Source organism: Burkholderia thailandensis E264, from assembly GCF_000012365.1.
Lineage (GTDB): Bacteria > Pseudomonadota > Gammaproteobacteria > Burkholderiales > Burkholderiaceae > Burkholderia > Burkholderia thailandensis.
On record NC_007650.1, the window covers coordinates 169,932 to 629,653 of the forward strand.

At 67.5% G+C, this 459,722-nt stretch carries 392 protein-coding genes, 1 tRNA gene, 15 pseudogenes and 1 riboswitch (1 of these 409 only partly in view); of the genes and pseudogenes, 230 read left to right on the forward strand and 178 right to left on the reverse strand.

What is annotated here, in order from left to right; genetic code table 11:
• Positions 1–74 precede the first annotated feature (74 nt).
• The 3 genes from BTH_RS00720 to BTH_RS00725 all read right to left on the reverse strand — a co-directional run bounded on the left by BTH_RS00720 (position 75) and on the right by BTH_RS00725 (position 5,390).
• Entirely contained in the window at positions 75–3,116 is a 3,042-nt protein-coding gene (locus BTH_RS00720) for an ATP-binding protein (RefSeq protein WP_025370063.1), read from the reverse strand.
• A 798-nt stretch (positions 3,117–3,914) separates the two neighbouring features.
• Complete coding sequence (locus tag BTH_RS29330) at positions 3,915–4,136, reverse strand: hypothetical protein (protein ID WP_223297144.1); 222 nt, start codon at positions 4,134–4,136, stop codon at positions 3,915–3,917.
• A gap of 591 nt (positions 4,137–4,727) precedes the next feature.
• A complete protein-coding gene (locus tag BTH_RS00725) occupies positions 4,728–5,390 on the reverse strand; it encodes a response regulator transcription factor (RefSeq protein WP_009894771.1) in 663 nt (220 codons plus the stop codon).
• 876 nt (positions 5,391–6,266) lie between these two features.
• Here BTH_RS00725 and BTH_RS00735 point away from each other — a divergent pair.
• Positions 6,267–7,013 carry a response regulator transcription factor gene (locus tag BTH_RS00735; RefSeq protein ID WP_009894775.1) on the forward strand — a complete coding sequence of 249 codons (747 nt, stop codon included), beginning with the start codon at positions 6,267–6,269 and terminating at the stop codon, positions 7,011–7,013.
• A gap of 84 nt (positions 7,014–7,097) precedes the next feature.
• On the opposite strand, the gene BTH_RS00740 is transcribed toward BTH_RS00735, so the two are convergent.
• Positions 7,098–9,590, reverse strand: a complete 2,493-nt coding sequence (locus BTH_RS00740) for an ATP-binding protein (RefSeq protein WP_011400813.1) — start codon at positions 9,588–9,590, stop codon at positions 7,098–7,100.
• 209 nt (positions 9,591–9,799) lie between these two features.
• Here BTH_RS00740 and BTH_RS00750 point away from each other — a divergent pair, with 209 nt between their 5' ends.
• The 17 genes from BTH_RS00750 to cheB all read left to right on the forward strand — a co-directional run bounded on the left by BTH_RS00750 (position 9,800) and on the right by cheB (position 28,106).
• Entirely contained in the window at positions 9,800–11,464 is a 1,665-nt protein-coding gene (locus BTH_RS00750; protein ID WP_223297146.1) for a glycosyltransferase family 2 protein, read from the forward strand.
• Positions 11,461–12,396, forward strand: coding sequence for a hypothetical protein (locus tag BTH_RS00755; protein ID WP_009894783.1), 936 nt, complete (start codon positions 11,461–11,463; stop codon positions 12,394–12,396). The genes BTH_RS00750 and BTH_RS00755 overlap by 4 nt, the downstream gene beginning before the upstream one ends.
• Positions 12,389–13,177 carry a class I SAM-dependent methyltransferase gene (locus BTH_RS00760; RefSeq protein WP_009894785.1) on the forward strand — a complete coding sequence of 263 codons (789 nt, stop codon included), beginning with the start codon at positions 12,389–12,391 and terminating at the stop codon, positions 13,175–13,177. Before BTH_RS00755 ends, BTH_RS00760 begins: the two co-directional genes overlap by 8 nt.
• Entirely contained in the window at positions 13,174–13,782 is a 609-nt protein-coding gene (locus BTH_RS00765) for an HAD-IB family phosphatase (RefSeq protein WP_009894788.1), read from the forward strand. The genes BTH_RS00760 and BTH_RS00765 overlap by 4 nt, the downstream gene beginning before the upstream one ends.
• Positions 13,783–13,832: 50 nt before the next feature.
• Positions 13,833–14,417, forward strand: coding sequence for an NTP transferase domain-containing protein (locus BTH_RS00770; RefSeq protein WP_009894790.1), 585 nt, complete (start codon positions 13,833–13,835; stop codon positions 14,415–14,417).
• Positions 14,398–15,552: a CDP-glycerol glycerophosphotransferase family protein gene (locus BTH_RS00775; RefSeq protein ID WP_011400816.1), complete on the forward strand. Its 1,155-nt coding sequence runs from the start codon at positions 14,398–14,400 to the stop codon at positions 15,550–15,552. The genes BTH_RS00770 and BTH_RS00775 overlap by 20 nt, the downstream gene beginning before the upstream one ends.
• Before the next feature lie 112 nt (positions 15,553–15,664).
• Positions 15,665–16,555, forward strand: a complete 891-nt coding sequence (locus BTH_RS00780) for a flagellin (protein WP_009894793.1) — start codon at positions 15,665–15,667, stop codon at positions 16,553–16,555.
• 412 nt (positions 16,556–16,967) lie between these two features.
• On the forward strand, positions 16,968–17,819 hold the full coding sequence (gene motA, locus BTH_RS00785) for a flagellar motor stator protein MotA (RefSeq protein WP_009907106.1): 852 nt from the start codon (positions 16,968–16,970) through the stop codon (positions 17,817–17,819).
• Between the two features lie 18 nt (positions 17,820–17,837).
• Complete coding sequence (locus BTH_RS00790; RefSeq protein WP_009894799.1) at positions 17,838–18,773, forward strand: flagellar motor protein MotB; 936 nt, start codon at positions 17,838–17,840, stop codon at positions 18,771–18,773.
• 16 nt (positions 18,774–18,789) lie between these two features.
• Positions 18,790–19,152: a response regulator gene (locus tag BTH_RS00795; protein WP_009894801.1), complete on the forward strand. Its 363-nt coding sequence runs from the start codon at positions 18,790–18,792 to the stop codon at positions 19,150–19,152.
• Between the two features lie 44 nt (positions 19,153–19,196).
• The gene (locus tag BTH_RS00800) at positions 19,197–21,440 is read left to right on the forward strand and encodes a chemotaxis protein CheW (protein WP_011400817.1); all 2,244 of its coding nucleotides are present in this window, start codon (positions 19,197–19,199) and stop codon (positions 21,438–21,440) included.
• A gap of 9 nt (positions 21,441–21,449) precedes the next feature.
• Entirely contained in the window at positions 21,450–21,923 is a 474-nt protein-coding gene (locus tag BTH_RS00805) for a chemotaxis protein CheW (protein WP_009894803.1), read from the forward strand.
• A 20-nt stretch (positions 21,924–21,943) separates the two neighbouring features.
• Complete coding sequence (locus BTH_RS35500) at positions 21,944–24,343, forward strand: methyl-accepting chemotaxis protein (RefSeq protein WP_009894804.1); 2,400 nt, start codon at positions 21,944–21,946, stop codon at positions 24,341–24,343.
• Positions 24,344–24,453: 110 nt separating this feature from the next.
• A complete protein-coding gene (locus BTH_RS00815) occupies positions 24,454–25,275 on the forward strand; it encodes a CheR family methyltransferase (protein WP_009894805.1) in 822 nt (273 codons plus the stop codon).
• Between the two features lie 4 nt (positions 25,276–25,279).
• Positions 25,280–25,867, forward strand: coding sequence for a chemoreceptor glutamine deamidase CheD (locus BTH_RS00820; RefSeq protein WP_009894807.1), 588 nt, complete (start codon positions 25,280–25,282; stop codon positions 25,865–25,867).
• A gap of 97 nt (positions 25,868–25,964) precedes the next feature.
• The gene (locus tag BTH_RS00825; protein WP_043037679.1) at positions 25,965–26,999 is read left to right on the forward strand and encodes a protein-glutamate methylesterase/protein-glutamine glutaminase; all 1,035 of its coding nucleotides are present in this window, start codon (positions 25,965–25,967) and stop codon (positions 26,997–26,999) included.
• A gap of 57 nt (positions 27,000–27,056) precedes the next feature.
• Complete coding sequence (gene cheB / locus BTH_RS00830; protein WP_009894811.1) at positions 27,057–28,106, forward strand: chemotaxis-specific protein-glutamate methyltransferase CheB; 1,050 nt, start codon at positions 27,057–27,059, stop codon at positions 28,104–28,106.
• A gap of 88 nt (positions 28,107–28,194) precedes the next feature.
• On the opposite strand, the gene flhA is transcribed toward cheB, so the two are convergent.
• The 7 genes from flhA to BTH_RS00865 are packed head-to-tail and all read right to left on the reverse strand — an operon-like array spanning position 28,195 to position 34,478.
• Positions 28,195–30,285 (reverse strand): flagellar biosynthesis protein FlhA, encoded by a 2,091-nt coding sequence (flhA, locus tag BTH_RS00835; RefSeq protein ID WP_009894813.1) that lies wholly within the window; start codon positions 30,283–30,285, stop codon positions 28,195–28,197.
• Entirely contained in the window at positions 30,282–31,421 is a 1,140-nt protein-coding gene (flhB, locus tag BTH_RS00840; RefSeq protein WP_009894815.1) for a flagellar type III secretion system protein FlhB, read from the reverse strand. Before flhB ends, flhA begins: the two co-directional genes overlap by 4 nt.
• Entirely contained in the window at positions 31,414–32,190 is a 777-nt protein-coding gene (locus tag BTH_RS00845; RefSeq protein WP_009894817.1) for a flagellar biosynthetic protein FliR, read from the reverse strand. Before BTH_RS00845 ends, flhB begins: the two co-directional genes overlap by 8 nt.
• Positions 32,191–32,194: 4 nt before the next feature.
• Entirely contained in the window at positions 32,195–32,467 is a 273-nt protein-coding gene (locus tag BTH_RS00850) for a flagellar biosynthetic protein FliQ (protein ID WP_009894819.1), read from the reverse strand.
• On the reverse strand, positions 32,467–33,234 hold the full coding sequence (locus tag BTH_RS00855; protein ID WP_009894821.1) for a flagellar type III secretion system pore protein FliP: 768 nt from the start codon (positions 33,232–33,234) through the stop codon (positions 32,467–32,469). The genes BTH_RS00850 and BTH_RS00855 overlap by 1 nt, the downstream gene beginning before the upstream one ends.
• Positions 33,231–33,578 carry a flagellar motor switch protein FliN gene (fliN, locus tag BTH_RS00860; protein ID WP_009894823.1) on the reverse strand — a complete coding sequence of 116 codons (348 nt, stop codon included), beginning with the start codon at positions 33,576–33,578 and terminating at the stop codon, positions 33,231–33,233. The genes BTH_RS00855 and fliN overlap by 4 nt, the downstream gene beginning before the upstream one ends.
• A gap of 3 nt (positions 33,579–33,581) precedes the next feature.
• The gene (locus BTH_RS00865) at positions 33,582–34,478 is read right to left on the reverse strand and encodes a FliM/FliN family flagellar motor switch protein (protein WP_009894825.1); all 897 of its coding nucleotides are present in this window, start codon (positions 34,476–34,478) and stop codon (positions 33,582–33,584) included.
• Positions 34,479–35,298: 820 nt separating this feature from the next.
• Between BTH_RS00865 and BTH_RS00870 the strand changes: the two genes are divergently transcribed.
• The 15 genes from BTH_RS00870 to BTH_RS00940 all read left to right on the forward strand — a co-directional run bounded on the left by BTH_RS00870 (position 35,299) and on the right by BTH_RS00940 (position 46,788).
• Positions 35,299–35,631: a flagellar hook-basal body complex protein FliE gene (locus BTH_RS00870; RefSeq protein WP_009894827.1), complete on the forward strand. Its 333-nt coding sequence runs from the start codon at positions 35,299–35,301 to the stop codon at positions 35,629–35,631.
• Between the two features lie 95 nt (positions 35,632–35,726).
• Complete coding sequence (gene fliF, locus BTH_RS00875; protein WP_009894829.1) at positions 35,727–37,322, forward strand: flagellar basal-body MS-ring/collar protein FliF; 1,596 nt, start codon at positions 35,727–35,729, stop codon at positions 37,320–37,322.
• Positions 37,303–38,316: a flagellar motor switch protein FliG gene (locus BTH_RS00880; protein WP_009894830.1), complete on the forward strand. Its 1,014-nt coding sequence runs from the start codon at positions 37,303–37,305 to the stop codon at positions 38,314–38,316. Before fliF ends, BTH_RS00880 begins: the two co-directional genes overlap by 20 nt.
• On the forward strand, positions 38,313–39,038 hold the full coding sequence (fliH, locus tag BTH_RS00885) for a flagellar assembly protein FliH (RefSeq protein WP_009894831.1): 726 nt from the start codon (positions 38,313–38,315) through the stop codon (positions 39,036–39,038). The genes BTH_RS00880 and fliH overlap by 4 nt, the downstream gene beginning before the upstream one ends.
• On the forward strand, positions 39,035–40,342 hold the full coding sequence (gene fliI, locus BTH_RS00890; RefSeq protein ID WP_009894832.1) for a flagellar protein export ATPase FliI: 1,308 nt from the start codon (positions 39,035–39,037) through the stop codon (positions 40,340–40,342). The genes fliH and fliI overlap by 4 nt, the downstream gene beginning before the upstream one ends.
• Positions 40,339–40,776: a flagellar FliJ family protein gene (locus BTH_RS00895; RefSeq protein WP_009894833.1), complete on the forward strand. Its 438-nt coding sequence runs from the start codon at positions 40,339–40,341 to the stop codon at positions 40,774–40,776. Before fliI ends, BTH_RS00895 begins: the two co-directional genes overlap by 4 nt.
• Positions 40,777–40,843: 67 nt before the next feature.
• Positions 40,844–42,169 (forward strand): flagellar filament capping protein FliD, encoded by a 1,326-nt coding sequence (fliD, locus tag BTH_RS00900; protein WP_009894834.1) that lies wholly within the window; start codon positions 40,844–40,846, stop codon positions 42,167–42,169.
• Between the two features lie 33 nt (positions 42,170–42,202).
• Entirely contained in the window at positions 42,203–42,589 is a 387-nt protein-coding gene (fliS, locus tag BTH_RS00905; RefSeq protein ID WP_009894835.1) for a flagellar export chaperone FliS, read from the forward strand.
• Positions 42,590–42,599: 10 nt separating this feature from the next.
• Entirely contained in the window at positions 42,600–42,905 is a 306-nt protein-coding gene (locus BTH_RS00910; RefSeq protein WP_009894837.1) for a hypothetical protein, read from the forward strand.
• Between the two features lie 389 nt (positions 42,906–43,294).
• Complete coding sequence (locus BTH_RS00915; protein ID WP_223297147.1) at positions 43,295–44,047, forward strand: flagellar hook-length control protein FliK; 753 nt, start codon at positions 43,295–43,297, stop codon at positions 44,045–44,047.
• Positions 44,048–44,071: 24 nt separating this feature from the next.
• Positions 44,072–44,536 carry a hypothetical protein gene (locus BTH_RS00920; RefSeq protein WP_009894840.1) on the forward strand — a complete coding sequence of 155 codons (465 nt, stop codon included), beginning with the start codon at positions 44,072–44,074 and terminating at the stop codon, positions 44,534–44,536.
• A 5-nt stretch (positions 44,537–44,541) separates the two neighbouring features.
• On the forward strand, positions 44,542–45,252 hold the full coding sequence (locus BTH_RS00925) for an RNA polymerase sigma factor FliA (protein WP_009894843.1): 711 nt from the start codon (positions 44,542–44,544) through the stop codon (positions 45,250–45,252).
• Between the two features lie 48 nt (positions 45,253–45,300).
• Positions 45,301–45,585 carry a flagellar biosynthesis anti-sigma factor FlgM gene (gene flgM / locus BTH_RS00930; RefSeq protein ID WP_009894845.1) on the forward strand — a complete coding sequence of 95 codons (285 nt, stop codon included), beginning with the start codon at positions 45,301–45,303 and terminating at the stop codon, positions 45,583–45,585.
• The gene (locus tag BTH_RS00935; protein WP_009894847.1) at positions 45,582–46,007 is read left to right on the forward strand and encodes a flagellar protein FlgN; all 426 of its coding nucleotides are present in this window, start codon (positions 45,582–45,584) and stop codon (positions 46,005–46,007) included. Before flgM ends, BTH_RS00935 begins: the two co-directional genes overlap by 4 nt.
• Positions 45,994–46,788: a glycoside hydrolase family 73 protein gene (locus tag BTH_RS00940; protein WP_009894849.1), complete on the forward strand. Its 795-nt coding sequence runs from the start codon at positions 45,994–45,996 to the stop codon at positions 46,786–46,788. Before BTH_RS00935 ends, BTH_RS00940 begins: the two co-directional genes overlap by 14 nt.
• Here the strand turns inward: BTH_RS00940 and flgA are convergent.
• Positions 46,730–47,476: a flagellar basal body P-ring formation chaperone FlgA gene (gene flgA, locus BTH_RS00945; RefSeq protein WP_009894851.1), complete on the reverse strand. Its 747-nt coding sequence runs from the start codon at positions 47,474–47,476 to the stop codon at positions 46,730–46,732. The two genes, BTH_RS00940 and flgA, sit on opposite strands and share 59 nt — an antisense overlap.
• A gap of 145 nt (positions 47,477–47,621) precedes the next feature.
• On the opposite strand from flgA, the gene flgB reads away from it, so the two are divergent.
• The 13 genes from flgB (at position 47,622) to BTH_RS34175 (ending at position 58,123) form a co-directional block, all read left to right on the forward strand.
• On the forward strand, positions 47,622–47,996 hold the full coding sequence (flgB, locus tag BTH_RS00950; RefSeq protein WP_009907113.1) for a flagellar basal body rod protein FlgB: 375 nt from the start codon (positions 47,622–47,624) through the stop codon (positions 47,994–47,996).
• A 36-nt stretch (positions 47,997–48,032) separates the two neighbouring features.
• Complete coding sequence (gene flgC / locus BTH_RS00955) at positions 48,033–48,449, forward strand: flagellar basal body rod protein FlgC (protein ID WP_009894854.1); 417 nt, start codon at positions 48,033–48,035, stop codon at positions 48,447–48,449.
• Positions 48,450–48,475: 26 nt separating this feature from the next.
• On the forward strand, positions 48,476–49,171 hold the full coding sequence (locus BTH_RS00960; protein WP_011400827.1) for a flagellar hook assembly protein FlgD: 696 nt from the start codon (positions 48,476–48,478) through the stop codon (positions 49,169–49,171).
• The gene (locus tag BTH_RS00965) at positions 49,168–50,355 is read left to right on the forward strand and encodes a flagellar hook protein FlgE (protein ID WP_009894858.1); all 1,188 of its coding nucleotides are present in this window, start codon (positions 49,168–49,170) and stop codon (positions 50,353–50,355) included. Before BTH_RS00960 ends, BTH_RS00965 begins: the two co-directional genes overlap by 4 nt.
• A 3-nt stretch (positions 50,356–50,358) precedes the next feature.
• Entirely contained in the window at positions 50,359–51,084 is a 726-nt protein-coding gene (locus BTH_RS00970) for a flagellar basal body rod protein FlgF (RefSeq protein ID WP_009894859.1), read from the forward strand.
• Positions 51,085–51,115: 31 nt separating this feature from the next.
• Positions 51,116–51,904: a flagellar basal-body rod protein FlgG gene (gene flgG, locus BTH_RS00975; protein ID WP_009894860.1), complete on the forward strand. Its 789-nt coding sequence runs from the start codon at positions 51,116–51,118 to the stop codon at positions 51,902–51,904.
• Positions 51,901–52,557, forward strand: coding sequence for a flagellar basal body L-ring protein FlgH (gene flgH, locus BTH_RS00980; RefSeq protein ID WP_009894861.1), 657 nt, complete (start codon positions 51,901–51,903; stop codon positions 52,555–52,557). The genes flgG and flgH overlap by 4 nt, the downstream gene beginning before the upstream one ends.
• Positions 52,557–53,720, forward strand: a complete 1,164-nt coding sequence (locus tag BTH_RS00985; protein WP_009894862.1) for a flagellar basal body P-ring protein FlgI — start codon at positions 52,557–52,559, stop codon at positions 53,718–53,720. Before flgH ends, BTH_RS00985 begins: the two co-directional genes overlap by 1 nt.
• A gap of 13 nt (positions 53,721–53,733) precedes the next feature.
• Positions 53,734–54,099 carry a rod-binding protein gene (locus tag BTH_RS00990; RefSeq protein ID WP_009894863.1) on the forward strand — a complete coding sequence of 122 codons (366 nt, stop codon included), beginning with the start codon at positions 53,734–53,736 and terminating at the stop codon, positions 54,097–54,099.
• 26 nt (positions 54,100–54,125) lie between these two features.
• Positions 54,126–55,592, forward strand: coding sequence for a flagellar hook-associated protein FlgK (gene flgK / locus BTH_RS00995; RefSeq protein WP_223297085.1), 1,467 nt, complete (start codon positions 54,126–54,128; stop codon positions 55,590–55,592).
• A gap of 17 nt (positions 55,593–55,609) precedes the next feature.
• The gene (locus BTH_RS01000) at positions 55,610–56,524 is read left to right on the forward strand and encodes a flagellar hook-associated protein FlgL (RefSeq protein ID WP_009894865.1); all 915 of its coding nucleotides are present in this window, start codon (positions 55,610–55,612) and stop codon (positions 56,522–56,524) included.
• A gap of 15 nt (positions 56,525–56,539) precedes the next feature.
• Complete coding sequence (locus BTH_RS01005; RefSeq protein WP_009894866.1) at positions 56,540–57,607, forward strand: hypothetical protein; 1,068 nt, start codon at positions 56,540–56,542, stop codon at positions 57,605–57,607.
• A 378-nt stretch (positions 57,608–57,985) separates the two neighbouring features.
• Positions 57,986–58,123: a hypothetical protein gene (locus BTH_RS34175; RefSeq protein ID WP_167316227.1), complete on the forward strand. Its 138-nt coding sequence runs from the start codon at positions 57,986–57,988 to the stop codon at positions 58,121–58,123.
• Between the two features lie 39 nt (positions 58,124–58,162).
• Here BTH_RS34175 and BTH_RS01010 read toward each other — a convergent pair whose 3' ends face one another.
• Positions 58,163–58,930 (reverse strand): winged helix-turn-helix domain-containing protein, encoded by a 768-nt coding sequence (locus tag BTH_RS01010; protein ID WP_009894868.1) that lies wholly within the window; start codon positions 58,928–58,930, stop codon positions 58,163–58,165.
• Positions 58,931–59,734: 804 nt separating this feature from the next.
• Here BTH_RS01010 and BTH_RS34870 point away from each other — a divergent pair.
• A complete protein-coding gene (locus BTH_RS34870) occupies positions 59,735–60,193 on the forward strand; it encodes a hypothetical protein (protein ID WP_226813829.1) in 459 nt (152 codons plus the stop codon).
• A 937-nt stretch (positions 60,194–61,130) separates the two neighbouring features.
• Positions 61,131–61,823: a response regulator transcription factor gene (locus tag BTH_RS01025; RefSeq protein WP_011400830.1), complete on the forward strand. Its 693-nt coding sequence runs from the start codon at positions 61,131–61,133 to the stop codon at positions 61,821–61,823.
• Between the two features lie 202 nt (positions 61,824–62,025).
• On the opposite strand, the gene BTH_RS01030 is transcribed toward BTH_RS01025, so the two are convergent.
• The gene (locus tag BTH_RS01030) at positions 62,026–62,319 is read right to left on the reverse strand and encodes an H-NS family nucleoid-associated regulatory protein (protein WP_009894875.1); all 294 of its coding nucleotides are present in this window, start codon (positions 62,317–62,319) and stop codon (positions 62,026–62,028) included.
• 714 nt (positions 62,320–63,033) lie between these two features.
• Here BTH_RS01030 and BTH_RS01035 point away from each other — a divergent pair.
• The 9 genes from BTH_RS01035 (at position 63,034) to BTH_RS01070 (ending at position 74,935) form a co-directional block, all read left to right on the forward strand.
• The gene (locus BTH_RS01035; RefSeq protein ID WP_009894877.1) at positions 63,034–64,359 is read left to right on the forward strand and encodes an MFS transporter; all 1,326 of its coding nucleotides are present in this window, start codon (positions 63,034–63,036) and stop codon (positions 64,357–64,359) included.
• 74 nt (positions 64,360–64,433) lie between these two features.
• A complete protein-coding gene (locus tag BTH_RS01040) occupies positions 64,434–65,618 on the forward strand; it encodes a glycerate kinase (protein ID WP_009894879.1) in 1,185 nt (394 codons plus the stop codon).
• A gap of 58 nt (positions 65,619–65,676) precedes the next feature.
• A complete protein-coding gene (gene pyk / locus BTH_RS01045; RefSeq protein WP_009894880.1) occupies positions 65,677–67,131 on the forward strand; it encodes a pyruvate kinase in 1,455 nt (484 codons plus the stop codon).
• Between the two features lie 88 nt (positions 67,132–67,219).
• Positions 67,220–68,431 carry a sugar diacid recognition domain-containing protein gene (locus BTH_RS01050; RefSeq protein WP_009894882.1) on the forward strand — a complete coding sequence of 404 codons (1,212 nt, stop codon included), beginning with the start codon at positions 67,220–67,222 and terminating at the stop codon, positions 68,429–68,431.
• Positions 68,432–68,576: 145 nt separating this feature from the next.
• Positions 68,577–68,846 carry a hypothetical protein gene (locus BTH_RS34180; RefSeq protein WP_155275557.1) on the forward strand — a complete coding sequence of 90 codons (270 nt, stop codon included), beginning with the start codon at positions 68,577–68,579 and terminating at the stop codon, positions 68,844–68,846.
• A gap of 666 nt (positions 68,847–69,512) precedes the next feature.
• On the forward strand, positions 69,513–72,320 hold the full coding sequence (locus BTH_RS01055; protein ID WP_009894888.1) for a non-ribosomal peptide synthetase: 2,808 nt from the start codon (positions 69,513–69,515) through the stop codon (positions 72,318–72,320).
• A 39-nt stretch (positions 72,321–72,359) separates the two neighbouring features.
• Positions 72,360–73,337 (forward strand): NAD-dependent epimerase/dehydratase family protein, encoded by a 978-nt coding sequence (locus BTH_RS01060; protein ID WP_011400833.1) that lies wholly within the window; start codon positions 72,360–72,362, stop codon positions 73,335–73,337.
• A gap of 23 nt (positions 73,338–73,360) precedes the next feature.
• Positions 73,361–73,756: a nuclear transport factor 2 family protein gene (locus BTH_RS01065; protein WP_009894892.1), complete on the forward strand. Its 396-nt coding sequence runs from the start codon at positions 73,361–73,363 to the stop codon at positions 73,754–73,756.
• A gap of 153 nt (positions 73,757–73,909) precedes the next feature.
• On the forward strand, positions 73,910–74,935 hold the full coding sequence (locus tag BTH_RS01070) for a methyltransferase (RefSeq protein ID WP_009894895.1): 1,026 nt from the start codon (positions 73,910–73,912) through the stop codon (positions 74,933–74,935).
• A 67-nt stretch (positions 74,936–75,002) separates the two neighbouring features.
• Here the strand turns inward: BTH_RS01070 and BTH_RS01075 are convergent, their stop codons facing one another.
• The 12 genes from BTH_RS01075 to BTH_RS01125 all read right to left on the reverse strand — a co-directional run bounded on the left by BTH_RS01075 (position 75,003) and on the right by BTH_RS01125 (position 91,647).
• The gene (locus tag BTH_RS01075) at positions 75,003–76,391 is read right to left on the reverse strand and encodes a sensor domain-containing diguanylate cyclase (protein ID WP_009894897.1); all 1,389 of its coding nucleotides are present in this window, start codon (positions 76,389–76,391) and stop codon (positions 75,003–75,005) included.
• 545 nt (positions 76,392–76,936) lie between these two features.
• Positions 76,937–77,386 (reverse strand): hypothetical protein, encoded by a 450-nt coding sequence (locus BTH_RS34185; protein WP_144314145.1) that lies wholly within the window; start codon positions 77,384–77,386, stop codon positions 76,937–76,939.
• Positions 77,383–78,330: an ABC transporter substrate-binding protein gene (locus tag BTH_RS01080; RefSeq protein ID WP_025370067.1), complete on the reverse strand. Its 948-nt coding sequence runs from the start codon at positions 78,328–78,330 to the stop codon at positions 77,383–77,385. Before BTH_RS01080 ends, BTH_RS34185 begins: the two co-directional genes overlap by 4 nt.
• A 76-nt stretch (positions 78,331–78,406) precedes the next feature.
• Positions 78,407–79,438, reverse strand: a complete 1,032-nt coding sequence (locus BTH_RS01085) for an ABC transporter permease subunit (protein WP_009894902.1) — start codon at positions 79,436–79,438, stop codon at positions 78,407–78,409.
• Positions 79,439–79,480: 42 nt separating this feature from the next.
• Complete coding sequence (locus BTH_RS01090) at positions 79,481–81,034, reverse strand: sugar ABC transporter ATP-binding protein (protein ID WP_009894904.1); 1,554 nt, start codon at positions 81,032–81,034, stop codon at positions 79,481–79,483.
• On the reverse strand, positions 81,021–82,271 hold the full coding sequence (locus BTH_RS01095) for an ROK family protein (protein ID WP_009894905.1): 1,251 nt from the start codon (positions 82,269–82,271) through the stop codon (positions 81,021–81,023). Before BTH_RS01095 ends, BTH_RS01090 begins: the two co-directional genes overlap by 14 nt.
• Positions 82,272–82,772: 501 nt before the next feature.
• The gene (locus BTH_RS01100; protein ID WP_009894906.1) at positions 82,773–83,117 is read right to left on the reverse strand and encodes a hypothetical protein; all 345 of its coding nucleotides are present in this window, start codon (positions 83,115–83,117) and stop codon (positions 82,773–82,775) included.
• The gene (locus BTH_RS01105) at positions 83,114–85,759 is read right to left on the reverse strand and encodes a glycoside hydrolase family 15 protein (RefSeq protein ID WP_009907121.1); all 2,646 of its coding nucleotides are present in this window, start codon (positions 85,757–85,759) and stop codon (positions 83,114–83,116) included. The genes BTH_RS01100 and BTH_RS01105 overlap by 4 nt, the downstream gene beginning before the upstream one ends.
• A gap of 323 nt (positions 85,760–86,082) precedes the next feature.
• The gene (dbpA, locus tag BTH_RS01110; RefSeq protein ID WP_011400834.1) at positions 86,083–87,480 is read right to left on the reverse strand and encodes an ATP-dependent RNA helicase DbpA; all 1,398 of its coding nucleotides are present in this window, start codon (positions 87,478–87,480) and stop codon (positions 86,083–86,085) included.
• Between the two features lie 208 nt (positions 87,481–87,688).
• Positions 87,689–88,837 carry a porin gene (locus BTH_RS29355; protein ID WP_009894909.1) on the reverse strand — a complete coding sequence of 383 codons (1,149 nt, stop codon included), beginning with the start codon at positions 88,835–88,837 and terminating at the stop codon, positions 87,689–87,691.
• A gap of 265 nt (positions 88,838–89,102) precedes the next feature.
• Positions 89,103–90,416, reverse strand: coding sequence for an MFS transporter (locus BTH_RS01120; RefSeq protein WP_009894910.1), 1,314 nt, complete (start codon positions 90,414–90,416; stop codon positions 89,103–89,105).
• 40 nt (positions 90,417–90,456) lie between these two features.
• On the reverse strand, positions 90,457–91,647 hold the full coding sequence (locus tag BTH_RS01125; RefSeq protein WP_009894911.1) for a M20 aminoacylase family protein: 1,191 nt from the start codon (positions 91,645–91,647) through the stop codon (positions 90,457–90,459).
• A 183-nt stretch (positions 91,648–91,830) separates the two neighbouring features.
• On the opposite strand from BTH_RS01125, the gene BTH_RS01130 reads away from it, so the two are divergent.
• Positions 91,831–92,733 carry a LysR substrate-binding domain-containing protein gene (locus BTH_RS01130; RefSeq protein ID WP_009894912.1) on the forward strand — a complete coding sequence of 301 codons (903 nt, stop codon included), beginning with the start codon at positions 91,831–91,833 and terminating at the stop codon, positions 92,731–92,733.
• Between the two features lie 270 nt (positions 92,734–93,003).
• On the opposite strand, the gene BTH_RS01135 is transcribed toward BTH_RS01130, so the two are convergent.
• On the reverse strand, positions 93,004–93,840 hold the full coding sequence (locus tag BTH_RS01135) for a phosphate/phosphite/phosphonate ABC transporter substrate-binding protein (protein WP_011400835.1): 837 nt from the start codon (positions 93,838–93,840) through the stop codon (positions 93,004–93,006).
• 159 nt (positions 93,841–93,999) lie between these two features.
• Here BTH_RS01135 and BTH_RS01140 point away from each other — a divergent pair, with 159 nt between their 5' ends.
• The 3 genes from BTH_RS01140 to BTH_RS34190 all read left to right on the forward strand — a co-directional run bounded on the left by BTH_RS01140 (position 94,000) and on the right by BTH_RS34190 (position 96,648).
• Positions 94,000–95,148 carry a fatty acid desaturase gene (locus tag BTH_RS01140; protein WP_373365258.1) on the forward strand — a complete coding sequence of 383 codons (1,149 nt, stop codon included), beginning with the start codon at positions 94,000–94,002 and terminating at the stop codon, positions 95,146–95,148.
• A 457-nt stretch (positions 95,149–95,605) separates the two neighbouring features.
• Positions 95,606–96,046, forward strand: coding sequence for a hypothetical protein (locus BTH_RS01145; protein ID WP_009894924.1), 441 nt, complete (start codon positions 95,606–95,608; stop codon positions 96,044–96,046).
• A 245-nt stretch (positions 96,047–96,291) separates the two neighbouring features.
• The gene (locus tag BTH_RS34190; RefSeq protein WP_155275558.1) at positions 96,292–96,648 is read left to right on the forward strand and encodes a hypothetical protein; all 357 of its coding nucleotides are present in this window, start codon (positions 96,292–96,294) and stop codon (positions 96,646–96,648) included.
• On the opposite strand, the gene BTH_RS01150 is transcribed toward BTH_RS34190, so the two are convergent.
• From BTH_RS01150 to BTH_RS01165, 4 genes are all read right to left on the reverse strand, one after another.
• Complete coding sequence (locus BTH_RS01150; protein WP_009894928.1) at positions 96,585–97,484, reverse strand: glutamate/aspartate ABC transporter substrate-binding protein; 900 nt, start codon at positions 97,482–97,484, stop codon at positions 96,585–96,587. The two genes, BTH_RS34190 and BTH_RS01150, sit on opposite strands and share 64 nt — an antisense overlap.
• Positions 97,485–97,629: 145 nt before the next feature.
• On the reverse strand, positions 97,630–98,877 hold the full coding sequence (locus BTH_RS01155) for a D-amino acid dehydrogenase (protein ID WP_009894930.1): 1,248 nt from the start codon (positions 98,875–98,877) through the stop codon (positions 97,630–97,632).
• 122 nt (positions 98,878–98,999) lie between these two features.
• Entirely contained in the window at positions 99,000–99,929 is a 930-nt protein-coding gene (locus BTH_RS01160; protein ID WP_009894932.1) for a LysR family transcriptional regulator, read from the reverse strand.
• 95 nt (positions 99,930–100,024) lie between these two features.
• Positions 100,025–100,765: an SDR family oxidoreductase gene (locus BTH_RS01165; RefSeq protein ID WP_009894934.1), complete on the reverse strand. Its 741-nt coding sequence runs from the start codon at positions 100,763–100,765 to the stop codon at positions 100,025–100,027.
• Between the two features lie 412 nt (positions 100,766–101,177).
• On the opposite strand from BTH_RS01165, the gene BTH_RS01170 reads away from it, so the two are divergent.
• The 9 genes from BTH_RS01170 to BTH_RS01210 all read left to right on the forward strand — a co-directional run bounded on the left by BTH_RS01170 (position 101,178) and on the right by BTH_RS01210 (position 115,006).
• Positions 101,178–101,543, forward strand: a complete 366-nt coding sequence (locus BTH_RS01170; RefSeq protein WP_009894939.1) for a nuclear transport factor 2 family protein — start codon at positions 101,178–101,180, stop codon at positions 101,541–101,543.
• A 378-nt stretch (positions 101,544–101,921) separates the two neighbouring features.
• Positions 101,922–103,838, forward strand: a complete 1,917-nt coding sequence (locus BTH_RS01175) for an SMP-30/gluconolactonase/LRE family protein (protein WP_009894941.1) — start codon at positions 101,922–101,924, stop codon at positions 103,836–103,838.
• Positions 103,839–104,072: 234 nt separating this feature from the next.
• Positions 104,073–107,030, forward strand: a complete 2,958-nt coding sequence (locus tag BTH_RS01180; RefSeq protein WP_009894943.1) for a GH92 family glycosyl hydrolase — start codon at positions 104,073–104,075, stop codon at positions 107,028–107,030.
• Positions 107,031–107,648: 618 nt separating this feature from the next.
• Entirely contained in the window at positions 107,649–108,710 is a 1,062-nt protein-coding gene (locus BTH_RS01185) for an L-tyrosine/L-tryptophan isonitrile synthase family protein (RefSeq protein WP_009894945.1), read from the forward strand.
• Positions 108,707–109,618 (forward strand): TauD/TfdA family dioxygenase, encoded by a 912-nt coding sequence (locus BTH_RS01190; RefSeq protein ID WP_009894947.1) that lies wholly within the window; start codon positions 108,707–108,709, stop codon positions 109,616–109,618. Before BTH_RS01185 ends, BTH_RS01190 begins: the two co-directional genes overlap by 4 nt.
• A gap of 25 nt (positions 109,619–109,643) precedes the next feature.
• Positions 109,644–111,149 carry a 4-hydroxyphenylacetate 3-hydroxylase family protein gene (locus BTH_RS01195; protein ID WP_011400842.1) on the forward strand — a complete coding sequence of 502 codons (1,506 nt, stop codon included), beginning with the start codon at positions 109,644–109,646 and terminating at the stop codon, positions 111,147–111,149.
• A gap of 24 nt (positions 111,150–111,173) precedes the next feature.
• On the forward strand, positions 111,174–113,042 hold the full coding sequence (gene asnB / locus BTH_RS01200; protein ID WP_009894950.1) for an asparagine synthase (glutamine-hydrolyzing): 1,869 nt from the start codon (positions 111,174–111,176) through the stop codon (positions 113,040–113,042).
• Between the two features lie 28 nt (positions 113,043–113,070).
• On the forward strand, positions 113,071–114,042 hold the full coding sequence (locus tag BTH_RS01205) for a quinone oxidoreductase family protein (protein WP_009894952.1): 972 nt from the start codon (positions 113,071–113,073) through the stop codon (positions 114,040–114,042).
• 49 nt (positions 114,043–114,091) lie between these two features.
• Positions 114,092–115,006, forward strand: a complete 915-nt coding sequence (locus BTH_RS01210; protein ID WP_009894954.1) for a catecholic dioxygenase — start codon at positions 114,092–114,094, stop codon at positions 115,004–115,006.
• A gap of 58 nt (positions 115,007–115,064) precedes the next feature.
• Here the strand turns inward: BTH_RS01210 and BTH_RS01215 are convergent, their stop codons facing one another.
• Positions 115,065–116,003, reverse strand: a complete 939-nt coding sequence (locus tag BTH_RS01215; protein WP_161654586.1) for a LysR family transcriptional regulator — start codon at positions 116,001–116,003, stop codon at positions 115,065–115,067.
• Positions 116,004–117,211: 1,208 nt separating this feature from the next.
• Between BTH_RS01215 and BTH_RS01220 the strand changes: the two genes are divergently transcribed.
• The 5 genes from BTH_RS01220 (at position 117,212) to BTH_RS01245 (ending at position 121,564) form a co-directional block, all read left to right on the forward strand.
• Positions 117,212–117,595 (forward strand): PAAR-like domain-containing protein, encoded by a 384-nt coding sequence (locus tag BTH_RS01220; RefSeq protein ID WP_308411109.1) that lies wholly within the window; start codon positions 117,212–117,214, stop codon positions 117,593–117,595.
• Between the two features lie 57 nt (positions 117,596–117,652).
• A complete protein-coding gene (locus BTH_RS01225) occupies positions 117,653–117,841 on the forward strand; it encodes a hypothetical protein (RefSeq protein WP_009894960.1) in 189 nt (62 codons plus the stop codon).
• A gap of 553 nt (positions 117,842–118,394) precedes the next feature.
• Positions 118,395–119,483, forward strand: coding sequence for a pyruvate dehydrogenase (acetyl-transferring) E1 component subunit alpha (gene pdhA, locus BTH_RS01235; protein ID WP_009894974.1), 1,089 nt, complete (start codon positions 118,395–118,397; stop codon positions 119,481–119,483).
• Complete coding sequence (locus tag BTH_RS01240) at positions 119,476–120,456, forward strand: alpha-ketoacid dehydrogenase subunit beta (RefSeq protein ID WP_009894976.1); 981 nt, start codon at positions 119,476–119,478, stop codon at positions 120,454–120,456. Before pdhA ends, BTH_RS01240 begins: the two co-directional genes overlap by 8 nt.
• A gap of 4 nt (positions 120,457–120,460) precedes the next feature.
• Positions 120,461–121,564: a dihydrolipoamide acetyltransferase family protein gene (locus BTH_RS01245; RefSeq protein WP_009894978.1), complete on the forward strand. Its 1,104-nt coding sequence runs from the start codon at positions 120,461–120,463 to the stop codon at positions 121,562–121,564.
• An 87-nt stretch (positions 121,565–121,651) separates the two neighbouring features.
• Here the strand turns inward: BTH_RS01245 and BTH_RS34875 are convergent.
• The 4 genes and pseudogenes from BTH_RS34875 to BTH_RS01260 all read right to left on the reverse strand — a co-directional run.
• Positions 121,652–121,798, reverse strand: a pseudogene (locus tag BTH_RS34875) (LysR family transcriptional regulator); the annotation flags it as partial.
• A 14-nt stretch (positions 121,799–121,812) separates the two neighbouring features.
• Positions 121,813–122,238: pseudogene (locus tag BTH_RS34880) on the reverse strand (alpha-hydroxy-acid oxidizing protein); the annotation flags it as partial.
• 108 nt (positions 122,239–122,346) lie between these two features.
• Entirely contained in the window at positions 122,347–123,672 is a 1,326-nt protein-coding gene (locus tag BTH_RS01255) for an MFS transporter (protein WP_025992058.1), read from the reverse strand.
• 442 nt (positions 123,673–124,114) lie between these two features.
• Positions 124,115–124,753 carry a hydrolase gene (locus BTH_RS01260; protein ID WP_009894986.1) on the reverse strand — a complete coding sequence of 213 codons (639 nt, stop codon included), beginning with the start codon at positions 124,751–124,753 and terminating at the stop codon, positions 124,115–124,117.
• Positions 124,754–125,264: 511 nt separating this feature from the next.
• On the opposite strand from BTH_RS01260, the gene BTH_RS01265 reads away from it, so the two are divergent.
• Complete coding sequence (locus tag BTH_RS01265) at positions 125,265–126,158, forward strand: LysR substrate-binding domain-containing protein (RefSeq protein WP_009894988.1); 894 nt, start codon at positions 125,265–125,267, stop codon at positions 126,156–126,158.
• Positions 126,159–126,445: 287 nt separating this feature from the next.
• On the opposite strand, the gene BTH_RS01270 is transcribed toward BTH_RS01265, so the two are convergent.
• Positions 126,446–127,399: a LysR substrate-binding domain-containing protein gene (locus BTH_RS01270; RefSeq protein ID WP_009894990.1), complete on the reverse strand. Its 954-nt coding sequence runs from the start codon at positions 127,397–127,399 to the stop codon at positions 126,446–126,448.
• A gap of 90 nt (positions 127,400–127,489) precedes the next feature.
• On the opposite strand from BTH_RS01270, the gene BTH_RS01275 reads away from it, so the two are divergent.
• Positions 127,490–128,824 (forward strand): D-serine ammonia-lyase, encoded by a 1,335-nt coding sequence (locus tag BTH_RS01275; protein ID WP_009894992.1) that lies wholly within the window; start codon positions 127,490–127,492, stop codon positions 128,822–128,824.
• Positions 128,825–129,083: 259 nt separating this feature from the next.
• Here the strand turns inward: BTH_RS01275 and BTH_RS01280 are convergent, their stop codons facing one another.
• Positions 129,084–129,980: a LysR substrate-binding domain-containing protein gene (locus BTH_RS01280; RefSeq protein WP_011400849.1), complete on the reverse strand. Its 897-nt coding sequence runs from the start codon at positions 129,978–129,980 to the stop codon at positions 129,084–129,086.
• A 203-nt stretch (positions 129,981–130,183) separates the two neighbouring features.
• Between BTH_RS01280 and BTH_RS01285 the strand changes: the two genes are divergently transcribed.
• Positions 130,184–130,888 carry an SDR family oxidoreductase gene (locus tag BTH_RS01285; protein ID WP_009894996.1) on the forward strand — a complete coding sequence of 235 codons (705 nt, stop codon included), beginning with the start codon at positions 130,184–130,186 and terminating at the stop codon, positions 130,886–130,888.
• Positions 130,889–131,139: 251 nt separating this feature from the next.
• Positions 131,140–133,137 carry a DUF3857 domain-containing protein gene (locus BTH_RS01290; RefSeq protein WP_009894998.1) on the forward strand — a complete coding sequence of 666 codons (1,998 nt, stop codon included), beginning with the start codon at positions 131,140–131,142 and terminating at the stop codon, positions 133,135–133,137.
• On the opposite strand, the gene tagH is transcribed toward BTH_RS01290, so the two are convergent.
• Both tagH and BTH_RS01300 read right to left on the reverse strand, forming a co-directional pair.
• A complete protein-coding gene (gene tagH / locus BTH_RS01295) occupies positions 133,113–134,558 on the reverse strand; it encodes a type VI secretion system-associated FHA domain protein TagH (RefSeq protein WP_009895000.1) in 1,446 nt (481 codons plus the stop codon). The genes BTH_RS01290 and tagH overlap by 25 nt on opposite strands.
• A gap of 54 nt (positions 134,559–134,612) precedes the next feature.
• Positions 134,613–135,011, reverse strand: a complete 399-nt coding sequence (locus tag BTH_RS01300; RefSeq protein ID WP_009907141.1) for a TssQ family T6SS-associated lipoprotein — start codon at positions 135,009–135,011, stop codon at positions 134,613–134,615.
• A gap of 655 nt (positions 135,012–135,666) precedes the next feature.
• On the opposite strand from BTH_RS01300, the gene tssJ reads away from it, so the two are divergent.
• The 17 genes from tssJ to BTH_RS01385 all read left to right on the forward strand — a co-directional run bounded on the left by tssJ (position 135,667) and on the right by BTH_RS01385 (position 164,551).
• Positions 135,667–136,185 carry a type VI secretion system lipoprotein TssJ gene (gene tssJ / locus BTH_RS01305; RefSeq protein ID WP_009895004.1) on the forward strand — a complete coding sequence of 173 codons (519 nt, stop codon included), beginning with the start codon at positions 135,667–135,669 and terminating at the stop codon, positions 136,183–136,185.
• The gene (gene tssK, locus BTH_RS01310; protein WP_009895006.1) at positions 136,182–137,588 is read left to right on the forward strand and encodes a type VI secretion system baseplate subunit TssK; all 1,407 of its coding nucleotides are present in this window, start codon (positions 136,182–136,184) and stop codon (positions 137,586–137,588) included. Before tssJ ends, tssK begins: the two co-directional genes overlap by 4 nt.
• A 15-nt stretch (positions 137,589–137,603) precedes the next feature.
• Complete coding sequence (locus BTH_RS01315) at positions 137,604–138,917, forward strand: DotU family type VI secretion system protein (protein ID WP_009895008.1); 1,314 nt, start codon at positions 137,604–137,606, stop codon at positions 138,915–138,917.
• 2 nt (positions 138,918–138,919) lie between these two features.
• Positions 138,920–142,549: a type VI secretion system membrane subunit TssM gene (gene tssM / locus BTH_RS01320; RefSeq protein ID WP_009895010.1), complete on the forward strand. Its 3,630-nt coding sequence runs from the start codon at positions 138,920–138,922 to the stop codon at positions 142,547–142,549.
• Positions 142,546–143,421: a type VI secretion system-associated protein TagF gene (tagF, locus tag BTH_RS01325; RefSeq protein WP_009895012.1), complete on the forward strand. Its 876-nt coding sequence runs from the start codon at positions 142,546–142,548 to the stop codon at positions 143,419–143,421. Before tssM ends, tagF begins: the two co-directional genes overlap by 4 nt.
• A 157-nt stretch (positions 143,422–143,578) precedes the next feature.
• Positions 143,579–146,212: a serine/threonine protein kinase gene (locus tag BTH_RS01330; protein ID WP_009895014.1), complete on the forward strand. Its 2,634-nt coding sequence runs from the start codon at positions 143,579–143,581 to the stop codon at positions 146,210–146,212.
• Between the two features lie 52 nt (positions 146,213–146,264).
• Positions 146,265–147,329 (forward strand): type VI secretion system protein TssA, encoded by a 1,065-nt coding sequence (gene tssA / locus BTH_RS01335; RefSeq protein ID WP_009895015.1) that lies wholly within the window; start codon positions 146,265–146,267, stop codon positions 147,327–147,329.
• 61 nt (positions 147,330–147,390) lie between these two features.
• Positions 147,391–147,972: a type VI secretion system contractile sheath small subunit gene (gene tssB / locus BTH_RS01340; RefSeq protein ID WP_009895017.1), complete on the forward strand. Its 582-nt coding sequence runs from the start codon at positions 147,391–147,393 to the stop codon at positions 147,970–147,972.
• Entirely contained in the window at positions 147,965–149,473 is a 1,509-nt protein-coding gene (gene tssC / locus BTH_RS01345) for a type VI secretion system contractile sheath large subunit (protein ID WP_009895019.1), read from the forward strand. Before tssB ends, tssC begins: the two co-directional genes overlap by 8 nt.
• Before the next feature lie 57 nt (positions 149,474–149,530).
• Complete coding sequence (locus BTH_RS01350; RefSeq protein ID WP_009895021.1) at positions 149,531–150,022, forward strand: Hcp family type VI secretion system effector; 492 nt, start codon at positions 149,531–149,533, stop codon at positions 150,020–150,022.
• Positions 150,023–150,040: 18 nt separating this feature from the next.
• Complete coding sequence (gene tssE / locus BTH_RS01355) at positions 150,041–150,601, forward strand: type VI secretion system baseplate subunit TssE (protein ID WP_009895023.1); 561 nt, start codon at positions 150,041–150,043, stop codon at positions 150,599–150,601.
• A 4-nt stretch (positions 150,602–150,605) separates the two neighbouring features.
• Positions 150,606–152,477 carry a type VI secretion system baseplate subunit TssF gene (gene tssF, locus BTH_RS01360; RefSeq protein WP_009895028.1) on the forward strand — a complete coding sequence of 624 codons (1,872 nt, stop codon included), beginning with the start codon at positions 150,606–150,608 and terminating at the stop codon, positions 152,475–152,477.
• A complete protein-coding gene (gene tssG, locus BTH_RS01365) occupies positions 152,441–153,757 on the forward strand; it encodes a type VI secretion system baseplate subunit TssG (protein WP_009895030.1) in 1,317 nt (438 codons plus the stop codon). Before tssF ends, tssG begins: the two co-directional genes overlap by 37 nt.
• Before the next feature lie 12 nt (positions 153,758–153,769).
• The gene (tssH, locus tag BTH_RS01370) at positions 153,770–156,427 is read left to right on the forward strand and encodes a type VI secretion system ATPase TssH (RefSeq protein ID WP_009895032.1); all 2,658 of its coding nucleotides are present in this window, start codon (positions 153,770–153,772) and stop codon (positions 156,425–156,427) included.
• Positions 156,424–158,628, forward strand: coding sequence for a type VI secretion system Vgr family protein (locus BTH_RS01375; protein WP_009895034.1), 2,205 nt, complete (start codon positions 156,424–156,426; stop codon positions 158,626–158,628). Before tssH ends, BTH_RS01375 begins: the two co-directional genes overlap by 4 nt.
• Positions 158,629–158,643: 15 nt before the next feature.
• Positions 158,644–159,909 carry a hypothetical protein gene (locus BTH_RS01380; RefSeq protein WP_009895036.1) on the forward strand — a complete coding sequence of 422 codons (1,266 nt, stop codon included), beginning with the start codon at positions 158,644–158,646 and terminating at the stop codon, positions 159,907–159,909.
• A 22-nt stretch (positions 159,910–159,931) separates the two neighbouring features.
• Positions 159,932–164,551, forward strand: coding sequence for an RHS repeat-associated core domain-containing protein (locus BTH_RS01385; RefSeq protein WP_009895037.1), 4,620 nt, complete (start codon positions 159,932–159,934; stop codon positions 164,549–164,551).
• Between the two features lie 247 nt (positions 164,552–164,798).
• Here BTH_RS01385 and BTH_RS29390 read toward each other — a convergent pair.
• From BTH_RS29390 to BTH_RS01465, 14 genes and pseudogenes are all read right to left on the reverse strand, one after another.
• Positions 164,799–165,246 (reverse strand): annotated as a pseudogene (locus BTH_RS29390) (transposase); the annotation flags it as partial.
• A 27-nt stretch (positions 165,247–165,273) separates the two neighbouring features.
• Positions 165,274–166,542, reverse strand: coding sequence for an IS256 family transposase (locus tag BTH_RS01400; RefSeq protein ID WP_011400855.1), 1,269 nt, complete (start codon positions 166,540–166,542; stop codon positions 165,274–165,276).
• A gap of 193 nt (positions 166,543–166,735) precedes the next feature.
• A complete protein-coding gene (locus tag BTH_RS01405; RefSeq protein WP_009895046.1) occupies positions 166,736–167,401 on the reverse strand; it encodes an HAD family hydrolase in 666 nt (221 codons plus the stop codon).
• A gap of 207 nt (positions 167,402–167,608) precedes the next feature.
• Positions 167,609–168,205, reverse strand: a complete 597-nt coding sequence (nudK, locus tag BTH_RS01415; protein WP_004540486.1) for a GDP-mannose pyrophosphatase NudK — start codon at positions 168,203–168,205, stop codon at positions 167,609–167,611.
• Between the two features lie 13 nt (positions 168,206–168,218).
• Complete coding sequence (locus tag BTH_RS01420; RefSeq protein WP_009895060.1) at positions 168,219–168,587, reverse strand: hypothetical protein; 369 nt, start codon at positions 168,585–168,587, stop codon at positions 168,219–168,221.
• A gap of 86 nt (positions 168,588–168,673) precedes the next feature.
• Positions 168,674–169,645 carry an alpha/beta fold hydrolase gene (locus BTH_RS01425; protein WP_009895062.1) on the reverse strand — a complete coding sequence of 324 codons (972 nt, stop codon included), beginning with the start codon at positions 169,643–169,645 and terminating at the stop codon, positions 168,674–168,676.
• Positions 169,646–169,651: 6 nt separating this feature from the next.
• Positions 169,652–170,071, reverse strand: coding sequence for a PaaI family thioesterase (locus tag BTH_RS01430; protein WP_009895064.1), 420 nt, complete (start codon positions 170,069–170,071; stop codon positions 169,652–169,654).
• A gap of 13 nt (positions 170,072–170,084) precedes the next feature.
• The gene (locus BTH_RS01435) at positions 170,085–171,947 is read right to left on the reverse strand and encodes a fatty acyl-AMP ligase (protein WP_009895066.1); all 1,863 of its coding nucleotides are present in this window, start codon (positions 171,945–171,947) and stop codon (positions 170,085–170,087) included.
• Entirely contained in the window at positions 171,944–172,969 is a 1,026-nt protein-coding gene (locus BTH_RS01440) for an amidohydrolase family protein (protein WP_009895068.1), read from the reverse strand. The genes BTH_RS01435 and BTH_RS01440 overlap by 4 nt, the downstream gene beginning before the upstream one ends.
• A gap of 40 nt (positions 172,970–173,009) precedes the next feature.
• Positions 173,010–174,050 carry an acyl-CoA desaturase gene (locus BTH_RS01445; RefSeq protein ID WP_009895070.1) on the reverse strand — a complete coding sequence of 347 codons (1,041 nt, stop codon included), beginning with the start codon at positions 174,048–174,050 and terminating at the stop codon, positions 173,010–173,012.
• Positions 174,047–174,982 (reverse strand): class I SAM-dependent methyltransferase, encoded by a 936-nt coding sequence (locus BTH_RS01450; RefSeq protein WP_009895072.1) that lies wholly within the window; start codon positions 174,980–174,982, stop codon positions 174,047–174,049. Before BTH_RS01450 ends, BTH_RS01445 begins: the two co-directional genes overlap by 4 nt.
• Positions 174,983–174,994: 12 nt before the next feature.
• Positions 174,995–175,279: an acyl carrier protein gene (locus BTH_RS01455; protein WP_009898666.1), complete on the reverse strand. Its 285-nt coding sequence runs from the start codon at positions 175,277–175,279 to the stop codon at positions 174,995–174,997.
• A 25-nt stretch (positions 175,280–175,304) separates the two neighbouring features.
• Positions 175,305–176,339, reverse strand: coding sequence for an acyl-CoA desaturase (locus tag BTH_RS01460; protein ID WP_009895074.1), 1,035 nt, complete (start codon positions 176,337–176,339; stop codon positions 175,305–175,307).
• A gap of 642 nt (positions 176,340–176,981) precedes the next feature.
• Complete coding sequence (locus BTH_RS01465) at positions 176,982–177,947, reverse strand: GlxA family transcriptional regulator (RefSeq protein ID WP_009895075.1); 966 nt, start codon at positions 177,945–177,947, stop codon at positions 176,982–176,984.
• A 177-nt stretch (positions 177,948–178,124) separates the two neighbouring features.
• On the opposite strand from BTH_RS01465, the gene BTH_RS01470 reads away from it, so the two are divergent.
• Complete coding sequence (locus BTH_RS01470) at positions 178,125–178,736, forward strand: cysteine hydrolase family protein (protein ID WP_009895076.1); 612 nt, start codon at positions 178,125–178,127, stop codon at positions 178,734–178,736.
• Positions 178,737–178,994: 258 nt separating this feature from the next.
• On the opposite strand, the gene BTH_RS01475 is transcribed toward BTH_RS01470, so the two are convergent.
• The 7 genes from BTH_RS01475 to BTH_RS01505 all read right to left on the reverse strand — a co-directional run bounded on the left by BTH_RS01475 (position 178,995) and on the right by BTH_RS01505 (position 188,413).
• Positions 178,995–180,656: an AMP-binding protein gene (locus BTH_RS01475; RefSeq protein ID WP_009895077.1), complete on the reverse strand. Its 1,662-nt coding sequence runs from the start codon at positions 180,654–180,656 to the stop codon at positions 178,995–178,997.
• 323 nt (positions 180,657–180,979) lie between these two features.
• Complete coding sequence (locus BTH_RS01480) at positions 180,980–181,864, reverse strand: 3-keto-5-aminohexanoate cleavage protein (RefSeq protein WP_009895078.1); 885 nt, start codon at positions 181,862–181,864, stop codon at positions 180,980–180,982.
• 33 nt (positions 181,865–181,897) lie between these two features.
• A complete protein-coding gene (locus tag BTH_RS01485; RefSeq protein WP_009895080.1) occupies positions 181,898–183,925 on the reverse strand; it encodes a biotin carboxylase N-terminal domain-containing protein in 2,028 nt (675 codons plus the stop codon).
• Positions 183,922–184,764 carry an enoyl-CoA hydratase/isomerase family protein gene (locus BTH_RS01490; RefSeq protein WP_009895082.1) on the reverse strand — a complete coding sequence of 281 codons (843 nt, stop codon included), beginning with the start codon at positions 184,762–184,764 and terminating at the stop codon, positions 183,922–183,924. Before BTH_RS01490 ends, BTH_RS01485 begins: the two co-directional genes overlap by 4 nt.
• Positions 184,765–184,770: 6 nt before the next feature.
• On the reverse strand, positions 184,771–185,922 hold the full coding sequence (locus BTH_RS01495) for an acyl-CoA dehydrogenase family protein (protein WP_009895084.1): 1,152 nt from the start codon (positions 185,920–185,922) through the stop codon (positions 184,771–184,773).
• Positions 185,923–185,934: 12 nt separating this feature from the next.
• A complete protein-coding gene (locus BTH_RS01500) occupies positions 185,935–187,551 on the reverse strand; it encodes an acyl-CoA carboxylase subunit beta (protein WP_009895086.1) in 1,617 nt (538 codons plus the stop codon).
• Between the two features lies 1 nt (position 187,552).
• Positions 187,553–188,413: an SDR family oxidoreductase gene (locus BTH_RS01505; RefSeq protein ID WP_009895088.1), complete on the reverse strand. Its 861-nt coding sequence runs from the start codon at positions 188,411–188,413 to the stop codon at positions 187,553–187,555.
• 305 nt (positions 188,414–188,718) lie between these two features.
• Between BTH_RS01505 and BTH_RS01510 the strand changes: the two genes are divergently transcribed.
• Both BTH_RS01510 and BTH_RS01515 read left to right on the forward strand, forming a co-directional pair.
• On the forward strand, positions 188,719–189,891 hold the full coding sequence (locus BTH_RS01510; protein ID WP_009895092.1) for an acyl-CoA dehydrogenase family protein: 1,173 nt from the start codon (positions 188,719–188,721) through the stop codon (positions 189,889–189,891).
• A gap of 296 nt (positions 189,892–190,187) precedes the next feature.
• Entirely contained in the window at positions 190,188–190,868 is a 681-nt protein-coding gene (locus BTH_RS01515; protein WP_011400860.1) for a TetR/AcrR family transcriptional regulator, read from the forward strand.
• Positions 190,869–191,373: 505 nt separating this feature from the next.
• Here BTH_RS01515 and BTH_RS01520 read toward each other — a convergent pair.
• The 8 genes from BTH_RS01520 to BTH_RS01555 form a co-directional block, all read right to left on the reverse strand.
• The gene (locus BTH_RS01520) at positions 191,374–192,432 is read right to left on the reverse strand and encodes a helix-turn-helix transcriptional regulator (RefSeq protein ID WP_011400861.1); all 1,059 of its coding nucleotides are present in this window, start codon (positions 192,430–192,432) and stop codon (positions 191,374–191,376) included.
• Positions 192,433–192,784: 352 nt separating this feature from the next.
• Complete coding sequence (locus BTH_RS01525) at positions 192,785–194,236, reverse strand: MDR family MFS transporter (RefSeq protein ID WP_009907159.1); 1,452 nt, start codon at positions 194,234–194,236, stop codon at positions 192,785–192,787.
• Between the two features lie 291 nt (positions 194,237–194,527).
• A complete protein-coding gene (gene moeB / locus BTH_RS01530; RefSeq protein ID WP_009895099.1) occupies positions 194,528–195,661 on the reverse strand; it encodes a molybdopterin-synthase adenylyltransferase MoeB in 1,134 nt (377 codons plus the stop codon).
• Between the two features lie 121 nt (positions 195,662–195,782).
• Positions 195,783–196,868, reverse strand: a complete 1,086-nt coding sequence (locus BTH_RS35505; protein WP_308412071.1) for an alpha/beta hydrolase family esterase — start codon at positions 196,866–196,868, stop codon at positions 195,783–195,785.
• Entirely contained in the window at positions 196,808–197,617 is an 810-nt protein-coding gene (locus tag BTH_RS01540; protein ID WP_009895101.1) for a redoxin domain-containing protein, read from the reverse strand. Before BTH_RS01540 ends, BTH_RS35505 begins: the two co-directional genes overlap by 61 nt.
• Positions 197,618–197,767: 150 nt before the next feature.
• Positions 197,768–199,240 carry a coproporphyrinogen-III oxidase family protein gene (locus BTH_RS01545; RefSeq protein WP_009895102.1) on the reverse strand — a complete coding sequence of 491 codons (1,473 nt, stop codon included), beginning with the start codon at positions 199,238–199,240 and terminating at the stop codon, positions 197,768–197,770.
• Positions 199,241–199,345: 105 nt separating this feature from the next.
• Positions 199,346–199,954 (reverse strand): peroxiredoxin, encoded by a 609-nt coding sequence (locus tag BTH_RS01550; RefSeq protein WP_009895103.1) that lies wholly within the window; start codon positions 199,952–199,954, stop codon positions 199,346–199,348.
• Positions 199,955–200,289: 335 nt separating this feature from the next.
• Positions 200,290–200,535 carry a hypothetical protein gene (locus BTH_RS01555; protein ID WP_009895105.1) on the reverse strand — a complete coding sequence of 82 codons (246 nt, stop codon included), beginning with the start codon at positions 200,533–200,535 and terminating at the stop codon, positions 200,290–200,292.
• A 304-nt stretch (positions 200,536–200,839) separates the two neighbouring features.
• Here BTH_RS01555 and BTH_RS01560 point away from each other — a divergent pair, with 304 nt between their 5' ends.
• The 8 genes from BTH_RS01560 to BTH_RS01595 all read left to right on the forward strand — a co-directional run bounded on the left by BTH_RS01560 (position 200,840) and on the right by BTH_RS01595 (position 207,591).
• Positions 200,840–201,523 (forward strand): class I SAM-dependent methyltransferase, encoded by a 684-nt coding sequence (locus BTH_RS01560; RefSeq protein ID WP_009895107.1) that lies wholly within the window; start codon positions 200,840–200,842, stop codon positions 201,521–201,523.
• A 19-nt stretch (positions 201,524–201,542) separates the two neighbouring features.
• The gene (locus BTH_RS01565) at positions 201,543–201,890 is read left to right on the forward strand and encodes a hypothetical protein (RefSeq protein ID WP_009895109.1); all 348 of its coding nucleotides are present in this window, start codon (positions 201,543–201,545) and stop codon (positions 201,888–201,890) included.
• On the forward strand, positions 201,880–202,368 hold the full coding sequence (locus tag BTH_RS01570; protein WP_223297089.1) for an SAM-dependent methyltransferase: 489 nt from the start codon (positions 201,880–201,882) through the stop codon (positions 202,366–202,368). The genes BTH_RS01565 and BTH_RS01570 overlap by 11 nt, the downstream gene beginning before the upstream one ends.
• Positions 202,369–202,405: 37 nt before the next feature.
• Positions 202,406–203,239: a metal-dependent hydrolase gene (locus BTH_RS01575; protein WP_009895112.1), complete on the forward strand. Its 834-nt coding sequence runs from the start codon at positions 202,406–202,408 to the stop codon at positions 203,237–203,239.
• A gap of 70 nt (positions 203,240–203,309) precedes the next feature.
• Positions 203,310–203,576 carry a MoaD/ThiS family protein gene (locus tag BTH_RS01580; protein ID WP_009915902.1) on the forward strand — a complete coding sequence of 89 codons (267 nt, stop codon included), beginning with the start codon at positions 203,310–203,312 and terminating at the stop codon, positions 203,574–203,576.
• Positions 203,577–203,581: 5 nt separating this feature from the next.
• Positions 203,582–204,817, forward strand: a complete 1,236-nt coding sequence (locus BTH_RS01585) for an acyl-CoA dehydrogenase family protein (RefSeq protein ID WP_011400866.1) — start codon at positions 203,582–203,584, stop codon at positions 204,815–204,817.
• 3 nt (positions 204,818–204,820) lie between these two features.
• Entirely contained in the window at positions 204,821–205,651 is an 831-nt protein-coding gene (locus BTH_RS01590) for a hypothetical protein (RefSeq protein ID WP_009895120.1), read from the forward strand.
• A gap of 290 nt (positions 205,652–205,941) precedes the next feature.
• A complete protein-coding gene (locus BTH_RS01595) occupies positions 205,942–207,591 on the forward strand; it encodes a xylulokinase (RefSeq protein ID WP_009895123.1) in 1,650 nt (549 codons plus the stop codon).
• A 68-nt stretch (positions 207,592–207,659) separates the two neighbouring features.
• Here BTH_RS01595 and BTH_RS34195 read toward each other — a convergent pair whose 3' ends face one another.
• Positions 207,660–207,851 (reverse strand): hypothetical protein, encoded by a 192-nt coding sequence (locus BTH_RS34195; protein ID WP_009895125.1) that lies wholly within the window; start codon positions 207,849–207,851, stop codon positions 207,660–207,662.
• A 74-nt stretch (positions 207,852–207,925) separates the two neighbouring features.
• Here BTH_RS34195 and BTH_RS01605 point away from each other — a divergent pair, with 74 nt between their 5' ends.
• A complete protein-coding gene (locus BTH_RS01605; RefSeq protein ID WP_009895127.1) occupies positions 207,926–209,347 on the forward strand; it encodes a pyridoxal phosphate-dependent decarboxylase family protein in 1,422 nt (473 codons plus the stop codon).
• Here the strand turns inward: BTH_RS01605 and BTH_RS33085 are convergent.
• Entirely contained in the window at positions 209,328–209,687 is a 360-nt protein-coding gene (locus BTH_RS33085) for a hypothetical protein (protein ID WP_127446351.1), read from the reverse strand. The genes BTH_RS01605 and BTH_RS33085 overlap by 20 nt on opposite strands.
• Positions 209,684–210,583 carry a membrane protein gene (locus BTH_RS01610; RefSeq protein WP_009895128.1) on the reverse strand — a complete coding sequence of 300 codons (900 nt, stop codon included), beginning with the start codon at positions 210,581–210,583 and terminating at the stop codon, positions 209,684–209,686. Before BTH_RS01610 ends, BTH_RS33085 begins: the two co-directional genes overlap by 4 nt.
• Positions 210,584–210,767: 184 nt before the next feature.
• On the opposite strand from BTH_RS01610, the gene BTH_RS01615 reads away from it, so the two are divergent.
• Positions 210,768–212,189 (forward strand): pyridoxal phosphate-dependent decarboxylase family protein, encoded by a 1,422-nt coding sequence (locus tag BTH_RS01615; RefSeq protein ID WP_009895129.1) that lies wholly within the window; start codon positions 210,768–210,770, stop codon positions 212,187–212,189.
• 294 nt (positions 212,190–212,483) lie between these two features.
• Here BTH_RS01615 and BTH_RS01620 read toward each other — a convergent pair whose 3' ends face one another.
• The 3 genes from BTH_RS01620 to BTH_RS01630 form a co-directional block, all read right to left on the reverse strand.
• Positions 212,484–212,912 (reverse strand): GFA family protein, encoded by a 429-nt coding sequence (locus BTH_RS01620; protein WP_025370081.1) that lies wholly within the window; start codon positions 212,910–212,912, stop codon positions 212,484–212,486.
• 209 nt (positions 212,913–213,121) lie between these two features.
• On the reverse strand, positions 213,122–213,445 hold the full coding sequence (locus BTH_RS01625) for a zf-TFIIB domain-containing protein (protein ID WP_011400870.1): 324 nt from the start codon (positions 213,443–213,445) through the stop codon (positions 213,122–213,124).
• Between the two features lie 105 nt (positions 213,446–213,550).
• On the reverse strand, positions 213,551–214,306 hold the full coding sequence (locus tag BTH_RS01630) for a TerC family protein (RefSeq protein WP_009895133.1): 756 nt from the start codon (positions 214,304–214,306) through the stop codon (positions 213,551–213,553).
• Between the two features lie 137 nt (positions 214,307–214,443).
• On the opposite strand from BTH_RS01630, the gene BTH_RS01635 reads away from it, so the two are divergent.
• On the forward strand, positions 214,444–215,322 hold the full coding sequence (locus BTH_RS01635) for a LysR family transcriptional regulator (protein ID WP_038707679.1): 879 nt from the start codon (positions 214,444–214,446) through the stop codon (positions 215,320–215,322).
• Positions 215,323–215,349: 27 nt separating this feature from the next.
• On the opposite strand, the gene hpaC is transcribed toward BTH_RS01635, so the two are convergent.
• A complete protein-coding gene (hpaC, locus tag BTH_RS01640) occupies positions 215,350–215,892 on the reverse strand; it encodes a 4-hydroxyphenylacetate 3-monooxygenase, reductase component (protein ID WP_009895135.1) in 543 nt (180 codons plus the stop codon).
• Between the two features lie 374 nt (positions 215,893–216,266).
• On the opposite strand from hpaC, the gene BTH_RS01645 reads away from it, so the two are divergent.
• Positions 216,267–216,899: a response regulator transcription factor gene (locus BTH_RS01645; protein WP_009895136.1), complete on the forward strand. Its 633-nt coding sequence runs from the start codon at positions 216,267–216,269 to the stop codon at positions 216,897–216,899.
• A gap of 62 nt (positions 216,900–216,961) precedes the next feature.
• On the opposite strand, the gene BTH_RS01650 is transcribed toward BTH_RS01645, so the two are convergent.
• The 6 genes from BTH_RS01650 to BTH_RS01675 form a co-directional block, all read right to left on the reverse strand.
• Positions 216,962–218,335 carry an FAD-dependent oxidoreductase gene (locus BTH_RS01650; protein WP_223297090.1) on the reverse strand — a complete coding sequence of 458 codons (1,374 nt, stop codon included), beginning with the start codon at positions 218,333–218,335 and terminating at the stop codon, positions 216,962–216,964.
• A 347-nt stretch (positions 218,336–218,682) separates the two neighbouring features.
• A complete protein-coding gene (locus tag BTH_RS01655; protein ID WP_009895138.1) occupies positions 218,683–219,426 on the reverse strand; it encodes an SDR family NAD(P)-dependent oxidoreductase in 744 nt (247 codons plus the stop codon).
• 74 nt (positions 219,427–219,500) lie between these two features.
• Positions 219,501–220,628, reverse strand: coding sequence for an amidase (locus BTH_RS01660; RefSeq protein WP_009895139.1), 1,128 nt, complete (start codon positions 220,626–220,628; stop codon positions 219,501–219,503).
• A gap of 30 nt (positions 220,629–220,658) precedes the next feature.
• The gene (locus BTH_RS01665; RefSeq protein WP_011400872.1) at positions 220,659–221,186 is read right to left on the reverse strand and encodes a nuclear transport factor 2 family protein; all 528 of its coding nucleotides are present in this window, start codon (positions 221,184–221,186) and stop codon (positions 220,659–220,661) included.
• A 197-nt stretch (positions 221,187–221,383) separates the two neighbouring features.
• A complete protein-coding gene (locus BTH_RS01670; RefSeq protein ID WP_009895141.1) occupies positions 221,384–221,767 on the reverse strand; it encodes a hypothetical protein in 384 nt (127 codons plus the stop codon).
• Positions 221,768–221,887: 120 nt separating this feature from the next.
• Positions 221,888–223,084 (reverse strand): acyl-CoA dehydrogenase family protein, encoded by a 1,197-nt coding sequence (locus tag BTH_RS01675; protein ID WP_009895142.1) that lies wholly within the window; start codon positions 223,082–223,084, stop codon positions 221,888–221,890.
• Between the two features lie 246 nt (positions 223,085–223,330).
• Here BTH_RS01675 and BTH_RS01680 point away from each other — a divergent pair, with 246 nt between their 5' ends.
• Positions 223,331–224,797, forward strand: coding sequence for a PAS domain-containing sensor histidine kinase (locus BTH_RS01680; RefSeq protein WP_009895143.1), 1,467 nt, complete (start codon positions 223,331–223,333; stop codon positions 224,795–224,797).
• Between the two features lie 44 nt (positions 224,798–224,841).
• Here the strand turns inward: BTH_RS01680 and BTH_RS01685 are convergent, their stop codons facing one another.
• From BTH_RS01685 to BTH_RS01695, 3 genes are all read right to left on the reverse strand, one after another.
• Positions 224,842–225,228 carry a tautomerase family protein gene (locus BTH_RS01685; protein ID WP_009895144.1) on the reverse strand — a complete coding sequence of 129 codons (387 nt, stop codon included), beginning with the start codon at positions 225,226–225,228 and terminating at the stop codon, positions 224,842–224,844.
• Between the two features lie 75 nt (positions 225,229–225,303).
• The gene (locus tag BTH_RS01690; RefSeq protein WP_011400875.1) at positions 225,304–225,804 is read right to left on the reverse strand and encodes an aromatic-ring-hydroxylating dioxygenase subunit beta; all 501 of its coding nucleotides are present in this window, start codon (positions 225,802–225,804) and stop codon (positions 225,304–225,306) included.
• Positions 225,801–227,084 (reverse strand): aromatic ring-hydroxylating oxygenase subunit alpha, encoded by a 1,284-nt coding sequence (locus tag BTH_RS01695; RefSeq protein WP_009895147.1) that lies wholly within the window; start codon positions 227,082–227,084, stop codon positions 225,801–225,803. The genes BTH_RS01690 and BTH_RS01695 overlap by 4 nt, the downstream gene beginning before the upstream one ends.
• Positions 227,085–227,238: 154 nt before the next feature.
• Between BTH_RS01695 and BTH_RS01700 the strand changes: the two genes are divergently transcribed.
• Positions 227,239–228,159 (forward strand): LysR family transcriptional regulator, encoded by a 921-nt coding sequence (locus BTH_RS01700; protein ID WP_009895148.1) that lies wholly within the window; start codon positions 227,239–227,241, stop codon positions 228,157–228,159.
• Between the two features lie 433 nt (positions 228,160–228,592).
• Here the strand turns inward: BTH_RS01700 and BTH_RS01705 are convergent, their stop codons facing one another.
• The 3 genes from BTH_RS01705 to BTH_RS01715 all read right to left on the reverse strand — a co-directional run bounded on the left by BTH_RS01705 (position 228,593) and on the right by BTH_RS01715 (position 233,224).
• Positions 228,593–229,558 carry a PDR/VanB family oxidoreductase gene (locus BTH_RS01705; protein WP_009895149.1) on the reverse strand — a complete coding sequence of 322 codons (966 nt, stop codon included), beginning with the start codon at positions 229,556–229,558 and terminating at the stop codon, positions 228,593–228,595.
• 488 nt (positions 229,559–230,046) lie between these two features.
• Positions 230,047–231,534, reverse strand: a complete 1,488-nt coding sequence (locus tag BTH_RS01710; RefSeq protein ID WP_009895150.1) for an aldehyde dehydrogenase family protein — start codon at positions 231,532–231,534, stop codon at positions 230,047–230,049.
• 16 nt (positions 231,535–231,550) lie between these two features.
• Positions 231,551–233,224, reverse strand: coding sequence for a GMC family oxidoreductase (locus BTH_RS01715; RefSeq protein ID WP_009895152.1), 1,674 nt, complete (start codon positions 233,222–233,224; stop codon positions 231,551–231,553).
• On the opposite strand from BTH_RS01715, the gene BTH_RS34200 reads away from it, so the two are divergent.
• The gene (locus BTH_RS34200) at positions 233,223–233,366 is read left to right on the forward strand and encodes a hypothetical protein (RefSeq protein ID WP_155275559.1); all 144 of its coding nucleotides are present in this window, start codon (positions 233,223–233,225) and stop codon (positions 233,364–233,366) included. The two genes, BTH_RS01715 and BTH_RS34200, sit on opposite strands and share 2 nt — an antisense overlap.
• Positions 233,367–233,512: 146 nt before the next feature.
• Here BTH_RS34200 and BTH_RS01720 read toward each other — a convergent pair whose 3' ends face one another.
• Positions 233,513–234,940 (reverse strand): spinster family MFS transporter, encoded by a 1,428-nt coding sequence (locus BTH_RS01720; protein ID WP_009895156.1) that lies wholly within the window; start codon positions 234,938–234,940, stop codon positions 233,513–233,515.
• Between the two features lie 362 nt (positions 234,941–235,302).
• Between BTH_RS01720 and BTH_RS01725 the strand changes: the two genes are divergently transcribed.
• Positions 235,303–236,400 carry a porin gene (locus tag BTH_RS01725; protein ID WP_009895157.1) on the forward strand — a complete coding sequence of 366 codons (1,098 nt, stop codon included), beginning with the start codon at positions 235,303–235,305 and terminating at the stop codon, positions 236,398–236,400.
• Here BTH_RS01725 and BTH_RS01730 read toward each other — a convergent pair.
• A complete protein-coding gene (locus BTH_RS01730; protein WP_009895158.1) occupies positions 236,397–237,452 on the reverse strand; it encodes a LysR family transcriptional regulator in 1,056 nt (351 codons plus the stop codon). The two genes, BTH_RS01725 and BTH_RS01730, sit on opposite strands and share 4 nt — an antisense overlap.
• The gene (locus BTH_RS01735) at positions 237,449–238,516 is read right to left on the reverse strand and encodes an AraC family transcriptional regulator (protein ID WP_009907178.1); all 1,068 of its coding nucleotides are present in this window, start codon (positions 238,514–238,516) and stop codon (positions 237,449–237,451) included. The genes BTH_RS01730 and BTH_RS01735 overlap by 4 nt, the downstream gene beginning before the upstream one ends.
• 185 nt (positions 238,517–238,701) lie before the next feature.
• Here BTH_RS01735 and BTH_RS01745 point away from each other — a divergent pair, with 185 nt between their 5' ends.
• Together BTH_RS01745 and BTH_RS01750 are read left to right on the forward strand one after the other, a co-directional pair.
• Positions 238,702–239,808: an NAD/NADP-dependent octopine/nopaline dehydrogenase family protein gene (locus tag BTH_RS01745; protein WP_009895163.1), complete on the forward strand. Its 1,107-nt coding sequence runs from the start codon at positions 238,702–238,704 to the stop codon at positions 239,806–239,808.
• Positions 239,805–240,812, forward strand: a complete 1,008-nt coding sequence (locus tag BTH_RS01750; RefSeq protein ID WP_038707681.1) for a 3-hydroxybutyryl-CoA dehydrogenase — start codon at positions 239,805–239,807, stop codon at positions 240,810–240,812. The genes BTH_RS01745 and BTH_RS01750 overlap by 4 nt, the downstream gene beginning before the upstream one ends.
• A gap of 143 nt (positions 240,813–240,955) precedes the next feature.
• Here the strand turns inward: BTH_RS01750 and BTH_RS01755 are convergent, their stop codons facing one another.
• A complete protein-coding gene (locus BTH_RS01755; RefSeq protein ID WP_009895166.1) occupies positions 240,956–242,296 on the reverse strand; it encodes an MFS transporter in 1,341 nt (446 codons plus the stop codon).
• Positions 242,297–242,810: 514 nt separating this feature from the next.
• Here BTH_RS01755 and BTH_RS01760 point away from each other — a divergent pair.
• Positions 242,811–242,887, forward strand: a tRNA-Val gene (locus tag BTH_RS01760).
• Between the two features lie 481 nt (positions 242,888–243,368).
• Here the strand turns inward: BTH_RS01760 and wecB are convergent.
• Complete coding sequence (gene wecB / locus BTH_RS01765; protein WP_025370085.1) at positions 243,369–244,583, reverse strand: non-hydrolyzing UDP-N-acetylglucosamine 2-epimerase; 1,215 nt, start codon at positions 244,581–244,583, stop codon at positions 243,369–243,371.
• Between the two features lie 271 nt (positions 244,584–244,854).
• On the opposite strand from wecB, the gene BTH_RS34205 reads away from it, so the two are divergent.
• From BTH_RS34205 to glmS, 8 genes are all read left to right on the forward strand, one after another.
• Positions 244,855–245,520 (forward strand): hypothetical protein, encoded by a 666-nt coding sequence (locus BTH_RS34205; protein ID WP_154660023.1) that lies wholly within the window; start codon positions 244,855–244,857, stop codon positions 245,518–245,520.
• Positions 245,521–245,849: 329 nt separating this feature from the next.
• On the forward strand, positions 245,850–247,418 hold the full coding sequence (locus tag BTH_RS01775) for a glycosyltransferase family 2 protein (protein WP_009895172.1): 1,569 nt from the start codon (positions 245,850–245,852) through the stop codon (positions 247,416–247,418).
• Between the two features lie 3 nt (positions 247,419–247,421).
• Positions 247,422–248,414 (forward strand): polymer-forming cytoskeletal protein, encoded by a 993-nt coding sequence (locus tag BTH_RS01780; RefSeq protein ID WP_009895174.1) that lies wholly within the window; start codon positions 247,422–247,424, stop codon positions 248,412–248,414.
• 13 nt (positions 248,415–248,427) lie between these two features.
• On the forward strand, positions 248,428–249,678 hold the full coding sequence (locus BTH_RS01785; RefSeq protein WP_011400880.1) for a YaiO family outer membrane beta-barrel protein: 1,251 nt from the start codon (positions 248,428–248,430) through the stop codon (positions 249,676–249,678).
• A gap of 11 nt (positions 249,679–249,689) precedes the next feature.
• Positions 249,690–250,490, forward strand: coding sequence for a hypothetical protein (locus BTH_RS01790; protein WP_009895176.1), 801 nt, complete (start codon positions 249,690–249,692; stop codon positions 250,488–250,490).
• A 323-nt stretch (positions 250,491–250,813) separates the two neighbouring features.
• Positions 250,814–252,961 (forward strand): membrane protein, encoded by a 2,148-nt coding sequence (locus tag BTH_RS01795; RefSeq protein ID WP_011400881.1) that lies wholly within the window; start codon positions 250,814–250,816, stop codon positions 252,959–252,961.
• Positions 252,962–253,047: 86 nt separating this feature from the next.
• Positions 253,048–254,130: a hypothetical protein gene (locus BTH_RS01800; protein ID WP_025370086.1), complete on the forward strand. Its 1,083-nt coding sequence runs from the start codon at positions 253,048–253,050 to the stop codon at positions 254,128–254,130.
• Positions 254,131–254,174: 44 nt separating this feature from the next.
• On the forward strand, positions 254,175–255,992 hold the full coding sequence (gene glmS / locus BTH_RS01805; RefSeq protein WP_009895181.1) for a glutamine--fructose-6-phosphate transaminase (isomerizing): 1,818 nt from the start codon (positions 254,175–254,177) through the stop codon (positions 255,990–255,992).
• A 350-nt stretch (positions 255,993–256,342) separates the two neighbouring features.
• Here glmS and BTH_RS01810 read toward each other — a convergent pair whose 3' ends face one another.
• Positions 256,343–257,116, reverse strand: coding sequence for an SDR family NAD(P)-dependent oxidoreductase (locus BTH_RS01810; protein ID WP_009895183.1), 774 nt, complete (start codon positions 257,114–257,116; stop codon positions 256,343–256,345).
• A gap of 150 nt (positions 257,117–257,266) precedes the next feature.
• Between BTH_RS01810 and BTH_RS01815 the strand changes: the two genes are divergently transcribed.
• From BTH_RS01815 to BTH_RS01845, 8 genes and pseudogenes are all read left to right on the forward strand, one after another.
• The gene (locus tag BTH_RS01815) at positions 257,267–258,154 is read left to right on the forward strand and encodes a LysR family transcriptional regulator (protein ID WP_009895185.1); all 888 of its coding nucleotides are present in this window, start codon (positions 257,267–257,269) and stop codon (positions 258,152–258,154) included.
• Between the two features lie 88 nt (positions 258,155–258,242).
• Positions 258,243–258,374, forward strand: a pseudogene (locus BTH_RS34890) (IS3 family transposase); the annotation flags it as partial.
• Between the two features lie 54 nt (positions 258,375–258,428).
• A pseudogene (locus BTH_RS29420) lies at positions 258,429–258,661 on the forward strand (hypothetical protein); the annotation flags it as partial.
• 381 nt (positions 258,662–259,042) lie between these two features.
• Positions 259,043–259,555, forward strand: a complete 513-nt coding sequence (locus BTH_RS29425) for a gluconokinase (protein ID WP_080511250.1) — start codon at positions 259,043–259,045, stop codon at positions 259,553–259,555.
• A gap of 47 nt (positions 259,556–259,602) precedes the next feature.
• Positions 259,603–260,901, forward strand: coding sequence for an MFS transporter (locus tag BTH_RS01825; RefSeq protein WP_011400883.1), 1,299 nt, complete (start codon positions 259,603–259,605; stop codon positions 260,899–260,901).
• 84 nt (positions 260,902–260,985) lie between these two features.
• A protein-coding gene (locus tag BTH_RS33100) for an IS5 family transposase (RefSeq protein ID WP_099005207.1) occupies positions 260,986–261,743 on the forward strand; the annotation gives its coding sequence in 2 pieces (ribosomal slippage) (positions 260,986–261,301 and positions 261,301–261,743; 759 coding nt in all).
• A gap of 276 nt (positions 261,744–262,019) precedes the next feature.
• Positions 262,020–262,567: pseudogene (locus BTH_RS34895) on the forward strand (transposase); the annotation flags it as partial.
• A 56-nt stretch (positions 262,568–262,623) separates the two neighbouring features.
• A complete protein-coding gene (locus BTH_RS01845) occupies positions 262,624–263,883 on the forward strand; it encodes an IS256 family transposase (RefSeq protein WP_009891862.1) in 1,260 nt (419 codons plus the stop codon).
• 331 nt (positions 263,884–264,214) lie between these two features.
• On the opposite strand, the gene BTH_RS01850 is transcribed toward BTH_RS01845, so the two are convergent.
• The 6 genes from BTH_RS01850 to BTH_RS01875 form a co-directional block, all read right to left on the reverse strand.
• Positions 264,215–264,790: a hemerythrin domain-containing protein gene (locus tag BTH_RS01850; RefSeq protein ID WP_009895194.1), complete on the reverse strand. Its 576-nt coding sequence runs from the start codon at positions 264,788–264,790 to the stop codon at positions 264,215–264,217.
• A complete protein-coding gene (locus BTH_RS01855) occupies positions 264,774–265,142 on the reverse strand; it encodes a carboxymuconolactone decarboxylase family protein (protein WP_025988581.1) in 369 nt (122 codons plus the stop codon). The genes BTH_RS01850 and BTH_RS01855 overlap by 17 nt, the downstream gene beginning before the upstream one ends.
• A 107-nt stretch (positions 265,143–265,249) precedes the next feature.
• Positions 265,250–265,462: a hypothetical protein gene (locus tag BTH_RS01860; RefSeq protein ID WP_009895196.1), complete on the reverse strand. Its 213-nt coding sequence runs from the start codon at positions 265,460–265,462 to the stop codon at positions 265,250–265,252.
• 68 nt (positions 265,463–265,530) lie between these two features.
• Entirely contained in the window at positions 265,531–265,878 is a 348-nt protein-coding gene (locus tag BTH_RS01865) for a cupin domain-containing protein (RefSeq protein WP_009895198.1), read from the reverse strand.
• Between the two features lie 17 nt (positions 265,879–265,895).
• Positions 265,896–266,603 (reverse strand): succinate dehydrogenase iron-sulfur subunit, encoded by a 708-nt coding sequence (locus BTH_RS01870; protein ID WP_009895199.1) that lies wholly within the window; start codon positions 266,601–266,603, stop codon positions 265,896–265,898.
• Between the two features lie 353 nt (positions 266,604–266,956).
• Positions 266,957–267,157 carry a hypothetical protein gene (locus tag BTH_RS01875; protein ID WP_009895200.1) on the reverse strand — a complete coding sequence of 67 codons (201 nt, stop codon included), beginning with the start codon at positions 267,155–267,157 and terminating at the stop codon, positions 266,957–266,959.
• A 38-nt stretch (positions 267,158–267,195) separates the two neighbouring features.
• Here BTH_RS01875 and BTH_RS34215 point away from each other — a divergent pair, with 38 nt between their 5' ends.
• A complete protein-coding gene (locus BTH_RS34215) occupies positions 267,196–267,339 on the forward strand; it encodes a hypothetical protein (protein WP_009907195.1) in 144 nt (47 codons plus the stop codon).
• On the opposite strand, the gene BTH_RS29435 is transcribed toward BTH_RS34215, so the two are convergent.
• The 3 genes from BTH_RS29435 to BTH_RS01895 form a co-directional block, all read right to left on the reverse strand.
• Entirely contained in the window at positions 267,336–267,707 is a 372-nt protein-coding gene (locus tag BTH_RS29435; RefSeq protein WP_009895203.1) for a DUF488 domain-containing protein, read from the reverse strand. The genes BTH_RS34215 and BTH_RS29435 overlap by 4 nt on opposite strands.
• An 806-nt stretch (positions 267,708–268,513) precedes the next feature.
• On the reverse strand, positions 268,514–269,002 hold the full coding sequence (locus tag BTH_RS01885; protein WP_009895207.1) for a DUF411 domain-containing protein: 489 nt from the start codon (positions 269,000–269,002) through the stop codon (positions 268,514–268,516).
• An 800-nt stretch (positions 269,003–269,802) separates the two neighbouring features.
• Positions 269,803–271,013, reverse strand: a protein-coding gene (locus BTH_RS01895; protein ID WP_085952878.1) for an IS3-like element ISButh2 family transposase whose coding sequence is annotated in 2 segments (ribosomal slippage) — positions 269,803–270,698 and positions 270,698–271,013 — 1,212 coding nt in all. Because the reading frame shifts where the segments join, the coding sequence is not laid out codon by codon here.
• A gap of 66 nt (positions 271,014–271,079) precedes the next feature.
• Between BTH_RS01895 and BTH_RS01905 the strand changes: the two genes are divergently transcribed.
• From BTH_RS01905 to blaOXA, 6 genes and pseudogenes are all read left to right on the forward strand, one after another.
• A complete protein-coding gene (locus BTH_RS01905; RefSeq protein WP_009895209.1) occupies positions 271,080–271,274 on the forward strand; it encodes a hypothetical protein in 195 nt (64 codons plus the stop codon).
• A gap of 1 nt (position 271,275) precedes the next feature.
• Positions 271,276–271,713: a hypothetical protein gene (locus BTH_RS01910; RefSeq protein WP_009907198.1), complete on the forward strand. Its 438-nt coding sequence runs from the start codon at positions 271,276–271,278 to the stop codon at positions 271,711–271,713.
• A 374-nt stretch (positions 271,714–272,087) separates the two neighbouring features.
• A pseudogene (locus tag BTH_RS34900) lies at positions 272,088–272,330 on the forward strand (hypothetical protein); the annotation flags it as partial.
• Between the two features lie 101 nt (positions 272,331–272,431).
• Positions 272,432–273,106: pseudogene (locus tag BTH_RS34745) on the forward strand (YncE family protein); the annotation flags it as partial.
• Positions 273,107–273,472: 366 nt separating this feature from the next.
• Complete coding sequence (locus BTH_RS01925; RefSeq protein ID WP_009895220.1) at positions 273,473–273,973, forward strand: hypothetical protein; 501 nt, start codon at positions 273,473–273,475, stop codon at positions 273,971–273,973.
• Positions 273,974–274,001: 28 nt separating this feature from the next.
• Positions 274,002–274,811 carry an OXA-42 family class D beta-lactamase gene (blaOXA, locus tag BTH_RS01930; protein ID WP_009895222.1) on the forward strand — a complete coding sequence of 270 codons (810 nt, stop codon included), beginning with the start codon at positions 274,002–274,004 and terminating at the stop codon, positions 274,809–274,811.
• A 153-nt stretch (positions 274,812–274,964) separates the two neighbouring features.
• On the opposite strand, the gene BTH_RS01935 is transcribed toward blaOXA, so the two are convergent.
• From BTH_RS01935 to BTH_RS01945, 3 genes are all read right to left on the reverse strand, one after another.
• Positions 274,965–275,306 carry a BPSS1996 family virulence factor gene (locus BTH_RS01935; protein WP_009895223.1) on the reverse strand — a complete coding sequence of 114 codons (342 nt, stop codon included), beginning with the start codon at positions 275,304–275,306 and terminating at the stop codon, positions 274,965–274,967.
• Positions 275,307–275,456: 150 nt separating this feature from the next.
• Positions 275,457–276,911 (reverse strand): heavy metal sensor histidine kinase, encoded by a 1,455-nt coding sequence (locus BTH_RS01940; protein WP_025370093.1) that lies wholly within the window; start codon positions 276,909–276,911, stop codon positions 275,457–275,459.
• A complete protein-coding gene (locus BTH_RS01945; protein ID WP_009895231.1) occupies positions 276,908–277,600 on the reverse strand; it encodes a heavy metal response regulator transcription factor in 693 nt (230 codons plus the stop codon). Before BTH_RS01945 ends, BTH_RS01940 begins: the two co-directional genes overlap by 4 nt.
• Before the next feature lie 537 nt (positions 277,601–278,137).
• On the opposite strand from BTH_RS01945, the gene BTH_RS01950 reads away from it, so the two are divergent.
• From BTH_RS01950 to BTH_RS01965, 3 genes are all read left to right on the forward strand, one after another.
• Complete coding sequence (locus BTH_RS01950) at positions 278,138–278,446, forward strand: hypothetical protein (protein ID WP_223297091.1); 309 nt, start codon at positions 278,138–278,140, stop codon at positions 278,444–278,446.
• Between the two features lie 588 nt (positions 278,447–279,034).
• Entirely contained in the window at positions 279,035–280,543 is a 1,509-nt protein-coding gene (locus BTH_RS01955) for a S8 family peptidase (protein ID WP_011400890.1), read from the forward strand.
• Between the two features lie 297 nt (positions 280,544–280,840).
• A complete protein-coding gene (locus tag BTH_RS01965; protein ID WP_009895240.1) occupies positions 280,841–282,775 on the forward strand; it encodes a Xaa-Pro dipeptidyl-peptidase in 1,935 nt (644 codons plus the stop codon).
• 135 nt (positions 282,776–282,910) lie between these two features.
• Here the strand turns inward: BTH_RS01965 and BTH_RS01970 are convergent, their stop codons facing one another.
• Entirely contained in the window at positions 282,911–283,585 is a 675-nt protein-coding gene (locus BTH_RS01970; RefSeq protein WP_009895241.1) for a uracil-DNA glycosylase family protein, read from the reverse strand.
• Between the two features lie 232 nt (positions 283,586–283,817).
• On the opposite strand from BTH_RS01970, the gene BTH_RS01975 reads away from it, so the two are divergent.
• Positions 283,818–284,570 carry a class II aldolase/adducin family protein gene (locus BTH_RS01975; RefSeq protein WP_009895243.1) on the forward strand — a complete coding sequence of 251 codons (753 nt, stop codon included), beginning with the start codon at positions 283,818–283,820 and terminating at the stop codon, positions 284,568–284,570.
• A gap of 100 nt (positions 284,571–284,670) precedes the next feature.
• Here BTH_RS01975 and BTH_RS01980 read toward each other — a convergent pair whose 3' ends face one another.
• The 22 genes from BTH_RS01980 to BTH_RS02100 all read right to left on the reverse strand — a co-directional run bounded on the left by BTH_RS01980 (position 284,671) and on the right by BTH_RS02100 (position 317,951).
• Positions 284,671–285,825, reverse strand: coding sequence for a ferritin-like domain-containing protein (locus BTH_RS01980; RefSeq protein ID WP_009895245.1), 1,155 nt, complete (start codon positions 285,823–285,825; stop codon positions 284,671–284,673).
• Positions 285,826–285,847: 22 nt separating this feature from the next.
• A complete protein-coding gene (locus BTH_RS01985) occupies positions 285,848–286,786 on the reverse strand; it encodes a hypothetical protein (protein WP_009895247.1) in 939 nt (312 codons plus the stop codon).
• A gap of 75 nt (positions 286,787–286,861) precedes the next feature.
• Positions 286,862–288,484: a metallophosphoesterase family protein gene (locus BTH_RS01990; RefSeq protein ID WP_009895248.1), complete on the reverse strand. Its 1,623-nt coding sequence runs from the start codon at positions 288,482–288,484 to the stop codon at positions 286,862–286,864.
• Complete coding sequence (locus BTH_RS01995; RefSeq protein WP_009895249.1) at positions 288,485–289,288, reverse strand: hypothetical protein; 804 nt, start codon at positions 289,286–289,288, stop codon at positions 288,485–288,487.
• Positions 289,285–290,067 (reverse strand): hypothetical protein, encoded by a 783-nt coding sequence (locus tag BTH_RS02000; RefSeq protein ID WP_009895250.1) that lies wholly within the window; start codon positions 290,065–290,067, stop codon positions 289,285–289,287. Before BTH_RS02000 ends, BTH_RS01995 begins: the two co-directional genes overlap by 4 nt.
• Positions 290,064–292,970: a GTPase gene (locus BTH_RS02005; protein ID WP_009895251.1), complete on the reverse strand. Its 2,907-nt coding sequence runs from the start codon at positions 292,968–292,970 to the stop codon at positions 290,064–290,066. Before BTH_RS02005 ends, BTH_RS02000 begins: the two co-directional genes overlap by 4 nt.
• Positions 292,971–293,037: 67 nt before the next feature.
• Positions 293,038–294,090 carry a deoxyribonuclease II family protein gene (locus tag BTH_RS02010; RefSeq protein WP_009895252.1) on the reverse strand — a complete coding sequence of 351 codons (1,053 nt, stop codon included), beginning with the start codon at positions 294,088–294,090 and terminating at the stop codon, positions 293,038–293,040.
• 828 nt (positions 294,091–294,918) lie between these two features.
• Entirely contained in the window at positions 294,919–296,202 is a 1,284-nt protein-coding gene (dmeF, locus tag BTH_RS02015) for a CDF family Co(II)/Ni(II) efflux transporter DmeF (protein WP_009895254.1), read from the reverse strand.
• Between the two features lie 12 nt (positions 296,203–296,214).
• The gene (locus BTH_RS02020; RefSeq protein ID WP_009895255.1) at positions 296,215–296,490 is read right to left on the reverse strand and encodes a metal/formaldehyde-sensitive transcriptional repressor; all 276 of its coding nucleotides are present in this window, start codon (positions 296,488–296,490) and stop codon (positions 296,215–296,217) included.
• Between the two features lie 330 nt (positions 296,491–296,820).
• The gene (locus BTH_RS02025; protein ID WP_011400892.1) at positions 296,821–297,213 is read right to left on the reverse strand and encodes a hypothetical protein; all 393 of its coding nucleotides are present in this window, start codon (positions 297,211–297,213) and stop codon (positions 296,821–296,823) included.
• A gap of 276 nt (positions 297,214–297,489) precedes the next feature.
• Positions 297,490–298,674: a glycosyl hydrolase gene (locus BTH_RS02030; protein ID WP_011400893.1), complete on the reverse strand. Its 1,185-nt coding sequence runs from the start codon at positions 298,672–298,674 to the stop codon at positions 297,490–297,492.
• Positions 298,675–299,146: 472 nt separating this feature from the next.
• Entirely contained in the window at positions 299,147–301,510 is a 2,364-nt protein-coding gene (locus BTH_RS02035; RefSeq protein ID WP_009895259.1) for a GNVR domain-containing protein, read from the reverse strand.
• 123 nt (positions 301,511–301,633) lie between these two features.
• Positions 301,634–302,962: a cellulase family glycosylhydrolase gene (locus BTH_RS02040; protein ID WP_009895260.1), complete on the reverse strand. Its 1,329-nt coding sequence runs from the start codon at positions 302,960–302,962 to the stop codon at positions 301,634–301,636.
• A 31-nt stretch (positions 302,963–302,993) separates the two neighbouring features.
• Positions 302,994–304,337 carry a membrane protein gene (locus tag BTH_RS02045; protein WP_009895261.1) on the reverse strand — a complete coding sequence of 448 codons (1,344 nt, stop codon included), beginning with the start codon at positions 304,335–304,337 and terminating at the stop codon, positions 302,994–302,996.
• A gap of 744 nt (positions 304,338–305,081) precedes the next feature.
• Complete coding sequence (locus tag BTH_RS02060; protein WP_009895263.1) at positions 305,082–306,365, reverse strand: methyltransferase family protein; 1,284 nt, start codon at positions 306,363–306,365, stop codon at positions 305,082–305,084.
• Between the two features lie 89 nt (positions 306,366–306,454).
• Positions 306,455–308,260 (reverse strand): collagen-like triple helix repeat-containing protein, encoded by a 1,806-nt coding sequence (locus tag BTH_RS29475; protein ID WP_011400895.1) that lies wholly within the window; start codon positions 308,258–308,260, stop codon positions 306,455–306,457.
• Between the two features lie 518 nt (positions 308,261–308,778).
• Entirely contained in the window at positions 308,779–310,704 is a 1,926-nt protein-coding gene (locus BTH_RS02075) for a S53 family peptidase (RefSeq protein WP_009895269.1), read from the reverse strand.
• 945 nt (positions 310,705–311,649) lie between these two features.
• Complete coding sequence (locus BTH_RS02080; protein ID WP_009895271.1) at positions 311,650–312,099, reverse strand: zinc-finger-containing protein; 450 nt, start codon at positions 312,097–312,099, stop codon at positions 311,650–311,652.
• 129 nt (positions 312,100–312,228) lie between these two features.
• The gene (locus BTH_RS02085; protein ID WP_009895273.1) at positions 312,229–313,692 is read right to left on the reverse strand and encodes a sensor domain-containing diguanylate cyclase; all 1,464 of its coding nucleotides are present in this window, start codon (positions 313,690–313,692) and stop codon (positions 312,229–312,231) included.
• 775 nt (positions 313,693–314,467) lie between these two features.
• Positions 314,468–315,442, reverse strand: a complete 975-nt coding sequence (locus BTH_RS02090; RefSeq protein WP_009895275.1) for an alpha/beta fold hydrolase — start codon at positions 315,440–315,442, stop codon at positions 314,468–314,470.
• Between the two features lie 5 nt (positions 315,443–315,447).
• A complete protein-coding gene (locus BTH_RS02095; RefSeq protein ID WP_009895277.1) occupies positions 315,448–317,046 on the reverse strand; it encodes a flavin-containing monooxygenase in 1,599 nt (532 codons plus the stop codon).
• Entirely contained in the window at positions 317,043–317,951 is a 909-nt protein-coding gene (locus BTH_RS02100; RefSeq protein WP_009895278.1) for an SDR family NAD(P)-dependent oxidoreductase, read from the reverse strand. The genes BTH_RS02095 and BTH_RS02100 overlap by 4 nt, the downstream gene beginning before the upstream one ends.
• A 103-nt stretch (positions 317,952–318,054) precedes the next feature.
• Between BTH_RS02100 and BTH_RS02105 the strand changes: the two genes are divergently transcribed.
• Positions 318,055–318,708, forward strand: a complete 654-nt coding sequence (locus tag BTH_RS02105) for a TetR/AcrR family transcriptional regulator (RefSeq protein WP_009895280.1) — start codon at positions 318,055–318,057, stop codon at positions 318,706–318,708.
• A 91-nt stretch (positions 318,709–318,799) separates the two neighbouring features.
• Here BTH_RS02105 and BTH_RS02110 read toward each other — a convergent pair whose 3' ends face one another.
• Positions 318,800–319,699 (reverse strand): LysR family transcriptional regulator, encoded by a 900-nt coding sequence (locus tag BTH_RS02110; protein WP_009895281.1) that lies wholly within the window; start codon positions 319,697–319,699, stop codon positions 318,800–318,802.
• 230 nt (positions 319,700–319,929) lie between these two features.
• Here BTH_RS02110 and BTH_RS02115 point away from each other — a divergent pair, with 230 nt between their 5' ends.
• The 4 genes from BTH_RS02115 (at position 319,930) to deoC (ending at position 325,485) form a co-directional block, all read left to right on the forward strand.
• Positions 319,930–320,583, forward strand: a complete 654-nt coding sequence (locus BTH_RS02115; protein ID WP_009895283.1) for a glutathione S-transferase family protein — start codon at positions 319,930–319,932, stop codon at positions 320,581–320,583.
• Between the two features lie 53 nt (positions 320,584–320,636).
• Complete coding sequence (locus BTH_RS02120) at positions 320,637–323,099, forward strand: pyridoxamine 5'-phosphate oxidase family protein (protein ID WP_011400900.1); 2,463 nt, start codon at positions 320,637–320,639, stop codon at positions 323,097–323,099.
• 312 nt (positions 323,100–323,411) lie between these two features.
• On the forward strand, positions 323,412–324,686 hold the full coding sequence (locus BTH_RS02125) for a NupC/NupG family nucleoside CNT transporter (protein WP_009895286.1): 1,275 nt from the start codon (positions 323,412–323,414) through the stop codon (positions 324,684–324,686).
• 13 nt (positions 324,687–324,699) lie between these two features.
• Positions 324,700–325,485, forward strand: a complete 786-nt coding sequence (deoC, locus tag BTH_RS02130) for a deoxyribose-phosphate aldolase (RefSeq protein WP_009895288.1) — start codon at positions 324,700–324,702, stop codon at positions 325,483–325,485.
• Positions 325,486–325,581: 96 nt separating this feature from the next.
• On the opposite strand, the gene BTH_RS34225 is transcribed toward deoC, so the two are convergent.
• Positions 325,582–325,734, reverse strand: coding sequence for a hypothetical protein (locus BTH_RS34225; RefSeq protein ID WP_009895290.1), 153 nt, complete (start codon positions 325,732–325,734; stop codon positions 325,582–325,584).
• Positions 325,735–325,973: 239 nt separating this feature from the next.
• Entirely contained in the window at positions 325,974–326,153 is a 180-nt protein-coding gene (locus BTH_RS02135) for a hypothetical protein (RefSeq protein WP_009895292.1), read from the reverse strand.
• 705 nt (positions 326,154–326,858) lie between these two features.
• On the opposite strand from BTH_RS02135, the gene deoA reads away from it, so the two are divergent.
• From deoA to BTH_RS02155, 4 genes are all read left to right on the forward strand, one after another.
• Positions 326,859–328,181: a thymidine phosphorylase gene (gene deoA, locus BTH_RS02140; protein ID WP_009895295.1), complete on the forward strand. Its 1,323-nt coding sequence runs from the start codon at positions 326,859–326,861 to the stop codon at positions 328,179–328,181.
• A 251-nt stretch (positions 328,182–328,432) separates the two neighbouring features.
• Entirely contained in the window at positions 328,433–328,825 is a 393-nt protein-coding gene (locus BTH_RS02145) for a cytidine deaminase (RefSeq protein WP_009895296.1), read from the forward strand.
• A gap of 345 nt (positions 328,826–329,170) precedes the next feature.
• On the forward strand, positions 329,171–329,818 hold the full coding sequence (locus tag BTH_RS02150) for a BON domain-containing protein (RefSeq protein ID WP_009895299.1): 648 nt from the start codon (positions 329,171–329,173) through the stop codon (positions 329,816–329,818).
• Positions 329,819–330,066: 248 nt separating this feature from the next.
• On the forward strand, positions 330,067–331,008 hold the full coding sequence (locus tag BTH_RS02155; protein WP_009895301.1) for a 1-phosphofructokinase family hexose kinase: 942 nt from the start codon (positions 330,067–330,069) through the stop codon (positions 331,006–331,008).
• A gap of 341 nt (positions 331,009–331,349) precedes the next feature.
• Here BTH_RS02155 and BTH_RS02165 read toward each other — a convergent pair whose 3' ends face one another.
• The 4 genes and pseudogenes from BTH_RS02165 to BTH_RS35515 form a co-directional block, all read right to left on the reverse strand.
• Complete coding sequence (locus BTH_RS02165; RefSeq protein WP_009895304.1) at positions 331,350–332,528, reverse strand: acetate/propionate family kinase; 1,179 nt, start codon at positions 332,526–332,528, stop codon at positions 331,350–331,352.
• Positions 332,525–333,928, reverse strand: a complete 1,404-nt coding sequence (locus tag BTH_RS02170; RefSeq protein ID WP_009895306.1) for a bifunctional enoyl-CoA hydratase/phosphate acetyltransferase — start codon at positions 333,926–333,928, stop codon at positions 332,525–332,527. Before BTH_RS02170 ends, BTH_RS02165 begins: the two co-directional genes overlap by 4 nt.
• A 10-nt stretch (positions 333,929–333,938) precedes the next feature.
• Positions 333,939–335,732 carry a PHA/PHB synthase family protein gene (locus BTH_RS02175; protein ID WP_009895308.1) on the reverse strand — a complete coding sequence of 598 codons (1,794 nt, stop codon included), beginning with the start codon at positions 335,730–335,732 and terminating at the stop codon, positions 333,939–333,941.
• A gap of 124 nt (positions 335,733–335,856) precedes the next feature.
• Positions 335,857–336,112 (reverse strand): annotated as a pseudogene (locus tag BTH_RS35515) (hypothetical protein).
• Between BTH_RS35515 and atpD the strand changes: the two are divergent.
• The 11 genes and pseudogenes from atpD to BTH_RS02230 all read left to right on the forward strand — a co-directional run bounded on the left by atpD (position 336,084) and on the right by BTH_RS02230 (position 344,811).
• Positions 336,084–337,610, forward strand: coding sequence for a F0F1 ATP synthase subunit beta (gene atpD / locus BTH_RS02180; protein ID WP_025370099.1), 1,527 nt, complete (start codon positions 336,084–336,086; stop codon positions 337,608–337,610). The pseudogene BTH_RS35515 and the gene atpD sit on opposite strands and share 29 nt — an antisense overlap.
• Entirely contained in the window at positions 337,600–338,055 is a 456-nt protein-coding gene (locus BTH_RS02185; RefSeq protein WP_009895311.1) for a F0F1 ATP synthase subunit epsilon, read from the forward strand. Before atpD ends, BTH_RS02185 begins: the two co-directional genes overlap by 11 nt.
• The gene (locus BTH_RS02190; RefSeq protein WP_009895313.1) at positions 338,052–338,540 is read left to right on the forward strand and encodes an AtpZ/AtpI family protein; all 489 of its coding nucleotides are present in this window, start codon (positions 338,052–338,054) and stop codon (positions 338,538–338,540) included. The genes BTH_RS02185 and BTH_RS02190 overlap by 4 nt, the downstream gene beginning before the upstream one ends.
• The gene (locus BTH_RS02195) at positions 338,533–338,841 is read left to right on the forward strand and encodes an ATP synthase subunit I (RefSeq protein WP_025370100.1); all 309 of its coding nucleotides are present in this window, start codon (positions 338,533–338,535) and stop codon (positions 338,839–338,841) included. Before BTH_RS02190 ends, BTH_RS02195 begins: the two co-directional genes overlap by 8 nt.
• Positions 338,838–339,539: a F0F1 ATP synthase subunit A gene (locus tag BTH_RS02200; protein ID WP_009895316.1), complete on the forward strand. Its 702-nt coding sequence runs from the start codon at positions 338,838–338,840 to the stop codon at positions 339,537–339,539. The genes BTH_RS02195 and BTH_RS02200 overlap by 4 nt, the downstream gene beginning before the upstream one ends.
• Positions 339,536–339,784: a F0F1 ATP synthase subunit C gene (locus BTH_RS02205; RefSeq protein WP_004187193.1), complete on the forward strand. Its 249-nt coding sequence runs from the start codon at positions 339,536–339,538 to the stop codon at positions 339,782–339,784. Before BTH_RS02200 ends, BTH_RS02205 begins: the two co-directional genes overlap by 4 nt.
• Positions 339,785–339,797: 13 nt before the next feature.
• Positions 339,798–340,547, forward strand: a complete 750-nt coding sequence (locus BTH_RS02210) for an ATP synthase F0 subunit B (RefSeq protein ID WP_009895346.1) — start codon at positions 339,798–339,800, stop codon at positions 340,545–340,547.
• Positions 340,531–342,143 (forward strand): annotated as a pseudogene (locus tag BTH_RS02215) (F0F1 ATP synthase subunit alpha); the annotation flags it as partial. The gene BTH_RS02210 and the pseudogene BTH_RS02215, both read left to right, overlap by 17 nt.
• 54 nt (positions 342,144–342,197) lie before the next feature.
• Complete coding sequence (locus BTH_RS02220) at positions 342,198–343,046, forward strand: F0F1 ATP synthase subunit gamma (RefSeq protein WP_009895349.1); 849 nt, start codon at positions 342,198–342,200, stop codon at positions 343,044–343,046.
• A 205-nt stretch (positions 343,047–343,251) separates the two neighbouring features.
• Positions 343,252–344,277 carry an alcohol dehydrogenase AdhP gene (adhP, locus tag BTH_RS02225; protein ID WP_009895352.1) on the forward strand — a complete coding sequence of 342 codons (1,026 nt, stop codon included), beginning with the start codon at positions 343,252–343,254 and terminating at the stop codon, positions 344,275–344,277.
• A gap of 96 nt (positions 344,278–344,373) precedes the next feature.
• On the forward strand, positions 344,374–344,811 hold the full coding sequence (locus BTH_RS02230) for a hypothetical protein (protein ID WP_009895354.1): 438 nt from the start codon (positions 344,374–344,376) through the stop codon (positions 344,809–344,811).
• 140 nt (positions 344,812–344,951) lie between these two features.
• Here the strand turns inward: BTH_RS02230 and BTH_RS02235 are convergent, their stop codons facing one another.
• Together BTH_RS02235 and BTH_RS02240 are read right to left on the reverse strand one after the other, a co-directional pair.
• Positions 344,952–345,461, reverse strand: coding sequence for a hypothetical protein (locus tag BTH_RS02235; RefSeq protein WP_025370103.1), 510 nt, complete (start codon positions 345,459–345,461; stop codon positions 344,952–344,954).
• Positions 345,462–345,825: 364 nt separating this feature from the next.
• Positions 345,826–347,085 carry an IS256 family transposase gene (locus BTH_RS02240; protein WP_009891862.1) on the reverse strand — a complete coding sequence of 420 codons (1,260 nt, stop codon included), beginning with the start codon at positions 347,083–347,085 and terminating at the stop codon, positions 345,826–345,828.
• A gap of 126 nt (positions 347,086–347,211) precedes the next feature.
• On the opposite strand from BTH_RS02240, the gene BTH_RS33110 reads away from it, so the two are divergent.
• Both BTH_RS33110 and BTH_RS34905 read left to right on the forward strand, forming a co-directional pair.
• Positions 347,212–347,412 (forward strand): hypothetical protein, encoded by a 201-nt coding sequence (locus BTH_RS33110; protein ID WP_127446353.1) that lies wholly within the window; start codon positions 347,212–347,214, stop codon positions 347,410–347,412.
• A 169-nt stretch (positions 347,413–347,581) separates the two neighbouring features.
• Positions 347,582–348,400: a hypothetical protein gene (locus BTH_RS34905; protein WP_223297092.1), complete on the forward strand. Its 819-nt coding sequence runs from the start codon at positions 347,582–347,584 to the stop codon at positions 348,398–348,400.
• 339 nt (positions 348,401–348,739) lie between these two features.
• Here BTH_RS34905 and BTH_RS02255 read toward each other — a convergent pair whose 3' ends face one another.
• Positions 348,740–349,672: a helix-turn-helix domain-containing protein gene (locus BTH_RS02255; protein ID WP_009895365.1), complete on the reverse strand. Its 933-nt coding sequence runs from the start codon at positions 349,670–349,672 to the stop codon at positions 348,740–348,742.
• A gap of 241 nt (positions 349,673–349,913) precedes the next feature.
• Here BTH_RS02255 and BTH_RS02260 point away from each other — a divergent pair, with 241 nt between their 5' ends.
• Positions 349,914–351,206 (forward strand): cytochrome P450, encoded by a 1,293-nt coding sequence (locus BTH_RS02260; RefSeq protein ID WP_009907225.1) that lies wholly within the window; start codon positions 349,914–349,916, stop codon positions 351,204–351,206.
• Positions 351,207–351,290: 84 nt separating this feature from the next.
• Here the strand turns inward: BTH_RS02260 and BTH_RS29510 are convergent.
• Positions 351,291–351,428 (reverse strand): annotated as a pseudogene (locus BTH_RS29510) (STAS/SEC14 domain-containing protein); the annotation flags it as partial.
• Positions 351,429–351,564: 136 nt separating this feature from the next.
• Between BTH_RS29510 and BTH_RS33115 the strand changes: the two are divergent.
• Positions 351,565–352,322 (forward strand): IS5 family transposase gene (locus tag BTH_RS33115; protein WP_099005207.1). Its coding sequence is split into 2 segments (ribosomal slippage): positions 351,565–351,880 and positions 351,880–352,322, totalling 759 coding nucleotides; the frame shifts between segments, so codons are not numbered across the junction.
• A gap of 12 nt (positions 352,323–352,334) precedes the next feature.
• Here the strand turns inward: BTH_RS33115 and BTH_RS02270 are convergent.
• Genes BTH_RS02270 through BTH_RS02285 form a run of 4 tightly spaced genes read right to left on the reverse strand, consistent with a single transcriptional unit; the run spans position 352,335 to position 359,057 of the window.
• A complete protein-coding gene (locus BTH_RS02270) occupies positions 352,335–353,459 on the reverse strand; it encodes an ABC transporter permease (RefSeq protein WP_009895386.1) in 1,125 nt (374 codons plus the stop codon).
• 2 nt (positions 353,460–353,461) lie between these two features.
• Positions 353,462–356,455 (reverse strand): ABC transporter ATP-binding protein/permease, encoded by a 2,994-nt coding sequence (locus BTH_RS02275; RefSeq protein WP_009895387.1) that lies wholly within the window; start codon positions 356,453–356,455, stop codon positions 353,462–353,464.
• Positions 356,452–357,525 (reverse strand): HlyD family secretion protein, encoded by a 1,074-nt coding sequence (locus BTH_RS02280; RefSeq protein WP_009895389.1) that lies wholly within the window; start codon positions 357,523–357,525, stop codon positions 356,452–356,454. Before BTH_RS02280 ends, BTH_RS02275 begins: the two co-directional genes overlap by 4 nt.
• Positions 357,522–359,057 carry an efflux transporter outer membrane subunit gene (locus tag BTH_RS02285; protein WP_009895391.1) on the reverse strand — a complete coding sequence of 512 codons (1,536 nt, stop codon included), beginning with the start codon at positions 359,055–359,057 and terminating at the stop codon, positions 357,522–357,524. The genes BTH_RS02280 and BTH_RS02285 overlap by 4 nt, the downstream gene beginning before the upstream one ends.
• A 292-nt stretch (positions 359,058–359,349) precedes the next feature.
• On the opposite strand from BTH_RS02285, the gene BTH_RS02290 reads away from it, so the two are divergent.
• The 7 genes from BTH_RS02290 (at position 359,350) to BTH_RS02320 (ending at position 365,399) form a co-directional block, all read left to right on the forward strand.
• Entirely contained in the window at positions 359,350–360,051 is a 702-nt protein-coding gene (locus BTH_RS02290; protein ID WP_009895393.1) for a TetR/AcrR family transcriptional regulator, read from the forward strand.
• A 215-nt stretch (positions 360,052–360,266) separates the two neighbouring features.
• Positions 360,267–360,737 (forward strand): universal stress protein, encoded by a 471-nt coding sequence (locus BTH_RS02295; protein WP_009895395.1) that lies wholly within the window; start codon positions 360,267–360,269, stop codon positions 360,735–360,737.
• Positions 360,734–361,021, forward strand: a complete 288-nt coding sequence (locus BTH_RS02300; protein ID WP_009895396.1) for a DUF2964 family protein — start codon at positions 360,734–360,736, stop codon at positions 361,019–361,021. Before BTH_RS02295 ends, BTH_RS02300 begins: the two co-directional genes overlap by 4 nt.
• A complete protein-coding gene (locus tag BTH_RS02305; protein ID WP_009895398.1) occupies positions 361,018–362,154 on the forward strand; it encodes an ABC transporter permease in 1,137 nt (378 codons plus the stop codon). The genes BTH_RS02300 and BTH_RS02305 overlap by 4 nt, the downstream gene beginning before the upstream one ends.
• Entirely contained in the window at positions 362,151–362,855 is a 705-nt protein-coding gene (locus tag BTH_RS02310) for an ABC transporter ATP-binding protein (protein WP_009895400.1), read from the forward strand. The genes BTH_RS02305 and BTH_RS02310 overlap by 4 nt, the downstream gene beginning before the upstream one ends.
• Positions 362,852–363,937 (forward strand): HlyD family secretion protein, encoded by a 1,086-nt coding sequence (locus BTH_RS02315; RefSeq protein ID WP_011400910.1) that lies wholly within the window; start codon positions 362,852–362,854, stop codon positions 363,935–363,937. The genes BTH_RS02310 and BTH_RS02315 overlap by 4 nt, the downstream gene beginning before the upstream one ends.
• Entirely contained in the window at positions 363,915–365,399 is a 1,485-nt protein-coding gene (locus tag BTH_RS02320; RefSeq protein ID WP_009895401.1) for an efflux transporter outer membrane subunit, read from the forward strand. The genes BTH_RS02315 and BTH_RS02320 overlap by 23 nt, the downstream gene beginning before the upstream one ends.
• A 29-nt stretch (positions 365,400–365,428) precedes the next feature.
• Here BTH_RS02320 and BTH_RS02325 read toward each other — a convergent pair whose 3' ends face one another.
• A complete protein-coding gene (locus tag BTH_RS02325; protein ID WP_025370108.1) occupies positions 365,429–366,265 on the reverse strand; it encodes a polysaccharide deacetylase family protein in 837 nt (278 codons plus the stop codon).
• On the opposite strand from BTH_RS02325, the gene BTH_RS34910 reads away from it, so the two are divergent.
• The 6 genes from BTH_RS34910 (at position 366,264) to BTH_RS02355 (ending at position 372,067) form a co-directional block, all read left to right on the forward strand.
• Positions 366,264–366,440 (forward strand): hypothetical protein, encoded by a 177-nt coding sequence (locus tag BTH_RS34910; protein ID WP_226791080.1) that lies wholly within the window; start codon positions 366,264–366,266, stop codon positions 366,438–366,440. The two genes, BTH_RS02325 and BTH_RS34910, sit on opposite strands and share 2 nt — an antisense overlap.
• 764 nt (positions 366,441–367,204) lie before the next feature.
• A complete protein-coding gene (locus BTH_RS02335; RefSeq protein ID WP_011400912.1) occupies positions 367,205–368,893 on the forward strand; it encodes a methyl-accepting chemotaxis protein in 1,689 nt (562 codons plus the stop codon).
• 107 nt (positions 368,894–369,000) lie between these two features.
• Positions 369,001–369,705: an adenylyl-sulfate kinase gene (gene cysC, locus BTH_RS02340; protein ID WP_025404160.1), complete on the forward strand. Its 705-nt coding sequence runs from the start codon at positions 369,001–369,003 to the stop codon at positions 369,703–369,705.
• A complete protein-coding gene (locus BTH_RS02345) occupies positions 369,695–369,991 on the forward strand; it encodes a hypothetical protein (protein ID WP_009895409.1) in 297 nt (98 codons plus the stop codon). Before cysC ends, BTH_RS02345 begins: the two co-directional genes overlap by 11 nt.
• Positions 369,992–370,004: 13 nt before the next feature.
• Positions 370,005–371,147, forward strand: coding sequence for a sulfotransferase family protein (locus tag BTH_RS02350; protein ID WP_011400913.1), 1,143 nt, complete (start codon positions 370,005–370,007; stop codon positions 371,145–371,147).
• A 269-nt stretch (positions 371,148–371,416) separates the two neighbouring features.
• Positions 371,417–372,067: a BON domain-containing protein gene (locus tag BTH_RS02355; RefSeq protein WP_009895412.1), complete on the forward strand. Its 651-nt coding sequence runs from the start codon at positions 371,417–371,419 to the stop codon at positions 372,065–372,067.
• A 416-nt stretch (positions 372,068–372,483) separates the two neighbouring features.
• Here BTH_RS02355 and BTH_RS02360 read toward each other — a convergent pair whose 3' ends face one another.
• Positions 372,484–372,762, reverse strand: a complete 279-nt coding sequence (locus BTH_RS02360) for a hypothetical protein (RefSeq protein WP_009895414.1) — start codon at positions 372,760–372,762, stop codon at positions 372,484–372,486.
• Positions 372,763–373,042: 280 nt separating this feature from the next.
• Positions 373,043–373,999 carry an LOG family protein gene (locus BTH_RS02365; protein WP_009895416.1) on the reverse strand — a complete coding sequence of 319 codons (957 nt, stop codon included), beginning with the start codon at positions 373,997–373,999 and terminating at the stop codon, positions 373,043–373,045.
• A 329-nt stretch (positions 374,000–374,328) separates the two neighbouring features.
• On the opposite strand from BTH_RS02365, the gene BTH_RS02370 reads away from it, so the two are divergent.
• Positions 374,329–374,616: a hypothetical protein gene (locus tag BTH_RS02370; RefSeq protein ID WP_009895418.1), complete on the forward strand. Its 288-nt coding sequence runs from the start codon at positions 374,329–374,331 to the stop codon at positions 374,614–374,616.
• A 372-nt stretch (positions 374,617–374,988) separates the two neighbouring features.
• On the opposite strand, the gene BTH_RS02375 is transcribed toward BTH_RS02370, so the two are convergent.
• A complete protein-coding gene (locus BTH_RS02375) occupies positions 374,989–375,417 on the reverse strand; it encodes a DUF3564 domain-containing protein (RefSeq protein ID WP_009895419.1) in 429 nt (142 codons plus the stop codon).
• Entirely contained in the window at positions 375,399–375,746 is a 348-nt protein-coding gene (locus BTH_RS34750) for a c-type cytochrome (RefSeq protein WP_025370111.1), read from the reverse strand. Before BTH_RS34750 ends, BTH_RS02375 begins: the two co-directional genes overlap by 19 nt.
• A gap of 260 nt (positions 375,747–376,006) precedes the next feature.
• Between BTH_RS34750 and BTH_RS02385 the strand changes: the two genes are divergently transcribed.
• Entirely contained in the window at positions 376,007–376,234 is a 228-nt protein-coding gene (locus tag BTH_RS02385; protein WP_009895422.1) for a DUF3562 domain-containing protein, read from the forward strand.
• Positions 376,234–377,220, forward strand: coding sequence for a zinc-dependent alcohol dehydrogenase family protein (locus tag BTH_RS02390; RefSeq protein ID WP_009895423.1), 987 nt, complete (start codon positions 376,234–376,236; stop codon positions 377,218–377,220). The genes BTH_RS02385 and BTH_RS02390 overlap by 1 nt, the downstream gene beginning before the upstream one ends.
• 152 nt (positions 377,221–377,372) lie before the next feature.
• On the opposite strand, the gene BTH_RS02395 is transcribed toward BTH_RS02390, so the two are convergent.
• Complete coding sequence (locus BTH_RS02395) at positions 377,373–378,155, reverse strand: helix-turn-helix domain-containing protein (RefSeq protein ID WP_011400916.1); 783 nt, start codon at positions 378,153–378,155, stop codon at positions 377,373–377,375.
• A gap of 667 nt (positions 378,156–378,822) precedes the next feature.
• Between BTH_RS02395 and BTH_RS02400 the strand changes: the two genes are divergently transcribed.
• The gene (locus BTH_RS02400) at positions 378,823–379,569 is read left to right on the forward strand and encodes a beta-ketoacyl-ACP reductase (protein WP_009895425.1); all 747 of its coding nucleotides are present in this window, start codon (positions 378,823–378,825) and stop codon (positions 379,567–379,569) included.
• A 507-nt stretch (positions 379,570–380,076) separates the two neighbouring features.
• Here BTH_RS02400 and BTH_RS02405 read toward each other — a convergent pair.
• Positions 380,077–381,456: an MBL fold metallo-hydrolase RNA specificity domain-containing protein gene (locus BTH_RS02405; RefSeq protein ID WP_009895426.1), complete on the reverse strand. Its 1,380-nt coding sequence runs from the start codon at positions 381,454–381,456 to the stop codon at positions 380,077–380,079.
• A 676-nt stretch (positions 381,457–382,132) separates the two neighbouring features.
• On the opposite strand from BTH_RS02405, the gene BTH_RS02410 reads away from it, so the two are divergent.
• The 3 genes from BTH_RS02410 (at position 382,133) to BTH_RS02425 (ending at position 386,499) form a co-directional block, all read left to right on the forward strand.
• On the forward strand, positions 382,133–383,023 hold the full coding sequence (locus BTH_RS02410) for a metal-dependent hydrolase (RefSeq protein WP_009895427.1): 891 nt from the start codon (positions 382,133–382,135) through the stop codon (positions 383,021–383,023).
• A 529-nt stretch (positions 383,024–383,552) separates the two neighbouring features.
• Positions 383,553–385,115 carry an amino acid permease gene (locus tag BTH_RS02420; RefSeq protein WP_009907241.1) on the forward strand — a complete coding sequence of 521 codons (1,563 nt, stop codon included), beginning with the start codon at positions 383,553–383,555 and terminating at the stop codon, positions 385,113–385,115.
• Between the two features lie 163 nt (positions 385,116–385,278).
• Positions 385,279–386,499, forward strand: a complete 1,221-nt coding sequence (locus BTH_RS02425; protein WP_011400919.1) for an ISL3-like element ISBma1 family transposase — start codon at positions 385,279–385,281, stop codon at positions 386,497–386,499.
• A gap of 104 nt (positions 386,500–386,603) precedes the next feature.
• Here the strand turns inward: BTH_RS02425 and BTH_RS02430 are convergent, their stop codons facing one another.
• From BTH_RS02430 to BTH_RS02440, 3 genes are read right to left on the reverse strand one after another with little or no spacing between them, the layout of a single operon-like run.
• Positions 386,604–387,656 carry an FUSC family protein gene (locus BTH_RS02430; RefSeq protein ID WP_009895431.1) on the reverse strand — a complete coding sequence of 351 codons (1,053 nt, stop codon included), beginning with the start codon at positions 387,654–387,656 and terminating at the stop codon, positions 386,604–386,606.
• Positions 387,657–387,678: 22 nt separating this feature from the next.
• Entirely contained in the window at positions 387,679–388,251 is a 573-nt protein-coding gene (locus BTH_RS02435; protein WP_009895432.1) for an isochorismatase family cysteine hydrolase, read from the reverse strand.
• The gene (locus BTH_RS02440; protein ID WP_009895433.1) at positions 388,248–388,733 is read right to left on the reverse strand and encodes a MarR family winged helix-turn-helix transcriptional regulator; all 486 of its coding nucleotides are present in this window, start codon (positions 388,731–388,733) and stop codon (positions 388,248–388,250) included. The genes BTH_RS02435 and BTH_RS02440 overlap by 4 nt, the downstream gene beginning before the upstream one ends.
• Positions 388,734–389,037: 304 nt before the next feature.
• Between BTH_RS02440 and BTH_RS02445 the strand changes: the two genes are divergently transcribed.
• Positions 389,038–389,979, forward strand: a complete 942-nt coding sequence (locus BTH_RS02445; protein WP_009895434.1) for an alpha/beta hydrolase — start codon at positions 389,038–389,040, stop codon at positions 389,977–389,979.
• A 54-nt stretch (positions 389,980–390,033) separates the two neighbouring features.
• Here BTH_RS02445 and BTH_RS02450 read toward each other — a convergent pair whose 3' ends face one another.
• From BTH_RS02450 to benA, 4 genes are read right to left on the reverse strand one after another with little or no spacing between them, the layout of a single operon-like run.
• Positions 390,034–390,828: a 1,6-dihydroxycyclohexa-2,4-diene-1-carboxylate dehydrogenase gene (locus BTH_RS02450; RefSeq protein WP_009895436.1), complete on the reverse strand. Its 795-nt coding sequence runs from the start codon at positions 390,826–390,828 to the stop codon at positions 390,034–390,036.
• Positions 390,828–391,844, reverse strand: coding sequence for a benzoate 1,2-dioxygenase electron transfer component BenC (gene benC / locus BTH_RS02455; protein ID WP_009895437.1), 1,017 nt, complete (start codon positions 391,842–391,844; stop codon positions 390,828–390,830). Before benC ends, BTH_RS02450 begins: the two co-directional genes overlap by 1 nt.
• 43 nt (positions 391,845–391,887) lie before the next feature.
• Positions 391,888–392,379 carry a benzoate 1,2-dioxygenase small subunit gene (benB, locus tag BTH_RS02460; RefSeq protein ID WP_009895438.1) on the reverse strand — a complete coding sequence of 164 codons (492 nt, stop codon included), beginning with the start codon at positions 392,377–392,379 and terminating at the stop codon, positions 391,888–391,890.
• Positions 392,376–393,743: a benzoate 1,2-dioxygenase large subunit gene (gene benA, locus BTH_RS02465; protein ID WP_009895440.1), complete on the reverse strand. Its 1,368-nt coding sequence runs from the start codon at positions 393,741–393,743 to the stop codon at positions 392,376–392,378. Before benA ends, benB begins: the two co-directional genes overlap by 4 nt.
• Positions 393,744–393,965: 222 nt before the next feature.
• On the opposite strand from benA, the gene BTH_RS02470 reads away from it, so the two are divergent.
• Positions 393,966–394,880 (forward strand): LysR family transcriptional regulator, encoded by a 915-nt coding sequence (locus tag BTH_RS02470; protein WP_038707688.1) that lies wholly within the window; start codon positions 393,966–393,968, stop codon positions 394,878–394,880.
• Positions 394,881–395,039: 159 nt separating this feature from the next.
• Here BTH_RS02470 and BTH_RS32755 read toward each other — a convergent pair.
• Positions 395,040–395,334: pseudogene (locus tag BTH_RS32755) on the reverse strand (hypothetical protein); the annotation flags it as partial.
• Between BTH_RS32755 and BTH_RS32760 the strand changes: the two are divergent.
• Positions 395,326–395,601 (forward strand): annotated as a pseudogene (locus tag BTH_RS32760) (LysR family transcriptional regulator); the annotation flags it as partial. The pseudogenes BTH_RS32755 and BTH_RS32760 sit on opposite strands and share 9 nt — an antisense overlap.
• On the opposite strand, the gene BTH_RS02480 reads toward BTH_RS32760, so the two are convergent.
• A complete protein-coding gene (locus BTH_RS02480; RefSeq protein ID WP_009895450.1) occupies positions 395,555–396,607 on the reverse strand; it encodes an AraC family transcriptional regulator in 1,053 nt (350 codons plus the stop codon). The pseudogene BTH_RS32760 and the gene BTH_RS02480 overlap by 47 nt on opposite strands.
• Positions 396,608–396,751: 144 nt before the next feature.
• On the opposite strand from BTH_RS02480, the gene BTH_RS02485 reads away from it, so the two are divergent.
• The 5 genes from BTH_RS02485 to cyoD all read left to right on the forward strand — a co-directional run bounded on the left by BTH_RS02485 (position 396,752) and on the right by cyoD (position 403,141).
• On the forward strand, positions 396,752–398,785 hold the full coding sequence (locus tag BTH_RS02485) for an NADPH-dependent 2,4-dienoyl-CoA reductase (RefSeq protein ID WP_009895455.1): 2,034 nt from the start codon (positions 396,752–396,754) through the stop codon (positions 398,783–398,785).
• A 511-nt stretch (positions 398,786–399,296) separates the two neighbouring features.
• A complete protein-coding gene (gene cyoA / locus BTH_RS02495; RefSeq protein WP_011400926.1) occupies positions 399,297–400,184 on the forward strand; it encodes a ubiquinol oxidase subunit II in 888 nt (295 codons plus the stop codon).
• A gap of 3 nt (positions 400,185–400,187) precedes the next feature.
• Entirely contained in the window at positions 400,188–402,194 is a 2,007-nt protein-coding gene (cyoB, locus tag BTH_RS02500) for a cytochrome o ubiquinol oxidase subunit I (protein WP_009895460.1), read from the forward strand.
• Positions 402,194–402,808, forward strand: a complete 615-nt coding sequence (gene cyoC, locus BTH_RS02505) for a cytochrome o ubiquinol oxidase subunit III (protein WP_009895462.1) — start codon at positions 402,194–402,196, stop codon at positions 402,806–402,808. Before cyoB ends, cyoC begins: the two co-directional genes overlap by 1 nt.
• Entirely contained in the window at positions 402,809–403,141 is a 333-nt protein-coding gene (gene cyoD / locus BTH_RS02510; protein ID WP_009895464.1) for a cytochrome o ubiquinol oxidase subunit IV, read from the forward strand.
• Positions 403,142–403,257: 116 nt separating this feature from the next.
• On the opposite strand, the gene catC is transcribed toward cyoD, so the two are convergent.
• From catC to BTH_RS02525, 3 genes are read right to left on the reverse strand one after another with little or no spacing between them, the layout of a single operon-like run.
• A complete protein-coding gene (gene catC / locus BTH_RS02515; RefSeq protein ID WP_009895466.1) occupies positions 403,258–403,548 on the reverse strand; it encodes a muconolactone Delta-isomerase in 291 nt (96 codons plus the stop codon).
• A 37-nt stretch (positions 403,549–403,585) separates the two neighbouring features.
• Positions 403,586–404,488 carry a catechol 1,2-dioxygenase gene (gene catA / locus BTH_RS02520; RefSeq protein WP_009895467.1) on the reverse strand — a complete coding sequence of 301 codons (903 nt, stop codon included), beginning with the start codon at positions 404,486–404,488 and terminating at the stop codon, positions 403,586–403,588.
• A 31-nt stretch (positions 404,489–404,519) separates the two neighbouring features.
• Complete coding sequence (locus BTH_RS02525; protein WP_009895469.1) at positions 404,520–405,653, reverse strand: muconate/chloromuconate family cycloisomerase; 1,134 nt, start codon at positions 405,651–405,653, stop codon at positions 404,520–404,522.
• An 89-nt stretch (positions 405,654–405,742) separates the two neighbouring features.
• On the opposite strand from BTH_RS02525, the gene BTH_RS02530 reads away from it, so the two are divergent.
• Positions 405,743–406,630, forward strand: a complete 888-nt coding sequence (locus tag BTH_RS02530) for a LysR family transcriptional regulator (RefSeq protein ID WP_009895470.1) — start codon at positions 405,743–405,745, stop codon at positions 406,628–406,630.
• Positions 406,631–406,667: 37 nt separating this feature from the next.
• On the opposite strand, the gene andR is transcribed toward BTH_RS02530, so the two are convergent.
• Entirely contained in the window at positions 406,668–407,693 is a 1,026-nt protein-coding gene (gene andR, locus BTH_RS02535; RefSeq protein WP_011400927.1) for an anthranilate 1,2-dioxygenase regulatory protein AndR, read from the reverse strand.
• A 202-nt stretch (positions 407,694–407,895) separates the two neighbouring features.
• Here andR and andAc point away from each other — a divergent pair, with 202 nt between their 5' ends.
• The 5 genes from andAc to BTH_RS02560 all read left to right on the forward strand — a co-directional run bounded on the left by andAc (position 407,896) and on the right by BTH_RS02560 (position 411,868).
• Positions 407,896–409,173: an anthranilate 1,2-dioxygenase large subunit AndAc gene (gene andAc, locus BTH_RS02540; protein WP_009895472.1), complete on the forward strand. Its 1,278-nt coding sequence runs from the start codon at positions 407,896–407,898 to the stop codon at positions 409,171–409,173.
• A gap of 14 nt (positions 409,174–409,187) precedes the next feature.
• The gene (gene andAd / locus BTH_RS02545) at positions 409,188–409,673 is read left to right on the forward strand and encodes an anthranilate 1,2-dioxygenase small subunit AndAd (protein WP_009895474.1); all 486 of its coding nucleotides are present in this window, start codon (positions 409,188–409,190) and stop codon (positions 409,671–409,673) included.
• Between the two features lie 21 nt (positions 409,674–409,694).
• The gene (gene andAb, locus BTH_RS02550) at positions 409,695–410,024 is read left to right on the forward strand and encodes an anthranilate 1,2-dioxygenase ferredoxin subunit AndAb (RefSeq protein WP_009895476.1); all 330 of its coding nucleotides are present in this window, start codon (positions 409,695–409,697) and stop codon (positions 410,022–410,024) included.
• Entirely contained in the window at positions 410,011–411,252 is a 1,242-nt protein-coding gene (andAa, locus tag BTH_RS02555; RefSeq protein ID WP_009895478.1) for an anthranilate 1,2-dioxygenase system ferredoxin--NAD(+) reductase, read from the forward strand. Before andAb ends, andAa begins: the two co-directional genes overlap by 14 nt.
• Before the next feature lie 199 nt (positions 411,253–411,451).
• Complete coding sequence (locus BTH_RS02560; protein ID WP_009895483.1) at positions 411,452–411,868, forward strand: HIT family protein; 417 nt, start codon at positions 411,452–411,454, stop codon at positions 411,866–411,868.
• A 105-nt stretch (positions 411,869–411,973) separates the two neighbouring features.
• Here the strand turns inward: BTH_RS02560 and BTH_RS02565 are convergent, their stop codons facing one another.
• Positions 411,974–413,635 (reverse strand): phospholipase D family protein, encoded by a 1,662-nt coding sequence (locus BTH_RS02565; protein WP_009895484.1) that lies wholly within the window; start codon positions 413,633–413,635, stop codon positions 411,974–411,976.
• Between BTH_RS02565 and BTH_RS34915 the strand changes: the two are divergent.
• The 6 genes and pseudogenes from BTH_RS34915 to BTH_RS02590 all read left to right on the forward strand — a co-directional run.
• Positions 413,597–413,720 (forward strand): annotated as a pseudogene (locus BTH_RS34915) (ubiquinol oxidase subunit II); the annotation flags it as partial. The gene BTH_RS02565 and the pseudogene BTH_RS34915 overlap by 39 nt on opposite strands.
• 87 nt (positions 413,721–413,807) lie before the next feature.
• Positions 413,808–414,341 carry a GNAT family N-acetyltransferase gene (locus tag BTH_RS34240; protein WP_038707689.1) on the forward strand — a complete coding sequence of 178 codons (534 nt, stop codon included), beginning with the start codon at positions 413,808–413,810 and terminating at the stop codon, positions 414,339–414,341.
• A gap of 29 nt (positions 414,342–414,370) precedes the next feature.
• Positions 414,371–415,657 carry a DUF445 domain-containing protein gene (locus tag BTH_RS02575; protein WP_009907255.1) on the forward strand — a complete coding sequence of 429 codons (1,287 nt, stop codon included), beginning with the start codon at positions 414,371–414,373 and terminating at the stop codon, positions 415,655–415,657.
• 177 nt (positions 415,658–415,834) lie between these two features.
• Entirely contained in the window at positions 415,835–417,415 is a 1,581-nt protein-coding gene (locus BTH_RS02580) for a Na+/H+ antiporter (RefSeq protein WP_009895494.1), read from the forward strand.
• A gap of 297 nt (positions 417,416–417,712) precedes the next feature.
• On the forward strand, positions 417,713–419,353 hold the full coding sequence (locus BTH_RS02585) for an acetolactate synthase large subunit (RefSeq protein ID WP_009895495.1): 1,641 nt from the start codon (positions 417,713–417,715) through the stop codon (positions 419,351–419,353).
• Positions 419,354–419,418: 65 nt separating this feature from the next.
• The gene (locus tag BTH_RS02590) at positions 419,419–420,852 is read left to right on the forward strand and encodes an aldehyde dehydrogenase family protein (protein ID WP_009895497.1); all 1,434 of its coding nucleotides are present in this window, start codon (positions 419,419–419,421) and stop codon (positions 420,850–420,852) included.
• 143 nt (positions 420,853–420,995) lie between these two features.
• Here BTH_RS02590 and BTH_RS02595 read toward each other — a convergent pair whose 3' ends face one another.
• A complete protein-coding gene (locus tag BTH_RS02595) occupies positions 420,996–421,382 on the reverse strand; it encodes a MaoC family dehydratase (RefSeq protein ID WP_009895498.1) in 387 nt (128 codons plus the stop codon).
• 859 nt (positions 421,383–422,241) lie between these two features.
• On the opposite strand from BTH_RS02595, the gene BTH_RS02600 reads away from it, so the two are divergent.
• The 9 genes from BTH_RS02600 to BTH_RS02640 all read left to right on the forward strand — a co-directional run bounded on the left by BTH_RS02600 (position 422,242) and on the right by BTH_RS02640 (position 434,670).
• The gene (locus tag BTH_RS02600; protein ID WP_009895505.1) at positions 422,242–423,339 is read left to right on the forward strand and encodes a hybrid sensor histidine kinase/response regulator; all 1,098 of its coding nucleotides are present in this window, start codon (positions 422,242–422,244) and stop codon (positions 423,337–423,339) included.
• A 169-nt stretch (positions 423,340–423,508) separates the two neighbouring features.
• On the forward strand, positions 423,509–425,185 hold the full coding sequence (locus BTH_RS02605; RefSeq protein WP_009895506.1) for a methyl-accepting chemotaxis protein: 1,677 nt from the start codon (positions 423,509–423,511) through the stop codon (positions 425,183–425,185).
• 31 nt (positions 425,186–425,216) lie between these two features.
• Positions 425,217–425,735, forward strand: coding sequence for a chemotaxis protein CheW (locus BTH_RS02610; protein ID WP_009895508.1), 519 nt, complete (start codon positions 425,217–425,219; stop codon positions 425,733–425,735).
• Positions 425,732–427,798, forward strand: coding sequence for a CheR family methyltransferase (locus BTH_RS02615; RefSeq protein ID WP_009895509.1), 2,067 nt, complete (start codon positions 425,732–425,734; stop codon positions 427,796–427,798). The genes BTH_RS02610 and BTH_RS02615 overlap by 4 nt, the downstream gene beginning before the upstream one ends.
• On the forward strand, positions 427,779–428,498 hold the full coding sequence (locus BTH_RS02620) for a chemotaxis protein CheW (RefSeq protein ID WP_009895510.1): 720 nt from the start codon (positions 427,779–427,781) through the stop codon (positions 428,496–428,498). The genes BTH_RS02615 and BTH_RS02620 overlap by 20 nt, the downstream gene beginning before the upstream one ends.
• Positions 428,495–430,993, forward strand: a complete 2,499-nt coding sequence (locus BTH_RS02625) for a hybrid sensor histidine kinase/response regulator (protein WP_009895512.1) — start codon at positions 428,495–428,497, stop codon at positions 430,991–430,993. The genes BTH_RS02620 and BTH_RS02625 overlap by 4 nt, the downstream gene beginning before the upstream one ends.
• Positions 430,994–430,999: 6 nt before the next feature.
• Positions 431,000–432,028, forward strand: a complete 1,029-nt coding sequence (locus BTH_RS02630; RefSeq protein WP_009895514.1) for a chemotaxis response regulator protein-glutamate methylesterase — start codon at positions 431,000–431,002, stop codon at positions 432,026–432,028.
• Positions 432,029–432,371: 343 nt separating this feature from the next.
• On the forward strand, positions 432,372–433,094 hold the full coding sequence (locus BTH_RS02635; RefSeq protein WP_009895515.1) for a haloacid dehalogenase type II: 723 nt from the start codon (positions 432,372–432,374) through the stop codon (positions 433,092–433,094).
• Between the two features lie 143 nt (positions 433,095–433,237).
• Positions 433,238–433,304, forward strand: a riboswitch (Fluoride riboswitch).
• 82 nt (positions 433,305–433,386) lie between these two features.
• Complete coding sequence (locus BTH_RS02640) at positions 433,387–434,670, forward strand: voltage-gated chloride channel family protein (protein WP_009895517.1); 1,284 nt, start codon at positions 433,387–433,389, stop codon at positions 434,668–434,670.
• A gap of 142 nt (positions 434,671–434,812) precedes the next feature.
• Here the strand turns inward: BTH_RS02640 and BTH_RS02650 are convergent, their stop codons facing one another.
• The 6 genes from BTH_RS02650 to BTH_RS02675 form a co-directional block, all read right to left on the reverse strand.
• Positions 434,813–435,760 carry a CPBP family intramembrane glutamic endopeptidase gene (locus tag BTH_RS02650; RefSeq protein ID WP_009895520.1) on the reverse strand — a complete coding sequence of 316 codons (948 nt, stop codon included), beginning with the start codon at positions 435,758–435,760 and terminating at the stop codon, positions 434,813–434,815.
• Positions 435,761–436,097: 337 nt separating this feature from the next.
• The gene (locus BTH_RS02655) at positions 436,098–436,409 is read right to left on the reverse strand and encodes a DUF4180 domain-containing protein (protein ID WP_009895521.1); all 312 of its coding nucleotides are present in this window, start codon (positions 436,407–436,409) and stop codon (positions 436,098–436,100) included.
• A 147-nt stretch (positions 436,410–436,556) separates the two neighbouring features.
• Positions 436,557–436,709, reverse strand: coding sequence for a hypothetical protein (locus tag BTH_RS34920; RefSeq protein WP_223297093.1), 153 nt, complete (start codon positions 436,707–436,709; stop codon positions 436,557–436,559).
• 182 nt (positions 436,710–436,891) lie between these two features.
• On the reverse strand, positions 436,892–437,518 hold the full coding sequence (locus BTH_RS02665; RefSeq protein WP_009895526.1) for a glycine zipper 2TM domain-containing protein: 627 nt from the start codon (positions 437,516–437,518) through the stop codon (positions 436,892–436,894).
• 320 nt (positions 437,519–437,838) lie between these two features.
• Positions 437,839–438,879 carry a tryptophan--tRNA ligase gene (gene trpS, locus BTH_RS02670; protein ID WP_009895530.1) on the reverse strand — a complete coding sequence of 347 codons (1,041 nt, stop codon included), beginning with the start codon at positions 438,877–438,879 and terminating at the stop codon, positions 437,839–437,841.
• Positions 438,880–439,047: 168 nt separating this feature from the next.
• Positions 439,048–440,118 (reverse strand): GlxA family transcriptional regulator, encoded by a 1,071-nt coding sequence (locus BTH_RS02675; protein ID WP_025370119.1) that lies wholly within the window; start codon positions 440,116–440,118, stop codon positions 439,048–439,050.
• 107 nt (positions 440,119–440,225) lie between these two features.
• Between BTH_RS02675 and BTH_RS02680 the strand changes: the two genes are divergently transcribed.
• Positions 440,226–440,942 carry a DJ-1/PfpI family protein gene (locus tag BTH_RS02680; RefSeq protein WP_011400932.1) on the forward strand — a complete coding sequence of 239 codons (717 nt, stop codon included), beginning with the start codon at positions 440,226–440,228 and terminating at the stop codon, positions 440,940–440,942.
• Positions 440,943–441,027: 85 nt separating this feature from the next.
• Here the strand turns inward: BTH_RS02680 and BTH_RS02685 are convergent, their stop codons facing one another.
• Entirely contained in the window at positions 441,028–443,019 is a 1,992-nt protein-coding gene (locus BTH_RS02685) for an ABC transporter ATP-binding protein (protein WP_009895536.1), read from the reverse strand.
• A gap of 80 nt (positions 443,020–443,099) precedes the next feature.
• Positions 443,100–443,425, reverse strand: a pseudogene (locus tag BTH_RS35520) (hypothetical protein); the annotation flags it as partial.
• 397 nt (positions 443,426–443,822) lie between these two features.
• Here BTH_RS35520 and BTH_RS02690 point away from each other — a divergent pair.
• Positions 443,823–444,704, forward strand: coding sequence for a Dyp-type peroxidase (locus BTH_RS02690; RefSeq protein ID WP_009895540.1), 882 nt, complete (start codon positions 443,823–443,825; stop codon positions 444,702–444,704).
• Between the two features lie 853 nt (positions 444,705–445,557).
• Complete coding sequence (locus BTH_RS02695) at positions 445,558–446,760, forward strand: DUF3472 domain-containing protein (RefSeq protein ID WP_009895542.1); 1,203 nt, start codon at positions 445,558–445,560, stop codon at positions 446,758–446,760.
• Between the two features lie 170 nt (positions 446,761–446,930).
• On the opposite strand, the gene BTH_RS02700 is transcribed toward BTH_RS02695, so the two are convergent.
• On the reverse strand, positions 446,931–447,332 hold the full coding sequence (locus BTH_RS02700; protein WP_009895543.1) for an OsmC family protein: 402 nt from the start codon (positions 447,330–447,332) through the stop codon (positions 446,931–446,933).
• A 90-nt stretch (positions 447,333–447,422) separates the two neighbouring features.
• Positions 447,423–448,349, reverse strand: coding sequence for a LysR family transcriptional regulator (locus tag BTH_RS02705; RefSeq protein ID WP_009895544.1), 927 nt, complete (start codon positions 448,347–448,349; stop codon positions 447,423–447,425).
• A gap of 162 nt (positions 448,350–448,511) precedes the next feature.
• On the opposite strand from BTH_RS02705, the gene BTH_RS02710 reads away from it, so the two are divergent.
• The 7 genes from BTH_RS02710 to BTH_RS02745 all read left to right on the forward strand — a co-directional run bounded on the left by BTH_RS02710 (position 448,512) and on the right by BTH_RS02745 (position 454,687).
• A complete protein-coding gene (locus tag BTH_RS02710; protein ID WP_009895545.1) occupies positions 448,512–449,744 on the forward strand; it encodes an acyl-CoA dehydrogenase family protein in 1,233 nt (410 codons plus the stop codon).
• Complete coding sequence (locus tag BTH_RS02715; protein WP_009895547.1) at positions 449,741–450,817, forward strand: phosphotransferase family protein; 1,077 nt, start codon at positions 449,741–449,743, stop codon at positions 450,815–450,817. Before BTH_RS02710 ends, BTH_RS02715 begins: the two co-directional genes overlap by 4 nt.
• Positions 450,814–451,503 carry a histidine phosphatase family protein gene (locus BTH_RS02720; RefSeq protein WP_009895549.1) on the forward strand — a complete coding sequence of 230 codons (690 nt, stop codon included), beginning with the start codon at positions 450,814–450,816 and terminating at the stop codon, positions 451,501–451,503. The genes BTH_RS02715 and BTH_RS02720 overlap by 4 nt, the downstream gene beginning before the upstream one ends.
• A 33-nt stretch (positions 451,504–451,536) precedes the next feature.
• Positions 451,537–452,307: an SDR family oxidoreductase gene (locus BTH_RS02725; protein WP_009895550.1), complete on the forward strand. Its 771-nt coding sequence runs from the start codon at positions 451,537–451,539 to the stop codon at positions 452,305–452,307.
• Positions 452,308–452,406: 99 nt separating this feature from the next.
• Positions 452,407–452,625: a hypothetical protein gene (locus BTH_RS02730; protein ID WP_009895552.1), complete on the forward strand. Its 219-nt coding sequence runs from the start codon at positions 452,407–452,409 to the stop codon at positions 452,623–452,625.
• A complete protein-coding gene (locus BTH_RS02735) occupies positions 452,622–453,413 on the forward strand; it encodes an SDR family oxidoreductase (RefSeq protein WP_009895554.1) in 792 nt (263 codons plus the stop codon). The genes BTH_RS02730 and BTH_RS02735 overlap by 4 nt, the downstream gene beginning before the upstream one ends.
• 257 nt (positions 453,414–453,670) lie before the next feature.
• Positions 453,671–454,687: an NADP-dependent oxidoreductase gene (locus BTH_RS02745; RefSeq protein WP_009895557.1), complete on the forward strand. Its 1,017-nt coding sequence runs from the start codon at positions 453,671–453,673 to the stop codon at positions 454,685–454,687.
• 216 nt (positions 454,688–454,903) lie between these two features.
• On the opposite strand, the gene BTH_RS02750 is transcribed toward BTH_RS02745, so the two are convergent.
• Positions 454,904–456,097: an MFS transporter gene (locus BTH_RS02750; protein ID WP_009895559.1), complete on the reverse strand. Its 1,194-nt coding sequence runs from the start codon at positions 456,095–456,097 to the stop codon at positions 454,904–454,906.
• Between the two features lie 329 nt (positions 456,098–456,426).
• Between BTH_RS02750 and BTH_RS02755 the strand changes: the two genes are divergently transcribed.
• Positions 456,427–458,520 carry a TonB-dependent receptor gene (locus tag BTH_RS02755; protein ID WP_009907268.1) on the forward strand — a complete coding sequence of 698 codons (2,094 nt, stop codon included), beginning with the start codon at positions 456,427–456,429 and terminating at the stop codon, positions 458,518–458,520.
• 146 nt (positions 458,521–458,666) lie between these two features.
• Entirely contained in the window at positions 458,667–459,095 is a 429-nt protein-coding gene (locus BTH_RS02760; protein WP_009895562.1) for a hypothetical protein, read from the forward strand.
• Positions 459,096–459,290: 195 nt separating this feature from the next.
• Here BTH_RS02760 and BTH_RS02765 read toward each other — a convergent pair whose 3' ends face one another.
• A protein-coding gene (locus BTH_RS02765) for an AI-2E family transporter (protein WP_009895565.1) crosses the window boundary here: on the reverse strand, positions 459,291–459,722 show its 3' end. The gene runs 627 nt beyond the window's last position; the window shows 432 of its 1,059 coding nt (coding positions 628–1,059); its start codon lies beyond the right edge, outside the window — the gene reads right to left on this strand; its stop codon occupies positions 459,291–459,293.

A 459,722-nucleotide genomic window follows, 5' to 3' on the forward strand; every position in this document is an offset into this window, starting at 1 on the left:
GCCTGGAACTGGAGCGCTTTCGCGCCGGACGCTTGCCGCGGCCGGCGCGCCCGATGCGTGCAAAGCTTGTCGTCCTACAGGCGCTCCAGCGCTTCGAGGAGCGAAGACTCCAGGTTTCGCCAGGCTGCGCGCAACGTATCCAGATCCTCGCGTTCTGCCAATTCCTCGGCGGCGGAGCAACGCGCGATGAGGAAGCGGTTGCCCGTCAGCGCGAATCCCCCTTTTATCGAGTGAAGTTCCTGCCGGATCGTTTCGAAGCGGCGTGACGCAAGCGCATGAGCGATCTTGTCGATCGACTGCAACGTCGCTGTGCGCAACGCGGCCGCGACGGCAGGCGGCAGGGTGCGTATCCGGGATTCGGCGTGAGCCTCGCCGGCGTCGGCGACGACGACTTCCGCCGCGAGCGTGCGCGCCGCGTGACGTTGCAGCACTTTCTCCAGTGTGGTCAGCGAAAGCGGCTTCAGGACGATCTCGGCGATGCCGACTTTCTTGGATCGCCGATAGTCTTCGGCGGTCGCATGGGCGGTCATCGCGACGATCGGGATGCTGGCGCGCATCTTGTTGGCGAACATCGCGAATCCAAATCCGTCGAGCTCGGGCATGCCGAGGTCGGTCAACACGACGTCGTATTGATGTTCGCCGAATGCGCGCAGCGCGTCGCGTCCGTTTTCGACGACATCCACCCGATGATCGAGCGCCTCGAGTTGGTCGCGCAATAGCGCGCGGTTGGCCGGGTGATCCTCCGCGACGAGCACGTGCAGCGACGGGCGGGCGTGCGCCGGTGCATCGCGCCGCCGCACGGCCGGCCCGCTCGACATGGCCGTCGCATGGCGGGCTTCTCGCAGCGGCAGCACAACGGTGACCGTGGTGCCGAAATCGGGCAGGCTGTCGACTTCGATCGAGCCGCCCATGATCGTTGCAAGCCGTTTGCAGAGCGGCAATCCGAGACCGGAACCGCCGAAGCGGCGATGGATCGAGGTGTCGGCTTGCGTATAAACATCGAACAAGGTCGCGATGCGGTCCGGCCGTATTCCGATGCCGGTATCGTTGACCCAGATTTCTATCGCGGAATCGCCTTGGGCGGCCTTTGCCTGATGGACGTCGACTGAAATATGGCCCCTTTCCGTGAATTTGATTGCATTCCCGATCAAATTCGACAGTATCTGGCGGATGCGCGCCGGATCACCGGAGTAGTATCTCGCTACCCCCTCCCCGAGATTCGAAAGGAGCTGCAGACCCTTCGATTCGGCGAGCGGCGCATAGGCGTCGACGATCTCCTGCAATAGCGCCTGGATATCGAATGGGATGTTCTCGAGCGTCATCTGGCCGGATTCGACCTTGGAAAGATCGAGTATGTCGTTGATGATGTGCAGCAAGGCGTTCGAGCACGATTCCACCACTTGCAGGCGTTCGCTTTGCTGGTTGGACAACTGCGACCTGCGCAGCAATTCCAGATTGCCGATGATCGCGTTGAGGGGGGTTCTGATTTCGTGGCTCATCGTGGCGAGGAACGTGGATTTGGCCTTGTTCGCCTGATCGGAGGCGATGCGCGCTTCCTTCAGCTTCAGCTCGCTTTCCTTGCGCATGGAGATGTCCAGCAGCGTGCAGAGCAGGACGTTCGCGCCGCGATAACGGGCGGCGACCACGTTGGCTTGCAGGTAGATCGGATTGGAGTCTTCACGCTCGATGGCGAGATCGTGCAGCAGCAGCGCGCCGTCTTCGTCGTTCGACCGGCCGGTCGTCTGCCGATATGCGTCCCAGAGCCGGTTGGGCAGCGGTTCGCCGCTCGTGCGCGCCGACAGTTCGAGCATTGCATTGTTCTGCAGCAGCACGCTGCCGTCGTGTGCGGAAAGCAGGCCGAGCCCTACGGGCGCGGTGCGCAGGATCGCGCGATTGAGCACTTCGCTTTCCAGCAGCCGCTGGGCGCGGCGATAGTTCGGAATGAGGCCTTTACGGTCGAACTGGATCGCCAAGACCCACAGCATGACGATGATGCCGGCCGCGAACCCCGTCATGAGGGAGAAGCGCAGCGCCAATGCCGCCGCGATCGTCTTCCACGAATAGGCGTGGACGAGCACCCAGTCGGTTCCAGGCAACTGATCGCTGGTCACGAACATGCCGTTTTCGTGACGTTCGACGAGGCCGTCGAATCCGTCGCCGAGCGATCGGATGCTCAACGCGGAATCCGTTACGTCGCCGTCCCGGCCGGGCGGGTTCCACGAACCTATGATGACGCGGCCTTTGCGATCGACAATCGTGAGCGTGCCGCCGGCGGGCGTGTCGTTCAGATTGCTGTAAAACATGTCGAGCGGCAGGCTGCGGACATAGATTGCGAACAATTTTCCCGCCGCGTCGATGGCGGGCTGAACGACGCGGATCATGGGCTTGCCGGTGAGCGGATCGGGATGCGGCGGCAGCCATACGGTTCGTCGATCCGCACGCAGCGGAATGATGGTGCTGGCGTCGCGAAGATAGCGGATGCCGCGCATCGCATCGCCGATCACTCCGGATGCCGAATGAGATTCGATGAATGCTTCCGGGGCCTGGTCTTCGCGGGACCATAGAAGCGACAGGTACGTGCCGTCGGGCGAGAACGAGTAGCCTTCCACCCGATCGTCCGGCAACGGCGATTGGCCGTCTCCCATCAGGAGTTGCGTTTCCAGGAGCGCGAGATACGGCGCGAACGTGCTCGCGGAGCGGCCTGGCGCCGGGATGCCGAGGGCGAGCGCAGCCGGCGCGCCCTGGGGCGTGTGCAGGACGGCATAGCCCTGATGTGCGTCGAATCGCGAAAGCAACTCCGGCGACGGTTCGATGCGCCTGTTCCACAGGCCTTCGGCATGCATCACGGCCCGCATGAGCGCCGTGCGCCGAACTTGTAATTTGATTGTAAGTTTAGACTGCTGAATAAGAAATTCGGAGCGCGCGTTCGACACATAGTCCATCGCCTCCATCCGGATCACGAGCAGCAGGCAGAACAGGATGAACGCCGAAATTCCGAGTGCGCCGCCATACGTGAGCAGGCGTTGATGCGCGAGCATCCTTCGGGGGTCGAAGAGCGCTTTGCGGTGATTTAGCTTGAATGGCTGGATCAGCAGTTTTTTCAGTTTTCCTGGCATATCGAGACGTTGCTTTGGGCGTGCGAGATGAGATCGGAAATGCGGATGCTCGGCCGAGCTCCTTTTTTCGAATTTTTTTGCTGGCTTCCTCAGGATAAAAATAAATCCATCCGTATACTATGCGCTTTCACCGCTCCAATATTCGTCATCCCGTATCGAAAATGAAAGCAAAGTGCCTATTTGATGATTCACATGGGAAATTCTGAACGAACGGCGTGTAGCGAAACGTACGGTAATTCGTGAATTGCGGCGCCTTTTGGCTGGAAAACTGCTTGGGAAATAGAATTTTTCGATCCGGTATTGCTGGGATTCCTGAAAAATTCGAATTTATGAGCGCATGGATGTGATGCGCGCCTGTCCTGCCGCGAATGCTTGATGGGACAAATGCGACAGAGATCTTTCTTTTTGCTTTCGATGTGTCCGGCGAGTGACCGAATCTCGCTTCGAAAATACTGCGCGAGCGGGCCGCGAGCGCTCGGAAAGTCCGGTGGTGTGTTGTCCGGCAGGGAGACGATGAAAGTCCGGGGTGGACCATCAATCCTCATCGTTCGGATGCCTGCGGCTGCGGCATCGCCGGCCGCAATCGGCGCGGTGCGTTTGCGGCCTCCAGGGCCTTTCGGCTGAGTCATTGCCGAGATGACCGGTACCGCAAACGGAGGAGTCGAGCTGTCGTCGCCGACGCTCTCGTACCGCGGGGGCGCGGCTATACCTGATCGTTGAAATGCCGGTGCGCGGCCGGCATTCGTGCCGCCCGCGCGAGACGGGCGCATTGTCGCAAGTCCTGCAACGATAGAACGCTCACCGTTTGGTCGTGCCGCTATGCGGCAACCTGTCCATTGCGGCGATCCTTTTCCATTCTGCTTGTGTCTTGCGTCGTGCGGCAGGCGAAAGAAATATGAAATTGTTGAGCAGAACCAGAAATTCGCGTCTTGCCTCTTCCGGTAGTGATGCAAATTCGAGCATGAGGGAAGCAACTTTGGGTGAATGTGACATCGGATGGACCTCGGAAGATTGATTCAATCAGCTCCGGTCGAGATGCCTTGATGTGCGCAAATGTTTGATCGGAAATGAGGGTTTGTCGAGCTGAATCGGGATTGACGCGACCGGGCATGACGTGAATGGATCGAGCTGATTGACCGAAATATACGGATGCGATATTCGGGGGCATATTGGACAAAACAAGAATTCGACATCAGGCGAGGCGTATTTGTATTAATTTCGTGCGTGATGCGATGTCCTATGAGCCGATCGCGGCGCGATTACGTCCGGAGTGTCTTGCTGAGCGATCGCGGCTGATCGCAACGTGTCGACAAATGATGGCAGACGATGCCAGCCGCTTGTGGCCGGCCTCTCTGCGTTCGCGAATCGCGAGCCTTGCGGGCGGCCGGCACGATCGAGCCGGTGCGCAGCAATATGCGGACTGGAATCGTCCGGAACCGGGCCTTGCGCGCGCATTTGCCGCAGTGTTGCGGACGAGCGCGGCGGCGCAGCCTAGGCCGAAATTCGGCGCAGCGAGGATGACGCGCGTTGCACGCCATTGCGAGCGCGCGACGGTGGTCTCGCGAACGACCGCCGCCTATGTCGAAAGGCTCCAGCGACGTCTTCCATCGGTCAATGATTGGTCGTGTCTTCGACCAGCTTCACCTTCAGCGCGTATTTGAGAAGATCGATGTCGCTGTTCAGGCCGAGCTTTCGCATCGCGTTGGCTTTCTGAGAGCTGATGGTCTGCTTGCTTCGCTTCAGCCGGTTGGCAATTTCATTGACCGACAGCCCGGACGTGAACAAACGCACGACTTCTATTTCCCTCGGGGACAGCGGAATTTCTCCATCCTGAGACTTGCCGTGTCCGTTATTGACGATCGCCTCCATAGTCGGCGAAAGATAGGAGCCCTTGGCATAGCTGGCGTGAACCGCCGCGATGATGTGGCCGACTTCGTCCGATTTGCTGAGAACCGTTGAAATGCCGTGCGATATCAGATTTTGAATGATTGCGGGATTGCTAATCATGGTCAGCGCGATCAGGCGCGTGGCCGGATACCGTCTTTGGACATACGAGAACAGCGAGATGCCATCTCCGAAGTTTTCGTCGGGCATGCTGTAATCGGATATCACGACGTCGCAAGGGTGCTCGTTGAGCGCCGCCAGTAGTTCGGTGGAGTTTCTGCACGCGCTTACCACTTCTATCGAGCTTACGGGGGCCAGGGCGTGTAGCAGGCCGGTCAGTACAGCCGGGTGGTCATCCGCGATGATGACCTTTATGGAGAAAGAAGTCATCCTGATCCTGAATCATATGATTGGAAGGGCTTGCATAGAACCAGATCAGGATGGAGGGCGATGTGCTCGATTAATCATGCGCATGTGGTTGGATATATAGAATTGATTTTTTGCTAAGCAGGTTGATTCAGGGTTTGGTGCGCTGGAATTTCTCAAAAATAATGAATTCTCACGTGTGCCGCGGAAAAAGAGGCGCTTCACGAAGTGAAGCGTCAATTGGGGCTCCAATGAGATTACGCCTCGAAGGCAACGGCATCTCGCCAAGAGAGTCGACGCGATAAATTCCCTCGTTGCGTGAGTCATAGAGTAAGTGACAAGATTTGTCAGGGCTATCGGACATGTATCAAAGACGGAGGGTTGTCAATTTTTGACAATTTGCGTCTTTGTGATGCGGTCCCATTTAGGCCGTTTATCGCCGATCCAGAATGAAACAACGCGCTGTCGGCAGGTGCGTGTTCGAAGCGCGCGCTTAATTGGCGCGCGTGACAACGGCGCGCATCCCGCGAAAAGTGCGATGTCCGGCGGCATTGCGTCTGCGATCGACCGCGCCATGATGACGGGCGACGACGGTCCGCATTCCTCTTCGAACCTTGCATCACCACCATGCGGATTGAACAGTATGGTGCCCCGCGAGGGCCTCGAGATGCGGCGCGATCGACGGCCTCGCGGCACGCGCGAGTTTCGAATTCGGCCGAACAGCGCTTGCCGTTCGCGGCGAGGCGCGCGGTTGCGTCGTGAGCGTCGGCGCGGGCAGCGGGTCCGGCGTCGATCCGGCGCGCGGCGGAAGGCAGGATTTGATCGAGACGCACGCGAACGCGAGGATGAATGTGTCATACTTCGCGCCAATCGCAAGGACGAGCAACGCCATCGCATAGCATGCCCCACGAAAAGCTTCCCACACCCAGGGCCCGCGAGCAGTTGAGTGTCATCATGCTTGATGATCACGAGGTCGTACTGAGTGGTATCACCTATCAACTGAAGCGGGAGCGCGACATCGCCGTACTGGGCACATTCTCCAGGTCGCGTCAGTTATTCGACTATCTGGCGCAGCATGGGCCCGCATTGGCGCATACTCGGCCCGTCCTCCTTATCGACTACGCGCTTGGGCCGCAGGACACGGACGGCATCGCGCTGATTCGGCGCCTGTGCGTCCAGTTCCCTGTTTGCCCGATCCTCGTCGTGTCGGGGCACCTTCAGCCGTCGATCGTCAGATTGGCGTTGATGGCAGGCGCACGCGGCTATATCGGGAAGGACTGCACGCTGGAGGAACTCGTGGATGCGATCCGGCGGGTGGCATCCGGTGAAAAGTACGTGCATCCGTCGCTTGCGGAACGCGATGACCTGGTGCCGCCTGCCGCGATCGAAATGAGACGGGGAGATACGGGCCGCGCGACGCTTGCGTCGCTGCTGTCGCCGCGCGAACTGGAGGTGTTGAGACTGACTCTGCAGGGTTTCGAAGTCGGTCAGATTGCCGAGAAGCTGAGCCGAAGCAACAAGACGATCAGCACGCAAAAGCGTAGCGCGTACCGCAAGCTCGGCATTTCCGGCGATCGCGAGCTGTTCAAGCTCGAGCGAGAACTGCTCGACAGCTCGGGCGAAGCGGGCGGCCCGTACGCGAACTGAGGCGTTCGTGGCGCGGCCCGCTTGTAATGACTCGGGCGTCAGCCTCGCATGCGCCATGCCTCGCGCCGGGCGCTCGGGGGCGTTTCAGGCATCGAACGAAAGGCGATCCGGATCAATGCCGCACACGAGCCGGGCGAGTCTTGCCGCGTCCCGCCGCGCGGCGCCGACGTTCACATCGGGCGCCGACAGCGCGCGCTCGAGCCGCTCGGCGGTGTGCGCGATGTCATGCACGCGCATCACTTGCGCGGCGCTTTTGATGCGGTGCGCGCATGAGGCCGCAAGCTTGAAGTCGCCGTTCGCAAGCGCACTGTCTATGCGCGCGCTGTCCTCGGCGCAGGTGGTCGCGAATAGCGATTTCAGCCTGGGCAGATCGATCTCCTGTTCCGCGGGCGACGCTTGATCGGAGAATTCCGCGGTGCCGCCGGTCGCCCCGGCGGCGCGGCACCACAAGTCGATCATCGATGCGACATCGTTGAGCATGAGCGGCTTGCGCAAGCTCCCGTCCATGCCCGCGGCGATGCACTCATGCAGATGAGCATGATCCGTCAGCGCGGAAATGGCGATGATCGGCAGATAGGCCGCTGCATTCCGCCGGGCCGCGCGAATGCGGCGTGCCACTTCGTAACCGTCGATGTCGGGCAGATTGCAGTCGAGCAGCACGAGCGCGAACGCTTGCTCATCGAGCAGGCCGAGCGCCGCCCGGCCGGTGTTCGCAATAGTCGCGTCGCAGTGCAGTTCGGCAAGCTGAAGGCGGATCATCTCCGCGTTGAGCGGCTGGTCTTCCACGACCAGCACGCGCGGCCGGTCAGCGCGCGCCATGGACGGCGCGTCCGCAACGGCGTCCTTGTCGACGGACGCGCATACCTCGCGTTGCGCGGTATCGACCGGAATCACCACCGTTACCGAAGTGCCGACGCGTTCCTTGCTGTCGAGCGTCAACGTGCCGCCCATCAGTGCGACGAGTTCTTTGCAGATGGTCAGGCCGAGGCCCGTGCCGCCGAAGCGCCGAGTCGTCGTCGAGTCGGCCTGTTCGAACGCGTCGAACAGCCGGTCCTGCCGGTTTTTCGGAATGCCGATGCCGGTGTCGCTCACCTTGAGCGTCAGTTCTCCGCGAGCGCGCGTCGGCGGATCGGCGGCCGCCAGCCCGACGTCGACGCGCACGCGCCCGGCGTCCGTGAACTTGATTGCATTCGACAGCAAATTGACGAGAATCTGGCGGATGCGTGTCTGATCGATGTAAATGTCGAGATCGTCGGGTGCATCGAGATGCAGTTCGAGCGGCAGGCCCTTTGCGTCGGCCTGCGCGCGCATGATGATGGCGGCACTCTCGGCAACGGTCCGGATGTCGCTCGCGACGTGCGCGAGCTGCAGCTTGTCCGCATGCAGCTTGGAAATGTCGAGCACGTCGTCGAGCATGCCGACGAGACTGGCGGATGCCTTGACCGCCGTGTCGGCGAGCTGCTTCTCCATCGGCCCCAGTTTCGCGCGGCTGAGCAGGTCGATTGCCGATACGATCGCATTGAGCGGCGTGCGGATTTCGTGGCTCATCACCGCGATGAAGCGCGACTTGCGCGCCTCGCTCTCGGCCGTCAGCCGATACTGCGCGCGGGAGCGGAAGGCGAGCATCGCGAAGCCCGACACGACGAAGACGCCGAGCACGATTTCAATCGTGTAGTAGTGCGTGATCGCGCGCCACGACGGCGCGCCGAAGTCCGAGCTGTAGAGCCAGTGCGTCGTCAGCTCGTTCACGTCGCGCGCCGTCAGCGAGTTCAGCGACTTGTCGATGATCGACGCCAGCACCGGCAAGTCTTTGCGCGTGGCCATGACGATCACGGCGGGCATGTTCGCGACGGCGCCCGAGATGTACAGGCGATGAGAGTAACTGCTGCGAATCGCAGGCACGAGCATGGCGTCGAGTCCGATCGCCGCGTCCGCGCGGCCCGTCGCGACCGCGTCGAGCGTATCGCGCTGCTCGAGGGCCGGGAGCAGCCGTATCGACGGATAGTGCTGACGGAGGAAGCGCTCGTACGCTCCGCCTGAGCGCACTGCGATGGTCTGTCCGGAAAGCTTGTCGAGATCGAAGATCACGGTCTTCGATTCGCGCGTCACGATGACCGCCGAACCGACGAGATAAGGGCTGCTGAAGATGGCTTCGCGTTGGAGGACGTCATTCTGCAGGCCATAGGCGACGTTGGGCAGCAGGTCGATTTCGTGCGCGGCGAACGCGGCGGTCGGCGAGCCCCAGCGGCTGGTGTCGACCCTCTCGAACTCCAGACCGCTGATGCGGGCGACCGCGTCGAGATAATCCGCCGTAAGGCCCTGATGCCTGCCGTCTTCCACGTAGTCGAATGGCTGCGCGCCGGGGCCGGCCGCGAAACGCACGACGGGATGCGTGTCGATCCAGTGCTGCTCTTCGTCGGTGAACAGCGTGGCCGCGCTTGCGCGGAACGCCGCAAACGGTGCGAGCGAAATGATCAGACCAATCGTCATGTGACGCAACCGGCGCACACGAGCGGACCGACGGACATCGACCTCGACGGCGGGCAGGGTGGGGAGGGCGCGCAAGGGCTCGTTCATGTTCGTCGTGTATTGCGAACTCGCGACGCAACAGGCGGTTCGCAACAGGGTTGGCTTGCTCGCATGATAAACGGGCGCGCGACGCGGCAGACCGTTTTACTGAACGAAAAGAGGGCCGTATTGCCGCCTGGCTTTGCTCGTGCGCGCGCAAAAAAAATTTAAGTCCCTGCGTAGTTGGGTCGCCTAACGGTAATCGAAGCCTGCCGTGCGTGCGAATCGGCGGGGACCGTGCGTCGGCTGCCTCGGCGCGCGCGCGCCGTTCCGCCCCCGCGCCGGCGCGGCTTCGTCATGGTCTGCGCAACCGGCGCCGGGCGGCAGCCCGCGCGCCGCGCCGGGTTCGCGGCGCGGATTCCGGTTCGATCCCATTCATCGGAGGATTCATCGTGAGTCACAGGGCCGTCGCCCGGAAGAGCGGACGCGTCTCGAGCCTGACGTCGAAACTGCTTGCGCAGTCGCCGGCCGTGGCCGTCGACGCGTTTCCGTTTGTCAGTGTCGTATGTCCGACGTGGCAGCGCAGAGCATTCCTGCCGTATCTCGTCTACATGTTTCAGTATCAGGACTATCCGGCGAATCGGCGTGAGCTCGTGATTCTCGACGACTCCCCGGATAGCAGCCAGGATCTCGTTGAGCAGTTAGCCGCCGCCGATCCCGCGGGTTCGGTCATTCGCTACTACCACGTCGCCGAGCGCATGACGATCGGCGCCAAGCGCAACCGCCTGAATGAACTCGCGCGGGGCGACTATATCGTCTGCATGGATGACGACGATTATTATCCGCCGGACAAGGTGTCGCACGCCGTTCGCGCGATGCAGGAGCGCTGTGCGACGTTCTCGGGCAGCGACCAAATCTACATCTGGTACAGCCATATCGACCGGATCTACCAGACTTATTCGTTCGGACCGCATCACGCGTTGAACGGGACGTTTGCGTATCATCGCCGATACTTGGCCCATCACCGCTACGACGACACGGCCACATTGGCCGAAGAGAGCAGCTTTCTCGGCCGCTTTACGGCTCCGGTGCTGCAGATCGATCCGAAGCGGGCGATCCTGTGCATCTCGCACAGCGCGAACACGTTCGACAAGGATTTCGTTCTGGCGAGCTGCGAGCGGGCCGCGTTCACGCTCGAGGATTTCGTCGCCGACGCGCGCCTGCTCGCGCATTACCGCCGCCTCAGTCATGCGCCCGTGAGCTCGCGGGTCGAATGGCGACGCTTCGAGCGGATCGTCATCAATGCCGGCCGCGATGCCGGGCGGCTGGCGGCATTTCGCACGGTGTTGCTCGAGCTTGGCGTCGATGAGCGGCAAATCGTCGAGTTCCGTTCCGCCAGCGAGGACGGCGCCGATACGCGCAGCCACCTCGATCTGGCGAAGCGGGCTCGCGCCAGCGGCTGGCGCAACTATCTCCTGCTCGACGACCGGCTCGAGTTCGTTCGCCAGGAGAAAGCGGTGGCGAACGTCAATCGCTTCCTGCGCGCGCTGGACGGCTTCGACTGGGAAGTCGTCCTGCTCGGCGCGGATGTGCGAAGCGGCGTTCCGTTGCACACGCTCCCCGGCGCGCAGCGGGTCAATCTCGCCGGCGAAGCGGTTGCCTATGCGGTCAACCAGTCTTACTACACGGTCTTCATCGATCACCTCGAACGAGTGCTCTCGCACGGCGCGGGCGAGGAACGCGCGCGCGAACGGATCGATCAAGCATGGCTTCCGCTGATGACGAATTCGCGCTGGCTGGGGCTGTATCCGAGTTTCGCCTATCTCTCGCATCGCGACGACGGCAAGGATCTCACCCCCGGGTTCTTCCGGAAGATGCGGGAGAACGCAGGCGCGCCGTCCGGCGCGTCTGCCTCTTTCACTCCATCCCGATCCACATCATGACCGAAATCGGAAGCTACGTTCCCCAGTTCATTTTGCGCGGCAAGACGCGCATCAGTCAGTGCCAGTGCGAGAGCTGCCGGGCGCGATCGCCGCTCGTGACCCATGCATGGACCAATCACGTGAGACACAGCGCACTGCTTCAGTGTGAAACCGTGTCGCGCGAGGCCCTGTTCGAGCGCGACGCATTCGAACTGCATACGATCGCCGCCGACCCGGGACAGGATGACGCGCTCGATGCGTGGCAGAACGGCGTGAATCAGGCCTGCATCTATTTGCTGATCGAACAACAACTTTCGATTCCGGAGCGGCTGCATGCGATCGGCGTGCTGCTGAGCCGAGTGGCGCGTGCCGGCGAGGCGGAGCGTGATCCCTCGATGCCGATTGCCGTGGTGGAGGAACTGATCGAACTGGCGGGTCGCGGCGTGCTGCAGGCGCGCGTCGCACAGATGCCCGTCATCGATCTGTACAAGTACGCGTACCTGCGCCGTCTTGCCCGTGTGCAAATGTGCTTCGATCTCGACTCGGCCTCATCGATGTCCCTCAATCTCAGGCTGACCGAGCTGCAAGTGATCTCGGACGGCTTCCTTGCCGATGCGTTGCGCGAGATCGAGCGATCGCCGGCGGTCGAGAAGTTCTTCGCCAAGCACGACTGCACGTGGCAGAACTACTTTCTGTACCGCTGCTTCCACGAGGTTTTTCCTGGCGCGGAACCGGAACTCTATGATCTGGCATTCCTCGATATGTGTCTCGACTATTTCTGCCTCAGATCGCTCTGCGCAATACTGGTGTCGTGCGACGTGGAGTTGGACGAGGACGTCGTGTCGAGCCTGTTCTCCGCGTGGCAATGCAACGGCAAGGCCAGCCTCGGCCGCGACGATCACACGGATCCGCTGCTGATCGGCTTCACGTTGATCGGAGAGGTACATGACTGATACGGCAGCGAATACGAAGCCGTCGACGGACGACGAACGCCGCATCGCGAACAGGCATGTGCCGATAGATTACGAGGCCACCTATCGCTTCTTCAGGAGCCGCGCGGCCTGCGGTGCGGACAAGGTGGTGCAGGTGCTGTATCAGGACGACAATCCCGCGCTTGCGCATGCGCGGTCCGATGCGGAATTTCGGACGTTGGAGCGCGCTGTGTCTTTCGACGGCCGTTCGGTGCTGGATATCGGCTGCGGCACCGGCAGGCTTGCGGATCGAATCATCGATCGCGTCGGCTACTACTTCGGCTTTGATCTGCTTGCGGAATTTGTCGAAACCGCCAGGGCTTCGCTCGTCGAGCGGGCGATCCCGGAAAGCCGTTATGGTTTCGCGGCGCTGCCGTGCAACGCCCGTTCGATTGAAATGATCACGCGTCGCAAGCGATTCGACATCTTGATCATGTCGGGCGTGTCGATATATCTCAACGACGAGGATTTCCTGGGGAGCCTCCGTTGCCTCGCGGCCGCGATGCATTCCGGCGCGAGTCTGTATCTGCGCGACCCGATCGAGACGGCCGATGCGCGCCTCACGCTCAATCGGTTCATGTCGAATCAGTTGTCGGCGGAATACAGCGTCATCTATCGCGGTGCCGACGAGTATCGGCGAGCGGTCGCCGATGCATTCGACGCGTCGTTCGACATCGGACCGCTAACGCCCATGTATCGCGATCCGGCGCTGAACGGCCGCTGGTCGACTCGTCAGCATTACATGGTGATTACCCGGAAATGAACGATACGCTGATCTGCTTCGATCTGGATGGGACGCTGAGCAAGCAGGAGATTCTTCCGAAGATCGCCGAATTGGCCGACATATCGGAAGAAATCGCGGCGCTCACGCAGGCGACGATTCAAGGCGTGATCCCGTTCGAGATGTCGTTCAAGTTGCGCGTTCAGCTATTGCGCGACACATGCCCGAGAAAGATCAGTGACTATGTGGCCGAGACGGTCGAGTTGGACGAGCGCATTTTGCAGTACATCCGGGATGGAGAGACGGCGGATTGCGTGGTCGTGACAGGAAATCTCGATTGCTGGATCGAGGGTCTCGTGCGGCGCATCGGCGTGCCGTGCGTGAGCTCGCTGGGCGACGTGAAGAATGGGCGGCTTCAGGGCGTCAGGAACATCTTGCGGAAGGACACGCCTGTTGCGCAATTCCGGCGTGCTTATCGGCGAATCATCGCTGTCGGAGACGGTGAGAACGACATCCCGCTGTTCAGGCATGCGGACGTGGGTATTGCTTATGGCGGCGTGCACGCGCCGTCGGCCAATCTCGCGAACATGGCTAACTACATCGTCTATTCTAGCGAGGCGCTATGCGACCTGTTGAGCATGCAGTAATTCCGTGCGCGGGCGTCGGCTCGCGATTGAATCGGGGCGTACCGAAATCGTTGACCGAGATCGACGGCCGTACGTTGCTCGGGCGCACGCTGCTTGCGCTCGAGCACATTCCTCATGTGTTTCTCGTGGTCGGTTTCCGCAAGGAGCTGGTCATCAGCGAGGCGCTGCGACACCGCCGCAACCTGATCTTCGTTCCAAACGAATACTTCGACCAGACGAATACGCTATATAGCGTCAAGCTGGCGAGCCGACTGATCCGCGATGATTTTCTGATGGTCGACGGTGATGTCGTGTTCGACCCGTCGTCGTTTGCTTCGCTGCTCGGGCAATTGCAGACTTGCGATGGTCCGGCGATTGCCTACAGCAGAAGAACCACGGAGGATGGCGTCAAAGTCCGCCTCGACATGTCGCGCGGCGAAACGACATGCACCGGGTTCTTCCGCGGCGAAGGCGCCCACGAATGGACGGGCATCGGCCGGCTGAACAATCGCGTGATTTCGGGCAATTCGCTATTCGTCTACGAGTCGATCGAGCGGCACATGCCCGCGCCAGCCTATCTGGTGGATTCGATGGACATCGATACGCCTGCCGATCTGGAAATCGCCCGAGCGACGTATGGCCGTCATGACCATTAAGAAGAAAATCCGCTTTTTCTTTCAGGCGACGAGTCAGTGGTACTGCTTTGCGTCGGTATACCGTGCATTCGGCGACGATTGCCGTTACGACGTTGAAGTCGTCGCGTTGCCATATCTGAAGAATGGCGTTCAACTCGGCGAGCCGTCGTGGGTGTTTCTAGAGGCGCGGGGGATTCGGTATATCCATTACCTTCAATACGACCCGGATGCGGACGCGCCCGACGTCGTGTTCCTGCATTGTCCGTACGACGAGACGCGGCCGTCGGCATTTCATGCCGCCGCGCTGCGCGATCACAACGTGCGGCTTGCGTATATTCCTTACGGCCCCGATGTCGGCGGCGGCGAGCAAAATTGCCGGTTCCAGTACGGGCTCGATACGCAATTGCTCGCATGGCGCATCTTTGCACGTTCGCAGGCGCATCGGATGCGATATGAGCGCCACTTGCCGGGCAGCGCGAAGCGCGTCGTCGTCACGGGGCATCCGAAGCTCGATGAGCTTCATGGCGCGCCCGCCGGCAACCCGTTTTCGCCACTGGTGGACGGCAAGCACGTATTCCTTTGGAATCCGCATTTTTCCGTCGGCTTTCCCGCGGAGCTGCGTTGGTCGACGTTCGATCGATATGTGAACACGATGTGCGGACTCGCCGCGCAGCGCGACGATGTGGCGATCATCATGCGGCCGCATCCTAACCTGTTCCATACGCTGATGCTTCATGAGCCGGGAAAGCGGCTGATCGCGACGCTGATCGCGTTCGCGAAACGGCATCGCAATTTCGTGATCGACCAGTCGCCTCTATACAGAGCGGCTTTCGATGCATCGCACGCGATGATGACAGACACGAGTTCGCTCATGTACGAGTACCTCGTCTGTGACAAGCCCATTCTGCATCTGGATTGCGAAGGCGGCGCGGGCCTGAACGAGGAGGGCAGGCAACTGGTGCGCGGGATGTCGCGCGCACGTGCGGAATGCGACATCGTTTCATTCGTCGAGGACATCGTGCGCGGGCGCGACGCCACGCAGGCATCGCGCCGGCGCGTGATCGCCGAGGTGCTCGGCGTTCACGACGGCAAGAATGGCGAACGCGTGAAGCTTGCCGTCGACCGTTCGGATCTCTGGCAATCGATGCCTGCCTGAGATGGCATGTCTCGATGCGATTTAAGTTTGTCAATCGAAGCGACGCCTAAGCATGGTGAGGGCGCCAGACAGCGCCCCGCTCCCTGATAGACCATTCACACAGGAAATCAGCATGCTTAGTCTGCACACGAACCTCGCTTCGATGCGCATCCAGGGCGCTCTGGGTCGCACGCAACAAGACCTCACGACGTCGATGACGCGTCTCGGTACGGGCTACCGTATCAACTCGGCATCCGATGATGCCGCAGGCCTCCAGATCGCGACGCGCCTGAAGTCGCAACACCTCGGCATGGGCGTCGCGTTTCAGAACACGCAGAACGCAACGTCGATGCTGCAAACGGCGGAAGGCGCGTTCAAGGAAGTCGAGCAGATCCTGCACCGCATGAACGCCCTCGCGACGCAGGCGGCCGACTCCGCATGGACGCAAGCCGACCGTGACTCGCTGCAGAAGGAATACGACGCGCTCGGCACGGAACTGAAGAACATCGTCGACAACACGTCGTACGGCGGCGAGAAGCTGTTTGTCGCCGGCGCCTCCGGCGCGACGGGCGGAAAGCTGACGGAAAAGCTGACGTTCCAGATCGGCAATACGTCGGGCGAAGTGATGGAACTGGACGTGTCGACGGCGCTTGCGGCGGCCGTGAAGGCATTCGGGGACGCGTCCCAGGTGTTCGGCGGCGGCGCATCCGGCGCATCGGGCAACACCGACATCACGAGCATCAGCGGCGCGAATGCGCTGCTGGACAACCTGTCCGCCGCGCTGTCGGCAGTGGGCAGCCTGCGTGCCGAGATCGGCGCGGGCCAGAACCGCCTGACGCACATCGCGAACAACCTGACGAACATGCGCGACAACACGCAGGACGCGGAAGGCCGCATTCGCGATGTCGATTACGCGAGCGAAACCGCGAACATGACCAAGCTGAACATTCTGCAGCAAGCGGGCGGCTCGATGCTCAAGCAGGCGAGCCAGATGAGCCAGCTGGTCCTGTCGCTGCTGCAGTAAGCGCGGGCGGAAGGAAGGCGCCGCCGCTTGAGCGGCGCCACGGGCCGGAGCTCGTGTCAGGCATGGTGGCGCGGGATACGGCCCGGCAGCGCGCGGATCGGAGCGAGGCGAGGCGATGAGTCTCGCCGAAGTTTCGCCTTCGAGCCGCGCGCGATCGCCGTTCTCGCCGGCAACGCACGCTTCGCGCATCGTGCGGGATGCGCGCCTTCGCGTGCGGTGAGCTGCGGCGTCATGCGGCGCGCGTATCTGCGCGCCCGTCATCGAACAGACATTTAAGGATTCCCGTTGGCCGGACGCCTGACGTATCGGCAAAGCCCGGATTGCCGATCGCGGCGGCCGGAGCGCAACGATATCGAATCGAACGTGATGCGGCGGTCGCGCCGCGCACATTCCGAAAGGCGGTGAAGAGTCTATGCAATTGGCAATTGGGATCCTACTGGTATTCGGCTGCGTGTTCGGCGGATTCGTGCTGCACGGCGGCGCGTTGAGCAGCATCTGGCAACCGACCGAAATCCTGATTATCTCCGGTGCGGCTGCGGGCGCGCTGGTGATGGGCAATCCGCGCAGCGTGCTGTCCGAAATGGGCTCGCAGATCAAGCACGTGATCGCCCGCAAGAGCAACGGCGTCGAGTTCCAGCGCGAGTTGCTGCTGATGTTGTACGAGTTGCTCGAGACGGTGCGCGACGGCGGCCTGAAGGCGCTGGATCAGCATGTCGAGGAACCGAAGGAAAGCGATCTGTTCCGGAAGTATCCGATGATTCTCGCGCAGCCGCGTCTGATTGCATTCATCGTCGACAATTTCCGGCTGATGGCGATGGGGCGCATCACGCAGCATGAGCTCGAAGGGATGCTGGATCAGGAGCTCGAGGCGATCGAGAGCGAACTGATGCAGCCGTCGCGCTCGCTGTCGAAAATCGCGGAATCGATGCCGGGATTCGGCATTCTCGCGGCGGTGCTGGGCATCGTCACGACGATGGCGAACATCGGCGGGAGCGTGTCGGAGATCGGTCTGCAGGTGGCCGCCGCGATGGTCGGCACATTCATCGGCATCCTGCTGTGCTACGGCGTGCTGGAGCCGCTTGCCAGCGCGATGGTGCATCGCGTGAAGAGCGACATGTCGGCGCTGGAGTGCGTGAAGGTGGTGCTGTGCGCGCAGGTGGCGGGCAAGCCGACGCTTCTCGCCGTCGACGCGGGGCGCAAGCTGATCCAGCTGGACGTCAAGCCGAGTTTCTCGAAGCTCGAGTCCTGGATCATGGAAATCTGACGTGCGTGGGTCGCGACGATGAGCACGAACAAGGAAGCGGGGCACGGGCCGACGATCATCCGGCGGGCGCACAAGCGCCACGAGGAGCACAGCGGCGGAGCATGGAAAGTCGCCTTCGCCGACTTCACGCTGGCGCTGATGGCGCTGTTCATGGTGCTGTGGGTAATGAACGTCACGCCGGAGAAGGAGCGCAAGCAGGTGGCCGCGGAGATCGCGGGGCGGCCCTTTTTCGACGGAGGCGTCGGCATCTTCGAGCAGCGCAGCCGCAAGCCGGTTGTCGCGCCGTTCGATGCGCAGCAGCCCGAGCGGGTGAAGCGCCGGACACCCGGCGCGGCGCGCGAGCGCACGATCGATTCGCTGCAGCAACGCCGCGCGCTCGCCGCGCGCATCATGGACGAGGCGAGCAGGCTCGGCATGGACGGCAACGTCGCAACCGCGATCAACGACGACGGCGTTCGCATCACGATTCACGATTCCGACAAGCAGGGGATGTTCGAGCGGCGCAGCGACGCGCTGAATCCTCAGTTCGTCAGGCTGCTCACGGCGCTCGTTCCGGTGCTCGGAACCGTGACGAACAAGATGGTGATCGTCGGGCACACCGATGCGACGCAGTACGCCGACACCTCCGTGTTCAGCAACAACTGGAACCTGTCGAGCCGGCGCGCGCTGCGCGCTCGCCAGATCCTCGCGGACGGCGGCATGGACGTGCAGCGCATGTTTCAGATTTCCGGCATGGGCGACAGCGTGCCGGCCGTGCCGGACAATCCGAACCACGACATGAACCGGCGCGTCGAACTGCTGCTGCTCACCAGCCGCGCCGAAGACACGTGGCGCAGGTTGTTTCGCAGCGAGGACGTCGACGTCCGGCCGAGTGCGGACGGAATCGGGCTGACGGTGGATCAGGCGCCGCCCGGCGCGGATCGGCCCGCGTCCGCCCGCGAGCCGGCTCGCTGATCTCACCGTGGCCAACATGAAGAAGATTCTCTCGGTCGACGATACGGTCACCATTCGACGGCTGATCGCGCACGTTCTCACATCGTCGGGCTACGAGGTCGACGAGGCGCAAGACGGGTGCGCTGGGCTCGAAAAGGCGGCCGAGAACGACTATGACCTGATTCTCACCGACTACAACATGCCGCATATGGACGGCATCAGCATGTTGCGAGCGATTCGGGCGCTGCCGGCGCATGGCGCGACGCCCATCGTCGTCGTCACGACGGAGTTCGGCGCCGATCTCAAGCAGCAAGGGCGCGATGCGGGCGCCACAGGTTGGATGGTCAAGCCGATCCATCCCGGGAAACTCGTCGAGATGGTCCGCCGGTTGATCGGTTGAACGGCGGGAAGCGGTACATCAGCGATGCATGGCGGGAAGACCGAATGTCGATAGATTTGTCTCAATTCAGCGATGTGTTCTTCGAGGAAGCGGAAGAACACCTGCGCGCGATGGAAACGTTGCTGCTCGCGTGCGACGTCAGCAATCCCGATGCCGAAGATCTCAATGCGATCTTCCGGGCGGCGCATTCGATCAAGGGGGGCGCCGGGGCGTTCGGTTTCGTCGAATTGACCGGCGTCACGCATGTGCTCGAAACCCTGCTGGACCGGATCAGAAAGAAGGAATTGCCGCTGCGCGCGGCGATGGTCGATGCGTTTTTGCGCGCGACGGATCTGCTGGCTGTGATGCTCGCGGCGTATCGCAGCGCGGAAGCGCTGCCCGAGCAGAGCATCGCGGAGACGAAGCGCAGCCTGGAGCGCCTGAGCCAAGGCGAAGGCGCGCACGACGGCGATGCCGTCACGCCCGTTTCGGAACCCGTGGCCGCCCCGGCCGAGCATGACGGCGACGCACATCCGCTTGCGGAAGATCTCGACGACGCGTATCGGGACACCAGTCCGGCTGTGACGCCGCCGCCCGGCTGCCTGCATGTGCGGATCGCGGCCGGCGCCCCGATCGACGACGCAGGCGTGATGTCGTGCCTCGCGAGCTACGGCCGCGTGCTCGAGCATCATCCGGGAAGCTGCGATCGGCCGTGGCGTTACTTGTGCGAGACCTCGCGCGATGCGGCCGACATTCACGGCACGCTGACGTTCCTGATCGATCCGGATCGCCTGGCCATCGACCAGGCCGCGACCGAAGAGGGCGCGATGCCGCCGGAGTGGGAAGAGGAACACGACGGCTACGGCTTCTTCGTGCCGGTGCCGCCGATCGACGGCGGCGAGGCGGCTCGTGAAGCCGATGCCCGCGCCGAGCCGGCGCGGGAAGAAGCCGGCAACGCGCGCGCCGCGACGGGGCGCCCTGAAACGGAAGCGATCGCGCCCGCGGGCGACGCGCCGGCTGCATCGGCGGACGCGCCGGCTAGCGCATCGCTTTCATCCCCCCGATCGAGGCCCGCGGGCGATGCCGCCGGCGGCGACGGCGCGGCGAAGCGCAACGGCGCGGGCGGCTCGTCGATTCGGGTCAGCGTCGAGAAGGTCGATCAGTTGCTCAATCTGGTCGGCGAACTGGTGATCACGCAATCGATGCTCGCGCAGGCGGCCACCGAGCTGGATTCGAATCAGCGCGAGCGTTTGATTGGCGGGATCGGGCAGCTCGAACGGAATTCGCGCGAGCTTCAGGAAGCCGTGATGTCGATCCGGATGCTGCCGATCTCCGCGGTGTTCAACCGGTTCCCCCGGGTCGTGCGCGATCTGGCGATGCAGCTCGGCAAGCAGGTGGATCTGCAGATGATCGGCGAGCACACCGAGCTGGACAAGGGGTTCATCGAAAAACTCGCGGACCCGATGATGCATCTCGTGCGCAACAGCGTCGATCATGGGATCGAGGCGCCGCAAGCGCGTGTGCGAGGCGGCAAGCCCGCGACGGGCCGGCTGACGCTGCGCGCGTCGCAGCAAGGCAGCGACATCGCGATCGAGGTCATCGACGACGGCGGCGGCCTCAAGCGCGAACGCATTCTGGAGAAGGCGAGGGAAAGCGGTCTGCCGGTATCGGAGGCGATGACCGATCGCGAAGTCTGGATGCTGATCTTCGAGCCGGGTTTCTCGACCGCCGCGGCCGTGACCGACGTGTCGGGCAGAGGCGTCGGCATGGACGTCGTGCGCCGAAACATTCAGGCGATGGGCGGACGGATCGACGTGGATTCGACGCCGGGCGTGGGCACCGCGATCTCGATCAGGCTACCCCTCACGCTGGCGATTCTGGACGGCATGTCGGTGCGGATCGGCGGTTCGCGCTACATCGTGCCGCTCGCGTTCATCACCGAGGCCGTCATGCCCGCGGATACGGACATCCGCACGGTTCAGGGAAGCGGGCGCGTCGTCAACGTTCGCGGCGAATACTTGCCGCTGCGCTCGCTCGCCGATCTTTTCGAGACGGGGCAGGACACCACCGACGGCAGCCTCGCGCTGATTCTCGCTTGCGATTCGCAGAAGGTCGCGCTGCTCGTCGACGAACTTCTGGGGCAGCACCAGGTGGTGATCAAGAACCTCGAGACCAACTACCGGCGCGTGCGCGGGGCGGCGGGCGCGACGATCATGGGCGACGGTCGCGTCGCGCTGATCCTCGACGTCATGAGCCTCGTCATGTCCGCGCGGAATTCGGCAAACGTTTCGGAAGTGGAAAGCGTGTAGGAGGCTGCATTGATTGAGACGGAAAACGCCCAGCGGGAGACGCTGGTGTTCAGGCTAGGCGCGGAGGAGTACGGGGTCGACATCCTGAAGGTGCAGGAGATCAGGGGGTACGACGCCTCGTCGGTCACGGGCATCGTCACCGAGCCGCATTACATCAAGGGCGTCATTAATCTGCGGGGCAACATCGTGCCCGTCATCGATCTGCGCGGGAAGTTCGGGCTGGGAGACGCGGAATACGGCGCGACGACAGTCACCATCATTCTCAACGTGTCCGGCAGGACGGTGGGAATCGTCGTCGACGGCGTATCCGACGTGGTGGTGTTCAAGCGCGACCAGATCCGTCCCGCGCCCGAGCTCGGCGCGGCGATCCGGGCGGAGTACGTCGACGGCCTGGGCCTGCTGGACGCGCGGATGATCATCCTGCTGGGCATCGAACGCCTGCTCATGAGCGGCGATTTCGAACTGCCGGCGGCAATGGCTTGAGAAACGAATCGAGAGAGAGCATGACATTCAATCAGAAGATCATTTCCGCATTCGCGGTCATCATCGCGGGTGTGATCGGGATGCTCGGCATGGAGATGTGGTCGTTGAGCAACATCGAAAGCCGCGTGACGGAACTGCACGATCATCGCCTCGCGACGCTCACCGTGATGAGCAGCATCGAGGACGACGCGCTGAAGGTGTCGCTCGGCATCGCGCAGGCAGCCGACTACATGTGGGTGAAAAAGGTCAAGGCGATGGGCGGCGGCGGCGCGGTCGGCATCGGCGAGGAGGCGGTCGACCGGAAGTCGTTCGAGTCGCACGTCGAGGGCGCGGAGCGCGCGCTCGCGCGTACGATCGAGAAACTCGAGAACAACAAGATCAACCGCGAGGGGTTGTCCGCCGACGAAACCGCGAAGATCGACGGCATCCGCGCGCAGCTCGCGCAACTGCAGCCGGATGCGGTCAAGGATGCGCGCCGCATTCTCGATATCGCGGCGAATGACGAAACCGATCCGGACAAGTATCTGACGGCTTACCTCGCTATGCGGTGGCAGCCGTTCTACGAGAAGGTTGCGGAATTGTCGAAGGCTTCGACGGCGGCCACGAGCAAGAGCATCACGGACATGCTGGATTCCGTTCGCGAGCGCCGCAGGCACATCGCCTTCGTCAGCCTGTTCGCGCTCGCCGTGCTGGTGGGCATCGTCGTCTGGCAGATCTGGTACATCAGGCGCTCGCTCGGCGGCTCGATGGAAGCGCTGTCGCGCCACATGACATCGATCGCGCACGACGATCTGAGCGGCGACATCGGCGTGGACGAGCGCGACAAGCAAAGCCTGATGAGTTCGCTGGCCATCATGCTGGAGCGCCTGCGCGGGGCCAAGGCGATGGTCGTCGAGAACGCGCGCATTCGCGTCGCGCTCGACTCCGGCTCGGCCAACATCATGGTCGTCGACGATTCGCGCAAGATCGATTTCGCGAGCCATTCGCTGATGCAGGCGTTCGCCGCGATGCAAGGCGCGTTGCGCAGCGAGACGCCGCAGTTCAACTCGACTCAGGTCGTCGGCGCGCTGATCGACACCGTGCTCGAGCGCCGCGTCGCGGACGAGCTGCTCGGTTCGAACGGCCAGCAGCGCTGCCAGGTCAAGGTCGGCGGCCGCGACTGGCTGCTCGTTTCGAGCGTCATCGTCGACAACGGCAAACGGCTCGGCTTTGTGATCGAATGGATCGATCGCACGAACGAGTTGCAGATCGAGCGCGAAGTCGAAGCGGTGATCGCCGCGGTTGCTGGCGGAGACTTCTCGTCGCAGGTGGCGGAAGCGGGCAAGACGGGCTTTCATCAGATGCTCGCCCAGCGGCTGAATCGCCTGACGAAGACCGTGGCGGACGTGGTGACGGAAGTGGCGATGACGTTCGGCAAGCTGGCCGACGGCGATCTGCGCACGCGCATGACGGGCGCTTACCAGGGGGTGTTCGCCGAACTGAAGGAAAACTGCAATCGAAGCATCGCGCAGCTCGAGCGCATGGCGATCCGCATCCGGGAAGGCGCGCACACGATCAACGGCGCCGCGCGCGAAATCGCGTCGGGCAACGCGAATCTGTCGTCGCGCACCGAGCAGCAGGCGGCCAGCCTCGAGCAGACGGCCGCGAGCATGGAGGAACTGACGAGCACCGTCAAGCAGAACGCGGAGAACGCGCAGCAGGCGAACACGCTGGCACTCAACGCATCGTCGATCGCGGAGCGGGGCGGCCAGGTGGTCGGCCAGGTCGTCGAGACGATGGGGCGCATCACGGCGAGCGCCAAGAAGGTCGCGGACATCACGACCGTGATCGACGGCATCGCGTTTCAGACCAACATCCTCGCGCTGAATGCAGCGGTCGAGGCGGCGCGGGCGGGCGAGCAGGGGCGTGGCTTCGCGGTCGTCGCTAGCGAAGTGCGCAATCTCGCGCAGCGCTCGGCGGCGGCTGCCAAGGAGATCGGCGCGCTGATCGGCGAATCGGTCGTCGAGACCGATTCCGGCGCGGCGCTGGTCCAGAGCGCCGGCACGACGATGAACGAGATCGTGACCGCCGTGTCGCGCGTCGCGGGCATCGTCGGGGAGATCTCGAGCGCCTGCGTCGAGCAGAGCAGCGGCATCGAGCAGGTGAACCAGGCTGTCTCGCATATGGACGAGAACACGCAGCAGAACGCCGCGATGGTCGAGCAAGCCGCGGCCGCGGCGGAAAGCCTGCAGGAGCAGGCCCAACTGCTGCACGGCACGGTCGAGATGTTCAAGGTCGGCGAGCGCCAGGCCGCCGACGCGCTGCCGGAGATCGGGGCCGCCGAGCCGCCGATGCCGCCGATGCCGATGCCAGCGATGCAGGCCGTGTCCCGCGGGCGCGCCGGCGCCGCGTCGGCGGCCGACGAATGGACCGATTTCTGACCGAGTACACGTGAATCGCCGGACTCCTTCACCGCCCCGCCGGCATCGACTGCACGGCGCGACGTCGCGTTACGCGAACGTCGCGCCGCCATCCAATACAGCCGGACCCGATGAATAGCGTGGATTTCGAATACACGGATGCGGATTTCCGCCGGATTGCGCGGCATGTTTATCAGCGTGCGGGGATCGTGCTGACCGAGGCGAAGCGCTCGCTTGCGTACGGACGCCTGGTGCGCCGCTTACGTGTGCTGGGCATCGGGCGCTTTTCGGACTATCTCGATCGACTCGAAGCCAATCGGTCGAGTGACGAATGGCAGCATTTCGTCAACGCGCTGACGACCAATTTGACGTCATTCTTTCGCGAGAGCTACCACTTCGACATTCTCGCCGCGCAGATGCAGGCGGCTTCGGGGCCGTTCCGGATCTGGTGCGCGGCGGCGAGCACGGGCGAGGAGCCTTACTCGCTCGCGATGACCGCGTGCGATGCGCACGGGACGGCGGCGAACCGCGTCGAGATCGTCGCCTCCGACATCGACACGAAGGTGCTCGCCGCGGCGCAGGCCGGCATCTACAAGCTGCATCAGCTCGACAAGATGCCGCTGCGCCGCAAGCAGGCCTATTTTCAGCGAGGCAGCGGCAGCAACGGCGGCGCGGTGCGCGTCAAGCCCGCGCTGCGCGGCATGGTCACGTTCCGGCAGATCAATCTGCTGACGGAACCGTGGCCGCTCGATGGCCCGTTCGACGCGGTCTTCTGCCGAAACGTCCTGATTTATTTCGACGCGCCGACGCAGCAGAAGGTGTTGCGCAACATGGCTCGGCACCTGAAGCCGGACGGTCGCCTATACGTCGGTCACTCCGAAAACCTGAGGGCCCTCGACGATGTCTACGCACCGTGCGGCCGCGCGGTCTACGAGCTCGTGAATGGGCGTTGACGGTGTGGGCTATCACTTCTATTTCGACCGCGAATTCGGCCGGCAGGCGGTACGCGTCAACCCGGGCGGGTTCGCGATCGCTTCGGCGGACGTGATGCTCGCGACCGTGCTGGGCTCGTGCGTATCCGTTTGCATGTTCGATTCCGCGGCGCGTGTCGGCGGCATGAATCATTTCATGCTTCCCGGAAGCGGCAACGGCGCGCGCAACGACAGCCTGTCGTCCCTTTATGGCGTGAACGCGATGGAGCTGCTCATCAACGGATTGCTCAGGCGCGGCGCGCTCAAGTGGCGGCTGCGCGCGAAGCTGTTCGGTGGCGGCTGCGTGATGCAATCCCTGAGCGACACGCGCATCGGCGAGCGCAATGCCGCGTTCGTCCGCGCCTACCTCGACGCGGAAGGCATCCGTTCGGTCGGCGGCGACATGCTCGGCACCCGGCCGCGCCGCGTGTGCTATTTCCCGTCGACCGGCCGCGCGCTGTGCAAGCGGCTGGTTCGCGGAAGCGACGTCGCTGATATCGCGACGAGCGAGCGTGCATATGACGGCGACCTGGCGCGGCGATTGCCCGTGGCCGGCAGCGTCGAACTGTTCTAGCGGCGGGATCGGCCGGAGACGATTTCCGCTCCGCCGTTCTCGACTGCAAAAACACGAGGAAAACGAATTGATTCGCGTAGTGGTGGTGGATGATTCGATGTCGATGCGAACGTTGCTCGAACGCATCATCAATGGTTGCGACGGCATGACGTGCGTTGGCGCGGCCGAAGACGCGAGCGCGGCGCGGGAGATGATCCGCGCGCTCGATCCCGACGTCGTCACGCTCGACGTCGAAATGCCGGGCATGGACGGTCTCGAATTCCTGCGGCGCATGATGCTCCTGAAGCCGACCCCGACGATCATGGTGTCGGGACGCACGACGTCCGGCTCCGATGCCGCGTTGCGCGCGCTCGAGCTTGGCGCGGTCGACGTGATCGCGAAGCCGCTGTTGACGCGTCCGGCCGACCTCGCCGACTATGCGCGCGACATCGCGGAGCTGATCCGCGGCGCGGCGGCGGCCCGCGTGAAGGGCGGCGCGCTCGCCGCCGCGTCATCGGCGGGACGCGAGCGCGCGTGCGCGCACCGGCCGCGCGGCGCGAAGAAGGCCGGCATTGCGGCGACGCGTCTGAGCAGGGTGATCGCGATCGGTGCGTCGACGGGCGGCACGGAGGCGCTCAGGACCGTGCTGCAGGACATGAGCGGCACGCCGCCGCCTATTCTGATTTGCCAGCACATGCCGGAGGGGTTCACGGCGTCGTTCGCCGCCCGGCTCGACGCGATCTGCGGCATCCGCGTCAAGGAAGCCGAGCAGGGCGAGCCGCTGCATTACGGCTGCGCATACGTCGCGCCGGGCCATTCCCATCTGTCGCTGGCGGCGACCGGCCGTCTCTACGTCTGCCGGCTCGAGGCGTCGCCGCCCGTCAACCGGCACCGGCCGTCGGTCGACGTGCTGTTCGATTCGGTCGCGCGCCTCGCGGGCAAGCGCGCGCTGGGCGCGATTCTGACGGGCATGGGCAAGGACGGCGCGGCGGGGCTGCTGCGCATGCGCGCGTCGGGCGCGCGGACTTTCGCGCAGGACGAGCCGTCGTGCGTGGTGTTCGGCATGCCGAAGGAAGCCATCGCGATGGGCGCGGTGGATGAAATCCTGCCGCTCGCTCGCATGGGCGCGCGGCTCAGCGAAGCGCTGCAGTGACGCGCCGCGCCGGCCTGATGGCTTTTGACAGAATTTTCATCGAAGGAACGATACACGATGATTCGCGTACTGGTGATTGACGATTCCGCGACGATGCGGATCTTGCTGAAGAAGCTCATCGACAAGAACGAGCACATGGAGTGCGTGGGCGTTGCGCCCAATCCGGTGGCGGCCCAGGAACTGCTCCGGGAAACCCGGCCGGACGTGATTACGCTCGATATCGAAATGCCGAAAATGAACGGCCTCGATTTCCTCGATCGCATCATGCGGCTGATGCCGGTCGCGGTGATCATGATCTCCACGCTGACCGAGGCGGGCTCCGAATCGGCGCTGCGCGCACTTGAACTGGGCGCGATCGACTTCATCGCGAAGCCGAAGCTCGATTTCGCCGAAGGCGTGCAGGCGTACGCGGAAGAAATCTATCGCAAGATCGAGACGGCCGGGCGAGCCAAGGTGAAGAAGTTGACGCGCGACGTGCCGCCCGTGCGGATGGACGCCGAACCGCCCGCCAAGCCGCTGCTCGCGGAGGCGGGCAAGGACGGCCGCGTCGTGGCGGTGGGCGCCTCGACGGGCGGAACCGAAGCGGTGAAGGAGCTGCTGCTGAGTCTTCCGGCGGATTGTCCGCCGCTGCTGATCGCGCAGCATATGCCCGAGCCGTTCATGCGTTCGCTCGCGAAGCGCCTCGACCTGCTGTGCGCGATGCGCGTCAAGATGGCGGAGGACGGCGAGACGCTTCGCCGCGGTTGCGTCTATATCGCGCCGGGGCATTCGAACCTGACGATCGACGCGACGGCGGCCGGGTATGTGTGCCGGATCGTCCGGAACGCGGGCGAGGCGCAGTCGGACTCGTCCGTCGACGAGCTGTTCCGGTCCGTGGCGGCCGCCGCCGGCGCGCGCGGCGTGGGCATCGTGCTGACTGGCAGTGGTTCGGACGGCGCGGCCGGGGCGCGCGCGATGATGGCGGCCGGCGCGTTCAACATCGCGCAGGATGCCGAAACGAGCGTGGTCTACAGCATGCCGGACGCGGCGATCGCCGCTTGCGGCATCAACGAAGTCCTGCCGCTCGAGAAGATCGCCGGCAAGCTCATGGAGCTCGACGGCGCATGAGACGGCGCGCACCGGAGCGCGCATGTGGCCGGATCGTGCGATTCGGCCTTTTTTGTCGCGAAGGCGGCGCGGTTCGCGCCGCCTTCGATCATTCGAGCGTGCCGGCGATCTCGATCTGGCGTTCGTCCGGAATCTCGTTGTACGACAGCACGTGCAGCCCAGGCGCGAACACGCGCGCGTAGCGCGCGAGGAGCGGCCGCAGTTGCGGCGGCACGAACAGGATCGGTGCGTGGCCGAGCGTGCGCATGCGCTCCTGGACGCCCGGCAGGGCGCTTTGCAGGTTCGTCAGCAGGTCGGGCGCGATCGCGAAGTTGTCGAGCGGCGCCTTGGCGCTCTGCTGGGCTTGATTGAACGCGGCGAGCAGGATGCCCTCCAGCTCGCCGGCCAGATTGAACACGGGCACGATGCGCCGATGGCCCACCATGCCCGCGACGATCTCGCGCCGCAGCGCGCAGCGCACTTCCGCGGCGAGCAGAATCGGATCGTGGGTCGCTTCCGCATTTTCCAGCAGCGTCGTCGCTATCGCCACGATGTTTCTGAGCGGCACGCGATCGGTGAGCAGCACGCGGCATACCTTGCGGATCAGGGTGTGCGGCATCGCTTTCTCGAGCGCTTCGAGCAGGCGCGGCGCGACCTGGCCGAGCCGCTGCAGCAGCGAGCCGACGTCGTCGTGGGTCAGCAGTTCGCTCAGATGGTCGCGCAGCAACTTGTCGACGTGCGTCGCGACGACCGATGCGCCGTCGACCACCTGATAGCCGAGGCCGATCGCGTGCGCCTTGTCCTGCGGCCTGATCCAGGTCACGGGGATGCCATAGGCGGGGTCCGTCGCGGGAATGCCGTCGACCGATCCGTAGGTCGTCGGCGAAGGTATCGCCATCAGATGATCCGGGTGCAGTTCCGCGCGTTCGATCTCGACGCCGTGGAGGTGAACCGCGTAGTGGTTCGAGGGCAGGGACAAGTCGTCCCGGACCGTGATCGGCGGAACGAGAATGCCCGTCGATTCGCTCATCGTCCGTCGCATCCCGTCGACGCGCCGTCGCAGCGGCGCGCCGTGCGCGGGATCGATCAGGTCGACGAGCCGGTAGCCGACCCGGATGCCGAGCGGATGCACGTGGCTGATGCTGTCCCAGCCGAGATCCTGCGCGTTCGATTCCCGCAGCGCCGTTTCGAGCGCGTGGATCTGCGTTTCTTCGCGCTCGGGCGGCGGACGTTTGGCGACGCGCCACGCGACATAGCCGAGCACGCCCGCGAATGCGCTGAACGGCAGCCACGGCATGCCGGGGATGATCGCCAGGATCAACATGACCGCCGCGCCGCTGTAAAGCACGTTCGGCGACGCAAGCATCTGGCGCCCGACCTGTTCCTCGAAGTCGCCGGAATCGCTCACGCGCGTGACGATCACGGCCGACGCGGCGGCGAGCAGGAGCGACGGAATCTGCGCGACGAGGCCGTCGCCGATCGTGAGCAGGCCGTATCGCTGGAACGCCTCGCCGAAGCCCAGGCCGTGAGCGAAGACGCCGATCGCCAGCCCGCCGAGCATGTTGATGAGCAGGATCAGAATGCCGGCGATCGCATCGCCTCGCACGAATTTCGACGCGCCGTCCATCGCGCCGTAGAAATCCGCCTCGGTGGTGACGTCGCGGCGCCGCGCCTGCGCCTGTTCCTGATTGATGAGGCCGGCGTTGAGATCGGCGTCGATCGCCATCTGCTTGCCGGGCAGCGCATCGAGCGTGAAGCGCGCCGACACTTCCGAGATGCGTTCCGCGCCCTTCGTGACCACGACGAAGTTGATGATCATCAGGATCACGAACACGACGAGGCCGACAACGAAGTTGCCGCCGATGACGACCTTGCCGAACGCCTCGATCACGTGGCCGGCGGCGTTGGTGCCCTCGTGCCCCTTGAGCAGCACGACGCGCGTGGACGCCACGTTGAGCGTCAGGCGCATCAGCGTGGTGGTGAGGATGATGGTCGGGAAGACGGAGAATTCCAGCGGGCGCTTGACCGACACGCTGACCAGGATCACGACGATCGCGAGGACGATGTTGAACGTGAAGAGCAGGTCGAGAATGACGGGCGGCAGCGGCAGGATGACCATCGACAGCACCGCCAGCAGCACGAGCGGCGTTGCATATTGGTACTGCCTCAGGTCGGCGAACAGGTGTGTCAGTTTGTTCATGAATGTCGTGTCCTGTCGAGAAAATCCGGAATCGCAACGTCGGTCGGGCGGTCGGGGCGCAGGCCGCGGCGCCCCTGCCTGAACGCCTTCAGTTGCAGCACGTAGGTCAGCACCTGGGCGACCGCGCGATAGAGCGCGGCGGGAATTTGCTGGTTGACCTGGCTCGTGTCGTAGATCGCGCGCGCGAGCGGCGGGAGGCTCAGGACCTCGACGCCGTGTTCCTCGGCGATCCGGCGGATCGCGAGCGCCATGTCGTCGACGCCCTTCGCGATCACGAAAGGCGCTTCGGCGCGGTTCGCGTCGTATTTGAGCGCGACCGCATAATGGGTTGGATTGACGACGACCACATCCGCGCCCGGCACGGTCTTCGACAGCACGCGCTGGGCGGCTTGCCGCTGCAACTGGCGGATGCGCGAGCGCACTTCGGGACGCCCCTCCGCATTCTTGTGTTCGTCCTTGACTTCCTGCTTCGTCATCCGCTGCCCGCGCAGGAAAACGAAGCGTTGGAACGGCACGTCGGCGAGCGCGAAGACGAGCATCACGGCGGCGAGCGCGAGCGCGCCGTCGAGCGTGAGGTCGAAGCCGCGTTTCAAAGCCTCCTGCAGCGGCAAGTGCTGCAGCCGCAGGAACGCGGTGAGCGTCGTCGCGCTGAGATACGCGAGCATCGCGATGAGCGCGAGCGCTTTCAGCAGCGACAGCGCGAAGGTGCCGTAATGACGCGCGGAAACGAGGCGGCCGAGATTCGTCACCGGGTTGAGCCGCGAGAACTTCGGCTTCAGATGCGCGCCGCTGAGCATCCAGCCGCCGGGCAGCAGCGAGCCGAGCACGACGCAAAGCGGCACGACGAAGAACGGCGCGATCATCTTGAGGAACAGGGCGAGCGACGCCGGCAGCGCGGCCGACCACGCGTTGGCTAGCGCGCCGTCGCCGGTGACGTCGACGAGGTCGAGCAGGAACAGCGCGCGGAACTCGGCGAGCCACGACGGCGCGAGCAACACGAGTATCTTCAACGAGACGAGCACGCCGATCGCGGTCGACAGGTCGCGCGATCGCGCGATCTGGCCTTGCTTGCGCGCATTGCGCAGCTTTTGCGGGGTGGCCTTCTCGCTCTTGTCGCCGCTGTCCTGGCTAGCCACGCGCCGCTCCCAGATGATGCTCGAGCACGTCGAGCACGTGCCGCGTCATGCTGGCGTAATGCGCGGGCAGGCCTTTGACCATGGCGCCGAGCATGAGCAGTCCGAATACGGTCATGATCGCGAAGCCGAGGGAAAACAGGTTGATGCTGGGCGTCGCGCGGGACAGGTAGCTCTTGCCGATCTGCAGGACGACGGTGGCGAACACGAGCGGCGCCGCGAGGAGCGTCGTGGTCGAGAAGAGCCATGCAGCCTGGTAGGCGAGCGGCTTGAGCGAGGGCAGGTCGATCGGCGAGCCGACCGGCCAGACGCGAAAGCTCGTATAGAGCACCTGAACGACGACGAGGTGCGCGTCGATCGCGAAGAACAGCAGAATGCTCGTCACGAGCATGAAGCCGGATACGACATCCGACGTCGCGCCGTTGAGCGGGTCGTTCATCACCGCCATCGCCAGGCCCATCTGCGACGCAACGAGGTAGCCGAGCATCATGAAGACGGCCTGCATGAAGTGAAAGAGCATGCCGAACAGCAGGCCGATCAGGATCTGCTCGGCGGCGACGAGCGCGCCGCGGGCCGAGAAGACGGGAATGGCGACGGGGTCGACGGCGGGCAGCGCGATCAGCGCGAGCAACAGCGCGATCATCACGCGCATCCGCGCGGGCACGGTGCTTTCGCCGATGAACGGCGCCGCGCTCAGCGCGGCGAGTATCCGGCAGAACGGCCACCACGCCCGTGCGAGCCACTCGGGGGCGGCGGCGACGACGGCATCCATTGCGTCAGCCGACCAGCTGTGCCGCGCGCGTGAAGGTTGCGACGCAGTAATCCATCAATGTCTGCACGAGCCAGTGTCCGCCCAGCACGAGCACTGCCAGCGTCGCCAGCAGGCGCGGCAGGAAGCTGAGCGTCTGCTCGTTGATCTGGGTCGCGGCCTGGAACAGCGCGACGACCAACCCGACCAGCAGCCCGGGGGCGATGATGACGGCGACCATCAGCGTGACGAGCCGGATCGCGTTGCCGACGAGTTCGACGGCGAGATCGGAGGTAAGCATCAATAAGCCTGGATACTGGTGGTCAGGGTGTTGACGGTCAGCGTCCAGCCGTCCACGAGGACGAACAGGAGCAGCTTGAGCGGCAGCGAGATGACGAGCGGCGACAGCATCATCATGCCCATCGCCATCAGCGTCGAAGCGACGACCAGATCGATGATCAGAAACGGCAGGAACAGCATCGCGCCGATCTGAAACGCCGTCTTGAGCTCGCTCATCATGAACGCGGCGGCCTTCACGACGAATGCGTGATCCTCCGGCTTCGCGACGTCGCGCTCGCCGGACAACCGCGAGATCTGTTCGAGGCTGGCCTTGCTGGTTTGCGCGAGCATGAAGCGCGAGAGTGGTTTTTCCGCACGCGCGATGGCCTCGCGGAACGTGATCTCGTCGCGATCGTACGGCTCGATCGCGTGGCGCCAGACGTCCAGCCCGACGGGGCGCATGACGAGCAGCGTCAGCAGCAGCGCGACAGCCGTGATGACGCGGGCCGGCAGCCCCTGTTGCAGCCCGAGCGCCTGCCGCAGCAACGCGAGCACGATGGCGAAGCGAAGAAAGCTCGTCATCACGATCGCGAGGGCCGGCAACAGCCCGAGCAGCGTCATGAACAGCAGGATCTGCGTCTTGACGCTGTAATCGCCGCGCAATCCGAGCGATTCGAGCGGCAGCTCGAGCGGCGCGGCCAACGCAGGCGTGGCGGCGATCGCGCTCAGGGCGGCGGCGGCGGTCAGCGCCGCCGCAAGCCGCGCGGCCCGGAACCGCGGCCGTGTCATGGCGCAAAATCTCCGAGGTTCTCGAGATCGATGATCTTGAGCCCGTAGTTCTCGCCGGACACGACGACTTCCGCGTGACCGACGGTCGTGCCGTTTACCTTGACGAGGAGCGGCTCGCCCGCCAGCCTGTCGAGTTCGAGCACCGTGCCTTCATCGATGTTCATCAGTTCCGCGAGGGATACGGTGGCCGTTCCCACTTCAAGCGTGAGCTGCACCGGGATCTTGGCCAGCAGGTGGCGCGGGTCGCGGCGCGGTGCGTCCGCCGTCGTTGCGGTATCCGCCGGCGCATCTGTCGGCAGATCGTCCAGCAGTGCGTCGAGGTCGTTCGGCTCGTTCGAGTCCATCCATTACTCCACGTAGACAAAGGAAGTCAGACAAAGCTTGCCGTTGTGTTCGGCGATCGACGCGGTGAACAACTGCGCGTCGTGGGTCATGACCCGCGCGGGCGCGTGCAGGCGGACCGGCAGCACGGTGCCGGGCCGCAGGCGAAGCACGTCGCCGAAAGGAACGCTCATCTCCATGAGCTGCGCCGTCAGCTTGAGGCGCAACCGGGTCGACGGCAGCGAGCGCTCCCGCCTGACGCTCCTCGCGCGGCTCATCGACGATTTCAGGTGGTCGAACAGGCGCTGCTGCCAGACCGGGTCGAGCGCGAAGCAAATTTCGCCGACCGTTCGGGACGCCGCGCCTTCGATCGTGCAGATCGCGAACAGATGGGCGCGGCGCGCGTGGCCGCCGTCGGGCGGCGGCGGCGTTTCGTCGTCGGGAGGCGCGTCGAACGGAATCGCGCGAGCGACCGTGCGGGCGAGTTCCCCCGCGAGGCGCTCGGCCAGGCGGCGTTCGGTGGTGGTTTCCGGAATCGGCGGCGCGTGCGCCGCCGTCGCTTCGACGGGCGTCGAGGGCGCGGATGCGGTCTCGCCGTCGCCGTCGCCCGCGGGCTGCGCGTCGCCGGCTTCGGCCGCGGCAGCCGCGGGGGGCGTGACGGGCGGCATCGCCGGCCCGTAGCGCAGTTCCAGAAGCGTCAGCAGCAGCGCACGCTCGACGTGCACGCCGATCGCCGCCCGATCGACCGTCTCGCGCCGCCACGGCCGCGATTCCAGTTCGGGCGCATGCGACGCGAACGAGACGTTCCGGACCGCCACGGCGACGCCGTGCCTGCGGCCGAGGCTCTTCGCGAAGAACTGGTCGAGGTGCTGCTTGAGCGTCGCGCCGAACCGGTCCAGCAGGTGCGTCGGGCGGCCCAGCATTCTCGGGTCCAGCGCTTGATGGCGGACGGATCGACTTGGCTTCTTACTCGGATGATTAGCCATCGGCTTCAAATCAGATTTAATGACGTTCCGATATTTGACGCCTTTGTCATTACAAAGAGTCAATTCGGCCAGGGAGTTTAAAGATTGAAATCAATAATCAAGGATGAGCAGCGGTCGCGTGAATTGAAGTGCGCATCGTGACGCGGCCGGTCCGCTGCAAATCCAGTCATGCCCTATTTCGAAGGCCGGAAATAGGTGGGCAGTCGATTTTCGAGGGAGGTCGATGCCGGGCAATGAAGCGCATATTTTGCCGCGGCCCTGGAGCAGGCCGGAAATGAATAAGCATGCGCTGCCCGCAGTTGCCGTGAATGGTGCGGAAAAAGCCTGAATTCCCGGCCGGGCAAGGCCTGCGGACGCCGTCGGGATGCGCTCCCGGAGCCGCTTGTCCGCGCTTTGCGGTGCGAGTCGGTTGGGTGCCGGCAATGCGCCGGACGATGGCCTCGCGCCGGCGCTTCGTATTTGTCCGATTAATCTGGGCGTGCGTTAAAACTAATCCGATGCGGTGGGCGGAGCGGGTGGCGCGGCGCGGATCTGGATTATCGGCAATTCATGACGTTTCAGTTCGAATCATCGCGATTCACTGGTTACTCGCGTGCGATCGATCGAAAATCACCGTCTCTTAACGATTTGCCGGCCATGTGTGCGATTGGTTCGCGTGTGCGGGTCCGTTGATTCGGATTCGCAGCCTTCGCGACTCTTTTATGCCGCTGCGCCGGAGGGATCGTATCCCATTCAATTCACATAGAAATCAAACTGCATGGAATCGATTCAACAGGTGTCGTCGCAATTGCGCGGTCAGATGGCGGAACTCGCCGGCCAAGCCGCGTCCTTGAGCGGCGCGATTGCGGGGCAGCCCGGCCATGCCGGGGACGCGAATTTCACGCACATGCTGGGCTCCATGCTGAAGGAAGTGGACAACCGGCAGCTCGACGCGGCGGAGAAGGCCGTGGCCGTGGACAGCGGCCGAAGCGACGACGTCATCGGAGCGGTGCTCTCGAGCCAGGAGGCGTCGCTGTCGTTCTCGATGCTGACCCAGGTGCGCAACAAGCTGAGCACGGCGCTCGATGATCTGCTGAAGATGCAGATCTGACTCCGACGCCCCGATTTTCCTACAAAGGTCCGCTCGTGCTAGCCAAACTCAAAGCTGCCGTCGTCAGTCGGCTTCCATCGAACCTGCCGTCGTTGATGCCGTCGCCGGCCGCGTTGTCGCGGCTGATCCCGCTCGTCGTGCTCGCGGTCGCGTTGACCGCCGCGGCGACGCTCTACATGCGCTACGACCAAGCGAATTACAAGCCGCTGTTCGGCGCGCGCGAGCCGGTGCAACTCGATGACGTCGTGTCGGCGCTCGACGCCCAGCGCATCCCGTACCGCATTCATCCGGATACCGGGCAGGTGCTCGTCGCGCGCTCGGATGTCGCGCGGGCGAGGATGATGCTCGCCGCGCGCGGCGTCACCGCGAAGGCGGCGCCCGGGCTCGAGCAGATCGATCAGGACGACCCGCTCGGCACGAGCCAGTTCGTGCAGGACGTGCGATTCCGCCGGGGCCTCGAGAGCGAGCTGGCGCAGAGCATTGCGACGCTCGACCCGGTCGAGCGCGCCCGCGTGCATTTGTCGATTGCGAAGTCGTCGTCGTTCGTGATGATGGATGGCGACAAGAGCGCCGCGTCCGTCGTGTTGACGCTCAAGCCGGGAGCGCGTCTTGCGAAGGAGCAGATCGCCGCGGTCATCAATCTCGTCGCCGGCAGCGTGCCGAATCTGGCGCCGGGGAAGGTTTCGGTCGTCGATCAGCACGGCGCGTTTTTGTCCGCGCGCGTCGATCTGGACGGTGATCTGACGGGCAACGACGAAATCGCGGCGCGGTTTCGCGACGACGTGACGCGCAATGTCGAGGATTTGCTGGCGCCGTCGCTCGGCCCCGGGAACTTCCGCGTCAGCGTGACGGCGGTCGTCAACAACGACCGTGTCGAGGAAACGCGCGAACAGTTCGGCGAAGCACCGAAGGTGATGAACGAGGCGACCCGCAACGAGCAGAACCGCGATCGCGTCGCGCTTGGCGTGCCGGGCTCGTTGAGCAACCGTCCGGTCGACGTGCCCGCGTCCGGCCCGGACGTCGACGGCGGCTCGCGGCGCAACGCGACGACGCGCCAGTTCGCATACGACCGCAACATCACGCAGATCAAGCGCGGGCGCGGGCAGCTCGAGAAGCTGAGCGTCGCCGTCGTGCTCAACAACGCGGTGTCGCCCACCAAGGGCAAGCCCTGGCAGCCGGATCAATTGCGACGCATCGACGACATTCTGCGCAGCGGCCTTGGCATAGACAAGCAGCGCGGCGACCAGCTGATCGTGTCGTCGCTCGACTTTGCCGCGCCGGCGCCGGCCGAGCCGTGGTGGAAGGAGCGCGACACCCTCGAGCAGGGCGGCTGGTATCTGACCTACGCGCTGGCGGCCCTGTTCGGCTACTTGCTGCTCGCGCGGCCGATGCTGCGCATGCTGCAGCAATGGATGCAACACCGGTATGGCGCGCCGCCCGCCGCCGCGCCGGCGTCCCGGCTGCAGGCCCCTGAGGGCGGCGATGCGCAAGCGGCGCTGCCGGCCCCGGACGACGCGCGGCCGCCCCTCGGCGCAATGTTGCCCCTCCTCGACGACGTGGAGCTGCCGCCTGCCGATTCGGGCGTCGAGGTGCTGATCGGCCACTTGCGTTCGCTCTCCGAGAAGGAGCCCGAGCGCGTCGCTGAAGTCGTCAAACAATGGATACGAAATGATGGAAACGCCAGTAGCTGATAGCAATGCCCAGGGCTCGATCGAGCAGGCGGCGATCATCCTGCTGAGTATCGGCGAGGAGCGCGCGGCCGACGTGCTGCGTTGCCTGTCGCGTCCGGAACTGCTGCGAATCACGCAGACGATGTCGAGCATGGCGGGCGTCAAGGTGGACGTCGTGAAGGACGCGCTGCAGCGCTTCTTCGATCAGTATCGCGAACAAAGCGGCATTCACGGCGCGTCGCGCGTGTACCTGCAGCGCGCGCTGGATCTCGCGCTCGGGCGCGACATCGCGAACACGGTGCTCAACAGCGTGTACGGCGACAGCATCCGCCCGAAGATGGCCCGTCTTCAATGGGTGTCGCCGCGCTGGCTCGCGGACCATATCGTCCACGAGCACGTGCGCATGCAGGCCGTGTTCCTCGCATTCCTGCCGCCTGCCCAGGCGAGTCAGGTCATCGAGATGCTGCCGCCGCAGACGCGCGACACGATCCTCATCAACGTCGCGAAGCTTGACGAAGTGGATCACACGCTGCTCGTGGAACTCGAGGAGCTGATCGAGCTGTGCCTGAAGGACCTGGACCTGCAGGGCACGACCGTGGAGGGCGTGCGACAGGCCGCCGAGATCATCAACCGCTTGCCGGGCGACCGCATGCAGATGATCGAGTTGCTGCGCGCGCACGATCCCGGCGTCGTCACCGAGATCGAGACGAGCATGTATCACTTCGACATGCTGGCGCGACAGAGCGACAACGCGATCGGCCGGATCGTCGAGGTCGCGCCGGTCGAACAGTGGGCGATCGCGCTGAAGGGCGCCGATCCGGCGGTGCTCGCGGCGCTGCAACGGGTGATGCCGCGCCGCCAGGTGCAGGCGTTCGACGACACGATTCGCCGCACGGGGCCGCTTCCGTCCACGCGAATCGAGCAGGTGCGGCGCGACATCATGGCGCGCGTCAAGGCGCTGGCCGATGAGGGCGAGATCGAACTGCGCCTCGTCGAGGAGGACGTCGTCTCGTGAAGGCCTATCAGCGCTACCGGTTTCCGTCGCTCAGGTCTGTCGCGCGCGATGCGTCGGCGCGCGATTCGGCAGCGCTCGCCGCCGAGGCGCAGTGCGCAGACATCGATGCGCGCATCGAGGAGGGCTTCCGTCAAGGCAGGGAAGACGGTTATCGCGACGGATTCGAGCACGGCGAGGCCGAGGGGATGAAGCAAGGCCGGGAGGCCGGGTTCGCTGCGGGCGCGCAGCAGGCGCGCGATGCGCTGCGCAGCGAATACGCGGGCATCGCGAAAACGCTCGACGCGATGCGCGACGCGTTCGTGCGCGTTCAGGCCGAGTACCTGGCCGCTCGCCGCACCGAACTGGTCGACGTGGTCGCGAAGGTGGCCAAGCAGGTGATCCGCTGCGAGCTGACGTTGCAGCCGAGTCAGATGGCGGCGCTGATCGAGGAAACGCTGGGAACGATGCCGGCGTCGAGCGATGCGCCCGAGGTTCACCTGAGCCCCGACGATCATGAGCGTCTTGCCGGCCTGTTGCCGGAACGCGCGCGGCATTGGCGGCTCGTTCCCGACGCCCGTCTCGAAGCGGGCGAATGCCGCGTGCTGCTGGGCGGCAACGAAGCCGACGCCGGTTGCCAGCATCGTCTCGACGCTTGCGTCGAGCGGATCGGCGAGCAACTGCCGGGCGCCCCTGACGTCGAGGCAGCCGCGACGCCCGCCGACGAGCAGGAGGATGCATCGTGATTTTGTCCGCGCTGCGCAATCTCGAACTGGACTCGGTGCCCGTCGCCCGCATGACGGGCCGCCTGACCGGCGTGACGGGGCTGCTGCTCAAAGCGTCCGGCTGCCGGCTCGAAACGGGCGAGCGTTGCGTGATCGAGTCGGCGGATGGAGACAGGATCGACGCGCAGGTGGTCGGCTTCAATCGTGAGGAAACCTTCCTGATGCCGTTCAAGAAGCCGGTTGGCCTTGTCGCGGGCGCGCAGGTGCTGTCGTGCGACAGGCAGGGCTCGCTGCGGATCGGCCGCTCGTGGCTGGGACGGATCGTCAACGGCCTGGGCGAAGCCATCGACGGCCGCGGCCCGCTCGGCGGCGACGTGGCGCTCCGGGCGCATCCCGCGCCGGTGAATCCGCTGCGCAAGCGCCCGGTGCGCGACACGCTGGACGTCGGCGTGCGGGCGATCGATGGCCTGCTGACGCTCGGCCGAGGGCAACGAGTCGGCCTGATGGCGGGCAGCGGCGTCGGCAAGAGCATGTTGCTCGGGATGATCACGCGCGCGACGCAGGCCGATGTCGTCGTCGTGGGGCTGATCGGCGAGCGCGGGCGCGAAGTGCGCGAATTCGTCGACCACGCGCTCGGCGAAGCGGGCCTCGCGAAATCGGTGCTGGTGGCCGCGCCGGCCGACGAGTCGCCGCTGATGCGGCTCAAGGCGGCGGAGCTTTGCCATGCGATCGCCGCTCATTTTCGCGATACGGGCGCGAATGTCCTGCTGCTCGTGGATTCGCTCACGCGCTATGCGATGGCGCAGCGCGAGATCGCGCTGTCGGTCGGCGAGCCGCCCGCCACGCGCGGCTATCCGCCGTCGGTGTTCGGCATGCTGCCGCAGCTCGTCGAGACGGCGGGCAATGGCGAGGGGGCGGGCAGCATGAGCGCGATCTACACGGTTCTCGCCGAAGGCGACGACCAGAACGATCCGGTCGTCGATACCGCGCGCGCGATTCTCGACGGGCACATCGTGCTGACGCGCGAGCTGGCCGAGCGCGGGCACTACCCGGCGATCGACGTGCCGCGTTCGGTCAGCCGGTGCATGAGCCAGGTCGCCGGCGCCGAGCACGAAGCGCTTGCGCGCAAGGTCAAGGAAATGATCGGCCGTCACGAGCAAGTTCGCGACCTGATTCCGCTGGGCGGATACGTGCAGGGCGCTGATCCGGCGACGGACGAGGCGGTGGCGAAGGCGGCGCGCATCGACGCGTTCCTGCGGCAGGACATGCGCGACGTCGCGCGTCGCGACGCGACGCTGGCGGCGTTGCGGGAGCTGATCGCATGAACGAGCAACGCAAGGTCACGCGCATCGCGGGCTGGATCGCCGCGCGCGAAGCCGAGATCGACCGGCTCGCCGCGGACATGGCGCGCCAGGAGGCCGTGCGCCAGCGCTATCGGCACAACCTCGGCGCGATGCAGCGGCTGTACGACGATTGCGCCGCGGCGACGGGCGCGGCCCTGCCGATGCTCGCGCAGAACCAAGCCGGCTATCGCCAGACGCTGCTCGACGCCGTGACGCAACTGCGGGCCGCGTTGAAGGTGCAGGAGGACAACCTGGAGGTCGGCCGCGCGCTGCTGGCCGCGAAGACGCTGCGGTGCGAAGTGTGGCGGCGCGAGCTCGATCGCAGGCGGCGCGCGCTCGACCTCGCGCGGCGGCGCAGCGAGCAGCGCGCGCAGGACGAACTGGCGGCGCAGGCGTGGCGGCGGACGTCGGCATGACGGCATTGATGGGCGTTGGCGGCGATCGCCGCCAACACGGTGTATTTCGAGAAATGGAGAAAAGCGCATGTTGAAGGTGACGGATCCGCAGGCGACGGCGAGGGCTTTCGCCGAGAGCTACATGGCAAGTGCGCGGCGGCAGCTCGACCGGCAAGCGAACGACGTGAAGAACAACAAGGAGGCGCTGTCGAATCTCGGCAACTTGTTGACCACGTTCCGGGACAAGCAGCGCGAGCTCGTCGCGGGCGGAAGCATGATCCAGCACACGGTGACGCAGTCGAACGATGCGTTCGCATCGGTGACGACGGCGTCCGGTGCGAAGCCGGGCAGCTATCAGTTCCATGTCGAACAGCTCGCGACCGCGCATCAATTGACGATCGACGTGCCGCCCGGCGTTCGCGCCGAGGAAGCCGGCTCGGTGAAGATCAAGCTGGCCGACGGATCGGAATTCACCGTCGACCTCACGGCGGCCAAGGACAAGGATGGCAATGTGTCCGCCGAGGAGCTGGCTCGCGTAATCAACTCGAGTTCGGGGGCGAGCGGCGCCGTTCATGCGGCGGTGATCGGCGGCCAGCTCATGCTGACGTCGGCCAACACGGGAGCCGACAGCAGGATTTCCTTCGAGATCGATCCCGCGTCGCCGCTTGCCGACGCGTTTGGCGGGGCCTCGACGATCTCCGAGGCGCAGAACGCGAAGGTCAAGATCGGCGACCCGACGAACGGCAAGACGATCGAGCTGCAGGGCAACACGCTCGATTCGATCGAAGGCCTGAGCATCACGTTCAAGCAGGTCGGGTCCGGAACGATTACGGTCGCCTCCGACAAGGAAAAGACAACCGAAAGCGTCAAGGCGTTTATCGATGCGTACAACGAACTGATCGACAAGCTTGCCGAGCTGACGAAAGTCGGCGATGCGGCGAACGGCGATCCGGGCGGGCCGTTCTCGTCCGACGCGGGTGTGCGCGCGCTCGTCAGCCAGCTCAGATCGGAGCTGAACAAGAGCGTGGATGGCGTGAAGCTGTACGAACTCGGTATCGATACGGACAAGAAGGGCAAGCTGGTCCTGGATGTGAACCGTTTCGAAGAGGCGTTCAAGGCGTCCCCGGATCGCTTCGACAAGCTGTTCGGCGACGCGGAAAACGGGCTCGTCGGCAATCTCGGCAAGGCGCTCGACGGATGGCTGGACGAAAAGAACGGCCAACTGAAGACCCGCAACGAATCGGTCGCGCAGACGGAAAAGCAGCTTCTCGCCAAGCAGGAAGAGTACAACCGCCGCTACCAGGACGTGTTCGAACGCTACACGCAGGAATTCACGCGGCTTCAGGTGCTCCAGCTGCAAATGGACAACACGCTCGACCAGATCAAGAACCTGTTCGCGACGAGCAAGGATTGACGTCGCGATCGCAGCTTCGAGGAATGAACAAACGTGGAAAACATCGGGTACCGCAGCTATCACGCTGCCAATCTTGAATCGCAGATCGCGAACGCATCGCCGATTCAGCTCGTGCTGGTGCTGACCGACGGTCTGCTGGACGAAATCGCGCGCGCCCGCGCGCACATCGTCGCACGGCGCATCGAGGCGAAAGGCGCGAGCATCGGCCGATGCATCGAGCTGCTCAACGGATTGGCCAGTTCGCTCGACATGACGGCGGGCAGCGAGGTGGTGACGAACCTGGCGGCGCTTTACGACTACTGCGTGCGCCGCCTGAACGTTGCCGGCATCGAGCTGAACGTCGAGCCGCTCGACGAAGCGGCGCATCTGATCGGGGTGCTTCGCGAGGGGTGGCAGGGTGCGCAAAATGGCGGACTTTGATGTTGCTCGGGTGGGCGACCTGTCCGCCGCGCTGACGACGCGCGCGAGCCGGCTCGCCGACGCCGCGGCGCAACGCGATTGGGCGTCGGTGACGGCGCTGGATGCGGAGCTGAACGCGATTGTGCGCCGCTGCGCCGCGGACGGCGAGCCGACGCGGGACGTCCATGCTGCGTTGCAGGCCGTCGCGCGCGTGTACGAGCGGGCCGCCGCAACGATCGGCGACGCGCACGGCGAGCTGGCGACCTGGCTTGTCGGGCTGGCGGAGAACCGGCGTGCATGGATTGCCTACGCGACGATCGCCGAGGTGGGGCAATGAACGCGCTCCTAGTGATGACGGGACTGGCGGCGGCCGCGTCCGGGCGTATCGGTGCGGCTTGCTCCGCCCTGCTCGGCGGCGGCGCGGTGCGCGGGCGATCGGCCGGCGCATCGGGCGACGAAGCGCAGGCGCAGGACGCCGATTCGTCCCCGGAGGCGGATCGTTTGGAAGACGTTTCGCCGTCCGGCGCATTCGCCGGCGTGATCGCGGCGCTCGAGGTTCAAGCGCCCGTTCGGGATGTGCCGCCGCCTACGGACGATTTGGCGAACGAAGGCGAGGATATCGCTCGCTCGCGCGTTGCCGCGACGGCCGCGGACGCGGTGACGTCAGGCGGGGCGGCCCGCTCGCCGCGAGATGCGCTCGGCGGACTCGCGTTTGGACAGAGCCCGATGATCGAAGCGGGTAAGGCGCTGTACGTGTCGCCGGTACGCGACGACGAACGGCTGCGCAACGGCGAACGATTCCGCGACGGCGAACGGCTGCGCGATGGAGCCGACGGCGCGCGCGCCGGCATGCGGGACGCCGCGTCCGCCGCCGGCGCGGCGTCGACTTCCCGCGTCGGGCAGCCGGGCGCGGGCGCGCCGCGCGATCAACAAGCACTGTCGCAGTCGCCCGGGCAACAGGCCGCCGACAAGCCGCCGGCCGGCGCGCCGGGGCCGCAGGAGGGCACGATCGGCGCGCCCGTCGACATGCCGCGCGCGGCGGCTCGCGCGCATTCGCCGCAGTCCGCGCCCGTGCGCCTGGGGGCCGAGCTGATGAGCGTGTTGGGCGAGCGCATCGACGTGCAGCTTCAACGCGGGGTCGAGCGTGCGGTGATCCGGCTGGACCCTCAATCGATGGGCACGCTTCATATCGCGATCCGTCATGAAGGGGGAAGCGTCCAGATCCAGATGATCGCTTCGCACGAAGAGGTCGCGCGCCAATTGCAGACGATGAGCGAGGCGCTTCGCCAGGATCTGTCGTCCCGGCATCACGGCGACGTCACCGTGGTCGTGAGGCACGGTCAGGGCATGGAGCAAGGCGCGGGCCACGGCGAAGGCGGCGCGCACCGCGAGGAGAAGCGGCCGGGTGCGGCGCTCGCCGAGGCCGATGTGCCGGACGGCGACGACGGGTTTCGCCTCGACGGCCGCGACGTGATTTAACGATCGAGTAGGAAAGAGATTGCGATGAAAAAGAAGACCGTTGTGTCGATGATCGTCGGCGCGACGTTACTGGTTGGCGGCGCGGCCGGTGGTACGTGGGCGTTGCTGAGCCGCAAGGCAAGCCATCCGCCCGCGCCGGTTGCGGCGCAGGACAAGTACAAGTACGTCGGGGAAAGCCAGATTGTCGTGATGTTGCGGCAGCCGGACGCGCAGAACCCCATGCCGAGCTATTCGGAGGCGCACTACGCGATGCTCGATCTCGTGCTGAAAACCACGCCCGAAAAAGAAGCCATCGTCCACGATCACATGTTGCTGCTGCGCAGTCTGACGGTCGACGCGGTGTCGCAGTACACGCTCGACCAGATCCGGCGGATGAACGTGACGGAATTGGCGAACGTGCTCGACCGCGCGTTCCGGCAGTCGTACAAGACGCGGGCCGTCGCGATGCCGTTCGAGAGCGTGATGATCGGCAAGCTTCTCGCCGAATGACTGCAATGACGACACTGGACGAATGCGCTGCCGCGCGCACGGCTTACGCGCGCGCCGGAGCGGGCGCGGAGCAGAGATGGCTGGTCGAGTACGCGCCGATCGTCAAGCGCGCCGCCCGCCAGTTGAAGTCGCAGGCAGTCGGCATGCTGACGCTCGATGACATCGAGCAGATCGGCTTGATGGGGCTGCTCGAGGCGCTGCGCCGCTATGGCATGCCCGATGCGGCTTTCCCATGCTACGCGGCGACGCGCGTGCGCGGCGCGATTCTCGACGAGTTGCGCCGTCACGACTGGCGGCCGCGCTCGGTGCGCCTGGAAGCGCATCGCACGCGCGACTGCGAACGCGAGCTGTGCCGCTCGCTTGGACGCGAGCCGACGGAAGCCGAGGTCAGCAGTGCGCTCGGCATCAGCACGGCGGAGTACCGCGAACGCGTGATGGCGAACAATGCGGAGGCAATGGCGAGCTTCGACAGCGTGCTCGACGACGACGCGTTGACCCATGAAGAAAGCCCCGAAAGGCAGATCGTGCGGCGTCGCTGTCTCGAGCAGGCCCTGGCTCGCCTCAACGAGCGCGAGCAGCGTGTGATTCAGCTGTACTACGAGTTCGATTTGAGCCTGCGCGAAATCGCGTCGGTTCTCGAGTTGACCGAGGCGCGGGTTTGCCAGATCAACAAGGCGGCCCTCAAGAAGATGCGCGAGGTGTTGAGCGATGCATGAGCGTGCCGACGCGTCAGATGCGGGATGTCTTCTTTTCGGAGAGCGAACATGAAACTGTCCAGTACGAAATATGGCGTGCCCGCGCAACGAAGCAACGGCGCGAGCCGTGCGTCGACGACAGCGCAGGAAGGCGGCGCGCGCGGCGCGGCAGCGGGCGATGCGTGTTTGGAGGTCGAACTGTTGCGACCTGCGCAGGACGTGCTGCGCGAGCTGCCGGATTTCGACGCGGCGCGCGTGGCGGCGTTGCGCGCGGCGCTGCAGGAGGGGCGGCTGCCGTTCGATGCGGGCAAGCTGGCCGGACTGATCCAGCGTTTTCACGGAGCGAAGGAATGACGCGCAAGGAAGCATTCTCGCGGATGCTCGCCGGGCTCGGGGCGGACCGGAGCCGATGCGAGGAGCTGAGGGGCCTGCTCGAACAGCAGTTCGATGCGGCGCTGCGCCGCGACGGTTCGTCGCTGATGGCCGTCGGCAGTGCCATTCGGGTGCTGGTGGACGCGCTGGGCTCGAGCCACGAGGCGCGCCGGCAATGCGCGCGCGTGCTCGCCGATCCGAAGCGGCCCGCATCGATGAGCGAGCTGTGCGCGTTGCTGCGGGGCGCGGCGCGCGATGCGCTGACGCTCGAATGGCAGTCTTTCGATGCGCTGATGCGCGAGTGTCGGCAACTGAATCAACGCAACGCCACGGTGCTCATGTCTCAATTCGAGATCGTGCAGCGTGTGCTTCACGGCGAGAGCGATACCTATGTTCATCCCTGACTTCGATAGCCGTCCGTCCGATTGGGCGCGCGCGGCGTCCGCCCGCCCGGGCGTCTCCTCGCGGGGCGCCGCGCGAGGCGAGTTCCATGCGGAATTCTCGCGGCTTCAGCGGGATATCGCCGCGACGATCGCGCAAGGTTTCGACGCATCCGGCGACGGCGGCCGCGTTCGCATTCAGGGCCCCGCGCCGTTTGCCGGAGCGGACGCGCTCGTGCGCTTGCTGGATGGGGACTCGGCGCACGCGGCGCCGGACAAGGCGGCGTTCCTCGAGCGCATCCTGCCGTACGCGCGCGAGGCCGGAAAGGCCTTGTCCGTATCCGGCGATCTGGTGGCGGCGCACGCGGCGCTCGAGTCGGGGTGGGGGCGACGTCCGTTGACGACGGGCGACGGCGCGAATACCCACAACCTGTTCGGCATCAAGGCCGGCGCGAATTGGGCGGGCCGCGTCGCGGACGTGCTGACCACCGAGTACGTCGGCGGCGAGCCCGTCAAGACGGTGGAGCGGTTTCGCGCGTACCCGGATTACCGGTCGGCGTTCGCTGATTACGCCGCGCTGCTGCGCGGCAGTTCGCGTTTTCGCGAGGTCGTCGGCACGGGCGACGATGCGGCCGCATTCGCCGCGGCGCTTGCTCGCGGCGGCTACGCGACCGATCCGGCTTATTCGTCGAAGCTGCAACGGATCGCGGCCGACGTGGCGGCGTCGCGCGCCGCCGCCGGCGGCGTCAGCGGGACGCGTCCGGCGCTGGCTGAGCAATCGGCTCGGCAGTCCCCGGACCGGTGACGCGGACCGTCACGACTTTCGCGTCCTTGCGCGTGCCCACGCGAAGGCGGATGACGTCGTCCTGCGCGCCGTTTTGCATCGCGATGCCGGTGTTGACGATCTCAGCCTGACCGACGCGAGCGACGATCCGCACGGTTTGGCCGCGACGGATCAGCTCGGGCGCCTGAAGGATGCGGCGCGACAGCACTTGCCCCGCATGCAGCGAGCGGCGGCTCGTCCGGCCGATCGCCTCGTCCGCGCGGGTCACGGTGTCGGTCAGCGAGGTCAGCGTGCGGCGGGCCGTGCCGAGATCGTCGGCCGCGATCGTCTCGCGCGCATCGAGGTCGCGCGCGGCGACGGGAATCGTCGCCGTGACCTGGGCACGGGCCGTGAGCTTCGTCACGCGGCCGGATGCGGGGCAGCGCGCCGATAGGGTGAGTCTGCCGAGCTGACGCGGTTCGCCGACACTGACTTCGAACGGCGTATCGCAGACGGGCATGGGCGGCTTGAGCGGCGAAACCACGACCGCGATGTCGGCGTCGCGCAGTCCGGCGCGCTTCGCGAGTTCCGTGAGGCGGGTCAGCGCGGTTTGCCGGACCTGCTCCCGAAGCTCGGGGCGCGGCGCGGCGGCCGATGTCGATGCGGCGGACGCGGATGCGGCCGACGTGGATGCGGCCGACGCAGACACGGCGGACAGAGAAAGCAGCAACAGAGACGAGAGAGAGAAAACGCGCATAGCGGACCAGTGGAGAAGAAACGGGCCGGCCGGTGGCGCAAGCGCCGCATCGTGATGCGCGGCGGGTGGTCACGGCCGGCGGTCGAAATTGAGCGAAGTGTATAGCAAGGAACACGATATGGCATTTGATCTGGCAAGCGGACTGGACCTTCATCCCACCGCGTTGAAGCTGCGGGCGGAACGCACGAAGATCATCGCGTCGAATCTGGCGAATCTCGATACGCCCGGCTACCAGGCGCAGGATCTGGATTTCAAGCGCAGCCTGGCCGAAGCCGCCGGCGGCGGTGCGGGCGCACGTCTGGGCGATGCGCCGGCGGGCGGCGTCACGCTCGGCTATCGCGTGCCGTATCAGGCGGCGCAAGACGGCAATACGGTCGAACTGGGCATCGAGCAGGCGGCGTTCGCGCAGAACGCGATCGACTTTCAGATGAGCCTCACGTTCCTGAACGCGAAGATCAAGGGCCTGCAAACCGCGATTACGGGCAATGCGTAAGCGCGTCTTCTTTTCAAACCTGTTTATCGGATCACCATGAGCTTCAAGGACATCGCACAGATAGCCGGTTCCGCCATGTCGGCGCAGACGGTACGGCTCAACACGATCGCCAGCAATCTGGCCAATGCGGACGCGGCGTCCGGCGCCGAGGACTCGACCTACCGCGCGCGCAAGCCGGTCTTCGCGTCGATCTTCCAGCTCGATGCGCAGGGCGAGCCGCGTGGCGCCGCCGTGCAGGTGCTCGACGTCGTGAAGAGCACCGAGCCGCTGCGCAAGGTTCATCAACCGGGGCATCCGCTTGCCGACGCCGAAGGCAACGTGCTGTACCCGAACGTGAATCCGGTCGAGGAAATGACGGACATGCTGTCGGCGTCGCGCGCGTATTCGACGAACGTCGAAGTGCTCGGACGCGTCAACAGCATGCAGCTCGAGCTGCTCAAGCTCGGTCAGTGACCGCGCGCGAACGATACGAGGACAACATGTCGAATACGATCCAGCCCCGCGCGGGCGATATGCAGCAACCCGGCGCCGGACAGCGCATGCCGTCGCCATACTCCAACGGCGCGAATTCGCCGACCGATCTGTTCGCGAAGCTGCTCGCCGCGCAAATCCAGAACCAGAATCCGCTCGAACCGATGGATGCGTCGCAGTTCGTCACGCAAATCATGATGGGGCAGCAGACCGAGGCGCTCGGCGTCGTCGCGAACCTCACGCAGAACAGCGCGGCGCTGATGGAAAGCATGCTCGTCGTTTCGCTCGGATCGCAGGTGGGCACGCAGGTGATGGTGCGAACCGATTCGCTCGACCTGAAGGACGACACGCGCAACGCGCGCATCGTGCTCGATAACGCGGAATCGGACGTGACCGTCGTGCTGACCGATTCGGCCGGCAATTCGCATCGGATCGCGCTCGGCGCGCAGGCCAAGGGCGACGTGAATTTCACGATCGATCCGGAAGGACTCGGTCTGCCCGCCGGCCAGTACAAGATTCGCGTCGAGACCGCCAGCGGCGCGAAAGCGGGCGTCGAAGTGGAAGGGACGCTCGAGAACGTCCGCCTCGCGGCGGACGGCAAGGTGATTCTCCACGTCGCCGGTGTCGGCGATGTGGAGACTTCGTCAATCAGCAGCTTTTTGGGTCGCCGACCCGCCAACGAGACGCGCAAGGAAACCGTATGAGCTTCAATATCGCCCTGTCGGGCATCAACGCCATCAACAGCCAGCTGAACACGATCAGCCACAACATCGCGAATGCCAACACGTACGGCTTCAAGGCCGGACGCGCGAACTTCGCGACAATGGTCGCGGGCACGCAGGCCAACGGCACGTACATCGGCTCGATCACGCAGAGCGTCGGCACGCGCGGCGGCTTTCTCCCGACCGGCCGCGCCCTCGACGGCGCGATCGACGGCAACGGCTTCTTCGTGACGAAGGATAGCGACGGCTCGATGCTCTTCACGCGCTTCGGCTACTTTCAGCGCGACGCCGACGGCTATATCGTCGACGGTTTCGGCCGGCGCGCGCAGGGCTACGGCACGGGCGGCGCCTATGGCGACATTCGCGTGCCGACCGACACGGAGCCGGCGAAGGCGAGCGACAGCCTCGAATATGTCGGCAACCTGTCCGCCGACTGGGACGCGCCGAAGAACCCGACGTTCGACAAGGACGACGACACCTCCTTCAATCATTCGGTCGCGTCGACCGTCTACGACTCGCTCGGCCGTCAGCACATCGTGACGCAGTACTTCGTGAAGGGGCAGCCGCCGTCGACCGACGTCACCACCTATTACGCGATGGACGGCGAGATCGTCGGCGGAAGCACGCCGGTCCAGACGGTGCTGCAGTTCGACACGAACGGCCAGCTGACGGCGCCGAACTCGCCGGTGGATCTCGATCTCGGTACGCCCGCCGGCGCGTCCGCGCTTGCGATCAAGGTCAACTACGCCGGTACGACGCAAGTCGCCGGCGAGACGACGACGACGGTCAATCGCGACAACGGCTACGCGGCCGGCGTGCCGGGCGAGGTGACGCTCGACGAGGACGGCGGCGTCGTCGTGCAGTACAGCAACGGCAAGCAACGCAAGGTCGGCTCGCTCGCGCTCGCGACGTTCGCGAACCAGGACGGCCTGACCGCCGTGGGCGACACCGCCTGGCGCGCGTCGGCGGCATCCGGCAATCCGCTGATCGGCTCGGCCGGCTCCGGCGCGCTCGGCAAGGTGGTGGCCGGTTCGCTCGAGCTGTCGAATGCGGACGTCACGAAGGAACTCGTCGACATGATGAGTGCGCAGCGCAACTATCAGGCCAACTCGAAGGTGCTGTCGACCGAGAACCAGATGATGCAAGCGTTGATGCAGGCGCTGTAACCGATGGACGCACTGATCTATACCGTGATGAGCGGCGCGGACCGGACCCTGCATGGGATCGCGGTGCACGCGAACAACATGGCGAACGCGCAGACCGACGGCTTTCGGGCCGAACTCGAAATGGCCGAATCGCAAGCGGTGCGCGGCTACGGCTACGACAGCCGTCACCTGCTGAGCCCCCGGGCGAACGCGCTGAACGGCGAGGCGGGCGTGGTCGCGGATACCGGCCGCGAGCTGGACGCGGCGATCAACGGCAGCGGCTATTTCACGGTCGATACGCAGGGCGGCGAGGCGTACACGCGCGCGGGCAATTTCGAAATCGATGCCGACGGCGCGCTCACCGTCAACGGCCGGCCGGTGATCGGCGAAGGCGGGCCGATCGTGCTGCCGGAATTCACCAGCCTGCGCATCGGCGAGGACGGCACGATTTCCATCACGTCACCCGGCGACACCGAGGTGCAGGCGGTCGAGCGCCTCGCGCTCGTCGACGCCCCCGCGTCGGCGCTCGTGAAGAACGAGGCGGGGCTGCTCGTCGCGCGCGACGGCCAGCCGTTGCCGGCGTCGGACGAGGTCAAGGTGCTGGGCGGGCATCTGGAGCGCAGCAACGTGTCGCCCGTCGAGGAAATGATCGCGACGATGTCGCTGAATCGCGCATTCGAGGTGCAGATGCGGATGTTCAACGCGGCGGGCGAGATGGCCGACACGGGCAACCGGTTGATCCGGGGCTGACGGCCGGCGATCGAACGAACAGGAGAATCACATGAATCAAGCAATGTGGATCAGCAAGACGGGTCTTCAGGCTCAGGACGCGAAGCTGCAGGCGATCGCCAACAACCTGGCGAACGTGAACACAATCGGCTTCAAACGCGACCGGGTGGTGTTCGAAGACCTTTTCTATCGCATCGAGCGGCAGCCGGGCGCGCAACTGGATCAGGACAACGCGTCGCCGTCCGGCATTCAGATGGGCAGCGGCACGCGCATCGTCGGCACGCAGAAGATCTTCACGGACGGAAGCGTCCAGACGACCGGGCAATCGCTCGACGTCGCGGTGATGGGTAAGGGTTTCATCCAGGTTCTGATGGCCAACGGCGAGACCGGCTACACGCGCGCGGGCCAATTGAGCATCAATGCGGAAGGGCTGCTGGTGAACGCGCAGGGCCTGCCTCTGCAGCCGGAGATCTCGATTCCGGAAAACGCGACCGATATCGCGATCGGCGAAAACGGCATCGTCGCCGCGACGATGCCCGGCGCGTCGTCGCCGAGCGAGGTCGGTCAGATCCAGCTCGCGAACTTCGTCAATCCGGCCGGCCTGCTGGCGCTCGGCGACAACCTGTACATGGAGACGGTGGCGAGCGGCCCGCCCAACGAAGGCGAGCCGGGCACGGATGTGTTCGGCAAGATCAAGCAGGGCGCGCTCGAAGGGGCGAACGTGCAGGTCGTCGAGGAAATGGTCGACATGATCGCCGCGCAGCGGACCTACGAGATGAACACGAAGGTGCTGAGCGCGGCGGACAATATGCTGCAGCAACTTTCGCAGGCCGCGCGATGATGCGCATCCTCCTCGCGCTGACGTGGCTTGCCTGGCTGGGCGCCTGCACGTCGATCGAGCAGCCGCGTCCGGATTTCGCGGACGACGATCTTCCGCCGATCGCGACCGCGCCCGCCGCCGGACGCTCCGGCGGCGTGTTCAACGCGGTCACCGCCTGGTCGCTGGCATCGGACGGCCGCGCCTATCGGCCGGGCGACACGCTGACGGTGACACTCGAGGAAACCACGCAGGCGAGCAAGCGGGCCGACACCAAGTTCGGCAAGAACGGCGACATGGCCGTCAAGCCGGGCGTGCTGTTCGGCAGCACGGTTCCGTTTGATTCGTCGTTCGGCGCGAAGCGCAATTTCGACGGCGGCGGCAGCTCGTCGCAGCAGAACACGCTGCGCGGCGAAATCACGGTGATCGTCAATCAGGTGCTGGCAGGCGGGCTTCTCCAGGTGAAGGGGGAAAAGGTGCTGTCGCTGAATCAGGGCGAGGAAGTGATGCGCTTGAGCGGCTACGTCCGCCAGGCCGATATCGACACCAATAACCGCGTGTCGTCGCGCCGCATCGCGAATGCGCGCATCAAATACGTCGGCAAGGGCGCGTTGTCCGATTCGAACTCGGCGGGCTGGCTGACGCGCTTCTTCAACAGTCCGTGGATGCCATTCTGATGAAACTGCGATTTCGAGATCATTATTCGAGAAGGCGCACGCGCATCCAGCGCGTGTGTGCGTTCGCGGCGATCCTGTCGCTGCTGTCCGTGCTGCTCATGGCGACGTCGCGCAGCAGCGACGCCGCGCCGCTCGGCACGCTGGTGAGCGTCGAGGGCGTGCGCGACAACCAGCTCGTCGGCTACGGCCTCGTCGTCGGCCTGAACGGCAGCGGCGACGGCCAGCAGATCCGGTACACGGGGCAATCGATCGCGAACGTGCTCAAGCAGTTCGGCGTCACGCTTCCCGAGGGCATCCGGCTGCGCTCGCGCAACGTCGCGGCCGTGATGGTCAGCGCGAATTTCCCGGCGGGCTATGTGCCGGGGCAGAAGATCGACGTGACGGTGTCGTCGATGGGCGACGCGAAGAGCCTGCGCGGCGGCACGCTGCTGCTCACGCCGCTGCGTGCGGCCGACGGCGTGGTCTACGCGCTCGCGCAGGGCAACCTGGTGGTGCCCGGCGTAAGCGCGCAGGGGCGCAGCGGATCGAGCGTCACCATCAACGCGACCGCGGCGGGGCGGATTCCGCAGGGCGCGACGATCGAGCAGGAGATTCCCAGCGACTTGGACGCAAAGCCGTCCGTGCGGCTGAGCCTCAAGCGCCCGAGCTTCCAGACGGCGACCAGCATCGTCGCCGCGATCGACCGAATGGCCGGGCCTGGCGCGGCGACGAGCCGCGACGGCACGAGCGTCGAGGTCAGGGCTCCCGAAGATCCCACCGCGCGGGTCGCGTTCCTCGCGAAGCTGACGGCGATCAACGTAACGCCGCAGAAGGAGCCGCCGCGCGTCGTGTTCAATTCGCGCACGGGCACGGTGGTGATCAGCCAGGGCATGACTGTCTCGCCCGCCGCGGTGTCGCACGGCACGCTGAAGGTGACGATTTCCGAAGGAGCGATCGTCAGTCAGCCGAATCCGCTCGGCGGCGGCAAGACGGCCGTCGTGCCGCTTTCGCAGGTGGACGTCCAGCAGGACGGCAACCGTATGTTCAATTGGCCCGCGGGCGTGAGCCTGCAGAAGATCGTCGACACGATCAATTCGACCGGCGCGAGCCCGGACGACGTGATGGCGATCCTGCAGGCGCTCGACGAAGCCGGTGCGCTGAATGGCGAATTGGTCGTCATCTGATGAGGAGGATGTGATGTCGAATGGATCGATCGGCGCGGGCGCCGGCGCGTGGACGGCGGCGGCCGGGCAGGCGGCGCGGATGCCCGGGATCGCGGCGCGGCCGGCCGCGGACGAGAGCGACGAGCGAAAGGCCACGTATGCGGCCGAACAGTTCGAGGCGCTGTTCGCGTCGCAGATGCTGCGCGAGATGCGCAACGCGATTCGCGAGATCAGCCCCGAGGGCAGCATGTTTCGCGACGCGATCGGCAGCGGCCTGATGGACATGATGGACGGCGCGATCGCACAGGCGCTCGCGACCCAGCGCGCGTTCGGGATCGCGGATTTCGTCCTCGCCCAGATCGCGCCCGCAGGCGCGCAGGCCGGCGCCGCCGCGCGCTGACGCCGCGCGGCGCGCGGCGGATTTAAGTGACGCGCGTTCCGGGTCGCCAATACCGACTGCTACCTTCCCGTCAGCTCCGCGCCCGGCCGCATGTCGCAGCCGGGCGCGCGGGCATAGAAAAGGCTTGTACTGCGATGAACATCATTTATATCGGAATGTCCGGCATTCGCGCCGCGAACCAGTCGCTGCTCGCGGCCAGCCAGAACACGGCGAATATCGCGACCGGCGGCTATTCGCGGCGCGGCGTGCTGCTGTCCACGGGGCTCACGGGCGGCGTCGACGCATCGGGCCTGTTGCGCCTGAACGAAAGCTACAAGACCCAGCAGCTTTGGCAGACGGCCGGCCAGTACGGCCGGTACGACGCCGCGCAGACCTATTTCGATCAGCTCGAGGCGCTGTTCGGCGGCAATCCTGTTGACGGAAAGACCAAGGCAAACGATCTCGGCTTTGGCAAGTTCATCGGCGCGCTGGAGGCGGCGAGCGGCAATCCCGGCGACTCGGTGCTGCGCAACGGCGTGATCGACGCGGCGAATTCGATGACGAAGCAGTTCAACAACATGCGCTCGGTGCTCACCAACCAGCTCCGGTCGATCGAGCAGCAGCGCGTCACGACGGTCGAGCAGGTCAACGGCCTCGCGAAGACGGTCGCCGAGCTGAACGGAAAGATCGCGGCCGGACAGGCGAGCGGCGCGGACGTTTCCGCGTTGATGGATCAGCGCGACGCCGCCGTTGACGACCTGTCGAGGTTCGCGGGCGTACGCGTCGTGCAGCAGGCGAACGGCACGGTCGACGTGTCGATGACGAACGGCCAGCCGCTCGTGGTGGGCGCGCAGGCCGGCCGGATCGAACTGGGCCGCGACGCGGCCGGGCAGCAGACGCTTTCGCTCACGTTCGGCAGTCAGACGATGCCGTTGCGCACGGGAAGCCTCGGCGGCGAACTGCTCGGGCTGGCGGAGTTCGAGGGCGAGGTTCTGCGCCCCCAGATGGAGGCGCTGCGCACGCTGGCCGTTCGCACGGCCGAGCTGATCAACGATCAGCTGACGCAGGGCTTCGATATGAACGGCAACCCCGGCAAGCCGCTGATTACGTACGACGCCGCGACCGGCCTGCTGGGAATCGACCCGGACGTGAAGCCCGAGGAACTGGGCTTTTCCGGCGATCCGGCCAATCCGGGCGATAACTCCAACCTGCTGGCGCTCATCGAGATCGGCTCGACGTCGATCGACTTGCCCGGCATCGGCGACGTGTCGCTCGGAAACGCGTTTGCGACGATGATGGGCAAGGTCGGCGCGGCGAGCCAGCAGAACAAGCAGGCGAAAGGCGCCGCCGAGGCGGTGCGCGGGCAGGCCGAATTGGACTGGTATTCCGTAAGCGGCGTCGACAGGGACGAAGAGGTGATGAACATGCTCCGCTTCAAGGACATGTACAACGCCAACATGAAGGTGATCGCGGTTGCCAGCGAGCTTTTCGAAACCACGCTGAATTCTCTCTGACGCAAGGAGCACGCGACATGCGCATCACGAGCAATCAATATCATTCGATCATGGCGCAGGTGAACCGCCAGGCGACCGCGGGCCTCATGGACACGCAGATCCGCATGGCGACCGAAAAGCGCATTCTGCGGCCGTCGGACGATCCCACCGGCGCAGTGCGTCTCGCGCTGCTGGTGCAGGCCGACGCGACGCTGGACCAGTACCGCGCGACGGGCGCGATGCTGAACAACCGCCTGCAGCACAGCGAGCGTGTGATGTCGGGCATCGTCGATCAGCTTCAGAACGAGGCGGTGAAGCACCTGGGCTTGGCGATGGACGGCAGCCGCTCGCCGGAAGATCTGAGCGCATATGCGCAAGTGCTCGCGTCGGTCCGCGACACGTTGCTGCAATCGGCCAATGCGCGCGACAGTTCGGGCAACTACTTGTTTTCGGGCACGGCGATCACGACCGCGCCGATCCGATTCGATCAGGCGGCGCCGGCGGGCAGCCGCTATACGTTCGAAGGGAATCTGGAGAAGCAGACGGCCGTGGTCGGAGACGGCGTGACGGAGGTCGCGAACGATAACCTCGCCGAAATGGCGGACGCGCTCAATGCGCTCGACGAGGCGATCGCGAAGATGAGCGAGCCGGATGCGAATCCGAACGATCCGGCTTATCGCGACGTGCTCGGACGCGTCACGGATACGATCGAATCCGTCCTCGCGTCCGTCAACGCGAAGATCGGACAGATGGGCAGCGCGCAGGCGAGATTGCAGATGCTCGACGAGCTGCACGAATCGGCCCAGATCGTCGGGAATCAGGCGGCGCTCGATGTCGGGAAGATCAGCCCCGAGGAAGTGTTTACGGATTACCAGAGCTATATGGTCGCGCTGCAGGCGAGTCAGAAGCTCTATGCCGAGGTCACGCAACTGACGCTTTTGAACGTGCTTTGACGGTGGCCTGACGGGATGGAACTGAACACGACGATGCCTGCCGGCGGCGCGCGCGCCGCCTTGCAGGCCGGGCTGCGCGACGGGATCAGGACGCCGGCCGCGATGCAGCCCGAAAACCGGGATGGGCGCGTGCGCAACGCCGCGCGCGGGGCTGCGCAGATGCCGGCGGTCGGACGAGGCGCGGCCGACCGCGGGGACGTGCTCGCGGTGCATCAGCGCGTCAACGAACAGGCATCGGGGATGCAGCTGGTGCTGGATTATCTCGAACAGTTCGGCGATCGCATGAAGGCCCTGAAGCAAGCGCTCAGCGTGCGCTTGGCGGGCGGCGGCAGCGATCTCGACGTGCGCGCGAAGATCGACGGCGCCGCGGCCGCATGGAACCGGCGCGCCGCCGCAACGGGCGGGCGCCTGAGCGACGCGCTCGAACTGGGCGGCGCGAATTCCGCGCGGCGTGCGTTCGTCTTGCGCGGCCTCGATGTGCAGGATGCGCGGCGGGCAGAGGGCGAGGTCATCACGTTCCATCTCGGCGGGACCGGTGCGCGCCCGGCGACGCTGTATCTCGCGCCGGATCTGTCGGCGCGCGAGATGGCGTATCAGCTCAAGGTCGCTCTTGCGCCGCTCGGCATCGATTGCGAGACGCACGCACGGGAGCGCATCACGTTTTCCGTCGAGGAATCGCGCTGGCCTGTCGTCGCGCGCGGGCTGCACGTCAAGGGCGGCGGCGTGCGCTTTCCCGCCGGCGCGCCGCAGCGCGCGGCGATGGCAGACGTTCCGGGCCGCATCGACGCATCGGACTGGGAGGCGGGCGACGTCGGCGCGATGCGGGCCGCGTTGACGCGTGCGGTGCAGACGGTGAAGCGGATAGATCAAGTGTCCGTTCTCGCCGAACACGCGCTGAAGCGGGCGCGGCAGACGCTGGCGTCGATGCCGTCCGAGTTGGGCGCGCAGCGGGCGCAGGACGCGTGCGAGCGCATCGCCGCAGATGCATCCGCGCGCGGCGGCTACGGCCAGGTTGCCGTGCTGAGTGCGGTGACTGCGGGTCTTGACCGCGCGCGCGTGCGCGCGCTCCTGTCGATGCGTTGAGCATCGTGCTGCGCAGCCCGGCTGCGCGCCGATCGCGGTCGCCCGAGCGGCGGCCGTCGAGGTGGCACGCAGCCGGTTCGCCGCGCGCTGAGTGCAGTTGGGTTGGGGAAGGATTTGAAGGGAGAACGAAATGCCGGCGTCTCGTCCGGCGCTGCAACGAACGTTGCGCCGTTGTTTCGCCGCGTCCACCGCACGGTCGCGCTGCCGGCGTGGCGCGCGTATCGTCTGCGCCGCACGGGCCGGAAATCGCCTGCGCTTTCCGCGGCCGAAGCGCAGAGGGAGCGCCAGCACATGCTGGTTTCCCTTCGTCATGTAGTCGATACGTTGAGGCGCTTCGAAGGCGCGCTCGCATGCGTGCGCCGATCGCGCAGATCGAGCGTGCTCGAATCGATCTGGTTGCCGGACACGGCGAGACCGGCCGGCGCGGAAGTGGACGATCCCGTCGCGCTCGCGAACGCCTTGATGGGCATCCGCCGCAGGCGTGTCCGTGAATTGTTGGCGCTGCGCTTGCCGTAAGCGGTTGTCGTCGCCGGGCGCGCGCGCCTTCCGAAAGCGTCAGGATGTCGTCAGATCCCGGGTGGAGTAGGTGGTGCAGCGCTCATCGCTGCTGTGTCTGGCTCCCGCGCATATCGCGAGCCATCTGTCGCCGTTACGGGATATCTCATAGACGCGTTCTCCGGGGCCGGGGCGTACGCCGATCGACGCAAGCAGCTTGAGCCCGGCGGAGCGCGGGGAGACGTGAGCATGGGTATGAATGCCGAAATGCCCTGTCAACCACGGAAAGCGATCGTTGATCGAGATCATCTTCCAGGTGACGAGGCCAACCCAGACTACGAGCCCGGCGAGCAACGCGCGCTCCACGAAACGAAGCGTGCGCCGCCAGTTCCGTGCGCGGCCGGCGGGCGGCGCGGATGGCGGTTCGTGCTGCGCGAGGGGCCCGCGAGAAGCTTCGTCTGCCGCCTCGTCGAGATCGGCGAGACCCCGCTCGGCGGCGGGGACGGGCGCATCGGTCAACGCCTGTGCGGAACCCAGGAACTTCAACCCTTGACGAGGCAGCGTCTTGATGAGCGCGCCGCTGATGCCGTGTTCCTCGAGGCGGCTACGCACCGAGCGCACGAGCTGGTGATAGCTGCTGTCGGTCACGACGAGCCCCTTGCTGCCCCATACCTGCTGAATGACGGCGGCCTTGGTGGCCATCCCGTCGAGCACCATTTGAAGCAATTCCGATTCGTTGGTGGTGAGTTCGGTGGTTTGGTCTAGATGCGTCAGCGTCATCAGATGCGCATCGAACGTGACGAGATCTTCTATCAGGTATTTTTTCATTGTGTTTCAGTACGCATTCGCCGGCGACGTCGATCCTCTGGCGTCGTCAGGAGCGGAAAAGTCTGATTGTCGGAAAATCGCTCGCGCGGATCGAGCGATTCCGGCGAGGAGAGCGCGGCGCGACGCCGCGTGATTGCTGAATGTCGCTGAATGGTCTGCAACAGGATGTGCGGACCCAACGGCACAATTCTGCGATAGATGGGACCGTTCCCAAATCGGACATGTCCTAAAAATCCCATTTTCGGCTCCACGCATGCCGTCGCGATCGCGCTTCGCGCTTCGAATTTCCTCGTACGGCGCCGTTGAGCGAGGGGGGGCGAACTTTTCAGCGCCGATGCGGACCGATTCCGCGGAATTCCGCATTCGTGCGCGTCATTCCGTGCGAATGCAGGTGCGCCGGCAAGGGCCGGTTGTGTGTCGGGCGCGCGCGGCGATGGGCGAATCGATGAGCACGCGCGCGGCGCGCGCCGCCTCTTGTGTCGTGACGGTCGCGCGATTTAAGCCCGGCCGGCCGCATCTGGCGCGAATTCGCGAGGATGCGGGTGCGGAGGCCGCGCGCGCCGGCCGATCGCATCGGGCTTCATGCGAGCGAACTGGGCGCGCTGTCGCGCGTGCCGATCGGCGGCACGGATTGGCGCAGCGCCCTTTCCTCGAACGCGGTTCGGTCCGCGTGTTGCGCAAGCGTGGCATGGCGGCGCGGGCGACAGGAAAACGCATGCCGGGCATCGCGTGCCGCGCCGCCGTGAGATTTCTCGCGCGGGTAGCCCGTTGATTGTCCCGGTCCGGCATTTTGGGACTTGTCTCATGTTTTGGCGCAGGGCGCTTTCTAGAATCAGTGAAGGGTCTCAGCCGAACGGCTCACCGATCATCCGGATCGAGAGGTGCGGAGAACAGGTCGTCGTGGCGCGCGCCGCGCGAGGCTCGCGCGTTCTCGGCGAGAAGCTGCGCGGATCATCGGCGTGGGGGGCGATTCCCGAATCGTTCGGAAACGGATTGGTTGACGACGTTGGATTGATTTCAACGGCGGAGCGTATTTTTGGAACTGCTTGCGGAGGTGCGGTGACTATCTTGAAGGATATGATGAATGACTATTCGAAATTGACCGGCGAAGAGCAAGGTATTTTCATATCCGCTTTGAGCGATTATGTTCGGGCATCGCCCGTGCGGAGAATGGAGATGGTCGACCGATGGCGTCTGGCGACGCAAGATGGCGCTTCATGCCAGGTCCGTGAAAAGACATTTTCCGAGAACCGGTCGGAATGAGCATCGTCGAGGATGTGAATATATCGGGAAAATGAATCCGGATAGTCGGAATGCGAATGGATAATTCTTGTCTATTTATGCCGATAACGGTTGGTGCATTTGATGGCCGCATGAGCGACATCGCACACGGCGTTGTCCTGTTTTGCATGGCGTAGTGACGTCGTCATTCGATCTTCCCCCCGCGCGCGGCTGGGCGCGTCCGCCCGCCATGTCGCATCCTCGTATTGCCACTGCGTCGTCTCAAGAAAAGACAATGCATTTACATCGGGATGACCCCGTGGCATATCGGTTTCGACGCCTATTTTTCGCCTCTTGATCCGGCCTGGTATCGAATCCGGCGGCAGTGCCGTCTCGTTGCGCGCCTTCGACAAAAACTCGAACGCGACGCCTTGCCGAGCTTGATGGTTTGTTAAAGATCGTCAATTTTGCATGCCATCAATTAAGCGGATGCTGATTAATTGCGGCAACATGCCGCAGGAAAGGCGTGCGCCGAACTTGGCATGGCTGCGACTGAATGGCGGCGTATTCCTTTTCCTGCCATGTGTTTCCGATCAATTCCCCACATTTCTGATTGTGCAGGATGCATTGCGCGATCAGGGAAGTTCATGAATTTCAGCCCGGATTTCCGAGGCAATTCCCAATTGTTAAATATTGTTTATTAACGAGATGGGGAATTATTTCATTTGTATGATGTCATTGGATTCAACAAGATGTTGGAGGGAGCGAATGTCCGGCTATACCGTCGCGAGATCGCGAAGTGGTGCCGGATGAAGAAGGCAGCGGGACAATTGCATTATTGCGCGCTGTGCAAGTTGAACAGCGGGAATTGTTGAGGGTTCCCGTTGCATGGGCGGTGTTGATTTCAATCTGGCTCGACTCTATACCGGATGGATTTAAACGCTAAGTCGATATTGTATTCATGCAAATTCGGGGTGAAATGAAAATCGATTTGATTGTTGCTGACGACCATCCTGCACTGGTAGCCGGAATAGAGCATGCATTGAGCAGATCCAATGCGATCAGGGTGATGGGCACGGCGAGCAATTCAACCGAATTGGTGGATCTGCTCGCGTGCGAACGATGCGATATTCTGATTACCGATTACGCAATGCCTGGCGGCAGCCACGGCGATGGCCTGGGACTGCTTTCGTTCCTGCGGCGGCATCATCCCGATTTGAAGATCATTGTCTTCACGGCGATCGATAATTCCGCGCTCATCGCATCGATGGCGCGACTGGGCGTGCGGGCGATCGTGAACAAAATGGATCATATCGACAGCTTGATTGCGACGGTTCAGGCCGTCTACGCGGGAGCATCCTGTCTTCCGGCGGGCCTTGGGGCGTTTGCGTCGTCGCGACCGCCGATCGACGGAGAAGCGCTGGAGATCGAAAAGCAACTGTCCGCGCGCGAACTGGAGATCGTTCGCCTTTATGTGTCGGGGCTTTCCGTCAATGAAATTGCGGCCTACCTTCACCGCAGCAAGCAAGCGATCAGCACGCAGAAGATGAATGCGATGCGAAAACTCGGCATCGAACGCGATGCGAGCCTGTTCCGCTATGCATATGAAACCGGCCTCATGGCGGCCGGCGTGCCGTCCGAGATTCCGGTCGGCGCGCAGGCGGCGCATTGATCGTCGCTTCGCCGTGTAGCGGGGGCGCTCCGCTTGTCGCGAGATCCGCATGCGGCGGGCGTCCTGCTTCGCAGGGCGTGACGCGAGACGTGCGATCGCGATGCAAGGTCCGCGGTTTGGGTAAGCAAAGGCGCTCTGACGACCCAACCGCGTCCCGTCCAGGCCGCCACGCGAGGCCGCACGGCGGTTCGGCGCCGCACTTTCACCCGCAATGGTCGTTGCCCCGATTGCTCGACAATTCGAAGGCCTTCCTGTCTTTTCCGCGTATCCATTCCGGCTCTCGCCCGAGCCCGGTCCACGTCGCGCCGCTGACCGGGTCGTAGTACTTGGGCTCGCGCTTCTTCTTCGAGGAAAACACTTCCTGAGGCGTGAAGCCGAATTCCGCGACGCATTCGCGAATCTCCTGGAGCACCTTGGCGGAAATCGCCTTGCGTTCCCGGTCCAGGGACGCCTGGAGCGATTTGACGTGCTGTTTGTACTCTTGATAACTGTTCATGCTGAAATTCTATCGATCTAATGCGATATTTGACTGGCTGGGTATGCCGTTGAATGGATTCGGTATTATTGAATCGTAATTTAAAGAATCCATATTTGTAATGGGACAAGTATGGATTAAGCGGGCTTTAAATCGCGATCGTCGAAACTAAAGCGCCGGTCCTCGTTCGTCCTCGGCCGTCGCGCAACCGCGACGATGTTCGATGTGCGGCGGCGAAGGGACCGCCGCGATGCTTCGGGGGCATGCGTACGCTTGTCGGAGACGTTGGAACGAGGCAGGCCGCTCGACGAGGCAAGCCGTTTGGGCTCCGCCATATCCCGGTCCCGGGCCGCAATCGCGATCGTTGCCCGCCGGCGGCCGCCGAGGCAGCGCGTCGCGGCGGGTGAACGGCACGAGACACGTACGATGCTTGCGCTGACCGTCTTCGGAGCCGACGCCATCGCGACATGCCGCCCCAAAGCGGCGCAAGCGAAGTTCGAGGCATGCGGCGCGGGGTCGCCCGCCCGCCGTCCGTTCCGGGGATGAAAGCGGGGCCGTGCGTCAGCGGGGAGCAACCCGGGCGCATGCGAGTACAAATGCGGATGCCGTTCTGTCTGGGCGTTTGCACTAAAAATATCGCGTAAACGCTGCTAGAACGGTGCATTCGCCAGATGAATCCCCGTAGCGACGTGCCTAACATACGCATCACACGATACAAACGATCCGGAGACACGCATGACCCCTCCCTCGTCCGTTGCGGCACGGCCCGCATCGGATCCGCTGAACGACGGCTATCGCAAGGTCGCGTTCCGGCTGATTCCGCTGATCTTCGTCTGCTACCTGTTCAATTACCTCGATCGCGTGAACGTCGGCTTCGCGAAGCTGCAGATGCTGAGCGAGCTGAACATGAGCGAGACCGTCTACGGCCTCGGCGCGGGCATCTTCTTCGTCGGCTACGTGCTCGCGGGCGTGCCGAGCAATCTGGTGTTGCGGCGCGTCGGCGCGCGCGTGTGGATCGCGATCATCATGATCGCGTGGGGCGCGCTGTCGTCGGCGCTGCTGTTCGTGAAGACGCCGGCGTCGTTCTACGCGCTGCGCTTTTTCACCGGCATCGCGGAAGCCGGGTTCTTCCCGGGCATGGTGCTCTACCTGACGCAATGGTTCAGCGCCGAGCATCGCGGCCGTGCGATCGCGCTCTTCATGTCGGCGATCCCGGTCTCCGGCGTGATCGGCGGCCCGCTGTCGGGGTGGATGCTCGATCACTTCTCGGCGGGCCAAGGCGGGCTTGCCGGCTGGCAGTGGCTGTTCCTGCTGCAGGGCGCGCCGACGATCGTGCTCGGCGTCGCGGTGTTCGTGCTGCTCCAGGACCGGATCGACGATGCGCGCTGGCTGTCGGGCGACGAGAAAGCCGCGCTGAACCGCGCGCTCGCGACGACGACCGCCGACGCCGCCCGCGCGTCGGCCGGCCAGCCGCGCACGTTGCGCGACATCCTGCTGAACGGCGCCGTGTGGAAATTCGGCATCGTCTATTTCAGCATCCAGATGGGCGTGTACGCGATCAACTTCTGGCTGCCGTCGATCATCCGCTCGCTCGGCGTCGCCGGCAGCGGCGCGATCGGCTGGCTCAGCGCGATTCCTTACCTGTTCGCGAGCGTCGCGATGATCGCCGTCGGCAAATCGGCCGATGCGCGGCAGGAGCGCCGCTGGCATCTGAGCGTGCCGATGGCGGTCGGCGTCGCGGGGCTGCTGATGGCCGCGCAATCCGGCGGCGCGATCGTGCCCGCGATGATCGGCCTCGTGCTCGCGACGGCCGGCGCGCTCACCGCGCTTGCGATGTTCTGGCCGCTGCCCACGCTCGTGCTGACGGGCTCGGCCGCGGCGGGCGGCGTCGCGCTGATCAACTCGCTCGGGCAGGTTGCCGGCTTCGTGAGTCCTTACATCGTCGGCTGGATCAAGGATGCGACGCAGCGCACCGATCTCGCGCTCTACATCCTGTCGAGCACGATGGCCGTCGGCATCGTGCTCGTGATGCGCACGCACGCGCGGCGCGCGGGCCGCTGACGCGGGCAACGCCGCGCGTTTCGTCACTGCATTCCAAGCGCGCGCGCCGCGCGCGTCACCGAAGAGGTTCGCCGATGAAGATCGTGATTGCTCCCGACTCGTTCAAGGAAAGCCTGAGCGCCGTCGAAACGGCGCGGCAGATCGAGGCCGGATTCCGCGAAGTGTTCGCCGACGCCGAGTACCGGTGCCTGCCGATCGCCGACGGCGGCGAGGGCACGGTCGACGCGCTCGTCGCGGCCGCGGGCGGCGAGCGCCGCAGCGCGAGCGTCGCCGATCCGCTCGGCCGGCCGACGCGCGCCGCGTTCGGCATCCTGCCGGACGGCACCGCGGTGATCGAGATGGCCGAGGCGAGCGGCCTGCATCTCGTGCCGCCCGAATCGCGCGATCCGCGCGTCACGTCGAGCCGGGGCACGGGCGAGCTGATCCGCGCGGCGCTCGACGCGGGCGCGCGGCGCTTCATCGTCGGCCTCGGCGGCAGCGCGACGAACGACGGCGGCGCGGGCATGCTGCAGGCGCTCGGCGCGCATCTGGCCGACGCCGACGGCCGGCCGATCGGCCCGGGCGGCGCGCCGCTCGCGCGGCTCGCGCGCATCGACGCCGCCGGCCTCGACGGCCGGCTGGCGGCTTGCGCGTTCGAAGTCGCATGCGATGTCGACAATCCGCTCGTCGGGCCGAACGGCGCGTCCGCGGTGTTCGGCCCGCAGAAGGGCGCGACGCCGGAAATGGCCGCGGATCTCGATCGCAACCTCGCGCATTTCGCGGCGATCGTCGCGCGCGACGTCGGCCCGGACGTCGCGCGGCTGCCGGGCGGCGGCGCGGCGGGCGGCCTCGGCGCGGCGATGTCCGCGTTCCTGAACGCGGCGCTGCGCCCGGGCGTCGAGATCGTCACCGATGCGCTGCGGCTGCGCGACGCGATTCGCGGCGCGAGCCTCGTCGTGACGGGCGAAGGCTGCATCGACGGCCAGACGCTGCGCGGCAAGGCCCCGATCGGCGTCGCGCGGATCGCGGCCGAATGCGGGGTGCCTGTCGTCGCGATCGGCGGCGCGGTGACGAATCAGGCCGGCGCGCTGTACGCGCACGGCTTCGATGCGGTCTTCGCGTCCGTCAGGCGCGCGTGTACGATCGACGAGGCGCTGCGCGACGCGGCGGCGAACGTGCGCTTCGCGGCGCGCAACGTCGCGGCGGCGATTCGCGTCGGCCGGGAGCTCGGCCGGCACGCGTCGCCGCGGCGCGTAGCGCATTCGTCTCGCGCCTCCTAGCAGCGGGCGGCGCGACTCATCCCCACCCACCGACTCATTTCCTGCTCTGGAACCGGACATGCGAAACGAAAGCCACACCGACCGCGAGCGCCGCCGTTCGACGAAGATCGTCGCGACGCTCGGCCCGTCGAGCTCGACCGAGGCCGCGATCGAAGCGCTCGCGCGCGCGGGCGCCGACGTGTTTCGTCTGAACTTCAGCCACGGCACGCATGCCGACCACGCGTCGCGCCACGCGGCCGTGCGCGCGATCGAGGCGCGCATCGGGCATCCGATCGGCATCCTGCTGGATCTGCAGGGCCCGAAGCTGCGCGTCGGGCAGTTCGCGGGCTCGCGCGCGCAGATCGCGAAGGGCCAGCCGTTCGTGTTCGACCGGGACCCGGCGCCCGGCGATTCGCGGCGCGTGTCGCTGCCGCATCCGGAGATCTTCGACGCCGCGCGCCCCGGCCATCTGCTGCTCGTCGACGACGGCAAGCTGCGGTTTCGCGTCGAGGCGGTGTCGGCGGCGCGCATCGAGACGATCGCGCTGCTCGACGGGATCGTGTCCGACCGCAAGGGCGTGAGCGTGCCCGACGCGACGCTCGCGATTCCCGCGCTATCCGCGAAGGATCGCGACGATCTCGAATTCGGGCTGTCGCTCGGCGTCGACTGGGTCGCGCTGTCGTTCGTGCAGACCGCGCAGGACGTGCGCGACGCGCGCGCGCTGATCGGCTCGCGCGCGGCGATCGTCGCGAAGATCGAGAAGCCGCAGGCGGTCGAGAACATCGCCGACATCGTCGACGCCGCCGATGCGGTGATGGTCGCGCGCGGCGATCTCGGCGTCGAGATGTCGCTCGAGGACGTGCCGAGCGTGCAGAAGCGGATCATTCGGCTCGCGCGCGCGGCGGGCAAGCCGGTGATCGTCGCGACGCAGATGCTCGAATCGATGACGCTCGCGCCGACGCCGACGCGCGCGGAGGCGTCCGACGTCGCCTCGGCAGTCTACGACGGCGCGGACGCGGTGATGCTGTCGGCCGAATCGGCATCGGGCCAGTATCCGGTCGAGGCGGTCGGCTTCATGCGCAAGATCATCGCGACGACCGAGGCGGACCCGATCCAGCCGCAACTGATGAAGGCGATCGTCACCGCGCACGCGCCGAACGCGACCGACGCGATCGGCGCGGCGATCGAGGTGGTGTCGGATACGCTGCGGCTCGGCGTCGCGGTCACGTACACCGCATCGGGCGCCACGGCGATCCGCCTGTCGCGGCTGCGGCCGAGCACGGCGATCCTGAGCCTCACGCCGCGCGCCGACATCGCACGGCGGCTCACGCTCGCGTGGGGCGTGCGCTCGCGGGTGGCGCTCGAGGCAACCGGCATCGAGAACATCGTCGAGATCGCGATCGAAGCCGCGCACGCGGAAGGATTCGCAACCGACGAATACCCGATCGTCGTCGCCGCGGGCGTGCCGTTCGGGCATCCCGGCTCGACGAACCTGATGCGCATCGTCTGGCCGACCGAAATGACGCGACAATAGCGTCGGGCCGGGCGCCGGCCCGCGGCGTGCGTCGCGGCATGACTCGCGGCCCGCTCGCCGCCGTTTCCTGCCATTCGACCTGACCGCCATGATGATCGATGCCCGTCTCGCGACCGAAATCGTCGCACGCACCGTCGAAGTGATGCCGTTCGACGTGAACGTGATGGACGCGCACGGCGTGATCCTCGCGAGCAGCGACGCGGCGCGCGTCGGCGAGATCCACGCGGGCGCGCAGCTCGCGCTCGCCCGGGCGCGCGCGGTCGAGATCGACGACGCGATGGCCGCGAACCTGAGCGGCGCGCGGCCCGGCATCAATCTGCCGCTGAGCGTGCGCGGCAAGGTGTGCGGCGTGATCGGCGTCACCGGCGAGCCGGACGCGGTGCGCGGCTTCGGCGAGCTGCTGCGCGTCACCGCGGAATTGATCCTCGAGCGCGAGCAGTTGACCGTCGAGCTGCGCCGCAACGCGCGCCATCGGGAAGAATTCGTCCTTCAGCTTCTGAGGCGCACGGCCGCGGCCGCCGAGCTCGAGGCATGGGCCGGCCGGCTCGGCATCGACGTGCGGCTCGCGCATGCGGCGATCGTGTGCCGCCTGAGCGGCGTCGACGCGGACCCGGAAGCGGGCGTCGGCCAGATCGAGGCGATGCAGTCGCAACTGGCGAACGAGTGGCCGCAATTGCTGAGCGCGAAGACGTCGTACCGGGAACTCGTGATGTTCGAGGCGATCGATGCGCGCGCGGTTCGCGACGGCGCGCTCGCGACGCACGCCGGCAAGCGGCTCGCGGCGCTGGAGGGCACGTTGCGCAAGGTCGCGACGCAGCCGTTCGCGCTCGCGCTCGGCATCGCGCTCGACGGAATCGACGGCTTCGAGCGCTCGTACCAGTGCGCGCTCGCGACGCTTCGCGTCGGCGCGGCGCGCACGCCGCAGCAGGCCACCTATTCGTACTACGACTTCGTGCTGCCCGTTCTGCTGTCGGCGCTGTCGCAAGGCTGGCAGGCGCGGCAGTTGCGGCTGCCGCTCACGCGGCTGCTCGCGCGCGAGCGGCGCTCCGGCGCGCTGCTCGACACGTTGAAAGCCTGGTACGCGAACGATGGCCACCCGGGCGCGACGGCGCAAGCGCTGGGCATCCACCGCAACACGCTCGACTACCGGCTGCAGCAGATCCGCGACGCGACGGGCCTCGATCTCGGCGCGATCGACGATCGGCTCTGGCTCTATATCGCGCTGCAGACGATGGCGGGCAGCCGCGACGGCGACGAGAGCCGCGACGGCGACGCCGACGACCGCCATCCGGCGAGCTGATCGGCGCACGCGGGAAGCGGCAGGCGCCGCACGCGACGGCGGATTCTTTCATGAAGAAAGGCGGCGGCCACGCGCGAGGCCACGCGCGGGATGAGCCGCGTGCGCCGTTTCGTGTGGCGATGCGTGAAAGCGATGCCGATGCGCAATGGGCATTGGCATCTGTCTGCTCGGCATCCGCGTCGCCGCGGTGCGGCTGCGCCGGCCTCGTCGCATCGCGCCCGATCCGCTCCCCCTCTCAATCGAAGCGAACGGCCCCCGCCTCGGCCGATCGATTTCCGAAACATACGTAGAAAATACGGATGTCCATTGTGAAATATTAGGTTCGATAAATGTCGCTAACATGTCGTCCGGATCGGATATGAATCGCCAAATAAAATCCAATGATTTCGATGGTGTGAATGGATTGCGGAATTGATTTGTTTGAAATCGATTTTCATAAAAAACACCGCACTTTTTTACAAATTCACTCGGGTCGATCGAGTTTAAAATTCATGTGTTTTGTCGTAGACTGCGTTCCGTTTCAATCGTCCGGACTGGTACGGCGACATCGTCGCAGAAGCCCGATAGCTTGCACTGAAGCGCCGACCGTTGCCCGTTTTCGCTTCAATGCTTGCCGCTTGAATCGGCGCCGGCGCAAAGACGGCGCCGGAATGCCGATGATCGGCCGATTTCCGGACGGCGTTCCGCCGGTCGTCCGGATTCGGTTGATTGCATGAGATCGATGAATCGCATCGATCATTGGCGCATGGAAAACGATCGAATCATTCGTCATCTTTCATTGCTGCAATCGGCGGATTATTTCCAAATCCAGTTCGTCGCCCGGTGCGATTCGATATGAAATCGAGCATTTCGGATCGCCTCGGCTCACGTTGTCGGGACCGGCTCGAACAATCCCGTTTTTTGCCGGGCAAGCGGCCGGTTCGTCTCACGCTGTCGAGTGTCATTCGGCCGCCGATTCGCGTTCGCAGGGATCGGCGGCCAGTCAGGTAGGGATTCACCCGCAATCGTCAATCGATGCGTCCGCGCGGACACGCCCGGACGTTTGTTCCCACTTGCACCATCAGCATGGAGTGCCTGCACCATGACGCCATCCACTCTCGATTCGCCGCGCGTTTCCGAACACGAGTCGCGCGCCTCTTCGCCGCAAAACATCGTCGACCTGCTGTTGCGGGCCGCACGGCTGCATCCGCATACGGGCGTGCGCTTCATCGCCGCGCAAGCCGAGGAAAAGGGCGCCTTCGTCACGTATCCGGAGCTGCTCGACGAGGCGCGCCGCATCCTGGGCGGCATGCGGGCCCGCGGTTACCGGTCCGGCATGAAGGTCGCGCTGCTGCTCGAGCACGCGAGCGATTTCATTCCGGCGTTCTGGGCGTGCGCGCTCGGCGGATTCGTGCCGTGTCCGCTCGTGCCGATTCGCAACGATTCCGAGCGTTGGGCGAAGCATCTCGCACACGTGGACGCGCTGCTCGACCGCCCGCTGCTCATCACCACCGAAGCGCTGAAGAGCGATCTGCCGGGCGGCGCGCTCGCCGTCAACCTGAACGCGCTGCGCGCGAGCTTGCCCGACGAGTCGGTGCACGCCGCGCAGCCGTCCGAGCCGGCCGTCTTCGTGCTCACGTCGGGCTCCACCGGCAATTCGAAGGCGGTCGTGCTCACGCATGGCAACCTGCTCGCGTCGATGGCCGGCAAGAACGAGCGGCAGCAGCTCGCCGGCGCGGACGTCACGCTCAACTGGATCTCGTTCGATCACGTCGCCGCGCTGCTCGAAGCGCACCTGCTGCCGCTCTACGTCGGCGCCGTGCAACTGCATGTCGAATCAGCGGCGATCCTGACCGATCCGCTGCGCCTGCTGCGGCTCGTGAGCCGCTACCGCGTCACGATGACCTTCTCGCCGAACTTCCTGTTCGGCCAGCTGAACGCCGCGCTCGAAGCGATGGGCGACGAGGCGCTCGCGGCATGGCGCCGCTCGGTGGATCTCTCGTCGCTGCGGCACGTCGTGTCGGGCGGCGAGGCGATCGTCGTCGCGACCGGGCAGCGCTTTCTCGATCTGCTCGCGCCGTGCGGCCTCGCGCCCGACGCGCTGTGGCCCGCGTTCGGGATGACCGAGACGTGCGCCGGCTCCGTGTATTCGCGCGAATTTCCGGCGGGCGACGCGGGCCGCGAGTTCGCGTCGCTCGGCCTGCCGGTGGCCGGGCTGCAGATGCGTATCGCGGACGACCGCAACGACGTGCTGCCGGACGGCGAGGCGGGCGAGTTTCAGGTGCGCGGCCCGATGATCTTCCAGCACTATCACAACAACGCCGAGGCGACGCGCGCGGCGTTCACGAGCGACGGCTGGTTCCGCACGGGCGATCTCGGGCGCATCGAGCGCGGCCGGCTGTGGCTCGTGGGGCGCAGCAAGGACAGCATCATCGTCAACGGCGTCAACTATTTCAGCCATGAACTGGAGACGACGCTCGAGGCGCTCGACGGCATCAAGCGCTCGTTCGTCGCGGCGTTTCCGACGCGCGGCGCCGGCGACGAATCCGAGCAGCTCGTCGTGACGTTCACGCCGTCGTTTCCGCTCGACGACGAGGACGCGCTGTATCGCGTCATCATCGCGATCCGCAACAGCACGATCCTGCTGTGGGGTTTCCGGCCCGCGCTGATCCTGCCGCTGCCGGAGGACGAGTTTCCGAAGACGAGCCTCGGCAAGACGCAGCGAGCGATCATGCGCAAGCGTCTGGAGGCGGGCGGCTATGACGGCTGCAGGGCGTTCGTCGCCGATCTCGCGAACCGGCAGATGGGCGGCTACGTCGCGCCCGACGGCGAGACCGAAGCCGCGGTCGCCGCGATTTTCGCGGAGATGTTCCGGGTCGCGCCCGACGCGATCAGCGCGACCGCGAGCTTCTTCGATCTCGGCGGCACGTCGCTCGACATCCTGAAGCTCAAGCGCCACGTCGAGCAGCGGCTCGGCGTGGTCGACCTGCCGATCGTGACGATTCTCCAGAATCCGACCGTGCGCGCGCTGGCCGCGCGCCTCGCGTCGGGCGAGCGCGTGACGGCGGGCGAGTACGACCCGGCCGTGCCGCTTCAGCTCACGGGCGGCAAGACGCCGCTCTTCTGCGTGCATCCCGGCGTCGGCGAGGTGCTCGTGTTCGTCAATCTCGCGAAGTATTTCGTCAACGAGCGTCCGTTCTACGCGCTGCGCGCGCGCGGCTTCAACGAAGGGGAGACGTATTTCTCCAGCTTCGACGAGATGGTGAGCACGTATGTCGACGCGATCCGCAAGCGGCAGCCGCACGGGCCGTACGCGGTGGCCGGCTATTCGTACGGCGGCGCGGTCGCGTTCGAGATCGCGAAGGTGCTCGAATCGCAGGGCGAGCGCGTGGATTTCGTCGGCAGCTTCAATCTGCCGCCGCACATCAAGTACCGGATGGACGAGCTCGACGAGGTGGAAGGCGCGGTCAACCTCGCGTTCTTCCTGTCGCTGATCGACAAGCAGCAGTCGCTGACGCTGCCGCCGCAACTGCGCGCCGCGATGCCGGAGCAAGACCCGCTCGCATACCTGATCGACCACGCGCCGCCCGCGCGGCTCGCCGAGCTCGACCTCGATCTGCCGAAATTCCGCGCGTGGGCGGGACTCGCGCAATCGCTGCTGACGCTTGGTCGTTCGTACGCGCCGTCGGGCAGCGTGCGGGCGATGTCGATCTTCTACGCGATCCCGCTGCGCGGCACGAAGGACGACTGGCTGAACAACGAACTACGCCGGTGGGACGAGTTCACGCGCGAGCCGAATCGCTACATCGACGTCGCGGGCGAGCACTACACGCTGATGGGGCCCGCGCACGTCGCGACGTTCCAGGCGGTGCTGCGGGCCGAGCTCGATCGCGCGCTCGGCGGCAAATGACTGATATCCGACTTCACGATGAACAAGGAGAAGAGGCTCATGGCAGTGTCTGGCAACGAAGCGCGCGGTGACGCGAAACGGTCGCACGCGAAGCGCAAGGTTCTGATCACGGGGGCGACCGGCCAGGTGGCGCGGCCTGTCGCCGAAGCGCTGGCGGCGCGGGACGAGGTGTGGGCGATCGGCCGGTTCGGCGACGCGAGCGCGCAGGACGCATTGCGCGCGAAGGGCGTGAACACCTGGCGGTGGGACATGGAGCGCGACACGCTCGACGGCCTGCCCGACGATTTCACGCACGTGCTGCACGCGGCGGTGAGGCGCGGCGAGGACGGCGATTTCGACAAGGCGATCGAGATCAACACGGTGGCCACCGGCCGCCTGATGACGCATTGCCGGCACGCGGAAGCGTTCATCTACGTCTCGAGCGGCAGCCTGTACGCGCGGCGGGCGCTCGACCATCCGTATGCGGAGACGGACCCGCTGAACGGCGTCGCGCACTGGCTGCCCGCCTACCCGATCGTCAAGATCTCGTGCGAGGGCGTCGTGCGCGCGCTCTCGGCGACGCTTGGCCTGCCGACCGTGATCGCGCGCCTGAACGTCGCATACGGCCCGTACGGCCACGGCGGCGTGCCGGTGCTGCTGTACCGGCAGTTGCTCGCCGGCAAGCCGGTGCCGGTGCCGCGCGAAGGCCAGAACTGGGCGTCGCTGATTCACACCGACGATCTCGTGAGGCAGGTGCCGCTGCTGTGGGAGGCGGCGAGCTCGCCCGCGCTCGTGCTGAACTGGGGCGGCGACGAGGCCGTCGGCATTCAGGATTGCCTGCAATACGTCGCGGACATCACGGGCGTCGACGCACGTTTCGAGCGCAGCGACGTGACGCGCGAAACCTATGCGTTCGACAACACGAAGCGGCGCGCACTGATCGGCGATTGCACGGTGCACTGGAAGGACGGCGTGCGCCGGACCATCGAAACCCACTTCCCCGGCGCGGTGAAAACGCTGCCGGCCGTTCAGCGCTGACGCGCGAGGCAGGAGACACCGCAATGTCGAACAACATGCAGACCGTGCGCGAATCGTACGAGGCCTTCCACCGTCGCGACCTGCCCGGCGTGCTCGCGGCGCTCGCGCCGGACGTGCGCTGGACCCATCCGGACGGCATGAGCCCGTACGGGCTCGGCGGAACGAAGCGCGGCCACGACGAAGTGATCGCGTTCATCCGGCACGTGCCGACGCACATCGCCGAGATGCGGCTCGAGCCGGACGAGTTCATCGAATCGGGCGAGCGGATCGTCGTGCTCGGCACGCGCCGCGTCACCGCCGCCACCGGGCGCAGCGCGACGCTGAAGTTCGTGCACGTGTGGCGGTTCGAGAACGGCCGGGCGGTCACGTTCGAGGATCACTTCGACACGGCCGAGATGATCAAGCTGTTCGCGGCCTGACCGTCCCGGCTCGCGCGGCGGCGGCCAAGCGCCCGGCGGGGCGCCGCCCGTCGCTCCGGATCGGTCCGGAACGCGTCGCCGCGCGGGCCGCGGACGACAAGCCGCATTCGCACGCATTCGCATTTCGATCGATCAATCGAAAGGAGAAATCTCATGACGCAAGTGCAGGCGGAACAGCCGCCGCATGTCGCAATACTGCAGATGGTTACCGGCAAGTGGCACGCGCAGGCGCTCTATGTCGCCGCCGAGCTCGGCATTGCCGATCTGCTGGCGCGGCAGGAACGGACGGCGGACGAGTTGGCCGCGGCCACTCACACTCACCCCGAGGCGCTTTACCGGGTGCTGCGCGCGCTCGGCAGTCTCGGCGTGTTCGTCGAGTCGGACGGCCGGCGGTTTCGCAACAGCCCGCTCGGCGACACGCTGCGGTGCGACGCGACGGGCTCGATGCGCGGCTTCGTGCGGCTCGCGGGGATGGACGCGGGATGGCGGGCATGGGGGCAACTGATGTACAGCGTCAAGACCGGACGCAGCGCGTTCGAGCAGGTCGTGGGCGGGCCGGGTTTCGCGTACATCGATTCGCACCCGGAGATCGCGGCGATCGTCAACGACGCGATGACGAGCGTCAGCGAACTGGAATCGCCGGCGGTGGCCCGCGCATACGATTTTTCGCAGGCGCGCACGATCGTCGACGTGGGCGGCGGCCACGGCTTTCTGCTCGCGACGCTGCTGCTCGCGAACCCGAACGCGAACGGCGTGCTCTTCGAGCTGCCGCACGCGTGCGAAGGCGCGCGGCGGCTCTTCGCGAAGCACGGATTGACCGAGCGGGTGAAGGTGATCGCGGGCGATGCGAGCAAATCGATCGACGCGCGCGGCGACGTCTTCGTGATGAAGCATGTGGTCTGCGATTGGGACGACGAGCAGGCGACGCGGATCATGACGAACTGCGCGGAGGCGATGCGCGCGGGCGGCAAGCTCCTGCTCGTCGAGGCGGTGCTCACGCCGCCGGGCGAGCCGCATTTCGCGAAGCTGCACGATCTGGAAATGCTGATCATGAGTTCCGGCGGTCACGGCCGCACGGCCGAGGGATACGAGCGGCTCTACGCGGCGGCCGGATTGCAGATGACGGCCGTTCATCCCACGGAAGGCGCGCACAGCGTGATCGAGGGCGTCAAGCCGTGACGGCCGCCGCCGTGGATCGCGCCGGGCGGCGCGGTTCGCGGCCGAAGGATCGCCGGCGTCGCGCGCCTTACCTGTGCGTCGCCGTATCCGGCGCGTCGAGATGGGGCGCCGCGCTCATGTTGCGCCCCAGCATCTTCGCGCGATAGAGCGCTGCGTCGGCGGCCGCGACCAGCGCGCCGGGCGTCTCGAACGGATTGCCGCTCGTCGCCGCGTAGCCGGCACTGACCGTCACGTAGCCGGGCGACGTATCGGCGGCGATGCGCAGCCGCTCGACGGATTGCCGCGCCTGCTCGGCGATCGCCGCCGCGCCGCGTTCGTCCGTTCCGGGCAGCACGACGGCGAATTCCTCGCCGCCGTAGCGCGCGACGAAATCGGCCGCGCGGCTCGCCACGCCGGACAGCGCGGCCGCGACGGCGGCGAGGCACGTGTCCCCTTGCAGGTGGCCGAACGTGTCGTTGTACTGCTTGAAATGATCGACGTCGACCATCACGAGCGCGATCGGCAGGTTGTGCCGGCGCACGTAGTCGAAGGCGCGTTCGAACTGCTCGTTGAAATAGCTGCGGTTGTACACCATCGTCAGCGCGTCGTGCGAGGCGGTCCGCACGAGCGACGCATGCGCGTCGTAGAGCCGCCGGTACAGCATCGTCACCTCCCAGACGAGCACGCAAACGAGGATGCCCGGCGTGAACATGCCGAAGAGCCGCGCGACGTACCAGCCGGCGCTGAAGCGCGCCGTGCTCAGCAGATTCAGGCTGGTGTCGGCGAAGCAGGCGAGCAGTACGACGACGAGCCAGATGTCGAGCATCGTTCTCATTCGTCCGATGAACGGCGCGGCCACGATCGCGCCGAGGTTGATCGCCCAGACGGCGATCGCCGCCGGATTGGCGGCGGGCAACGTGTTGTCGAGCGAAGGCGTGAACGGCTTGGGCAGATCCACATACAGCGCGACGAACCCGAGCGCGATGCCGGCCGCGACCGGCGCGCCCGCTAATGCGGCCAGCCAGAGGCCGACGTGACGGGTGCGGTCGAGCCGCTTCGCGAGCCGGTATCGCGTCAGCATCGCGAGCACGACGAGCAGCGGGAAACCGCCGTGCCAGAGCATCCAGATCCATGCCGCGCTGTAACGCCGCGCGCCGAGCAGGCCGGTCGTCGAAAAGACGCCCGGATACGCGAGCAGTTGAAGCGCGGCCGTGGTCGCGACGAACGCATACGTGCCGGCGAGCGTGCCGAGAACCGGGCGGCGCATGATGGTGAACTGCGCGCCGAGCAGGAAGGCCGCGATGAGCGAGGTGCTGAACACGGTCAACGCGGACATCGGCAGGAACGGCCCGATTGCCGGGAGCGTCAGATTCGCGTTCGGCGCGGTGGCCGCGAGCGCGGCCAGCGTCAGCAGCGCGAATGTTCCGGCCCCAAGCGTTTGCAGACGAGACGGGCGCTGAATGAGGAAGCCATCCATTGGATCTCCCGAACGCGAAAGCCGGCGCCGCCGTTCGTCCGGCGGCGAATCGCGGGGCGGAAAGCGAACCCGGGGCGCGCGCATACCGAATTGAAATCGATTGCGCGGTCTGTCGCGACGTTGATTTACTTTAGTTCATTCCGCGATACATCGTTATCCGTGGGAACCGGCGCGGCCGCTGCGCCGCCCGAGCAAGGCAAACGAACGCGTGCCGGTTCAGTTTGTCGAGGACCGTGATTCCCTTTCACTTGGTTAGGGAACCGTCTCGTGCGGAATCGTGGCGGCGGATCAATTCGATGCGGATCGGATATTCGAAGCGGGGATATCTTGAATCAATGCCATCTCGGATTCTTTTTAGGCATTCTTGGTGGAGATGAAAAATTGTAAATTGTGATAAAAACGAATTGAAGGCTGTCGAATGAAAGATGTCGTATCGCGAAATACGATGCCGTCATGTCGACGAAGAAAAAGCCACCCGGCGCACCATGCAGCGGCATGTCCCGTCAGATTGCGAACAATTCCGAACGTCGGCGCACGTCGGTTATTCATATGAAATCCTGTTGGGCCGATTTATGAAATAGCGTAACGCGCGGCGACTGGTTTATGTCGTCATCGCCGCTCGGCGTCATCGAGGAATATTCGAGCAAATGAGGGCGATCGCAATCGGCGAATTCATCGATCGGATTTCGGAGGCGGTAACGGCTTGGTGCGACCGGGCCGCCAACTCGACAGTCGAAGCGGTCGTCAAGGCGACAGGTGCAACGATGCCGGCCGTGCCGCCGGCTCCGGCATCGAGGCTGCGGACGGCGCGGTTTCTTGCAACAAGAGCATGAAACGGCAACGAATCGCTTGATGGCTTCGCCGCGCGCGGCGTGCCTGACGCTGGCCGCCGCCGCAGCAGCAGCATGCGCGATCGCGTCGAGCGGCGCGCACGCGCGCACGCACGGCTTCGGCCGCCGCGCGGCGCCGCCGCCCGCACGGCGGCCGAGCGTCAATGCGAGCTCCAGCCCTTGTAGCTCTTCACGTTGTCGCGCGTGACGAGCGTCGGCTCGAGCAGGATCATCGGGTTCGCGGGCTTGTGTCCGTTGATGATTCCATAGCCGACCGCAACGGCCTTCTTCGCCATCGCGAACGGGTCCTGGCTCGACGATGCCTGCACCTGCGTGTCGCTCTTCAGCGCGGTCTCGATGTCGGGCGCGCCGTCGACCGACGTGATCACGATGCCGGTGCGATGCAGCTGCTTCGCCGCGAGGTCGCTGCCGATCGCCTGCGGATCGTTGATCGCGAACAGTCCGTCGAGCTTCGGAAAGCGCGTCAGGTAGCCTTGCATCGCGTTCATCCCGCCTTCGCGCGAGCCCTTGCCGTCCTGGTCGCTCGACAGCAGCTTGAGGCCCGGATTCTTCGCGAGCACCGCCTTGCAGCCGTTCACGCGATCGACGACGGCCGACACCTGCGGGCCGTTCTCGATGATCACGTTGCCCTTGCCGTTGAGCTTCTTCGCGAGGTAGTCGCACGCGAGCTCGCCCGCCTTCACGTTGTTCGTCTGCACGGTCGCGTCCGCGCCGGAAGCCGCGACGTCCACCGCGATCACCGCGATGCCCGCCGCCTGCGCCTTGCGCACGGCGGGCTCGATCGCCTTCGGATCGGCGGCGTTCAGCAGGATCATGTCGACGTGCGCCGAGATGAAGTTGTCGATCTGCGTGAACTGCTTGTTCAGGTCGTAATCGGCGGACACCGCGGTGACTTTCGCGTTCGGATTGATTTCCTTCGCCTGTGCTTCGGCGCCTTTCACGACGGTCACGAAGTACGGATTGCCGAGCGAGCCGACCGTGATGCCGATCGACTTGAGCGGCCTGTCGGCCGCATGCGCGCCGCATGCGGCGAACGCGAGCGCGCACGCGGCGGCGCTCTGAACGAGCTTGTGCTTGATCTCCAACATGTCGTTGTCTCCGTATGGTCCGGGATGAAGGGCGCGCGCGAGGACCTGCGCGCGCGCCGCATGGCGGCCGATGCGCTCAGGTGCGGGCCGATCCGTGCTGGCGGTAGCGGTCGAGCGCGACCGCGCCGATGATGACGAGCCCCTTGATGATGTACTGCCAGATGTCGGACACGCCGAGCAGCACGAGCCCGTTCGACAGCACCGCGATGATGAGCGCGCCGATCAGCGTGCCGACGATCGAGCCGACGCCGCCGACGAAGCTCGTGCCGCCGAGGATCACCGCGGCGATCGCGTCGAGCTCGTACGACTGGCCGAGCTGCAGCCCGTTGGCCGCATAGAGCCGCGCGGCGGACATCAGCGCGCCGAGGCCGGCGAGCAGGCCCGACGTTGCGTAGACGAACAGCTCGATGCCGCGCACGTTGATGCCGGACAGCCGCGCGGCTTCGGGGTTGCCGCCGACCGAATAGATCCGCATGCCGAGCACCGTGCGGCGCAGGATGAACCACGAGATCGCGACGACGGCGAGGGCGATCACGACGAGCCACGGCACGCCGAGAATCGAGCCGTTGCCGATGAACGCGAACGGCAACTGCGGGTTGAAGATCGTCGTGTCGTTGCCCATCAGGCGCGCGATGCCGCGCACGGCGGTCAGCGCGCCGAGCGTGACGATGAAGGGCGGCAGGCGCAGCAACGAGATCAGTCCGCCGTTGACGACGCCGAACACGAGCCCGACCGCGAGCGCGGCCGGAATGCCGAGCCAGCCCCAGCCGGGGATGTTCGACGCGAGCAGCGACGCGACCGCGGCGGCCGCGAGCACCGAGCCGACCGACAGGTCGATGCCGCCCGTCAGGATCACGAACGTCATGCCCGCGGCGAGCACGATGTTGATCGACGCCTGCTGCGTGACGATCGACAGGTTCTGCAGCGTGAAGAAGCCGTCGGTCATGAAGGCGAAGCCCACGCACAGAAGCACGAGGACGGGCAGCATGCCGGCCGTGCGCATCAGCGCCTGCATCCGCGCGCGGCGGTCGGCGGCGCGCGCCGGCGCGCGTTGCGCCGCGCCCGGCGACGCGGAAGCGATCTCGCTTTGCTTCATCTGTTGGTTCATGGCGATAACCCGAGGGTGAAATGACAAGACGACGGCGGCCGCTCAGTGCGCGGCCGCCGCCTCGGTGCTGGAGCCGGTGGCGAGCGCGATGATCGCCTCCTGCGTGATCGGCGCGCCCGTATGGCCGCCGAGCTCGCCGGCCACGCGGCCTTCGCGCATCACGAGCACGCGATCCGCGACGCCGATGATCTCCGGCAGCTCGCTCGAGATCACGATCACGCCGACGCCGGCGCGCGCGAGATCGTTGATGATCCGGTAGATCTCGGACTTCGCGCCGATGTCGACGCCGCGCGTCGGCTCGTCGAGGATCAGCACGCGCGGCTTCGTTTCCAGCAGGCGCGACAGCAGCACTTTCTGCTGGTTGCCGCCGGACAGCGCGCCGACACTAACGTTTGCATGCGGCACGCGAATCGACAGCGCGGCGATCGCATCGCGCGCGCGCTGCGCGCCGCGCGCCAGATCGAGCGCGCCGAGCCGCGCGTCGCGTCCGCACACGGAGATGTTGATGTTGTCGCGCACGCTCATGTCGAGGAACAGCCCCTGGCGCTTGCGGTCTTCGGTCAGATAGACGAGCCCGGCGTCGATCGCGTCGCACGGGGAGTGCCCGCCGAACGCCTTGCCGCCGAGCTTCACTTCGCCGCGCACGCGCGGCTCGGCGCCGAAGATGAGCCGCGCGAGCTCGGTGCGGCCCGCGCCGACGAGGCCCGCGATGCCGAGCACTTCGCCCGCGTGCAGATCGAGGCTGCAGCCGCGCACGCGCCCGCCGTCCGCGACGTCGCGCACCGACAGCAGCAGGTTGCCCGGATCGTACGGCGCATGCGCTTTCTTGTAGAAGCCCGAAATATCGCGGCCGACCATCATGCCGACGAGCCGCTCGGCCGACAGCGAATCGCGATCGAGCGTGCCGACGTACGCGCCGTCGCGCAGCACCGACACGCGGTCGGACAGCTCGTAGATCTCCGCCATCCGGTGGCTGATGTAGATGATCGCGAGCCCTTCGGCGCGCAACTGGCGAATGAGCCGGAACAGGTTCTCGGTTTCGCGCGACGAAAGCGGCGTCGTCGGCTCGTCCATCACGAGGATGCGCGCTTTCGTATGAACCGCGCGCGCGATCTCGACGAGCTGCTGCTCGGCGATCGACAGCGTGCCGACGAGCGTGTTCGGCCCGAAATCGGCGCCGAGCCGCGCGAGCACGTCCTGACAGCCGCGCGCCATCGCGGCGCGGTCGATCGTGCCCCAGCGGCCGTTGCCGCGGCGCAGCTCGCGGCCGACGTAGATGTTCTCCGCGACGGTCAGATTCGGCGCGAGGCACAGCTCCTGGTAGATCACGGCGACGCCTGCGTCGCGCGCGGCGAGCGGACCGTCGATCGAGATCGGCGCGCCGTCGATCAGGATCTCGCCGCCGGGATCGGCCTGATACGCGCCCGACAGGATCTTGATGAGCGTCGACTTGCCCGCGCCGTTCTCGCCCATCAATGAATGGATCTCGCCCGGATGGACGGTGAGGCTCACGCCGGCGAGCGCGCGCACGGCCGGGAACGTCTTGCTGATGCCGCGCATCTCGAGCAGCGGACGGGACGGATCAGAACGCTGCATATCGAGCCTCCTGCGAATCCATGCCGGCGCCGCGAAGAATGCCGGCGCGCGGCGAGAAGTTGAAGAACATCGGCAGCGTCGCGGCGCCGATCGCGCCGGCGTCCGGGCCGAACGAGCCGCGCACGAGCGCGGGCGTGCCGCGTGCTTCGGGCGCAAGCGCCGCGAGCGCCGTGTGCAGGCGCGCGATCAGCGTGTCGATCAGGCCCGCGTCGGTGTCGGCGTCGAGCACGACGACGGGCGATTCGAGCACGGCGAGCGCCGCGCGCAGCGCGGGCGCGAGCGCATCGACGCAATCGTCGATCCATTCGTCGACGGCCTTCGTGCCGCGCGCGATGCACGCTTCGAGATCCGCGTGGTTCTCGACGGTTTCGCCGCAGTGGCGCAGATGGCGGACGAGCCCGTTCAGCGATGCGCGCGTGATCAGGATGTCCCATGCGCCGCTCGGCTTCGGCACCGAAGGCAGGCGGCTCGGCGGGACCGGCATCATCGCGAAGTCGCCGGCGTTGCCGGTGACGCCGCGCAGGCAGTCGCCGTCCACCGCGATGCCGCCGCCGATCGCCGGTCCGAGGAACAGGTAGACGAAATCGTCGCGCTGCCGGCCGCAGCCGTAGAACAGCTCGGCGATCGCGGCGGCGTTGCCGTCGTTTTCGCTGAAGACGGGCAGCTCGATCGCGCGGTCGAGCTCGCGCGCGAAATCGACTTCCGCCCATGCGCCGAACGCGTCGGCGGGCAGGTCGATCTCGCGCAGCCAGTTGCCGAGGTTGTACGGCTGCGCGACGCCGACGCCCGTGAGCCGCGCGCGTTCGTGCGCGCAAAGCAGCCGCTGCATCGCGGCGACGTCCTCGCGGACGATGTCGAGCACGGCGGCGGGCGGCGGCAGCAGCGTGTCGTGCGAGCGGCGGCCGATCACCTCGCCGGCGAAGTTGACGAGCGCCGTCTCGATGCGCATCCGGTCGAGCCGCACGCCGATTCCGAACGCGCCGCGCGGGTCGAGCCGGATCAGCGACGCGGGCTGCCCGCGCTGGCCTTCGGCGCGGCGGCCGGCGAATTCGATCAGCTTCGCTTCGGCGAGCGAAGCGATGATGCTGCCGACCGCGGTGCCCGTCAGATTGGCGAGCCGCGCGAGATCGGCCTTCGACGCACTGCCCGCGCGCCTGAGCGTCTTCAGCAGAAGGCGCTCGTTGTAGCGGCGCACGTTGGCCGAGTTGCTGCCCTGGCCGATGTGCGGACTCCTCATGATGTCTCCTCCGGGTGGCACGGATCGCCAGAGGTTAAATAAATCAAGTTGATTTATTTAACTGCGGGATGCGCCGCGTGTCTGCCTAGGGGATTCCCGAGGGGCGAAGGTTCGATGTAAGGAAACGACGGCGGGCGTAGGGCAAATGGCTTTCAACGGTGCGCGCGCGCCGTCGAAAAAGCGCGCGGCCTTTTGTGGCCGCCGCGCGATTCAGCGGCGCTTTGCCCGCGCGGTCGAGCGCGATGCCCGCGCCGAGCCGGTTGCTTCGTCATCCGAAACGGAATGGCGACGAGGCGTATCGAGTGGCGTCGCGACCGGGCATGTGTGGCCGTCGACCGATGGGCCATGCGCCGAGGGCGGCGGTGCCGCGGGGAAACGGGATCACATGCATGGCACTCCTGCAATGCGGCGGCCGGCCGTTCGACCGGCCGCCGCACCGACATGCGCGCCGGACGGGCGGCCGGTAGCCGTTGCGCGACGCTTACCGAGGCCGGCGGGTGATCACGGCGCAGCCGATGCCGGCGGCCGCAGCGGCTGCGCGCCGGCGATGTCGGGGCCGCCGCGCTGCGCCTCGATGGGCGCGGGCTTCGCCGCCGGGTCCGGATTCCAGCTCGTTCCGCCCGGCTTGACCTTCACGGGCGGCAGCGTCTTCACGAGCGGCCGGCTCGGCGGCGCGGGCGCGAGCGCCGCCGTCGTTGCGCGATCGGCCGCCGGCGCGGCGGGCGAGGGCGCCGCGACGGGCGGCGGACGCCGATTTGGCGGCAGTTCGTCACGCCATCCCGCCACCGCCACGCCCAGCAGCGCCGCCGAAACGAGCGCGATCCAGCGCGTGCGCGACGCCGTCACCAGCTCACCTGATCGTTCAGCGTCAGCGTGCCGCTCGCGGGCGTCTGAAGCTGGCGGTTGCCGGACCCGTTCTCCCACGTCACGCTGCCGTCCGCGTTCTTCCGGTAGTACTTGTACTGGATCGCCTGAGCGGCCGGCAGGTTGACGGTGTTGCTCCACACCGGGTAGTTGGCCGGATCGACCGGAATGCCGAGATCGGTGTTCCAGTTGCCGAGCGCGGCGACGTTGCCCGTCACGTACATCTGCTGGCCGAGCTGCGTGCTCGCGTTCACGTTGACGGCCACCGGCACCTGCCCGCTTTGCGGCGGCGCGACGCAGTTGCTGTAGCGCGCGCAGACTACCGACGGCACGTCGACGATGCGCCCCGCCTGGATCGACGCGAGCAGGCTGATGTACTCGCCCATCGCCCAGTTGAGCGGCGCCATCGATTTGGTCGGCTGCCCCGGCGTGTAGCCGGCGGGCGTCGTCACCGCCCAGCCGTCGGGCAGCGTCGTCGAATTCGACCATACCTGTTCCGGCAGGAAGCCCTCGGGCGTCGTCAGTTGCTTGAGCGTCGAGAAGTACGCGCTGCCCGCGTTGCCGTTACCCTGGCGCGCGATCTCGACCATCCCGCGCTCGGCGGTGAAGATCGGCCACAGGCGGCCCGCGCCGGTGCCGTCGAAGTCGCTGCCGTCATTGTGCTCGCCGTAGCCGTCGAAGTTGTAGCGGAACCACGCGTTCGGCGACAGCGCCGGCGCGTTCGCGAGACTCAGCGTCTGGCCGAGCACGCTGTCGTAGACCGAGATCGTGTTGACGATCGTCGGATCGGTCGCGCGCTTGACGCCCATCCGGACGAGCTCGAAGAAGCCGCCGTCGACGACGCGCCGCGCATCGTGGCTGCCGCCGCCGTTCTTCACGGTCAGCGTCTGCGGCGTGTCGGGGCCGGCGGTCGGCGCGAAGCTCGCGCGGTCGGTGCCGGTGCCCGAGCGGCCCGCCGGATTGATCCGGATGTAGTAGCTGCCGTTGCCGAACGTGCCGCTCGACGTGTACGTCCACGCCGCGACGTTCTCCTGCCAGTAGTCGGCCGCGGAGAGGTAGCGCGCGGCGCTCGCCGTGTCGCCGTTTTGCGTCGCGATGTCCGCCGCCGTGACGAGGCCCGCGATCTCGGCCGCGATCGTCGACGGCGAGTAGCCGGCGTTTTCCTCCCAGCGCTCCTGATACGTCCACGGGCCGGTGTTGACGATGTAATCGGCGGTGAGCTTGATCTTCGGCCACAACGGATTGAACACGCTCGGGCCGAGCCGCCACGCGAGGATGATCGGCATCGCCTGCTCGTCCATCTGCGTGCCTTGCCAGTACGGCCAGCCGTTCACCCACGCGTTCTGCGGGAAGCGCCCGATGCGGCTGTAGCCCTGCGCGCAGCCGGACGCGTTGTATTCGGCGATGCCGCAGTTCGTCGTCTGCTGCAGCGTGTTGAACAGATAGTTGACGACGCTCGTCGCGCTCGACGTGTCGCCGGCCGTCGTCAGCGCGTTCGCGAACTTGAACAGGTCGCGCGGCCACACGAGGTGATAGCCGCCCGCGTTCGCATCGCCCTGCGTTTCGCCCCACGGCGTGCCGATGCCGGCGATCATCGCGCCGTTGCTCTTGTCCTGCATCGTCTTGAGCGTCATCGCGGCCAGATAGTAGCCGTCATCCGCGGCGCCGTTCTGCGACGACAGGCCCGCCGCATAGTTGTGCCATGCGGTGTCGTACTGCTGCTGCTCGCCGGCGAGATCGCCGCCGAGCACGGTGTTCGCGTCGCCGAGCGCCTGGTCCTGCGTGCCGCCGAAGCCGAGCACGACGTCGAACGACACGCTCGTCGCGCTCGGGTCGCCGAGATCGATCCAGCCCGTCTGCGCGACGTTGCCGTTGGTCGCGGACGAGAACGTCCAGTCCATCGTCTTGTCGGCGGTGCCGCCGAGCAGGTCGGTCCAGCCGTCGCTCTGCCCGACGAAGCCGTTCGACGTCATGCCGACGCCGTTGACCACTTTCCACGGGCGGCTCGTGACGAGCGCCGAATAGCGGCTGTTGTGATTCGCGACGAGCGCGGTGCCGCCGCTGCCGGACACCGTTTGCGCGGCGTTGCCGCCGCCGGCGTTGTCGAGGTACGGCTTGGACAGCAGGTAAAGATTGAAATCGCCGACCTTGTGGCCGTTGAGCGCGGTGAACGTGACGCGTTGCACGATCGCGTTGTAGTTCGGATCGGCGAAGATGATCTTGCGGATTTGCCAGTTATGCGAACCGTTGCTGGTCGTCACTTGCCAGCTCATCGTGCGCGTGTCCGTTTGCACGGCCGAGTAGGCCTGCTGCTTTTCTTCGTCGACGAAGGTCTTGCCGGCATCGCCGACCAGGAACTGCAGGTCGACGGACTCCGGCGTATCGAGAACCGGATAGTAGACCTCGGACAGGATGCCCCGATAACCGGTGAAATAGACCCGCGATGCGCCGTTGACCGCCGTGCCGAGGAACGACTTGGCCGAGGGGCCTCGCACGGCCGTTGCGCCGGGCGAGCCGAATGCTTCGGCAGCCGAAGCATGCGCGGGCAAGAACGCCGCGCACGCGAGCGCGGCCAGACTGCCAACCAGCACCGCCTGTTTGAAACCTAAGTGCTTTGCCGACATTTTTTCGTCTCCGTCATGAATGTGTCTGTTGTCATTCTTGTGGCAAAACAACATCCGCTGTATCTCATGCGAAGTCAAAATAGTCAATATTTTCAATGTTTTGTAGTCGACTATGTATTGATACTACATCCGCGGGGCGAGTGTGACGCGGATCGGCGGGGATGGGCGAGGGGGCTTTCGGAACCCGCTCGCGCGGGCGACATCGGGACGCGAACGTGTCCGCGCGAGCGGCGGACACGTTCGCAACGTGTCCGGACAACGGGGGCCCGCCCGCCGCGCCGTGCGGGCGTCGAATGTGCGTCACGCCGCGGCGGGCGCGGGCGTCATTCGTCCATCAGCCGGACTTTCACCCGCTTGCCCTTGATCTTGCCCGCGTTGAGCTTGCGCAGCGCGTCGCGCGCGATGCCGCGCTCGAGCGCGACGTAGGTCGAGAACTCGGTCACGTTGATCTTGCCGATCTGCGAGCCGCTGAAGCCCGCGTCGCCCGTCAGCGCGCCGAGCACGTCGCCGGGGCGGATCTTGTCCTTGCGGCCGCCGAGGATCTGCAGCGTCTCCATCGGCGGCAGCAGCGGCTCGTTGCCGTCGGCCTTCAGCTCGGCGAGCGGATGCCATTCGACGTCGCGCCCGAGCGCCTGCTCGATCGCGCCCACGCGCCCCATCTCGTCCATGCTCGCGAGGCTGAGCGCCCAGCCTTCCTGGTCCGCGCGGCCCGTGCGGCCGATGCGGTGCACGTGCACTTCGGGATCGGGCGTCACGTCGACGTTGATCACCGCTTCGAGCTGCGCGATGTCGAGGCCGCGCGCGGCGACGTCGGTCGCGACGAGCACCGAGCAGCTTCGGTTCGCGAACTGGATCAGCACTTGGTCGCGCTCGCGCTGCTCGAGCTCGCCGTGCAGCGCGAGCGCGTGGAATCCCTGTGCGTGCAGCACGTCGAGCAGGTCGCGGCACTGCTGCTTCGTGTTGCAGAACGCGATCGTGCTGACCGGGCGATAGTGCTTCAGCAGCAGGCCGACCGCGTGCAGCCGCTCGTCCTCGGTCACTTCGTAGAAGCGCTGGCGGATCTTGCTGTCGTCGTGGCGCTCTTCGAGCTTCACTTCCTTCGGATTGCGCAGGAACTGCTGGCTCAGCTTCGCGATCCCGTCCGGGTAGGTCGCGGAGAACAGCAGCGTCTGGCGCGTCGGCGGGCATAGCCGTGCGACTTTCGCGATGTCGTCGAAGAATCCCATGTCGAGCATCCGGTCCGCTTCGTCGAGCACGAGCGTGTTCAGCGCGTCGAGCGTCAGGTGGCCGCGGTCGAGATGGTCCATGATGCGCCCGGGCGTGCCGACGATGATGTGCGCGCCGTGTTCGAGGCTCTGCGTCTGCGGACGCATCGGCGTGCCGCCGCACAGCGTCAGCACCTTGACGTTCTCCTCCGCGCGCGCGAGGCGGCGGACTTCCTGCGCGACCTGGTCGGCCAGTTCGCGCGTCGGGCACAGCACCAGTGCCTGCACGTCGAAGCGGCGCGCATCGAGGCGCGCGAGCAGCGCGAGCGAGAACGCGGCCGTCTTGCCGCTGCCGGTTTTCGCCTGCGCGATCAGGTCGTGGCCGGCGAGCGCGATCGGCAGGCTCGCGGCCTGGATCGGCGTCATGACGGTGTAGCCGAGCTGCGCGAGATTCGCGAGCGTCGCGGGTGTCAGCGGCAGCGCGCTGAACGGCGTGGCGGTGGATTGCTGGGTCATGGCGTGGGGTCGGGGGCTGTTGACATAGGGCATGTATCGTACATGCCCTATGCCGGCTGGACCTAGCGATCGATCGTCCGGCGAGAAATTCCGATGTCGGACATGCGGCCCTTGTCGCGGGCGCGAGATCGCGGCCGCGCACGGCATCGCGCCGCATCGCGCCGCATCACCGCGCGACGCCGCGCGACGCCGCGCGCGGCCGCGCCGGTCAGAACTGGTGCAGCAGCGCGAGCCGCACGACGTACTGGTTCGGCCCCGACGCGATGTCGGCCGCGCCCGGGATGTACGCATAGTCGAAATCGGTGCCCGTGTGCGCGTTCATCGCGTGCTGGTAGACGCCTTCGACGAACACCGACGAGCGCTTCGACAGGTCGTAATCGAGCTTCATGCTCAACTGATGCCACTTCGGATTGAACGCGCCGACCGTCGAATCGACGCGGGCCTGCGTATAGGTGTAGGCCGCGCCGACGTAGAACGCGGGCGTCACGTGATAGAGGCCGTTGATCTCGAAGTTGTCGAACTTCCACGATTTCCAGCGCCCGCCGGCGGGCTGCGTCGTGCCGGTGAAATACGCGTTCGCGGTGGGATCGTAGACGTCGACGTGCGAATACGCGAAGCCGATCAGCGCATTCGAGAATTCGTAGGTCGCGCCGATGCCGATGTTCTGCTGCGACGACGCGTCGAACGTGTTGTCGCCCGTGACGGCGCCCGCCGCATCCGTGCTGCGCGCGTTGTTCATCTTCACGTACGACGCGCCGAGCGTCAGGCCGCCGTGCCGGTATTGCAGCGCCGCGCCGCAGAGGCGATGGTTCGCGAAGCCGCCCGCCTGATTGCTGACCGCGTACATGCCTTCAGCCGTGACGCCGTTCCACGTCGGCGACACGTACTTGACCGCGTTGTTCACGCGGAACGAGTAATCGGTGTTGTCGTTGTCGTACGGGTGCGCGAACAGGTAGCCGGTCCAGTTGCCGTTCGCGGTGAGCGGCGAGAACATGTCGACGCTCGGATCGTATTGGCGGCCGAACGTCAGGGTGCCGTAGCGCTCGGACGCGATGCCGACGAACGCCTGCCGGCCGAATTCGCGATTGCCCTGGCCCAGCCTGCCGTTGTTGACGTCGAAGCCGTTCTCGAGCTGGAAGATCGCCTTGTAGCCGCCGCCGAGATCCTCGGTGCCCTTCAGTCCCCAGCGGCTGCCGTAGTCGTAGCCGCTCTGCAATTGCACGGTACCGTGGCCGCGCGCGTTGCTCGTGTAGTTGATGCCGTCCTCGATCTTGCCGTACAGCATCACGCTGCTTTGTGCATGCGCGGCCGCGGCCAGCACGACGGCCGGCGCGACGATCCCCCAGCGCTTGTTCATGTCGATCTCCCGAATTTTCCCATTGCGGATCAGAGGCGCGCGCTGGAAGGCCGGGCCGCGCCCGGCGTCTCTGGCGACGCGACGGGCGCAGTGTAATGAGCCGTATTTGTTGCGTTAGTGGCTTGTGATGGAAGGGTGCGTTCCAGATTGGCCGATGTTTGCCGATGCGGGAAACGGTTACGATGGGCGCGCGCGAAGGCGCGCTGGCGGGATGCCGCGCGGGCGGAGGCAGGTGCGCCGCCTGTCGGCGGCGCGGCCCGCGACGTCAGTCGAGCGGCTTGCCCGCCTTGTCGTCCATCGCGCCGAGCGCGATCAGCGTCAGCGCGCCGCAGCCGATCGCGTACCACGCGGGTGCGTTCGCGTTGCCCGTCGCGGCGATCAGCCACGTGACGAAGAATTGCGCGAACCCGCCGAAGACCGCGACGCCGACGCTGTAGACGAGCGCGCCGCCCGTCGCGCGTACCGCGCGCGGGAACAGTTCGCCGAGCATCGCGCCCGTCGCGCCGATGTTGATCGCGTGCACCGCCGCGAGCGCCGCGATGATCGACAGCAGCGAGGCCGCGCCGGGCCAACGGTTGAGCGCGATGAACGCCGGATAGATCGCGAGCATCAGCGCGACGCGCGTCCACCAGACGATCCGGTTGCGCCCGTGGCGATCCGACAGATAACCGCCGATCGGCGTGACCACCGCGAGGATCGCGCCGGCGATGCAGCCTGCCGACATCGACAGCCAGCTCGGCAGATGCAGCACCTGCACGCCGTAGATCGCCATGTAGAACACGATGATGTAGTGAATCGACGTGCCGCCGATCGTGATGCCGAGGCCGGCGAACACGGCCTTGCCGTGATGGCGCAACACGTCGGCGAGCGGCAGCGGCGCGGCGTCCTCCCGCGACGCGGGCGCGGCCGCCGGCGCCTCGTCGACCGTGCGGCGCAGCCAGTAGCCGAGCGGCGCGAACAGCGTGCCGATGACGAACGGCACGCGCCAGCCCCAGCTTTCGAGCTGCGCGGCGCCGAGCGTCGACGTGAGCAGCACGCCCGTGAGCGCGCCGGCGAGCGCGGCGAGCCCCTGGCTCGAGAACTGGAACGATGCATAGAAGCCGCGCTGCGCCTGCGGCGCCTGCTCGATCAGCAGCGTGGTGGACGCGCCGACCTCGCCGCCGGACGCGAACCCCTGCAGCAAGCGCGCGGCCACGAGCAGCAGCGGCGCCGCGATGCCGATCTGCGCGTAAGTCGGCGCGACGGCGATCGTCGCGGTGCCGAGCGCCATGATGAGCAGCGTCGCGATCATCGCGCGCTTGCGCCCGGCGCGATCCGCGTAGATGCCGATCACGAGCCCGCCGAGCGGCCGCGTGACGAACCCGACGCCGAAGCTCGCGACCGCGAGCATCAGTTGCCCGAACGGCGAGTGAACCGGGAAGAACAGCTTGCCGATCAGGATCGCGAAGAAGCTGTAGACGGTGAAATCGTAGAACTCGAGCGCGTTGCCGACCGCGGCCGCGGCGATCAGGCGCCGCTTCTTCGCGGCGGTGCGCGCGTCGGCCGGCGCGCCGGCGAAATTGAGAGCGGACGTTTCCATGTAACCCCCGAGGAGCGCGAGACGGCGAGGCGGCGGCGCATCAGGCGGCGAGCCACGCTTCGGCGAGCCGCACCCAGTAGCTCGCGCCGATCGCGAGGATGTCGTCGTTGAAGTCGTAGCCGGGGTTGTGGACCATGCAGCCGCCCTTGCTGCCGACGCCGTTGCCGATGAACGCGTAGCAGCCGGGCCGCGCCTCGAGCATGTACGCGAAATCCTCGCTGCCCATCAGCGGCGCGGTTTGCGCTTCGACGCGCGCCTCGCCGAGCATCCGGCGCGCGACGTCGATCGCGAACGCGGTCGGCTCGTCGTGATTGACGAGCACCGGATAACCGTAGTCATACTGAACGTCCGCGTCGATGCCGAAGCTTTGCGCCTGGCCCTTCGCGAGCGCTTCGATGCGCTGCGCGAGCAGCGCGCGCACGTCGGGGTTCAGCGCGCGCACCGACAGCTTCATCACGACGGTCTCGGGAATGACGTTGAACGTCTCGCCGGCCTGCACGCTGCCCACGGTGATCACGGCCGACTGCTGCGCGTCGATCTCGCGCGCGACGATCGTCTGCAGCGCGACGATGATGCTGCCCGCCGCCGACATCGGATCGCGCGCGAAATGCGGCATCGCGCCGTGGCCGCCGACGCCGCGCAGCGTGATCGTCACGCGATCGGACGACGCCATCGCGGCGCCCGCGCGGAACGCCATGTCGCCCGCCGCGCGGCCGGGCATGTTGTGGAGCGCGAAGATCGCATCGCACGGAACGCGCTCGAACAGGCCGTCGTCCATCATCGCCTTCGCGCCGCCGAAGTTCTCTTCCGCGGGCTGGAAGATGAGGTTCAGCGTGCCGGAGAAACGGCGCGTCGCGGCGAGGTGGCGCGCCGCGCAAAGCAGCATCGCGGTATGGCCGTCGTGCCCGCACGCATGCATCTTGTTCGCGTGGCGGCTCGCGTACGGCAGGCCCGTCGCCTCGGCGATCGGCAGCGCGTCCATGTCCGCGCGCAGGCCGAGCGTGCGCGCGCCTTGCCCCTCGCGCAGCACGCCGACGACGCCCGTCTTGCCGAGCCCGCGATGCACGTCGTAGCCCCAGCCGGCGAGCAGCTCGGCGACGAGATCGCTCGTGAGCGTCTCCTCGAATGCGAGTTCGGGGTGCGCGTGGATACGGCGGCGCACGTCCACCAGCTCGGGCGCGATCGCGGCGATGCCGGGGATGACGGGGTTCTCGGACGGGTCGGAATGCATGCTGTTTCCTCGTGGGGTATGGGGAGCGCGCTTGCGCGGACAGGTCGACGAAGCATATGAATTTTTTTTGCGCACCATAAGCTGATAAATTGCGTTGGTGCTCACCGCAGGTTGCCTCTAGGGAACACCCTGATTCACCGGGGCGCAGCCGATGAGCGGCTTCTCCGAACCGCGCGTTTGCCCATGAAATATCACCAGTTGAAAGCGTTCGTCGCCGTGGCCGACGAAGGCAGCATTCGCGCGGCGGCGCGCCGGCTGAACGTGTCGCCCGCCGCGTTGACGAAGGCCGTGAAGGAACTCGAGCTTGCGCTCGGCGTATCGCTCGTCGTGCGCACCGCGCGCGGCGTGCAGCTCACCGGCTTCGGCCAGCAGTTGCAGGTGCGCGCGAGTCTGATCGTCGCCGAGATGCAGCGCGCGCGCGACGATATCGAGCAGGCGCAGGGCGCGACGACGGGCGCTGTCGCGGCCGCCGTCACGCCGGCTGCGGCGGTGACGATCCTGCCGGACGCGTTTCGTGCGTTTCGCCGGCGGTTTCCGCTCGCGCGCGTGAGCATCGTCGAAGGGTTTCCAGGCGTCGCGCTGCCGAAGCTGCACGACGGATCGCTCGATTTCGCCGTGTCGGTGGTGGTGCCGGAGCTGCTTGCCGCGGAGTTCGATCACTCGGAGCTGTATGCGAGCCGGCACGTGATCGTCGCGCGCAACGCACATCCGCTCGCGGCGGCCACGTCGCTCGCCGATCTCGTCGATGCCGACTGGCTGATGAATCCGTCTCCCGAAAGCTCGACGCAACTGATGTTCAACTGTTTCGCCGAGCACGGCTTGCCGCCGCCCACGCGCGTCGTCGAGTGCCCGAGCTACGCGATCGCGCATTGCCTCATTCAGGGCTCCGATCTGATCGCGTCGATGCCCGAGCAACTGCTCGGCGTCGAATGGTCGCGCGACCGGATCGCCGTGCTGCCGATACGCGAGGCGCTGCCGGCCGTGTCGGTGCAGGTGGTCACGCGCCGCGACAGCCCGCTGACGCCGGCCGCGGCGATGCTCGTCGATTGCATGCGCGATGCGGCGCGCCGGCATGGGTTGCGTTGATGCGGGATGCGCGCGGCCCGTTTGCGCCGGCGATCCCGCTGCCCGACGGGCTCCGCTTGCACGGAGCCTTCGAGTCCCGCCGGCGCGTGATCGCGTGATCGCGCGTTCGACGCCGCCGGCTATACGCCGGCTCGTTACGGCTTGTTCGCATCGTCGAACTTGACTTGAAGCGGTTGCGCTTCGCACGGACGCTCGCGATCGCGGCCGTTCTCATCGTGTCGGTCGGGCGTTCGCGCCGCACGCCGCACGTCACGCGTCACGCGTCACGCGTCACGCAAGCACCGGATAGCCGAGCGCGGCCGCATCGCGCTCGAATCGCTCGATTTCCGCATAGGCATCGGGCGCGAGCCGCGCGAAGCCGCGCAGCCGCAGCACGCGCGCGCGTTCGGCGTCGGTCGCGACCGCGGCATCGAGCGCGTCGCGCAGCGCGGCGACGTGCGCGCCGGCAAGCGTGCGCGATGCGACGAACGGCAGGCCGGGCGCGGACGCCGTCGCGCCGATGATCCGCACGCGCCGCAGCAATCCGGGCAGCGCGTCGCGCACGTACGCGAGCGTCACGCAATCGATCGCGGCGAGATCCGCGCGGCCCGCGTCGAGCGCGCGCAGCGCATCCAGATGCGAGCCGGCGCGCGTGAGCGTCGAGAAGAAGCGCCCGCCGCGCGCATGCGGCGCGACTGCGTGGCGTAACGCGTTCATTCCGCTGTGCGAATCGTCGCCGTTGCAGGCGGCGCGCAGGCCGCGGCACGCGGCGAGCGTCGTCGCGCCGCGCGCATGCGCATCGGCCGACACGGCGAGCATGCTGCGATAGCGTGGGCCGTCGCAGCCGTGCGCGTCGAAGACGGGCGTCGCGATCAGATGGACCGCGTCGCCGACGCCGAGCATTCGGTACGGATAGCCGCACGTCTGCGACAGCAGCAGATCGTTGCGGCGCCATAGCGGCGGCAGCTCGCCGAAGGGCTCGCCCGACGGCTCGCCGAGCAGCGCGACGTCGGCCGGGCCGCCCGCGCGCGCGACCGCGTGCAGCGCGTCGCGCAGCAGCGATTGCCACAGCGCGGCGTGCCGCGGCGTCACGTTGTACATCGGCAGTCCGGCGACCCATCGTGTCATGCGGCCATTCTACGGATTTGCGGATTTCCCGCGCGCGGCGCGCCCGCCGCTTGAAGGATGTCGCGGGCGCACCGCCGTCGCGGCCGCTTCCGGCGGCACCGATGCGCCGCGCCTTTTGCGATTGCGCCACATTGAATGCTCGCCGCGCCGCATAAGCAAATGCGAATCCGTTGGTTGGTGCGGCCGCCGCGATTGGTTACGGTGCACGCTTGGCCGTGCATGCCGCGGGAGACGCCGTTGTCGTCCGCACGCTTGTCGACGCTCGGCCTTCGACATCACGGAAACATGGCCGAATATTTCGACGTGGATCATGCGCGCGAGATCGAGGCGCTCGGCGATCGCTTCGCCGCGCGCACCGAGTGGCCGACCTGGCTGCTGATCTTCGTCATCTACGGCGGCTGGCTCGGCGTGCTGCTTGGCGTGCGCGCCGGGCAGTGGCCGCTTGCGGCCGCGACGCCGCCGCTGATCGTGCTGTGCGCGTGGCACATGTCGCTGCAGCACGAGCTGCTGCATGGCCATCCGACGCGTTCCGAGCGCGTGAACAAGCTGCTCGGCTATCCGCCGCTCGCGGTCTGGTATCCGTACACGCTGTATCGCGACACGCATCTCGAACATCATCGCGATGAGGATCTGACCGCGCCGGGCATCGATCCCGAAAGCAATTACGTGCCGCCCGCGCAATGGGCGCGACTGCCGCGCTGGCGGCGCGCGCTGTGGCGCGCGCGCAAGTGCTTCGTCGGGCGGCTCGCCGTCGGGCCGCCCGCGAGCGTCGCCGCGATGGCCGTGGACACGCTGCGCGCGTGGCGCGTCGGCGACTGGCGCCATGCGCCGATGTGGGCCGCGCACGTCGCGTCGGTCGTCGCGCTGCTCGCGTGGCTGCAATGGGCGATCGGCATGCCGTGGTGGTACTACCTGCTCGCGATCACGTGGCCCGCGCAGTCGCTCGCGATGATCCGCTCGTTGTACGAGCATCGCGCGGCCGAGCATCCGAAGGCGCGCATCGCGATCAACGAGGCGGGCCTCGCGATGCGCGCGCTGTACCTGAACAACAACTATCACCTCGTGCATCACGATCTGCCGGAGCTGCCGTGGTATCACCTGCCGCGCGCCTATCGGATGCGACGCGACGCATACGCGCGGAAATGCGGCGGCTTCGTGATTCGCGGCGGCTATTGGGAACTGCTGAAAAGGCATGCCTGGCGCGAGACCGATTCGCCCGCGCATCCGTTTGCCGACGGCGCGTCCGGGCGTGCGCCGCGTCGCGCGCGCGTCGCGGCGATCGACGGCTGCGTTCGGACCGGCGGTTGACTGGCGGCCGAACCGACGCGCCGGTCGGGCGAACGCAGACGCCGGCACGTCGCACGCAGGCGGCGCCGCGCGCCCGATGTTGAGAGAACGGCGCTACGTGCCGGCGTCGTTCGATGCAAGCCGCGTTTCGCGCGCGCCGGGGAGCATCGCTGGAGCGGCGGGCCTGCACGCCTTCCACGCCCCGGCCGGCGATGCCGAAAGGCGGCTGCGCCGTTCGCGCATCCATCGTCCGGCAATCCACGATTCGCCCCCGCCATCGACGAATCCGACGGCGCACGCGCGCCACCGCCGCACGTCTGCACCGCGCGGCGACGCTCGCGTCCGGGCCGCCGCGATGCGGCCGGATCACTTTGTTACATCTCTTACCAGCGTCGTGCCGAAAGGCAACAGACGCCTTTCACCGTCCCGGTATACTCGGCGGTGCTTCAAACCCAAAACGAAACAAGACCTGTCAACTATGTCGAAGAAACTCATCCAGATCATGGCTGTCGCGGCGCTGAGCGCTGCGGCGTCGCTGCCGGCCGTCGCCGGCGACATGAACAACGCGCTCGGCGGCGCGCTTGGCGGCGTGGCCGGCGCGGCGGTCGGCGGCGCAGTGGGCGGCAGCACGGGGGCTGTGATCGGCGGAGCGGTCGGCGGCGGCGCAGGCGGCGCGATCACGTCGAATCGCCGCGAGCGCACGGGCGCGATCATCGGCGGCGCGCTCGGCGGCGGCGCGGGCACCGCGGCCGGCAACGCGATGGGCGGCCGCAGCGGCGGCCTGATCGGCGCGGCCGTCGGCGGCGGCGCGGGCGCCGCGCTCGGCGGCAACATCTCGCGCTCGAACTCGTACGGCGACGACTACGATCGCGGCTATCGCCGCGGCAAGCATCGCGGCAAGCATCATCATCGCCACTGATCGGCGATGCGGGCCCGCCGGCGGCATCCGGTTCGGGCTCGCGCGTCGCGGGGCGGATGACGCCGGTTTCGGCGCGCGTTAGCCGGCCCTCGGCGGCGGGGCGCACAACCGGCTTCGGGCAGCGCCGCCCCATATGATCCCGATCGACGGCGCGCGGCGCTGCTTCGTGCGAATGCTACGCCCGCGCAATGCACCGTGGCCGTCGCCGATGCCAATCGGTGGTGCCGTGCGTGCGATGGCCGAGCGTGTCGGGCGGCGACGCGATCGTTGCTCGCGTGATGGCGCGCAGCCGTTCGCCGATCCGGGACTTTCGACGGATGACTGAAACCGGCAATCCCGCGCGGACGCCGCGCGCGTGCGACTGCGCCGCGGCGTCGAATGAAATCGCGATCGAATCGCAAGCGAGCGATCGTCGCAAGCAATCGTCAACAGAAAACGGAAGAAACGGAAGAAACGGAAGAAGCCGGGCTTCTTCCGTTTTTCGCTTCGGCGGCACGCCGCCCGGCGAACGCCTGCGCGAGCGCGGCTGCGTGACCGCTCAATCGAGCGCCTTGTCGTTCGGATTCGCGAACAGCTTCTTCATGTCCGCCGACAACGGATAGTCGAGATTGACGCCCTTCGGCGGAATCGGCCGGTTGAACCACTTCACGTACAGCGCCTCGGCCTCGCCGGAGCGCTGCATCCGCGCGATCACGCGATCGGCGAGCTGCTTGAAGCCGGGGTCGTCCTTGCGAAGCATGCAGCCGTACGCTTCGGATACCGGAGAACTTCCCGTGATCACGTAGTCGCCCGGATTCGCTTCTTTCGCCTTCGCGCCGTACAGCAGCGGCTCGTCCATGAAGAACGCCACCGCGCGGCCGCTCTTGACGTTCAGGAACGCATCGGCGTGATCCTTCGCGCTGATGATCTGCATCGACATGCCCTTCTCGGCGTTCCATTGCCGCAGCAGCCGTTCCTCGGTCGTGCCGGCCGTCGTCGCGACGGTCTTGCCGGCGAGATCGGGGAAGTCCTTCACGCCGGAGGACTTTTTCGCGATCAGGCGCATTCCGTATTGAAAGATGCTGTTCGAGAACGACACCTGGTTCGCGCGCTCCTTCGTGTGCGTGGTCGAGCCGCACTCCAGATCGACCGTGCCGTTCTGCACGAGCGGAATGCGGTTTTGCGACGTGATCGGAATCTCGCGGACCGTCAGGTTCGTCCGGTTCAGCTCCTTCTTGATTTCGTCGACGATCTTCAGCGCGATCTCCTGCGAGTAGCCGATCGTCTGTTGGCGCTGATCGTAGTACGAGAACGGCACGGACGATTCGCGCACGCCGAGCGTCACGACGCTCGTGTCGCGAATCTTCTTCAGCGTCGGGCTGGCGTCCTCCGCGTGCGCGGCGGCGGCGAGCGCGCAGCCGACGGCGATCGAAAGCAGCGGGCGGAAGGGTTTCATCATCGAGGTCTCCTGGCGGAACGGATTGCGGGTGATAAATCGAGTCGCGCAACGGGCAGGCGGCGCGCTTGCCGGGCGGCGCGATCGGCGTTCGATCGACGCGGCGAAGGCCATGCGGGCCGGCGCGGCGTGGCGCATGCGCGCCGGGTCAACGATGCAACGCATACGCGCGGGCGTCCAGCGCGGGCTCGCGGCCTGCGATCAGATCGGCCAGCACGCGCGCGCTGCCGCAGGCGAGCGTGAAGCCGAGCGCGCCGTGGCCTGTGTTGAGCCACAGATTCCGGAACGGCGTCGCGCCGATCAGCGGCTTGCCGTCGGGCGTCGCGGGGCGATGGCCGCACCACGTTTCGCCGCGCGCGTAGTCGCCCGCATGCGGAAAGATCTCCTGCGCCTGCCGCGCGAGCAGTGCGAGCCGGCGCGCGGCGCCGGACGAACGAAGGCCGGCGATCTCGACCATGCCCGCGATCCGCAAGCGCGCGCCAAGCGGCGCATAGACGATCTTGCGATGCAGGTCCGTCACGCTCACGCGCGGCATGGCGTCTTGCCGGCCGGGCAGCGTCAGGCTGTAGCCCGTCAGCGGATGGATCGGCAGCCGCATGCCGAGCCGGCGCAGCAGCGGCGCGCTGCCGTTGCCCGCGGAAAGGACGAACGCGTCGGCGCCGATGTCGCCGCGCGCGGTGCGCGCCGCGACGATCGTCGCGCCTTCGGCGCGCAGCGCGGCGATCGGCGTTTGATAGTGGATCGCGACGCGAAGCCGCTCGCGCAGCACGCGGGCGAGCCCGGCGCCGAACCGGCGGCAATCGCCCACTTCTTCCGACGGCGTATGAATGCCGCCCGCGAGCAGGCCGGCCGAGGGCCCGAGCGCGGGCTCCAGCGCGACGCACGCGGCCGCGTCGAGCGCGTGCTGGCGCGCGCCGGCCGCGATCAGATGGTCCATCGCGCGGCGTGCGCGGTCGAATTCCCGCTGGTCGCGGTAGACGACGAGCTTGCCGTTGCGCGCATAGTCGAAGTCGAGCGCTTCCTGCTCGACGAGCGTATGCAGCGCGGCGCGGCTGAGCGCGCCGAGTTCGAGCATCTCGGCCGCGGTCCTCCGCGCGCGGGCGGTGCGGCACGCGGCGAGAAACGCGGCGCACCACAGCCATTGATCGACGTCGAGCCGCGGCACGAAGCGCAGCGCCGAGTCGCGCCTCACGAGCCATGCGGGCAGCTTGCCCAGCACCGCGGGATCGGCGAGCGGCGCGACGTAGCTGTAGCTCAGTTGCCCGCCGTTCGCGAAACTGGCGTCGAGCACGGCGTCCGGGCGCGCCTCCAGCACCGTCACGTCGTGACCTTCGCGTGCGAGATAGTAGGCGCTCGTCAGACCGACGACGCCCGCGCCCAATATGCAAATCCGCATGACTGCCGGCCGTCCTTCAACAGGTTGTCGATGCCGCTCAGTCTTGCTGACCGAAATGGTCCCGGCAAATGAACAGATGTACGGCCCCATAACCGTGGGTTAAGGGCGCCGGCGCGCGCGGCTCAGCGCGCCCGCCGCTTCAGCTCGCTCGGCGCGCCCGGCGCGGGCGCGGCGGACGGCTGGCCGAACGGCGCGCGCAGCGCGCCGATGAACGTCGCGCCCGCGTGCGAATCGAGCCCGCCGTCGCGCCACAGCGCGAACACGCCGACCGACAGCGCCGGCTCGATCGGCCGGATCGTGACCGGCTCGCCGGGCGCGCGCGCCGTCAGTTCGTCGAGCAGCACGCGGCCGACGCCGCGCGCGGCGAGCGCCCGCGCGACGTACCACGTATGCGCCTCGACCATCGTCACGCGATCTTCGCCGAACGCCTCGAGCGCGTTGCCGATCGCGTCGCCGAGCGGGTCTTCGGTGCCGATGCCGATCGATTCTCCTTCCATGAATTCGTGCAGCGACAGCGGCGCGCCCTGCGCGCCGTCGTCCGGCGGGCCGACGCTGACGACCGCCGTGCGGCCGAGCTCGGCCGACGTGATGCCGGGCCGCGCCAGCGGATCGATCGCGACGGCCACGTCGAGATCGCGCGTGAGCAACGCGTTCAGCAGCGCTTCGGTGTGCAAGGTCTGGATCTTCAGCGCGACGCGCGGGTAATCGTCGCGGAACGCCTTCACGGCCTGCGGAATCAGGCTCAGGCCGAGACTCGGCAGGCAGCCGACGCGCAGATGGCCTTCGGGCCGCAGCGCCAGATTGCGCGCGAGCGTGCGGATGCGCTCGAGGCTTGACTGGAGTTTCTGCGTCTCGCCGAACAGCAGCTCGGCTTCGCGCGTCGGCAGCAGGCGGCCGTGCGCGCGGCTGAAGAGACGAATGCCGAGGTTCTGCTCGGCGTGCGCGAGCACCTTGCTGACGGCGGGCTGCGATACGCACAGCAGCTGCGCGGCTTTCGACAGCGAGCCGGTGCGCATGATCGCATGGAAGACTTCGATGTGGCGCAGGCGCATGGCGGGGGAAGCGGATTTTCGTGCGACGGACGGACACTACCGTGTGTCGCCGCCGGCCGCAATCCTGTTCGGCACGGAAGGCGGCCGCCCGGGCGTCACCTCGGATCGCGGATGTCGGCGGTCGGCGTCGTGCCGAAATCGTCGCCCAGCACATAGTCGATCAATCGGCGCGCGGCGGCGTCCGGCGTCGTCAGCGCTCCGCTCGATTTCAACTGCTCGAAGCGCGCGCGCGACGGGAACCGCTCGCCGCTCGTCGAGCGGATCGTCGCCTGCATGCCGGTGTCCACGACGCCCGGCGCGATGCTGCAGATCCGCAGCGCGCGATTCGCGTCCAGCGCGACCGCCCGCGCGTGGTGATCGAGCGCGGCCTTGGTCGCGCAGTAGACGCTCCAGCCCGCATACGCGTTGCGCGCCGCGCCGCTCGAGATATGCGCGATGCGGCGCTCGATCGTTTCGGGCGCGATCTTCGCGATCGCGCTCGCGAGCATCAGCGGCGTTGCGACGTTCAGGCCGACCGCGTGCGCGATCGCCGCCGCGTCCTGCGTGTCGAGGGGGCCGATCGGCTCGACGGTTCCCGCGTTGTTGAACAGCAGCACGCGGCTCGCGCCGGAGACGAATTCGCCGAGCGCATCGCCGCCGAGCCACGCTTGAACGCGCGCCGGGTCCGACAGATCCAGCTCGATCTCGACGAGGCGGCCGTGCGCCTGCGCGCCGAGCGACGGATGGCGGCTGCGCGACAGGCCGAGCACCGCGATGCCCCGCTGCAGCAGTTGCGCGGCGAGTGCGGCGCCGAGCCCGCGCGTATGGCCCGTGACGATTGCGTGAACGGCGGGCAATGGAGAAGGGGAAGTGACCATGTCAATGCGGAGAATGGCGAGAATGAATGGCGCGATGCGCCGGTGGCGGATTCGGTCGGCGCTCGTCCGGCCGCGCGGTGCGCGACGCACGGCCGACCGTCGCGTGCCGCGCGGGCGAGCCGGTATCGTAACGTCGGCGCCGGATTGGCGCAAACGCGCGCGCATGCTATCCATTTTTTCGCGAAGTCGGCCGTCACAAATTAACGCCCGAGCAATTTCTGACGAATTTCGTCATGACACGATTGCGTGCTAGCCTTGAGTTCGAGCTGTCGACGGCATGCCGAATGCGAAGCGAAAACGATTCGGCGAATTCGCCGGCCCGGTAATGCAAACGGTCGAATGGCGGCGCTTTTGCCGGATTGTCTCAAGCATTCTCTAATACTCACGCCCGATGGAACCGATCACGCAAGCATTCGCGCAGCAATTCAGCCGGGAATGGATCGATGCATGGAACGCGCACGATCTCGACGCGATCCTGTCGCACTACGCGGACGGATTCGAAATGTCGTCGCCGATGATCGTGCAGATCGCCGGCGAGCCGAGCGGGCGCCTGCGCGGCAAGGAGCAGGTCGGCGCATACTGGCGCGAGGCGTTGCGGATGATTCCGGATCTGCACTTCGAATGGATCGCGACGCTCGCGGGCGTCGACAGCGTCGCGATTCACTACCGTGGCGCGAAAGGGCGGCTCGCGCTCGAAGTATTTCACTTCGGACCGGATCGGCGTGTCGTGAAAGCGCTGGCTCACTACGCCGGATAATGGAATAACGAGATCGCGGGACATCGGCGCGGCTGTATTTTCTACCGTCTCCGAAACGAACTGACCGGCGGGTTTTACCGAATCGAGCAATGCGGCATCGATCGAAATTCGTTAGTACATTCGATTGGATGCCGAATGCGCCGGCGGCCGGTTTATCGAGTGAACGGCGTCGACGCGAAGCGCTTCGTCAACCGGCAGCGGGAACGCGGAGCGGGCGCAGGCGCGGAACGAGCGCGATGCGGCAGCGGCAGCGGCGGCGGCGGCGGCAGCGACGTGGCGATCAATCGACGACGGCTGCGACGGTGCGTTCGCCGGACTCACCTATGTCATACCCGGCGGCCTATATTGTCGACGGGGCAGATCGGGAGGGCATCACTCATGGTCAAGAAACGGATTCGCGCCATGTTCGCCGTCGCGCTCGTCGGGCTGGCCGCGCATGCGGCGCACGCGCAATACACGACGGACTGGATCGCGAACACTTACGGGACCATCGCGTCGCACGTCGGCAACAACGCGCGCTCGATGTGGGTTTCGCCCGAAGGCGTGATCTATACCGCATCCTTCTGGGATGAAAACGCCGGCGGCGTCGCGATCTACCAGAACGGCAAGACCCTCGGCTCGATCGGCACGCATGCGGAGTTTCAGGGCGGGGCGATCACCGGCAACGCAACGTCGATCTTCGCGGCGATGCAGTACGGCACGCCGCAGGGCAGCGGCACGGTCGGGCGTTACAACCGGGCGACGCTGCAGCGCGATCTCACGATTCCGGTCAGCGTGTGGAACGCGGTCAGCCGGGCCGACGTGATCACCGGCCTCGCGACCGCGGGCACGCTGCTCTATGCGAGCGACTACTTCGGCAACCGCGTGCGCGTGTTCACGACCGGCGGCGTCTGGCAGCGCGACATCGGCATCGCGAACCCCGGCGCGCTCGCGCTCGACGATGCCGGGAACCTGTGGGTCGCGCAGAAGAATGCGGCGAAGATCGTCGAATTCGACCCGAGCGGCGCGCTGATGAACACGATCCAGATGGCGAGCGCGTCGCGGCCGGCGTCGCTGTATTACGACGCGTCGAAGCGGCAACTGATGGTCGGCGATCAGGGGCCCGACATGAACATCAAGCTCTACGCGATCGCGGGCGTGCCGAGGCAGATCGGCACGTTCGGCGTGCAGGGCGGCTACCTCGACACGACGACGGGCATCAAGGGCCAAGTCGGCGACAGGCGCTTCACGCGCGTGGTCGGCATCGGCAAGGATGCGGCCGGCACGCTGTACGTGCTCAACAACCCGTGGGGCGGCGGCTGGGATCTCGGCCGCAACGGCGCAACCGACATTCACGCCTACGACGCGCTCGGCAATGCGCTGTGGAAGCTGCAGGCGCTGAACTTCGAGGCGATCGCCGCGCCGGACCCGACGACCGACGGCGCGCTGTTCTACAGCGGCATGAACATCTACTCGGGCACGGCGGGCGGCACCTTCATCGCGAACACGGTCGATCCGTTCACGTATCCGTCCGATCCGCGTCTCGACATGAACGACTACCAGCGCGGCCAGCACTTCGGCCAGCTCGTCAGCGTCGGCGGCAACAGGATTCTCGTCGCGTCGGGGCAGAATCCGGGCAACTTCAACTTCTACCACTTCAACGCGGCGAGCGGCTACATCGCGATTCCCGATGCGTCGCTGCCGGGCAAGGGGTTCAATACGTCGCTGCAGGTGACGGCCGGCTTCTCGATCGACAACAAGGGCGACGTTTGGGTGGGCCTCAACGGAACGAACGCGATCTCGCACTATCCGCTCGCGGGAATCGACGCGAACGGCAAGCCTTCGTGGGGCGCGCCCACATCGATCCCGACGCCGGCGAGCGTCCAGCCGACCGCGCGCATTCTCTACCTGTCGGACAGCGATACGATGATTCTCGCGCAGGGGATCGCGGGAAGCTGGGACTGGACCGCGATGAACGGGCGCATCGAGGTGTATCACGGCTGGAGCGCGGGCAACGTCACGCAGCCGAACCCGGTGATCGCGCTCACGAGCGCCAATCCGAAATCGATCGCGGCGGCCGGCAACTATCTGTTCGTCGGCTACGTGCACACGGTGCCGAACATCGACGTGTTCAACCTCAACACAGGCCAGCTCGTCGCCACGCTGATCAACTCGAACTCGGGCGTGATGGACGTCGGCAACGACGTCGATTCGATGTACGGCCTCAGGGCGTATCTGCGATCGACGGGCGAATACGTGATCACGAAGGACAACTACAACGGATCGAGCATCGTCGTCTATCGCTGGCGGCCGTGACGGCGGCGCGCGCGAGCGCTCGAAAGCGGGTGAGCGCCGGAGCGTGTCCGCCGCGCGCGCTCCGGCGTTCGATGGCCGCACGCATCGCCCGCGCGGACAGTCGAGATAAAACCGCCGTGTTGCACGGTGTTTCGCATCGTTTAGTAAATCTGATAAAAACATTACATCGCCCTTCATTTCATTGACGAAGAATCGTCCGGTGTCCTAGTCTTCCTGCGCAGTCGGGATTCACGATTGGCCGTCGACGTTGCGTCGATCGCGCCGCTCGCATACGAAGCACAAGAACCGGAGACAATGATGAATCGATTCGTCAGGCTGGGCGCGGCGATGGCCGTCGCATGCGCGCTCGCAGCTTGTGGAGGGGATGACGGCAGCCCTGCCGCGACGGCGTCTTCATTCGCCGAGGCGGGCGCGAACGGCGCCGCCCCCGATGCGGCCAATGCAGCGCAAGCGGACGGCGCGATCCGCGCCGGATCGCTGACCCAATACGTCGATCCGCTGATCGGCACGCTCGCGAGCAATTCGCCGAATCCGGTGCCGGCCGGGCAGGCGGGCAGTGTCGTGCCGGCCGCGGGCCTGCCGTCGGGCATGGTTCAATGGGCGCCGGATACGAACACGACACCCGCGCCCCCCGACAGCAAGGAGCCCGGCTCGCCCGCCGGCTACTACTACGATCTGAACGTGATCCACGGCTTCAGCGTCACGCACATGAGCGGCGCGGGCTGCGCGGGCAACAACGGCGAGTTCCCGGTGATGCCGACCACCGACGCGGCGAAGCTCGTGCCAACCTTCAGTCATGCGAACGAAACGGCGAAGCCGGGCTATTACTCGGTGCTGCTCGACTCGCAGATCAAGGTCGAGCTGACGGCGACGCTGCGCACGGGCTTCGGCCGCTTCGCGTATCCGGCCGGCAAGCCCGCGATGCTCGTGATCGATGCGACGCGCACGAACACGAAGACCACGACGAGCGGCGCGATCACGCGCGTGTCGTCGACCGCGATTTCCGGCAGCACGGTGGGCGGCGGCTTCTGCGGCAATTCGGTGCCGGTGCCCGTGTATTTCTATGCGACGTTCGATCGGCCGTTCGCGTCGACTTCGTCGATCTCGCGCGGCGTGGCGAAGCTCGCGTTCGACTCGGGCGCGACCGTGCAGATGAAGATCGGGATCTCGTACGTGAGCGTCGACAACGCGAAGGCGAACCTCGACGCCGAAAACAAGACGTGGGATTTCGACGGCGTGCGCGCGCTTGCCGATGCGACATGGAACGACCGGCTCGGCGCGATCCGCGTGTCGAGCACCGATGCCGACGCGCTGAAGAAGTTCTATACCGCCTTCTATCACGCGCTGTGGGCGCCGAGCGTGTTCAGCGACGTCAACGGCCAGTACATCGGCTTCGACAAGCAGGTGCACACGGTCGCGAAAGGTCAGGCCGCGCAGTATTCGAGCTTCTCGGGCTGGGACGTCTATCGCTCGCTGATCCAGTTGAAGGCGGTGCTGTTTCCGCGCGAGACGAGCGACATGATCCAGTCGCTCGTCAACGATGCGGACCAGTGCGGCGCGATTCCGCACTGGGTGAACGACAACGTCGAGGACGGCGTGATGCCGGGCGACGCGGGTTCGCTGATGGTGTCGAGCGCGTATGCGTTCGGCGCGCGCGAGTTCGACGCGCGCGGCGCGCTCGCGCACATGATCAGGATGGCGAACATACCCGGCACCGCGTGCGCGGGCGTGACGACCAACGGCGGACGCGCGAGCTATTTGCAGACGGGCTACATCACGAGCGGGGAATGGGGGATTGCGTCGTCGACGCTCGAATACACGAGCAGCGACTTCGCGATCTCGCGCTTCGCGCTCGCGCTCGGCGACACCGCCACGCACAAGATGCTGCTCGGGCGCTCCGCATACTGGCAGAACCTGCTGAACGCGTCGACTCCGCCGCTGATTGCCGCGCGCCAATCGAACGGCGGGTGGATCGCCGAAACGCCGGGCAGCACCGACAACTACGTCGAGGGCAACGCCGAGCAGTACACGTGGATGGTGCCGTACGATCCTGCCGGCCTGTTTGCGCAGCTCGGCGGCAATCAGGCGGTCGTGCCGCGACTCGACAAGTTCTTCACGGTGCTGAACGCGGGGATGAGCCTGCCGAATTTCTACATGGGCAACGAGCCGACGTTCGAGGTGCCGTGGCTGTACAACTGGGCGGGCTCGCCGTCCGGCACGCAGCGCGTGGTCCGGCAGATCATGCAGACCGCGTTCAGCACGAAGCCCGACGGGCTGCCCGGCAACGACGATCTCGGCGCGGTGTCGGGCTGGTACGTGTGGGCCGCGCTCGGGCTGTACCCGCAGATTCCGGGCGTCGGGGGCTTCGCGATCGGCAGTCCGCAATTCCACGCGATCGACGTGCGGCTCGGCAGCGGCAAGACGCTGAAGATCCGCGCGCCGGGCGCGCCCGCGTCGGGCTACGTGCAGAGCGTCGCCGTGAACGGCCGCGCGCAGACGAGCCCGTGGATCGCGCTCGATGCGCTCGAGGGCGGCGCGGTGATGCACTTCAAGATGGGCGGCGCGCCGTCGCAATGGGGCGCGGGCGAGGCGCCGCCGTCGTTCGGCGTGCCCATCGCGCGCGATGTGGTGGACAGCTTCAACAACCGCGGCATCAGCGCCGACGGCGCGACGAACGCCGACGGCCAGGGCGCCGATTTCGACGGCAGCCTGTTCAGCTACTCGGCGAACGCGCTCGCGCAGGCGGGCGTGCGGCCAGGCGCGCCGTTCACATACGGCGGCGCGAGCTTCGTGCTTGGCGGCGCGTCTTCGCTCGACAACGCGGTGACGGTCGGCCAGACCGTGATGCTGCCGCCGGGCTCGGCGGGCACGAGCGTCGTCGTGCTCGGCGCGTCGAACAACGGGCCCAGCACGGGCGTCGCGCGCGTGAACTTCGCGGACGGGACGAGCGCGCAGGTCATGCTGTCGTTCGACGACTGGACGCTGAACGGCGGCAGCGCGGGCGCGAAATCGGCGATCGCGGTGACGAGCGCCTATCGCAATGCCGGCAACGGTCAGAAAGATAACGTGAAGACCTATATCTTCGCGCAGAAGATTCCGGTGCCGGCCGGCAAGATCGTGACGAGCGTCACGCTGCCGAGGCAGGTAAGCGCGGGCAAGATGCACGTGTTCGGCATCGGCGTCGCGGCTTGACGTCGGCGCGGGCGTCATGCGTCGGCATGGCGCCCGCATCGCCGCTGCTCGGAACGGGAACGGCGGCGAAGGGCCGGGACGGATCGCGTCGCCGCGAATCGATTCGACGGGCGGCAGGCTTGCCGTCGCGTGCCTCGGGCGCGGCGCAATGCGGCGGCGGTCGCGGCCGGCCATTGCTTATTGCGCCGTTCGTCTTCATGTCGCCCGTCCGAGTATGCCGGTCTCCGGAATGGCGCTCTCCGGTCAATTGGGTATTTGAGATTTTATCTCGATGTTTTGATTTGGTAATCGAGTGACGCGACAGTAAACAAAAACAAGATTAATTGATCGTATTATTCGGTCGCAAAAAAGCCGTTTGAAGCGCTGTCCGATACCGCTTTCCGCTCCGCCCTTCAGGCACCCCATTCCCCTTGCAGGCAGCCGGTCCGGACCGATCGTCCGTCGCGCCGTCGATCCCGATTCGCCGCGCCTGAAAAACTGTTCGAGGCGTTTTTTTTTTGACCGTCATGTAAGCAAATTCTCCGAACAGTTATTTCGATTAATTCGTGTTTTTCGGATTTAGAATGAAAAATAGAATTCGACCTCGCCATTAACCATTGATAAGCGAGGTCGAAATTCATGAAATGCGACCGGAACAACGAGATTGCGCTGGCGGTCCTGGGCGAGATCCTCAGGATTCACCGGCGATATCCGGAATACACGACGGATTCGGACATCCGTCACGAGGTCGAGCAGATCCACGCGGTTCAGCTCCCGAGAATCCGTGCGTTCGTCGACGCGGCGCGGCCGATCGAATTCGTGTTGCCCGCGTTCCCGGCGAAATCGCCGAATCCGAACAAGGTGCTGGGGCGCCTGCCCGACATGGCCGAACGCCTGTCGCTGTCATTCCTGAACGAGCTGTGCGAGCGGATTCGCGGCTTCCATGCACCCGGCGCGAAGCTGACGATCTGCTCGGACGGCCGCGTGTTCGGCGATCTGATTCGCGTCGACGACCGCGACATCACCGCGTATCAGCATGCGCTCAGGCAACTCATCGCGGCGCTGCGGGCGGATCATCTGTCGACCTACAACCTGGAGAACTTCGAGGCATTCGCGCGACGCGCGTCGAATTTCGACGACATGCGGCGACGGCTCGTCGGCGAATTCGCCGATCCGATCGACGCGATCAAGCAGAAGCTGATGCGCGAGGAGGAGGGCACGCTGTTGTACCGCGCGATCACCCGCTTCATGTTCGAGGACGGCTTCACGCCCGACTATCGTGGCTCGAAAGCCGCGCTGCAGAAGGATTCGAAAACGCGCGCGCTCGGCGTGATCCAGCGCAGTTGGGCTTGGGGCGCGCTGCTCGCGACGCGGTTCCCGGATGCGATCCGCTTGTCGATCCATCCGCAGCCGGCCGCGAGCCTGAAGATCGGCGTCCACATGATGCCGACGCGCGACAGCTGGCTGACGCCTTGGCACGGCGTCGCGGTCGACCTCGGCGATCAGTTCGCGCTGATGAAGCGCCGCGATGTCGAACTGCTCGGCGGGCGCGTTGCGATGCGCGACGGCCGGCCCAGCCACTACGAAATCGAGCGCTCGCGCGTCGCCGGCGACGGCCTCCTTCCGCTTGCCGCCGCCGGCGGCGCACGCGCGCCAGCCGATGCCGCCCACGCCCTGATCGCATCCGAGGAGGCTGTATGAGCGACTTTTTCCTGCAGCGAGCGGTGTCGCTCGAACCGTTGACGAGCGACGCCGGCGAGCCCTGTTCGTTCGGCGTGCTCGTGAAGCCGCGCCGCGCGGGCATGCATGTCGGCGAGCTGTCGATCGAGTGGCTGCGTGCGCTGGTGCGCAGCCAGCAGCTCGTCGTGCTGCGCGGCTTCGACAGCTTCGTCGACGCGGCAAGCATGACGCGCTATTGCGCGACGTTCGGTGAAATCATGATGTGGCCGTTCGGCGCGGTGCTCGAACTGCTCGAGCAGGCCGACCCCGTCGATCACGTGTTCGCGAGCAGCTACGTGCCGCTGCACTGGGACGGCATGTATCTGGAGACCGTGCCGGAATTCCAGGTGTTCCAGTGCGTGCAGGCGATCGGCGAAGCGGACGGCGGGCGCACGACGTTCTCGAGCACGGCCGAGGCGTTGCGCATCGCCACGCCGCAGACGCGCGCGCTCTGGCAGCGCGCGCACGGCCGCTACCAACGCACGGTCGAGCTATACAGCAACACCGTCGAAGCGCCGATCGTCGAAAGGCATCCGCGCCGCGAATTCCCGATCCTGCGCTTTTGCGAGCCGTCGATCGCGGACGATCCGACATTCATCAATCCGTCCCGCTACACATTCGGCGGCATCGCCGACGGCGAGCAGGATGCGCTGCTCGGCAGCCTGAAGCGCGCGCTCTACGATCCGCGCGCGCACTATGCGCACCGCTGGCAGACGGGCGACGTCGCGTTCACCGACAACTTCACGCTGCTGCACGGCCGCGAGCGCTTCACGAGCCGCACCGGCCGCCATCTGCGCCGCGTGCACATTCACGGCGAACCGCCGCTGCGCAACCCGCACCTGTCGAAGCAGCCGCGCGATGCGGCGGCCGGCGCGGCCGCGGCTGCCTGACGCATTCGCCGACGGAGGAACGATCATGACGTTGATGACGGGAAACGACTATCTCGACAGCCTGCGCGACGGGCGCAACGTGTATCTCGGCGGCGAACGGATCGCCGACGTCACGTCGCACCGCGCGTTTCGCAACGCGGCGCGCAGCATCGCTTCGCTGTACGACGCATTGCACGGCGAGCATCGCGAGCGGCTGACCGCGCCCGACAGGCACGGGCAGATCACGCACCGCTTCTTCAAGCCGAGCGAATCGGCCGACGATCTGCTCGCCGCGCAGGACGCGATCGAGCTGTGGTCGAGGATGACCTACGGCTTCATGGGCCGCACGCCCGACTACAAGGCGGCGTTCATGTCGGGGCTCGAGGCGGGCGCCGACTATTACGGCGACTTTCGCCGCAACGCGGCCGACTGGTACAAGCGCTTCGCGGGCAGCGGCCTGTATCTGAATCACGCGATCATCAATCCGCCGCTCGATCGCAGCAAGGCGATCCACGACATGCGCGACGTGTTCGTGCACGTCGTCGGCGAGACCGACAGCGGGATCGTCGTGAGCGGCGTGAAGATGCTCGCGACAGCGGGCGCGCTCACCAACGCGACGTTCGTCGCGCCCGTCGCATCGGCGCTGCTCGAGCCCGGCAAGGCCGACGATTTCGCCGTCGTGTTCTTCGCGCGGATGGATAACCCGGGCCTGAGCCTGATGTGCCGGCCCTCGTACGAAGCGGCCGCGACGAGCCCGTTCGACGCGCCGCTGTCGAGCCGCTTCGACGAGAACGACGGCGTGTTGATCTTCGATCGCGCGTTGATTCCGTGGGAAGACGTGCTCGTCTATCGCGACGTGAAGCGCGCCACGGGCTTCTATGCGGCGTCGGGCTTCGCGAATCTCTACAACTTCCAGTCGGGAATCCGGCTCGCGGTGAAGCTCGAATTGATGATCGGCCTGCTGTCGCTCGGCACGCAAGCGAACGGCACCCAATCGTTTCGCGGCATTCAGGCGGCGCTCGGCGAGCTGATCGCGCTATGGCACCTGCTGAAGACGATCACGTCCGCGATGGCGCGCGATCCCGAGCGCGCGCCGAGCGGCGTCGTCGTGCCGAAGCTCCAGTATGCGAGCGCGCTGCGCATTCAGGTGCCGCAGATCTGGAAGCGCGTGCGCGAGTTGATGGAGACCGCGCTCGGCGGCTCGCCGCTCGTCACCGTGTCCGGCGCGGCCGATCTGCTCGATCCGCAGGTGAAGGGGCTGATCGACGCGTACTACCGCGGCGCGGCGCTCGAACCGGCGCAGCGGATCAAGCTCTTCAAGCTGATCTGGGATGCAACCGGCAGCGAGTTCGGCTCGCGTCATTCGGTCTACGAAACGCATTACTCCGGCAACTTCGACCAGATCCGGCTCGACTCGCTGACATGGGCGACCCGGTCCGGCCAGCTCGCCGACTGCGAGGCGTTCGCGCGGCACTGCATGGACGACTACGACGCGTCGGGCTGGCTGCGAGGCCCGTGGCAGCACGGCCGAAGCACGCCGCTCGAACCCTGACATTTTCATTTTCGAGGAGCAATCATGTGCGGCATCACCGGATGGATCGATTTCTCCCGCGATCTGCGCAACGAAGCGCCGATCGTCGGCACGATGACCGATACGCTCGCGCGCCGCGGGCCCGATGCGCGCGGCGTGTGGCTCGACACGCACGCCGCGCTGGGGCACCGGCGGCTGTCGATCATCGATCTCGAGCGCGGCGCGCAGCCGATGCTCACGCCCGAGCGCGGGCCGCGCGGCTTGCCGCGCGCGGTCATCTCGTATGCGGGCGAGACCTACAACTTCCGTGAACTGCGGGCCGAGCTGGGCGCGCTCGGCCACCGGTTCGACACGCACTGCGACACCGAGGTCGTGCTGCGCGCGTATCTCGAATGGGGCGCGGCGTTCGTCGATCGCCTCAACGGGATGTACTCGATCGCGATCTGGGACACGGCGCGCGACGAGTTGCTGCTCGTGCGCGACCGGCTCGGCGTGAAGCCGCTGTTCTATTATCCGACGGCGGACGGCGTGATCTTCGGCTCCGAGCCGAAGGCGATCCTCGCGCATCCGGACGTGCGCGCGCGCACGTCGTCGGAGGGGTTGTGCGACGCGCTGCTGTTCCTGCGCACGCCGGGGCAGGTGCCGTTCTCCGGGATGCGCGAGGTGAAACCCGGCCATCTGCTGCGCGTGCGGCGCGGCGGCCTCGTCGAGGAACGCTATTGGGCGCTCGAAGCGCGCCCGCACACGGACGACTTGCCGACGACGATCGCGACGATCCGCGCGTTGCTCGACGACATCGTGTCGCGCCAGATGATCTCCGACGTGCCGCTGTGCGCGCTGCTGTCGGGCGGCGTCGATTCGAGCACCGTCGCCGCGCTCGCGCAGAAGCAGCGGCGCGCGAACGGCGGCGGCGCGCTGGCGACGTTCTGCGTCGATTTCACCGGCCACACGCGGAACTTCCGCGCCGATCCGATCCGGCCCACCGCCGATGCGCCGTTCGCGCTGGAAGTCGCTCGGCACATCGGCAGCGACCATCACACGATCGAGCTGGACCAGGCGGGGCTGCTCGATCCTCAGGTACGCGAAACGGTGCTGCGCGCGTGGGACTTGCCGTTCAACTTCGCCGATCTCGACGTTTCGCTGTACCGCCTGTTCGCCGAGGTCCGCCAGCATGCGAGCGTCGCGCTGTCCGGCGAGGCGGCCGACGAGATCTTCGGCGGCTACCTGTGGTTCTCCGATCCCGTCGCGCGCCGCGCGCAGACCTTTCCGTGGCTCAAGCTGGGCGCGCATCGCGGGCTCGATCCGCGCGCGCTGTTTCACCGGGCTTTCATCGACGAGCTGAAACTCGGCGAATACGAAGCGCAGCTCTATCGCGCGGCGCTCGCCGAGGTGCCGCGTCTCGACGGCGAGAGCGCGGAGGACCGCCGCACGCGCGAGCTGCACTATCTGACGCTCACGCGCTGGCTGCCGGTGCTGCTCGACAAGAAAGACCGGATGGGGATGGCGAGCGGCCTGGAAGGACGCGTGCCGTTTTGCGATCACCGGCTCGTCGAGTACGTGTTCAACATCCCGTGGTCGATGAAGACGTTCAGCGGCCAGGAGAAGGCGTTGCTGCGCGCGGCGGCGGCCGACCTGCTGCCCGATTCGGTGCTGAGCCGCAAAAAGGCCGCGTATCCGTCGATTCAGACGCCGGGCTACGACCGCGGCCTGATCGAGCGGCTGAATCGCGCGATCGCGGCCGGCCGCGCGCCGCTCGAGCCTTTCATCGACGCCGGCGCGTTGCGCAACCTGACCGCGAAGACCGCCACCGGCAGCCTTTCGGAATTCGAACGAATCCTGCTGGAGTCGAGCAGCCGGCTCAACGACTGGCTCGACCTCTATCGTGTCGAGCTCGACGGCGTGCCGGCGGGCTGATCCCTTGACGAACTTCTGGAGCGAACTGATGCAAGCAATCGAAATCCGCGAGACGGGCGGCCCCGACGTTCTCGAATACGTGACGCGCGCCGGACGCGAGCCGGGCGAAGGCGAACTGCTCGTCGAGCTCGCCGCGGCGGGGGTGAACTTCATCGATCTGTATCGCCGCGAGGGCCGCTATCCGATGCCGCTGCCCGGCACGCCGGGCGAAGAAGGCGCGGGGTGCGTGATCGCGGTCGGGCCGAACGTCACGCGGTTCAAGCCGGGCGATCGCGTCGCGTGGACGACCGTGATGGGCAGCTATGCGACGCGCGTGATCGTGCCTGAGGACAAGGCGATCGCCGTGCCGGACGGCATCGATCTGCAGACGGCCGCCGCCGCGCTCGTGCAGGGAATGACCGCGCACTATCTCGTCAACGATTCGTACCGTGCGCGCGAGGGCGACGTCGTGCTCGTTCACGCGGCGGCGGGCGGCGTCGGGCTGCTGCTCACGCAATGGCTGAAACGGCGCGGCGTGCGGGTGATCGGCACCGTCTCGAGCGCCGGGAAGGCGGCGCTCGCGCGCAGCAACGGCGCGGACGACGTGCTTCTTCATCGCGCCACGGACGATCTTGCCGCCGAGGTGCGCCGGCTGACGGACGGCAAAGGCGTGCACGCGGTGTACGACGGCGTTGGCGCGGCGACGTTCGACGCGAGCCTCGCGAGCCTCAGGATGCGCGGCACGCTCGTGATCTTCGGCGGCGCGAGCGGCCCGGTGCCGCCCGTCGACGTGATGCGGCTCCTGTGGGGCGGCTCGCTCACGCTGACGCGTCCGTATCTCGAGCACTTCCGCGCGACCGTCGAAGAATTCCTGTGGCGTGCCGGCGAAGTGTTCGACGGCGTCCTGGACGGCTCGCTGAAGATCCGGATTGGCGGCACGTATCCGCTTGCCGAAGCGCGCCGCGCGCATGCTGATCTCGCGGCCCGCCGCACGACCGGCAAGCTGCTGCTCGTGCCGTGACACCCCTTCGTTCGCACGCTCACCCACTCATCGAACAGGATGCCTATTCATGGGAAAGATCATCGGTGCCGGCCTGATTTCGCACGCGCCCGTCGTGATGATGCCGCGGGCCGTGCGCCTGCGCGAAAACGACGGCCGGGACTTCACGCTCGCGACCGGCCTCGCGCGATTGCGGCGCGAAGTGTTCGACGCGCACGACTACGATACGGTGCTCGTTCTCGACAGCCACTGGCGAACGACGACCGAGGCGGTCGTCACCGCGCACGCGCGGCGCACGGGCCGCTTCACGTCGGACGAGATGCCGAACGCGATCAGGCAACTGCCGTACGATCTGGCGGGCGACCCCGAGCTCGCGCGCGCGATTGCCGAGTTGGCGACGCGGCGCGCGTGCTGGATCGCCGCGGTCGACGATCCGTGCCTGCCGATTCATTACGCGACGCTCAATCCGTGGACCTATCTCGGCCGTCCCGACAAACGCTGGATTTCGATGTCCGTGTGCCAGACCGCGACGACCGACGATTTCCTGCGGATGGGCGAGATCGTCGCGCAGGCGATCTCGCGGCTCGATCGCAACGTGCTGCTGGTCGCTTCGGGCGGGCTGTCGCACGCGTTCTGGCCGCTCGCCGAACTGCGTCGCCGGATGGCGGGCGCCGCGTCGAACATCGTGACGCCCGCCGCGCGCGCGGCCGACGAGCGGCGGATCGCGTGGCTCGAACAAGGGCGGCACGATCGGGTGATCGATGCGATGTCGGAATTCCTGCGCTTCGATCCGGAGGCGAACTTCGGCCACTATCTGATGATGGCGGGCGCGATCGGCGCGCGCGCGTGCGCGGCGCGAGCGCGCCGCTTCAGCGAGTATGAGAACGGCATCGGCACCGGGCATGTTCATCTGTGGTTCGGTCCCGTCGACGGTGGATGGACGCGGGCTGAAACGCGGGCTGAGCGAGAAGCGGCGCGCGCGTGATCGCCGCGATGCGCGGGCGGCGTTCGACGCCGCCCGCGCAGCCGGCCGCCATCCGCGGCTAGGTCGGAGCCGCGCCCGCCCGCGAGTGCTCGCCGGACAGGCCGGCCAGATACGCCTGGACCGCCGAGAGAAACAGGCGCTCGCGAACCGACGCCTGCCGCGGCGACGTGCGGAACGCATAGATGCCGCCCTTCGGCATCGTCCACGTCGGCAGCAGCCGGTGCAGACGCCCCTCCCGCAAGTCCTCGGCCACCAGATAATCGGGAAACGCGCTGATGCCCGCGCCCGCGAGCGCCATCTGATGCGCGAGCAGCACGCTCTTCACTTTCAGCCGCCCGCTGGTCTGGACCCGTACCGATCGGCCCTCGTTGCCGAACACCGAATAGCTGAGATTGGCGAGCCCGCCGTGCCCGATCCAGTGCGAGCCGGGCAGATCGTCCGGATGCCTCGGCACCGCATGCTTGCGCGAATACTCGGGCGACGCGACGAGCATCTGATCGAACGCGCCGAGCATCTTCATCCGGAAGCCTTTTTTCTTCGGCCAGCCCGTCTCGAATGCGAGATCGACGCGCTCGCCGACCAAATCGATTTCATCGTCGTTGCAAACGATTTCGAGCTCGATCTGCGGATGCTGATGGATGAACGTCGCGGCGATCGAGCTTAGATGCGCGGTGGAAAAGCCGCTCGGCGCCGCGACGCGCAACAGGCCCGTCGATTCGTGACGCAGGCGGCGGATGCTGCCGATCACGTCGTACAGGCCGCTCACGAACTCCTGCGATGCCGAATACAGTTTATTGCCGGCATCGGTCGGCGCAATCCGGCGGGTGCTGCGCATCACCAGCTGCGTGTCGATTTCGGCTTCGAGCCGGCTCAGGTATTCGCTGACCAGCGACTTCGACATGCTCAGGCACTCCGCCGCCGCAGTGAAACTGCCCTTCTCGACAATCGCCATGAAAACGCGCAGGTGATTCAAATTTCTTATCCCCACCTCGGACATATTTCCCACCTCAAGAACGGTCATGTTTCGAAATTCCGAGCGGCGCTTGCCCTTTCGCTGACGAAGCGCCGATGTCGCGCGGGCGCTGCATCGCGATTCGGCGACATGAGCCCGGTGCTGGGTATGGATCTGGACGATGGCTGTTGCGTCGCATGCGGAAGGTGACGACAGGGTGTATCGCGGGGCGGGCGCGACGTCGGGCAGGCGGGGAATGCGCGCGCCCCGCGGCCGATCCGCTCGGCGCGGATCGCGGGCGCCGACGCGGCGGGGCGCGGCGACCGCCGGGTTCGCTTTCCTTCGCGTGCGCGAATCCGAAACCGGTCCCGGGCGAGCCGGCACGCGTCGCAGTTCCTGTTTTTCATGTGCGGTAATCGGTTCATCGGCAAGGCAATACGGTGCAGCAGCACTCCGATCAGCGGAAATCAATGCGCTCTCACATGCGCTTTACAACCATCGCCGTCAGTATTCCATAGCCGACTTAAGATCTTAATAAAATAATGGTAAATAATCTTATCCGATCCGATTCCGATGCTGCACGGGAAGCTCACGAAAAGTGACAAACGGGCTTGAGTGCGAATCCATTCATTATTTCGACTTCATTCGGCGGGCTTATGCGGCGAGCGGTGTTTGCGCGTGCCGCGCGCGACGTCGGCACGGTGCCTGCGATCATGGATGTCGATCGGCCTGCGCCGGAGCCGGAAACGCAGGCGTGGCGCGGCGGGCGCGCTGTCGAGACGCGATGCGGACGTTATCGCGTACGGGCGTGGATACCGTCACGGAATCGGATGAAAAGCGACGATTTTCGGCAAGAAAATGCTTGAAACGGATGGAAGCCGATGAAGATCGGTATTAATGGAATAAATGAGTGTGGATGGTTTTTTGGTGGCGATAGACGAATATCGTTTGAAGTCAAGTTACTCTAAGGTTACTAACTGACAAAATCCAATATCGCGATTGCGACATACGGGATGCTAATCACCGGATGAAGCGATTCACTCGGCGATGGCGCCGTCGCTCGTATCGACGGCGATGCAACGCGATCCGTTGCCGGCGCAAGCGATGACATCGCCCCAAATAGTCGCGCGATGCCGGCATGGAGGATACGGATGCGCGAACTTGGCGAAACCGGGCGGCGTTGCCGAGCGTCCGCCGCGCGACGCCGCACGGCGGCCGGCATGCCGCGTTCTCCTGATCCTGACGATCCATTCGTGCGGCTGGCCGCCGGAAGGGCCGATCGCCGCGTCATGCTTGTCGCGAATACATCGAGTGTTCGCATCGCTGCAATCCGAGCGCCCGCTGCTCCGCGCGGCCAGCGTGCCTATTTTCCGAACGTCATCCATCTCTTCGTGGGCGGCGGGCCGGTTCACAACGTCGCGACGATCATCCCGGCGTCGAGCCGCGACAGCGGCGGATCGATGGGCGGCGTCGCGTCGCAGACCGTGTCCGGAAACCCGCGCAACCCGCAGGGCGCGTCGAAAACGCTGGTTGCCGGCATGCCGATCACGCGGATGACCGATCCGACTCAGCAGAACAACAACAATGCGACCGGTTCGGGCAGCTCGCCGAGCCTGACGATCGTGCTGAATCTGTGATTCGCCGAACCGCGCGCACGCGATTCGGTTCGACGGGCGCGGGCAGCGCGGGGACGCATGCGGGTGACGCCGCATGCAAACGTCGAACCCGGCGCGTACGCCGGGGCGGCGGCGTCCTCGGCCCTCGGGCGTCGCATCGCGGGCGTCGTCGTCGCCGAGGCGCGCAAAACGCCATGCTCGGCGCGCGGCGATCGTGAATCCGCCAGGAAAGAAGCGCCGTGCGAAGGATTTCCCGCGGCGATCTGACCAAAATTGACAGACGTTTCGCGCGGAATCGTCTAACTTTTAAGTCGGAAAGGCTATTCGACGTCCGGCCTTTTCCGATCTCGAGAAAATGCAGCAATCGGCCCATGTTGTATGGTTGATCGACCTGCCGCACTGCGTCATGACTGTCGCGGCGCGGCGGGTCAATTTTTCCGGTTGACTGCTTCGCCGGTCACGTCATCCGAACCGATCGGCACGAGCGAATCCCGAAATGCGCAAGCCGCATCTTTCCCCGCGAGCGCGCGCCCGCCGAATCCGCGGCCGACCGCGTGCAAACCCCTCCCTTTGCCGCCGATCCGATTGCCTAAAATCCAGTTACGTGCGGCGCGATGCCGATCGCATTGACGCGAACGCGTCCGGCGGCGCGCGCGCTCGAATGCCGGCGCGCGTCAATGGTCGGCGCAATCGCCTCGGTGCGCCGCGCGGCGTTCGGGCGGCGAATCGAAGGAAACCGGGCGGAGCACGCCGCGTCCGGCGTTCGCGTCAAACGGCGTTCGATCGATAGTTCGGCATCCAGAAAAACGGGGGGCCCGCGATGACCACGATCGCCAGCTTCGACATCGATTACACGCAATACCTCGGCCCGGACGGCGAGCCGGTACAGTCGCTGCCCGCGTTCGCGCAGGACGCGGCGGCGCTGCTGCCGCTCTATCGCGCGATGGTGCTGACGCGCGCGTTCGACACGAAAGCGGTCGCGCTGCAGCGCACCGGCAAGATCGGCACGTTCGCGTCGTCGATCGGGCAAGAGGCGATCGGCGTGGGCGTGGCGAGCGCGATGCGCGCCGACGACGTGCTGTTTCCGTCGTATCGCGATCACGCGGCGCAGTTCCTGCGCGGCGTGACGATGACGGAAAGCCTGCTGTATTGGGGCGGCGACGAGCGCGGCAGCGATTTCGCGGCCGCGCGGCTGGATTTTCCGAACTGCGTGCCGATCGGCACGCAGGTGTGCCATGCGGCGGGCGCCGCGTATGCGTTCGCGCTGCGCGGCGAAGCGCGCGTCGCCGTGGCGATGCTCGGCGACGGCGGCACGTCGAAGGGCGACTTCTACGAAGCGATGAACCTCGCGGGCGCGTGGCGCGCGCCGCTCGTCATCGTCGTCAACAACAACCAGTGGGCGATCTCGTTGCCGCGCGCGCGGCAGACCGCCGCGCGCACGCTCGCGCAAAAGGCGATCGCAGCCGGCATCGAAGGGCGGCAGATCGACGGCAACGATGTGGTCGCGGTGCGGCAGGCGGTGGGCGAAGCGATCGAGCGCGCGCGGGGCGGCGGCGGCCCGGCGCTCGTCGAGGCGCTCAGCTACCGGCTCGGCGATCACACGACGGCGGACGACGCAACGCGCTATCGCGATGCCGATGCGGTCGGCAAGCAATGGGAATTGGAGCCGCTGCTGCGGCTGCGCAAGCATCTGATGCGCCGCAACGTCTGGGACGATGCGCGGGACGAAGCGCTCGGCAAGGCGTGCCACGCGCAGGTCGACGAAGCGGTGCGCGCCTACCTCGCGGTGCCGCAGCCGGACACGTCGGCGATGTTCGATCATCTGTACGCGAGCCTGCCGCATGCGATGCGGGAACAGTTGGCGACGGCGCTCGCGTTCGCGCCGGCCGCGGAGCTTCATCATGGCTGAGCTGAACCTCGTCGAAGCCGTGAATCTCGCGCTCGCGTACGAGCTCGCGCACGATCCGTCCGTCGTGCTGCTCGGCGAGGACATCGGCGCGAACGGCGGCGTGTTTCGCGCGACCGTCGACTTGCAGGCGCGCTTCGGCGCGCAGCGCGTGATCGACACGCCGCTCGCGGAAACGGCGATCGCGGGCGCCGCGATCGGCATGGCGGCGATGGGGCTGCGGCCCGTCGCCGAAATTCAGTTCACCGGCTTCGTTTATCCGGCGATCGATCACGTGCTCAACCACGCGTCGCGGCTGCGCCATCGCACGCGCGGGCGTCTGTCGTGCCCGCTCGTGATCCGCGCGCCGTGCGGCGCGGGCATTCACGCGCCCGAGCATCACTCGGAGAGCCCCGAGGCGCTGTTCGCGCATATTCCGGGCCTGCGCGTCGTGATTCCGTCGACGCCCGCGCGCGCATACGGGCTGCTGCTCGCGGCGATTCGCGATCCGGACCCGGTGATGTTCTTCGAGCCGTCGCGGCTGTATCGCCTGTTCAGGCAGCCCGTCGAAGACAACGGCGAAGCGCTGCCGCTCGACACGTGCTTCACGCTGCGCGACGGCGCCGACGTCACGCTCGTCAGCTGGGGCGCGGCGCTGCAGGAGGTGCAGGCGGCCGCCGATCAGCTTGCGCAGGACGGCGTGACGGCCGAAGTGATCGACGTCGCGACGCTCAAGCCGCTCGACGCCGATACGATCGTCGCGTCGGTGTCGAAGACGGGGCGCTGCGTGATCGTCCACGAGGCGCCGCGCACGGCGGGCTTCGGCGCGGAAATCGCCGCGCTCGTCGCCGAGCGCTGCCTGTATTCGCTGCTCGCGCCCGTGCAGCGCGTGACGGGCTACGACATCGTCGTGCCGCTCTTCCGGCTCGAAAGCCAGTACATGCCGAGCGTCGCGCGGATCGTCGATGCGGCCAGGAAAACGCTGGAGGCGGCGTGACGACATGAAGATCTTCAAATTGCCCGATCTCGGCGAAGGCCTGCAGGAAGCGGAGATCGTCGAATGGCACGTCAAGGCGGGCGACACGATCGACGCGGACCGGCCGCTCGTGTCCGTCGAAACCGCGAAGGCGATCGTCGAGATTCCGTCGCCGCAATCTGGCCGCGTCGCGAAGCTGTTCGGGCAGCCGGGCGACATCGTTCACCTCGGCGCGCCGCTCGTCGCGTTCGAAGGCGAAGGCGGCGGGGAGGATGCGGGGACGGTGGTCGGCCGCATGACGGTGGGCGAGCACGTCGTGCAAGAGCCGCCCACGGCGCTCGGCGCGGGTGCCGGCGCGCTCAAGGCGATCCCGGCGGTGCGCGCGCTCGCGCGCAAGCTCGACGTCGATCTGGCGATGGTGACGCCGTCCGGCGCGGACGGCGTGATCACCGCGGCGGACGTGCAGCGCGTCGCGAAGGTGCTGGCCGAGCTCGGGCCGCCCGAAGTGCTGCGCGGCGTGCGGCGCGCGATGGCGCAGAACATGGCGCGCGCGCAAAGCGAGGTGGCCGCGGCGACCGTGATCGACGACGCCGACATCCACGCGTGGCCCGCGGGCGCGGACGTGACGATGCGCCTCGTCCGCGCGCTCGTCGCCGGCTGCCGCGCGGAGCCCGGGCTCAATGCGTGGTTCGACGGGCAGGCGGGGCGGCGGCACGTCGTCGCGAAGATCGACGTCGGCATCGCGGTCGATCTGCCGGACGGCCTCTTCGTGCCGGTGCTGCGCGACGTCGCGCATCGCGACGCCGCCGACCTGCGCCGCGGGCTCGACCGGATGCGCGCCGACATCCGCGCGCGCAGGATTCCGCCCGACGAACTGCGCGGCAACACGATCACGCTGTCGAACTTCGGGATGATCGGCGGCAAGTACGCGGCGCCCGTCGTCGTGCCGCCGACCGTCGCGATTCTCGGCGCGGGGCGCGTGCACGACGCGGTCGTCGCCGCGGACGGCGCGCCGGCCGTGCATCGGGTGCTGCCGCTCAGCCTGACGTTCGATCATCGCGTCGTCACGGGCGGCGAGGCGGCGCGCTTTCTCGCGGCGGCGATCGCGGATCTGCAGCTCGCGCAATAGCCGGCGGCGGGCGCATGCGCGCGCTCGAGCGCGGCGCGCGCGGCCGGCGTGACCAGTGCGGCGCGCCGCGCGCGAACCGGCAACGCGTCACGCCGAGGCCGCGGCACGCTCGCGCAACCACTGATGCGCGGGATCGCGATGCGAGCGCTCGTGCCGGTGCATCGGCATCCGGAGGCCGGGCGCGTCGATCGGCCGCTCGACGACTTGCGGCGCGCGGCTGTCGCGCACGCGCCGCTTGCTGAAGAGCGCGCGGCGACGCCATAGAGGAACGCGCGGCCGATCATCGTGCCGCGCGCGCCGAGCGCGACCGCCTTCAGCACGTCCTGGCCCGTGCGCACGCCGCCGTCGAGCCACACTTCGGCGCGCCTGCCGGCCGCGTCGACGACGGCGGGCAATGCCTCGACCGACGACATCGCGCCGTCCAACTGGCGGCCGCCGTGGTTCGATACAACGCGCGCATCCGCGCCCGCATCGACCGCGCGGATCGCGTCGTCCGGATCGAGCACGCCCTTGACGATCAGCTTGCCGCCCCACCGCAGCCGGACCCATTCGACGTCGCGCCAGCCAATCGTCGGATCGAACTGCTCGCGCGTCCACGAATCGAGCGACGACATGTCGGTCACGCCCTTCACGTGCCCGACGATGTTGCCGAAATGGCGGCGGCGAGCGCGCGCGCGTGATTTCGCGATACCGAGGAAGCCGGGCGCAGGCGGCCGTGCGTCATGCGGCGAAGGACGCAGCCGCCCGGACGCCGCGCGCGCGCCGCCGCATGCCGCGCGGGCTCACGAATTCGCCGCGAGCGCATGCGGCGCGGTTGCGCCCGGCTTGCGGCGATACCGCCCAAGCCCGACGATGCCGACGAGCGACACGAATGACAGCAGCGAGAAGAACAGCGCGAGCGGCAGCCATTCGCCCCGAAAGCGCTGCGCGATCATCGTGCCGACGAGCGGCGTGGTGCCGCCCGCGACGAGCGCGCACAGCTGGTACGCGATCGAGATGCCCGAATAGCGCACGCGCGTCGGGAACGCGGCCGTCATGAAGCCGGCGATCACCGCGTAGACCGCGGACAGCGTGACGACCGCGAACGCGATGCCCGCGACGATCGCGGCCGGATCGTGCGTGCGCACGAGGACGAACATCGGATACGGCGTGAGCATCGACAGCAGCGCCGCGCAGGTCAGAAAGCGCGTTTCGCCGACGCGTTGCGCGATCAGCGCCGAGACGGGCTGCGACAGCAGCTGGATGATCGTGACCGCGAACAGGCAATCGAGGATGAGCGATTTCGACATCCCGAGATACGTCGTCACGTACGAGATCATGAACGTGTTCGTGAAGAAGAAGCCGGCGGAGCCGATCGTCGTCGCGGCCGAGGCGAGCACGATCGGATACCACGCGGTGCGCAGCGCCTCGGCGACCGGAAATCTGGCGACCGCGCGGCTGTCGCGCATGCGCTCGAACTCCGGCGATTCGTTGACGCCGAGCCGGACCGCCAGCCCGATCAGCAGCAGCACGAAGCTCGCGAGAAACGGCAGGCGCCAGCCCCATGCGACGAAGCTGCCGTGATCGAGCGACGTGACGCAGCGGAACGCGAGCAGCGACAGGATCAGCCCGGCCGGGCTGCCCATCTGCGGAAACGACGCGAAGAACGTCCTGCGCGCGGCGCTCGCGTGCTCGCTCGCCATCAGCACCGCGCCGCCCCATTCGCCGCCCACGGCGATGCCCTGGAGGATGCGCAGCAGCACGAGCAGCGCGGGCGCCCAGACGCCGATCGTCGCGTAACCGGGCAACAGGCCGATGCCGGTCGTCGCGATTCCCATCAGGAACATCGTCAGGACGAGCATTTTCTTGCGGCCGATCCGGTCGCCGAGATGGCCGAACACCGCGCCGCTCAGCGGGCGCGCGACGAAGCCGACGAAGAACGTCGCGAACGACGCCATCGTGCTGACGAAGCGGTTGCCGCTCGGGAAGAACACGTCGCCGAGCACGAGCGCGGCTGCGGTGGCGTACGTGTAGTAATCGTAGAACTCGACGGTGGTGCCGATGAAGGCGGCCAGCGCGGCGCGCACGGGTTGGGGCTGGTGGGGCGTGCGGGGCGTCGGGGTTGGCATGGGCGGTCCTTTGGGTTCGGATGCTGCGTGATGCCGGGGCTTCGGGATGGTTGGGGGCGGCGCGGGCGGCGGAAGCGGTGAGTCGTTTTGTCGTCGCTTCGCGTCGCCTCGACTGTCGCCGGATTGCCTTCGTTCAATCCTGTTTTCTGATGCGAATCGCTGTTGAGGCATGTGTGCGGCGTGCGCGTCGATGGCCGATTGAGCAAGGCGGCATGGCGCGCGGCGGCGCGCCCGTCGCTGTCGTGGCATTCGAGCGGATGGATGCGCCTGCTCGCGCGGCGTCCGCTGGGAGCAGCCGTGCGCCGTGCGCGCAGAGATTGACCGAATCGGGCCGCGTGCGGGTAGCTACAGGCGATCGGAGGTGGAAAAGTTTCTGTCCCGCGCATTCGGCGGGCGTTGCGGCCGCGCGCGGACGGGTGCAACCGGCCGCGCGCGGGACACGTCAGTTCTTCTCGTACGCGAACTGGATGCCGGCCGTGCCGCCGGTTTCGATGAACAGGTTCATGAACGCCGGTACGGTTTCGCTGCGTGCCCAGTCGCGCTGAAGCTCGCAGAACAGTTGGGCGACGCTGATCATCTTGCCGCCCGCCTGTTCGATGCGGCGCAGCGCGGCTTCGTGCGCCGCGACGGACGTGCCGCCGACAGCATCGACGACGACGTATACCTCGTAGCCGGCCTTCAGGGCGTCGAGCGCCGGGAACGTCAGGCAGGCCTCCGTCCAGAGCGCCGTCATGATCAACTTCTTGCGGCCCGTTGCCTCGACCGCCTGACGGAATTCGACGTCTTCCCACGAGTTGATGCTCGTGCGATCGTAGGTCGGGTAATCGCCAAGCACCGCGCGCAGTTGCGGGACGGGCGGCTTGTTCAGGCCGGTCTTCACGTTGACCGTCGAATGGACGATCGGCAGCTTGTATGCGACCGCGGCCTTCGCGGCCCCCACGATGTTGTCGAGCAGCAGTTGACGATCCATCGACGCGATCGAATTCACCTGGACCGGCTGGTAATCGATGATGACGAATGCCGCGTTCAACGGTGTGAGCAGGTGATCGCTTGCGGGGTCGCGAATGGGTTCGCTCGCCATGGTGGCCTCCAGAAACAGTGCAAGAAGTGGACAACGCGTCCCGATGGTCGATGCTTGGCGCATCCCCGCAGCGTCGGGACAATCGCTGCGGCGGTTCATCTCCGGCTGCCGCGAACTTCCGACTCCGGTCGTGCGGCGGGCGCAGGCCGCAAGCCCGGTCAATCCGTCCGGCGGGCGATGCGCGGGCCGGCGTCGCGCTTCGGCGCCGGCGATCCGTTCGAGCCGGCCTCGAGGCGCGCGGTCGGGATCGCCGCCCGATCGAAGTGCTTCGCTGGATCGGTTCGTGCCGACAGGTTCGGGACGCCTCCGGGGCAATGTCGCGCGCGAGCGAAAGCGGCCCGGTGTGGCGATCCGTCGGAGCCCCGCGGCGTTCTGCTCGTCAAGGCCGCCGTCCGGCACGCTCATATGACTGCGCGACGGGGCCGATCGGCACGAACCAAAATCCTATTCGTGCAACAAGCCGGTTTCCAGTCCCGTAAAATGCCTTCAGTGTTCTATGCGTGGAACAATCATGGATGATCTGAACGATCTCTATTATTTTGTGAAGGTGGTCGAGCACGGGGGATTCACTCAGGCCGGGCGGGCGCTGGGCGTGCCGAAGTCGACGCTGAGCCGGCGTATCGCGGCGCTGGAGGCGCAATACGATGTGCGGCTGTTGCAGCGGACAACGCGTCATTTCACCGTCACGGAAACCGGGCGCGAGTTTTACGATCGCTGCCTCGGCGTGCTGGTGGAAGCCGAGGCGGCGCGCGAGGTCATAGAGCGCAAGCACGCCGAGCCGCAGGGCATCGTCAGCCTCAGTTGCCCGACGGCGCTGCTCGAGTATCGCGTCAGCGGCCTGGTGGCGCGATTCATGGCCATTCATCCGAAGGTGCAGGTGCACCTGGAAGCCACGAACCGCCGCGTCGACCTGCTGAGCGAAGGCATCGATCTCGCACTCCGCGTGCGCTTCCCTCCGCTGGAAGACAGCGGCCTTGTCATGCGGGTCCTCGGCGACAGCCCGCAGCGGCTGGTGGCGGCTCCTCACTTGCTGGGCGGGCGTGATTTGCCGACGTCCCCTGACGAGCTGGCGGGTGTCCCGAGCGTCGACTGGGGGCCGCCACGGCACCACCTATGGCAATTGGTGGGGCCGCAGGGCGTGGAAGCGCAATTGCGCCATCACCCCCGTTTCATCACGGACGACATGCATGCGCTGCGCGATGCAGCTCTACATGGCGTCGGCATCGCGCAACTGCCGTGCATGGTTGTCGAGGATGACTTGCGCGACGGCACCCTTGTCGACGTCCTGCCGGGCTGGGTGCCCAAGGGAGGCGTGATCCATGCGGTATTCCCGTCCCGGCGCGGCCTTCTGCCGCGTGTGCGCTTGCTGATCGACTTTCTGGCGGCCCATATCCAGAAGGACTGACGTGGGCGATTCCCGCGGGCCTGCCTCATCGCTTCCGCATTCCGAGAGCCGGTTCAAAGGGACGTCGCTCGATGCCGGCCGGCTCCGACGAGGCTGCCCTCGGGACAGCGAAGCAGACCGAAGGACGATGACGTGGCGGCCGGCGAGCGGTCGCTTGCCGGCCAGGCGCCGTCATTGACTCAGATGAACTGTTCGACATCCAGGAGGCCGCTTTGCTCCTCGAGGCGTGCGCGCAAGAGGGAACTGGACGATCGCGTCATTCTCTTTCCGTATCGAAAGGCATCGGCTCAAGCCGCGGGCGCGCGCGCGGCCGCCGTGTGTCGCCTCGCCGCATAATCGTCCGATTCAGCCCGCAGCCAGTCGACGAACATCTTGACCCGCGCATCTTCCGGCTGCGCGCAAATCGCCTTGTATTGCGCGGGAGCGGGCACGCGACATCCGAGCACGTTGACGAGCCGGCCGCGCGCGATTTCGTCGTTGACGAGCGCTTCCCGGCACACCACCACGCCTTGCCCGGCAACCGCCGCTCCGATCGCGAGACTCGCCAGATTGAACTCCGGCCCCCGCAACTCCCCCGCATAACCCGGCACGACGGCATCGAGCCACGTCCGCCATTCGACGTACCGCGGCGCATCCGGCCACGCCGATGCATCGTGCAGCGGCACGACGCTCGATATCCATTTCGCCGTCGCGCGCGGCGGATGCCGGCCGAGATACGCGGGCGCGGCGGCCGCGACGAGATACTCGTCGAACAGCGGCTCGACGTGCAGCGCGCGGTAGTCGAACGGGTCCCAGCGAATCGCGACGTCGATGTCGTCCGCGCGCATCGTCTCGCGGTCGATCGCGTGAAACTCCGCTCGCAGCCGCACCGGCGTCTGCGGATGCAGCCGATGAAATTCGCTCAGCCTCGGCATCAGCCATTGCAGCGCGAACGACGGCAGGCAGCTCACCTGCAACGGCGCGTCGGGCGCGCTCAGTTGCCGCAGCGTCCGGCCGAGCGAACCGAACGCCGTCGCGGTCGCTTCGTACAGCACGCTGCCCTTCGGCGTCAGCGCGAGCCCGCGCGCATGGCGCACGAACAGCGGGTAGCCGAGGCGCGCTTCGAGCTGGCGGATCTGCTGGCTGATCGCGCTTTGCGTCAGATGCAGCGCGCCGGCCGCTTTCGTGAAGCTGCCGAGCCGGCCCGCCGCCTCGAAGCAGCGCAGCGCGCCGAGCAGCGGCGCATCGAGCTTGATATCCATTAGCGTGACTTATGCATTTGCAAGAATTGATCGCTTCATCGTGCCGCTCGTGGGTCGTACGATAAGCGCTTCTTTATCGCATTTTATTTCATGCTCATGCACGACGTCCGACCGCTTCCGCTAGATCCCAATCTATTAGCCATACTTCAGGCTGGCTCGCCGACGCTGTGGCTCAATCCGCATCAGGGCGAGCCGCTGCCGGACTTCGCGCCGACCGCCGCCGATCTCGCCGAAGCCGGCGCGCGCCTGCACCGCTGCGCGGGCTTGCTGGCCGAGCTGTTTCCCGAACTGCGGCCGTTGGGCGGGCGCATCGCGTCGCCGTTGCAGCCGGCCGAGCCGTTGAAGCGCGCCGATCACGCGCAAGCGGGCGCGTGGTTCGTCAAGCGCGACGACGCGTTGCCGGTTGCGGGGTCGATCAAGGCGCGCGGCGGTTTTCATGAGGTGCTCGCGCTCGCCGAGTCGATCGCCGAACGGCATGGCCTCGTCAGCGCCGGCGCCGACCGGCGCGCGCTCGCGAGCGGCGAAGCGCACGCGCTGTTCGCGCGTCATACGGTGATGGTCGGCAGCACCGGCAATCTCGGCTTGAGCATCGGGATGCTCGCGTCGGCGCTCGGGTTCCGGACCGTCGTGCACATGTCCGCCGATGCGAAGGCGTGGAAGAGGGCGCGCCTGCGCACGCGCGGCGTGGACGTGGTCGAACACGCGGGCGACTACGCAAAGGCGGTCGACGCCGGGCGGCGTCAGGCCGCCGGGATGCCGCGCTGTCATTTCGTCGACGACGAAGGCTCGCGGATGCTGTTTCTCGGCTACGCGACGGCCGCCGCCGAACTCGCCGCGCAGCTCGCGCAGGCGGGCCGCCCGGTCGACGCGCGCCATCCGCTGTTCGTCCACCTTCCATGCGGCGTCGGCGGCGCGCCGGGCGGCATCGCGTACGGGCTGAAAGCGCGGTACGGCGAGCACGTGCATGTGTTCGTGGCCGAGCCCACCGCGTCGCCTTGCGTGCTCGTGCAGCTCGCGAGCGGCGGCGCGCATCCGGTTTCCGTCTACGACGTCGGCCTCGACAATCGGACCGAGGCGGACGGGCTGGCGGTCGCGCAGGCGTCGCATCTCGCCGGTCCGCTGTTGCGCGCGCAAGCGGCGGGCGTGTTCACGGTCGACGATCGTCAGTTGTTCGCGCATCTGCTCGACGCGCGCGAGCGGCTGGGCATCGATCTCGAGCCGTCCGCGGCGGCGGCGTTCGGCGGCCCGGCGTGGCTCGCGGGATCGGAGGCGGGGCGCGCCTATCTGCGCGGCCGCGGAATCGTTCCGGAGGCGGCGACGCACGTGATCTGGGCGACGGGCGGCTCGCTCGTGCCGGCGGAAGAGCATCGGCGCTTCCAGGCGCGGGCGTGCGCGCAGCGGCGGGAGAGCGGCGCGGGCGCGTGAGGGCGCACGAGGATGCGCGAAGGTGAGCGAGGAGGTTCGACGGCGTGTGAAGTCGCGAGGGCGATGGCGGCGCGCGACGCCTGCCGGCAGGTCGATCCGGCGATCCGCGCCGACTCCGGCTCCGGCTCCGGCTCCGACTCCGGCTCCGGCTCCGGCTCCGGCTCCGGCTCCGGCTCCGACTCCGACTCCGACTCCGACTCCGGCGCGGGCGCGGGCGCGGGCGCGGGCGCGGGCGCGGGCGCGGGCGCGAGTGCGTGCGCTACGCGCCGTCGCGCCGCGCCTCGCGGATCAGCCAGGCCTCGGTTTTCGCGATGTCGTCCGGACGCCGCGGCTCGTTCGGATAGACGATGTAATAGCCGATCGACAGCGGCAGCGCGAAATCGAAGAGCCGGCGCAGCCGTCCGGCCTCGATGTCGCGCGCGACGAGCTGATCGCTCGCGAGCGCAACGCCGTGCCCGGCGATCGCCGCGTCGATCGCGAGCGACGACTGATTGAAGCGCGGCCCCTTGGCCGGATCGACGGCGGCGCGCTCGGGCAGCGCGGCGAGAAACTCGGGCCACAGGTCGTGCGCGTCGTGCAGCAGCACCTGTCCGGCGAGATCGCGCGCGCGCGCGCCGGACGGCGCGAGCAGGGCGGGGCTGCAAACCGCATGGATGTCGACCGGAAACAGCAAGCGCGCGACGAGCCCCTTGCCGAACGGCGGCTTGCCGTAGCGAATCGCGAGATCGACGCCGTCGCCCTGAAAGGTCGCGAATTGCGAATCGGCGATCACGCGGATGTCGACGTCCGGATGCTCGTCGCCGAAGCTCGCGAGCCGCGGAATCAGCCAGCGCGACGCGAACGACGGCGTCGTGCTGATCGTGACGCTCGAACGGCGCTTCGCGAGCCGGTCCGTCGCGTCGCCGATCAGGTTCAGCGCGCGGCGCACGTCGGCGAAATAGGCGAGCCCGTCGGCCGTCAGCGCGAGGCCGCGCGGCAGGCGTTCGAACAGTCTCACGCCCAGCGTGTCCTCGAGATGGCGCACCTGTTGCGCGACCGCGCCTTGCGTGACGCCGATCTCGCCGGCCGCCGCGCGGAAGTTCAGATGCCGCGCCGACACCTCGAACGCACGAAGCGCATTCAGCGGCGGCAGGCGGCCGGGCATTCGAGCACGCATGCTGAAACGGAATAAGCGATAAAAGTGATCGAGACAGCAGAAAAACTATCGTCAGACATCAGAAACGATGATTCGACATCACGCAGCGCCGGGCCTAAATTACCACGTCGCGGCCGGCGCGTGGAAGCCACGGCGCACAAGGCATCGAAAGGGACAACGCGCGGCGGCGAGCACGGCTTGCGCCGCATTCGAGGGAGATCGTCATGGCAGGAGAAAAAGTCGCATTGATCACGGCGGCGGGAAAGGGCATCGGCGCGGCGATCGCGCGCGAGCTCGCGTCGGCCGGCTATCGTGTCGCGCTGATGTCGCCGTCGGGCAGCGCGGTCGCGCTCGCGGGCGAGCTGGGCGGCTTCGGGGTTCGCGGCTCGGTCGCCGACGAGGCCGACCTCGACCGGCTCGTGCGCGAGACGCTCGCGCGCTACGGCCGCATCGACGCGGTCGTCAACAACACCGGCCATCCGCCGAAGGGCGACCTGCTGTCGATCGAGGACGCGAGCTGGCACGACGCGCTCGATCTGGTGCTGCTGAACGTCGTTCGGCTGATGCGCCGCGTGACGCCGGTCTTCCAGGCGCAGGGCGGCGGCGCGGCCGTCAACATGTCGAGCTTCGCGGCCGTCGCGCCGGAGCAGCCGATGCCGGTGTCGTCGGTGCTGCGCGCGGCGCTCGGCGCGTGGACGCGCCTGTACGCCGAGCGCTACGCGGCCGACAACATCCGGATGAACGCGGTGCTGCCGGGCTTCGTCGACAGTTGGCCCGAGACGCCCGAGATCGTCGCGCGCATTCCAGCGGGGCGCTTCGGCAGGACGCAGGAGATCGCGAAGACCGTCGCGTTCCTGCTGTCGGACGGCGCGGGGTATGTGACGGGGCAGAGCATTCGCGTCGACGGCGGGATCGTGCGGGCGATGTGAGACGGGCGGCGCATGCCGGCTCGCGCGCCGCGTTCATCGCGGCCCGCCGTGCTCCGCGTTCGACGCGCACGGGCGAGTGTGCCGCAATCGGCCCGCCGCATTCCCGGCGGGCTGCCGCGAGCCGAGACGGCCCGCCTTGACGCGCGCGCGGGCGCGGCCGACACTGGCTCGACCGGCGAACGGGGCAGGCCGTCCGAATCGGCCCCGGTTCGCCACGACGCTTCGCCCTCCATTCGCGCAGGTCCGTTGCGATGTACGTTTTGATCCGATTGTCTTGCGCCGCGTGCTCGAGCCTGTTCATCGGCTGCGCGAGCGCTTCGCCGATCGTGCCCGATTCCGCCGCCGCCGCCGCCGACGCCGCGCCCGCGACCGTCGTCAGCGACGTCCACGTGTTCGTCGTCCAGCGCGACGGCGCGCTCGACGAGCATGACGATTCGACGCTGCGCGCGAACACCGCGAGCGGCATCGACGACGCCGCCCAGCGCTACGTGTGGTTCAACAAGGACATCGACCGCGTCGAGCTGCTGCGCGCCGAGACGATCGACCGCGCGGGCGTCGCGCATCCGGTCGGCCCGGAGGCGGTTCGCGACGTACAGGAGCAGCGCTCCGCCGGCGCGCCGTTCTTCGAGGACGGCGTGCTGCGCTCGGTGATCTTTCCGGGCGTCGATGTGGGCGCGCGCACGCGCCTCGTGTTCCGCAAGTCGCGCACGAAGCCGCGCGATCCCGGCTACTTCAGCTACTTCGCGGTGCCGTCGCGCATGCCCGTCGACGCGCAGCGCCTGATCTTCGATCTGCCCGCCGACATGCCGCTCTACGCGGACGCGCGCGGATACGTCGCACGCGCGCCCGTGACGGAGAACGGCCGCACGCGCTACGAATTCGATTATCGGCACGGCCCGTATCCGCGCATCGAGCGCGGCTCGGTCGGCTACGCGACGTACGGTGACCGGCTGATGGTATCGACGCTGCGCGATTTCGCGGCGTTCGCCGGCCGGTATCGCGCGGCGGCCGTCGACGCGAGCGCGGCCGATCCCGCCGTCGCGCGGCTCGCCGAATCGATCGCCGCGAATGCGAATGCGTCCGGGGCGCGCGCGAAGGCGCGGGCGATCTACGACTGGGTGCGCATGAACGTGCGCTACGTCGCGCTCTTTCTCGGGGAGACCGCGGCCGCGCCGCACAAGGTGACGGACATCCTGCGCAACCGCTACGGCGACTGCAAGGATCATGTCGCGCTGTTCGGCGCGCTGCTCGCGGCGCTCGGCATCCGCAGCGAGCCGGTGCTGCTCAATCTCGGCTCCGTCTACACGCTGCCCGACGTGCCCGGCTACGGCGGCGGCGCGATCAGCCACGCGATCACGTGGCTGCCGGATCTCGGCCTGTTCGCCGATACGACGGTCGGCGGCGTCGAGTTCGGCTATCTGCCGCCCGTCGTGATGGACCGGCCGGCGCTCCTCGTCGACGAGGGCGTGCTGTCGCGCACGCCCGCCGCGCAGCCGCGCGCGCGCGGCACGCGCCTGCGGATCGACGTCGCGCCGAGCGGGGCCGCGCGCTATCAGTATTACGTCGAGGATGGCGGCTGGACCGCCGAGCTCGAGCGCAGCCTGTTCCGGCAGGCGGCGCGCGAGCGCGTGCAGCAGCTCGCGGCCGATCGCCTGCGGCAAAGCGGCTTGCTTGGCACCGCGCAGGTCGGCACGAGCGAGCGCGACGTGACGGGCGGGCCGTTCTCGACGTCGATGACGGGAACGCTCGAGCACTTCGCATGGCCCGACGGCACGACCGCGCTGCCGGCGCTGTCGAGCCTCGCGGGCGGCATCGCGACGCAGGTGCAGGGCTGGCTCGCGGAGCCCGTGCGCACGCAGCCGTGGCTGTGCATCGGCGGCGAGTTCGACGAGCGCGCGCAGATCGCGTTGCCCGACACCATGCGCGTGACCGATCTGCCCGCCGACGCGGCCGTGCACGATCGCTTCTTCGATTACGAATCGCACTATGTGTTCGACGCGGCGGCGCGCGTCGTGCAGATCACGCGGAGCCTGCGCGCGCGCTTCGCGCATCAGGCGTGCTCGCCGGAAGAATTCGACGCGGCGCGCGCGTCGCTCGAGCGCATCGAGCGCGATGCGCTCGCGCAGATCGTCGTGCGCGCGAAGGCGCGCGAAGAGGCCCCAATCGATTCGCAACTCGTCGCCGCCCTTCGCGGCCCTTCGGACTCCGCGCCGGCGAATCCGGATCAGCGCCGGCAGCGCCCGCGATAGTTCTCCACTTCCGCGTCGTAGGCGCAGAGGAACGCCTTGCCGAACACGGACGCGAAATCGTCTTCGATCGCGAACAGCGTGTCGCGATGCGTGGCCACGTAGCGGTCCCACAAGCGCGCCTTGTACAGCACGGGCACGCGCTTCTCGTGCCACCGCGGCTCGGCGTCGCGCTCGCGCAGGCGCTGCGGCGAGAAGCGCGTGAGCAGGTCCATCAGCGCGGCGCGCATGCCGGCCACCATGCCGATCTGATGCGCGTGCAGATCCTGGAACGCGTCGGACACCGCGCTTTGCGGCGTCATGAAGCCCGGCAGCGGCAGCCCGAACATCTGGCGCAGCACCGCGCTGCCGTCCGGCAGCAGCTTCAGCGGATTGTTCTCGCGATCGAGCAGCATCGTCATGTCGGCTTTCACTTCGCGCTTCAGGATGCTGCGCGACGACAGCAGCTCGACCGTGCCGTTCGCGAACAGCGCGAGCAACTGCCCCGCGACGAACAACTGCTCCGCGGACCAATGGTGCCGCTCGGCCGCGGCGTCGAGCCCCGCGCCCTCGAAGAACGCCTGCAGCAGCGTCTCGGGCGTCGCCGGCGTCGATGCGCGCACGCGCGACGGCACGTCGTGCGCGTCGCGCGTCTCGACTGCGTCATTCATATCGTTCGCGTCGCCCGGATGCGCGGGCGGCGCGTCCGAATGCGCGGCGGCGGCCGGCGCGGATTTCGCCGGCTGCACGCGGACGTGCTGCGTCCATTCGGGCGCGTGATCCGATGGCGTGCCGGTTGGCGGCCCGCGGCCGTCGCCTTCTCGCGCGACGCCGGCCTGCGCATCGAGATGGCCTTGCGGCTGCGCGAACAGGTCGAGCGGATCGGTCGATAGCTGATGCAGCTCGCGCGGCGCGGCGCGCGCCGGCGAATCGTGATGGCGCGACGGCGCGGCGCCCGGCCGCTCGCCGGACTTGCCGCTCGCGTCCTGCGTCCTGCCGAGCCCGAAGCGATCGTGCAGCAGGCCCCACAGCTTGTTGCCCGCGCCCCGCGTCTGCGCGTGCGATGCCGATGCCGATGCCGCCGGCGGCGCGGCGGCCGCCGCTTCGATGGTCCGCTCGATCATCGCGTCGTCGGGCTCCGCGCGCAGCAGGTAAGGGCCGATCCGGATGATGTCGCCCATGTTCAGGCGCTGCGCCTGCGCATAGCCGATCGGCACGCGGTTCACCTCGATCGTCGACACGCTGCTCAGGTTCTTCAGCAGGCACGCGTCGTCGGCCACTTGCAGCAGCGCCTGAAGGCGCGAGATTTGCCGCGTGTCGTCGCGCAGCACGAGGTGATTGTCGCTGTCGCGGCCGATCGTGCCGCCCGGCGGGTGAAACACGACGGCGTTGCGGTCGTCGGTGCCGACCGGCTCGCCCGCGTGTTCGATAACGGTCAGTTGCATGTCGATGCGTCGTTCGATGGATGAAGCGTTCGCATGAAAGCCGATTCGATTCGTTCAGGACGACGACGCATGTCTGCGACGCGCGTACTCGAACGCCGGCCCCCAGATCGGATGCCCCTTCTCGGCAGGGGACAGATCGAAGCGCGGATTGAGATCGAGAATTCTCGAGAACTCGGCGCGGCATTGCGTGATGCGCCTCGTCAAGCAATAGCTGAACGCGAGCAGCTTATGCGCGGCGACCTGCGTGTTGACGTCGGCGCCGTCGATCTCGTGCGCACGGCTGCCGAGCAGCGCGATCGCGCGCCGGTAGTCGCCCGCGTCGTATGCGGCGTGCGCGCTGTCGAGCGTCGCCTGCGCGACGGATGGCGTTGGGGAAATCGTGCCCGTGCCGCAGCCGCTCATTCCCGCCAACAAAAAGCCAAGAAAAATGTAAAGCGAAGAGCGGCCTTTCATTCTTGAATCGACGGATATTGGTGGAATGGACGTGGCGTTGCGCCGTGCCGTTCGATTCTAGTTCCCATAATTGGAAATGGATCGCCTGTTACCTTTTGTTTCAACTTGAAACAATACGTCGAATTAAAGTCCGCTTCCGGCCGGGGCTTTGCCTTGTGAAGCGCATCAGTTGAACCTATAGTTCGGTGTGCTTTTTGTTTTCGTCGGTTGTTTTGCAGCGCTCATCCCAGCGAGTAAAAGCTTGTCGTTTATTTGGCGGCATAAAGGGCTTGGCGCGAATCAAGCTCCGCGGCCCTGCCCTCGCGGCAAGTGGGCGCGGGGCGCGGGGCGCGTGGCGGCTACCCGGCCGGCGTTCGCGCGGACCGGATCGGGCGGCCGCGGCGAATCAGACCCCTGGGCGGTGTCAGGCTTTGTCCGGAAGTCACTCAACTGATCGAATTTCCAGCAATTTAAATTCACCCAAAAATTATTGGTGATTTGACCCGTCTTTTATTTAAAAAATGCAGGTTGAAATCACAATGAAAGGACGCGGAAATTACAAATTAATGGGCCTAATCGGGTTCGGTCAGATCGTCACCTTATTTAAATTGGTTCCGGCCTTTTTATTCGGAAAGCCGGCGGGCATGTTATTGCGATGCAAGGAAAGAGGCGGAAAATGCGACTGCGATTCAGTGGTTCCGTCGCGCTGGGAGGCGCGCTGCTGCTCGCCGGGTGCGGTGCGACCGAGCGTTCCGTTGCGGTGCCGTATTCGATCGCGCTCGACGTCGCGCCCGACGTCAATCCGGACATCAATCGCAAGCCGTCGCCGATCGTGCTGAAGGTGTTCCAGTTGAAGACGGCGTCCGCGTTCGAGAGCGCCGATTTCTTCTCGCTGCAGGACAAGCCGCAGAGCGTGCTCGGCGCGGATCTGCTCGGCGTCGACCGGATCATCCTGCGGCCGGGCGATGCGCGCACGCTGCACTATCGCGGCAACGTCGACGCGGGCGCGATCGGCATCGTCGCCGAATACCGCGTGCTCGAGAAGAACCGCTGGCGGATGACGGTGCCGCTGCCGCGCGCGAAGCAACTGAACCTGTACCGATTCTGGCAAACCTCGCCGAGCGAGATGAAGCTGCAGGTCGCCGTGAAGAACGGCGGCATCGGCCTCGGCGGCGATTCGCGAGTACGTCGATGAACGAGCCGGTATTGTCCGCGACCCCCGCGGCGGCGTTGCGCCAGCGTGTGATCTGGACCGAGGGCATGTTCCTGCGGCCGCAGCATTTCCAGCAGCTCGAGCGGCATTGGGAACGCTACGTCGGCATGCGCTGCCTGCCGTTGCAGGGCTTCTACTGGGGCTACGACGCGCTTCAAATCGACCGCGAGCTGCTCGCGCTCGGCAAGGTCGCGCTGCTCGCCGCGACCGGCGTGATGCGCGACGGCACGCCGTTCGATCTGTCGCATCCGGACGATCGGCCCGAGCCGCTCGACGTGCCCGCCGACGCGAAGGATCAGCTCGTCGTGCTCGCGCTGCCGCTCTGGCGCGGCGGCGCGCAGGAGGTGTCGTTCGGCGGCGAAGGCAACGGAAGCGGCAACGGAAGCGGCAACGGCAACGCGGGCGCGGGTTTCGCGCGCTACGTCGTGCGCGAGCACGAAATCGCCGACGCGAACGAGGTCGCGCTCGGCCCCGCGCTGTTGCAGACCGGTCGCCTGAACGTGCGCCTGATGCTCGAATCCGAATTGACGGGCGACTGGGAGGCGCTCGGCGTCGCGCGGATCGTCGAGCGGCGCACCGATGGGCGGCTGCTCGTCGACGACGGCTACATTCCGCCGCGACTCGTCGCGCAGCGCGATCCGGTGCTGCTGCGTCACACGCGCGAGCTGCACGGGCTGCTCACGCAGCGCAGCGAGGCGCTCGGCGAGCGCCTGTCGGAGCCGGGGCGCGGCGGCGTGTCCGAAGTGGCCGACTTCCTGCTGCTGCAACTCGTCAACCGCTATCTGGCGCTCACGTGGCACGCGCAGCAGGACGTCGCCGCGCATCCGGAGACGCTGTTCCGGGATTGGCTGAAGCTCGCGTGCGATCTGAGCACGTTCACTGCGGCGGGCCGTCGGCCGCAGTCGCTCGCCATCTACCGGCACGACGATCTGCGCGCGAGTTTCGGCGAACTGATGGCGGAGCTGCGCCGCTCGCTGTCGACGGTGCTCGAGCAGAACGCGATCCAGATCGAGCTGCGCGATGCGGGCAACGGGATGAAGGTCGCGACGATCGCCGATCCGGCGCTGCGCGATACCGCGGGCTTCGTGCTCGCGGTGCGCGCCGACGTGCCGGCCGACAGCCTGCGTGCGCGCTTTCCCGCGCAGGCGAAGCTCGGGCCCGTCGAGCGGATTCGCGATCTCGTGCAATTGCAGCTGCCGGGCATCGCGATGCGGCAGTTGCCCGTCGCGCCTCGGCAGATTCCGTATCACGCGGGCCACACGTACTTCGAGATCGACAAGGGCGGCGAGATGTGGAAGCAGCTCGAACGCTCCGGCGGCCTCGCATTTCATTTCGCCGGCGAATTCCCGGGACTCTCGATGGAGTTCTGGGCGATTCGCGGGTGAGGGCGGTATCGCGCGATGAACACTTCTTCCGATTCGTTCTCGGCCGGCACGGGCGGATTCGTGCCGCCGAACCCGGGCGGCGCGTTGCCGGCCGCCGCGCCCGCGTCCGCGGCCGCGTCGCAGCCGCGGCCGGGCCGGTGGGCGGCGAGCGGCACGAATCCGCTCGTCGCGGCCGCGAATCCGCTGCTGAACCTCGTGCCGCAGATTCGCTCGACGGTCCATCATCCGAATCCCGCGTGGCTGCGCGAGCATCTCGTCGTCGAGATCCGCCAGTTCGAGGAGCGCGCGCAGCAGGCGGGCGTCGCGTCCGAGGCGATCATCGGCGCGCGCTACTGCCTGTGCACGGCGCTCGACGAGGCGGCCGCGCTGACGCCGTGGGGCGGCAGCGTGTGGTCGTCGCACAGTCTGCTCGTGTCGTTCCACAACGAGACGTGGGGCGGCGAGAAGTTCTTCCATCTGCTGGAGCGGCTGTCGCAGCAGCCGCGCCAGCATCTCGACCTGCTCGAGCTGCTGTACTTCTGCCTCGCGCTCGGCTTCGAGGGGCGCTATCGCGTGCTCGACAACGGCCGCACGCAGCTCGACGCGGTGCGCCGCCAGCTCGCGCAGACGATCCGCTCGGTGCGCGGCGAGTTCGATCCGGCGCTCTCGCCGCATTGGCGCGACGTCGTCACGCGCGACGTCACGCGGCGCTTCACGGTGCCGCTGTGGGTGTGCGTCGCGCTCGCGCTGCTCGTGGGCTTCGGCGTGTTCGCGGGGCTGCGCATCGCGCTCGCCGGGCATTCGGACCGGCTGTTCGCATCGATCGACGCGCTGCACGTGCCGAAGCTGGAGCCGGCGCAGCCCGCGCCGCGTCCGGCGCCCGCGCCGCGCGTCGCGAAGTTCCTCGAGCCGGAGATCGCCGCGGGGCTCGTGAGCGTGCGCGACGAAGCCGACCGCAGCGTGATCGTGCTGCGCGGCGACGGCCTGTTCGGGTCCGGCTCGACCTCGGTGATCGATCGCTACATGCCGGTGCTCACGCGCATCGCCGACGCGCTGAACCAGGTGCCGGGCAGCGTGCGCGTGAGCGGCTACACCGACGACACGCCGGTGCACACCGCGCGCTTCGCGTCGAACTGGGACTTGTCGCGCGAGCGCGCGGAGGCGGTCCGCGGCCTGATCGCCGCGCGGCTCGACCGTCCGGACCGGATCACGGCCGAAGGGCGCGGCACGCTCGATCCGGTCGCGCCGAACGATTCGCCGGCGAACCGCGCGCGCAACCGGCGCGTCGAGATCACGCTGATGCTCGCGCCCGGCGGCGACGCCGCGCGCGCGGCGAAGGAGGCGCCCTGAGCATGAGCCACGCTGTCGCACGCATCGTTCGCCCGCTGCCGTCGCGGGAAATCTGGACGTTCGCCGGCCTCGTCGGGCTGGCGTGCTTCGTCTGGCTCGCCGGGCCGCTGTTCGCGTTCGCCGAGTTCCACCCGTTCGAGAGCGGCTGGGCGCGCGCGCTGACGATCGCCGCGCTGTTCGTCGCGTGGGGCGCGCGGATCGCGTGGCGCAACTGGCGCGCGGGCCAGCTGAACGCGCAGTTGCTGAACCAGTTGCGCGAAGCGTCGCCGCGGCCGGCCGCGCCGGGCGACCCCGCGCGCGCGCAGCTCGACGAGCTGCGCAGCCGCTTCGACGAAGCGTCGACGCTCCTGAAGAAAGTTCGCTTCGGCGCCGCCGACGGCGCGCGCAAGGGCCTGCCTCAATGGCTCGAACGGATGTCGCGCCAGTATCTGTACCAACTGCCGTGGTACGTGTTCATCGGCGCGCCCGGCTCGGGCAAGACGACGGCGCTCGTCAACTCGGGGCTCAGCTTTCCGCTCGCCGAGCAGTTCGGGCGCGCGGCGATTCGCGGCGTCGGCGGCACGCGGCACTGCGACTGGTGGTTCACGAACGACGCGGTGCTGATCGACACCGCGGGCCGCTATACGACGCATGAGAGCAATCGCGCGCTCGACGAGGCCGAATGGAACGGCTTCGTCGATCTGCTGAAGAAGTACCGCGCGCGCCAGCCGCTGAACGGCGCGATGCTGACGATCAGCGTCGCCGATTTGCTCGGCGCGTCCGAGGCGGAGCGCACGCAGCACGCGATGGTGCTGCGCAAGCGCCTGCTCGAGCTGCGCTCGCAGCTCGGCATTCGCTTTCCGGTGTACCTGCTCGTGACGAAGGCGGACCTGCTCGCCGGCTTCGCCGAATACTTCGGCGGCTTCGGCCGCGCGGAGTGCGCGCAGGTGTGGGGCTTCACGTTCCCGCTCGCCGAGAGCGAGGCGCCCGGCTTCGACTTGCGCGCGGCGTTCGATCGCGAATATCGGCTGCTGCACAAACGGCTGAACGACGGGCTGCCCGAGCTGCTCGCGTCGCAGACCGATGCGCACCAGCGCGAGATGAGCTACCTGCTGCCGCAGCAGATCGCCGATCTGCAGGACATGCTCGGCCAGTTCGTCGCCGAGGTGTTCTCGGTGTCGAGCTTCGAGCCGATGCCGATGCTGCGCGGCGTGTACCTGACGAGCGGCACGCAGGAAGGCACCGCGTTCGACCGCGTGATGAGCGGGATCAAGCGCTTCCTGAAGATCGAGGGCGTGCCGCCCGCCGCGCAGACGGGCTCGACCGGCCGCAGCTTCTTCCTGAAATCGCTGCTGCAGGACCACATCTTCCGCGAGGCGGCGCTCGCCGGCAGCAATCTGCGCTGGCATCGGCGGCAGCGCGTGCTGCAGATCGTCGGCTACGCGGCGATCGTGCTGCTGTGCGTCGCGGTGCTGTTCGCGTGGCTGCGCAGCTACTCGCGCAATCGCGGCTACCTCGACCAGGTCGCCGCGCGCGTGCCGGCCGTCGACGCGCAGATCAGCCGCGCGAAGTTCACGGGCGCGGCCGACGTCGTCCAGCTGCTGCCCGTGCTCGACGAGCTGAGCGGGCTGCCGAGCGCGGGCGGCGTCGATTTGCGGCATCCGCCGCTTGCGTATCGCTGGGGCCTCTTTCAGGGCGAGAAGATCGAGGAGGCGAGCGACGCCGTGTACCGCCGCGCGCTCGACGACGTGCTGCTGCCGATCGCCGCGAGCCGCATGGAGCAGGCGCTGCGCGAAGCGCGGCCCGACGAGGTCGAGTACGCGTACGCGGCGCTCAAGGCGTACCTGATGCTCTACGACGGCGCGCATTACGATCCCGCGTTCGTGCAGGCTGTCGTCGATCTCGAGATGGAGCGCTCGCTGCCCGCCGATTTCTCGTCCGCGCAGCGCAGCGCGCTGCGCTCGCATCTCGGCGCGCTGTTCGGCAATCGCGTCGCGGTGTCGCCGTTCCCGATGAACGAACGGCTCGTGGCCGACGTGCGCGAGCGGCTGCGGCAGGTGCCGTTCTCGCAGCGGCTGTACCGGCAGCTCGCGCGCACGCTGCGCCCGAGCACCGCGACGTACGACTTCAGCGTCGCGCGCGCGGTCGGGCCGGACGCGTCGCTCGTGTTCCGCCGGCAGAGCGGCAAGAGCCTCGCCGATGGCGTGCCGGGCCTCTACACGCGCGACGGCTACCGCAACGTGTTCGCGCCGCGGCTGCCCGGCGCGATCGATGCGTACGGGCGCGAGGAGGTGTGGGTGCTGAATCTCGGCGCGTCCGAGACCCCGAATCCGGCCGATGCGGCCGCCTGGGCGCGCGACATCCGGCAGCTCTATCTGAACGACTACATCAAGAACTGGGACGACTATCTGGCCGACATCCGGCTGCAGCACACGTCGACGCTCGCGCAGAGCATCCAGGTCGCGCGCACGCTGTCGTCGGCCGATTCGCCGCTCACGCGGCTGATGGTCGCGCTCGCGCGCGTCACGCCGCTCGGCGATGCGCCCGGCGGCGCGCGCAACCTCGCGTCGCGCGCGCAGGACAAGGTCGACGAGGCGCGCAATTCGCTTGCGCAGATCTTCGCCGGCCAGCCGGGCGCGGACGCGGGCGCGGCGGCCGCCTCGCCCGCGAGCCCCGAGCAGATCGTCGACAGCCACTTCGCGGGGCTGCGCGCGTTCGCGCCGGGCGGCGGCGATCAGGCGGCGTCGTTCGACGCGGTGCTCAAGGCGATCGACGCGCTGTACACGTATTTGACCGCGACCGACGACGCGCTGCGCGGCGGCGCGACGCCGCCGCCGTCGGACGCGCCCGCGCGGCTGCGCGCGCAGGCGGGCCGGCTGCCGACGCCGTTTCGCGAGGTGCTCGACGATCTGTCGAACGTCGCGAACGGCAGCGTCGCGAGCGTCGAGCAGCGCAACGTCGCGCAGCGCGCGGGCGCGAACGTCGGCGATTTCTGCCGGCAGGCGATCGCCGGGCGCTATCCGTTCGCGCGCGGCGCGTCGCGCGACGTCGCGCCGTCCGACTTCGCGCAGATGTTCGCGGCGGGCGGCCTGATGGACGACTTCTTCCAGAAGAACCTGCAGACGCTCGTCGACACGACCACGCACCCGTGGCGCTTCAACAACCGCAACGCCGAAGCCGACCCGGCGGCGGCCGCGATGCTCGGCTCGTTCGAGAAGGCCGCGGTGATCCGCGACGTCTATTTCGGAGGCGGCGCGCGGACCGCGCAGATCAAGGTCGAGATCGTACCGCTCGAAATGGACCCGTCGATCTCGGAGATGGTGCTCGACGTCGACGGCCAGATCGTCCGCTACGCGCACGGCCCGCAGGTGCCGACGGCGGTGCAGTGGCCCGGCCCGCGCGGCAGCGATCAGGTGCGGCTGCAGGTGACCGAGCAGTCGGGCGCGACGGGCGGCTTCACGACCGAGGGGCCGTGGGCGCTGCACCGGCTGTTCGATCGCGCGGGCGTGTCGGGCGGGCGCGGGCCCGAGCAGATGGTCGCGAGATTCGCGGTGGACGGCAAGCCGATCGTGCTGCAGGTGACGGCGAGCAGCGTGCGCAACCCGTTCCGGCTGCCGCAGATGGAGTCCTTTACATGCCCTCCGAAGCAATGAGCACGATGCCGACGACGCTTGCCTGCGACGGCGAGCCGCCCGCCTGGTACGGAAAGATTCCGGGCGCGGGCGATTTCGTCAACCACCGGCTGTCGCACGAGCTCGCCGGCTGGTGGGAGCGCTGGCTTCAACAAGGGATGGCCGCGATGCGCCAGCGCGGCGGCGACGAGCTCGCGCGCTACTACACGGTCGCGCCGGTGTGGAACTTCCTGATTCCGGCGGGCGCGGGCGCGCAGTGCGTGCAGCCCGGCTGCCTCGCGCCGAGTTGCGACCGCGTCGGCCGCTACTACCCGGTGATCGCGACGCTGCCGATGCGCACCGCCGATTACTGGAGCGCGCTGCCCGACGTCGCCGACGCGTTCTACTGGCAGGTCGGCAGCGCGCTGCTCGATGCGATCCGGCATGCGCGCGCGCCGGTGCAACTCGAGCAGGCGCTCGCGAAGGTGCGGCTCGTGCGGGGCGCGGACGCACGATCGGCGGCGTTCGGCGGCGCGGGCGGCGAGCGTGGCGAGCTTGGCGAAAGCGGTTGGCGCGGTGAGCGCGTTGCGGCCCGCGAAAGCGGCGAAGGCGGCTGCATCGGCGGCGCGGGCGACATCGACGGCGCCGGCGAAAGCGGCAAGAGCGGTGCAAGCGACGAGCGCGGTGAAAGCGGCGGCGAAGCGCGAAGCGGCCCGTTCGCTCGGCCGAGGCCGAGCCCGCCCGCGACGCCTGCCTGGCCGGGGCTTTCGCAGTATTTCGATCCGTACGGCGCGACGAGCTTCTGGTGGACCAATCGCGCCGACGGATCGCCGCTGCGCACGCACGCGCACACCGGCGCGCCGGATAGCCGCCTGTTCCTGCGGCTGTTCGGCGGCGTTCAGCACGGCGTGTAGCGGACGCGCGCATCGCACGCGTGCGACGCACGCACGCGTGCGATGCGCTTGTAACGGCAATCGAAGGAGCGGCGCGGCTTCGCGCGCCGACACGCGACGGACCGGCGCGCGAAGCCGGCGCGATCCGGCCGCGATGCGCGGAATCACGAGGTGGCACATGACGGACCCATTTTCGAGAGACAACGAGCAGGAGACCGTGCCCCGCAGCGCCGCCGCCGAATTCGCGGTGCGGCCGCTGCCGCTCGGCCATCGTCTCGGCGAATTGCAACTGGACGAGGTGCTCGGCGTCGGCGGCTTCGGGATCGTCTATCGCGCGTTCGACCGCACGCTGCGGCGCGCGGTCGCGATCAAGGAATACATGCCGTCGATGCTCGCGACGCGCGGCGGCGACTATACGGTGTCGCTGCGCTCGGTGCGCTTCGCGCAAGCGTTCGACGCGGGCCGCAGCGCGTTCCTCAACGAGGCGCGGCTGCTCGCGCAGTTCGACCATCCGGGGCTCGTCAAGGTCCTGCATTTCTGGGAGAGCCACGGCACCGCGTACATGGTGATGCCGTTCTACGAAGGGCGCACGCTCAAGCAACTGCTCGACGGCGGCGCGCAGATGGGCGAGACGCAGTTGCGCCACATCGTCGCCGCGCTGCTCGGCGCGCTCGACACGCTGCACCGCGCGCAGTGCTTTCATCGCGACATCGCGCTCGACAACATCCTGATCCGGCCCGACGGCAATCCGATCCTGCTCGACTTCGGCGCGGCGCGCAAACGGATCGGCGATCTCGTCGACGACAGCGCGATGATGATCAAGCCGGGCTATGCGCCGATCGAGCAGTACACCGACGATCCGGCGTTCGGCCAGGGGCCGTGGACCGATCTGTACGCGCTCGGCGCGGTGCTGCACGCGATGGTCACGGGCGAGCTGCCGCCCGCGGCGGTCGTGCGCAGCATCCAGGACACCTACCGGCCGCTCGCGACGCGCGAGCTGAGCGCGCGCGAGCCGTACAGCCCGGCGTTTCTCGCGGCGATCGATCACGCGCTGCGATTGAAGATCGCCGACCGGCCGGAGTCGGTGGCGGAATTCGCGGCGGAGCTCGGGCTGCGCGAGCTCGACCGGGCGCCTTATGCCGCGCCGATGCCGGCGGGCTCGGCGCAAGCGCAGCCGCAGCCGCAGCCGCAACCGCAACCGCAGCCGCAGCCGCAACCGCAGCCGCAGCCGCAGCCGCAGCCGCAGCCGCAGCCGCAGCCGCGATCGAGCGAGCCGGAGGGCGATCGGGGCGCGGGGGCGGCGAGGAACGGCGAGCCTCAGGCGGCAGCCGGCTCGCCGGATGCGCATCGACGCGACGACGCGGACGTGGGCGCAGCCGCGAATGCGGATGCGACGCGCTTCGACGGCGGAGGCGAGCGCGCGGGGCCGTCGCGACAGACGTCGCGCCAGCCCGCTTCGCATCGGCGTGAAGACCCGGTTTCGGCCGCCGCCGGACGGGCCGGCGAAGATTCGGGCGCATCGGCTGTGCCGCATCGGCGGGACGATGACGAACGGGGCGAACCGACGATGTCGGCGCAGGGCGGCGCGCAACGAGCGCAAACGCCGTCGCATCGGCAAGCGAGCGCGCGCGACGCGAGCGCTGTTCGACCGGATGCGGAAGCGGCGGCGTCATCGTCGCGGCCACGGCCGTCCGATGATCGCGATGCCGAGCCCCTGCAACCGCGCGCCGATCATGCGCCATCGCCATCGCCATCGCCATCGCCCTCGCCATCGCCATCGCCATCGCCATCGCCCTCGTCATCGTCATCGTCATCGTCGCGAGACGGCCGTGTGCCGCCGCCCGGGGCCGGCGATCGGCATGTGTCCGATGCGCCGGGCGCACGCGCGGCGGCCGGTGTGAGCGCGGCTTCGGCTGCGGGAACGGCAGACGCGGCCGGCGCCGGCGTATCGAAGGCGTTCGCGTCGTCCGGCGCGTCGGCCGCCTCAGTTGCTTCGGCCGCCTCCGCAGCGTCGCGCCCCGCCGCGCATGCCGCGCGGCTCGGCCACGTGCGCATGCGGCTGCGCGACCGGCGAACGATCGCGTATGCGGGTGGCGCGCTCGCGGTGTCGCTCGCGATCGGCATCGGCGTCGCGTATCTCGTGAAGCCGTCCGGCCGTACCGAGACAACGGCGGCGGATGCGCTCGCGCCGCCGTCGCCCGCCGCGACGCCTGCACCCATGCCCGGCGGCGCGTCCGCAACCGCCGCGCTCGCGCAGCGCGGCGAGCCGCAGCCCGCGCTCGCGCCGCCTCCCGCCCCCGCCGACATGACCGCGCACGAGCCCGAACCGACCGTCGCGACGACGGTCGCCGGCGCGAGCGCCGCGCCGGCGTTGCCGAGCCCGCGGCCGGCTTCGCCGCAGATCGCGAACAACGACGCGGGCGCGGTGTCCGCGCACGGCGCGCCGGCATCGAACCTCGCGCCGAAGGGCAGCCTCGACGCGACGGAGACGGTCATCGCGAATCCGTCGGCAAGCGGCGGCGCGCCGCCCGTGTCGCCATCCGTCGCCGAGGAGGCCGCCGCCGCGGCCGCGGCGGACCAGCGGCCGCCGGACATGCAGGAGACGGTTCCCGTGCGCTTCCACGTGCGCCCGTGGGGCGACGTGTACGTGAGCGGCGTGAAGCGCGGCGCGAGTCCGCCGCTGCGGACGCTGTCGCTCGCGCCGGGCGTCTACCAGATCGAGATCCGCAACGGCGCGCTGCCGCCGCTGCGGCGCACGGTGAAGATCGATCCGGGCAGCAAGCCGGTGAGCATCGACTATGCGTTCGAATGACGCCGACGCGCCGGCGCGCGCCGCCGGCGCCGGTCCATCCACGGGAAGGCCCATGCAGAGTTCAGACCTGATCGAATCGTTGCTCGCCGGCGTCGCGCTCGACGCGCCGTGCGGCGCGAATCTCGAATACGAGCAGGATTTCCTGCGGCTGCAGGAAAGCGCGACGCCGCGGCCCGAGCAGCAGTACGGCGACACCGTGATCCCGGCCGAGGCGCCGGACTGGGGCGCGGTCGAGCGTCTCGCGCTCGAGCTGACGGCGCGCACGAAGGATCTGCGCGTGGCCGCGCATCTCGCGCGCAGTTGGACCGAGCTGCGCGGCATTCCCGGTTATGCGGACGGGTTGAAGCTCGTCGCGGGGATGCTGGGCCGGTGGTGGGACGACGTGCATCCGCGCCTGGACGCCGACGGCGACCGCGACCCCGCGCCGCGCGCGAACGCGCTCGCCGAAATCGCGGGCGCGCACGGCTGCGCGCGCGCCGCGCGCCGGCAGGCGCTCTTCGACGGCGGGCCGAGCGTGCGCGACGCCGAGCGCGTGTTCGACGGCCGCGACGGCGGCGAGCACGGCTATCCGGGCGGCCGCGAGCGGCTGATCGCCGATCTGGTTCGCGCGCGCGACGGCGGGCAGCCGGCGTTGCAGGCGGCGCTCGCCGCGCTCGACGCGCTCGATGCGATTCGCGCGCGCGTCGCCTCGGCGCTCGGCGGCGAATGGGCGCCGGACACGAGCGACTTCGAGAAGGCGCTGCGCCGGATCGTGCGCGACGGGCTGCCGCCGCCCGTGGCCGCGACCGAGACCGATGCGCGGGCGGGCGCGGCGAACGGCGCGGCGAACGCGGCGCATGGCGGTGCCGCGAACGGCGCGGCTTCGGGCGGCACGCCGGCTTTCGCCGCGAACGGCCGCGCGTGGCGCGACGCCGAGGTGACGAGCCGCGACGATGTGCAGTTCGGCCTCGAAAAGATGTGCCGCTACTTCGAGCTGCACGAGCCGAGCCATCCCGCGCCGATCCTGCTGCGCCGCGCGCAGCGGCTGCTGTCGCTCGACTTTTACGAAATCATCCGGGATCTCGCGCCGGAGAGCCTGCCGAAGCTCGACTTGCTGAGCGGCCAGCGCAGCGAATGATGCGGGGCGCCGCCGCGGGCGGCGGACATGATCGACGCAACCTGATGCGAAGGAGCAGACGATGACGAGCAAGTACAAGGCTTCGGCCAGCGGACAGAAATTCATTGCGCGCAACCGCGCGCCGCGCGTGCAGATCGAGTACGACGTCGAGACTTACGGCGCCGAGCGCCGCGTCCAACTGCCGTTCGTGATGGGCGTGATCGCCGATCTCGCGGGCAAGCGGGCCGAGCCGCTGCCGGACCTGCCGGAGCGCAAGTTCCTCGAAGTCGACGTCGACAACTTCGACGAGCGGATGAAGTCGATCGCGCCGCGCGTCGCGTTCCAGGTGCCGAACACGCTGTCGGGCGACGGGATGCTGAGCGTCGACATGACGTTCGAGAGCATCGACGATTTCTCGCCCGCCGCGATCGCGCGCAACGTCGATGCGCTGCGGCGCCTGCTGGAGGCGCGCACCGAGCTGTCGAACCTGCTGTCGTACATGGACGGCAAGCACGGCGCCGAGCAGTTGATCGAAAACGCGATCAACGATCCGGAACTGCTGAAGACCCTCGTGCGGCAGCCGCTCGCGGCGAGCGCCGACGGCGGCGCGCCGGCCGTCGCCGATACCGGCACCGCGGACGATTCGGAGATTCGCCATGAATGAACACGCTCAAACCCGGGCCGACACGCGCGCGGCCGCGCAGCCCGCCGTCGCGCGCGACGAGTTCGCCGCGCTGCTGCAGAAGGAGTTCAAGCCGAAGACGGCGGAGGCGCGCGAATCGGTCGAGCGCGCGGTGCGCACGCTCGCGCAGCAGGCGCTCGAGCACACGGCAGGCATGACGACCGACGCGTACGGCAGCGTGAAGCAGATCATCGCCGAGATCGACCGCAAGCTCTCCGAGCAGATCAACCTGATCCTGCATCACCAGGAGTTCCAGACGCTCGAAGGCGCGTGGCGCGGGCTGCATTACCTCGTCACGAACACCGAGACCGACGAGTTGCTGAAGATCAAGGCGCTGCCCGCGTCGCGCAACGAGCTCGCGCGCACGCTCAAGCGCTACAAGGGCGTTGCATGGGATCAGAGCCCGCTGTTTCGCAAGGTCTACGAAGAGGAGTACGGCCAGTTCGGCGGCGAGCCGTTCGGCTGCCTCGTCGGCGATTTTTACTTCAACCACAGCCCGCCCGACGTCGAGATGCTCGGCGAGCTGTCGAAGATCGCGGCCGCCGCGCACGCACCGTTCATCGCGGGCGCGTCGCCCGAGCTGATGCAGATGGATTCGTGGCAGGAACTGGCCAATCCGCGCGACCTCACGAAGATCTTCCAGAACACCGAATACGCGGCGTGGCGCAGCCTGCGCCAGTCCGAGGATTCGCGCTACGTCGGGCTCGCGATGCCGCGCTTTCTCGCCCGGCTGCCGTATGGCGCGCGCACGAACCCCGTCGACGAATTCGACTTCGAGGAAGACACCGACGCCGCGAGCCACGACCGCTATACGTGGGCGAATTCCGCGTACGCGATGGCGGCGAACATCAACCGCTCGTTCAAGCTGTACGGCTGGTGCTCGTCGATCCGCGGCGTCGAATCGGGCGGCGCGGTCGAGGGGCTGCCGTGCCACACGTTCCCGACCGACGACGGCGGCGTCGACCAGAAGTGCCCGACCGAGATCGCGATCAGCGACCGCCGCGAGGCCGAGCTCGCGAAGAACGGATTCATGCCGTTCGTTCATCGAAAGAATTCGGATTTCGCGGCGTTCATCGGCGCGCAGTCGCTGTATCAGCCCGCCGAGTATCACGATCCCGACGCGACCGCGAACGCGCGGCTCTCCGGCCGCCTGCCGTACCTGTTCGCATGCTGCCGCTTCGCGCATTACCTGAAGTGCATCGTGCGCGACAAGATCGGCTCGTTTCGCGAGCGCGACGACATGGAGCGCTGGCTCAACGACTGGATCATGAACTACGTCGACGGCGATCCGGCGAACTCGTCGCAGGAGACGAAGGCGCGCAAGCCGCTCGCGGCCGCGCAGGTTGTCGTCGAGGAGATCGACGACAACCCCGGCTATTACGCGTCGAAATTCTTCCTGCGGCCGCATTACCAACTGGAAGGGCTCACCGTGTCGCTGCGGCTCATCTCGAAGCTGCCGTCGGCGAAGGCGGCGAGCGAATGAGCGTCAAACGATTGAGATTGAACTGACATCCCGCAATCAACCACAACGGAGACAACGATGGGCGTGGCAATGTTTATGAAAGTGGACGGCGTCACCGGCGAATCGGCCGACGCGCAGCACAAGGGCTGGACCGACATCCAGTCGTTCTCGTGGGGCGCGAGCCAGCCGGGCGCGATGGCGAGCGGCAGCGGCGGCAACGCGGGCAAGGCGAGCTTCAACGATCTCGTCGTCGCCGCATACATGGACAAGGGCGCGACGGCGATCATCAAGAACTGCGCGAACGGCAAGCATTTGTCGTCCGTCGAGATCTCGGCGTGCAAGACGGGCGGCTCGCAGATCGAGTTCATGCGCGTGACGCTGCAGGAAGTGCTCGTCACGTCCGCGCAGATCGCGGGCGTCGATCCGGGCGACGCGGCCGACCGGCTGATGATGCAGTACGGCTTCCAGGCCGCGAAGGTCAAGAAGCAGTACTGGCAGCAGAACGACAACGGCGGCAAGGGCGCCGAGGTGTCGGTCGGCTGGAACATCAAGGAAAACACCGAGATGTGACGGCGCCGGGCGCGGATCATGAACGACGACACGCGAGCCCGGGGCGGCCGTGAGGGCGGCCTGCGCGCCGCGCGCGACCGGCTGCAGCCCGCGCTGCTCGACCGGCTGACCGACGACGAGCGCGCACGGTGCACCGAGCCGCCCGACGCGCAGGCGATCGGCGGCGAGCGCCTGCGCGCGGCGGTGCTGCGCGACCTCGCGTGGCTGCTCAACACGCGCAACGGCGAGGACGGCTTCGTCGACTGGGCGGCGTTCGCGCACGCGCAGGCGTCGGTGCTCAACTACGGGATGCGGCCGCTCGTCGGCAAGCCGATGTCGGGCGTCGAGCGGATGTCGGTCGAGGCGTCGATTCGCGATGCGATCGTGCGCTTCGAGCCGCGCATCGCGCCCGACAGCGTCGAGGTGCGCAGCGTGCTCGACGCGCCGGGCGGCGCGGCGGGCGAGCGCCGGCACAACGTGCTGATGTTCGAGATCAAGGGCACGCTGTGGTCGGTTCCGCATCCGGTCGAGTTCGTGCTGCGCTCGGCTCTCGATCTGGAGACGGGGGCGATGGCGCTGCAACCGGCGGCGGGGGGCTGACGCGATGGACACGCGCCTGCTCGACTACTACAACCGCGAGCTCGCGTACCTGCGCGAGTTGGGCGGCGAGTTCGCGCAGCAGTTTCCGAAAGTGGCCGCGCGCCTGCGGATGCACGAATCGGGGCCGCCCGATCCGTACGTCGAGCGGCTGCTTGAAGGCTTCAGCTTCCTCACCGCGCGCGTGCAGCTGAAGATGGATGCGGAGTTTCCGCGCTTCACGCAGGCGCTGCTCGACGCCGTTTATCCGGGCTACGTCGCGCCGGTTCCGTCGATGGCGATCATGCAGTTCACGCCGATGATGAACGAAGGCAGTCTCGCGCAAGGCTACCGGCTGCCGGCCGGCACCGCGCTGCGCGCGCGGCCGGCCGCGTCCGAGCAGACCGCGTGCGAGTTTCGCACCGCGCACGATTTGACGCTGTGGCCGCTGGAACTCACGGCCGCGTCGGTGACGGGCGCGCCCGCGTACCTGCCGCGCTCGGCGACGGCCGCGCGGCGCGACGTGCGCGGCGCGCTGCGCATCCGCCTGAAGGCGTGCGGCGGCGCGAGCCTCGCGAAACTGCCGATCGAGCGCCTGATGTTCCATCTCGCCGGACCCGAGCGCGACGCGCTGCATCTGCTCGAACTGATCGCCGGGCATACGATCGGCGTCGTGTGCCACGACGCGGCGCAGCCGCCGCGCTGGCTGCACGCGCTCGGCGCGGACGCGCTCGCCCATCAGGGCTTCGACGCCGCCCAGGCGCTGCTGCCAGACGACGGCCGCAGCTTCCAAGGCTATCGCCTGCTGCGCGAGTATTTCGCGTTTCCCGCGCGCTTCCTGTTCTTCAGCATCGAGGGATTGCGGCCCGCGCTCGCGCGCGCGACGGGCGACACGTTCGAGCTGACGCTGCTGCTCGACCGGCACGACGCGGCGCTCGAGAACAGCGTCGATGCGCGGCACGTCGCGTTGAACTGCACGCCGGCCGTCAATCTGTTCGCGCGTCGCGGAGACCGCATTCCGGTCCATCCGGGCGCGCGCGAGCATCATGTCGTCGTCGATCGCAGCCGGCCGCTCGACTACGAGGTCTATGCGGTGCGGCGGCTCGCGGGCGAGCCGCGCGACGACGCCCAGGCGCGCGAGTTCCGGCCGTTCCACGCGTCGTTCGCGGGCGACGACGGCAATTACGGCGCGTACTACACGGTGCGCCGCGAGCCGCGGCTCGTATCCGCGCGCGCGCGCGCGAACGGCACGCGCACGGGCTACGTCGGCAGCGAGACGTTCGTGTCGCTCGTCGACAGCGAGTGCGCGCCGTACGACGAATCGATCCGCTATCTGTCCGCCGACACGCTGTGCACGAATCGCGATCTCGTGCTGCTGCTGCCGGCGGGCGACGCGAACGCGTTCACGCTGCGCGTGTCGGCGCCCGTCGAGCGGATCGCCGCGATTCGCGGGCCGTCGCGGCCGCGCGCGCCGATCGCCGATGCGCAGACCGCGTGGCGGCTCGTGAGCCACCTCGGGCTCGCGCGCCAAACGCTGACCGACGTCGACGACGAAGAAGGCGCGCGCGTGCTGCGCGAACTGCTCGGCCTGCATGCGGACCCGGCCGACGCGGCGATGCGCCGGCAGATCGACGGCGTGCATCGCGTCGCGTTCACGCCGGTGTTTCGCAGGCTGCCCGCAGCCGGGCCGCTGATGTTCGGGCGCGGCGTGCAGGTGGATGTGACCGTCGACGATCATGCGTTTTCCGGCGACAGCCCGTATCTGCTCGGCGCGGTGCTCGAGCAGTTTTTCGCGCGGCACGTGTCGATCAACTCGTTCGCCGAATGCGTGCTGAGCAGCGCGCAGCGCGGCAGGCTCGCGCAATGGCCGGCGCGCGTCGGCAGGCGGCCCGCGATATGACGGCGCAACCGAAGCCGAATCCGGAGCCCGCCGGCGCGGACGCGGGCTCGCACGCGAACTCGAAAGCGGGCCGGCGCGCGGGCGCGGCTTCGAATGCGGAGCCGGGCGCGATGCCGAATGCGGATTGGGACGCGGCCGCGGATGCGACGCCGAACGCAACGCCAAGCGCGACGACGCAGGCCGATGCCGCGCGCCGCGACGCATGGTGGCGCCGCCTGCGCGCCGCGCCGCACGGCTACGACCTGTTCCACGCGCTGCGCTGGCTCGACGCGCTGTCGCCGGAGCACGCGCCGTCCGGCTACGCGTCGCGGCCGCGCGACGAGCCGGTGCGCTTCGGCCAGGCGCCGTCGCTCGCGTTCGCGGCGGCGATGCTCGCCGACGTGCGCGACGAGGCCCCGAGGCCGCGCGTGGCGATTCACGGCTTCGGGCTGTTCGGGCCGAACGGGCCGCTGCCGTCGCATCTGACCGAGTATGCGTACGAGCGCGCGGCGCAGCATGACGATCCGACCTTCGCCGCGTTCGCCGACCTGTTTCATCATCGGCTGATCCTGCTGTTCTATCGCGCATGGGCCGACGCGCAGCCGACCGTCAGTCTCGACCGGCCGGCGCGCGCGCGGTTCGATCGCTACGTGGCCAGCCTGATCGGGCCGTGCGATGCGCGTTCATGCGATGCGCCGCGCGGTGCTAACGCGATCGCGCCGCACGCGAAGTATCACCAGGCGGGCCATCTGGTGCGGCACACGCGCAACCCGGAGGGGCTCGTGCAGATCCTGCAGCGCTATTTCGGCGTGCGGGCGCGCATCGTCGAGCACGTGCCGCGGTGGGTGATGCTCGATCGCGCGCAGCGCTGCGCGATCCGCGCGACGCGGCCGACACAGCCGCTCGGCGGCGCCGTGCTCGGCCGTGCGGTGCGCGACGCGCAATCGCGCTTTCGGATCGTGCTCGGCCCGCTGACGCTCGACGAGTACCGGCGGTTCCTGCCGGGCGGCGCGCACGCGCAGCAGCTCGCGCAATGGGTGCGCGAATACGTCGGCATCGAATTCGACTGGGACGTGCAGCTCGAGCTCGCGCGCGGCGAAGTGCCGGCGCTCGCGCTCGGCAGCCGCGACGGACTCGGCCGCACCGCGTGGCTCGGCGAGCGGCTCGATCCCGGCCCCGCGCGCGACCTCGTGCTCGGCTACGACGGGCGCGCGCGCGGCGGCGCGGGCGTTGCGCGAGCCCGATCGACCGCGGCCGATCAGGCGGCCGCCGCCGATGCGTTTGATCGTCAACCTGCCTGAACGGGAATCGCCATGTCCGATATCGGCCGAGTGACCTTGTTCGGAAAGCTGAACGCTTTTCTCTACGAGACATTGGAGCAGGCGACGGGCTTCTGCCGGCTGCGCGGCAATCCGTACGTCGAGCTCGCGCACTGGCTGAACCAGATGCTCCAGCGCCCGGACAGCGACGTGCACCGGGTCCTGCGCCGCTTCGACATCGAAGCGGCCGCGATCGATCGCGGGATCGTCTCGGCGCTCGACCGGTTGCCGCGCGGCGCGGGCTCCGTGTCCGATCTGTCCGCGCACATCGACGACGCGGTCGAGCGCGCGTGGGTCTACGCGACGCTCAAATACGACGCGACGCAGATCCGCGGCGCGGTGCTGCTGCTCGCGATCGTGAAGACGGCGCAACTGCGCAACGTGCTGTATGCGATCGCGCGCGACTTCGAGCGGATCGTGCCGGACGTGTTCGCCGACGAACTCGAGCGGATCGTCGAAGGCTCGCCGGAAGCGCCGCCGCCGGCGGCGCGCGCATCGGCGGGCGCGGGGGGCGGCGCATCGCCCGCCGCGCGGGAAGGCTCGGCGCTCGCGCGCTACGCGGTCGATCTGACCGCGCGGGCGCGCGCGGGTGAGATCGATCCGGTGGTGGGCCGCGACGGCGAGATTCGTCAGATCGTCGACATCCTGCTGCGCCGCCGGCAGAACAATCCGCTGCTCGTCGGCGAGGCGGGCGTCGGCAAGACCGCGGTCGCAGAAGGCTTCGCGCTGCGCATCGTCGCGGGCGACGTGCCGCCGCCGCTGCGCGACGTCGAACTGTATCTGCTCGACATCGGCCTGCTGCAAGCGGGCGCGAGCGTGAAGGGCGAATTCGAGAGCCGCCTGCGCGGCGTGATCGACGAGGCGACATCGAGCGAGCGGCCCGTCATTCTGTTCGTCGACGAGGTGCATACGCTCGTCGGCGCGGGCGGCGCGGCGGGCACGGGCGACGCGGCGAACCTCTTGAAGCCCGCGCTCGCGCGCGGCCTGCTGCGCACGATCGGCGCGACGACGTGGTCCGAGTACAAGCAGTACATCGAGAAGGACCCGGCGCTCACGCGGCGCTTCCAGCTCGTGCAGGTGCGCGAGCCGGAGGAGGGCGCGGCGCTGACGATGCTGCGCGGACTCGCCGCGAAGCTGGAGGCGCACCACCGCGTGCTCGTGCTCGACGATGCGTTGCAGGCGGCCGTCACGCTGTCGCATCGCTACATTCCGGCGCGGCAATTGCCCGACAAGGCGATCAGCCTGCTCGACACCGCGTGCGCGCGCGTCGCGGTCAGCCAGCACGCGGTGCCCGCGCCGATCGAGGATGCGCGGCGGCGGATCGACAGCCTGCGCGTCGAGCGCGAACTGATCGCGCGCGAGTGCGCGCTCGGCGCGGGCGATGCGCCGCGGCTCGATGCGATCGATGCGTCGATCGCGAGCGAACAGGCCGCGCTCGATGCGCTCGACGCGCGCTGGCAGGCGGAGCGCGACGCGCTCGGCCAGATCGTCGACTGGCGGGCCTCGCTGCTGGCCGACGATCCTTCGCGCGCGCTCGATGAGACGGCGCGCGCGGACGTGCAGGCGAAGCTCTCGGCTGCGCTGCGCGCGCTCGCCGAGTTGCAGGGCGAGACGCCGCTCGTGCTGCCCGCGGTCGACACGCACGCGGTGGCCGCCGTCGTGTCCGACTGGACCGGCATCCCGCTCGGCCGGATGGTGCGTGACGAGATGCAATCGGTGCTGAAGCTCGCCGACACGCTCGCCGAGCGTGTGGTCGGCCAGCGGCACGCGGTCGAGCTGATCGCCGAGCGCATCCAGACCGCGCGCGCGCGGCTCGACGATCCGGCCAAGCCGCACGGCGTGTTCCTGCTGTGCGGGCCGTCCGGCGTCGGCAAGACCGAGACGGCGCTCGCGCTCGCCGAGACGCTGTACGGCGGCGAGCACAACGCGATCACGATCAACATGAGCGAGTTCCAGGAGGCGCATACCGTATCGACGCTCAAGGGCGCGCCGCCCGGCTACGTCGGCTACGGACAGGGCGGCGTGCTGACCGAGGCGGTGCGGCGGCGGCCGTACAGCGTCGTGCTGCTCGACGAAATCGAGAAGGCGCACCGCGACGTGCACGAGATCTTCTTTCAGGTGTTCGACAAGGGCTGGATGGAAGACGGCGAAGGGCGCTACATCGACTTTCGCAACACGGTGATCCTCCTCACGTCGAACGTCGGTTCCGAGCGCGTGATGCAGCTGTGCCGCGACCCGCAGCGCCTGCCCGATGCGCAGACCTTGACCGATGCGCTGCGCGCGCCGCTGCGCGAAGTGTTCCCCGCCGCGTTGTTGGGACGCCTGAGCGTCGTGCCGTACTACCCGCTCACCGACGAGATGCTCGCGCGGATCGTCGCGTTGCAGCTCGCGCGCATCGAGCGCCGAATCGAATCGCACCACGGCATCGCGCTGCGCTGCGAGGATTCGGCGACCGCGCTGATCGTCGAGCGCTGCCGGACGATCGAATCCGGCGGCCGGATGGTCGACGCGATTCTCACGCACACGGTGCTGCCGCGCATCAGCCAGGAGATCCTGCGCGCGACGATCGAGGGGCGCGCGCTGCGGGCGATCGACGTGAGCGCCGAAGACGGCCAGTTCGTTTATCGATTCGAAGAGGAGGGTGCGACGTGACCCGTGTGTTCACACTCGACAGCCTGCACGGCGACGACCTGAAGTTCCATCGCCTCTACGGCGAGGAAGCGCTCGGGCGGATGTTCGACTTCCGGATCGAAGCGCTCGCCGACAATCACAGCCTGTCGCTGAAGGAACTGCTCGGCAAGCCGGTGACGGTGCGCATCCGGCAGCAGGACGAATCGGAGCGCCATCTGAACGGGATCGTCGCGCGCGCCGCGCTGGTCGGGCGGCGCGCGCAGCGGCATTACGGCTATCAACTGATCGTGCGGCCGTGGCTGTGGCTCGCGACGCGCCGCTCCGATTGCCGGATCTTCCAGAACAAGACGGTGCCGGAGATCGTGCAGGACGTGCTCGTCACGTACGGCTTTCCGATCGAAAACCATCTGACCGACACGTACGCGCCGCGCGACTACTGCGTGCAGTACAACGAGACCGACGCGGCGTTCGTGTCGCGGCTGATGGAGTTCGAAGGGATCTACTACTACTTCAAGCACGCCGCGCAAACGCACACGCTGATGCTGTGCGACGCGATGGCGTCGCACGTCGCGCTGCCGGGCTACGAGCACATTCCGTTCATTGCGCGCGACCGCACCGCGATCGCCGACGAAGAGCACATCGACAGCTGGCTGCCCGCGCAGGAAGTGAGCATCGGCAAGCACGAGACGAGCGACTACGACTACACGAAGCCGCGCGCGGATCTGTCCGCGCAGAAGATCGATCCGCGCGGCCACGACCATGACGGCTTCGCGTCGTTCGAATGGCCCGGCGGCTATCGCGACGATGAACCGGGCGCGCATTACAGCCGCGTGCGGCTCGAAGAGCAGCAAGCGGAGCACGAACGCGCGCTCGCGCGCACCGACGTGCGCGGCATCGCACCCGGCTATCTGTTCACGCTCGAACACTGCCCGCGCGCCGACCAGAACCGCGAATACCTGATCGTGCGCTGCCAGTATCGGTTTCAGGAGAACGCGTACGCGACCGACAGCGGAAACGAAGCGGTCGTGCACGAATCGCAGGTGCTCGTGCAGCCTTCGAGCCTGCCGTATCGCTCGCCGCGCGCAACGCCGCGGCCGCGCACGAACGGCCCGCAGACGGCGACCGTCGTCGGCCCGGTGGGAGAAGAAATCTGGACGGACCAGTACGGGCGCGTGAAGCTGCAATTTCGCTGGGACCGCTACGGGCAGAGCGACCAGAACTCATCGTGCTGGGTGCGCGTGTCGAGCCCGTGGGCGGGCGGCGGCTTCGGCGGCGTGCAGATCCCGCGCATCGGCGATGAAGTGGTGGTCGATTTTCTGAATGGCGATCCGGATCAGCCGATCGTGACGGGGCGCGTGTACAACGGCGAGAAGATGCCGCCTTGGGGGTTGCCCGGCAGCGCGACGCAAAGCGGGCTGCTGTCGCGCTCGTCGCCGGGCGGCACGACCGAGCATTCGAACGCGTTTCGCTTCGAGGACAAGAAGGGCGCGGAGCAACTGTGGATGCACGCGGAACGCAACTTCGACGCGGAAACCGAGCAGGACCACACGCTGTCGGTGGGCCACGATCACTCGCATTCGGTCGGCAACAACGAGACGATGAGCGTCGCGAACGACCGGCAGCGGAGCGTCGGGCAGAACGAGACGGTGAACATCGGGAAACATCGCGTCGCGCAGATCGGCGGGAACGAGACGCATGGCGTCGCGGGCAATCGCACGCGGCAGGTCGGACAGAACGAGGCCGTGACGATCGGCGCGAATCGCGAGGCGACGATCGGCGGCAATCACGTGGAGACGGTCGCGAAAGACAAGACCGAAACGATCGGGCAGGGCAAGACGCTGAACGTCACCCAGCACTACCAGACGAATTCGAAAAGCATGAAGACCGCCGTCGTCCAACATCACGCCGAGGAGATCGGCTCGCGAACGTCGACGATCAAGAACGCGCACGTGCTCAATGTCGGTGATTCGCAATCGGTGAACGTTGGCGCAAGCCATACGATGAGTGTGAGGAACAACGTGCATGTCGGCGCTGGCGATGAAATCGCACTCGTTTGCGGCCACGCGAGCATCACGCTGAAGAAGGACGGCACGATCTTGATCAACGGCGTCACGGTGGAATCGAGCGCCAGCGGAAGCCATAGCGTGCGCGGCAAGACGGTGACGTCGTCGGCGACGGGCGAGCACACGGTGGAAGGCACGATACTGAAACTGAACCCCTGACGGGGCGCGAGGATCATGCAGAACTGGCAACCCACGAATCCCGTGGAGCGCAGGTTCATGGATGCGCACACGGATTGGCAACGCTTCGCGAAAGATCGGGCCGCGAGGCTGATGATCTGGCAGACGAACGAAGCCGACGCGCAGCTCGTGCAGCTCTATTTCCAGACGCAGGAGGAGATGTCGAGCGCGGTGCGCGTCATGCGTTCGGAATTCGTCGACGGCGCGCATTACGCGCCGGCGCTGACGGACGAGCTCATCCGGTTTTACGACAGCCGGCGCGAGGCGTCGAACGCGCACGGGCTGCGTGCGGATTGGCAACCGCCGCGCGATGACGGCGGACATTCGGTTCTGCGCTTCCTGAGCGTCGCCGACAGCTTGATGCGGCACCATCCGGACATCTTCCCGGCAATGGTGTTCGCATTGCAACCCGCGCAGGTTCGTGACGACCCGGCGCTCGCGCGCTGGCTCGGCGAATGGCTCCACGTCATCGAAGCATCGCCGAGGCTCGGTGCGCGCGTGCGATTCGTGTTGCCGCGCATCGACGCCGAACCGTTCAAGCCGTTGCAACAGCAACATTCCGGCACCGTGCACATCGTGAAGGGGCGTTACACGATGGCGAGCGTGCCGCGCGAACTGCTCGCGGAATCCGGCGAACGCGGGCCGAACGGCGAGTTCAGGCGATTGTTCGTCGAGCTGAGCGAGACGATCGGCGATGGCGATCCGGCGCGGCTCGAACAATTGCGCGCAGCGGCGTTGCAGATCGCCGAGCGCGAGCAGTGGTTCGATCAATGCGTGGTGGTGCACCTGATAGCGGGTGCCGCGTATCTGAAATGGCGCGATCACGAGCATGCACTCGATGCGTATCGGCGGGCGACGGAGAACGGTGAGCGTGTGGCCGGCGCGGGGCATCCGGCGGGACACAAGCTCGTCGCGAACGGCTTGTTCGGCGAGGCGAGCGTGCATCTGACGCACAAGGCGTTCGCGCCGGCTGCGTACTGCTACGAGCGCGCGGCCGCGTCGATGGCGGCCGCGCGGGACGCGCTGATGACCGTCGAGGCGTGGCGGATGAGCGCGGTGTGCTGGGAGAAGGCGGGCGAGCGCGAGCATGCGTTGGAAGCGGGCTTCAACGCGCTCGACGCGGGGCTGTTGATCGACGAGTCGATGCGACTCAACAGCAACTTGCGGCTCGTCGTCGAATGGATGGTCAAACAGGTCGGCGCGTTCGACCGGCGGCGCAGCGAGCTGAGCGACAAGGTCGCGGCGCTGCGCGGCGGGCGCTGAGCGCGAGCGGGGAGCGAAAAACATGGCGCTGCCGGCCGTCAAGCACATGGACCCCGTCGTCGGGATCGACGTGCATTCGGTAATCGTCACGCCGGGGCTGCCGCCGGTGTTTCTGCCGCATCCGCATGTCGGCTTCATGCTCGATCTGCGCGAATACGTCGAGGCCGCGAAGGGCGTGATCGGCAGCATTGCGATGACGATCGCCGAAGAGGCGGTGCAGGACTACCTGAAGGATCACCCCGACGACAGCAAGAAACTGACCGATGCGCTCAATTCGCTCGACAACCAAAAGAAGCAGGCCGAGCGCGATCCGATGGTCGCGGAGATGCTGAGGCTCAATCGCGACGTGTCGTCGATCAGGGGCGACGTGGCGAACGCGGTGGGCGCGGGCGTCGGGATGGGGGGCGCAGCCGGCCGGCCGATTTTCGTGAACGGGCTGATGCGCGCGACGGCGGGTACGCATTCGTTTCACGTGCCGGGCTTGCACTTCCCGCTGGGCGAAACGTTCGCGCCGCCCGATCCGCTGCCGTCCGACGACGCCGAATCGTACATGGGCAGCCGCACCGTACTGGCGAACAACGATCCGATGTCGTTCCTCGCGCTGCCCGCGATGAGCTGCTGGGCCGAGGGGATCGAGCCGCCGCCGCACAACGGCGCGCATACGGCGCGCACGCATGTGTCGATGCCGAGTTCGGTGATGCTGCCGATTCCCGCCGGGCGACCGGTGCTCGTCGGTGGGCCGCCCGTGATGAACATGGCGGCGGCCGCGAAGGGGATGTTCAAGGCGTTTCAGGGATCGAAGTGGGCGAAGAAGCTCGCGGACAAGCTGCATCTGAAGTCTGGGTTCCTGCGATGCGCGGTGCTGAAGGCGGAGCCGGTGGACGTGACGACGGGCGAAGTGGTCGTGCAGCAGAACGACTTCACCGTCTCCGGCCGGTTGCCGCTCGTGTGGGATCGATACTACGCGAGTCACGATCGCCATGCAGGCGCGGTGGGCTTCGGCTGGCAGACGCCCGCCGATATCCGGCTCGAGCTGATGCGCAACGAAGATGGCATCGGCGCGGCTGCTTGTTTCCCCGATCATGCGACCGCCTTCGACATGGTGCCGGCAGACGATGGTTGGCCGGCGCGCACGTATGACTGGCAGCATGGGCACGCGCTGTATCGCGACGATGGGCGGATGGTGCTGCGCACGCGCGAGGGCATCGAATACGGATTCGTGCTGCCTTCCCGTTGGCGAAATGCCGTCGCGGCGCTCGATGGCGACGATTCGCGACTCACGCTGCCGATCGGCCGCATGGCCGATCTCAACGGCAACGCGTGGGTGTTCGAGCGTGACGTGTATGGCGGGCTCGTGCGTCTCGTCGAATGGAAGCGCGACGGGCGGACCGAGCGCGTGGTCGAGTGCGGCACGGGCAGCGGGCTGCACGCCGGGCTGTTGACATCGCTGACGCTGATCGACGCAGGCGGAAACGCGCATCCGCTCGTGAGCTACGAGCATGACCGCGAGCGCAATCTGGCGGCGGCGATCGACGCGATGGCGCATCCGCATCATTTCGAATATGCGGCCGGGCATCGGATGGTGAGCCACACGAGTGCGCGCGGCGTGTCGTTCCGCTACAGCTACCAGCAGGGCGACGACGGCGTGTGGCGCGTCGATCATGCGTGGGGCGATAACGGGCTGTTCGACTATCGTTTCGTCTACGATCGCGCGCGGATGGAAACGCGCGTCACCAATTCGCTCGGGCATACGACGATCACGCAGATGAACGAGCGCGGGATGCCTGTTGCGGAAATCGATTCGCTAGGCGGCGTGACCGGGTATCGGTATGACACGCAGGGGCGTGCGAGTGCGGTGATTGATACGGCGGGGCGGACGACGGCGTGGGAATACGACGCGTACGGCAGTTTGGTTGCGCAGACGTTGCCGGATGGCAGTGTAGTGCGCGCGGAGTATGACGCCGACGGCCGGCCCGTTTGTATCACGATGCCTACCGCGCGGCAACTGCGCTACGAGTGGGACGAGCACGGTCATTTGCGCTCACGCACTACGTCTTCCCGGGCTGTTTCGAGATACGTGTACGACGCATACGGGCAACTCGTTTCGTACAGCGGATCGCGTGGTGCGATCACGCGATTCGAGTACGATCGCGACGGAAATCTGGCGACCGTTACAGATGCCTTGGGGAATCGTACGCGATATGTGCGCGACGCGCGTGGAAGAGTCGTTTGGATGGCCGACCCGCGCGGGCAGGTAGGGCTTTACGAATATGACGGCAACGGCAATTTGACGAGAGCGGTCTTGCCTGGTGGGAAAGAGATTCGTTGCGAGTTCGATGACGACGGAAACCTGGTTCATTATCGCGACGCCGCCGGCCAATCGACAACGTTGGCGTATTCGCCGATCGGGTTGGTGGAACGCAGAATCGCGCCGAGCGGCGGCATTGTCGATTGCCGTTACGATACGGAGGGGCAACTGGTCGGCGTCGTCAACGAACGTGGCGAGCAGTATGCGCTTAAACGCGACCCGCTAGGCCGGATCGTGTCCGAGTCGGACTATTGGGGGCAGACATGGCACTATCGATACGGTGGCTCAGGCGAATTGCTGTGTAGCACCGATCCGCTCGGGCGGGTGGTCGAGTATCAGTACGATCGATGCGGCCGGATCGTGGAGAAGCTTGCGCGGGCCTCTGCGGATGACGCATTTGTCCAGGTCCATCGCTTCACCTATGACCAGTGTGGCAATCTGATACTCGCCGAGAACGACGATAGCCGGGTCGAGTTTTGCCATGATGCGGATGGACGAGTGATTGAAGAAAAACAAGGCGACGACTTTACGATCAACAACGTCTTCGATGCGGCCGGCAATCGCATCGAGCGTCGGACCAGGCTTCTATCGGAAGGCGCGCTCATCGAACATGTCGTTCACTATGAGTATGACGTCTTGAACGCCGTGGTTTCGATTCGGATAGACGGCTCGGCGGCGGTCGTCATAGAACGCGATGATCTTGGCCAGGCCGTCTCAGAGCGACTGGGCCCTGCGCTGAGACGAGCGTTTTCATACGAGGCGGGCGGGCAGCTTGCCGTTCAGACGCTGTTTGCATCAACCGGCACGATGTTCGCAAGCGAGTATGCATACGACCCGAACGGCGAGGTGATCGAAAAGCGCGATGAGCGCGGGCGCATGGAGCGCTTCGAATATGATTCCGTGGGACGCGTGGTTTCGCACCTCGGCGCTCGCGGCATCGTGCGCCGGCTCGCCTATGATTTGGCTGGGGATCTGTTGCGAACACGTGTTTCCGGATATGACGCGGCGGCCCTTACCGACGCGGAAAAAGCCGCGAACTGGATTCGCGACGGCGAATATGAAGGTTGCTACTGTGCGTTCGACCGTGCGGGCAATATGGTTCACCGTCGAGATGCCGAGCAGAATCTGGCCTTGCGCTGGGATCCGGCGGGCCAACTGCGCGAGACGATAGCATTGCGTCCGGCAACGGCTGATGTGGCGTCCGCTCGGAAGCGTACTCGCACACAGTACGAATACGATGCATTGCGGCGGCGAACACGCAAGCTGGTGCAAATCGAATCGGAAGGCGAGCCGGATTCGGTGTTCTCGTACGTCAGTTGCTTCTTCTGGGATGGCGATGCGCTCGTGGGAGAGCGTACGACAGGCGGCTGGGTGGGGCGCGCGGGCCGCGCAGAGGAAGACGAGCGGGACGCAACATCGCTCGCGCCGCCGTCTCCAGCCGGCTCGAAGAACGGCAACTGGCTGACGTTACAACCCGATCACGTATGTGAGTGGTTCTATTACCCGCGAACATTTCACCCGCTCGGAGTCGTGCACTGCTATGCCGGCGAGAAGCGCGAGCTCGCGAGGGCGACGGTTGGCTCGCCTTCGAAGGCGGATGCAACTTACTTTTACCAAAGCGATCCGAACGGCGCGCCGGTGCGAATGCTCGATGTGGAGGGAAACGTGGCTTGGGAGGCGAGCTACGACGCCAATGGAGGCATCGAGCAATTTGGCATTCAGGCGATGCCGCAGCCGCTTCGATTGCAAGGGCAGTACTTCGATGCCGAGACGGGCATGAGTTACAACCGACATCGTTACTACGATGCACGGATCGGCCAGTTCGTCAGCGAAGACCCTATCCGTCTGAGCGGTGGAGAGAACTTGTACCGCTATTGCGTCAACAGCATATCGTGGGCGGATCCTCTCGGACTCGATAGAGTTCCTTTGTTCGATCCGAACAATCGGTTGTCTTTCAATGCGATCTGGGCATATACAGGCAATCTGCCCACTCCGTCCGACGTCACGGTCGTTCGGCCGGCGACAAGTTGGGGAAGGAATTCGGGGGTTCTAAAATGGCAGGATCATTATTATGTTTTTGCAAGCGCTGGTAAGAAATCGCATTCCGAGGACGCGATCATTGACTTTATAAAACAGCACGATATCAAGCCGAGCGAGATTCAAGGTTTGTATAGCATACTCAGCCCGTGCGCCGAAGAGAAGAAATCCTGTCTTGAAAAGACCAAAGGCGAAGGGCTGGAATTTGATTGGAGTTTATTTCACCAGACCGACAACGTAGGTTCGGAAGTCAGGAAGGAGATCGGTGCGCTGATTAAGAATATGAAGGGGGTGTGATGAATGAAATTGCTTGATCGTAAAGTGAGTATTTGATTTTATATGTGTGTGGCTGACTTTATGAGAGCGCAGAGTTTTTCATCGGTGAAATTCGGGCCTGTCAGGATTTTCGTGTTCGAGACGATTCCGTCATTCAGACGGAGGGCTTGATAAAACGATCTTCGTAGAGGATGTCGAACTGGTTCATGGCCGCTTTCAGGATGTCGCCGACGCCGCGTGTTTTCAGGTCGTTGAACACCTTCATCTAGAACTTGGCGCCCTCAGTGCCCTCGATCCACAAGTCGAGGATGTCGCGTGTGCCGTCGGGCAGAATGCCCAGCGCCAGATAGATCGCCTTGTTGTGCACCACGGCGTCCTCGCGGATCTTGCGCGCAGCGCGTCGAAAAAAACCACCGGATACATCGGTTCGAGCGGACGGGATTGCCACGCCGTCACTTCGGCCATGACTTCGTCGGTGACCGAGCTGATGAATTCGGGAGCATTACCGGGCGGACTTGGCAGCGCCTGGCGGGTAGCCGAGATGGTGGCTGAGCTCAGCGCGCAAAGCTCGCTCGATCAGCGCATTCTTGAACGCCACCGAGGTGGCGTTGATGGCCTCGGCGATATTGGCCGATACCGAACTGCTCGAGCAGTTCGGGCGGGATCGCCGGCAGAGCCGGCGGAGGAGACTTCGGTTTGCGGGACGTGTCAGGAATTTCGTGTGCTGAGGCCGGTTAAAGGTCTCAGTTGATGGCGGAGGTGAATCGCTCGCCGAACAGAATGGCGAACTGATTAACTGCTTGCCGCCAAGTGATAGGCGGCATCTTCCAATCCTTTTCGATGTTGCGCAAGGCCAGATACAGCAGTTTGCTGGCGGCTTCGTCGCTCGGGAAGTGGCCGCGGTTCTTGACGATCTTGCGCAACTGCATGTGCATGCTCTCGATAGCGTTTGTCGTATATACGATTCGACGCACCTCCGGCGGATAGGCAAAGAAGGGAATCACCTGTTCCCATTGGCGCTGCCACATGGCCGCGACGGTAGGGAATTTGCGGCCCCACTCGCTCTGCGCAAAGGCGTCGAGCGCCGCTGCCGCCGCCTCGGCCGTGGCGGCCTGGTAGATCGGCTTGATCGCGGCAGCCAGCGGCTTGCGATCCTTCCAGCTCGCCAGATTCAGCGAATTGCGGATCAGATGCACGATGCAGGTCTGGATTTGGGCGGCCGGATAGACCGCCTCGATCGCTTCGGGGAAGCCGCGCAACCCATCGACCACCGCGATCAGGATGTCGTGCAAGCCGCGGTTCTTCAGCTCGTTGAAGACCTTCAGCCAGAACTTGGCGCCTTCGGTTTGCTCGATCCACAAACCCAGTACTTCCTTGCGGCCCTCGGCGCGGATGCCCAGCGCCAGATAGACCGCCTTGTTCTTGACCGTGCCTTCGTCGCGGATCTTCAGCCGCAGCGCGTCGAAGTACACAATCGGATACATGGCCTCGAGCGGGCGCTGCTGCCACTGTTCGACGTCGGCCAGCACCTCGTCGGTGACCGTCGAAATCAGGTCGGGCGACACCTGCAACCCGTACAGTTCCAGCAGATGGCCCTGAATCTCGCGAACGCTCATGCCGCGCGCATACATGCTGATCACGTGGTCGTCGAAGCCTGGCAGCCGGCGTTGGTACTTGCCAACCAACTGCGGCTCAAACGTCGCCTGTCGATCGCGCGGAATATCCAGCTTCAGTTCGCCGTTGGGCGTCAGGACCGTCTTGGCGCTGGTGCCGTTGCGGTGGTTACCGGCCCTGCCTTGCTCGGTCTCGGCTGCCAGATGGTGGCTCAACTCGGCCGCGAGCATGCGCTCGGCCAGTTGCTTCTTGAGCTGGCCGGCCAGCCCCGATTCGCCCAGGATCGACTCGGCATCCTTGCCCTGAACCTGGGCAAGCAACTGATCGATCAGCTCATCGGGAAACAGCTTTGGTGCCTTCGGATTCTTGCTCTTCTTGCTCACTGTTGCATCGGTCATAGGACGTTAGTTCCGTTATCGTCTCATGACCTCAGCACACTAAAAATCTGACAGGCTCGGTTTGCGTGGCATATACGCTCCTGAGTGGCGTCATGTTATGCCTCAAAACACGAAATCTCTGACAGGCCCCAGCTAACGCCTTTTAACTGCCTTGCGCGCGGAATTACAGGCGGGTTCTTCCCGTCCAGTCAATCTATCGGCTTGGGGCACACTCCAGCAATTCCCACAGCTCCCGATCCCCAAAATCCCTGATCACCGCCTTCGCCCCCGCTTCCCTCAACCGCTCCTCGCCCAACGCCGTCAACATCCCGAACGTAAAGATTCCGGCCGAACTGGCGGACCGCACCCCCGATGCCGAATCCTCGAACGCCACCGCGTCCTGCGCTTTCGCGCCGAGCCATTCGAGCGCGGTCAAATAAGGCAACGGATGCGGCTTCCCGTGCTCCAGCTCGCCGCCGATCACGAGCGTCTCGAACCGCTCCTCGAGTGCCAGCGCCTTCAACATCATCGTCGCGTTCTCGCGCGGCGCATTCGTCACCACCGCGGTCTTCGCGCCCACCCGCTCCGCATACCCGAGAAGATCCGCCGTCCCCGCCGTCGGCGTCAGCTTCGCGCCCAACTGCGCGCGAAACATCCGCTCCTTCTCCGCCGCCAGTTCGGTATATTGCGCCGCCGGCATCCCCGGAAACAGCCTGCCGAAGATCAGATCGTCGGAAAACCCCATCACGTGCGTCTTGTAGTAATCGATATCGATCGACCGATTCCATCGTGCAAGCAGCGCGTTATACGCATTCAGATGCAGCGCGTCGGTGTCGACGAGCGTGCCGTCCAGATCGAACAACAGGGTGAGCGCAGTCACTTGGCGAAAACGCCTTTCGAAGCGTCTTGATGCCGTACGGAAGCGAACGCGCTCAACCCTAACATGATCGGCGGCATCGAAACGGGATACGCAATCGATGTGGCGCACATCGACGGCATTCCGATCCTTTCGGACGGCGCGCCGAGCCGGAGCCGCGCGATCGGCGAGGCGAGCCCCGTCATCCGCGCCGCTCGCGCACGCGCCGCGTCAATCGACAAGGCCATGCAGCTTCGCGTACTGGAGCAGCATGATCGTCTTGCCGTCGGCGATCTCGCCTGAATCGACCATCGCGAGCGCTTCGTCGAGCGGCAGCTCGAGCACTTCGATCTCCTCGCCATCCGCTTCGACGCCGCCGCCTTCGCCCACGCGATCCTTGTCGAAGTACTCGCCGACGAAGAAATACAGCCGCTCGGTCACGGAGCCCGGGCTCATGAACGCTTCGAAGATCTTCCGCACGTGCTCGATCCGGTAGCCGGTTTCCTCTTCGGTTTCCTTGCGGATGCAGGTGAGCGGATCGTCGCGGTCCAGAAGCCCCGCGCAGGTCTCGATCAGCATGCCGTCGTGCTCGTTGACGAACGCGGGAAGGCGGAACTGCCGCGTCAGGATCACCGTTTTTTTCGCGCGGCTGTACAGCAGGATCGTCGCGCCGTTGCCGCGGTCGTAGGTTTCGCGCGACTGGCTCTGCCAGGTGCCGTCGCGCCGCAGGAATTCGAACGTCGTCTTGCGCAGCACGTACCAGTTGTCGGACAGCACTTCGACCTGCTTGATGCGCACGCGGTCTTTGGTGGCAATCACATCGCTCAAGGTTTCATCTCCGTCATTCGGAAAACAATTCGACTGCCCAAAACGATGCTGCGGCCATGCGTTCGACAATGACCGGCGCGCGAGACGAGCGCGCGGTCATTGCAGCGGCATCGGCGGTGCGATCGCAGCAACGGCGGCGTGCGTCGCGATATGAGCCCGGCTGTGAGAACGCTTCGGTCACGTGCCGGAAGGTCGACATGCTGGCACTGGCCGTTCGTCGAGCGACGAACGCCGCGTTCATCGCGTCGTGCGTATCATGCCAGCATTCATCGAAATCGGTGGGGCACATGACAAGCGCATCGGCATGGCCATGCCGCGCGCCGACGTGCGCGTTTCGATACGAGGCAAGGAAGGCGCATGCGTTCGCCCAGTCGATGGACATGCGCGAGCGCGCCCGACCGTCTGCCCCCGCAGTCGATCGAACGCCTCGACACGAGCGCGCGCGGGCACGCCCGCCCCTGCGTGCGCTCAACGCGGATCTTTCGCGTCCAGCCAGCTCAGCAGCAATTGCGAGAACGCTGAACTCTCCTCCAGCTCCGGCGAATGCCCCGCCTGATCGAAGCCCGGATGCCGGACCGCATGCGGCACCTGCCGCGCGATCGACCACTTGTCGCTATGCCGATGCGTGCGGTCCGCCGCGCCCCACGTGAGCAGCGTCGGCTGCGTCACCTGCACCGCGCGCGGCGTGCCGCTGTAAAAGCGCTGCCACAGCGACGCGAGGCAACAGAACGCGCCGTGGTCGAACGACGTATCGAGCATCGGCGTGAATTCCCGATAGCGGCCTTTCGCCATCGCTTGCCGGAACCAGCCCGCGCCGATCTTGCGCGCGGCGAACGCGCACGCGCATTGCCCGACGAACGGCGTCGCGAGCAGGTTGCGCGCGTCCACATGCCGCGCCCACGCCACCTGTTCGTCCCACGCGGGGCTTTGCCAGAGCAGCAGCCTGCTGACGAGCGCCGGCTGCGCGGCCGCGATCTGCAGCGCGATATGCGCCCATACGCACGAGAACGCGAGCAGATAAGGCCCTTCGTTCAGGTTCGCGAGCATCGCCTCGATCGCGGCGCGGTAGTCGTCGAACGAAAACGTGAAATGCCGTTTCGGCACGGAGAAGCCGAAGCCCGGCGGCTCGAAGCAGACGACGCGCGCATGCGGCGCGACGAGCGAGATCAACGTGTCGAAGTGCTCGACGACGCTCGGCGGATCGCAGACGAGCACGATCGTCGGCCGTCCGCTCGCGCGCGTGCCGGCCACGCGCGCGCGGATCGTCGCGGCGTGCACGTCGACGAAACGCACATCCGGCCGCGACCGCCCGGCCCAGCCGCGCGCGATCCGCGCCGCGCGCGGGCCGAGCCGCAGCGAATCGAGCCACGTCATGTCGAGGCCGTCGCGCCGCCCGCGCGCGGCCGCGTGCGGCGCGTCCTTCAAATGTTGCGTGCTCATCGCGATTTACTTCGTCGGCCAGAGGATCATCTGCGTGCAGCGGAACGTCGCGAGCAGCTTGTCCGTCTCGCGATGCCGGACGGTCGCGTCCCAGACCTGCGTCGTGCGGCCGCTGTGGATCGCGCGCGCGTCGCAGACGATCACGCCGTCGCGCGCGGTGCCCATGAAATTGCTCTTTAGCTCGAGCGTGCTGAAACTGGACGCGCCCTCCGGCAGGCTCGCGAGGCATCCGTAGCCGCACGCGGTATCGGCGAGGCTCACGATCGTGCCCGCATGCAGGATGCCGTGCGCGAGCACGGCCTGGCGGATCGTCAGCTCGGCGAGCACGTGGTTTTTCTCGACCTGCTTGATCACGACGCCGAGCAGGCCCGGCAGATAGTCGGCGCCGAATCGGTTGAAGTAGTCCGCGTCCAGTTTCTCTTGCATGCCGTGTTCCTCGTCAGATGTTCCGGATGTCGTTCGGCGCGCCGCACGGCGCGCGCCACTGGGTGATCACCGGCAGCGTGTCGTTGAGAAACAGTTCGCGACAGGCGTGCCGCTGGACCTTTCCGCTCGTCGTCTTCGGTATCGCCGAAGGCGACGTGAAGACGATATGGTGTACCGCAATGCCGTGGTGCCGGTTGATTGCCTGACGCAGCCTGCCGAACAGCGCGTCGGGCGTGTGGCCGGCTTCGTGGCCGCCGTCGCCGAACGCCTTCAAATAGCGCGCCCGCAGCTCGCGCACGACGGTCACTTGCGGCGCCGCGCCGGTATCGAGCGCGAACACCGCGCAGCCGCCGGGACGGAACAGCTCGGCGTCGAGCGCCTCGATCGTCGCCTCGACGTCGTGCGGATAATGATTCGCGCCGCGAATCAGCATCATGTCCTTCAGCCGCCCGGTGACGAACACTTCGGAGCCCGACCGATAGCCGTAATCGCCGGTGCGCAGGAATCGCCCTTCGTAGCCGGGCAGCTCGGCCTCGAAGGTCTGCTTGCTGAGCGCGCGATTGTTCCAGTAACCGAGCGCGACGCTCGGCCCTTGCGCCCAGATTTCGCCGACCCGGCCATCATCGCACGGAACGCGCGTGTCGGGATCGACGATCAGCACCAAACTGTCGCTGGCCGCGTCGCCGCATCCGATCGCCGCGCGCGCGCTTGCTTGCCGCCCGTCTCCGGCCTGGTCGGCATCGTTGGCATCGTTGGCATCGTCGGCGCGGTCGGATGCGCGCGGCTGCTGCGCGTCGCCCGGCGCGTGCGCGACGACGGGCGGCTGCGATTTCAGTCCGCCCGTCATGAACAGCGTGTGCTCGGCGAGGCCGTAGCACGGATAGAACGCGTGCGCATCGAAGCCGCAGCGCGCGAAGCGCTGCGCGAACGCGTGCAGCGTGGCGGGCCGGATCGGCTCCGCGCCGACGAACGCGACGTCCCACGAGCGCAGGTCGAGCTTGTCGAAATCGGCGTCGGCGATGCGCATCGTCGCGAGCATCTGATACGCGAAGTTCGGCCCGCCGCTCGTCGTCGCGCGCCGCTCGCCGATCGCGCGCAGCCAGCGCAGCGGGTGCTTGAGAAAATCGACGTGCGACATCAGCGTCACCGGAAAGCCGACGTACAGCGGCTGCAGGATGCCGCCGATCAGGCCCATGTCGTGATACGGCGGCAGCCAGATCACGCCGCGGCTGCTCGCGCCATGCTCGAAGCGGCGTGCGATCAGCGCCGAGTTGTGCAGCAGGTTCTGATGGCTGATCATCACGCCCTTCGGCGCGCCGGTCGAACCCGACGTGTATTGCAGGTAGACGGGCACGCGAGGGTCGGCCGCGCGCGGCGCGCCGTGCGCGGCATCGTCGCCGGGCGCGAGCGCGTCGATCTCGATCCAGCGCAGGCCGCGCAGCACGGGCGAACCGGTTTCGACGCGGCTCATGTCGTCGCGCACGGCCGTCGTCGACAGCACCGCGACGGGCGCGCAATCCGCGACGATGCCGAGCAGCCGCCGCAATGTGCGCTCGGGCTGCGCGGGCTCGACCGGATACGCGGGCACGGCCACGACGCCCGCGTACATGCTGCCGAACAGCGCGGCGATATAGTCGATGCCGGGCGCAAACAGCAGCAGCACGCGCTCGCCGGGCCGGGCGATTTCCGATAGCGCGGCCGCCACGGCGCTTGCACGCCTGTCCAGCTGCGCGCATGTGAGATGCCGTTCGTCGCGATCGCCGCCGGCGACGAACGTGTAGACAGGCAGATCGGGCTGATGCGCGGCGCGATATCGCATGAGTTCGACGAAATCGGCGAACGCGTCGGCGGTCGTCGTATCGGGCGGATGTGTCATCGTGTCGGCTCCGCGGCTGGTTGGCCGGCCGAGACCGGGGCGGCGGCCGAAGCGTCCTCGCGCGCACCGGCGTCGTTCGCATCGCTCGCGCGATGCGCATCGCCGTCGAACAGCGCGCTGGCGTTGTCCCATAGCACCTTGCGCAGCACGTCCGCCGGCAGGTAGCGCTTCAGTTGCTCGATCTCGACATCCCAGTCGTACGGAATCAGCGGGAAATCGCTGCCGTACAGGAAGCGATCCGGGCGATCACACATCTGCGGCACCAGTTGCTCGAGCGCGGGCTTCCACGGCGCGGGCAGCCGCGGATGCGCGCCGCGCGCATAGCGCGTCTCGCGCAGCGGCCGCACGTCGGGCACGGCCTCGCCCGTCGCGATGCGGTGGCCGCCGAACGCCATCGCGGTATCGAAATGCAGGTTCGGGAATTCGTCGAGCAGATCGAGGTACGCCTGCACTTCGTCATAGCCGATGTGCGGGACGACGACCTTCAGCTCCGGCGCGCGCCGCATCGCGCGCCGGAACCGCTCGACGTTGCAGAAGCGGCGGATTTCGTCCATTTGCGCATTGTTTTTCGCGAACGCGCCGGAATGCAGGTTCAGCACTTTGCCGCGCTCGGCGAGCGCTTCGAAAATCGGCGCGAGCGCGTCGTCGTCCGGCGCGATCTTCAACAGGTGGCAATGGATCTTCAGGCCCGCGAAGCCGAGTTCGTCGAGCGCGCGCGCCGTCTCGCGCGCGGCGTCGCGGTCATGCGGATGCACGGTGCCGAACGGCACGAGAAACGCCGGATGCCGCGACGCCAGTTGCGCGACGAAGTCGTTCAGGAACGGCGCGATGCCCGGCTGCCCCGCGTAGCAGATGCCGGCCGCGCGCGCGACGCCGTGCGCCTTCAGGAAGGCGATCGATTGCTCGGCGAGCAGCTCGTAGCGGATCTTCCACGCGTCGCGCGCGTAGTTCTTCCAGACGAGCTTCGCCACGACGTCCGGCAACACGTGCACGCGCGCATCGAAGATCCTGAGAATCGTCATCGCGAGATCCGGTCGGGTTCGAAGAAAAGGCCGGCGCGGGCTACGCGTCGTCGCGCCGCGCGTTCGCGAGCCGTTCGCGAACCGCGTCCCGGTCCGGGTGCTGAACGTCCCACACGAGCCCCAGCCGTTCGAGCAGCGCGATCAGCATGCCGGTCACGTCGATCTGCCAGCGGGTCAGGCGCGTGCTCGCATACTGCGGAAACGCGTGATGGTTGTTGTGCCAGCCCGCGCCGAGCGTGACGAGCGCGAGCCACGCCGCGTTGCGGCTCTGGTCGCGGCCGGGAAACGGCCGCCGGCCGCCGAGCGCGTGGCCGATCGAATTGACCGCCCAGATCGCGTTGGTCGCGAGAAAGATCCGCACGGTGCCGCCCCACAGCAGGCCGAGCAGCGCGCCCCGCCACGAAGGATCGAGCAGCCAGCCGATCGCGGCCGGCAGCAGCAGGCCGAGCAGCAGCCAGTAGTCGTACGCGAGATGGATGCGCAGCAGCGCCGGGTCGCGGTACATGTCGTTCGCATATTGGTTCCAGCCCTTCGGGCGCGCGGACGAAGGATCGAACAGCCAGCCGACGTGCCCGTGCAGGATGCCCTTCGCGCGGCCGACGAAGCCGCGCCCGCCGAGTTGCGGCGTGTGCGGGTCGCCCGGCCGGTCGGCGTTCGCGTGATGCAGGCGGTGGATCGCCACCCACCACATCAGCGGCCCCATGTACGCGAGCGAGCCGAGGATCGCGAGCGCGATCTTCACGGGCGGCTTAGCCTTGAACGTGCGATGCGCGAAATAGCGGTGCAGCGCGAGCTCCATGCCGAGGATGTTGAGCACGTAGAAGACCGCGAGCATCGCGATGTCCTGCGCGCGGGGCGCGAGGCCGAATCCCGCCCAGAGCGCGATCGCGGCGGCCGTGCCGGCGGCGGGGAGCGCCGCGACGCCCAGATGGCGCGCGGACGACGCGCGCGACAGATGGCCGGACGCGCGCCCGTCGGGCGCGGGCGGGGCGGCCGTATCCGCCGCCGAGCCGGCCGGCGCGCGTGCCGGCGTTTCGGCGCAGCCGGTGCTCTCGGGGCTCTCGGCGCTCGCGTGCTTCATGCGAGCGCCGCCCGATGCCGCGCGCCGGCGTCGATCCGGTTCGGCTCGATGCGCCGGAACGTGATTCGATACAGCACGAACGCGCCGAGATCGAACGAATAGCTCATCGTCCGGTAAAGCCGCTCGTAGCGCTCGACCACGTCGAGCGGCGCGAGCTCGAGCGCCTCGCGGCGATGCGCGCGCAGGTTCTCGAACCACGCGCGCATCGTCTTCACGTAATCGTGGCGATCGTTGCGCACGAGTTCGACTTCGAACAGCATCTCGCAGGCGCGCACGATATCGGCCAGATACGGCAGATCCGATTCCGGAAAGACTTCGCGCGCGATGAAGAGGTCCGAATGCCGGCGCTCGCGCGGCACGTCGCCGTAGCCCATCGTCTGCAGCGAAAGGCGCCCGCCCGGTTTCAGGAAGTCATGGCATTTCCTGAAGAAGTGCCGGTACGCCTGCACCTTGTCTTCGTCGATCTTCGCGAAGTGCTCGAACGCGCCGAGCGAGATGATGCCGTCGAACGGCTGCTCGGGCTCGTAGTCCTGCCAGTTGCGCAGCAGCACGTCGACGTTCGGATGCGGGTATTGCTCGCCGATGTAGCGGATCTGCTCGTTCGACAGCGTGAGGCCCACGGCCTGCTTCACGCCGGCGACCGTCACGAGCCGGTCGAGCAGCGCGCCCCAGCCGCAGCCGATATCGAGCACGCGCGCCGCACCGTGCGCACGGATCTGCGCGATGTGATAGTCGAGCTTGCGGATCTGCGCCTGCTCGTGCGTATCGCCTTCCTCGTACATCGCGCACGAGTAGTTGCGGCCGCGTTCCTGCGCGAGCGCGAGGAAGGCATTGCCGATGTCGTAGTGGTACTGGATCGCGTCGGCGGACGCGCCGTACGGCGCGCCGCGATTCGGCGCGACGGATTCGCGGCTTTCGAGATGGACGGTCATCGTTCGCTCTCCCTATCGTCCGGCCGACAGATCGGCGAGCGCGCGGGCGAGCGCGTCGATCGTCGGATATTGATAGGGCAGGCTCGGCGACAGTTCGAAGCCGAGATAGTCCTCGAGATCGCCGACCATCTTCATCGCGTCGGCCGAATCGAGGCCGTATTCGATGAACTGTCTGTTCGCGTCGATCGCGCTGCTGTCGGTGCGCAGTCTGGCGGCCAGATAGCCGGTCATCCAGTCGATGATTTCCTCGTGGCTTCGTGCTTCGATTTCCACTGCTTTCAGGGTGGCGCTCTTCATTTTCGTGGCTCCCGTGGAGATTCGTTCATGGTGCGATGCGCTTCTTTTCGATGAGTTCCGCGTTCGGGCGATGCACGTCGTAGACGAGGTGCAGGCGTTCCAGCACGCGCACGAACAGCCCGCCCGGATCGATCTGCCACCAGTGCAGCCCGGTGAACGCGGACGCGGGGAACGCGTGATGATTGTTGTGCCAGCCCTGCCCGAACGTCGGGATCGCGAGCAGCAGGCTGTTGCGGCTGCGGTCGTGCGCGGTCGTGTGGAAGTCGCGCCGGCCGATCACGTGGCACAGCGAGTTCAGCGCCCAGATACAGTGGCTGACCGCGAAGATGCGCGCCATGTCGCCCCACAGGAAGCCGAGCAGCACGCCCATCCACGAGCGCGACGCGAGCCCGCAGACGAACGGCGGCAGCACGAGCCCGATCGCGACCCAGCGGTAGTACGCCATGTGCTGCCGGAACACGAGCGGGTCCTGATAGAGGTCGGGCACGTACTTCTCCCAGCCCGCCGGGCGTGTCGATTCGCCGACGAACAGCCACCCCATGTGGCTGTGATAGAGGCCCTTGAGCCGGCCGCCGATGCCGTCGCCCGACAGGTGCGGCGAATGCGGATCGCCGCAGCCGTCGCTCGTCGAATGATGGCGGCGGTGCGTGGACGCCCACCAGTTGACGGGACCGTGCGCGCCCATCGAGCCGAGCGCGATCAGCGCGGCGCGCACCCACGGCTTCGCCTTGAACGCCTTGTGCGTCACGTGGCGATGAAAGCCGACTTCGAGCCCGAGCGCGGTCGCGAAATAGAAGATCGCGAACACGATCCATTCGGCGGCGCCCGGCCCGTGACCGCCGATCCACAGCGCGATCGCGGCGGCCGTGCCCAACGCGGGAAGCAGCGTGACGACGGCGGCGATGCGGCGATCGAGACGGACGGCGGAGCGGGGCGAAACCGTTGTCGGGCGAGCGAAGCCATGCGAACCGGAAGGAAAAGACGCGGGAATCGCGCTTCCGATCGCACCCTCGGGCTGGCTCGCACCTTCGTTCGTGGACGGAGGCTGGCCGGAACTCATCGGATATCTCTCAGTAAATTGTTTGGTACATCTTTCATTGGCGATATCCGAAACTCAATATGAATTTTCCTATCGTCAATGCTGAGGTGTTTGGTGTACCAAAACAAATTAGCGAGGCGGCATGCGGATTTGAATGCGTAAATGGATAAAGCAGGCCGGAAACCGTTTCCAGCATCTATCGGCTTTTCTAGTCGGCGTTTCGTCGTTTCGTTGCGCTGAATGGTGAGCGGGGCTGGTTTTGGCGCTGGCTACGATGCGGCGGCGGCCGATCGGGCGCTGGAAACGATTCCGAAAACTGAAGAAATACTCGACTCGCGAGCCGATCTGCTTTTTTCATGCTGGATCGGAATAGGGATCGGATAATGACTCGGTTTCTCGGAATCGAAATAAGCGTCGATCGAATAAATGGAGAGAATTCGCACGCCGCCGGACGAGCGAGATTTCGATTCAATGCGGGATTGAATTGCGTTATTCGAGCTGCATTCGGATTCGTGTCGCGCGCGCCCGCGTGCCGGGGGCGCGATGCGCTTGCCGGCGGACGAGGCCGGAATCAGATTCGCGCGGCGCGCAACGGCCGGTTGCCGATCGGCGCGGGTTGCCGGTTCGCCGCCGCCGAGCGACGGCGAGTGCCCGGCCGGTGCGTCAGCTCGCAGCGGCGAAGCCGCGCCCGAACTGTTTCCGATAAGCGCCAGGCGAAATCGAATAGGCGGCGGTGAAATGCTGCCGCAGCGACACGGTCGACCCGAATCCGACGCTCTCCGCGATGCGCTCGACGGTCTTGTCGCTCGTTTCGAGCAGCCGCTGCGCGGCCGTCAGCCGATGATTCAGCAGCCACTGCGAGACGGTCGTGCCGGTCTTCGTCTTGAAGCGCCGCGTGAAGTTGCGGCGGCTCATGCCCGCGCGCGCGGCGAGCGCGTCGACGCACAGCGGCTGTTCGAGATGCTCGATCGCCCAGTCGAGCGCCGCGCTCAGCGCGTCGCCCGCCGTGGCCTTCGGCAACGGCTGCTCGATGTATTGCGCTTGCCCGCCGTGCCGGTGCGGCGCGACGACCATCCGGCGCGCCACGCGGTTCGCGACGTCCGCGCCGTGGTCGCGGCGCAGCAGATGCAGGCAGCAGTCGATCGCCGCGGCGGTGCCCGCCGACGTGAGGATGTTGCCGTCGTCGATGTACAGCACCTTCCGGTCGAGCTTGATCTTCGGGTACTTCTGCGTGAAATCGTCGCCCCACGCCCAGTGCGTCGCGGCGGTGCGGCCGTCGAGCAGGCCGGCTTGCGCGAGGACGAAGGTGCCGAGGCAGAGGCCCACGAGCCGGGCGCCGCGCCCGTGCGCGGCGCGCAGCGCGTCCAGCAGCGCCTCGGGCGGCCGCTCGTCCGGGGCGCGCCATGCCGGCACGATCACCGTGTCGGCCTCGGCGAGCACGGACAGATCGTGCGGCACGTCGATGCTGAAGCCCGACATCGTCGGCGCGAGCCCTTTTTTCTCGCCGCAGATCAGCAGGCGGTAGCGCGGCACGCCGAGCCGCGAGAGGTCGTCGCCGAACACGATGCAAGGCACCGACAGATGGAACGGGCTGATGCCTTCGAATGCGATGACCGCGACGGTATGCATGGCGAACGAGACGGCGGTGCGGAAAAGTGGCCCGATCCTATCACATGTTGTCTCTCGGGCCACTTTCACGGCCGGGGCCGGGTCCGGATACTGACGTCTGTTTCGCCGGCGCGCAGGCGAGACGCGCAGCGACGAACGATGGGCGTGCGTCGCGCTTCATTCACGAGGAGATTCACGATGAGCCATCCCACCATTCGCACCCTGGCCGGCGCGGGCGCTCCGCAGGCAATCGAAGCCGCGAGCGCCGCGCTGCTGGTGATCGATTTCCAGAACGAGTATTTCAGCGGCAGGCTGCCGATTCCCGACGGCGAGCGCGCGCTGCGCAACACGCAGCGCCTCGTCGCGCACGCCGATCGCGCCGGCATCCGCGTGTTCCACATTCAGCACGTGACGCCCGCCGGCAGCCCGGTGTTCGCCGAGGACGGCGACGGCGTGCGCTTCCATGCGGACCTGCAGCCGGCGGCGAATCATCAGGTGCTGCGCAAGACGTCAGTCAGCGCGTTTCCGACGACCGACCTCGACGCGCGCCTGAAGGCCGCCGGCGTCGGGACGCTCATCATCGCGGGCCTGATGACGCATGCATGCGTCTCGGGGGCCGCGCGCGACGCGGTGCCGCTCGGCTACGACGTGATCGTCGTCGACGATGCGTGCGCGACGCGCGATCTCGATCGCGCGGACGGCAGCGTGCTGCCGCATGCGGACCTGCATCGCGCCGCGCTCGCGACCGTCGACGACACGTTCGGCGACGTGATGACGACCGACGACCTGTTGAAGTTGGCGCTCGTCTGAACGTTCGCGGTCGCGCTCGGCAATTGCGCACGGATCGTGCGGATCGTGCGGATCGTGCGGATCGTGCGGATCGTGCGGATCGTGCGGGACGACATCGCCGCCGAATTGGCGTTCCCGGCCGATCCGGCGCCCGCGCATTCGCTCGAGGGGCCCGAGGCTCCGCTGTCGAATGCGATCGGCAAGCTGATTCGCCGTCTTTATTCGAAGCGCCGACGGCCGGCGGGCAACGTCGCTTCGACGGCGAGGAAGCGACGCCCGTCAAGCCGTGTCGGATTCCCAGACGATCGCCGCCCCGCGCGCATCCCACGCATCGAGAAACGGCGCGTACCGCGCCTCGACGCGATTGCGGCGCACCTTGAACGTCGGCGTGACGAAGCCGCTCGTCTCGTTCCAGACCGAATCGACGACCACGACGAAGCGCAGCTTCTCGTGATCGTCGAGGCTCGCGTTCACGCGCTTCAGATGCTCGCCGAGCGACGTATCGAGCGCCGCGCGCCGGCCTTGGCCGTCGAGCCGGCGGCCCTCTTCGGACAGCGACACGAGCGCGCACGGCTGCGGCAGCCCCGCGCCGACCACGCAGCACGCGTCGACGAACGGATGCGTCGCGAGCCGGCTCTCGATCGGCGAAGGCGCGACGTACTTGCCCTTGCTCGTCTTGAAGATTTCCTTCACGCGCCCGGTGATCTTCAGGCGTCCTGCCGCGTCGCGCTCGCCCTTGTCGCCGCTGCGCACGAAGCCGTCGGGCGTGAAGAGCGCGGCGCTCAGGTCCGGGCGCTTGTAATAGCCGAGCGTGTTGCCGGGCGAGCGGATCTCGATCTCGCCCGTTTCGGCGAGGCGGCACTCGACGTCGCGCACCGGCGTGCCGACGTAGCCGGGCCGCATGTCGTGCCGCCGGCACGAGTGCGACACGCCGCACACTTCGCTCATCCCGTAGCCCTCGAGCAGCTCGAGCCCGAGATCGCGATACCAGCCGAGCAGCGCGGGCTCGATCGCGGCGGCGGCGCTCGCGGCGAGGCGGACCTGGTCGAGGCCGAGCTGACGCAGAATCATCGGCTTCATCGCGTCGGGAATCGGCCCCGGCGGCAGGCGGCTCGCAACCGCATGCCGGAACTTCGCCCATAGGCGCGGCACCGAGATGAAGAACGTCGGCCGCGCGCGTTGCAGATCGGCGATGAACGTATCGAGCGATTCGCTGAAATAGACCGTGAATCCCGCGCGCACCGACAGCATTTCCACGTAGCCGCGCTCGGCGACGTGCGACAGCGGCAGGTACGAGATCATCCGGTCGTCGGGGCCGAGCGGGATCAGGTCGAATACCGGTTCGACGCACCATCCGAGCGCGCCGAACGTCAGCATCACGCCTTTCGGATCGCCCGTCGTGCCCGACGTGTAGACGATCGTCGCGAGCTCGTCGGCGGCGCGCGTCACGCGCCCGGCGAGCGGCGCGGTGTCGCGGACGATGTCGTCCCACGCCGCGTCGACGGACGACGCAGCGGGCAGAAAGGGCAGGCCGATGCATCGCACGTGCGGCGGCACGCCCGCGCGCATCGGCTCCCACGCGTCGAGCTTGCCGACGAACAGCGCCGCCGCCTCGCAGTGCGTGAGCGCTTGCCGGATCGACTCGGCGCCGAGCGTCGGATAGAGCGGCACCGATACGTGGCCGCTCAGCCAGATCGCGAAATCGGCGAGCACCCAGTGCGCGCAGTTCTTCGACAGGATCGCGACGTTCGATCCGCGCGGCAGATCGAGCGCGCGCAGATAGGCGGCGATGCGGCGCGCTTCGTCGACGGCGGCGCGCCACGTGAAGCGGCGCACGCCGCCGTCGCCCGTCGGCTGCACGAGCCAGACTTCGTCGGCGCGCGCGTGCTCCCAGTGTTGAAGGCGTTCGAGCGGCAGGTTGTCCGGGGCGATCGGGGTCAATGTCGTCTCCTTGCTGGCCGAGGGCGCGCAACGCGGCCGCGGGCTCGGTTCGATGTGTCGTTGGGTTGGCCTGCCCGGAGCATTCGAACAGCGCCGACGCGCGCCGGTTTTCGTCGGTTCGGAGCGGCTGCGGCCGTCTCCCGAAAATACTCACCTTTCGGTCATGCGTATCGCGAGCGTGCGGCGTGACGCGTCGCGCGCGTTCGCGCTGCGGCGTCCGTCAGTGTCGCGCCGGCCGCCGTGTCGTCACATGCTCCGCTATGGCCGCGACGGGCCGGTCGCACACGGGCCGCGGCGGCCGCGACCTGCGCGGCCCGGCGCGCTTACGCATGCGACGCGGTTTCCGCGCGCGTGCCGAGTATCCGCCGCGCGTCCTGCGGCGAGGCGATCTCGCGTCCGGCCTCGCGCGCGATCGCCGCGATCGCGTCGACGAGCTGGGCGTTCGACGTCGCGCGCGCGCCGTCCGGCAGATAGAACGTGTCCTCGAGCCCGGTGCGCAGTTGCCCGCCGAGCTCGGCCGTTCGCCGATGCAGCGCCCAGATGTTCGCGCGGCCGATCGCGGTGACTTGCCACGTCGAATCCGGGCGCAGCAGCCGGATCAGGATCGGCAGCAGCTCGGGATCGGCAGGCATGCCCGATTCGACGCCCATCACGAAGTTGTAATTCGATCGTCCTGCGAACAACCCGGCGCGCGCGTACATGTCGATGCAGCGGACGATGCCGGTATCGAAGCACTCGAACTCGGGCACCGCGCCCGTCTCGGCCATCGTCGTCAGGAACGACGCGACTTTCTCGACCGGGTTGTCGAACAGCATCGGCGGCCACGCCCATGCGCCGTCGGCCTTCACCTTCAGATAGTTGAGCGAGCCCGCGTTGCATGCGGCGATTTCCGGCCGAATCGCGCGGATGCACGCGAGCGGGCCTTCGACGTTCGGCCCGACGATGCCCGTCGACTGATTGAAGATCACGCCTGGGCACGCTTCGCGGATCGCCTGCGCGATCTCGGCCGCGAGCCGCGGGTCCCACGAAGGCAGGTGGCCGCGGTCCGGCTCCTGCCGCCGGAAGTGCACGTGCATGCACGACGCGCCGGCGTCGTACGCGCCTTTCGCCTCGCGCGCCATCTGCTCGGGCGTGACGGGCACGTTGAACTGCTTCGGGTCCGTGAAGATGCCGTTCAGCGCGCACGTGACGACGACGGGGTGGCTCATCGAGAAATCTCCTTGTATCGAATGCGGCTGCGCTCAGCCGGCCTGCGGTTCGAGTTGCGCGAGCACCTGGCCGGGCGCGACCTGCTCGCCCGCGCGCGCGCCGAGCGACGCGATGCGGCCCGCGAACGGCGCGGTGATCGCGTGCTCCATCTTCATCGCCTCGAGCACCATGACGGTTTGTCCGGCCGAGACCGTCGCGCCTTCGTCGATGTCGACCGCGATCACGCGGCCGTTCATCGGCGCGCGCAGCACGCCGTCGCCGCCGGCCGCGCCGGCGCTCGCCCGGCCTTCGCGGTTATGGATCGCGAACGCATGATCGACGCCGTCGACTTGCAGCCATAGCCGGCCGTGCGCGATCGCGAAGCAGTAGGCGTGCGTGCGGCCGCCGATCTCGACCGTCGACGGTTCGCCCGGGCCGGCGGGCCCGGCGGCCGCGTCGAGCGAGATCGGTGCGCCGCCATGCGGGCGCACGACGGCGCGCAGCCGATCGATCGCCACGACGCCGCGTCGCGCATCCGCGTGCTCCGCGCTCGCGCCAGCGTTCGCGTTCGCGTTCGCCAGCGACAGCCGATACGGCACCGGCAGCGGCGCGCCACTGCGCCAGCCGCGCCACGCCGGCGGCAACGCGTCGGCGCGATCGACGGCGGCGGCCGACAGCCACGCGGCGATCGCCCATGCCGCGTCCGTCGGCGCGCGGCGGCGGCTGTCGTTGTCGGGGAAGTGCGCGGCGATGAACGCGGTGGATACCGCACGCCCGTCGGCGAACGCCGGATGCCGCAGCACGCGCGCGAGAAACGCGCGGTTGGTCGGCACGCCGAGCAGCACCGTGTCGTCGAGCGCGCACGCGAGCCGGTCGAGCGCTTCCGCGCGCGAGCCGCCGTGCGCGATCAGCTTGCCGAGCATCGAATCGTAGAACGGGGTGATCGCGAGGCCCGCGGCGAGCGCGTGATCGCAGCGCGCGTGGCGGCCCGGCCGCCATGTCAGCACTTCGCCCGTGCGCGGCAGGAAATCGTCGGCGGGATCTTCCGCGCAGAGACGGACTTCGATCGCGTGCCCGTCGAGCCGGATGTCATGCTGCGCGAGCGGCAACGCTTCGCCTTGCGCGACGCGCAGTTGCCATTCGACGAGATCCTGCCCGGTGATCAGCTCCGTGACCGGATGCTCGACCTGCAGCCGCGTGTTCATTTCCATGAAATAGAACCGGCCGTCGCGATCGAGCAGGAATTCGACGGTGCCCGCGCCGACGTAGCCGATCTCGCGCGCGACGGCCACGGCCGTCGCGCCTAGCCGCGCGCGCAGCGCGGCGTCGACGGCGGGCGACGGCGCTTCCTCGACGATCTTCTGATGGCGACGCTGCACCGAGCAATCGCGCTCGCCGAGATGGACGACATGCCCGTGCGCGTCGGCGAACACCTGCACCTCCACGTGGCGCGGCTCGATCACCGCGCGCTCGACGATCATCCGGCCGTCGCCGAACGCCTTTTGCGCCTCGGATGCCGCGAGCGTCAGCGCGGCGGGCAGCGCGTCGCGCGAGGCGACGCGGCGCATCCCGCGCCCGCCGCCGCCCGCGGCCGCCTTCAGCATCACCGGAAAACCGATTCGTTCGGCTTCCGAAAGGATGCGCGCCGCGCGCTGGTCGTCGCCGTCGTAGCCGGGCACGATCGGAATGCCGGCCGCGGCCATCCTGCGGCGCGCGCGCGCCTTGTCGCCCATCGCGTCGATCGCGTCGGCGCGCGGGCCGACGAACACGAGGCCGGCATCGGCGACGCGCCGCGCGAACGCCGCATTCTCGGACAGGAAGCCGTAGCCCGGATGAATCGCTTGCGCGCCGCTTGCCAACGCGGCGTCGATCAGCTTGTCGATCGACAGATACGACTCGGCGGGCGTCGCGCCGCCGATCGCCACCGCCGCGTCGCACGCGGCGACGTGCGGGCTGTGCGCGTCCGCGGCGGAGTGGACCGCAATCGTCGCGACGCCGAGCCGGCGCGCGGTGCGCGCGATGCGCACCGCGATCTCGCCGCGGTTCGCGATCAGGAGCCGGGTGAAGCGGCGCGCGCTCATGGCGTTTCCGGCAGTGCGGGCGCGTCGCTTGCCCAACTGGGCAAGCGCTTGCCGGACAGTGCGGCGAGCCCTTCGGCGACGATGCCCGAGCGCAGCGCGGCCGCGAATTCGCCGGCGGCCGCGTCGAGAACCCGACCGCGTTCGCGCCGCAGTGCATCGGCGACGATCCGTTTCGTCGCGCGCTGCGCGGCCGGCTCGCACGCGAGCACGCGCGCGAGCTCGCTGCGCAACAGCCGCTCGATGCCGTCCGCGCCCGCGATTGCGTCGACGAGCCCCGCGTGCAGCGCATCGGCGGCCGACAGACGGCGGGCCGTCAGCATCAGCCAGCGGCCGCGCGCGGCGCCCGCGCGCGCGACGATGAACGGCGCGATCTGCGCGGGCGGCAGCCCGAGCGACGTCTCGGGCATCGAAAGATACGCGTCGCTCGCGATCAGCACGCGATCGCACGCGGCGGCGAGTCCGCAACCGCCGCCCGCCGCCGCGCCTTCGACAACGGCGAGCGTCGGCATCGGCAACGTCGCGAGCCTCTCGAGCAGCGCGCCGAACCGGCGGTTCGACGCCGCGATCGGATCGGGGGCGCCGGCGGGCGCCGGCTCGCGCATCATCGCGTTGAAGCCGCCGAAATCGCCGCCCGCGCAGAACGTGCCGCCCGCGCCGCGCAGCACGAACGCGCGCGCGTCGCCGTCACCGGCCGCGCGCTCGCATTCGGCGTCGAGCGCCGCGACGAGATCGTCGCTCAGCGCGTTGCGCTTGGCAGGCCGATTCAATGTCGCGAACACGACGCCGTTCGCGTGTGCGACATGCAGCGGCGCGGGCGTCGAGGAAGTCGTCACGGTCATCGCGCGTCACTCCCTCGGCAACGTGCCGAGCTTTTTGCAGATGATGCCGAGCATCACTTCGTCCGCGCCGCCGCCGATCGAGAAAAGGCGCGTGTCGCGGTACGTGCGCGCGATGCTCGATTCCCATGCGAAGCCCATGCCGCCCCAGAACTGCAGGCAGCTATCGGTGACTTCGCGCGCGAGGCGTCCCGCCTTCAGCTTCGCCATCGATGCGAGCGTCGTCACGTCGCCGCCTTGCACGTACAGCTCGGTCGCGCGATACGTGAGCGCGCGCAGCGCCTCGACCTCGGTCTTCAGTTCGGCGAGCCGGTAGTGCACGACCTGATGATCGAGCACCGGCCGTCCGAAGATCTTGCGCTCACGCGTGTAGTCGATCGTTTCGTCGATCGAACGATCGAGCACGACGAGCGCGGCCGCCGCGCCGTAGAGCCGCTCCTCCTGGAATTGCAGCATCTGATACGTGAAACCGTGGCCTTCCTCGCCGATCAGGTTGCGGCGCGGCACGCGCACGTCGTCGAAGAAGATCTGCGCGGTGTCCGACGAATGCATGCCGATCTTGCGGATCTTCTTTTCGATGTGCACGCCCTTCGATTTCAGCGGCACGACGATCAGCGATTTGTTCCGGTGCGGCGGGCCGTCCGACGTGTTCGCGAGGCAGCACATCCAGTCGGCCTGCGTGCCGTTCGTGATCCAGAGCTTCGTGCCGCTGATCACGTAGTCGTCGCCGTCGCGGCGCGCGGCCGTGCGGATCGACGCGACGTCCGAGCCGGCGCCCGGCTCGGATACGCCGATGCACGACACCTGCTCGCCCGCGATCGCGGGTGCGAGGAACTCGTCGCGCAACGCATCGGAGCCGAAGCGCGCGAGCGCGGGCGTCGCCATGTTCGTCTGCACGCCGATCGCGAGCGGCACGCCGCCCGCCGCGCAGACGCCGAGCGCCTCGGCCATCACGAGCTCGTAGCTGTAGTCGAGGCCGCCGCCGCCGAACGCGGCGGGCTTGCTCAGGCCGAGCATGCCGAGCGCGCCGAGCTTCCTGAAGACGTCGTGCGCGGGAAAGATGCCGGCTTCCTCCCATTCGTCGACGTACGGATTGACTTCCTGCTCGATGAAGCGCCTGACGGTGCGCGAGATCGCTTCGTGTTCTTCGGTGAATTGCATGATGTCTCCGGATCAGGGGCGGGCGACGCCGAACGTGAGCGGCTGGACGGATTTGCGGCGGCCGTCGCGGCAGACGGCAAGCGTCATCGCGAGCACGCGGCGCGTGTCGCGCGGATCGATGACGCCGTCGTCGAGCATGCGGCCGGACGTGTAGAACGCGTGCGTCTGGCGCTCGAAGTTCGCGACGATCTTCTCGCGCATCGCGTCGATTCGCGCGCGGTCGGGCTCGATGCCTTTCGCGCGCGCCGCGCCTTCCGTCACGATCGCCATCGTGAGCGCGGCCTGCTCGGCGCCCATCACCGCGGTGCGCGCGTTCGGCCACGAGAACACGAACGCCGGATCGAAGCCGCGTCCGCACATCCCGTAATTGCCCGCGCCGAACGACGCGCCGCAGAGAATCGTGATCTGCGGGACGGTCGCGTTCGACACCGCCTGGATCATCTTCGCGCCGTGCTTGATCATTCCCGCGCGCTCGGATTCCCGGCCGACGATGAAGCCCGTCGTGTTCTGCAGATACACGAGCGGCACGTCGCTCTGGCAGCACGCCTGAATGAAGTGCGTCGCTTTCGTCGCGCCGGCGGGATCGAGCGGGCCGTTGTTCGTCACGACGCCGACGGGCATGCCGTGCAGCCGCGCATGCGCGCAGACGGTGGCCGGCCCGTACGACGGCTGGAATTCCAGAAAGTCCGATGCGTCGACGATTCGCGCGATCACCTCGCGCATGTCGACGGGCTTCTTGCCGTCGCGCGGCAGGATGCCGAGCAGTCCTTCGGGATCGAGCGCGGGCTCCCCGCCCGCCGGCAGCGCCGCTTCGCGTTCGCGCCAGCCGAGCTTGTCGACAAGTTCGCGCAGGATGCGGATGCCGTCGGCATCATCGTCGGCAACATAGTCGGCGAGGCCCGACACGCTCGCGTGCATCGTCGCGCCGCCGAGCTCCTCGTCGGTCGCGATCTCGCCCGTCGCGGCCTTCAGCAACGGCGGGCCGGCGAGAAACGCCTTCGCGCGGTCGCGCACCATCACGACGTAGTCGGACAGCCCCGGCATGTACGCGCCGCCCGCGGTCGACGAGCCGTGCACGAGCGTGAATACCGGAATGCCGGCGGCGGACAGCTTCGCGAGCTGGAAGAAATGGCGGCCGCCGTGAATGAATTCCTCGACGCGGTACTGCATCAGGTTCGCGCCCGCCGATTCGACGAGATGCACGAACGGCAGCCGGTGCTCGAGCGCGATCCGCTGCAGCCGCTGAAACTTCTCGAGGCCCATCGGTTGCAGCGCGCCCGCGTCGATGCCCGAATCGGCGACGACGATCATGCAGCGCGTGCCGCTCACGTAGCCGATGCCGCCGATGAGCCCCGCGCCCGGCACCGATTGGTCCGGATCGCTTTCGCCGACCAGATAGCCGGCGAGCGACGCAAGCTCGAGAAACGGCGCGCCGGCGTCGACGAGCAGCGCGAGCCGCTCGCGCGGCAGCAGTTGCCCGCGCTTGTCGAAGCGCGGGCCGGCCTTCGCCGATTCGTGCGCCGCGCGCGCGTTCAGCGCTTGCCAATGCGCGATCAGCGCGCGCATGTGCTCGGCGTTGTCGCGGAACGCGGCGCTTGCGGTGTCGAGGCGGGAGTCGAAGACGGGCATGTCAGCGCCTGAAGAGTTCGGGCGCGATCGCGCGATGGAAGCCGTCGAACGGCGCGTTCGCGTCGACCGGCTGCATCGCGAAGTGGCGGCGCGCGTTCGGTGCGCCGCCGTCGACGCGCAGGCACGCGCCGCTGATGAACGACGCGGCGTCCGACAGCAGGAACGCGATCGCCGCCGACACTTCGGCTTCGTTGCCGATGCGCCCGAGCGGCACCATCTTCGGCAGCCCGCGCAGCATCGGCTTGATCGCGTCGGGGTAGGTGTCCATGCCGCTCGATGCGATCCAGCCGGGCGCGACCGCGTTCACGCGCACGGGCGCCCATTCGGCGGCGGCCGTCTCGGTGAGGTTCAGCATGCCGGCGCGCGCGGCGCCGCTGTGGCCCATGCCCGTCATGCCGTGCCACATGTCGGCGATGATGTTGACGATCGCGCCCGTCTTGCGCGGCTTCATCGATTGCACGTAGCACTCGCGTGCGACGAGAAAGCCGCCGAGCAGGTTCGTGTTCAGCACCGCCTGCCAGCCTTTCGCGCTGATCTGCTCGAGCGGCGCGGGAAACTGGCCGCCCGCGTTGTTCACGAGCAGATCGACGCGGCCGTGCCGCTCGACGATTTGCGCGACTGCCTGCCGCACGGCGTCCTCGTCGCGGATGTCGCACGCGATCGTGTCCGCGCGGGCGCCGTCCTCGCCGATTTCCGCCGACACGTTCGCGAGCTTGTCCGCGTTGCGCCCGAGCAGCACGACGTGCGCGCCGAGCGACGCAAGCTCGTGCGCGCAACAGCGGCCGATGCCGCTGCCGCCGCCCGTGACGAGCGCGATCTTGCCGTCGAAGCTGCCTGCGCGAAGTTGTGAGCGATATCCCATGGAAGGTCTTCCGTCAGTCGAGAATCAGCGGGGAAACAAATCGTCCGGAGCCGGCGCGGCCGTGCGCAAGCACGCGTCGCGCGCGAAAGCGCCGGCGGCGGCGGTCTTGCTGTGCGGCGCGTTCATCGGGCGGCCCGGATGCCGCCGCGCGATGTGCGCATCGTAGCGCCACGAATCTAATAAATCAATCGGTTGATTTATTTGTTCGGGCTTTCTAGAATCGGCGCGAACGAGGCCGTTCCGGTCAGGAGCATCCGGGAAGGCGGCCCCGGACGGCCGGCCCGACGAACCGACAGGAGACATCGATGCATTGCACGACCCCGAACCCGGCGTACTACCGGCCCGAACACATCGAATTGCAGGACACGCTGCGCCGGTTCGTCGCGAGAGAGATCTCGCCTTACGTGAACGACTGGGACGAGGCGGGCGAGTTTCCGCGCGAGCTGTACGAGAAGGCGGCGCGAATCGGGCTGCTCGGCATCGGCTTTCCGGACGCGTACGGCGGAGTCGAAGACGTCGACATGTTTCATCGGCTGATCTGCTCGATCGAACTCGCGCGCTGCGGCGCGGGCGGCGTCGTCAGCTCGCTGATGTCGCACACGATCGGTGCGCCGCCGATCGTGCATGCGGGCAGCGACGAGCTGAAGGCGCGCGTGCTGCCCGGCATTCTCTCGGGCCGCAAGATCTCGGCGCTCGCGATCACGGAACCGGGCGGCGGATCGGACGTCGCCGCGCTGCGAGCGAGCGCGATTCGCGACGGCGATCACTATGTCGTGAACGGCGAGAAGGTGTTCATCACGTCGGGCATCCGCGCCGACTACTACACGGTAGCCGTGCGCACCGATCCGCATGCGCGGGGCGCGAAGGGGCTGTCGCTGCTGCTCGTCGAGGGCGACACGGCGGGCCTGTCGAAGACGCCGCTGAAGAAGATGGGCTGGTGGGCGTCCGACACCGCGCATCTGCGCTTCGACGATTGCCGCGTGCCGGCCGCGAACCGGATCGGCCCGGAGGGCGGCGGCTTTCCGCTCGTCATGCAGAACTTCAATCTCGAGCGCTTCAGCCTGGCCGCGTCGGCGCTCGGTTTCGCGCAAGTCTGCTACGACGACGCGCTCGACTGGGCGCGGCAGCGCAGGACGTTCGGGCAGCGCGTGGCCGATCATCAGGTGATTCGGCACACGCTCGTCGACATGGCGATGCGCATCGGCGCGACGCGCGCGTGGCTCGAGCAATGCGCGTGGCAGATGGATCACGCCGACGGGCGCGCGCCGGCGCTCGTCGCGACGATCTGCATGCTGAAGAACTTCGCTACGCAGACGATGCAGTTCTGCGCGGACGCCGCGGTGCAGATCCTCGGCGGCATGGGCTACATGCGCGGCACGCGGCCCGAGCGCATCTACCGCGAGGTGAAGGTCAACATGATCGGCGGCGGCGCGCAGGAGATCATGAAGGATCTCGCCGCGCGGCAGCTCGAGTATTAGCAGGCGGTCGAAGTCCCTCTGGCGAGGTGGTGGAGACAATGGTCGGCCGCTCGGAACGCACGACAAGCGGCTCGCACGACTTGGATAAGGGGTAGGCCACCTCGAGAAACCCACGCGCGAGCGTCTCGCAAACCCGTTCTTCAACAGGCCCTGGCGCGGGACGCTCGGAATCGAAAGGCGCGCGCGAGCGGATCGGCTTTGCAAGCGTTTGAAACTCGCCGATAATCGCCGAATGACGGGCGTCGTCGCGGCTGCGCGGCGGCGAACGCCGGTTCGAAACATCGCATTGTGATTCTATGAGCGCCATACCTCAGGCCACGCGCAAGCGCGGGCGTCCCGTGAAGGGCGAGAGCGCGACGCTGCGCGACGAGCTGATCCTCAAATCCGCGAAGCTGTTCCGCACGCAGGGATACGAACGAACGACAGTCCGCGACATCGCCGCCGCCGCGGGCGTGCAGGCGGGAAGCTGGTTCTACTACTTCAAGACGAAGCAGGACATTCTCGTCGCCGTGATGGAGCAGGGGATGTCGAACGCGCTCGCGCGGATCGAGGCGCTCGACGTCGAGAACCTGCCCGCGCGCGACGCGTTTCGCGCGCTCGTGCGCACGCATTTGCAGACGCTCGTGTCGCCCGATCACGATTTCATTCCGGTGCTGCTGTACGAATGGAAATCGCTCGACGAAGCGATGCGCTCGAAGGTGCTGAAGCTGAAGGACCGCTACGAAGCGGTATGGGACGGCGTGATCGAACGGCTGCAGGCGGCGGGCGACTGGCCCGCGCCGACGCCGATCGACCGGCTGCTGACGTTCGGCGCGCTGAATTGGGTCGCGCAGTGGTACAAGCCGGACGGGGCATTGGGGCTCGACGCGCTCGCCGAGCATGCGGTGCGGTTTCTGCTGCGCACGGGCGCGATGCCCGCGCAAGCGCCGGCGGCCGCGAGCGCGGCGAAGAGAAGGCGCGCCGCGAAAGCGGGCTGACGCGGGCGAGCCGCCTTTCGTTCGATGTCCGGATCGTTTCGGCGCTGGCCGTGAAAGCGCGCTCGGCAAGCCGCCGGAGGTTGGCGGGCGTGCATATCGCGCAGGGCCGGAGTCGAGCGACCCTGGCGGATGAATGGAACGCCAACGAAAGAACGATGCCGAGACCGCAATGGCAGGCGTGGCAGGCGTGGAGGGCGGAAGGCGTTCGGACGTTTGGGGCATGAAAGAGCGATGAGCGGCGGCATCGGATGCACGTTTTTCATGTCGCCCGGACGCCGGCCGTTCGTCGAACGCCGAGCGCCGCACGCAACGCGCATGCGTGATGCGATCACGTCGCGTTCGATCGTTTCAGCCGCGCACGACGACGCTGACGCGGCTGCTCTCGGCCCTATTCAGGTTCACTCGCCCGAACCGAGGCGGCGCTCATCGTCGTCCGTTTCACCGGCGCTGGCGCCGCGGATCGACCGCGAGCGACGACGCGACGCGATGCGGCGAGTTCGCCTTCTCATGAAGCTCCGGTGGGAAAGTGGCGCCGCTCGTGGAAATCGAGCGGCAGGTCGTGTTGCGTTGCCTTGCTGTTGCCCGAGCGCGGCGCGACCGCGGTATTCCGCCTGATCTCCGACGGCGCGCAGCCGAACTGGCGTTTGAACAGTTTCGCGAACGAGGAGTTGTAGCAAAACCCATAACGGTCGGCGAGCTCGGAAATCCGGATGCGGGATTCGGTCGAGTGTCTCAGGATGTAATAAATCTTTCTCAGTCGAAGAAGTTTGATGTATTCGGCGACGCCCAGATTTTCCCGCGAGAATAATCGATATAGCGCGGCGCGCGAGAGGCCGATGTCATGGCAAATGGAATCGACGCACAGTTTCGGCGATTCCAGATGGTTGTTGATATAGGTTTTGACTTTCCTCGTCAATTCGATTTCCAGGTTCGTTCGAACGGGCCCGATAGGGTCGTGGGTCGCAGACGTCGCGGCCAGCAGCATATTCAGCGTGACGTCGCCGATGGCTTTCGATTCGGAATGGGAGATGGCGCCGATGTGCTCCGCGAGACCGACGATGTACTGAGCGGCGAGCGACGCCATCAGTCCGGAAAATACGGTGCCGTGCCGCGAGGAAAGATCGATGGGGATGAAGTTGCGCGGAACGATCAGGATGGCGACGTCGCCGGACTGAACGTCGATGCACAGCGGCCGGGCCGGATCGGCAAAGTAGAGCTGCCGCGCGCCGATGCGAACGATCCCGGTTTCGGAGGTCGACTGCCACGCATGCTCGCGGGAGGCGCAGAAAAAATAGTGGTCGCAACCGTTGCAATGGGTGCGCTGGATGGTCCGGATGGCGTCATGTGTGACGAGGCCGTTCGAGATCGTCGCCGGGTGGCGAAGCGTGCCGAGCATCAGGTTGCCGACATGCGCGCCGCTGAAAAAGCTGTCCGGCCCCGCAGGCGCGGCGCCCGTCTGACCCCGCCGGAGATCGGCCGTCGCGTCCCGATTTTGCAAGGGTTCGCGTTCTTTTCCCGAATCGAATGCTATGTTTGAAAATCGATATAGTTCTACATTCTCCATGTCCCTCTCCAAGACTGGATGTTCCGATTGAATTAATCGTTCTATTGGATTTCTATGTTTAGATGAGGAATCGATATTCGAGGGCACATTTGTCGGCCGTAGCACGAAACCGATGCGGTTCGCCGGTTCGTGTGCAAGATCGCACGTCCACCGCGTGAGCGCGGCTTATGGGACGGACCACTGACGATGAGGTGGCGGGCGGCGCGCGCAAAAGCCCGGCGCGCGGATGCGCAGCGCGCAACGCATCGGCGCAGCAGGCCGCCGATGGGCGTCGCCGCCGCGCCGATTGCCGCGCCGCTCGCCGAAAGGGCCGTCGCGTGCGAAACGGAAGGGGGGTTGTGGCCGAGCGTGCTCAATCATGTGCGGGCACTCCCTGGGCGTCAGGCGGCGCGTCGTCCCGATCCACGAGCGCAAGCTCGGGCAGCCGTAACAGCACGACAAGGGCGAGCGCGACGATTGCCGAGCCGACCGCGAACGTTTCGGCGATCGAACTGCGGTAGATGTCCGCCAGGCCGCCGGCCGCCTGGTGGAGCGAGCCGCTTAGATGATGCCCGGCGAGCGCCGTGCGCGCCGCGGCTTCCGTGGCCGGCAACTGACTCGCGATGATCGCGCTCGATCCGGCAATCCCGACCAGCCCGCCCAGCGAGCGAAAGAACGTCAGCATCGCGGTGCCGACGCCGCGTTGCGCGACCGGCAGCGCGTTCTGGACCGCGACCGTCATGTTCGGCATGACGAGACCCAGTCCGATTCCGAGCATGAAGACGCAGGGCTCGATGAACCAGTAGCTGAGGCGGGCGGAGATGGACCAGGCGAGCAGCGCGAACGCCACGATGGCGGTCGACAGTCCCGCCACTTGCGTGGGCTTGTAGCGGCCGATGCGCGCCAGGATGCGGCCGCCCATCACCGACGAGATGACCGCGCCCAGCATCAGCGGCACCATCAGCAGGCCCGACTCCGTCGCTCCCGTTCCGCTGACGAGCTGCGAGAACAGCGGCAGGAACAGCGTCGCCCCGAACAGCCCCATGAACGTCAGCGACATCACGATGCACGCGATGTTGAACACCGTGTTGTCGAACAGGGTCGGGGGCAGGATCGGCGCCGCCGTGCGCCGCAGGTGGGCAAGCAGCGCCGCGGTCAAGACCAGGCCGGCTCCCGCGCTGCCATAGACCTGCGGCGAGTGCCACGGCCATGCGGAGCCGCCCAGCGAGAGCACCAGCAGAAACGCCGTGACGGCCGCCGTCATCAGCAGCGATCCCAGATAATCGATTCGCTGCGCGCCGCCGGGCCGCCCGGGGCGCAGCTTGCGGACGATGTTGTACAGCGCCGCGCCGCCTACCGGGAGATTGAGCAGAAAAATCCAGTGCCACGACAATGCATCGGTGATCACGCCGCCGAGCAGCGGGCCCATCACGCTCGTCGCGGCGAAAACCGCAGCGATGCCGCCTTGCTTGTGCCCGCGCTGCGCGGGCGGAATCAGATCGGCGATGATCGCCTGGCTCAATGGCAGGAACGCCCCCGCGCCCAGGCCCTGCACCACGCGCGCCGCGATCAGCTCCGTCAGGCTTCGCGATAGGCCGCACAGCAGCGAGCCGACGAGGAACACCGCCACCGCGATGAGGATCATCCGCTTGCGGCCGAACTGGTCGCTGAGCTTCCCGTAAAGCGGCATCGACGTGGTGGAGGACAGCACGTAGGCGGTCACGATCCACGAGCTCTTGGCGATGTCGCCGAGATCGGACATGATGCGCGGCAGCGCGGTGGCCACGATGCTCTGATCGAGCGTGCCGAGGCCGATGACTACCATCAGTGCCCAATAGATCGTGCGGACTTCGCGCGCGCTCGGCGGCGCGTGAACCGGTTGCCGATCGCCGGCGGCCGGTTTCGACGCGCAAGCGGATGCCGGATCGGCCGGCGCATCGGGTATCCGGCGTAACGCGTGCCGTGCCGGCGGACGAGCGGATTCTTTCGAGAGCGGGGCGTCGTCGATGTGGGCGGCCGACGCGTTGGCGAGCGTGCCGGATCGCGCCGACTTCCTGAGTGGTTTCCCCATTTGCGCTCCCATGGTTCATCGAGACGACATGTCAGAGCGCCGCGCTCAATAGATCGGCATCGCGGGATCGACGCACGCCGCCCAGGCGCGGATGCCGCCCGACAGGCTTCGCACGCTCCCGAATCCGGCCTGGCGCAGGAGCGCGGCGGCCATGCTGCTGCGCTTGCCCGCAAGGCAATAGACGATGATGTCCGCGTCGCGATCGACCTCGTGCAGCCGCTCGCTCAGAACACTCATCGGGATGTGCTTGGCGCCCTCGATCCGGCAGATTTCCCACTCGTTCGGATCGCGCACGTCGAGCAGCGTCAATTTGATCGACGGATCGCTCAGCATCGATTGCAATGCCGCCGCCCCGATTTCCGCGGTCTCGGGAAGCGGCATCGCGCAAGCGGGCTGAGCGGCCTGCTCGCGCACCAGGTCGCGAATGACGGGGCGGGCGCCGCAGATCGGGCAATCCGGGTCCTTGGAGAGCCGCAGTTCGTGCGTGCGCATGCTCAGCGCGTCGAACGTCAGCAGTCTTCCGATGAGCGGCGTTCCGATGCCCAGGATCAGCTTGATGACCTCCGTTGCCTGAACGACGCCGAGCAGGCCGGGCAGTACGCCGAGCACCCCGCCCTCGGCGCAGTTGGGGACTTCGCCGGGGAGGGGCGCCTCGGCGAACAGGCATCGATAGCAAGGGCCGTGCTTCGCGTGGAACACCGTCGCCTGCCCGTCGAACCGGAAGATGCTCGCATGGACGTTCGGCTTGTCGAGCAGGACGCAGGCGTCGTTGATCAGGTAGCGCGTGGGGAAGTTGTCGCTGCCGTCGGCGATGATGTCGTAGCCCGCGCAGATGTCCAGCGCGTTGTCGGGCGTCAGCATCGCGTCGTGAACGACGATCTCGATTTCAGGGTTCTGCGCGCTCAGCTTCTCCTTCGCCGATATCACTTTTCTGCGGCCGACGTCGCTCGTGTGATGGAGGATCTGCCGCTGCAGGTTGCTGACGTCTACGACGTCGCTGTCGACAAGACCGAGACGTCCGACGCCCGCCGCCGCCAGATAAGTGGCGAGCGGCGATCCCAGGCCGCCCGTGCCGACGCACAGTACGCTGGCCGCCTTCAAGCGGCGCTGCCCATCCATTCCTATCTCGGGCATGATGAGGTGCCTGCTGTAGCGTTTGATCTCGTTATTCGACAGCATAAGATACTCCGTCTCGTCAGCAATGTTTAGCGTCGAGCCCGCTCCGCGCGCCGGGACGTCCGGCGCGACGGGCGGTACCGGTTCGCCGCCCCGCGAGGCCGTGGCGACGGAATCGCGCGGGTCAGCCCGACTGCAACGACCTTGGCTTCGGCGCGGCCGCGCGCGCACGGTTCGCTGCGACCATGCGGAAGAAGTGCCAGATTTCGAGCGGCGCGTCGACCGCGGTGCTGGTTCTGCCGAACAGGCGCGGGAATGTGTAGCGCGGCTGGGGAATCGTGTGTCCGCCGCCGTGAATCGTGATCAGTACGTTCTCGTCGCCCCACGCATCTCGCATCGCACGGGTCTGGCGATCCCGGGGAAACAGGTCGCCCGCTTCGTCGCGACGGTGCTGCGCATTCGGGCGGGCGAACGAGCGCGCGGTTTCCTCGGCGGACAGTACCGGGCCGAGCGCACGCAGGCCGTACGGAGAGAGTTCGCCGCCTCGATACGGATTGATCGGGTCCGCCGTGCCGCTGATCGTCATCATCGGCACCGCCACGCGCCTGCCCGCGTGTCTGCAATCGGCCGGCGCGGGCCGATTGGCCGAAATCGCGGCAAAGCCGGCAAGCTCGTTCGCCATCTCGAGTGCGAGGCGGAAGCACATGTGCCCGCCGTTCGAAAATCCGACGACGAAGACGCGAGATCGATCGATTCCATAAACGGATGCAAACCATGCGATTATTTCCCGCGTGAAGCCGATGTCGTCGACGTTGCGCCGCGTCGCCGCGTTCCTGCGCCCTTTCTGGCAGGTATTCCAGTTGCCGCCGACGCCGCGCGGATAGGCGAGCGCAAAGCCGTTCGCGTCGGCCAGCGCGTCGAATTCGAACGCCGTGTATTTCCGGATCTGTTCCGGCGTACCGGAGCCGCCATGGAAGACGATGACGAGCGGCGCATTCGGCGGCAGGGACGGCGGCGTGACATGCAGGAACGTACGGACCGTGTCGCCCACGCACAGCGATTCGACGCGCGGCGGCGGCGCCGGCTGTCGGTCCGGCGAACGCATCCGGCCTCTGCAAAGGGCGAATGCGCAGACGCTTGCGAGCAAGCTCGCAAGCGTACCCAAGGCGGCGGTGGTCGGGTGCATTTCGATGGACGATCGTGGTCGGTTCAGTCGTTGTGCTGCGCAATCCGCTCCGCCTCGGTGAGCTCGTGCGCGAGCGCGAGCCATCGTGTCGACGAGAGGAACGTCTGCCTGGTTTTCGTCGGATTGAGTCGCCGCACGTCCGCGGCCACGAGATTCCCGTTCCGGTCGAACAGGAAGCCGCTCTCGTGCGGCAGCAGCATGCCCCACACGCGATGCGACAGCGGCGGGGCGATGCGAACGCCCATCGCTTGAAACAGGTCGCCGTTGGGGTCCGCGGCGAATGTGAGCGAGATGCCCTTTGCGCGCCACCAGTCGTCGTGGCGGCGCGCGCTGACGGCCAGAACGGCAACCCCGAGGGTTTCCAGGCGATGCGCCACCGTCGAGAGATCGGCGAGATGAAGCCTGGAGTAGGGGCACCAACTGCCTCGATACAGGATCAGCAGCAGCGGCCGGCCGTTCGCGAATCGCGCGAGATCGATCGGATGATGGCCGAGGCGCGCCCATCCGTTCCCGGAGCGCGGAGCAGAAGCCGCCCCGGTTTCGCCGCCGGCGGGCTCGGCGATGTCGTGCCGGCGCTGGACGGACGCGGGAAGTTCCAGGTCGCGTTTCAGCACATCGTCCGGTGTCTCGGTGAGCGGATACAGCGATCGCTTCATGAAGGCGTCCACCGAGAACGCCCAATCCATCCGGCTGCCCATGCGGTAGCGCGGCCAGAGCAACGGAATGAGCAGAAAGCGGATGCCGACCCACGCACCGGCAAGCGGCGTGCGCAGCGCGGCGACGTACGGGGAGTGGCGGCGAATGCGCGGTTCGTTGGATGTTGTCACGATCATGGGCACGGAGTGTCGGCGCTGAGTCCGATCGTCAGGCGGCGTTTCCCGACCGCGCGGCCGCGTTGCGCGCGAATCCGCTGGGCGGCCGACGCGATTCGCTCGCGATCTGCCGACCGGCCGGACGGATTGCCGGCGTGCGAAGGCCGGCGTTCAGGCCACCTTGTTGCAGACCGCCGCGGTGAACGAACCGATGCGCTCGTGCAGGTATACCGAGATGATTTCCTCGTGCAGCGCTTCCCCGTTCAATGTGGGCAGGAACGCATTGCCGTTGTCGGTCGACCGGATCAGGCCCTTGGTGAGGAGTTCCGAAAAGACCGTCTTGAAAGGCTCGTCCTCGGCGAGATCCACGCCGTACTCGCGCTTGAAGCGGTCGATCTCGATCGGCTGACGGGATTTGTACGCGAAACCGAGCGCGGTGCCGACGGCCTGATTGCCGGTAAGCAGACGCCCGAAGGCGAGCGGCGGCGTGTCGCTCGATTCCATATGGTGGAGGTAGCCGCTGATGTCGGAGCCGTTGTGCGTCTGGATCACGCTCTGGTTGGCGCCCGCGAGCCAGCCGTATGCGCCGGGGCCGAATGCCAGCATGGTATCGAAGCGCTGCCATTTGTTGCGGGACACGCGGGGAATGTTGCCGTCGCGATACGTGCCGGGCAGGCTCCACCAGCCGCACGGGCTCGGCTGATAGCCGTTTCGCACGAGATGCTCGACCGCGCGCTCGCGCATCTCGTAAGTCGCACCCAGCGTCGGAAAGAGGCCTTGCTCGACGAGCCGGTTGCGAACCTTCGGCACGTTCCACACGGCCCGGTTGCCGATTCCCATTGACTGCCGGTCCGCGTTGCGCAGCCGATAGATCGTGATGGTCGGGACCCTGAGTTCGACGAGCGTGCGCAGATCCTCCGAGACCGTTTCGGGCGTCTGATGCGGAAGGCCGAACATCATGTCGACGTTGAACGGGAAGCCGGTGCTGCGCAGGTTGAGGATCGCCTGGCGCGACATGTCCGGCGTATGGCCGCGATTGGTGAACTGGTTCACCTCCGGCGTGAAGGATTGCACGCCGACGCTGAAGCGGTTGAATCCGATATCGCTGAGCGCTCGGACTTTGTCGATGTCGCAGAAATTGTCCGGATTGCCCTCGATGTTCAGCTCGCATTCCGGCGTCACGTGGAACGTCGAGCGGACGTGATCGAGAATGCGCAACAGATGCGCCGGAGTGAGGACAGCGGCCGTGCCGCCGCCGATATAGAAGGATTCGATCAGCGCGCCGGTGATCCACGGAACCTGCTGGGCGTACAGCGTGGATTCCTTGATCAACGCATCCGTCCACCGATCGAGCTGGGCGTCGCGCGATGTCGGCGAGGCAAGCTGCTTGACGTAGTTGCAGAAGTGACAGATGTATTCGCACAGCGGAAAGTGATAGTACAGATGCGCGGGCTTGCCCCGCCCGGGATGTCGCTTGTAGCGCTCGAACAGCGCATCGGGCTCGAGGCGCTCGCCGTAGTTCGCGGTGACGTTGATGTTGTAGTCGTCCCGTTCGATCTGCAGCTCCGGGTGACGGTCGAGAAGCGCGCCCAGATTGGGCTCGTATTCGATCGTCTCCGGAAAGTCACACGCTCTGACGTTCATTGGGGCCTCTCAGTTGATTGTTGTCGCACGACGACTGTGTGATGGAACGGGGCGTCGCCCCGCACGGTCCGGACCGACGGCGGGGAGCGTCGCTCGGCGGCTTCTTCAGCGCGCATTCGTGTTGTCCGCCGACAAGCGACGAACCCACGCGAGCGCCTGCTCCACATGCTCGACCGCGCTCGCGCCCGCGATCGTGGCGGCCACCTTGCCGTGCGGGGCGATGACGAAAGTCGTGCGCGGCACGCGGTCATGGTCGTTGGGCTCGCCGCGCGTGTCGGTTTTGCCGTGCGGGGCGGGCTCGACGGCCAGGCCGAAAGCGCGGGCCACCCGGCCTTGCGCATCCGAGGCGACAGGAAACCTGCCGCCGCAGTACTGGGGATCGGCCGAGAACGCTTGCAGTCGTTCGATGCTGTCGAGGGACACGCCGACGACCGAGGCGCCCGCGGCGGCGAACTGGTCGATGTCGCGGGCGAACGCGTGCGCCTGGGCGTTACATCCGCTCGTGAAGGCGGATGGGTAGAAATAGACCACCACGGCGCCTTTGTGCAGCGCGTCCTTCAGCGCGTAGTCCAGCGGGCGGCCCGCCCGGGAGGCGGGCAGGGAGAAGTCGGGAGCGGCGTCTCCCGCTTGCAGGACGGCCTGCGCCTGCGGGAGATCCTGTGCGTGGGGAGCGATATCGCGAGATCTCGCCAAAGTGGGTTGATGGCTCTGCATATTTAATGATCCGGAATATTTGCTTGCGTCGAACATGGCCCGCAGAGTGCCGAGCGGGAACATGTATTCCCCGTGCGGTGCGCGAGCCGCGGCGTGAGTTTTTTTGAATCGCCTAATTGGTTTTATGAGTTGAATCAACCCTATTTATTGGGGGTTTCTTTCGTCGATTTATTCCTGATGGATAGACTAAGTAAAGTCGTCGTTACGTGTTAGCTCGTTTTGTCTCAGAAAGATGCGGTTTTGTCTCACTCGGCAATCCGCCGATCGTCAGCGAAATTGGAGCGAAATCGCGTTGATTGAATTCGACGTGCGGTACGTACGACGGCGCCGACGCATCAAGGCGACGCCGTATTTCCGATCGCGGGCGGCTCGACGTGATGCGGCGCCGCCGCGCCGGCACGCGCCGCTCGGACGAGGAAAATAATCTCGCGAACCACTGATAGACGGTACGGCATGGAATCGGGCGCGCTGATGAAGCGGGGTCGAAAGTGAAATGAAAAATTGATCGCGTGCAAGCGGTTTAATGAATCGATTGCGATCGCCATCTTTTCGGGCGGATTGCCGAAGCCGGTTTTGTCCAAAGATCATGCAATGCCGGCGTGAGACAAATTGGCATCTTTCTGAGACAAAACGAACTGTCTGCGCGGCGGCGATTTAATTTAGTCTGTGTTCGAAGTGATGCGGCGGATTTGCCATGCCGGGCAGCGTTTCCGCCGGAGCGAAACTCCATCGGCCGGCGGCGCGCGGCGAAGGGCTTGTCGAGCCGTCTTGATCGGATAAACGGGAGCTACACTCATGTCGTCTACGCACGCGAGCGCAAGATTCGATGCGATTGCTGACAACTATGCGCGCAGCGAGGTTCACGAGAGCAGTCCTTCTCTCACGATGCTGCGTGCGCTCAGCGACGGGCGGACGGACCTGGACGTCTGCGACGTCGCGTGCGCCGCCGGCCATTCGGCGTTCGCGTTTCTGGGCCGCGCGAAATTGATGTGCGGCGTCGATCCGTCGCCCAACATGCTGCGCAACTTCGTCGCGCTGGGGCGGGCCAGAGGGGCGCCGGTTCGCGCGGTCGAGGCGTATGCCGAATCGATGCCGCTGCCCGATCAGGGCTTCGACTTCGTGGTTTGCCGGTTGGCCGCGCACCACTTCCACGACATTGCCCGCGCACTCGCCGAATTCCGTCGCATTCTCCGGCCCGGCGGCAGCGTCGTCATCATTGATCTGCAAGGCGACGACGATCCCGAATGCGACGGCGTGAACCACCAGTTGGAGGTGCTTCACGATCCGACTCACGTGCGCAGCTATACCGTTGCGCGCTGGCGCGAACTGCTCGAGAACGCGGGGCTGCGCATCGCGACGCTGGAGCGCGACCTCACCGAGCGCCCGGGCGGGGTCGGTCTCGCGCGCTGGTGCGATATCGCCAACTCCGGCGACGCCGCGTACGCGGCGATGGTCGCGCTGCTTGACGCAACGCCGCGGGCGACGCTCGACGCGATCGGCGTGCGCCGCGACGACCGGGGCTACACGGTGCCCGTGCGGACCTGCTTCATCGAAGCACAAGCTCGATAAGACGATTCCCGAGCCGACCATGCCTGTCATTCACATCCTGCACCGACACACCGGAGACGGCGTGTCATCGCTTCTGCAGCAGATCTGCGAAGCCGTGTGCGCGGCAACCGATATCCCGCTCGACAAAGTCTGGGCGTTCTGGCATCCGGTCGATCCCGCGTTGGCCTGGCGTGCGGACTGGTACCGAGAGCCGAGGGGCGGGCCGGTTGTCAGGATCTTCTGCCGTCGCAGTCATTCCGCCGCGCGGGTGCAGGGCATCGTGGCCGCGGTGCGGTCGACCTTGGCCGCCGCGCTCGGATGCGGTTTCTCCACCGTGTTTGTTCAAGTCATCCGCGTTGAAGACGAGGAGGTATTCAGTGTCGGCTAGTCAAATCACCATGGTTCCGATCGGCAAGGTGGCGTCGCCGCGTGTCGAGTTGATCGACGATCACTGGGGAGCGATCGAATCGACGATCACGATCGATTCGCCGGCGCTGTCGGACGACGCGCTGATGGGGCTCGATACGTTCAGTCACATCGAGGTGATCTACCACTTGAATCAGGTGCCTTCGCAAGAGATCGAGCGGGGCGCGCGGCATCCGCGCGGGCGCGCCGATTGGCCGAAGGTCGGGATTCTCGCGCAACGCTCGAAAGGGCGTCCGAACCTGATCGGCGTGTCCCGCTGCCAGTTGCTGTCGGTCGAAGGCCGAACCTTGCGCGTGAGGGGGCTCGATGCCGTCGACGGCACCCCCGTGCTGGACATCAAGCCGTACCTGGAGGAGTTCGGGCCGATCGGAAGGGTCAGCCAGCCAGCCTGGAGTCACGAGGTCATGAAGGACTACTACATCCTGCAACCTTCCGAGTGAGGGAGACGGTCGCCGCGGCGGCCGCCCGAAAATCGCCATGCGCCCACAACCTGACAGAGTCATTCCGGTTCGCCGGGTTCGACCGCGTTTCGACGACGTCGAAGGCCGCCTGTGGTTCGGCGGCGATCGGTTCCGCACGGCGCTGTTCAACGCGTACACGATGCTGCTGTGCGACGAGTTCGAGTTCGTCGCCATCGCGCGCGATTACCTTCCCGCGATACGCGACGAGCATCTGCGGCGCCAGCTCAAATCATGGCTGGGGCAGGAAGCCGCGCACGGCGTCCAGCACCGGAAGGCCTGCGATTACCTGGATCGCGTCGGCCTGCGGTACCGCGGCTTTCACAAGGTCGAGAACTTTCTCGTATTCCGGTTCCTGTTTCCGCTGCTCGGACGGAAGCTGCGCATCGCGCTGATCGCGGCGCTCGAGCATATCAATACGCTGATGGGCGAGATGTGCCTGCGCCGGCCGGATTACTTCGCGCGGGCGAACCGCGAACTCGGGCTGCTGCTGAGCTGGCATTTCGCCGAGGAAATCGAACATCGCGCCGTGATTCACGACGTCGCGGACGCGGCCGGCGTGGGCTACGTCACCCGGATCACCGTCGGCGCCTTCGCGTTCGCGCTCTACAGCGGAGTGCTGTTCGCGACCACTTTCTGGTTCGCCGCCCAGTCTTCGGATCTGTTGCGGCCATCCACGTATGTCCAGTGGTTTCGCTTCATGTTTGTCGACGAGCGCTTCGCACAGTTCATGCTTGCGTACGCTCGGGCATACCTGTCGCCGCATTTTCATCCGCTGAAGCGCGATTCCGACCATTTCGCCGAGGCGGTGTTCCGACGCCTGGCGCCGGCGAGAACGGTCGCAGGCGGATGAGCAAGCACATCGGCGCCGTTTTGCATCGCTTCGCCGTCGTTCGAGCATGACCCCATCCGGAGGACTCGCCATGAATATCGTCTTGTCAGGTGTGCTGCAGAAATACGCGCAATATCAGCGCGAGCACTCGCTGGCCGCGGAAACGGTTCAGGAGGCCATCCAGTTGCTGGTGGGACGATTCCCCGCGATGGGCAACGTGCTGCTGGATTCGGCCGGTCATCCGCGCAAGGTGCATCGCATGTTTCTGAACGGCCATCAGATTTCGCCCGAACAAGTCGGCCAATGCGTGAAGCAGGAAGACAGGCTGGAGATTCTGACCGCGATCGCGGGAGGTTGACGCGCATGCTCGCTCCTCAATTGGACGTGATCGCGCCGGGTGGGCCTGTGTTGCGGCACGCGGACGGGCTCTTCGAGCTGCCGCCGCCCGAGGACGCGACGCGCGACGCGACGAGCCGCTGGGTCGACCGGTTCGCAGGCGATCTGCTCGACAAGGTGTCGCACGAGGCCGCGCAACTGGACCGGGCCGGCGCGACGCTCCGGCGCGAGGTGATGACCGAGGCGGCCCGCTGCGGATTGCTCGGAGCGTCGCTGCCGCGTCGCGTCGGCGGCCTCGGCATGTCGCTGCTGGGTTGGGGGCACGCGCTCGAGCGCGTGGGTTATCTGTGCGACGACGCTTCGTTCGCGCTGAACGTCAGCCTGTTTCAGTCCGTGGCCAACATGCTCGCCGCGAGCGGCAACGCCGTGCTGATCGAGCGCTATGTCGCGCCCGTGTGCACCGGAGAGCGGCTCGTCGCGTTCGCCTACACGGAAGAGGCGGATGCGTTCAGCATGAAGAGCACGCTGCGCGCGCATCGCGGCGACTACGTGGTGAACGGCGCCAAGGTCATGGTGACGGCCGGTGCGATGGCCGACAGCTACATGACGTATGTGATGAACGAGGCCACCGACGACATGGCGGTCGCGATGATCGACCGGGATGCGCCGGGCGTGCACGTGCAGCCGATCGAGACGATGGGCCTGCGCGCGAGCGGCCTCGCCGCAGTTCGCTTCGATTCCGTGCGCGTGCCGAAGGAGCAGTTGCTGCTCGCGGAGAACGGCCTGGACCACGTGCAGAATTTTCTGAATCCGCGCCGCGGCATTCTGTGTTGCGCGCCAATCGGGCGCATGCAGCGTATCGTGGACGAGTGCGTGAAGATGTTGTCGGAGACGGTCCGGCACGGCGCGCCGCTGACGAGCATGCAACTGATTCAGGCCCGGCTCGGCCGGATGCAGATGAAGGTCCACATTTCGAAGGCGCTCGTCGATCCCGCGCTGGACTGGCTGGACCAGAACGCGACGAACAATCATCTCGAGGAGATCGTGTCGGCGGCCAAGCACGAGATCACCGAGCATGCGATTGCCGTCGCGCTCGACTCCATTCGGCTCACCGGCGCGCGCGGCTACGCGCATGCGAACCAGTTCGAGCGGTATCTTCGCGATTTCTGCGGATTGATCTCCGGCGCCGGTTCGCAGGACGTGCTGGAGGTCAACATGGGCTTGCTTGCGGTCGCCCGCGCGGCGGGCCGGACGACGGGATGAAAAATGGCGCGCTATTCCACCCTGCAGGTTCTCAACGATACGAGTCTCTTCGATTCCCGCCAGTTGCTGCCGCGAAGCGTGCTGGCGTGCACGATGAGAGTTTGGGCGCAGTGGCTGAAGGATCACCTTCGTCCTTTTCCGAAACTGATCCGGGAATTCGGATTCGGCGTTGTCGTCGTGCGGCAGAGCATCCGTTACGAACGGCCCTTCAGTTTCTTCTCGGCCGACGAGTTCCTGGTGCATTGCACGATATCGGTGCGCCAGAAGCGTCACTTGCTGCTTGGCGACGTCCAGTTCATGAACGGCGACGAGCGCTTCGCGCATCTGCAGTGCGCGATGCGGCCGCTCGCGATCGAGCGCGGCAGCGACCTGGGCGCGATGCCGGCTCGCGTCGAGGGGGCGGTGCTGGACATGTTCCTCCCCGACGAGATCTCGAATGACGCAGTGGAGCGGCCGCTGCGCAAGACACTGGGTGCGTTGTCGGCGGCATCGGCGATCGCCACGGCGACGCGCGCGATCCGGATCTGCCGGCACGATTCCGAAGCGGCGGACCAGTGGTCATACATAGAAGTCGTCGCGAATGCCGCGAGCGCCCGCGAGGCGATGATCCTCGAGGCAGCGCCCGCGCAACGCAGTGAGTTGCAGGCCGGGCTGGCCGCTCCCCTCGGCGGCATCGAGATCGAGATCGACCGGCCGCTGTTTCTGTTCGATTCCGCCGAAATCCATTCGACCGCCTATCGAATCGGAGACTGCCTCACGTTCGTGCATGTCTATCGATCGAGCGTCGGGGGCAGCCACGAACACGCGACGGTCGTCGAGCGATTTGCGATCTGATCGCCGATCCGCCGGTGCGGAGACGGCGAGCACGGCAGAGGGCGATTGCCGGAAAAAGGCGTTTCGAGATCACAAGAAAACTCAGATGCGCCACGCTCGCGAGCCGGACAATCGTCTCCGTTGAGTCATCGCTCGCGTACCGCCGAATGCCGGCGTTGCCCGGCACTTGCCGATGTCCTGTTGACCAGTCGACATCATTGCCTCGTTCTCGCGTGCGTTCTTCCCATCGCGGGCATCCCGAGCGCCGCCGCCGAACCCTTTCGCGGCGCTCTCTCGACTATGCTTCAAACATGTCTCGCAACGTCCCGACGAAAGGAGGCGCGATGGCCGAACCCGGACCCTGCGTGCTGGCGATCGATCTCGGCACGAGCGGCCCGAAGGCCGCCGTCGTTTCGCTCGACGGGCGCGTCGTCGCGGCGGCGCGCGATGCGGTTGCGATGCTGCGCGTGCCGGGCGGCGGCGTCGAGCAGGACCCGCTCGATGTCTGGCGCGCGGTCAGGCATGCATGCGGCGTCGCGCTGCATGCGGCGGGCGTCGCGCCGCGCGGCGTGCTCGCGGTTGCGTGCAGCAGCCAGTATTCGTCGATCGTGCCCGTCGGCGCCGACGGCGCGCCCGTCGCGAACATGATGCTCTGGCTCGACCGGCGCGGCGCGCCGCGCGCGGTGCGCGACATCGCGGGTTGTCCGGCGCCGGCCGATTCGCTGCTGCGGCAGTGGCGCTGGCTGCGCGTGCATGGGCTGCCGCCCGTCGAAGGCGGCATTTCGCTCACGCACATGCGTTATCTGAAGTACGCGAAGCCCGACGTCTACGCACGCACCGCGGCGTTTCTCGAGCCGATGGACTATCTGAACCTGCGCTTCACCGGACGCATGTGCGCGAATCAATGCACGGCGTTCATGTCGCTCGCGGTCGACAACCGCCACCTGAACGCGACGCGCTACGATCCGCGGCTGGTTCGCTATTCGCGCATCGACCCGGACAAACTGCCCGAGCTGCTGCCCGTCGATGCGATCGTCGGCCGCGTGTTGCCCGACGTCGCCGACGAGCTTGGCCTGTCGCGCGACACGCCGGTGGTCGCGGGGCTGAACGACACGCAGGCGGGGGGCATCGGCGCGCATGCGTTCGCGGGCGATCATGCGGCGCTGTCGATCGGCAGCTCGAGCGTGATGATCGCTCACGTGCGATTCAAGCGCACCGACATCCGCCATGCGATCCTCAGCATGCCGAGCCCGGTGCCGGACACGTATTTCGTGATGGCGGAGAACGGCGTCGGCGGCGCGGCGTTGAAGCACTTCATCGAGCAGCAGGTCTATGCGGACGACCCGTTCGGCGCGCTGCCGCGCGACGATTGCTTCGCACGCCTGCAGAAGGCGATCGACGCGACGCCGCCCGGCAGCGGCGGGGTGATGTTCATGCCGTGGCTGGCGGGATCGCTCGCGCCGCGTGCGGATGCGTCGATGCGCGGCGGCTTCGTCAATCTCGGACTTGACGCGACGCGCAGCCATCTCGCGCGCGCGGTGCTCGAAGGCGTCGCGATGAACCTGCGCTGGTTGCGCGGCCCCGTCGAGGCATTCGTGAAGCGGCGCTTCTCGCACTTCGCGCTCTACGGCGGCGGCGCGGAATCGGATGCGTGGTCGCAGATCGTCGCGGACGTGCTGGGCGCGCCTGTTCACCGCATCGAGCAGCCGCAGTACACGACGTGCGTCGGCGTCGCGCTGCTTGCGTTCCAGCGGCTCGGTTTGCTCGGCTTCGACGACTTCGCGTCGCGCGTGCGGATACGCGGCGTTTGCGAGCCGAATCGCGCGAATGCGGACGTCTATGCGGAGATGTCGGCGCAATTCGTCGAGGCGTTCACGCGCAACCGGCCGATTTTCAGGGCATTGCAGCGCAATCTGCGTGAACCGCGGGCATCGCCGGTTGCGGGGCGATCTCTCTTCTGAACGGCGCGCGCGGCTCGCGAACGCCGGGTCTTGGGCGCGCGCGCGGCGCACGCGACGCCGCCTCGCCGTCACGGCGGCCGTTGCCGCATGGTGTCGAAACCGACGAGAACGATCGAGCGTTCGCGCAACGATGCGGCGCATTCTTCAATCCATCGATTTCGTATCGAAAAAAAAACAATATCGATGAACGTCGATCGGATAATCGTCTGATATATTTTTCCGGCTTCGGCGATGCGTGTCGCCCGCGTCGTCGATCCCATGCAACCGCACCCGGCAACATTCGAACCCACACAGGCGCGCCGATCGACATCGGCACGACGAAGGAGAGAACGTCATGGATCTGGAGGAAGGCATCAGGCGGCTGTATCCGTATGCGGAGGAATTCGGCGTGACGCGAGGTTTTCCGGAACACGGGATGCCGCGCGACGCACTGCTCGCGCAATTGCGCTCGATGGCGGAGCGCGAGGACCGCAACTGGGAAAGCGGGCGTTGCTCGGGTGCGATGTATTCCGGCGATCGCGACCATCACGCGTGGCTGAACGAAGCGTATTCGATCTTCAGTCACGTGAACGCATTGCGGCGCGACATGTGCCCGAGCATGAACCGGATGGAAAGCGAGATCGTCGGCATGACGGTGGCGATGCTGCACGGCGAAGCCGTGGCCGCGCATCATCCCGGGCAGCGCGCGTGCGGAATGATTACCCTCGGCGGCACCGAGAGCATCCTTGGCGCGACGCTCGCGTATCGCGAGAAGGCGCGGGCCGAGCGCGGCATCGATCGGCCGCGGATGATCTGGCCGGCGTCCGCGCATCCCGTGTTCCGCAAGGCCGCGCATCTGTTCGGCTTCGACGTGACCGTCGCGCCGGTCGATCCGGACACGATGCAGGTCGACGCCGATTTCGTGCGCGATGCGATCGACGCGGATACGGTGATGCTCGTGGGCTCGGCGTGCAATTACCCGTACGGCACGGTCGATCCGATCGAGGCGCTGTCGGAGATCGCGGTCGAAAAGGAGGTGTGGCTGCACGTGGACGGCTGTCTGGGCGGCTGGATGCTGCCGTGGGGCGAGGAGCTGGGTTATCCGAACATTCCGGCATTCGATTTTCGCCTGCCTGGCGTCACGTCGATCTCGGCGGATACGCACAAGTTCGGCTACGGCCCGAAGGGCGGCTCGGTGCTCGCGTGGCGCGACGCGAGCTTTCGGCGCTATCAGTATTTTTTGATGACCGATTGGGTGGGCGGCGTCTATGGCTCACCTGGCCTGGCCGGCAGCCGCTCGGGCGGCCTGATCGCCGCGACGTGGGCGGCGCTGCGCGGCCTCGGGCGCGAAGGCTACCGCGCACGCGCAAGGGCGATTTTCGATACGGCGTTCGACATGCAGGCCGCGGTTCGCGCGATTCCGGAACTGCGCGTGCTCGGCAAGCCGACGTTCTGCTTCGCGTTCGCGTCGGACGCGTTCGACATCTATCACGTGAACGATTTCATGCGGCAGCGCGGTTGGCGTCTCAACGGCTTGCGGCACCCCGACGCGCTGCAGATGTGCGTGACGGAGCCGCAGACGCGGCCGGGCGTCGCCGACCAGTTTCGGCGCGATCTCGGCGCGGCGGTGGAGCATGCGCGACGCCATGCGCGGGAACGCCCGAAGACCAGCGGCATCTATGCGAGCGACGCGACGGGCGTCGACCTGAGCGACGACGCGCGGGCGAGGGCGTTCTTCACGCAGGTGATCGATCTGTTCACGGATTGCCCGCTTTAGCCGGCAATGCAGCGGCTGCCGTGTCGCGCATCGCATTCGCGGCGCGGCGGCCGGCATCGTCTTCGAGCGCTTCGGATTGCGCTTTGGTCTGCGCTTCGCGGCGCGACGCGCAGCCGACGTCGGTGTCATCGAGACCGGGGGCGGCACGAACGCGCGAACGTTCGTTTCCCTGTCGATCTGCGGCTGCCGCGGTGCATGTTCGTCCGGCGGGAATCGCTTCGCGGCCGTTCGCGATGCTCCTTCGGTTGCCGGTACGCAGCGCTCGCCGGAAGGCTCGCGCCAGCGAGGCCGTGGCCCGCGCGCCCGCGCGGCGCGGGACGCGCAACGGCCTGCCGCTCAACCAGGCGCGTAGCACACGAGCCAGTCCCTGACGTAATAGCACTTCCAGCTCGCGTTGATCGGCAGGTTCAGCGCAGGAGGCGGCGGCGTGGCGGGCTTCGGATCGTCCGGGCCGCTCGCGCGGCTCGACTGGTCAACGGACACCGGATACGGCACGTTCGCGACGATGCCGCCGTACTGCTTGCCGAGCACGAAGCCGACAGGCGTCACCAGCATGTAGGCGCCCGGATTGCCCGACGTTCCCGTCGACCAGACCGGCCCTCCCTTGTTGTACACGACGAGATTGCCGTCGGGCTGCATCGCGACGCTGTCCGCCGCGAAGCTCTTGTTCCACAGGTAATGGGTGACGTTGTTGAAGACCTGCAGCGATTGGTATCCGTTGAGCACCGGGAAGTTCAGGCCGAACGGATAGCCGGCGACTGTCGTGAGCGCGCCGCTGTTCGGCGTGATCGATGCGAACGGCCAGGTGAACGAAGGATAGCCGCCCTGCGGCGGATAGATCGCGACGACGCCGAAATCCTCGACGACGGCATACGAGCCCGGAATCGGCGCGGGGCCGAAATACCAGTTGCTCCAGACGACGTCGTTGCCCGCGTAGAACACGAGCCGGCCGTCGGTCTGCATCACGAGCCGGTCGCCTTTGCCGACGTAGAGCGCGCCCTCGGGCTTCGTTCCGTAGATTTGCGACATCGAACTTGCGCCCCACGCCTGCGTCGGGAACTTGTAGTGGAAATAGAGCTTGCCGGTTGCCGCGTCGATGCCGAATGCGAAATTGCCATTGTTCGATATCACGTATTGTCCCGCCACCAGCGTGCCGCCCGATGGAATGATCGCCCCCGCCATTGCGGACATCGACGAAAACAGCATCAACAAGAGCGCCAATGCGTATTTCTTCATGGGATGTTCCTGTTTTTTATTAGGATGTCGTTCTAATCATAGTGTGGACAAAAGGAACGTCCAGGGAATTTTTAATGTGTTAATTAGGCAGCCTTAAATCGATCGGCGAGGCCGGACCATCGGACGCGCCGTGGACATCGGCGCGTGTCCGCCCGCCGATGCCCGCCTCGAACAGGAGGGTCTCATGGATCTCGAAGAAGGCATCAAGCGGCTCTATCCGTATGCAACGGAATTCGGCGCGATGCACGGATTTCCGGAACATGGGTTGTCGCGCGAGCGCTTGCTCGACGAGCTTCGGTCGATGGCCGTGCGAGAAGATCGCAAGTGGGAGAGCGGCCGCTGCTCGGGCACGATGTATTGCGGTGACCACGAACATTATGCGTTCCTTAACGAAGCGTACGGGCTTTTCAGCCACGTGAACGCGCTGCAGCGCGACCTGTGTCCGAGCATGAGCCGGATGGAAAGCGAGATCGTCGGCATGACGGTGGCCATGCTGCACGGCGAAGCCGTGGCCGGGCACGGCGGCGCGCATCGCGCATGCGGCGTGCTGAGCCTCGGCGGCACCGAGAGCATTCTGAATGCGACACTCGCGTATCGCGAGAAAGCGCGCGCCGAGCGCGGCATCGATCGGCCGCGGATGATCTGGCCGGCGTCCGCGCATCCCGCGTTTCGCAAGGCCGCGCATCTGTTCGGCTTCGATGTGACCGTCGCGCCGGTCGATCCGGACACGATGCAGGTCGACGCCGATTTCGTGCGCGATGCGATCGACGCGAATACGGTGATGCTCGTGGGCTCGGCGTGCAATTACCCGTACGGCACCGTCGATCCGATCGAGGCGCTGTCGGAGATCGCGGTCGAAAAGGAGGTGTGGCTGCACGTGGACGGCTGTCTGGGCGGCTGGATGCTGCCGTGGGGCGAGGAGCTGGGTTATCCGAACATTCCGGCATTCGATTTTCGCCTGCCTGGCGTCACGTCGATCTCGGCGGATACGCACAAGTTCGGCTACGGCCCGAAGGGCGGCTCGGTGCTCGCGTGGCGCGACGCGAGCTTTCGGCGCTATCAGTATTTTTTGATGACCGATTGGGTGGGCGGCGTCTACGGCTCACCTGGCCTGGCCGGCAGCCGCTCGGGCGGCCTGATCGCCGCGACGTGGGCGGCGCTGCGCGGCCTCGGGCGCGAAGGCTACCGTGCACGCGCAAGGGCGATTTTCGATACGGCGTTCGACATGCAGGCCGCGGTTCGCGCGATTCCGGAACTGCGCGTGCTCGGCAAGCCGACGTTCTGCTTCGCGTTCGCGTCGGACGCGTTCGACATCTATCACGTGAACGATTTCATGCGTCGACAAGGCTGGCGCTTCAACGGGCTTCAGCATCCAGACGCGCTGCACATGTGCGTGACGGGGCCGCAGACGCAGCCGGGCGTCGCCAAGCGGTTCCGGCAGGATCTCGGCGCGGCGGTTGACTACGCGCGACGTCACACGCATGCGCGCGCGCAATCGAGCGGCGTTTATGGCGGCGATTCGGCGGGGCTCGATTTGCGCGACGACGCGCAGGCGAGGGCGTTCTTCACGCAGGTGCTCGATTTGTTTACCGACTGTCCGCTTTAGATCGCGAGATAGGGTGTGGTGCGCGCCGGTCGGGCATCGGCGCAGGATCGATCGCACGTCGCCCGTCGCGCATGGCGTAGCGGGACACGCGGTGGAACCCGAAGATCGGGCGGCCGTCCGCGGTGGCGGCTTCGGACGACGGGGGCGGTTAGCGGAGGTTCGTGCGCGAACGGCCGGATTGCCGGATTGCCGGATTGCCGGATTGCCGGATTGCCGGATTGCCGGAGCGGCGGCCTGCCGGCTCGTGGCGCGATGGTCGCCGCGTCGCGCCGCGAGCCGGCGCCTGGGCGCCCGTCAAGCGTCGTCGGTCGGCCCGTCCCAGCCGTCGAGATATTTCGGCAGATCGTCGCGCACGTCGACGATCCGGTGCCGATAGAACAGATGCATCGTCGGCCGCAGGCCGGCGGGCAGTTCGCCGCCCGCGGCGCGCGCGACGATCGCATTCGGCACGACGCGCATCCCGAGCCGGTTCGTGCCGAACACGGTCTCGCCGCACGTCGCGCAGAACGCGCGGGACAACCGCCGAGTCGGGTGCGCGAACGAGGCGACGTCGCCTTCGGCGACGATCACCTGCCCGGCGGGCCATGCGGTTGCCGACAGCATCGGCGCGCCGTAGAAATCGCGGCAAGCCATGCAGTGACAATGGGCTCTCGCAGCCGGCTCGCCGGTCAGCTTCACGCCGACGGCGCCGCACAGGCATCGGAGGGATCGCGTTGCGCTCATGGTTTCTCCTGCGGTGGGCGCGCAGTATATAGATACCGCGCGCAATTGTCGGCGCGAAGCGCCGTTGTCGCGCGCATGCGGTGCGCCGGCGATCGGATCGCACGGCGAGCGTCCTGTTTCGACGATCGGCGGGCAACGCGCGAAGCGCATTGCCGCGTCGCCCGCACCGGACGATCCGGCGATCGGATGAACGAGTGCCGACGCGCGTGTCAATCGAAATCGAACATGTCGAACAACGATTTTTTCTTCCGGTATCCGCCGTGCCGCGATCGGTCGTGCTCGTCGTAGCCGTGCGCGTCGTGCCGCCGCCGGTCGCGATCGCCGTGATCGTAACGCGCGAGCGGTGCGTCGCGGCCGACCTCGCGCGCCGCATCGCGCCGTCGCTCGTTCGCGTCGTCATCGGCGCGGGCGATGAGCTTGTCGAGCTCGCTGCGGTCGAGCCACACGCCACGACACGTCGGACAGTAGTCGATCTCGATCGATTGCCGTTCGGTCATCAACAGATCGGGCGTCACGCAAACAGGGCATTTCATCGTGCAACTCCTTCCAAGGGCGCGTGGACGCGCCGCGCTTCGTTACCGCCGCGCGCGGCCCGTTCGGGGCGGGCCGCGCAACCGTTCACCTGGCGTCGCGGCGCGTCACTGCGCGGCGATCTGCTTCGCACGCTTGCTCCTCGCGCGCCGAGCGAGCATGTTCATCCCTTCCACGAACGCGGAGAACGCCATCGCCGCGTAGATGTAGCCCTTCGGCACGTGCGAGCCGAAGCCCTCCGCGATCAGCGTCATGCCGATCACCATCAGGAAGCTCAGCGCGAGCATCACGATCGTCGGATTGCGATCGATGAAGCGCGACAGCGGGCCGGCCGCGAACAGCATCGCGGTGACGGCCGCGATCACCGCGACGAACATGATCGGGATGTGCGTCGTCATGCCGACCGCGGTGACGATGCTGTCGATCGAGAACACGATGTCGAGCATCAGGATCTGGCTCACCGCCGCCCACATCGTCAGGCCGGCGCCGTTCGCCGCGCCGCCCTCGCGCGTGCCGTCGTGGGATACGTGATGATGCATCTCCTTCGTCGCCTTCCAGACGAGGAACAGGCCGCCCGAGATCAGGATCAGATCGCGCCAAGAGAATGCGTGATCGAACAGCGTGAACACCGGCGCGGTGAGCCGCGCGATCCACGCAACCGTGCCGAGCAGCGCGAGACGAAAGATCAGCGCGAGCCCGATGCCGAGGCGTCGCGCGCGCTCGCGCTGCGCTTCGGGCAGCTTGTTGCTCAGGATCGAGATGAAGATCAGGTTGTCGATGCCGAGCACGATTTCCATCGCGACGAGTGTCACGAGCGCGGCCCAGACGGCGGGATCGGCGGCGAGGGTCAGCAGGTAGTCCATGGTCGTGGTGAGGGGGACGGATGGGTGAAGTATCGAAGGGGGATGATCGGCGTTTTCGGATTTCGGAAAAACCAGTTTGAAACTGAATTATCATTCGGTTTTTACGAAGTTTGGATGACGGCGGAGCGACGGGCGCGATGCTGAATTTTCGCCATTTGTACTACTTCTGGGTGGTCGTGAAGGAAGGCGGCTTCGCGCGCGCGGCCGGCCGGCTCGACATGGCCGTGCAGACGATCAGCGCGCAGGTGCGCGAGCTGGAGCGATCGATCGGGCACCAGTTGCTGAAGCCGGCGGGCCGCGGCGTGACGATGACGGACGCCGGGCAGGCCGCGTTCGCGCGCGCCGAGGAGATCTTCCGGATCGGTCAACTGATCGAGGACGAGGTGCGCGAGGCGGCGCGCGGCGAGGGCGTGCGGCTCGCGGTCGGCCTGACGGACGGCATCTCGAAGCTCACCGCGCACGCGGTGCTCGAGCCCGCGCTCGCGGCGCCGTCGCTGCGGCTGCTGTGCCACGACGGCGAGTACGAGGCACTGCTCGGCGAGCTCGCGCTGCATCGGCTCGATCTCGTGCTCGCGGGCGAGCCGGCGCCGCGTCGCGCGAACCTGCGGCTCGCGAGCGAGCGGATCGTCGCGTCGCCCGTCGACTGGTACGGGCCGACGGCGATCGCATCAGCCGCGCGCGGTCGCTTTCCGCAGTGCCTGGCCAAGCTGCCGGTGCTGTTGCCGACCGGGCACGCGGCACTGCGCGCGCGGCTCGACCGCTGGTTCGACGCGCATGGTATCCGGCCGCGGATCGTCGGCGAGTTCGAGGATAGCGCGCTGATGGCCGTGTTCGCCGCGCGCGGGCTTGGCGTGTTTCCGTTGAGCGAGCCCGGCGCGGGCGATCTCGCGCTGCTGCGCGGGCTGCGGCGGCTCGGCCGCGCGGACGGCGTGACCGAGGAGATCTACGCGATCCGGTCGCATCGCGGCCAGCATCATCCGCTCGTCGCGCAGGTGCTGGCCGCGGCGCGTGACTGAGCCGCGCGCGTTCGCCGCCGCGCGGCCTCAGGCGGCCGGCCGCGCGATTCGATGGAACGCGCGGCCGAAGTAGACGAGGCCGTCGCCGTCGCCGCGCACTCGGATCGCGTGCGCTTGGACGAACATCACCGCATGCGAGCCGACTTCCTTCGATTCGACGATCGTGCCCTGAAGGCTCGCGAGCGCGTCGCGCAGCACGGGCACGCCATGCGCGCCTTCGTCCCACAGGGGCAGGTTAAAGCGCGCATCCATCGGCAGGCCGGTAAAGCCGGCGAAATGGCGCGCGAGCAACTCGTGCTCGCTCGGCAGCACATTGACGCATACGTTGCGGTTGCGCAGGAAGGCCGCATGCATTGCGCTCGATCGGTTGACGCAGACGAGGAGCGTCGGCGGCGCATCCGTCACCGAGCACACGGCGCTCGCGGTGATGCCGCAGCGTCCATGCGGCCCCGCGGTCGTCACGACATTGACCGCCGCGCCGAGATGCGCCATCGCCTGGCGGAACTGCCGGCGCGCGTCGTCGGCGTCGAGGGCGGCGCGCGCGGCCGGCGCGCTCGAACGGTCTGGCATGGTGTCTCCTGAGAAGGTTGAACGAAGCGCCCGTCTGGCGAAGCGTCGAGGCGCGGACATCGCCGCGATCGTTTTCCGGCCGGATGAATGAAGCGTAAGGCACGCGGCGCCCGAAGAAAATTCGCGCGATTGACACGCGAGCACGCGTTGTCGCCACGCGAGCTAAAGATTTCACCTAGTCGCACGGGTAGACTCGGCGAGCATGGCGATGTCGGTGGCGCAAGGGGTTTTCATCAAGAATTGCGCTGGTTATGATGTGCTTCGACGGGAAGCTTGACGCTCGTCATGAAGCGCACGCGGCATTCGCAACACCGGGAAGACGGCGCGCAGCGCACGTTCGATACCCGTTCCTTTTTACGCGCACAGAGGCAGGCATGACGGCACCCGCTCCGGTCGTATATATCGTCGACGACGACAGCGGGATGCGTACGTCGTTGTCGTGGCTGCTCGAATCGGTCGGCGCGAAGTCGCTGGGCTTCGCGAGCGCCGCCGATTTTCTCGCGCATTTCGATCCCGATGTTCCCGCGTGCCTCGTGCTCGACGTGCGCATGCCGGAAAGCAGCGGCTTCGACGTGCAAGCCGAACTCAATGCGCGCGGCGCGACGCTGCCGATCATCTTCGTGAGCGGCCACGGCGACATTCCGATGTCGGTGCGCGCGCTGCAGAACGGCGCGATCGATTTCGTCGAGAAGCCGTACAACTCACAGCAAATGCTCGAGCGCGTGCAGCGTGCGATGAAACTCGCGATGCAGCGCCATGCGGCGGACTGTCGCCGGCGCGAGTTGCGCCGGCGCATCGATGCGCTGACGGCGCGCGAGAAGGAAGTGCTGCGCGGCGTCGTCGACGGCAAGGGCAGCAAGCAGATTGCCTCCGATCTGTCGATCAGCGTGAAGACGGTCGACGTGCATCGGGCGAGCATCAAGGAGAAGCTCGGCGCAACGTCCATCGCGGCGCTCGTGCGAGACGTGATGGGCGTATGGAGCGGCGAGGCGCCGCCGAGCCGATAAGCCGCGCGCCGCGCCCGAACCGCGCCCGCGGTGCTCGGGCGGCCGGCCGCACCCGAGCCGCCTCACTTCGCGCGCGGCTTCTCGAGCGGGATGCTGAGGTCATGCCGGAACACGTTCCGCGGATCGTATCGGTTCTTGATCGAGATGAGACGATCCAGATGCTTGCCATAGTAGCTGTCGAACAGATCGCGGCCGTGCGCCCACTCGTCCAGGTCGTCGTCGCCGATATAGCCGCCGACGGTGTACGGATAGAACAGCTCGTAGCATTCGTTGAGCCAGTTCAGGCGATTGACGCCCTGTTTGGCCGCGACGGATGCGGCCTGCAGGCTTGTTCCGTCGCTCTCGATCCACACCGACATGCCCATCAGCAACGGGCAGCCGCGCGCCTTGATCGACGCGCGCTCGGCGTCGGCCGCGGCGTACTCGGGATCGAGGCTCAGAATCTGAAAGCGCGTGCCGCTTGGGTTCTGCCGCGCGGCGATGCCGGCGAGCTGTCGGATCGCCTCGTCGGAAAGCCCTTCTTTCATGAAGCCCGCCTTGATCTTCATGAATCTCAGATGCTCGTCCTGCTCGCGCCGGATGTTCGCCAGGTCGTCGTACCACGGTGCGGAAGTCTGGGTCAGGCCGATATTCCTGACGATATCGATATAGTCGATCTTCAGGAGCTCGGTCTTGTCGGAATCGCCGAACTCGGCCTCGATCTCGCGGATCAGCTCGCCGAGCGCGTCGCGGCTCGGCGCGACGATCGTTCCGGTGATTTCCAGAAATCCCTGCCAGCCGACGATCATCGTCGTGACGTTCTTTTCCGAGCGCAGGCTGAAGTCCTGCATGCGCTTGAACACGGCGGGAAAATCGATCCTGTCGAGCGCATAGTCGAAAGTGAATTTCGCCGCGTGCTCCGGTGCGTCGCTCAACCGGAAGCGGTAGTGGGTGACGATGCCGAACGATCCCGTTCCCGATCCCTTGAGCGCCCACAGCAGATCGCTGTGCTGCGATTCGTTCGCGACGACGAGGGTCCCGTCCGCGAGCACCACTTGCGCCTCGACGATCCGGTCGGTCATGCTGCCATAGGCCTTCGCGAACATGCCGTAGCCGCCGCAGCTCGCCTGCCCTCCCACGCCGACGCTCACGCAGATGCCGGTCGGCAGCATCTTGCGTCCGTGATTCCAGGCCTGTTGCGCGACGTGACCGAGCAGCGCGCCCGTTTCCACGATCGCTTCGTTCTTCGCCGGATCGATGTGGACCGCCCGCATGTTGACGAGATCGACGACGAGCCCGCCGCCCTCGACGCCGCCCAGGCTGCTGCCCTCGAACGAATGGCCGCCGCTTCTGGCGTTGATTTTGCGGATGCCATGCGCATTGGCGAGCTTCACGATCTCGGACACTTGCAGCGCGTCGTTCGGCTGAACGACGCAGGCGGGCGCGAACTGCGTCATGACGTTCCAGGAGGCGCGCAGCGCCGCAAAGTCGGCGTCGCCGGGTTTCGAAACGACGATTTTCGGAAATGCCGATTTCACTGCATTGAAAAAGTCACTCATTGTGCCCTCGTTCGCGTGTTGAGTAGGGTGCGCGCCGATCGATCCGACGAGCGAGGCGACGCCCGTTGCGGATGGCCGATCGACGGCGCGAATTCATTGTGCGATGCGAGGTGGACAAGGGAAAGACGAGCGTTTGCCGAATTTGGCGGTGTTACCTTCCGGTGTGCTGAAGATCTCACCTAGGAAATGCGTCGTGCGAAGGGCCGAGCGGCGTCGGCGCGCGCGCTTGCGGCGTGCGGCGCTCATTAGCGCATGTAAAGCCCGCCGTTGATGTCCCAGCATGCGCCGTTCGCGAAATGCGCGTCGCCCGATGCGAGCAGCACGGCCGCTTGCGCGACGAACGCCGCGGAGCCGAGCTTGCCGCCCGGCAGCGTGGACAGGATCTGCGCGAGCTTGTCCGGCGCGACGCTCTCGTGAACGATCGGCAGATCGAGCGGCCCCGGCGAGATCGCATTCACCGTCACGCCGTGCGCGGCGAGATCGCGCGCGAACACCTTCGTCAGCGTGATCGCGCCGCCCTTCGCGGCGGCATAGTGCGCGCCCGTCGCGGAGCCGCCGTTCTGGCCCGCGAGCGATGCGATGTTGACGATGCGGCCCGCGCCGTGCGCCGCGAAGTATTGGCCGAACACCTGGCAGCCGAACAGCACGCTGCGCAAATTCACTTCGATCACCTGATCGAACTGTGCGCCGGTGATTTCCATCAGCGGTACGACTTTCGATGCGCCCGCGTTGTTGACGAGCGCGTCGACGCGTCCCCAGCGTGCGGCGAGCGCATCGCGCGCGGCCTCGAAATCGGCCTTGACGGTGACGTCGAGCTTCAGCGCGCATGCGGTGCTCGCGTCCGCGCTGAGCTCGCGTGCGAGCGCCGTCGCCGCGTCGATCGCGACGTCGGCGAGCGCGACGCGGCAGCCCGCCTGATGAAACTGTTTCGCGATGACGGCGCCGAGGCCGCGCGCCGCGCCGGTAATCAGGACCACTCGATTCGACATGATCGATTTTCCTCAGGATGATTGAATGATGCGGTGCGCTTCTCGCGCACGCACGTTGGCTTGCGGCGGCCGCGTCATGATGCGGCGAACGCCGCCTCGAAGCGCGCGGCGACCGCGCAGACCTGCTCGTCCGCGCCCTTGCGCCCGACGATCTGCAGGCCCACTCTCAGTGGCGAGCCAGCGAGCGGCAGCGGCAGGCTGAGCGCCGGATGGCCGCTCAGGTTGAACGGACGGATCAGCGACGACATCGCGATCACCGACGCGCCGCCACGCGCCTCGGCGAGCGTGATCGGCAGCGCGGGCAGCGTCGGCAGCACGAGCACGTCGGCGTCGGCGAGCGCGCGATCGACGCGCTCGCTGAAGTACGCGCGCACGCGCTGCGCCGCGGCGAGATCGTCGGCCGTCGTCGCCGCGGCCGCGCGCAGGCGCGCTTCGATGTCCGCGCCGAGCTTGCCGCCGCCGACGAAGCGGCCGAACGCACGCGATGTTTCCGCGTTGATCACCGCGAGCCCGGCGTCGAACGCGGCCGCAAGGCTGTCGATGCGAAGCGACGCGGCCGCGCAATCGGCCAGTGCGACCGCGCGCTTCACGGCCGCGCGGACGGCCGCGTCCGCATCGGTCTCGACGATCGCCACGCGGCACGCGGCGAGCGCGCGCGCCGCGGCGCGCGCGTCGAAATCGGGCGCGATCGCGGCCATCGCGGCGGCGAGCGTCGTGATATCGCGTGCGAACGGGCCGACGCAGTCGAGCGTCGAGTCCGCAGGCGCGACGCCGCGGCGCGAGACGCGGCCGAAGGTCGGCTTGAGCCCGATGACGCCGCAGCATGCGGCCGGGCCGCGAATCGAGCCGCCCGTGTCGGTGCCGAGCGCCGCATCGACGAGCCCGAGGCCGACGAGCGACGCCGAGCCGCTCGACGAGCCGCCGGGTATGCGCGTCGGATCTTGCGGATTGACGGGCGTGCCCGTGTAGTCGTTGATGCCCGTCATGCCGAAGGCGAGCTCGTGCATATTCGCCTTGCCGACGATTCGCCAGCCCGCGTCGAGCACCCGCTGGACGACCTCCGCGTGGCGCTCGGCGGGCGGAGCGTCGGCGAGCGCGCGACTTGCGCCTGTCGTGCGGCGGCCCGCGATGTCGATCGTGTCCTTGATCGCGATCGTCGGTCCCGGGCCGCCTAGAGAGAACGTTTCGATGAATCCTGTCATGGTGCGATGGTGCGCGCGTTGCGGGATCGGTCAGGTTGGAGGGCGGCGGTTGACGCGCCACGGCGCGTCGAACAGCCGTTCGGTGCGGAAATGGCGGATCAGCCACGCATCGCCGGCCGGGTTCGGCGAGAAGTCCACCGTCAGGCGCGCGGCGATCAGCTCGGCCGGCGCGCCGACGTAATCGGACGCTTGCAGCATGGTCCAGCAGCCTCGGCCCGTCGCGTCGCCGACGTCGACATCGATCGTCTCCGACGTCAGGAAGTGGACGTTCGTTGTGAAATGCGATGCCGGCGGCAGATAGCGTTGCAGCATCGCGACGATCTCGTCAGGGCCGCGCAGGCGGCCGAACTTGCGCGCGTATTGCGGGCCGACGCCTTCCCAGACCGCGTCGGCGGTGAACAGCGCGGCGAGCGCCGCCCGGTCCGAGGCAAGCGCCGGCACGTCGCAGAGCGACATGTAGCGGGCCATCGTCGCGCGGATCGCGCGCTCGGCCTCGAGCATCGCGACGCGGCGCGCGAGCGCGGCGAGCGCTGCCCGCGAGGCCTCGTCGCCGGGCATCGCGCGTGCGTCGCCTGCGACGGCCGCGTCGCGCGATGCGCCCGCGCGTTGCGCTCGCGTGGCGGAGCCGGCATCGGGGCCGACGGCGCGGCGCCGCGGCGCCGCGCGCGGCTCATATGGCGCATATGGCGCGTCCGACGCATCCGTCGCGCGCGCGCCGCCGTTCGCATCACGGCGCCGCCGGCTTGTCGCGGCGCTCACGGCGCGACCGCTTGCGCGGCGGCGGGCGGCACGGCGAGCGGCCGGCCGACGCGCGCCTCGATCTTGCCGTAGCGCCACAGGTTGTATTCGCCGACGGGCGTCGTGCGAAACAGATTGCAGACGGCCGTGGCGGTATCGAAGTCGGCGATGTCGGCCATGATGTAGAACGTCCACGGCGCGCCGTCGGACTGTCCGACGACGAGCCGGTCGTCGTCCATCACGCCCAGCACGCGCACGCCGTCCATCGCTTCGACGGCGGCGAGCATCTTGCCGTACGCCTGCCAGACCTCGCCGATGCGCTCGCGCGGGAGGTCGAAGAAATTCTGCGTGACGCCGCAGCAGAACAGCACGCGCAGCGGCAATGGACGTTGGTCGGACATGTGGGGGCTCCTGTCGGTTCGGGTTGAATTCGGAAGGGTCGATCGCGCCGCGTGCCGCGGCGCTCGGCGCACGGGACGCCCGCAGCGGCGCGACGGACGCCGTTGCGCGGACGTGTCGGATCACAAGTAGCCGGGAAACGGCGCGACGCCGGTGAACACGGAGCCCGCGCCGTCGAAGTTGCCTTCGCCGAGAAACGCGTGCTGCGTGACGACCATCGCATCGCGCAGCAGCCGCTGCAGCGGATGCGCGCGATAGATCGCGGGCGTGCCGCCGAGGCGGTACGCGCGCTCGACGACGCCCGCGCCTTCGCGCGCGGCGTGCGTCGCCGCGAGCCGCAGCAGACTCACGTGCTCGGGCCTCACGTCGCGGCCGTCGACGATCGCCTGCCACACTTCGTCGGTCGCTTCGTAGAAGAACGCGCGCGCCGCTCGCAACTGCGCTTCGGCCTTCGCGAGCTCGATCCGGAAGTACGCGCGATCGGCGAGGCGCGGCGCGCCCGTCGTCGTCTTGCGGCCGCCCGACATCCGGTTCACGGTGTCGAGCGCCGCGCGCGCGAGGCCGAGATTGACGACCGCGAGCACCTGCGCCGCGTACGCGACGCTCGGATAGCGATAGAGCGGCTCGTCGACGGTCGGCGCGCCGCCGCGCACGAATGTCCAGGGCTCGGCGACGAACTGGTCGACGACGCGCAGATCGTGGCTGCCGGTGCCCTGCATGCCGATCACGTCCCAGTTCTCGACGATCTCGACCTGCTCGGGCCGCAACACCGCGGTGCGCGGCTTGCCGGGCGCTTCGCCGTCGGCGCTCGGAATCGCGATGCCGACGCCGAGCCAGTCCGCGCCCTTGCAGCCGCTCGCGAACTTCCACGTGCCGTCGACGCGCCAGCCGCCGGGCGCCTGCCGCGCGGGCTGCACGGGGAACAGCCCGCCCGCGAACACCTGATCGGGCCCCGCCGCATAGATCGCTTCCTGCGTCGCGAGCGGCAGCGCGGCGAGATAGACGTTCGCGGAGCCGAAGCTCGCGACCCACGCGGCCGAGCCGTCGGCGGTCGCGATGCGCTCGATCATCCCGAGAAACTCGGCGGGCGGGCGCGCGTCGCCGCCGAAGCGGGTCGGCGTGCCGGCGCGATAAAGGCCGGCGCGCTTGAACAGTTCGACGACGTCGCGCGGCACGTGCGACAGCCGGTCGAATTCGTCGCGACGCGCGGCCACCACGGCGATCACGTCGTCGAGCGGCAACGCATCGGGCCGGCACGCCGGCGCGATGCGCGGCTGAGCGGGGCGGGCGGCGCCGATGACGGCGGCGGATTCTGGCATGGCGGGTCTCCTGAATATGGGATCGGCTGAAGAAGCAAAAGGGCGCATGGGCGCGTCGGCGCGGGCGAACATCACTGGAATCCAGTCTAGGAATGCAATAAGGCCGCTTCAATTGGGACGATGGCGGCCCGAACTGGGAACGAGCCGCGTCTTCATAAAGAATTCTTCAGGTGCGGCGCGTCGGCGCGGGTGTTAAGGTGAAGATTCGCGCGCGCCGCGTCGAGCCGCCTCCCGCAGAACCGAGCCATGACCTGTCCCGCCGAAGACGATTTCCGCCGCTTGCTCGACGCGCTGTCGCTGTGCGTGCTGCTGCACGACGCGCAGACCAAGGCGATCGTCTGGGCGAACCGGGCGGCGTGCGACGTGCTCGGCTTTACGCTCGAAGAACTGCTGCCGCTGAAGGCGCCGGACATGACGCGTCCCGGGCCGAAGTACCCGCGCGAGGTTGGCGTCGGCGCGATGGACCGCTCGATGACCGATGGTCCGCAGGTGTACGAGTGGTGTTACCGGTCGCGCACCGGCGTCGACATGCTGTCGGAGGCCACCGCGACATACGTGCGGTTGCGCGAGCGCGACGTCGTGATGGTGCAGTTTCGCGACATCAGCGCGGAGGAGGCGACTCGCCAGGCGCTGCGGCGCTACGAGGCGAGGCTGCGGGAGTTCATGCAGGACCTGGACGAAGGCGTCGCCGTGCTCACGCCGCACGGCGGCGTGCAGTTCATCAGCGAATCGGGGCGGCGCGTGCTCGGCATCGCGGTGGGCGAGCCGCTTGGCGGCGTGCTCGATTACTGCACGGTCGCCGATCGCGACCGGCTGATCGCGCAACTGCGCGATGCGCCCGCGTGCCGTCCGTCCGAGCCGCAGCGCTACCGGATCGCGCGCCGCGACGGCGCGTCGCGGTGGGTGCGGATCACGTGCCGGCGCGTCGACATCGAAGGCGACCTGAGCGGCTTGCTGATCCACTTCCGCGACGTGACCGACGAAGTGGCGCTGGAGGAAGCGCGGCGCGCCGAGGCGCGGATGCTCGAATACGCGGGGCGCTACAACGCGATGGGCGAGATGGCGGCCGCGATCGCGCACGAGCTCAGCCAGCCGCTCGCGGCGGTGCGCAATTTCATCGAGGGCGCGATCCGGCGGCTCGGCCAGCCGGGCGCGACGGACGACATCGTCTGGGGGCTGCGCAGCGCCGACCGGCAGGCGGAGCACGCGGCGCTCATCATCAAGAGCGTGCGCGAATACATCGTGCGGCGCGAGTCCGTCGAGACGGTCGTCGATCTGCGTGACATCCTGGCGGACGTGTCGTACTTCATCGATCTGCGCGCGAAGGAAGCGGGCGTTGCGGTGACGATCATGCAGGCGGACGCGCCGCTGCCGGTGCGCTGCGAGCGGGTGCTGATCGGGCAGGTCATCCTGAATCTCGCATTCAATGCGATCGAGGCGCTGGCCGGCATCGAGCGGCCGGCTCGCACGTTGACGCTCCGCACCGGCGGGCATGCGGCGCATGCGGTGCTGTATGCCGTCGACAACGGGCCCGGCGTTCCCGACGGCATGCATGCGCAACTGTTCGACGGGTTTTCGTCGTCGAAAGTCGGCGGCAACGGGATCGGGCTGTCGCTGTGCAAGAACATCGTCACGCGCCACGGCGGCCAGATCAGGGCGCAGCCGGCGGCGGGCGGCGGGCTCGAATGCCGCTTCACGCTGCCGCTCGCATAGCGCGGCGCGACGGCGTCCGGCGAGCCGGGCGAGCGCGCCCATCGTCAGCGGCCGAGGGCGCGAGCCGTCTTGCCGCCGATCCCGAAATCGGTGGCCGCAATGTCCTTGACGATCACGCGAATCGCATCCAACGGCGCATCGAGCACGGCCGCGCTCGCGTCGGACAGCGCGGCGATCAGCGCGCGCTTCTGATCGTCGGTGCGCCCGGAGATCAGGATCGCGACGATCACGGGCAGCGCGCTCGGCGCGCCGTCGGCCGCGCTGCGGCCGCCGAGCCCGATATGCGCGGCGGGCAGCGCGTTCAACAGGATTCGCACCGCTTCGGCGGGCGCGCCGATCGCGGCGACGGTCGCGGCGGTCAGCCGGTCGATCAGCTCGGCCTTAAGGGCGTCCGGATGGCCGGCCGGCAAGTACACTTCGAGTGTCGGCATGATGAGATGACGGAAAAGGCGTCGAAGAAAAGGCGTTCGCCGCGTACGCGCATGCGGCTGCATGCGCGCCGCGCGTTACAGCAGGAAGCCGATCGCGCTCAGCGCATCGGTCGAGTCGATCAGGCGGATTACCTTCTCGGCGAGGCGCACGTCGCCGCCGCGAAGCTCGAGCCTGTGCGCGACGTCCGCCGCGAACAGCGTCGCCGCGCCGCGCTTGTAGGCGACGACGACCTGCGCGGACTTCACTTCGATCGTGTCCGCGCTTTCGCGCTCGAGCGTGAAGCGCGACACGGTGCGCACGGTGCGCGCCGCGTCCGACGCCGAGGCCGAGTGGCCGGACAGCATGCGCTCAACGCGCTTCTCGCGCATCTCGTGATCGTCGTACACATAGTTGAGCGTGGCTTCGAAGTCGGTCGCGGCCGGATCGATCGGCACGACGTAATGGCCGGCCGGGTTCCACAGCGCGAGCCAGCCGCGATAATCGCGGCGATCGAGCAACTCGGCCTCGCGCCAGATGAATTCGACGGCGCGCGCGAGCGCGCGGTCGGTAAAAGGGGCGTTGTGCTCGTCCATCATGCTTGCTCCATCATCTTGCGCCATTGCCGGTACGCTTCGCGCATGCCTGTCTCGTCGGTCGCATGCGCGGTCTTCTCGCCGTTCGGCGCGGTCGTTTCGCGGTTCAGCCCGCGGTTCACGAGAATCGGCACGTCGGGCCCCGCGTGCGCGCCGCGCTGCACGCGCTCCCACGCTTCCGCGTCGTCCGGGCTGCCGAAGCCGAACGGCCCCTGGAAATGCTCGTGAATGCGCAGCCGGACCCGGTTCGCCTCGTCCGGGCCGCCGTCCATCGCGAGCGCGACGTGACGGATCTCGGTCTCCTGCGCTGAAATCGGCCGCAGCACGCGGAAGAACGCCATCGACAGCGCGAGATTCGGAAACAGGTTGAGGTTGAAGCCGACGCCCATCAGCGAGCGCACGATGCGTCGCACCTCGTCGGGCGCATGCCGCTCGGCGAGCTGGGCCGCCAGCGCGTCGAAGCGTTGCGGCAGCGGCGCGCCGTCGTCTTCGTCGAGATCGATCAGCTCGGGCATCAGCACGGCGAGGCTGTGGCCGTTGCCGAGCGCGCGGCAGAACGCGGCGTCGCTCGTCATGAAGCCCGTGATCGCGGCGGCCGTCTCGTCGTCGATCGATTTCATCCACGACTTGTGGACGACCGGGAAGTGATAAAGGTCGGTCGTGTTCTCGAGCTGGATCTTCCAGTTGCCCTTGAACCTGAACCGGTGCTCGCCGTTCGCCTTGATCGGGTAGCCCGCGCCCTGCTTCATGAACAGGTCGATCCACGGCTTCGCCGCGCCGAGAAAATCGTCGAGCGGTTCGATATCCTGATTGAAGCTGGCGAACACGAGGCCCTGGTAAGTGCCTGTGCGCAGCTTCACGAGCGGCAGATCGGCCTTGTCGCACACGCCTTCGTAGCCGTCGCCGTACGGCAGCGCGCGCAGCGTGCCGTCGAGCGCATATGACCAGCTGTGGTACGGGCACGTGAAGCCTTTCGCGTTGCCGCGGTGCGCTTCGCAGACAGTCGCGCCGCGATGGCGGCAGCGGTTCTGCAGCACGTTCACGTCGCCGTTCCTGTCGCGCACGACGATGACCGGCTGGCGGCCGATCGTCGTCGTCACGAAGTCGCCGGGATTCGGCAGCTCGCTGTCGTGCGCGACCCAGATCCAGGTGCGATAGAAGATGCGCTCGAGCTCGGCCTCGAACAGCTCGGCGTCGTAGTACATCGACGGGGCGATGCGATCGGACTCCGCGCGCCGGGCGAGCGCGCGCGTGTCGATGGTCTGATAAGGAGATTCGCTCATCGTGGTCGGAAGGAAATTCGCGACGTTGTCGCGAGGTTGCGGGGCCTGGCACGTCTGCCATGTCGTTCGGCCAGTGTCGCGGTGCGCTTGATATCCGTCAAATTGATCTAAAATCTATACATTCATAAATGCGATGAATTTTCTGGAGGCGGCCGTGACGTCCATCGATCATCTCGATCTGAACCTGCTGCGCGTATTTCAGGCGATCGTCGAGGAGCGCAGCCTGACGAAGGCGGGCGAGCGGCTCGCGCTGTCGCAGCCGGCTGTCAGCTACTCGCTCGGCCGCCTGCGCACGCTGTTCGACGATCCGCTCTTCATCCGCACGCGCGCGGGCATGCAGCCGACGCCGATCGCGCTCGAACTCGCGGCGATCGTCGGGCGCGCGCTCGATACGGTGCGCGAGGCGCTGCGCTATGCGGAAACGTTCGACCCCGCCGTGAGCACACGCACGTTCCGGGTGTCGCTGTCCGACGCGGGCGAGATGGCGTATCTGCCGGCGATCTGCCGGGCGCTGCGCGAGCGCGCGCCGCGCGTGAAGCTCGCCGTGCGGCCGATGCCCGTCGACGAGATCGAGGATGCGCTGCGCTCGAGCCGGCTCGATTTCGCGATCGGCAACTTGCCGGCGCTGATGCCGCGCACCCGGCACCGGCTGCTGTTCGAGGAGACCTATGTGTGCATGACGGGGCGGCGGCGCGGCTTGCCGAAGACCGATGCGCTCAGCCTCGAGCGGTTCCTGCAGGCGTCGCACGTGCAGGTGACGTCGGTCGAGCACAGCCATCACGCGCTCGACGACGCGCTGCGCGCGCAAGGCGTCGGCCGCAACATCGCGCTCGAAGTGCCGCACTTCGTCGCGCTGCCTGGCGTGCTGAGCGTCACCGATCTTTACGCGACGCTGCCGAGGCGGCTCGCGCAAATCCTCAATCGCGACGACGCGTTCCGGATCTATGCGCTGCCGGTGCCGCTGCCCGCGGTACCGGTGACGATGCACTGGCACGAGCATTTCGACGAGGACGCGGGCATTGCGTGGATGCGCGACCTGATGGCGGGGATCGTCGAGCATTTCGACGAGGCTTGAGGGGCGGCGGGCGAGGGCGCGGTCGAGCGGCTGGGCCATTGGGTCGCTGGGCCGCTGGGTCGCTGGGCCGCTGGGCCGCTGGGTCGCTGGGCCGCTGGGCCGCTGGGCCGCTGGGCCGAATGCGGTCGCGGGCCCGCGGCTCGACCCGGCGATCGTTGTGCGTGACGCCCCGTCGAGCGGCGCCTGACCGTCGCTTGTCGATTCGGCAGACCAAACGTCGAATGCCGATCGCCGATGCGCGACGGCTGGCGCTCGGGCGTCGGCGGGCCGTGTGGCGCAGGTGCGTGCGCGAGGGCTGTCGGGCGCGCGCGGGCCGGCAGTCCGAGGGGGGCCGCCTCGTGTAAGGGCGCGCGGCGGCGCGCGATCCGGGCAGCCGAAGCGGCGCGAGCCACGCGAGCGGAGCGAAACGCGAAAGCGCCCCGCGTGGTCGGCGTCAAAGATCGAGCACGAGCACCGGCGAGCGCGAGCGCGACACGCAGCAGCAGATCACCTTGCTGCTCGCACGCTCGGCCTTGCTCAGACAGTGGTCGCGGTGATCGGGCTCGCCGCTCACGACGCTCACCATGCAGGTGCCGCACACCCCTTCGCCGCACGAGGTGTCGACCTCGACGCCGATCGACGCGAGCGCATCGACGATCGACGTGCTGTCGTCGACGCGAATCGATCGTCCGCTGCGCTGCAAACGCACTTCGAACGCGTCGCCTCGCGCGACGGGCAGCGGCGGCTCGGCCGCGAAGCGTTCGAGGTGGATCGCGTCTTCGTCGATGCGCGCGGCCGCGCGCGCGACGACCTGATCCATGAACGGCGCGGGGCCGCACGTGTAGACGTGCGTGCCGGGGGTGGCGTCGGCGACGCATGCGTCGAGCGCCCCGGCGAGATCGGGCGGCTCGATGCCGACGTGCAGCGCGACGTGCGGTGCGAACGGCTCGCTCGACAGCCGATCTAAAAACGCCGCGTGCGCGCGGCTGCGCACGAAGTAATGCAGCCGGAACGGCGCGCGCCGCTCGACGAGGCGATACGCCATCGACAACAGCGGTGTCACGCCGATGCCGGCGGCGATCAGGAGATGCGCGCGCGCATCGTCTGCAATCCGAAACAGATTTCGCGGCGCGCCGACCTCGAGCTCGGTGCCGACGCGAACGTCGTCATGCAGCGAGCGCGAGCCGCCGCGCGAGCGCGGCTCCTTCTTGACCGCGAACTGATACGAGCCGCGTTGCGCGGGGTCGCCGCACAGCGAGTATTGGCGGATGAGCCCGCAAGGGCTTGTCACGTCGATGTGCGCGCCGGGCTCGTATGCGTCGAACGGCTGGCCGTCGACGCGCGAGATGCGGAAGGAGCGGATGTCTTGCGCCTCGTCCTGGAGCGCATCGACTCGGACTAGATGGAAACTCGCTTGCATGGGCAATCCGTCGATGGGGGTGAGATTCGCGCCGCATGTGCGGCGAAGCCGTGCGATCCGGCAAGAGCAGGATAGGCCGCGCAGTTGGATCAGGCAAATTGATGAAAAATTGGTTGATAAATAAATTGAGCTGATTTTATGGCGGTGCGGCGGATTGCCGGAGGAAGGCGGCAGCCTCGTTGCGCGAGAGGCGAGAGGCGAGAGGCGAGAGGCGAGAGGCGAGAGGCGAGAGGCGTGGGCGATCGGTCGGCGGGCGCATCGCGGCCGTCAGCCGATCGAATGCGTGCCGTCGGCTGCTCGGGGGCGGAGGGTGAACGGCGCTCGCAAGCCGCGCCGTCGCCGCCGGAAAAAAGGCGGCGGGCGAGGCGAGAAGAAGCGGCGCATGGAGGACGAAGGGAACGAAGAGAAAGAAGCCCGCGAGCGCCGCGTGCACGCGGGCTGCCCCGCGCGCCCCCTCGGCGGGCGTCGCGCGGAAACCGGCCGCCGCTTCAGTAGCGGATCATCACCGATTTCAATTCCGTGTAGTCGTGGATGAACGCACTGCCGAACTCGCGTCCGAGCCCCGACGATTTGAGGCCGCCGAACGGCACGGCCGGATCGAGGAACGTGTGCATGTTGATCCAGAGCGTGCCTGCCTCGATGCGGGGAATCAGCCGCAACGCCTTCGAGAGATTGTTGGTCCAGAGGCTCGCGGTCAGGCCGAACGGCGTGTCGTTGAACAGGCTGATGAGCTCGTCGTCGGTGTCGTACGGCAGAAAGGCGATGATGGGGCCGAACGTTTCCTCGTGCAGCAGGCGGTCGTCGCGATGTTTCGCGAGCACGGCCGTCGGCTCGACGAAATAGCCGGCGCGCTCGACGCGGCGGCCGCCGAATACGACCTCGCCGTTTTCCCGCGCCCAGTCGAAATAGCCGAGGATCTTCTCGAGGTGCGGTTTGTTCGCGAGCGGCCCGAACGCCATGGATTCGTCGAGCGGCGAGCCCACGCGGATCGCCTGCAATCCGGCCCTGACCTTCTCGAGCACTTCGTCGAGCTTCGAGCGGTGCACGTACACGCGTTCCGGCGACGCGCAGATCTGCCCTTGATGCGTATACCCCGCCGTCAGCAGCCCGCTTACCGCATCGTCGACATCGACATCCTCGAGAAAGCCGGCCGCGTTCTTTCCGCCCAGCTCGAGCGTCGCGCGGGTCAGATTGGCGCCGATCGCCTGCGTGCCGACGCGAATGCCGGTTGCCGCCGAGCCCGTGAACGACACTTTGGCGACGTCCGCGTGGTCGATCAGCATGCGGCCGATATCGCCGTCGCCATTGACGATGTTCAGCGCGCCGGGCGGCACGCCGGCCTCGGTCGCGAGCTCGGCCAGGCGCAGCAGCGTCAGCGGGCTGAATTCGCTCGGCTTGATGACGACCGTGCAGCCCGTGACGAGTGCGGACGCGATCTTCCAGACGGCGATCATCACCGAGAAGTTCCACGGAACGATGCCGGCCACGACGCCGACCGGCTCGCGAAATGTCAGCGCCGTATAGCGCTCGCCCGCGCGGGACGGCAGCGACGGGGCGATCGTCTCGCCGTTGATCCGGGTCGCCCAGCCGGCGTAATAGCGGAGAAACGTCGCGCTCTGCGCGACTTCGATCGCGCGCGATACGTGGATAGGCTTGCCCGAGCAGAGCGTTTCGAGTTGAGCGATTTCCTCGCCGTGCCGTTCGATGAGATCGGCCAGGCGGTTCAGGATCTCGGCGCGCCGGCCGGGAGACGTGTCGCGCCAGGCGCCGCGAAACGCCGCCTTCGCGGCGGCGACGGCGGCCTCGACGTCGGCCGCGTCCGCGTTGCGCACGTGAGCGATCGTCTGCTCGGTGGCCGGGTTGGTGATTGCGATACGGCGCTCCGATGTGCTGGCGCGATAGGCGCCGCCGACGAAATGCGCATGATCCTGCGCGAGGAAGCGGGACACCTCGGGAAGAAGTGGGATGTCGCTCATGTCGATCGAGTCCTGTTCAGTGATTGGAGGAGGATGCCGCGCCCGCTCGGCCCGCGCGATCAGCGGGCGCAGCGGGTGCGTTGCGTCCGAGCAGCAGATCGGCGCCGCGCTCTCCGATCATGATCGACGGCGCGTTGGTGTTGCCGCTCGGCACCTGCGGGCAAATCGAGCAATCGACGACGCGCAGGTTGGCGACGCCATGCACGCGCAGCGCCTGGTCGACGACCGACGACGCGGGGTCCGTGCCCATCCGGCAGGTGCCGGCGGGGTGATAGACCGTCTTGACGTTCTGACGAACGAACGCTTCGAGCGCGCGATCGTCGCCGCGTTCGAGCCGCGACGGCGCGACGATTTCGCGCACGTGGGCGCGCAGCGCCGGCGCGGCCAGCACGTCGAGCCCCGCCTGGACGGCGCGCATCTGCCCGGACAGGTCGTCGGGATGGCTGAGGAAATTCGCGTCGATGCGCGGCAGATCGGCCGCATCGGTGCTGCGCAGCAGCACGCGGCCGCGCGATTTCGGCTGCAAATGCCCCGCTTTCACGGTGATTCCGTGCTCGCTCGCGGGCGGCTTTTCGCCCGGCGTGTTGTCGAAATTGTCGAGAAGCGGCAGGAAATGCAACTGGATGTCGGGGCGGCCCGCGCCGAGGCTATCGATGAACGCGCCGCCCTCGAGTATGTTGCTCGTCAGCAGGCCGCTGCGGAAACACCGCCACTGGAGAAAGTGGGCAAGCGCGGCAAGCCCGCGGTCCGCGCCGAGCAAGCTGGCTTTCGTGCGGATCGACGCCTGCACCGACAGGTGCAGATGATCGTGAAAATTCCGGCCCACCGGCAGATCGGCGATCGTCTCGATGCCGAGGTCGGACAGATGGTCGCGCGGGCCGATCCCGGAGAGCATCAGCACTTTCGGGCTGCCGATCGCGCCGGCGCTCAGCACGATCTCGCGGCGCGCGCGTATCGTGATCGGCGCGCAGCCGCGTTCGCTGAACGCGACGCCGACCGCGCGCCCCTGCTCGACGAGAATGCGGTGAACGAGCGCGCCTGTCGCGATCGTCAGGCGTGCGTCGTCGCGGACCGATTTCAGATAGGTGCGCGCGGTGCTCGCGCGCTCGCCGTTGTGCGTGGTCGTCTGGTAATAGCCGATGCCCCGCTGAGACGCGCCGTTGAAATCGTTCACGTAAGGCAGCCCGATTTCCTGGCCGGCGCGCACGAAGGCGCCCGTCAGCGGATGGCGGTAGCGGTTCTCGCTGACGGGCAGCGGCCCTTGCTGACCGTGAAATTCCGTGCCCAGGCTTTCGTTGGCCTCCGCCTTGCGGAAATAGGGCTGCACGTCGCGGTAGCGCCACTCGGTGCAGCCCCATTCGGTTGCCCAGTCGTCGTAGTCCGCGGCTTGTCCGCGGATGTAGATCATGCCGTTGACCGAGCTGCCGCCGCCCAGCACGCGCCCTTGCGCGATGATCAGCGAGCGGTCGTTCGCGTGAGGTTGCGGCTCGGTCATGTACGGCCACGATTTCCGCTGAAACACCTTGACGACGGCGCCGGGAATCGCGTGAAACGGATTGCTGTCCGCGCTGCCCGCCTCCAGCAGCAGAACGGTTCCCGCTTTCTGCTGGATCAGGCGCGCGGCGACCACGCAGCCTGCCGAGCCGCCGCCGATCACGATGTAGTCGTAGCTGGGTTGCAGAGTCTTCATGTCAGTGGATGAACGTGAACGGTTGGTGAGAAGAACTGAACTGTTGCGCCGAACGCCGGAGGATTCTCCGCTGGCGGCGCGCGCGCAGGGCGCGCCATGGCCGCGCGACGCGATCGCGCATCGCGCGGCGCATCCGGCGTGACGGTGCGAAGCAGGATCGGCGAATCGGACAAATAAGACAAATCAATAGAAATCGCGTCAGCGGATAAATGATGCGGATATCACGATGGCGTCACGAAGCGTCGCCGGGATCGCCGCGCCCGCGCCGCCGCCGCGATGTGGTCACGCTCAACTCGCCGACGAACCCGGTGACGACCTCGGCATCGTTGCTGTCGCCGCGGCTTGGCCCGGCGCCCCGCGCATCGCCGCGAATCGCGTCGCGTGCTCGCGCGCGAGACTCGCGCGATACCGCCGGCAGCCGATTCCGAGCAGGCCCGTCGCGAGCGCCGCGGCCGCGAGATTGACGATCGTCATCGAACTGCCGACCGCGAGCGGCGAGCGGTACGCCTTGTCGGTGATCAGCGCGACGATCGTCGTGCCGATCCCGAGCGCGATCAGATTCGATACGAGCAGGAACAGCGCGGAGATCTGCGCGCGCAGTTGATTCGGCGCGAGCGTTTGCATCGCGGCTGTCGACGTCGGCATCGGAAACGACGCGAAGAACATCGCGACCACGAGCAGCGTGAGCGACGCGCCGAGATGATCGACCTGCGTGAACGCGGCGGCGGGCGCCAGCATGCACAGCGCGCCGATGAAGCCCGCCCGCATCGGCGCGTCGGCGTGGCCGCGCCGCAGCAGCCAGTCGTTCAGCCAGCCGCCGCAGAACACCCCCGCCGTATTCGCGACGAGCAGCACCGCGCCGAGCGTGTAGCCCGCCTCGACCGGCGTGAGGCCGAAATGGCGAATGTAGAACGCGGGCGTCCAGCTCAGCAGGCAGTAGAGCGCCATCGCATAGAACGAAAACCCGGCGTAATGGCAGAAGAAGGTCGCGCGGTGCTTGCCGACGAAGCGCAGCGCATCCGCGCACGACAGCCGCATCACGACGCCCGAGCGATCGCGCGCGAGTTCCTTGCGCTGCGGGTCGCGCACGGTGAGCGCGAACAACAGCGCGACGGCGAGCCCTGGCATGCCGACGATCAGGAATGTGACCTGCCACGCGTGCACGGCGCCGACGAGCGGCAGTGTGAACGCGCGCGCATGCTTGAGAAGGGCGATCACGTAGCCCCCGACGAGGAATGCGACGCCGCCGCCGATGAACGAGCCGAGCGAGTAGACGGCCACCGCGCGGCCGAGCTTCTCTTTCGGGAAGTAGTCGGCGAGCATCGAGTACGTGCCGGGCGAGAGCGCCGCCTCGCCGACGCCGACGCTCATCCGCGCGACGAACATGTGCAGGAAGTGCCGGCTGAGGCCGCACGCGGCGGTCGCGACGCTCCAGAGCGCGATGCCGACCGCGATGATGCGCGGCCGAGGGTAGCGATCCGCGAGGTACGCGATCGGCATCCCCATGAATGCATAGAACAGCGAAAACGCGAAGCCGTTCAGCAAGCTGAACTGTGTGTCGGTGAGCTGCAGGTCGCGCTTGATCGGTTCGATCATCAGCACGAGCACCTGGCGGTCGACGAACGAGAACACGTACGCGAGCATGCAGATCACGACGACGTACCACTCGTACGTGTAGCGTCGCGCGATCGAAGGGGCGGCGGGGGGAGCGGTCATGCGGCTTCTCCGGAGGCGGATGGACGGAATGTCGCGCTTTGCATCGCGCGATCGGAGGGCAGCGTAGTCAACCAAATTCCGCGCACATAGCCGGAGTGACAGCCGCGCGACACGGGCATCTACCGATCCGCCTAAAGAAATTCCCAGGCCGCGCGCGGCCGGCCTCGCGCGCGCGCCCCGCGCGGCGGGCCGCGCGCCGCGTCATGCGCGGCATCTATAAAACTTATAAAGCCCGTTCGGTCGACGCCGGATATTGGCCTTCCTAGACTCGCCCCCGGTTTGACACTCCCCGTTCGCACGCAGTCGCGGCGAACGCACGGCGCGCGGCGCGCGCCTCCGACACTCTCTACGGAACGGCACGAATGAACAACTGGAAATGGCTTGCGCCGCTGTTGAGCGCGGCGGCCGCGACACCCGCGTTCGCGCAATCGAGCGTGGTGCTCTACGGTCGCATCGATACCGCGATCGAGTTCGCGAACATGGGGCCGCGGCACGTGGCGCGCATCGGCGGCGGCAATCTGCTCGCGACGCAATGGGGCCTCAAGGGCGTCGAGGATCTCGGCGGCGGCTACTCGACGATCTTCAAGCTCGAGAACGGCTTCAACTCGGCGAACGGCACGCTCGGCAACGGCGGCGCGCTGTTCGGCCGCGAAGCGTGGGTCGGCATCACCGGGCCGTTCGGCGGGCTGCAGGCGGGCGAGCTCTACACGATCCTGCACACGACGTTCGTCACGTACAGCCTGCCCGGATATGGCGCGGGGCTCGCGTGGGGCAATGCGTCGAACAGTTTCGTCGGGCCGGCGTTCCTGCGCACGCACAACGGGTTGCGCTACACGTCGCCGCGCATCGGCGAGTTCCTGTTGCGCGCGAGCGCCTCGCGCGGAACGAACGGCGCGTCGGGCCAACCGTCGTCGCTCGGCGATACGTACGGCGTCGGCCTCAATTACGCGCGAGGGCCGCTGTCGCTCGACGTCGATTACATGGTGCAGCGCTTCAGTGCGGCGAGTGCGGCGTCGTTGTCCGCGACGAGTCCCGTCGCGGCGGGCAACTACGTGCTCGGCGGGTTCTCGTATGACTTCGCGTTCATGAAGCTCGCGCTTCTCTACATGCGGCATCGCGGCGGGCCGGACGTCGCCGCCGTCGTCGACGGCGCGAGCGCGTATCCGCACCACGACCTGTACGAGCTCGACGCGACGGTCCCGCTGGGCCGCGCATCGCTGCTCGTCAGCTACGGTCATTACCGGAAGATCGGCGACAGCGAGGGTAACGCCGATTCATACGGTGTCCGGCTCGACTATCCGTTGTCGAAGCGGACCGTGCTTTATACGGGCGCGGCGATGGTGCGCAACGGCGCGCATGCGACGTTTACCGTCAACGGCGCCGCGGGCGGCGGCGTGCCCGTCGCGAAGCCGGGCGCGACGGCGAGCTCGATTGTCGCGGGCGTGATGACGTCGTTCTAGTCGCGGTCCGTGCGCGGCGCGCACGATGCGGGCGGCGCGACGGGTGCGAGCCACGCGTCGAAAGCTTCGCGCGTGCCGATGTCGAACAGCTCGGAGAGCAGCGCGCGCAGCCACCGATGGCCGGGGTCGGCATCGAAGCGGCGGTGCCAGTACGCGTTGACGGTCCACGCCTGCGCGCCGGCGATCGGATAGGTCGCGCACGCGTCGCGCGCCGCGAACGTGCGCGCGATCGTGCGCGGCACGATCACCGCATGGTCGCAGTCGCGCAGGATCGCGGGAATCGCCATGAAGCCGGGCAGCGCGGCGCGCACGCGCGGCATGAGCCCGTGCCGGTCGACGAGCTGCATCGATTGCGGGTGCGACGCGACGGTGACGAGCCGCAGATTGGGCGGTGCGTTCGCATCGAGCACGAAATCGTCGCGCAGCGCAAGCCGCGCCGCCGCGCGGCGCGACATCAGCAGCACGCAGCTTTCCCGCAGCAGCGCGGTGCGCTGGAAGTGGCTCGACGCGTCGCTGTAGTGCCCGAGCGCGAAATCGATCCGGCCCGTCTCGAGCGCGACGTTCAGCTGCGGTTCGTCGACGTGCAGCGTCTCGATGACCGCGCCCGGCGCGCGCGCATCGAGCACCTGCAGGAGCGTGGGCAGGAACGCGCTTGTCGCGAAGTCGCTCATGTGCAGCCGGAATACGCGCTGGGTGGTGTCGGGTAAGAAGCGCGCGCCTTCGTCGAGCACGTCCTGCAGGATCGCAAGCGCTTTGTCGACCGATGCGGCGAGACGGCGCGCGCGCGGCGTCGGCTCGACGCCGGTGCCGGTGCGCACGAACAGCGCGTCGCGGAACATCAGGCGCAGCCGGCCGAGCCCGTGGCTGACCGACGGCTGCGTGACGCCGAGCCGCAGCGCCGCGCGGCCGACGTGCCGCTCGACGTACACCGCGCGGAACGTCTTGAGCAGATTGAGATCGAGGTCCTGCACGCGCAGCGAATCGATGGCGTCGGCAGCGGGTGCGGCGCACGGGATCGGTTCGAGCGTCGCGGCGGCGACGGGGCGATTCACGGCTGCCGCCCGCGGGATGCGCGGCTTCCGGGCGCGGTGCTCGTCGGCTGCGACGCGCCGGTCGCACGGGCGTCGGCGCCGGGCGCGCCGTGCTCGCCCACACCGGTCGCCGACGGCGGATGCCCGAAGCGGCGTGCATAGGCCTTCGCGAAGTGCCCGAAGCTGTGCACCCCGTGCTCGATCAGCACGTCCGCGACGCCGCGCCCGGGCGCGTTCAGCAACGCGTCGTGGACCGCGGACAATCGCCGCTCGCGCACGTAGGCGGCGGGCGATGTCTGCAGGAATCGCGCGAAGCCGTTCTGCAGCGTGCGCGGCGACACGCCGGCCGCGCGCGCGAGCGTCACGAGCGGCAGCGGCTCGCCGAGGTGCGCATCGACATGATCGCGCGCGCGGCGCACGTGCACGGGCAGCGGGCGGCGAACGCCGCGTGCGAGCGCGTCGCTGTACGAATGCGGCAACCGGGTCAGCAGCATCGTCATCAGCCATTGGGTGAGATCGGGCCCGAGCATCGATCGCGCGGCGGCCGTATCGGGCGGCGCGCACCAGCGGCACAGTTGACCGAGCATGTCGCGCACGACGCCCGCGCCGCGGTGCGCGGCGTCGACCGACAGCGCGAACAGCAGCGGCGCGCGCGGCGTTGCCTGAAGCAGGTCGGCGAGCTTGAGCTCCAGCGCCGCGCGATCGAGCCGCAGAAGCAGGCTGCGGCAATCGCGGCTCGTCTCGATGCGGCTCGCCCGCGCGGGCGACGAGACGCTCAACCCGCCGCGCGCGACGGCCGCGCGTTCGCGGCCCGTGCGCAGCTCGCAGCGCCCGGCGAGCGTGAGCCGGAACAGGAACGGGGCGGCGTCGCCGTCGATGTCGATGCGCGCCGCATCGCCGTAGCTGAGCTCGAGCAGGCCGCCGCGATCGAGCGCGATGTCGAACAGCTCCGCGCGCGGCAGATCGGGCGAGGCCACTTCCATTCGATGCGGCCCGAGCAGCCGCGACACTTCGCGCTCGATGTCTTCGCGCGCGTGCAATGCGCGAAGACGGTTACCGTTGCTGCGGGGGAGCGCGATGTTCATGGCGAGCCTCGTGACGAAGAATGTCGAGCGGGAGACGATGATCGGCGGGCCGATCCGCCGTGGCAACCGGCGCGGCGCCGGGCGCCGCACTTGCCTGCCGGAATCGTATTGCCGTTGCGCACATCGAAGCGACGGCGTGTGGCGTTACGCGTAACTTCGGCTGCATTGCACATCCGGAGGTGGACATGAAGGTATGCGTGCTGGGCGGCGGTCACGGTTGCCATGCGGCGGCGATCGATCTGCTCGAAAAGGGCCACGACGTGACATGGTGGCGCCGCGATTCGGAGGCGGCCGCGAGGCTGCGCGCGCTCGGCGCGCTGAACGCGAGGGATTGGCGCGGCGCGCGCACGATCCCGATCGGCGCCGCGCGCGGCGCGATTCGCGTCGTCGACGAACTCGCCGATGCGATGCGCGACGCGCGCCTGATCGTGATCGCGCTGCCCGCGACGACGCACGACGCGCTGTCCGCGCGGATCGCGCCGCTGCTCGCCGATGGCCAGGTCGTCTATCTGCCGCCCGGCACGTTCGGCAGCTACGTGTTCGCGCAGGCGCTCGCGTCGGCGGGCAATCGCAGCCGCGTCGCGTTCGCGGAAACGGGCACGCTTCCTTATCTCGTGCGCAAGCATGGCGAGCGCGACGTCGTGATCAGCGCCTACGCGACGCGCCTGCCGACGGGCGTGTTCCCGGCGAGCGCGGCCGGCTGGGCGCTCGACGTGCTGAAGGCCGGCTATCCGTCGATCGAGCCCGTCGAGGACGCGCTGTCGGCCGCGTTGATGAACGCCGGGCCGGTGATTCATCCGCCGCTCATCATGATGAACGCCGGGCCGCTCGAACACTTCGATGCGTGGGACATCCACAACGAAGGCACGCAGCCGTCGATCCGGCGCGTGACGAGCGCGCTCGACGCCGAGCGGATCGCGGTGCGCGAGGCGCTTGGCTACCGCGCGCCGCACTTTCCGCTCGCGGACCACTACGCGGCCGACGGCGACGAATGGATGTACGGCCGCGGCGCGCACGGCAAGCTGACGGACAGCGGCGACTGGCGGGAGGCGATCGATCTGAGGGCGCATCGCTACATGCTCGAGGACACGCGGCTCGGCCTGTCGCTCATCGTGTCGTGCGGGCGCTGGGCCCGCGTGCCGACGCCAGTCGCGCAGGGCCTTCTGAGCATCGCGAGCGTGGTGGCGCAACGCGACCTGTATCGCGAGGGCCGCACGCTCGAGCGACTCGGGCTCGCGGATGCGACGCGCGACGCGCTTGCCGCGCGGCTGCGCGACGGGTGGCCGGCATGAACGCCGCTGACGTGTCGCGCGCGCACGTGCTGGGCGCCGGGCGCATGGGGCAGGGCATCGCGCTGGCGTTCGCGTTCGCCGGCCTGCATGTGACGCTGATCGATTTCAAGGCGCGCGACGCGGCGGCGCGGGTGGCGTTCGATGCTGCCGCGCGCGCCGCCATCGGCCGCCAACTGGACGCGTTGAGCGTGCTGTGCGAGGTCGCGCCGCAGCAGGCGGCACAGGTGCTCGCGCGCATCGACATCGTCGATCGCGCTGCCGCGAGCGCGGCGCTCGCGGCTTGCGACGTGCTGTTCGAAGCGGCGCCGGAAGTGCTCGACGCGAAGTCCGCCGCCCTGCAATGGGCCGAGGCGTATCTGCGCACGGACGCGGTGATCGCCTCGACGACGTCGACATTTCTCGTCACCGACCTGCAGCGATGCGTCGCGCATCCGGCGCGCCTCTTGAACGCGCACTGGCTGAATCCGGCGCATCTGATGCCGCTCGTCGAGATCAGCCGCAGCGACGCCACCGATCCCGCAGCCGTCGCGTTGCTGAGCGCGCTGCTCGAGAGGATCGGCAAGCGGCCGGTCGTCTGCGGGCCGTCGCCCGGCTACATCGTGCCGCGCATCCAGGCGCTGGCGATGAACGAGGCGGCACGGATGGTCGAAGAGGGCGTCGCGAGCGCCGATGCGATCGATCAGGCGATCCGGACCGGCTTCGGCCTGCGTTTCGCGGTGCTGGGGCTGCTCGAGTTCATCGATTGGGGCGGTTGCGACACCCTCTATTACGCGTCGCATTACCTCGCGCGCGAGATCGGCCCGCGCTTCGCGCCGGCCGCCGTCGTGAGCCGCCACATGGAGACCGGGCGCGACGGCATCCGGTCGGGCGCGGGCTTCTACGATTACGCGGGGCGCGACGTGCCCGCCTATGTCCGGCGGCGCTTGAGCGAGTTCGGTGCGCTGCTCGTGCATCTCGGGCTCGTACCGGTGCTCGACGGCGCGCGCGGTGAGCGGCGCGAGTGACGAACGCATGAACGGCGGGCGCGCGCAGGACGAAGGCGCGGACGTCGATGGCGCGAGCGCCGCACGCCCGTGCCGCGCGCACGGACGCGCGCGCCGCCGCGCGTCGGCCAGACGCGGCGTGCCGAGCGGGTGCGGGTGGGCCGTCATGCGGCTTCCGGCTTCGCGTCGGCGGCGCGGCGCGGCACGTGGCGCGTCTCGCGGATGAAAGCGAGCGTGACGAGCGTGACGGCGCCCATCGCGACGAGCAGCAGCAACACCGGCCACGCGGCGTGATAGCGGGCGAGCAGCGCGGTCGCGATGACGGGCGACAGCCCGCCCGCGAAGATCGAAGCGACTTCGTGGCCGAGCGCGACGCCCGAATAGCGGACTTCGGTGCTGAACAGCTCACCGACGAGCGCGGGCAGCGTGCCGATCATCGCGCCGTGGCTGAGCGCCGCGCCGAGCGTGAGCGCGAGACAGACGAGGAGCGGCTCGCGCGTGTCGATCAGCCAGAAGAACGGAAACGCGGCCGCGACGAGGCTCGCCGCGCCGATCAGATAGACGGGCTTGCGGCCGATGCGATCGGACAGATGGCCCCAGCCGAGCATCGCGGCCATTTCGACGACCATCGCGCACATCACGCCTATCAGCATCACCCGGTTCGGCACGCCGATGCGCCTGCCATAGACGAGCGAGAACGCGAGGAACACGTATGCGCCGCCGTTTTCGGCGATACGCAGCCCCATCGCGAGCAGCACTTCCTTCGGATGGCGCCGGAGCACTTCGACGATCGGCATGTGCGGCGCCGCGCGCCGTTCGCTCGCGCGCTCGAAGTCCTTCGTCTCCGGCAGGCTGCGGCGCACCTGGAGGCCGAACGCGAAGATCGCGACGCTCGCGATGAACGGCACGCGCCAGCCCCAGCGCACGAACGCGTCGTGCGGCAGCGTCTGCGCGGCGAGAAACGCGGCGCACGACAGCACGAATCCCGCGCCCACGCCCAGTTGGCTCCAGGCCGCGTAATAGCCTCGGCGATCGGCCGGCGCGTTTTCGCTGATCATCAGCACGCCGCCGCCCCATTCGCCGCCGGACGCGATGCCTTGCAGCAGCCGCAGCGCGACGAGTGCGGCGGGCGACCAGAAGCCCGCCTGCGCATAGGTGGGCAGCAGGCCGATCGCGAACGTCGACGCGCCCATCAGCATCAGCGTCCAGACGAGCGAGGTCTTGCGGCCGCGGCGGTCTCCGAGGTGCGCGAACACGACGCCGCCGAACGGCCGGGCGACGAAGCCGAGCGCGAACGCCGCGAATGCGGCGAGCGTCGCGACGAGCGGCGGCGCATCCGGCGGAAAGAACAGCTCGCCGAACACGAGCGCGGCGGCGGTGCCGTAGACGAAGAAGTCGTACCACTCCATCGCGTTGCCCGTCACGGACGCGACGACGATCTTTCTGAAACTGGCGCGCGTGCGCAACGGCGCGTTCGCCGCGCGCGAATTGTCGGTGAACGGCATGACGACTCCGATTGGGGGAAGGGCGATGCGGCGCCGTCTGAATGCGGCGCTCGGCGCGATCAAGTGTTGATGTGCGCCACGGGCAGGTCAAATCCACCGAAATTGGGCGGCCCCATAACCGGTGTCGATATAACGGCGGCGTGACGTGGGGGCGGCCGGTGTCGGGCAGGCCGAGGATCATGTCGCGGCCGCCGGCTGCCGAGCCTTGCAGGAATGCCCGCGCGGGCGCGTTTCGCGGCGCACGCCATCGGGCGTTCCTGATCGGGCGTTCCTGTTTTCCCGGCTGCGCGCTCGACGCAGCCGCGGGAACGCCGCCGCGCGACGGCAACGAAGCCGGCGGCAACGGCGCGAGCCATGGATCGCCAGCGCCGCGTCGGCGACCGGGCGCCGTGTTGAGGATCGCATTCGACGCCGCCCTGCCGGGACGGACAGTCCGTCGAAACGGCCGATCGAAGAATTTTCACCAAGGGGCTTGTGCGCCCGCGCGATGCTCTCTATAATTCGCGCCTCACACAGGCTCGTAGCTCAGTTGGTTAGAGCACCACCTTGACATGGTGGGGGTCGTTGGTTCGAATCCAATCGAGCCTACCAACGCACATCGGACGCGGATGAACAGCGCAGCAAAGCCCTTGCGGGCGAGCGCTTTCATCCGCGTTCTTCTTCGTCCGGCGCGCGTCGCGCGATCGCCGTTCCGGCTGGGCGGCGCGTCTTTCGGCATCCTTCGTTTCTCGTCGTTTCTTCCGCTGCGATGCGCGAGCGCAAGCGTGCGCGCGTGTCGCGTGCACCGTGTCACGTTCCGTCTTTCACGCGCGATCGATCGCACGCCGCTTCATGCGCGAGCCGTCGCGCAAGGCGCGTCACCGTTGCCGGCAACACCGCCCCGCCGGACACTGCGTCGCGCGCGGCCCGTGCACGCAGCCGTATCCGCCGCACCCCGCGCAGCCGCCGACCCGCGCCGGCAGCGATGCGATCCGCCGCCGTCCGATCACCGGATGGCAACCGCGCGCGCACACGTCGCCCGCCCGGGCGCTCGCGCAAACGCCGCGATTCGCGTGCCGCCAGACGATCACGTTCATGCGGACCTCAGCGCACGCAGGCCGAGCGCGAGCGCGTTGCACGGCGCTTCGATCGCGGCGAGCGGGAAGCGCGCCGTGTCGCTCGCATGCGGCTTGCTCATCAGCGCATGGACGATCCGCTCGCTCGCGTGGCCGTCGCCATACGGATTCGTCGCGTGCGACATCTCATCGTATGCGTCGTCGTCGTCGAGCAGCCGGGACGCCTCGCTGACGATGCGCTCGGTGTTCGTGCCGACGAGCCTCGCGGTGCCCGCCTGGATCGCCTCCGGCCGCTCGGTCGTGTCTCGCGTGACGAGCACCGGCTTGCCGAGCGCGGGCCCTTCTTCCTGAATGCCGCCCGAATCGGTGATGATGAAACGCGCGCGCGACATCAGGAAGACGAACGACAGATATTCCTGCGGCGCGATCAGATGGATGTTCGGCAGGCCGTCGAGCAGCGAGTGCGCGGGCTCTTGCACGTTCGGGTTCAGATGCAGCGGATAGACGAAGCGCACATCCGGATAGCGGAGCGCGAGCGTGCGCAGCGCGTCGCAGAAATGCGCGAACGGCTCGCCGAAACTCTCGCGCCGATGGCCGGTGATCAGCACGACGCGCTCGTCGCGGCCGAGAAACGGAAACCGCGCGGCGATTTCGCGCGCGAGCGGCGCGTCGGCTTCGATCATGCGCTTCACGTCGTGCAGCGCGTCGATCACCGTGTTGCCGGTCAGCACGACGCCATCCGTCGGCACGCCTTCGCTGAACAGGTTGTGCTGCGCGCGCTCGGTCGGCGCGAAGTGCCACGACGACACGGCGTCCGTCACGCGCCGGTTGAGTTCCTCGGGCCACGGCGACCAGATGTCGCCGCTGCGCAGCCCCGCTTCGACATGCCCGATCGGCAAGTAACGGTAGAACGCGGCGAGGCTCACCGCGAGCGTCGTCGTCGTGTCGCCGTGCACGAGCACGAGGTCCGGCTCGAAATCGTCGAACACGGCGCCGATCGTCTGAAGGATGCCCGTCGTCACGTCGGCGAGCGTCTGGCTTTGCCGCATCACGTTCAGATCGTATGCGGGCGCGATGCCGAACAGCGAAAGCACCTGGTCGAGCATCTGCCGATGCTGGGCGGTCACGCACACCCGCGCGTCGACATCGGCTCGCGTTTGCAGCGTGCGCACGAGCGGCGCCATCTTGATGGCCTCGGGACGAGTGCCGAACGCAAGCAGGATTTTCTTCATCTTGGTCCCCGATTCACGGTTGTTCCGATCGATCCGGCACCGGCGCGGCGGCCGCATGCCGCAACGCACGAGTGCGTGCGCGTAGCGTGCGGGCCGCGCCGCGCGGTTCGCCGCACGATGTGCGACGGTATTGCGGCGTCCGGGCCGGCGCATGCGCGGGGATTCGCGGCGCGAATCGCGCGGCGGCAGGCCGGGGCCGTCGCAGTAGGCGGTCACGTCATGAATCGCTCCTCGTGATGTCGTGAATCGGCGGCGCGCGTCGCGCACGTCCGTGCGCGTCGTATCCGGCGCGCTGCTTCGAACACTGCCGAGCAATATTCAAACCAGCGTCGTCGCAGCTTCGCCGCGCCCGGCTGGGCGCCGCGCCGGCACGCCGGAACGTCTCGCCGCTGTTACGGCGGCCAATGGCGTTTCACGTCATCGCGCGCGTGCGTCGCGCGGCGCGCACGCACGGTGGGCGAATGCCGTTCTCGCGCGCGATGCGGCCGCCGCCAGGATGCCGGCCCGCGGAGCCTTCGGCTTGGGTGAGCGTCGCGCGCGCACGAGGGCCGGCCGTGTGCGCGACGTCCTTGGCGCGGCGATTGCCGTCAGGGATTTCCCGGTCCCGGCCGCCCAAGAGCGGGCCACGGCCGCCGCCGTCGCGAAACGTATCGAATCTGAAACGCGCCCGTTAGGCGGCCTGCTTTCGGCCGGTCGCGGCCGCGCGAAGCGCGTGCCGGACGCCCGTAAAAGCAGACTTTTTGCGGCGGCGACGCGCGATGCTGCGCGAACATCGCGGCCGCGATCCCGCCTGCCCGCCTGCCCGCACGCGGCCGCGATCACGCGAGTCGTGCGGGCCGCGCGGCCGTGCAGGCCGTTGCGCGCGGTACGCATCCGCTTTTCGGCGAGCGCCGCGCGGTGCCGTGCGATGGCATTCCCGATGGTGATTCGCCGATGAATCAAAACGCCGCGTGCGTGCCGGCGACGGCAATCCGCGTTCGCCGCGAAACCCCTGTCGCGCGGTCTTTTCCGAACGATGGCTCGTCCCTTGCTTTGAACCATGCAGATCCGTTCCGACGCGATACGACATCAGCACACCAAAGGAACGGCCGATGTGACGAAACCGGAAACCGGCGGTGCGGCGCGCGCTTGGCGGCGTGGCGCGACAGGTGGCGAGGCGCGACGGGCGATGAACGATACGCGCGCGCCACGCGGCGCCGGCTTTCTTTTGCAAGTCCGTGCGGGGGCAAACGCAGCCGCCGCCGACGCGGGCACGGGGACTCGAGCATGAAGAACGGGCGGGCGATGTCGTTGTGCGTGCAATGCGTGCTGTTGCTGATCGTGTTCGCCTGTTCGCTGATCGTGCGCGACACGGCGATGCGGTCGGCGTCCGCGTCGCTCGCGACGGTGCCGCTCGTGAGTGACGGGCGGACAACCGCACGGGTTCGCGTGGTCGCGGAGCCGAGCAGGCCGTATGCGGAGGCGGTTGCGTTCGCGGAACCCGCATCGTTGGATGCCGAACGGTCTTTCGCGGCGGCGAGTCCGCCCGCCGTCGACGCGGTGCCGGTGTCCGGCGGACGGATCGCCGCCGGCCTGTGCGCGGCTTACCTGTGGATATTCGCGCTGCTGACCTGCGTCTACGCGTCGCGCAATTACGTCTTCAGTCTCGATCGACTGTTCAAGCCGCAGCACGCGCCGTATCGCGCGATCATGAACGCGGACTGGCCGGAGATCACGGTGTTCGTCGCCGCACACAACGAGGAGGCGGTCGTCGCCGATTGCCTGACGGCGCTCCTCGCGACCACCTATCCGCGCGATCGCCTGACGATCGTCCCGGTCAACGACCGCTCGACCGACAACACGCGCGCGCTGATCGACGCCGTGCAGGTGCGCGCGCCGGAGCTCATCAGGCCGTTTCACCGCGAGAGCGGCAAGCCCGGCAAGGCGGCGGCGCTGAAGGACGCGCTGCGCGAGATTCGCGGCGACATCATGATCGTGTTCGACGCCGATTACCTGCCGCGCCCGGGCCTGCTCAAGGAACTGGTCGCGCCGTTCTTCGATCCGGAAGTGGGCGCGGTGATGGGCCGCGTGGTGCCGCAGAACGCCGATCGCAACCTGCTCGCGCGCCTGCTCGATCTCGAGCGCGCGGGCGGCTATCAGGTGAACCAGCAGGCGCGCAACAACCTTGGCCTCGTGCCGCAGTACGGCGGCACGGTGGGCGGCATCCGCAAGAGCGCGCTCGACGCGGTGGGCGGCTGGCGCGACGACACGCTCGCCGAAGACACCGACATGACGTACCGGCTGCTGCTGAGCAACTGGCGCACCGTCTACCTGAACCATGCGGAGTGCTACGAGGAAGTGCCGGAGCGGTGGCCCGTGCGTGCGCGCCAGCTCACGCGCTGGGCGAAGGGGCACAACCAGACGCTGTTCCGCTACCTGATTCCGCTGCTGCGCAGCCCGGTGACGTCGCGCCGCTGCCGGCTCGACGGCGTGCTGCTGCTCGGGGTGTTCGTGATGCCCGCGCTGCTCGCGCTCGCGTGGGGCATCGCGCTCGTGCTGTATCTGACGAACGGCATCGATTCGCTCGCGCTCGGCCTGCTCGTGTCCGTGTTCGCGCTGTTCGCGTTCAGCACGTTCGGCAACTTCGGCGTGTTTTTCGAGATCGTCGTCGCCGCGCGGCTCGACGGTCGCGCGACGCGGCTGCGGCTCGTGCCGGTGAACGTCGTCGGATTCTGCGTGACGATCGCGGCCGTCGTCGCCGCGTTGTGGGGGCTCGCGCTCGACGTGCTGCTGCGTCGCGAGCTGCGTTGGGACAAGACCGAGCGCTTTCGCCGGCCGGTGAATTCGGGACGCTGAGCGATGACGACCTTCAATGTGATGATGCCGGTGGCGGGAATGCTCACGCTGCCGTTCCTGCCGCTGCTGAACGAACTGGTGAGGCGCAGCGATGTCGCCGCGCTGCCGATCGGCGAAGGGCCGTTCGTCGACTATCCGCTGCGCGCCGCGCAGTGGCTCGATGCGCTGCGCGCGAGCGCGCGCGGCGAGCCGCCCGCGCAGAACGGCGCGGCGCCGCCGTGGCAGGCGCTCGGCCTGCGCGTCGAGCATGTCGACGCGCTGCAGCTCGCGCGCGGCGACTGGCGCGACGGCGTGCTGTACGCGGACCACACGATTTCGCTCGGCGCGGGCTCGCACGCGACGTACGCGTTCGCCGAGGAACGCATCGAGATGCGCGCGGGCGCGACGCTCGGCGGCTTCGCGTACGCGCCGAATGTCGACATCGACAACACGCTCGTGCACGGCGCGGTCGTCGGACAGGCGGTGCGCGTTCATGGCTGCGGCGGCTTCGCGAACCTGCACGGCACGCCGATCGTGTTCGGACGCGTCGTGCGCGCGCTCGGCCGCGACGGCACGCTGACGCCGCGTCGCGCGATGTCGCTCGCGAGCCGGCTCGCCTACGTGCCGCACCGCGTGCTCGACGGCCGCTATCTGGTGCAGCGCGACATCCGCCTGCCGTCGCACACGATCCTGCACGGCACGCTGATCGTCGACGGCCGGCTGACGCTCGGCGAAGGCTGCGTGCTGATCGGCAGCGTGAAGGCGCACAGCGTCGTGCTCGAGTGCGACGCGTTGCTGAACGGCGCGGTGTTCGCGCGCGACGACGTGCTGCTCGACGAGGCGAGTTGCATCGACGGCGTCGTGTCCGCGGGCGGGCTGCTGCGGCTGACGGGCGCGCGCATCGGCGCGGCGGATCATCCGGTCAGCGCGTGCGCGCGCGACGTGTCGGTCGTCGGCCATGCATGCGTGCACGGCGACCTCGTCGCGTGGCGCAGCGGCTGGTATCACGCGTCATAACAAGGAGACCGACATGCCTGCGCTCCGTTGCCGACGCGGCCCGCCCGTCCCTGTCGCCGCCGTCGCGCTCGCGTGCGCGTGCGCGTTCGGCGCGCCGCCCGCGCGCGCGGCCGCGGCTTACTCCGAGGGGCCGGTCGCCGCCGCGAATGCGCCGTCCGAGCCGGCCGGCATGCCGGCCGCTCCCGCCGCTACGGCCGCTACAGCCGCGTCGCTTGCCGCACAGCCCGCGCCGTCCACGTCGCCTGCGCCGTCCGACGCACCGCCCGGGCCGCCTGGCCCACCAGGACCGCCCGGGCCGCCTGGGCCACCCGGACCGCCCGCGATCGCATCCGCGCCGCCCGCCGCACCGCGGTCCATGGCGCCTTCCGCGCCGTCGCTCACGCCGCCGCCCGCCGCGCCGCTCGTCATCGTTCCGCGCCAGTTCGACGACACGGCGCTCGTGAAGGTCGACCCGGAAGGCATGCCCGACGGCTGGCCGCTCGCCGAAGTCACGCCGAGTCAGGAAAATCAGCCGACGCTGCCGGAAGCGATCGTCACGCACGTGCAGGCGCCGGCGCAGCGGCACACCGAGCTGTCGCTCGCGTATTCGATGGCGCACGTGACGAACGGTTACGGCGACTGGTACGGCGTGCATCTGCGCGGGCTCTATCAGGCGGGCGGCCACACGTTCATCGGCGAGCTCGCGCAGTTGCACCGCTTCCATGAAAGCACGCAGCTCGGCGCGATCACGTACCTTCAGGACATGGGGCCGGACTGGTTCGGCGGCATCGGATTTTCCGGCACCACGTCCGGCACGATCCTGCCGAGCGCGCGCGTCGACCTGTCGCTCAACCGCAAGCTGCTGGCGAACCGGTCGCTCGTGCTGTCGGCGGGCGCGGGCTACGCGTGGAACCGCGACGGCCATCGCGATCAGCTCTACCACCTCGGCGCGATCTGGTACGCGGTGCCGAAGTGGATCTTCGAGGCGGGCTGGAACTACACGGTCGATTCGCCGGGCTCCGTGAAGGCGCCCACGTATTACGGCGCGATCACGTACGGCGAGGTCGGCAAGAGCCTCGTCGTGCTGCGCGGCGGCTTCGGCCGCGAGGCGTACCAGGCGATCGGCAACAACGCGCAGATCACCGATTTCCGCAGCCACGAGGTATCGCTGAAGTGGCGTTACTGGGTCACCCGCAAGTGGGGCACGCAAGTCGAGTTCGACTACTACCACAACCCGTACTACTCGCGCATCGGCGGCGAGGTCGGGATGTTCTATCGGTGGTGACGGCGGGCCGCATGGACATCGATCCCGTCCCGCCCCCCGATGATCGTTCGCTGCGCACGCACGCGCATCCGCGGCGCTGGCTCGCGTCGACGGCGCTTCTCACGCCCGCGCTGTACGCGCTGCTGTGGCTCGCGCTGCCGTACGCGTGGCGATACTGGCGCGCGGTTGTCGGCTGGGGCGCCCGGCAGCTCGACCCGTCGCTCAGCGCGGTCGTGCTCGGCTATCCGGCGCGCGCGCCGCGCGTGCAACTGCTGTCGATCAATCTCGCCGCGCGCATGCCGAGCGGCGCGCTACTGTTCGCGACCGCCGCGGTCTGCGTGGCAGGCTTCGCGGTGACGTTCTTTCGTCAGGCGAAATGGTTGCCCGGTGCGTACCTGCTACGGATCGCCGCGTTCGCGCAACTGATGATCTGCGTGTATTTCTGGGTGATGTATGGTCCGGCCGGCGCGGCGACGCCCGGCGTGGCGACGCCCGGCGCGTTTCCATACGACGCGCTGCTTCATTTGCGAGACGTGTTCGTGATGAACGTCGCCGCGATCGCGTTGATACCGCTCGTGATGGCCGCGCTCTACTACCCGCTCGATTTCTCGCTCGCGCAGAAGGCGTTCGCGTCGCTGCTCGTGCTCGGCTATTTCGTGCTCGCGCTGCCGTTCGTGCTGCTGCTGCATGCGGTCGTGATCTATCACGGCTCGCTGCTGTTCGTGCCGTTCTGCTATTTCGTGCTCGGCGCGCCGCTCCTGATCGGGCTGCTCGTCACGCTCTACAGCTATTGCGCGAGCTGGCGCGGCGCACTGACCCGGGAGCCGCATTGAGCCGCCGATAAGCAAAACACTCTCCGTATCAGCGTTGAGACGATTTCGCGAGATTTCGTCTGGGGTGAGTCGACGGGGCGGCCGCAAAGCCCGATCGGTCGGGGAAGCGAAGCGAATGGCACGGAGCTCGCTTCTATCGAGGGGAGGTCCGATCGCAGTGCCGCGCCGGATACGAGGCGGCGCCGTCATCGGAGGACGCCGGGCAGCGCGCCGGCGTGATGGACGGCCATCACATCCACGAGGCTCGGACCGGTCCGTTGCGCGGCGCGCTGGCCGCATCGCGGCCGGTCGCGAGCCGCCCTTCCTGTAGAGAGGAGCGCATCATGTTGGCAAAGTCAGGCAAGTTCTTGCGGGTCGTGTTCGCGTTGTTCGCGCTCGCGTTCGCGTTTAGCCCCGGCGGCGCGCGCGCGGCCACCAATCAACTGTTGTTGCTGGTTCCGGATACGCTCACGCTGCCCGACCCGAGAGTGTCCGCATGGCTCGACAGCGCGCAGGAGGAAGGGCTCCAGATCCAGGTGATCACGGACAGCCAGTTCATGCAGGCCGGCGCCGCGCTGTCGCAGTATCCGGGCCTGATCCTGCCCGACCAGGTGCACACGGTCGCCGACGACACGCTCGTCACCGCGATCCAGAACTATGCGCTGAACGGCGGCAAGGTGATGCTCGTCTACGATTTCGGCGTGCTGAATTCGGCGGGCTTCTATCCGATTCCGAAGTCGCGCTTCAGCTCGATGGTCGGCGTCGACTACGTGCTGTACGACCAGCTCGGCGGGAACATGATCGGCCTCGGCAACGTGACCGGCATGAGCAGCTGGCTGCGCACGATCCAGGTGCCGCCCGGCAAGTCGATGCCGTGGACGACGACGTCGGCGGCCACGACGACGAGCGCGCTCCTGACCGCCGCCACCGGCACGACGAGCACGGCGCCGTCGAGCACGGTGATGTACCTGAGCGCGAGCCCGTCGAATCCGGGCGGCCTGAAGAACTACAACCACAGCGCATGGTTCGGCTACACGCTGCCGAAGGGCGGCAAGGGCAAGTTCACGTCGACCTCGCCGAAGCTCAGGGGCTTCGTCACGGGCAAGCCCGTGAAATCGGGCACGTACAGCGCGAGCTCGCTGACGACCACCTCGACCACCTCGACCACCACGACGGCCAAGACGAACACATTGCTCGCGACGACGAGCGCGCAGACCGACACGCTCGAAGGCATCTCGGGCTACGTGTACGGGTTCCTCACGTATCCGAGCTTCGTCACGCAAGGCACGTACACGGGCACGACGATCCTGACTTCGCCGAGCTTCGGCCTCGTGTCGGGCTACAACGTTTACGGCAACGGCGGCGTGCTGTTCGTGAACCTGCCGCTCGCGTATCTGGACGGCCAGACCGACGGGATGCTGATTCACGGCTTTCTCCACTACTTCGGCACGAACCTGCTGAAGTTGCCGTCGCTGTCGAACTTGCCGAAGGCGAAGGGCGGCCTGGTGTTCCAGTGGCACTTCTGCGCGGAAGACCAGATTCAGCCGGCGCTTTATCTGAAGAGCCTCGGCGTGTGGAATAACGGTCCGTTCACGATGGCGGTCACGGCCGGGCCCGACGAAGCGACATTCGGCGACGGCGACGGCATCAACCTCGACAACAACCCGACGGCGATCAATCTGATGAAGTACTTCATCAGCAAGGGAGACCACGTCGGCAGTCAGGGCGGGTGGATTCACGACTACTGGGGCTTCTATGCGAGCGAAACCAATCAGAGCACGTTCCAGCAGTATCTGGTGCTGAACCATCAGGCGGTGACCACCGCGACGGGGCGGCCGGACACCGAATACGCGTCGCCTGAAGGCAATGCGCCGACGTGGGCCATCACGTGGCTCGAAAGCAATGGTTTCAACGGCTACTACTTCACGGGACACACGGGTTCCGAGCCGACGCGGGCGTATCGCAATGGCGCGCTGCTGAATCCGGGCCTGTGGGCATACCCGGTGATGCCGTTCGGCAAGTACGCGACGTTCGAGGAGTTCCAGCTGTATTCCGTGCCGACGACCGACGTCATCAACTGGTACACGAGTCTCATCAACTTCGTCGCGTCGAATCGCACGAGCCGGCTGATCTACGCGCACCCGCTCGGCGCATCGTCGTACACGGACGTGCTGACGTCGATCTTCACGCAGGCGAATGCGCTGAAGCAGCTCGGCCAGTTCACGTGGTACACGATGACCGACATCACGAACTTCAACCGCTCGCGGCTGAACGTCACGTGGTCGGCCACCGACATGGGCAGCAGCTGGGCGTTCGCGGCGAGCCATCCGACGAGCCTCGCGAACATGACGTGGCTGTTGCCGAAGGCGGCGTATGCGCAGCCGGTCGTCACGCTCGGTTCGGCCACCGTCGTCGGCACCGATGCGACGAACTGGCTCGTGATCGCGAACGGCGGAACGAGCCTCAAGTTCACGAGCGCAAAGGTGCAGTGACCAGCGGGAAGTCAGCACGACGCGCGCGGTTTCGGCCGCGCGCGGCGGCGAACACGAGGCACAACAGCGCGCAAGCGCACGACATCATGAACCGGCTCGCGCTCGTCGCGGCCGCTCGCGCCTGCGGGGCGGTCCGTCTACTTCTGCGCCGCGCGTCGCGAGCGGCGTCGTTTGCGATGTGCGGACTCGCGCTTTGCGCGAACGCGGCCGAGTTGCAACTGACCGGCTATTACCAGCGGCCCGACGGCGCGATCACCGTGCGCCTGAACGGGACCGGCATCGATCCGTATTTCGCCGCGAAGGCGCTGCTCGCCGCATCCGACGCGCAGCTCGACGCGCGCCAGGCCGCGCGCGCATGGATCGCGTGGCTGCTGCCGCGCCAGCGCGCCGACGGCGGCTTCGACCGCTTCTGCGTGAAGGACAGCCAATACGCGGCCTGCGCGGACGCGGACGCGGACGACTCGATGATGGCGACGTGGATGGAGCTGCTCGCGCGCTTCGCGCCGCCGGGCGGGATGCCGGCAAGCTGGGCGCGCAGCCTCGCGCGCGCGAGCGCGCATCTCGACACGCTGCTCGACAAGCGCACCGGCGTCTACCAGATCTCGCCGACGCTGCACGTCGCGCTCCTGATGGACAACGTCGAGGTGCACAGCGCGCTACAGGCGCTCGCCGCGTATTACATCCGCCATGCCGACTACGTGCGCGCGAGCCCGTGGAGCCGGCGCGCGGACCGGCTGTCCGCCGCGATCCTGCAGGTGTTCTGGCGCGGCGAGCAGTCTGGGTTCCGGGCGAGCACGCAGCAGATCGGCGACACGAGCTTCTATCCGGAGAAAGTCGCGCAGATTTTCCCGATCCTGTCGGGCATCCGCGTGCCCGGCCAATCGAACGCGACGATCTACGCGCAATGGATGCACCGCTACGGCAAGACATGGCTGCATCTGGCCGGCACCGATTTCCCGTGGGGGCTGATCGCGCTCGTCGCATACAAGATGAACGACTGGAGCACCGTCGCGTGCTGGCATGCGCGCTCCGGCCCGTACCGGCACGGCCCGCACTGGAACGTGCTCGAGGAAGCGCTTTATCTGGCATTCGAAAGCAGGATGGCCGATCCGGTCGCGCCCGCGAGCTGCGGGTTTACGACCGCGTCGGCCGCCATCGCGCCGCGTTGAGGGCGACGCGCGCGGGCATCGCAAGTCATCGGAGGTAACGAGTCATGTGCGGAATCGTGGGTGCTGTGGCGCAACGGAACATCGTTCCGGTTTTGATCGAGGGCTTACGCCGGCTCGAATATCGCGGCTATGATTCATGCGGCGTCGCGACCGTGGTGGACGGCGAGGCGCGGCGCGAGCGCAGCGTATCGCGCGTCGCCGATCTGGAGGCGCATGTGCGCACGGCCGGCTTGACCGGCACCACGGGCATTGCGCACACGCGCTGGGCGACGCACGGCGCGCCCGCGACGTGCAATGCGCACCCGATCTTCTCGCGCGATCACATCGCGCTCGTTCACAACGGCATCATCGAGAATCACGAGGCGCTGCGCACTCAACTGACCGGCCAGCATTACGAATTCGACGGGCAGACCGATACCGAAGTCGTCGCGCATCTGATCCACAGCAAGTACCGCGGCGACTTGCTGTCCGCCGTTCGCGACGCGACGACGCAATTGCGCGGCGCATACGCGATCGCGGTGTTCAGCAAGACCGAGCCGAACCGGCTGATCGGCGCGCGCGTGGGCTCGCCGCTCGTCGTCGGCCTGAAGGACGGCGAGTGCTTCCTCGCGTCGGACGCGCTCGCGCTTGCCGGCCTCACCGACCAGTTCATCTTTCTCGACGAAGGCGACATCGTCGAGCTGACGCCCGGCGGGGTGAGGATCGTCGATCGCGACGGCAGGCCGGTCGTGCGCGCGGTGCAGACCGTTGCATCGACGCAGGGTGTGGTGGAGCTGGGCGATTACCGGCATTTCATGCAGAAGGAGATCTTCGAGCAGCCGCGCGCGGTTGCCGCGACGATTCCCGACGCGGGGCTGTTCGATCCGGCGGTGTTCGGCCCCGACGCGCGGCGGGCATTCGAGCAGATCGACAACGTGCTGATCCTCGCGTGCGGCACGAGCCACTACGCGGGATTGACCGCGCGCCGCTGGCTCGAGACGGTCGCGCGGATACCGGCGCAGGTCGAGATTGCGAGCGAGTACCGGTACAGCGACGCGGTTGCGATGCCGAATACGCTGATCGTCGCCGTGTCGCAGTCGGGCGAGACGGCCGATACGCTCGCCGCGCTGAAGTACGCGCAGGCGCTCGGCCACATCGATACGCTCGCGATCTGCAACGTGCCGACGAGCGCGATGATGCGGCAGGCCGGGCTGCGCTTCCTCACGCGTGCGGGCCCGGAAATCGGCGTCGCGTCGACGAAGGCGTTCACGACACAGCTCGTCGCGCTGTTCGTGCTGGCGGTCACGCTCGGGCGGATGCGCGGCTGCGTCGACGACGCGCGGCTCGCGCGCTACACGCAGCAACTGCGCCGGCTGCCCGGCGCGCTCGAGGACGTGCTCGCGCTCGAGCCGCGGGTCGCGCGCTGGGCGGACGAGTTCGCGCGCCACGAGAACGCGCTGTTCCTCGGGCGCGGGCTGCACTATCCGATCGCGCTCGAGGGCGCGCTGAAGCTGAAGGAGATTTCGTACATTCACGCGGAGGCGTATCCGGCGGGCGAACTGAAGCACGGGCCGCTCGCGCTCGTGACGGACACGATGCCGGTGGCGACGATCGCGCCGAACGATGCGCTGCTCGAGAAGCTCAAGTCGAACATGCAGGAAGTGCGCGCGCGCGGCGGGCAGCTCTACGTGTTCGCCGACGCGGACACGCGGATCGACGACGGCGACGGGATCTCGGTGATGAGGATGCCGGATTATTACGGGTTGCTGTCGCCGATCTTGCACGTCGTGCCGTTGCAACTGCTCGCGTATCACGCGGCGTGCATCAGGGGCGCGGATATCGACAAGCCGAGGAATTTGGCGAAGTCGGTGACGGTGGAGTAGGAAGGGGGGATTGCCAATTTCCTGGTGCCGAGTCGCATTAATTTCAGTTACGAGCCCTCGGTTTGGTTTTGGCTACGGGGTCCTTACCGGCGGCTGGGCGTTACCTGATAAGGCATAACCGGAACGAATGTCAAAGGGGCGCTGGAGCGTTTTTCAGCGCCCTTTTTTTGCGGCTGGCTGACAGACCCGCAACGCACGCAGGCGTGCCTGAACCACCGATCGCCTGTTGCGTTCACGCAGTGCTTCTATCTGAATCAGATCGTTGCTTAATCCGTCGGCCTCCACGAATTCCATCCGATCTCAGGTCACGGAAGCATGATACAAATGCAACGCATACGCATCACTTTTTCTTATACCGCGCTCGTCAGGCCACCGTCGACGAACAGCGTCTGACCATTCACAAAATCGGACGCGGCTGACGCAAGGAAAATCGCTGCGCCGCACAGCTCGTCGACGCGCCCCCAACGGCCGGCTGGCGTGCGCTTGCACAACCAGTCGGAGAACGCCGCATCGTCGACCAGCGCGCGATTCAGTTCCGTTTCGAAATAGCCGGGCGCGAGGCCGTTCGCCTGAATTCCGTGCCTAGCCCAGTCCGCGCACATTCCTTTCGTGAGCATCCGTACCGCACCCTTCGTCGCCGCATACGGTGCGATCGTTGGCCTGGCGAGTTCACTCTGCACCGAACAGATGTTGATGATCTTCCCGCACCTGCGCGTGATCATATGGCGCGCAACGGCCTGCGCGACATTGAATACGCCGTCGAGATTAACGCGCATCAGCGCATGCCAGTCGCCAGGCTCAAACGCGTCGAGCGGTGCACGGCGCTGGATGCCCGCGTTGTTCACGAGGATGTCGATAGCGCCGTTGCGCGCCTCGAAGTCGTCGATCGCCGAGCGCACCAGTGCGTGCTCGGAGACATCGAACACTGCGTAGTCTGCCGCAAACCCATCATCACGGAAGCGCTTTGCGAGCGCCGCTACTCTTTCCTCATCACGATCGTTGATTACGATCGCCGCGCCGGCCTCAGCCAGTCCACGAGCGAGCGTCAGCCCGATTCCGCGTCCAGAGCCCGTGATCAGAGCACGGCGGCCGTCCAGGCGAAACTTATCTAACGTATTTGCCATATGAATTTCCTCGTGACAGTCGAGCCGGCAGCCAGCCGCGGCCAGTCTCGGATTGAGCGTATCTTGGAGGCTCCATAGACGCCGCACCAATGTTTTTTTCTTATCCAGTTATCATGGAACCTGATTAATAATCGCTGCTGCTTGCCAACCATGGAACTGAAGCAATTGCGCGCGTTCGTCACGCTCGCGGAAGAACTGCACTTCGGGCGCGCTGCGCAGCGCCTGTTCATCGTGCAGCCCGCGCTGAGCATGCAGATCAAGGCGCTCGAGCAAGCGCTCGGCGCACGCCTGTTTGAACGCGATCGGCACAAGGTCGAACTGAGCGACGCTGGGCGCGTGTTCCTGCCCGAAGCGCAGGCGACGCTGCAACAGGCCACACACGCGGAGCAGATGGTGCGGCTGTCGAGCCGTGGGGAAGTCGGTACGCTACGGATCGCGTTCGTGTCGTCGGTGTTGCCCGCGCTTCTGCCGGCCGTACTGCGCGCAATGCACGAGCGCTATCCGCTGATCACGCTCGAATTGAAGGACATGCCGACGCCCGACCAAGTCACCGAGCTGCGTTACCGACGGATCGATTTCGGGATGATCCGGCTACCAGCCTCTTATGCAGGCATCAACACGCGCGTGATACTCGAGGAAGGCTTTGTTATCGCGCTGCCGCCGGACCATCCGCTCGCCGCACATGGCTCGATCTCGCCATCCGCGCTGCGCGGCCAGCCCGCCTTCGTGCTCGCCCGCCGCTACGCGCCCGGCTTTCACGACGCCATGCTGCTCGCGCTGAGCCGCGCGGGCACGACGCTCGAGATCGCGCAGGAGTTCGGGGAATTCACGACAATGCTCGCGCTCGTCGCGGCTGGCATGGGAATCGGGCTGATGCCGGCGGAAGCGGCCAGCGCGCTGCCGCCGAACGTGCTGGCGCGGCCGCTCGATCTGGCCGGGCACCGGAGCGGCATCGGCCTTGCGTGGACCGATCTTGACAGTCCGTTGAAGCGCACGTTCGTCAACGTGCTCGAACACGCAGCCATCGATTCGCGCTGAACGGAGGTGGCCGCGTGAATTCGGAGAGCCTGACAAGCGGATCGGCCGGGGCTGAGCTCGCGATAATGCTGGATAAGAAACCGGAAAGATGGCGAAGAGAAGGCGACGGGCGCACTCGGCGGCGTTCAAAGCGAAGGTGGCGTTGGCCGCAGTCAAGGGCGAGCGGCCGCTGGACGAACTGGCGCAGCATTTCGATGTGCATCCGGATCAGATCACGGAATAGAAGCGGCAATTGCAGGAACACGCAGCAGACATATTCAGCACGGCAAGTGCATCGCCGAGCGACTATTTTTCCCTGCCCGGGCAGTTTGGCGTAGTGGGCTTGTTCCTCTTCGTTTGCGTGCTGTTCACGCTGCCGCGGAATCTGTTCAGCTGCTCGGGCTGTCGCAATCGCTCGCCGCGCCGTTCTTCTTCTCGTTTCCGAGTTTTCCTTTGATCGCGCTGCTGGCTGCGGGCGCAGCGTCGGCAGAAGCACGACATCCGGCTGCAGCACCGGCGGCAGGATAGCTCGCCGTCGCCTGATCGCATCGCGAAGCGCCCAAATCTCGTCGGCCCGCGCGATGTCGTCGGGCGGTGGTGCGCTTGCGCGCATTTGGCGACGAGCGGCCGATCGCACTCGCGCGCCGTCGCACCGCCTGGCGGCATCACACCGCGAGGGCACTCAACTTTTGACCTTTTGCCCTTCGTTGGAGGGGCTCGTGCATTGACGGCTTACCCAGCATCGAGTCCGGCATGGTTATCACGCATCATGATTACGGTATCAAAAATTGCCATTTGCACATGCTGGGAGCTGTGCGGTCAACTAGTCGTTAGTTGAAGCAGACCTCAGAATTTAACTGATTTCATATGCAGATTTGCGTCCGGTGACCGTTGGGAGAGAACAAATCAATGATTTTGATCGTAATGGGCGTGTCTGGTGCCGGGAAGTCGCATATTGGCGAAATGCTCGCAAAGCGCCTGTCGTGCAGCTACACCGATGGAGACGCATTTCACAGCGCTGCCAACAAGGCCAAGATGCGTCAGGGAACGCCGCTGATCGATGAGGATCGCTGGCCATGGCTGCGGTCGGTTCGCTCGGCCATTGAGGACAAGCGACGCTCGAACGACACGGCGGTGTTCGCTTGCTCGTCACTGAAGCGTGCATATCGCGAAATGCTGCGTTCTGGCGACACAGACGTCTGCTTTGTGTACCTCAAGGGTTCGCCCGAAGTGTTACGTGCGCGCTTGAATCGCCGTGCCAATCATTTTTTTGATCCATCCTTGCTCGAAAGCCAGTTCAAAACACTTGAAGAGCCGGGGCCGCGTGAAGCGATCGAAGTCAGCATAGAGCTGACACCCGATCAGATCATCGATCATGTACTACGAAAGATCAGTGCCAGGCTCCGATGCGCGCAAAATTAAGCGAATCGAGTTATCGAAAGACTCGAAATATTAACTTAGGAGACGAAATGGAAAGTGAAAATTCCCTAGCCAAGCAAAGATGGTGGTATCTAATGCCCGTCATCTTTATCACCTACAGCCTCGCTTATCTGGATCGCGCGAATTACGGCTTCGCGGCAGCCGCCGGCATTGATAAGGATCTGGGTATCACTCATGGAACATCGTCGTTAATCGGCTCGCTGTTCTTTCTAGGCTACTGCTTGTTTCAAGTACCCGGCGCAATTTATGCTCAGCGGAGTAGTGTCAAGAGGTTGATATTCTTCAGCCTCATCCTTTGGGGGCTCTGTGCGACGGCCACAGGCATGGTGAGCAACATCCCGATGTTGATGGTATTGCGCTTCATACTTGGAGTAGTGGAAGCGGCGGTAATGCCGTCAATGTTGCTCTATATCAGCCGCTGGTTTACGCGCAGTGAGCGAGCTCGGGCCAACACCTTTTTGCTTTTGGGAAATCCAGTGACTGTAATTTGGATGTCCGTGGTGTCCGGCTACCTGGTTCGCAGCTGCGGCTGGCGAGAGATGTTCGTGATTGAGGGAATGCCGGCATTGGTATGGGCCATCGTTTGGTGGTTCACGGTCAAGGAAAGACCATCCCATGTCAGCTGGATGAACTGCATTGAAAAGAATTGGATAATTTCGCGCCTCGAGGACGAGCAGGCTCATATTCCTCCGATCCGCAACTACAAGGCTGCGTTTCGTTCCCTGATCGTTTTGAAGTGCTGCGCGATTCACGCGCTGTGGAGTATTGGCGTATATGGCTTCATCATGTGGCTGCCGTCAATCCTCAAAATGGCGTCGACGATCGATATGGTATCGGTCGGTTGGCTTGCGAGCGTTCCGTATGTCGGCGCAATTGTGCTCATGGTGGGTGCATCGTGGCTCTCCGACAAGGCAAACAATCGCAAGCTCTTCGTCTGGCCTCTTCTGACCATTAGCGCTATCGCCTTCATCACATCGTATTTGATCGGCGGATCGCATTTCTGGGTCTCGTTCTGGCTTTTGGTTGTGGCCGGGGCGACAATGTACGCGCCATATGGTCCGTTCTTCGCGCTGCTATCTGAGTTGCTTCCGAGCAACGTGTTCGGTGGGGCGATCGGTATCGTCAACGCGAGTGGCGCATTGGGCGCGTTCATCGGCTCCTGGATCGTTGGCTGTCTGAATGGCGTAACCGGTAGTCCGGCTGCTTCCTATGTGTTCATGGCAGCGGCCCTGTTGCTATCCGTGATCATCACGCTTTCCGTTCCCAACGTGTCGGCACAACGTGCGAACGCAGGAGGAGCACTCCCTGCCATGGCAAAGGCTCAGTGATTCCTGTCAGGCTCGGCGCGGCGGTGCGCCAGCGATTTGCTAGGGCGTGTTCACACTACATTAGTTTGAGGTTATGCTTCGGAGATGGAAATCTCCGAAGCCCAATTCAAGCAGATCGAACATTGCCTGCCGCGACAGCGTGGCAATGTGAGCCTGTCGAACCTGCAAGTGCTCAACGCGATCCTTTATGTGGCCGAGCACGGATGTAAATGGCGCGGCCTGCCACCACGTTTCGGCCGCTGGCACACGATCTACACGCGCATGAACCGTTGGTCTCGCAACGGTGTACTGGACCGAGTGTTCACGGAGTTGCAGCGCGCGCAGATCATTCGCGTTCGGATTGAAGCGGTATCGCTGGATAGCACGATCGTGAAGGTTCATCCTGACGGCACCGGTGCGTTAAAAAAAATGGACCTCAAGCCATCGGCAAGTCTCGCGGAGGATGGACAACCAAGATTCATATGGTTGCCGCGGATGCTCGAACAGCCATAACGTTCGCACTGTCGCCCGGTCAAGCCGGCGATGCGCCGCAGGGACGTGCACTGCTCGAACGCCTGGGGCCGCCGAATCGGCCGCTGCACCTGCTGATGGACAAGGCGTACGAAGGTAACGAAACCCGACAACTCGCGCTCGATCTCGGCTTCATCCCGGTCGTCCCTCCGTTGAGTACGCGCGTCGAGCCTTGGGAATACGACCGGGAAATGTACAAGCGTCGTAACGAAGTCGAGCGGCTGTTCCGTCGATTGAAGGGTTTTCGTCGCATCTTCTCGCGCTTCGACAAACTCGACTTGATGTTCATTGCCTTTATCAACTTCGCCCTGATTATCGAAGCCCTTCGATAGTGTGAACACGCCCTAGAGCATGACGGCATGCATAGAGGACCGACCGGATGAACGTGACCACGGGATCGCCGAGATTGCACGAGAGGGTGAGCTCAGTAGGCGACTGACGCAATTACGCGGCATCGCGACGCGCTTGCGTTGATCATTGCCACGGATCGCTATGCTGCCCGGCGTGCCGATAGTACGTCAACGGTGCGATCGGCGGCGGGGGGGGAATCCCCCCGAAAAGCCACCAGGATCAGAAGTAGAATTTTCTTGTTGAGGGCGTTCTAGGGAATGAAGAAGTCGAGACTCACGGACAGCCAGATCATGGATGCGCTCAAGCGCGTGGAGACAGGGCTTGCGATACCGGACCTATGCCGGGAACTGGGCGTCAGCACAGCGACGTTTTACAAGCGGCGCTCGAGGTACGGCGGCATGGACGTTTCGCTGATCGCGCGGATGAAGGAGTTGGAGGCCGAGAATGCCCGGCTGCGCAAGATGTGCATCGAGGAGAAGATCAAGGCCGAGATCGTGGCGGAGGCGCTCGCAAAAAAAGATTGAGGCCATCTTGCCGGCGTGAGATGGCCATGCATGCGGTGTCCAGCCGAGGCGTACCGATCCGGCTGGCATGTGAGGCGTTTGGGATCAGCCAGGCCCGTTATCGGTACGTCGGTCGGCGCAGCGCCGAGAACGACGAGATTGCGAACTGGCTGCTGCGTCTGACGGACAACCACCGGAACTGGGGCTTCGGACTGTGCTTCCTGTACCTGCGCAACGTGAAGGGCTTCTGCTGGAATCACAAGCGCGCGTACCGAATCTATCGCGAACTGGAACTGAACCTGGAGCCTATCCGAATGTTTGTGTGTGAGGCATAAACTGATGGCCAAGGAGCCACTTTATGCCACGCAAACGCAAGGAAGAAGTGACGATTGAACCGGGCAAGGGCTTGAACCTGGACCCGGAACTGATCAAGCAACTGGTACCCGGAACGCTGGATCGGGCAACGATCAACGAGCAGCTCGCCGCGCTCAAGAAAGCAATCTTCGAACGCGCGCTGGGCGGCGAACTGACCCACCACCTCGGCTACGAGAAGGGCGATGCCAAGCCGGCAGGCCGCACGAACCACCGCAACGGCACCAGCCGCAAGCGCATCACGACCGACGACGACCTGCTCGACGTCGAGATTCCGCGCGACCGAGAAGGCACCTTCGATCCGGTGCTGATCGCCAAGGGCGAGCGACGCTTCACCGGCTTTGACGACAAGATCATCGCGATGTACGCACGCGGCATGAGCGTGCGGGAGATTCAGGGTTTCCTGCTGGAGATGTACGGCATCGAGGTGTCGCCGGACTTCATCAGTACGGTGACCGATGCCGTGATCGACGAAGTGCGCGAATGGCAGCAGCGGCCGCTCGAGCCGATGTACCCGGTCGTGTTCTTCGACGCCTTGCGAGTCAAGATCCGCGACGAAGGCGTGGTCCGCAACAAGGCGATCTACCTGGCGCTGGGCGTGCGCCGCGACGGCACACGCGACGTGTTGGGCCTTTGGATCGAGCAGACCGAGGGGGCCAAGTTCTGGCTGCGGGTGGTGAACGACCTTAAGCTGCGCGGCGTGCAGGATATCCTGATCGCCGTGGTCGACGGCCTGAAGGGCTTCCCGGAAGCGATCAACACGGTGTTCCCGGAAACGACGGTCCAGACCTGCATCGTGCATCTGATCCGGAACTCACTGGACTTCGCCAGCTGGAAAGACAGGAAATCGGTCGCAGCGGCGCTCAAGGAGGTCTATCGGGCACCGTCGGCCGAAGCGGCCGCCGTGGCGCTGGAAGCGTTCGATACGAGCCCGTGGGGTACGAAATACCCTCCGATTGCCGCGCTCTGGCGCCGAGCCTGGGATCAGGTGATTCCGTTCTACGCCTTCGCGCCTGACATCCGGAAAATTGTATATACGACCAACGCGATCGAGTCGCTGCACATGCAGCTTCGGAAGATCATCAAGGCGCGCGGCCACTTCCCGTCGGACGAGGCCGCGCTCAAACTGATCTGGCTGGCGCTGCGCAACGTCGTTGCCAAGTGGACCGGCTCCCGGCACGATTGGAAGAGTGCCATGACTCAGTTCGCACTGCTTTACCCGGAACGATTCAACATTGGAGTCTGAATCTCAACCCGCCTCACACACGAAATTCCGGATACCCCCCTGAACCTGCGGATCAAGCCGCGTAAGCGACTGGTCAGGCAGGTAGCCGCTTAACCTGAGCAGGTTCCGCTGGGTCATTGCACTTGCGCTTTGCAAAGCGCAGGTCCTCGGTGAGGCGGCGAGGCAACCTCGCAAGTTCTCGGATTCTCGGAAAAAAAGTAAGTAAACCAAACCTTCTGGCTCATAAACCCGGCGACCGGGATCAAACCGGCGGGAACTCGGGCGTAGATCATTTGCTGAAGGCGGGATCACTCAAACCGGCAGCCGGCCCGCCTTCACGTCCAAGGCGGCTCTATGCGTTGCCCTCTTTGCACCCGCAATCGGCTTCGACTGCGATCATGCGGTGAAGCTGCACAAAGCGCTCGTGTACCGGCGTTTGGAAAAGCGGGTCGGCGGACCGATGTGCGCCTGTCTGCAGGATTGAGGACCAATCGCCGGTATCCAGATAACGTTTCGCGATGGGAAACATCGTGAGCTCTTCAACCGCCATGTTATGTCGCAGTCGTTCCGCATACAATCGGATACGAAACTCGAGGAGCTCCCTGGACATATTTTCATCGCGCACCATTGATTCGAGATCCTGAATCAAAGCGTGTCCCTGACGCGCCAGCGTCGCGTGTTGCGCCGACAGTTCGCCCCCCAACTCGAGGGGCAACACTGTCTTCTCCAGCAGCTTGTCGATGATGCGGTCTTCCAGCGCATGGTGGTTCACGTCGGGAAACCGTGTCAGGTAATAGAGCGCATCCACGAGCAGTGCCGCATTCTCGGCCGCCTGTGCGTCGCGGAGCATCGATTGGCATTCGAGGAGTCGTACGAGCCGCTCCAAACGTCGGTGTTCGGCGATCAGATTGTCAATGATGCTCGCCATGCTGGGCCTCGCGCGACTGCGCTTCCTCCTTCATCGCGTCGAGCGCGAGTGCCGAATGCGCGTAAGCTGCACCCGCACGCATTTCGGCTGCGACCCAGATCGCTTCCATGATCTCGCCCTCCGTTGCACCAGCCTTCAGTGCCTCCTTCGTGTGACCGCGTATGCAATAAGGGCACTGCGTCACGTGCGCGACGGCCACCGCGATCAGTTGCTTCGTCTTCGTCGGCAATGCCCCGTCGGCAAAAACGCTGTTGCTGAACGCCCTGAATGCAGCGAGCGCTTCGGGGGCGAGTTCCCGGCGTCGTCTGGCGATTTCCGGTCCTGGCTGCGGATACATTGAGTTCTCCATCATTCATCCTTTGCGAAAATGCGGGCGTTCGGCGGCGACAGCGCTACCCTTAAGCAGGGCCGGCGTGTCGCTGCCGACGCCGCCAAAAAAAGTTCCCGGGAAGCCTGCAGTCACGCCTGCCGGACTGTGGCGCCCGTTCGTAACCATCGTTTGAACTCCAGGTACGCAACGATGAAGCGCCGCCGGTAGGGATGAGCGTGCGCGTAATGTCCCTTGGTGAGGACCGCACGACGGTAGATGCGTAACGTGCGATGCACCCGCTCGGAGGCCTGCGGCAACCCGTCGCGTTCGATCAGGAACTCGATGCGTGCGCGCTCGCTCATTCCTGCCTCCCCATCGCCCTCCCGGCCCGGCTTGCGACCATCGTGTTATTGACCCGTCCCCATCTGGCCTAATGACCGTGGGGAAGATAAAGGGTCACTAACACGGAGGCGTTTTCCGCGGCCTCTAGCCAATGTCGTTCCCCGCCCTGAAGAAACAGCATGTCTCCGCGGCGCATCAGTTGCGTTCCCGCATCGGTGCCGAATTTGACGATCCCTTCCAGGCACTGCACGGTTATTTCTCCGGGCACTCGATGCTCGGGGATATGTTTGCCCGCTGGAAGCACGAGCCGAACGACTTCCAGGTGATCCGACCGCATGAGGGTGATGGATTTCGAACCCGGCAATGCGTCACCGAGTGGTCGAACGTCGATCAGCTCCCCCGCTGTCGCCCGCGGCATCGCCATAGCAGCCTCCATACGTCAAATGACGGCACTCAGATCGTCCGGCGCGCAAGCATGGTCCGGATCTCGGAGATTGCCCTGGCCGGGTTCAACCCCTTCGGACAGACATCGGTGCAGTTCAGTATCGTCCGACACCGGAAGAGGCGATACGGATCGTCAAGATTGTCAAGTCGCTCGCCCGTGCCCTCGTCGCGGGAATCGACCAGAAAGCGATAGGCTTGCAGCAGGCCTGCAGGGCCGACATATTTGTCCGGATTCCACCAGTACGAGGGGCACGCGCTGGAACAGCACGCGCACAAAATACACTCATAGAAACCGTCGAGTTGATCGCGCTCCTCGGGCGACTGGCGCCTTTCCCGTTCGGGCGGCGGAGTGTCGTTGATCAGATAGGGCTTGATCGAGTGGTACTGCTTGAAGAACGCGGTCATGTCCACGATCAGGTCGCGAACGACTGGCAACCCGGGCAGCGGACGCAGGACCGTGTGGCGGGGGAGGTCGTTCAGGTTGGTGATGCAGGCAAGCCCGTTCTTGCGGTTGATGTTCATCGCATCCGAACCGCATACGCCTTCGCGACACGAACGCCGAAAGCTCAGCGTTTCGTCCTGTGCCTTGAGGCGGACGAGTACGTCGAGCAACATCCGGTCGCCGGCGGGCACCTCTATCTCGTACGCCTGCATGTACGGTTTGGCGTCCCTGTCCGGATCGTAGCGGAATATTTCAAAGGTTCTGGTGTTACTCACGATGTTCCTCCTTAGTGGAACGGATCTCGTGTCCGGCGCGTGTTGTTTTCCCCTGCACGTCGAGCTGCCCCTTGTCAGTGCAGACCAACCGCATTGCGCAGAGCGACTTGCTCACCGGCATGCCGAATTCATCGTTCACTCCGCCGAGGCGCCGTCGCGAGCGGAGGTTATGCCTGCCACTCAAATTTATAGCACAATGTGATATAAGGGTGGGGCGCTCAAACCCCTAGGTGTCACGCCCGTTCTTGCGTTTGCAGGGATTACATGGCGCTCAACGAGCGCATCGGGAACGGGCCATCCACGGATGGATGAGCCAACGGGCATGTGCGGTGCAGGGGGCGAGAGCTGACGTGCTAGCGTTGCGCGATTCGAACGTCATACCCGGCGTCGTAGAACGCGACGAGGAATTCCTCGGCGAAAAGCCAGGAGTCCACGTCGACCGTGTTCGACTGCACGTCCGTGGAGATCTTTGCATCGGGGTCAACCGAAATGATGGCGTTTGCAATTTTCGGTATGTCTTCGACGCTGAGTTTTTCGAGTGTTCTGAATTTCATGGCCCCACCTGTTCTCTTATGTAACGTGGATGCGTGCAGTGCCGTCGTCGGTGCGCGCCGACATGAAATATCTTAGTGGCGGCGCGCCGGGCGACGAACGTGCGGAGCCGCCGAACGAAGCAGCGCTGCGCGGTGCCATGATCGGCCATCGTCAGCGCCACCATTCGGAAAGCCGCGGCTAATGGCGATGGAGTTGGAGCTGGCGCAACAAATAGTCGCGCAGGACGACCGCCTGATTATGCTCGGTGTCTCGCGCACCATATAAGAGCGTTACGGGCTTTTTCCTGGCGGCGTCCAGAATCGGTTGCCAACTGGCGGGGCTGACATCGAGTTCGTGTTCGTAGCGTTGTCGGAATTCGTCCCAACGTTGAGGGTCGTGCCCGAACCAGTCGCGCAGTTCGTTGCTGGGCGCGACGTCCTTGAGCCAGGCGTCGAGTTTCACCGATTCCTTCTTGACGCCTCGCGGCCAAAGGCGATCGACGAGAAAGTGAACATGTCCGTCATCACCTGCGTGTTCATATACGCGTTGAATCTCGATTGCGTGTTTCACGATCGCGATACTCCCGTGTGGGCCTCTCCCGGAGGAACGCGAAAGTCGGTGCCGACCCAGCGTTGCGATTGAGAGAAATGGAAAGTGAGATCAAGGGCGGAATGACCGGCAACGTCAGCGCTCTCGAATCGGACGCCATGCCAGGTTGTAGCGCTGAGCCGCTGGGCGCACTGGTGCCGCTAGACGCTTGAGAGCAGTTCAATCTGGTGTCCTTGATGTCGTGCCATCAGCAACGCGAGAAATTCGCCATGTGCCTAGATGAGCTGCGTGGCGCTGCGGGTCGGCTTGCCGAGCTCAACGTCCCGCTCGGGGATCGCCGCGGCGTCTCACGCTTGTTTCGGGAGTCGGGCCGCCTACTTCGGTCATCCGTGTCCTCATTTCATAATAGGTCAACGAACCGATTCTCGGCAGGCAGCAGATCGGGATGTGATCGCTCGACCGTCGGCACAGGCCGCAGGCGCCGGGCGCTCGTATCATCGAAATGAAAAACGGCCAGGGGGAGCCCTGGCCGCCGTTCGGTGGTGCAGCCCCAAGGCACACGCCTACGCAAGACGCGCAAGCGGCGTGCCGGGCACGATGCGCGTTGTCGGCTCACTTGCCCTGCGATGGCGTTCTCCTAAGCCTTGCAAGAAGCGAGCTTTCATCCGCGCTGCGGGATTCGTTGATTTTTCTTTGGCGCGCGCCGTGTAAATACAAGCCGAGGGCGGGTAATCGAAACGCATCGACATCGGCGCAATCCGTGAATGTCCGAAGCACCGCCGGCCGCGCCCTGCGTCCGCCCCTTGCCTGAAACGCCGCTCAGCCGGTCAACTATACGACTGGTAAACGCTCGACTGCCCGCCGCGCCGAATCAGCAGCACGTCGTACGGCATGTGGCGCCCGTTGTACGCCGGGCCATCCATTCCCGGCGAGCCGATCGGCATCGCGGGCACGGCGAGCCCGACCGCATTCGGCTTCTCGCGCAAAAGCCGCTTGATCTCGCGAGCGGGCACGTGGCCCTCGAGCGCGTAGCCCTGCACGACGCCCGTGTGGCACGACGCAAAACGTTCCGGCATCCCGACCTTTTGCCGCACGTCGGACGTGTCCTCGACGTTGTGCACGGCCACATCGAAGCCATTGTTCTTCAGATGCGACAGCCAGTCCTCGCAGCATCCGCAAGTGGGCGTTTTCCATACCTGGACGACGGGTTTTGCCACCGTCTTCTGTGCAAACGCGACGACGGGCAGCAGCGCGAGGCCAGCCGCAATCGCGCGTCGCGCGTGTGAAACCGGTTTGTCTTCGGGGCGTTGGGCCATGACGATTTTCGTTCGAGTGAAGGGAGAGGGAATCGATTGCGCCGCTGGTCGTCGCCCGTGCGTATGGCGCCGGACGAGTGGCGGCGGTCGATCGCAATTCGAGATCATTGTAACGAGCCATCGCGCGGATATCGGCTCTCCCGCGCCGGCAGGCGCCCATTGCTGCTGCGGCATTGCGTCACATGTCGATTTGCGCCCGGCCGGATTCCGGGGCCGTTCCATGCCGTCAGCAGGCCGGGCGAACATGAAATCGGTTCGGAGCCGGGTGGTTTATGTCCGCGTCGATCTCGCCGTATTCGCTATTTGATGCGTCAGGCCGATTGTCGATCCGTGACGGATCGCACGATGCGGAGTGGGCAGCGTCTCGGCGATCGATCTTGCGTCGCGCGATTCATCTTTCGACCGCACCCGCATCGTCGCGGCACGAGGCAACGTGCCGATTCTTTGGCGATTGCCTCCGATGCCTGCGGCCGGCAGCCGGCGGATGCCGCGACGAGACTTCGCACGCGTGCCGCGCCGCCCGAATGCCGGCGATGCATTATCCAATCACTTAATTCGGTAATCTAATTTGCACGTAAATGATCGAATTTTGACTTGCCAGTTTCAATGAACTATTTTTAATCCGTTATGCAGCGCAAAAAACAAAGGCCCCGGTGCAGGTCATCAACAACTGAAATAGCCTGTGGAGATAACTATGAAACCAACCGAATTCAAAATTACGGTTTCGGGCGCGGCGTTGGACGGCAAACAAATCGCGCATGCGTCCGCGTGGAATTGACCCTGTAATCCCGGACACAGCTTCACACTAAGGTTGCTGAATCCATCGAGCGCCGGAACTCGCGAGGCGAGCGGTATTTCAGCGCGCTATGGGGATGCTTCTCGTTGTAATGCTCGAACGCGATGGCCAGATTGTGTGCAGCGGTCGCCGCGTCCGGCTTCGGCATGAAGGCGACGTAATCGCGCTTCATGGTTTTCACGAAGCTCTCAGCCATGCCGTTACTTTGCGGGCTGCACACCGGCGTGGTCAACGGCTTCAGGCCTATGTCCATCGCAAACCGGCGCGTGTCGTCGGCCGTGTAGCCCGAACCGTTGTCGCTCAACCACTCGATTTCGGATGGCGTATGCAACGCATTGCCGAAACGATTTTCCACCGCAGCCAGCATCACGTCGCGCACGATGTCGCCGCTATGGCCTGCCGTCGTGGCCGCCCAACTCATCGCCTCGCGGTCACAGCAGTCCAGCGCGAACGTTACGCGCAGCGGCTCGCCGTTGTCGCAGCGAAACTCGAAGCCGTCGGAGCACCATCGCTGATTGCTGCGACCGACAGCCACCTTGCCGTCATGGCGACGTTGCGGCCGAGGTGGAATCGGTCGGCGCTGCATCAGTAGCCCGTGCGTACGCATGACGCGATAGATGCGCTTGGCATTGAACGGCACCAGCCCAACGGCAACACGCTCGTTGCGCAACGTGCCCCAAACCCGGCGATAGCCATAGCTGGGCAAATCGCCGACGACACGGCGGATTTCCTCGACCACGCTCGCATCGTCGGCCTGTCTCGATTGACGGCCATCGCGCCACGTCGCCGGGCGCGACAGTCGTGCCGATACGTTCGAGCGCGACACGCCGAGAACTTCACAAACCAGTTTCACTGGCCGTCCTCCGGCAGCAAGGGCGAGTGCGCTATCCATTTTTTTGCTCGGCCGTACTCGACTGCTTCCCGGAGAATCTCGTTCTCCATGGTCTTTTTGCCGAGCATCCGTTGCAGCTCGCGAATCTGCTTGAGCGCGTCGGCCAGCTCCGATGCCGGAACTACTTCCTCGCCAGCCTTGACTGCTGACAGGCTCCCGTCCTGGTACAGCTTGCGCCAGTGGAACAGCTGGTTCGGGTTCACGCCGTGCTGGCGCGCGACCATCGAAACCGACGTCCCCGGCTCCAAACTCTCGCGAACCATCGCCAGCTTCTGTTCCGCCGTCCAGCGCCGCCGACGCTCCGGGCCCGTCAACACTTCCATCACTTCCTGCCTGGTGTTAGTCAAAAACACAGTCCTATGCCTACCCGTTAGTTTAAGCGGGAGACTGTGTCCGGAGATTCAGGGGGCCGTTCCACCGCGCAACTGAACATCGCGCTGCTCACCGCGCTCGTCGGCGAGAACGCCCCGCAGATCAAGGGGCCCGCGTGGAATGTCGTGCTGCCGAACGGCGGGCGCATCATCGTCGCCGAAGAGGCGGAGCGCCTGCTCAGGGTGGCCGAGCAAGAACGGATCGGGGAATAAGATGACGCCGGCCGGAGGAAGCGCCGCCGGCGCAGTGCCGGTGGATGCGGACCGCGCGTCGCTCGGCACCTGCCCAAGCGCGCCGGCCGAGTCGGCTTCGGCGGTGCTGGGCGCGGTGATGGACAGCGGGACCGTCGCCTATATCAGCCCGAAGATCCCGATCAGCAGTGAATTGCTCGACGGTCTGCGTGCAAATGGCGTGCCGCTCGAAAACCGAGTCCGATTTCTCGGCCCGTGCCTGGGCGGAAAATGCGCGCAGTGGTCCGGGCATCGCTGCGGCCTCGTCGATGCGATCGTGAAGGAACCCGTGGTGCTCGCGCCGCCGGAAGCAGGATTGCCGAAGTGCGGCATTCGAAGCACGTGCAGGTGGTACGCGCAGCATGCGAGCGCCGCCTGCACGCAATGCCCGGTCGTCATTTATGAGCCGCATGCCGGTTAGCGCGCCCGGCGTGACGGTTTCGAGGAAGGCGAGCGCATCGGACGATGCCGCCGAATGCGGCATGCATCGTGCATGGCCGGGCGGAGGGCGGCGCCGACGCGCGTGGCAACGCAACGCGCGCCAAGCCGATTCCGCCCGTAGGTAGCGAAGCTGTCAATCATGCCGCTAGCGGCGCGATGATGCGAGCCGGCGGTGGTCGACGTGCACCGGGGTCCGAACGTCAACCATCATTCGTACGACTGCCTTTCGATATTGCCGATCGCGTGTGATCGAACTGCGTGCCGCCGAGACCGACCGCCGCCGATGGCGTTCATCAAATGTACCGGAAGGCGGCAGGCGCTTTGTCGGATCGACGAAGTGCGCAATGCTCCCAGATCGCGACGCTTCTTCGCCTGCGCGACGCGCGTGCGCTCGTGGTCTTCGCTTCGGCGACGCCCGCATTCGCCGCGGCCGACGCGCACGGCCTGACGCTCAGGGATCGCAAATTCGCGCCGGCGGATTTCACGATTCCTGCCGGCAAGCAAGCCGATGTCTACATCGGTTCGTTGAAGGCGGGCACGTACGAGTTCCACGACGAGCAGCACGAAGCCGAATCGAAAACCGCGTTGACCGTCAAGCAAAGCGCCGCTCAACATGCTTGGCACAGCATCTGGATGGGCAAGCACGGCCGCGAGATGGCGCAGCAACTGTCGCAGGCCGGCCGCTGACACGGCTGGCGATCGTCGCCGGCGATGTCGCGACGAATGCGCCGCAGGTCGTTGCGCGCATTCCGGCCAAGGGCCATCCGAACAAGATGGTGCTGAACGCGGCGCTGTCGCGCCTCTACGTCGCGCCCGACAATGCGGACGTCGTGTCCGTGATCGATACCGCCGCGAGCAAGATCGTGTCGACGGTCGCGCCCGCGAGGCTCGTCACCGAGATGCAGTATCGCGGCGCGTCGCCGAACGGGCTCATGCTGTCCGCCGACGAGCACACGCTGTACGCGACGAACCTCGGTACGAACGATGTCGCGGTGATTTCGCTCGCAGGCGCGTCGCCCGCCGTCACCGGCCTGATTCCGACCGGCTGTTACCCGTCCGACCTCGCGGTTGGCGCAGCGAATGCGTTGTCCGTTGTCTACACGAAGAACATGCCGGGCCCGAACCCGGGCAACTGCATGGACAGTGGCCGCACCGTGCCGTGTCCGGTGAAGAGTACGCCGGTGAAGCTCGTCGAGAATCAGTACATCGAACAACTGAGCAAGAGCAGCCCGATGTGGATGCCGGCACCCGGCGGCAAGACGCTCGATCTGCTGACGACGCAGGTGGCGAACAACAACAGCGTCAACGCGGCGCTCACGCCGAACGATATCACGACGATGGCCGCATTGCGCAAGAAGATCAAGCACGTGATGCTTCAAGGCGGCGGCGTCCGGCCGGCTCGCGAACACGCAACTGCCGATTCCGCCGGGCGACATCAAGACGGCGGCGCTCGATCCGACGCACAGGATGCGCTATTGGGCGCTCGCGACGCGCGGCATGGATTTCTCGGTCGAGGATCGCGTCGATGCAGTCGCGTGCAACAAGGTGCTCTGGAAGGGGCTGATGAGCGGTCGCGCGTATCCGGTGCGCGTCGGCGAGCGTGCCGCGCCGCGCCGGCGCGGCGATGATGACGACGTGAAGGTGTCACAGGCGAAGGGCGCGTTGCGCGGATGACGTGAACGCGGTTCGGCGGCCGGCGGTGCGCCGCGCGCGCTGTCAAGCGGCGCCCGCACGGCGGGTTGCGCGCAATAGGAGAGCGGATCGGCCTTGCGCCGATCCGTTTTGCCTTTCGGATCTCGCGCCGTTCGCGGCGCGGCGACGATGCGCAAGGCTATTCGAAGCGGAACGAGCCGATCTGGCTGAAGGCCAGCGTGCTCGCGTCCGAAGCGTACGGCGTCGGGTCGTGCATGGCGGATCGGAGTCGGTTCGTCGGCGCGAACATGGGGCTCGTGCCGCTCGGCAAAAAATGGGCGCGCGCGGTGAATGCGACGCGCGTCGGCTACCAAGACGCGCGAGGCATGATCCAGAGCCTGATCTGGGAGCCGTATCCGGAGAGCATCGACGCGCCGCTCGCGAGCAATGACCTGATCGGCAAGGCTGTCGCAGCCACGCCGTTCAAGCCGCCGCTGCCGCTGAAGCAGGTCGGCGTCGTGATTCTGGCGAACAAATCGTATCCGCTCAGCGCGGGAGTGGCGGCCGGCTATAAAATCGTCGGCTCGATCGTTCGGGCCGAACGATGAGTCATTCCCTACTCTTTGCGGAACAACAATGAAATTCCGACACGCGCTGTCGAGCGCATTCGTTTTGCTGGGTTGCATCGCCGCGTCGGCGCATGCGAAGACGATCTGCACGGCGATCGCCGATGCGGGCACGGGCAAGCTGCTGTTGCAGGACGGCGATTGCAGCCGCCGCGCGTCGCCCGCGTCGACGTTCAAGATCGCGATCAGCCTGATGGGCTACGACGCAGGCTTCCTGCGCAACGAGCATGACCCGGTGCTGCCGTATCGCGACACTTACATCGCGTGGGGCGGCGAAGCCTGGAAGCAGCCGACCGATCCGACGCGCTGGCTCAAGTATTCGGTCGTGTGGTATTCACAGCAGGTGGCACACCATCTCGGCGCGCAGCGCTTCGCGCGTTATGCGAAGGCGTTCGACTACGGCAATGCGGACGTGTCCGGCGATCCCGGCAAGAACAACGGTCTCGATCGCTCGTGGATCGGCTCGTCGCTGCAGATCTCTCCGCTCGAACAGCTGAGATTCCTGAGCAAGATGCTCAACCGCAAGCTGCCCGTGTCGCCGAACGCCGTCGACATGACGGAGCGAATCGTCGAGGCGACAACGCTTGCCGACGGAACCGTCGTGCATGGCAAAACCGGCGCGGCTTATCCGCTGCTGGCCGACGGCACGCGCGACTGGGCGCATGGATTCGGCTGGTTCGTTGGCTGGATCACGCGCGGCAATCAGACACTGGTGTTCGCGCGTCTCATGCAGGACGAGCGCAAGCAGCCGGTTTCCACCGGCATACGCACGCGCGAGGCATTCCTGCGCGACTTGCCCCGGCTTCTCGCCACCCGCTGACGCGACGGCGGGCATGCTCGCCGTCGAGCCGTTGCGCGCTGTGGGTTCGGTTCGGCGGCGGGGCGGTACTCGTGGACGGCAGAAAGCGGCAGGCATCGCGAGATGGCCTGCCGCACGTTTCATCCGCGCTCACGCGGGACGCAGCCATGGCGCTCAGGACCCGGCATACGGGTTGCAGAACGTCCGCGGGCCGACGCAGCGCTCGTCCTGAGCCGCTTCCGACAGGTTGCCCGACGAGCCAGCCTGCGCATCGCCGCGCGTATCGGCGACCGCGTGCGTCGGTTGCTGCGGCTTGGCCTTGTTCGCGAAGCGCGGTGCGTAGAGCGGCGAGATCTCCGGATATGACGCATCGGTCACGTAGTCGAGCCCGTTGGCTTTCGCTTCGATCAGCTCCTGATAGACCTGAGCGCGTGTTTTCCCGACCGGTGCGTCCGCGAATGCCGCAGGCGAAACGAACGCGGCGGCGAGGGCGACAGTAAGGAATGTGGCTTTCATATGTTCTCCATATCAATGTCGAACCCAGAAGGGGGATTCGATGATTGACATTTTGAACGGCGGGCCCTCCGCCAGCGTGACCTTGTTATGAAGTTTTTGTCATTTTGATGAAAAGGCTGAAATCGAATTTAAAATAATTCGCGAAATGACTCAAGTCGGTTCGAGATGCCAACGCGAATCATGATCCGGCGGCGGGCAATCGCCGCGGTCGGCCACGTGTTCACGAGGAAAACGCAGGAAGAACGTCGTGGAGACGTTCGGCATGCTTTCGACCCAGCAATCGCCGCCGTGCTCGGTCATGATCGAGCGCACGATCGCCAGCCCGAGCCCGGTGCCCGACGCCGAATCGTATCGCGAAGGATCGACGCGGTAGAAGCGATCGAAGATCCGCGGCAGATGCACGCCTTCGAGCCCGCGGCCGGTGTCGGTCACGGCGATCACGACGTCCCGCTCCGACTGCTCGCAGCGGACGACGACCGTCGAGTGATCGGGCGCATGACGGATCGCATTGGACAGCAGATTGCTCAGCGCCCGCTGCACGAGGATCGAATCGCCGCTGAAGCTCGCCTCGCCTTCGACGGCGATCTCGATGCCGCGATCCTCGGCGACCGTCTCGTAGTAGCGGACGAGCCGGTCGGCCATCGCATAGGCGTCGATCGGCTCGATGTCGAGCTTGTTTTGGCGGCCGTCCGCGCGCGCGAGGAACAGCATGTCGTCGACCATCCTCGCGAGACGCTGATACTCCTCGACGCTCGATTCGATCACCTGACGATATTCGTCGACCGATCGCCGCTGCGACAGCGCGACCTGCGCTTCGGCGAGCAGGTTGGTGAGCGGCGTGCGCATGTCGTGCGCGAGATCGGACGAATATTCCTTCAGCCGCGTGAACGAAGCGTTGAGCCGCACGAGCATCCGGTTGAACGACACCGCGAGCTCTCTGAGCTCGCCTGCCATTTCCGTTTCGGCGAGCGGCTGCGCGAGACGGCTGCTCGAGATCTGATCGGCCTGCGCGGCGAAGCGGCGTAGCGGCATGAGCGCGTATGCGGCGATCCAGTAAGCGACGGTTGCCGCGATGGCGGTGCCGACGAGAATGATCGCGACGATGCTGATCGCACACGTGCGCAGCAGCGACTGCTCGCGACGGAAGTCGTACTGAACCGCGACGCGCAGCGCAGAGCCCGGATTGCCGGCGAGGCGCGTGTCGGCGACGAGATAGCGCTTCGCGTTGCGCTTGTCGTCGACGATCGTGGGATCGGGGCCGGGCTTCGCCTGCTGCACGCCGCCGTACGGCACGTACCAGCCGCTTTGCATGTAGGCGGCGCCCTGTGCGTCGTAGATCGCGAAATCGACTTTTTCGTCGCTATGGAACGAGTAGTAGAACTTGGTTCCCTTCTCGCGCAGCTCGGCGATGCTGCGCGCCTCGCCGATGTGCGCGACGACGCCGGCGAGCGTCGTCTCCATCGCGCGTTCCGACGAATACGCGAACGTGCGCGTGAGCGTTTCGTACAACAGCAGCCCGCTGATCGCGAGCAGAACCGACGTGGACAACGCGAACTTGATCGCAAGCCGCGCGCGCATCGTGCGCGGCTTGAGACGGCGCATCATGCGCACGATTCGCACGGCTCGCCCCGCTGCTCGAGAACATATCCCATTCCGCGCACCGTGTGGATCAGCTTGGGCTCGTAGTCCTGATCGACCTTCGCCCGCACGCGCTTGATCGCCGCATCGACGACGTTCGAATCGCTGTCGAAGTTGATGTCCCAGATTTGCGAGGCGATCAGCGAGCGCGGCAGGATCTCGCCCTGCCGGCGCATCAGCAGCCACAGCAGCAGGAATTCCTTCGAGGTGAGCAGAATCGTGCTGCCCTGGCGGCGCGCCTTGCGCTGGACGAGATCGAGCTCGAGATTCGCGACGCGCAGCACCGGCGCGTCGCTTGATTGCCCGCGGCGGAGCAGCGAGCGCACGCGTGCGAGCAACTCGGCGAAATCGAACGGCTTCGCGAGATAGTCGTCGCCGCCGAGTTCGAGGCCTTTCACGCGATCGTCGACGTGATCGCGCGCGGTGAGGAACAGCACCGGCGTGCGATGCGTTCTGCGCAGCTCGCGCACCACCGTCCATCCGTCGCAGCCGGGCAGCATCACGTCGAGGATCGCGAGATCGTAGTTCTCCGTCTGCAACTGGTGCAGACCGCTGATGCCGTCCTGTGTCCAGTCGCAGACGAAACCCGCCTCCGTAAGCCCACGCTTCAAATACATGCCCGTCTTCGGCTCGTCTTCTACGATCAGGACCTTCATTTCAAACTCATTAAGAACACGTTAAGTTTTCTTTGAGAATGCGTGTCGTTCACAGTTCAACATTTCGGTGTCCATGATTAAACGTCTGATTCGAAATTCGTTCTTTGCCGGTGAATGCCGCGATAAAACGTCGCATCCGAGAACCAATGGACGGCACGAACGTGCAACGCGTGGAAGCGGACGCGCGCGAGCGATGAAGCATGAGACGAGCGCCCGTGTCGATCGAACATGACAAGAATGTCATGCGGTCGCGACGACAATCGATCCGATGCGTCGATGCCGATGTGCCGTCTCGCGACGTGAGGGAGCGAAAACGAGAATCGCGGCCGCGATCGGGAAAATCGAAGAAATGCGATGTGCATGTACGCGATGAAAAGTCTCGATCGTCACGAGCGGCGCATGCGATTGATCGGCGATAGCCCTTGTAAAGCGTGGGGATATTCGGCTTGAAATAGCTTGTTGCGCCGCACGAGCCGATTTGATTTGCCGCGAGACACCATCGATTGGTGATTTCCGCTTCGAATGAAGCGTCAACCGTTGACGAAACCTCATGAGAATGCCGGCCTGCGAGGGAATGTGCGCGTGTGGCCGGTGCGCGATGGGCGCAAGCGCGAGACGGCAGACGCATCGCGCGCGGAACGTGTGAAGAAAAGCCGTTCCGTCGTGCACGATTCGGCACCCGAAAATCTCTCGCCGATGCGTATTCAGGCGGCGATTTTTTGCGCAATCGCCATTTTCTTCTACGAAATCGGACACGTGGAGAAACGGCCCGCCGCGAAGCGGATGTCCGCACTCGGCATGGCGCGCGATTGCGCCCGCAAGCGGAAAGCGATTCTCCGCCGGTAATTGGAGTGAAACATTTTTTGGTATCGACTAAAAATGTTTGACACGCGGATTTCAGCGAGATAAGTTTTATGCAAGCTTCTGGAAAGAAACGAGACCGGGCGGCGCGGCGCGCCGTATCGCGGACAGGCGGGCGATTCGCGCCGACAATGGCCGGCGCCGGCGGGTTCGCCGATCCGGCGTGTGGCGCACCGTTCGTCATCTCGTGTCGATATCGAGGAACAAGAATGTAATCCGAGTTCGCCGTCGTCGAACGGCACGGCGAATGCTTGATGCGGGCCTGACGAGTCGCAAAGACGTACCGATAAATACAAACGCGGCAAAAGAACCTGAGAGGGTGGGGCAGACGTAACGGGGCACCGTTGCGCGCGTTCCCATGACGCAGATCTGACGGAAGACGAACCGTCCGGCTCGCGCAGCCGGACGGTTCGGTCGACCGCAACCGGTTTGTCGGCAACACGCCGTCCGGTCGCGTGCCGTCGGCCGCATCGGCGCGGTGCGTCTTTTCTTGCCGGCGGCGCAGCGAAGCAAGCGGCTGCAGCACGACACCGTCGCCTCATTCCGTTCAATTCCGTTTGGGGGAGCATGGGCATGTCAATGTCAATATTGATTCGTACTGCTTCTATTGGGATGGTCGCGCTGTGCGCCGCGCTGGCCGGTCCCGCTTCGGTCGCGCGAGCGGAAACCGCAGTTGCGCCTCGGGTTCCGGGGCCGGCCGATGCGGTCGATCAGATGATCGTCAAGCTGCGCGCCGCGAAGACGTCGCCCGACGCGATGGCCGCGAAGACCGCGCACGCCGACGTTCAGGCGGTGATCGATCGCGTGCTCGCCGCACGCAAGGCGCGCGCGGCGGGGCGCGCATTCGGCTCGGCCGCCGCATCCGCGCCCGGCAATCCGGGCGATCCGGCCGCGGGCATTCGCATCAAGCGCGACATGTCGGGCGGCGCGACCGTGCTGTCGTTGCAACGTCGCGTGTCGCTCGCGCAAGCCGAGGGGCTCGCACGCGATTTCGCGGCGGACGGCGCGATCGAATATGCGGAGCCCGATGCGTGGATGCATCCGTTCGCCGTGCCGAACGACACGCGCTATTCCGAGCAGTGGGGCTACTTCAATCCGACAGCCGGCGCGAACCTGCCGAGCGCATGGGATCGCACGACCGGCTCCGCACGAATCGTCGTCGGCGTCATCGATACCGGCTACCGCCCGCATGCGGATCTCGCCGCCAACCTGCTGCCCGGCTACGACTTCATCTCCGATGTTCCGACCGCGAACGACGGCAACGGCCGCGACGGCGATGCATCGGACCCCGGCGACTGGGTCACCGCGCAGGAAGACGGCGATCCGAGCGGCCCGTTCTACGGCTGCGGCGCGAGCAACAGCTCGTGGCACGGCACGCACGTCGCGGGCACGATCGGCGCGGTGACGAACAACGGCGCCGGCGTTGCAGGCATCTCGTGGGCCGGCAAGGTGCTGCCCGTGCGCGTGCTCGGCAAGTGCGGCGGCATGCTGAGCGACATCGTCGACGGCATGCGCTGGGCGGCGGGCCTGCCGGTGCCGGGTGCGCCGTCGAATCCGAATCCGGCGAAGGTGTTGAACCTGAGCCTCGGCGGATACGGCCGCACGTGCAGCTCGACGTACCAGAACGCGATCAACGAGATCACGTCGCGCGGCGCGAACGTCGTCGTGGCGGCAGGCAACGACGGCGGCCCGGTGTCGACGACGCAGCCGGCGAATTGTCAGGGCGTGATCGCGGTCGGCGCGATCGACAGCAAGGGCGCGCGCGCGAGCTTCAGCAATTACGGCGCCGCCGTGAAGATCGCCGCGCCGGGCGTCGGCATTCTGTCGACGCTCAATGCAGGCAAGACGTCGCCGGGCGCGGACGGCTTCGCGAGCTACAACGGCACGAGCATGGCGACGCCGCACGTCGCGGGCACGATCGCGCTGATGCTCGCGGTCAATTCGGCATTGTCGCCCTCGCAGGTCTTGCAGCGGCTGCAATCGAGCGCGCGCCCGTTCCCGAGCGGATCGAACTGCTCGACGAGCACTTGCGGCGCGGGGCTGCTCGACGCGGGCAACGCGGTCGACGCCGCCGCGCAGTGAGCGAACGCGGGCGTTGCGGCAGGGAGGTTTGGCGTTCGCGCGCCGATGTCCGTCATGCGGGATGCGGCCATTGGCGCGGCGAATCGATGTGCAACGCGCTTTCCTGCGCAACGCCCGCATCGCGACGCCGCCGGCGCGGCACGGCCGGCGGCGTCGAAGCGTCGCGTCGCGGATGCGCCCGGCTTCCTCGGGCGACGATGCGCGCGATGCGGCCGGCAGCGTCCGCCGGCATGTTCAACACGACGCCATCCCGCACGGGATGACCGTTTACAGACGATCATCGAAACAAGGACAACAATGAGATTTCATCGAACCGAACCGCGTCGCGCCTGGATTGCCGTGCTCGCCGCCGCCGCGACGCTTGCCGCCTGCGGCGGCGACGACGGCGCGGGCGTCCCGGGCGCATCCGCGCTCGCTCAGGTCCAGCAGGAGGGGGCCGCGCCGTCCGCGGCCGGCGCGCAGCAGCTCGCCGAACGCTTCTCGCCGTCCGGCGTGCCGTATGCCGCCCTGTCGAGCGGCGGCCGCTATCGGCCCGTGATCCAGAACGGGCAGGTGCAGCCGTCGCTGTCGGGCGGCACGATCTCCGAGGAGGCGTGGGTCGAGACGCCCGTCGATTCCGACGGCGACGGCGCGAAGGACCGGATTCACGTGCGCATCGTGCGTCCGTCCGAAACCGCGTCGGGCGCGCGCACGCCCGTCATCGTGCTCGCGAGCCCTTACTACAACGGGCTCGCCGACAGCCCGAATCACAACGTCGACGTCGAGCTCGACGGCACGCCGCATCCGAGCGCTTCGGTCTCCGCGCGAATCATGGCCGCCGCGCCGCAGACGCGGATTCTGCAGCAGCTCGACGCGGCCGCAGCGGGGCGTTCGTGGATCGAAGGCTATTTCGTGCCGCGCGGCTTCACGGTCGTGTACGCGGATTCGCTCGGCACGGCCGGCTCGGACGGCTGCCCGACGATCCTGACGCGCGACGAATCGGTTGCGATGGCGTCGGTGATCCGCTGGCTCGGGCGCGGCGCGGCCGCGAAGGACGCGAACGGCAAGCCGATCGTCGCGACCTGGTCGACCGGGCACGTCGGCATGTACGGCGTATCGTACGACGGCACGCTGCCGAAGATGGTCGCGAGCCTGCGCACGCGCGGGCTCGACGCGATCGTGCCGGTTGCCGGGCTGACGGACATGTACGGCTACTACCGGTCGGGCGGGCTCGTGCGCGCGCCCGACGGCTATCAGGGCGAGGACGTCGACGTCTACATCAAGGCGCTGCTGACGAACCCGCATCCGGAGCGCTGCACGCATCTGATCGACGAGGCGCTGCAGAAGGAAGATCGCAAGACGGGCAACTACTCGGCGTTCTGGGCGGCGCGCGAGATTCCGAGTGCGCTCGCGGTCGCGCCCGCGCTCGTCGCGCAGGGGCTCGCGGACGACAACGTCAGGACCGATCAGTCGACGTCGTGGTATCTCGCCATGCGGCGTCAGGGCGTGCCCGCGCAATTGTGGCTGCACCGCGCGCGCCATACCGATCCGACTCGCGTGCCCGCGATGGCGGATGCGTGGACCGAGCAGGTGAACCGCTGGTTCACGCGCTATCTGCTCGGCTTCGACAACGGCGTCGAGCGCAGCCCGGGCTCGGTGATCGAGCAGGCGGACGGCACGCTGCTGAAGGAGGCGAGCTGGCCCGCGCGCGGCGCATCGTCCGTCACGTATTTCGCGGGCGGCGACGGCGCGAGCACCGGCACGCTGCTGACCCAGCCGTCGGGCGGGCCGCTCGCGAAGTTCACCGACGATGCGCGCATCCTGGCGCTTACGTTGGCGAACGCGAATACGGGCGAGCATCGCAGCCGCTTCGAGACGGCGCCCGTCGCGAGCGCGACGCGGATCTCCGGCACCGCGACCGCGCGCGTGCGCCTGACGTTCTCGGCGACCGCAAACGTGACCGCGCTGCTGATCGATCGCGCGCCGGACGGCAGCGCAACGATCGTCACCCGCGCATGGACAGACCCGCGCAACCGTCTGTCGAACTGGTTCTCGGAGCCTGTACTGCCGGGCATGCCGTACGATCTGCGCCTGACGTTCATGCCTCGCGACTACCGGCTCGAAGCCGACCACCGGCTCGGGCTCGTCGTGCTGTCGAGCGACAACGAGGCGACGCTGCGGCCCACCCCCGGCAGCGAGCTCACGCTCGATCCGGCCGGGACCAGCGTGACGCTGCCGCTGCTTCCGGCCTGACGGGAAGCGGGCGGGCACCGGCGGCGCACGACGCGTGCGCCGCCTGAACGAGATTTCGCCGCGGGCGGTTCGCCTGCGGCGAAATCGTTTGTGGAAGCGATTCGGAAAACGAACGAACCGGGCGCTTTCAAGCGATCAGCGCTTCGTCTGCCGGCGGCTCGGCGGCGACGGCAGCAGTTCGGCCACTTTGCCGCGCAGCGCAGGCAGCACCTCGGCTTCGAACCATGGATGCTGCTTGAGCCACCCCTGATTGCGCGGTGACGGATGCGCCAGCGGAATGAATTCCGGCCCGTACTCGGGCCATGCGCGCACCGTTTCGGTCAACGAAGATTTGCGGCGCGCGCCGAGGAAGCGGCGTTGCGCATACTGGCCGATCAGCAGCGTGAGCCGAATGTCGGGCAACTCGCCCAGCAGTTTGTCGAGCCAAAGCGGCGCGCATTCCGGGCGCGGCGGATTGTCGCCGCTCGCGCCGCGCCCCGGATAGCAGAAACCCATCGGGACGATCGCGAACAGCGATTCGTCGTAGAACGTCGCATCGTCTACGTTCAGCCACTCCCTGAGCCGTTTTCCGCTCGCGTCGTCCCACGGGATGCCGGATGCATGGACGCGCGCGCCGGGCGCCTGGCCGACGATCAGGATGCGCGCACGCGGATCGGCGCGCACGACCGGCCGCGGTCCGCACGGAAGGTGCGGCGCGCAGACGGTGCACGCGCGGATCTCGCGAAGGAGGGGGCCGAGACGGGAGGGGCGCGTCGGCTTCGGGCGTTCGCCGTTGCGGATCGGCGACGGGGCGTTTCGTTTCGGTGGCATCGCCCGTCATTATGCCGCCGTTTCGTGGCGTGCGTTCCGTCCCGTTTCAAACGTTTGGAACGGCTATCGATGGGCAGGCGCGCTCGCAATCCCGATGCACGTCGGCGCGTGAAACTGGTAGGGTGGCGAGCTGATTCTCCGCGGCGGCGCGTCGCGAGCGCGTGATGCACGCGCGTCCCCCTTGCATCGATAGCGGCTGCCGCGCGGTCGGCAGCAACGAAAGGAAGCCTTCATGAGCACAGCATCTGCCGCCGGCATCGACCCGGACGAATGGAAACTCCGCTGCGACCTGGCGGCATGTTATCGCCTCGTCGCGATGCACGGCTGGGACGATATGATCTTCACGCACATTTCGGCGCGCGTGCCCGGCCCCGATCATCATTTTCTGATCAATCCGTACGGGATGATGTTCGAGGAGATCACCGCATCGTCGCTCGTGAAGGTCGATCCGGCCGGCAACAAGATCGACGATTCGCCTTATCCGGTGAATCGCGCGGGCTTCGTGATTCACAGCGCAGTGCACGCCGTGCGCGAAGACGTGCAATGCGTGTTGCACACGCATACGCGCGCGGGCGTGGCGGTCAGCGCGCAGCGCGGCGGCATGCGGGCGATTTCACAGCAATCGACATTCGTGTTGCCTTCGCTCGCGTATCACGATTACGAGGGCGTCGCGCTCAGAGACGACGAAAAGCCGCGCTTGCAGGCCGATCTCGGGCGCGCGACGTTCCTGATGCTGCGCAATCACGGCTTGCTGACGGTCGGCCCGACGATCGCGGACGCGTTTCTCGCGATGTATCTGTTCGAGACCGCGTGCCAGATTCAGCTTGCCGCGCAGAATGGCGGCGAGCTGATCGAGATACCGCCCGAGATCGTCGCGACGAGTACGGCAGCGGCGTCCGTGCAGACGGGCGGACTCGGCGGCGCGTTCGTGTGGCCTGCCTTGCTTCGCAAGCTCGAGCGCCGCGACGGCAGCTACAGGACCTGAGCGCTCGCGCGGCGGCCCGCGTCGCGAGCCTGCGAGCTCGAACACAAAGGAGCGGCGCGCCTTGCGCGCGCCGCCCAACGCCGGTCGTCGTGCGGACTGCTCACGACGCCTGCTTGCCATTCACGTTGACGAATCGCGGGCCGTAGAACACCGGCTTCGACAGATCGGTATAAGTGCGCAGGTAGCCGATTTCGTCCGGATACAGCTCGGCGAGTTGCGCGACGGCGGCGGCCGGCACCGGGTGGCGCATGATGTTGAAGCACGACAGCACGCGCAGGTCGACCATCCCGTGCACGGCCGCGCCGAGCGTCTTCCACGAAGCGGACGACGGGCCGTTCCATACCGCATCGAGCGTCGAGAGGATCGTCGAGAAGCCGTTGTCGAACGCGTCCAGATCGCTTTCCACGGCGCCGCGGTCGGGATCGAGGGCGAGAATCCTTGCGTAGCCGTCGCGCGGCACGGCGAGCGTGTTGATCACGACGGGCGCGGCGATCGCCGGCCCGCCGAAGAAAAGCGGCTCGTTCTTCGGATTGAAATCGACGGGCGGCGACGGCGCATGGTAGCGCGCGCCATAGTAGAGCTCGGCGAAGCGCGCATAGTGCGATTCTTCGCTTTCGAACGGATTGCCGGCGAACACGTCGCCGCGCCCGGAGCCTTCGCCTTGCTGAAGAATTTCGTCGATGCCCGCGTAGAACGATTCGACAGGATCGACGCCCGGCGTGTACCTGACGGTCGCGATGCCGATGTCGTCGCCCACCTGGTTCGCCGGGCCGCCCGCCTGTACCGCCGCGCGCACGGCGTCGGCGTTGCGCCCGATCGCATCGCGGATGCTCTCGTAAAACGCGGCGATCGTCGGGTAGCCTTCGTCGCGGACCAGTTGGCGCAGCAGGAACGCGGGCGTCTCGATGCGCAGGAAATTCTTCAGTTGCGGCTTCGAATAGCGCGCGAGGCCGACGTGCAGGTCCGGCTCCGCGCCGCCCGGCAGCCCTGTCGTCGGGTACGTGATCCGGATCGACTTGAACTGCGGCGAGCCGCCGAGCGCCGCGAGCAGATTCGACGCAATCGCCATGTGCACCATTTCTTCCATCGCGACGCTGCGGATCGCGTTGTAAGCAGTGTAGTTCTGGACTTCGAGCGAAAACATCGCGGACAGATACAGCGGCAGCGTCGAGTATTCGAGCTCGATAGCGGCTTGCAGCGCGCGCTTGATCCACGCGATGTCGCGCGCGGCCGCAGGGACGGTGTTCGGGTTCATCGCATGCTCCTCGATCGTTCGTTCAGCCTTGATAGAACAGTGCATATGACGTGTCGCCGATGCGATACGGCACGACGTGCGATGCGCCCGCGTTCGCCGTCGCGGCGCCGATGCGTGTCCAGCCGAGGCAGTCCGCGTGAATCCGGTAGATGGCCGTCGCGCCGTCTCCCGCGACGTACGTGACGAGTGTCGGCTCGCCGTGCGCCCACGGCACGCATGCCGCATTCGTGATCTTCAGCGCATCGGGCAACTGGCCTTGCAGGTAGCTGCCGACCTCGATCGTGCCGAGCGCCGGATTGTCCTGGATGTGGTCGATGTTGACGTTGAGCTTCGCCGTGTTGATCTTGAAGAAGAAGTTCGCGCCGCCGAGCTGGAAGAACGAGAACTGCGTCCAGCCTTTCGCCCATTCGTGATACCAGATGTTCAACGCGAGCAGCGGCGGCGCGCCGCCCGCCGACGAAGGCGTGACGGCGACGCTGAAGTTCGCGACGCGCCCCGTGTTGAAGTCGTAGCCGAGAATGTACTGCTGGCCGAGCGACGTGAACGGCGCGATGTTCGTGAAGCCGCGCGTCGGCGTATTGCGCGGCAGCGCGAACGTATACGGCGGCGACGCGCGTCGGTCGGTGTCGAGCGCGAAGAAGCCGAACGTGCCGTCGTCGGCGCGATACGTGAGCAGATACGGCACGTTGCCGAGCACGAACGACGCGACGCTATCCCACGGCCCGCCGGCGAGTTCGATCTTCGAATCGACGGGATTGATCCACGGCGCGGCATTGCCGAGCGCATAGACGTCGGTCTTCTGCGTCGCCTTGTTGTAGGCGATCAGATCGATCTCGCCGGCGCGCGGCAGCGCGACGAAGCTCGTGTAACCGCTTGCGAGCGGGCCGTCGCCGTCCCACACGCGTTCCAGCGCGACTTTCTCGGAACCCGAATCGGGGCGAATCGAATAGAGGCTGCTCATGTGCGCTCCTTTGCGATCGAACGGTCGGGGGATCGGCGAGCCGGGCGCGATTGGCGCTCCGGCGTCGCCGATCGCTCATGAAATCGATTCGACGAACAGCGGCAGCGGCGTCGGGTCCGCTTCCGCAACCTGGTAGTAGCTCAGCCGGGCCGGCTGCCCTGCGCCCGCGAGCTCGAGAATCTGGAAGCCGCGGTTGTACCAGCCGTCGCTCAGATCGAGCCGCAGTTCCGCCTGCTTCAGCGGCACCGGGTACTTTTGCGCGTAGGGCGCTTCGCTCGCCTGAACGGGAATCGCGCTGTGGCCCGCGCAGCGCCCTTTCGGCAGCGTCTTGAAGATGCGCGTCGCCTCGTCGCCGTCGGCCGGCCAATCGGCGGGGCGATATGCGTCCGCGAAGATGCCGAGGTTGTGCTCGTGACCCCAGAGCCACGCGGCCACGCGATCGCCGAACGTCGGGCCGAATTGTCGCCATAGCGCCGTATTCACCCATTCGCGATTGAAATCGGCCGGATCGGGCGCGCCGGATGCGATGCGGCGCTGCGCGATGCCGCATACGTCGAGTGCCGAGTAGAGCTGATGATGCGAAAGCAGGATCGAGCGGCCGGGGAAGTTCGTCAGCTTGTCGAGATGCCATGCCGCTTCGTCGGTGCGCACGCTCACCTGGTCGACGGGCGACGCCGTGTCGCGCGGCGGAAGGCCGGCGAGCGATGCGTGCCGAAAGTACGGATTCCTGTCGGTCGGCCAATGCGGGCTCGCGCCTTCGCCGGCCGTCTCGACCTTGCCGATGTGCAGCCGCTCGAGCGTCGCCTGCTGCGCCGACGCAGCGACGTTCATGTAGTGTCCGTGATAGCCGGTGTCGAGGCCGAGGAACTGCCAGCCGTCGTCCGCGGTGCGCAGGCAGAAATAACTGGCCTGCTGCCGCTGCGCGGGGCCGTCGACGAGCTCGCCCGAATCAAGCGCATGCAGGAACGACACGGCGCCCGTGAAATACTCGTGGTTGCCGGGTACGGTGAAGAACGGCACGCGGCGTTTGTCGCTGCGCAGCACGTCGCGCACGAGGCCGACGAGCCGATGCTCGGTTTCGAAGCGCGTGCCGGAGAAGTAGACGTCGCCGAGATGCAGAATCGCGTCGGGAGCGAACCTCGACGCGGCGATGAGCACGGCTGCCGCGACGTCGGTTCCGGTGCCGATGTCGCCGACGATCGCGACGCGCGCCCGTGCCGGCAGCTTCCATTCGATCACGCCGTAGCGCGGGTCGCCCTTGCCGGCGTCGGCGGCCTGCCATGAGCGGTACTGCGGCTCGCCGCCCTTGTGATACGGGTATTGCCAGTAGTACTTGAAATACTGAACGTACATCTGCTGCCACAGCGGATTGCCGAATTTGTACTGCTGCGTCTGACGTTCGATGTCGCGCTCGATCTGCGCATCGTCGGCGATGGCCGCGTGCGCGCGGCGGTGATGCAGATACGACAGGTAGGTTTGCACCGCTTCTTCGTCGTCGCTGTCGGCGGCGGGCGCATCGAGCGGCCGGTTGTCGAGCATCGCGCGGCAATAGCGGTCGGTCGCGCGCATCAGCGGATGGTCTGCGTCGATGCCGGCGGACGGGCGATGCTCGACGCCGAGCGCCTGTGCAAGCACTTGTGCGACGCAAGACTTCCACAGCGCCAGGTGCGGAACCTCGAAGTGTTCGATCGGAATCATTCACGCCTCCGGTTCGCGCGGCGCCGTGCGGGACGTGCGCGGCCGGGAGAACTGCAGGTTGATGCATGCGTCGCGCGCGAGGTCGAGGCCCGGCCAGTCGTCCCATAGCCCGGCCGGCAGCGCGAGCGGGCGCGGTGCCATGCGCAGCACGGGCGTCGTCAGCGCCGCGAGCTGATCGAGCGCGGGGCAGGGGCGCGGCTGCGGATACGTGCTGTGTATCCACGCAGCGACGTAATCGTCCCCGCAGCACACGAGCGCGCCGTCGACGCCGTCGGGCGGTTCGGCCTGAAAAGAGGTCGCCCACACGTGCGCGGCCGCGAGAAAATCCGCTGCTCGCAGATTCGCGCGCCTTGCGCCGACGAAGTGCTTCGCGCTGCCGAGCATCCAGTCCGCGGCGCGATCGATGAGGAAGTACGGCTGCTCGGCGACGAGCGCGTCGGCGTGCGGGTCGAGCGCAACGGGCACTTCGGGCAGCTTGCTGCGCGCCATGTCGTAGACGTCGCCGTGCAGGTTCTGATAGATCCGCGCCGCGATCGCCTTCGTCGCGCGGTCGTGCGATGCGGGCGTCGCCCAGAACATCAGCGCGGTCTGATCGGGGACGGCCGGCGGCTTGCCGGCTTGCGGCATCATTGTCGGCAGATAGGCGCGCAATCCCACGGGCGGTTGAAGCAGCACGCAAGCGGGCACGAAAACGCTGCCGAGAAACTGCACGAAATGCTCGTAATCGAGCGCGGGCGACCGGAAGCCGCGCCAAACATAGACGGCGTTCGGCGCGACCGGGAAGGACTCTTGCGGCGTGTTCATCGGCTGACCTCGCGTTCGAACTGCATGTTGAAGCTGCTTCCCGAGCGCACGTCCATGCCGGCCCATTCGTCCCAGAGCCCGATTGGCAGGAACGTCGGCGCAGGCGCGAAGGTTTCGTGCCAGTCGGTCAGCACGGCCTGCAGGCGCGGCACGCCGGTTGGCGCCTGCGCGGCGCCCGCCGCGACAGGGCCGAGTTCCCAGTAGACGACATAGTCGTTGCCCGCGCATGCGAGCGCGCCGGAAAGCGGTACGTTCTTCTGAATATCGGCGAGTGCTTTGGCGATGGCCGAGCGAAACGACGCGGGATCTGCGGCGGCCGGCCGCGCGGCGACGAGATGACGGATCGCGCCGCGCATCCAGTCGGCGGGCGCGTCATACAGATAGACGGGCTGGTCGACTGCGAGCGTGCCGTCGAAGCGGACCGGAAAATCGGCGCGGCTCTGATTGTCCTGCGTCAGGTAGACGCCGTTGTGCGTCAGCGTGTACGTGCGCACCGCGAGCCGTGCGAAGCCGTTCCAGTATGTCGCGGGCGATGCCCAGAACAGGATGGCGGTCTCGTCCGGCACCGACGTGGGCTTGCCGGGCAGGCCCGCCGGCACCGTCGGCGCATACGCGCGCAAGCCCGCATCGATCTGCATCTTCACGGTGGCCGGCACGAACACCGTGCCGAGCTTGCTCATGAATTGATCGAGGCCGAGCGAAGGCAGCCGGAAGCCTCGCCATACACGCACCGAATCCGGTGCGACGCGCATGTCCTGCGGCAGATCGGTCGTGCTCATCGTGGTGCTCCTGTCGTGGCGCCCGGCGCGGTGGGCTTGCCGGTCGCGACGAGATGCTGCGCGACCTTGGCGAGAAAGCCGGCGGGCGGTTGTGGCTCGTGCGTCTTGTCGTAGCGGCATTCGTTCGGGAATTGCCAGTGGCGATTCACGCAGAACCGGCACGAGCCTTCGGTGCGCGACAGATAGCCGCCGCCGTCTGCGTCGTGCCACGTGAGCGCGCGTTTTTCGTAGAGCTCGTCGAGCACCGACGCCATCGACGCATGCGCGTCGACGAAGTACGCATCGAGCGTGCGGGACGCCTCGGGAAACTGGCTCGCGAGCCATGCGCGCGCCGCGTTCGCCGCATCCGCGTCGGCGGGCAACTGGATCGCGACATAATCGTCCGGGTACTCCGGCGTCGGCAGCGCGAGCGTGAAGCCGTTCTGCGGCGTGAGCGCCGCGACGCATTGCGGCTGAGCCGTGCCGAACGCCTGCCATTCGTGCGCGCTCATCCGGTATTGCTGCAGGAAGAAGCTGTTGTACGAGAAGTGCGGGGTGATGACGAGGCGCGTGCGATTGAAGTAGCGCACGCCGTCGATCGTCACGTCGAACTCGACATAGGCCGGGTGCGCAGGGTCGGTCGTTTCCTTCAGCAGCGTGTAGTCCTTGTCGGCTGGATGCGAGGAGAGCGGCGGATCGCGCCGCACATGCGCGCCGAACGCCGAATGGAACATGTTCCAGCTCGCTTCGCTGACGATGTAGAGCACGGCGGGCCGTGTCTGCACCATCTGCTTGATCGCCCATGCATTGCGGCTCACGCAGTTGTCGACGATCGCCGTGACGCTTGCGTCGCTGCCGCCGAGGAAGCCCGGTTTCCAGTGCGGCGACGCGCACGCGACCATGTCGAGCTGGCAGACGTCCTCGCCGACGTGCAGCGACGCGGCCGGATGGCCGCCGCTGCGCAGCGTGCGCTCGAAGCGCTCCAGCACGGGCACGAACTGCAGGTAATAGCTCTGCGGCTGCTGCAGCACGTCGACCTGGATGCCTTCCGGCACCGACACGCGCGCGGCGAGCACGTCCCCCGCGGCGAAGCGGTTGTGCGGCCGGTACGTGTCGAAGAGCAGCACGTACGGGAAATCGCCGGTCTTGCCGGGAATCGCGACCGTGGTATCGGTTGCGTCACCGTCGTAGCGCACCGTGATCGACCACGCGGGGCTGTCGCTGACGCGTGCCGCGCCTGTCACCTCGCCGCCGCGCGCCGCGATCACGCGTTCTTCCGGCAACATGAAGCGCCGCACGAAATCGAGGTCGAGCTTCTCCTGATACACGGTCCGATAGCGGTAGTACCACGCGTATTTCGCCCATGCGTCGGTGTCGCCGTCGGACGAGAAATCCGGATAGCACCACGCGGCGCCTGTCTGGCCCGGCAGGAACGCAGTCAGATTCGGATTGATGCCGATCGTCATGATGGGCGCCTTGCGGCAGCCGTCGATCACTTCGCCGTTCGGGAACGCCGGTGGCCGCGTGCGGCCGTTGATCCAGCGCACCGCGCCGCTCTTGCCGTTCGCGCTTGCCGGGTAGGGCACGGTGACGTCGAAGTCGAATGCCGTATACGGACCGTATGTGCGCTGCTTCGGATCGGCAGGCCAGAAGAACGAGCACGTGCCGCACGAGCGAACCTGGAATGCGAGCTGCACCTCGAGCGGATCGTCTGCGTCGATGGGCCGGTGTTCGCGGCTCGGGTTGTAGGTTGCCGAACCTTCGCCCGCTATCGTCGCCCACGTCGCGAGCGCGCCGTTGTAGCTCGTCTGCAGTCCGAACGTCGAGTAGATGAGGCCGGACCAGTCTGCGCGTACGGCGTCCGAGATCGGCGTGCCTCGGTCGGTGCGGCGCCGCACGATCGGATCGGAAATGTTGCGCACGCAGGCGAAACGCACGCCGAGCCGGTTCGCCTGCTGGGCGATGACCGCATCGTCCATCTCGAGGCACGAGTACGCATGCGCATCGTCGCCCTCTGCGATGTAATAGAAATCCGTCGTCAGAAGCGGCGCATCTTTCAGCGGGCGGATCGCCGGCGTGTGCAGGCATTCGGGCCGAATCGCATCGTTGAGCAGGTCCGACAGCGTCAGCTCGCCGAGGCCCGGATCGTCGGGGTGGCGCGCCTTCAGTTCGTCGAAGAGCGCGGCGAGCGATTGCTGCGTGACGATTTCGCTCATCCTGAACAGCAGCCTGCTTTCGACTTCGCCGACGAGCGCGGTCGACGGATACCACGTCGGACAGCGATACACGTTGCCGCCGTCGTGGCTCGTCGCGTTCTGCGGGCGCTGCACCTCGAGCAGCGCGGCGTTCGCGAGCACCGTGTCGCCGAGGCGCTGATCGCGGCGCGCGCCGCCCGCGGTCCCGATCGTGTAGATGCGATCGGGGCGGGCATCCTCGGCGATGCAGCGAAGCATTGCGGACAAGCCGTCCAGCCAAGGCGAATGCGCGAGATGCGCGTTCGACTTGAACAGCAGCACATTCCACGGGCGTCCCGAGCGATCGATGATCCGCACCATCTGAAAGAGCCCCCAGAGCAGGCCCGATTTCGTGTCCGCCGCGTACGACGACGCGCCGCGCGTGTACGGCAGCCACGCCTGCTTCCATGCGTAATCGTTGTAGTCGCCGGTGTGGCCGCTGTTGACGAACACGTGGTCGAGCGCGAACCACTCGGCGCTCGTCCACGTGATCACGACGATGTCGGCGCGCGGCAGCGGATCATCGGGCGCGCGCGCGCCGGGCGCGATGCGCGAGGGCGCGCTCCGGCCGATGCGTTCCCATGCGACGGGCGGCAGCGTCGTCGTGCCGCGCAGCGGCGCGGCGGCTGCGATGTCGGTATGGCGCGTGACGAGCGGCACGAGCGCGCCGGCGGGTGGATGCGCATTCATGGCAAGGCTCCTGGGCGATGTGGGGAAGCGCGAGCGTCGACATTTTGTTGTGCGGGCGGACGCCGCGCTATTCGGCCGGTTCGTGCGTCTTGCGGATCATTGCCCGTGCCTGCGCGTCGGTCTTGCCGGGCGGCGGTATGATCAGATCGGTTTCGCAAAGCGCCTTCCACAGCTTCGGGTCCTGGAAGGCGATCGTGCCGCCGCCGCGTTTCTCTTGCGTCACCATCCGGTTGATGTCGCCGACGCATACCCAGTTGTCGGTCGTCGTGATGCCCCACTTCGCGTGGTCCTGCGTCTCGGGCCACGCCCACGGCGCGCCCAGCTTGCGCAGATCGATGAACTTGATGTCGTAGGTCTTGTGCACGCCGTCCGAATCGAGGACGGGCGGGATCTTGCCGCGTATCCAGGTCTCGACGTACATGTCGGCTTTCAGTGTCGGGCCGACGAGGTCGTTCCAGAAGTCCTTTCCCCATTTGCGATTCTTCGCGATCACCTTGAACGGCACGCCGCCGCGCGTCTTGAAATCGAGCGAGTCGGAATCTCCGGGCGCGGATGCGTTGAGCGGTTGAGTGAGCGCATACAGGGGGCTCGTGTGATCGAGCCCGCCGGTGCGCGGCAGATAGACCTGCGGCTGCTGATGCAGCGCCATCTGCGCGGCGAGCTTGCCGGCCGTCGCGAGATCGAGGCTCAGGCACAGGAATGTCTGGCCGTAAAGCGGCGTCGGCACGCCGGGCACCGACGGGCTCGCGTATTTCGGCCACGAGTGCAGCAGCCACAATGCGGAGCTCGACGCGATATCGAAGGCGATCACGCCTTTCGTATGGCCGAGCGTCGCATTGTTCGAGCGATTCGCATCGGCGGGCATTTCGTCGTTGTAGAGAATCCAGCCCGTCGTGTCGCCCGGATCGCCGAAGACCGAATCGAGCGTGTAGAACAGCGCCCCCTTCGGATCATTCATCAGGTTAGGCGATTTCTGCACTGCCCCGACTTGACGGTCGTAGTACACGTACTCGTAGCCGCTCGCGCTGTCGCTGTCGGCATCCTTCGTGAGCTTCGGTACTTTGTAGGCGAACCACAGATCGACGGATCGATTCTGTTCGTCGCGCGGCGAGATGGCCATTTGATGCCCCCGGTTGCTGAATGGCGCCGCGTGCGCGGCGAGCGACGCCTGCTGCCGCGAAGCGTCTTTTTCCGGTCGTCGACGGTGGTCAGCTGTTGCCGGCTGCGTGGCACTCGCAACGCGGCAGTGCTTCGTTTTGTCCGGACGCGCGAGGGTCTCTTCGCGGACGGCGGGCGAATGCGCGTTGCGCGTGCATGGGTTGCCGAATGCCGGCGCGCGCGCACGACGCCGCCCGTCGGCTCGCGTCGCGAACCATCGGTGTCGACGATCAGTGAGTAGGAATGCGAATGGTCTAGCGGATGGATCGACTGATGCGCATAGAGGTCCCCTCCTTTCTTACTGTCCGTTGTCTTTGCGCATGAACCCGTTCGTTGACGGCCGAAGCGGCACGACTCCGGACGCGGCGGGTTCTTGTGGTCTTAGCATAGGACACGCAAACGAAAACGGTAAGCACAATCCGGGCGCATTGCGATGCCGGATAGGCGTCGTTTTTGGGGGCCGCGACAACGCCCCGGAAGGCATCGGGTCCGTTCATCGCCGGACGGAGCGACGCGAGCCGCTCGGGTTTCGGCGCCGGCCGGCAGGGGCATGGGCGAGGCGCCGTCCGCGCAAGCGCCGCTCGATTCTGAGTGAAGCGCTTCACTCGCCGGCATGCGACGGCGCCGGTCCGAAGAGGAACCGGCGCGCAGGATGGCCGTCATGCGCGGGCCTGTTCATTGCCCGCCTGCGGCACGGTCGTCGACATCCCGCCGCGCGCGTTCGTCGAGCCGGACGCCGCTTTGGCTCGGTGTCGCGGCAGTGGACGACGATCGTCGTTTCGCCTTTGCGTCAGGCGCGGCAATGCACTTCGACGGTCACGTGCGACAAACTCTTGAAGCGCTTCAACAATTGGTGATAGAAGCGTGAGTCGCGTGCCGGATCGCCTGTCGCGACGGATACGACCGCGCTCATGTGGCCGGGGCCGAGACGCCAGACATGCAGATCGGTGACGCGATCGCCGCCGCTTTCGATCGAGCGGCGCACGTTGTCGGCAAGGCGAGTGTCCGGACTGACGTCGAGGAGAATGCGGCCCGTATCGCGCATCAGGCCGTACGACCAGTTCGCGATCACGAGTGCGCCGACGATGCCCGCGAGCGGGTCCATCCACATCCAGCCGAACGTGCGTGCGAGCACGAGCCCGGCGATCGCGAGCACCGAGACGGCCGCGTCCGCGATCACGTGTATGTAGGCGGACCGGATGTTGTGATCGCGCGCCGTGGCGTCGTTCGAGCCGCCATGGCCATGATCGTGTGCATGTTCGTGCTCGGTGAAGGCAAGCGCATGCTCGGAGTCGTGCAATTTCACGATCGCGGTGAACGCGTGCGGCTCGGGGATCGGGTCGATCGATTCCAGGCAGTCGCCGCGCTTGGCCATATCGAACGTCCGTCGCGATCCGTCGGCGCGGATCGTCGTGATCGTCGCCCGCGAGTCGCCTAAGGATGCCTGTTTAGCCGCGGGTGAGATCCGGAATACCGGCGGCACGCCATCTTCGAAGATCGATATCGCGAAGACGCCTGCGCGCGTCGAGATCGTCTGCGTATCGTCGTCGTCGTGATCGTGGTGCGCGTCATGTCCATGCCCATGTCCGTGATGGTGGTCATGGCCATGGTGATCGCCGCTCAGCAGCCACACGCTCGCGAGATTCACGAGCAGACCGAGCACGGCGATCGGAATCGCTTGGTCGAAGTGGATCTGGACGGGCGAGAGGAATCGCGAGATCGCCTCGTACGCGATGAACAGCGCGATCATCGCGAGCACGATCGCACTCGTGAAGCCGGCCAGGTCGCCGAGCTTGCCCGTGCCGAATACGAAACGCGCGTCGTTCGCGTGCCGGCGTGCGTACGTGTACGCGAACGCCGCGATCAGCATCGCACCCGCATGGGTCGACATGTGCAAACCGTCCGCGACGAGCGCGAGCGAGCCGAACAGCGTGCCGCCGACGATCTCCGCAACCATCATCGCCGCGCACAGCGCGATGACGGTCCAGGTCCTGCGTTCGTTCTGCTCGTGCGCCGCGCCGAGGAAAATATGGTCGTGCCCCGCGCCGAACGCGACGTTTTCGAATTCGCTCATCGTGAGCTCCGTTTACTTGAAATAACTGTGAACGACATCGATCAACTGCTCGGATGCGCTGCCTTCGTGATCGTCGTGCGCCTCCGCGTCGACGAGGTGCGTGCGGATGTGATCCTCGAGCACGACGGCCAGCAGGCCGTTCATCGCGCCGCGGCAACTCGTGATTCGCTGCAGCACGTCGCCGCAACCGCATTCCTCCTCGAGCGCGCGCTCGATCGCCTCGACCTGTCCCTTGATGCGTCGCACGCGGTTCAGCAGTTTCTGTTTTTCGCGGATAGTGTGGCTCATCGCTTTTCCTCAAAATACCGGGGGGGAGTATATGGCAATCAGCCCGTTTGTACAGCAGGGCGGGGTATCCGGGCGCTGTCGTTTCCGGGGGGAGGCGGGCTTTTCACGGACGGCCGAGCGATTCGGCATGGTGATGGCGGACGGCTGCGCCGGCTGACGATCGCGCGTTGCTCCTGCTTGCCAGCGAGCAGCGCGAGGGGAAGCGGAACCGTTCAGGGATCGGGCTGAGCCGGGGCGCGAGACCGGCTGGGCGATGAACGTCGGACGCCCGAAACGACAAGGGCGCCACTGGCGCCCTTGTCATCAATATCGCGTGCTGCGGCGAATCGATCAGCTCGTCTTGCCGACAGCCAGGTGCTTGCCGAGAGGGTGCTGGCGGGCCGTATGCGTCGTTGCATGCGAGCGCGTGCGGGCCGGTCGCGTATCCGCGAGGTTCGCATGCGCGGACGCGCGGTCAGACGCGCGCGAGAAACCCTTGTCGCGGTCGCCCGAATTGAAGCCGTTCGTGTTCGTCATACCCGAACTGCTCATATGACCCGCCGACATGCCGCCGGCACCGCCCACGCCACCCACGCCACCCACGCCACCCACGCCACCCATGCCACCCATGCCACCCATGCCACCCATGCCACCGCCGTGGCCGCCGCCCGCCGCGTGCGCGACCGACGAGAACAACACGAACAGACCCGTAGCAGTCAGTGCAACCAAACGAATGCCTTTCATTTTCGCCTCTTCCTAAACGTTGTTTGGGCCATTGCATTGTACGAACCGGCCATGGCGTGCAACGGCGGCGTTGTAATCAAAGGTAACTGCGGCGGCGGGCCGCGCTCGGCGAGGCGGCGCGCGCGGACGAGAGCCGTGCGCGCCGGATGCGCGCCGACCGCGGGCGCATGTACGGGCAGAATCTGCACCGTATCCCGGGAAGCGGAAGCATGCGTTACCGATCGGTTACAAGCATGCCGCGTTTTTCCGATGCGCACGGCGCCGCGGGCCAGCCGATCAGTTCTGCACGGCGCCGGCGATCGCCGCTCGCATGAGCCCGTAACGCGGCTTTTCCTGCGCGTTGTTCGTCATTAAGCCGTAAGGTCCGGTGCGATCGTCGTAAAGCTCATACCAGTTGAAGCCGATGACGTTGTAGGCCGCTTTCGCCGCAACCAGTTCGGGGATCGTCTTCGCGATGTACGCGGCGATCTGCGCGTCCGAGTTGTCCGTGTTCACGCCGATCTCGGTGATGACGATCGGCAGGTTGTAGCGGTCTTTCAGTCGCGCAAGCACGTTGTATCGGCCGGTCTTGCCGAGCGCGTTTTCGAAATCGCCGCCATTCGAATACCAGTGCCACTGAATCACGTCGGGCGTGATCTTCGGATGGCCGGTGGTGCCGTCGGGCTGCGTGCCGGTCATCAGGCCGTCGAGGAAACCGAAGTGCAGCGCGCCCGACGTCGCGTTCGCGATCAGCTTCGTCGTGTGGTTCGTGTCGACCGAGCGCCAGCCGTCGAGCGCGCCTCTGAGCGCGCCGCGCCAGACCGGAAAGGTCGAATTGTCGTAGTCCGAAATATTGATGCCGTCGCCCTGGATCGGCGCGTTGTGGCTGTCGATGTCGTACTCGTTGCCGAACTCCACCATCGGGATGCCTGCGAGTTTCTTCGCCGCGTAGACGGACAGCTTGTATGCGTACGCGTAGGCGCTCGCTTCGGTCGGCTGCTGCCCGTTCAGCGACGGATCGGCCCAAGGATGCGCCTCGATCATCGGCAGGACCGTGATGCCGGCACCGAGGCCGGGAATGGCTGCCGATGCGAGCGCATCGATGTGATCGGGAATGTACGCGTCCTGCCGATAGACGGTCATGCCGAGCCCGGCGAGATGGCTTGCCTGAGTGGCGAGCGGGACCGACGCGTAGACGCCGCCGCCGACGTAATGGCCGTTCGCGCCGAAAAACGGCAGTACCGAAGCCGTCTCCGACGGCGACGAAGCGCCGGGCGCGGCCGTGCCGGATGACGACGTACCGGCAGCCGGCGCGACGACGCTGTTGACGGGCGAGGCGGCGGCATTGACCTTGCTTTGGTCTCCGCCGCCGCCGCAGGCGCAGAGCAGCAGCGTGAACAATATGGCCGTTGCTTTCGTGTAATGGATAGGAATGCCAATCGATTGTGTCACGCTCGTGGCAACCGCGGCTAGGCGCTTCATGATGGGTTCTCCGATCAAGGAAAACTCTATTTTAGGTTAAATTGAGATAAACCTATCTCAAAATTCCGTATCGATCGCCGCGAATGTTCGCGCTCGAGAGATAAATAGTGGCTTCCGGATGGCTTTTGCCTACTCGGCGTGAGGTCTGGAGAACGTTCGCGACACGCTTCGAGAGGGCAAATGCCGCAGTGTCGAAAAGTGTAGAGCGCTTATGTGACGGGCCTTCGCGGCCTGCATGGATGAGGTCGGCTCGTGCGCGGCGCGCACGGGCGGCAGAAGACGATCGAGTGTTTTATCTAGTCGGGTTCTAGTTCGATTCGCGATCGATTCATGAAACGATCGTCGTCGTTGTGGCGGATGGATGAACGTTTGAGCCAATAAAAAACCGGAGGTTTTTAAATCTCCGGTTTTGCGTTGATTGCTTCTTTATATCGTATTGATTCGGAATCCGGCGAAACCGGAACGGCCACCTTCAGTTTCGGGAGGCCTTCGCGACCGCGCTCTTCGCGAGCTTGAACGTCTGCTTCGCTTGCGCGGGCCGTGCAGGGCGGTGAGGCTTCGTCCCACGCGCGACGATTTCGCGCCACTCGTCGCGCAGCGACGTCCGGGGCGGGCGCGGCGGCGCGACATATGCATTGAAGACGTGACCGGCGATTTTCGCGTCGACGCTGTCGAGGCGCTGCAGCGCCGTTTCGAGTTCCGACGCGCGCGTCGTTCTGCCGCGCGACACGAGCAGCACCGCGTCGCAGTCTTGCGCGGCGATCGACAGCGTGTCGCTGTACGGCAGCACGGGCGGCGCGTCGACGATCACGAAGTCGAAACGCGTGCGCAATGCCGCGAGCAACTGCGGGAATTCCGGGCGTTCGAGCAACTCGCCCGGATTCGATCCCGTGAGCGTGCCGGGCGTCATCACCGACAGCTTGCTCTTGCCGAGCTTGACGATCGCCTTTTCGAGCGGCTGCCCGCCTTCGAGCACGTTCGCAAGACCGATCGCGCCGCCGTTGCGGCCCACGCCGAGCGGGTTGTGCGAGCCGCCGCGCATGTCGGCGTCGACGAAGAGCACCGACGCGTTCGCGTCGGCGAACAGATAGGCGAGATTCGATGCGACGAAGCTGCTGCCGACGCCCGCCGTCGGGCCGGCGAACACGACCACCTTGCCGCCGCCGCGGCCGTCGTGCGCGAGCGCCGCGCGCAGGCTCGTGCGCAGCGCGCGCAGCGCCTCGACGCCCGGATCGTTCGGGCATTGCGCGGCGAGCGGCTTCACTGTCGCGCGCGCCTTGCCGGATCGATCGTCGTTGAGCGCGAGCGATTCCGCGGACGGCGCGACCACCGCGACGCAAGGAATGTCGGATACGTTCGCGATCGACGACGGCCCGCTCAGTTCGTCGCGATGGCGCGCGAGCAGATAGGCGGCGGCGAGGCCCGCGAACAGTCCGCCCAGCAGCGCGCCAAGCACGACGATGCCGCGTTGCGGCCAGGCCTTCTTGTACGGCTTGTTCGCCCAGTCGACGACGCTCACGCCGGGCGTCGTGCTGGCCACGGCGATCTCGAGTTGCTGCGCATTGGTCAGCACGCTCGTGTAGAGCTGCGTCGCGACCGACACCTGGCGCGACAGTCGAACGAATTCTCGCTGCGCGGTGGGCAGCTTGTTGGCTGCCGTCGTCGTCTGCTGGATCTCCTTCTTCACCTGATTGAGCTGCGTCTGCACGGTTTGATACGTGGTGCTGCCCGGCAGGAACCGCGCCTTCACGTTGTCGAGCGCGAGCTGCAGCACCGTCTGATGCTCGGACAGCGAGTTCAGCCGGTTGATGAGCGCGATGCCTTGCTGGTCGACGTCGATCGTGCCCGTCGTCGTGCGATACCGGTTCAGCGCGTCCTCCGCTTTCTCGAGGTCCTTCTTCAGGCCGGGCAGCCGTGCGTGCAGCGAGTCGAGATTGCGCTGCGCCTTTTCCGCGCGATACTTGATGTCCTGGTCCAGATAGACGCGCACGATCGCGTTGACCATCTCCTGCACGCGCTGCGGCGTGTCGGCCTGATAGACGAGCTTCATCATCGACGGCTCTTCGAGCGTCGAATCGCGATTCGACACGACCGTCTTCATCTTCTTCATCACATCGTCGTAGACGCGCTGCGTGGGTTCCTTGACGATCGAGAACGCGATGCCCGAGCGCGCGCGCAGCGTGTCGACGCGAATCCGGCCGGGTTGAGCGCGTTCGCCGTCGACGGCGACGGTGAACGGCACGCTGTCGCCGAGCGCGCCGCGCGCGAGCAGGCGGTCTTCCTTGTCGTAGAGCGTCCATTGTCCGGCGTCGCCCGCGACGAGCCGGAACTTGTCGCCGAGCGCGGCGTCCGGCAGCGAGAATTCGCCGAGCTTCAGTTTCTCGCCGCCCCATGCGAAGCCGGACAGACCGAGCAGCGGCGGCGCGAGCTTGTCGTCGTTCGCATGCCCGGACGCGAGCAGGCGGCCGATGAGCGGGAAATGGCCGAGCGTGCGGATCTCGAGGTTCGCGCCGATCTGCTCGATCGCCGCGCCGACGATCGCGCGCGAGGTCAGCACCTCGCTCTCGTCGTTCGCGGACGGGCCGTTCGAGATCGTGCCGGACACGTCGGACAGTGCGCTGATCGCCGATCCGGGCTTCGTCTGGATTCGCAGCAACGCTTCGGCGCGGTACTGCGGCGTGGCGACGAGCGCGTACAGGACGCCCAGCGCGAGGAACGCGGCGACGATCGCCGCGAAGAGCCGCCGGTGCCGAACGACGCTCCACCAGAGGCTCGCGAGCCCGTCGTTTCGCTTGGCGTGCGGTGTCGCCGAAATCGGTTGTGCTTTCAGATCCATCGTTATTTCCCGTGATATGCGACGGCGGCCGCGATGCGGGCCGCCGCAATCCTCTCAGTCAATCCTCTTCATCGAGCGTCGAGCGAATCCGGCCCGGTGCGGCCGTGGAGCCGGGCACGACGCTCATGCCCCGATCGTGATGAATACCGGCCCGCGTGCCTCGGGCACGTCGAGCCGCCTGCGATTGCCGGCGTCGAGTCCGGCGCCGTACATGTCGGTCACGGCCGCGCCGGCGGGCAACCGCGACAGATCGACGCCGATCGCGTTGCCGTTGCCGTAGCACCAGACCGCGTACTTCGTCGCGCGTGCGGCGGCGAGCTTCAGCACCACGTAGCGCGCGTCCGAATCCAGACAATACTGAGCGCGCGTGGCGTTGGCGGTGAACGAGAAAAGCCGGCGAACCGCGACGTACGCGGGCAGCGCCGCATCGTCCGCGTCGAGGAGTCCGAAGTTGTGCTCCATGTTCCTGCGATCGCGGCCGTCGTTGCGAATGTCGTAGTACGACGTGAGCCCGATCTGCGAAATCCAGTTCGCGAGCAGCAGTCGCACCGCGTAGTTCGCCTGGCGCGCGCGCGCGATGCTCGAATGGCCGTCGCCGATGTCGGCCACGTAGTTGTAGCCGTAGCTCGGATACGACCATTCGGTCGCCCAGATTTGCGGCCGCGTCCGGTACGACGACAGGTCGCGCCGCAGCGCCGCGTAGTCGGCGAACACCGTTTCCGGTTCGGTCTGCCGGTACGGATGCACGCTGATCGCGTCGGGCGCGGGCTGCGCCGGGCTGGCGATGTCGCCGACCGCGCGGATGAACGTGCGGTTGACTTGCTGCACGCCGCCCGTCGCGACGGCCGCCTCGGGATTCGCGGCCTTCACCGCCTGCACCGCCAGCTTCAGCACGTTCCGGTAAGCGGCGGGCGATGGCTCGCCGTGCCAGTAGGTCTTGTGATCCTGCTCGTTCCACACCTCGAAGCGCACCGGCTTGCCTTTGTAGCGCTGCGCGGCGTTGAACACGTACTGACGAAACGCGGCGAGCTGGGCGGGCGTCGTCGGCGGCTGGTTCGGGCTGTACCGGCGATGAATGCCGCCGAGAATGAACAGCGCGCCGAGCCCGCGCTCGGCCAGGTTGGCGACGAGCGCGTCGTATCTCGAGAAGTCCCAGCCGTGCGGCGTATCGACAGCCTCCCAGAACAGGTCCGCGCGGACGAACGAGAAGCCCGCGTCCTTCACCGCGTCGAGCAGCGTCATATCGTCGATTTCGTGCACGGCGATACCGGTGGTCCCGCGCGATGCGATGAAGCCGGGCAAGTCGATATAGCGGCGCCTCGCGTCGGCGCCCGCTTGGGCGGCGTCCAGCACGACGGTCGTCGCCGCGTGCGACAGGCCGGGCGCGGCGAGCATCGCGCCTGCGAGCGCGACGAGCTGCCGGCGGCGCGGGTTGGGCGTCGGGTTCTTCATATCGTCGTTTCCTTTGCGGTGCATCGCGGCGTCAGCGCGCGTTCGGCGCGGCCGCGCCCGTGTCGCATCGCAGCCGCTCGAACGCGATGCGCGCGCTCGCGATGCGTGCGCGCCGCGGCGCGTGCAGGTTGATCGAGCGCAGCGTCAGGCCGAGGAACAGCAGGCAACCGATCGTCTCGCAGATGTCCGTCGTCAGGCCGCTCACGAGCAGGAAGCACAGCATCAGCCAGACAGGCCGATCGTTCGCCGGCCGCGCGAGGATCAGGCGCACGAATGCGGCGAGGATCAGTGCGGCGCCGATCACGCCGAAGTTCGCGACCGTGTAGAGCGCCATGTTGTCCGCGTAGCCGACGTTGAAGCCGAAATCGGCTGTGTAGTAGCCGACCGCCGCGCCGAATCCGCCCGGCCCGATGCCGAACCAGATCATGTGCTCGCGCAGCAGCCCTTCGATCAGCAGCGGCCATGTGTTGATGAAGCGGTCCTGCATCGACGACAGCGAGCCCGAGCTGCCGACGTCCTGCGTGCTCGCGAGCGTCGCGATCCAGCCGGCGATCGGCAGCGCGATCGTGAGCGCGGTCGCCCAGAGGCACACGGTGCGAAGCGAATGCGCGCGCAGCATGCAATGCAGCGCGACGACGAGCGCGAGCGCGACGAGCGTCGTCTTGTTCGTCGTCGCCCAGATGCCGACCGCCGCGATCGAGAGCAGCGCGGCGAGCGCGAGCCGCGAGCGCAGGCGCGGGAAGATCCAGGTCGTCAGCAGTCCGATCATCAGGCCCGTCGTCGCGCTGCTGCGGCCGAAGCCGGGCAGCCGCGACGAGGTGCCGACATACGAGGATTTCGCGAGCTGCACGCTGACGCCGCCGATGTCGACGCTGCCGCCGACCCACGGCAGCTTCACGAAATAGTTGAGCAGCACGCCGCCGATGCACAGCAGCGCGAGCGCGACGAATGCGCCGAGCATTCGCGGCGACTCGAGCTTGTCGAGCGCTTGCGGCGGCATCACGATCGCGAACAGCATCGGCGCGATCGTCCAGATCCAGAAGCCGACCGCGCTCAGGCTCACGCCGTTCGCGAGCGACACGCACGTCTGCGCCGCGAGGTACGCGGCGACGAGCACGTGGCTCGCTTTCGGCTGCCGGACGATCGCGAGCCCGAGGCACGCAACCATCAGCGCCTTCGGCAGATAGCCGAGCGGCGCGACGCCGGCGAGCGACGTGTAGTAACGGATCGCGCCGGACAGCACGTCGCTCGCGACTGCGATGACGAACGTCGCCGCCCAGAGTCCGTGTATCTTCGAGATACGTGGCATCGGTGCGTAGTGGTCGGGTGGCGAGTCGAACTGCGGATCGAACCGCCGGGTCTTGCGGGCTGACATCGTCGGGTCTCGAACGGTTGCGGGCGCCGCCTTCAATCAGCGAGCGATGCCGCAACGAGGGCGGCGCCGGCTCGATTCGTCTGATTCACTCGGGCTGCGCGCCCGTGGACGCGTTCGCGCGGCCGGCCGTCGCCCGACGGCCCGGTTGGCGGGCGCCGCCGCCCAAGGGCGGCGGCGTCGAACATGGATCGACGCGCGAGCCATGCATCTGCGTCGAAGGATAGCGTTGCCGTCCGGCCGGGAAAGTACGACAGCCCACACTACGCGGATCGCGCAGAAGGCGGGGAATCGGCGTCGGCGGCGGCGAAAAATAGGGGGAAGACGATGGGAGGTGGCGCGCGATTGGCGGAAGGTCGCGCGCGGGCGAGGCGGCCGGCGCGGGCCGCGCGTGCGATCGTTAGCGGTGCGAAGTCATGCGGGGGGCGACGGATGTTGGGCCGGCGGGGCGATCGCGCGGCTCGGCGCCGTTTCGGCGTTTCGGTATGCCGGCGGTTCGCGTTCGATTGCCGCGCGAATGTCAGAAAGTGTGAGCGTGCCTGTCATCCGGACAGGCAATCTCGAAATGTCGTCGCGCCGAGGGCCGAAGCGCGCATGCGCCGGCTTCGACATCGTTCGATGCGCGCGCGACGATTCCAGCTTCGCGCCCGGCCGATCGCGCGGCCTCCTGGCGATGCCGAGCACGGGCGCGCTCGGCGCGCGGCGGCGTGCCGGCGCGCGCCGGGCGTCGATCGTCGGGCCGCGGCGTTACGCGCGCTGCCCCCATCCAACCATCCGCCCGAGCTTCGCGAACATCCCGTGCCGCGCGATCCATTCGGCGTACGCGCGATAGTCGGGATCGCGCATCAGATGCCGCTCCTCGGTTTTCGCGCGCAGCCAGTACAGCAGATTCACCGCGACGAGCGCCGCCGAATGCATGATCGCGAGACGCCATCCGAGCGGCTCGACGAACGGCACCGAGATCATCCAGTACGACAGGTTCTTCGCGAGATACGCGGGATGCTTCGTGAACCGGTACGGGCCCGACGTGATGATGCCGCGGTTGGTCAGGTTCGAGAAGCGCAGCCCGAACGAGATCGTCGACAATGCATAGCAGAGCAGCAGCACGACGATGACCGCGCCCCACGCGAATCGGATCACGGGCACCGACAGCAGCCAGTTGTCCCAGAACATCGAGCCTTCGTAGCGGATGTAGTTGTTCGCGATCAGCGACCAGAACGGTTGATAGCAGATCAGCGCGGCGAGCCAGCCGAGCGTCGTCGGCTCGGCGCTGCGCACGTGCGAATCGAGCAGGCGGAACGTGCACAGATAGCCGACCGCGCCGAACATCAGGTCCATCGTGTACGACAGGTCGTACATGAAGCGGAAAGTCGCGAGCGAGAACGGCGCGCTCGCGGCGCTCGCGAACGACGCGCCGATGCGCTCGGCATCCGTCGACAGATAGACGACCATCAGCGGCAGGAAGAACGCCTTCACGGCCCAGCCGGCGAGCATCTCGCGGATCGGCCGCCAGTCGGCCGGGCGCTGTCCGCGCAACAGCCACCGGCCCCAGCACAGATACGCGTCGTCGACGTCGCGCATGCGCCGGTCCATCCAGCCGAAATAGAGCGGCGCGGTGAGCGCGACGTACGGCGCGAGCATGCCGACGAGCGACCAGAACGGCTGGTAGAACGCGCCGTGATACTCGGGCAGCAGCCAGTAGACGAGCGCGAAGCCCGCGTACACCGACGCGAGCGCGGCGAGCCGCAGCGACACGCGCGCGATGCTGAGCGGCCGCAGCGCGCGATTCGCGAGGCCGGCGCTCGGCCGCAGATGGACGCGCGCGACGAACAGCTCGTATGCGCCGATCGTCGCGATGATCGCCGCGCACGCGAGCAGGCTGCGCTCGGTGCCCGTCAGCGCGGCCGCGCCGCGCGACGCCCACAGCGTGAAGAGCCCCGCGGCGATGCCGGCGAGGCCGATCGAAAATGGCGTCGCCGAACGCGGCGGCCGTTCTTGCGCGTTCGCGACGCTGTCGAGAGTGGATTGCATGTCATCCCCCGTGTCATGACATGGACGGCGGGCGGCCGGGCGTTTGGAATGGTTGGACCCGGCCGCCGCGCCGTTCGGCTTGCCTGCGCCTACTTGCCCGACACGCTGCCGAGCAGCCCGCCGATCAGGTTGGTCACGGGCGCGAGCAGGTTCGTCGTCGACGTGCCGCTCGCGGTCGCGCCGCCGGTCAGGCTGCCGACGACGCCCGTGGCGGGCGCGGTCGTCGTCGAGCCGGCGGTCGTGGCGGGCGGCGTTGCCGCGACGGCGCCGGTCATGCCGGCGGTCAGCGAGCCGACGAGATTCGTGACGGGCGCGAGCGCGGCGGTCAGGCCCGCCGTCGCGTTGCCGCCCGCCGAACCCGACAGGCCGCCGAGCAGGCCGGTGACGGGCGCGAGCGGATTCGTCGTCGCGCCCGGCTGCGTCGTGCCCGCCGTGAGGCCCGCGTTGGCGCCGAGCGTGCCGCTCAGCGAGCCCGCGACGCCGGTGATCGGCGCGAGCGGGTTGGTCGAGCCGCCGGACAGCACGCCGGTGATCGGCGCAAGCGGATTGGTCGTGCCGCCCGTCAGCAGGCCGCCGACGCTCGTGACCGTGTTGCCGAGCTGGCTGACGACGCCGCCGACCGCCTGGACCACCTGGTTGTTCGTCGAGCCCGACACCTTCGTGCCGGCCGCGTTCAGCCCGTTGCCGACGGTGGTCAGCAGGTTGTTGACCGGCGCGCCGAGGCCGGTGGCGGTGCCGATCGTCTGCGTCGTGCCGGAGACGGCGTTCGTGATCGGATTGATGATCGAGCTGACGCCCGTCTCGAGCTGCTGGATGGGCGCGCTCGTGAGCACGTTGTTCAGGCCTGAGCCGACCTGCGTGACGGTGCTGCCGAGCGTGCCGACCGCGCCGCCGAGCGGCGACGTGACGGGGGCGAGCGGCGCGAGCGGGCCGGTGCCGATGCTCGTCACGACGCCGCCGAGCGACGAAACCGCATTGCCGACGTTCGATACGACGCCCGATGTCGACGTGAGCGTCGGCCCGAGCGGGTTCGTCGACGTGCCGAGCGTGCCGAGGCCGGCGGCGGTGCCGTTGCCGAGCGTCTGGACGCCGTTGCCGAGCGAGCTGACGGCGTTGCCGAGGTTCGTGGTCGTCGCGCTGTTGACGCCCGGCACCGACGTCCCAGAGATCTGGTTGCCGGTGGCGGAGACGACGGTGCCCGTCGCGGTGATCAGGTTGCCGGTCTGCGCGAGGATATTGCCGAGCGGGGAGGAGGCGGTGCCGGAGGTGCCCGACGTACCGGAGGTGCCCGACGTACCGGAGGTGCCCGACGTACCGGAGGTGCCCGACGTACCGGAGGTGCCCGACGTACCGGAGGTGCCCGACGTACCGGAGGTGCCCGACGTACCGGAGGTGCCCGACGTACCGGAGGTCCCCGACGTGCCGGAGGTGCCCGACGTACCGGAGGTGCCCGACGTACCGGAGGTGCCCGACGTACCGGAAGTCCCCGAGGTGCCGGAAGTCCCCGAGGTGCCGGAAGTGCCCGACGTACCGGAAGTGCCCGAGGTGCCGGAAGTCCCCGAGGTGCCGGAGGTGCCCGAGGTACCGGAAGTCCCCGAGGTGCCGGAAGTGCCCGACGTACCGGAAGTGCCCGACGTACCGGAGGTCCCCGAGGTGCCCGAAGTCCCCGACGTGCCCGAAGTCCCCGAACCCGACGATCCGGACGTGCCGCCCGAACCCGACGTGCCGGAAGTGCCCGATGTACCGGAGGTCCCCGAAGTCCCCGAATTGCCGACGGTGGCGGGCTTGACGCCGCCGGCCGACAGCGACGGGCCGTCGACCGAGCCGCAGCCGGACAGAGCGAGAAGGGTGGAAATGCCGATTGCGATGGCCGATTTATTGAACAGTTTTTGCATGACAGGCTCCCAGATAAATCTTGATGCCAGTCGTCGATGCAATTTTCGTACCATTGGTTATTTCGTAGAGTTTATCTTCGTTAATGTATAAAAAATATTAAATGATCGATTAATCGTTCGAAATTCGCCGGAAAAGTCGGATTTTCTGCGAGGCCGCCATGAGCGTGTTCCGGTTCCGCTACGTGACGTTCCGCACGACGTAACGGGGGCGTCGGGAACGCGGAACGGAACATGGAACAAGGGGGGATCGCGAGAGCCGCGCATCGAACGTCAATGCGCGTACGGGCGGCGCGAATTCGAATGTGTCAAATGCGTTGCGATTCCTGACGAGAACGGCGCGATTCGAAAATGGGAGTGAGATCGATGCGGCTTTGACCGACCGTTCGGCCGGCATCGATCGACCGATCCGCACGCCGCCCATCGTGCCCCATCGTGCCCCATCGTGCCCCATCGTGCCCCGACACCGCCCCGACACCGCCGCGCATCCCGAACGGGCGACGCGCGGCGACTCCCTCCCGCTACTTGACCGAACTCGCGCTGACCTTCGCGAAGTCGAGGCTGCCGAAGCCGGTGTCGTCATCCCATCCGGACTTCGCGCTGTAGCCGTAGCTGTTGTAGCCATTGTTGCCCGACGTCACGTCGTGAATGAGCGACGGATTGCCCGGCAGGCCCTGGTAGAACGCCGACGTCGGCAGGCCGAGGCTGTTGCCGTTCGCCGATTCGACGCGCGCCCAGCCGCCGACGAAGATCGGCGACGCGAGGCTCGTGCCGCCGACCAACTGATTCGCTTGGCCGTTGATCACGAGATACGCGCCCGTCGCTTGGGCGGCGTCGAACGCGACGTCCGGCACGACGCGCTTCGTCACCGAGCTGCCGAGCGCGGCCGTCTGCCAGCTCGGCGCCGCTTCGTAGCCGCTGACGCCGCCGCCCGTCGCCCACAGGCGCACCGCGCTGTCGAGCGGCTGGCCGCTGCCGCTGACGTCCGCGTAGGCGAGCCCTTCGTTCCAGACGGTCTCGCCCGCCCAGGTCGTCGTGCCGCTCGTCGACAGCGTCGTGCCGCCGACCGCGACGACATACGGCGAGCTTGCCGGCGACGACACGCTGTACTTCGCCAGATTGATCTTCGTCGTCACCTTGCCGCCGCTGTAGGTGCCGACGTAGCCCGGCGCACCGTACGGCGAGGTCGACCATTGATAGACGCCCGCGTCGCCGGACGACACCGAGAAGATCTGCCCCTGCGCGACAGCCTGCTTGAACACCGCGTCGTTCGCGGCGAGCGAGCCGTCCGAATTCGAGGCCGCTTCGTCCTCGCCGAGCGATACGTTGATGATCTTCGCGACGTCGTCGGTGACGGCCTTGTTGTACGCGGCGGTCAGCGTCGCGTTCGTGAGGCCGCTGTCGTTGCTGTCGCCGTTGACGGCCGCATAGAAGATCAGTTGCTTCACGCCGCCCGACGTGCCGATGATCGTCTGGCTGTCGAGATCCCATTCGCCCGGATCGCCGTCGTCCGCGAGCGTGCCCGAGCTGCCCGCGACGACGGCGGTGTTCACGCTCGGCAGGCCCGCGTTCTGCGTGAACGTGTTCAGGTCGGCGATCGTCTGCGTCATGTCGCCCCACGTGATGATCCCGACCGTCGTGTTGGTCGCGGCGGGCAGCCCGCTCGCGCCGTAGATCTGCGCGAAATCGGTCGGCTGATGGCCGACCTGCGAGCTGCTCGCTGCCGCGTTCTTCGTGATCGTGTCGGTCTGGATGCGCGCGCCGGCCGGCGTGCCGCGATGGATCAGCCGATGTGGAACGGCCGCGCTTTGCAGCCCGAGCACCGATTCGACGAACGGGCTCAGCGACGCGGGAACCAGCGCGGCCGAGTCGTTCGCATAGACTGCCTTGCCGCGATAGCTGAAGCGCTTGAGCGTCGTGCGGAAGCCGCGCTCCGCGTTCGACGCGTTGCCTTGCGCGAAGATCAGCTTGTTGTTCGCCGACACCGTGATGTCGCCGAAGCCGTTCGCCTTCAGGTGCGCGACGACGGCCCGCACCTGGCCGTCGGTCGGCGCGAAGCGCGCCTTGAACTGCTCGGGCGTCAGGTACTTGCGATAGTTCGCGCTACCGGGCTGGTTCACCTCGCGCACGAGTGCGTCGAGCTGCGCTTCGTTGCGGCTCTTCAGCACGATGGTCACGCGCAGCGGCTGGCTCAGCTCGAGCGGCGTGACGTTCGTGTCGGTGAGCTCGGGCGTGCCGATCATGTTGAGCGCATAGCTCGGCGCGGTTTTCGCGAGCGTCTGCGATGCGGGCGCGCGCGCGATCAGGAACGCGCCGGTGCGGGTGGGCACCCAGTCGGGCGCCGCGTGCGCGAGGAGCGGGGACAGCGTGGCGGCAATCGCCAGCGGTAGCCGCGACAGCGCGAAGCGTTTCGAGAATAGCCGGTTGACATGCTGAGTTCTCTGCATTTTTGAGCCCCAATAAGACGGTGATGAACGGATGCGACGGCGCGCTCCGACGGGGTAGGGACGCGCGGCGTGCAGCCGATGCACGGCGATGCGGCGCGGCAGACGTTCACGGCGACATGATTTCCTCCCTTCGATGGAATGCGGCGGCGGCGCGGCGCCGTTTCGCACGGCGTTCGCGTCGAGCGAGCCCGCGCGTTTCGATCAGTCGTTCGTCGGATGCTTAGGAATCCCATTCATATGGCGCGCGAAAGGCCGCGTTCGACGCGCCGAAAACCGTTTCGCGACCCTGGCGGCGCATCGGCCCGGCGGTGGTCCGACGCGGCCGCTGCGCCGCGCTTTCCTGCGATTTCGGACAACACGATTCCCGTCACGCAGCCGCGGCGAAGCGGCGTGCGAGATCGATCACACGTTCTGTTGCGCAGTTGGCGCGGGGCGAGTTGCACCGTGCGCGAAACAGGCAGCGTTGCCGATGCGCGATGCCCTCTTGTCGCGCGCCGTTTGTCGAGTGCATGGGCCCGACACTCGATATTCCGGCTCCGCCCACATCGCCGGAAAATCCAATCTCGAAAATCCGCAGTGAATCGAGTGATTTTCGGTATTTCCGAATTGCGATGAATGGCGTCGGATTGCCGGTTAATCAGGAGTCAATCGGTGGCCCGGAAATTCTCTGCGGTTTCTTCGTGATTTGAATGCCGCCCCTCGTCAACGATGTAATTGAGTTGGAAGAATTCGGTTAGGGTGATGTCGGGTAATGCTTGTGCCGCGTGCCTTCGGCGGCATTTGTCTGCGAAAAGATAGCAAGTAAAAAATCAAGGCGTCAAACTTTTTTTGATCCGATCTAAAAAATTTAGAGTCGTAATTCGTTTGGCGCGAATTCGATAAGCGCGGGTTGCCGGCGCAATCCGCGGAAGGCGTTCGAGGCGAAATGGATGCGCCGAATCCGTATTACGAATTCGAGGATAGGGATTTGCGCGACGTGAATTGCTCGACGAGCCGCAGCGCATTTCGGCATGCATCGAGATCGAACGTGTGAATCGTGCTCGACGCGGCGTCGAGCCCCAACTGCGTCGCGAGCCAGCGGATTCCCTTCGCACGCGCCTCGAACGCATTGCAGCCGTCGCGCCGCATCTTTGCGGCGACGAGCGGCTCGAGGGCCGCATGCAATTCGGATTTCGCGTGCCTGAGCTCGGCGTTCGCGAGCCGGCCGAGCGGCACGTGGCGCCGGCTGCGCGCGAAGACGCCGATCCACGCGTCGCACGGCGCACAGATCCACAGCTCGCCGTGATCTTCGCGGTACGGGTATGCGTCGTCGCCGAAGCGTGCGAGCAGCGCTTTCGCGCCGCAGTAGTCGCAGACGGGTTGGGGGAGGGCGGGAACGGGGCGGCCGACGCGCATGGTTCAGGGCAGGGGATTCGAGTGTGGACAAGGCAATAGCGTATACGAATGACCGGATCGCGCGGCCGCGGTTCCTTCCGGGCGCGATCGCGAGCCCGAACGCGGCGCGGCCGCCGCGTACGCGCCGGCTCAGGCGTGCTGCGCGTCGCAGACGCGGTTGCGTCCCGTCGATTTCGCTTGGTACAGCGCGGCGTCGGCCATCTTGACGAGCGTCGTGTCGGAGTGCGCGGCGTGCTCGTGCGACGTGACGAGGCCGATGCTGACGGTCACGCGCGCGTACGGGCTCCTCACATGCTCGATGTCGAGATCGTAGACCGCGCGGCGGATGTGCTCGGCGATCGCGGCCGCGCTTTTTGCGTCGATGTCCGGCAGCGTGATCACGAACTCCTCGCCGCCGTAGCGCGAGACGTCGTCGGCCGCGCGGCGCACGTTCAGCGCGAGGCAGCGGCCGACTTCGCGCAGCACGTCGTCGCCCGCCTGATGGCCGTAGTGGTCGTTGTAGGCCTTGAACTGATCGATGTCGACGAACAGCAGCGACAGCGGCCGGCCGGTGCGCAGCGCGCGCGCCCATTCGCTGCGCAGGTTCTCGTCGAACGCGCGGCGGTTGCCGAGGCCCGTCAGCGCGTCGGTGCGCGCGAGGCGCTGAAGGTGCAGCTCCGCGTGCCGTCGCCAGCGCAGCTCGCGCGACAGCAGCGCGGTGCCGCCGACGATCACGACGCCGAACACGAGCATCAGCGCGACGAGCCGCTGCGCCCGTATGCGCCACTGCAGAAACACGTGCTGCTCGGTGGGCGACACGTTGACGATGATCGGCAGCCCCGGCAGCCGCTTGTACACATAGAGCCGACGCACGCCGTCGATCGACGCGACGCCGGTGAACACGCCTTCGTCGCTCGCGCTCGCGTGCGCGTAGAGGTCCGAGCCGACGATGCTGCGCCCGACCATCTTCGGATCGAACGGCAGGCGCGTGATGAGCAGCCCGTTGGTCCCGAAGACCGACGCCGTGCCGCCCGGGCCGACCGACAGGCCGTCGAGCAGCGAGCGGAAGTAGTCGATGCTGAGCGTGCCGACGACGACGCCGCCGAACGAGCCGTCGGCGCGCGTGATGCGCCGGCTCAGCGCGACCGTCAGCGCGCCGTGCCGCAGGCGCGCCGCGTACGGTTTGCTGATGTAGAGGCCGCCTTGCGGATGATCGCGCTGATAGGCGAAATAGTCGCGATACGAGAAGTTCGCGACGGGCGGCGGGCGCGGGAAGTGCGAATCGAGCACGATGTCGCCGCGCTCGTTCATCACGTAGATCGTGCCGAGATACTTGCCGGTGGCCGCGCGGTCGAACAGCACCTTGCTGCGTATCGCGGGATCGAGCGCCATGATGCGCGGGTCGTTGACGCCGTCGACGACCGCCTGCAGCGACAGATCGTACAGCTCGACGTTGCGCGCGATGTCGCGTTCGAGCAGCAGCGCGAGATTGTGCGAGTTTTCGACCGCGTGCAGGTACGCGTCCTTGCGCGATTCGTACAGCACGCGCGCGCAGAGCAGCCAGATCAGCGTGAGCAGCAGCGCGCCGCAAACGATTACGCCCATCGGCGACATCAGGTGCTGCATCCGGGACTGCAGGTGACGAGTGACGGAGGAGGTCGAACGCGTGCGCATGGCGTCGGGGGAGCTTGTCTGGCGATCGGGGCGGCGGCGTCGCGGTGCGTGGACGCCGTTCGATCGGACCGCCGTGTCGTGCGCCGCCTCGCGAGCGTTTCAGCTCATGCGAAGGCGGCGGTTATTCAGGTTATCGTGCAATGCCGCATTTTCTTGAGCATTCTGACGTAGCACAAGGGCAATTCCCTAGACGGGGACGGGCGTGGCGGGCGGCGCGGCGGCCTTGCGGTTCGCTTGCCCGCCGCCTCGGCGTTTGCGTCGCGCGTGTTCTTGCGATCGCGGGCGTGGGCGGAGTTTTTCCTTCCGATTATCGCGATCGGCGCGCACGGATTCGCGCGGCGATCGCTCGCCGCCGCCGCAAGTCCGATTCGCTGGGCAGGCCCGGAATGCGCATGCGGCGGATTGCCGCATGAATGCGCGGCGATTCCGCGGCGGCACGGGCGGGCGGCGGTGGGCGCACGATCGGCGCGCGGCGGGCGGCACGGCGATGCAAGGCGTCCGTTATCGAGCCGGAAGGCTCTCGTCATGATCCCGGCCTGTGGTCGGCCGCAGGTCAGATTCGTTGCGCATGCAACGGAATATCGCGCGCCGTTCGCCGCCGCGCTCGCCGATCAAAAAAAACGCGCCGCCCGAAAGGCGGCGCGCATCGCGCGAACCGGCAGGCTTCGCGGCGCAACCGCACGCGCCGCGAGACCTGCCGCCGTCGGTCGTCGATTCAGCTTTCCGCGCTTTCGGCCTCGCGCTTGGGCTCGGCGGCCACCGGCTTGCCGGCGACGTCGAGCAGCCAGTCCGTCGTCTGCGCGGGCTGCGTGACGGGCAGCATGTGGCCGCCGTCGACGACCGTCAGATTGACTGCGTCGAGCCGCTTCTTCAGCGCCTCGCCGTGACGCTGCCAGTTGAGGATCTCGTCGCCTCGGCCGTACAGCACGTCGACGGGCACGGTCAGCGACGCATAGCGGCTTTCCATGTCGGGCAGATCCTCCGGCGCGGCGACGAGATCCGACGACGCCGAATAGAACGCGTGCGGCTGCAGCCCCAGCAGGCCGCCGCCCTTCACGCCGAAGTCGTGCGGCACCGCTTCGGGCGCGAAGACCAGTTCGACCGCCTTGCGGTTCTGCAGCATCGCGACCGGAAGGCCGAGCGTGAGCGACACGAAGCGGCGCACGAGCGACGAGCGCAGCGCGAGGCCGCGAAACGGGCCGGGCGGCTCGGTCTCGGTGTGCGTGAGCGGCGCGATCAGCGCGATCCGGCTCACGGCCTGCGGATGATCGAGCGCGAGCGCGAGCGAAATCGCGCCGCCGAGCGAGTGGCCGACGACGACGGGCTTGTCGAGGCCGAGCGTCGCGATGAACATCGCGATCGTGCGCGCCTGCGCATAGACGTTCGCGCTCGAGCGCGGGCCGCGCGTCGAGCGGCCGGAGCCGGGGCGGTCGACGAGGATCACGCGATGCGATTTAGCGAGCCGCTGCAGGTCCAGATACGCGAAGTTGCGCAACTGGCCGCAAAGGCCGTGCACGAACACGATCGGCGGGCCCTCGCCGTATTCGACGTAGTGCAGGCGGTCCGCGCCGACGTCGACGAACTTGCCCTCGGGCGGAAACGTCTTTCTGATCCGATACGCGGCGTACTGCGTGAACGCAACGAGCGCGACGAATGCGTAGACGAGAAAGTGGAACAGCTTGGCTATCATCGGGATCACCTTCCTTCGTAGGCGGGCTGACGGGTGGCGTCACGTTCGGCGGGCGCCGGGCGGCGGCGCTCGAACTGCATCGCGCCGTCGGCGAGCGCGCCGAACCTGAATGTGGCGAAATCGCGCGCGTAGTTCTGGTAGGACTTCCACGGCTTTTTCGTGCCCTGCTTCGGCAGCACGCCGGCGGCGCGCTGGATATAGCCCGACGTCAGGTCGACGACGGGTTCGAGCTCCATGCTCCCGGGGGCGAGCCGCGGCACGCAGACGTCGTAGCCGTGCGTGCGCATGTGCTCGAGCAGCCGGCACACGTATTGCGCGATCAGCTCGGCCTTCAGCGTCCACGATGCGTTCGTGTAGCCGAACGACGACGCGAGATTCGGCACGCCGCTGTACATCATCCCCTTGTACGACACGGTCTGCGACAGATCGACGGGACGCGAGTCGACCGTCACGGCCGCGCCGCCCAGCATCTTCAGCTTCAGGCCCGTCGCGGTGACGATCACGTCGGCATCGATGCGCTGGCCGCTTTTCAGGCGCAGGCCGGTCGGCGTGAAGCGCTCGATCTCGTCGGTGGCGATCGACGCGCGGCCCGAGCGGATCGCCTTGAAGAGATCGCCGTTCGGCACGAGGCAGAGGCGCTGGTCCCACGGCTTGTAGCGCGGCGTCAGATGCTTGTTGACGTCGAATTGCGGCCCGAGCTGCTTGCCCGCCGCGCGGATGATGAACTTCTTCGTCGCGTCCGGGCGGCGGCGCGCGAGGTTGTAGAAGTACATCGTCAGCAGCACGTTCTTCAGCCGCACGAGCCGGTGCGCGAGCCCCGACGGCAGCCAGCGGCGCAGCGTGTTCGCGATCGCGTCGCGCGCGGGCAGTGACACGATGTAGGTCGGCGAGCGCTGCAGCATCGTCACGTGGCGCGCGTCGGCCGCCATCGAAGGCACGAGCGTCACCGCGGTCGCGCCGCTGCCGATCACGACGACGCGCTTGTCCTTGTAGTCGAGATCGCTCGGCCAGTGCTGCGGATGCACGATGCGGCCCTGGTACGCGTCCATGTCCGGCCAGCTCGGCGCGTGGCCTTCTTCGTAATCGTAGTAGCCGCTGCACATGTAGAGGAAGCGGCACGTGTAGACGGCTTGCTCGTGCCGGCCATCGTCCGTCGCGCGCTGCACGCGCACGGTCCAGCGCGCGCTCGCCGAATCCCAGTTCGCGGCCGTCACCTTGTGGTTGAAGCGGATCGTCTTGTCGAAGCCGTATGCGCGCGCGGTGTCCTTGATGTAGTCGAGGATCGTCTGGCCGTCCGAGATTGCCTTGTCGCTGCGCCACGGCCGGAAGCTGAAGCCGAGCGTGAACATGTCGGAGTCCGAACGCACGCCCGGATAGCGGAACAGGTCCCACGTGCCGCCCATCGTCGCGCGGCCCTCGAGGATCGCGTACGTCGCGTCCGGGCAGCGCTCGCGCAGGTAGTACGCGGCGCCGATGCCAGATAGGCCGGCGCCGACGATCAGCACGTCGAAGTCGGTCTTGGCGCGGGCGTTGCCGCCCGTCGCCGCTTGCGGCGCGTGATCGTCGAGCGCGCGCGCGGCGTTCCAGTCTGTCGTCGAGCTCATGCGGGGTCCTTGCTGATGGAGGAAGGGGGAGCGGTTCGCGCCGCCGCCTGCTGCCGCGCGAAGTTGCGCTCGCGCGACCTGCGCACGAAGCGCAGCACGAAGACCTGGTACGCGGAGCCGAACAGGCGCGCGAGCTTGTCGATGCGGCGCGCGTCGGCGCCGACGAGCACGCGTCGCGCGTTGCGCTCGACGCTCGCGATGATCTGGCGCGCGGCCGCCTCGGGCGTCGTCGCGTTGATGAGCCGGTTCGCCGCGCGGCGATGCGTTTCGACATCCTGACCGGTCAGCGTCGCGATGCTCGAATCGATCCGCGACGCGGTCGCGATGTTGGTGGCGACGCCGCCCGGATGCACGCAGGTCACGCCCACCGGCGCGCCTTCGAGTTCGAGCTCCATGCGCAGCGCCTCGGTGAAGCCGCGCACCGCGAACTTCGTCGCGTTGTAGGCGCTTTGCGTCGGCATCGCGACGAGGCCGAACAGGCTCGACGTGTTGATCACGTGGCCGTCGCCCGATTCGCGCAGATACGGCAGGAACGCCTGGGTGCCGTGCACGACGCCCCAGAAGTTGATGCCCATGATCCATTCGAAGTCTTCGATTCGCGCCGTCTCGGCGGGCGCCGCGAGCGACACGCCCGCGTTGTTGAAGACGAGGTTGACCTTGCCGTGCGCGTCGCGCGTCTTGCGCGCCCAGTCGAACACCGCGTCGCGCGACGCGACGTCGAGCCGTTGCGACGTGATCTTCACGCCGTGCGCCGCGCAGATCGCGACGGTCTGCGCGAGGCTGCCTTCGTTGACGTCACTCAGCGCGAGATGACAGCCACGCCGCGCGAGCTCGACGGCGAGGCTGCGCCCCATGCCGGAGCCCGCGCCCGTGATCGCCGCCACCTTGCCGGAGAAATTCCTCATCTGACGGCCCTCCCTAAGGGTGTCTCGTGATTTATGTCAGTTTTAAATGTGGTGTGAGCCGTCACCACTTTAATTTTGACATTGGCTGATGTCAAATAGCGAAATGGAGAACTTTCTCGAACTCGACAAGAAGGGCCGCCCGTACGGCGGGATCGCACCCGAGGCGCGCGCCGCGGAGCGCCGCGACGCGCTGATCCGCGCGGGCACGCGCATCTTCGGCACGGCCGGCTTTCGCCGGGCGACCGTGCGCGCGATCTGCCAGGAAGCGAGGCTCAACGATCGCTATTTCTACGCGGCGTTCGACAGCGCCGACGCGTTGCTGCGCTGCACCTATCAGCATCACGCGGAGCGGTTGCGCGCGTCGGTGAGGCAGGCGGTCGACGCGCTCGGCGGCTCGCGCGACGGGCTCGAAGCGCGGGTCGACGCGGGGCTCGCGGCGTTCTTCGCGTTTTTGCGCGACACCTGTGCCGCGCGCGTGCTGCTGCTCGAAGTGATGGGCGTGAGCGCGGAAACCGACGCGACCTATCAACGCAATCTGCTCGAATTCGGCAAGATGATCATTTCGTTCGCCGGGCCGGTGAGCGAAGACGCCGACGAGCGCGCGAACCAACGGATCATCGGGCTCGCGCTCGTCGGCGCGATGACGAACGTCGGCGCGGCGTGGCTGCTGACCGGCTATCGCGATCCGGAGGAGAAGATGGTGCGCAATTGCCGGAAGGTGCTGCTCGGGACGCTGCGGTTTCTCGCGATGCGGTGAGCGGGCGGCGGCGGCGTCCGGCGCCGCGCCGCCGCTTCGAGTCGGCGCGCGCTTGCGGCCCGCGCTTGTGCGGCGAGCCGCGCCTTGCGCACTACGCGGCGAGCCGCGTCTTGAGCGCATCGATCAACGCGCGCACCTTCGCGGACGGATGGCTCGCCGACGGAAACACCGCGTGGATGTCGCCGGGCGGAAACGACCAGTCCGGCAGCAGGCGCACGAGCCGGCCGGCCGCGATGTCGTCGGCGCTCGAGAAACTCGTCGCGACGCCGAAGCCGCCGCCCGCGAGCACCGCCGCGCGGCACGCGGTTGCCGTGTTCGACGCGAACGCGCGCCTGCAACGCACGCTCGCGCGCTCGCCGCGCGCGTTCGCGAGCTCGAGCGTCGTGCGCGGCACCGTCGACAGCATCACGTACGGCAGCGCGCCGAGCGCTTCGGGCGCGGGCGGCGCGCCGTGGCGCGCGACGAACGCGGGGCTCGCGACGAGCCAGCGCTCGAAGCCGCCGAGCTTCACCGCGCGATGGTTCGAATCGGCGAGCCGGCCGAGCCGGATCGCGACGTCGAGGCTGTCGCGCACGAGATCGACGACGCGATCGTCGCACTGCAACTCGATGTCGAGCGCCGGATGCGCGTCGCGCAGCGCGACGAGCGCCGGCGCGACGACGAGCGCGCCGTAATCGACGGGCGCGCTCACGCGCAGCGTGCCGCGCAGCGGCCCCGCTTCGCCCGCCACGGCGGCGAGCGCCGTCTCGGTCGCGCGCAGGATGTCGCGGCACGCGTCGTAGAACGTGCGGCCCGCCTGCGTCACGTTGAGCCGCCGCGTGGTCCGCACGACGAGGCTCGCGCCGACCTCCGCCTCGAGCCGCTGGATGTGCGCGCTCACCATCGTCTTCGCGAGGCCGAGCCGTTCGGCTGCCGCCGTCAGCGAGCCGGCCTCCACCACGGCGACGAAGATCGCCAGCCGGTTCAGGTTCACGTCGCGAATGTCCGCCATCGCCGATTGTCCATTCATCAAGGATTGTGTTTCGGCAATTATCCATCTTATGTGAACGCGATGCGCGCGCTACGCTGCGTGTGTCGATGGCCGGGCCGCCGCCGCGCCGCAATGATGGCCGGCGCCGTCCGCCGCCGCGCTGCCGTCGTTTTGCGTGGTTGCCGTTCGTTCTTCGCCGTTTGCCCTTTGTTCTCTTGGTTCTTCGCCCTTCATTCGAGGAGTGCCGCCCCATGCCCGCCCACCGCCCGCCCGCCGCGCCGATCCGGCTCCACCGGACCCGGCTGTCCGGCCACTGCCATCGCGTCGAGCTGTTCCTGTCGCTGCTCGGCCTGCCCGTCGAGTTCGTCGATGTCGACATGCGCGGCGGCGCGAACCGCCGCCCCGAATTTCTCGCGCTCAATCCGTTCGGCCAGGTGCCCGTCATCGAGGACGGCGAATTCGTGCTGTTCGATTCGAACGCGATCCTCGTCTATCTCGCGAAGCGCTACGGCGATCCGTCGTGGCTGCCCGACGATCCGCCACGCGCGGCCGCCGTGCAGCGCTGGCTGTCGCTCGCGGCGGGGCCGATCGCGTACGGCGCGGCCGCCGCGCGCCTCGTCACGCTGTTCGGCGCGCCGCTCGATCACGCGAGCGCGATCGGGATCGCGCGGCGGCTGTTCGACGTGATCGAGCCCGAGCTCGCCGGCAAGCGCTTCGCGACGGGTGACGATCCGACGATCGCCGACGTGGCCGCGTATGCGTATATCGCGCACGCGCCGGAGGGGGGCGTGTCGCTCGATCCATATCCGAATCTGCGTGCGTGGCTCGCGCGCATCGAGGCGCTGCCGGGCTTCGTGCCGATGCCGGCGAGCCGTGCGGGGCTGCGCGCGGCCGACGCGGCCTGACGCTGACGCGCGCTGCCGCGCGCGACGCCGAATCCATTGCGAAGGAGAACGACATGACGCAAGCCGCACCCGCGGCGCCCGAAGCGCCGCCGTCCGTCGCGCCGTTCCACGACGGCGAGCTCGCCGCGCAGCGGCGCGCGGGCGTCGCGGACGCGGCCGCCGAGTCCGGCGGGCGCGGCATCCGTGCGTTCATGCCCGATCAGCACCGCGCGTTCTTCGCGCAATTGCCGTTCTTCGTCGTCGGCGGCGTGGACGGCGACGGCCAGCCGTGGGCGACGTTGCGCGTCGGCGCGCCGGGCTTCATCTCGTCGCCGCAGCCGCGCACGCTCGACATCGCGGGCGGCGCGCTGCGCGACGATCCGCTCGCCGGCAGTTGGCGTGTCGGCAGTCTGCTCGGTGGGCTCGGCATCGAGCTGCATACGCGGCGGCGCAACCGGATCAACGGCGTCGTCGCGTCGCTCGAGGGCGATGCGATGTCGGTGACGGTCGGCCAGAGCTTCGGCAACTGCGCGAAGTACATCCAGAGCCGCACGCCGACGCCCGCGCCGCCGCAGCGGGCGTACGCCGCGCCGCCTCAGCGGCGCGCCGCGCGGCTCGACGCCGACGATCGCGCGCTGCTCGCGCGCGCGGACACGTTCTTCATCGCGACCGCGAACACGTCGGACGCGGCGGGCGGCGCGCGCGGCGTGGACGTGTCGCATCGCGGCGGACCGCCCGGCTTCGTGCGCGTGGACGACGACCGCACGCTGACGACGCCCGACTACAGCGGCAACAACTTCTTCAACACGATCGGCAACCTGCTGCGCGATCCGCGCGCGGGTTTGCTGTTCGTCGACTTCGCGCGCGGCGATCTGCTGTACGTGGCGGCCGACGCGGAGATCGTCTGGGACGGGCCGGCGCTCGCCGCGTTCGACGGCGCGCAGCGGCTCGTGCGCTTGCGCATTCGCGAAGTGCGGCGCAGTGCGGCGGTGCTGCCGTTCCGGTGGTCGGCGCCGCGGTTCGCGCCGCAGTTCGCGGCGTGGGGCGGGGCGGGGGTGTTTTCGTCTTCGTCTTCGTCGGGGATGGGGGCGGCGGGTGTCGCGGGCCTGGCGAGGGTGGAATCGGCGGAATTGCCGGAATCGTCGATGTTGTCGAAAGTGTTGAAGGCGTCCGAGGCGTCCGAGGCGTCCGAGGCATCGGAAGCATCGGAAGCATCGGAAACGCGCGACGGGCCGAAAGCCCCGGAAGCGCCGCATACAACGCAGGCGACGAACGAGGCGGAGATGCCGCAGGCTTCCGCCGCGATTTCGGCGCGGTCGCCGGATGCACGCTGGCGCACGCTCGTCGTCGCGGCGGTGCGCGACGAGACGCCCGACGTCCGCTCGTTCGAGCTCGAAGCCGCCGACGCGGGCCCGCTCGCGCCGTTCGAGCCGGGCCAGCATCTGACGATCCGGTTGCCCGCGGCCGGGCAATCCGGACCGCTGATCCGAAGTTACACGCTGTCCGACGCATTCGACGGCCGGCGCTACCGGATCAGCGTCAAGCGCGACGGCCGCGCGTCGTCATGGCTGCACGATCATGCGCGGCCCGGCGTGCGGATCGACGCGACGGCGCCGCGCGGCGCGTTCACGTTCGATGCGGCGAGCCCGCGGCCCGCCGTGTTCGTGTCGGCGGGGATCGGCATCACGCCGATGATCGCGATGCTCAACGCCGTGCTCGCGCGCCGTGCGGCCGGTGCGCCGGCCGATGCGCACGCGAAGCGGATCTACTTCGTGCACGGCGCGCGGCGCGGCGACGAGCGGCCGTTCGCCGCGCATCTCGCCGCTGCGGCGCGCGCGCATCCGGCGTTGTCTGTGCACCTGTTCGATAGCCGCGCCGACGGCGCGTCGGCCGGCGCGTCGCCGGGCCGCGTGAGCATCGATGCGCTGCAACGCGTGTTGCCTTTCGGCAGCTACGACTTCTATCTGTGCGGGCCGGCTTCGTTCATGAAGTCGCTGTACGACGGGCTGCGCGCGCTCGACGTGCCGGACGGGCGCATCCGCCTCGAGGCGTTCGGGCCGGCGAGCGTTCGGCGCACGGCGTTGCGAGGCGGCGCGGCCGCGATCGTGGCGGCCGATGAAAAGCCCATCGTGAAGCATGGCGGGAACGGGGACGGAAACGACGGCGAGAAGAGCGGCGAGAAGAGCGGCGAGAAGAGCGGCAAGAAGAGCGGCGGCGGAGACGACGCGAAAGCCGGCGGGCAGGCCGGCGCGCATGCGGCGACCGTCGTGTTCAGCCGGTCGAGGCGCACGGTCGAATGGACGCCGCGTGACGGCACGCTGCTCGAACTCGCGGAGGCGCACGGTGTGCCGGCGGACTCGAATTGCCGGTCCGGCGCGTGCGGCACGTGCACGACACGCGTGCTCGGCGGACGGGTTCGGTACGGCGGCACGGTCGACGCGGAAGTCGCGCCGGGCATGGCGCTCGTCTGCATGGCGACGCCGGATTGCGCCGGCGATGCGGAAAGTGGGCCGCCCTGCGTGACGCTGGATCTGTAGCGCGGCGGATCGAAGCCGCCTCGCTGCTTCGTCGCTTCGCGGTATCGCCACTCGCGGCAAGGTGCGCGCCGAAGCCGAACGCCAGCGCTCCTACCTCGCCAAAATCCCGCCGGCAATCGAAATCACGCGCCGCATGCGCGAGCAAACATCTTTCGTTCCCCGATCGATCCGGCCACTGGCGTTCGCCGCCCGCGCACGTTATGTTCTCGTCCGATGAATAAACGGGCTCGCGCGTCCGATCGAGGCGGCCGGCGAGCCGGACCGGTCGCGCCGGCGAAGGCGGCTTCCCATCCCAGCATCCGAGGTATGTTCGTGGACATCTTGCGCAGCTTGTGTGGCATCGTGGTATTGCTCGGCGTCGGTTATGCGCTGTCGATCAACCGGCGGGCGATCAGCGCCCGCACCGTCGTCGCGGCGCTCGCGACGCAGCTTGCGATCGGCGCGCTCGTGCTGTTCGTGCCCGTCGGCCGCGACGCGCTCGCCGCCACCGCGCACGCGGTCAACAGCGTGCTCGAGATGGGGCAGCACGGCGTCGCGTTCCTGTTCGGCGGCCTCGTCGGCGACAAGATGTTCGCGCTGTTCGGCGACGGCGGCTTCGCGTTCGCGCTGCGCGTGCTGCCGATGATCGTGTTCGTCACGTCGCTGATCGCGGTGCTGTACCACGTTGGCGTGATGAAGTGGCTGATCCGGATCGTCGGCACCGCGATGGCGAAGCTGCTCGGCGTGAGCCGCATCGAGGCGTGTTCGGCCGTCGCGACGATCTTCCTCGGCCAGAGCGAGATGCCCGCGTTCGTGAAGCCGTTCATCCGGCGGATGAGCCCGACCGAAGTGTTCGCGGTGATGTCGAGCGGCATGGCGTCGGTCGCGGGCTCGGTGCTCGCCGGCTACGCGGGGCTCGGCGTGAAGATGGAGTATCTGCTCGCCGCGTCGTTCATGGCGATTCCGGGCGGCCTGCTGTTCGGCAAGATGCTGTGCCCGACGACGGAGCCGTCGCGCGTCGTCGTCGATTCGCTCGAATTCGACGAGAAGCGCGCGGCGAACGTGATCGAGGCGGCCGCGTCCGGCGCGGGCGTCGGGATGCGCATCGCGGTGAACGTCGGTACCATGCTGATCGCGTTCATCGGCCTGATCGCGCTGCTGAACGCGATGGTCGGGCTCGTCGCCGGCTGGCTCGGCTTTGCCGGCGTCACGCTGCAATCGCTGCTCGGCGTGCTGTTTTCGCCGCTCGCGTGGCTGATCGGCGTGCCGTGGCGGGATGCGTCGGTGGCCGGCAGCTTCATCGGCCAGAAGCTGATCCTGAACGAGTTCGTCGCGTACGGCGCGCTGTCGCCCTACCTGAAGGACGCCGCGCAGGTCGTCGCGGCCGGGCTCCCGGTGCTCGCGCCGAAGACGATCGCGATCGTGTCGTTCGCGCTGTGCGGCTTCGCGAATTTCTCGTCGATCGCGATCCTGACGGGCGGTTTCACCGCGGTCGAGCCCGGCATGCGCTCCGACGTCGCGCGCTACGGCTTGCGCGCGCTCGCGGCCGCGACGCTGTCGAACCTGATGAGCGCGACGATTGCCGGGCTGTTCCTGTCCCTTTCCTGAACGAGGTGCTCGCATGGAGCTTTCGTTGAATCGCAACCAATTGACCGAAGCGGCGCTGAAGGCGCTGCACCTGATCGACCTCACGTCGCTGAACGACGACGACACCGACGACAGCATCGCCGCGCTCGCCGCGTCGGCCGACACGCCGGTCGGCACGCCGGCCGCGCTGTGCGTGTATCCGCGCTTCGTCGGCGTCGCGCATGCGGCGCTCGCGCGGCACGGGCTCGTGCTGCCGGTGGCGACCGTCGTGAACTTTCCGCACGGCGAGGCCGATCCGGACGCGGCCGCGCGCGAGACGGCCGACGCGCTCGCGCGCGGCGCGGACGAGATCGATGTCGTGTTTCCGTATCGCGCGCTCGCCGACGGCAACGAGCGGATCGGGCGCGAGCTCGTCGCGCAATGCCGCGCGGCGGCGGGCAGCCAGTGTCTGAAGGTGATCCTCGAGACGGGCGAGTTGCGCGACGCAGCGGCGATCCGCCGCGCGAGCGAGATCGCGATCGAGGAGGGGGCGGATTTTCTGAAGACGTCGACAGGCAAGGTCGCGGTGAACGCGACGCTCGACGCGGCGGCCGTGATGCTCGCGACGATCCGCGTCGCGGGCCGCACGGTCGGCTTCAAGGCGGCGGGCGGCGTGCGCACCGCGCAGGATGCGGCGCAATACCTGTCGCTCGCGCAGCGCGAGCTCGGCCCGGGCTATCTGACGAGCGCGACGTTTCGCTTCGGCGCGTCGGGGCTGCTCGGGAATCTGCTCGAGACGCTCGGGCACCGGGCGGGGGCGACGCGCAGCGGGGGGTATTGAGCGACGCCGGGCGATGCGGGGGCGCCGCGCTCGAATGCATGATGCCCGGCTTCATGCGCGTTGGAGCGCGCCGCCCGGCTCGCCGCGCGGCGTCGATCAGCCGGGCTGCGGCTGCGTCGCGCGGTGAATCCCGCCGCCGTCCGCGGCAACGCCGTCGCAACGCACCGGCTGGCGCGCGCCGTCACGCTCGCGCGGCTCCGACGGTTCGCGGCGAAACGCGCCCGGCTGATGCGCGGCTGCGCCGATCATGTTTTCCGCTTGCCGATATGGCGTCGGCGCGCTTGAACAGGCCGCGCTTTGCGGCCGGCCGTATCGTCTTCTTCCTCGAACGATCCGATTCGCCGGCCGGCCGCCGGCACGGGTGAACGGAAACGCGACGTGCCCGGCGGCGTGACGCGGAAGACGCGAGCGACGGCTTGAGGCCACGCGATGCGATGAGAAGCGATGAGAAGTGATGAGAAGCGCAAGACGCGCCGGACGCCAATTCGTCAATGAACCGGCGCATAGCCGAGCTTCTCGACGCCATACGCCTCGATCCAGTCGTCGCGATCGTCGAATCCCATCGTTTTCGCGAGGTAGTCGGCCATGTCTTCCGGTGTCGGCGTGACCGATGAATCGTAGTAACCCAGCGGTGCTTCGGCTTTCGGCATCAAGATGGCGTAGCGCATGTCGACCTCCCTGTCTTTGATCATCTTAACGGCCGCCCCCCCCGTCGCCTTGACAGGGAAAATCCCCGGTTAGAGTGATATGCCGAATTTCCGGACCGCCAGGCGACAGGCGCGCGATTACTTTTTTTGAATTCGTTATCTCGTTATTCGGCCGTGCGAGACGGCGACGTTTATTGAAATTCGCCGGTGCGCTCGCGATTTGCGCGGGTGTTCGCCGTCTCGCGTCGATTCGACGGCCGCGTGTACCCTGCAACGGGACTGCCGGGGGCGGTCGGGATCGGAAACGGAAGGCAATGAGCGGCGCGAGACGGAATGCGCGCTTTTCCGCTCGAGCGTTTCCGTGGTCGATACGCATCTCGTGAAACGAGAGGATTCCGGATGATCCCGTTGCAGATTGTCCGGCCATGCGGGCCGGGCTTATTCGGTTTGCCGTGCGCGACGCAGGCCAAGGATCGCGCACGGCGACTGAGCGGAACACGTCGAGCGCGAAACATGCGCGCGGCCCGAGTCTCGATTTTGTCGCGCGCGGGCGCGTGTCGTTCCAATCGGTCGAGGTTGCGCGGGGCTTCAGGTTTTCGCGTGCCGCGCGCGCACTCGTGTTAGCGTTTGTTCTCGCGGGATGTCGCCCGGCCGCGCGGCGCCTTCGTCGCCTCGAATGCTGTCGAATGCAATCGTGTCGTTGAAAATCAACCGCTTATGCAAACCATGACCTTCCTGCCGCAGGAATTCATTCGCAAGGTGCGCGACCGCGAGCCGTTCGACGCGGCCGATGTCGCGCGTTTCGTGCGCGGCGTGACGACGGGCGACGTGACCGAAGGCCAGATCGCCGCGTTCGCGATGGCCGTCTACTTCAACGAGCTGCCGCTGTCCGCGCGGATCGCGCTGACGCTCGCGCAGCGCGATTCCGGCGACGTGCTCGACTGGCGCGGCGAGCGTCTGAACGGCCCTGTCGTCGACAAGCATTCGACTGGCGGCGTCGGCGATCTGACCTCGCTGCTGATCGGGCCGATGGTCGCCGCGTGCGGCGGCCACGTGCCGATGATCTCGGGCCGCGGCCTCGGCCATACGGGCGGCACGCTCGACAAGCTCGAGGCGATTCCCGGCTACGATGTCGCGCCTCGCGTCGATACGCTGCGCCGCGTCGTGCGCGACGCGGGCGTCGCGATCGTCGGCCAGACCGCACAGCTCGCGCCTGCCGACAAGCGGATCTACGCGGTGCGCGACGTGACGGCGACCGTCGAGTCGATCTCGCTGATCACCGCGTCGATCCTGTCGAAGAAGCTCGCGGCGGGCGTCGACGCGCTCGCGATGGACGTGAAGGTCGGCTCCGGCGCGTTCATGCCGACCGCGGAGAAATCGGCCGAGCTCGCGCGCAGCATCGTCGAGGTCGGCAACGGCGCCGGAATGAAGACGGCCGCGATGCTCACCGACATGAATCAGGCGCTCGCGCCGTGCGCGGGCAATGCGATCGAGGTGCGCTGCGCGATCGATTTCCTGACGGGCGCGGCGCGCCCCGAGCGGCTCGGAGCGGTCAGTTTCGCGCTCGCCGGGCAAATGCTGACGATGAGCGGGCTTGCCGAGGACGCGGGCGATGCGCGCCGCCGGCTGCGCGCCGCGCTCGAATCGGGCGCGGCCGCCGAGCGTTTCGCGCGGATGGTCGCGGCGCTCGGCGGGCCCGCCGATCTGATCGAGCGGCCGGACCGGCACCTGCCGCGCGCGGCGGTTGCCGTGCCCGTGGGCGCCGGGCGCGCCGGCCGGATCGAGCGGATCGACGCGCGCGCGCTCGGCCTCGCGGTCGTCGGCCTGGGCGGCGGGCGCGCGAAGATCGGCGATGCGCTCGACCACTCGGTCGGGTTGTCCGCGCTCGCGGAGCTGGGCGAGCGCGTGGAGGCGGGCCAGCCGCTCGCGACCGTTCACGCACGCGATGCCGACGCGGCCGCGCTGGCCGCCGATGCGGTGCGGCGCGCGTACCGCATCGGCGCGGAGCCGCCGGCGGGAACGCGCGTCGTTTACGCGGTGATCGAATGATCGATCATGCCGCGCGCGCCGGGGCTTCGACGCATCCGGCCCGTCCGGGCTCGGCGGGTATCGGATAGGCCGCGGCGTGTTGCACGGCGATGCGCGTTTGCGCAAGAACGCCGGCGAACGCAAACTTGCACGGACAAGCGACAAGCGACAAGCGCGGCCCGCGACGCCTCGCAAGCAACGTCCATCGCCGCCCGTCGCCGCGCGAAAAACGAAATCACCGAACATCAAGTCACCGAACGAGGTAACACGACATGACGCACCAAGCATTGATCGAAGCGGCGAAGGCCGCGCGCGAAAAGGCCTACGCGCCGTATTCGAACTTCAAGGTCGGCGCGGCGCTCGCGACGAACGACGGCAAGGTTTTCCACGGCTGCAACGTCGAGAATGCGTCGTACGGGCTGTGCAACTGCGCGGAGCGCACCGCATTGTTCTCGGCGCTCGCGGCGGGCTACCGGCCTGGCGAGTTCGCGGCGATCGCCGTCGTCGGCGAGACCGACGGGCCGATCGCGCCGTGCGGCGCGTGCCGGCAGGTGATGATCGAGCTCGGCAAGCCGACGCTCGAAGTCGTGCTGGCGAACATGGCGGGCGACGTGCGCGTGACGAGCGCGGGCGACCTGCTGCCCGACGCGTTCCACCTGGCGTGACGCGCGCGGCGCCGGCGGCGCGTGCGCGATTCGCCTTGTTTCGCGCGCTTTCCGCGCGTCTGGTCCATCTGGCATGATGGACGCGCGTCGCGCGCTTGCTCGCCTTCTTCGATCTCCGGCGCTTCGGCGACCGGCCGCGGGCCGCCGCGGCGCGCGCGGTCGGCATCGCGCCGCGCCGCATCGGCCGTCGTCCGGGCGCATGGCCGCGCATTCGTCCGTCGTTTCCCCTTCATTGACGCGCATCAAGGTCCGCGCCGCGCGATGCGCGATGCTGGTTTGCGTGCGCCGCCGCGCGTGTTTTGCCGCCGGCGCCGCTTATCGAAACCGGTCGGCGAGGAGACGACGATGAAATCCGATGCTGCGCTCAGGCAAGATGTCGAACAGGAACTGTATTGGGATCCGTCGCTGGATGCGCGGCAGATCGACGTATCGGTGCACGATCGCATCGTGACGCTGCGCGGCTTCGTGCCGAGCTGGGCGCAGAAGTACGCGGCGCAGAAGGCCGCGCAGCGCGTCGCCGGCGCGCGCGCGCTGGTGCTCGAGCTGAAGGTGTTGCCGGGCGAATCGCCACGCGACGACGAAGTGCTCGCCGCCGCGATCGTGTCGGCGCTCGCGTGGCAGGAAGGGCTCGCCGGACAGGAGATTCGCGTCGATGTCGACGAGGGGTGCGTCACGCTCACGGGCGAAGTCGAGTTCGGCTACCAGCGGCAGGCGGCCGAGGCGGTCGTGAGCCGGATGCGCGGCGTGATCGGCGTCGTCAACCGGATCGACGTGCATTCGCAGGACGCGGGCGAAACCGTGCGCGAGCGCGTCTCGGATGCGCTCGCGCGCCGCGCGCAGCGGGAGGCCGCGCATATCGACGTCGACGAGCGCGACGGCGTCGTCACGCTGACGGGCGTCGTCGATTCGCTGATCGAGCGGCGCGCGGCCTGCGGCGCCGCGTGGTCGGTGAAGGGCGTGCGCGAAGTCATCGACCATCTGACCGTCGCTTAGGCGCGCGCGGCGCTTGCGCGTCGCGCGCGGCGTTCGACGCCGACCGGCGGCAAGCGGCAAGCGGCAAGCGGCAAGCGGCAAGCGGCAAGCGGCAAGCGGCAAGCGGCAAGCGGCAAGCGGCAAGCGGCAGTCCGCTTGTGCCCAAGCGGACTGCCCGACACCGGATCGACCGTGCGCCTTGCGGCGTGCGGTCGCGCGTCGCCGCATCAGGCCGTCACGTTTTCTTTCTGTTGCCACGATCGCCCGAGATGCCCGAAATCGTCACCATCACGCCGAATCCCGCTGTCGACGTCGCGACGGCCGTCGAGCGCGTCACCGACACCCGCAAGCTGCGCTGCGGCCCCGCGCGGCGCGATCCGGGCGGCGGCGGGATCAACGTCGCGCGCGTGCTGACGCGCCTCGGCGCCGATTGCTCGGCCGTCTATCTCGCGGGCGGCGGCACCGGGCTCGCGCTGCACCGCCTGCTCGCCGACGAAGGCGTGCGCGCGCGCTGCGTCGACATCGCCGGCGAGACGCGCGAGAATTTCTCGGTGCTCGAAACGTCGACGGGGCGCGAATTCCGCTTTGTGCTGCCGGGGCCCGCGCTCGCGCCGCACGAATGGCCGCGCTGCGTCGACGCGCTCGCGCGGCTCGCCGACGCGTCGCGCTATCTGGTGATGAGCGGCAGCCTGCCGCCCGGGATGCCGGACGATTGCTATGGCCGGCTCGTGCGGATCGCGCGCGCGCGCGGCGTGCGCACGGCCGTCGACACGTCGGGGCCGGCGCTCGCGGCCGCGCTCGACGCCGGCGTCTATCTGGTGAAGCCGAGCCTGGGCGAATTGCGTGCGCTGACCGGGCTGCCGCTCGAAGACGACGGCGCGCGCCTCGCGGCGGCGCGCGCGATCGTCGGCAGCGGGCGCGCGCAGATCGTCGCGCTGACGCTCGGCGACGCCGGCGCGCTTGTCGTGTCGCGCGACGATGCGGTGCGGTTGCCGGGCGTGAAGGTCGCGGTGCGCAGCGCGATCGGCGCGGGCGACAGTTTCGTCGCGGGGCTCGTCGCCGCGCTCGATCGCGGCGCGGGCATCGCCGATGCGTCGCGCTACGCGCTCGCCACCGCGTCGGCGTCGCTGCTGAGCGAGGGCACCGCGCTGTGCACGAAGGAAGACGTCGAGCGGATCTATCGCGAACTGCCGGGGATGGCCGGCGCGTGACGCATGCGCGGTTTGCGTGAGCCGCCAACGCGCGTGCGCGGCCGGCGGGCGCCGACGGGCGATTGCTCGTTGCTCATCGAGTGCGCGAATCGGACGCCATGACCCGTGCGGCCGCGTGTGCGCCATCGGTCGACGCAATCGGCGCGACGCAGCAAGCCGCGTCGCGGCCGCCGGCCGGGGCGCTCGCGCGCGCCGCGCGATTGAGTCCGCCCGGCCGATATCGCATGCCGTACGAATCGCATTGCGCACGGTAGCCGTCGCGCGCCGTCGCGCGCGAAGCGCGACGCATCGGCGATGCCCATGCCGTTGCCGCCGGGCGACGCCCGCATGCGCTCATGCGCTCACGCATGCAGAACCGACGCCGCATCCCGCGCGATCACCTGCTCTTCGTCGGTCGGCACGACGAGCACCGCGACGCGGCTTGCGTCGCTGCTCACGATCTCCGCATTGCGCGCGTTCGCGTCCGCGTCGAGTTCGACGCCGAGCCAGCGCAGCCGCTCGCACACCGCGGCGCGCGTTTGCGGCTGATGCTCGCCGATGCCCGCGGTGAACACGAGCGCGTCGAGCCCGCCGAGCGTCGTCGCGAGCCGCGCCGCCTCGCCCGCGATCCGGAACGCGAACAGCGCGAGCGCATCGCGCGCGCCGGCCGACGGATCGGCGAGCAGCGCGCGCGCGTCGCCGCTCACGCCGGACACGCCGAGCAAGCCCGAGCGGTGATACAGCATCTGCTCGACGTCGTCGACCGAGTAGCCGAGCGTCTTCTGCAGGTGCAGCACGACGCCCGCGTCGAGCGTGCCGCAGCGCGTCGCCATCGGAACGCCGTCGAGCGTCGAGAAGCCCATGCTGGTGTCGCGGCTCACGCCCGCGTCGAGCGCGCAGAGGCTCGCGCCGCTGCCGAGATGCGCGGCGACGACCTTGCCGCGCGCCACCGCCGGATGCCGCTCGCGCAGCCGCCCGGCGACGTACCGGTACGACAGCCCATGAAAGCCGTAGCGTTTGACGCCTTCGTCGAACAGCGCGCGCGGCAGCGCGAAGCGCCGCACGAGATCGGACTGCGTGCGGTGGAATGCGGTGTCGAACGACGCCACCTGCGGCAGATGCGGCCGCAGGTGGCGCAGCGCGCGAATCAGCCGAACGCTCTGCGGCTGATGCAGCGGCGCGAGCGGCACGAGCGCCGCGATCGCGTCGAGCGTGCGCTCGTCGATGCGCACCGGCCCGCCGAACGCGTCGCCGCCGTGCACGACGCGGTGCCCCACCGACACCAGCTCGTGCACCGGCAGATGCGCGCCGATCCAGTTGAGCGCCTCGTCGAGCACGTCGTGCAGATCGTCGGTGACGCTCGCGGCGAGCGGCACCGTGTGCGCGTCGCCGCTGTTCGAGTATTCGAGCTGCAGCGGCGTGCGGTTGAAGTCGATCTTGCCGCGCCCGAGCGGCGCGGGCTCGCCGTTCGCGACGCTGTAGAGGCCGATCTTCAGCGTCGACGAGCCGGCATTGAACGTGAGCAGCAGCGGCTCGCTCATGACGCGAGCGCGCCGGCGCGCGTCCTTTCGGCGACGAGCTTCGCGAGCGCGGCCGAAGCGATCCGCACGCGCAGGCTGTCCGCGCGGCTCGTCAGGATGATCGGCAGCCGCGCGCCGAGCACGAGGCCCGCGGCGTCGGCGCCCGCGAAGTACATCAGTTGCTTCGCGAGCATGTTGCCCGCTTCGAGATCCGGCACGAGCAGGACGTCGGCGTCGCCGGCGACGGGCGACGCGATGCCCTTCGACGTGGCGGCGACCGCGCTTATCGCATTGTCGAACGCAAGCGGCCCGTCGACGATCGCGCCCGCGATCTGTCCGCGCGCGGCCATCACGGTGAGCGCGGCCGCATCGAGCGTGGACGGCATTTTCGGATTGACGGTCTCGACCGCCGCGAGCACCGCGACGCGCGGCCGCTCGACGCCGAGCACGTGCAGCAGGTCGACCGCGTTCTGGCAGATGTCGCGTTTTTGCTCGAGCGTCGGCGCGATGTTGATCGCCGCATCGGTGATGACGAGCGGCTTCGGATACGCGGGCACGTCCATCGCATACACATGGCTGATGCGCCGTTCGGTGCGCAGCAGCGACGCGGGGCCGACGACCGCGGCGAGCAGCTCGTCGGTGTGCAGGCTGCCCTTCATCAGCGCGGCGACCTCGCCCGCGCTGCCCATCTCGACCGCGCGCGCGGCCGCCGCGTGACTGTGCTCGACCGCCACGATCGGCACGCCCGCGAGATTCACGCCGGCCGCGTCGGCGACCGCGCGGATCTTCGCCTCCGGGCCGACCAGGATCGGCTCGATCAGGTTCGCGTCGCGCGCGTCGATCGCCGCGCGGATCGCGTCCGGCGAGCACGGATGGACGACCGCGGTGCGCAGCGGCGGCTGCTCGCGCGCGGCGCGCACGAACGTCTCGTAGCGGTCGTGGCGGCGCACCGCGACATCGGGCCCCGGCACGCGTTCCCACGCGATCGGCGTGGCGGGCGCGATCACGGTCGCCACGCCGCGCAGCACGACGTGGCCGTCCTGGTTCGTGCAGCGGGTGTCGAGCAGCACGATCCGCTTGTCCGCGCGCTTTTCCTTGACGGTCACGGTGGCCGTGATCGTGTCGCCCGGCGCGACCGGATGCCGGAACTCGAGCGTCTGGTCGAGATAGATCGTGCCGGGCCCCGGCAGCTTCGTGCCGAGCACCGCGGACACGAGCGCGCCAGTCCACATCCCGTGAACGACGACGTGGCCGAACAGGTCGTGCGCGGCGAACGTCGCGTCGAGGTGCGCGGGGTTCACGTCGCCGGACATCGCGGCGAACAGGTCGATGTCGTCGCGCGACGCGATGCGCACGAGCGATGCGCTGTCGCCGATCGCGAGCGAATCGAACGGGCGGTTCTGCAGGATTTCGCGGTCCACGCGGCGCTCCTTATTTCTGGAACACGTAGGTGCCCGGCGCGTCGCCGAGCGCGCGCGCGCCCGGCTTGCCGAGCGGCGGCGGCGCGACGCGCTGCGCGCCCGAATGCCGCGCGAGCCACGCGTGCCACGCGGGCCACCACGAGCCTTCGAAGTCGGTCGCGCCGGCGAGCCATTCGTCGGGCGAGATGTTCGGCGCGTCGGCGGCCGTCACTTTCATCCGGTAATGGCGCTTCGGATGGCCCGGCTCGCTGACGATGCCCGCGTTGTGGCCGCCGGCCGTCAGCACGAACGTCACGTCGCTGTCGGTCAGGTAGTGGATCTTGTAGACGGAGCGCCACGGCGCGATGTGGTCGTGCTCGGTGCCGACGACGAAGAACGGCGCGCGGATGTTGTGCACCGACACCGTCTGCCCGCCGATCACGTAGCGGTTCGTCGCGAGGTCGTTGTCGAGGAACAGGTGGCGCAGATACTCGGAGTGCATCCGGTACGGCATCCGCGTCGAATCGGCGTTCCACGCCATCAGGTCGATCATCGGCGTGCGCTTGCCGAGCAGGTAGTCGTGAATCACGCGCGACCAGATCAGGTCGTTCGACATCAGCAGCTGGAATGATCCCGCCATCTGGTGCGCGCCGAGAAATCCGCGCTCCCACATCATGCTTTCGAGGAAGTAGATCTCGCTGTCGTCGATGAAAAGCTGCAGTTCGCCCGGCTCGGTGAAATCCGTCTGCGCGGCGAGCAGCGTGACCGACGCGAGGCGCTCGTCGCCCGCGTTCGCCATCGCGGCCGCCGCGATCGAAAGCAGCGTGCCGCCGAGGCAGTAGCCGGTCGCGTGGACCTTCGCGCCGGGCACGATCTTGCCGATCGTGTCGAGCGCGTCCATCACGCCGAGCCTGCGGTAGTCGTCGAGGCCCAGGTCGCGGTCGCTCGCGTCGACGTTGCGCCACGAGACGCAGAACACCGTGTGCCCCGCGCCGACCAGGTAGCGGATGAGCGAGTTGTGCGCCGACAGATCGAGGATGTAGTACTTCATGATCCACGCGGGCACGATCAGCACGGGCTCCGCGTAGACGTCGGCCGTCGTCGGGCCGTACTGCAGCAGCTCGATCAGGTGGTTGCGGAACACCACGCGGCCGGGCGTCGTCGCGAGATTCTTGCCGACCTCGAAGTGCTCGGCGCCCGCGGGCGGCTGCTTGGTCAGCAGGCGGCGGATGTCGTCCAGATAGTTCCACGCGCCCTGCACGAGATTCGCGCCGCCCGTGAGCGCGGTGCGCTGCGCGACCTCCGGATTCGTCGCGACGTAGTTCGCCGGCGCGAGCATGTCGAGCAACTGCCGCGCGGAAAACGCGACGACGTCCTCGTGATGCGGCGACACGCCGGGCACGTCGCGGGTCGCCGCGCGCCACCATTGCTCGGCGAGCAGGAACGACTGGTGCCAGAAGCGGTACGGCTCGAACTGCCACGCGCTCGCGCGAAAGCGCCGGTCGCCCGGCGACGGCTGCGCGGGCAGCGCGGGCGTGCGCCCGGTCGCCGCCTCGAACAGGTATTCGGCGAGCAGCGTCGCGTGCTTCATCGCGAGCGTCGCGAGCTCCGCGCGCTTGCCGGGCGCGGCCGCGAGATGGATCAGCCAGTCCGACAGCGCGAGCCGCAGCGAGGCCGGCGACAGGCCCGACGTCAGCTTCGCGACCGATGCCTCCTTCGCGAGATCGAAGATGCGGTACGGGTTTTCCGGTTCGTGCGACACGGGCGGGTGGGCGGGCAGCGGCGCGTCGGGCGCGCCGGATTCGGGGGCATGGCGTGTGTCCATCGGTCTTCCTTCGGCTGGCGCTGCGCGGGCGGGAGCATGACGAGGCACGGCAGCCGATGCGGCCGGCCGTGCGCGAAGCCGCGGCGCGGGCGTTGCCGCGCGCTTCGATCGCATGCGTCGACGATCACTGACACGGCCACTGTAGCCATGCATAGGTCTGCGGAATCTGATTTGAATCAACGTTGGACGCCGTGCGCGACGCGTCGCCGCCGTGCCCGCGCGTCGATCGTTTCGCATCGCGAGACGCCGCGTTTCATCTGGCGATTTCCCGTTTCTTGACCGAGATCAGCCGGCGGGCGGCGCGCGCCGTTATGGTGAAGCCATCTTCGAAACAGCCAGATGGGAGCGACGGTGGCGGACCTGCAAGCGACGAACGGCACGGCGCAGGCGCAAGCGAAGCACGGCGTGAGCGACGGGCGCGTCGTCGCGGTGCGCGGCGCGGTCGTCGACGTCGCGTTCGACGGCGGCGTGCTGCCCGCGCTGAACGACGCGCTCGTGATTCCGATCGACGGCGCCGCGCCGATCCTCGCCGAGGTGCACGCGCACCTGAGCGACGCGGCGGTGCGCGCGCTCGCGCTCGGCCCGACGGGCGGGCTGCGGCGCGGCGCCGCCGTGCGCGCGACGGGCGGGCCGATTCGCGTGCCTGTCGGCGACGCGGTGCTCGGCCGCCTGCTGAGCGTCACGGGCGAGCCCGGCGACGACGGCGCGGCGCTGGCGGCGGACGTCGCGCGGCGGCCGATCCATCGCGGCGCGCCGCCGCTCGCCGAGCAGAAGAGCGCGACCGCGCTGTTCGCGACCGGCATCAAGGTGATCGATCTGCTCGCGCCGCTCGCGCAGGGCGGCAAGGCCGCGATGTTCGGCGGCGCGGGCGTCGGCAAGACGGTGCTCGTGATGGAGCTGATCCACGCGATGGTCGAGCGCTATCGCGGGATCTCGGTGTTCGCCGGCATCGGCGAGCGCTCGCGCGAAGGGCACGAGATGCTGCTCGACATGCGCGGCTCCGGCGTGCTCGGCCGCACGGTGCTCGTCTACGGGCAGATGAACGAGCCGCCCGGCGCGCGCTGGCGCGTGCCGCTCACCGCGCTCGCGATCGCCGAGTATTTCCGCGACGAGCGCGCGCAGAACGTGCTGCTCCTGATGGACAACGTGTTTCGCTTCGTGCAGGCGGGCGCGGAGGTGTCGGGCCTGCTCGGGCGGCTGCCGTCGCGGGTCGGCTATCAGCCGACGCTCGCGAGCGAGGTCGCGGCGCTGCAGGAGCGCATCGCGTCGGTCGAGGGCGCGGCGGTGACGGCGATCGAGGCCGTCTACGTGCCCGCCGACGATTTCACCGATCCCGCCGTCACCGCGATCGCCGCGCACGTCGACAGCATGGTCGTGCTGTCGCGCGCGATGGCGGCCGAAGGCATGTACCCGGCGATCGACCCGGTCGCGTCGTCGTCGATCCTGCTCGATCCGCTCGTCGTCGGCGAAGCGCACGTCGAGGTCGCGATCGAGGTGCGCCGCGTGATCGAGCATTACCGCGAACTGCAGGACGTGATCGCGCTGCTCGGCATCGACGAGCTCGGCGCGGACGATCGCCGCATCGTCGGCCGCGCGCGCCGGCTGCAGCGCTTTCTCACGCAGCCGTTCGCGGTGACCGAGGCGTTCACGGGACAGGCGGGCGCGTCGGTCGAGATCGCCGACACGATCGCCGGCTGCCGCGCGATCCTGCGCGGCGATTGCGACGACTGGCGCGAGAGCTCGCTGTACATGGTCGGCACGCTCGACGATGCGCGGCGCAAGGAAGAGGCGGCGCGCGAAGCGGATGCGCGGCGCGATGCGGCGGCGGGCGCCGCGTCCGGCTCCGCCGGGCCGCAAGGCGCGCAGCATGGCCGCTGAGCTGCGCGTGACGATCGCGACGCCGGCGCGCGTGTGCGTCGACGATCTGCCGATCGTGTCGCTGCGCGCCGAGGACGCGAGCGGCGCGTTCGGCATCCGCGCGGGCCATGTCGATTTCGTCACGCTGCTGCGCGCGTCGGTCGTGCGCTGGCGCACCGCCGACGACGCGATGCATTACGCCGCGCTCGACGGCGGCGTGCTGCGCGTGACGCGCGGCGCGCGCATCGAGATCGCGTGCCGCGACGCGGTGCTCGGCGAGTCGCTCGCGGAGCTCGAAGCGGTGGTGCGCGGCGTGCGCGAGACGCAGCTCGACGAGAAGCGCCGCGCGCGCGTCGACGAGACGCGGCTGCATGCGCAGGCGGTGCGGCGGCTGCTTACGTATCTGCGGCCCGAGCATGCGAAGGACGGCATGCTCGCGCCGATGAAGCCGGAGACGCTCGAATGACGAAGCGCCGGCCGTTCGAAGCGAAGCGCGACGATGCGGCGCGCGGCGACGCGCGCCGCGCCGGGGCGAGCGCCGCGCGGGACGACGCGCGCGACGGTGCGCCGCGCGAGCCGTCGCCGGAATCATCCGGATCTCCCGCCGCGCGCGATGGCGGAAGGCCCCCGGCCGTGCGGCCCGCCGACGCCGCGCCGAAGCCCGCCGCCGACCGCGTCGCGCAGGCGGCGCGCACGGCGGCGACGCGCGCGGCGCGCGGCGCGCGCGATCCGGAGCCGTCGCTCGGCCGGCGGCTTGCGCAGATCGGCGTGCTCGGCTGGACGATCGTCGCGCCGACGCTCGCCGCGCTCGCGATCGGGCGCTGGCTTGACCGCGTGTTCGCGTCGCGCGTGTTCTTTTCCGCGCCGCTCGTGATGCTCGGCGCGGCGCTCGGCTTCTGGCTCGCGTGGCGCTGGATGAAAGGTCAACAAGAAGGAGATCGCGATGATTGACATGTGGGACACCGCGCGCGCGTCGTTCGACGGCATCGCCGCCGTGATCGGGCTGGCGGCCGGGTTCGCCGCCGGCGCGTGCCATTTCGTATCGCTCGGCTGGAACAGCCGGCTGTTCGTCGCGGGGCGCGCGGGCGCGGCGCTCGCGTTGCAGTTCGTGCGGATCGCGCTCGCGGTGGCGGTGCTCGTCGTGCTCGCGCGCGCGGGTTTCGGCATGCTCGTCGCGGGCTCGGCCGGCTTCTTCGCCGCGCGCGCGCTCGCGGTGCGCCGCGCGGCCGCGCTGACGGGAGCGCGGCAATGAACGCGTCGCCGCTGTCGACCGTGCCGATGTTCTCGATCGGCCCCGTCGGCATCTCCGCACCCGTGCTCGCGACGTGGGCGATCATGGCCGCGCTCGTCGCGCTCGCGCTCGCCGCGCGCGGGCGGCTGAGCGTCGAAGCGCCGTCGCGGCTGCAAAGCGTGCTCGAGCTGTTCGTCGCGACGATCGACGCGCAGATCGCCGACACGATGCAGACGCCGCCCGCGCGCTATCGCGCGCTGATCGGCACGATCTTCGTGTTCGTGTTCTGCGCGAACGGCACGTCGCTCGTGCCGGGCGTCGAGCCGCCCACCGCGCACCTCGAGACCGACGCCGCGCTCGCGCTCGTCGTGCTCGCGGCGACGCTCTACTACGGCGTGCGCGTGCGCGGCGTGCGCGGCTATCTCGCGACGTTCGCCGAGCCGACGTGGGTGATGATTCCGCTGAACGTCGTCGAGCAGCTGACGCGCACGTTCTCGCTGATCGTGCGTCTGTTCGGCAACGTGATGAGCGGCGTGTTCGTGATCGGCATCGTGCTGTCGCTCGCCGGCCTGTTCGTGCCGATTCCGCTGATGGCGCTCGATCTGCTGACGGGCACGGTGCAGGCGTACATCTTCATGGTGCTGTCGATGGTGTTCATCGGCGCGGCGGTGTCCGGTGACGAAACTTCCGCGCCGCGGCGCGGGCAGGAGAATGCATGAACAATCTCATCGAAGTGGTCAGCATCGCGGCGGCCGCGCTCGCCGTGTCGTTCGGCGCGATCGGTCCAGCGCTTGCCGAGGGGCGCGCGGTCGGCGCGGCGATGGACGCGATCGCGCGGCAGCCCGACGCGTCCGGCACCGTGTCGCGCACGCTGTTCGTCGGGCTCGCGATGATCGAGACGATGGCGATCTACTGCCTCGTCGTCGCGCTGCTGCTGCTGTTCGCGAATCCGTTCGTCAAGTGACGAGGGGGCGGCGATGCGAATCGACTGGTCCACGCTCGCGCTGCAGACGATCAACGTCGTCGTGCTCGTGTGGCTGCTGTCGCGCTTCCTGTTTCGCCCCGTGAGCGACATCATCGCGAAGCGCCAGGCCGCCGCGCGCAAGCTGATCGACGACGCGGCGCACGAGCGCGACGCCGCGCGCGCCGAGCGTGAGCGGGTGCGCGGCGAGCGCGCGTCGCTCGCCGCGGCGCGCGACGACGCGCTGAAGGACGCGCTCGCGCAAGCCGCCACCGAGCGCGAGCGCCTGATCGACGCCGCGCGCGCCGACGCGCGGGCGCTGCGCGACGCGGCGCGCGCGCAGGCGGACGCCGACGCCGCGCGGCGCGCGAAGGCGCTCGACGCGCACGCGACGCGCCTCGCGATCGACATCGCTGCGAAGCTGCTCGCGCGGCTGCCGGACAGCGCGCGCGTCGCGGGCTTCGTCGACGGCGTCGCGGCGTCTCTCGCGAAGCTGCCGGCCGACGTGCGCGCGTCGCTCGCCGGCGACGACGCGCAGGTGAGGCTCGTCGCGCCGCGCGCGCTGACCGCGCAGGAGGCGGCCGCGTGCCGCGCGGCGTTCGCGGCGAGCGTCGGGCGGCCGCTCGAGCCCGACGTGCGCATCGATCCCGCGCTGATCGCGGGGCTTGAGCTCGAATCGAAATACGCGAACGTGCGCAACAGCCTGCGCCAGGATCTCGCGACCATCGAGGCGGCACTGCTGAACGACGATGACGCAAACGCCTGATGCAACCGGGGCCGCCGCCGATGCGCGCTGGCTCGCGCGCCGCCGCGGCGCGCTCGCGTGCGTCGCGCTCGCGCCCGTCGCGCAGGCGCTCGGGCGAGTCGAGCGCGTCGCGGACGGGATCGCGTTCGTGTCGGGCCTCGAGGACGCGATGCTCAACGAAGTGCTGCGCTTCGACGGCGGCGTCACCGGCTTCGCGCATACGCTCGACGAGGATCTGATCAGCGTCGTGCTGCTCGATCCCGACGCGGGCGTTCAGGCGCAGACGGCGGTCACGCGCACGGGCGCGGTGCTCGAAGTGCCGGTCGGGCCGCAACTGCTCGGGCGCGTCGTCGATCCGCTCGGCCGTCCGCTCGACGGCGGCGCGCCGCTCGGCACGGCGGACACGCTGCCGATCGAGCGCCCCGCGCCCGAGATCATCGAGCGCGACCTCGTCAGCGAGCCGCTCGATACCGGCGTGCTGATCGTCGACGCGCTCTTCACGATCGGGCGCGGCCAGCGCGAGCTGATCATCGGCGATCGCGCGACCGGCAAGACCTCGCTCGCGATCGACGCGATCGTCAACCAGCGGCATTCGGACGTGATCTGCGTGTACGTCGCGATCGGCCAGCGCGCGAGCGCGGTGCGGCGCGTGATCGACGCGGTGCGCCGTTACGGCGCGCCCGAGCGCTGCATCTTCGTCGTCGCGCCGGCCGCGTGCGCGCCGGGGCTGCAGTGGATCGCGCCGTTCGCGGGCTTTTCGGTCGCCGAGTACTTCCGGGACCGCGGGCAGCACGCGCTCGTCGTCGTCGACGATCTGACGAAGCACGCGGCGACGCACCGCGAGCTCGCGCTGCTCACGCGCGAGCCGCCCGGCCGCGAGGCGTACCCCGGCGATATCTTCTACGTGCACGCGCGCCTGCTCGAACGGGCGGCGAAGCTGTCGGCCAAGCTCGGCGGCGGATCGCTGTCCGCGCTGCCGATCGCGGAGACCGACGCGGGCAACCTCGCCGCGTACATTCCGACGAACCTGATTTCGATCACCGACGGGCAGATCGTGCTCGATTCGGCGCTGTTCGCCGCGAACCAGCGGCCGGCCGTCGACGTTGGGCTGAGCGTGAGCCGCGTCGGCGGCAAGGCGCAGCATCCGGCGCTGCGCGCCGCGTCAGGCCGCCTGCGGCTCGACTACGCGCAGTTCCTCGAGCTGGAGGCGTTCACGCGCTTCGGCGGGCTCACCGACGCGCGGCTGCGCGCGCAGATCACGCGCGGCGAGCGGATTCGCGCGTTGATCACGCAGCCGCGCTTTCGCGCGCTGCGCACGCTCGACGAGGTCGTGCTGCTGAAGGCGCTCGCGGCGGGCGTGCTCGATGCGATGTCGCCGGATCTCGTCGCGCCGTTGCGCGAGCGGCTGCCGTCGTGGCTCGACGCGCGGCTCGCGCCGCCGCGCGACCGGCTCGCGGACGACGCGGCGCTTTCGATGCTCGCGGAATCGATCGGCGAACTGGTCGAGCGGGTTGCTGCGGACGCCGCGCATCGCGCGGCGGCGGGCGGGCACGCGGAGGACGCGGCGGACGACATGGGCGGTGCGCTCGACGGCGAACACGCGAGCGGCGATGCGACAAGCATCGCCCCGACGCCGCCGGGCGGCGCCGAAGCCGGCGCGCCGCGCAAGCGATGAGCGACAAGCTCGCCGCGATCGAAGCGCGCACCGACACCGCGCGCCAACTGCAGACCGTGATCGGCGCGATGCAGGGCGTTGCCGCCGCGCGCGCGCACGAGGCGCAGCAGCGCTTGCCGGGCATCCGCGCGTCGGCGGCGACGGTCGGCGCGGCGATCGGCGACGCGCTGTCGGCGGGCGCGCCGTCGGGCGAGACGGCCGCCGCGAGGCGCGGCGTGCCGCGCGCGCGGCTCGTCGTCGTGCTCTGCAGCGAGCAGGGCTTCGTCGGCGCATACAACGCGCAGTTGATCGACCGCGCGACGCAGCCCGACGCGGACGTGTCGCGCGAATACATGATGATCGGCTCGCGCGGCGCGATGCTCGCCGAAGCGGGCGGCGTGCCGCTCGTGTGGCGCACGCCGATGGCGTCGCACGCGGACGACGTCGTGCATCTCGCGAACCGGATCACCGACGCGCTGTACGCGCATCTCGCGAAGCGCGGCGCGCAGCCGGTGTCGATCGTCCATGCGATGCCGGGCGGCGCGCCGCGGCTCGACGTGATCGAACGCCGTCTGCTGCCGTTCGACTACGCGCGCTTCGACACCGCGCCGCGCGTGCAGCCGCCGCTCGTGCACCTGCCGCCCGCGACGCTGCTCGCGGAGCTCGCGCAGGCGTACGTGTTCGTCGAGCTGTGCGAGGCGGCGATGCTCGCGTTCGCCGCGGAGAACGAGGCGCGCACGCGCGCGATGATCGCCGCGCGCGAATCGGTCGAGCGCACGCTCGGCGAGCTGTTGCAGGCATACCGGATCGCCCGGCAGGACGAGATCACGGCGGACATCGTCGAGCTTGCGGCGAGCGGGTTGTGAACCCGGACGTGGCGGCGTGACGACGCAATCGCGCGATCTCGCGATTTCGCGATTGCTCGATCGAGCGCCGCGCGCACGCATCGCGCCGGGCACGCGAATCGTCAACTGCGCCGCGCATCGCGCCGGGCGCGGTTGACGCATGTCAATGGCGCGCGCCGTGCGTGATCGATACTCGATCGGGCATCGAACCAACCAGGAGCGACTGATGGCGCAATACATGAAGGCCGCGGTGGTACACGCATTCGGCGAACCGCTTCGCATCGAGGAAGTCCCAGTGCCGACGCCTGGCCCGGGCCAGATCCTCGTGAACATCAAGGCGTCGGGCGTGTGCCATACCGATCTGCACGCGGCCGACGGCGACTGGCCCGTCAAGCCGACGCTGCCGTTCATTCCGGGGCACGAGGGCGTCGGCTTCGTGACGGCGGTGGGCGGCGGCGTCAAGCACGTGAAAGAGGGCGATCGCGTCGGCGTGCCGTGGCTCTACACCGCATGCGGCCATTGCGAGTATTGCCAGACCGGCTGGGAAACGCTGTGCCACGAGCAGCAGAACACCGGCTATTCGGTGAACGGCAGTTATGCGGAATACGTGCTCGCCGATCCGAACTACGTCGGCCATCTGCCGAGCAACGTCGCGTTCGACGAAATCGCGCCGATCCTGTGCGCGGGCGTGACCGTCTACAAGGGCATTCGCGTGACCGATACGCGCCCCGGCCAATGGATCGCGATCTCGGGGATCGGCGGGCTCGGGCACGTCGCGGTCCAGTACGCGAAGGCGATGGGGCTGCACGTCGTCGCGGTCGACGTCGCGCACGAGAAGCTCGAGCTTGCGCGCAAGCTGGGTGCGGCGTTCGTCGTCGACGCGTCGAGGGACGATCCCGCCGCGGTGATCCAGAAGGAGATCGGCGGCGTGCACGGCGTGCTCGTGACGGCCGTGTCGCGCAGCGCGTTCGCGCAGGCGCTCGGCATGGTGCGGCGAGGCGGGACGGTATCGTTGAACGGGCTGCCGCCGGGGGATTTTCCGCTGCCGATTTTCTCGACGGTGCTCAACGGGATCACGGTGCGCGGCTCGATCGTCGGCACGCGGCGCGATCTTCAGGAGTCGCTCGACTTCGCGGCCGAAGGGCTCGTGCGCGCGCATATCCATCGCGACAAGCTGGAGAACATCAATAGCGTGTTCACGGCGCTGCGCGAAGGGAAGGTCGACGGGCGGATCGTGTTGACCGGGGAGTGACGCGAAGGGCGAGGGCGGCGCGGCCGCCTGTGCCGAGCGGATCGCACATCGATCGGCGCTGCTTGGCCGATACCGCTGACGTTCAACAAAAAAAACATGAGCCGAATCAGAATCCATGTCGACCAGCGCACGCTGGCGCTTTACGGGGTAAGCCACGCGGCGTTCGAGAACGGGATGCGCGACGAGCTTTCTTTCGCCGAATCGATGGGGTGTGAGATCGACGTCGTCCCGGATGCCGGGAACACGGACCAAGTTCAGTTTCAGGAAGCGTGGACGACAATTTCGGCGGACGAAGTCGCGCCGTCGGACTTCGAGGCGCTGATGCGCGGCATTCGTCGGGCATGGGAGCGCATGCCGAAGACATTCTCGCAAGGCGGCGTGCGATACCGAATCCTCCCGGCCGCGGGCGGCAATTGCGCCGTCATTGACGAGGCGCGACCCGAAGCCCCGATGTTCACGGGGGCGTGGTATTTCGTCGTGCGATTTCTGCGATTGAATTTTTCGCGCTTCGCGTCTCAGGAGGATTCTCGCTAAACCCTTCTGTTCGGTGCGGATCGCGATGAAAGGCGAAGCTCGCCCGGCTGTCGCTCGCGAACTGCGGCACGGCTGTCGCCGGCACGCGACGCTTGCGCCGGCGCGCGCATCGGCTCGCCGCCAACGTGTCCCGCGTCGTGTTACGGGAAGGCCGGAATAGTCGGATCGGTCCCTTCCAAATGGGCGTCCGGATGATGCTGCTTGATCAGCGCTTCGATTTCCTCGACGCGGTCGCGGTGCACGTCGATCATCATCAGCAATTCGCCTTTTTCGACCGCGTCCTCGAAGTGTTTCAGCCGCGTATTCGGCACGCTGACGCCGATCATCGTGCCGACCCACGCGCCGAAGCCTGCCCCGGCGATCGCGAACGCGACCACCGCGCCGCCCGCGATCGTGAGGCCGGCGGGCGGAAACGCGATCGCGGCCAACCCGGCGAGCGCGCCGGTGACGCCGCCGGCAGCGGTTCCACGAGCGAGCGCGGGCAGCAGATCGCTGCTTTGCGCGATCGTCGCTTCGGGCAGATTCTCCAGCGGAATGTTGTCGTTCGCGACGACGTGGATGCGCCGCCATTCGATGCGCTTGACCAACAGTTCGTCGACGATCACCCGTGCCGTGTCCGTGTCGGGCAGCAGGAAATAGATTCGTCTCATGATGACCTCTGTCAGGGGACGCCCGGGCATGTGCGTCGGACCCCATGACTTCGATGGCGTTTTGCCCGGCCAGCCGCGTGCGAGATAGGCTCGGTGTTCGAGGCCTATATGACGAAGTCTAGGTGATACGCGGGCTTCGGCAAGCGTTGCGCTGGGCGGTGGTGGGACGCGCCGGGCCACGCGGAGCCATGGGGCGCCGTTTGGGATCAAGCGTTCAACGTGTTTAGGGATTTGATGGGGAACTGGGGCGCTTGTCGATCCGGTTCGGTTCTTCGAGGCGCCTTCATTCAACGAAAGCCCGGCAAGCAGTTGCGGTCACTCGCTCGGGGGTATCCGGAATTTCGTGTGTGAGGCGGGTTGAGATTCAGACTCCAATGTTGAATCGTTCCGGGTAAAGCAGTGCGAACTGAGTCATGGCACTCTTCCAATCGTGCCGGGAGCCGGTCCACTTGGCAACGACGTTGCGCAGCGCCAGCCAGATCAGTTTGAGCGCGGCCTCGTCCGACGGGAAGTGGCCGCGCGCCTTGATGATCTTCCGAAGCTGCATGTGCAGCGACTCGATCGCGTTGGTCGTATATACAATTTTCCGGATGTCAGGCGCGAAGGCGTAGAACGGAATCACCTGATCCCAGGCTCGGCGCCAGAGCGCGGCAATCGGAGGGTATTTCGTACCCCACGGGCTCGTATCGAACGCTTCCAGCGCCACGGCGGCCGCTTCGGCCGACGGTGCCCGATAGACCTCCTTGAGCGCCGCTGCGACCGATTTCCTGTCTTTCCAGCTGGCGAAGTCCAGTGAGTTCCGGATCAGATGCACGATGCAGGTCTGGACCGTCGTTTCCGGGAACACCGTGTTGATCGCTTCCGGGAAGCCCTTCAGGCCGTCGACCACGGCGATCAGGATATCCTGCACGCCGCGCAGCTTAAGGTCGTTCACCACCCGCAGCCAGAACTTGGCCCCCTCGGTCTGCTCGATCCAAAGGCCCAACACGTCGCGTGTGCCGTCGCGGCGCACGCCCAGCGCCAGGTAGATCGCCTTGTTGCGGACCACGCCTTCGTCGCGGATCTTGACTCGCAAGGCGTCGAAGAACACGACCGGGTACATCGGCTCGAGCGGCCGCTGCTGCCATTCGCGCACTTCGTCGATCACGGCATCGGTCACCGTACTGATGAAGTCCGGCGACACCTCGATGCCGTACATCTCCAGCAGGAAACCCTGAATCTCCCGCACGCTCATGCCGCGTGCGTACATCGCGATGATCTTGTCGTCAAAGCCGGTGAAGCGTCGCTCGCCCTTGGCGATCAGCACCGGATCGAAGGTGCCTTCTCGGTCGCGCGGAATCTCGACGTCGAGCAGGTCGTCGTCGGTCGTGATGCGCTTGCGGCTGGTGCCGTTGCGGTGGTTCGTGCGGCCTGCCGGCTTGGCATCGCCCTTCTCGTAGCCGAGGTGGTGGGTCAGTTCGCCGCCCAGCGCGCGTTCGAAGATTGCTTTCTTGAGCGCGGCGAGCTGCTCGTTGATCGTTGCCCGATCCAGCGTTCCGGGTACCAGTTGCTTGATCAGTTCCGGGTCCAGGTTCAAGCCCTTGCCCGGTTCAATCGTCACTTCTTCCTTGCGTTTGCGTGGCATAAAGTGGCTCCTTGGCCATCAGTTTATGCCTCACACACAAACATTCGGATAGGCTCACTCGCTCAGTTGGGGCGGCTACCCATTTCGATCGACTGTCGCCGACGCCGACGTCGTTTGCAGCGACGCATGCCTGAGCAACCGCCGCAGACGTCGAGCAACACATCCTTGACCACCGATGCGCACGATCGCTGCCGGCCCCCGCGCCGGAATGCCTTGCCATGCATGTCGGCGGTGGGCGATGTGTCGATTTCGACGGAGCCGCATCTGTTGGCGCGCGAACGCAATGCCGACCGGTTACGGGAGACCTTTCCGTCGGGCCTGCCCTGACAGGCCCTCCGCGCTTGTCCTTTGCGCGACTGCGAGGCCCGCGCAGGGCGTGCATTCAAGACCGCTCTGCCGGCTTCGCGCACCGAGCCATGCATTCGCGATTCGCATTCGCCGGAGACCGCATCCGAGACACGATACTGTCCGACATACCCACTATAGAGAAGACGCCATGGATCCACTCCGTACCGGCCGGCCTAGCGGACTGAGCTTGTTGTTCAACGCGGGCGAGCAACAGAAAAGCAACGCACCCGAATCCGGTCCACGTCGCGAATCGCCTCATCCGCCTCAGGCGCTCGCGCCGCTCACGCCATTCAAGCAGCCTGCGCAACTGAGCCTCCCCAAGGCCTATTTGCACACGACAGGGGAGCACAATCTCCGCCATATCGACCGGGACGGATTGATCGCGGGCGGCAATCGCAGGAGCGCCGGGATCGGCGACGAATCCGGGAATCCCTGCGATCATGGGGTATTCGTCGTGAACCCCGGCATGGCCCATCACATGCACGGCGACGCGCTTCCCGAAAATGTTGCCGTTTTTTCCAATCAACATCCTATCGAAGACGTCAATTATCGACCGCGCGGAACGGCGTCGTTTTTTCCGTCCGATTCAAACAGGCCGGCACACATCCCGCCGTTACGGACAGCCGGAATCGGAACCGACGCGCACCATTCCGCGCAATTTCCGATGACGCCGCGCACAGCTCAAGGCGCACTCCATGTGATTCAGACGCGGAATCCCGGCAACCCCGAGGCTAGCGCGATGACGCCCGAAACTGCGGCGGAAAAGCTCTTCGACGAATTCAAGAAGAACTTTCCGATGGCGGCATACGGAAATGCAGCCTACACGGCAACCAGCCGTCATGACGATGCTGTGATTTCGGAACAGCCGCCGGCGGCGACGTCGACGGTCCGGCAAAATCCGCTGCCGATCACGCGCAGCGTAACGGCAAAGCCGGTGATCACGACGAAATCACCGCAGTTCGATTGACCGGCACGCCTGACGCGCTTGCGGCGCGGCACGATTCGAGGCGTTCGACGCGGCCGCGCGGCCGATTGCGATACCCGTTCGCGCACATGCAACGCCCGCCGAATGTCCCGCGCCGATATGAACAGGCGTCGTCGGCGAACGGCGGAAAACCGAGCGAAGCCGAAGCGCAACGGACAGATCCGCGATACCGTCGAACGACGCTTCATGGCCGAGCCCGGCCGGCTGTCGCCCCGGCGAGCGGCTCGAATTGACCCGAAGCGGTTTCTCATCCGTTCATCAGTCAATGGCCGTTTTCGATCGCAACATGGCCGTTCGAGAACGATCGCCATTCGGCGTTGATCACACCCACAGTCGATAGGCCCAAAACGATTCGTCCTCAGCGAATCGGCACGCGAAATCGCTTGGGGAAAAGCCCGTGCTGCGTTTCACGGCACGGCTCAAATGCGCCTGGTCGGCAAAACCCTCGTCGTGTGCGATCGCTGCCCAATCCAACGCTTCTCCGGCATCGAATTGCGTCCGAGCACTGAAAAACAAGCTCTCGGTTTTGACGAGCGACTGCCATTCACGCAACGAGCGGCCGCTATACGCCTTGATACGCCGTTCGACGTGACGCGGACTATGCGAGCGCCGCCATTCGTGTGCCTGCCAGGCGAGCCGCTTGACCCAATGGCGGCCCGCTTCGCGTAGCGACGGCAGTATCGGGCTCGCGCCATTGACGGCGCGCCAGCGCGGCGCGAGGTGATGCTGAAGCGCCGCGAGCGCGGCCGCGTCGCTGTTCGAGGCGAGCAACGTATCGAATAGCGCGTTCCATGTGCTGTCGAGCAACGCGCGCGCGTCGCAGATCACGTCCTGAATGACGGACAGATCGATCTGAAACAGCGCCTTGGCGGCGTCCGCTTCGAAGCAGATCATCCCGGCGCGGCCGCTGGTTGGCGCCCAGCAGGTGGTGGGATACGAATGACTGCCCGAAAGCACGATCGCTGAATTAAACGGCCGCCATTCAGGCCCCCTGTCGGTTGGCTCGATTTGGCCCGCATCGACGTCCTGAAACCACGTCAGGCTTACGATCGGCGAGGCGGGGAGGTGCGTCAGACGTTGCGCGTCGCTCAACACGAAGCCGCGCGTATCGCGGCAAAGCACCGCGACAATCGCGCCTTGCAGGCCGAGCGGGGCGAGATGAAGCCGCGCGTGCGGACGCCGATCGCCTTGCGATGCCAGCGGTGCACGCGTCAGCGGATCGGGGCAGGTCGAAAGGGTTGGCATCGTGTTCATGAGCGCTCGGTATAGGTAGGCGGGTGAGGCTGTCGATGTCGTTTGCGTTCAAGAAAACGCGTGGCCGCTGGCTCAGAATCACGTTCACGACCACTAGGTTCCTGACGCCATGACTATGCTACCTGAGCATCAATGCCCGTTTCATCGCAACTCGCCAACCCAGGCTCGCCCCGTCGGTTCGTCCGGTAGGTGGCCGCCTGGTCCGGAGGCGGGCCTCACCGGCTGGCGTCTGCTGGGAGCGATGTCGCGCGACTTGCCCGGTACATTGGCAGCATGGCAAAAAGCGTACGGCGATATCGTGCATCTGCGCATCTGGCCAGAGCATGACGTGGTCGTCGCCGATCCGCAACTCGCGCGCGCGTTGCTCGTTACCCATCACGACGCGCTGATTCGCTGGGAGCGCGGCATCCGCGTGCTTTCTCAGGTGCACGGGCATAGCGTGCTGACCGCAGAGGGGGAGGCTTGGCGCACCCGACGTCACGCGCTGGTTCCCAATTTCTCGCCCAAGGCTGTACAAGGCTTTTCGCCGACGATCGTCAAGGCGGCGACGCGGGCATTCGCGCAGTGGCCGCGAGAAGACGCCGACTGGCACATCGAGAGCGCGCTCACGATGTTGACCATGGACGTGATTCTCCAAATGGTATTCTCAAGCACCCTCGGCGAGGATGTGCGCGTAGCCGAGCAGGCCATACGCGTGGCCAGCGCAGCGGCCAACGCGGAGTTCTATTGGCCGACGAGCATGCCGGACTGGATGCCCTGGAAGCGCGAGAAGCGGCAGGCGCTAAGGACGCTGAAGGATCTGATCGAGCGGCATTTGCAGCGCCGCTTGAAACTGGCTTGCGACGCGTGGCCCGACGATCTGTTGTCTTGCCTTCTGCAATCTCGCGAAGACGCATCGGCGTTGTCGCTTCAAAATGTGCGCGACGAATGCATGACCATATTCCTCGCCGGCCACGAAACGACGGCAGCGACACTGGTATGGTGGGCGTGGTGCATGGCTTCCAATCCCGAGGCGCAACGCGTCGCGCGCGATGAAGTCCAGCGTGTGCTGCAAGGCAACGCGCCCGTGGCCGAGACATTGCCGGAACTGGGTTATCTGGTTCAAACGATCAAGGAGACGTTGAGACGCTATCCCGTCGCGCCGCTGCTCATCAGCCGCCGCGCCACGCGCGCCATTCAACTGGGCGACTGGGCATTGCCTGCGCGCACGCTGTTCATGATCCCGGCCCACCTGATGCACCACGACGCGCGATGGTTTCCCGATCCCGAAGCGTTCCGGCCCGAGCGTTTCGCGCCCGACGCGCCGGAAGTGCCGCGCGGCGCGTATATCCCGTTTGGGGCCGGCCCTCGCGTTTGCCTGGGGCAGCATCTGGCAATGGCCGAAATGACAGTCATCGCCGCCATGCTGCTGCAGCGCTTCGTGCTGTCTGCGCCGGATGGATCGGCGCCGCCGCACCCCGTGCTGAACGTTACCCTCCGGCCGGCCCAACCAATGCACCTGGCGATCACACAGGTCGATCCCAGGATCGCGTAGCGGGGGAAAAAGCGCCGCTCGAGCGTCGGCCGCTTACGGCGGTCAACGGTTGCAAGCAGTCGCCTACTCTGCGATTGGCGGCGCTCAGGCACCGATCCAGGCGCGCGCCTGTTCCGGCTCGTCGACGTGGAATGCCTTGACTTCGGCCTTCGTAAAGAACCGAGCCGGATGCCTCGAGGCGCGAATCCAGCCCGCGTCGGCCACCCCCGCGGCGCGCGTGATTTCAGCCATCATCGCGCGCCGCCGACGAACCCCGCCGCCCGTCCCGCCACACCATTCGCCGCATTCCTCCAATCCCGCTTGCCCGTGCCGCCTAGGGCGTGTTCACACTACATTAGTTTGAGGTTATGCTTCGGAGATGGAAATCTCCGAAGCCCAATTCAAGCAGATCGAACATTGCCTGCCGCGACAGCGTGGCAATGTGAGCCTGTCGAACCTGCAAGTGCTCAACGCGATCCTTTATGTGGCCGAGCACGGATGTAAATGGCGCGGCCTGCCACCACGTTTCGGCCGCTGGCACACGATCTACACGCGCATGAACCGTTGGTCTCGCAACGGTGTACTGGACCGAGTGTTCACGGAGTTGCAGCGCGCGCAGATCATTCGCGTTCGGATTGAAGCGGTATCGCTGGATAGCACGATCGTGAAGGTTCATCCTGACGGCACCGGTGCGTTAAAAAAAATGGACCTCAAGCCATCGGCAAGTCTCGCGGAGGATGGACAACCAAGATTCATATGGTTGCCGCGGATGCTCGAACAGCCATAACGTTCGCACTGTCGCCCGGTCAAGCCGGCGATGCGCCGCAGGGACGTGCACTGCTCGAACGCCTGGGGCCGCCGAATCGGCCGCTGCACCTGCTGATGGACAAGGCGTACGAAGGTAACGAAACCCGACAACTCGCGCTCGATCTCGGCTTCATCCCGGTCGTCCCTCCGTTGAGTACGCGCGTCGAGCCTTGGGAATACGACCGGGAAATGTACAAGCGTCGTAACGAAGTCGAGCGGCTGTTCCGTCGATTGAAGGGTTTTCGTCGCATCTTCTCGCGCTTCGACAAACTCGACTTGATGTTCATTGCCTTTATCAACTTCGCCCTGATTATCGAAGCCCTTCGATAGTGTGAACACGCCCTAAGCCATCTGCCCGATCGTCTTCCTGAACCGCTTCAACGACAGCAAAAACAACACCGTGCCGATCACCGCCAGAATCAGGAACTGCCGCCACACCGTCTCGATGCCCGCGCCGCGATAGAGGATCGCCTGCCCGATCTCGACGAAGTGCGTCGTCGGCGCGGCGAGCATGATGTCCTGCACCGCGAACGGCATGCTCTCGCGCGGCGTCAGGCTGCCCGACAGCAGTTGCAGCGGCAGCAGCACCAGCACGAGCAGCATCCCGAACTGCGGCATGCTGCGCACGAGCGTCGCGAGAAAGATGCCCATCGACGTCGTCGCGAACAGGTGAATCGCCATCCCCACGACGAAGAGGGCGACCGATCCCTCGATCGGCACGTGCAGCGCGCCGCGCACGACGAACGCGAGCGAGAACGCCGCCGCGCACGCGACGACGAGCCCCATCGACCACACCTTCGCCATCATGATCTCGCCGGGTGTCACCGGCATCACGAGCAGGTGCTCGATCGTCCCGTGCTCGCGTTCGCGGATCAGCGCCGCGCCCGTGAGCACCATCGACAGCAGCGTCACGTTGTTGATCACTTCCATCAGCGAGCCGAACCACGTCTGGTCGAGGTTCGGGTTGAAGCGCATGTGCATCGCGATGTCGACGGGCGGCGTCGCGTTCGCCCGGTAGCGGCGCGTGAAATCGTCGATTTCGCCGCTCACGATCTGCTGCACGTAGCCGTTGCCCGTGAACGCCTGGCTCATTCGCGTCGCGTCGACGTTCAACTGGATCTGTGCGGGGCGGCCCGCGAGCACGTCGCGCTGGAAATTCGGCGGGATGTCGAGCGCGAACGTGAAGTCGCCCGCGTCCATTCCGCGGTCGGCTTGCGCGAGCGTCACCATCTTCGGCAGCGCGAACTGCGGCGGGAAGAAGGCCGACGCGATCCGCGCGGACAGCGGCGACGCGTCCTCGTCGATGATCGCGATCGGCGCCATGTGCAGCGTGTCGGGCCGCGCGGTCGCGGCCGAATAGATCGAGACGGTGAACGTGTAGGCGATCAGCACGAGCAGGATCGGGTCGCGCACGAGGCTCCACAATTCCTTCACGCCGAGACGGTAGACGATCGCGAGGCGCTGCATGATCAGCGTTCCTGTTTTTTCAAGAGCAGTATGGTCGCGCCGAGGATCACCGGCACCGAGGCGGCGAGCGGCCAGAACTGCGAGTAGAGATCGTGGAGCGACAGCGCCTTGTTGAACACGCCGCGGCTGATCGACAGCATGTAGGTGGCCGGATAGACGAGGCCGATGAAGCGCCCGGTGCCTTCGAGCGACGACAGCGGCGTGAGCAGCCCCGCGAACTGCACGGTCGGAATCATCGTGCCGATGATCGTCATCACGATCGCCGCGACCTGGCTGCGCGTGAACGTCGACGCGAGCAGACCGATGCCGGTGGCGACGACGTTGAAGATCAGCACCGCGAGCAGCAGTGTCATGAAGCTGCCCTTGACGGGCACGTCGAACGCGATTCGCGCGAGCACCGTCATCAGCAGGAAGTTCAGCATCGCGAGCACGACGTACGGCACCTGCTTGCCGATCAGGAATTCGGTGCGCGTGACGGGCGTCACGTACAGGTTCAGGATCGAGCCGAGCTCGCGCTCGCGCACGACGGCGAGCGCCGTCAGCATCGCGGGCAGCATCAGCAGCAGCAGCGGCATCACGGCGGGAATCATCGCCGGCAGGCTCTTCACGTCCGGGTTGTAGCGGTAGCGCGTGACGATCTCCGCGCGCGGCGCGAGCGTCACGCCGAGGCGGTGCCGCGCCTTGTCGGCGAGCCACATCGTGTGCATGCCGATCGCGTAGCCGCGGATCGTCTCCGCGCGCTGCGGCATCGCGCCGTCGATCCACATGCCGATCTGCACGGGCGCGCCGCGCTCGACGTCGCGTGCGAAGTTCGGCGGAATCTCGATCGCGAGCGACAGCTCGCCGTCGCGCATCCGGCGGTCCAGCTGCGCGTAATCCGAGATCGGCGGCCGCTCGACGAAGTAGCGCGAGCCGGACAGGTTCAGCGCGTAGTCGTGGCTCAGCTCGGTCTGGTCGCGGTCGAGCACCGCGTAGGTCAGATCCTCGACGTCGAGGCTGATGCCGATGCCGATGACGCACATCAGCACGAGCGAGCCGATCAGCGCGAGCGTCGCGCGAACCGGATCGCGGCGCAGTTCGAGCATCTCGCGCCACATGTAGCTGAGCGCGCGCTGCGCGCTGAATGCGCGACGGGGCGGCTCGGTGGACGCAGCGGGCGGCTGCGGCGCGGAGGCGGGCGCGGCGGAGGCGGGCGGCGCCTGCGGTTCGGAACGCGAGGCGGCGGCGGTTCGGGTATCGACGCCCGCTGCGGGCCGCGCGTTCGCGACCGGTTCGACCTCGACTTCGGCGCTCGGGCCCGCCGCGGGCGCTTCGATCGTCCGGCGTCCGGCCGCGCCGTTCGCTTGCGCGACGCCGCGCGCGCGCGCGGCGTCGTCGGCGCCGCCTGTCGCGTCGCGGCCGGCGGGGGCGCTGCCCGCCGCGCGGTGAGCCGCGCCGGCGCCCGTGCCGCCATCCGCCTCCTTCGCCGACGCATCGACGAGATAGCCGATGAACGCGTCTTCGAGCGTCGCCGCGCCGCGCGCGCGCACGAGTTCCGCCGGCGAATCGCTCGCGAGCACGCGCCCCGCGTGCATCAGCGAGATCCGGTCGCAGCGCTGCGCCTCGTTCATGAAGTGCGTCGAGATGAAGATCGTCACCAGATCGCGGCGCGCGAGGTCGATCATCAACTGCCAGAAGCTGTCGCGCGCGACCGGATCGACGCCCGACGTCGGCTCGTCGAGGATCAGCAACTCGGGCTTGTGCACCATCGCGACCGCGAGCGACAGCCGCTGCCGCATGCCGAGCGGCAGGCTGTCGGGCAGCACGTCGTAGATGTCGGCGAGGCCGAAGCGGCGCGCCATTTCGTCGACGCGCGCGTCGATCTCGGCGGCCGGCACGCCGAACAGCCGCGCATGCAGCACGAGGTTCTGCCGCACCGTCAGTTCGCTATACAGCGAGAAGGCTTGCGACATGTAGCCGACGCGCCGGCGCGTGTTGATGTCCTTCGGGTCGACCTCCTTGCCGAACAGCTGCGCGGTGCCTTCGGTCGCGGGCAACAGGCCCGTGAGCATCTTCATCGTCGTCGACTTCCCGCAGCCGTTCGAGCCGAGAAAGCCGAAAATCTCGCCGCGCCGGATTCGGAAGCTCACGTGATCGACCGCGGTGAAATCGCCGAAGCGCATGGTCAGGCCGCGCGCCTCGATCGCGGTGCCCGCCTGCGAGTCGGCGCGCAGCGGCTCGATTTCCACCGGCTTGTGGTCGCGCCGCGCCTCCTCGGGCAGCAGCGCGATGAACGCCGCTTCGAGCGAATCGCAGCCGGTGCGCGCGAGCAGCTCGACAGGCGCGCCGGTGGCGAGCACGCGGCCCGCGTTCATCGCGATCAGCCAGTCGAAGCGCTGCGCCTCGTCCATGTACGCGGTCGCGACGATCACGCTCATCGCCGGCCGCTCGTCGCGAATGCGGGCGATCAAATCCCAGAACTGCGCGCGCGCGAGCGGATCGACGCCCGTCGTCGGCTCGTCGAGGATCAGCAGATCGGGATCGTGGATCAGCGCGCAGCACAGGCCGAGCTTCTGCTTCATCCCGCCCGAGAGCTTGCCCGCCGGCCGCGACAGGAACGGAAAGAGGCCGGTGCTGCGCGTGAGCGCGTCGATGCGGCGGCGGCGCTCGCCCGCGTCGTGGCCGAACAGGCGCGCGAAGAACTGCAGGTTCTCCTCGACGGAGAGCGTCGGATACAGGTTCTTGCCGAGCCCCTGCGGCATGTATGCGATGCGCCGGCACACGCGCTCGCGATGGCGGCGCGAGCGCATGTCGCCGCCGAGCGCGTCGACGCTGCCCGTTTGCAGGGCGCGCGCGCCGGACGCGAGCGCGAGCAGGCTCGACTTGCCGACGCCGTCCGGGCCGATCAGCCCGATCGTGAGACCGGCCGGGACGTCGAGCGTGATGCGGTCGAGCGCGACGGTCTTGCCATAGCGCAGGCTGACGTCCGAGAAACGAACGACGCTCGGCGCGCTCACTGCGGAACCTTGACCATCAGTTGCGCGGGCCACGGCTTGCCCGGGTCGACGCGCACCCACGCGACGCCGGGCAGCCCCGTCTTCACGAGCTTCAGGTGCTTTTGCAGCAGCTCGCGATCGATGCGCGCCTTCACGCGGAACATCAGCTTCTGGCGTTCGCTCGCGGTTTCGACGGTCTTCGGCGTGAACTGCGCGGTGCTCGACACGAACGACACGGTGGCGGGAATCACGTAGTTCGGCGCGGCGTCGAGGATGATGCGCGCGTCGGCGCCGAGCGCGACCTTGCCGACGACCGTCTCCGGCAGGAAGAACGTCATGTAGACGTCCGACAGATCGACGAGATTGAGCACCTTGCCGCCCGCGGGCAGCACCTCGCCCGGCTGCGCGACGCGGTACTGCACGCGGCCGTCGCGCGGCGACACGAGCCGGCTGTCGTCGATGTCGGCCTGCACGCGCGCGACCGTCGCGTCGGCCGCCGTCACCGCCGAATGCGCGGCGACGAGCTGCGCCTCGGTCGCCTCGATCGCGGCCTGCGCGGCGGCCACCTGCGCGGCCGCCGCGGACACGGCCGCCTGCGCGCTGCGCGCGCGCGCGCGGTCGTCGTCGAGCTCCTGCATCGACGATGCGCCTTCGCGCGACAGCGTTTCCGAACGCGCGAGCCGGCGCTTCGCGGCGTCGAGCTCGCTTTCGCGCAGCACGACCATCGCCTGCGCGGCCGCCTTGTCGCTTTTTCGCTGCGCGACCTGCGATTGAACGCCGGCCGCGGTGCTCAGCGCGCGCTGCCGCTGCGCGCTCGCTTCGTCGTACTGCGCGCGCAGCACCTGGATCTGCATGTTCGCGAGCGGCTGGCCGGCCTTCACGAAATCGCCTTCGTCGACGAGGATCGCATCGATGCGCCCGGGCAGCTTCGTCGCGACGTCGATCTCGGTGGCCTCGATGCGGCCGTTGCCGCTCGCGAAGCCGTCGCCCGGCCCCTGATGGCGCAGCAGCGTCCAGCCGTAGTAAGCGCCGAGCGCGGCCACGACCACGGCCGCCGCGGCGACGATCTGCTTCCTGGTGACTTGGATCATGACAACGGACCTTGTTTCGCTGAGGGTTCGGAGGAGGCGCGCGGCGCCGCGGCGCCGCGCGCGGGCTCGTCGAGACGGCCGCCGAGCGCCGCGTACAGCGCGACGCGGCTCGCCAGCAGCGCGCGGCGCGTCTGCACGAGCTGCTGCTGCGCGTTCAGCAAGTCGCGCTGCGCGTCGAGCACCTCGAGAAAGCGCGCGGCGCCGCTGTCGTAGCGCAGCTTCGCGAGCCGCGCGCGTTCGGTCTGCGTCGCGAGCGTCTCTTGCGCGATGCGTACCTGCTCGGCGAGCCAGTGCCGCGCGGCGAGCGCGTCGGCGACGTCGCGAAACGCCGACTGAATCGTCTTCTCGTATTGCGCGAGCGCCTCGTCGCGGCGCGCGTTCGCGAGCTTCAGGTTGCTGATGTTGCGGCCCGCGTCGAAGATCGGCACCGACAGGTTCGGAATGAAGCTCCACGCGGTCGTGCCGGACGCGAACAGGTTGTGCAGCTCGGTGCTGCCGGTGCCGATCGAGCTCGTGAGCGCGATGCGCGGGAAGAACGCGGCGCGCGCGGCGCCGATGTTCGCGTGCGCGGCGCGCAACTGATACTCGGCCGCGACGACGTCGGGCCGGCTCGCGAGCAGCTCGGACGGCAGGCCGGGCGCGAGATCGGGCGCGATGCTCGCGTCGTCGAGCGGAGCGGGCGCCTGCCCGGCCGCGCTCGCGCTCGCGCCGACGAGCAGGTCGAGCGCGTGCTGCTGCACGTCGCGCGCCTGCTGGAGCTGCGAGCCGAGCGTCTGCGCCTGCTGCAGCAGGATTTCCGATTGCGTCAGATCGAGCTTCGAGATCGCGCCTTCCTCGTAGCGCCGCCGGAAGATCCGCAGCGATTCGCGGCGGCTCGCGATCGTCTCGTTCGTGAGCGCGAGGCGCTCGTCGTACGCGCACAGCGACAGGTACGCGTCGGCGACCTGGCCGATCAGGCTGATCGTCACCGCGCGGCGCGACGCGTCGCTCGCGAGGAACGTGTCGAGCGCGGCCGCTTTCAGGCTGCGCACGCGGCCCCAGAAGTCGATTTCCCATTGCACTTCGCTGAGCGACGCCGAATACAGCTCGCCGATGATCGGGCTCGGCAGCAGCAGGCCGCCCGGCTCGCGAAAGCGCAGGTATGCGGCGTTCGCGGCGATCGTCGGGAACTGGTCCGCGCGGCGGATGCCGTACGCCGCGCGCGCTTGCTCGACGCGCCGCGAGGCGATCCGTAGATCGCGGTTGTTCGCGAGCGCCGTTTCGATCAGCGCCTGCAAGCGCGGGTCGACGAAATACGCGCGCCAGTCGAGCTGGCCGGGCGTGCGTGCGTTGGCGCCCGCCGGGTCGCCGGGATAGGCGGGGTAGGAAGCGGGCACGGGCAGCGGCTTGCGCACGTAGTCGGGCGCGAGCGACAGGCAACCCGACACGGCCGCGCACAGCGCGAGCGCGGCGGCATGCCGCGACGCGCGGCGCGCGATGGCGTGCCGCCGCTGATGCCGTTCGTCGTGACGCGCATCGTTGCGCATGGTCATATCCTCGGTGGTCGATGGAGTCGACTGTTCTTCGTGGACGCCGCGCGCTCCCGAAAACGCTCACCGTCGCGCGGCGCGGAGAAGCGCTGCGCGATGCGCGTCGCTCTCGTGTCCCCTTTATATCCGACGATTACCGTGTCCTATCTTGATCTGAGTCAGTGAGGAACCGACTGGTCAGTTTTTAAGATGTCGCCATGCACGATGCAGGTGCGTCCGCCCGCGGACGTCGCGCATCGCGAAACGAACGGCACAACGAACGGCCGCCTGTCGGGCGGCGAAGCGACGAAGGACCATGCGAAACCGGAACGGCAACGGGCAGGCGGCGACGGCGCGACGCGAGGCGCCGGCCCGGCCGCCGCGTTGCCGCTTGCCCGCCGGCATCCGCATCAGCCAGATCCTCGACGCGGCGCTCGCCGAGTTCTCGGCGAGCGGCTTCGCGGGCGCGAGGATCGACGACATCGCCGCGCGCGCGGGAATGTCGAAGGGCGGCGTCTACACCCACTTCGGCAGCAAGGACGAGATCTTCGAGGCGCTGCTCGAGCGCGCGCTGCGGCCGCCGCTGCCTGCCGCGTCGAGCGCGGCGGGTTCGACGCGCGCCGTTCCCGCGCCCCCCGCGTCCGCACCCGCGTTCGAATCGCTCGCGGCGATCGTCGATCTGCTCGCCGGCGACCTCTACACGTGGTCGACGAGCGAGCCGGTGATCGCGATGCTGCGCCTGCTGATCTCGGAAAGCCGGCGCGCGCCGCACGCGGTCGAGCGCTGGCGCAAGCATGTCGAGCATGCGCTCGCGGCGGCGGTGGGTCGGCTCGTGCGGCAGGGCGTCGACGCGGGCGAATTGCGCGACGGCATCGCCGCGCGCACGCCGCTTCTGCTCGTCGCGCCTCTCACGCAGGCCTGCCTGCGTCAGGCGTTGCGCGCCGCGCCCGCGACGCGGCGCGAGGTCGCCGCGTCGCGCCGCGACTACGCGCGCTTCATCGAGGAGCTGCTGACCTGACGAAATGCGGGAATCCGCAGGCCGCGCGGCGGAACGTTGACGGAAGTCAACTTTTCGTACGCAGAACGCCGGATCATGCACTCATGTTCTCGGCACCCCGAACGGTTCGTTGCAACGGTGACGGAGTCCGGCGCGCGAAGCGGTTTTCCGAAGCGCGGGAAAGCACGGGAGCGCCGAAACGCCGAAACGACATCGACTTGAATCAGGAGGTTGGTATGTATCAGAAGATCATGGTGGCGCTCGACGGCAGCGACATCTCGAAGCGCGGCCTCGCCGAGGCGATCAAGATCGCGAAGGCGACGGGCGGGCGCGTCCATGCGGTGTACGTCGTCGACAAGTCGGTGGTGTTCAGCTACGCGGGCCATTTCGATCCGAACGCGCTGCTCGAAGGCTTCCGCGACGACGGCCGCAAGGCGCTCGCCGAAGCGGAGCAGGCGCTGAGCGCCGCGCAGGTGCCGGGAGACGCGGAGCTGTTCGAGACGGCCGGCATCGGCGAGGAAGTCGCGCAGGCGCTCGAGCGTTGCGCGAAGAGCAACGGCGCCGATCTCGTCGTGCTCGGCACGCACGGGCGCCGCGGCGTGCGGCGCGTCGTGCTCGGCAGCGTCGCCGAGCGATTCCTGCGGGCGTCGCATTGCCCGGTGCTGCTCGTGCGCGGCGAGGAAGCCGAGCATCAAGTGCAGGTGTGAGCGCCGCGCGCCCCGAATACAAGGAGAACGACATGATGCATCGTGACCGCAAGGCAATCGCCTCGACCGTCGCTGTGTTCGCCTCGCAAGTCGGCCTGATCGCCGCGGTGCGCGGGCTGCTCGTCGCCGACGGCTCGGCGCCGTATTTCGTGCTGTTCGCGATCGCGGCGGGCGTGCTCGGTTTCGTCGACCTGTATTACCGGCCGATCTTCGCGCCCGCGTTCGCGCGGCAGCGCGTCGCATTCGCCGATCGCCGCCGGGGGGGCGTGCGCGACGCATCGTGAACGGAATCCTGAGGCTTGCGTTCAAGCTTCTCGTCAACGACAGCGCGAAGTTCTCCGCGCTGATCGTCGGAATCACGTTCGCCGTGTTCCTGATGGTCGAGATGACTTCGCTGTTCGCCGGGATTCTCAACAAATCGTCGTCGACCGTCATCAACGTCGGCGCGAGGATGTGGGTGATGGACCCCGGCGTGAAGACGATCGCGAGCAGCATCGGGATGCCGGCCTACGTGCTCGACGCGGTGCGCAGCGTCGACGGCGTCAAGTACGCGGTGCCGATCTATTCCGGCGGCGCGCTCGTGAAGCTCGCCGACGGCACCTATCAGGCCGTCACGGTGATCGGCCTCGACGACGCGAGCCTGCTCGGCAGGCCGACGATGACGGCGGGCCGCATCGAGGACATCTATGCGGAAAACGGCTTCATCGCGATCGACGACGCCGAATTTCCGAAGCTGAAGAACCCGACGCTCGGCACGACATTCGAGCTGAACGACAACCGCGGCGTGATCGTCGGCATCGCGAAGGTCGCGAGCAGCGGCCTGTTCGGCACGCCGACGCTCTACACGACCTACGCGCGCGCGACGCGCTACATCCCTTCGACGCGCTACACGACGTCGTACATTCTCGTCGAGCCGAAGTCGGCGCGCGACATCGCGCGCATCAAGCAGGCAGTCGCGGCGCTCGGCTATCGCGCATACACGAAAGAAGAATTCATGAAGCGCATCTCGGATTTCTACAAGTACGAGACAGGCGTGGGCACGAACATTCTGCTGATGACCGTGATCAGCTTCATCGTCGGGCTGTCGATCTCGGGCCAGACGTTCTATACGTTCATCATCGAGAACCTCGAGAAGTTCGGCGCGCTGAAGGCGATAGGCGCGAAGAACCGCGAGCTCGTCGCGATGATCCTGTTCCAGGCGACGTTCACCGCGCTCACCGGCTACGGCCTGGGCGTCGGCCTCTGCACCGCGCTCATCAGCTTCGCGCGGCTGCGCCTGCCAAGCTATGCGGCGCTCATCACGTACGGCAATCTCGCGCTCGCGTTCGGCATGGTCGTCGTGATCGCGGGGCTGTCGAGCTATCTCGGCGTGCGCCGGGTGCTGCGCATCGAGCCGTTCGACATTTTCAGGGGATGACGATGGCGGGGCTGGCGATCGACGCGCGCGGGCTCAACAAGTGGTTCGGTGAGGGCGAGGCCCGCACGCGCGCGCTCGCCGACGTGTCGGTGCAGGCGCGTTTCGGCGAGATGCTGCTGATCGTCGGGCCGTCGGGCAGCGGCAAGACGACGCTGCTCAGCGTGATGTCCGGCATCCTGCGGCCGGACGAGGGCAGCGTGATCGTCGACGGCGTCGATCTGTGGGCGCAGGACAACGATGCGATCGCCGAGTTCCGCCTGAACCGGATCGGCTTCGTGTTTCAGGACTACCATCTTTTTCCTCGCCTGACGACCGCCGAGAACGTCGCGATTCCGCTGATCCTCAAGCGCCTCGACTGGGATCGCGCGCTCGACGCGGCGCACGAATATCTCGACGTCGTCGGCCTGAGGAACCGCGCGTCGCTGCCGCCCGTGAAGCTCTCGGGCGGCGAGCAGCAGCGCGTCGCGATCGCGCGCGCGATCGTGAGCCAGCCGGACATCCTGATTCTCGACGAGCCGACCGCGTCGCTCGACGGCGACACCGGCCGCACGATCATCGATTTCGTCAAGCACAAGGTGCTGAGCGACAAGCGCTGCATCGTGATCGTCACGCACGACAGCCGCATCTTCGACTATGCGGACCGCATCCTGCGCATGGAGGACGGCAAGCTCATGGCGATCGAGAACGGGGGCGGTCTGTGAAGCAGCGCATCGTCTTCGTCGTCGCGATCGTCGGGTTTCTCGCGAGCATCGCCGCCGCGTGGGTCTACAGCATCCAGGAGCCGCCGCAGCCGCCCGTGTTCAAGCCCGCGTCGAATCCGTATCCGCGCGGCGTGTATGCGACGGGCATCGTCGAGAGCGATCAGACCTCCGGCGCGAACGTGAACCTGTATCCGGACGTCACGGGCGCGGTCACGCGGATCTTCGTGCGCGAGGGCGATGCGGTGAAGGCGGGCGACGCGCTTCTTGCGCTCGACGATTCCGTGCAGAAGGCGAGCGCCGAGCAACTCGCCGCGCAGGCGGACGCCGCGCAGGCGATGCTCGACGAGCTGAAGGCGCAGCCGCGCCGCGAGACGCTCGCCGTTTCGGCGGCGCAGGTCGACGCGGCCGCGGCGGGCCTGAAGACCGCGCAGGACCAGTACGACAAGCAGCGCCGCGCGTTCGAGATCGACCCCAGGGCGGTGAGCCGCGATGTGCTCGACAACGCGCGGAACGCCGAGACGGCCGCGCGCGCGAACCTCGACGTCGCCACGCGGCAATACCGCCTGACGCGCGCGGGCGCGTGGGTCTACGACATTCGCAACCAGGAGAAGCAGGTCGTCGCGCTGCGCAAGGCGGCGGAAGCGTCGGCCGCGCTGCTCGCGCACTACACGCTGCGTGCGCCCGCCGACGGCGTCGTGCTCGCGATGAACGCGGCCGTGGGCTCGTATCTGTCGCCGCAGGGGATGTACGACACGTACACGCAGGGGAACACGCCGGCGATCGTGCTCGGTTCGTCCGCGAACCGGCTGCAAGTGCGGTGTTATGTCGATGAGATCCTGATCAGCCGCTTGCCGGCCGGCAAGGCGCCGAAAGCGCACATGTCGGTGCGCGGCACGCCGACCGAGGCCGACCTGGAATTTGTGCGCGTGCAGCCGTATGTGACGCCGAAAATTCAGTTGTCCGATCAGCGGACCGAGCGCGTCGACGTGCGCGTGCTGCCCGTGATCTTCCGCGTCGTGCCGCACAAGGCTCTGCGGCTGTTTCCGGGGCAGATCGTCGATGTATACATCGCGTCCGATTAGCCGCGCACCCTGGGGCCGGCGGCGTTTCGCCGCGATCGCGCTCGGCTGCGCGGCGCTCGTCACAGGGTGCGCGGTCGGCCCCGACTTCGTTCGTCCCGAGCCGCCGCGCGTCGACGCCTACGTGCCCGGCGGCGCCGTTCGCGCGAGCTTCGCCGCGAGCGGCGCGACGCAGACGCTCGCGCCCGATGCGCCGTTTCCCGATGCGTGGTGGCGCCTGTTCGGCTCGCACGACATCGACGCGGCCGTCGACGACGCGTTCGCCGGCAGTCCGACGCTCGCCGGCGCGCAGGCGACGCTCAGACGCAGCGAGCACGAGCTGATGGCGGGCGCGGGCGTGTTCTATCCGCAGGCCGACGCGCAGGCGGGCGCGTCGCGGCAGCGCTACGTGCCGCTGCGCACGGGCGCGAATCTGCCCGCGTCGATCTTCAATCTGTTCACGTTGTCGACGACGATCAGCTATGCGATCGACATCTGGGGCGGCGAGCGGCGCAACGTCGAGGGGCTCGCCGCGCAGGCCGACGCGCAGCATCATGCGCTCGCGGCCGCGCGGCTCACGCTCGCGGCGAACGTCGTCAACACGATGATCGCGCGCGCCGCGTATGCGGACGAGATCGCGGTCACGCGCGAGCTGATCGCGCTGACGGACGAGCAGGTCCGCTTGACGCGCGCGCAGGTGAGCGCCGGCACGAGCGCGTACACGGCCGTGCTCGCGCTCGACGCGGCGCGCGCGGCGCTCGATGCGTCGCTGCCCGCGCTCGAGCAGAAGATCGGCCAGGCCGACGACCTGCTCGCAACGCTCGCGGGCCGCTATCCGGCCGAGCGCGTGCCGCCCGGGATGTCGCTTGCGGACATCGCGTTGCCCGCGCGGCTGCCGCAGACGGTGCCGTCCGAGCTCGTGCGCCGCCGGCCCGACATCCTGCAGGCCGAGGCGGCGCTGCACGCGGCGAGCGCGAACATCGGCGTCGCCACGGCGGCGCTGTTCCCAAGCATCACGCTGACGGCGTCGGGCAGCTTCAACACCGTGCAGCTGCCGTCGTTGTTCGCGGCGGGAGGCAAGGCGTGGAGCGTCGGTGCGGGAATCACCGCGCCGCTCTTTCGCGGCGGCGCGCTGTGGTATCAACGCAAGGCCGCGATCGACGCGTTCGACGAATCGAGCGCCGCCTATCGGCAAGTGGTGCTGAGCGCGTTCGCGCAGGTTGCCGATACGTTGCGCGCGCTCGACCACGACGCGGCGGCGCTCGAGGCGCAGTCGCGCGCGATGGCCGCGGCGCGCGACGCGCTGCGGCTCGTGACGATCGAATACGAGACGGGCGCGGCCGGCTACCTGCAGGTGCTGGCCGCCGATCAGCAATACCGGCAGGCGCGGCTTGCGTGGGTGCAGGCGAGCGCGCAGCGGCTGCAGGACACGGTCGCGCTGTATGCGGCGCTCGGCGGCGGGTGGGACGAGGCGCGCAAACGGTGATGCTTCCGCACGTTGCGTGCCGCGGCGCATCAGCGCCGCGCCGCTTCCTCGCGCGCCGCGCCGGTCTTCGCGAGCAGCCGCCGCAGCACGGCTGGCGTGCATTCCTCGACCATCAGGAAGCGCGGCAGCGTGAGCATCGGCGCGTCGGACCGGATCTTGCTCGGCTCGAGCGTAAAGCCCGCGACGTAGCCCGCCTCGCGCGCGGCCGCGCCGAGTTCGCCGTCGAAAGCGCCGAATGGCCAGGCGAGCAGATCGACCGTGTTGCCGATCTCGCGCTCGATGCGCGCGCGTGCCTGCTCGAACTGCGTGCGCGTCGCATCGAGGAGCGCGCCGGATGACCGGTGCGCGGCGTTCAGATCGGGATGCCACCACGCGTGCGACTGCACGTCGAACCAGCCGGTCTTGTGCAGCACGCGCAACTGGTGCCACGTGAGCGAGTCGGGCGCCTCGCCGATCGCCGACGGGTAGACGAACAGCGTGATCGGCGCCCGCTCGCGCAGCGCGATCGTGCGTGCCCAATCGAAGATCGACGCGTGTCCTTCGTCGATCGTCAGCGCGATCGCCTTCGGCGGCAGCACGACTGGTTCGCCGCGCAGCCAGCCGACGATGTCGCGCAACGGGACGATCCGGTAGCCGAGCCGGCGCACGTACGCGAGCTGCGCCTCGAACGTCGCGATGCCGACCGTCATCGGATCGGTGCCGCAGGCGTTCGAGAAACGGTGAAAGACGAGCACGGCGACATCGGTCGGCGGCATGTCGACGGCGGCTGCGCCGCTCGACGCATCGGTAGCGACGATCCGCGAGACGGGCTGCAAGCCGGGCCCGAAAACGGCCGTGCGCCAAGTGAACCGGGAACGAAGTGACATGATGATGTTCGTCGCTGGGTTGTCGGGGCCGGCATCGCGCCGGCTGCATGCCGTGCGCATGCAGGCTGCGATCGGAGGCGGGACGCGAGCATTCGGCGCGGCGCGCGAAATGCGCTGCCGGCGCATCGGGCGCCTGCCGGGCGGCGCTGGACGAACGGACGTGCGAGCCTCGTGAGCAGCATGCGAAGCATGCATGTCATACAGCATGCGCCGCGCATGCTCGCGCGCGTTGAGCCAGGTCAACGCAGTCGCACCCATGCAGGGCGCCACTATAGGCGGATGCCGCCGGCGTGGCGCACGGCCGCACGCACGATGCTTGATGTAAATCAAGTTTGCGCGTGTTTGCATGTTGCATGTGGGCGATGCGGCTTGCCGGAGCGGCGATGCGCCGTTCGCGCGAGCACGCTTGGTTCGATTCGCGCGCGAGCGGCGAATGCGTCGAGCGGCCGGATGGAGGGAGGCCGCTGATTCGTCGATAGCGTCATTGCCGCCCGCGTCGAACGTGTGTCGCCTGCCGATTTTTGTTTGATGCATGCGACGCGAAACGGACCGGCGAAATCGAAATGGAATCCTGATCGATTTCCGTCGTTCGATGGGTGCGGTGAATTCCGAATAAATAAAAAAAGAGGCGATGAGTCGGCATGCGGCATCGTGAGAATCGGCGCGTGCTGTTTAACGAAACCGGATTCGCGTACGGCGCTTTGCCGAAGCGCGCCACATCGGCCGCCGCTTCTTTATCGGATTCTCAGTCTGCGGGATCGATTCCGCGATATGTCCTGACGACCCTCTTTAAAAAAGTTCGTTTGCCGCTAAACGTTTGCGCGGCGGCTGCCGCTATCCAGGAACGGCATGACGGCTCGTCGTTCAGGGCTGCAGACAAAAACCGCCGACGCGTTCCGGGGTTCGACGAGCGATCGGTTATACGGGTCAGGAGAGATGATGGGATTCGCACACATGAAGATCGCCAACCGCCTCGGGATCGGCTTTGCGTTGGTCGCTTGTCTGCTTGCGGTGATGATCGCGTTCGCACTGGACAGAATGGCGAAGTTCGAAGGATGGATGGTCGAGATCACCGAGGTGAACAGCGTCGAGGCGAAGCTCGCCGCGAAGCTCGAGCTGAGCATTACCGAGCGCGCGCTTGCGTTGCGCAATCTGATCCTGCTCGATCAGCAGGACGAGATGCAGATCGAGTTGAATCGCATCGATGCGCAAACGAAGCTCTACAAGGAATCGCGAGACCGGCTCGCGACGATGTTCGCGACGCTCGACGGCACGCACGAGGAGCGCACGCTGCTCGACCAGATCGGTCTGCAGGGCGATGCCGCCGACGGCTTCATCGCGCGGGCGAGGGCGATGATTCTCGCGGGGCAGAAGGACGATGCGTACAAGCTGCTGCGCTTCGAGTTCCGTCCGGTGCAGGCGAGATGGTGGGCGCTCACGCGCGAGCTGAAGGCGCTCGAGGAAAAGCAGAACGAAGAGGCGACCGCGCACGCGAAGCAAGCCTATGAGCGCAGCCGTACGTGGATGTTCGCGCTCGGCGCGCTCGCGCTCCTGTCGAGCGTCGTATCCGCGTGGCTCATCACGCGGGGCATCGTGCGGCAACTGGGCGGCGAGCCGTGCGACGCCGCGCACGCGGCGAACATGATCGCCGCGGGCGATCTGAGCGTCGCGATCGACGTGCGCTATGGCGACGACACGAGCCTCATGCGCTCGATGAAATCGATGCGTGACAGTCTCGCTCAGATCGTGAGCCAGGTGCACGTGAGTGCCGATACGATCGCGACCGCGTCCGAGCAGATCGCGACCGGCAATCTCGATCTGTCGGCGCGCACCGAGCAGCAGGCGGCGTCGCTCGAGGAAACCGCGGCGTCGATGGAGCAGTTGACCGCAACCGTCCAGCAGAACACCGACAACTCGCGCCAGGCGGATACGCTGGCGGCGTCCGCGTCGCGGGTCGCGGAGAAGGGCGGCGCGGCGGTGACGCAGGTTGTCGATGCGATGGGCTCGATTCATGCGACAGCGCAGAAGATCGTCGAGATCATTGGCGTGATCGACGGCATCGCGTTTCAGACCAACATCCTCGCGCTGAATGCGGCCGTCGAGGCGGCCCGCGCGGGCGAGCAGGGCCGCGGCTTCGCGGTGGTCGCATCCGAGGTGCGCAGCCTGGCGCAGCGTTCGGCGACGGCCGCACGCGAAATCAAGGAACTGATCGGAGGCTCTGTCGTGCAGGTCGAAGCGGGCGACCGTCTCGCGAAGGAGGCGGGGGCGACGATGCACGAAGTCGTCGAAAGCATCCGGCGCGTGACGCTCATCATGGCCGAGATCACGCGCGCAAGCGAGCAGCAGACGGGCGGCATCGTCGAGATCGACCGCGCGATCACGCAAATGGATCAGGTCACGCAGCAGAACGCGTCGCTCGTCGAGGAAGCGGCGGCGGCGGCCGAATCGATGCGAGAGCAGTCCGCCGCGCTCGTGCGCGCGGTTCGCGTGTTCAAGCTGGACGCGTACCCGGCCGCGGCGTCGGGCCATGCCGCATCGGCCGCGCGGCACGCGCGCGCGGTGGGCTTCGACGCCTCGGCGGGCGCGGCCGCGCAGGCCGCGCCCAGGCTCGCTCGCGCCGTTTCCTGAGCGCATTCCGAGGTTCGCCGCGCAATCGTTTGGCGATCGTTTGCCATCCGTTTGCCGCGGCGGTGCTCTTCGGCCACCTCGGCCGATTATCGAAAGGAATCCAGATCATGTCAGCTTCATCGCCTCCGCGCGTGCGCTTGGGCGCGCATTCGTGCGACGCCGCGCCCGCGCGCGACGCGCGTTCGGCGCCGCGCCGCGCCGGGCCCGCGCCGGAGAACCTTTTCTGGCACGCCGGCCGTGTCGCCGCCGATGCGCGCGCGACCCAGTTCGGCCGCCGGCCGCTCACGCTGTGGCTCACCGGCCTGAGCGGCGCGGGCAAGTCGACGCTCGCGGGCGAGCTGGAGCGGCTGCTGCTGCGCGATCGATGGCCGTGCGCAGTGCTCGACGGCGACAACCTGCGCCACCGGCTGAACCGCGATCTCGGCTTCGGCGAGCAGGACCGTCAGGAGAACGTCCGGCGCGTCGCCGAAGTCGCGCGGCTGATGAACGGCGTCGGACTTGTTGTCATCGCGTCGCTGATCTCGCCGTTTCGCGACGATCGCGCGATGGCGCGCGAGATCGTCGGGCGCGAGCGGTTCAGCGAGGTTTACGTGAGCACGCCGCTCGACGAATGCGAGCGGCGTGATCCGAAGGGGCTGTATCGCAAGGCGCGCGGCGGCCTGCTGCCGAATTTCACCGGCGTGTGCGCGCCGTACGAGCCGCCCGTCGAAGCCGATCTCGTGCTCGACACCGCGCGGTTGTCGCTCGACGACGCGGCGGCGATGCTGCGCGCGCATCTGATCGCGCGCTGCGCAGGCAGCGATGTCGATTGAACGCCCGATCGATTGGTTCAAACGGATGCGGTGTTTCGTGTGCGACCGGCACTTCAATCAACGATGCGACCGGCATCTGCTCGCCGTGCTCGCGCGATTCGCCGGCGCACACGAGCGATGCGCGTGCGGCACGCAGGCTCGCGACGGCACCTGCGAGACGAACGGCGACGGCGGCGAGCCGCGCGGCGGCGACGTTCCGCGCGCGTGCGCGGACGCCCACCCGATTCGCTTCGACGAGCGGCCCGCCGCGCGCGCTTCGTCGCCCGACACACGGCAGGATTTCTGAAGGAGTGCATCGCATGACGCATGCAGCAACCAGCGGCGCGACCGCCGCCGCCCGTCCCCGTCCCGTGCTGATGATTCCGCTGAGGCGCTGCGGCAGTCACGCGCTGCGGCTGCGGCTGAATCTCAATTCGCAGTTCTATTCGCCGTATCCGCTGCATGTCGTCGACTTCATGCCGCTGTTGCCGCTGTACGGCGATCTCGCCGACGACCGCGCGTACTTCCGGCTCGTCGCCGACGTCGTCGGCCTGCAGGCGGCGAGCATGGTCAAGTGGCCCGGCGTAGCGTTCGATCCGGTCGAGATTTTCGACGCGGTCCGGCACGCGCCGCGCAGCGTTCACCGCATCGTCTGGGAGCTGCTGTTGCGCGCGGGCGAGCACGAGGGCGCGCGCGTCGTGATGGACAAGTCGCTCGACAGCGTGCACTACGCCGACGAACTGATGGCATTGTTTCCGGACATGCTGTTTCTGAACGTCGTGCGCGATCCGCGCGCGCAGGTTGCGTCGATGAACCGCGCGATCATTCATGATTTCGACACGCTGCTCAACGCGCGCACGTGGGTCGCCGCGCATCGCGCGGCCGACGCCGTGATCGCGCGCCATCCGCAGCGCGTGCTGACGATCCGCTATGAAGACTTCCTGTCGGATCAGGCGGGCACGCTGCAGCGCATATGCGCATTCTTCGGCATCGATTTCCTGCCGAGGATGCTCGACGTCGCGAATTCGCACGAGGCGCTGCGCATCTCGCGCATGTCCGCGTTGTGGGCGTCGAACTGTTTCGCGCCGATCGCGGCGAACGCGGACAAGTTCAAGCAGCAACTGTCGATCGCCGAAATCGCGACGATCGAAACGCTCACGCATGAATACATGCAACGCTACGGCTATCAGCGGATGACCGACGCGAGCGCGCCGCCCGATGCATTCGCGGCCGCCGCCGCGCGCCGCCGCTCCGATGCGCGGCGGCGGCACGCGTGGCGCGAGCTCGAGCAATCGAATTTTCGCGATTTCGTGCTGCGCCGGCATCGCGCCGATTATCTGGAGGCGGTGCGCGCCCGATTGCAGCGGCACGCGGGCACGCACCTGGATTCGGACGGCAATTCGCACGCCGGCGCACCCGGGCGGCTCGATACGCTGACCGCGGCATTCGACGTAACCGACTGACGAATGCCGCCGCGGCCGGCCGCGCCACGCACGGCGGTTCGCCGCGCGGGCGCAGACGCCGACGCGGATGCGGAATGCGGCCCGGTGCGATCGCGCGCCGTTTCGCCGGCGCGGCGCCCCGCGCACCGGCGATCGACCGCCGATCCTCCGCACATTCGGCCCGCGAAGCGCCGGTCCGCACTTGACGTGCATCAGGAAATCCGCGGCTCGCGTATGCAAAGCTGTTCTGAAGCGGCGAATGCGCGCCGTGTTTTCAGGTGGAGCGAGCGATGAAAACGGACAGGCAAATCAAGCAGGAAGTCGTGGATGAGCTGACGGGCGATCCGATGATCGACGTCGCGCATTTCGACGTCGACGTCGCCGGGCACATCGTCACGCTGACGGGCCATCCGTCGAGCTATGCGGAAAAGCTCGCGGCCGAGAAGGCGGCGAACCGGGTCGCGGGCGTGCGGGCGGTGGTCGTCGACGTGCAGGTGCGGTTGCCGAGCGACGACGTGCGCACCGACGAGACGATCGCCGACGCCGTGCGGTCGATCCTGCACTGGACCGTCGGGTTGCACGACGCGGCCGTGCACGTCCAGGTCGAATCGGGCTGGGTGACGTTGTCGGGCAAGGTCGACTGGTCGTACCAGAGCCATGTCGCGGTGCGCGCGATTTCACAGATGCGCGGCGTGACGGGCGTGACGAACCAGATCGAGGTGCTCGGCGACGTGAGCGCCGACGAGATCGCGGGCGGCATCCGGCGCGCGATGCAACGCCACGCGGAGCGCGAGGCGAATCATATCGAGGTGACGGTCAAGGACGGCACCGTCACGCTGTCGGGCAAGGTCGGCTCGTACGCGGAACGCGCGGTCGCGCGCGGCGCGGCGTGGTCGGCGCGCGGCGTGCGGGCGGTGGTCGACGATCTGGTCGTCGAGTGACGGCTGGCGGATATCGGCGGCGCGCCGAGCGCGACCGTCGAGCGCGATGCGTGCGCGGCGTCCGAGGCGGCGCGCGACGCCGCGCATCGACACGAATGTGACGAGCGAGGGCCGAATCCGCGGCCGCCGCATGATGCGCGACGCGCGGTTTCGAGGCGATCGTGCGGGAAGAAAAGCTCGCGAGCCGTCGAGAGGAGAAGGTGTTGCGTGGCTCGCGAGGCGAAAACGGGGATGAAAACGAGCGCGCGGGCGGTGGCGCGAAGCGTGGGCGCGGCCGATCCGGCTAACGGCAGCCGGACGCGTAACGGCGCGACGTGGAATTGGTGCGGCGGCTGCGCGCGCGGGCGGCGACGGCGCGCGGCACGCGCGTGCCGTGGCTCCGCGAGCAGCGGGCCGAGGTTTCGCAGGCGAGCATGTCAGTGGTCTCCGTCAAGCAGCGATTGTTCGAGCGCGGTCACGAAGCGCATCAGCGACGCGACGGAACCGGCGACGCTCTGGTAGCGTTCGCGGCCGATCTGGCCGTCCAGCGTGACGAGCATGCCGGCTTCGCGCGCGAGCTCGAGGAGCGCATCGGTCCGATCGGCGCGCACCGCCGGCCGCGTCCGCGCGGGGCGATCCGCTTCGGCGGCGGGTGCCGTTTCGGCGCGGCCATAAGCGAGGCAGCCCGATTCGGTATAGACGTCTTGGTATGACATGGCGGCCTCCTGATTCCCTTGGCGCGAGCCTCGTTGCGTTCGTCGCGAAATGCGTGTCTGCAATGACAGTATCGGGCGGCGCGAGATCGGTTCCAAGCAGCGCACACCGAGCTTGCCGTAGGAAATGCGCCGGGCCTATCGGCGTTTTCCTACAGCACGGATGCCCGGGCTCGCCGGTGTGGGAAAGCGCCTTACGGGAGAACCCGGAAGACCGCGGCGGCACGGGCGCGGGCGGGACGCGGGCGACCGGCGCGGCGGGGCCGTGCCGGATTATGGGAGTTTATGCGGGGCTATGCGGGCCGCCGATCGCGGCCCAGATCTCGTCGGCGGTTTCGCAGAACCGGAACAGCTCCATGTCGTGCGGATCGATCATCCCTTCGTCGACGAAAAAACCGAAATCGACCGCCGAGCGCCAGAACGCGCGGCCGACCAGCACGACCGGCAGCGGTGCGATCTTGCGGGTTTGCAACAGCGTGAGCACTTCGAACAGTTCGTCGCAGGTGCCGTAGCCGCCCGGGAAGAACACGGCGGCCTTCGCGCGCTCGAGCAGATGCAGCTTGCGGATCGCGAAGTAGTGGAAGCGAAAGCACAGCTCGGGCGTCACGTACGGATTCGGATATTGCTCGCGCGGCAGCGTGATGTTGAGCCCGATGTTCGGCGCGCCTGCGTCGTGCGCGCCGCGATTGGCCGCCTCCATGATGCCCGGGCCGCCGCCCGTGATGATCGTGAGGCGCCGCGGATGCGGCGAGCGGCCGGTCTCGCCGACGAGCCGGCCGAGATCGCGCGCGACGCCATAGTAGTGGCTGCGCTCGAGCAGCCGCACCGCGATGCTGACCGCATGGCGGCGCTCGGGATCGTTCGGGCGCTCGGCGAGCCTGCGCTGCGCGTCGGCGAGCCTCGTGCGCGCGATGGCGGGCGCCGAGATCCGCGTGCTGCCGTAGACGACGACCGTATCGCAGATGCCGAAGCGCTGCAGCGTTTCCTCGGTCTTCCAGTAGTCGAGCTGCAGGCGCACGCCGCACATTTCGGGGCGCTGCAGGAACGCGAGATCCTCGTCGGCCTGCCGGTACGTCGGGCTCGATACGAGCCGCTCGACGGTGGCCGGCAGCGGCGCGCGGCGCTTCGGCGCGATGCGCGCGCGACGGGGCGTCGCGCGCTTTCCGGCGGCAGGCGCGCCGGCGGGGGCGGCGGCGGACGCGCGGCGGCGCTTGACGCGTGGCGGGGGCGGGTGGTTCATCGCGCTGTCCGGGTACGGAAGGTCGGGGCGACAACCACGTTAAGCCGGATCGTTGCGCGCCGCTTGATCGCGGTCAATGTCGGCCGACAAAGGCAGTGTAACGATGCGCGGCTGTCCGGCGCCGCGCGCGATGGCGGCGCTTGCCGGCATCGCGGGTGAGCCGCGCGCCCGGTATCGGGCTCACGCTTGACGCATGTCAAGCGACATCCTTCGAAGAACCGGAAGATGCTAATCAGGCGCCCCGAAGATGGACGCAACGCTTTTCGCTCCGGCAGGTCATCCCGCTTTGCCGCATGAGCGCCAGGGGAGAAAGGACAATGGGAATTGGAATGCAGATCGCCTATTTCGGCTTCGCCGGATCGGCGCAGCTCGAAGCCGAGGCGAGCATCCAATTGATCCGTCTGGAGAGATTCAGCGCGCGCCTCGCGGGCTGCCACCTCGCGATCGAGGTGCTTGGCGCCGGCACCGCGAACGCGATGTATGACGTCCGTCTCGATCTGATCACGCGCGACTACGAATTGAAGCCGATTCCGCACATGACCGGCGCCGATCCTCTCGACGCGATCCGGCGCGCCTTCGACGCGGCGGAGCGAGAGCTCGCCGCGGCGTTCGCGTGACGGCCTGACGGGCAGGCGGGCGGCGGCCGCACGGCGAGGCAAGCGGCGTGAATCCGATCGCGGATCGTACCCGGCGGTCGATCCGGCGATCCGGCGAATTTCCGAAGCGAAACGCCGAAGCGAAACGCCGAAACGAAAGGATTGCCGGCCGCGATCTCGATTCGATGAATCGACGAGCCTGCGCACTCGCGCGCCGCCGAATCGGCGAGCGGGCGGGCGAGCCCGTCCTAACGCATCCGCCAACCGAGGAGCCGAGCCGGTCTTTTGAGCCGCCCTGTTTCGCCGAACGCCCGATATGCTTCGCGCGCGCCGGGCATGCGCGCCTCGACGCATGTCGAACGCGCTTCGCGCCGGCGGCGCGGCGCCGTCCGCTCAGGACGTCTCGCGCCCCGTGAACAGCTCGTGTTCGGCGGGCGCGACGGTTTCGTCGACGCACTGAACGTGCCACTCGCCGACGACAGGCGCGCGATGCGCGTGCGGATACCAGCGCGCCGCGCCCGTCTCGCCCTCGAACGGGCCCTGCTTCGCGCCGAGGTCGAGCCCTTCGAGCACGCACAGCGAATGCGCGTCGTCGGCGCCTGTCACGCGCGTCGCGCCGTCGCGGCACACGACGTTGCCCCACTCGGGCAGGTCGACGCCCGCGTGGCCTTCGCGCGACCACCTGCGTTCCACCGTGTCGATCCACAGGATCGCGTAGGCGGCCGGATTGGTGGACGCGAACGTGTCGAGATGAACGGTGATGCGCACGGTTCGCTCCTTGTCGAACGCGCGGCGGCGCCGCGCTACTGGCTCATGACCCATTGAATCAACGTATGCGCGTCCTCCTTCGACAGCGGGCCGCCGCGCTCGGCGGCGGTCGGCATCGGCGCATCGCCCCAGTGCGCGCGCCCGCCGCGACGCAGCTTCTGCTCGAGCATCGCGGCGGCGTTCGGCACGTCGCGATAGCGCTGCGCGATCTGATGAAAGGACGGCGCGAGAAACGGCATGTTCGGCGCGTGGCAGAACATGCAATGCTGCTGGTCGACGAGCGCGGTCGGCTCGCGCACCTGCGCGTCGGCGCGGGTCGCCGCGCCGATGCAGATCGCGCCCAGCGCGCACGCCAGCGCAATATTCGGCAGTCTGTTCGTCATGGCGCGCACCTCGGTCTGAAGAGCCGATTCCAGTCTAAGCGGCGGCGCGGAGCGGCCGTTGACCTGCATCAATGCGGTTCGGGCGAAATCGTCGAGGGCGGGCACGGGCGCGCGCCATCCCGCGCCGCGCGCGTTCGCGCGAGCGCGACCCGGCGACGCTTGACGCAAGTCAAGCCATATCGGCGCCCCGGGAGTTCAATCGATGACGATGCGCTTACGCTGGAACCGTCGGATTCGACGACGGAGAGGGAACAGGGATCATGCACCAGGACACGCTTTTCGATTCGCTGCTCGCCGCCGCGCAGCGCAGCTCGATCACGAAGGGAGAGTTGATGCACATGCTCGATGACGAAATCGCGCGCCTCGCCGACGGCGCGCGCGTTCACGACTATCTGCGCGTGATCGCGATCAGGCGAGTGCGCGAGCGGATCGCGTCGCCCGCGGGCACGGCCGACGACGCGCACGCGCGCCGTTCGGGAGCGCGTTGATGCGCGCGATGGTCTTCGACGGCGGCGCGCCGCGGCTGCGCGAAGCCGAGTTGCCGGACCCCGTGCCGGGGGCGGGGCAACTGTTGATCGACGTGCACGCGTGCGGCGTGTGCCGGACCGATCTGCACGTCGTCGACGGCGATCTGCGCGATCCGAAGCGGCCCGTGATCCCGGGGCACGAGATCGTCGGCACGGTCGCCGCGCTCGGCGCGGGCGCGGAGGGCTTCGCGATCGGCGAGCGCGTCGGCGTGCCGTGGCTCGGCCACACGTGCGGCCACTGCGCGTACTGCGCGAGCGGCCGCGAGAACCTGTGCGACGCGCCCGGCTTCACCGGCTACACGATCGACGGCGGCTACGCGCAGCGCACGGTCGCCGACGCACGCTTCTGCGTGCACGTGCCGAGCCGCTACGACGACATCCATGCGGCCCCGCTGCTGTGCGCGGGCCTCATCGGCTACCGGACGCTGAAGATGGCGGGCGCCGCGCGCCGCATCGGCCTGTACGGATTCGGCGCGGCCGCGCACCTCGTCGCGCAGGGCGCGCGCTTTCAGGGGCGCACCGTCTACGCGTTCACGCGAGCGGGCGACGCCGCCGCGCAGCAGCTCGCGCGCCGGCTCGGCGCCGCATGGGCGGGCGGCAGCGACGAAGCCGCGCCCGAGCCGCTCGACGCGGCGCTGATCTTCGCGTCCGTCGGCGCGCTCGTGCCGGCCGCGCTCGCGGCGGTCGTGAAGGGCGGCATCGTCGTGTGCGGCGGGATTCACATGTCGGACATCCCGTCGTTTTCGTACGACTTGTTGTGGGGGGAGCGGCGGATCGTGTCGGTCGCGAACCTGACGCGCGACGACGCAGCGGAATTCATGCGAATTGCGAACGACGTTCAACTCGACGTGGAGGCCACGCCGTATCCGCTCGCGCAGGCGAACCAGGCGCTCGACGATCTGCGTGCCGGGCGTCTGACGGGCGCGGCGGTGCTGACGATGCGCTGACGCGCAATCCGCTGCGCGTTGCCTGCGTCGCGCCAACCGCCCCGGACGGAACCGGTGCCGCGTTCTGCTCGCGCGTCCGGCTGCGCGTCGACACGTCGACACGTTGGCGTGCCGGCTCGTTCGCTCGATACCGCACCGCCGCGCGCGATGCGTCACACGCGCGCGAGCCCTTGCGGATCGGTGATGCGGATCTGCTTGCCGCGCGGCGCGATCAGATTGTCGCGCTGGAATTTCGACAGCATCCGGCTGACCGTCTCGAGCTTCATCCCCAGATAGCAGCCGATTTCCTCGCGCGTCATCCGCAGGTTGAACTCCGATGCCGAATAGCCGCGTTTCTGGAAACGCTCGGAGATGTTGAGCAGGAACGCGGCGACGCGCTGCTCGGCCGTCATCGTGCCGAGCAGCATCATCAGGCTCGACTCCCGAACGATCTCGCCGCTCATGAGTTGATGCACGTGGTGCTGCATCGGCTTGACTTCGCGGCACACCGCTTCGAGCTGCGCAAACGGGATGATGCACACGGTGCTGTCCTCGAGCGCGATCGCGTCGCAGTTGTGGCGGCCGCCGCACACGCCGTCGAGGCCGAGCGTCTCGCCGACGATCTGGAAGCCCGTCACCTGCTCGCGGCCGTCGCGGTGCATGACGACCGTCTTGAACGAGCCGGTGCGCACCGCGTAGATGCTCTGGAACGTGTCGTGCGTGCGAAACAATGCGTCGCCGCGCTTCACGTGGCGCGTCGTGCACACCATCGCGTCGAGCCGGGCGAATTCGCTCGGCGTGAGGCCGGCCGGCATGCACACGTTGCGTATCGCACAGCTCGAGCAGCGGGTCGCCGGCAGCTTCGGCGCGTCGTCGGCCGTGATGGGATGCAGTCGGAACACCGGCCGCTGCGGCTCGGCGCAAGGCATGGCTTCATTGACAGAGGCAGTCAGCATAATCGACTCCTTTCATGCGCGACGCCCGACTGGCACGATCGGACGTGGCGTACACGTGGCGCGGCACGCGGTGCCGCTTTGCGCGACGGCGTCGACGAAGCGATCGACGCGCGTCTCGCGGCATGCCGGACGGCGAATGCAAACTGCCGGGGCTGTCGTCCGGGGGCCCGGCTCGCACGTCGTGGTGCGCAATCCGCCATTTCGTTGCGATCGCCGAATCGGCCCACGCAAGCTGCCCGCTAAGAGCATAGACGACGAAACGCGGGGTGGAGCGATCCTTCGCGGAGCAGCCCTATGGTTGCCAGTATGGGATGCGGATTGCCGCATCGAAATTGGCAAACATTGAACCTAGCGTAAGCATCAGCGTAGCGCTGTAGGTCGTTTCCTACAGCAGTGGCAAGGGTTGTTGCCGTTTGTTCGTTTGACTCAGGTCAACGGATCGCGTGAGTGCGCGCTTACAGTGAAAAACGCGATAGCGTTAAGGGGTTTCACGGAGTATCGCGGCGGCGGATGTGGACAGGTCGCCGCGCATGCGAACCGGCGCGCGCGTTCGCCGCGCGCCGCGAGCAGTACATTTCTCAACCCATGTCCGGATGGCGACCACGCGACCCCGTTTGCGGGGCGCGGGGCGTCGATGCCAAACCGGGCACCTTATCGGGAGGCCGTGATGGAAGCAAAACGCGTGGCGTTCGTGACGGGCGGTATGGGAGGATTGGGGGCGGCGATCAGCCGGCGGCTGCACGACGCCGGCATGGCCGTGGCGGTGTCGCATTCGGAGCGCAACGATCATGTGTCGACGTGGCTGATGCACGAGCGCGACGCCGGACGCGCCTTCAAGGCGTATGCGGTCGACGTCGCGGATTTCGAATCGTGCGAGCGGTGCGCGCAGAAGGTGCTCGCGGATCTCGGCAAGGTCGACGTGCTGATCAACAATGCGGGGATCACGCGTGATGCGACGTTCCTGAAGATGACGAAGGGCGACTGGGACGCGGTGATGCGAACCGATCTCGACGCGATGTTCAACGTGACGAAACAGTTCATCGCGGGCATGGTCGAGCGGCGCTTCGGACGCATCGTCAACATCGGCTCGGTGAACGGTTCGCGCGGCGCGTTCGGTCAGGCGAACTACGCATCGGCGAAGGCGGGCATCCACGGCTTCACGAAGACGCTCGCGCTCGAAACGGCGAAGCGCGGGATCACGGTCAACACGGTGTCGCCCGGCTATCTCGCGACCGCGATGGTCGAGGCGGTGCCGCAGGACGTGCTCGAAGCGAAGATCCTCCCGCAGATTCCGGTCGGCCGGCTCGGTCGGCCTGACGAAGTGGCGGCGTTCATCGCGTTCCTGTGTTCGGACGACGCGGCGTTCATCACCGGCGCAGACCTCGCGATCAACGGCGGGATGCACATGTCCTGACCCGGGGGGCCGACGCCGTTCGTACGGAGTCGGCGCGCTTCGGCTTCCGGGCGGGGCGCTTCGCCTCGATGCGTCGCGCGCGGGGCGGCCCACGCCGCGCGTGGCGTCGCCGGACGTCTGGTTCGCGCGGTGCCTGCATCGCATGCCTGAAACGGCGGCATGCCGCGCTGCCGGGGTGGCGCGACCGCGGGCCTCCTTGCCGGCCGCCCTTGGCCGGCCGCGCTTCGGATGCATCGAGCCAAGACCATTCCGCCGTCGTTGTCGCTCGATTGTTCCGCGCAATCATTCAGGGTGACGAAACATCCGCGTCGGATCTTGCGGCAAGCGTGCGCCCGCACTGCATTCGTCTGCCGATTCGTCGCGCCTGATCCCGACGAATCGGGGCGCGCGGCGATATCCGGACGGGTCCGGCCGATGGGGCCGACGCGTTTGAAGCGCTCGATGCGCTCGGCTTCACGAAGCGCAGGACATCGGCGCGTGCCCGGCGCTTCGCGCGTCACGTCGAAATCACTTCGCGCGCGCGTGTGCGTCCTCGAGCTCGACCGATTCGAGATACGACGGCACCTCGCAGCGCCAATGCAGGGTTTCCTCGATCCGCCGCCGCAGCGCGTCGGCCGCCGCGGGCTCGCCGTGCGTGACGAACGTGCGTACGGGCGCGCTCGACTGCGCGCCGAGCCATCCGAGGATCTCGCCGTAGTCCGCGTGCGCGGACAGCGACGAGATCATCTCGACTTGCGCGCGCACGCGCACGTATTCGCCGTGAATCTTCAGCGTCGGCTCGTGCGCGGCGAGCGCCGCGCCGCGCGTGCCCGCCGCCTGGTAGCCGACGAGCAGGATCGTGTTGCGGCTGTCGGGCGCGTAGCGCGCGAGATGGTGCAGCACGCGGCCGCCCGTCGCCATCCCGCTGCCCGCGATGATGACCATCGGCCCGTTGTGATCGGCGATCGCCTTCGATTGCTCGACCGTGCGCACCATCACCGCCGCGTGGCCGATCGCGTCCGCGTCGGACATCGTGAGCCGGTGGTCGGAGAGCCGCCGCCGGTAGATTTCGGTCACGCTCGTCGCCATCGGGCTGTCGAGAAAGACGCTCACGTGCGGCATTCGCCCGGTCTTCTTCAGTTGCGCGATGTAGTAGAGGATCTCCTGCGCGCGTCCGACCGTGAAGCATGGCATCACGACCACGCCGCCGCGCGCGAAGGTCTTCGCGAACACGTCGGCGAGTTCGGTCTCGGGGTCGCTCGTGTCGTGAAGCCGGTCGCCGTAAGTCGATTCGACGACGAGATAGTCCGCGTGAACGGGCGGCACGGGCGCGCGCATGATCGGATCGTGCGTGCGGCCGAGGTCGCCGGAAAACGCGAGCAGCGTGTGTCGCCAGCAGACGATGACGCTCGCCGCGCCGAGAATGTGTCCGGCGGGCAGCAGGCGGAAGTTCAGGCCGGCCGCGAGCGTCGTCGGCGCGTCGAAATCGCGCGGCGCGAGGCGCGCGAGCGCGCGCTGCGCGTCGTCGGTCGTGTAGAGCGGCAACGCCGGATGGTGCTTCGAGTAGCCGTGGCGATTCGCGAAATCGGCCTCTTCCTCGAGGAGCCTCGCGCTGTCCATCAGCATGATTTCGCTGAGCGCCGCGGTGCCGTGCGTGCAATAGACCGGCCCGCGGAAGCCTTCGCGCACGAGCACGGGCAGATAGCCGCTGTGATCGAGATGCGCGTGCGTGAGCACGACGGCGTCGATCGAATCGGCGGGCACGGGCAGCGGGTTCCAGTTGCACAGCCGCAGCTTCTTCGTGCCCTGGAACAGCCCGCAATCGACGAGGACGCGTGTCCCGGCATCCTCGAGCAGGTACTTCGAGCCCGTGACGGTTTCCGTCGCGCCGAGGAACGTCAGTTTCATGCGACCTCCCGAAAAGCGTGTGGTGTTCGATGCGCCCATTGCACTACACGCGACACGCGCATTGCTGACGTGGATCAACCTGCGCGGCGAAGCCTTCTTGGCTCGCGGCAAAAAGGGGCGTGACCCGAAGAAGGCGCGGCGCTCCGTGCTTGTGCGGCGCAGAGGACGCCCCGCAACTGGCGGCGTCGGGTTAAACGGGGTGCCGGGGGCGTTGCGATGCGGCGAACGCAACTGCGGAAAAATCGGGCAGACGCATGCGCGCGACGCTCGCCGTGTGGGCATCGGGCGATTGGTGCGACGCCGCTTGCGCGCTGCGAAAGCGGCGTGCGCAAAACCGTAGGCAAGCAATGGGCGCCGCTGCGCAAGCGCGCCGTCGGCACGCATTGCCATGGCGCGGGCGCGCCGTTTGAAGGAAGCGCTCGGGCGTCGCCGAGCGCCGCGCGCACTGGAGGTTTGCGCGGGCGGGTAGGGAAACTCCGCAGCGATTCACGAGTTTTTTGCGTGAAGTCGTTCTTGCGCGGATGTCGAACGTCTCCTATCATGACATCCATCAATGTAACGTTGATTGATGATTTGATGTGAGATGGCGACCGCGCCCCAATCCCCAAATAGAACCGCCGGGGCGCTGCATCGAGTCGCACCGACGTTCCCTGACGGGACCATGGAGACAAATACTGTGAATCCGATTGTTCGTCGCGATATCCGCTTCGCCCTGCCGCCTGACCGTATCTGCGACTGGCACACCGAAGGCGTGGGCGTGACGCATCTGTTCAACGCGCTGTCGCTGCTGTTTCCGGCGGGCGAGCGCTTTTTCATGGATTCGGTGCGCAACTATCGCGACCGGATCGACGAACCGAATCTGAAGCGCGACATCGCCGGCTTTATCGGCCAGGAAGCAATGCATACGCGCGAGCACGTCGAATTCAACGATCTGCTGCAGGCGGCGGGCCTGCCCGCGCACAAGCTCGACAAGCGCCTGTGGACGGTGCTCGGCTGGTTCAAGAAAGTGCTGCCGCATTCGATGCAGCTCGCGATCACGATGGCGCTCGAACACTACACCGCGATGTTCACGGGCCTCGTGCTCGCGAATCGCATCACGACGAGCGAAGTCGACGGCTATCGCCAGATGTGGATGTGGCACTCGATGGAGGAAACCGAGCACAAGGCGGTCGCGTACGACGTATGGCGCGCCGTGATGAAGCCGAGCCTCGTGAGCTACCTGCTGCGCACCGGGACGATGCTGTTCGTCACGCTCGTGTTCTGGGCGACGCTGTTCGATTTCAACACGCGTCTGCTGATCTCGCATCGCAGCCGCATCGGCGGGGGGCTCGGCATCGGCAAGCTGGTCAAGTATCTGTGGGGCCCGAAGAACGGCATCTTCGCGCAGATCGCGCGCGAGTGGATCGACTACTTCCGTCCGGGCTTCCATCCGTGGGATCACGACAACAGCGTGCATCTGGAGCGCATCGACGATCTGCTCGCCGAGATCGACGCGAGCAATGCGCGCCAGGCGGCGAAGGCTGCGCCGCGCCGGGTGCCGCTGCATCCGGTGCCGCAGGCGGTGTAACGCAGGACAAGCAGGCAAATCAGGGAGAAGAGAAGGGCCGCTACGAGCGGCCCTTCCGTTTTTTCGGGCCCCGCTCGCCGGAGCCCATGCGCGGCCGACGTTCGTTCTCGTTGCGCCGCCTCGCGGCGTTTTGCCCGTTTCTTGCCCCGCTTCGGCACGCCTCGCGCCGCGTTGCGCCGCAGCGAAGATCGGCCGATTCCACATTCGTCATATTTTTCGATGCCGCGCTGCACCGGACGCGCGCCGGCCCGCGATACGCGGCGGCGAGCCACGAGCCGCCGCGTATCGTGTGCAACCCATTGATCGGCAAAGCGTTTTGCCGGAACCGATCTTGCGCGCCGCAGCACGTCATGTTGCAGGCGAGCTCTGATGAATCGGGTAGAATCCGCGCTGCGCAAAAAATGCGTGCGGCGCGGCGCGCCCGGTCGGCACCGGGCCGCGCGCCGCGGATCGTCCCGGGGACGCGCCGAATCCGGCGTCCTGCCCGGCGCGGCGTCGAACCGTCGCCCGCCGCTTTTGCCAGCCCGTTATGTCACCACACCCGAATTCCGACAACTCAACCGCACAATCGAATCCTCCTCAGCTGCGCCGCAGCCTGAAAGCCCGTCACCTGACGATGATCGCGATCGGCGGCTCGATCGGCACGGGCCTGTTCGTCGCGTCCGGCGCGTCCATCTCGCAGGCGGGCCCCGGCGGCGCGGTGCTCGCCTATCTGCTGATCGGCCTGATGGTCTACTGCCTGATGATGAGTCTCGGCGAGATGGCCGCGTTCATGCCGGTGTCGGGCTCGTTCGCGACGTACGGCGCGAAATACGTCGAGGAAGGCTTCGGCTTCGCGCTCGGCTGGAACTACTGGTACAACTGGGCGGTGACGATCGCGGTCGAGCTCGTCGCCGCGCAGCTCGTCATGCATTACTGGTTTCCCGACGTGCCGGGCGTCTGGTGGAGCGCCGCGTTCCTCGGCGTGATGTTCCTCCTCAACGTGCTGACCGTGCGCGGCTTCGGCGAGGCCGAATACTGGTTCGCGCTCATCAAGGTCGTCACCGTGCTCGCATTCATCGGCGTCGGCCTGCTGATGATCTTCGGCATCCTGAAGGGCGGCCCGAGCAACGGCTGGAGCAACTTCACGATCGGCGACGCGCCGTTCGCGGGCGGCTTGCCCGCGATGATGGGCGTCGCGATGATCGCCGGCTTCTCGTTCCAGGGCACCGAGCTGATCGGCGTGGCCGCCGGCGAATCGGAAAACCCGCGCACGACGATTCCGCGCGCGGTGCGTCAGGTGTTCTGGCGCATCCTGCTGTTCTACGTGCTCGCGATCTTCGTGATCGGCGTGCTGGTTCCCTACACCGATCCGAACCTGCTGAAGAGCGACGTGACCGACGTCGGCGTGAGCCCGTTTACGCTCGTGTTCCGACACGCGGGCCTCGCGTTCGCCGCCGGCGTGATGAACGCGGTGATTCTGACCGCCGTGCTGTCGGCGGGCAACTCGGGGATGTACGCGTCGACGCGGATGCTCCACAACCTCGCGACCGAAGGCCGCGCGCCGAAGCTGTTCGCGAAGCTCTCGGCGGGCGGCGTGCCGCGCAACGCACTGTACGCGACGACCGCGGTCGGCGCGCTGTGCTTCCTGTCGTCGCTATACGGCGACAAGACGGTGTATCTGTGGCTGCTGAACACATCGGGGATGACGGGCTTCATCGCGTGGCTCGGCATCGCGCTCAGCCACTACCGTTTCCGCAAGGGCTACGTGCGCCAGGGCTTCTCGGTCGACCAGCTGCCGTATCAGTCGAATCTGTACCCGTACGGCCCGATCTTCGCGTTCGCGCTGTGCATCGTGATCGCGCTCGGCCAGGACTATCAGGCGTTCCTCGCGAACAAGATCGACTGGGTCGGCGTGCTCGCGACCTACGTCGGCATTCCGCTCTTCCTCGTCGTGTGGCTCGGCTATCGGCTCGTCCACAAGACGCGCTTCGTCGGTTACGAAGACATGGACATCGCGTCGTGGGTGGCCGAGCACGAGCGCGCGGCGGCGCACGAAGCACGCGAAGCGGCGGCCATTCGCGTGCCGTCGAGCCCCGAAGCGGCTTCATAACGCATCGCGTCCCGCAGCGCTCGTTCGCTTCGCTGCGAATTCGACAGGCGGCCGGCCCGGCATCGGGCGCGGCCGCTTTTTTGGTTCATCGCAGAAAACCGTGGAGCCTTGGAGAACGATTGCGTAACCTGACGCCTGATTTTATGGATGTCAGGAGGCGGAATTGCTCGATCGCAAGGCACTTCAGGCACTAGGTTGCTGGACAGGCTATCGGCTGGAGCGGGTGGAGTGGCCGCAGGGCGATAGCCGCACGCTGTCGCTCTACCTGAAGCCGGTCAGTCGGATCATGTACTGCGAGCAATGCGGTGCGCGTTGCCAGCAGATTCATGAAACGACCGTACGGCGGGTACGTGATCTGCCGTTGTTCGAGTACCGGGTGGTGCTGCACGTGCCTCGACGCCGAGTCTGGTGCGAACGCTGCGGCGCAGCGCGGCTGGAGAAGCTGGACTGGCTGGGCCGCTACCAGCGGGTGACGGAGCGGTTTGCCCAGGCCTGCGAGAAGTTGCTGCAGGCCGCCAGCGTACAGGCCGTGGCGGCCTTCTACGATCTGGGCTGGCACACGGTCAAATCGATCGACAAGATGCGCTTGCGCGCGCGCGTGGCCGAACCGGACTGGTCGACGATCCGTTATCTGGCGATGGACGAGTTCGCGCTCCATAAAGGCCATCGCTACGCCACGGTGGTGGTTGATCCGATCGGCCGGCAGGTCCTCTGGGTTGGGCCCGGACGGTCACGCGAGACGGCGCGCGCCTTCTTCGAACAACTCCCCGAAGGCGTGGCCGAGCGCATCGAAGCGGTCGCAATCGACATGACCACGGCCTATGAGCTGGAGATCAAGGAACAGTGCCCGCAGGCGGAAATCGTCTTTGACCTGTACCACGTCGTGGCCAAGTACGGTCGCGAGGTGATCGATCGGGTACGGGTGGATCAGGCCAACCAACTGCGACATGACAAGCCGGCCCGCAAGGTTCTGAAGTCCAGTCGCTGGTTGCTGCTGCGCAACCGTCATAACCTGAAGCCAGAACAGGCCGTGCATCTGAAGGAACTGCTGGCGGCCAATCAGTCGCTGTTATGCGTCTATGTGCTGCGCGACGAGCTCAAACGGCTCTGGTTCTACCGCAAGCCGGCCTGCGCGGAAAAGGCTTGGGGGCAATGGTTCGAACAGGCTCAGCAAAGCGGGATCGCCGCCTTGCAAAAGTTCGCCCAGCGCTTGCAGGGTTACTGGCACGGAATCGTGGCCCGCTGCCGCCATCCGCTCAATACCAGCGTCGTCGAAGGCATCAACAACACGATCAAGGTCATCAAGCGCCGAGCTTACGGGTACCGCGACGAGCAATACTTCTTCCTCAAGATCCGCGCCGCGTTCCCCGGGATTCCGCGATGAACCGCTTTTTTTTTGTTTGCGTTGCCCGTCGCGCCGGTGTTTGGGCTCGACGGCGCGCGTGGCGCGTCGTGAACGCCGCGCGAGCGGACGCGGCGCTTGCCGCGTCAAGCGCGGCGATGCGCACGCGCGTCGCGCCATCGTGCGAGCGGGCGCGTGGCGAGCCAGTGCGTCGCGAGCACGAACGCGACGCCGATCAGGCCGCCCGCCAGTACGTTGACGACGCGCTCGACGGCGATCGCCGCGGACTGCTGCGCGACCCACGATGCACATGCGATGCACGCGCAGCGCGCGCCGAAGCCGCTCGCGTAATGGCGGAACGCGACGAGCGTGAGCGCCGACGCGAGCGTCGCGAGCGTGTAGACGAGCGCGCCCTGCGGCAGCGCGTAGCCGGCCGCGAGGCCGAGCGGCACGCCGACGAGCGCGCCGAGGCCGCGATCGCGCAGCTTCAGGTGCGCGGTGGCCGCATCGCCGGTCACGACGCTCGCGGCGGACCAGATCGCCCATTGTCCGTTGTCGATGCGCCGCCATTCGACGAGCAGCGCGGCGACGGCCACCGCGAGCGCGACCGCGACGATTGCCTGCATCGCATTGCCCCACGCGGCGGGCCGGCCGAGATCGCGCGCGTCGCGCCAGCCCGAGAGCGCGTGCAGGCGCCGCGCCGCAGGCACGCCGCGCAGCGTCGCGATGCATGACAGCGCGATGGGCGGCAGCATCGCCGCGCACAGATAGGGAACGAGCCGGGGCGCCGAAAGATGCGCGGCGGCGGCTTCGCAGGTCAGATACAGCGACGGGATGAAGACGAAGTTGCCGAGCGAGCGCAGCCGCGCGCCGAAGCGCGACAGCGCGACGGCCGCCGCCGCGAGCGCCGCGCAGCCGGCGACGAACGCCGGCCATGCGTTCAGCGCGCATGACAGCGACAGGAAGCCGGCGATGATCGCCGCGCCCTGCGCGAGCGCGCCGAGCGGCGCGATGCCGACGCGCTCGACGGCGATCGCGATCGCGATCGTCGCGATCGACGCGAGCAGCCAGCGCGCATCGCCGGTTGCGCCGTACAGCGCGATCGTCGGCGCGCAAACGACGAGCGTGCGGCCGAGCGTCGGCAGGTCGAACGCGGCGCCGATCCGGGCGGCGAGCGCGCCGCGCCGCGCGCGGCTCATGCAGGCCTCGCGCGAGCCGCGCTCACAGCGCCGCGAGATCGTCGACCGTGACGATCCGCGCGATGCCGCGCAGCGCGTCGATCGAGCGCTGATGCTCGTCTTCCGTCGCGGCGGCGCACGCGTCTTCGAGCACGAGCACTTCGTAGTCGCGATCGTGCGCGTCGCGAGCCGCGGCCTGCACCGCCCACGTCGTGCTGACGCCCGCGACGATCACGCGCTCGATCCGGTGCGCGCGCAGCGCGGCTTCGAGGCGCGTCGCGTAGAACGCGCTCACGCGCGGCTTGACGACGACGAGCTGCACGGCGTCCGCGTCGAGATCCGGGTGAAACGCCGTGCCGGGGCCGCTCAGATCGAGCGCGCCGAACTCCTTCGCACGGCCGAACATCGGCGAATGCGCGGGCAAGTCCGCGTAGCCGGGCTCGAAGCCGACCTTGACGCCGATGCGCAGCCAGTCTTTCCGCTTCGCGGCGGCGAGCGCGCGGTTGAAGCGGCCGACGACGTCGCGCTGCGCGGCGTGCGCGGCGCTGCGGGCGATCTTGCCGGCGGGATGCATGATGTCGACGATGTAGTCGAGGCCGATCAATGCGGTGTTCATCGTGAGCTCCTGGGGGAGGGGGCGGGCGGCGCGGCGCTTGCCGCTTCGTCGAATCGCGCGAGGCGTTCGAGCAGCGGGCCGGCGGCGGCGAGCAGCGCGCGTTCGTCGGCGTTCAGGCATGCTTGCATCGCGTGCACGAGCCATTCCTCGCGCTTCGCGCGGTTGCCGTACAGCATCTGCTTGCCGATCGCGGTCAGCGTCACGCGGCTCCTGCGCCCATCGGCCGGGTCCGCATGACGCTGGATCAGGCCGGCGCCATCGAGCTCGCGCAGCAGCGCGGCGAGATTCGACGAGCGCATTCGCTCGGCCGACGCGAGCTCGGACGGCGTGACGTTGCCGCCGAGACGATCGATCGCGCCGAGGACGACCAGTTGTGAGAACTGCACGGGATCGGCCTGCGCCTCGCGACGCAGACGCCGGTTGAGCGCTGTGATGTGGCCGCGCAGGCGGGAAGCTTGCTGGAGGTGCTGGGCGGTGATCATGTTTGCTACTTTAATATAGCTATATTTGTATAGCAATATCGGGAGCCGATCGAAAGCGGCGGATATTGCGGCGCCCGACGTTGCGCGGTGCCCATGCCTGCGGCGGCGCGGTCATCGTGCGCGCGGCGCGGCGTGCGGCCGTTCGCATTCGGGCGAGCAGGCGAATACCGAGACGGCACTCTATGCCTACCAAGCGCTTGTTGGGTTGCCTTATCGTTTATCGGTTTTCCATCGACGGCGATTCGCGCGGCCGACCGCGCGGCGGATCGAGCGCGATGCAGCGGTTGAATCGTGTGAATGCCGAATGCGCGCCGGCCGGGCTGCGCGCGGCGTGCGAACCGTCGTTCGAGCCAACGAGGAGCAGGCGATGCTGACAGGGGGGATGTTGATCGGATCGGCCGTGACGCTCGGCGTGTGGGCCGGCCGCCATCCGTTGGCCGTGCTGAACGCGGCCGCTCGCCGTCCGACGTTCGTCGGCCGGTTCGACATCGCGTACGGCGCGGGGCCGCGTCGCGCGCTCGACATCTATTTGCCGGCTGACCGCTGCGCGCCGACTGCGGGCGGCGGCTTGCCGATCGTCGTGTTCTTCTACGGCGGCAGCTGGCGGCGCGGCCGGCGAGGCGACTACCGGTTCGTCGGCGAGGCGCTTGCGTCGCGCGGCTGCGTCGTCGCGATTCCCGATTACCGGCTTTATCCGGATGCGGTGTTCCCGGATTTCGTCGAGGACGCGGCCGCAGCGGTGCGCTGGGCGTGCGATCACGCGGCCGAGCTCGGCGCGGACCCGCGCCGCGTATACGTCACCGGCCATTCCGCGGGTGCGCAGATCGCGACGCTGCTCGCGACCGACGGCCGCTTTCTCCGCGCGCACGGTCTCGACAAGCGCGATCTCGCGGGCGTGGTCGGGCTCGCCGGTCCGTACGATTTCCTGCCGCTCAACGATGCGACGCTCGAGCGGATCTTTCCCGAGCCGGTGCGCGACGCGAGCCAGCCGATCCGCTTCGTCGACGGCAGCGAGCCGCCGATGCTGCTCGCATCGGGCTTGCGCGACGCGACGGTCAAGCCGGGCAACACCGCGCGATTCGCCGCGCGCGTCGCCGCCGCGGGCGGCGCGGTGCAGGTAAGGCTCTATCCGGGAATCGGGCATGCGCTGCTCGTCGGCGCGTTCGGCTTGCCGTTGCGGCGCTTCCTGCCGGTGCTCGATGACGTTGCCGCATTCGTGCGCGGCGCGCCGCGCGCCCGGACGTGAGCGCGGCCGCGAACGAGGGCGCAACCGGGTTGCGACGCGCGGGCGCGGCGGCGCTCAGCCCTGATCGCCGCCGCCGACGGGCAGCACCGAGCCGGTGATGTACGACGCCTCGTCCGATGCGAGAAACAGGATCGCGGCGACCTGCTCGTCGATCGTGCCGTAGCGATGCATCAGGCTCGACGACAGCGTCTGGTCGACGATCGCGCGATACCAGCGCGCATCGTCGTCGCCCGGCGGTTCCGTGTTGCGCGGCACCTGACGCGGCGGCGCGTCGGTGCCGCCCGCGGCGACCGCGTTCACGCGAATGCCGTGCGCCGCGTGCTCGAACGCGAGGCTCGCGGTCAACGCGTTGACGCCGCCTTTCGCGGCCGCGTACGGCACGCGATGAACGCTGCGTGTCGCGATCGACGACACGTTGACGATCGCGCCGCCGCCGCGCGCGATCATGCCGGGCAGCACCGCGCGGCAACACCACAGCGTCGGGAACAGCGAGCGGCGGATTTCCGCTTCGATCTGCGCGACTTCGTAGCGGTCGAACGGCTTCGTCCAGATCGTGCCGCCGACGTTGTTGACGAGCACGTCGATCGCGCCGAATGCGTCGACGGCCGCGCGCGCCATCGCTTCGGCGCCCGCGTACGTTTCGAGATCGGCGACGACGGCGAGCGCGCGGCCGCCGTCGCGGATGATGTCGGCCGCGACGTCGTGGACGAGATCCGCGCGATCGACGAGCACCGTCGTCGCGCCTTCGCGCGCCGCGCGACGCGCGACGCCGTGGCCGATGCCTTGTGCGGCGCCCGTGACGATCGTCACTTTGCCGTCGAAGCGGCCGGGGGCGTGATGTATGGTCATCACGCGCTGCTCGACGAGAATTTTTCGAAGTACAGGTTGGCCGGCGCGACGCCGCGCTCGCGCAGCCACGTCTGCACCGCGTCGACCATCGGCACCGGGCCGCACAGATAGATGTCGACGTCGCCGCCGTTCAGCCAGTCGGGCTCGACGTGCGCGGTCACGTAGCCCTTGCGCGGGTGCGCGCTCGCGTCGTCCGCGACGCAGGTCCGGTACGCGAAGCCGGCGAGGCGGCGCTCGACGTCGCCAAGGCGCTCGAGCGCGACGAGATCGTCGTCGCGCGTGACGCCGTAGACGAGCCGCACGGGCGGCGCGCCGTCGCGCGATGCGCAGACGTCGAGCATCGACAGGAACGGCGCGATGCCGGTGCCGCCCGCGAGAAAGAGCGCGGGCCGCGCGGCGTCGCGCAGGTAGAAGCTGCCGTGCGGGCCGGAGAACGCGATGCGCTGGCCGGGCGCGGCCTCGTCGGCGAGGTAGCGGCTCATCCGTCCGCCCGGCACGTTGCGCACGAGAAACGACACGCGCGCGTCGCCCGGCCGCGAACTGAACGAGTACGAGCGCGTCGCGCCGACGCCGGGAATCTCGACATTCACGTACTGCCCGGCGAGAAACGCGAGCTTCGCGGGTTCGTCGACGTCGATCGAAAAATGCAGCGTCGACGCGGACAGCCGCTCGACCGACGCGAGCGTGCCCTCGTGGCGCGCGGCGCCCGTCTTGCATGCGGCGGACGAGGCGGGCACGTCGATCACGCAATCGGAGCGCGGGCGCGTCTGGCAAGCGAGCACGTAACGTCGCGCGGCCTCGTCGGCGGTGAGCGCGTCTTCGATATAGCTCGATTCGGGCAGATCGTAGTCGCCCGATTCGCAGCGGCAGCGGCAGGTGCCGCACGCGCCGTCGCGGCAATCGAGCGGGATGTTGATCTGCTGGCGATACGCGGCGTCAGCGAGCGTTTCGCCTTCGCGGCACGCGATGAAGCGGGTGACGCCGTCTTCGAACTGCAGGGCGATGCGGTGTTCCATGGTGCGTTCCTCGGGCGAGCCGCGATCTCGCGGCGCGCACCGGCTAGATGTGGTAGATGTCGATCAGCTGGTTGATGTAGTCGTTCTTCAGGACGATGTACTTGCTGACGATCTTCGGCGCGTCGCCTGCGAAATCGATCGCGTAGCGCGACATGCCGAAGTAGCTCGACACCGTCTTGTAGCGATAGCTGAGCGTGTGCCAGTTAAAGCGTACGACGTGCACGTCGCCGTCTACGCTTTCGCGCTCGACGTTCGCGATGTTGTGGCTCGTGCGCGTATCGGGCATCGTCGCGCTCGATCGCTCGGTCTTGATGCGGAACACGCGATCCTCGAGCCCCTGCCGGTTCGGGTAGTAGATGAGCGAGATCTCGCGCTGCGGATCGGTGACGAGCGTGTCCGCATCGTCCCAGGACGGCATCCAGAACTCGGCGTCCGGGTGATAGCAGTCGAGCCACGCGTCCCATGCCTTGTCGTCGAGCAGCCGGCTCTCGCGGTAGAGGAACGCCTGGATGCAGGCGATGTCGATCGTCTTCATGCGCGGCTCCTTTCGGCGGCGAGCGCGCGCTTCATCGTCGCGATCCAGTAGCGGTGCTGGACCGTGTAGAGCCCCTCGTCCTCGGTTTTCACGCCGCTCATCAGCGGCCGGATGCCGATCCGGCGCGCCGCTTCGTCGGGGCCCTCGATCCAGTGCGAAGCGCCGCGGCTCATGTCGTTCCATTCGACCGCGCGGCCCGCGTAGCCCTGCTGGCATGCGCGGAATTCCTCGAGATCGTCGGGCGTCGCCATCCCGCTCGCGTTGAAGAAATCCTCATATTGGCGGATGCGTCGCGCGCGCGCGTCGGGCGCTTCTTCCTTCGGCGCGATGCAGTAGATCGTGACTTCGGTGCGATCGACGGCGAGCGGGCGCAGCACGCGGATCTGCGAGCCGAACTGGTCCATCAGATAGACGTTCGGGTACAGGCACAGGTTGCGCGAGTTCCGGATCATCCAGTCGGCGACGTCGCCGCCGCAGCGTGCGGCGAATTCGTCGCGGCGATCGAAGTTCGGCCGGTCCTCCGGATTCGCCCAGCGCGTCCACAGCAGCATGTGGCCGTGATCGAACGCATAAAAGCCGCCGCCCTGGCGGCCCCAGTTGCCCGCATCCATCGCGCGGATCGCGTCTTCGTGCTGCGCGTCCGTCTTGCGGTGATTGACGGTCGCCGCGTAGTTCCAGTGAACGGCCGATACGTGGTAGCCGTCCGCGCCGTTCTCGGCGGTGAGCTTCCAGTTGCCTTCGTATGTGTACGTCGACGAGCCGCGCAGCACTTCGAGGCCGTCCGCCGACTGATCGACGATCATGTCGATGATGCGCGCGGCGTCGCCGAGGTACGCGGCGAGCGGCTCGACGTCCGGATTCAGGCTGCCGAACAGGAAGCCGCGATAGTTCTCGAAGCGCGCGATCTTCTTCAGATCGTGCGAGCCGTCGCGATTGAAGCAGTCCGGATAGCCGGCTCCTTCGGGGTCCTTCACTTTGAGCAGCTTGCCGCTGTTGCTGAACGTCCAGCCGTGGAACGGGCACGTGTAGCTCGCGCGATTGCCTCGCTTGTGCCGGCACAGCATCGCGCCGCGATGCGTGCACGCGTTGACGAACGCGTTCAGCTCGCCCTGGCGGTTGCGCGCGATCACGATCGGCTGGCGGCCGATCGTGGTCGTGTAGTAATCGTTCGCGTTCGGGATCTGGCTCTCGTGCGCGAGGTAGATCCAGTTGCCTTCGAAGATGTGCTTCATCTCGAGCTCGAACAGCATTTCGTCGGTGAACGCGCTGCGGTGCAGCCGGTAGTCGCCGCAGGCCTTGTCTTCGACGAGGAACTCGTCGAGGCTGCGCGGCGTCGGATGGCGATCCGGATGGATCGGGATCATGGGGCGTCTCCTGATGGGCTCTGATCGGTACCGGCGCGCGTTCCGGACGGACGGTCCGGCGCTGCGCCGCAACGCGCGTCGTGCGGAAAACCCCGGATGAACTTGCGATGCTTCGCAGGTATAGTGCTCGACGACGGCGCGGCCAGATTTGAGGATAGTTGCCGGCAAAACGGTGCGTCCAACACTGATTGAGTATCGGATCGATATCCTCGAGGTATGAAGATGGAATTGCGGCATCTACGCTACTTCGTCGCGGTCGCGGAGGAGCAGAACTTCACGCGAGCGGCCGAGCGCCTGCACATCGCGCAGCCGCCGCTGAGCCGCCAGATCCAGCAGCTCGAGGACGCGCTCGGCGTGATGCTGTTCGAGCGTCACGCGCGGCCGCTGAAGATGACCGACGCGGGGCGCTTCTTCTATTCGCACGCGGTGCAATTGCTCGCGCAGACGGCCGAGCTCGAATCGATGACGAAGCGCATCGGCAAGATCGAGCGCGCGCTGTCGGTCGGCTTTGTCGGCTCGACGCTGTACGGGATGCTGCCGCGCATCATCCGGCGCTTTCGCGCGGAGCACGGAGAAGTCGAGCTGAGCCTGCACGAGATGTCGACGATGGACCAGATCCAGGCGCTCAAGGACGGGCGGATCGACGTCGGCTTCGGCCGCATTCGCCATGAGGACCCGCGCGTGCGGCGCATCGTGCTGCGCGAGGAGCGGATGATCGTCGCGCTGCCGGACGGGCATCCGCTCGAGGCGACGAAGCCGGTGCTGTCGCTGCACGACCTCGTCAACGAGACGCTGATCATCTTCCCGAAGTCGCCGCGGCCGAGCTATGCCGACCAGGTGCTCGCCGCGTTCCACGATCGCGCGCTGAAGCCGCGCCGGATCTACGAGACGCGCGAGCTGCAGATCGCGCTCGGGCTCGTCGCGGCGGGCGAGGGCGTATCCGTCGTGCCGCACAGCGTGTACGGGCTCAGGCGCGACGACGTCGGCTACAAGGAGCTCGACGATCCGAACCTCGTGTCGCCGATCATCATGAGCACGCGGATGCTCGACGAATCGGAGGACATTCGCGCGATGCTCGAGCTGATTTATCGCTTGTACGACGAATTCAATATGGCGTATCTGCCGCCGCACGGATGAGCGGGAGGCGGGGAGCGCGATGCCGGGGCGCATGGCGGCGGAGCGCCGGCGTGCCGATGGCGCACGTTTCGCGCAGACGCGCGCGCGAGCGATGCCTCGCCGCACGAGGCCGGGGCGCGCCGCACCGCCGGGCGGGCCGGCATCGCCGCGGCCGCGCGGTCAGCGCACTGACGGCGCGGCGCGCGGTGCGCGGCCGTGCAGGCAGCCGAGCGCGTCGAGCGTCGTTTCGACCGCCGCTTCCAGCGGCGTGTGCGGTTCGCGGCCGAGCGCGGCGCGCGAGCAATTCGACCATCGCTTGCGCGACGTCGGGGAGACGCGCCCACTGACGGACGACACCCGCGCGCACGATCAACACGCGCGCGCCCGCCTCCGCGGCGTCGCGCAGGCGTCGCTCCATTTCCACGCGGATCGCACCCTTGCGGGGCAGCGGGTGTTGCGGCGAATCCTCGCGCAGCTCGCGCTGATCCGCTGCGGCGCGGGCATCGGCGTTTGCCAGGCCGCGTTCGCGAAGCGCGACCCCGCGCTCGCGCGCATGCTGCCGAAGGCGTTTGCCGGCCGGCTCGATATGTGGGTCACGATGCACGAGGACCCGCGCGGGAGCCCGCGCTGCCGGGCGGCGTTCGAGGCGCTGGCCGAAGGGCTCGGCGCGTATGTCGACGAGCGGCGCGCGCCGGCTATCGCTCGACTTCGCCGCCCGCGTCGCGGTACGCGCTCGGCGTGAGTCCCGTCCACTTGCGGAACGCGCGCGTGAAATTCGCCGGATCGTTGAACTGCAGCCGCTCGGCGATCGTCCTCAGATCGAGATCCGACGCGCGCAGCAGCCGGCGCGCGTCGCGCAGCCGCGCTTCGTCGACGAGCGCGCGATAGCCGGAGCCCGCATCGAGCAGCCGCCGGCGCAGCGTGCGCGTCGACATCAGGAGGCGTCGCGCGAGTTCGTCGGGCCCCGGGTAGCCGTGCGCCGATTGCGTGAGCTCCGCGCGCACGCGCGCGACGAGGTCGCCCTCCTCGTGGCGCACGTCCGCGTATTCCCGCTCGACTTGCGCGAGCGCCTGCTGGTGCGCGACTTCGTCCGCCATCGGCAGCGGCCAGCCGAGCGCGTCGTGCGACACCCACACCGCGTTCGCCGCGCAGTCAAAGCGCACGGGCGGCAGCCGGTCGCGATAGCGTGCGTAGTAGTCGGGCTGCGGCCACGCGAATTGCAGCTCGATCGGCGGATCGGCGCGCCCCGTCACCGTGCCGACGTTCTGCGCGATCCCGGTCAGCACGATTTCGAACATCGCATGATGCTGGAGCACGGGGCTCGCCTGCACGCCGTGCAGCGAAAGCGTCGCGCCGTCGTCGCGTTCCGCGTAGTGCAGCCGGTATTGCCTGTTGCGCATCCGGAAATAGCGCGCGTTGACGAGCAGCGACGCGCGCAGATCGGCGGCCGTCAGCGCCGCGTAGCCGAGAAAGCCGTGCACCGACATCCGCAGCCGCAGCCCGAGCTCGAAGCCGATTCCTTCGTCGCCGCTCAGCCGGATCGCGTTCAGCACGAGCCTCCCCCACTGCGACGGCGCGATGCGCGCGTCCGGCTCGCCGAGCACGGCGTCGCGCAGGCCGGTGCCCGCGCGGGCGTCGCGCGCGTCGATGCCGCGCTCGTCGAACACCTTCAGCAGATGCCGCAGGTACGCGACCGGAATCGTCGGCCGGCGCAGGCCCAGATTGTCTTTCGTCGATCGCCGCGTCATCGTGCCGTCGATGTTTCCAGATAGCTGAGAATGGCCAAGATTGGCCATAAATGACAAGCATTATGGCTGTTTGCGCCCTCACGGACAAGCGGCGCGCGCGCGTACGATGTGACGATCCCGATTACTCCATTCCCGCGATACCCGATGACGACTCCATTTCCGCACCTGCTCGCCCCGCTCGATCTCGGCTTCACGACGCTGCGCAATCGCGTGCTGATGGGGTCGATGCACACGGGCCTCGAGGACAGCCGCAAGACGTTGCCGCGCCTCGCAGACTATTTCGCCGAGCGCGCGCGCGGCGGCGTCGGCCTGATCGTCACGGGCGGCTTCGCGCCGAACGTCGCGGGCTGGACCAAGCCGTTCGGCGGCACGCTGTCGACGCTCGCCGCCGCGCGCCGGCATCGCGTGATTCCGGACGCGGTGCATGCGGAGGGCGGCAAGATCGCGCTGCAGATCCTGCATACCGGCCGCTACGGCTATCACCCGTTCGCGGTCGCGCCGACGCGGCTCAAGTCGCCGATCTCGCCGTTCACGCCGCACGAGCTGACCGTGCGCGGCATCGAGCGGCAGATCCGCGCGTTCGTGCGCTGCGCGCAGCTCGCGCGCGAAGCGGGCTACGACGGCGTCGAGATCATGGGCTCCGAAGGCTACCTGATCAACCAGTTCATCTCGCTGCATACGAACAAGCGCACCGACGAGTGGGGCGGCTCGTACGCGAACCGGATGCGGCTGCCGGTCGAGATCGTCGAGCGCACGCGCGAGGCGCTCGGCCGCGATTTCATCATCATCTATCGGCTGTCGATGCTCGATCTGATTCCGGACGGCAGCAGCTGGGACGAAGTCGTGCTGCTCGCGAAGGCGGTCGAGCGCGCGGGCGCGACGATCATTAACACGGGCATCGGCTGGCACGAGGCGCGCGTGCCGACGATCGCGACCTCGGTGCCGCGCGGCGCGTTCGCGTGGGTCACGAAGAAGATGAAGGGCGAAGTCGGCATTCCGCTCGTGACGACGAACCGGATCAACCGGCCGGAGGTCGCCGAGCAGATTCTTGCGGACGGTTGCGCGGACATGGTGTCGATGGCGCGGCCGTTTCTCGCCGATGCGGAATTCGTGAAGAAGGCGGCCGAAGGTCGCGTCGACGAAATCAACACGTGCATCGGCTGCAATCAGGCGTGCCTCGATCACGCGTTCAAGAACCAGATCGCGTCCTGCCTGCTGAATCCGCGCGCATGCCACGAAACGGAGCTGAACTACGCGCGCGCGGCGAACGCGAAGCGCGTCGCGGTGATCGGCGCGGGGCCGGCCGGCCTCGCGTGCGCGACGGTGCTCGCGCAGCGCGGCCATCGCGTCGAGCTGTTCGACGCGGCGGCCGAGATCGGCGGCCAGTTCAACATGGCCAAGCGCATTCCGGGCAAGGAGGAGTTTCACGAGGCGCTGCGTTACTTCGCACGCCAGATCGAATTGACGGGCGTGCAGTTGCGGCTGAATCGCCGCGTGGACGCGGCCGAGCTGATCGCGGCCGGCTACGACGACGTCGTGCTCGCGACGGGCGTTGCGCCGCGCAATCCGCGCATTCCGGGCCAGGATCATCCGAAGGTGCTGACCTACATCGACGTGCTCGCGCGCAACAAGCCGGTCGGCGAGCGCGTCGCGGTGGTCGGCGCGGGCGGGATCGGCTTCGACGTGTCCGAGTTCCTCGTTCAGGAGGGCGAATCGCCGGCGCTCGATCTGGACGCATGGAAAGCGGAGTGGGGCGTGACCGACCCCGCGCTCGCGCGCGGCGGCGTGACGCGCGGCGAGGCGACGCCGCCCGCGCGCCGCGTCACGCTGCTGCAGCGCAAGGCAACCGGGCTCGGCAAGGGGCTCGGCAAGACGACCGGCTGGATTCATCGGGCGACGCTGAAGATGAAGCAGGTCGAGATGATCGGCGGCGTGAACTACGAGTTGATCGACGACAGGGGGCTGCACGTGACGTTCGGCAAGGAGCGCCGCGATCCGACCGTGATCGAGGCCGATACGATCGTGCTGTGCGCGGGGCAGGAGCCCGAACGCGCGCTGTACGAGCCGTTGAAGGCGGCGGGCGTACCGGTGCATCTGATCGGCGGCGCGGAGCTGGCCGCGGAGCTCGATGCGAAGCGCGCGATCGATCAGGGCGCGAGGCTTGCCGCGCGGCTTTGAGCGCGGCGGCGCGACGGAGGCGGCGGATCGCGCTTGCCGGCTGCGCACGCTGTCATGTTGACCGTTTCGATGTGGCGACGCATTCGAAAGCGTCGCGCAATCGACGCGATCCGTTGACGGCGCCGACGCCGCGACGCGTGCCGCCGTCGCGCGCGCCGCGTACAATCGGCGCCGCGCGCGAGCGGCGGCGATCGGCTGTTCGACACGTCGAGCATTTCGCGCGCATGTTGTCAATCACGCGCCGGGCCGCTTCGGCGGCCATCGCGTTTCGGGCGGCCGCCGTCTCGCGCGTATACGCGTGCGCACGCGCGCATGCGCACTCCATTCTCCCGGCTCGTCAAAACCTGTGTCGCCGATGATGTGACATCGTGTCGCACTGTCATTTTCCGCAAAGATGATTTGCCTCATTGACGGATTTTCATCTCGTTCGCCGGCCGTATGATGCGAGCGCTTCCGCGAGTCGGTCGTCCGTCGGCTCGCTCGGAGCGCGTACATCTTGCTGGCAAATGTGATGAATAGAAAGGCTTTCAAAGGCTTGTCGTGGTTCGGGGCGATCGGTGCGCTCGCCTCGCTGTCCGGCTGCGGGCTCGACGTGCTCGATCCGAAAGGCGCGATCGGCGCCGCGGAGAAGTCGCTGATCGCGACGTCGACGTGGGCGATGCTGATCGTCGTCGTGCCGGTGATTTTCCTCACGCTGCTGTTCGCGTGGCGCTACCGCGCATCGAACCGCAATGCGACCTATGCGCCGAAGTGGGCGCACTCCACCGCGATCGAGATCGTGATCTGGACGGTGCCGTCGCTGATCATTCTGTTCCTCGGCATCCTCACGTGGAAGACGACCCACGCGCTCGATCCGTACCGGCCGATCGAATCGTCGGTGAAGCCGATCGACGTCGAGGTCGTCGCGCTCGACTGGAAGTGGCTGTTCGTCTATCCCGAGCTCGGCATTGCTTCGGTCAACCAACTGGCGGTGCCCGTCGGCACGCCGATCAATTTCCGGATCACGTCCGATTCGGTGATGAACTCGTTCTTCATTCCGCAGCTCGGCACGCAGGTCTACGCGATGGCCGGCATGCAGACGCGGCTGCACCTGATCGCGGACGAGCCGGGCGACTTCGCCGGCATCTCGGCGAACTACAGCGGCCGCGGCTTCTCGGACATGAAGTTCCGCACGCTCGCGACGTCGCGCGACGCCTTCGACGCGTGGGTCGCGAAAGTGCGCGCGTCGGCCGACCGGCTCGACATGACCGCGTACAGCCAGCTCGCGCAGCCGAGCGAGAAGCAGCCGGTGCGCTACTACTCGACGGTCGACTCGCGGCTCTTTCACAACATCATCGCGAAGTACAACAACGGTCACGTCCTCGATCTGACGGACGCCGCCTGTCGGACGAAGAGGTAATGCATGTTCGGTAAATTGACGCTTTCGGCGATCCCGTTCGATCAGCCGATCATCATGGGCGCGGGCGCGTTCATGACGCTCGTCGTGCTCGGCATTCTGGGCGCGCTGACCTACACGAAGCGCTGGAAATGGCTGTGGTGCGAATGGCTCACGACCGTCGACCACAAGAAGCTCGGCGTGATGTACATCATCGTCGCGCTGATCATGCTGCTGCGCGGCTTCGCCGACGCGATCATGATGCGCCTGCAGCTCGCGCTCGCGTACAACGGCCCCGGCTATCTGCCGCCTCACCACTACGATCAGATCTTCACCGCGCACGGCGTCATCATGATCTTTTTCATGGCGATGACGTTCATGATCGGCCTGATGAACATCATCGTGCCGCTGCAGATCGGCGCGCGCGATGTCGCATTTCCGTTCATCAATTCGCTGAGCTTCTGGATGACGGCGGTCTCGGCGATCCTGATCAACATCTCGCTCGTCGTCGGCGAGTTCGCGCAGACGGGCTGGCTCGCATATCCGCCGCTGTCGGAACTGCAGTTCAGTCCTGGCGTGGGCGTCGATTATTACCTGTGGGCGCTGCAGATATCCGGCGTCGGCACGCTGCTCACGGGCGTGAACTTCTTCGCGACGATCCTGAGGATGCGCGCGCCCGGCATGACGCTGATGAAGATGCCCGTGTTCACGTGGACCGCGCTCTGCACGAACGTCCTCATCATGGCGTCGTTCCCGATCCTCACGGTCACGCTCGCGCTGCTCGGCCTCGACCGCTATCTCGGCATGCACTTCTTCACGAACGACGCCGGCGGCAACGCGATGCTGTATCTGAACCTGATCTGGGCGTGGGGCCATCCGGAGGTCTACATCCTGATCCTGCCCGCGTTCGGGATCTTCTCGGAAGTGGTCGCGACCTACGCGAAGAAGCCGCTGTTCGGCTACAAGACGATGGTCTATGCGAGCTGCGCGATCATGGTCCTGTCGTTCCTCGTGTGGCTGCACCACTTCTTCACGATGGGTTCCGGCGCGAACGTGAACGCGTTCTTCGGGATCATGACGATGGTGATCGCGATCCCGACCGGCGTGAAAGTGTTCAACTGGCTGTTCACGATCTACCGCGGCCGGCTCGAATTCTCGCCGCCGATCCTCTGGACGATCGGCTTCATGGTGACGTTCACGCTCGGCGGGATGACGGGCGTGATGATGGCGATTCCCGGCGCGGACTTCGTGCTGCACAACAGCCTGTTCCTGATCGCGCACTTCCACAACGTGATCATCGGCGGCGTGCTGTTCGGCTATCTCGCGGGCTTCAACTACTGGTTCCCGAAGGTGTTCGGCTTCAAGCTGAACGAGAAGCTCGGCAAGGCCGCGTTCTGGTTCTGGCAGGTCGGCTTCTATGTCGCGTTCGTGCCGCTGTACGTGCTTGGCTTCATGGGGATGACGCGCCGCCTGAATCATTACGACAACCCCGCGTGGCATCCGTGGCTCATCGTCGCCGCGTGCGGCGCGGTGCTGATCGCGATCGGCATTGCGTGCCAGTTGCTGCAGCTCGTCGTCAGCCTGCGCGATCGGAAGCTGCCCGGAAACCGGGACCTGACGGGCGACCCGTGGGGCGGCCGCACGCTCGAATGGGCGACCTCGTCGCCGCCGCCCGCGTACAACTTCGCGACGATCCCGACCGTGCACGCGCTCGACGAGTTCGCGTACCGCAAGGAGCGCGGCCTCGGCACCGGCAAGCACGCGGAGTATCGCGACATTCACATGCCGTCCAACACGAGCGCGGGCCTCTTCGTCGGCGTGTTCAGCCTCGTGCTCGGCTTCGCGGCGGTCTGGCACATCTGGTGGCTCGCGATCGCGGGGCTCGCCGGCATCGTCGTGACGGTGATCGCGTATAGCGCGAGCGAGAACGATGGCTATTACATCCCGGCCGACACCGTGCGCAAGATCGAGGAAAAACGCGGCGGCGCGCGCTTCGCCGCGCGGCCGGCGGAAGTCGAACTGGAGGCAAACTGATGTCGTATCAATCCGTGAGCGCCGCTCGTCATCAGGCTCAGGCCGCGCACGATCATCCGCCGTCGCACTCGGTGTTCGGCTTCTGGCTGTACCTGATGACCGACTGCGTGATCTTCGCCGCGCTGTTCGCCGTGTTCGCGGTGATGGCGCATCAATTCGCGGGCGGCCCGACCGCGGTCGACCTGTTCGACATTCCGGGCGTCGCGCTGGAGACCGCGCTGCTGCTCGTGAGCAGCATCACGTACGGCTTCGCGATGATCGGCGCGCAACGCGGCCGTCGCGGCGCGCTGTTCGGCTGGCTCGCGGTGACGTTCGCGCTCGGCGCGGCGTTCCTCGGCCTCGAACTGCGCGAGTTCTCGCACATGATCGCCGAGGGCGCGGGCCCGCAGCGCAGCGCGTTCCTGTCGTCGTTCTTCACGCTCGTCGGCACGCACGGGCTGCACGTCGCGATCGGCCTGCTGTGGATGGCCGTGCTCGCGTTCCAGGCGATGCGCCGCCCGACGCTGACCGAGCGCGACATCCGCCGCCTCACGTGCCTGAGCCTCTTCTGGCACTTCCTCGACATCGTCTGGATCTGCGTGTTTTCCTTTGTCTATCTCGCGAGCGTGATCTAAATGGCCGATATGCATCTTTCTCACGACGGCGAAGCGCACGGCACCGTCGGCGGTTACGTGGCCGGATTCATTCTGTCGGTGCTGCTGACGGCCGCGTCGTTCGGGCTCGTGCTGAGCGGCGCGCTGTCGTCGCACGCGTCGCTCATCGCGCTCGCGGTGCTTGCGTTCGTGCAGATCGTCGTGCACCTCGTCTACTTCCTGCACATGAACGGATCGTCCAGCCAGCGCTGGAACGTGATGGCGTTCAGCTACACGGTGCTGACGGCGGCGATCCTGATCGTCGGCACGCTTTGGGTGATGCACAACGTCGGCATGAACATGATGTCGCGTTGAGCATGAGTCTCGCGTGCGCCGGTAGGGCCGGCGCACGCGCGAAAGCGCGGGCGCGCGGCGAACGGCCGCGCGCCCGTTTCCTTTTCGGCGCGCGGGCGTGCGCCGCGCCGCGTGGCTCAGCGGTCGTCGTCGTGGATCGACGACGGATGACGGCACAACGCGCGCACGTCGATCCGCATGTACGGGAAGAGCGGCAACTGGCTCAGCACGTCGTGCAGATGCGCGGGGCTCTCGACGTCGAATATGCTGACGTTCGCGTAGCGGCCCGCGACGCGCCACAGATGCCGCCACACGCCTTCGCGCTGCAGCCGCTGCGCGATCTCCTTTTCTTCGGCCTTCAGGGTCGCGGCCTTGACCGGATCGATGTCGACGGGCAGCTCGACGGTCATTTCCACATGAAACAGCATGGCTTGCTCCTTGCGACGAATGTGACCGCGGCGCCGATCAGGCTTGCGCGCGCACGCGCTCGACTTCGCTCGCCGGCACGTCGGCGCGATCGCGCGTCAGCGTGAAATCGAAATCGATCAGCGCGAACGGGCCGTCGACGCCATATGGCTTGCCTTGCGCGCCTTCCGCCTGCTTGACCTGCGGAATCAGCCCTTCGCGCGTCGCGAACGCGAAGTCGTCCCAGATGTGCGGATCGCCCTCGATGTTGATCTGAGTCGTCAGCTTGCGATGGCCGGCGGCAGACACGAAGAAGTGGATGTGCGCGGGGCGGTGGCCGTGGCGGCCGAGCTGGTCGAGCAACTGCTCGGTCTTGCTGCCGGGCGGCACGCTGTAGCCGACGGGCAGCACGCTGCGGAAGCTGTAGCGGCCTTCGGCGTCGGTGCGGATCGAGCGGCGCAGGTTGAACGCGGGCTGCGACGGATCGAAGTACGAATAATTGCCGAGATGGTTCGCATGCCAGACTTCGACGAGCGCATTCGCAAGCGGCACGCCGTCCTCGCCGAGCACGCGGCCGCGCATCACGAGCGTCTGGCCCGGATCGGTGCCGTCGTCGAGGCGCGCATGCCCGACCGATTCCGGCGCGCCCGCGACGTACAGTGGCCCTTCGATCGTGCGCGGCGTGCCGCCTTGCAGGCCCGCCTTCGCTTCGGCCTCGTCCATCCGCACGTCGAGGAAGCGCTCGAAGCCGAGTCCGGCCGCGATGAGGCCGAACTCCTTGCCGGCCTCGTTCAGGTAGTTGAGCGCGGTCCAGAATTCGCTCGGCTGCACGTCGAAATCCTCGATCGTGTAGCACAGGTCCTTCACGATCCGGTTGACGATCGCGCGCACGCGCGGGTTGCCGGGTTTCGTCGCGGCGTCGTCGAACGTCTTCAGCAGGGCGTCGATGGCTTCCTTGTTCATTTGCGTCTCCAATATCGAATAGTGGCGTGGGTCAGCGGGCCTGGCGTCGCATCCGCTCGATGCGGGCCCAGTCGAAGGTGATGCCGAGACCGGGAGCGGCCGGCAGGTGCAGCTTGAAATCCTCGTAGCGCAGCGGCTCGACGAGGATCTCCTCGGTCAGCAGCAGCGGGCCGAACAGCTCGGTGCCCCACTCGAGCGCGCCGAACGTGCTGAACAGTTGCGCGGACGCGATCGTGCCGGCCGCGCCCTCGAGCATCGTGCCGCCGTACAGATCGATACCGGCGGCGGCCGCGATCGCCGCGACGGCGGCCGCGCCTTGCAGGCCGCCCGATTGCGCGATCTTCACCGCGAACACGTCGGCCGCGCGGTCGCGCGCGAGCGCGAATGCGTCGGCGGGGCCGTGCAGCGCCTCGTCGGCCATGATCGGAATGTGCGCGAGCGCGGTCAGGCGTTTGAGGCCCGCGCGGTTCGCTGCGGCGATCGGCTGCTCGACCAGGCTCACGCCCGCGTCCGCGAGCCGCGCGCCGGCCCACACGGCCTCGCTTTCGGTCCATGCCTGGTTCACGTCGACGCGCACGTCGCCGCGCTCGCCGAGCGCGCGCTTGATCGCGACGACGTGCGCGACGTCGTCGGCCACCGCTCGCGCGCCGATCTTCAGCTTGAACACGCGATGACGGCGTGCTTCGAGCATCGCTTCGGCCTCCGCGATATCGCGCGCGGTATCGCCGCTCGCGAGCGTCCACGCGACGTCGAGCGCATCGGTCGTCCTGCCGCCGAACAGCTCGGACAGCGGCACGCCGAGCCGGCGCGCGTGCGCGTCGAAGAGCGCGGTCTCGAGCGCGCACTTCGCGAAGCGGTTGCCCTGCAACAGCTTGCGCACGCGGGCCATCGCGGCGCCGGGGCGGGCCGCGTCCGCGCCTTGCAGCAGCGGCGCGAAGTAAGTGTCGATGTTGGTCTTGATGCTCTCGGGGCTTTCTTCGCCGTACGCGAGACCGCCGATCGTCGTGCCTTCGCCGACGCCTTCGATACCGTCCGAGCATCGAACGCGAACGAGCACGAGTGTCTGGCAGTTCATCGTCGCGACCGACAGCTTGTGCGGCCGAATCGTCGGCACGTCGACGAGCAGCGTGTCGATCCGGTCGATCGTGATGCCTGTTGCTATCATCGGAATCCTCCTGTCGCACACATGGTAGAAACAAACGCGTGGCGGCGTCCAACACCCTTTACGACTACTTCCATACTTTCGAGGTATGCATGGAACTGCGTCAGCTCCGGTATTTCATCGCGGTGGCCGAGGAGATGAACATCACGCGCGCCGCGCAACGGCTGCACATGACGCAGCCGCCGTTGAGCCGCCAGCTTCAACTGATCGAGGACGAGATCGGCCTGCCGCTCTTCGAGCGCGGCGCGCGGCCGCTGAAGCTGACCGAAGCGGGGCGGGTGCTGTACGCGCAGGCGCGGCGCGTGCTCGAGCAGGCCGACGAGCTCGCGCCGCTCACGCGGCGGCTCGCGCAGGCGGCCGAGCGGATCGTGATCGGCTTCGTGCCGTCGACGCTGTACGGCGCGCTGCCCGACGTGATACGCGCGTTTCGCGAGGCGGCGCCCGCCGTCGAGCTGTCGCTGATCGAAATGTTCACGCTCGAGCAACTGGGCGCGCTGAAAGGCGGGCGCATCGACATCGGCTTCGGCCGGCTGCGCTTCGACGACGACCAACTCGTGCGCGAGGTGCTCGTCGAGGAGCGGCTGATCGCGGCGCTGCCGCACGGGCATCCGCTCGCCGCGCCCGACGTGCCGCTCTCGCTCGCGGACGTCGCCGGGCAGACGCTGATCGTCTATCCGAGCACGCCGCGGCCGAGCTTCGCCGATCAGCAACTGTCCGCGCTGCGCGACGGCGGGTTCGCGCCCGCGGCGGTGCACGAGGTGCGCGAGCTGCAGACGGCGCTCGGGCTCGTCGCCGCGCAGGTCGGCGTGTCGCTCGTGCCGGAGAGCGTCGAAGGGGTGAGAGTGAAGGGTGTCGTCTACCGGCGGTTGCCGGAGCCCGTCGCGACGTCGCCGATCATCCTGAGCCGGCGGGTGCACGACGAAAGCCGCGCGACCACGCTGTTCTGCTCGCTCGCGCGCGAGTTGATGACGGGCCGTTGACGCCGCGCGGCGCGCGGGCGAACGGAAGACACGAGGATCAGGCGTCGCGCCGGTCGGCGAGCGTCGCGGACGGCAGTTCGCCGAACCGCTCGCGATAGGCGATCGCGAAGCGGCCGAAGTGCGCGAAACCGCAGTCGAGCGCGATTTCGGCGATCCGGCGGTCGGGCGCCGCCGCGCGCAGCAGCTCGCGGGCGCGGTCGAGGCGCAGCTTGCGCAGGTATTGCATCGGGCTCATCCCGCGAAACTGAAGGAAACCGTCGCGCAGCGTGCGCTCGGGCACGCCCGCCGCCTGTGCGATGTCCGCGAGTTGCAGCGGCTGCGCGAACTGCGCGCCGATGAACTCCTGCGCGCGCCGCACGAAGCCGGGCGCCGGATCGGCGCGCCGCGCGCTCGCCGCGGCGGGCGGATGGCCGTCGATCAGCAGATCGAGCAGCAACTGCTCGAGCCGCGCCGCGACGCGCGGGTTCGCGCTTGCGCTCGCGAGCAGCTCCGGCGAGCGCGCGACGAGCTTCAGTTGCTGCATCCACGCGCTCAGCGCCGAATCGTCGACGCCGATCACCGGATCGAGCGATGCCGCCGCGTCGCCCGCGTGCGCGGCGAGCGTCGCCGCATCGATTCGGAGGACGAACTGCTCGCAATCGCGGGACAGGTGCGCGTCGAACGGCTCGCCGGGCGCGCACAGCACGCCCGTGTGCGCGTCGACGTCGAACGCGCGGCCCATCGTGCGGACCTGCGCGCAACCCGTCAGACAAAACATCAGCAGATGGTAGTCGTCGACCGCGTCGATGCGCACCCGCATCGCGTCGCCGAACGCGATGGTTCCGATTCCGAGCCCGCCGAGCCGCACGAAATCCATGTGCGACGGCCCGTGCCGCGTGCCGTCCGGCAACAGCGCGTGCGGCTGCATCACGCGCGAGATCCGCTCGCGCGTCTCGTCGAGATCGCGCGATTCGAACAGCCGGTGCTCGCGCAGCGCGAGCGGGTCGAATGGGGTCGGGGGCATGATCGTCTGCCTCGCACAAAGCGCCGGCATCCTGAATATCGTTCGTCGGCCGGGCGGCATGTCTGATGCTCGCATCGTAACGCGGAAATCCGCCGGATGTGGATATTGCGCCGCCGCAACCGCACTTTCCGGATAGACGGCGAATTCTAGCGTTTCAAAAATCGGTGTCGTCAGGCGGATTGTCGAGCGCCTCAACCGCAAGCAACTTGCATGGGATCGGAGTCAACGCCGAAGCGCCAGCTCCGATCGACAGGAGACAACGATGGAAACGACCGAATCGCCGGTATTGCCGATCGATCGCGCCGATTCGTCCGACGTGCGATTCCCGCACGACGACGGCTCGCGCGTGCCGTACAAGGTGTTCAGCTCGCAAGCGGTGTACGACCGCGAGCAGGAGCGGATCTTTCGCGGGCCGACGTGGAATTTCGTCGCGCTCGAAGCGGAAATCCCGAAACCGGGCGACTTCAAGAGCACGTTCGTCGGCGACACGCCCGTCGTCGTCACGCGCGGCGAGGACGGCGCGCTCGCCGCTTGGGTGAACCGCTGCGCGCATCGCGGCGCGCAGGTGTGCCGCCAGGCGCGCGGCAACGCGAGCTCGCACACCTGCGTCTACCACCAGTGGAGCTTCGATAGCTGCGGCAACCTGCTCGGCGTGCCGTTTCGGCGCGGGCAGAAGGGCATGACCGGGATGCCAGCCGATTTCGATCCGAAGAATCACGGGCTGCGCAAGCTGCGCGTCGACAGCTACAAGGGCCTCGTGTTCGCGACGTTCAGCGACGACGTCGCGCCGTTGCCCGACTACCTCGGCCCGCAGATGCGGCCGTGGATCGACCGGATCTTCCACAAGCCGATCGAGTATCTCGGCTGCACGCGCCAGTACTCGAAATCGAACTGGAAGCTGTACTTCGAGAACGTGAAGGACCCGTATCACGCGAGCATGCTGCATCTGTTCCATACGACGTTCAATATTTTCCGAGTCGGGATGAAGGCGCGCTCGATTCCGGACGCGACGCACGGGCTGCACAGCATCATCACGATGACGAAGACGCGCGAGGACACGGATACCGCGAGCGCGTACAGGCAGCAGAACATCCGTTCGTTCGACGAAGGTTTCTCGCTCGAGGACGACTCGATCCTTGGCCTCGTGTCCGAGTACGACGAGGACACGACGAACCACATCCAGCCGATCTTTCCGCAGCTCGTGATCCAGCAGATCCACAACACGCTCGTCGCGCGCCAGTTGCTGCCGAAAGGGCCGAAGAACTTCGAGCTGATCTTTCACTTCTTCGGCTACGCGGACGATACGCCCGAGCTGCGCGATTTGCGGATCAAGCAGGCGAACCTTGTCGGGCCCGCGGGCTACATCTCGATGGAGGACACCGAGGCGACCGAGCTCGTCCAGCGCGGCACGGCGCGCGATGCGGACGCGGCATCGGTGATCGAGATGTCGCGCGGCAATCCGGACCAGCAGGACACGGCGATCACCGAGAGCCTGATCCGCAAGTTCTGGGTCGGCTACCAGAAGCTGATGGGCTATTGAAGCGGGAGACGAACATGACCGACATCACTCACGACATCCGCACGTGGTTCGAGCTGCACATGCTGCAGGACCGCTATATCGGCCATCTCGACAACGACCGCCTCGAGCGCTGGCCGGATCTCTTCACCGAGGAATGCCTGTATGAGATCGTCCCGAAGGAAAACGCGGACTTGGGGCTGCCGATCGGCATCGTTCACTGCACGAACCGGCGGATGCTGCGCGACCGCGTCGTGTCGCTGCGCCACGCGAACATCTACGAAGCGCACACGTACCGGCACATGACGTCCGGGCTCACGATCGTCGGCGGCGAAGGCGGCGAGATCGAGACCGAGAGCAGCTATGTCGTCGTGCAGACGCGCAGCGACGGCGAATCGAACGTCTATCAGGCGGGCAAGTATTACGACACGGTCGTGCGCACGGCCGAGGGACTGCGCTATCGGAAGAAGCGCGTGATCTACGACACGTCGCGCGTGCAGACGCTGCTCGCGACGCCGATCTGATTCTCACAAGGAGTTCGAAGCATGAGCAACGAAACCGTCGCGGCGTGGCATCCGCTCGGCACGCTCGACGAATTCACCGAGGACGACCCGGCCGCGCGCATCGTCGGCAACAAGCCGGTCGCGGTCTTCAGGGTGGGCGACGACGTGTTCGCGCTGCATGACCTGTGCACGCACGGCCATGCGAGGCTGTCCGAAGGATTCGTCGAGGACGGCTGCGTCGAATGCCCGCTGCATCAGGGCCTGTTCGACATCCGCACCGGCGCGCCGAAATGCGCGCCGGTGACGCAGCCCGTGCGCGCGTATCCGATCCGCATCGTCGACGGACAGGTCGAGATCCATGTCGACGACTGATCCGTATCTGATCGCGGGCGGCGGGCACGCGGCGCGCCGCGCGGCCGAGACGCTGCGCGAGCGCGATCCGGCCGCGCGCATCGTGATGATCGGCGAGGAGCCCGAGCTGCCGTACGACCGGCCCGCGCTGTCGAAGGAAGCGCTCGTCGGCGGCGACGAAGGCGAGCGCCGCGCGTTCGTGCGCGACGCCGCGTGGTATCGCGAGCGTGGCGTCGAGTTGCGGCTCGGCGTGCGAGTCGAAGCGATCGAGCGCGGCACGCAGCGGGTGCGCCTGAGCGACGGCGCGAGTCTCGGCTACGCGCGGCTCCTGATCGCGACCGGCTCGCGCGTGCGGCGTTTCCGCGGACCGGTCGACGCCGGCGTGCCGATCCATTACGTGCGCACGGTTGCCGACGCCCGCGCGCTGCGCGCGGCGCTTGCGCCGGGCAGGCGCGTCGCGGTGCTGGGCGGCGGCTTCATCGGGCTCGAGGTCGCCGCATCGGCGGTGCGGCTCGGCTGCCGCGCGACGATCGTCGATCCCGCGCCGCGGCTGCTTCAGCGCGGAATGCCCGAGGTCGTCGGCGCGTTCGCGCTTGCGCTGCATGCGCGGCACGGCGTCGACGTGCGGCTCGGCGCGCTGCCGGAGCGCATCCGCCGCGGCGCGAACGGCGCGGCCGTGGTCGAAACGAGTGCGGGCGACATCGCGGCCGACGTCGTCGTAGCGGGCATCGGCGTCGTGCCGAACGTCGAGCTCGCGCAGGCGGCGGGCCTTCACGTCGACGACGGCATCAGCGTCGACGAGCGGTGCCGCACGGCCGATGCGGCGATTTTCGCGGCGGGCGAGGTCACGCGGCATTTCAATCCGCTCGTCGGCCGGCGCTTGCGGATCGAGTCGTGGCAGGTCGCGGAGCACCAGCCGGCCGTCGCCGCCGCGAACATCCTCGGCGGGCACGACACGTACGAAGAGTGGCCGTGGCTGTGGTCCGACCAGCACGACTGCAACCTGCAGACGCTCGGCGTCTTCGACGGCGAGCAGACGCTCGTGCTGCGCGGCTCGCCCGAGCTGGACCGCGCGTTTTGCGTGTTCGCGCTGAACGCGCGCCGGGAGCTGCGGGCGGTCGCGGCCGTCAACGCGGGGCGCGAGATCGCCGCGTGCCGCCGCTTGATGACGGCGAACGTCGCGCTCGATCCCGCGCGTCTCGCGGACCCGACGGTCGCGTTGCGCTCGATGTTGCGGGATGGAGCGTAACGGCCGGCGCGCAACGCGCCGGCGCGTGCGTTGCGCGAAATCGTTCCCGGCGCGATGCCGGCCGCGCATGCGCACGCGCGGCCGATGCCCGCGCGCATGCGCGATCGTGCGCCGTATCGCTTGCGCGTTCGCGCGCGACCGGTAAGAATCGCGTGTTGACTGACATCCGACAGACAGGCTCGCGAGCCGGGAGACTTTGATGGCCTACGATCAATCGAACATTTTTGCGAAGATCCTGCGTGGCGAGGTGCCGTGCATCCGCTTGTGCGAAACGGACACGACGCTCGCGTTCATGGACATCATGCCGCAATCGAAGGGCCACGCGCTCGTCGTGCCGAAGGAGGCGGCGGAGACGTTCTACGAGCTGTCCGAGGCGGCCGCGGCCGAGGCGATGAAGATGACCAAGCGCGTCGCGCTCGCGCTGCGCCGCACGCTCGAGCCGGAAGGGCTCTTCATCGGTCAGTTCAACGGCGCGGCGGCGGGCCAGACGGTGCCGCACGTGCATTTCCACGTGATTCCGCGCTGGGCCGACGAGCCGCTCAGGATGCACGCGCGCGAGATGGCCGATGCGGCGGAGCTGGAGGCGCTCGCCGTGAGGATTCGCGCGGCGCTTTGAGGGCGGGGGCGGCATCGCGCGCGGTGCGTGCGGTGCGCGTCGCCGTATGCGTCTCGTTGCGTCTCGTCTCGCCGCGTACGCCCGTGCCGCGCGCCGCGCCGCACATCAGAGCTGATCGCCGATCGGCAGCAGCCGGCAAAGCCCCGCGAGCAGGTTTCGATAGAAGCCCGCGTTCGGATCGACGCTGTACGTGCGCACCTGGCCGTCGGCGACTTCGGTCCATACGAGCGGCCATGCCGGCGCGCTCGCGCCCGCCGTCTTCGCGGCGTCCCGCGTGTCGAGCGTGTCGGGCGCGAGCGTCACGCGATAGCTGATGGTGGGCTTCGTCACTTCGTCGAACAGATTCGCGACTTCGTTCGCGAGCCGCGGGCTGTGGATCACGAGCGCGAGCTCCGTGTTCAGATGCGCGGAACGCGGATCGAGGTTCATCGAGCCGATCACGAGAATTTTCCGGTCGATCACGTACGCCTTCGCGTGCAGGCTCGCGCGCGAGCGCGAACCCAGCATGCCGATGCCGGGGCGGCCCTGATCCGGCTTGTATTCGTATAGCTCGATGCCGTGTCTCAGCATCGGCACGCGATACGGCGCGTAGCCCGCCTGCACGGCGACCGCGTCCGTCGCGGCAAGCGAATTCGTCAGGATCGCGACGCGCACGCCGCGCGCGGTCAGCAGGCCGAGCGCCTTCACTCCCGCGTCGTGCGGAACGAAATACGGCGACAGCACGAGGAATTCGCGTTGCGCGTCGCGCGTCAGCTCGAAGAGCCGCTGCATCGGCGGGCTCTTGTAGCTGTCGTCGGGCGCGGCGATCTTCTCGGGCGAATCGGCGGTGAATTCCGCGCGCGCCCAGACGAGGCCGAGCTCGTTGCGCGCGATCTGCGCGGCGAGCGGCGTCGCGTTCAGCGGCTTCGCGTTGTACGGCGTCGCGTTCGCGCGCCAGTGCGTGCGCAGCGCGTCGCGCGCCGCATCCAGATCCTTCGCGTCGTAGCGCCGGCGATTCAAAGCCGACAGCGGATACGTGAGCGCGCTCGACCAGTACGCGTCGAAGCTCGTCGAAATGTCGTGCGTGACGGGGCCGGCGGCGAGCACGTCGAGGTCGCGGAACTGCAGCGTCGGGCTCGCGTTGAAATACTCGTCGCCAAGATTGCGCCCGCCGACGATCGCGACCTGGTTGTCCGCGATCATCGCCTTGTTGTGCATCCGGCGTGTGAAATTATCGATCTGCGTGAAGACGTTCGCGGTGCGCGCGAGCATCCCGAGCCGTGCGGCGCCGAACGGATTGAACACGCGGACTTCGAGGTTCGCGTGCGCGTCGAGCGCCGCCATCAGCTTGTCGACGTCCTTGAAGTTCAGATCGTCGACGAGCATCCGCACGCGCACGCCGCGGTCGGCCGCATACAGCGCGGCGCCGAGCAGCAGTTTGCCCGTCGTGTCCTCGGCTGCGATGTAATACTGGATGTCGAGCGTCTTCGTCGCCGCGCGCGCGACCGCGATCCGCATCTGCAGCGCCTCGTCGCCGCGCGACAGCACGACGAAGCCCGATTCGCCCGGATGCAGGCGCGTCTGCGCGGCGAGCGCGTCGGCGAGCGGCGTCGGCGCATCGGGCGGCAGCGCGTGCGAGACCGTGCGATCGAGCGTGGTGGCGGGCGGTTGCGTCGCGCAGCCGGCGAGCCCGAGCGCCGCGCACACGACAAGCGCGCGCGCGGCGGCCTTCACGATGCGCAGCGCCGAGCGCGGCGCAAGGCGGCGGCAGGCGGGGCGATCCGGCACGTTGGGGACTCCTTCGGGCATCTGTCGGAACGAAACGTCGAATCGACGGCGCGGCAGGCCGGTGCACCGCGCGAAGGCATTCTAAGTGGCGCCGACGACGCGGGTCAACCGAGCGGCGCGCCGGCCGGTGTACCATCTGACGAGTCCGTTTCCCGTGCTGGCGAAGCCCGTCATGACCCTTCCGGCATCCTCACCTTCCGTCGCGATCAGGCGGCTCGCCGCCGCGCACGCGGCCGACTACCGCGCGATCCGCCTCGCCGCGCTGCGCGACGCGCCGCACGCGTTCGGCTCGACCTACGACGCGGAGGCCGCCCGCCCGCTCGCCGCGTTCGCCGAGCAGCTCGACGGCGCGATCGTGTTCGGTGCGTACGTCGGCGGCGCGATCGCCGGCATGGTGGGCGTCGAGCCGCTGGAAGGCGCGAAGGAGTGCCACAAGGGCTTCCTGTGGGGCATGTACGTCGCGCCCGCCGCGCGGCGGCTCGGCATCGGCTCGGCGCTGCTCGACGCGGCGCTCGCGGCCGCGGCGCGCACGCTCGAGCAGGTGACGCTCGCCGTCGTCGACGGCAACGGCGCGGCGCGGGCGTTCTACGAGCGGCACGGCTTCGTCGCTTACGGCGTCGAGCCGCGCGCGATCAAGGGAGCGAACGGCTACGCGGACGAACTGCTGATGGTGAAGTTCCTGCCGTGCGCGCCGCCGCGCGCATGACGAGGCGAAATCGATACGACCGGATCGCGATGCTCGACGACAAGGAACGGGAACTGAGAAACAGCAAGCGGCGCGCGCTCGCGCTGCTGCTCGCGGCCGCGGGCGTGTTCGCGGCCACGCTGTTCGCGCCGCGCGGCTTCTGGATCGATGGCGTCAAGGCGGTGGCGGAGGCGTCGATGGTGGGCGCGCTCGCCGATTGGTTCGCGGTGGTCGCGCTGTTTCGCCGCGTGCCGATTCCGTTGGTGTCGCGGCATACGGAGATCATTCCGCAGAACAAGGACAAGATCGCCGACAATCTCGCCGCGTTCGTGCGCGAGAAGTTTCTCGATCCGGCGTCGATCGTCGCGCTGATCAAGCGGCACGATCCGGCCGCGCGGCTCGCGCAGTGGCTCGCGACGCCGCGCAACGCGGACGTGCTCGGCGGCTACTCGGCGCGCCTCGTCGCGTTCGGGCTCGACATGACCGACGACGCGCGGATCCAGACGTTCGTGAAGGATGCGTTCCATGCGCTGCTCGACCGGATCGACCTGTCGCAGTCGGCGGGCGCGATTCTCGACACGTTGACGAAGGACGGCCGCCACCAGGCGCTCCTCGACGACGGGATCGCGCAGATCGTCGAATTCCTTCGCGATCCCGACAATCGTGCGTCGATCGCGACGTACATCGTCGACTGGCTCAGATACCAGTTCCCGAAGATGGAGAAGCTGCTGCCGACGAACTGGCTCGGCGAGCACGGCGCGGAGCTGATCTCGAACGTCGTCACCCGGGTGCTCACGCAGATCGCCGAGGACCCGGAGCACAGGCTGCGGCGCGGCTTCGACGATGCGGCCGCGCGCCTCGTCACGCGGCTGAAGAGCGATCCGGCGTTCATCGAGAAGGGCGAGGAGATCAAGCGCTATCTGCGCGACGGCGAAGCGTTCAACCGTTACGTGAAGGACATGTGGGACCAGCTGCGCGCGTGGCTGAAGGCCGATCTCGCGCGCGACGGCTCGATCGTCCGCCAGCGCGCGACGGCGCTCGGCGGCTGGCTCGGCGAGCGTCTCGCGCAGAGCCCGCAGTTGCGCGATTCGATGAACGAGCACGTCGAGCGCGCGGCGAGCGAGATGGCGCCCGAGTTCGCCGAATTCCTGACGCGGCACATCAGCGACACGGTGAAGAACTGGGACGCGCGCGAGATGTCGCGCCAGGTCGAGCTGAACATCGGCAAGGACCTGCAATACATCCGGATTAACGGCACGCTGGTGGGCGGGCTGATCGGGCTCGGGCTCTATGCGGTGTCGAGCATCGCGCGATGGGCGGGCGCGCTGCCGTATTGAGCCGGTCATGCGCCGCCATGCCGTCATGCCGTCGCGACGACCGCCGCACGCAAACATCGGCATCCTGAACGGATTTGACATTCGCGCGCTCGACGCGGGATGCGCGCTCATGCTGTAATCGCGCGACCGGGCCGACCGTTCGTTCGGCCGCTCAACCCTTGCGTAGAAGGCGCTTCCATGTCTCCCGTCTCGGCATTCAAGCTCGTCCTGCTGTCCTTTCTCGCGATCGTCGCGCTCGAGCTGCTCGCGAAGCGGCTCAAGCTGCCGCCCGCGGCGGCGCTGCTCGTCGGCGGCGCGGGCATCGCGTTCCTGCCTGGGCTGCCGCCCATCAATCTCGATCCCGATCTGGTGCTGATCGTGTTCCTGCCGCCGCTGCTGATGGACGGCGCGTACTTCTCGGTGTGGGAGGAATTCAAGCGCAACGTCGGCGGGATCATGATGCTCGCGATCGGCGCGGTCGCGTTCACGACGCTCGCCGTCGGCGTTGCCGTGCATCTCGTGGCGCCGGGGCTGCCGTGGGCCGCGTGCTTCGCGCTCGGCGCGATCGTGTCGCCGCCCGACGCGGTCGCCGCGAAAGCCGTGCTCGAGCGCGTCGCGCTGCCGCGCCGGCTGATGGTGCTGCTCGAAGGCGAAAGCCTTCTGAACGACGCGGCGGGGCTCGTGCTGTTTCGCTTCGCGGTCGCCGCCGCGCTGACGGGCGCGTTCAGCGCGGGCGACGCGCTCGTGCGCTTCGCGGAGCTCGGCTTCGGCGGCGTCGCGGTCGGCTTCGTCGTCGGCTGGCTGATCGTGCGTTTCCTGAAGCTTATCGAAGATGATTATCTGGTGATCACGGTGGCCGTTCTCGCCGCATGGATCAGCTACATCGCGGGCGAGATGTTCGAGGTGTCCGGTGTGATCGCGACCGTGACGACCGGAATGATGCTCGGCTGGCATCAGCACGAGGTGTTCTCGGCGTCGGTGCGCAACCGCGGCACCGCGTTCTGGCAGGTGATCGTGTTCCTGCTCGAGGCGCTTGTGTTCGTGCTGATCGGGCTGTCGCTGCGCGGCGTGATCGAGCGGCTCGGCGGGCTCGGCGAAGTGTTCGCGACGATGACGCCCGCGGTGGTCGCGGTGCTCGTCGCCGTCGTCGCGTCGCGCTTCGTTTGGGTGTTCGCGGTCGAGCTGCTGAAGGCGCCCGTCGCGCGCGTGCGCGGGCGCGGCCTGCGCGGCGACTGGAAGGCCGCGACCGTGATGAGCTGGGCCGGGATGCGCGGCGTCGTGACGCTCGCGATCGCGCTGTCGCTGCCGGACGCGATGCCGGGCCGCGACCTGATCCTCGTCGCCGCGTTCGCGGTGATTCTCGTCACCGTGCTCCTGCAGGGCACGACGATCGGGCCGCTGATCCGGCTGCTGAAGCTGCGCGATCCGGGGCGCGCAGCGCATCATCTGACGGAGCCGCAGACGTGGGCGCGCGTCGAGGCCGCGCAGCTCGCGGCGATCCAGCCGCTCGTGCACGACGCCGAGGGCAACGTGATCCATCCGCGCCTGCTCGAGCAGTACACGTACCGCGCGAACGTGACCGCGCGCCATCAGAACGAGCCCGCGTTTCCGCAGAGCGAGCGCGAAGCGCATTACGACGTCGTGCTCGCGGCGATCGCGGCCGGCCGCGCGGAGCTGCTGCGGCTGCATCGCGGCGGCCAGATCCATGACGAGATGCTGTACCTGCTCGAACGCGATCTCGATCTGCAGGAGATCGCGGCCCAGCATGCGAAGGGGTAGCGGCGCGCGACGCTCGTCGCGCGTGCCCGGCCTGCCTGTCATCGTTTCGTAAGCCGGGCGGCTCGAAGCGGCTTTTTCGGCGATCACCTACAATCGGAACACGCCCCGGCCGCCGGTGCGCCTCGAGCGCGCCGGCTGAAGCGGGCCGCGCCGCGCGCCGCCGCAGCCGTTTCGCATGGCTTGCCGTGTGCTTTTGTCTGTCGAAGGAAAGGATCGCGCGCGCCGTAGGCCGGCGCGCGCGCCGCTCAACGCCGCGCGGACCGTAGGCCGGTTGCGCGGCACCCACCGAGAGTCCCCATGAAAGCATCCGATCTGTTCGTGAAGGCGCTGGAGGCCGAAGGCGTCCAGTACGTGTTCGGCATCCCCGGCGAGGAAAATCTCGATTTGCTCGAATCGCTGCGGCGATCCCGGATCAAGCTCGTGCTGACCCGCCACGAGCAGGCGGCGGGCTTCATGGCGGCCACCTACGGGCGGCTGACCGGCAAGACGGGCGTATGCCTCGCGACGCTCGGGCCCGGCGCGACGAACTTCGTCACCGCGGCCGCGTATGCGCAACTGGGCGGCATGCCGATGCTGATGATCACCGGGCAAAAGCCGATCAAGTCGAGCAAGCAGGGGCACTTCCAGATCGTCGACGTCGTCGGGATGATGCAGCCGCTCACGAAGCTCACGCGGCAGATCGTGTCGATCGGCAACATTCCGTCGGCGGTGCGCGAGGCGTTCCGGCGCGCGGAGGAGGAGCGCCCGGGCGCGACGCACCTCGAATTGCCCGAGGACATCGCGCACGAGGAGGGCGACGGCAAGCCGATTCCGGCGAGCTACAGCCGCCGGCCGATCGCCGAGGAGAAGGCGCTCGCGCGCGCGGTCGACGCGATCCAGGCGGCGCGCCACCCGCTGCTGATGATCGGCGCGGGGGGCAATCGCAAGACGACCTGCAAGATGCTCAAGGAGTTCGTCGACACGACGGGCATTCCGTTCTTCACGACGCAGATGGGCAAGGGCGTGATCGACGAGACGCATCCGCTGTGGCTCGGCAACGCGACGCTGTCGGACGGCGATTTCGTTCACCGCGCGATCGAGCATGCCGACTGCATCATCAACGTCGGCCACGACGTGATCGAGAAGCCGCCGTTCTTCATGCGCGCCGACGACAAGACCGTGATCCACGTGAACTTCCTCGGCGCGCAGGTCGATCCCGTCTACTTTCCGCAGATCGAAGTCGTCGGCGACATCGCGAACGCGGTGTGGCAGATGAAGGAGAAGCTCGCGCGGCAGCCGCACTGGGATTTCTCGCGCTTCATGCTGATCAAGGAGCACTTCGACGCACACCTGAAGAAGGGGCAGGACGACCCGCGCTTTCCGATGTATCCGGTGCGCATCGTCAACGATCTGTACCGGTCGCTGCCGGAGGACGGCATCGTGTGCCTCGACAACGGCATGTACAAGATCTGGTTCGCGCGCTACTGGCGCGCGCACGAGCCGAACTCGCTGCTGCTCGACAACGCGCTCGCATCGATGGGCGCGGGGCTGCCGTCGGCGATCGCGACGAAGATCGTGCATCCGCAGCGCAAGGTGATCGCCGTATGCGGCGACGGCGGCTTCATGATGAATTCTCAGGAGCTCGAAACGGCGGTGCGGCTCAAGCTCGATCTCGTCGTGATGATCCTGCGCGACGACGCGTTCGGGATGATTCGCTGGAAGCAGGAGAACATGAACTTCCCCGATTACGCGATGACGCTCACGAACCCGGATTTCGTCGCGTATGCGCAGAGCTACGGCGCGCACGGGCACCGGATCGCGTCCGCCGGCGATCTCGAGCCGCTCGTGCGCGAGTGCTTCGCGTCGCCGGGCGTGCATCTGATCGACGTGCCGATCGACTACTCGGATAACGAGCGCGTGCTCAATCGCGAAATCAAACGCCTGTCGGCGCAGCTTTGACGCGGCCGGCGGGCCGCCTATCAGTCTGACGTCAACCGGACGTCAACCGGACGGAGTCATTCGACATGCTGAAGGAAACCTATCCGTATTACCTCGCGAACGAAGCGGTGTACGCGAACGCCGAGCTCGAAGTCACCGACAAATACACCGGCAAGGTCGCGACGCGCGTCGCGCTGGCCGACGCGAGCGCGATCGACGCGGCGATCGCGGCGGCCGTCGGCGCGCAGAAGCCGTTGCGCGCATTGCCCGCGTTCAGGCGGCAGGCGATCCTCGAACACTGCGTCGCGCGCTTTCGCGAGCGCTTCGACGAGCTCGCGCAGGCGCTGTGCATCGAGGCGGGCAAGCCGATCAACGATTCGAAGGGCGAGGTGACGCGCCTCATCGATACGTTTCGCGTCGCGGCCGAGGAATCGGTGCGCATCGAAGGCGGTCTCGTCAATCTCGAAATCTCGCCGCGCGCGCAGGGCTACAGCGGCTACTACAAGCGCGTGCCGATCGGCCCGTGCTCGTTCATCTCGCCGTTCAATTTTCCGCTGAACCTCGCCGCGCACAAGGTCGCGCCCGCGCTCGCCGCCGGCTGCCCGTTCGTGCTGAAGCCCGCGAGCCGCACGCCGATCGGCGCGCTGATCATCGGCGAGGTGCTCGCGGAAACCGACTTGCCGAAGGGCGCGTTCTCGATCCTGCCCGCGCATCGCGACGGCGCGGATCTGTTCACGACCGACGAGCGCTTCAAGCTGCTGTCGTTCACGGGCTCGCCCACCGTCGGCTGGGAACTGAAGAAGAAGGCGGGCAAGAAGAAGGTCGTGCTCGAGCTGGGCGGCAATGCGGCGGCGATCGTCGATGCCGATCAGCGCGAGGTGCTCGACTACGTCGTCGAGCGGCTCGCGTTCGGCGCGTACTACCAGTCGGGGCAGAGCTGCATCGGCGTGCAGCGGATCATCGCGCATGCGGACGTCTATGACGCGCTGCGCGAGAAGCTGATCGCGAAGACGCGCTCGCTGAAGATGGGCGATCCGAAGGACCCGGCGACGTTCGTCGGCCCGATGATCTCCGAATCCGAAGCGCGGCGGCTCGCCGGCTGGATGGAGGCGGCGGTGGCGGCGGGCGCGAAGATCGTCGCGGGCGGCAAAGTCGACGGTGCGATGTTCGAGGCGACGCTGCTCGAAGGCGTGGGCCGCGATCAGGATCTGTATCGCAAGGAGGCGTTCGGCCCGGTCGCGCTGCTCGAGCGGTTCTCCGATTTCGACGACGCGCTCGCGCGCGTGAACGACAGCGATTTCGGCCTGCAGGCGGGCGTGTTCACCGATTCGCTGTCGCATGCGCAGCGCGCATGGGACGAGCTCGAAGTGGGCGGCGTCGTGATCAACGATGTGCCGTCGTTTCGCGTCGACAACATGCCGTACGGCGGCGTGAAGGACTCGGGGCTCGGCCGCGAAGGGATTCGCTATGCGATCGAGGATATGACCGAACTGCGCCTGATGGTCGTGCGCCGGCGCTGAACGCGGCGCGGCGCTGCGCTTGCCCGCGCCGCCTTGGCTCGACATGTTCGCCGGATTCGTCATACGTCTTCTTTCGTCATCCGAATCGGCCGCGGCGAACGGAGCGGCACGCACGCGCGGGCGGCCTGCCACCCGGGCCGGCGCTATGCCGCCGCGATCGCGTCGTCCGGCAAGCTGAGGCTCATCGATTTCGCGATCACGCAGACATCGCCCGCCGCATTGCACAGCGTGCCCTCGAGGCGCACGACGTCGCCCTTGAGCTTCGGGCTCGGCTCGATCGCGACGATCCGCCATGCCATCGTCACCGTCTCGCCCGCCGCGACCGCCTTGCGGAACTGGAATTCGAATTCGAGCCCGAGCGCCGCCCGCCGTTCGCTGAGGAAGGTCGCGACCATGCCCATCATCAGCGCCGAATAATGCGTGCCGCTGACGATCAGTCCGCCGAATCGCGTCGATTCGGCGAGCGCCTCGTCGTGATGCAGCGGATTCATGTCGCCCGCGAGCGTCGCGAATCGGCGCACGGAATCCACGTCGAACGTGATCGTTTTCGAGATAGTTTCGCCAACGCAGTAGCTTGGATTCGTGAAGGTGCAGCGAATAATTGGATAAGAAACGCCCTGTCCGTTTTAAACGGAAATTGCGGAAATATTGAGATAAGGAATCAATGGCCGCGATCGCCGATATCTCGAAAAACGGGGGGTGACGCGCGATGTGCGGAACGTTCGCGATTGCGCCGCGGCACGCCTGCGGTACGTGGCTGCATATCGATTCGACATGCTATCGCCCACCGGCCAGACGGTCAAACCGATGTCCCGTCGATCGGGGCGGCGCGGTTTTGCGCGTTCGCTCGGTCGATTGCGGCGGCGGCGCATGCGGCACGCCTACGGCAAACGTTTGCCCGGCGAACGTCATGGGCCGCGTTTCCCGCCGGGCCGTGCGCACTTGGCGCATGTGCGGCGATCCGCATCGGCGAAAACGTTTGCGTTCCCGCATCTCGCGGCGCTGCGAGCGCGATTGATAAATCCTACTGTGGCGAGCAGATAACACACTGCACGGATGCAATTGCGCGCCGCGCGTATCCGGCGCATTGTGGCTACCGAATCGGCCGGGTCGTCCCGATACGCGTTTTTACCTGATCGACCGAAGATTCGATCGTAAAAAGAAGTGAAATGTCCTGCGATTATCGCGCGAGATCAGCGAGCCGACTTAATTTCATTTAACATCGGCACTTTATATTCGTTTTAAGAAAGAATGAGGGCCCGTTTCATTGCCGTCCTGCGAGGAACGGCGGGCTCGCGCTCACGCGGTCGCATGCCTCACCAGCCGGGCAAGCGAGCGACGAACGGGGCTGGAACAGGCGACAAGGCAACGATTGCGTAGCGCTACGACATGATGAATAAAACGAGCAGGGATAATGCTCCGGATTCGCTTGAATCGGGGATCTCGGTGCTGCTGGTCGACGACCAGGCGTTCGTCGGCGAAGTGATTCGCCGCTCGCTCGTCCCGGAGAGCGACATCGTGCTGCACACGTGCACCGACGCGCAGCGCGCGCTTGCGGTGGCGAAGGAAGTGAAGCCGACCGTGATCCTGCAGGATCTCGTGATGCCCGACATCGACGGCCTCGACCTCGTGCGCGCGTGGCGCGCCGACGCGCAGACGGCGCGCGTGCCGATCATCGTGCTCTCGGCGAAGGAGGAGCCCGCCGTCAAGCGCGCCGCGTTCGTCGCGGGCGCGAACGATTATCTCGTCAAGCTGCCCGACACGATCGAGCTCATCGCGCGCATCCGCTACCACTCGAATTCGTATCTGATGCTGCGGCAGCGCGACGAGGTGCTCGATTTCCTGTCGCACGACATGCGCACGCCGCAGACGTCGATCCTCGCGCTGCTCGATGTCTATCGCAACGAGCACGGCGAGATGCCGCCGATCCTCGAGCGGATCGAGACGCATGCGCGGCGCGCGCTCGCGCTCGCCGACGGCTTCATTCACCTGACGCGCGCGCAATCGGAGAAGCGGCCGAGCGAGACGGTGAGCCTGAACGAGGTCGTGCTCGACGCCGTCGACCAGATGTGGGAGAAGGCGGGCAGCGTCGGCAGCCGCGTGCGCGCGGACGTGCCGCCGACCGAGTGCCTGTGCATCGGCGACCGGATGATGCTCACGCGCGCGGTCGCGAACCTCGTCGACAACGCGCTGAAGTACGGCCCCGCGGGCTCCGAGGTGCGCTGCACGCTCGTCGAGGACGGCGATGGCTGGCTGATCGGCGTCGAGGACGAGGGCGCGGGCATCGCGCCCGAGCAGCGCGCGGCCGCGACCGAATCGTTCGTGCGGCTCGTGCCGGCGGGCGGCGCGCAGCGCGGCGGCTTCGGGCTCGGTCTCGCGTTCGTGCGCGCGACGGCGGCCAAGCATCGCGGGCAGATCCTGATGCGCTATACGCCGCGCGGCTTTCTCGCGGGACTTCGGATCCCGAAGGATGTGAGCGCCGTGTGACGCACGCAATGCGAATGCACTCGGCGTGCGCCGAGACACCTTTGTTCACGACGGTTCAAGTTACACTCGCGATGCCCGGGCCGCGCGGCGCGCCGGGATCGACGCGATCGGCCCGGCGCGCCGCGCGCCGCAACATTCACCTGATTTTCCGCCAGCCGGATAGAACGACATGCCCACAGTGACGACTCGCGCCAGCAACGAGACATTCCGCAAACCCGCCGCCGGCAGCCGGCTCACGCTGGGCAACCGGATACTGTTCAGCTTCGGCGTGCTGTTCGTGCTGATGCTGTTCATGGCGGCGCTGTCCTATCAGCGCCTGCGCGCGATCAACGACGAGGCGATCAGCATCGAGCGCGATTCGCTGCCCGGGGTCTATCTCGCGTCGTCGTTGCGCGCGGCGGCGAACGATTCGTACATCACGCTGCAGCGCGCGGTGTTCGTCGACACGGACACCGAATCGATCCGGCGCGATCTCGCGAAGGTGCCGGGCGTGCTCGAAGAGTTCGACAGGCTGTCGTCCGCGTATCAGGCGTCGACGTTCCGCAGCGACGACCAGGAGCGCTTCGGCGCATTCCGCGCGGCATACGACCGCTATCTGCCGCTGCTGAACGACACCGTGCAGAAAGCGCACGGCGCGAAGCCCGACGCGCTCGCCGCGTACGCGAAGATGACGCCCGCGTGGGAAGAGGTGATTCGTCATGCGAACATTCTCGTGCAGGAGAACCGGCGCTTCGCCGATCAGTCGGCGACGCTGATTCGCGAATCCGTGCACGGCACCGAGATCACGCTCGCGGTGGCGCTCGGCGTCGTGCTCGTGACCGCGCTCGCGCTCGGCTATCTGCTGTATCGCGCGGTGACGGTGCCGATGGCGCGGCTCATCGACGTGCACGACGTGATGCGCACCGGCAACCTGACGCAGAGGCTGAACCTCGGACGCAGCGACGAGTTCGGCACGCTCGAGAGCGGCTTCAACCGGATGGCCGACGAGCTGACCGCGCTCGTCGCGCAGGCGCAGCAGTCGTCGCTGCAGGTGACGACGTCGGTCGCCGAGATCGCGGCGACGTCGCGCGAGCAGCAGGCGACCGCGAACGAAACCGCGGCGACGACGACCGAGATCGGCGCGACCTCGCGCGAGATCTTCGCGACCTCGCGCGACCTGCTGCGCACGATGAACGAAGTGTCGGCGGTGGCCGAGCAGTCGGCGACGCTCGCGGGCGTCGGCCAGAGCGGGCTCACGCGGATGGGCGAGACGATGCGCAGCGTGATGGACGCGGCGGGCTCGGTGAACGCGAAGCTCGCGATCCTCAACGAGAAGGCGATCAACATCAACCAGGTCGTCGCGACGATCACGAAGGTCGCCGATCAAACCAACCTGCTGTCGCTGAACGCGGCGATCGAGGCGGAGAAGGCGGGCGAATACGGCCGCGGCTTCGCGGTCGTCGCGACCGAGATCCGCCGCCTCGCCGATCAGACGGCCGTCGCGACATACGACATCGAGCAGACGGTGAAGGAGATTCAGTCGGCGGTGTCGGCGGGCGTGATGGGCATGGACAAGTTCTCGGAGGAAGTGCGGCGAGGGATGCGCGACGTTCAGCAGGTGGGCGGGCAACTGTCGCAGATCATCGCCGAGGTGCAGACGCTCGCGCCGCGTTTCCAGATGGTCAACGAAGGGATGCAGACGCAGGCGAGCGGCGCCGAGCAGATCACGCAGGCGCTCGCGCAACTGTCCGAGGCCGCGCAGCAGACGGCGGAATCGCTGCGGCAGTCGTCGCAGGCGATCGACGATCTGACGCTCGTCGCGAATCAGTTGCGCACCGGCGTGTCGCGCTTCAAGGTCGATGCATGATGCGCGCGTGACGGGAAAGGCGGAGCCGACGATGCTGTTTCTGCTGTTCCATCTCGACGGTGAGCGCTACGCGCTCGATGCGGCGGAGATCGCCGAAGTGCTGCCGCTCTCCGCGACGAAGGCGATTCCCGGCGCGCCCGCGTGGGCAGCCGGAATCCTGATGCATCGCGGCGAGCCGGTGCCGGTGATCGACGTGCCTCGGCTCGCGCTCGGCCGTCCCGCGCAGCCGCTGCGCTCGACGCGGCTCGTGCTCGTGCGTTACCGGCTGCCCGCGTCCGCCGAGCCGGCGTTCGCGCCGCCGCGCGCGCGCCTGCTCGGGCTCATCGTCGAACGCGCGACGCAGACGGCGCGGATCGCGCGCGATGCGTTCCGCGACAGCGGGCTCGCGACTCCGCACGCGCGCTGGCTCGGACCGATCGCGAGCGATGCGGACGGCGTCGTGCAGTGGGTCGCGGTGCAGCACATCGTCGACGGCGACGCGCGCGCGTTGCTGTTCGACTACGCGGCGTCGCTCGATTCGCACGGCGCACCGGCGGGAGGCGGGCGATGAACGTCTTCGATCCGCGCTTTCATGCGTGGCTGTCGCGCGAGACCGGCATCGATCCCGCGTCGCTCGGCAACGATTTCGTCGCGCGCGCGCTCGCCGAGCGGATCGCCGCGACGCAGCCCGGCGCGGGCGACGGCGCGGCCGCGCCGGCGGGCCGCCCGCAGCAGTCGATCACCGACGAGGCGCTCGACGCGTACTGGCAACGCCTGAACGCATCGGCCGACGAGCGGCGCGCGCTGATCGAACTGTTCGTTGTGCCGGAGACGTGGTTCTTCCGCGAGCGGGAGGCGTTCGGCGCGCTCGCGCGGCTCGGCGCGCAGCGCCTCTTCGCTCAACCCGCGCGCGTGCTGAGAATCCTGAGCGCGCCGTGCTCGACGGGCGAGGAGCCGTATTCGGCGGCGATGGCGCTGCTCGACGCAGGCATCGATCCGGCACGCTTCGAGATCGACGCGCTCGACATCAGCGCTCGCGCGATCGCGCATGCCCAGCGCGCGCGCTACGGGCGCAACTCGTTTCGCGGCCACGCGCTCGGCTTTCGCGACCGGCATTTCAAGGCGGCGGCCGACGGCTGGGTGCTCGACGAGCGGGTGCGCGCGTGCGTGCGGTTCCGGCAGGAGAATCTGCTCGACCTGCTCGGCCGCGCCGGCGAGCCGTACGACTTCGTGTTCTGCCGCAATGTGCTGATCTACTTCGATCGGGACGCGCAGGATCGCGTCGTGAGGATCGTCGAGGAGCGGCTCGACGAGCGCGGCATCCTGTTCGTCGGGCCGGCCGAGACGGGCGTCGTGATGCGGCAGGGGCTCGCGTCCGCGCAGATTCCGCTCGCGTTCGCGTTTCGCAAGCCGGCCGCCGATGCGGCGACGCGGCCCGGCGCGAGCGGCATCGGCGCGCAGGCGGCGGGCGGCGCGTGGCGCGGCGCGGCGGCGGGCGTCGCGGCGAGTGCCGGCGGCGCGGGAAGTGCGGGCGACGATCGCACGCCGGCGATCGGCGGCACGCTGCGCGCGATTGCTCACGAGTGGTTCTTCGACGCCGGCTGGCCGACGCCCGAGCCGATCGCGCGCGCGATCGACGGCGCGCCGCACGCGTTCGAATCGTTCGCCGCGCCGTCGGTGTCCCCGCCGGGTGCGACGCGCGGCGCGTCGTCCGAGCCGCGCGCGCAAGCGGGCGAGGCCGGTCAGCCCGCGGCAGGCGTATTCGCGCGCGCGCCGGGCGCAACGGAGCCCGGCGGCGAAGCGTTCGCGCGTGCCCGCGACGCGGGAGGTCCGGCGGCCGCGCCGCGCGCGAACGCATTCGATTCGGGCTGGACGGCGGCCGGTGCGTTTTCGCGCGCACCCGGCGCCGAGCGCGCGCGGGCCGGCTCGTTCGCACCGGCGATCGACGGTGTGCCGCCCGCGGCCGAGCCGTTCGCGGATGCCGCGGGCCTCGCGCGTCCGGCATTCGATGCGCTGCCCGGCGCGGCGGCCGATGCCGGCCGGCTCGCATCAATGGCGCTCGCGCGCGATGCCGGCGCGGCGCCCCGCGCGTCCGCATCGCTCGCGCACACGTTCGACACCGCGTGGTCCGCGCCCGCGCGGGGCGCGGCCGCGTCCGGCATCGCGCAGCCGACGTTTTCGTCGCGCGCGTTGGGCGCCACCGCGCTCGCGGGCGTGGCCGAGACCGACGCCGCGACCGACGCCGCGTCACGCGCGGCCGGCGATGCGCCGCTCGACGCCGCCCGCCGCCTCGCCGACGCCGGCGCGCTCGACGCCGCGCAGCAGGCGGTGCACGCGTCGATCGAACAGGCCGGCCCGAGCGCAGACGCGTTCTACCTGCTCGGCCTGATCGCGGATGCGCGAGGCCAAGGCGACGAAGCGACGCACTGCTATCGGAAGGCGCTGTACCTCGAGCCGTCGCATTACGAAGCGCTGACGCATTTGGCGACGTTGCTCGACATCGCGGGCGATCGCGACGGCGCACAATGGCTGATGCAACGGGCCCGACGCGCGGCCCAGTACGAATCGGCCGCATCCGTGACCGACACGGATGACGGCGAACCGAGAGGAACCCATGGAACGCGACGTCGTTGAGCGACCGAAGATCGCATTCGACATCGACGCGTGCTGGAATCGCATCGGCACGCGCGGCGACCGTTCGTGCGAGCGGCTCGACACCTGTCAACGCTGCCTGAACTGCCCGGTCTTCGAGCGGCACGCGGCGCTGCTGCTCGACCGCCCGCTGACCGATGCGGATCTCGCGGACGCGGCGCGTCTTGCCGCCGAGCGCGCGCTGCGCGCGAACCCGGCGCCGGCGGCGCGCGACGGCGAGGCCGAGACCGTTCATTCGGCGCTCGCGTTTCGCGTCGCCGACGAATGGCTCGCGCTGCCGATTCGCGTGCTGCGCGAGATCACCGACACGCGCTCGATCCATCCGCTGCCGCATCGGCGCAACCGCGCGGTGCTCGGCATCGTCAACGTGCGCGGGATGCTGCGCGTCGCGGTGTCGCTCGCCGAGCTGCTGAGCCTCGATGCGCGCGCCGATCGCGCCGCGCCGCGCACGAGCTTCACGCGCATGCTCGTCGTCGCGCATCGCGGCGATCCGGTCGTGTTTCCGGTCGACGAAGTGGAAGGCGTGCTGCGCTTCACGCCCGCCGACTGGATGCCGGTGCCGGCCACCGTCGCGCGCGCGGGCGCCGTGCATTCGCGCGGCGTGTTCGCGTGGCGCGGCAAGACGATCGGCCTGCTCGACGAGGAACGCCTGTTCGACTCGCTGACGCGGAGCCTGCGATGAGCGTCGATGACGATTTCGGCCGCGCGTCGCTGCTCGAGCTGTTCCGCGAGGAGACGCTCACGCAGACGCAGGCGCTGTCCGAGCGGCTGCTCGCGCTCGATCGCGGCGCGCAGGACGCGGCGACGCTCGAGGCGTGCATGCGCGCCGCGCATTCGCTCAAGGGCGCGGCGCGGATCGTCGGCGTGCCGCAGGGCGTCGACATTGCGGGACGGATGGAGGATTGCTTCGTCGCCGCGCAGCACGGCCGGCAGCCGCTGACGCCGTGCCACGTCGACGCGCTGCTGACGGGCGTCGACTTGCTCGTGCGCGTTGGCGATCCGCAGACGGCGGCGTCGGTCGCGGCGCACGAGATCGACGCGTTCGCGGCGGCGCTCGCGGCGGCGGATGCGGGGCCGCCCGGAGCGGACCCGAATGCGAACGCGGGCGACGGCGACGCGGCGCGCGATAGCGGCGCGGGCGATGCGAGCCGCGCGGATGCGGCGCGCGAAGACGCCGACGTTCTTGCCGCCGCGAACGCCGGCGTCGATGCGCGCGACGCGGAAAAAAACGGCGACACGATCGTCGGCGCGCGCGATGCGGACCATTCCGACGATGTCGCCGGCGCGGGCGAAGGGGCCGATTTCGGCGCGTCGGCCGGCGTGCGCGGCGCGATATCGCGCGCCGGTGCGCCGCGCGCCGCATCCGCCCCGACGCAGGACGCCCCGACGCACGATGCCGCGCCGCCATCCTCCCGCGCGCCGGACGCGGACCGCGCGTCGAGCCAGATGCGCCGCGTGCGCGCCGACACGCTGAACCGGCTGCTGGGCCTGTCCGGCGAATCGCTCGTGGAGTCGCGCTGGCTCAAGCCGTTCGCCGAATCGATGCTGCGCGTGAAGCGCGCGCAGCGCGACGCGGCGCGCTCGCTCGATTCGGCCGTCGAGGCGCTCGCCGACGACGCGGACCCGCGCGTGCGCGGCGCGCTCAACGAAGTGCGGCAGATGTTCACCGATTTGCAGCGCACGTTCGCGGCGCGGCTCGACGAGCTCGACCGCTTCGAGCGCCGCAGCTCGCACATCGCCGAGCAGCTGTACGACGAGGCGCTGCAATGCAGGATGCGTCCGTTCGGCGACGCGACGCGCGCGTACCCGCGCGTCGTGCGCGATCTCGCGCGCTCGCTCGGCAAGCGCGTGCGCTTCTCGATCGTCGGCGAGGCGACGCAGGTCGATCGCGACATCCTCGACATGCTCGACGCGCCGCTCGGCCATCTGCTGCGCAACGCGATCGATCACGGCGTCGAGCCGCCCGACGTGCGGCTCGCGCGCGGCAAGCCGGCGGAGGCGAGCGTCACGCTCGAGGCGCGGCACAGCGCCGGCTCGCTGCTCGTGAGCGTGAGCGACGACGGCCCCGGCGCCGATCTCGCCGCGGTGCGCGCGGCGATCGTGCGCCACAACCTGACCGACGAGGACACGGCCGCGCGCCTGTCCGACGCGGAACTGCTCGAATTCCTGCTGCTGCCCGGCTTCTCGATGCGCGAGCGGGTGACCGACGTGTCGGGCCGCGGCGTCGGCCTCGACGCGGTGCAGGAGATGGTGAAGTCGGTGCGCGGGGCGGTGCGGATCTTCAACGAGCCGGGCCTCGGCATGCGCTTCGTGCTGCAGTTGCCGCTCACGCTGTCGGTGATCCGCAGCCTGATCGTCGACGTCGGCGGCGAGCCGTATGCGTTCCCGCTCGTGCAGGTGCGCCGCACGCTCGAGCTCGACCGCGCGGACATCGACGTGCTCGAGGGCCAGCAGCATTTTCCGCTCGACGATCGCCGCGTGGGGCTCGTCACCGCGCATCAGCTGCTCGACGCGGGCGAGCTCGACGAGAGCCGGCCGAAGACGGCCGTCGTCGTCGTCGGAGGCGAGCCGGAGACGTACGGCGTCGCGGTCGACCGTTTCCTCGGCGAGCGCATGCTCGTCGTGCAGCCGTTAGACGGGCGCCTCAACAAAATTCAGAACATTGCGGCGGGCGCTTTGCTGGAAAATGGCGATCCGGTGCTGATCGTCGACGTCGAGGATCTGATCCGCTCGATCGACAAGCTGATTCGCGGCGGCCAGCTCGCGAAGGTGCGGCGCGGCGATCAGGATGCGCTCGCGCGGCGCGCGAAGCGCGTGCTCGTCGTCGACGATTCGCTGACCGTGCGTGAGCTCGAGCGCAAGCTGCTCGAGAAGCGCGGCTACGACGTGACGATCGCGATCGACGGCATGGACGGCTGGAACGCGATTCGCGGCGACAGCTTCGATCTCGTCGTCACCGACATCGACATGCCGCGCATGGACGGCATCGAGCTCGTCACGCTGATCAAGGGCGATCCGCTGCTCAAATCGGTGCCCGTGATGATCGTGTCGTACAAGGATCGCGACGAGGACCGGCGGCGCGGGCTCGAAGCGGGCGCCGACTACTACCTGGCGAAGGGCGGCTTCCACGACGAGGCGTTGCTCGACGCCGTGCACGACCTGATTGGGGACGCGTAACAAGCCATGAACATCGGCATCGTCAACGACTTGCCGCTCGCCGTCGAGGCGCTGCGCCGCACGATCGCGCTGCGGCCCGAGCACCGCGTGCTGTGGGTCGCGACGGACGGCGCGCAGGCGGTCGATTTCTGTGTCGCGCAGCCGCCGGACCTCGTCCTGATGGACCTCGTGATGCCGCGCATCGACGGCGTGTCGGCGACGCGCAGCATCATGGAGCGCTCGCCGTGCGCGATCCTGATCGTCACCGCGAACGTCGGCGCGAACGCGTCGTACGTGTACGAGGCGATGGGCGCGGGCGCGCTCGACGCGGTCGACACGCCGACGCTCGGGCAGGGTGGCAGCGCCGATCCGTCGCAGCCGCTTCTCGCGAAGATCGACCAGATCGGCCGGCTGCTCGCGACGCGCATGCCCGCTGCCGCGCCCGCCGCCGCCGCGCCCGCGCCGCAGGGCGCGCTGCCGCCGCTCGTCGCGATCGGCGCGTCGGCGGGCGGGCCGACCGCGTTGACCGCGCTGCTGCGCCGGCTGCCGGAGGATTTTCCGGCCGCGATCGTGATCGTTCAGCACGTCGACCAGGCGTTCGCGATCGGCATGGCGCAGTGGCTCGACGGCTATTCGCGGTTGCCGGTGCGCATCGCGCGGCAGGGCGGCGTGCCGCAGGCGGGCGAGGTGCTGCTCGCGGCGACGAACGATCACCTGCACCTGACGGCGCGCGGCTCGCTCGCTTACACGCGGCGTCCGGAAGAGACGCCGTACCGGCCTTCGGTCGACGTGTTCTTTCACAGCGTCGTCGATCACTGGAAGGGCGAGGCGATCGGCGTGCTGCTGACGGGCATGGGGCGCGACGGCGCGCTCGGCCTGAAGGCGATGCGCACGAAGGGGCATTACACGATCGCGCAGGACGAAGCGACGAGCGCGGTGTACGGGATGCCGAAGGCGGCCGCCGCGATCGGCGCGGCGAGCGCGGTGCTGCCGCTCGAGCGGATCGCCGATCAGTTGATCTCGCTCGTTCAGCGCAACAGGCAGCGCCGGCGGTAAGGCCGGGCGCACGTTCGTCGCGCGCCTGTCGCGACTGGGTTTTTTCACGGCGATGGGCCGGCCGAACACCGTCTCGACTTCGACGTCGGCCTCGATTTCCTCGCCGCGAATGCATGCGCGGCTCGCCGATAATGTCGGGCGGCGGAAGTGCGTTTCTTTCAGACGTGCAGAAGCGGTGGTCCGCGTGCGGCGGGCCTGCGTTCTTCGCCTGCGTGCGCCGTCGGCCGGCGATCCGTCCGCCGCGGTTGCCCGGCCGATTGCGCACGCGCGGCGGCGGGCCGGTGCGAGCCGCCGACGGGCCCGCTGCATCCTGCAACGTCATCCCGCGACTCAGGAGAGCATCATGCAGGCGCTAGGCGTGAAGGCATGGGTATTCGACGTGTTCGGCACCGTGGTCGACTGGCGTTCCGGCGTCATACGCGACGCGACGCCGTTTCTGGCGAAGTACGGCGGCGCGGGAGCCGATCCGGCCGCGTTCGCGGATGCATGGCGCGCGCGCTATTCGCCCGCGATGGAGGACGTGCGCAGCGGCCGCCGGCCGTTCGTGCGGCTCGACGTGCTGCATCGGGAAAATCTCGAGGCGATCCTGCCCGCGTTCGGCATCGATCGCGCGAGCGTGGCCGACGCCGATCTCGACGAGCTGAACCTCGCGTGGCACCGGCTCGATCCGTGGCCCGATTCGGTCGCGGGGCTCGCGCGGCTGAAGGCGCGCTACATCATCGCGCCGCTGTCGAACGGCAACGTGATCCTGATGATCGACATGGCCAAGCGCGCGGGATTGCCGTGGGACGCGATCCTCGGCGCCGAAGTGGCGCAGGCGTACAAACCGACGCCCGAAGCGTACCTGCGCACGGCCGACATCCTCGCGCTGCGTCCCGACGAGGTGTGCCTTGTCGCCGCGCACAACGGCGACCTCGCGGCCGCGCGGCGCTGCGGCTATCGGAGCGCGTTCGTCGCGCGCCCGCGCGAGCACGGTCCCGCGCAGACGACCGATCTGCGCGCGGAGCAGGATTGGGACGTCGTCGCGGCGGACTTCGTCGAGCTCGCGGAGCGTTTCGGCGCGTGACGGACGGCGGGTTGGTCCCGGCATCGGTTCGCGCATCGGGCCGCGCACCGGCCGGCCCGCCTCCTTCCTCGCGCCGACGCTCCGGCTCCGCGTGCGCCGTCGCCGCGACGGTTGCCGCGCGCGCCCGGCATCGCGTACAATCCGCGGCTACCGGAGATGGCATGCCTCCGTACAACCGCCGGCGAGCCGGCTGATGATGCCTACGCGTTCCTGGGTGCAGGAGGTCGTAGGCCATCCGTGACAAGCGGCGTCCTGCCGCCCAGGTTTGATGTCCTGTCGAATCTGGAAATTCATGAAACGTCTGCACACTCTCGAGCCCGTCGCGGCGCTCGCGCATCTGTGCCGCTGGCTCGCGCTGTCGGCCGTCGTCGGCGTGCTCGCCGGCTCGGCATCCGCGCTCTTTCTGCGGGCGCTCGATCTCGCCACCGGCACGCGCGTCGCGCATCCGTGGCTGCTGTGGCTGCTGCCCGCAGCGGGCTTCGCGACCGGCTGGGTCTATCATCGCGTCGGCCGCTCCGTCGAGCGCGGCAACAACCTGCTGATCGACGAGATCCACGATCCGCAGGCGATCGTGCCCAAGCGCATGGCGCCGCTCGTGCTCGTCGCGACCGTCGTCACGCACCTGTTCGGCGGTTCCGCCGGGCGCGAGGGCACCGCGGTGCAGATGGGCGGCGCGCTCGCCGATCGCGTCACGCAGCTCGTCGGGCTCGAGCGCGACGATCGCCGGATCATGCTGATGGGCGGGATCGCCGCGGGCTTCTCGTCGGTGTTCGGCACGCCGCTCGCGGGCGCGGTGTTCGGCCTCGAAGTGCTGGCGATCGGCCGGTTGCGCTACGACGCGCTCCTCGCGTGCGTCGCGGCGTCGATCGTCGCGGACGCGGTGTGCCGGCTGTGGGGCATCCATCACACCGTCTACGTCGTGCCGTTCGTGCCCGCGCTGAGCGCGGCGGGCGTCGCGTCGGCGGTGGCGGCGGGCATCGCGTTCGGCATCGTCGGCCGCCTGTTCGCCGCCGCGACGCACGCGCTCGGCGCGTTCGCGAAGCGCCGGATCGCGTATGCGCCGCTGCGGCCCGTCGCGGGCGGCGCGCTCGTCGCGCTCGCGGCGACGCTGTTGCATGCGCCGCAGTATCTCGGCCTCGGCATCCCGACGATCGAGGCCGCGTTTCGCGCTCCGTTGCCCGTCTACGATTTCGCGGGCAAGTTCGCGTTCACGGTCGTCACGCTCGCGTCGGGTTTCAAGGGCGGCGAAGTGACGCCACTCTTCTATATCGGCGCGACGCTCGGCAACGCGCTGTCGCATTTGCTTGCGCTGCCGGTTCCGGTGCTTGCCGGGCTCGGCTTCGTCGCGGTGTTTGCCGGTGCGGCGAATACGCCGATCGCATCGACGATCATGGCGATCGAACTGTTCGGCGCGCCGATCGGCGTGTATGCGGCGCTCGCCTGCGTCGTCGCGTATCTGTTCTCCGGGCACGCGGGCATCTATCGCGCGCAACGGATCGGTCACGCGAAGCTGCCGGGGCTGCGCGGCGACGCGGGCGCCGCGAAGGCGGCGGCGGGGGAAGCGGCGCCGCGGTGATCGCGCGCCGCGCCGACGAAGCGGCCCGCGCGCGATCCGCGGCGGGCGCGCCGAACGCGCGGCCTGCGCGCGCGGATCGCGAACGGATTGCGAACCGGTTGATCGTGGAGCGTTCGGTCGCGATCCGCGCGGCGAAGCCGCCTCACACCGTCTGCCGGCGTGCGTGCGCGAGCGTCGAGCCGTTCCACGCCGCGTGCGGCGGCAGACGCCAGGCGACGTACGCGAGCGCCGCGAGCGCCGGAAACACGAGCACGCTCGCCTCGGGGCCGACCGTGCCGCCGCTCAGCCAGACCGGGCCGATCGCGTGGCTCCTGAACAGCGTGTCGTGCGCGGTGAGTCCGCTGTCGGCCGCGCCGAACAGGAACGATTCGCTCCAGTCCCACATCGCGTGCTCGCCGAGCGCCCACCACAGCGAGCCGGTGCGCCAGATCGAGAGGCACGCGACGAGCCCGTAGATCACGACGGGCACGATGCCCGCGATGTTCTCGTTGCGATTCGACACGTGCGAGATGCCGAAGGCGAGCGACGTGAGCGCCGCCGCGACGACGGGGTGCGTGCGCCGCGCGAGCTTGAGGAACGGATAGCCGCGAAACGCGACTTCCTCGGCGAGTGCGACGAGCGCGAACGCGGCGGCCCACGCAACGGCCGATTCGAATGCGGCCGTTCGGCTCGCGCCCGAATATTCGATCGTCGCGCCGCCCGTCGCGACGAGCAGGCCCATGATCGCCGACACCGCGGCGAGGCTGCAGAACGCCCCCCAGACGAAATGCAACGCGCCGCGCGGCGCGCGCAGGCCGTAATCGAGCCATGAGCGGCGATCGATGCGGCTCATCACGTGCGTGGCGATCAGCGCGGCCGCGCACAGCGCGAGCTCGAACGGAATCTGTCCGGCCGCGCTCAGATCGCTGCGCGGGTGGAGCGGATGATGCGCGATGCGCGCCGCAACGCCGAGCGCGAGCATGATCGCCGCGACGATCGCCGCATACAGCAGCACCGCCCACCCGGCGCGCAGGCCGTCGGGGCCGTGCCAGATGCGTTTGAGCCGAGGCGGCGACGGCGGCGGCCAGCCGGTTTTGTTCACATCTCCCATTTGTGCGTCCCTGGGTTTTCTGATGATCAGGCTTACGAAATGCCTTCGCGTACGTCGCTCGGCCAGGTCTCGGAATGCCGCGCGTACGGGGGCGAATGGTACATCCCGCGCGAGAAAATGTGGTGCCGCGGATTGTGGAGAATGGTAATGATGTGTCCGGCTGCGCGCGCCGGAGCCGGCCGCGCGTGCGGTTGGCGAGCGCGTTCGGCGCGTGCGGGCGGCGATGCGCCGGTTGCGCCGCATCGCCTCGTGCGTGGCGTCGCGCCGGATCGCCACGCCGATCCGGGTTCGCGATCTTCGCGGTGCGGCGCTCGCGTGACGCGGCGATTCCGCGCGCTCAGCGCGCGTCGGCATCGCGCGCTCGTGCAACGCGGCTGCGTTCGCGCAGCCGTAGGACGAGCGCCTCGATGTCCGCGACGAACCAGAACGCATCGCCGCGATTCGTCTCGTGCACGAGCTCGCGCAGCGCGCGGCTGCGCGCGAGCGCCGCATCGACGGTGCCGACGACGGCGAGCCTGACGCGAGAGTTGATCAGCTTCTGCACGAGGTGGCCGGCGAAGCGCGTGTCGAGGCGAAAGAAGTCGTCGTGCAGATGCTCGGCCGCCACCGCGATCCACGCGGCGTCGTGTTCCCACGCGGCGGCGAGCAACGTTTCGGCGGCCTCGCCGCGTCGAAACGCAATACGCGCACGCCGCCGACGGTCAGGATGTCATGGGCCGTCGCGGGTGCCTTGCAGTGAGTCGGCGAGAACAGCGGCATCGCGCCGCGATACGCGGCGGCGAATGATAGCGTGTCTTCATCGCGCGAACGATCCGGCGAGCATGTCGAGCGTGCCGAGGAGCGCCGCCGCGTCGCCGGCGGATGCGGCGATCACGACTTTCAGCCGCCGTTCGGCCGGATCGAGGATCGTTTCGAGATGAATCGGATGGGCGCGTGTCGCGTCCGGCAAGCGACGCGCGTCGCCGGTGCGCGAAGCGATGTGTTCGAAGCGGCGCGGCAAGCGTTCGCGCATCCGCCGGCCGAACATGCGAAAAGCGACGGGAGGCACGAAGCCGGCCATCGCGGCCGTCCGGCTTCCGTCGCTTCGTTTTCCGTATGCAGCGTCGCTGGTTGTAGCGTTCGCCGCCGCGTTCAATACCGCGAAATCTGATTGCCGTCGATGCGCACGCGATCGCCCGGGCGCAGATCGCCCGGCGTCTGCAGGTCGAACGAGCGCGTCGAGCCGTCGCTCAGTTGCACGTCGACGCGATAGGCGCTCGGCTGCGCACCCATCTGCTGGCCGATCTGGTTGCCCGCGACCGCGCCGCCGAGCGCGCCGATCACCGTCGCGGCGTCGCGGCCGTGGCCGCGGCCGATCTGGTTGCCGAGCACGCCGCCGACGAGCGCGCCGACGACGGTGCCCGCGACGCCCGACGGGCTCGTCGCGCCGCCGATCGGGCGGATGCCGGCGATCGTGCCGTACTGCGTCGAGTAGCCGGAATAGCCGGACTGATAGCCTTGTTGATAGCCCTGCTGATATCCGGGCTGCGCGTAGCCCTGTTGCGGATAGCCGGGCTGCGAATAGTCGGGTTGCGCGTACGACGGCTGCGAGTAGGCGGGCGTGCCGTACTGCGGTTGTGAACCATACGGTCCGTACGCGTTTGGCGCGACGCACGCGCTCAGCGACAGCGCGGCGGTTGCGGCGAGCGAAACGAGCAGGGTGGTTTTCGTGAAAGCCGGGCGCTTCGTTGTCGTTGTTGGGATGGGCTTCGTGTTCATGGTGGCGTGTGGTTGCTATTGCACGCGGGCAGTATAGGGAATGCGCTCGTCGTTGGATGAGCGTCGCGCGTAACAGTGTGTAAAGTCTGTTGCCGCGTGGCCCGCGGGCGCGAGAACCCTGCCGGGGCGGCGCGTGGCCGAAGCGGCGAAGCGATCCGTCCGATGAAAAGGCGGTGTCTTCGGCGCGTGCGCCGAATGCTCCGCGTATCTCGAAACGCGCTCGCGAGGACATCCGGCAATTGGCGTCCGAAGTCGAGTGCCGGAAGTCGAGTCGTCCCTTCCGTATCCCGGCGCTGCGGCCGCCGGTCGCGCCGCACACCTCACCCGACGAACCGCCGGAACGAAAACGCGCCCAGCGCATCGCGCACTTCGTCCAGCGTGCGCTGCGTGACGTTGTTCGCGCGCGCGGTGCCTTCCTTCAGCACGTCGACGACGTAGCCCGGCTCGCGCGCGAGCCGGGCGCGCCGCTCGCGGATCGGCGCGATCAACGCCTGCAGCCTGTCTTCGAGCCGGCGCTTGAGCGCCATGTCGCCGAGGCCGCCCGCGCGATACGCGGCCTTCAGCCGCTCGACTTCGTCCGGCTCGTCGTCGAACGCATCGAGATACGTGAACACGACGTTGCCTTCGACCGTCCCCGGATCGGACACGCGCAGGTGATTTGGATCGGTATACATCCGCCTGACAGCGTCGGCGATCGCGTCGGGCGACGACGACAGCGCGATCGCGTTGCCTTGCGACTTGCTCATCTTCGCCTTGCCGTCGACGCCCGGCAGCCGCCCCGTCGGCGAGATCAGCGCGCTCGCCTCGGGCAGCACGTCGGCGCCCGCCTGCCGGTTGATGCGGCGGACGATCTCGTTCGTCTGCTCGATGAGCGGCAACTGATCGTCGCCGACGGGCACCGTGTCGGCCTTGAACGCGGTGATGTCGGCCGCCTGCGCGACCGGGTAGCAGAGAAAGCCGGCGGGAATGTCGCGGCCGAAGCCGCGCGCGTGGATCTCGTCCTTGATCGTCGGATTGCGCTCGAGGCGCGCGACGGTGACGAAGTTCAGATAGAAGAGCGTCAGCTCGGCGAGCGCGGGCAGACCCGACTGCACGGCGATCGTGCTCCGGCGCGGATCGATGCCGACGGCGAGATAGTCGAGCGCGACTTCGATCACGTTGCGGCGAACCTTGTCGGGGTCGTGCGCATTGTCGGTCAGCGCCTGCGTGTCGGCGACGAGGATGAATTGCCGGTGCGTTTGCTGCAGCGCGATGCGCGTCTTCAGCGAGCCGATGTAATGGCCGAGGTGCAACGCGCCCGTCGGGCGATCGCCCGTCAATGCGATCGGCGGTTGGGGCGGGTTCGAGGTGTCGTCTTGCATGAACGGTTTCTCCGGGAAGAACCGCCGCAATCCGGGCCGAACGGGGGGCGCGATCGACGCAATGCCGGCCGGATGCGGCGGCATGGTCGTGGTCGGGACGTGACGATGCCGCTCCTTCAGGAGCGGCGCCAGAAATGCGAGAGGGAAGGCAGTTGCGTCGACATGCGGCTAGGGTCGCACATTTTCGGTTTTCACGCCACGCGAGGCGAACCGTTCGCGATAGGCCTGCGGCGTCACGCCGAGCATGCGCAGGAAGCTGCGGCGCATCGTCTCCTCGCTGCCGAATCCGCAGCGCGCGGCGATCCGCTTGACCGGCAACGGCGCGTCGGCGAGCAGGTGGCGCGCGGCTTCGACGCGCATCTGCTCGATCGCCCGCGCGGGCGTCTTGCCGGTCGTCTCGCGGTAGCGGCGCATGAAGCTGCGCTCGCTCATGCCGGCGCGCGCGGCGAGCGTCGCGACCGACAGGTCCGCGCCGAGATTCGCGGCCGCCCATGCGTTCAGTTCGCTGAAACGGCCGCCCTCGTGCTGCAGCGACAGCGCGGTGCTGAATTGCGCCTGGCCGCCCGGCCGCTTCAGAAACACGACGAGATGCCGCGCGACGTCGAGCGCAAGCGCTCGGCCGAGGTCGTCCTCGACGAGCGCGAGCGCCAGATCGATGCCGGCCGTGACGCCCGCCGACGTCCACACGTTGCCGTCGCGGATGAAAATGGGATCGGGATCGACGCGCACGTGCGGATAGCGTTGCGCGAGCTCGTCGCAGCGCGACCAGTGCGTGACGACGCGGCGGCCGTCGAGCAGCCCCGCCGCCGCGAGCACGAACGCGCCCGAGCACACCGACGCGACACGCCGCGTTTGCGCCGCGCGGCGGCGCACCCAGTCGACGAGCCGCGGATCGCGCGCCGCGTCGTAGACGCCCCAGCCGCCCGCGACGAGCAGCGTGTCGGACGGTTCGCGCGCGGCGGGCAGCGGCGCGGCGGCGAACGCGAGCCCCGCCGACGACATCGCCGACGGCGCATTGGCGGCGACGACGCGCGGCGCGTACGGAATCGCGAGACCGCGTCGCGCGGCGAAATCGTTCGCGGTCGAGAACACCTGCAGCGGCCCGGCGACGTCGAGCAACTGCACGTCGTCGAACGCGAGCACGTGCACCGTGCGCCGCGAGGCGGCGGGGGCGAGCGCGGGCGGCGCGGCCGGCGTTGGGGTTGGCGGGAATCGTGGGGACTTTGGCATATCCGCCACACGGTACTTGCATACAGTCGGTTTGTCCACGACGCCGGCGCACCCGGCCGGGCCGGCGCGACGCTCGTCACGTTGACGCGATGCTGATGACAAGGAGGAGGTTCGGCATGACCATCGAAGTGGGATTACTGTTGTTTCCGCAGGTGCAGCAGCTCGACCTGACCGGGCCGCACGACGTGTTCGCGTCGCTGCCAGGCGTCACGGTGCGGCTCGTCTGGAAAACGCGCGAGCCGGTGGCGGCGAGCAGCGGGCTCGTGCTCGTGCCGAACGCGACGTTCGACGACTGCCCGCCGCTCGACGTGATTTGCGTGCCGGGTGGCGCGGGCGTCGCCGATCTGATGGAGGATGCGGGCACGCTCGCGTTCATCCGGCGGCACGCGGCGCACGCACGCTACGTGAGCTCGGTGTGCACGGGCGCGCTCGTGCTTGGCGCGGCGGGGCTGCTGCGCGGGCGGCGCGCGACGACGCACTGGGCGTTCCACTCGCTGCTCGCGCCGCTCGGCGCGACGCCGGTGCGCGAGCGCGTCGTGCGCGACGGCAATCTCGTGACGGGCGGCGGCGTGACCGCGGGGATCGATTTCGCGTTGACGCTCGCGGCGGAACTCGTCGGCGAGGACGATGCGCAGGCGGTGCAGTTGCAGCTCGAATATGCGCCGGCGCCGCCGTTTGCGGCGGGCGACCCGGACACCGCGCCTGCGCGGATCGTCGAGCGCGTGCGCGAGCGGTCGAAGCCGGTGCTCGCGCGGCGCGAGCAAGTGGTCGCGCGCGTCGCGGCGGCGCTCGCGCAGCCGCGGGCCGACGGGGGATGCGGTCGCGCCTGTTGATCGATCGACGCGGGGCGCAGGCGGGGTGCGGCGGCGCGGCGGAGGCGCCGCCGGACCACGGGGCGCGGTTCGGCCGCGACAGCCGCTACTTCTCGACCGCCACCGCCGAATCGTCGACCTGCCCACCGTCGCGGCTCCCGTCGAACGCGCCGCGCGTGCGTCGCCCGCCGCGCCCGCCGGGATTGTCGCGTTCGCCGCGCGCGTTGCGCTCGTCGCGTTCGTCGTGCTCATCGTGCAGCCAGTCGGCGACGTCGCCGCCCGTCTGCTCGATCAGCCCCTTCGCGAGCTCGAGCGCCTGCCGCTCGAACAGCCGCCGGTAGACGCCGCGTTCGAGCCGGATCAGCGCGTCGTGGCAGCCTTCCTCGATCACGCGCCCCTTGTCGAGAACGATCAGCCGGTCGAGCGCGCGCACCGTCGACAGCCGGTGCGCGACGACGAGCGTCGTGCGCCCCACCATCAGCCGCTCCATCGCCTGCTGGATCAGCACTTCGCTTTCGCTGTCGAGGCTCGACGTCGCTTCGTCGAGGATCAGCACAGGCGCGTCGGCGAGGAACGCGCGCGCGATCGCGACGCGCTGCCGCTCGCCGCCCGACAGCTTGATCCCGCGCTCGCCGACGAGCGTATCGTAGCCCTGCGGCAGCGCGTCGATGAACTCGTGCGCGCTCGCGAGCCGCGCGGCGCGCTCGATCTCGTCGCGCGTCGCGCCGGGCCGCGCGTACGCGATGTTCTCGGCGAGCGTGCGGTGGAACAGCAGCGGCTCCTGCTGGACGATCGCGATCTGGCTGCGCAGCGACGCCTGCGTGACGTCCGCGATGTTCTGCCCGTCGATCGTGATGCGCCCGCCGTCGACGTCGTACAGCCGCTGGATCAGCTTGATGAACGAGGTCTTGCCCGAACCGGAATGCCCGACGAGCCCGATCCGCTCGCCCGGCGCGATCCGGATCGAGAAGTCGTCGTACAGCGGCTTCGCGTGCGCGCCGCCGTAGCCGAAGGTCACGTGCTCGAAGCGGATCTCGCCGCGCGCGATCGAGATCGGCTTCGCGCCCGGCTTGTCGTCGATGCCGAGCGGCTGCCGCTCGAGCGACACGAGTTCTTCCATGTCGTTGACGGAGCGCTGCAGGTTGCGGATGTGCATCCCGATGTCGCGCAGATAGCCTTGCAGCACGAGGAACGTCGTCAGCGCGAACGTGATGTCGCCGAGGCTCGCGCGGTCGTGCGCCCACAGCCACAGCGCGGCGCCGAGGATCGCCGCCTGCATCGCGACGAGCATCGCGCCCTGCACGCCGCCGTTGAGGGTGCCGCGCCGCCACGCGCGGCGGGTGCGCGCGCGCCACTTCGACACGACGCCGTCGAGCCGCGCCTCTTCGCGCGTCTCCGCGCCGAACGCCTTGACGACCGGGTTGCAGCTCACCGCGTCGGCGAGCGCGCCGCCCATGCGCGTGTCCCACAGGTTGCCGAGCCGCGCGGCGGGCGCGACGTAGCGCAGCGACATCGTGACCGTCACCGCGATGAAGACGACCGAGCCGCCGCCCACCACCGCGCCCATCACCGGCCAGTGCAGGCCGAGCAGCAGCGTCGCGCCGGTCAGCATCACGACGGACGGCAGCAGCGCGATAAGCAGCGTGTCGTTGAGCAGGTCGATCGCCCACATGCCGCGCGTGATCTTGCGCACGGTCGAGCCGGCGAAGCTGTTCGCGTGCCAGTCGGTCGAAAAGCGCTGCACGCGGTGGAACGCGTTCGCCGCGATCTCGCTCATCATCTTCAGCGTCAGCACGATGATGTTGCGGAACACCGCCTGCCGCAGCAGCGTGCACGCGATGCCGATGCCGATCAGCACGCCGAACGCATGCAGCGCGCGGCTCCACGCCGCGGCCTTGTCGGCGGCGGCCACGCCGTGCGACAGCGCGTCGACGAGGCGTCCCGCGAAGAGCGGCGTCAGCACGTCGCCGAGCGCGGTGGCGAGTGCGAAAAAGGCGATTCCGGCGATGCGCACGGGTTGCGCGCGCCAGTGCCGGAAGGTGAACGCGAGCACGTCGGTAAACGCGCGTCCACCCGGATGGGTAGTTTTCTGGACCATTTGTCGGGGCCCGGCCGCTCGTGGCGACGGGACTTGTCGATTGTTGTTCGAAACGAAAGCCGGACGGGCGCCGCTGCGCGTCAGCGCACGAAGCGAAGGCGAAAAACTGTCCGGAAGCGGTGCGGGCCGGAGCGCGGCCCGCGAAGACGACGACTTAAGACGCGCGTCGTGGAACTGCCGTCAAGGAGGCAACATGCATTTGCGACATCTGGCACCTCCTTCGAGCGTTGAGTGAGTGGAATGAAAGCGAGCGAAGTTTGGCTCGTGAAGCGATTCTAGCGGCCGTTTCGCATTGCTGCAATGTCAGACGAATGGATGTTGCCGATTCGATACGAGCGATGCGCGGCGTCGCGGCTCGCCGCGTTCGCCGGGGGCGGAACGCGTGGGTTAACATCGGGGCCCGGCGAGCGTCGCGATTGCGTCGCGCGGGCGTGTCGGCCGCATGGGCGCACGCGCATGCCGCCAACGCGCATGTCGCCGACGCGCATGTCGCCGACGCGCATGTCGCGGGCGGGATGCGACCATCGACATATCCCGGACGGAATTGCCGCTGCGGGCGCGCGCCGGCCGGACAGGTTTCGAGCGCGCGCGTACGGGTTGCGCGCGCCCGCTCCGGGCGTTCCGTGGGCCGCGCGTCGGGTCATCACGTCCCCGTTCCCGGCGCGGTGCGTACGGAAGCGCGCCGCACGGGCATGTCCCGCACGCGCCTCTTCCGAAGACGACGCCTGCCGGACGGACATGTCCCGACGTTATGGGACAATCCGACGTCCCCCTGTAGAACCGAACATTGCATCGAGGAAACGATGAGCGACTTTCAACCAGGCATTCTGGCTCCGATTCCGGCCGCGAGCCGCTACCTGTCTTTCCGGATCTCGCGTCCGGAGCATGCGGCGAGCGTGCTCGCCGCGTTGCGCGACGCGGTCGACGGCGTCGACACGGTGATCGGCATCGGGCCGACGCTCGTGCAGGCGCTCGACAAGAAGATCGACGGCCTGAAGGAGTTTCCCGAGCTGTCGGTGCCGGGCGCGCCGGTGCCGTCGACGCCCGCGGCTCTGTGGGTCTGGCTGCGCGCCGACGATCCCGGCGCGGCCACCGTGCGCTCGCGCGACATCGAGCGGCTCGTCGCGCCCGCGTTCGAGCTCGACGCGGCGGCAAACGCGTTTCGCTACGCGGACGACCGCGACCTGTCCGGCTACGAGGACGGCACGGAGAACCCGGAAGGCGACGAGGCGCTCGAAGTCGCGTTCGTGTCCGGCAAGGGCGCGGGGCTCGACGGCGCGAGCTTCGTCGCGGTCCAGCAATGGGTGCACGACTTCGGCAAGATGCGCGAGATTCCGGGCGACGAAATGGACCGGGTCATCGGCCGCCGCAAGGACGACAACGAGGAGCTCGAAGACGCGCCCGCGTACGCGCACGTGAAGCGCACCGAGCAGGAGAGCTTCACGCCGGAGGCGAAGGTGCTGCGCCGCTCGTCGCCGTGGGCGGACGAGCGGCGCGCCGGTCTGTACTTCGTCGCGTTCGGCCATTCGTTCCGGGCGTTCGAAGTGCAGATGCGCCGGATGATCGGCGCGACCGACGGCGTGCACGACGGCCTGTTCCGCTTCACGCAGCCGATCACCGGCTCGTTCTTCTGGTGCCCGCCCGTCAAGGGCGGCAAGCTCGATCTGTCGGCGCTCGGGCTGTAACGGACACGCAACATCGCGACAGCGCGTCGACGTCCGCGCGGCCGGCGTGACCTGGCGCGCGGACGCACGTCGCGCGTTCATCGGTCGGGCAAGCCCGATCTGCGTTGGGGCGACGCCTTGCATCCGGCCGCTACGCTGCACCGATGCAAGACGCCGCGGCGAACGGCACGGCGCGCCCGTGCCGTTCGCCCCGCCCGCCCCGTCACGGCAATGCCGTCCCGATCCGAGCCGCACGCCCGCGCTCGATGTGCGGCGTGACCGGCGTCTGCCGGCGAACGCCACGAGCCGCTCGCGCGCGTCATCCTTGCGCGGACGATCGACGCCTGAGCGACATCGACGGGCCCCGCGTGCCGGTTCCGTACGATCTGGCCGTGGCGTGGCGTCGCGGCGAACGCATTTCCGGTGCCCGATGCATTCCGGCAGACGGCGCCGGCGACGCTCGATCGGCGGATTCGGAGCGAGAATCGAAGCCGATTCAACGCAAATTCACTGTAGATTCAACGCAGGTTCAACGCGCCGAGCGATCTCGACGCAAATGGGCAAGCGGCGGAATGTCATTTGATTGGCCGTAGTCGATTGGCGGAAACGGCGGCCTGATTTAGCAGGTTCGGTTTTTTCGGGGTGCACGGTTTCGGCTTGAAACGGGCGAAAAATGCCGAGATTCTGCGTATTTGGCCACCTTGTGACGAAGCTTGGCTCGATTTATTCGGCGCGCCGATTCAACTAAAAACATATAAATAACATATTTAATATCAAGGAGACTCGATTATTCCGTCGAATAAAGTCGGTTATTCGCGGAAATGCGGCCCCTCACTTATAGTGCGCGACGCATGCCCGCGAATCGAAACGCCTGATGAGGAGAATCGAATTGAAATTCCACTGCATCGCAGCAACCATCCTGACCGCGCTCGCCGTTGACGCGACGGCGGCCGGCGCGTGCCTGAACGGCTCCGCGATCGCGTCGGCGACGAGCGCGCCGCTCGTCGCGAGACAAGGCTCGGCGTTCTCGTCGACGCTCTACGATCCGACGATCACGTCGAACAACCGCACGCACAGTCCCGTGATGCTGACGGTCAAGGTGACGAACCAGGGCAAGCCCGTTGCCGGCTGCGACGTCGCATGGCAGCCGCAAGGCCCGGGCGGCGCGTCGGGATGGCTCTTTCCGGCGAGCGCCTCGACGGACGCGAACGGGACCGCCGCCGCGTGGTGGGTGGCCGGCAACGGCGGCGCGCAAACGGCGGTCGCGAGCATCCGCAGGTTCGACGGCACCGTGCAGCAAGTCGCGTTCAACGGCTCCGCGAGGCCGCACGCGACGCGCGCGAACTCGATTCACCTGAACTACCAGCAGGCGAGCGACTGGACGGCGTTCAGCGTCGACGTCACGCCCGAGGCGCTCGCGCCGACCACCTATTGGGAAGCGATCGGCTGGCCGGGCGCGTACACCGGCCTTCAGTCGATCGACGGCAAGCAGAACGGCCTCGTGCTGTTTTCCGTGTGGGACGCGAACGGCAAATCGCCGCAGATCGTCGCAAAAGGGCCGGGCGTGAGCTGCACGCAGTTCGGCGGCGAAGGCACCGGCTACAAGTGCTTCAAGAGCCATGCGCCCGTCGCGGGGCGGACATACCGCTTCATGGCGTCGATCGCGCCCGTCGCCGGACAGAACCAGACCGACTATTCGGTCTGGTTCACCGATACATCGACCAACGTGCGCGAGCTGATCGCGACGCTGCGCTATCAGAAGGCCGTCCGGTCGGCGAATTACGCGAACAGCTTCATCGAGGATTGGGCGACGCAGGGCGCGTCCTGCCTCGGCGCGGCGCAGCGGGCCGGGCAGTACGGCAACGTGTGGGCGTTCGACCGAGCGTCGGCGCGGTGGGTCGAGGTCAAGAAGGCGACGACGTCGGCCGTCTACACGCCGGATCACAACGAGATCTGCTCGAACTACCGGTTCTCGGTGGTCAACGGCAACTTTCGGATGAGCACGGGCGGCTACGAGGTCGGGCAGCCGCACAATCTGCCGGACGGGCCGAAGTCGGTTCTGTTGACGCTGCCCTGATTCGTCGGCGGGCGCTGCGCGGCTCCGCGCACAATACCGCTCGGGTCCGGGCCGGGCAAAGCAATACAAGACGAAGCGCGATCGGGCGCGGCGAGGCGCGATGCTGCGCGACGGGCCCCCGGCGACGCGCGACGCGCGCGCGGCGAAAGCACGTCGCGCCGCCGCGCCCATTACTTCAACGTCGTCTCGATCCGCGTCCCGCGCTTGATGAACAGCGTGACCGGCGTCTTCTCGGCGATCTCCGCGAGCCGCGTGCGCTGCGCGTCGTCGAGCGCGCCGTCGACGACGATCGTGCGCCGCACGTACTGCGCGCCCTCGCGGTCGACGTGCAACTCGGCGCGCGCGAGCAACCGCGCGGCCGGCCAGGCCTTGCGCTGCATGTACATCCGCAGCGTCGCGACCGTGCATGCGGTAAGGCCCGACAGCACGAGCTCGTACGGCGCGGGGCCGACGTTGCCGCCGCCCTCGTGCTCGTTCTCGTCGCCTTGCAGGCGGTGCTTTCCGGCTTCGAGGTCGACGACGTAGTTCGGCGCGTCGGGGGCCATTTCGGCGGTGGCGTGAATGAGCGGCATGGCGTGTTCTCGATCTAAGGGGAAGGAGCGGCCGGCGCGCCGGCCACGATAGGCGAGCATAGCCGGCTTCGCGCGCGCCTGCAGCGGCGCCTACGCGCCGGCGGGATGCGACGACGCGGCGCGCACGACGTCGATCACGCGCTGCCGGAACCACTGGTGCGCTCGGTCGAGCTCGCGCGATTCGTGCCAGTACGCGAGGATCGGATAGGGCTTCAGCCGCAGCGGCAGCGGCTGCACCGCGATCGGCAGGAGCCGCGTCATACGCTGCGCGTACGAACGCGGCAGCGTCAGCAGCAGGTCGCCCGACGCCGCGATCTGGCATGCGGCGAAGTAGTGCTGACAGACGAGCTGGATCTGCCGGAAGCGTCCGTCGGCGCCGAGCAGCACGTCGAGCGTGTGCGGCTCGCCGAGCGGCGAAACCGTCACGTGCCGCGCGGCGAAATAGTCGGCGCGCCGCAGCGGCGCGCCCGCGAGCGGATGGTCGCGCCGCATCGCGACGACGAGCGTGTCGTCGACCACGTACTCGGCGGCCATTCGCGGCCCGGCGGGCACGCGGCGCTCGATCGCGAGATCGAGGTTGCCGCTGCCGAGCTCGCGCTCGATGTCGGCGACGGGCACGCGGCGGCTCACGAGCCGCACCCCGGGTGCGTCGCGCGCGAGCGTCTCGACGAGTTGCGGCAGCGCGATCGATTCGAGCACGTCGCGCACGCCGACGACGAAGCTCATGTCGAGCGCTTGCGCGCTGAAGCGCGTCTGCGCGCGCGCCGCGTCCTGCAGGCCTTTCAGATGGAGCTGGACGTCGGCGATCACAGCGCGCGTGCGCTCGGTCGGCACGACCTTGTTGCCCTGACGCACGAACAGCGGATCGCCGAAATGCGCGCGCAGCCGGTTCAGCGCGTGCGTGACGGCCGGCTGCGTCAGGTGCAGCGCGCGCGCGGCGGCGCTGATGCCGCCTTGCACGTAGACCGCGTCGAGCACGCGGAACAGGTTCAGATCGAGTCGGTGGTCGTGCTGCATCGGCGTTCCGGTGTTTCGAGGTATCGGCTTGTCCGCGCGGCCTGCACGCTCGCGCAAGCCCATCAACAATGTCTATATCCTCGCATAATAAATATTCATTTCATCGATTGTCGAGGATCGCGTACGCTCGTCTCCATTCGAACCGACCAACCGGAAGACGCCATGGACTTCTCTCCCTCGGCCCGCTGCCGCGAATTGAGCGAGCGCGTCGCGCGCTTCATGCGCGACGAGATCGCGCCCGTCGAGGCGCGCTACGTCGAGCAACTGACGGGCGGAGCCGACTGGCGCCGCTGGCGTCAGCCCGACGTGATGGAAACGCTGAAGGCGAAGGCGCGGGCGGCCGGCCTCTGGAACCTGTTCCTGCCCGAGGCCGAGCATGGCGGCGCGGGGCTGTCGAACGCCGAGTACGCGCCGCTCGCCGAGCTGATGGGGCACTCGTTGATCGCGCCCGAAGCGTTCAACTGCAACGCGCCCGACACCGGCAACATGGAGGTGCTCGCGCGCTACGGCTCGCCCGAGCAGCGCCGCCGCTGGCTCGAGCCGCTGCTCGCGGGCGAGATCCGCTCGGCGTTCTGCATGACGGAGCCGGAGGTGGCTTCGTCGGACGCGACGAACATGCAGGCGACGGCCAGGATCGAAGGCGACGAAGTCGTGCTGAACGGCCGCAAGTGGTGGTCGACCGGCATCGGCCATCCGCTCGCGCGCGTCGTGATCTTCATGGGGCTCACCGATCCGCAGGCGGAGCCGCATCGCCGGCACACGATGGTGCTGTGTCCGCTCGACGCGCCCGGCGTGAAGATCGAGCGGATGCTGCCGGTGTTCAATGCGTACGACGAGCCTTCGGGCCACGGCGAAGTCAGCTTCACGAATGTGCGGCTGCCGGCGTCGAATGTGATCCTCGGGCCGGGACGCGGCTTCGAGATCGCGCAGGGCCGGCTCGGCCCAGGCCGCATCCACCACTGCATGCGCGCGCTCGGCGCGGCGGAGAAGGCGCTCGCGCTGCTGTGCGCGCGCGCGACGACGCGCGACGCGTTCGGCAAGCCGCTCGTCAAGCTCGGCGGCAACGGCGACATCGTCGCGAACCTGCGCATGGCGATCGAGCAGGCGCGCCTGCTGACGCTGAAGGCCGCGTGGACGATCGACACGCAGGGCGTGAAGGCGGCGCTTTCGCTGATTTCGCAGATCAAGGTGGTCGTGCCCGCGGTCGCGCAGCAGGCGGCCGACGCGGCGATCCAGATTCACGGCGGCGCGGGCCTGTCGAACGATTTTCCGCTCGCCGCGCTGTACGCGTATGCGCGCGTGCTGCGGATCGCGGACGGGCCGGACGAGGTGCATCGCGCGGTCGTCGCGAAGCTCGAGGTGAAGCGGCAGCTCGCCGCGGCGGAGGCGGCATGAGCGTGCGCCTCGACGAAGCGCGCGACGTGCGCGACGAAGACCGGCTCGACGCGGCGAGGCTCGACGCATACCTGAAGTCGCGCATTCCCGGATTGAGCGGCGAGCCGAGCATCCGGCAGTTCCACGGCGGCGCGTCGAATCTGACCTATCTGATCGGCTACGGCGATCGCGAGATGGTGCTCAGGCGCCCGCCCGCGGGCGCGAAGGCGGGCGCCGCGCACGACATGCTGCGCGAGGCGGCGGTGATGGCGGCGCTTGCGCCCGATTACCGCTACGTGCCGGCGATCCTCGCGCGCTGCGACGATCCGGCGGTGCTCGGCAACGAGTTCTACGTGATGGAGCGCATCGCCGGCGTGATTCTGCGGCGCGAGCTGCCCGCCGGGCTGAAGCTCGACCGCGCGGGCGCGCGCAGGCTGTGCGAGCGCTTCGTCGATCGGCTGATCGAGCTGCACGCGATCGATGCGTCGCGCCCGGAGATCGCGGCGCTCGGCAAGGGAGAAGGCTACGTCGCGCGGCAGTTGAGCGGCTGGGGCGAGCGCTGGCGCAAGGCGCTCACCGACGGCACGAACCCGTGCGACGACGTGCTCGCGTGGCTCGAGCGCCATCGCCCGGCGGGCGAGCGCCGCATCTGCGTGATCCACAACGACTATCGCTTCGACAACGTCGTGCTCGATGCGGCCGATCCGTTGTCGATCGTCGGCGTGCTCGACTGGGAGATGGCGACGCTCGGCGATCCGCTGATGGACCTCGGCGGCTCGCTCGCCTACTGGGCGCAGGCCGATGACGATCCCGCGTTCGTCGCGATGCGCCGCCAGCCGACGCACGCGGACGGGATGATGACGCGCCGCGAGCTGGTCGAATACTACGGCGCGCGCACGGGGCTCGACGTCGGCGGCTTCGTGTTCTACGAAGTGTTCGGCCTGTTCCGGCTGATGGCGATCGCGCAGCAGATCTACCGGCGCTTCGTGCTCGGCCACACGACGAACGAACAGTTCGCGGGCCTCGGCGCGGTCGTGCGCTATCTCGGCGAGCGCTGCCGGCGCGTGATCGGGGCGGCCGGGGGCGCGCGATGACCGAGCTGTTCCTGATCCGCCACGCGCAGGCGAGCTTCGATGCGGCCGACTACGATTGCCTGTCGCCGCTCGGCGACGAGCAATCGGCGCGGCTCGGCGCGTGGATGGCGCGCGGCGCGCGGCGGCCCGGGCTGATCGCCACCGGCACGCTGCGCCGCCACGCGCAGACGGCCGACGGCTGCGCGCGCGCGGCGGGCGTCGATGCGCCGCGGCTCGCGCTCGCGGGCCTCGACGAGCTCGACGCCGACGAGTTGATCGCGCGCCATCGGCCTGCGCTCGCGTCGCGCGACGCGCTGCTGCGCGCGATGGCGGCCGAAACCGATCCGCGCCGCGCGTTCCAGGCGCTGTTCGCGGCGGCTGTGGCGCGCTGGACGGGCGGCGCGCACGACGGCGAGTACGGCTGCGCGTGGCCCGAATTTCGCGCGCGCACGCTCGCCGCGTGGGACGCGCTCGCGGCGCAACCGGCGCGCGAGATCTGGGCGTTCACGTCGGGCGGGCCGATCGGCGTGATCGTCGCGGCGCTGTTCGGCGTGCCCGTCGAGCGCAGCTTCGAGCTCGCGTGGCCGCTCGTCAACACGAGCGTGACCCGGATCAAGATCGGCCGCGGCGGCGCGCGCGTGACGACCTACAACGGCTGGCCGCACCTCGACGGCGAGCACGGCGAGCGGCTCGTCACGCACCGCTGATTCCATTTCCTTCATCGATTCGGGATATTCTCCATGACCGCACCCAACCTGTTCGACCTGTCCGGCAAGATCGCCGTCGTCACCGGCGGCAGCCGCGGCATCGGCGCCGAGGCCGCGAAGCTGCTCGGCGCATTCGGCGCGCACGTGGTCGTCACGAGCCGGCGCATCGACGATTGCCGCGCGATCGCGAACGAGATCGTCGCGGCGGGCGGCTCGGCCGAGGCGGCCGCGTGCCACATCGGCGAGCTCGACCAGATCGATGCGCTGTTCGCCGCGCTCGAAGACCGGCACGGGCGGCTCGACGTGCTAGTCAACAACGCGGCGACCAACCCGTACTACGGGCCGATCGTCGATACGGATCTCGGCGCGTTCCAGAAGACCGTCGACGTGAACATCCGCGGCTACTTCTTCATGTCGAGCCGCGGCGCGAAGCTGATGGGCAAGGGCGGCGGCGGATCGATCGTCAACGTCGCATCGGTGAACGGCGTGATTCCCGGCTACGGGCAGGGCATCTACTCGATCACGAAGGCGGCGGTGATCTCGATGACGAAGGCGTTCGCGATCGAATGCGCGGCGAGCGGCGTGCGCTGCAACGCGCTGCTGCCGGGCCTGACCGACACGAAGTTCGCGTCGGCGCTCACGCAGACGCCCGACGTGCTCAAGCAGGTGCTCGCGCACGTGCCGATGCGGCGCGCCGCGCAGCCGACTGAGATGGCGGGCGCGGTGCTGTATCTGGCGTCGGCGGCGTCGAGCTATACGACGGGGACGGTGCTGAACGTCGACGGCGGGTATCTGTCGGCTTGATCGTCGATAGGGGCGATGGTTGACTGCCGGCGAGCGGATGAACAACGCAGGCGAGCGGCGGCTGACGGCGGACGGCCGGCGACTGATGGCCGGCGACTGATGGCCGGCGTCATCGGCGGACGGCCGATCGCCGAAGTCCGGGCGGCCGATACGATCGCGAAGGCAATTGCTATAGCGATTGCGACGGCGACGGCGACGGCGATCGCGCGCATCGCCTGCGCCGCCTTCGCCCGCCGCGCGAGCGCATTACGCTTCATGTATGCGAGCGACGCGCGCATGCTGCAAGCGAACATCGAAAACGACAGGGAGGGTTCATGACGAAGAATCTGGCGCCGCGTCTTGCCGGCAAGCGCGCATTCATCACCGGCGCGGCGGGCGGCCTTGGGCGCGCGATCGCGCGTCGGATGGCGGAACAGGGCGCGAAGGTGTTCTTGACCGACATCGTCGACGCGGCCGTGCTCGACGCGTTCGCGGCCGAGCTCAACGATGCGGCGGGTGAGCGCGTCGCGTGGGCGGCCGTGCATGACGTCACCGACGAAGCGCAGTGGGCGTCGCGGCTTTCGCAGGCGAACGACGCGATGGGCGGGCTGTCGGTGCTCGTGCACAACGCGGGCATCGGCTCGTTCGGCGCCGTCGGGCAGATCGAGCGCGACGAATGGCGGCGCGTGATGGCGATCAACGTCGAGAGCATCGTGCTCGGCACGAAGCGCGCGCTGCCGTATCTGGAGGCGGGCGCGCCCGCGTCGATCGTCAACATCTCGTCGGTCGCCGCGTTCAAGCAGGAGCCCGACTACACCGCGTACAACGCGTCGAAGGCGGCGGTCGCTTCGCTGACGAAGTCGATCGCGGTCGACTGCGCGCGCCGGCAGACCGAGGTGCGCTGCAACTCGATCCATCCGTCGTTCATCATGACGGGCATCGTCGCGCCGATCGTCCGGCAGGTCGGCGAGAAGGAGGCGGCGCGCAAGCTCGCGCGCGGCGTGCCGATGCGCCGGCTCGGCGAGCCGGACGATGTCGCGTATGCGGCCGTCTATCTCGCATCCGACGAGAGCCGTTACGTGACGGGCGCGGAGCTCGTGATCGACGGCGGGATGTGCGCGGTCTGACGCCGCGCATGCGCCGGCGGCGGCTTTTTCGCGCGACCGTCGATGAATTCTTGAAAAATCGCGGCGTCGTGATTGCATCGTTGCGGTTCGCGGTTCGCGGTTCGCGGTTCGCGGTTCGCGGTTCGCGGTTCGCGGTTCGCGGTTCGCGGTTCGCGGTTCGCGGTTCGCGGTTCGCGCGAATGCGACAGCGCCGCACGCGCGGCGTTCGCCGATGAGGGCGCACGCCATCCGTTTCCACTCATCTCGAAGGTGATGCCATGTCCACACCCGTCAATCGCCAACTGCGTCTGAAGGCTCGTCCCGACGGGCGCGTCGGCCAGGAACACTTCACGCTCGCCGAAGCGCCGCTGCCCGCGCTCCGGCCGGGCGAGATGCTCGTGCGCGTGCTGTATCTGTCGATGGACCCGACCAATCGCGTCTGGATGAGCGACATCCCGCAGTATCTGCCGCCGGTGGCGATCGGCGACGTGATGCGCGCGCTCGGCATCGGCCGCGTCGTCGCGTCGAACGCGCCGGGGTTCGCCGAGGGCGATCTCGTGCAAGGGCTCGTCGGCTGGCAGGACTACGCGCACGTGCGCGCCGACGAGGCCGCGCACTACACGAAGCTGCCCGCCGCACTCGGCCTGCCGTTGCCGCGCCTGCTCGGCGCGTGCGGGATGAGCGGGCTCACCGCGTACTACGGCCTCACCGAGATCGCGCCGGTGCAGCCGGGCGAGACGCTCGTCGTGTCGGCGGCCGCGGGCTCGGTCGGCTCCGTGGCCGGACAGATCGGCAAGATTCACGGCGCGCGCGTCGTCGGCATCGCGGGCGGCGCGGACAAGTGCCGCTATCTGACCGACGAACTCGGCTTCGACGCGGCCGTCGACTACAAGGCCGACGACTGGAAGCGCGCGCTGAAGGACGCGACGCCCGACGGCGTGCACGTGAACTTCGAGAACGTCGGCGGCGAGATCATGCGCGCGGTGCTGTCGCGGATGGTGATCGGCGGGCGCGTCGCGCTGTGCGGCGTGATCGCGAACTACAACAGCGGGCGGCCCGCCGACGACGTCAGCGTGCTGATCGCGAAGCGGCTGACGATGCGCGGCTTCCTGATTCTCGATTACCGGAAGAGCCGCGAAGCGATCGCGACGCTCGCGGGCTGGCTGCGCGACGGCCGGCTGAAGGCGGAGGAAACCGTCGCCGACGGGTTGACGAACGCGCCCGACGTGCTGAATCGCCTGTTCGACGGCAGCCATCGCGGCAAGCTCGTGCTGCGGGTCGATCCGCAGGCTTGAGCGGGCGGCAGCGCCGATGCGCGCTGCGAGCGGTCAGGCCGATCGGGGCGATCGGGGCAGGGCGGCGCCGGGCGGCCGCCGCGGTTCGCGCGGCGTGCTCGGGTAGCGGCGCGCATTGGCCGAATGCGAGCGTGTTGCCGTCCCTGCGCGCGCGGGTATGCGCGATCGCATCGGCGAATGCGCGAGTACATGCGCCGCACGCTCGCCCCGGCCGGCTTACGCAACCTCCGTCGCCGGCGCGCGATGCCTGTCGCGCATCGCGATTGCCCACAGCACGACGGCGCCGCTCGCGAGCGTGAAGCCCGCGCACATCCACGCGACAGGCGCGAGCCCGAGATGCAGGAACGGCGCGACGGCTTGCGTCGCGAGCGCCGCGCCGCCGAGCCCGAAGAACATCAGCAATCCGGCCGCGCGTCCCGCGACGGCGGGCTCGGCCGCGAGCGCGCGCGCCATCGATGCCGGCCCGCGCAAGCCGAGCGAACCGCAGAACAGCATCCACGTGGCGACGACGAGCGCCGTCGAGCGCCAATCGGCGTACGCGAGCAGCAGGAACGCGGCCGACGCCGCGAACTGCAGCAGCGCGCCGAGCGAGATGATCCGGTCGAGGCCGAGCGCATCGGACCATTTGCCGCTGCGCGCGGCGGTCAGCATGAACGCGGCGACGCCGCACGCCTGCATCAGGCTGAACGTCGACGGCCCCGCGCCGAGCCAGATCTCGACGACCTGCGGCGCGCTCGCCACGAACGCGAGCAGCGCGGCGAAGCAGAGCGCGTGACCGAGCGCGTAGCCGAGGTAGCCGGGCGAGCGCAGCAGCCGTCGATAGCCGCCTGCGCGCGCGGGCGTGCGCGGGCGCATCGCGCGGGCCGCGGGAATCACGCGGAACGCGAGCGGCGCCGTGACGACGGATAGCGCGACGATGATCCAGAAGCTCATCCGCCAATCGGCGACGACGAGAAGCGCCGCGCCGGCGACGGGCGCGAGTCCCGGCACAGCGCTTTCGACGATGCCGAGCCATGCGAGCGCGCGTACCGCGCCGCCGTCGCCGAACGACTGCCGGACGAGCGCGGGGACGATGACCGTCGCCGCGCCGGCCCCGAAGCCTTGCGCGACGCGCGCGCCGATCAGTGCGCCCATCGACGGCGCGAGCGCGCACGCGGCGCCCGCCGCGAGTTGCAGCAGCACCGCGAACGCGAGCGTGCGGCGATGCCCGAAGCGGTCGGCGGCGGCGCCCCAGACGAGCTGAGACACGGCGAGCGCGGCCGAGAACGCGGCGAGCGTTGCCTGCGCGCTTTCGATCGAGCCGCCGAGCTGCTGCGGCAGCGACGGCACGGCGGGGAGATAAAGGTCGGTGGCGAGGAGCCCGACGGCCGTCAGCAGGGCCAGCGGGAGGATCGATCGGAGAGGATGCATGCGTGAAACTGAAAGGACTCTGTCGGTTTGCGAGCGCACGACGATATCACGCCGATGCGTGCGGCCCGGATGGCGGCGAGGGCGGAAGCCGGAGCCAACGTCGACCGTAAGCAATTTGTTACATGATTTGAAATGATATAACATATCAATATTCATCGCGAACCGACCCGAACCGGACGCACACGCGTGCGCCCGTCGAGCGGGCCGTCGATGCGCTTCGCCACGGGCCTCGATGCGCGCCGAGATTGATACGTTATATCGTTTCGTTGTCGGCGCGCGATTCGGCCCGTGATTCCGTCCACCCCGAGAACACCGCACCGATTACCGCAATGGATCACCACCGACGTATCGCGCCGCCTTCCGCCCGCAGGCTGCATCCCTTGTCGTTGCTGCTCGCCGCGAGCCTTGCGCACGGCGAGACGGGCGAGCCAGCCGGCCGCCCGTCGAGCGCGCCGCCAGCGACGGCGCTCGCGCCGATCTTCGTGACCGCGAACCCGCTCGGCGCATCGGCGCTCACGTCGCCGACGGCGTCGCTGTCCGGCGACGCGTTGACGCTGCGCCGCGCCGATTCGCTCGGCGATATGCTGAACGGCTTGCCCGGCGTGTCGACGACGACCTACGGTCCGCTCGTCGGCCGCCCGATCATCCGCGGGATGGACGGCGACCGCATCCGGCTTTTGCAGAACGGCGTCGCCGCATACGACGCATCGTCGCTGTCGTACGATCACGCGGTGCCGCAGGACCCGCTGAGCGTCGAGCGCGTCGAGATCGTGCGCGGGCCGGCCGCGCTGCTGTACGGCGGCAATGCGGTCGGCGGCGTCGTCAACACGATCGACAACCGGATTCCGCGCGAAGCGGTCACGGGCGTCACGGGTGCGCTCGACGCGAGCTACGGCGGCGCGAACAACGCGCGCGCGGGGGCGGCGCTCGTGGAAGGCGGCAACGGCCGCTTCGCGTTCCATCTCGACGCGTTCGGCCGCGAGACCGACGAGTTGCGCATACCCGGCTATGCGCACTCGGCGCGCCAGCGCGCGCGCGACGGCGAGGACGCGAGCGAGCCGTACGGCAAGCTGCCGAACAGCGACGGCCGCCGTTACGGCGGCGCGGCGGGCGGCTCGTACACGTGGGCCGACGGCTACGTCGGCGCGTCGTACAGCGGCTACGAATCGAACTACGGCTCGGTCGCCGAAACCGATGCGCGGCTGCGGATGCGGCAGGAGCGCGTCGCGATCGCGTCGGAGGCGCGCAATCTGCGCGGGCCGTTCTCGCAGCTGAAATTCGACTTCGGCTACACGAACTATCTGCACCGGGAAATCGAGGACGGCGTGACCGGCACGACGTTTCGCAACCACGGCTACGAGGCGCGCGTCGAGGCGCGCCACCGCAAGCTCGGCCCGTTCGAAGGCGCGCTGGGCGTGCAGGTCGGCCAGAACACGTTTTCCGCGCTTGGCGGCGAGGCGCTCGCGCCGACGACGCGCACGACGAGCGTCGCATTGTTCGGCCTCGAGGAATGGCAGGCGACCGATGCACTGAAGCTGTCCGCCGGCGCTCGGATCGAGCACGTGCGGCTCGACCCGAGCGCGAACGGGGACGATAAGTTTGGCGTCGCGCGCTCACGCGATTTCAATGCGGGCAGCGTGTCGGCGGGCGCGCTGTACCAGCTCGCGCCCGCGTGGTCGGTCGCGGGCAACGTGTCGTACACGGAGCGCGCGCCGACGTTCTACGAACTGTACGCGAACGGTCCGCACGGCGCGACGGGGCAATACCTGATCGGCCTGCCGGATGCGCGGAAGGAGAAGGCGGTGTCGACCGATCTCGCGCTGCGCTACGCGAACGGGCCGAACCGCGGCAGCGTCGGCGTGTTCTACAGCCGCTTGCGGAACTACCTCGCCGAATACGACACCGGGCGGCTCGTCGACGACGAAGGCGCGCCCGTGGCCCCGGGGGGCGACGAGACGCTGCGCGAGGCCGTCTATCGCGGCGTGCGCGCGGAGTTCTACGGCGTCGAGCTCGAGGGCAAGTGGCGCGCGTTCGAGAAGCGCGGGCATCGCATCGATCTGGAGCTGGGCGCCGACTACACGCATGCGCGCAACGCGGACACGGGCGAGCCGCTGCCGCGGATCGCGCCGCTGCGCGCGACGCTCGCGGCCGATTACGGCTACGGTCCGTTCGGCGCGCGCGCGCAGCTCACGCATGCGTGGGCGCAGCATCGCGTGCCGGAAAACGATCTGGCGACCGACGGCTATACGTCGCTCGGCGTCGTGCTGACGTACAAGTTCCGCGTCGGCGCGACGAACTGGCTCGCGTACCTGCGCGGCGACAACCTGACCAACCAGGATATCCGCTATGCGAGCTCAGTCGTGCGCAACATCGCGCCGCAGGGCGGGCGCAGCGTGACGGTCGGCATGCGCACGACGTTCTGAGCGCGCGGCGCGGGCGCGTTCGCCCGCCTCTTCTGTTTGCTGACGATCGTTTGTAAGATAGCGATCGCCGCGTACGGCCCTGAGAGCGCACGCGGCGTCGTGCGAACCGGCATGACCACCTTCCGCCAATCCTTTTCGAGTCGAAAATGAAAAGAACAATCCAGAAAAGCTGGGCGGCCCTCGTGCCGCTGCTCGTCGCAGGCTCGGCCTGCGTTGCCGCGCCGTTGTGCCAGACCCAGAAGCTCGGCGCGCATACGTCGAAGATGTGCGTCGAGCAGACGCCGTTCAAGCACGATTACTACACGCTGTGGGTCGACGATTCGCCGATCTTCATGCTGCCCGACGATTACGTCGAGAAGATCGCGCTCACGCACACGGTGCCGGAGGACGGCGTGATCGAGTTTCCGCTGTCGAAGCAGGGCACGCCCACCGTGACGATTTCGGGCGGTTGCGCGCCCGTCAGCGAGACGCAGGGCAAGGGCGCGGATGCGGTGAGCCTCGAAACCGGGCGCGTGTGCTCGTTCAACTGGGGCAAGGAGCCGATCGTCAAGGATCTGCGCTTCAGCTTCGAGTAAGCGGCGCGATGCGCCGGTGACGCTTCGCGCGGCGCGACGCGGAGGGCCGCGCATCGCGTGAGCAGGCGCGCTGCGTGCACGATCGCCCCGCTGGCCGCCGCGGGAACGAGACGGTGCGGCCATCGCCAAAGCAAAACCCGGCCTGAGAGGGCCGGGTTTCATTCGGCATCCGGAAGAATGCGCGCCGGCGGCGGGTCATTCCCAGTCGGTTTGCTCGGTGCGCGCGAAGATGTCCCAGCTCGCCATGAACAGCGCAGCGACAAGCGGGCCGATCACGAAGCCGTTGATTCCGAACAGCGCCATGCCGCCGAGCGTCGAGATCAGCACGACCCAGTCGGGCATCTTCGTGTCCTTGCCGACGAGGATCGGCCGCAGCAGATTGTCGACGAGCCCGATCACGCCGACGCAGAACGCGACGAGGATCACGCATTTCCAGACCTGTCCGGTCACCGCGAAATAGCCGGCGGCCGGCACCCAGACGAGGCCCGCGCCGATCGCGGGCAACAGCGACAGGAACGCCATCAGCGCGCCCCACAGAATCACGCCCTCGATTCCGAGAATCCAGAAGATCAGCCCGCCGAGCGCGCCCTGCACGGCCGCGACCGCGATGTTGCCCTTGACGGTCGC

Excerpts from the sequence above, each read along its gene's own strand:
- BTH_RS00720 (WP_025370063.1), bottom strand. The coding sequence starts at position 3,116 with ATGCCAGGAAAACTGAAAAAACTGCTGATCCAGCCATTCAAGCTAAAT.
- BTH_RS00725 (WP_009894771.1), bottom strand. The coding sequence starts at position 5,390 with ATGACTTCTTTCTCCATAAAGGTCATCATCGCGGATGACCACCCGGCT.
- BTH_RS00735 (WP_009894775.1), top strand. The coding sequence starts at position 6,267 with ATGCCCCACGAAAAGCTTCCCACACCCAGGGCCCGCGAGCAGTTGAGT.
- BTH_RS00740 (WP_011400813.1), bottom strand. The coding sequence starts at position 9,590 with ATGAACGAGCCCTTGCGCGCCCTCCCCACCCTGCCCGCCGTCGAGGTC.
- BTH_RS00755 (WP_009894783.1), top strand. The coding sequence starts at position 11,461 with ATGACCGAAATCGGAAGCTACGTTCCCCAGTTCATTTTGCGCGGCAAG.
- BTH_RS00760 (WP_009894785.1), top strand. The coding sequence starts at position 12,389 with ATGACTGATACGGCAGCGAATACGAAGCCGTCGACGGACGACGAACGC.
- BTH_RS00765 (WP_009894788.1), top strand. The coding sequence starts at position 13,174 with ATGAACGATACGCTGATCTGCTTCGATCTGGATGGGACGCTGAGCAAG.
- BTH_RS00775 (WP_011400816.1), top strand. The coding sequence starts at position 14,398 with ATGGCCGTCATGACCATTAAGAAGAAAATCCGCTTTTTCTTTCAGGCG.
- BTH_RS00780 (WP_009894793.1), top strand. The coding sequence starts at position 15,665 with ATGCTTAGTCTGCACACGAACCTCGCTTCGATGCGCATCCAGGGCGCT.
- motA (WP_009907106.1), top strand. The coding sequence starts at position 16,968 with ATGCAATTGGCAATTGGGATCCTACTGGTATTCGGCTGCGTGTTCGGC.
- BTH_RS00790 (WP_009894799.1), top strand. The coding sequence starts at position 17,838 with ATGAGCACGAACAAGGAAGCGGGGCACGGGCCGACGATCATCCGGCGG.
- BTH_RS00795 (WP_009894801.1), top strand. The coding sequence starts at position 18,790 with ATGAAGAAGATTCTCTCGGTCGACGATACGGTCACCATTCGACGGCTG.
- BTH_RS00800 (WP_011400817.1), top strand. The coding sequence starts at position 19,197 with ATGTCGATAGATTTGTCTCAATTCAGCGATGTGTTCTTCGAGGAAGCG.
- BTH_RS35500 (WP_009894804.1), top strand. The coding sequence starts at position 21,944 with ATGACATTCAATCAGAAGATCATTTCCGCATTCGCGGTCATCATCGCG.
- BTH_RS00815 (WP_009894805.1), top strand. The coding sequence starts at position 24,454 with ATGAATAGCGTGGATTTCGAATACACGGATGCGGATTTCCGCCGGATT.
- BTH_RS00825 (WP_043037679.1), top strand. The coding sequence starts at position 25,965 with ATGTCGATGCGAACGTTGCTCGAACGCATCATCAATGGTTGCGACGGC.
- cheB (WP_009894811.1), top strand. The coding sequence starts at position 27,057 with ATGATTCGCGTACTGGTGATTGACGATTCCGCGACGATGCGGATCTTG.
- flhA (WP_009894813.1), bottom strand. The coding sequence starts at position 30,285 with ATGAACAAACTGACACACCTGTTCGCCGACCTGAGGCAGTACCAATAT.
- BTH_RS00845 (WP_009894817.1), bottom strand. The coding sequence starts at position 32,190 with ATGGATGCCGTCGTCGCCGCCGCCCCCGAGTGGCTCGCACGGGCGTGG.
- BTH_RS00850 (WP_009894819.1), bottom strand. The coding sequence starts at position 32,467 with ATGCTTACCTCCGATCTCGCCGTCGAACTCGTCGGCAACGCGATCCGG.
- BTH_RS00855 (WP_009894821.1), bottom strand. The coding sequence starts at position 33,234 with ATGACACGGCCGCGGTTCCGGGCCGCGCGGCTTGCGGCGGCGCTGACC.
- fliN (WP_009894823.1), bottom strand. The coding sequence starts at position 33,578 with ATGGACTCGAACGAGCCGAACGACCTCGACGCACTGCTGGACGATCTG.
- BTH_RS00865 (WP_009894825.1), bottom strand. The coding sequence starts at position 34,478 with ATGCTGGGCCGCCCGACGCACCTGCTGGACCGGTTCGGCGCGACGCTC.
- BTH_RS00870 (WP_009894827.1), top strand. The coding sequence starts at position 35,299 with ATGGAATCGATTCAACAGGTGTCGTCGCAATTGCGCGGTCAGATGGCG.
- fliF (WP_009894829.1), top strand. The coding sequence starts at position 35,727 with ATGCCGTCGCCGGCCGCGTTGTCGCGGCTGATCCCGCTCGTCGTGCTC.
- BTH_RS00880 (WP_009894830.1), top strand. The coding sequence starts at position 37,303 with ATGGAAACGCCAGTAGCTGATAGCAATGCCCAGGGCTCGATCGAGCAG.
- BTH_RS00895 (WP_009894833.1), top strand. The coding sequence starts at position 40,339 with ATGAACGAGCAACGCAAGGTCACGCGCATCGCGGGCTGGATCGCCGCG.
- fliD (WP_009894834.1), top strand. The coding sequence starts at position 40,844 with ATGTTGAAGGTGACGGATCCGCAGGCGACGGCGAGGGCTTTCGCCGAG.
- BTH_RS00915 (WP_223297147.1), top strand. The coding sequence starts at position 43,295 with ATGATCGAAGCGGGTAAGGCGCTGTACGTGTCGCCGGTACGCGACGAC.
- BTH_RS00920 (WP_009894840.1), top strand. The coding sequence starts at position 44,072 with ATGAAAAAGAAGACCGTTGTGTCGATGATCGTCGGCGCGACGTTACTG.
- BTH_RS00925 (WP_009894843.1), top strand. The coding sequence starts at position 44,542 with ATGACGACACTGGACGAATGCGCTGCCGCGCGCACGGCTTACGCGCGC.
- flgM (WP_009894845.1), top strand. The coding sequence starts at position 45,301 with ATGAAACTGTCCAGTACGAAATATGGCGTGCCCGCGCAACGAAGCAAC.
- BTH_RS00935 (WP_009894847.1), top strand. The coding sequence starts at position 45,582 with ATGACGCGCAAGGAAGCATTCTCGCGGATGCTCGCCGGGCTCGGGGCG.
- BTH_RS00940 (WP_009894849.1), top strand. The coding sequence starts at position 45,994 with ATGTTCATCCCTGACTTCGATAGCCGTCCGTCCGATTGGGCGCGCGCG.
- flgB (WP_009907113.1), top strand. The coding sequence starts at position 47,622 with ATGGCATTTGATCTGGCAAGCGGACTGGACCTTCATCCCACCGCGTTG.
- flgC (WP_009894854.1), top strand. The coding sequence starts at position 48,033 with ATGAGCTTCAAGGACATCGCACAGATAGCCGGTTCCGCCATGTCGGCG.
- BTH_RS00960 (WP_011400827.1), top strand. The coding sequence starts at position 48,476 with ATGTCGAATACGATCCAGCCCCGCGCGGGCGATATGCAGCAACCCGGC.
- BTH_RS00965 (WP_009894858.1), top strand. The coding sequence starts at position 49,168 with ATGAGCTTCAATATCGCCCTGTCGGGCATCAACGCCATCAACAGCCAG.
- BTH_RS00970 (WP_009894859.1), top strand. The coding sequence starts at position 50,359 with ATGGACGCACTGATCTATACCGTGATGAGCGGCGCGGACCGGACCCTG.
- flgG (WP_009894860.1), top strand. The coding sequence starts at position 51,116 with ATGAATCAAGCAATGTGGATCAGCAAGACGGGTCTTCAGGCTCAGGAC.
- flgH (WP_009894861.1), top strand. The coding sequence starts at position 51,901 with ATGATGCGCATCCTCCTCGCGCTGACGTGGCTTGCCTGGCTGGGCGCC.
- BTH_RS00985 (WP_009894862.1), top strand. The coding sequence starts at position 52,557 with ATGAAACTGCGATTTCGAGATCATTATTCGAGAAGGCGCACGCGCATC.
- BTH_RS00990 (WP_009894863.1), top strand. The coding sequence starts at position 53,734 with ATGTCGAATGGATCGATCGGCGCGGGCGCCGGCGCGTGGACGGCGGCG.
- BTH_RS01000 (WP_009894865.1), top strand. The coding sequence starts at position 55,610 with ATGCGCATCACGAGCAATCAATATCATTCGATCATGGCGCAGGTGAAC.
- BTH_RS01005 (WP_009894866.1), top strand. The coding sequence starts at position 56,540 with ATGGAACTGAACACGACGATGCCTGCCGGCGGCGCGCGCGCCGCCTTG.
- BTH_RS01010 (WP_009894868.1), bottom strand. The coding sequence starts at position 58,930 with ATGAAAAAATACCTGATAGAAGATCTCGTCACGTTCGATGCGCATCTG.
- BTH_RS34870 (WP_226813829.1), top strand. The coding sequence starts at position 59,735 with ATGTTTTGGCGCAGGGCGCTTTCTAGAATCAGTGAAGGGTCTCAGCCG.
- BTH_RS01025 (WP_011400830.1), top strand. The coding sequence starts at position 61,131 with ATGAAAATCGATTTGATTGTTGCTGACGACCATCCTGCACTGGTAGCC.
- BTH_RS01030 (WP_009894875.1), bottom strand. The coding sequence starts at position 62,319 with ATGAACAGTTATCAAGAGTACAAACAGCACGTCAAATCGCTCCAGGCG.
- BTH_RS01035 (WP_009894877.1), top strand. The coding sequence starts at position 63,034 with ATGACCCCTCCCTCGTCCGTTGCGGCACGGCCCGCATCGGATCCGCTG.
- BTH_RS01040 (WP_009894879.1), top strand. The coding sequence starts at position 64,434 with ATGAAGATCGTGATTGCTCCCGACTCGTTCAAGGAAAGCCTGAGCGCC.
- pyk (WP_009894880.1), top strand. The coding sequence starts at position 65,677 with ATGCGAAACGAAAGCCACACCGACCGCGAGCGCCGCCGTTCGACGAAG.
- BTH_RS01050 (WP_009894882.1), top strand. The coding sequence starts at position 67,220 with ATGATGATCGATGCCCGTCTCGCGACCGAAATCGTCGCACGCACCGTC.
- BTH_RS34180 (WP_155275557.1), top strand. The coding sequence starts at position 68,577 with ATGGGCATTGGCATCTGTCTGCTCGGCATCCGCGTCGCCGCGGTGCGG.
- BTH_RS01055 (WP_009894888.1), top strand. The coding sequence starts at position 69,513 with ATGACGCCATCCACTCTCGATTCGCCGCGCGTTTCCGAACACGAGTCG.
- BTH_RS01060 (WP_011400833.1), top strand. The coding sequence starts at position 72,360 with ATGGCAGTGTCTGGCAACGAAGCGCGCGGTGACGCGAAACGGTCGCAC.
- BTH_RS01065 (WP_009894892.1), top strand. The coding sequence starts at position 73,361 with ATGTCGAACAACATGCAGACCGTGCGCGAATCGTACGAGGCCTTCCAC.
- BTH_RS01070 (WP_009894895.1), top strand. The coding sequence starts at position 73,910 with ATGACGCAAGTGCAGGCGGAACAGCCGCCGCATGTCGCAATACTGCAG.
- BTH_RS01075 (WP_009894897.1), bottom strand. The coding sequence starts at position 76,391 with ATGGATGGCTTCCTCATTCAGCGCCCGTCTCGTCTGCAAACGCTTGGG.
- BTH_RS01080 (WP_025370067.1), bottom strand. The coding sequence starts at position 78,330 with ATGTTGGAGATCAAGCACAAGCTCGTTCAGAGCGCCGCCGCGTGCGCG.
- BTH_RS01085 (WP_009894902.1), bottom strand. The coding sequence starts at position 79,438 with ATGAACCAACAGATGAAGCAAAGCGAGATCGCTTCCGCGTCGCCGGGC.
- BTH_RS01090 (WP_009894904.1), bottom strand. The coding sequence starts at position 81,034 with ATGCAGCGTTCTGATCCGTCCCGTCCGCTGCTCGAGATGCGCGGCATC.
- BTH_RS01095 (WP_009894905.1), bottom strand. The coding sequence starts at position 82,271 with ATGAGGAGTCCGCACATCGGCCAGGGCAGCAACTCGGCCAACGTGCGC.
- BTH_RS01105 (WP_009907121.1), bottom strand. The coding sequence starts at position 85,759 with ATGTCGGCAAAGCACTTAGGTTTCAAACAGGCGGTGCTGGTTGGCAGT.
- dbpA (WP_011400834.1), bottom strand. The coding sequence starts at position 87,480 with ATGACCCAGCAATCCACCGCCACGCCGTTCAGCGCGCTGCCGCTGACA.
- BTH_RS29355 (WP_009894909.1), bottom strand. The coding sequence starts at position 88,837 with ATGAACAAGCGCTGGGGGATCGTCGCGCCGGCCGTCGTGCTGGCCGCG.
- BTH_RS01120 (WP_009894910.1), bottom strand. The coding sequence starts at position 90,416 with ATGGAAACGTCCGCTCTCAATTTCGCCGGCGCGCCGGCCGACGCGCGC.
- BTH_RS01125 (WP_009894911.1), bottom strand. The coding sequence starts at position 91,647 with ATGCATTCCGACCCGTCCGAGAACCCCGTCATCCCCGGCATCGCCGCG.
- BTH_RS01130 (WP_009894912.1), top strand. The coding sequence starts at position 91,831 with ATGAAATATCACCAGTTGAAAGCGTTCGTCGCCGTGGCCGACGAAGGC.
- BTH_RS01135 (WP_011400835.1), bottom strand. The coding sequence starts at position 93,840 with ATGACACGATGGGTCGCCGGACTGCCGATGTACAACGTGACGCCGCGG.
- BTH_RS01140 (WP_373365258.1), top strand. The coding sequence starts at position 94,000 with ATGCGAATCCGTTGGTTGGTGCGGCCGCCGCGATTGGTTACGGTGCAC.
- BTH_RS01145 (WP_009894924.1), top strand. The coding sequence starts at position 95,606 with ATGTCGAAGAAACTCATCCAGATCATGGCTGTCGCGGCGCTGAGCGCT.
- BTH_RS01150 (WP_009894928.1), bottom strand. The coding sequence starts at position 97,484 with ATGATGAAACCCTTCCGCCCGCTGCTTTCGATCGCCGTCGGCTGCGCG.
- BTH_RS01155 (WP_009894930.1), bottom strand. The coding sequence starts at position 98,877 with ATGCGGATTTGCATATTGGGCGCGGGCGTCGTCGGTCTGACGAGCGCC.
- BTH_RS01160 (WP_009894932.1), bottom strand. The coding sequence starts at position 99,929 with ATGCGCCTGCGCCACATCGAAGTCTTCCATGCGATCATGCGCACCGGC.
- BTH_RS01170 (WP_009894939.1), top strand. The coding sequence starts at position 101,178 with ATGGAACCGATCACGCAAGCATTCGCGCAGCAATTCAGCCGGGAATGG.
- BTH_RS01175 (WP_009894941.1), top strand. The coding sequence starts at position 101,922 with ATGGTCAAGAAACGGATTCGCGCCATGTTCGCCGTCGCGCTCGTCGGG.
- BTH_RS01185 (WP_009894945.1), top strand. The coding sequence starts at position 107,649 with ATGAAATGCGACCGGAACAACGAGATTGCGCTGGCGGTCCTGGGCGAG.
- BTH_RS01190 (WP_009894947.1), top strand. The coding sequence starts at position 108,707 with ATGAGCGACTTTTTCCTGCAGCGAGCGGTGTCGCTCGAACCGTTGACG.
- BTH_RS01195 (WP_011400842.1), top strand. The coding sequence starts at position 109,644 with ATGACGTTGATGACGGGAAACGACTATCTCGACAGCCTGCGCGACGGG.
- asnB (WP_009894950.1), top strand. The coding sequence starts at position 111,174 with ATGTGCGGCATCACCGGATGGATCGATTTCTCCCGCGATCTGCGCAAC.
- BTH_RS01205 (WP_009894952.1), top strand. The coding sequence starts at position 113,071 with ATGCAAGCAATCGAAATCCGCGAGACGGGCGGCCCCGACGTTCTCGAA.
- BTH_RS01210 (WP_009894954.1), top strand. The coding sequence starts at position 114,092 with ATGGGAAAGATCATCGGTGCCGGCCTGATTTCGCACGCGCCCGTCGTG.
- BTH_RS01215 (WP_161654586.1), bottom strand. The coding sequence starts at position 116,003 with ATGTCCGAGGTGGGGATAAGAAATTTGAATCACCTGCGCGTTTTCATG.
- BTH_RS01225 (WP_009894960.1), top strand. The coding sequence starts at position 117,653 with ATGCGGGTGACGCCGCATGCAAACGTCGAACCCGGCGCGTACGCCGGG.
- pdhA (WP_009894974.1), top strand. The coding sequence starts at position 118,395 with ATGACCACGATCGCCAGCTTCGACATCGATTACACGCAATACCTCGGC.
- BTH_RS01240 (WP_009894976.1), top strand. The coding sequence starts at position 119,476 with ATGGCTGAGCTGAACCTCGTCGAAGCCGTGAATCTCGCGCTCGCGTAC.
- BTH_RS01245 (WP_009894978.1), top strand. The coding sequence starts at position 120,461 with ATGAAGATCTTCAAATTGCCCGATCTCGGCGAAGGCCTGCAGGAAGCG.
- BTH_RS01255 (WP_025992058.1), bottom strand. The coding sequence starts at position 123,672 with ATGCCAACCCCGACGCCCCGCACGCCCCACCAGCCCCAACCCGTGCGC.
- BTH_RS01260 (WP_009894986.1), bottom strand. The coding sequence starts at position 124,753 with ATGGCGAGCGAACCCATTCGCGACCCCGCAAGCGATCACCTGCTCACA.
- BTH_RS01265 (WP_009894988.1), top strand. The coding sequence starts at position 125,265 with ATGGATGATCTGAACGATCTCTATTATTTTGTGAAGGTGGTCGAGCAC.
- BTH_RS01270 (WP_009894990.1), bottom strand. The coding sequence starts at position 127,399 with ATGGATATCAAGCTCGATGCGCCGCTGCTCGGCGCGCTGCGCTGCTTC.
- BTH_RS01275 (WP_009894992.1), top strand. The coding sequence starts at position 127,490 with ATGCTCATGCACGACGTCCGACCGCTTCCGCTAGATCCCAATCTATTA.
- BTH_RS01280 (WP_011400849.1), bottom strand. The coding sequence starts at position 129,980 with ATGCGTGCTCGAATGCCCGGCCGCCTGCCGCCGCTGAATGCGCTTCGT.
- BTH_RS01285 (WP_009894996.1), top strand. The coding sequence starts at position 130,184 with ATGGCAGGAGAAAAAGTCGCATTGATCACGGCGGCGGGAAAGGGCATC.
- BTH_RS01290 (WP_009894998.1), top strand. The coding sequence starts at position 131,140 with ATGTACGTTTTGATCCGATTGTCTTGCGCCGCGTGCTCGAGCCTGTTC.
- tagH (WP_009895000.1), bottom strand. The coding sequence starts at position 134,558 with ATGCAACTGACCGTTATCGAACACGCGGGCGAGCCGGTCGGCACCGAC.
- BTH_RS01300 (WP_009907141.1), bottom strand. The coding sequence starts at position 135,011 with ATGAAAGGCCGCTCTTCGCTTTACATTTTTCTTGGCTTTTTGTTGGCG.
- tssJ (WP_009895004.1), top strand. The coding sequence starts at position 135,667 with ATGCGACTGCGATTCAGTGGTTCCGTCGCGCTGGGAGGCGCGCTGCTG.
- tssK (WP_009895006.1), top strand. The coding sequence starts at position 136,182 with ATGAACGAGCCGGTATTGTCCGCGACCCCCGCGGCGGCGTTGCGCCAG.
- BTH_RS01315 (WP_009895008.1), top strand. The coding sequence starts at position 137,604 with ATGAACACTTCTTCCGATTCGTTCTCGGCCGGCACGGGCGGATTCGTG.
- tssM (WP_009895010.1), top strand. The coding sequence starts at position 138,920 with ATGAGCCACGCTGTCGCACGCATCGTTCGCCCGCTGCCGTCGCGGGAA.
- tagF (WP_009895012.1), top strand. The coding sequence starts at position 142,546 with ATGAGCACGATGCCGACGACGCTTGCCTGCGACGGCGAGCCGCCCGCC.
- BTH_RS01330 (WP_009895014.1), top strand. The coding sequence starts at position 143,579 with ATGACGGACCCATTTTCGAGAGACAACGAGCAGGAGACCGTGCCCCGC.
- tssA (WP_009895015.1), top strand. The coding sequence starts at position 146,265 with ATGCAGAGTTCAGACCTGATCGAATCGTTGCTCGCCGGCGTCGCGCTC.
- tssB (WP_009895017.1), top strand. The coding sequence starts at position 147,391 with ATGACGAGCAAGTACAAGGCTTCGGCCAGCGGACAGAAATTCATTGCG.
- tssC (WP_009895019.1), top strand. The coding sequence starts at position 147,965 with ATGAATGAACACGCTCAAACCCGGGCCGACACGCGCGCGGCCGCGCAG.
- BTH_RS01350 (WP_009895021.1), top strand. The coding sequence starts at position 149,531 with ATGGGCGTGGCAATGTTTATGAAAGTGGACGGCGTCACCGGCGAATCG.
- tssE (WP_009895023.1), top strand. The coding sequence starts at position 150,041 with ATGAACGACGACACGCGAGCCCGGGGCGGCCGTGAGGGCGGCCTGCGC.
- tssF (WP_009895028.1), top strand. The coding sequence starts at position 150,606 with ATGGACACGCGCCTGCTCGACTACTACAACCGCGAGCTCGCGTACCTG.
- tssG (WP_009895030.1), top strand. The coding sequence starts at position 152,441 with ATGGCCGGCGCGCGTCGGCAGGCGGCCCGCGATATGACGGCGCAACCG.
- tssH (WP_009895032.1), top strand. The coding sequence starts at position 153,770 with ATGTCCGATATCGGCCGAGTGACCTTGTTCGGAAAGCTGAACGCTTTT.
- BTH_RS01380 (WP_009895036.1), top strand. The coding sequence starts at position 158,644 with ATGCAGAACTGGCAACCCACGAATCCCGTGGAGCGCAGGTTCATGGAT.
- BTH_RS01385 (WP_009895037.1), top strand. The coding sequence starts at position 159,932 with ATGGCGCTGCCGGCCGTCAAGCACATGGACCCCGTCGTCGGGATCGAC.
- BTH_RS01400 (WP_011400855.1), bottom strand. The coding sequence starts at position 166,542 with ATGACCGATGCAACAGTGAGCAAGAAGAGCAAGAATCCGAAGGCACCA.
- BTH_RS01420 (WP_009895060.1), bottom strand. The coding sequence starts at position 168,587 with ATGTCCATCGACTGGGCGAACGCATGCGCCTTCCTTGCCTCGTATCGA.
- BTH_RS01425 (WP_009895062.1), bottom strand. The coding sequence starts at position 169,645 with ATGAGCACGCAACATTTGAAGGACGCGCCGCACGCGGCCGCGCGCGGG.
- BTH_RS01430 (WP_009895064.1), bottom strand. The coding sequence starts at position 170,071 with ATGCAAGAGAAACTGGACGCGGACTACTTCAACCGATTCGGCGCCGAC.
- BTH_RS01435 (WP_009895066.1), bottom strand. The coding sequence starts at position 171,947 with ATGACACATCCGCCCGATACGACGACCGCCGACGCGTTCGCCGATTTC.
- BTH_RS01440 (WP_009895068.1), bottom strand. The coding sequence starts at position 172,969 with ATGACGATTCTCAGGATCTTCGATGCGCGCGTGCACGTGTTGCCGGAC.
- BTH_RS01445 (WP_009895070.1), bottom strand. The coding sequence starts at position 174,050 with ATGAAGCACGCGAGCGCCGAGAGCCCCGAGAGCACCGGCTGCGCCGAA.
- BTH_RS01450 (WP_009895072.1), bottom strand. The coding sequence starts at position 174,982 with ATGACCGTCCATCTCGAAAGCCGCGAATCCGTCGCGCCGAATCGCGGC.
- BTH_RS01455 (WP_009898666.1), bottom strand. The coding sequence starts at position 175,279 with ATGAAGAGCGCCACCCTGAAAGCAGTGGAAATCGAAGCACGAAGCCAC.
- BTH_RS01460 (WP_009895074.1), bottom strand. The coding sequence starts at position 176,339 with ATGAGTTCCGGCCAGCCTCCGTCCACGAACGAAGGTGCGAGCCAGCCC.
- BTH_RS01465 (WP_009895075.1), bottom strand. The coding sequence starts at position 177,947 with ATGCATACCGTCGCGGTCATCGCATTCGAAGGCATCAGCCCGTTCCAT.
- BTH_RS01470 (WP_009895076.1), top strand. The coding sequence starts at position 178,125 with ATGAGCCATCCCACCATTCGCACCCTGGCCGGCGCGGGCGCTCCGCAG.
- BTH_RS01480 (WP_009895078.1), bottom strand. The coding sequence starts at position 181,864 with ATGAGCCACCCCGTCGTCGTCACGTGCGCGCTGAACGGCATCTTCACG.
- BTH_RS01485 (WP_009895080.1), bottom strand. The coding sequence starts at position 183,925 with ATGAGCGCGCGCCGCTTCACCCGGCTCCTGATCGCGAACCGCGGCGAG.
- BTH_RS01490 (WP_009895082.1), bottom strand. The coding sequence starts at position 184,764 with ATGACCGTGACGACTTCCTCGACGCCCGCGCCGCTGCATGTCGCACAC.
- BTH_RS01495 (WP_009895084.1), bottom strand. The coding sequence starts at position 185,922 with ATGCAATTCACCGAAGAACACGAAGCGATCTCGCGCACCGTCAGGCGC.
- BTH_RS01500 (WP_009895086.1), bottom strand. The coding sequence starts at position 187,551 with ATGCCCGTCTTCGACTCCCGCCTCGACACCGCAAGCGCCGCGTTCCGC.
- BTH_RS01505 (WP_009895088.1), bottom strand. The coding sequence starts at position 188,413 with ATGGGATATCGCTCACAACTTCGCGCAGGCAGCTTCGACGGCAAGATC.
- BTH_RS01510 (WP_009895092.1), top strand. The coding sequence starts at position 188,719 with ATGCATTGCACGACCCCGAACCCGGCGTACTACCGGCCCGAACACATC.
- BTH_RS01515 (WP_011400860.1), top strand. The coding sequence starts at position 190,188 with ATGAGCGCCATACCTCAGGCCACGCGCAAGCGCGGGCGTCCCGTGAAG.
- BTH_RS01520 (WP_011400861.1), bottom strand. The coding sequence starts at position 192,432 with ATGGAGAATGTAGAACTATATCGATTTTCAAACATAGCATTCGATTCG.
- BTH_RS01525 (WP_009907159.1), bottom strand. The coding sequence starts at position 194,236 with ATGGTAGTCATCGGCCTCGGCACGCTCGATCAGAGCATCGTGGCCACC.
- moeB (WP_009895099.1), bottom strand. The coding sequence starts at position 195,661 with ATGCTGTCGAATAACGAGATCAAACGCTACAGCAGGCACCTCATCATG.
- BTH_RS35505 (WP_308412071.1), bottom strand. The coding sequence starts at position 196,868 with ATGGCTCGCGCTCGCGCACGAGCTCACCGAGGCGGAGCGGATTGCGCA.
- BTH_RS01540 (WP_009895101.1), bottom strand. The coding sequence starts at position 197,617 with ATGATCGTGACAACATCCAACGAACCGCGCATTCGCCGCCACTCCCCG.
- BTH_RS01545 (WP_009895102.1), bottom strand. The coding sequence starts at position 199,240 with ATGAACGTCAGAGCGTGTGACTTTCCGGAGACGATCGAATACGAGCCC.
- BTH_RS01550 (WP_009895103.1), bottom strand. The coding sequence starts at position 199,954 with ATGCAGAGCCATCAACCCACTTTGGCGAGATCTCGCGATATCGCTCCC.
- BTH_RS01560 (WP_009895107.1), top strand. The coding sequence starts at position 200,840 with ATGCTGCGTGCGCTCAGCGACGGGCGGACGGACCTGGACGTCTGCGAC.
- BTH_RS01565 (WP_009895109.1), top strand. The coding sequence starts at position 201,543 with ATGCCTGTCATTCACATCCTGCACCGACACACCGGAGACGGCGTGTCA.
- BTH_RS01575 (WP_009895112.1), top strand. The coding sequence starts at position 202,406 with ATGCGCCCACAACCTGACAGAGTCATTCCGGTTCGCCGGGTTCGACCG.
- BTH_RS01580 (WP_009915902.1), top strand. The coding sequence starts at position 203,310 with ATGAATATCGTCTTGTCAGGTGTGCTGCAGAAATACGCGCAATATCAG.
- BTH_RS01585 (WP_011400866.1), top strand. The coding sequence starts at position 203,582 with ATGCTCGCTCCTCAATTGGACGTGATCGCGCCGGGTGGGCCTGTGTTG.
- BTH_RS01590 (WP_009895120.1), top strand. The coding sequence starts at position 204,821 with ATGGCGCGCTATTCCACCCTGCAGGTTCTCAACGATACGAGTCTCTTC.
- BTH_RS01595 (WP_009895123.1), top strand. The coding sequence starts at position 205,942 with ATGTCTCGCAACGTCCCGACGAAAGGAGGCGCGATGGCCGAACCCGGA.
- BTH_RS34195 (WP_009895125.1), bottom strand. The coding sequence starts at position 207,851 with ATGGGATCGACGACGCGGGCGACACGCATCGCCGAAGCCGGAAAAATA.
- BTH_RS01605 (WP_009895127.1), top strand. The coding sequence starts at position 207,926 with ATGGATCTGGAGGAAGGCATCAGGCGGCTGTATCCGTATGCGGAGGAA.
- BTH_RS01610 (WP_009895128.1), bottom strand. The coding sequence starts at position 210,583 with ATGAAGAAATACGCATTGGCGCTCTTGTTGATGCTGTTTTCGTCGATG.
- BTH_RS01615 (WP_009895129.1), top strand. The coding sequence starts at position 210,768 with ATGGATCTCGAAGAAGGCATCAAGCGGCTCTATCCGTATGCAACGGAA.
- BTH_RS01620 (WP_025370081.1), bottom strand. The coding sequence starts at position 212,912 with ATGAGCGCAACGCGATCCCTCCGATGCCTGTGCGGCGCCGTCGGCGTG.
- BTH_RS01625 (WP_011400870.1), bottom strand. The coding sequence starts at position 213,445 with ATGAAATGCCCTGTTTGCGTGACGCCCGATCTGTTGATGACCGAACGG.
- BTH_RS01630 (WP_009895133.1), bottom strand. The coding sequence starts at position 214,306 with ATGGACTACCTGCTGACCCTCGCCGCCGATCCCGCCGTCTGGGCCGCG.
- BTH_RS01635 (WP_038707679.1), top strand. The coding sequence starts at position 214,444 with ATGCTGAATTTTCGCCATTTGTACTACTTCTGGGTGGTCGTGAAGGAA.
- hpaC (WP_009895135.1), bottom strand. The coding sequence starts at position 215,892 with ATGCCAGACCGTTCGAGCGCGCCGGCCGCGCGCGCCGCCCTCGACGCC.
- BTH_RS01645 (WP_009895136.1), top strand. The coding sequence starts at position 216,267 with ATGACGGCACCCGCTCCGGTCGTATATATCGTCGACGACGACAGCGGG.
- BTH_RS01650 (WP_223297090.1), bottom strand. The coding sequence starts at position 218,335 with ATGACGCAGTTCGCGCCCGCCTGCGTCGTTCAGCCGAACGACGCGCTG.
- BTH_RS01655 (WP_009895138.1), bottom strand. The coding sequence starts at position 219,426 with ATGTCGAATCGAGTGGTCCTGATTACCGGCGCGGCGCGCGGCCTCGGC.
- BTH_RS01660 (WP_009895139.1), bottom strand. The coding sequence starts at position 220,628 with ATGACAGGATTCATCGAAACGTTCTCTCTAGGCGGCCCGGGACCGACG.
- BTH_RS01665 (WP_011400872.1), bottom strand. The coding sequence starts at position 221,186 with ATGCCCGGCGACGAGGCCTCGCGGGCAGCGCTCGCCGCGCTCGCGCGC.
- BTH_RS01670 (WP_009895141.1), bottom strand. The coding sequence starts at position 221,767 with ATGTCCGACCAACGTCCATTGCCGCTGCGCGTGCTGTTCTGCTGCGGC.
- BTH_RS01675 (WP_009895142.1), bottom strand. The coding sequence starts at position 223,084 with ATGCCAGAATCCGCCGCCGTCATCGGCGCCGCCCGCCCCGCTCAGCCG.
- BTH_RS01680 (WP_009895143.1), top strand. The coding sequence starts at position 223,331 with ATGACCTGTCCCGCCGAAGACGATTTCCGCCGCTTGCTCGACGCGCTG.
- BTH_RS01685 (WP_009895144.1), bottom strand. The coding sequence starts at position 225,228 with ATGCCGACACTCGAAGTGTACTTGCCGGCCGGCCATCCGGACGCCCTT.
- BTH_RS01690 (WP_011400875.1), bottom strand. The coding sequence starts at position 225,804 with ATGATGGACGAGCACAACGCCCCTTTTACCGACCGCGCGCTCGCGCGC.
- BTH_RS01695 (WP_009895147.1), bottom strand. The coding sequence starts at position 227,084 with ATGAGCGAATCTCCTTATCAGACCATCGACACGCGCGCGCTCGCCCGG.
- BTH_RS01705 (WP_009895149.1), bottom strand. The coding sequence starts at position 229,558 with ATGCAAGCGAGTTTCCATCTAGTCCGAGTCGATGCGCTCCAGGACGAG.
- BTH_RS01710 (WP_009895150.1), bottom strand. The coding sequence starts at position 231,534 with ATGAGCGACATCCCACTTCTTCCCGAGGTGTCCCGCTTCCTCGCGCAG.
- BTH_RS34200 (WP_155275559.1), top strand. The coding sequence starts at position 233,223 with ATGTCAGTGGATGAACGTGAACGGTTGGTGAGAAGAACTGAACTGTTG.
- BTH_RS01715 (WP_009895152.1), bottom strand. The coding sequence starts at position 233,224 with ATGAAGACTCTGCAACCCAGCTACGACTACATCGTGATCGGCGGCGGC.
- BTH_RS01720 (WP_009895156.1), bottom strand. The coding sequence starts at position 234,940 with ATGACCGCTCCCCCCGCCGCCCCTTCGATCGCGCGACGCTACACGTAC.
- BTH_RS01725 (WP_009895157.1), top strand. The coding sequence starts at position 235,303 with ATGAACAACTGGAAATGGCTTGCGCCGCTGTTGAGCGCGGCGGCCGCG.
- BTH_RS01735 (WP_009907178.1), bottom strand. The coding sequence starts at position 238,516 with ATGAACATCGCGCTCCCCCGCAGCAACGGTAACCGTCTTCGCGCATTG.
- BTH_RS01745 (WP_009895163.1), top strand. The coding sequence starts at position 238,702 with ATGAAGGTATGCGTGCTGGGCGGCGGTCACGGTTGCCATGCGGCGGCG.
- BTH_RS01750 (WP_038707681.1), top strand. The coding sequence starts at position 239,805 with ATGAACGCCGCTGACGTGTCGCGCGCGCACGTGCTGGGCGCCGGGCGC.
- BTH_RS01755 (WP_009895166.1), bottom strand. The coding sequence starts at position 242,296 with ATGCCGTTCACCGACAATTCGCGCGCGGCGAACGCGCCGTTGCGCACG.
- wecB (WP_025370085.1), bottom strand. The coding sequence starts at position 244,583 with ATGAAGAAAATCCTGCTTGCGTTCGGCACTCGTCCCGAGGCCATCAAG.
- BTH_RS01775 (WP_009895172.1), top strand. The coding sequence starts at position 245,850 with ATGAAGAACGGGCGGGCGATGTCGTTGTGCGTGCAATGCGTGCTGTTG.
- BTH_RS01780 (WP_009895174.1), top strand. The coding sequence starts at position 247,422 with ATGACGACCTTCAATGTGATGATGCCGGTGGCGGGAATGCTCACGCTG.
- BTH_RS01785 (WP_011400880.1), top strand. The coding sequence starts at position 248,428 with ATGCCTGCGCTCCGTTGCCGACGCGGCCCGCCCGTCCCTGTCGCCGCC.
- BTH_RS01790 (WP_009895176.1), top strand. The coding sequence starts at position 249,690 with ATGGACATCGATCCCGTCCCGCCCCCCGATGATCGTTCGCTGCGCACG.
- BTH_RS01795 (WP_011400881.1), top strand. The coding sequence starts at position 250,814 with ATGTTGGCAAAGTCAGGCAAGTTCTTGCGGGTCGTGTTCGCGTTGTTC.
- BTH_RS01800 (WP_025370086.1), top strand. The coding sequence starts at position 253,048 with ATGAACCGGCTCGCGCTCGTCGCGGCCGCTCGCGCCTGCGGGGCGGTC.
- glmS (WP_009895181.1), top strand. The coding sequence starts at position 254,175 with ATGTGCGGAATCGTGGGTGCTGTGGCGCAACGGAACATCGTTCCGGTT.
- BTH_RS01810 (WP_009895183.1), bottom strand. The coding sequence starts at position 257,116 with ATGGCAAATACGTTAGATAAGTTTCGCCTGGACGGCCGCCGTGCTCTG.
- BTH_RS01815 (WP_009895185.1), top strand. The coding sequence starts at position 257,267 with ATGGAACTGAAGCAATTGCGCGCGTTCGTCACGCTCGCGGAAGAACTG.
- BTH_RS29425 (WP_080511250.1), top strand. The coding sequence starts at position 259,043 with ATGATTTTGATCGTAATGGGCGTGTCTGGTGCCGGGAAGTCGCATATT.
- BTH_RS01825 (WP_011400883.1), top strand. The coding sequence starts at position 259,603 with ATGGAAAGTGAAAATTCCCTAGCCAAGCAAAGATGGTGGTATCTAATG.
- BTH_RS01845 (WP_009891862.1), top strand. The coding sequence starts at position 262,624 with ATGCCACGCAAACGCAAGGAAGAAGTGACGATTGAACCGGGCAAGGGC.
- BTH_RS01850 (WP_009895194.1), bottom strand. The coding sequence starts at position 264,790 with ATGGCGAGCATCATTGACAATCTGATCGCCGAACACCGACGTTTGGAG.
- BTH_RS01855 (WP_025988581.1), bottom strand. The coding sequence starts at position 265,142 with ATGATGGAGAACTCAATGTATCCGCAGCCAGGACCGGAAATCGCCAGA.
- BTH_RS01860 (WP_009895196.1), bottom strand. The coding sequence starts at position 265,462 with ATGAGCGAGCGCGCACGCATCGAGTTCCTGATCGAACGCGACGGGTTG.
- BTH_RS01865 (WP_009895198.1), bottom strand. The coding sequence starts at position 265,878 with ATGGAGGCTGCTATGGCGATGCCGCGGGCGACAGCGGGGGAGCTGATC.
- BTH_RS01875 (WP_009895200.1), bottom strand. The coding sequence starts at position 267,157 with ATGAAATTCAGAACACTCGAAAAACTCAGCGTCGAAGACATACCGAAA.
- BTH_RS01885 (WP_009895207.1), bottom strand. The coding sequence starts at position 269,002 with ATGGCCCAACGCCCCGAAGACAAACCGGTTTCACACGCGCGACGCGCG.
- BTH_RS01910 (WP_009907198.1), top strand. The coding sequence starts at position 271,276 with ATGACGCCGGCCGGAGGAAGCGCCGCCGGCGCAGTGCCGGTGGATGCG.
- blaOXA (WP_009895222.1), top strand. The coding sequence starts at position 274,002 with ATGAAATTCCGACACGCGCTGTCGAGCGCATTCGTTTTGCTGGGTTGC.
- BTH_RS01935 (WP_009895223.1), bottom strand. The coding sequence starts at position 275,306 with ATGAAAGCCACATTCCTTACTGTCGCCCTCGCCGCCGCGTTCGTTTCG.
- BTH_RS01940 (WP_025370093.1), bottom strand. The coding sequence starts at position 276,911 with ATGATGCGCCGTCTCAAGCCGCGCACGATGCGCGCGCGGCTTGCGATC.
- BTH_RS01945 (WP_009895231.1), bottom strand. The coding sequence starts at position 277,600 with ATGAAGGTCCTGATCGTAGAAGACGAGCCGAAGACGGGCATGTATTTG.
- BTH_RS01955 (WP_011400890.1), top strand. The coding sequence starts at position 279,035 with ATGTCAATGTCAATATTGATTCGTACTGCTTCTATTGGGATGGTCGCG.
- BTH_RS01965 (WP_009895240.1), top strand. The coding sequence starts at position 280,841 with ATGAGATTTCATCGAACCGAACCGCGTCGCGCCTGGATTGCCGTGCTC.
- BTH_RS01970 (WP_009895241.1), bottom strand. The coding sequence starts at position 283,585 with ATGCCACCGAAACGAAACGCCCCGTCGCCGATCCGCAACGGCGAACGC.
- BTH_RS01975 (WP_009895243.1), top strand. The coding sequence starts at position 283,818 with ATGAGCACAGCATCTGCCGCCGGCATCGACCCGGACGAATGGAAACTC.
- BTH_RS01980 (WP_009895245.1), bottom strand. The coding sequence starts at position 285,825 with ATGAACCCGAACACCGTCCCTGCGGCCGCGCGCGACATCGCGTGGATC.
- BTH_RS01985 (WP_009895247.1), bottom strand. The coding sequence starts at position 286,786 with ATGAGCAGCCTCTATTCGATTCGCCCCGATTCGGGTTCCGAGAAAGTC.
- BTH_RS01990 (WP_009895248.1), bottom strand. The coding sequence starts at position 288,484 with ATGATTCCGATCGAACACTTCGAGGTTCCGCACCTGGCGCTGTGGAAG.
- BTH_RS01995 (WP_009895249.1), bottom strand. The coding sequence starts at position 289,288 with ATGAACACGCCGCAAGAGTCCTTCCCGGTCGCGCCGAACGCCGTCTAT.
- BTH_RS02000 (WP_009895250.1), bottom strand. The coding sequence starts at position 290,067 with ATGAGCACGACCGATCTGCCGCAGGACATGCGCGTCGCACCGGATTCG.
- BTH_RS02005 (WP_009895251.1), bottom strand. The coding sequence starts at position 292,970 with ATGAATGCGCATCCACCCGCCGGCGCGCTCGTGCCGCTCGTCACGCGC.
- BTH_RS02010 (WP_009895252.1), bottom strand. The coding sequence starts at position 294,090 with ATGGCCATCTCGCCGCGCGACGAACAGAATCGATCCGTCGATCTGTGG.
- dmeF (WP_009895254.1), bottom strand. The coding sequence starts at position 296,202 with ATGAGCGAATTCGAAAACGTCGCGTTCGGCGCGGGGCACGACCATATT.
- BTH_RS02020 (WP_009895255.1), bottom strand. The coding sequence starts at position 296,490 with ATGAGCCACACTATCCGCGAAAAACAGAAACTGCTGAACCGCGTGCGA.
- BTH_RS02025 (WP_011400892.1), bottom strand. The coding sequence starts at position 297,213 with ATGAAAGGCATTCGTTTGGTTGCACTGACTGCTACGGGTCTGTTCGTG.
- BTH_RS02030 (WP_011400893.1), bottom strand. The coding sequence starts at position 298,674 with ATGAAGCGCCTAGCCGCGGTTGCCACGAGCGTGACACAATCGATTGGC.
- BTH_RS02035 (WP_009895259.1), bottom strand. The coding sequence starts at position 301,510 with ATGGATCTGAAAGCACAACCGATTTCGGCGACACCGCACGCCAAGCGA.
- BTH_RS02040 (WP_009895260.1), bottom strand. The coding sequence starts at position 302,962 with ATGAAGAACCCGACGCCCAACCCGCGCCGCCGGCAGCTCGTCGCGCTC.
- BTH_RS02045 (WP_009895261.1), bottom strand. The coding sequence starts at position 304,337 with ATGTCAGCCCGCAAGACCCGGCGGTTCGATCCGCAGTTCGACTCGCCA.
- BTH_RS02060 (WP_009895263.1), bottom strand. The coding sequence starts at position 306,365 with ATGCAATCCACTCTCGACAGCGTCGCGAACGCGCAAGAACGGCCGCCG.
- BTH_RS29475 (WP_011400895.1), bottom strand. The coding sequence starts at position 308,260 with ATGCAAAAACTGTTCAATAAATCGGCCATCGCAATCGGCATTTCCACC.
- BTH_RS02075 (WP_009895269.1), bottom strand. The coding sequence starts at position 310,704 with ATGCAGAGAACTCAGCATGTCAACCGGCTATTCTCGAAACGCTTCGCG.
- BTH_RS02080 (WP_009895271.1), bottom strand. The coding sequence starts at position 312,099 with ATGCGCGTCGGCCGCCCCGTTCCCGCCCTCCCCCAACCCGTCTGCGAC.
- BTH_RS02085 (WP_009895273.1), bottom strand. The coding sequence starts at position 313,692 with ATGTCGCCGATGGGCGTAATCGTTTGCGGCGCGCTGCTGCTCACGCTG.
- BTH_RS02090 (WP_009895275.1), bottom strand. The coding sequence starts at position 315,442 with ATGATAGCCAAGCTGTTCCACTTTCTCGTCTACGCATTCGTCGCGCTC.
- BTH_RS02095 (WP_009895277.1), bottom strand. The coding sequence starts at position 317,046 with ATGAGCTCGACGACAGACTGGAACGCCGCGCGCGCGCTCGACGATCAC.
- BTH_RS02100 (WP_009895278.1), bottom strand. The coding sequence starts at position 317,951 with ATGAGGAATTTCTCCGGCAAGGTGGCGGCGATCACGGGCGCGGGCTCC.
- BTH_RS02105 (WP_009895280.1), top strand. The coding sequence starts at position 318,055 with ATGGAGAACTTTCTCGAACTCGACAAGAAGGGCCGCCCGTACGGCGGG.
- BTH_RS02110 (WP_009895281.1), bottom strand. The coding sequence starts at position 319,699 with ATGGCGGACATTCGCGACGTGAACCTGAACCGGCTGGCGATCTTCGTC.
- BTH_RS02115 (WP_009895283.1), top strand. The coding sequence starts at position 319,930 with ATGCCCGCCCACCGCCCGCCCGCCGCGCCGATCCGGCTCCACCGGACC.
- BTH_RS02120 (WP_011400900.1), top strand. The coding sequence starts at position 320,637 with ATGACGCAAGCCGCACCCGCGGCGCCCGAAGCGCCGCCGTCCGTCGCG.
- deoC (WP_009895288.1), top strand. The coding sequence starts at position 324,700 with ATGGAGCTTTCGTTGAATCGCAACCAATTGACCGAAGCGGCGCTGAAG.
- BTH_RS34225 (WP_009895290.1), bottom strand. The coding sequence starts at position 325,734 with ATGATCGGCGCAGCCGCGCATCAGCCGGGCGCGTTTCGCCGCGAACCG.
- BTH_RS02135 (WP_009895292.1), bottom strand. The coding sequence starts at position 326,153 with ATGCGCTACGCCATCTTGATGCCGAAAGCCGAAGCACCGCTGGGTTAC.
- deoA (WP_009895295.1), top strand. The coding sequence starts at position 326,859 with ATGACCTTCCTGCCGCAGGAATTCATTCGCAAGGTGCGCGACCGCGAG.
- BTH_RS02145 (WP_009895296.1), top strand. The coding sequence starts at position 328,433 with ATGACGCACCAAGCATTGATCGAAGCGGCGAAGGCCGCGCGCGAAAAG.
- BTH_RS02150 (WP_009895299.1), top strand. The coding sequence starts at position 329,171 with ATGAAATCCGATGCTGCGCTCAGGCAAGATGTCGAACAGGAACTGTAT.
- BTH_RS02155 (WP_009895301.1), top strand. The coding sequence starts at position 330,067 with ATGCCCGAAATCGTCACCATCACGCCGAATCCCGCTGTCGACGTCGCG.
- BTH_RS02165 (WP_009895304.1), bottom strand. The coding sequence starts at position 332,528 with ATGAGCGAGCCGCTGCTGCTCACGTTCAATGCCGGCTCGTCGACGCTG.
- BTH_RS02175 (WP_009895308.1), bottom strand. The coding sequence starts at position 335,732 with ATGGACACACGCCATGCCCCCGAATCCGGCGCGCCCGACGCGCCGCTG.
- BTH_RS02185 (WP_009895311.1), top strand. The coding sequence starts at position 337,600 with ATGGCCGCTGAGCTGCGCGTGACGATCGCGACGCCGGCGCGCGTGTGC.
- BTH_RS02190 (WP_009895313.1), top strand. The coding sequence starts at position 338,052 with ATGACGAAGCGCCGGCCGTTCGAAGCGAAGCGCGACGATGCGGCGCGC.
- BTH_RS02195 (WP_025370100.1), top strand. The coding sequence starts at position 338,533 with ATGATTGACATGTGGGACACCGCGCGCGCGTCGTTCGACGGCATCGCC.
- BTH_RS02200 (WP_009895316.1), top strand. The coding sequence starts at position 338,838 with ATGAACGCGTCGCCGCTGTCGACCGTGCCGATGTTCTCGATCGGCCCC.
- BTH_RS02205 (WP_004187193.1), top strand. The coding sequence starts at position 339,536 with ATGAACAATCTCATCGAAGTGGTCAGCATCGCGGCGGCCGCGCTCGCC.
- BTH_RS02210 (WP_009895346.1), top strand. The coding sequence starts at position 339,798 with ATGCGAATCGACTGGTCCACGCTCGCGCTGCAGACGATCAACGTCGTC.
- BTH_RS02220 (WP_009895349.1), top strand. The coding sequence starts at position 342,198 with ATGAGCGACAAGCTCGCCGCGATCGAAGCGCGCACCGACACCGCGCGC.
- adhP (WP_009895352.1), top strand. The coding sequence starts at position 343,252 with ATGGCGCAATACATGAAGGCCGCGGTGGTACACGCATTCGGCGAACCG.
- BTH_RS02230 (WP_009895354.1), top strand. The coding sequence starts at position 344,374 with ATGAGCCGAATCAGAATCCATGTCGACCAGCGCACGCTGGCGCTTTAC.
- BTH_RS02235 (WP_025370103.1), bottom strand. The coding sequence starts at position 345,461 with ATGAGACGAATCTATTTCCTGCTGCCCGACACGGACACGGCACGGGTG.
- BTH_RS02240 (WP_009891862.1), bottom strand. The coding sequence starts at position 347,085 with ATGCCACGCAAACGCAAGGAAGAAGTGACGATTGAACCGGGCAAGGGC.
- BTH_RS33110 (WP_127446353.1), top strand. The coding sequence starts at position 347,212 with ATGCCTGAGCAACCGCCGCAGACGTCGAGCAACACATCCTTGACCACC.
- BTH_RS34905 (WP_223297092.1), top strand. The coding sequence starts at position 347,582 with ATGGATCCACTCCGTACCGGCCGGCCTAGCGGACTGAGCTTGTTGTTC.
- BTH_RS02255 (WP_009895365.1), bottom strand. The coding sequence starts at position 349,672 with ATGAACACGATGCCAACCCTTTCGACCTGCCCCGATCCGCTGACGCGT.
- BTH_RS02260 (WP_009907225.1), top strand. The coding sequence starts at position 349,914 with ATGTCGCGCGACTTGCCCGGTACATTGGCAGCATGGCAAAAAGCGTAC.
- BTH_RS02270 (WP_009895386.1), bottom strand. The coding sequence starts at position 353,459 with ATGCAGCGCCTCGCGATCGTCTACCGTCTCGGCGTGAAGGAATTGTGG.
- BTH_RS02280 (WP_009895389.1), bottom strand. The coding sequence starts at position 357,525 with ATGATCCAAGTCACCAGGAAGCAGATCGTCGCCGCGGCGGCCGTGGTC.
- BTH_RS02285 (WP_009895391.1), bottom strand. The coding sequence starts at position 359,057 with ATGACCATGCGCAACGATGCGCGTCACGACGAACGGCATCAGCGGCGG.
- BTH_RS02290 (WP_009895393.1), top strand. The coding sequence starts at position 359,350 with ATGCGAAACCGGAACGGCAACGGGCAGGCGGCGACGGCGCGACGCGAG.
- BTH_RS02295 (WP_009895395.1), top strand. The coding sequence starts at position 360,267 with ATGTATCAGAAGATCATGGTGGCGCTCGACGGCAGCGACATCTCGAAG.
- BTH_RS02310 (WP_009895400.1), top strand. The coding sequence starts at position 362,151 with ATGACGATGGCGGGGCTGGCGATCGACGCGCGCGGGCTCAACAAGTGG.
- BTH_RS02320 (WP_009895401.1), top strand. The coding sequence starts at position 363,915 with ATGTATACATCGCGTCCGATTAGCCGCGCACCCTGGGGCCGGCGGCGT.
- BTH_RS34910 (WP_226791080.1), top strand. The coding sequence starts at position 366,264 with ATGATGATGTTCGTCGCTGGGTTGTCGGGGCCGGCATCGCGCCGGCTG.
- BTH_RS02325 (WP_025370108.1), bottom strand. The coding sequence starts at position 366,265 with ATGTCACTTCGTTCCCGGTTCACTTGGCGCACGGCCGTTTTCGGGCCC.
- BTH_RS02335 (WP_011400912.1), top strand. The coding sequence starts at position 367,205 with ATGGGATTCGCACACATGAAGATCGCCAACCGCCTCGGGATCGGCTTT.
- cysC (WP_025404160.1), top strand. The coding sequence starts at position 369,001 with ATGTCAGCTTCATCGCCTCCGCGCGTGCGCTTGGGCGCGCATTCGTGC.
- BTH_RS02345 (WP_009895409.1), top strand. The coding sequence starts at position 369,695 with ATGTCGATTGAACGCCCGATCGATTGGTTCAAACGGATGCGGTGTTTC.
- BTH_RS02350 (WP_011400913.1), top strand. The coding sequence starts at position 370,005 with ATGACGCATGCAGCAACCAGCGGCGCGACCGCCGCCGCCCGTCCCCGT.
- BTH_RS02355 (WP_009895412.1), top strand. The coding sequence starts at position 371,417 with ATGAAAACGGACAGGCAAATCAAGCAGGAAGTCGTGGATGAGCTGACG.
- BTH_RS02360 (WP_009895414.1), bottom strand. The coding sequence starts at position 372,762 with ATGTCATACCAAGACGTCTATACCGAATCGGGCTGCCTCGCTTATGGC.
- BTH_RS02365 (WP_009895416.1), bottom strand. The coding sequence starts at position 373,999 with ATGAACCACCCGCCCCCGCCACGCGTCAAGCGCCGCCGCGCGTCCGCC.
- BTH_RS02370 (WP_009895418.1), top strand. The coding sequence starts at position 374,329 with ATGCAGATCGCCTATTTCGGCTTCGCCGGATCGGCGCAGCTCGAAGCC.
- BTH_RS02375 (WP_009895419.1), bottom strand. The coding sequence starts at position 375,417 with ATGGGTCATGAGCCAGTAGCGCGGCGCCGCCGCGCGTTCGACAAGGAG.
- BTH_RS34750 (WP_025370111.1), bottom strand. The coding sequence starts at position 375,746 with ATGACGAACAGACTGCCGAATATTGCGCTGGCGTGCGCGCTGGGCGCG.
- BTH_RS02385 (WP_009895422.1), top strand. The coding sequence starts at position 376,007 with ATGCACCAGGACACGCTTTTCGATTCGCTGCTCGCCGCCGCGCAGCGC.
- BTH_RS02390 (WP_009895423.1), top strand. The coding sequence starts at position 376,234 with ATGCGCGCGATGGTCTTCGACGGCGGCGCGCCGCGGCTGCGCGAAGCC.
- BTH_RS02395 (WP_011400916.1), bottom strand. The coding sequence starts at position 378,155 with ATGCTGACTGCCTCTGTCAATGAAGCCATGCCTTGCGCCGAGCCGCAG.
- BTH_RS02400 (WP_009895425.1), top strand. The coding sequence starts at position 378,823 with ATGGAAGCAAAACGCGTGGCGTTCGTGACGGGCGGTATGGGAGGATTG.
- BTH_RS02405 (WP_009895426.1), bottom strand. The coding sequence starts at position 381,456 with ATGAAACTGACGTTCCTCGGCGCGACGGAAACCGTCACGGGCTCGAAG.
- BTH_RS02420 (WP_009907241.1), top strand. The coding sequence starts at position 383,553 with ATGTCACCACACCCGAATTCCGACAACTCAACCGCACAATCGAATCCT.
- BTH_RS02430 (WP_009895431.1), bottom strand. The coding sequence starts at position 387,656 with ATGAGCCGCGCGCGGCGCGGCGCGCTCGCCGCCCGGATCGGCGCCGCG.
- BTH_RS02435 (WP_009895432.1), bottom strand. The coding sequence starts at position 388,251 with ATGAACACCGCATTGATCGGCCTCGACTACATCGTCGACATCATGCAT.
- BTH_RS02440 (WP_009895433.1), bottom strand. The coding sequence starts at position 388,733 with ATGATCACCGCCCAGCACCTCCAGCAAGCTTCCCGCCTGCGCGGCCAC.
- BTH_RS02445 (WP_009895434.1), top strand. The coding sequence starts at position 389,038 with ATGCGCGCCGGCCGGGCTGCGCGCGGCGTGCGAACCGTCGTTCGAGCC.
- BTH_RS02450 (WP_009895436.1), bottom strand. The coding sequence starts at position 390,828 with ATGACCATACATCACGCCCCCGGCCGCTTCGACGGCAAAGTGACGATC.
- benC (WP_009895437.1), bottom strand. The coding sequence starts at position 391,844 with ATGGAACACCGCATCGCCCTGCAGTTCGAAGACGGCGTCACCCGCTTC.
- benB (WP_009895438.1), bottom strand. The coding sequence starts at position 392,379 with ATGAAGACGATCGACATCGCCTGCATCCAGGCGTTCCTCTACCGCGAG.
- benA (WP_009895440.1), bottom strand. The coding sequence starts at position 393,743 with ATGATCCCGATCCATCCGGATCGCCATCCGACGCCGCGCAGCCTCGAC.
- BTH_RS02470 (WP_038707688.1), top strand. The coding sequence starts at position 393,966 with ATGGAATTGCGGCATCTACGCTACTTCGTCGCGGTCGCGGAGGAGCAG.
- BTH_RS02480 (WP_009895450.1), bottom strand. The coding sequence starts at position 396,607 with ATGACGCGGCGATCGACGAAAGACAATCTGGGCCTGCGCCGGCCGACG.
- BTH_RS02485 (WP_009895455.1), top strand. The coding sequence starts at position 396,752 with ATGACGACTCCATTTCCGCACCTGCTCGCCCCGCTCGATCTCGGCTTC.
- cyoA (WP_011400926.1), top strand. The coding sequence starts at position 399,297 with ATGAATAGAAAGGCTTTCAAAGGCTTGTCGTGGTTCGGGGCGATCGGT.
- cyoB (WP_009895460.1), top strand. The coding sequence starts at position 400,188 with ATGTTCGGTAAATTGACGCTTTCGGCGATCCCGTTCGATCAGCCGATC.
- cyoC (WP_009895462.1), top strand. The coding sequence starts at position 402,194 with ATGTCGTATCAATCCGTGAGCGCCGCTCGTCATCAGGCTCAGGCCGCG.
- cyoD (WP_009895464.1), top strand. The coding sequence starts at position 402,809 with ATGGCCGATATGCATCTTTCTCACGACGGCGAAGCGCACGGCACCGTC.
- catC (WP_009895466.1), bottom strand. The coding sequence starts at position 403,548 with ATGCTGTTTCATGTGGAAATGACCGTCGAGCTGCCCGTCGACATCGAT.
- catA (WP_009895467.1), bottom strand. The coding sequence starts at position 404,488 with ATGAACAAGGAAGCCATCGACGCCCTGCTGAAGACGTTCGACGACGCC.
- BTH_RS02525 (WP_009895469.1), bottom strand. The coding sequence starts at position 405,653 with ATGATAGCAACAGGCATCACGATCGACCGGATCGACACGCTGCTCGTC.
- BTH_RS02530 (WP_009895470.1), top strand. The coding sequence starts at position 405,743 with ATGGAACTGCGTCAGCTCCGGTATTTCATCGCGGTGGCCGAGGAGATG.
- andR (WP_011400927.1), bottom strand. The coding sequence starts at position 407,693 with ATGCCGCCCGGCCGACGAACGATATTCAGGATGCCGGCGCTTTGTGCG.
- andAc (WP_009895472.1), top strand. The coding sequence starts at position 407,896 with ATGGAAACGACCGAATCGCCGGTATTGCCGATCGATCGCGCCGATTCG.
- andAd (WP_009895474.1), top strand. The coding sequence starts at position 409,188 with ATGACCGACATCACTCACGACATCCGCACGTGGTTCGAGCTGCACATG.
- andAb (WP_009895476.1), top strand. The coding sequence starts at position 409,695 with ATGAGCAACGAAACCGTCGCGGCGTGGCATCCGCTCGGCACGCTCGAC.
- andAa (WP_009895478.1), top strand. The coding sequence starts at position 410,011 with ATGTCGACGACTGATCCGTATCTGATCGCGGGCGGCGGGCACGCGGCG.
- BTH_RS02560 (WP_009895483.1), top strand. The coding sequence starts at position 411,452 with ATGGCCTACGATCAATCGAACATTTTTGCGAAGATCCTGCGTGGCGAG.
- BTH_RS34240 (WP_038707689.1), top strand. The coding sequence starts at position 413,808 with ATGACCCTTCCGGCATCCTCACCTTCCGTCGCGATCAGGCGGCTCGCC.
- BTH_RS02575 (WP_009907255.1), top strand. The coding sequence starts at position 414,371 with ATGCTCGACGACAAGGAACGGGAACTGAGAAACAGCAAGCGGCGCGCG.
- BTH_RS02580 (WP_009895494.1), top strand. The coding sequence starts at position 415,835 with ATGTCTCCCGTCTCGGCATTCAAGCTCGTCCTGCTGTCCTTTCTCGCG.
- BTH_RS02585 (WP_009895495.1), top strand. The coding sequence starts at position 417,713 with ATGAAAGCATCCGATCTGTTCGTGAAGGCGCTGGAGGCCGAAGGCGTC.
- BTH_RS02590 (WP_009895497.1), top strand. The coding sequence starts at position 419,419 with ATGCTGAAGGAAACCTATCCGTATTACCTCGCGAACGAAGCGGTGTAC.
- BTH_RS02600 (WP_009895505.1), top strand. The coding sequence starts at position 422,242 with ATGATGAATAAAACGAGCAGGGATAATGCTCCGGATTCGCTTGAATCG.
- BTH_RS02605 (WP_009895506.1), top strand. The coding sequence starts at position 423,509 with ATGCCCACAGTGACGACTCGCGCCAGCAACGAGACATTCCGCAAACCC.
- BTH_RS02610 (WP_009895508.1), top strand. The coding sequence starts at position 425,217 with ATGCTGTTTCTGCTGTTCCATCTCGACGGTGAGCGCTACGCGCTCGAT.
- BTH_RS02615 (WP_009895509.1), top strand. The coding sequence starts at position 425,732 with ATGAACGTCTTCGATCCGCGCTTTCATGCGTGGCTGTCGCGCGAGACC.
- BTH_RS02620 (WP_009895510.1), top strand. The coding sequence starts at position 427,779 with ATGGAACGCGACGTCGTTGAGCGACCGAAGATCGCATTCGACATCGAC.
- BTH_RS02625 (WP_009895512.1), top strand. The coding sequence starts at position 428,495 with ATGAGCGTCGATGACGATTTCGGCCGCGCGTCGCTGCTCGAGCTGTTC.
- BTH_RS02630 (WP_009895514.1), top strand. The coding sequence starts at position 431,000 with ATGAACATCGGCATCGTCAACGACTTGCCGCTCGCCGTCGAGGCGCTG.
- BTH_RS02635 (WP_009895515.1), top strand. The coding sequence starts at position 432,372 with ATGCAGGCGCTAGGCGTGAAGGCATGGGTATTCGACGTGTTCGGCACC.
- BTH_RS02640 (WP_009895517.1), top strand. The coding sequence starts at position 433,387 with ATGAAACGTCTGCACACTCTCGAGCCCGTCGCGGCGCTCGCGCATCTG.
- BTH_RS02650 (WP_009895520.1), bottom strand. The coding sequence starts at position 435,760 with ATGGGAGATGTGAACAAAACCGGCTGGCCGCCGCCGTCGCCGCCTCGG.
- BTH_RS02665 (WP_009895526.1), bottom strand. The coding sequence starts at position 437,518 with ATGAACACGAAGCCCATCCCAACAACGACAACGAAGCGCCCGGCTTTC.
- trpS (WP_009895530.1), bottom strand. The coding sequence starts at position 438,879 with ATGCAAGACGACACCTCGAACCCGCCCCAACCGCCGATCGCATTGACG.
- BTH_RS02680 (WP_011400932.1), top strand. The coding sequence starts at position 440,226 with ATGACCATCGAAGTGGGATTACTGTTGTTTCCGCAGGTGCAGCAGCTC.
- BTH_RS02685 (WP_009895536.1), bottom strand. The coding sequence starts at position 443,019 with ATGGTCCAGAAAACTACCCATCCGGGTGGACGCGCGTTTACCGACGTG.
- BTH_RS02690 (WP_009895540.1), top strand. The coding sequence starts at position 443,823 with ATGAGCGACTTTCAACCAGGCATTCTGGCTCCGATTCCGGCCGCGAGC.
- BTH_RS02695 (WP_009895542.1), top strand. The coding sequence starts at position 445,558 with ATGAGGAGAATCGAATTGAAATTCCACTGCATCGCAGCAACCATCCTG.
- BTH_RS02700 (WP_009895543.1), bottom strand. The coding sequence starts at position 447,332 with ATGCCGCTCATTCACGCCACCGCCGAAATGGCCCCCGACGCGCCGAAC.
- BTH_RS02705 (WP_009895544.1), bottom strand. The coding sequence starts at position 448,349 with ATGCAGCACGACCACCGACTCGATCTGAACCTGTTCCGCGTGCTCGAC.
- BTH_RS02710 (WP_009895545.1), top strand. The coding sequence starts at position 448,512 with ATGGACTTCTCTCCCTCGGCCCGCTGCCGCGAATTGAGCGAGCGCGTC.
- BTH_RS02715 (WP_009895547.1), top strand. The coding sequence starts at position 449,741 with ATGAGCGTGCGCCTCGACGAAGCGCGCGACGTGCGCGACGAAGACCGG.
- BTH_RS02720 (WP_009895549.1), top strand. The coding sequence starts at position 450,814 with ATGACCGAGCTGTTCCTGATCCGCCACGCGCAGGCGAGCTTCGATGCG.
- BTH_RS02725 (WP_009895550.1), top strand. The coding sequence starts at position 451,537 with ATGACCGCACCCAACCTGTTCGACCTGTCCGGCAAGATCGCCGTCGTC.
- BTH_RS02730 (WP_009895552.1), top strand. The coding sequence starts at position 452,407 with ATGGCCGGCGTCATCGGCGGACGGCCGATCGCCGAAGTCCGGGCGGCC.
- BTH_RS02735 (WP_009895554.1), top strand. The coding sequence starts at position 452,622 with ATGACGAAGAATCTGGCGCCGCGTCTTGCCGGCAAGCGCGCATTCATC.
- BTH_RS02745 (WP_009895557.1), top strand. The coding sequence starts at position 453,671 with ATGTCCACACCCGTCAATCGCCAACTGCGTCTGAAGGCTCGTCCCGAC.
- BTH_RS02750 (WP_009895559.1), bottom strand. The coding sequence starts at position 456,097 with ATGCATCCTCTCCGATCGATCCTCCCGCTGGCCCTGCTGACGGCCGTC.
- BTH_RS02755 (WP_009907268.1), top strand. The coding sequence starts at position 456,427 with ATGGATCACCACCGACGTATCGCGCCGCCTTCCGCCCGCAGGCTGCAT.
- BTH_RS02760 (WP_009895562.1), top strand. The coding sequence starts at position 458,667 with ATGAAAAGAACAATCCAGAAAAGCTGGGCGGCCCTCGTGCCGCTGCTC.